The organism is Shinella sp. Sh6 (genome assembly GCF_055392685.1).
The window spans coordinates 1-446752 of sequence record NZ_AP044006.1 but is presented as its reverse complement, the minus strand read 5'-3'; the positions used below and the strand labels follow the sequence as shown (position 1 = coordinate 446752).

Here is a 446752-nt window from a genome sequence, read left to right as displayed (position 1 = left end):
GCGGAACATGCCCTGCCCGCCGGTCTGGCGCTGGCCACGGGTGATCGCGCCGAGCGTGTCGAGCCGCCGGGCGATCGTCGAGAGAAACCGCCGCTCTGCCTTCACGTCGGTCGCGACCATCCGGAAGCGCGGCGGCTGGACCTGGTTGGTGCGATGGCTGCGCCCGAGGCCCTGGATCGCGACATCGGCGCGCCAGCCGGCTTCGAGCAGGTTGTGCAGGCGCTGGCGCTGGTTCTTCGCGCCAAGATCGGCATGGTAGGAGCGCCCGGTTCCACCGGCTTCCGAGAAGACGAGGATCGGCTTCCGGTCATCCATGAAGGCGCGCGTCTCGTCGAGATTGGCGCTGCCCGGCCGGCTCTCGACGGCAAAGCGTGCAAAGGCGCCGTCACCATCCCGGCGAACGATGCGACGGGAGCGCCCGGTGATCTCGGCAACCTTTTGCGTCCCGAAGTGCTGGACGATCTGGTCGAGCGCGGTCGGGATCGCCGGCAGGCTACCGAGCTTTTCCAGCAATTCGTCACGGCGGGCGACGGCCTCGCGGCACAAGACCGGATTGCCGTCGGCATCATAGACCGGCCGGGAAAGGAGTGTGCCTTCGCTGTCCGTGTATTCCTCGAAGAGCTGGGTCGGGAAGGAGTTCATGAGGTACTCCGCGACGATCTCGCGCGGGGTGACGTCCACCTGGATGTCGTTCCATTCCTCTGTCGGGATTTCGGCGAGCCGCCGTTCAGTTATCGATTGTCCCGTCGAGATGAGCTGGACAATGGCGGCATGACCGTCCGCCACGTCCTGGTTGATCGTGCTGATCAGCGTCGGCGTCTTCATGCTCGTCAAAAGATGATTGAAGAAACGCTGCTTCGTGCTCTCGAAGGCGGAGCGCGCCGCGGCTTTGGCGTTTTTGTTGAGCGTGCCGGTCGCCGAGGTGATGCTGCACGCTTCCAACGCCTGATCGAGGCGATTGTGGATCACCTGATAGGCCTCGGCATAGGAATCGTAGATGCGGATCTGCTCCTCGGTCAGCGCATGTTCGAGGATCTCGTATTCGACGCCCTCGAACGACAACGAGCGAGAGGCATAAAGGCCCATCGCCTTGAGGTCGCGCGCCAGCACCTCCATGGTCGCGACGCCGCCATCCTCGACGGCGGCAATGAACTCGCTGCGCGTGGCGAAGGGGAAGTCGGCGCTGCCCCAAAGACCGAGCCGTTCCGCATAGGCGAGCGACTCGACCTCGGATGCACCGGTCGCCGAGACATAAACGACGCGTGCGTCGGGCAGCGCGCGCTGAAGGCGAAGGCCGGCGCGGCCCTGCTGGGAGGCAGCCTTGTCGCCACGGTCGGACTTGCCGCCGGCGGCATTGGCCATGGAATGGCCCTCGTCGAAGATGATGACGCCGTCGAATAGCCTCGCTTCATCGACCACGCCCTCCTTACCTTCGCCCTCGCTGAGCCAATCGACGATCTGCTGAACGCGGGAGGACTTCCCCTCGCGTTCGTCCGTGCGGAGCGTCGCGAAGGTCACGAACAAGATGCCCTCGTCCAGCTTGATCGGCTTGCCCTGCCGGAAGCGCGAGAGAGGCGTGACCAGCAGCTTCTCCTGACCGAGCGCGCTCCAGTCGCGTTGGGCATCCTCGATCAGCGTCTCGGACTTGGAGATCCAGACGTGCCGCCGGCGACCCTTTAGCCAGCTGTCGAGAATGATGCCCGCGGCCTGTCGGCCCTTCCCGGCTCCCGTGCCGTCACCCAGAAACCACCCACGACGGTATCGCACCGCGCCTTCGGTTTCCGGGCTGACGGCGGTGAGATTGTCGAAGGAGGCATCGACTTTCCAAGAACCGGCGAGATGGCCCGAATGGGCTTCGCCGGCATAGATCACGCTTTCGAGCTGGGCGTCCGACAGATCGCCGGCGGTGATCACGCTCTTGGGGAGGTGGGGCCGATAGCTCGGCTTGGGCGGGGCGACCGATGCCATGGCGACCGACTCGACCAGCTTGTCGGGATGCGGCTGGGCGTCCGGAATGCGGATCGCTCGCAGCTCGTAGGGCTCGTAGATGCCGTCGGCGGCATCCAGACGCGTCGACGGCGGCGCATCGCGCAGTTCGTAGGCGAGTTCGACGATCTCCTCATGGGCAGGCGCGGGGGCCAATGACGCCCGGGTCGGTGCGCGGGGAGAGACCACGGGGCTCGGCCGCAATCCCGCGACAGCGGCGGGGCGCAGTGTTTCGGCGGCCTTGCGCGCAGCCATTTTCGCGGCGCAGGCCCGCAGAATGCCGTTGGACAGCGCGCCTATGGAGTTCGATGCCGCCGACGGAGAGCGCGGCGGCAGGCCCGAGATCCAGGAGAGCAATGTGGTAAGATCGGGTGCGACACCGCGACTTTCAACCAGCTTCGTCGGATCGGCCGCCGCAATCTTGTCGATGACCGTCAGCCGCGTTTCCATCGTCGTGCCGTGGCGGGCGAAGACACTGCCGGCGATCGCTGCGCTGAACGCGACCGTGCCGCGCTCCTGCAAGTGAAGGAAGGCGTCACGCCACTTCGGGTTGTCGGGAGAAAGGCTGGAGCCGGTGATGGCGACAAGGCGGCCGCCCGAAGCGAGACGGGCGAAAGCCGAGGTGAGATGCCGCCATGCTGCATCGGCCATGCGGCCCTCAACATGTGCCCCGGCGGAGAACGGCGGGTTCATCAACACGACGGTGGGGCGAGCGGCGCGATCGAGATAGTCATCGATATGGGCCGCGTCGTGGTGCGTGACCGGTGCTCCGGGAAACAGATGTTCGAGGAGGGCGTGTCGAACCGGCGCATATTCGTTGAGCACGAGGCGCGCGTGGGCGAGCTCGCCGAAGATCGCCATGAGGCCGGTCCCGGCGGACGGCTCGAGCAGGACGTCGTCCGCCTTGATGGAGGCGGCCCGCGCCGCAACATAGGCAAGTTCGACGGGCGTCGAAAACTGCTGGAGTCTCTGGCTTTCCTCGGATCGGCGAGTGTGTGTCGGAATGAGCGCGTTGAGCCTGGTCAGGATGGAGAGAGCCGCCTCGGGCGTATTCGTCCGGGCGGATATGGCCGAGCCGAATTTGCGAAGGAAGAGCACCTGGGCGACTTCGGTCGCCTCGTATGCGTCCTTCCACGACCAGAATCCCTCGGCGTCCGAGCCGCCGGATTCAGTGGTGAGGACGGCGCGCAGGTGGGCCGATGTGATGGACTGGCCGGCTTCGAGAAGTGGCACGAGCGCACTCCCGGCTGCAAAGATGGTGCTGGCGCGGCTGCGTTGTTCGGGCAAGCGGGGCTTGCTGGCAAACGGGTTCGTGGCAAAGGAGGACTGAGCGTTCATGGGAAACCTCATCGAGAGCGGAAAGGAGCCGGCCGCCGGGCGCTCTCCAACCCCGCCAGGCCACACCTTCCCGGCCCCTCTCTCCCTCTCGGCGGCACGGGCGGCGGCGCCCGGCCTTCAGCCGGGCGCGAGCTTGAGGTTCCCGAATGCAGCGATGCCGGCAACCGAGACTTCGTGCAGCACGGCCTTGCCGCCGGCAGCGATCCACGCCGCGGCTTCGCCGGCGGACATTTGTTGGACATGGACGAGGTTGCGCTCCGCGCAGAGGCGCTGGCGGTCGAAAGCGTCACGATCCTCGAAGGCGTAGAGTGTGTCGCCCGGACCGTCCCAATAGACGACGGCAAAGCACACCGGCTGGACGATCTCGGAACGGAAGTTGAGGAAGACCGGCGCGGCGGTGGGCGAATGGGCACATGGTGAGAGGGTCATAGGACTCTCCTGAAACGTGAACAGGCTCGGCGCTCTCGCGAGCACCGGGCCTGGCGGGGAGATGGAAACGGCAGGCGGGCGTTTGATCGCGATCGATCAGGATGGACCGGGAGCCATGGCCTCGACGAAAACCTCGTCGCTGTTGGCTTCGCGCAGCTTCAGAATGCGCCCATCGACAACAACGCACTCGTTGATCCAGTTGTGATCCAGCTTCGAGTGTCGGCCACACAGATCGGCCGGGACATAGACGATCGTGAAATGCGGATACTCGTTACCGTCCTGGGCGATATGAATGGCGGGTCCTTTGACCGCGATGACGATGCCGCCGGTGCCGTAGGACGTGCACACAGCCATACCGGGACGCACGAGAGCCGGGGCATCGGGGCGCATGGTGGCGTACGGCGCGATAGCGGCCTGGATCGTGTCCGCCAAGATCGGCCGAATAGAGGGAATGGGCGAGGTATTGCCGCGGCGCACCCGGTCGCGTTCTACTGTGGGTCTCCATGACCGCCCCCTTTGTCGTCGGTCATAGCCGTAGCCGGCGAGCAGGCCATGATCGGCGGCGATCATCGCGCCGATGCGCGCTATCACCGGTTCCGGCAGCTCGAATATGTCGCGTGATCCGCCTATGAATATCATCGCCATGGCCGCTCTCCTTTTTCCACCAACAGACCTGCCCCCTCCCGGCCCACCTCTCCCTCTCAGCGACCGCATCGTCTCGAAGGAGCGGAACGGCCAAGCCGTTCCGCGGGCCGGCAGATGGTGAAGCCGGCCTTCGGCCCGCGTTTGCTGCGCGGGGAGAAAGAGGGAACCAGCCGTGCCAGCGCCCGCCCGAGACCTGCGGCGATGCCCTTCATTGCCAACGTCGTAGCTGTCATACGGATGTCAAATATTGACATTGAACTCACGGAGATCGAAATCCAGAACGACAAAGCCATCCGGGAGGGCGCGGCCATGACCGCCAACCTGCATGTAAGTTTTCCCGATGAAATGCACGCCGAGTGAATATGCGCGCGCTGATCCGCGAAGATATGGCGCACGGGGAAGACCGTCGTTATGCGGTCCGATCCTTGCTAAAGGCGGAGGACGAATTCCGGCGCGGGGAGATGCTACCTGTGTCCGCCCTGGACATCATCGACACGGAACTGGACGCGGAACTGCGATAGTGGCCGCAGGCCACCTTCTCCTGCCTGACGATCCTATCCCTATGTGTCGCTTTAATCTTGCTCCAGCACCTTCAATGCCGCCTCATACCGCAGACGAAGGTGTTCGGCCAGGGCGAAGGTTGTCACGGATGTCGGCAATTTTCACCAATCTAGCGTTCGGATTCAGCGCCACACGATCGATGAACTTTTTGTAGCTTTCCTCGCTGCGCCGGGTGAGCGCCTCAACCGCATTAACGACAGCCTGCGGGAACCGGGCGTCGATATCTGAAAGCGCCGTGTCTGTGTCCTCGACAACGTCGTGCAACACGGCGATCACCTGCAGCATCTCGTCCGAAAATGTTGAGGCCACTCGCAATGGATGGAAGATATAGGGCGCGCCAATCTTATCGGTCTGTCCGTCGTGGGCGAGCGCAGCCATGGTTATGGCATCTCGGAGCATCGTCATGTTTGGTCTTTCGATGTGCTGGAGATGCGGTTACGAGAAGCGATCGCACGTGGAGATTAGACTCCAAGGCGTACGCATCGGGTCAGTCGAGACGGCTTACACGACGTCCGGAGTTGCGTGCGCTTCCGAAAGCGGTCGCGATCTTCATCATGAATGTCTTGCTGAACCGCCCAAGGGTTTTCTTGTCGGGCTCAATGTACCAAGAACGCTCGGCGATGTCATAGTTATACTCATCGACGATCACCCAGCATTGCTTGAGATCGCCGAGACCGGCGCGCCGGCACTCAATTGCGGAAACCTCCAAGGCAATCCGATCGGCCTGCGGCGGTTGTGTCGTGATGGCGAGAAGCGCCAAATGAGTCAGGCCATCATTGGCACCACGCACGGCGACAACGACACAGGTCGGGCGGGCCTTTCGGCCTTCGGTTTCATCGCGCTCGTTCTGCCAAGTCCAGAGATATGGATATGTGATGACCTGACCAGGTAGATATTCACGGCTCATCGTCATAGCCTTCGCCGCGCACCAGCCGGTCGATTGCCAAACCGAACAACTCTTCGTGCGCATCGGGCATCTGCGATGCACGATGTACCTCGCGCAGATCGCCGCCAGTGCGCATGCGCTCGTAATGATCGTAGCTCATGAGCACGAAGCGTGGTTTCCTGTGCTTCGTGAGCACCACCGGTTCGCGGGCGGCGGCGTCTGTGACGTCACCGACCTGCTTATTGAGATCGCCTGTCGTAAAGTGCCGCATAGTCTCTCTCCTTCATCGATCTCCATAATATCCAGATTTTCCAGATTTGCAAGAAAACGGTGCTCACGCGCCGCCTCCTGTCAGCTCCCAGACGGTGATGCCGAAGCGGCGGCCTTGTCGCGAAGGTTTTCGGTGATGCCGGAGCCCGGGAAGATGATGACGCCTGCCGGCATGACGGAGAGCATCTCGTCGTTGCGGCGGAACGGGGCGGCTTTCGCGTGCTTGCTCCAGTTCGGTTTGAAGGCGACCTGCGTCACGCCGCGGGATGCCCAGCACGCCGCGATGCGCTCAGCGCCTTTCGGGGAACCGCCATGCAGCAGCACCATGTCGGTGTGCTTGGCGAGCGCCGTGTCGAGGGCCGCCCAGATCCGGTCGTGATCGATATAGTCGAGGCCGCCGCCGAAGGCGATCTTGGTGCCGACCGGGATCAGCACCTCGGTCTCGGCGCGGCGGCGGGCAGAGAGGAAATCTCTGCTATCGATCATCGCCGCGCTCATGTTGGCGTGATTGACCTTCGAGCCGGTGCGCGGCCGCCATGTCGAGCCGGTCTGCGCCTCGAAGAGGTCGGATGCATAGTCGCGCATGAATTCGAGGGTGTTGCGGCGCTCGAGGATCGTGATGGCCTCCATGATATGGCGTTCGAGCTCGACGCTCTTGACTTCCGAACCGTCCTGCTCGCGCTGTCCGTTTCGCTGGGCGTCCTCGTTGCGCTGAAGCTCGCGCTGGATGCGTTCGCCCGCGCGGTGGAAGAGATTGACCGTCGACCAGAGCATGTCTTCGAGATCGGGTTCCAGCCGGGTGTCGGCGAGCATTTCGGCGAAGGCGTCGAACATCGCGGTCAGCGCGGACTGGACGACCGGCTCCTCCGGTAGCGGGCGCGGATCCGGCTCGTCCTGGAAGGGACGATAACCGTAGACCTGCATCTCGTAGATGACCCGGTCGGTCGGGGACGATGTGTGGAGCTCAGTAGCGGCATCGATGGGAAGCTGGACGTTCATGGTGATCTCCGTCGGTTACGGCCGCGCCTCTCGCGGCCTGACGGCGATCCATTTCCATCCGGCGGGCGGGCCGGAACCGCGGCGCTTGCGCCGCGGCCCAGCGCAGCGCCGGGCCGCCGGGGACAGGTTTTTTGCTCCGCGAGGAGCGCCGGCTTCGCCGGCGCGGGGAAAAAAGCTGGCCTCCGGCGGTTGGAGGCCCGAACGCGGTAAGGGTCGCCTCAGCGGCACGCGCTCTCCAGTCTTTAACCAGGCCGCCTGGCCCGAAGCCTCCCTCTCACCCGACCCTCCAGCCTCGTCGCCTGTCGCAGCCGCCCGGCACGATGTTTTACTATGCAAATCGATGACAGTATAACATCGTCACACCACGCAGGGCTTTGTCTGGAAAGAGGAGAGCGACAGTGCGGACATTCATGATCGGCGATCAGGCATTCTCGGAAAATTCCCCGGAATTCCGGGCGCTTCTTCCGCGCGCCTATGAAGAACGGCTTCGTCCGATGTGCATGTGCAGGCAGCCGACCGTCGCGATGTACATCGCCCGACTGGATGATCAGTATCTTGTAAAGCGCATGCCGCTATCCGGACGCGAGCACGATCCGGCCTGCCCTTCCTATGAACCGCCATATGAGCTTTCCGGGCTCGGGCCGCTCATCGGCAGCGCCATCCAGATCGACGCCAGCGGCAAAGCCGATCTGAAGCTCGATTTTTCCCTGGCGAAGCGGGGTCCGCGCGCTGCGGCCGGCACACCGACGGAACAGTCGGAACCAGGCATTCGCAGCGAACCGCGCAAACTGTCGCTCAAGGCCATGCTCCACTATCTCTGGGAGGCCGGCGAACTGACGGAATGGCGTTCCGTCTGGGCCGGGCGGCGCGGCTGGAGACGTGTCCGCACCAGCCTGATCAACGCAGCGTCACAGATGACGGCGAGAGGCGGCCCGCTCAGCGACATGCTCTATGTGCCGGAGGTCTACCAGACGGACGACAAGGACGGCATCGCCGCACGGCGCGCGAGCACGCTGAAAGGCGTGCAGGCGACAGGTTCGGGACCGCGCAAGCTGATGATGATTGTCGCGGAGGTGAAAGAGGTCTGCCCGGCCCGCGAGGGGCAGAGGATCGTCGTGCGGCACATGCCCTTCCCTGTGATGATCGAGGATCGAGCCTGGCGGCGGCTGGCAGCTCGCCACGAAATCGAGCTCGAACTATGGCATTCCAGCGAGGCGTTCCATCTGATCCTCATTGCCACGTTCGGCATCTCGACTTCCGGCATCGCGTCGGCCGATGAAGTTGCATTGATGGTTGTGAACGAGCACTGGCTGCCCTTCGAGGACATCAACGAATTGCGACTGCTGGAAAAGCTCAGCCATCTGAAGAGGAAGAGCGTGAAGGGCCTGCGCTTCAACCTTCCGCGCGACGCGCCGATCGTGTCGGTTACGCTGCCCGAGCAAAAACCCGCGCCGGTGGCCATGTTCATCGTTCCGGCGAGCGCCGACGAAGAATACGAGCGCGCGCTCGCCGACATGATCGGGACAAGACCCGAGATCACACCTTGGGTCTGGCGTGTCGGCGATGGCGAAATCCCTCGCCTTCCCTGATCGTGGGCAGGCTCCCGCAAGCAAGAGCAGCTGATGGAAGACAGTCATGTGCCACATTCAGCCGGGCCATCATGAAGCCTGGGAAGAAGCCGTTCGTCGTCGCGCTCAAGAATCGGCGACGCCTTCCTTGGAAAAAAGCGTCGATCTCGGGCCGCATCGACCTTAAGGCCGCCAGCGACGCGGTCGCGATCGAACAGACGGCAACGAAGCTGCTTTGATGCCCCCGGCCCCGCGCCGTCATCGGTCATGCGGATTGCCGGCCCAACCGCGGATCGTCGACATGGTCGATCGAGACCTTCGCGGCGCCGGCGCGCCGTGCGTTCTTGAGCCGTTCAGCGAGAATATCGTCGAACGAGGCGTTGAAAAGGCGGCCGACCTTTTCGATAGCCTGCGCGGCGACCTGTGCATGAAAGGAAAAGCTGGTCATTGTGCGTTCTCCATGTTCGCGAACACCCGGCACGATGGCCGGGCGCTGATGAGATCAAGGCGGGTGTTTGCGGGAGTGAACCTGGTCAGGCCGCACTTTCGAGCAGCCTGCGCGCCTTGCCTTCCAGGTCCAGGCGGGTGTCCTGATGCGCTTTTCCGCGCGCAAGCGCGGTGATGCCCTGCACGAAATCGAAGATGCTCTCCGGCGGTCGCCCCTCCTCCGAGAGGACCGTGTCGATGATCTTGCCGGTTTCCGCCTTCGAGAACCCACGCTTGCGCAGGAAGCTGGACCGATCCTCTTCGTTGCGGGCGACGATCCTCTCGCGGGCAGCACGAATGCCGTTGATAAACGGCGCCGGCGATGAGCTCGCGAAATTCATCAGTGCCGGCGCGGCCTCATGCGCGAAGCGTTTTGCCGCGAACTTCGAGTGCCGGATGGTGATTTCCTCGAAATTTTCGCAACCCCAGAGGTTGCGATTCATGCACACGGCACGAAGGTAGAAGCTGGCGATCCCGAGTGTTTTCGAGCCGACCTCCGAGTTCCAGGCATAAAAGCCGCGGAAGTAGAGATCCGGCTCGCCGTTCGGCAGCCGTCCCGCCTCGATGGGGTGCGTATCGTCCACCAAGAAGAGGAAGACGTCCCTGTCGCTGGCGTAGAGCGTCGTCGTGTCCTTGGTGACGTCGACGAAAGGATTATGGGTCATGGTCGACCAGTCGAGGACGCCTGGCACCTTCCAGATCGTGTCGCCGGTTCCGTTCCCGGCGATGCTCATCACCGCCGCGACAAGTTCCTTATCCCAGATGCGGCCGTATTCGGGACCCGTCACCGCCCGCAACTCGACCCGCCCGTCGTCCATCTCCAGGGTCTTGACCAGTTCGGCACTGTGGTTGAGCAGCCCGTGCTGGAGATTGATTGCTGCGAGCGGCGCGGGAAGCTGGCGCATGTAGCTCGCCGGCGCGCCGACAAGGCTGCACAATTGGCCGTAGCTCCAGTGGGTCGGCGCCAGCGGCACATGGCTGCCGGGAACGACAAGGAAAAGGCGTTCGGCGTTGTCGCGTGTCGCCTCGACGCGGATGTCCGCGCTTTCGACAGTGCGAACCCGGGCGCGTTCCGTCCGCTCGCTGACTGCGCGATGGAGGTCGGAGAGCGAAAGATAACGCTCGTCGTCGGGCCGTGAGAACCATTCGGACGATACACGGCCGATGCGCTCTCCGCGCGAAATATCGACCTTGAAGCCGGACGATACAGCCGGCGAACTGGGAATCATGGAGTGCATGTTGAGTTCTCCTAAAACGAGAGAGCCCGGCCGGCGCTATCGCGCCAACCGGGCCGGTGGGATGAAAATGAACCGCAGGGTGAGCCATCTGGCGCGGCAAGAAGTCAGCTGCGGACCCCCTCCCGGAGCACCCGCAACCCGCCCCCCGAACTGCCCGCCTCTTCCTCTTGCGGCGACTGACGAGCATGTCGGAGCGCGAGCTTCTTGTCGCGCTACCAGTCGTCGAACGGCAAACCGTCAACCTGGTCCCCGTTGCGATCGCGCAGGATAGGACTGAAGCCGCTCTTAGAACTGGCGAGGTCCGAGAGGCGCTCCATACGGCGGCGCGAAAGGTCTTTCCGTTCAGCCCGGCGGCTGACCGGCAAGAGCAGGATGACCCCGTCCCTTCCTGCTTTGTTGGCGATGCGCTCAAGTTCGTCGTAGGTGTCGTTGCGCATCAGGCGGCCCGTCCTTCGATGACATCCGCGCAGATCTCCTCGACGCAAACCTCTTCGAGGCGGATATTGATGTGACCGCTCTCTTCGACCCAGCGACGGGCGTCGACCATGCTTGGGGCAAGGTAGAGCAGGATGCTGTGGGCGCCGTATTCCTGAAGGACACGAACTTCGCCGGCGACGGGGCGACGGACAACCTCGAACGAGAGATCGCTATCGAGTGGGAAGGCTTGCCGGGCGGCGATCGCAGCATCGAGATCCATTTGAAACGCGCCCGGTAGAAGCGTAATCGCGCCTGCCGCCGACCCAATGATACTGGAACGAGGCGGCGTGCATCGAACGAGCCAACCTAAGCCATTGCCTTTCTTCCAGGCAGCGAGGGCATCGGCGTCCTCTTCGGATGGCCGCGGGACAGAGTTGCGAAAGGCGATCATCGCGCCGATCGGCGCGCGTTCGTAGATGGTCATGACGGACATGTTCGTCTCCGAATTTCGAAAAACAGAAGGGCCCGGCGCGACGGCCGGGCCCTGGATTGATCGCTGGTGGTCTGAGGAATTATTCCGCGGCCTCGAGATGCCCGCCCTGGTCGTCATCAGGATCGGAGGCCGTCTGCTCGCCATCCAGGTCTTCGGTCAGGAAAGCGGGTAGCACGACCTCGCCGGCTTCGACGTCCTCGTCCACGGCCACCACATCGTTCGTCTCCGAAATCCCGACCTCCTCGCAGATTGCATCGGCAGGATAGCGCAGCACTTCCGGGAGCCATCCGCTGCCGTCGAGCAGCCGGGCGGCTTCGCGCGCCATGTCCTGCTTCTTCAGGTGATCGATAAGCTGGGCCGACTGCTCGCCCTTTGCTTCACGAACGGCCTGCAGGATGTGCGCCTTGGTCACGCGACCGAGATAGTTGTCGACCGTCGGCGTCCAGCCCGCCCCCACCATGCCGAACCCGATCGTCTGGGCCAGCTGCACGGCATGCTGGTTTTCCTTGCTCCGGCGATTCCATTGCTGGATCGTGGCGTTCAGCGACATCGACGCGCAATGCGCAAACAGCGCCATCCGGCTGTCCTGATCGAGCGCGATCAGGTAGTCCCAAACCGCGTCCGCGTCACCGGGAAGATCATGCCCCCAGCTCTCCTGGCGCTGCTCGATCTCCTTCGCCCAGACCGTGTCGGAAAGGCCCTGCGTCTTGGTCGAGACCGTATGCTGCACGGTGATTTCCAGGCAAGACGCCGTGCCGTAGTGGTAGAAGGTCTTCAGCACGAGAAGATGGAGCACGGTGACGAAGGCCACCAGCGGCTCATTGGCGAGCGCATTCCTGAGCGCAAGCGTGCGGGCGGCAGTCAGGTCCTCGACGAGCCGTTCCGACAGCGGGCGGATCTTGCCGTCGTCCTCGTCCGGCTCCTCGACACCAACGGGCTTGCCGTTGATCGTCACACCACCACCTTCCGCGGCGGTGTCGTCGCCATCGTCACCGTTCTGCTCGAAGTCATCGCCGCCCTCAGCATCGGTAACGGGTTCGTCTTCCGGCCGGGCGAAGCCGCGCTCGATTCTCAGTTCGCCGTTGGCGGCCAGCGAGATAAAGGCGCCGCCGCGAGCGACGTCCTCGCGATCGAGGACAAAGGGTCGCTCATTCAGCGCCTGCAGCTGGGAATCAAGATCATCGAGGCGCGCTTCCGTCTCCTTCGAATAGTCATCGGCAGCTTCATATTCCGTGTTGAGCTTGTCGAATTCTGCCGTCAGGGCATCATGACGCGCCAGCTCTTCTTCGGTGAGTTCCGCCTGCTTGCCGTAAAGGCGGCGAAGGCCGGACGCGTGGCCGAAGTGGAAGTCGATGGCGGAATCGACCCACTTCCAACCCTCGTCGGTCCTCAGCGCCTCGGCGCCAGCCGTCAGCTTTTCCAGCACGAGCTGTTCGAGCAGCGCCGGATCCTGGAGCCATCCGCCGTTGTCCTGCTCGAAGAGATCCCGCATGACAATGCCGCCGGCGGCTTCATAGGCTTCGATGCCGACATACACCGCGCGGCGGTCGCTCGCCCGGATCGCCGTTTCGGTCAGCAGCCGGCGGATGTAGTAGGGATCGGTGCTTTGCGTGCGCGAAATCGTCTCCCAGACCTGCTCCTGCCGGGCATGATCCTTGGTGATCGAGAACGCCATGACCTGGCCGAGCTTCATTTGGTCATCGCCGTAAAGTTCGAGCAGACGGGGCGATACTGTTGCCAGGCGGAGGCGCTGCTTCACCGTCGCAACCGAGATGTGGAAGCGGGCGGCGATTTCCTCCTCGTCGAGCCCCTGCTCGCGCAGGACCATCATCGCGCGAAACTCATCCAGCGGATGAAGATCGGCGCGATTGACGTTTTCGGCAAGCGAGTCCTCCGCTTCGAGCGTTTCGCCTTCGCTGACGATGCAGGGGACGCCGGTGGTCTTCGTCAGCTGCTTCCGGTCGACCAGCAGCTTGAGGGCGCGATAGCGGCGGCCGCCGGCAGGAATGCGATAGATGCCGGTTTCCTTACCCTCGGCATCGATTTCGGCGCGCACATTGATGCTGGTCAGCAGCCCGCGGCGAGCGATGTCGTCGGCAAGGTCTTCGATAGAGACGCCGGCCTTGGTCTTGCGCACGTTCTGCTGGCTGAGAACGAGCTTGTTGAAGGGGATATCGCGTCCGACGTTGAGCGCGATTTTCTGAATGGCCTGTGCCATGTCATGTCTCCGCGGCGGACTGGCCGGAGCCTCTCTCCAGCCATCTCAATCCGCCACGAACGCCCCTTCCCCCCTCTCCCTCTCTTACCAGCCGCCCCCCTCACCGCCTGCCGCCAGCGCCCGCGTCACCGCTGGCGTCTCGCGTGGACCTGTTCAGCCAGATCGTCATCTGGCGGCGCATCATGCCGATCGGCGCGCAGATTTCCGTGACCGGCGCGCTCCCCTCACAAAATCATCCTCCTGGAACAGCTCCAGGCAATTTCACCTTCGTGACGAACAATGCCCGCGACTTCCGAAAGCTCTATGCGAAGGAGGAGCTGCATGCGGGCCTCGTCATCATCGTCCCGCAGGTTCTGCCGGCTCGGCAACGCGAGATGTTCGATGCCGTGCTGGACGAGCTGGCGAACAGTGAGGAGCTTCTCAACGAAATCATCGAGATTTCCGTCGAGGAGGACGCGCTCGTGATTACCCGATACGTCCTCCCGGAAATCGGATAGGCCGCCTGGACGCTGGAGCGAAATGCTCTTCGCTGAGCCGGAGAGCCCCAGGCTATCAGTGAAAATTCCGGCTCTTCACCTTCAGCCGGTCGATCAGAAGATCGGGGACGAATATGTCGCGTGCGGGCGCCGCCGCCTTCGGCCGTTCGCGCGGATCCGGCGCACCATTGCCGTGCGCGAACTCGTCTCCTCTTCCATGAGGCAAGGGAAACTGCTCGTCCCGCTCACCCAGCCGGCCGAGATCGTCCGACAAATCGAATAGCCGCTGCGCGACAAGATGGACGACGTCCCCTTCCCGCTGGATTTTTCCGTTGATCGCCATCATCGATGCGGAGAGAAGAACGCGGCGCTGGCGTTCGAACAGCGTCGGCCAGACCACCGCATTGACGATCCCGGTTTCGTCCTCGAGCGTCAGGAACATAACGCCCTTGGCTGAGCCGGGGCGCTGGCGAACGAGCACCAGGCCGCCGGTCATCAGCCAGCGGCCGTCACGCTCGGCCATCGCCTCGGCGCATGTGACCATTCCCTTCTGGCGAAGGTCTTTGCGGAGAAAAGCGACCGGGTGCTGGCGAAGGGTAAGGCCGGTGTGGGCGTAATCTTCGACGACCTCGTGCCCTGCCCTCATGGAGGGCAAGGAAACCGACGGCTCCTGCATTTCCGCGATCTGGCGCGCTTCGCGCTCGGCGGCCGCGGCCCAAAGCTCAAGCGGCTCGTCACGCAGACCCTTGATCGCCCATAGCGCGTCGCGCCGCTGAAGCCGTAGTGACGGCAGGAAGGCGTCGGCTTCGGCGAGTTTCACCAGCACGGCCGTAGGAACGCCCGACCGTCGCCAAAGATCGTCGGCCGAGGTAAAGGGATCGTCGGCGCGCGCCGCAACGATCCGGGCGGCGTCCGCCGTCCAGAGCCCCTTCACCATCCGCAGGCCGAGGCGGACCGCGCAATGACGGCTTCCGTCAACTTGCTCGAGCGTGCAGTCCCAGCGCGAGGCGTTGACGCAGACCGGCCTGATCTCGACCCCGTGCTGGGCGGCGTCCCTCACAATCTGCGCCGGCGCGTAAAATCCCATCGGCTGCGAGTTGAGTAAGGCCGCGCAAAACGCATCCGGATGATGGCATTTGACCCAGCTCGACGCATAAGCAATGAGCGCAAAGCTGGCGGCATGGCTTTCGGGAAAGCCATAGGAGCCGAACCCTTCGAGCTGCGAAAACGTCTGCTCGGCAAACTCGGCCGTGTAGCCGTTGTTGACCATCCCCGCCACGAGCTTGTCCTTGAACTTGCTGACGCCGCCGGAGAACTTGAAGGTCGCCATGGATTTCCGCAATTGGTCCGCCTCGCCGCCGGTAAACCCGGCGCAGACCATGGCGACTTTCATGGCCGACTCTTGAAATAACGGGACACCGAGGGTTTTCGAGAGCACCGCCTCCAGTTCGGGTGTCGGATAGACAACCGGCTCCTTACCTTCGCGCCGGCGGAGATAGGGATGCACCATATCGCCCTGGATCGGTCCGGGTCTGACAATCGCCACCTGCACGACCAGGTCGTAAAATGTGCGGGGCTTCAGGCGCGGCAGCATCGACATCTGCGCCCGGCTTTCAATCTGGAAGGTGCCGAGCGTGTCTGCCTTGCGGATCATCGCATAGGTGCGGGAATCTTCGGAAGGAATGGACGCGAGATCCCAAACCTCACCTTTGTGCTCTGCCATCAGCGCGAAAGCCTTGGCCATGCAGGTCAGCATGCCGAGCGCCAGCACGTCGACCTTCATGAATTTCAGCGCCTCCATATCGTCCTTGTCCCATTCGATGACCTGGCGATCGTCCATGCGCGCCGGCTCGATCGGCACGAGATCGTCGAGTCGGTCATGGGTCAAGACGAAGCCACCGGGATGCTGGCCGAGATGGCGCGGCGCACCCATCAGCTGCTGCGCCAGTTCCAGCGTCAGCTTCAGCCGGTAGTCGGCGGCGTTGAGGTTGTTCTCCCGGATCTGGCGCTCTGAGACCCCTTCCGACCAGCCCCAGACGCCCGACGATAGCTGGCCGATCATGTCTTCGGGCAGACCGAGCGCCTTGCCGACGTCACGCAATGCGCCTTTCGCGCGATAGCGAGTTACGGTCGAGCAGAGCGCCGCCTTGCTGCGACCGTAGGTGTTGTAGATCCACTGGATGACCTCCTCGCGCCTCTCATGTTCAAAATCGACGTCGATATCGGGCGGTTCGTCCCGTTCCTGGGAGATGAAGCGTTCGAAGAGAAGGTCGTTGGTGTCGGGATCGATGGAGGTGACGCCGAGACAGTAGCAGACGGCCGAATTGGCGGCCGAGCCCCTGCCCTGGCAAAGAATGCCCTTCGATCGCGCGAAACGGACGATCGAGAAAACCGTCAGAAAATAGGGCGCATAGTTCATCGTCCGGATCAGTTCGAGCTCATCGCGCAGGGTTTTCCGCACCTTGTCGGGAACGCTCTCCGGATAACGAACCGCGGCACCTTCCCAGACGAACTTGACCAGCGATTGCTGCGGATCGAGACCGGGGACGATGGCCTCCTCCGGGTACTGGTACTGCAGTTCCTTCAGATCAAACTTGCATCGCTCGACAATCTCGCGTCCGCGGGCGAGCGCTTCCGGGTATTCGGCAAACAGCCGGTGCATCTCCTCCGGCGCCTTGAGAAAGCGATCGGCATGACGCTCGCGGTCGAAGCCGACATCATCGATTGTCGTGCGAGTGCGGATGCAGGTCACGACATCCTGCAGCTGCCGACGGCTCGGCTCATGAAACAGCACATCGTTGGTGACGACCGTCCTCACTTTTGCGCGGGCGGCCATGGTGGCAATGCCATGCAGGCGCATGCGGTCGTTCGGCCGGCGGCGCAGGCACAGGCTGACATAGGCCCGATCCCCGAATAGATCGGCCATCTTGCGAAGCTGGACGGCGCAGATCTCATCGGCTTCGTCTGGCACAAGGATGCCGATCATGCCGGCGGCGTGTTCGGCAACATCCACAAAATCGATCAGGCAGTTTCCCTTGCCGCCTCGGCTCTTGCCGAGCGACAGCAGCCGCGTCAGCCGCGAATAGGCCGGGCGATCCATGGGATAGACGAGGATCGACATGCCGTCGGTCAGGTCGAGCCGGCAACCGACGACAAGCCGAATGCCGGTCGCCTTGGCCGCCTCCCAGGCGCGTACGATGCCGGCGAGGCTATTGCGGTCGACCACGCCGAGCGCATCGATGCCGAGTGCGGCCGCTGTGGCAAACAGTTCATCGGCGCTGGATGCTCCGCGCAGGAACGAAAAATGCGTCGTAACCTGAAGCTCGGCATAACGTGTCATCCGAACACCCCATGCACGAACCACAGATGCGAGCCGGTCTCCGGATCGATGCCGTCGCCGGCGCGATAGACCCAGTAACGCTCGCCAAGCTCGTCCTCGACCACGAAATAATCCCTGACCGCCTGGAACTCGCGCGGCCGGCGCCACCATTCGCCAAAAATCCGTTCCGGGCCATCGGCGCGCACGACCTTCCGGCGCTTGCCGCGCCAGGTAAATATCGCTGGCGGCTGGTCCGGCAGGAGCGCGATGACCTCAATGCGTTCAGGGTTTGCGAAGAGCCGCGTCGGCCGCGGCCATTTCACCGCCCAGGCCTGGCCGATGTCGGGCGCGGTCGCCGCGATGCGCCGGACCGATCGCTCCGGCACGTCGGAAGCGACGGGCGCTACGCGGAACAGCCGGAGGCCGCGATTGCCGAGAATGTCGACCAGCGGGGTGATGTCGGCGACCTCCTCCTCGATCAGCGAGGAAGCGACCTGACGTTCCTCCAGCGGCTCGGCAAAGACGGCGACCAGCACCAGCTTCTCGATGCCGAAACCGGGATCGATCGTCTCGATGCGGTCGCAGAGCAGTTTTGACAGGCGCGCGGGATCGCGGACCGGCTTGGCAAGGCCGGCACGGAGATGCTGACGCGTATTATCGACGCGATGCACGAAGAGATCGCAGCGCCGCGCGCCAAGACCGTCTTCGGCGAGACGGGCCGAGAGCTGGCCAACCAGCCGGCGGACATATTTGGCGATGGTCTCCGGCGCACCGATGGGCTCGGCAAAATTCTTGGCGACCTCGACAAGTTCCGGCGTGCGGATCGGCTCGATCGGTTCGGCGATGCGGCCAAACATCTGATCCAGCCGGCGCGCGGGCTCCGGCCCGAACCGCAACGTCAGCGGCGCACGTGGCATGGCCGAGAGTTGGCCGACCGTATCGATGCCGAGAACACGCAGGTCCTGGACGATCTCCGCCGGCAGTCGCAGGGCGACGATCGGCAGGTCGATGACGGCTTTCGTTACGTCACCCACCGGCACGACGGTCGTTTCCGCCGCCAGCAGCCGGGCGAGCGCATGCGCCGCGCCCCAGGTGTCGGCGACGGCGGCGCGCGCCGTCAGCCCGCGGCCGCGCAGCATATTGACGAGGCCCGATACGAGCAGCGCTTCGCCGCCGTGCAGGTGATCAGCACCTTCCGTATCAATGACGAGACCGTCGGCACCATCGACCGCGACAACCGGGCTATATTGCCGGAGCGCCCAGAGCGCCAGCCGTTCGAGTGCGGCCGCATCCTCGGCCGGAGCCGCATCGACCATGAGAAGATCGGCGACCATGGCCTGCGCCTTGCTGGCGGCCATGCCGATGCGCAGGCCGAGCTTCAATGCGGCGGGATCGGCGGCGGAGATCCATCGCTTCGATCCGCGGCGGGCAATGACGACCAGTGGCTTGTCAGCCGGCAAGGCTTCGCCAGCGTGCCGTCTGATCCGCTCCGTCGCGAGTTGTGGGAAGTAGATCGATACGACCCTGGGCATCGGGGGCTCCAATTTCAAATTCGGCACATTCGCCGGCTTTCACGCGCATCAGTTCTGCGAGCCAGCGCGCCCTCCCGACGCCGGCAACAGGTAGTCTTTCCGACGGCAGGGTGCTGATGCGCCATCGCGTCGTCGAGGCCGTCGGCTGCCCATAATCCGACGCCTCGTTCTGACGTCGCCATCGCCGTAGCACGATGCCCATGGCGCCGGTCTTTTCCGCCGCCAGCTGTAGGCGCCGCGAGGCGGTCATCGGCAGACGGACAAGTTCGCCGACCACGGCTGCAAGTCCGCCGAAGGACAATCCCTCCTCCATCGCCGACAGCGCCTCCTCTTCGCGGTCGCTTTCACAGAAGACGACGCGATCCGGATGGAGCCCGGCCTGGGCGACCGCAGGAAAAAACAGGTCCGGGCGCGTCATGCACCAAAGAACCTTGCCTCGTGATCGGGCGGCGATGCCGGCAACGAACAGCGCCGCCGCGGCTCCATCGACGGTCCCTCCCCCGCCGCCGGCGACCTCGTGCAGCGCCCCGAAGGCAAGCCCTCCCCCCGGCAGTGCCCGATCGACCTCGGCGACGCCGAAAGGCAGGACCTGCCTTGCGCGCTGCGAGCCGCCTTCAAGCTGCTCGATGCGCTCGCGAAGCTCTGCCAGCACGGGATTGAAGGCAGGTTTGGCCACGGCAGAATTGTTGCTCCTTCAGGGTTTCCAGCGGTTCTTTAAGCTGATATGTTCATTATTTGTTCCGATTGCCCAACTGAGTCAATCGGGCCTCCGCTCCGGAAACCGCCCCTCGGCTAAGTCGTTGAAACGAATCCCTTAGCTGCATCAAGGAGATATCCGGCAATAGGAGGGTCAGGGAAATTTTCTTATGGTGTCTGGGGACAAATGGCGGCGGCGCATCTCGAAAAACTCAACGACCGGCAGCGCGAGGCGGTCGAGCACGGCATTGGCCTGCCGGACGGAAAAATCGGCGGACCGCTGCTGATCATCGCCGGCGCGGGCAGCGGCAAGACCAATACGCTGGCGCACCGCGTCGCACATCTGATCGTCAATGGCGCCGATCCGCGGCGGATCCTGCTGATGACGTTTTCCCGCCGTGCGGCATCCGAGATGGCGCGCCGGGTGCAGCGCATCTGCCGCCAAGTGCTGGGCGACAATGCCGCCATCATGACCGACGCGCTGGCCTGGGCCGGTACGTTCCATGGTATCGGCGCTCGGCTCTTGAGGATGTATGCCGAGCAGATCGGTCTCAGCGTCGATTTCACCATCCACGACCGCGAGGACAGCGCCGACCTGATGAACCTCGTCCGGCATGAGTTGGGCTTTTCCGCCAAGCAGAGCCGGTTCCCCACCAAAAGCACCTGCATTGCGATCTATTCCCGCGTCGTCAATTCCGAGGCTTCGCTCAAGGACATCTTGAAGTCCTCGTATCCGTGGGTGCTGGAATGGGAAGAGGAGCTGAAGCAGCTCTTCGCCGCCTACGTTGAAGCCAAGCAGGCGCAGAACGTTCTGGACTACGATGACTTGTTGCTCTACTGGGCGCAGATGGTTTCAGAGCCCGAGCTGGCCGAGGACGTCGGCAACCGTTTCGACCACATCCTTGTCGATGAATACCAGGACACCAATCGCCTGCAGGCGTCGATCCTGATGTCTCTCGCGCCCGGCGGCCGCGGCCTGACTGTTGTCGGCGACGACGCGCAATCGATCTATTCCTTCCGTGCGGCAACCATCCGAAACATCCTGGATTTCCCGCAGGAATTCTCACCCAAGCCGGCAGACGTCATCACGCTCGACCGCAACTACCGCTCGACCCAGCCGATCCTGGCTGCCGCCAATGCCGTCATCGAACTCGCACGGGAGCGCTACACGAAAAACCTCTGGACCGACCGCGCCTCGGAGCAACGGCCGATGCTGGTGACGGTCAAGGACGAGATCGACCAGGCCGCCTATATCGTCGAGCAGGTGTTGGCCAACCGCGAGATCGGCATGGCGCTGAAACAGCAAGCGGTGCTGTTTCGAACCTCGAGCCACAGCAACGCGCTGGAAATCGAGCTCACGCGACGAAACATCCCGTTCGTAAAGTTCGGCGGGCTCAAGTTTTTGGACGCCGCGCACGTCAAAGACATGCTGGCGGTCATGCGGTTCGCGCAGAATCCGCGCGACCGCGTTGCCGGCTTTCGGGTGCTGAAACTGTTGCCCGGCATCGGGCCGCAAACGGCCGGCAAGATCCTCGACACGATTGCCGCCGACCCCGAGCCGCTGCAGTCGCTCGCCGAAATCCCGCCGCCGGCCAAGACCGGCGACGACTGGGGCGCCTTCGTGACGCTGGTCACGGCGCTGCGAAAGGGCGAAGCGGGCTGGCCGGCGGAGATCGGCACGGTTCGGATGTGGTACGACCCGCATCTCGATCGCATCCACGAGGACGCGGACACCCGCAAGGACGACCTCTTGCAGCTCGAACAGATCGCCAGCGGCTATGCGAGCCGCGAGCGGTTCCTGACCGAACTGACCCTTGACCCGCCGGATGCGACCAGCGACCAGGCCGGGGTGCCGCTGCTGGATGAGGACTATCTGATCCTCTCGACTATCCATTCGGCCAAGGGACAGGAATGGCGTTCCGTCTTCATGCTCAATGTCATCGACGGCTGCATTCCCTCCGATCTTGGCGCCGGCACCACAGCCGAGATCGAAGAAGAGCGACGCCTCCTTTATGTCGGCATGACCCGGGCGCGCGACAGCCTCACGCTGATCACGCCGCAGCGCTTCTTTTCGCACGGCCAGAACGCCAAGGGTGACCGTCATGTCTATGCGTCGCGGACCCGCTTCATACCGGCCACCCTCTTGCAATTTTTCGAGATGGCAAGCTGGCCGAAGGCGTCGGCCACTGCGAGCGAGCAAAGCGACCGCCAGGTTCGCGTCGATATCGGTGCGCGGATGCGATCGATGTGGAAATGAGCCATGCAGCCCGTCACTTCGGCCGAGATCGAGGCGCAGAAACCGGATCGCGAAGATCGGGTCCGGCGCATCATCCATGTGGACATGGATGCGTTTTATGCCTCCGTCGAACAGCGCGATAGTCCCGAGCTGCGGGGCAAACCCGTTGCTGTCGGCGGCGCAGCCGCCCGCGGCGTCGTGGCGGCGGCAAGCTATGAGGCACGCGCTTTCGGTGTGCGATCCGCCCTGCCATCGATCACCGCCAAGCGGCGCTGTCCGGATTTGATCTTCGTTCCGCCGCGCTTCGACGTCTATCGTGCGGTTTCATCGCAGATCCATGCGATTTTCGCCGAGCATACCGATCTGATCGAGCCCTTGTCGCTCGATGAAGCCTATCTCGATGTCACCGACAACAAGCAGGGCATTGCGATTGCGACGGAGATTGCCACGAGGATTCGCGCCCGCATCAAGGATGTCACCGGGCTGAATGCCTCCGCCGGGATTTCCTACTGCAAGTTTCTCGCCAAGATGGCTTCCGACCTCAACAAGCCGAACGGTCAGGCGGTCATCACGCCTAAGCATGGGCCGACTTTTGTCGAGGGACTGGCGGTCAAGAAGTTCCATGGCGTGGGGCCTGCGACCGCCGCCAAGATGGAGCGGCTCGGCATCCTGACCGGCGCCGATCTCAGGGAAAAGTCGCTCGCCTTCCTGCAGGAGCATTTCGGAAAGTCTGGCGCCTGGTACTACAATATCTCCCGCGGCATCGACGATCGCCCGATCCGAACCAATCGGGAGCGAAAATCCGTCGGCGCCGAAGACACCTTCATGACGGATATCGTCGATCTGGATGCAGCGCGTGCGGAAATCACCCCGCTGGTCGACAAGGTCTGGCGGCATTGCGAGGCGAAGAACCTTTACGGCCGATCCGTCACCTTGAAGGTGAAGTATGCCGACTTTCAGATCATCACGCGGAGCAGGACCGAAGCCTCCCCGTTCGGCTCGGCCGGCGAGGTCGTGGCGACGGTCCAGGCACTTCTCGATCCCCTGTTCCCGACGGCGAAAGGGATCCGCCTCCTCGGCGTCACGCTGTCGTCGTTCACCGGCGAGGCCGCGAACGGATCCGCCGGTCAACTCCAGTTCGAGATCTAGGTGCACCGGTGGGGCAGTCCAAGGCGCTCTTTTGAGGTGTGAATTGCAGCCCGGAAAAGCTGCCTTGGGGGTTCAGACCTATCTCGCCGAATAGTCCATTGCGCTTAGGTCATCCAGCAGGGTCGGCCCCTTAGGCGTCCAGCGCAGCTTTTCCCGCGTTTGCACGCTCGAAGCCGTGATGTTTGCCGACGCGAACATAGCGAACCAGCCGAAATGGTCTTCCGCCTCGCCTTGCGGGATCGAGACGGCAGCTAGACCGAGGCCGGTCGCGACGGTTTGGGCGATGTCGCGCGCGGCAATTCCCTCTTCGGCCACGGCGTGATAGCGAGCGCCGGGCTCGGCACGATCGATCGCCAGAACATAGAGCTTGGCCACGTCATCCACATGGCCGGCGGCCCAGCGGTTGGCGCCTTGCGCGACATAGGCGGCGACGCCCTTCTGGCGGGCCAATTCGATATAGTACGAGACGAGGCCCTGCCTGGCGGTGTCATGCACCTGCGGCAGTCGGACGACGCCGAGGTTGATGCCCGCCTCGAGCTGTTCCTGTCCGGCCAGTTCAGAGGCAATGCGGGGATTGAAATGATGGGCGTCAAAGACGTCCTCGCGCGCGAGTTCGCCATTGCCCGGATCGCCGATGCCGACGCCCGAGGTGATGAGCAGCGGCCGATCCGAACCCTTGAGAACCGATCCGAGAGCGGTGATGACTTGGCGATCCTTTTCGCAATTGGCGAGGAAATTGGTAAAGTCGTGGTCGAACGCCGTGTGAATGACAGCATCGGCATTCTCGGCCCCTTTGGCCAGGGTTGCCGGATCTTCAAGCGTTCCCAGGTGAGCGGCGGCGCCGGCATTCGCCAGAGCCTTCGCGCCTGTTTCGGAACGGGTGAGGCCGATCACGTCATGATGAGCGGCGAGCAGTTCACCGAGGATACGCGATCCTATGAATCCGGTGGCACCGGTGAGAAAAATACGCATGCTGAATCTCCTGCATTGACGAAGCAAGCGATCTCATGAAAAATTATCCTGTTAAAGTAGTGAGTTTATCCTAGTATAATCATTAATGGGATCGCATGAGCGAGAGCATTCCCGAAAATGGGCTCGGCACATTCCTGCGTGACCGGCGCATGCGCCTCGATCCAGTCGCGTTCGGCTTCGAGGCAGGACGACGACGGACGCCGGGCCTGCGCCGGGAAGAGGTCGCCCAGCGCGCCAATATAAGCCCGACCTGGTACACCTGGCTGGAGCAAGGCCGGGGCGGAGCGCCATCTGCCGATGTGCTCGATCGCATCGCAAGGGGGTTGATGCTGACCGAGCCCGAGCGCGATCACCTCCACATCCTCGCCTTCGGCCATCCTCCCGAACCGCGCTACCATCAGCAGGAATCCATCACGCCACGGCTACAGCATGTGCTGGATGCCATACCCTTCAGCCCCGCCATCATTCGAACCGCGACATGGGATGTGGTGGCGTGGAACAGGGCCGCGACCGTCATTCTGACCGATTATGAAAAGCTGCCGATAGGGGGGCGCAACATCCTGCGCATGATGTTTTCCGACGAGCGCGTGCGTGCCGCGCAGGACGATTGGCACAACGTTGCCCGTTATGTCGTCGGTGCGTTCCGAGCCGACGCCGCGCGCGCCGGCGCGGGGGCAGAAATCCGCAAGCTCGTCGACGAGCTCTCAGCCAGTAGCCCAGACTTCAAGGCGATGTGGGCCGACAACGAGATCGCGGCCACGCGCGATGGCATCAAGCGCCTTCACCACGCTGAACTGGGAGCGATCGAGCTGGAGTTCTCGACTTTTGCGGTCGAGGGCCGATCCGACCTCAAGATGATGGTCTATAGTCCCGCAAATTCCGATGTGGCGGCGCAATTTCGCTCACTGATCGCCAGCGCGCGTTAAGCCTGTTATACCGGGATTGCTCGAATTGCTCTTGTTGGACTATGTCGGGGATGTCCTGGGTTTGGCAGTTGCCGCGCGCCGAACGTTTCCAGATTCCACTCACGATGCCAGAGCGGGCTAGATCATGATTCCCGCGCTACGGATGCTTCGGCTCCAAGCCGATCGAGGTTTGCAATCAGGCGATCGAGCAAAACGATGAACTGGGTGGTTTCCTCCGTCGTGAAGCCGTCGAGCGCGTCGCGGTTGCCTTGGAACAAGGCGGCGCAGGCATCGGGCAGACGGGCAAGAGCGGTGTCCGTTAAGGCAATGCGGCTGCTGCGGCCGTCGGACGGATCGGGCGATCGCCTGATCAGTCCATCCCTTTCCATCCGAACCATCATTTGCGCCATTGAGGGCTGCTCGATCCTGACAAACCGAGCCAGATCCCGCTGCGTGTGCGCCCGACCGTCCTTCAGCGCCACCAGAGCCGGCAGATATCCAACACCGAAGCCCAACGGTTTTAGCCTCGCTTCGCTCAGACGCGCGAAGCCTCGCGCGGCCAAGCCGACCAGATGTCCCGGGCTTGCCAATACGTCCAATTTCATTTCGCCTCTTGCATAGGCACCTATATTGATACATAGGTGACAATACAACGCGCGACCACGGTTGGCAACGGCAGCGAGCCGCGTTCATCGCACCAGAAAAGGATGGGCTGTAGTGGAAAGCGAAATCGCGCTTGTGAAGCGCATGTACGACAGCTTTAACGCGCGGAACATTGACGGCGTCCTGGCAGTCCTTGCCGAAGACGTGGCCTGGGCAAATGGCATGGATGGCGGCCATGTTCACGGCCGCAAGGCAGTCAGAGAGTATTAGACGCGTCAATGGACGGTCGTCAGCCCGCATGTCGAGCCGTTGACGTTCTGCAAGGCAGCGGACGGTGCAATCCTTGCAGAGGTCCGGCAGTCCGTCCTGGATCTCGAAGGCAAACCGCTCGAAGGTCAAGCACATGGGCTGAAGGACAAGACGGTCACACACGTCTTCCGCTTACAGGATGGCAAGGTCACGCGCTTCGACACTCGCGACTGAAAACCAGCCATTCGATATGAAGCGGGCACGGTGACCAGGTTGCGCAGCGGAGAAGTTGGTGCGAGCAACAATGGTGGGTTGACGCACCAATGTCCATCGCCTTGCCCGCGCGACCGCAACATAGGCCCTCGCACATGGGGTAGCGTAGCCGCACCGGTTCGCCACTATGATTTCGGCCGCGTCATCATCTCGAGCAAAGGAAAGATTGCCTGAATTCTTTGCAATGGCATATCGCGGCATTCGGCACGACCACCATCTTGCCGCGCTTTCGGGACGCGCTATCTGTTCGGGTAATCCTGCAGGCGGACCTGTCGATGACAATGGGCGATCCTTTCCAACTTAAGCGGTTTGTCGCCGCCCAGGAGCTTGTCTTCACCACCGCCCTCGCCGAGTTACGTGCCGGCCGCAAGCAGACCCATTGGATCTGGTTCATCTTCCCGCAGCTGCGCGCCCTTGGCCGGTCGCCGACGGCAGAATTTTATGGGATCGCCTCGCTGGAAGAGGCCCGGGCCTATCTCGGTCACCCGATCCTGGCAGATCGGCTGGCACGGGTGACCGATGCAGTCCTCGCTCATCACGACCTATCAGCCCATGAGGTCTTCGGCTCGCCCGACGATCTGAAGTTCCGATCCTCCATGACGTTATTCGACGCCGCTTCGAACCACGAGAACGCGCGGTTTCGGGATGCCCTGGGACGCTATTTCGGAGGCGCGCCAGATAAGCGCACATTGGAGCTTCTGCGTGGCCAGAACACTTGAAACTCCGAGGGCTTCGCGTGAAGATCGCCACCTACAACGTCAACGGCATCAACGGTCGCCTTCCCGTCCTTCTGCGATGGCTGGAGGACGATGCGCCCGACATCGTCTTCCTGCAGGAACTCAAATCGCCGGACGAGCGCTTTCCACGGTGTGAGCTTCAGCGCGCGGGTTATGAAGCGGTTTGGCATGGACAGAAAAGCTGGAACGGCGTAGCTATCCTCGCCAGGGAAGCAACGCCGTTCCTGACGCGACGCGGCCTGCCGGGCGATCCGGACGACAGCCAAAGCCGCTATATCGAGGCCGTCGTCGACGGCATCGTGGTCGGCTGCTTTTACCTGCCGAACGGCAATCCTGCGCCCGGCCCGAAATTCGACTACAAGCTGCGCTGGTTCGAGCGGTTTCAGACCTATGCGGCTGAACTGCTGTCACTCGACCTTCCAGTGGCGCTGATCGGCGATTTCAATGTCATGCCGACCGACCTCGACGTCTATGCGCCGGAGCGCTGGCGCGACGACGCGCTGTTGCGCCCCGAGGTCAGGAAAGCCTACTCCGATCTCGTCGCCCAAGGCTGGACCGACGCCATCCGCCATTTCTATCCGAAGGAACGGATCTACACCTTCTGGAAATACTGGCGGAACTCCTTCGAACGTGACGCGGGCCTGCCATCGATCATTTCCTCCTCAGCCCGGCGCTGGCGCCCTGGCTTCGGAAGGCGAGCGTCCGGCGTGGCCCACGGGGCTGGGAGCACACCAGCGACCATGCACCCGTCATGACCGAGATCGAGCCACCATCGGATTGAGATCAAACGGACGGCTGCTGCGAAACCCGGCGCTCGCGGGCCCTCGCGGTTCGCCGTGCCTCACGCAGTTCATTGAGGGTCGGCAGCCACCAGCCGCGTCGACGCTCATACTCGTCCGGTTCCCTTTTCGCCGGCCAGGTCTGGACCAGCTCTTCCAGCGAAGGTGTTCGCCAAATTCCCCAAACGTGATCGTCAAGGACATCAGGATAGAGGTCGGCGATGTCTTCGTCCTCGACCAACTCGCCGGTGATATCGCTGGCGATGACGATCCCGTACGATGCCGTCGCAATCGGTCGGTCCGCCGGAGGCAGATCGTCGGCGGGCAGCGGGATACGCCGACGCTTGCGCTCGGCCGCCCGGCGGCGGGCGTTTCTTTCCGCGTCGGTCCCCTTGCGTGCCTCCGCCCGCTTGCGCCGTTCCTCAGGCTCACACCGCTGTGCTTCCGTCTCGATGGCGTGCCAATGGTGGAGCAGATCGTCATAGGAGGCGAAAGGCACCCGCCAGACCTTGTGGTCGCCGTCCCAGCGGGCGAAAGGCACCTGGCGGATTTCTTCGACCAGCTTGCGCGAATAGGGCGTCTTGATGCGAAACCCTTCCCTGTCAACACTAAGGTAGATGCTGAGGATCGGCTCAAAGGCAAAGGCATCCCTCCCCTTCGCATCGGCATACGGGTCAACACGAGACTCTTCCTTGGCCAGCCAGCGATCGATACGCCGATGCGCGGTCTTGCCGGGCACGATCCAGGCCCTTCGCCGGTCGCTCCAGCGGGCGCGCGGAAACGCCTCGCGAAACCGCTGAACCGTCATGCGGTCGAATGGAAAAGAGACGGCCGCATACTCGCCGCCATCTTCGACATCGTCAGCCATCATTGCCTCGCCCGCCACGATGACGGAGGGCGATCGGTCTTAGTGCTTGGTGTGCCGGTCACCGCGATCACCTTCGCCCGGTTTGGACTGGTTCTTGGCCTTCTGCCGGCGATCAGCGGACAAGGATCGGCTAACGCCGACACTTTCCTTGAACTGGCCCTTCTCGTCACGACGAACATAACGCTTGTCGGTTCCGGTATCGATGAGTTCACGCTTGGTCATGGCATTCTCCTTACGGGCTGCAGTCAGGAAGAACGCATAGTCACGCGAAAAAGATGCAGCGAATCAAAGGCATATTCGTGACTCGCATCGGTAAGGATGAACAGCCCTAAGTTATTGATTTCCGATTCTTTTCGACTCGGAACAAATTTGTTCGTGATCCGTTTGATTCGCTTTGGCTGCGTCGAGTCGGGAGTTGGGCATGGCCGGTCATGCGTTTGCGCTCGTTGCAGTTGGGGACAGATATGGACAGGATGAAGACAACCGCTCTTGCCGGTGAAGACAGGTACAAGATGCTTGTCGATGCAATTGCAAGCTACGCAATCTATATGCTCGATCCAACGGGCAACATCTTGAGTTGGAGTGCCGGAGCAAACCGGCACAAAGGCTATACGGCGGATGAGGTCGTTGGCTCGCATTTTTCACGATTCTATGTGGCGGCGGACCAAGATGACGGTCTGCCAATGCGTGCCCTGAACCAGGCAGCGGAAGAAGGGCGATTCGAGGGCGAAGGCAGGAGGATGCGCAAGGACGGATCCGAGTTCTGGGCACATGTCGTCATCGATCCCATTCGTGACCAGGACGGCGAACTTATCGGCTTCGCCCACATCACCCGCGACCTAACCGGAAGCAGGAGGGCGCAAGAGCGGCTACTCAAGGCTGAGCAGCAGTTCCGCCTTCTTGTGGAGGGCGTATTGGACTATGCGCTCTATATGATGGACGCAGATGGAAATGTCTCCAGCTGGAATGCCGGCGCAGAGCACATAAAGGGCTATCGGCCGGACGAGATAATCGGCCAGCATTTCTCGCGCTTCTTTCTCGAACAGGACAGGCTCGATGGTCTTCCAAGCCACGCACTGGAGACGGCTCGGCAGGAAGGCCGCTACGAATCCGAAGGCTGGCGGCTTCGCAAGGACGGCACACGTTTTTGGGCCAATGCCATCATCGACGCAATCCGGAGCGAGAGCGGCGAATTAATCGGCTTCGCCAAGATTACCCGCGACATAACAGAAAAGCGCGAGGCGCAGGAGGCACTCGAACTGGCGAGGGAAGAACTCTTCCAGGCGCAGAAGATGGAGGCGCTTGGCCAGCTGACCGGCGGCATCGCCCATGACTTCAACAATCTTCTAATGGCGATACAAGCAAGCCTCGAACTGCTGAAGCGCCGCGTTTCCCTTCCCACCGAAGCCCAGCCACTCGTCGAAAACGCCCTTCAGGCAACACAGCGTGGTGCATCTCTTATACAGCGGCTGCTGGCCTTCTCACGGCGGCAGGAACTCAATTTCGAGCCTGTCGACCTGGGGGACCTCGTACATGGCATCCAAGATATGCTGCAAAGGTCCATCGGGCCTACGGTCGTTATCGAAACGGATTTCCCCGCCGGCTTGCCGCCGGTCCGTACCGATCCGAACCAGATGACCAATGCGATCATCAACCTTGCGATCAACGCCCGCGACGCTATGCCGGAAGGGGGACGTCTTCTTATTGGCGCACGGCTGGAGACCGGTGGAACAGAGAAGCATCCGGAATTGCAGGATAAGGCTCATCTCTGTCTTTGCGTGAAGGATGAAGGACAGGGTATGGACCTGGAGACACTCAGGAATGCACCCTCACCTTTCTTTACGACAAAGGGCATCGGGAAAGGAACCGGTCTTGGGCTTTCCATGGTGCAGGGTCTGATGGCACAGTCACGGGGCAAGCTCGTGCTTCATTCGCAACCGGGCCGTGGAACGACGGCCGAACTCTGGCTGCCGACCATCGAAATAACAGAAAAAGAGACACGGGAGGAGACGGTGGATACACCAGTCTCGCCGACAGCGAAGATCTTGTCGGTCATTGCCGTTGACGACGATCCACTCGTTCTTATGAATACCGTCATGATGCTGGAGGATATGGGTCACGCCGTCTTTGAGGCCGGATCCGGAACCAAAGCTCTCGCCCTCCTGGCCGACCATTCGATAGACCTCATCGTCACCGACCAGGCCATGCCTCAGATGACGGGCTCGCAACTCGCCGAAATTGTCCACGAGCGCTGGCCGCACATTCCCATCATCCTTGCTACCGGCTATTCGGAACTGCCCTGCCAAGCACAGGCCGACCTGCTACGCCTGTCGAAACCGTTCGGTGAGCGTCAACTCGAGGACGCCATTCGCCGGGCCATGAAAGAAAGGCGCACGCCACAGCCATGACGGCCAGGATCGCACGTCATCCGAAGCGGCTGGACACATCATCGGCCCTCGCTAAGATTTAGGGATTGTATTGGGGAGGCAGGACGGTGCTGCGAGGGCCTAACGTCCATTTCACGCTGGCGAAAGCGGCGGCGATGATCATCGCCGCGATGTTCTTCTCGCTGCTCCTGCTGCTCGGGCTCTGGCTCTACACGAGTTACCAAGACACTATGCGGCGCGCCGAGGAGCGAGCCAGCGCGGCGTCGAAGATCGTCGCAACGAATGTTGCGTTGCTCGATTCCCTCGCCCGCCAGGCCTTGCAGCGGATCGACGAGACATTGGGGGACAGCATCACACCCGGAGTCTCCACAAAGGTGCGCAACATCAACGAGGCCGTGGCGGATCTGCCCGGTCAGGTGAAGGCCTACGTGGTGGATGGCAAGGGCCTGACACTTTACTCGACCGACCCATTGATAAAGCCGATCAGCATTGTTGATCGGCCGTATTTCGCGGAATTGGCGAAAGGTGCCAGGGAATATGTTTCAAGCCTGCTGATCAGCCGCCTCAACGGCCATCAGATTTTCGCCTTCAGCCGCAGACTCGAACGCAACGGGCAGTTCGCCGGCGCAGCGGTGGTCTCCTTTGAGGTAGAGGTGCTCGCGAACGCCTGGGAAGCGGTGGATCTCGGCCCCAACTCCACTGTCAGCTTCGCCCGATCCGATGGTCAGCTTGTCGCCCGCTATCCGCCAGCCGACGGTCCGCTCGACATGAGCAAATACATCCTGTTCACCGATTACCTGCTCAAGGCGCCCGACGGGACTTACGAGGCGATCTCACCGGTCGATGGCGCTCACCGTATCGTTGCCTACCGTACCGTTGCGGGCACGGGGCTGGTCGCCATCGCCTCGACAGGGTATGATTTCGGCATCCAGCAGTTCTGGCGGGACGTAACAGTGGCCGCCGCCGTCCTTGTCTTTGCCGGCATCGGGCTCCTTGCCGCAGGTGGATGGATTGGGCATTTGCGCCGTCGCGATGCGACCCAATCGGAATTGCTGCGCAATGCCCTTTCCGACAACCAATTGCTGCTGCGGGAAATTCACCACCGCGTGAAGAACAACCTACAGGCGGTTCAGAGCGTCATCCAGCTCCAGCGCCTGCCGGCGGATATACAACAATCCCTCACCGACCGGATCGCGGCCATGGCCGCCGTCCACGAGCAAATTTATCGTCACGACGAGTTTTCCCGTCTTTGCGCGCGCGAACTATTGGTCTCGATTGGCGAAAAGCTGATGAGCGCCTATGGATCGCCAGTCGAGGTGGACTATGGTATCGACGATATCGCCGTGTCGACCGACAATGCAACGCCACTAGCCCTGCTGACCAATGAAGTGCTGACGAACAGTCTGAAGTATGCCTTTCCCGACGGGCGCCCTGGGCGGATATCGATTACTCTCAAGCATCTTGTCGGGCGTCGGGTCTGTCTCATCGTCCATGACGACGGCGTGGGCTTTGATCCGGAAAATGCACGCCAGGGTATGGGCAGCCGCCTTATCCGAGGCGTAGTCAAACAATTGAACGGGACCTTTTCCTTCGACGGTCACAGCGGATGCACTTTCACCGCCGAACTTGAGATCGCAGAAACCTGATATTAGATATCCCGTCGGCCATGCATTTCGACTTGCAGAACCAACCGGAATGTTAAAATCGGCATGCGGCTGCCATCTTGCAACGGAAATGCTGTCGACGGCTCCCTCGGCAAACCGCCGAGCGCCCTCTCCGCCAGAAGGGTCTTTGCCTTTTCCTTGGCATGCTGGAGGTCGGGAAGCTCGAGTGCACGGTCCGGCTGAGGCACGCGCCGTCATGATCCTGGATTTTGAAACAGCACCATCCCATCGGCATCTTGTGTTCAGGGCTTGAGTACAACCTCGATATAGGCGTCATTCTTGTCACGGAACGTCTTATAGAGATCGGAGGCGTCATCCAGGCTGGCGCGGGCAGGTGATGGCGGCGGTGGAACGACAAACCTGGAGAAGGATGTCCTTAAAAGCATGGTTCTATCGAGCTGGGATGAGGCGAAGACGGATAGTCCGCCCAGCGGCAGCCGGAACGATTCGCACCCTCCCCTTCGGCTCCCGAACCACGATAAAGCGAGAACGTTCCCTTTCGTCTGCGATCATGGGCTTTGTCTGGCGCGTTTCGAACGGCTATTGGCTGGTGGAAATGCCGTAGAGCGCGATCAGGATATAAAAACCGAAGGCGGCGAGCGCGACGCCAACGATCTACATCAGTGCTCCGCGGCCCACCAAAACCTTGCGTCTTTTCTACGCCGGGGAATCCGCCGAAGGGGAAAGCCCGATGAGGGCCTCCTCGTCGTTCATGACCGCCCTCCCTCGCTCGTCTCGTCGCCGGCATGCGGAAGACCGTTCGGGTCCGGCTGGCCTGGCATCAGGAAGAAAAAGTAGAGCCCCGCCATGATGAGGGCCGCGGCAAGGAGGATCAGTCCAAAGGTCATCATGCCGGATTTAGCCTTGGTGTCGGTCGATTTCATAGGCTAGGCAACCCGCGACGGTGGAGAAAGTTCCTTGAAATCAGTCAAAGAGTGTTCCCCGCGCCCCTTCCTGTTCGCGCGAAAGCCGGCGGATTGACGCCTCGGCCTCGTTCCGTTGCCAGCCTGCCTTTACGGCTTGCCTCGCAAGTTCGGCAAACTGGGAGGATATGTCTCCCGCCATGGCACCTGCCAACGCTTCGGGGAACCTGAGCACGAGGTCAGCGACAGAAGGCCTGAGTGCAGCCAGGCAATCCACCTCGCGTCCAGAATAATCGCCGCTTTGCCGCGGCGGCTCGATTGCGTGCTGGGATTTCATGTTTTGCTCTCCGGTTGGCTGCCGCTGGGCAACTGCCGGCTGAGCGCGATTGTTCCACGCCGACGAGGAAACAATCCCTTCGAGCCGGGTTGGTCGGTCTGCCGGGGCCGCCATAGCACCGCCAGACGACAGGGGAAAGATCATGACATCGTTGACCTTTCCGCAGTTCGTGCAGCGCGCGACCGGCCCGACCCGCCACTCCAGCGATGGCAGAACGCGAAGGCTGGCAGACTGTCGCAGCATGCGATTTTACCGGCTACGGCAAGGCCGAGACAGCCCAGCACCTTGTCAAACCACGAGGTACTTTGTTCGCACAAATGGCGGAGAGCCAGAGATGATCTTGCTTTCCGGCTGAAGCTCTACCTGTTGGTTCCGTCCAATCAGTCAGCGGATGAGCTTGCCCAAGCGGATGCTGCGTTTCTGGATATCAGGAAGGCAGGAATCACGAATGCGTTTCCAGATGCCTTCCGCGTCCACGGCGAGCACGAAAACGCCAATTCATATAGGCGACTTGCATTTTGGTGATCCCCGCTACAACTTTACGTAATGTTGAAACTGGTAGGAAACGCCCAACGGTTATCCTGCCGGCATGAGCAACTTCACCTACCTCGTCATTGGCGCGTCGGTCACCAGCTTCCTGGCTATGGGCGGGTATTCCCTCGTCCCGCGCGAGATCTACGATCCGAGTTGCAACATCAAGGGCAACGTATCGTACAACGGCGGTCAACGGATTTATCACGTTCCAGGGCAACACTATTACGAAAACACCCGTATCACCTACACAAGGGGTGAACGGTGGTTTTGCTCCGAAGCCGATGCACGGACCGCAGGGTGGAGACGGGCCGGATACTGATGTGTCCGGCAGAACCCAGATCTAATCGATAAGTTCAGACGGTTGACTTATCCGCGAAATCGATAGAAATTTCGCGCATCCCGATTAGAGAGAACCCATGACACGCTCCAAGTACGAAGCTGAGATGAGGTTGGCCATGGGTGTCGCGCGCTATGCCATGCGCGATGGATTGACGCCGGAAGAAGCGGTGCAGGCGATCAAGAAACACCGGAAGGTCGTACAGTCCCTGGATCGCCCGCAGGCTCATGATGAAGGCGTGGCAACCACGACTCAAAAACGCTGCGTGGCTGAATAGTCGTTACGCCGAAACAGCCAGGCTCTGGCGCCGGGCGCGGCCTTCTTTTTCGTCGACCGCCTGCGAACAGGCTGCCGCCATCTCGATAAAATAGGCAAGCTCCGTGTTTCTCAACTTGGCCTGGATCGCAAGCTCGCGCAGCATCTGCGTGACGTAGCTGTCATCCTGTGTTCTGTGGTCGATGACAGGGTGAGATTTCAGTTCCAGTTTCGTCCTCATGTCATTCCCTCGGCAGATGGAATTTACACAACCTGAACGATAGTTATAACAGCCACTTTGCGCAAGAGCGATTAATGAATGGTAATTAATTGCACGCATGATGTGCAATTTGACATACTTTTCTATCAGTAATAGGCTTGGAAATTGATATCAATCAGCGATTTCATTGAAAATCAGCAGTAGGTTAAGACGCCTATTGGTTGTCCTTTTTTGGGAGCAATCCGTCATCCCTGCTTCAGTCGGAGTGCCGGCGATGTGAGGAGAACATGATCCGCACGGGCAGATGATCGAACAGATCGAACAGATCGGGGCTGGATAAACCAGTAGCTCAGGGAGCCATCAGCTGGTTGCGCTGACATGGCATCCAGGAGTCAATGCGCAGACGCAGAACTTAAGACCGCTCAATGACGAGCCAGCGATGGCTTCACAGCCTGCAGCCCTTCTCGTCGTCGAAACATTCAAGCCGATCGCTGTTGTATCGGACCTGAACTCCGGCCTTGAGAATACTGTCGACCTTCATTTTTTGGGAAAAAGCTCGACCGACTTGCCACTATCCCTGTCCTTACGGAAGTCGTCGAGGCCCACACGGTTCGATCGCCCCCGTATCGAAGAAGACTGCGATCCCGAATGCCGACCCAGTTCGGCGCTGACATTCTACACAGTGACAGACCGACACCTTGAGTGCTTACCCTTGATTACGATCGAAAGCGAACCGCCGGAACAGGCACCTTTCTCATTGTACCCCACACTAGACTACACAGACGCCCAAACCTTTGTTGCGCATAGAGTAACTCGCGAAGCGAGGAGACTGAACGCCTGTCAAACAAGGACATGAATGGAGCTTGGAGACGGTCGCAAGAAGACGCTTTCACCCACCTGGAACAGCCCTGCCTCAGCCGGATTGGAACTGTCGACGAGCCAGGTGCCGATACCTTCGATTTCCACGATATATTCTGCAATGTTCCCGAGAAACATGGCCCTGCGGACAATGCCGCGAAACTCCCCGTTCTCCCTGGAAAGGTGAATGGCTTCAGGGCGAATTACGAGCGTAGCGGCTGCACCCCCGGCAACTTTTGGCATCCGAGGAAGGTTTAACTCCATTTCGCCGACTTTTACCCCGGCATGGCCGCTCGCCACCGCTTGCACAAAGTTTGCCTTGCCGATGAAGTCGGCCACAAACCGGTTGCCGGGATAGGCATAGATCTCTTGCGGGGTGCCTACCTGCTCAACGACGCCGGCATTCATCACTACAATCTCGTCGGAGATGCTCATCGCCTCGACCTGATCGTGGGTGACATAGATGCTGGTAATCCCGACGCGTTGCTGCAATTCCCGGATTTCCACGCGCATCTGTTCGCGCAGCTTCGCATCCAGATTGGAGAGCGGCTCGTCGAACAGCAGCACCTTTGGCTCCATGACGATGCAACGGGCGAGCGCCACGCGTTGTTGCTGTCCGCCGGAGAGTTGGCTCGGTGAGCGTTTCGCGTATCCCGCAAGCCCCGTCTGCTCCAGCACGCGGCTAACACGCCTCTCGACCTCGGCCTGGGCGATCTTGCGCAATCGCAGGCCAAATGCCACGTTCTCGAACACGTTCAAATGCGGGAAGATCGCATAGGACTGGAAGACCATTGCGGTCTCGCGCGTATTTGGCGGCTCGTCGTTCATTCGACGATCGCCGAACATGATGTCTCCCGAAGAGGGTTCCTCGAAGCCCGCGATCATGCGCAGGAGCGTTGTCTTGCCGCAGCCGGACGGACCGAGCAGCGTGACAAGCTTGCCCGCGCCAATGTCGAGGTTCACATCCCTGACGGCCGCGACCGATCCGCCTTCCGGGCTGGAAAAGACCTTGTTGAGGCCGACGATGCGAATATTGTCTATCATTGGAATCTCACCATGGATGTATGACGGCTCCAGCGACCGACGAGATAACTTATGATGGTGATGGCGATCAGTACGATGACGATCACCACCACGCTGAATGCCGCGGAAACCCCAAGCCGACCTGAACCGACCTGGTTCAGGATTTGCACGGTCATCAGATTCCAATTGGCCGAGACCAGGAAGATGGCCGCGCTGATTGCCGTCATCGCGCGCACGAAGGCGTAGACGAGCCCGGAGAAGAAGGCGGGCGCGATCAACGGCAAGGTCACTTTGCGAAAGGTCGTGATGCCATCGGCCCCGAGATTCTGAGCCGCCTCCTCGATCGAGGGATCGATCTGCCGCAGCACGGCAATACCGGACTGAATGCCGACAGGGACGTAGCGAAACACAAAACACAGAACGAGGATCGCAAAGGTCCCTGTGAGAATCAGCGGAGGGGTATTGAATGCCAGAATATAGCCGATACCGACGACAGTGCCTGGAACCGCGAACGACAGGATCGAACCGAATTCAAGCGCCGTTCGGCCGGGAAAGACCCTGCGCACGACAAGAAATGCGACGATCATTCCCAGCAGGCCGCTGATCGGTGTCGATACAATGGCAACCAGCAGCGTGTCGATCACCGAATCCAGCCCGACATTGAATACGTAGATGAAGTGGTCCAACGTCGGCGTGTAGTTGAAGCCCCACACCTTGGTCGAGGCGCCCACGAGGATGACCGCATAGAAGACGGTGACGAACGCGGCGAACAGAAGCACTAGCGCGTAAAGCGTCCATTTGACTGTCGGCGTCACGATCTTGCTCGTCGAAGCGGTCGGCTTGCCGGTCACGGTGATGTATTGGCGCTTCGCGAGATAATAGCGTTGGATTGCGAAGGCCGTCAGCGATGGGATCAGAAGGACGATGGCAAGCGTGGCGCCGCGAGACAGGTTGAAGGAACCGGTGATCTCCAGATACGCCTGCGGCGCCAGCATTGGAAAGGCTGCTCCGGCAAGCACCAGTGGATTGCCGAAGTCGGCCATGGATTCGATGAAGACCACCAGGAAGGCGCTTGCGATGCCGGGAAGCGACAGAGGAAAGCTCACCTTCCAGAAGGCCTGCCACCGCGTCGCACCGATGTTCAGAGCCGCGTCCTCAAGCGTCGGGCTAAGTGAGGCGAGAACTCCGCGCAGCGAAAGATAGGCGATCGGAGCGAAGGTGAACACCTGCGACAGCACCACGCCATGAAACCCGTAGATCGAGAAGTCGTTGAGGCCGAAAATCTGGCGGGTGACCAGCCCGTTGAAGCCAAACAGGAAGAGGATCGACACCGCGCTGACGAAAGGCGGCGAAACGATCGGCAGGATCGTCAGATAGTGCAGAAGCTTTTTCCCCGGCACGTCGAGTCGCGTCAGCACGAAGGCGACGAGATAGCCGAGGGCAACGGAGAGAACCCCGACAACGACGCCCACGGACAGACTGTTGACGAGTGCGTTGCGATAAAGACGCCGTTCGGCGATCTCACGATACCCGTCGAACGTCCAGGCGCCATCGACCTGCACGCTGGCCAACAGGACGTTGACCAGCGGGTAGATCACGAAGACGATGATCGACACTGCTATCGCCAGCAACAATACGAGAAGAATCGGATCGCGGCCAAGCTGACGCAGTTCTGAGCGGATATTGCGAGACAACGTTACTGGCCCAGCACATCCCTGGTCCACCGCTCGACCAGCTTCTTCTTGTTTTCGGCAGCGAAGGTGGGATCCGTGGAGACGAGCTTGATCTTGTCCAGTGCCGGCACGCCAGCACCGCCGCTCACATCGGTGCGGATCGGCAGGAAATAGGTCTTGGTCGCGCTCAATGCACCCTGGCCTTCAGCCGAGGTGATCCAGTCGACGAGCTTCTTGGCGTCGTCGAGATTCTCTGCCCCCTTCAGGATCGACATCGATGCAACCTCGTAGCCGACCCCTTCGCTCGGGAACACGACCTCAACAGGATATCCTTCGTCGGCGAGCTTGAGGAAACCCGGTGTGAACTGGATGGCCAGTGGCGTTTCGCCGACGCCGAGAGCACCGCTGGGAGCCGTGCCGCTCTGGGTATAGGTCTGGACATTCGGATTGATGGCCTTCAGGTAGTCGAAGGCCGCGTCTTCACCCCGCTCCTCAATCAGGGTCAGGATCAGCGAATAGGCCGTGCCGGAGGATTGCGGCGACGGCATCTGAATAAGACCCTTGTATGCGGGGTTTTTCAGATCCTCCCACGAGGCTGGAACCGGGGCGTTCCGGCTTTGCAGGATATCGGTTCGCACTCCGATCGCCAGCGGATTGGTGTAGATCGCATGCCAATACCCTTCCTTGTCCTTGAACTGGTCGGAAAGAGCCGAAGCGTTCTGAGAAACGTAGGGCTCAGTCAACCCCCGCTCCTTTGCCAGAATGTGGTTTTCGCTCGGAGCGCCAAACCACACATCCGCCTGTGGGCGGTCCTTTTCCGCCTCGATCCGTGAGAGAGCAGGCCCGGAGGACAGGAAGACCATCTGCGTCTTCACCCCTGTCGCCTTTGAAAAGGCATCAAGCAGCTTCTTGGCATTCTCCTCATCGACGCTGGAGTAGACCGTCAGCGCATGCGCCGAACTCACCGCGAGGATCGACGTCAATGCAGCTGCTGCGAGTGCCGTGATGAACGATTTCATGATTGCCTCCCTGTCTTTGTGACACGTCTCGCTGGCGCATCATCATCTTGGAATTTCAGTGCAGGGATAACCTATATGACAGTTCTGCGACAGCAAGCCTTGCAACGATGTTTCCGATCGAAAAGGATAGGCGGCTAATTAGTTTTGCCCGTTTGCAACCGATTCGTTCGATTGCTGGACGCAGGCCGGAGCGGTCCTTGTGAGGCGGCGATGCTTGTGCGGGGCGACACCGATCAGGCTCACGACCACGCCAAGCGCAGAGAACAACAACGGCAGCCGCCCGAGCAGGAAGGGTTAAGCAGCTTCATTATCAGCGGACCGGTCCCCATGACGAGCGCCGCCGTCACCGGGCTCCACGTCTTCCTTCCGAGGAACAGGGTGGCGGTGAAACCCGCGACGCCGATGGTTCCGAGCGACACGAAGGCGACGAGATGACGCTACAGCACCGCCCAGGAATATTCTAGCGGTCGCATGCGACATCGACCTTAAACAAGGGAACGCACGGCACGCGAGCGATGCGTTCAGCCTCACCCGGCAGTTCGCCATCACGAGGCTCACCAACCGGACGGCCTACACTGCCGCATATCCGGCAAAAGAGGAATGAGGACCTCGTGGAGGAGCACTAACCTGCATCGGCATGAGCCGCGCCGTGCCGGAGGGCGTCCACAAGGACCTTGAAGGCCGGCGCATTCTGCCGGCGGCTCGGATAGTAGAGATAATAGCCGGTGAAAGGCGGCGACCACTCCTCAAGGACGATCCGCAGCCGGCCGGCGGCAACATGCACGGCCACGATATCTTCCGGCACATAAGCGATGCCGTAGCCGGCTATGGCGGCTTCGACCATCGGCAGGGTCGAATTGAAGGTGAGTTGACCGTCGACGCGCATACGTATGTCTCGGCCATCCCTCTGGAACTCCCAGGCATAAAGGCCGCCCGCCGTGGTCAGGCGCAGGCAGATGCAGTTGTGATGCACCAGGTCCTGCGGCGCCTGCGGGACGCCGCACGCCGCAAAATATGCCGGCGCGCCGACGGCGACCAATCGCCAGTCCGGGCCGATGCGCACCGCCACCATGTCCTTCTCAACCGTTTCCCCGAGCCGGACGCCGGCATCGAACCCGTCCTCGACAATATTGCGGAAGCCGTTGTCGCGGCTGAACTCGACCTTGAGATCGGGATAGCCGGCAAGGACCCGCTGCAATTTCGGCCAGACGAGCCAGTCGAGCGCATGGTCGGAGAGGGTCAGGCGCACCGTCCCCGACGGCGTATCGCGATAGGCCGTCAGCGCCGCGATATCGGTCTCGATCTCGGCTATGCGCGGGGCCAGCGACTGGCGCAGCCGCTCACCGGCTTGCGTCGTCGAAACGCTGCGCGTGGTGCGGGCCAGGAGCCGCAGGCCCATGCGCGTTTCCAGCCGCTTGATCGTGTGGCTCAGGGTCGATTGGGTAATGCCGATCTTGGCGGCGGCCTTCGTGAAGCTCCGCTCCTCCGCCACGACAAGGAACCATAGAAGGTCATTGAAGTTCTCGCGCATCGCCGCTCTTTCGATCAGGAATAACCTAGCCCGATTTATGGCGTCAGTCGATAAGTTCAAGCGAATTGAAGGTGCTAATCCTGGCAATCTCATGATGCTATCTCTCCGCCAACAGGGCTGCGCGGTTCTCGCGCCGGCCCCTCCCGTGGAAAGCACGCTCTATGGAAGCAACCTATGACGATGGACTGGCGAGGCCGCAGGCGGCTTGGGGCGCAGTCTTCTCGATGGCGCTGTGCGTCGCCGTTCTCATCGCGTCGGAATTCATGCCCGTCAGCCTCCTGACGCCGATCGCCGGCGACCTCGGCATCACGGAGGGCCGCGCCGGTCAGGCAATATCGGTGTCCGGCCTCTTTGCCGTCGTCACCAGCCTGTTCATCGCCGGCCTCGTACGGAACATCGACCGCAAGCGCGTTCTGCTCGCTTTCTCGCTGCTGCTTGTCGCTTCCGGCCTGATCGTGACGGCCGCGCCGACCTACGCGGTGCTGATGCTCGGCCGTGCTTTGCTTGGTGTCGCCATCGGCGGTTTCTGGTCGATGTCGACGGCCATCGTCATGCGGCTGGTGCCGGAAGAGGCCGTGCCGAAGGCGCTGGCGATGATCAACGCCGGAAATGCCATTGCAGCGACCGTTTCCGCGCCGCTCGGCAGCCTTCTCGGCGACTATGCCGGCTGGCGCGGCGCATTCTTCCTCGTCGTGCCGCTCGCCTTGCTGGCACTGGTCGGGCAATGGACCGGCATGCCGTCGCTGCCGCCGCGGGGCCACAAGAGGCCGGGCAGCGTCTTCCGGCTGCTCGGGCGCCAACAGGTGGCGCTCGGTATGGCGTCGGTCTTCCTGCTCTTCATGGGTCAGTTCGCCCTCTTCACCTATCTGCGGCCGTTTCTCGAAGCCGTCACCGGTGTCAACGTTTCGATGCTCTCGGCACTTTTGCTTCTTATGGGCCTTGCGGGCGTCGCCGGCACCTGGGCTATCGGCTACCTGCTGGCAACGCGGCTCTACAGCCTCGTCATCGCCATCCCGCTCGTCATGGCACTGCTGGCGGCCGCGATGATCGCGCTCGGCTCTTCCACCATCGCCGTCGCGGCGCTCCTCGTCGGCTGGGGCTTCCTTGGCACGGCTGCGCCGGTCGGTTGGGGTACGTGGCTGAGCCGCGCCCTGCGCGACAACGCGGAAGCCGGCGGCGGCTTGCAGGTTGCCGTCATCCAGCTCGCCATTACCCTCGGCGCGGCGCTCGGCGGCTTGTTGTTCGATACGTTCGGCTGGTGGAGCGCCTTCGCTCTCGCTGCGTTCCTGCTGGCCGGTTCGGCACTTGCCGCTGCCGCCGCGGCTCATGACAACGAAAGGAACCCGGCATGACGCCGCACCTCGTCACCCGCCGGACAGCCATGCAGGCGGTGTTCGCGATGGCGGTATCCACCCCGCTTGGCATAACGACAGAGACGAAAGCGGAAGGGAAAGCGCCGATGAAGGTTCGCATCGCGTTCAACGATCAGGTGATGGCGGCAACGCTGGAGGACAATCCGTCCGCCCGCGACTTCGCATCCATGCTGCCGCTCCACAATTTGACCATCGACAACTACTCGGACAATGAAAAGATCAGCGACCTGCCTCGCAAGCTCACCGAAGACGGCAGCGGTCCATTCGGCAACGAGTTGCCGGGAGACCTTTGCTATTATGCTCCATGGGGCAATCTCGCCTTCTTCTACGCGGGATATCGCTGGTCCCGCGGACTGATCCGGCTCGGCCGCATCGATGGCAGCTTCAAGCCCCTGCTGACGCGGGGAGCTTTCCCGCTTCAAATCACCCTTATCGGCTAACAGACAGGAGAACGACCATGGACATTCTACGGGCAGGTACACGATCCTCGGCAAAGGGGCCGGAGGCCTGGTTCACCGGGACGGTGCGCATCGATCCGCTCTTCAATCCGTTCGACGCCGAACGGGTGCAGGGCGCGCAGGTGACCTTCGAGCCGGGCGCGCGCACCGCCTGGCATACCCATCCGCTCGGCCAGACGCTGATCGTCGTCTCCGGCCTCGGACGCGTGCAGCGCGAGGGCGGCGCCGTCGAGGAAATCCGCCCCGGCGACGTCGTGTGGTTCGCGCCGGGCGAAAAGCACTGGCATGGCGCCGCGCCCGATGTCGCCATGACCCATATCGCGCTCCAGGAGGTCAAGGACGGCAAGGTCGTCGACTGGTTGGAGCATGTCAGCGACGTCGACTACCGCGCCTGAAACAATCCACAAGGACTATCCCATGCTTGGAACAGTACTCTACAGCCCTGGCGACATCCGCTGCGAGGAAGTCGCCGAACCGGAAATCCTCCATCCGACCGACGCTATCGTGAAACTGGCGGCCACCTGCATCTGCGGCTCCGATCTCTGGCCCTATCGCGGGCTCCAGCCGCTGAACGGCCCCACGCATATGGGCCATGAATATTGCGGCGTGGTGGTCGAGGTCGGCAGCGCGGTCACGACCGTCAAGCCCGGCCAGTTCGTCGTCGGCTCCTTCTGCTGCTCGGACAATACCTGCCCGCATTGCCGCTTCGGCTTTCCCTCCTCCTGCGAGAACCGCGAGTTCATGAGCCGGGCGCAGGCGCCGCTGCTGCGCGTGCCGCTTGCCGACGGGACGCTGGTCGCCACGCCCCATATGCCCGACGACGACCTGATCCCGAGCCTGCTCGCAGTTTCAGACGTGCTCGGCACGGGCTGGTATGCCGCCGATGCCGCCCGCGTCCGGCCCGGCGGCACAGCCGTCATCGTCGGCGACGGCGCGGTCGGCCTCATGGGCGTGCTTGCCGCAAAGCAGATGGGGGCGGAGAGGATCGTCGCCATGAGCCGCCACAAGAGCCGGCAGGACCTCGCCCTCGAATTCGGCGCCACGCACATCGTCTCCGAACGGGGCGACGACGGTGTCGCCCGCGTCAAGGACCTGACGGGCGGCATCGGCGCGGATTCCGTCCTCGAATGCGTCGGCACGCAGGAATCGATGGCACAGGCGATCGCCTCCGCCCGCCCCGGCGGCTCGATCGGCTTCGTCGGCGTGCCGCACGGCGTGGAACTCGATGGCCAGCAGTTGTTCTTCGCCCAGAAGTCCTTGCTCGGCGGCCCCGCTCCCGTTCGCCGCTTCCTGCCGGACCTGATCGACCTGGTGATGAGCCGCAGGATCGACCCCGGCAAGGTCTTCGATCTCGAAGTTCCCTTGCCGGATGTCGCCGAAGGCTACCGCGCCATGGACGAACGGCGCGCGATCAAGACGCTGCTGCGCCTTTCATGAGGCAGACCGGTTTCCGGTAGATCGCGCCGTCAGGTTGACAATCATCAACCCACTGAACATGCTAGTAATCTTTAGCCGGGAGGTACTTATGAGCATTTCGATTACTCGTCGCGCCTTTACCATCGGTGCAACCGTCGCAGGATTTGCGGCAGCCGGTTTTTCATCCGCGCGTGCGCAACAGGCATTCTTTCGCATCGGAACGGGCGGCACGTCGGGGACCTATTACCCCGTCGGCGGTTTGATCGCCAATGCGATCTCGGCAACGGGACCGGCGGGCGTCGAGGGGCTCGTGTCCACCGCGGTATCCTCGAACGGCTCGGTGGCCAATATCAGCGCCATCCAGTCGGGCGCGTCCGAGTCCGGCTTCACGCAGTCCGATGTCGCCTACTGGGCTCACTCGGGAACGGGCCTCTATGAAGGTAAGGGCAAGGTCGACGAACTGCGGCTGATCGCGACGCTCTATCCCGAAACCATCCATCTCGTTGCCCGTGCCGATGCCGGCATCACGTCGGTGGCGGACTTGAAGGGCAAGCGCGTCTCCCTCGACGAACCCGGCTCCGGCACCATCGTCGATGCTCGGCTCGTGCTCGGGGCTTATGGGCTGACGGAAAAAGACGTCGAGCCGGAATATCTCAAGCCCGGCCCGGCCGGCGAGCGTCTGCGGGACGGCGCGCTGGATGCCTATTTCTTCGTCGGCGGCTATCCGACCGGTGCCATCGTCGAGCTTGCCAGCACCAACAACATCACGCTGGTGCCGATCTCCGGTCCGGAAGCCGACAAGCTTCTGTCAGAACAGAAGTTTTTCTCCACCGACACCGTTCCGGACGGCACCTACAAGAATGTCGGCGAGACCAAGACCATATCCGTCGCCGCCCAGTGGGTGACCAGCGCCAAGCAGGCCGACGACCTCGTCTACAACATCGTCAAGTCGCTTTACAGCGACGAGACCCAGAAGGCGCTTCAGGCCGGCCATGCCAAGGGCAAGCTCATCACGCTCGAGAATGCGGTCACCAGCGCCGGCATCCCGTTCCATCCCGGCGCGGAGAAGTTCTACAAGGAAGTCGGCGTCCTAAAATAGCACTCTCCAAAAGACTGGCAACGGCGGGGCGGAAGGCGAGCTTTCCGCCTCTTCTGTCTGAAAAGTCAAAAAGGGAACCGGCATGAGCGATGGCGGCAGCGACAAGATCAAGCTTTCCGGCATGGAATTCGACGAGGAGAAGGCGCGGGAGCTGGAGGAGAAATTCGACTCCGAAATCCGCTTCCGGCCCCTGACGCCGGCTGCCGGCTGGCTCGTCGGCTTCCTGCTGGTCGCCCTGTCGCTGTTCCACTACGACACCGCCGGCTTCGGCCTCCTGCAGGAGATGCTTCACCGGGGCATCCATCTGTCGATGGTGCTGGCGCTGGTTTTCCTGGTCTTCCCCATGGTGAAGACGGGCTATGACGCCCCCGCGCAATCCAGCTTGCTGCGCCCGCTCGGCATATCCGTCTTCGACTGGCTTCTGGCGATCGCCGCCGTGGTGGTCGTGATGCATGTGCCGATGATCCCGCTCGACGATCTCGCCTTCCGCGTCGGCAACCCGACGCGGCTGGACGTGGTTCTCGGCCTCATCCTCATCGTGCTGTTGCTCGAGGCGACGCGCCGCTCCGTCGGCATTCCCCTTCCCATCATCGCCGTGATCTTCATGGCCTATGCGCTGCTCGGGCCCTATATGCCGAGCATCCTCATCCACCCTGGCGCATCCGTCGCCCAGCTCGTCGATCACCTGTACCTGACGACACAGGGCATCTACGGCATCGCCCTCGGCGTCGTCGCAACCTACGTCTTCCACTTCGTCCTTTTCGGTGTCTTCGCTACCCGCATCGGCCTTGGCCAGCTCTTCCTCGACTGCGCGGCATGGGTTGCCGGCCGCTATGCGGGCGGCCCCGCCAAGGTGTCGATCTTCGGCTCGGCGCTGTTCGGTATGATCTCCGGCTCGTCGGTCGCCAACACCGTCACCGTAGGCTCGCTGACCATCCCGGCGATGATCCGCCTCGGCTACAAGAAGCATTTCGCTGCGGCAGTGGAGGCCGCCTCCTCGACGGGCGGACAGGTGACGCCGCCGATCATGGGCGCGGCCGCCTTCCTGATGATCGAGTTCCTGGAACTACCCTATACGACCATCATCCTGGCGGCCATCGTGCCGGCCTTCATGCATTTCTTCGGCGTCTTCATGCAGGTGCATTTCGAAGCCAAGCGTACCGGCCTCAGGGGCCTCAGGCCGGACGAAATGCCCGATGTGGTCGAAGCGTTGAAGCGCGACTGGCCGACGGTCATCCCGCTCGTTGTCCTCATTGGCGTCTTGCTTTCAGGTTTCACGCCCTATCTCGCCGCCTTCTGGGGCATCACCCTGTGCATCGTCGTCGGCCTTCTCAACCCGCGGCGGCGCATGTCGGTCGCCGAGATCGTGGTTTGCCTGCGCGACGGGGCCAAATATGCGCTCGCCGTCGGCGCGGCCGCCGCCACCGTCGGCATCGTGGTGGGCATCGTCACCCTGACGGGCGTCGGCTTCAAGCTGTCCTATATCGTCACGTCGACGGCGGGGCATCTTTCGCTGCTATTCAGCACTTTCATTCCCGAGATGATCTTCTCGACGCAGGGCCTAACGCTGCTGTTCACCCTGCTGATGACCGGCGTGGTGTGCATCCTCATGGGCTGCGGCATTCCGACGACAGCCAACTACATCATCATGGTGACCATCGCGGCGCCGGCACTCGTCATGCTCGGGGTCGAGCCGATCGTCGCCCACTTCTTCGTCTTTTATTATGGGCTGCTGGCGGATATCACCCCGCCGGTGGCGCTCGCGGCCTATGCGGCGGCGGGCATGGCAGGCTCGGACCCGTTCAAGACCGGCAACACGGCCTTCCGGCTTGGCCTCGGCAAGGCGCTGGTTCCCTTCGTGTTTGTCTTCTCCCCGTCCCTGCTTCTGGTAACGAAGGACTTCAACTGGCCGGACTTCTTCCTGGCCTTCCTCGGCTGCATCCTCGGCATCACCTGCCTCGGCGCTGCGCTGTCGCGTTACCTGCTGGTTCGCACGCGCCCCTGGGAGAACGCGATGCTGGTGCTGGCCGCACTGCTCCTCGTTGCGCCGGAACTCTATTCGTCGCTGCTCGGCGTCGCCCTTTTCATACCGGTCCTGCTGCGCCATTGGCAGGCGCGCCATTCCGACGAAGCGCAACCCGCCTGAGCCTCGGCGTCGTCGGCAAGGTCAACGGCGGCTGGCGAACGAACGAGTAAGAGGATTGGCACGCGCAAACCAGGCATATTCTTGCTAGGAAGATCGAGGGTTCGGCAACATTCCGCCTAAATACCCCGCCGATTGCCAACCCCTGCACGAAAATACAATGACTTACGTTTGGCCCGGCTCTTGCTGGGTATCTGAACGGCGCGGAGGGAGAGAGCCGCGCCGGTTCACACCACGGGAGGATTTTCCATGAAGCAAATCATGCAACGTATCGCCATTACCGCGATCGCCAGCCTGTCCATCGCCCTGCCGGGCACCTCGGCAAGAGCGGACGAGTTCATCAACATCCTGACGGGGGGCACGTCCGGCGTCTATTATCCGCTCGGTGTCGCGCTGTCGAAGATCTACGGCGACAAGATCGAGGGCGTGCGCACCCAGGTTCAGGCGACCAAGGCCTCGGTCGAGAACCTCAACCTTCTGCAGCAGGGCCGCGGCGAGATCGCCTTCGCATTAGGTGACTCCGTCAAGCTCGCCTGGGAAGGCAATGCGGAAGCCGGCTTCAAGGCCCCGCTCGACAAGCTGCGCGGCATCGCGGCCATCTACCCGAACTACATCCAGATCATGGCATCCAAGGAATCGGGCATCGCCACGCTTGCCGATTTCAAGGGCAAGAGCCTTTCCGTCGGCGCACCGAAGTCGGGAACGGAACTCAATGCCCGCGCTATCCTGACGGCGGCCGGCATGAGCTATGACGACCTTGGCAAGACGGAATATCTTCCCTTCGCAGAATCCGTCGAGCTGATGAAGAACCGTCAGCTCGACGCCACGCTGCAATCGGCCGGCCTCGGCGTTTCCTCCTTCAAGGACCTCGCGACGTCGCTCGACGTGCAGATGGTGTCCGTGCCGGAAGAGATCGCCACCAAGCTTGGCGCGCCCTACATTGCGGCGACCGTTCCGGCCGGTACCTACGAGGGCCAGGACAAGGACATTCCGACCGTCGCTGTCGTCAACTTCCTCGTGACCCATTCCGACGTTTCCGACGAGACCGCCTACCAGATGACCAAGCAGCTCTTCGAGAACCTGCCGTCCATGGTCGCGGCTCACAAGGCAGCCGAACAGATCGATCTCAAGCAGGCCCTGAAGGGCATGCCGATCCCGCTGCATCCGGGCGCTGAGCGCTTCTACAAGGAAAAGGGGCTGCTCTGACGGTCAGGGGCTGTCCATGCGGCGATGGAGGATCGCCGCATGGACACCCAAAACCCAACGATCATCCGGGAGGAACCTATGCACGATACTCATGGACCGGCCGGCGATGCCGCTGCCGAGCTCAGCAAGCATGACGCGCTCGCGGGCGCTTTTCCCGCGACAACGGAAGGGCGTCTGCTTTTTGCCATCGCCTTTCTGTTCTCCATATTCCAGATCGCGACCGCCGCGCATCTGCTCGATCCGCCGAGCCAGCTTGTCCGGGCAATCCACGTCGGCTTCGTCACGGTGCTGATCTTTCCGCTGCTCGCCGCCATATCCGGCAAGAGCAAGGTCATGCGTGCCCTCGCCTGGGGCCTTTCGGTTCTCGGCGCGGCCGTCGCCTTCTATCAATGCTATGAATATGCTGATCTTCTGGTGCGCGCGGGCGATCCCCTGCCACAGGACATGGTCTTCGGGGTCATCGCTATCAGCGTCGTCTTCGCTGCCGCATGGGTGCTGATGGGGCCGGCGCTACCGATCATATCCGGTGTCTTCCTCGCTTATTGCCTTTTCGGCCAGTACCTGCCCTCGCCGCTCAATCACCGCGGCTATGCCTTTTCCCAGGTCATCGACCACATGGCCTACGGTACGGAAGGCATCTACGGCATTCCGACGCTGGTCTCCTCCAGCTACATTTTCCTCTTCATCCTGTTCGGCGCCTTCCTCGAGAAAGCGGGCATGATCCAGCTCTTCAACGACGTCTCGCTCAGCCTCGTCGGGGCGCGGCGCGGCGGCGCGGCGAAGGTGGCGATCATCTCGTCCGCGCTGATGGGTACGATTTCCGGCTCGGGCGTCGCCAATGTGGTCACCACCGGCCAGTTCACCATTCCGCTGATGAAGCGCTTCGGCTACCGCTCGGCCTTTGCCGGCGGTGTTGAGGCCACGGCCTCCATGGGCGGACAGATCATGCCGCCGGTCATGGGCGCCGTCGCCTTCATCATGGCCGAGACGCTGGGCGTGGAATATCACGAGATCGTCAAGGCCGCGGTCATTCCGGCCATCCTCTACTTCGCCTCCGCCTTCTGGATGGTGCATCTGGAGGCCGGCAAGCGCGGACTGCTCGGCCTGCCGCGCAACGAGCTGCCGTCGGCGCGAGCCGCGATCATGGAGGGCTGGTATCTGGTCCTGCCACTCGGTGCGCTTATCTGGCTGCTGTTCTCCGGCTACACGCCGCTTTTCGCCGGCACCGTCGGCCTCGGCTTCACGATGCTTCTCATTCTCGGCAGTTCCATAGCCATCGGCCTTCCCTCGATGGTCGTGCGGGCCATCTTCTGGATCGGCCTCGGCCTCGTGGCCGCCAGCTTCTTCGAGTTCGGCATCAAGGTCGTGATCCTCGCCCTGGTGGCGCTGATCATCGTCAACGCGCTGTGGAAGGGCGGCCGGGAGACGCTTGCCGTCTGCCGCGACGCGCTTGCCGAGGGCGCCAAGACCGCCCTGCCCGTGGCCATCGCCTGCGCGCTTGTCGGCATCATCATCGGCACCATGACACTGACCGGCGCGGCCAACACGTTCGGCCAGTTCATCGTCTCGGTCGGCGGCAAGAGCCTCTTCCTGTCCCTGCTCCTGACGATGGTGACGTGCCTCGTGCTCGGCATGGGCATCCCGACGATCCCGAACTACATCATCACGTCATCGATTGCGGGGCCGGCGCTTCTCGAGCTCGGCGTGCCCCTCATCGTCAGCCACATGTTCGTGTTCTATTTCGGCATTCTCGCCGACCTGACGCCGCCGGTGGCGCTCGCCTGCTTCGCCGCCGCGCCGATCGCTCGCGAAAGCGGCCTGAAGATATCCATCGAGGCCATCAAGGTCGCGGCGGCCGGCTTCGTCATCCCCTTCATGGCGGTCTATTCGCCCGCGCTCATGCTCCAGGACGGCGGGGCACTCGCTGCCTCCTTCGGCTATCCGGCCGCGGTCGCTTATATCGTCGTCAAGACGGGCTTTGCCATCGCCCTGTGGGGGGCCGCGGTGGTCGGCTTCGCCGCTGTCCGGCTCACGATCGCCGAACGGGCGCTCGCCACCATCGCCTCGTTCAGCATGCTCGCGGCGCTGCCCCTGACGGATGAAGTCGGCTTTGCCCTCGGCGCGCTCTTCGCCTTCCTCATCTGGCGCAGGGCAAAGGCGGCGGAGCCGCCGGCAACCACGCCGCGTCCGGCATGAGCATGTCGGTCTGCATCGCCGGCGGCAAGGCTATCGCCGTTGCCGCCGGCCTCTTCACCCTCAGCTGGACCCATTCGGTGGAAAAGATCGCCTGGCAGGAAAGCTGGACGGCGACGAAGGAAGGGCTGGTGCTGAAGGAGGCGCGTGTCAAGGGATCGGGCGCCGGGATGGAACCGGGCGACGGCGCGCGGCGACAGGACGGCTGGTGGGTGTGGGAGCCGCATGTCCCGCCGCTGCCGGAACTCGTGCTCGCCGCATCCGGCGCGACCGTTTCCGGCTGGACGCTTTGCGATGCGGGCGGTTGCCGGGAATTCGGCCGGAAGCGCCAGGCATCCCTCGTGCTGCGCCCCTGCACGGGCGTAGAGGCCGGAAAGGAAACCGGAGAGTGAAACCCGCGCGTGAATCGGGCCGGCCTTGCCATTCTCCTGTTCTTTCCGTCCGGAACTGGCGTTAAGGTCATGGACAAGAGGACACAAGGACGGATTGGCCCGAGAATGACGCGCACCATCGGTCGCATGACGATCGGCATGCTCATCGCAACGTGCATCGCGCCGTTCGTCGCCTACGATCTTGCGAACGGCGTGGCGGTCGGCTCGCTCGAAGGCCAGCTCCAGCGCAGCCTCGTCTTGACCAACCGGGCGATCGAGACGGAGATCGAGCGCTTTCGGTATCTGCCGAAGGTGGTCGGCGAGGATGCACGCATCCGCGCGGTGGCCGGCCCCGACCGCAGCAATGCCTCGCTTGCCGCCGCCAACCGCTATCTGGAAACCATCGTCCGGGAGGCTGGCCCCGCCGATCTCTACGTCCTGGATGCGCAAGGCATCACGCTTGCGGCAAGCAACCATGCGACGCCGGAGAGCTTCGTCGGGCATGACTACAGTTTCCGTCCCTATTTCCGCAATGCGATCCTCAAGGGCGAAGGACGCTACTATGCGATCGGCGTGACCACCGGGAAACCGGGATATTTCCTCGCCTCTAGGATCGACAGTGCGGGAAAGCCGCCCATCGTGGTCGTGGTCAAGGCGGACCTGTCGCCGCTGGAACTGGCCTGGGAAGCGGCCGGCGTGCAGACCGCCATCGCCGACCAATGGGGCATCGTCTTCCTGTCGGGCAATCCGGACTGGAAGTACCGGCCGCTCGTCCCGCTCGGGCCGGAGGCCTCGGGACGGCTTGTCGCCGAGCGCACCTATGAAGGCGCGGATCTCGCGGCGCGCCCGCCGATCCTGCCGGACGACGCAAGCCTGCCTTTGCCCGCAGCGGTAGGCCCCGCCCTCATGCTCCGCGAGGGCAAGAACCGCCTGCTTGCCCGCTTCTCAACGGTCGAGCCGGACGGCTGGCGCGTGCTGGCGGCCACCAGCACCGCCGATACCGCCAAGCTTGCCGGCTTCTGGGCGCTCGCCACGCTGATCGCCGGCCTCCTGGCAACCGGCGCCCTCTACTTCCTCCACCAGCGCGCCCAGTTCATCCGCATGCGGCTGCGGCAGGGCCAGTTGCTCGAGCGCATGGTGGCCGAGCGCACGCAGGATCTGGCTCTGGAAATCGATATGCACCGGAAAACCGAAGAGGAACTGCGCCGCACGCAGGAGGGCCTCATCCATTCGGCGAAGATGGCGGCCCTCGGGCGCATGTCGACGGCGATCGTGCATGAAGTGAGCCAGCCGCTTGCCGCGCTCGACGCGACGCTTGCAACGGCCGGCGTGCTGGCCGGCAAGCAGGCGGCAGAGGCCGCGGGCGAGCGCATCGTCGATGCGCGATCCCTCGTCAAGCGCATGCAGCGCACCGTCAAGCACCTCAAGACCTTCGCGCGCAAGGATGCCTCGGAGCTGGAGGACGTCTCCATCGACACGGTCATCGGCAACGTGGTGGACCTTGCCGCCCCACGCACGAAAACCCTCGGCGTTACGCCGCTCATCGAGGCCGAGACCCCCTCGCCCGTGGTAAGGGCCGTCGCGCTGAAGCTGGAACAGGCGATGCTCAATCTCCTGCTGAATGCGCTGGACGCGGTGGAAGAGCGCCCCGATCCGTCCATCGTCATCCGGCGCACGCAGGACGAGGCTCACGTCGCGGTGGCGATCGTCGACAACGGGTCCGGTATCGCGCCGGAACATCGCGGCCGCATCGCCGAGCCTTTCTTCACGACGAAACTGACAGGGGAAGGCCTCGGCCTCGGCCTGTCGATTGCCACGACGATCGTGCGCGAATGCGGCGGCGAGATCCGCTTTGCCGAGGCGCCAGGCGGGGGAACCTCCGCAACCATCCACGTGCCGCTCGGCAAGCGCAACACCGGCCGCCTGGAGGCGGCACAATGAGCCGCGGGCGCATCCTGCTCGTCGACGACGACCGCGACCTCCTGAAGGCCGCGGCGGACTGGCTTGCCGTCAGCGGCTTTTCGGTCGACGCGTTCCACCGACCGGAAGAGGCCTTCACGGCGGCGCTGCGCGAGGAACCGGACGTCGTGGTCACCGACGTGCGCATGCCCGGCATCGACGGGATGACGCTTCTCAACTCGCTGACCCGCCGCAGGGGTGATCTCCCGGTGGTCCTCATCACCGCCCATGGCGATGTGGGCCTTGCGGTGCAGGCAATGAAGCAGGGCGCCGAGGATTTCCTGGAAAAGCCCTATGACGCCGACCGGCTTCTCTCCGTGCTGGACAAGGCTGTCGAGAAGCGGCGGATGAAGCAGGAGATCGCGCGCCTGCAAACCCTTGTCGGCGCGCGGGAAGAGCCAGACTCCATCGTCGGCGACAGCCCGGCGATCCGGACCCTGCGCGAACGTGTGGCAACGCTCGCGGACGTGGATATCGATGTCCTGATCATCGGCGAGACGGGCACAGGCAAGGAACTGGTCGCCCAGGCACTACACCGGCTCAGCCGGCGTGCGAAAGGCCCATTCGTCGCGATCAATTGCGGCGCACTGCCGGAAACCATTTTCGAGAGCGAGGTCTTCGGACATGTGAAAGGGGCCTTCACCGGCGCCATCGCCGACCGCGAGGGCAAATTCGAGCACGCCGCGGGCGGAACTGTGTTCCTCGACGAAATCGAGTCGATGCCCCTCGGCTTGCAGGCAAAGATCCTGCGTGTATTGCAGGAGCGGGTCGTGGAACGACTCGGCGAGAACCGTCCGAGACAAGTCGACGTGCGCATCGTGGCGGCAGCCAAGAGCGACCTTTCGGCCGATATCGCCGCCGGACGCTTTCGCGAAGACCTCTTCTACAGGCTGGCAACCGTGGATATCCGCATTCCGCCGCTCCGTCAGCGGCGGGGCGACATCGGTCTCCTGTTCGGGCATTTCGCATCCCTTGCGGCGTGCCGCTACGGTCGCCCCATCCGGCCGGTCCCCGCCGAACGGATCGCGCAACTGCAACAGCAGCAATGGCGGGGAAATATCCGCGAACTCAAGGCACAGGCCGAGCGCTTCGCTCTCGGCCTCGACGAGCCCGTCGCGGCGGCAGACAATGAGCCGTTCGGGGCCGATGCACTCACCTTGCCGGAACGGATGGCGTCCTATGAGGCGCATCTCATTTCCCAGGCCTACAATCTTAGCGAAGGCAATGCGGTCCGCGCGGCCGCAAGCCTCGGCATTCCGCTGCGCACATTCAACGAGAAACTGGCCCGCCGTGGCCTGACGGACCTCCGCAAAAGACGGTCACAGGTCGATGACGACCGATAGCCGGGCGAAGGTTGCCGCTACCTCTATTTTGCCACCAGCGGAATGTTCTCGCGGAAGATGATCTCCATGCTCAACGGTGGGCATGCAAGTCCCGCCGCGTTCATTGGCGCGGACATCGAGAACTGCTCAAGCGCCCGGGCGATCACCTGATCCGGATCGGAATTGATGACGGCGTCCATCGTGCCCTCGATCAGGAAGCGGCGCGTGTCGGCGGTCAGTCCGTGTCCGATGAAGACCACGCTGTCGCCCTTGCCGCGTTCGCGCAGAGCCCGCGCGATCCCATCCGACGAGCCGCCGACATTGTAGATGCCGACAAGATCGGGGTTCTGGTCGATCAGCGACAATGTGTGCCGATAGTTCTCGTTGCGGTCGTCGTGGCCCTCGCGCATTCCTACCACGCGCAAGCGGGGATAGGTCTCTTCGAGAAGGCCGAGGAAGCCGAGTTCGCGTTCCGAATGGGTGCGATATGTGCGGCTGCCGGCGACCAGCGCCACGCTGCCCTCGCGCGAACCGCAGAACCGGCCGAGCAGATAGGCCGCCGTGCGGCCGGCCGCGTGATTGTCCAGGCCGACATAGGCCTCGCGGGCCGGATGGATCATGTCGGAGACGATGGTGACCAGACGGGTTCCCGCCGCGCTCACCTCCTCGGCCGCCTCGCGCACCAGCGGATGATCGATCGCCATGAAGGCGATGCCGTCGGCCCATTTGGAATGGAGCCGTAGCGCCGCCGCTATGGCCGCGGCGTTGAAGCTCTCGATGAAGAAGCATCGCACGGGGCTTGCATCGCGGCGGCCGGTCTCCGCCACGTCCCGGACCTTCTCGCCCAGCAGCTTGAGGTAGGGATTGCCGCCCATCGGCAGCAGGAAGGCGACATGGGCGGGACGCGGGGCGGAAAGGAGGTCGCGCTCCTCCCCGCTGAGATAGCCGAGGCCCACCGCAGCAGCCAGAACCCGCTCCACCGTGCGCGCCTTCACCCCCTTGCGGCGGTTCATCACGCGGTCGACCGTTGCCAGCGAAACGCGCGCGGCGGCGGCGACATCGTTCAGGGATGGATTTCCCGACCTGACCACATTCACCTCAAATCACCTCAATTTTTGCTGTTTGACCTGAGGCTTTCCGTTTCTTACCGTATTGTCAAGAGGAGGAGATTATCCGGCATCCGTGTGGGGCGATCGCGGGATGATCACATCAATTTCACTCAGGGAGGATCTCATGAACCGCAAGTCATTCGACATTACACGCCGCGGCGTGATGGGCCTCGGCCTTGGCGCCGGCGTGGCCCTGTTCGCACCGGCCATCGTGCGCGCGGAACCCGTTTCGCTGCGCTATGGCCACAACAACGAGCCGGCAAGCGTCGCCGGCGCCCAGGCGGACTGGTTCGCCGAGGCAGTCGGCAAGCATTCGAACGGCGACGTCAAGGTCGAGGTCTTTCCCTCCTCGCAGCTCGGCAAGCTCCAGGAACTGGCCGAGGCAGTCTCGCTCGGCACCATCGCCTTCTCGCACAACACTGCCGGCGGCATCGGCTCTCTCTACGAGCCCTTCGCCGCGCTGGATACGCCCTATCTCTACCGCGACATCGATCACCTGATGAAGGTGATGGACATCAATTCGCCGGTCATGCAGGAGCTCAACGAGGGCCTGATCCAGGCGGCGAACTGCCGCGTCATCTACGCCCACTATTTCGGCCGCCGGAATCTCACCTGCAACAAGGAGGTCAAGACGCCCGCCGACCTCGCCGGCATGAAGATCCGCGCCGTTCCGTTCCCGATCTATCAGGCCGCCGTCGAGGGGATGGGCGCGGCGCCCGTTCCGGTCGACTGGTCGGAAGTGCCGACCGCCCTTGCGACCGGCGTCGTCAACGGCCAGGAGAACCCGGTCAACGTCATCCTCAACGTCAAGCTCTATGAAGTGCAGTCGCACCTCATGCTGACGGGCCACATGTCGAATGCCGAAGTCGTCGTGATGAACGAGGATGCATGGCAGGGCCTGTCGGACGCCCAGAAGGACGCCGTCGCGAAGGCCTCGCTCGACATCCGCGACCGCGCCACCAAGGCGATCGAGGACAACGAGGAAAAGGACACCCAGGCGCTGCGCGACAAGGGCATGAAGGTGATCGGCCCTGCAGAAGGCCTCGATGTCGATGCCTTCCGCGCCTCGGTCGGCAAGGTCGTCGAGGAACGTTTCGGCGAGAAGTTCGGCGCGCTCTACGAGAAGATCAAGGCGATCGCCTGATCCTCATCCGGCCCGAAAGGACAATCAGATGATGAACGAAACGGCAGGCATGCCGGGCGGCAGGTTATTGGCGACCATATCCAGAGCTTGCCTCAATCTCGGCATCCTCCTGCTCGCCATGATGAGCATACTCATCGTTGCTCAGGTCCTGGGCCGGAACCTCTTCGACCTCGGCATGCCCTGGGCGGACGAGCTTTCACGCTTCTGCGGCGTGGCGCTCGTCTTCCTCGGCGTGCCGCTGCTGGCACTGCGCGGCAGCCATGTCGCCGTCGACATGGTGCCGACCATGCTGCCGCCCGCCGGCCGGCGGGCCTGCGCCCTGATTGTCGAGATCATGGTCCTTGCCTTCGGCGCAATCTCCGTGTGGTCGATCTACGCCTTCCTGTCGCGCGCCTGGAAGTTCGCCACGCCCACCCTTGGCATTCCGAACTGGGTCTACTACACGCCGGCGGCGATCGCACTGGCGCTACTCACGATCATCACCGTCGCCCGGATAGCAGCCTTGCTGCGCGGCGCCGACCTGTCACACGACGAGCCCGGGGTTTCGCCGTCATGAGCCTGCTCCTCATCGCCCTCTTCGCCGCCGCGCTTATCGTGGGCGCGCCGATCGCGGTCGCGCTCGGCCTATCGTCTGCGATCACGATCCTCGCCTACGGACTACCGATCCATGTGCTCGCACAGCGTGGCGTCAACGCGCTCGACTCAACGCCGCTGCTGGCGGTGCCGCTGTTCATCCTGGCCGCGAGCCTGCTGAGCTCGATCGGCGTGACACAACACATCTTCGACCTGATCCGCATGCTGGTCGGGCGCATCCGCGGCTCCTTCGCCCAGGTGGCCATCCTCGTGAGCCTTATCTTCTCCGGCGTTTCCGGAGCGGCACTGGCCGACATCGGCGCTCTCGGCAGGATCCAGATCGACGAGATGGTCCGCCAAGGCTACAAGAAGAACTTCGCGGCAGGCCTGACCATCGCCGCGGCGACGATCGGCCCGATCTTCCCGCCATCCATTCCGATCATCATCTATGCCAGCGTTACCAACGTCTCGGCGGTTCAACTGCTTATCGCCGGCGTCGTTCCCGCGATCCTGATCACCCTGTTCCTCATGCTTCAGGTCGCCGTAATGGCGCGCCTTTACGACCTGCCCCGCGACACCGTGAAGCCGACGGTGCGTGAGGTCGCCGCAAAGGCCGTGATCTCCTTCCCCGCGCTGCTTGCGCCGCTTATCCTGATCGGCGGCCTGCTCAGCGGCTATTTCGGCCCGACGGAAGTCGCCGGCGTGACCGTCGCCTATGCGCTCCTCATCGGAGCCTTCATCTACCGTTCGCTCACGCTGAAGGCGATCCTGGACGGTTTGAGGGAGACGGTCGAGGCGACCGCGAGCATCCTCTTCATCGTCTCGACGGCTGCCGTGTTCGCCTGGGTGCTGACGCTCGACCAGGTGCCTGCAAAGGCCGGCGCCCTGCTGCTCGGCCTTTCCGACAGCCCCTTCGTGCTGCTGCTGCTGGTCAACCTGCTGCTGCTGATCGTCGGGATGTTCCTGGAATCGATTGCCGCCATCCTCATCATCGCGCCGATCGTCGCGCCCACCCTGCACGCGGCGGGCGTCGATCCGCTCCAGCTCGGCATTGTCTTCGTGCTCAACCTGATGATTGGCCTGCTGACGCCGCCGGTGGGCATGAGCCTCTACATGGTGTCGATCATTGCCAGGATGCCGGTTCATTCGGTCGTGCGCGGCGCCCTGCCCTTCTTCATCCCGCTGATCCTGTCGCTGCTTGTGGTCACGGTCGTACCCGCGGTGTCCACCTGGCTGCCGCATCTCATTTCTCAATAGGACACTTCCATGAGCAAGTTTCTCGGGCCAATCCGCCAGCTCGGCTACGTCGTCGACGACATCGAAGCGGCAATGAAGCACTGGTACGACGTGATGGGTGTCGGTCCCTGGTACTACAATCCACGCGTGCCGATCGAGGATTACCGCTACGACGGCAAGGCCTACGACGTGCATAATTCGGTGGCGCTGGCCAATAGCGGTTATGTCCAGGTCGAGCTGATCCAGTGCCGCAACGATGCGCCGTCGATGTATCGCGACTTCCGACAGGCGGGCCATCGCGGGCTTCAGCATGTCGCCTACTGGACGCAGCAATACGACGCAGACCTCGCGGCTATGGAAGCCGAAGGCTTCAAGGTCAGGATGAGCGGCAAGGTGGGAGAGAACGGCCGCTTCTGCTATTTCGACCGTGAGGCCCATCCGGGCACGGTGATCGAGCTCTCCGAGGTCATGGGGCCGAAGGGCCGCATGTTCGACCTCATTCGTGCGGCATCGGAAGGTTGGGACGGCAATGACCCCGTCAGGCCCTTCCCCGACCTGTCGGTGATCTGAGCATGAGCGCCGAACGCATAGAGGCGTCCTACCTGATCGAGACGCCGCTCGATCCGCGCAGGATCGCCGACATCATGGCCGGCGAACAGTCGAGCGGCACCTTCGTGCGCGTCGCCAATGAGACCGACGAACTGCGCGAGCGCGCCGCCGCCGAGGTCCTTTCCGTCGAGGAGTTGGAGCCTGCCCAAGCGCCTAGCCTTACAAGCGCCTATCTCGAGCGCAAGGCCATCGGCGGGCCCTGGCGGCGCGCGCATGTGCGCGTCGCCTTCCCCGTGGCGAATATCGGCGCCAACCTGCCGACGCTCGCGGCGACCGTTTCCGGCAACCTCTACGATCTCGGCGAAGTCACCGGCCTGAGGCTCATCGACGTCGCGCTGCCGCAGGCCTATCGCAACCGCTTCGAGCAGCCCGCCATGGGCGTTGCCGGAACGCGCCGCACAACCGGTGTCCATGACCGGCCGCTGTTCGGCACGATCATCAAGCCCAATGTCGGCATGCGCTCGCACGAGATCGCCGATGTCGTGGAGCTTCTCTGTGAGGCCGGCATCGACTTCATCAAGGACGACGAGGTCTGCGCCAATCCAGACCATGCCCCGATTGCCGAGCGCGTGCCGGCCGTGATGGCCAAGGTCCGGGAGCACCGGGACAGGACCGGCAAGCATGTGATGGTGGCCTTCAACATCACCGACGAGACCGACGCGATGCGCCGCCATGCCGATCTGGTCGAGCAGGAAGGCGGTTCCTGCGTCATGGCAAGCCTCAACTGGTGCGGCCTATCCGGGATGCAGACATTGCGCCGCGCGACAGGGCTGGCCGTCCACGGCCACCGCAACGGCTACGGCGCCCTCGCCCGCCACCCGGCGCTTGGCATCGGCTTCGACGCCTATCAGGCGCTCTACCGGCTTGCCGGCGTCGACCATATGCACGTCCACGGCATCGGCGGAAAATTCTCCGACGCGGCGAAAGAGGTGAAAGCCGCGGCGCGCCGCTGCCTTCAGCCGCTGGCGGCCGACGCTTCCGGCGACGGCGATATCGTCATGCCGGCGTTTTCGTCCGGCCAGTGGGCCGGCACCTTGCCGGTGACGCTCGATGCGGCGGGCTCCGCCGACTTCATGTTCATGGCGGGCGGCGGCATTCTCGCCCATCCCGACGGCCCGGCTGCCGGCGTCCGTAGCCTGCGCCAGGCCTGGGACGCCATCTGCCTCGGCCAAACCCTTGAAAGCGCCTCATCTTCGCAGAGCGAACTTGCGGCCGCCCTGCGATTCTTCGGTTCCTAGAATGGCGCGGATCGTGTTCATCGGCGACGACTTCACGGGCGCGTCGGACACGCTGGCGACGCTTTCGGAGCGCGGCGCGAAGGCGCGCCTGTTCCTGGACATGCCGAAGGCCGAGGAGACCGCAGGCCTCGACGCCGTTGGAATAGCGACCGATCTCAGAGCCCGGTCGCCCGAGGACATTGCCACGCGGCTGGGTGCGATGGCGCCTGCCCTGCGCGCGCTTTCACCACGGTTCGTGCACTACAAGATCTGCTCGACGTTCGATTCGGCGCCGCAGACCGGTAGCATCGGCGCTGCCGTGAAGACGCTTGAAGCGACGCTTGCCCCGTCACGCACGATCGTGGTCGGCGGTCAGCCGAGTCTCGGACGCTACTGCCTCTTCGGGACGCTCTTCGCGCGCGCGCCGGACGGTGAGGTGTATCGGATCGACCGGCACCCCATCATGAGCCGTCACCCGGTCACGCCGATGGACGAGGCGGACTTGCGGGTTCACCTGGCCAGACAAGGCGTGGAAGGTCTTTCCCTGACGGGCCGCAAGACGTTGGACACCGCCCTGAAAACGGGCCGAACCCTGATCGACGCAATCGAACAGCCGGATATCGATCGCCTCGGGAAACGGCTGGCGGAAATCGACGATCAAGAAGGACCACTACTCCTTGTCGGCGCCAGCAGCGCGGCCGAAGCGCTTTTTCCCGGGGATCCCTTGACGGAACCGAACACGGCCTCGGCTGTGTGGGAACGCGGCCCGATCCTCGCCGTAGCCGGCAGCCGCTCGTCGGCGACGGCGGTTCAGGTAGCGGCCGCCGACAGCTATGAACGTCTCGCGCTCCGGCGGGAGGACCTCAGCCGTCAGGAAGAGCTCGCAAGCCGATGCGCCGGCCGGATCGAAGCCGGTGCGAACGTGATGATCCACCTGAGGCCGAATCTCGACTATGGCCGGACTCCGGCCGCACTGTCCGATTGGCTGGCCCGGCTGACCGGGTCGATCCTGTGCCGGTGCAGCGTCGCCGGCATCGCGGTCGCCGGCGGCGACACGTCCAGCGTGCTCGTGAAACAACTCGGGTTCAGAAGTCTTTCATTCATCGAGCGCGCAGGCCCGGGCGTCGCCGTCTGCCGGGGACATGCAACCGGGAGCCCATTCGACGAAACCGTCCTCCTGCTGAAAGGCGGACAGGTCGGTGCGACCGACCTGTTCGAGCGCTTTGCGGCGCGATTTCCCCGGTAGCTCCGCGGACGGACAGACCGACAACCTTGGCTGAGGCACGGCTGCCTCGCGGCAGGATCGCCATTGCCATTCCGACCCACCCTTGCCGATCCGCAAAATCGGGCCATATCGCTTCAGGAGGTTCACCGGAGCGAAAGCAATTTTCCGTCGCGCGCTACCCATCCTGCTGATCCCGTTGAGCGGCTGTTCCGGCGTTCAGTCGGCGCTCGCCCCCGCGGGTGAAGAGGCGGTCGCGATCTACCGGCTCCTTCTCCTCATGGTCGTCGGCGGCACGCTGATCTGGCTTGCGGTCATGGGATTGCTTCTTCACGCCGCAAGGCGGCGGAGCGCCCGATGGACCGCGCAAGAGGCCGGCCGGTTGATCCTCTTCGGCGGCGTCGCCTTTCCTGTCGTCGTACTGCTCGCCCTGCTTGCCTACGCCGTCTGGCTGATGCCGGCGATCCGGCCCTGGTTCGCGCGACAGGCAACGAAACCGGAAATGATTGAGGTGACGGGCGAACAATTCTGGTGGCGCATCCGCTATCCGGCGGGCGGCGGCATGCCTGCCTTCGAGACGGCAAACGAGATGCGCCTTCCCGTGGGGGAGCGTGTCACCTTCTCGCTCGAGGCTGCCGATGTCATCCACTCCTTCTGGATCCCTGCGCTCGGCGGAAAGATGGATATGATCCCCGGGCGCACGAATACGCTGTCGCTTCTGCCGACGAAAACGGGCGTCTTCCGCGCGCCCTGCGCGGAATTCTGCGGCACCGCCCATGCGCTGATGGCCTTTTCCGTGATCGTCATGGAGCCCGCCGATTACTCGGCTTGGCGGCGCGCACAGACCGCCGGCAACAGGTCGGGCGGGAGCGAAGGGGAACGGCTCTTCGCACATCACGGCTGTGCGGGCTGTCACGGCATAAGAGGCTTGACGCCGCCCGCGAGCCTGGGACCGGACCTCACATTTTTCGGCCAACGCCAGACGGTCGGGGCCGGCACCCTTGCCAATACGCGCGAAAACGTAACCCGCTTCATCCGCAATCCCGCTGCCGTGAAGCCCGGTGCGAAGATGCCGGCCTTCGACATGCTGCCGGACGAGGACATTGCCGACATCGCCGAATATCTCGTGGGGCTCGAATGACCGACGCGGCCCGACCCGAACCTTCGACGGAAGAACGCAAGTCTCAGGAAGCCGAGCTTCGTGCGGTCTGGCGAACGCCGTCCGGCTGGCGCTACTGGACCTCCGTCAACAACACCGAGATCGGCCTGTGGTATGGCGGGGCCGCCTTCTTCTTCATGCTGTTTGCCGGCGTGCTCGCCCTTCTGGTGCGCGTGCAGCTTGCCGTGCCCGATAACGACTTTCTCTCCGCGGAAACATTCAACCAGGCCTTCACCCTGCACGGCACCGTCATGATGTTCCTCTTCGCCGTGCCGATCTTCGAGGCGGTGGCGATCTTCCTCCTGCCTTCCATGCTCGGCGCGCGGGAACTGCCCTTCCCTCGCCTTTCCGCCTTCGGCTTCTGGAGCTTCACCCTCGGAGGCGTCTTCGTCTGCGGCTCCATTTTCTTCGGCGCGGCACCCAATACCGGCTGGTTCATGTATCCGCCACTCGCCACCGACAAGGAATATTCCGGCATCGGCGCCGACATCTGGCTTCTCGGGCTTTCCTTCATCGAGGTTGCCTCCATCGCTGCGGCCGTCGAGCTGATCGTCGGCATCATGAAGTGCCGCGCACCCGGCATGCGCGTCAACATGATGCCGCTCTTCGCCTGGTATCTCCTCATCGTCGCCGGCATGATCCTCTTCGCGTTCCCGCCGCTGATTGCCGGCGACATTCTCTTCGAGATGGAGCGGATGTTCGACTGGCCGTTCTTCGACGCGGCGCGCGGCGGCGATCCGCTGCTCTGGCAGCACCTGTTCTGGATCTTCGGCCATCCTGAGGTCTATATCATCTTCCTGCCGGCCATTGCGCTCATGGCGATGATCGTGCCGACCTTCGCGCAACGTCCCATCGTCGGCTATTCCTGGATCGTGCTCGCCGCCGTCGGCACCGGCTTCCTGAGTTTCGGCCTGTGGGTGCACCACATGTTCACGACGGGCCTGCCGCAGATATCGCTCGCCTTCTTCTCCGCCGCGTCGGAGGCGGTGGCAATCCCGACCGGCGTGCAGATCTTCGTCTTCATCGCCACCATGCTCGCCGGCCGCGTGATCTTTTCCGTGCCGATGCTGTTCGGCGCGGGCGGCCTTGCGATCTTCATCATCGGCGGGCTGACGGGCGTCATGGTCGCGCTGGTCCCTTTCGACTGGCAGGCGCACGATACCTATTTCATCGTCGCCCACCTCCATTACGTGCTGATCGGCGGCATGCTCTTCCCGGTCGTCGCCGGCATCTATTATTACTATCCGCTGCTCAACGCGCGAAAGCTCTCCGACCGGCTCGGCAAGGCCGCCTTCTGGCTGATGTTCGTCGGCTTCAACGTCGCCTTCTTTCCGATGCATCTCGCCGGGCTGCGCGGCATGCCGCGGCGGGTCTTCACCTATCCCGCCGGGGTCGGCTGGGACTGGTTCAATCTGATCTCGACGATCGGCGCCTTCGTCTTCGCCAGCGGTGTCGCCGTGGTGGTGATCGACGTGCTGAGGCCGAAGCTCCGGCAACCCAAGGGCGAGCAGAACCCGTGGAATGCCGGCACTCTGGAATGGATCAGCGAGCCGGAGGAAAAGTGGGGTGTTCGCTCCATCCCCATCATCACGAGCCGCTATCCGATCTGGGACCAGCCCGGCATCAACGACGATATCAAGGCGGGCCGCTACTATCTGCCCGATGCGAAGGACGGCGCGCGCGAAACGCTCGTCACCTCGGTGCTCGATGCAGAGCCTGTCCAGTGCCTGCGCGTCGGCGGCACCTCCGTCCTCACCATCGTCGCCGCCTTTTCGCTCGGCGGCGTCTTCATCGCGCTCACCTTCCACTGGTGGATCACGACGGCGATCTGCGCGGTGGTCACCCTTGCCGCCATCGTTGCCTGGCTCTGGACGGGCACCGCCGCCATTCCCAGGGAAGAGATGCGCGATGTCGGGCTGGGAAAGACCTTGCCGCTTTACATGTCCGGCCCGCAATCGGTCGGCTGGTGGGCCATGTTCATCACCATGGCCGGCGACGGCACCGCCTATGCCAGCCTGATGTTCGGCTACTTCTTCTACTGGACCATCCACGACGATTTCACGGCCGGCCATGCCGGGCCCGGCATGCTCTGGCCGCTCGTTGCCGCCGGCCTCTTCACGCTGGCCTGGCTGGCCATGCTGCTGGCGCGCTGGGTCAACGGCAAAGACCGGCCGGGCCTCACGCGTCTTTCGCTCCTCGTTTCCCTGTTCCTGACGCTTGCGGCGGGTTGCTCTGGCCTTGCCGGCCCCTATCTCACCGGCATGGAACCGACAGCGCACGTCTATCCGGCTATCGTCTGGGTCGTTGCGCTCTGGACGGTGGTGCATGGCGGCGTCGGCATCGTCATGCAGCTCTATTGCCTGGCGGGTAGCCTTGCCGGACGGATGGACGCCCGCCATGACATCGACCTCCGCAATGTCGTACTCTACTGGCATTTCCTAGTCGTCACGGCGGTCACGTCCTTCAGCGTCCTCGGCCTCTTTCCGGTGTTGAGGTGATCCGTGCGCCTGATTCCCAAGGAGATCGAGAGCCTCTGGACCCTCTTCACGGCACCGACCATCTGGGCATTGCATTTCCTCGTCTGCTACATCACCGCCGCCATCTACTGCGCGAAGGCGGGCGCAGCCCCCTTCTCCTTCGAGGCGATGCGCCTTGCGCTGGGGACGGTCACCGTGGCCGCCCTTGCCGGCATCGCGCTCTCCGCCTTTCTCGCCTGGCGGCAGTGGGGCTTCGGGTCCGGCGATCCGCCGCACGACGAGCCGACCCGGAAAGACCGCATGCTCTTCCAGGGATTTGCAACGCTGCTCCTCTCCGGCCTCAGCTTCGTAGCGGTGCTCTTCGTCTCCGTGCCGCTCGTGTTCATCGGGACGTGCCAGCCATGAAGAGGATCGCACGCATCCTCGGTTTCATCCTTCTCGCGGTGCTCGGCGCGACGCTACTTGGCGGTTTCGGCGGTGGCTCGTTCGGCCTCCATATGATCGTCCATATGGGGATCGTCGCGGTCGTCGCTCCGCTACTCGCTTATGGCGTGCGCGGCACGCGGTTCGATCTGCCTGCGGGCGCGGCCCGGATAAGCCCGATGCTCGCCTCGCTCGTCGAGCTCGTTATCGTCTGGTTCTGGCATTTCCCCGCATTTAGAAAGATCGCCGATGCCAGCCTTGCCGTTTCCCTCCTCGAACAGGCGAGCTTCCTGGTCGCAGGCGTCATTCTCTGGCATGCCTGCTTCCGGCCGGGCGATGGGCGCCTGGCCGGCACGATCGGCCTTCTGTTCACATCCATGCACGTGACGCTTCTCGGCGTGCTGCTCGCCCTCGCCCCGCGTCCGCTCTATCGCGTAGGCGATGTTACCTGTTTTGGCATTCTCCTTCCCGCGGCCGCGGATCAGCAGATCGGCGGCGTGGTGATGCTGATGGTCGGCGCGCTAGCCTATCTTCTTGGGGGCATCGTTCTGTTGGCCGGCTTGCTTAGGGAGGACGAAGCGCGATGCTGATCGGCTGGAAGCATATTGCCGGCCTCGTAGTCGCCGTCGCGCTGGCGGCCTTCCTGATCGCCTGGTCCGGCGTCATCGGCATCGGCGCGAGCACGGGCCACTGGAAAGTGACGGACTGGTTTCTGCACTGGGTCATGCGCTCCTCGGTACGCACCGCCGCGCTTGGCAGGAAGGTGCCGGAGTTCACACAGGATATGCTGGCGATGGCCGCCGGCCATTTCGAGGCCGGCTGCGTGCCTTGCCATGGCTCGCCCGCCCTGGAACGACCGGAGAGTGTCGGCAGGATGCTGCCTCCACCACCCGATCTGAAGGACAAGGTGGCGTCCTGGGCAGATACCGAACTCTTCCAGATCGTGCAGCATGGCGTGCGCTTTACCGGCATGCCTGCCTGGCCGGTCGCAAACCGCGAGGACGAGGTCTGGGCCATGGTCGCGTTCCTGCGCCGATACCCCGACCTGGATGCCGGGAGCTATCGTGCGCTGGCGGGTTACGCGGCCACGCAATCGGCGGAAACAGACCGAGTGCTTGAGACCTGCAACGGCTGCCATAGGCCGGATCGTCTTCGCGCCGGAAGCCTCATCCCAAATCTGGCGGGACAGTCATCGACCTATCTCGAGCAGGCGCTCGCGGCCTACGCGAAAGGAACCCGACCGAGCGGCATCATGGCCGTGGCGATTGAAGGATTGAGCGAGGCGGAGCGCAATATCCTCGCACGGCATTTCGCGAGCCTGCCGCCGACCGTCCTGCAACCGGCGGCGCGGGACAGCTTGATACGGCGCGGCGAGGCGCTCGCCCTGAAGGGAGACGCCGAGCGGCGCATCCCGGCCTGCCTCTCCTGTCACGACAGGAGGGACGCAAATCCGGCTTACCCGCGCCTTTCCGGTCAAGCTGAAGCCTATCTCGCCAATCAAATGCGGCTCTTCGTCAGGAAGGCACGCGGCGGGGGCCCGTTCAGGGAACTGATGACGCGGGCGGCCGCCAATCTCGAAGAGGAGGACATCGCGGCGCTGGCCGCTTATTTCTCCGCGAGCGGGATGCGTGCGCCGGCCCTGCGATAAAGCTCAGGACCGAGCACGAATGCTCCTCAGAACTGCACGCCCAGCCGCAGCGCATCCAGCATGGCGGCGTGGACGGAGCGGCTGCTGACCGCATCGCCGATCCGGTGCAACTCGAAACCGGCCGCCGGCCGCGCGCGCAGGGGCGCGGGATCGACAAGCGTCACGATGTCCGTGACCCCGTCGTTCGACGAGAGAGGCCGCAGGCCATCGAAGAGCTCGTTCATCGGGATCGTCCCGTGCTCGACGATGACCTGCGCGTGGATCGAGCGCCGTTCCCGCCCGGTCAGCAGGTGGCGCAGCACCGCTTCGCGCCGCCCGTTGCGCATGGCGACCGAAACCAGCTCGTATTCCAGCAGAACCTTTACATCGTGTTCCGCGAACGCCTTGCGATAGGTGATGCCGGAGTGATGCTCCATTTCCGGCGCGACGGAGGGATCGCGGGCGACGAAGGTCACGGCCTTGCCGGCCGCGGCGATCTCGGCAGCTACGGAGGGCGCAGGATGACGGCCGGTCGCGTCGTAGACCAACACGTCGCCGTTGACCTGCACCGGGTTGGCGAGCGCGTCAAAGACGCTGAGACACAGCTCGCTTCCCGCGACGGGGCCGAAATCCGGAATGCCGCCAGTGGCGAGGAGGACGAGATCGGGCACCTCGGCCAGAACGTCCGCCGCCTCGGCAAAGGTGTTGAGCCGGACGTCCACGCCGAGCCGCTCCAGTTCGGCGATACGCCAGTCGACAATCCCGGCGAGATCGCGCCTGAGACGGGCCTTGGCGGCAAGGACGAGTTGGCCGCCCAGCCGGTCGGCTGCTTCCAGCAGCACGACACGATGCCCCCGTTCGGCCAGCACCCGCGCAGCCTCCAGCCCTGCCGGCCCGCCGCCCACGACGACCGCCCTGCGTTCCGCGTGCGCCGAGTGCTCGATCACCTGCGGCAGCCAGGTCTCGCGTCCCGTCGCCGGATTGTGGATACAGTGCACCGGGCGGTAGAGACAGTGCGAGGCGCCGACGCAGGGGCGGATCTCCGCTTCGCGGCCCGCGCGCAGCTTGTTGACGATCTGCGGATCGGCCATGTGCGCCCGCGTCATGCCGACCATGTCGACGATCCCCGCGCCAACGGCATAGCGCGCCGTGGCGACATCCGCGATCTTGGCCGCGTGGAACACCGGCAGGCCCGTTTCCGCCTTGAACGCGCCGACCCTGCGCAGCCAGGGTGCGGAGGCGGCCGTCATGTCGGGGATGTTGTAAACGAGGAGGTTGAGGCGGGTATCGAAGCGGCCGAAGATGCAGTTGAAGAAATCGACGAGGCCCTCACGCTCCAGCACGTTGGCAATCGCGACTGCCTCGGCGAAACCCAGGCCGTCCGCGTGGTCCTCGTCGATCGTGTAGCGGATGCCGAGCGGGTATTCCGTCCCGACGGCCGTGCGGATCTCCTCGTAGACCATGCGCAGGAACCGCATCCGGTTTTCCAGCGAGCCGCCGAAGGCGTCGGTGCGCCGGTTGACGAGCGGCGACAGGAACTGCCCGATCAGATGACCGCCCGTCATGGTCTCGATACCGTCGAGCCCACCCTCCTTCGCCCGCCGGGCCGCCGCACCGAATTCACGCACGATGCGCGCGATGTCATGGCGATCCATCTCATGGGCGAAGGCGCGGTTGTAGTCCTCGCGGGAATGGGAGGGGCCGAGCGCCGGCAACCAGGCGCCGACCGTGGCATTCGCCCGGCGGCCGACATGGGATATCTGGCACATCACCGCCGCACCATGGCGGTGGATGCGATCGGAGAAGGCCCGGAACGCCGGAACGACCGCATCGCTCGATACGTCGAGCTGCGTGCCGCCCCAGCTCGTATCGGCGGAGATGCGGGCCGAGCCGCCGAACATCGTCAGCGCGAGGCCGCCCTTCGCCTTCTCCTCGTGATAGCGCTGATAGGCCTCGAGCGGATGGCCGCCCTCGTCGAGGGCGGTCTCGTGGCTGGTGCTCATGATCCGGTTGCGGAGCGTAAGCCGGCCAACCTGCAGCGGCCGCAATAGCGGGTCACCCTTTTCCCGCACGGGCGGCACCTGTTTCCCGGATGGCGTCCTGTCGTCCATCTTCCCCTCCTATGCCGGCCCGAGGGCCTTGCGCATCGCCTCGACGCATCGCTTCAAGGGCGGGGTGGGATCGACATTGTATTTCCAGTTGGTCAGCTCGATCGTCAGCGCCCCCTCGTAGTTCTGGCTCCGCAGATAGGCGACCAGCCCGTCGAGATCGATGATGCCCTCGCCCCAGGCAAGATGGCTACCGTCGGCATCCGAGTCAGTGAAATGCACATGGGCGATGCGGCCGGCGAGATGGGTGAAATAGTCTTCCGGCTGTTCTTTCGTCATTACGGCGCCCGCTACGTCATAGACGGCGTGGAGCGCCGGGCTTGCGAGCGTGTCCATGAGGGCGCGGATCTCCTTGGCCGAGCGGACGATGTTGGCGAAGGAATCGGGCAGCGACTCCATCCAGAGATCGACGCCGAGCCTTGCCGCGCGGTCGCACAGGATGCCCATGGAATCGACGCAACGCTCCAGCGCTTCGGCGGCCGGCTCGTCGCGGTAGCCGCCGCCGGCCGTCACCAGCAGGGCCGGCGCGCCGCATTCGACGGCGAATTCCATCGATTCCAGGAAATAGCGCACCGATCGATCGCGCAATTCCCGCTCCTTCGCCGAGATGTTGACGGGGTAGATGCACTGTTCCGGCGTGAAGGCGACGATGTCGAGGCCCATGCCGCGCACCTTCCGTCCGAGCGCCCGCGCCTCGGCCAGCGTCTTGTCACCGATATAGAAATGCGGAGCGGCGGCCCAGAGCTCGATGCGGGAGACGCCGGCATCGCACACATCGGCCAGAAAGCGGTCCATCGTGTGCCGGACATAGTGGAAGTTCATCACGCTGATATTGCGCTCGTCGAGTGCCATTGCATTTCCTCCGCTCGTCGCCGCCCCGCGGCCATTTCAGGATAATTCCACTGCCTTATATGATAACGTTCTCACTTCGCATTGCACGTTGATATCCCCCTCGCCGTCCTATTCCGCTTATGAGCGAAGACCGAATTCGCGGGCGGTTTCGGCGACGAAGGCTGCGACCTCGGCCGCCCTCTCCTCCTCCGTCCAGCCGAGGTGCCGGGCGGCCAGGCGCGCGGCGGTTTCCGCGTGAGGAAGACCGAGATCCGGCTCCCATCCGACGGACAGGCGGCGGCGCAGGATGTCCGAGAGCGTACGGGCCTGCTCGTGCAGCACCGCATGGTTGACGGAGGCTTCCGTGACGCCGTCGAGACCATCGAGAGATGGCGCGGCGGGATCGAGCGGGCGCGGCGGCCCGGAGGGCTTCAGCCGGCGGGAGACCGCCCGCGTGAGCCGCCGCCCGGCGTCGCGGTGAGTCATCAGCAGGCCACCCGTAAAGGTGAAGACGTTCGGCAGTCCCTCGTCGGTGAGGTCGTGCTCCCGCACCGCCGGCGCCGAGCCCTCGCCGTCGCCTGCAAGGCTGCGCGGCCGCACGCCGGCCCAGGAATAGAGCACGTCCTCGCGACGTGGAGAGAGACCGGGAAACAGCCGTCCGAGCTGGTCGAGGATCGCGGCGATCTCCGCCTCGCTCGCCCGAAAACCTTCGGGCCTCCCGTCCGAGGCGGAATCCCACGGGCCGACATAGTGCAGTTCGCCCCAGGGGATCAGGTAGAAGGGCGCGCCCGCGGCGGTGACGGTCTCGAAGCCGATGCCGCGCAGGCTCTCCGGCAGACGCAGGACGATGTTCGTGCCCTTCTCGCCGGTGTTCTTGCGAATATGCGGCGCGCCCGCGAGCGCGGTGATCTCATCGACCCAGACGCCCGCGCAATTGACCACCGCGCGCGCCAGCACGTCGCGCGATCCCTCGGCCGCCGTCAGCGTCACGCGCCACAGGCCGCCCCCGCGCGCGAGCGCCGTCACCGCCGTGTGGTTCAGCGCCTCCATGCCGATCGCGCGCGCCTTCATCACGGTATCGACGACGATGCGCTCGGGCCAATGATACTGGTATTCCGTGAAGGTCATCGCGCCGCGGATGCCTTCGAGCCCCGCCATGCCTTTCAACGCCTGATGCGTCCGTGCCTCCGACGCGGACAGGATGCGCAGGTCGAGCGGCACGCGGCCGCCGTCGCTCGTCGCCATTAGCCAAAAGGCCAGCCGCGCCTTCCAGCGAGGAACGGCGTTCTCCTGCGTCAGGGGGATGATGAACGTGACGGGCCTCACCCGCTCGGGCGCGGTGCGGACGAACTCCGCCCGGCCCTGCATGGCGCGGCGCATGAGGCTGAAGCATTCGATCGCGCTTCTCGGCCGGGCGAGAAAGGCGGCGATTGATCCGCTGGCGGCCGAAAGATAGCCGAGCCCGCAATGCTGCAGCCGCGATGTCTTGCTGGTCGTGCCCGCACCGTAATCGTCGCGCTCGACGAGCAGCGTGCGATAGCCCGCCGCCGCCAGATGCTGCCCGGCCGCCGCGGCGATGATGCCGCCGCCGACGACCACGGTGTCGTAAGTCTGGGTCACGTTCAGATCCGCCTTCGGCAGTAGATTTCGATGCCTGATGTGAGAACGTTCGCAAAATTTCGTCGCCGGTGTCAACCCCACTTGACGCGACGACCGGGATTATAATACGTATTATGACGTCATATAGAAAGGTACGACCATGCCCCTGCCCTCCGCCTTCGACGCCGGCGTCGCCGCGGCGCTCTCCGCTCTCGACGCGAAATCGGTGAAGCACGTCTTCTTCGTCGCCTGCGGCGGCTCGCTGTCGATCATGCATCCGGCCAAGTTCCTGCTCGACCAGCATTCTGCGCTGCCGTCGGACGTCTACAACGCCGCCGAGTTCGTGGCGCGCGCCCCGCGCGCGCTCGACGGCAACTCGCTGGTCATCCTCTGCTCCATGACGGGCACCACAAGGGAAACCACCGCCGCCGCCGAATTCGCCCGCGCGAAGGGCGCGGCGACCATCGGCCTCACGGTCGAGCCCGCCTCCCCGCTCGCCAAGGCGGTCGACCATGTCGTCGGCTTCGAGGCGCCCTATACGACCGGCGTGCCGATCGACGCCAAGGACAGCAACTATTCGCGGATCTACCAGATCGTCATGGGCCTCGTTGCGCTCATCGGCGGCGAGGACCTGACGGAAACGCTGATCGAAAGCCTCCAAGCACTCCAGCCGGCCATCGACCGCACCCAGGCGGCCTTCGCGCCGATGTTCGAGGACTACGCCCCGCGCTTCGCCGGGGAAGACGTGATCTACACGGTCGCCAGCGGCGCGAGCTACGGCGCGGCCTATTCCTTCGCCATCTGCGTGCTCATGGAGATGCAGTGGATCAATAGCCAGGCGATCCACGCGAACGAGTTCTTCCACGGCCCCTTCGAGGTGTTGGACAAGGATCGCGCCTTCATCCTCATGAAGGGCCTCGACAGCACGCGGCCGCTGGAAGAGCGCGCCGACGAATTCCTCCACCGCTTCGGCTCGGCGGAGAACATCCTGGTCCTCGACGCCGAGAAGCTCGACCTCACCGGCATCGATCCGCGCTTGCGGGGCAATGTCGTGCCGCTGATCTTCTTCGACACGCTCTGGCGTTTCGCCTATAAGATCGCCGACCTGCGCAAGCACGAGATGCTTCAGGCGCGGCGCTACATGAAGAAGATCGCCTACTGACCGGGCCTGGAAGGGCGGATGGACGACCAAGCACAGCTTTTACCGCTCTATGAACAGGTCCGGCGTTCGATCCTGGCGGGCATCGAGGCCGGCCAGTTCGCCGAAGGCAGCTTCCTGCCGGCCGAACCCGAACTGATGGCGTTCTACGGCGTCAGCCGGATCACGCTGCGGCGCGCCATCGGCGATCTTTGCGCCGACGGCCGCCTGCAGCGCCAGCAGGGCCGCGGCACCGTGGTGATGCCCGACAAGGTGCGGCAGACGCTCGTTTCGCTCTCCGGCTTTTCGGAGACCATGGACGGTCTCGGGCGAAAGGCCGGCCACCGCATCCTTGCCCGAGACGACAATCCCGACGCGCCGGCCATCCGCGAGCGCCTGCGCGCCGCAGCCCTGATCCGTTTCGACCGTCTGCTGGAGGACGGCGGCAGGCCGATGACGCTGGAGACGCTCTGGTTCGACGCGGCGCGTTTCCCCGAAATCGTCGAGCCGGTCGCGGCGGGCGGTTCCTTCTTCACGGCGCTCCGCGACAAGGCCGGCATCGTACCGGCGCATGCGGAGCGGCAGATCGATGTCGGTCTCGCCTCCGCCGGCGAGCGCGGCATTCTCGCGGTGACGGCCGCTCAGCCGGTCTACCGGATAGAGAAGATCGTCACCGACCGCGAGGGGCGCCCGCTCGCCCTGTCGCAACTCGTCACCCCAAGCCATCTGGTCACGTACACGATCAAGACCTGAAAGGTTCGACATGCACGTTTTCGACGCCGCCGCCGTCCACGCGGCGCTTGACTGGCCCTTCCTCATCGAGGCGTTGCGCAAAGCCCATCTCGGGCCCATGCCGGCTTCGGACGTCCTCGTGCAATCCGATCCGGCAGGCGGCAAGGCCCAGTTCGTCACCCTGCCCGGCTGGGCGCCTGGCGGGCCGGTCGTCGTGAAGATGGTGGGCGTCTTTCCGCAGAACGCATCCCTCGAGCCGCCGCAACCCGCCGTCCAGGGACTGGTGGCGCTCTTCGACGGGGCGACCGGCGCACCGCTGCTTGCCGCGGACGGCGCGGCCATGACCGCGCGCAAGACCGCCGCCGATTCAGCGCTCGGCGCATCAATCCTGGCCAGGGAGGATGTCGAGGATTTGCTGATCGTCGGAGCCGGTGCGCTCGCGCCGCATTTCGCCGAGGCGCATCTTGCGGCCAGGCCCTCGCTCCGTCGGGTTACGATCTGGAACCGCACTGCGGCCCGGGCGGAGGCGGTCGCGGCGCAGTTGCGCGAGAAGGGCATCGACGCCTCGGCCGGCACAGATCTCGACGGCGCGGTCGCGCGCGCCGACATCGTGTCCTGCGTGACCATGTCGGACACGGCGCTGGTCAAGGGCGCGCTCCTGCGGCCGGCCACGCATCTCGACCTCGTCGGCGCCTATCTGCCGACGCTGCGGGAAGCGGACGACGCGGCGCTTTCGCGCGGCACGATCTTCGTCGACAGCCGCAACAACATGGAAGGCGGCGGCGACCTCTCGCAGGCCGTCGCATCGGGCGCGATCACCTGGGAGGCCGTGAAGGCCGATCTCTTCGAGCTTGTCCAGGGCCGGAGCGAAGGCCGCACCGGCGCCGATCAGATCACCGTGTTCAAGAACAACGGCGGCGCGCATCTCGACCTCTTCACCGCCGCTGCGCTTTCGCAGACGCTCGGCTGACGCCTCACGCGTCGGCGAGCACCCGCGCCAGGAAGGCCCGTGTGCGATCTTGCTGCGGACGCGTCAGCACATCGACCGGCCGGCCCTCTTCGACGATCACACCACCATCCATGAAGATCAGGTGGTCGGCGACGTCGCGTGCAAAGCCCATTTCATGCGTGACGACGACCATGGTCATGCCGTCGTCGGCAAGCTGGCGCATCACGGCCAGCACTTCGCCGACGAGTTCCGGATCAAGCGCCGAGGTCGGCTCGTCGAACAGCATGACATCCGGCTTCATCGCCAGCGAACGGGCGATGGCCGCCCGCTGCTGCTGGCCGCCGGAAAGCTGCGCCGGATAGTAGCCCGCGCGCTCCTCCATGCCGACGCGTTCCAGAAGCACCATCGCCTCCTCGATCGCCGTGACGCGCGGCACGCGCTTGACCTGCACCGGCGCCTCGATGACGTTCTCAAGCACGGTCTTGTGCGGGAAGAGGTGGAAACCTTGGAAAACCATGCCCATGCGCTGGCGCTGCCGGGCAAGCTCATTGAAGCTCATCTCGTAGAGCTTGTCGCCCTTCCAGCGCACGCCGACAGGCTCGCCGCGCAGGAAGATCGCACCGCCGGTCGGCTTTTCGAGATAGTTGAGGCAGCGCAGGAGCGTACTCTTGCCCGAGCCGGAGGGTCCCACAATGCAGGTCACGTCGCCGCGCATCACCGCGACATCGATACCGCTCAGCACCTCATGCGCGCCGAAACTCTTGCGTAGGCGCTCCACCTTCAGCAGCGGCTCGGCAGTCGTCTGGTCGTTCATCAAAGGGCCTCCTGCTGGCGCGCGAAGAGCCGGAAGGAGAAGAGCCCGCCCGCCTTCTTCGCGCCGGTGCGATGTTCGGATTTCAGTCGGTGCTCGACGGCGTGCTCGCTCACCGTCAGGACCGTGGTGAGCACGAGATACCAGATGGTCGCGACGATCAGCAGCGGCACGGTCTGGTAGGTGCGGGCATAGACCATCTGGGCGGAATAGAGCAGATCGGGCAGCGCCAGCACGGAAACGAGCGAGGTGAACTTCAGCATCGAGATCGTGTCGTTGCCGATGGGCGGGATGACGATGCGCAGCGCCTGCGGCAGAACGATGCGGCGCAGCGTCTGGCCGCGCGTCATGCCGAGCGTCGCGGCCGCTTCCGTCTGGCCGGCACTGACGGCCTGGATGCCGGCGCGGATCATCTCGGCGGCATAGGCGCTCTCGGTGAAGGCGAGCCCCATGATGGCGGCGCTGAACGGGGTGATGAGCTGGTTGGTGTTCCAGGAAATGAGCTTCGGCCCACCGAACGGAATGCCGATCGATATCTCGGGCAGAAGGAGCGCCAGGTTGTACCAGAAGATCATCTGGACAAGCGGCGGCACGCCGCGGAAGAACCAAATCCAGCCCCAGCTTACGGCCTGGAAGACGCGGCTCGCCGACAGGCGCATGATGGCGAGCAGGACGCCGATCGCAAGGCCGAGCACCATGGCGAGGAACGTCAGGAGCAACGTCATGCCGAGGCCCGACAGGATGGCGGGGCTCAGCATGTATTCGGCAACCACGCCCCACTGCATGTTTTTGTTGGTGACGAGCACCTGCACAAAGACGACCGCCAGGACGGTGATAACCGCTCCGCCCACCCAGTGGCCGATCTTTGGCACCGCGATGGGCTTGACGTCGTGGATCGAGGGGCGGTGGGGCGGTTCTTCAGACATCATCGTTTCCTGTGCCGGTCGCAAGCCTCCGCCCCGGCCCGGGTCATCCCGGGCCGGGGAACGGTTCTAGAGGTCCGCCGGATTTTCTTCCGTGATCAGGAGCGCCTTGCTCAGCATCCCGGAATCGTCCAGACCCCACTTGGCCATGATCTTCTCATAGGTGCCGTCGTCGATCATCGACTGAATCGCATCCGTCATGACCTTACCGAGCGGATCGCCCTTGCGCACGCCGATGCAGCTATTCACCGGCGAGAGGACCAGTTCGGACACCTTCAGGTCTCCGGTCTGCTTAGCCATGTAGGCGAGCTTGACGGAGCCGGCGACGGTCGCCTCGGCGCGCTTCGAGCGGACGGCGAGTTCGGCCTGGGCCTGCGTGCCGTGCGTCTGCACGGTCAACGGGTGGTCCTTGCATTCGTTGGCATTCAGCCTTTCGACGAGCCCGAGATCCCACGAGCCGTTCAAGACCGCGACCGTCAGGCCGCAGGTGTCCGTCGCGGCCTTGATGTCGAGCTTGCTGTCCGCGGGGTAGGCAAACGAGGTCCCGATCTTGCGCTGGGAGACGAAATCGAGCGTCTTCAGGCGCTCCGCGGTCGTGCCGAAGGACGAGAAGCCCGCGTCGAAGCGCTTGGACTGAAGACCCGGAATGATGGCGTCGAAGCTCGTCCCCTCGAAGGTGAAGGGCACGCCGAGGCGATCCTCCATCTCTTTCGCGATATCCACGCTCCAGCCCTTGAGCTGACCGTCGGAATCAAGGAATTCGTCGGGCGCCCAGTCGTTGAAGACCGCGGCCTTGATGCCGTTGTCCTTGTATTCCTGCGGCAAGGCATCGTGCAGGGCCGGGATGACATCGGCAAGCGCCGGCATCGCCAGCACCGCGCTTAGAACACAACCGGCCAGAATAGACTTGAACATGACATCCTCCTTGTCGTGCGGACCCGGCGGGACCGCGATTCGTTCTCTGGTTCCCTTGCTAATGATGGCGAGAACGTTCTCACATATGAGACACAGTCATCGCCCGCTCGTCAAGCGCCGTTTTGCGCGGAATGATTCGGAAAGGGCGTTGAAAACGGCCATCGATCTGGTAATGCCTGTAAAAAGACTGTCGATTTTTTGCGAGATCCGCATGATGAAATTCTCATTCGGCAGGCCCGGAATGTGAGAGGGAAATGCTGATGGCTCCAAAAAGCAAGGCGACGATCGCAGATGTTGCACGCGCAGCAGGCGTTTCCACGGCGACGGCGGGGCGCGTGCTCGGCGGCTACGGCTATACCAGTGAGGAGAAGAAGGAGCAGGTCCTCAAGGCCGCCCAGAATCTCGGCTATCGGCCTAACGCGCTTGCCCGCAGTCTCATCACCGGCAAAACGCGCACGCTCGGCGTCGTGGCCGGCGATATCCAGAATCCCTTCTATGCCTCGGTCCTGCGCGGCGTTTCCAATGTCGCCGAGGCCAACGGCTTCGGCCTTCTGATCACCAATAGCGACGAAGCGCAGCCGAAGGAGGTCCATTCGGTCGAGCTTCTGGCGCAAAAGCAGGTGGACGGACTGATCGTCACGCCCAGCGACACGCGCAGGGCGCGGCACTTGCACAGCCTCAGGGCGATGGGCGTGCCGCTCGTGCTGATCGACCGCGCGGTCGCCGGCCTGATGGTGGACCGTGTGGCGACCGACAACATCGCCGCCGCCGAACAGGCCGTGCGCCATCTTATCGCGGCAGGGCACCGCCGGATCGGCATCGTGGCGGAACTCGTCGACGAGGAGCGCGGCGGGTTGGATGCGTTCCTGGCGCGCGCCGTTGCCGGCGATCCGATCGAAAGCGAAACACTCTATCCGAGCTGGCAGCGCCTTCTTGGCTATATCCGGGCGCACAGGATCGAGGGCCTGCCCGTCGATCCGCGGCTCACGCTCAGGGCCGGCAGCTATTCGGCCCTCGCCGCGCAGGCGGTCGTCCCGCAGCTGATAACGGCGCCCGATGCGCCGACGGCACTCTTCACCACCGACGGCACCATGTCCGAAGGCACCATGCGGGCGCTTGTGGAACTGAAGCGTTCCATTCCGCAGGATCTCTCGATCATCTGCTTCGACGACCTCGACTGGATGAGCTTCCACCGGCCCGGCATCACCACCGTCGCCCAGCCGCGCCTTGCTATGGGCGAGGCCGCCGCGCGGATGCTGCTGGAGCGCATTCGCGGCGAAGACTATCCGCCGCGCACCGTGCTGATGCCTGCAGAACTCATCGAACGGGGTTCCGTCGCACGGCTCTGACTACTCGAAGCCGCGGCCCATTCTTTTCCGCTTTTCCCGCGCATATTCATGCGCGAACGATCACCTGCGGCACCGGAACCGCCCCTTCGATTGGCCCCGCCAGCAAATCGAATGCCCTTTTCCGCCGAAATCATTTGCCTTTCGCGACGCGGCCTTGTAGGTGAGAGAACGTTCTCAGCTTCGTCTCAGGAGAGCCTGCCAGATGCCCCGCCCCGTCAGAATCCTCGCCTTCGGTGACAACGTGGTCGATTGCTACCGCGACCAGAACCTGATGTTTCCTGGTGGGAACTGCGTGAACCATGCGGTCTTCGCCCGCCGGGCGGGCGCCGAGGCGGCCTATGCCGGCGCAGTCTGCGAAGACGAGGCGGGCCGCCTTATCCGCCGGGCGCTGATCAAGGAAGGCGTCGACGTCTCGCTATTGCGGATGGAACCGGGACAGACCGCCTATTGCGTGATCGAGACGCAGGGCGGTGATCGGGTGTTCGTCGGGGCCAATCTCGGCGTGTCAATCATCGCGCCCACAAACAAGGATTTGGCGCGGCTTCAGGAAGTCGATGCGGTCCACACTGGCAGATCGAGCCATGTCGATGCATGGCTGCCGCGCTTTGCTGAGGTGACGAAAGTCTCCTACGATCTCGCGACTGTGCACGATCCCCGACGCATCGCCCTTGTGGCGCCGCACTGTTTCCTTCTTGCCTTCTCCGCGGGCGGCGTCTCGCGCGCGGAAGCGCTCTCGCTCGCCCAGCTTGCCCGGTCGGCCGGCGCCCGTTGGAGCCTCGTCACCCGCGGCATCGAAGGCGCTCTTCTGGTCGGCGAAACCGGCGTCTTTGAAATGCCGGCCCGACCGGTCGACGCCGTCGACACGTTGGGCGCCGGTGATACCTATATCGCCAACGTCCTCGTCGGCCTGCTGAACGATCTGCAGCCCGAGACCGTCTTGAAGAGGGCCACGGAAGCTGCCGCGCAAACCTGTCTGATGCGTGGCGCCTTTGGGCATCAGGCAACCATGACCATCGATCTGTCGAACATGATGAGCCTGGAGGAGGTCTACCGCTTTACCCGCCCTGCGGAAGCGCCCGAGGCGGTTTGAAAACGGCAGCGCAAGCGGCTTGGAATCGGGCCTCGTGGGGCAACGTTCTGTTGGGGCCAACCTTGTGGATGCAATGCTGCCGCGTAGGCGTTTTCCTCGGAAACCGCGCAGACGTCCTGGCCCTGGCACCACGCTTTTGGGGAAGCTGCTCCGCCATGTGCCACTGCATTCAGTGCGGTGCACACGGCGGAGCATTTCACCATGGATTCCCGCTGTCCAGCAGGCTTGGGACCGGCATCAAGCCGCAGCACGGCACGTCAGTTCGATCATCTCAACGCATGTAGTGATAGATCAGTGGCCCGATCGCCAGTCCATAGATAACCGCGCTTAGCGCGATCCCGATCGCCGTGCCGAAACGTGTGGCAACATCAAGGTTCTTACTGACGTCCATCGCGTGATCCTTCCCCAACGAAGGTACATTGGAAAGAAATCTTAACGTTGTCCAGCGCGCAGGTGCGCTTTTCAAGCGCACCGCCGCAGTTGGGCTATAGGGCACAGATCTACTGTACGTGAAGATCAACACGTTTCGTTCGCCTGCCGAACAGACCGAGGAAAATAGCTCCCAGTGCACCAGCAGCCACGGATCCCGTCAGGATTCCGATCTTTACATGGTCCTGGACGATTGGATCACTGAAGGCGAGGAGGCCGATGAACAGGCTCATCGTGAAGCCGATCCCGCAAAGAAGGGCAACCCCGATTAACTGGCCCCAACTCGCCTGTGCCGGCAGGTCCGCGAGATCGAGCTTGACCAGAAGGGCGACCGTGCCGAGGACACCGATAAGCTTGCCGAACAGCAACCCGGCGGCAATGCCCAACGTGATCGGTTCGCCCAGCACGTCCATGGTCACGCCGGTAAAGGAGACACCGGCATTCGCGAAGCCGAAGATCGGCACGATGAGGAATGCGACCGGCTTATGAAGCGTATGTTCGAGCTTATGTAACGGCGATTGCGCAGGCGTTGCCTCGGGCATGCCCGGCGTCGCCTTCAGAGGGATCGTCAAAGCCAACATCACGCCCGCGAGCGTCGCATGAATACCCGAAGCGAATACAAGGAACCAGAGCAACACACCAAGCGCCAGATAGGGCCAGAGCGTAGTGACTCTCATGCGGTTGAGACCATAAAGCGCGGCCAGAATCGCTGCGGCTGCACAAAGCGCCATGATATTCACATCTGCGGTATAGAAAATAGCAATGACAACCACCGCCCCGAGATCATCGAGAACGGCGAGCGCCGTTAGGAAGATTTTCAGCGATGCCGGGACGCGCGAGCCGAACAGGGAGATCACGCCGAGAGCAAAGGCGATGTCCGTCGCCGTCGGAATAGCCCATCCTCGCACCGCCGCCGGATCGCTCCAGTTGAAATAGAGGAAGAACAGCGCTGGCACGGCCATACCACCCGCCGCCGCCGCGCCCGGAAGAACACGTCGGCTCCAAGTTGACAGTTGACCGTCAAGCATCTCGCGTTTGATCTCAAGACCCACTAGCAGAAAGAAGACGGCCATCAAGGCGTCGTTGATCCAGTGCCGCAGGCTAAGTGGCCCGATATAGGCGTGGAGCAGATGGAAATATTCCTCCGCGAAGGCTGAGTTCGCGGTGACAATGGCAAGAACTGCAACTGCCATCAAGACGATGCCGCCTGAGGCCTCGGCATCGAGAAACTGACGAAGAGTCGACTGGATGCGGCCTTTGAGAACCGGTGAAGACATGGGTTCGCGCTCCTCCGCTGGAAGGTTGATCGAAGTCTCCGTCGATTTCGGGGAACCCGCAGCGCACGCAGCACACGCCGCGTTCACACTTAGTGGCTATATCTGTCTGAATCCAGTCATGATCGAACCGAAGGCACCTTTAAAGTCCACCGGGCAAACAGTCAAACGAAGTCGACGTCCGGACGGATGACGGAATCCTATAAGTCATGTTTGCTGTCCAGACCGCGGCACGGTCTGCTTTTCCTTCCTATGGTTTCATGGGCTTCTCCTTGCTGCAACTTAGGCTCTTCTCATCAACTGGAAGGTCCCATCTCGAACATCGTCCAGGTCAGCATGGGCGAGTAGGTAGCAGAAAGGGCAAGAAAGGAGCCTGAAGCAGCAACTCACCAATCACGCTGAAGTAAGACCATTTTTCCTCCCGAATTTCGCCACGGAAACCTTTGCCGGTTCATCCCGAAGCGGTGACCAAGAGCGCGCGACAGAACAGGCGCCCCTAGTTCGCCTCTCCTCCACCCATTGAGATACACCTTGGAAGAAATCGCCGTTGACCGCTGCGTAACATTTTCTATAACGGGGCCATTCACCCTGGACCCGGTGAAACTCCGGGTGGCTCTTCTGGCCGCCGATCCGCCAGACAACGCAAAAGCATCAAACCAGTTTACATGTCGGACATGCCCGGCCTGGATGCACTACTCTTGCGGACTTTTCCATGTTCAATCTGACAGCCTACAAGCGCGAGTGGTTCTCGAACATTCGCGCCGACATTCTCTCCGGCATCGTCGTCGCGCTTGCCCTCATCCCCGAAGCCATCGGCTTCTCCGTCATTGCCGGCGTCGACCCGAAGGTCGGGCTCTTTGCCTCCTTCGCCATCGCCTGCGTGTCCGCCTTCGTCGGCGGCCGGCCGGGCATGATCTCCGCCGCGACTGCTGCGACGGCCGTGCTCATGATCACGCTCGTAAAGGAACAAGGCCTCGAATATCTCTTCGCCGCGACGTTACTGATGGGCCTTATCCAGTTATGCGCCGGCCTCCTGAAGCTCGGCCGTGTGATGCGCTTCGTCTCGCGCTCGGTCATCACCGGCTTTGTCAACGCGCTGGCGATCCTGATCTTCATGGCGCAACTTCCGGAACTCATCGGCGTGCCGGGGCTGACTTACGCCATGATCGCAGCCGGCCTCGCGATCATTTACCTCTTCCCCTATGTTACCAAGGCGATTCCGTCGCCGCTGGTCGCCATCCTCGTCCTGACCGCCGTTGCGTGGTGGGGCGGCCTGGACCTGCGCACCGTCGGCGATCTCGGTGAATTGCCCTCGTCGCTGCCGATCTTCGCGCTGCCACAGGTGCCGCTGACTTTCGAGACGCTCCAGATCATTTTCCCTTACTCGATCGCGCTTGCCGCAGTCGGCCTGCTGGAATCGCTGCTGACGGCACAGATCGTCGACGACATGACGGACACGCCAAGTTCGAAAAGCCAGGAATGCATCGGCCAGGGCGCGAGCAACATCGCCTCGAGCCTGATCGGCGGCATGGGCGGTTGCGCCATGATCGGACAATCGGTAATCAACGTCACCTCGGGCGGTCGCGGCCGCCTCTCCACTTTCGTGGCAGGCAGCGTCCTGCTGTTCCTCATTCTTGTTCTGGACGATCTTGTGCGCATCGTCCCGATGGCCGCGCTGGTTGCCGTTATGATCATGGTGTCGATCGGGACCTTTTCCTGGCGTTCGATCCTCGATCTGCGCCGCAACCCGCCGTCTTCTTCCATTGTCATGCTGGCGACGGTCGTGACCGTGGTCGGCACGCATGACCTTGCCAAGGGTGTTCTCGTCGGTGTTCTCCTTTCTGGCGTGTTTTTCGCCGGCAAGGTGGCAAGGCTCTTCCGCGTCTGTTCCACGCTAGATAACGCAGGCAACGAGCGCACCTATCATGTCGACGGCCAGATTTTCTTTGCCTCAGCGGAGAGTTTCATCGCGGCCTTCGATTTCACGGAGACGCTGCACAAGGTGACGATCGATGTCACGGAAGCGCACCTCTGGGACATCACCGCGATTGGCGCGCTCGACAAGATCGTCCTTAAATACCGCCGCCAAGGCGTGGATGTCGCCGTCATAGGCGTCAACGAGGCAAGTGCGCATATGCTCGACCGCTTCGCCCTGCACGACAAGGAGCATGCGGCATTTTCAGGGGTCGGCGGACATTGATAGACTTACATCCGAAAACACTGCGGGCATCCATGGTGGGAGTGTTCCGCGCAACCGGAGCCATGTAGTGGCAGAGGATTCGAACATCTTCTTTACTACCAAAGGATATTGTTTCGAGATCGCAGCCTTTTAGTTAAGGCCGCGATCTTTGGAGCGATGATGCTTAGCACTGAGATGGTCATATCTCTTGAGGCTTGTCCGACGGCAGCGTTTGTTCTCGATGCTGCCCGCGTAGTCGTATTTGCAAATACTGCCGCGCGCAGACTATTTCATCCTCGAGATAGCCTCGACGGTCTCTCGGTAGAGATGCTTCTGCCTGATTGGCCGCCGCCATCCCAGGTCTCGCCGTGTCGCATCGGGGAAGGTTCAGGCCACGAAAATTCCGCGCGGGTGAGATAGGTGGACTGGCAGGCAACCTCGGGAACGATGACTACGCTTTTCATCGAAGCCGAGCGGAAGGTGGCGGGTGCCGGCGCAATCCGTTCGTGGATTCCGTATCGCTCCGCTCAACGGTGCATAGAAGCCTCCTCTATCGTCAGGCAAGCGGCAAGTTTCCGGCAAGTCCGCTCAAAACCGCCGGTCTGTCCTCCCCCCGACAGGCTATTCAGCACATAAGCCGATCGGCACGACGGACGGGATGGGTCGTGCACTGGAAGATTTTCACGCCAAGCTGTGCTTCAATTCGTTGAACGGCCTTACCCACGTCGACTTGCTGGTCGCAAATTGCAAGGCGCCACGCGTGAAGCTGTCGCTCTCCGCCACCGCCGCGAAGATTGCGATATCTGTATCGAAGAAGGTTCCTTCGTCATCGTCTCGGGCTTGGAATTAATTCAGAACGGAGCGACCACGTTTTTTTGGTGATATTATTGTCCTTGTTGCCCTCCTGACATGTCGAGCGGGCGTTCGACTTCTTGTAAGTGGATATCGCAACGGCTATCACAATCCGGAAGGTCGCTTGATACCACCGGTACACCTGCCGGTCAGCACCCCGGCAGCGGGCAGGCTTCGCCGCCGCCGAAGAGGCGCGAGCGGGTGAGGGAGCGTTTTTCCCGTCCGTTGTCGAGCGAGAACATGCCGCTCCGGCCCGGCACGACGTCGATGATCAATTGCGTGTGCCGCCAGACATTGAACTGGCTTTCACTGATATAAACCGGCACGCCGCCGATCTCGCCAAGCTTCACATCCCGGTCGCCGACGATATAGTCGTCGGCCGGGTAGCACATGGGCGCGGAACCGTCGCAACAGCCCCCGACTGGTGAAACAGGATTTCCGGATGATCAACCTGGATTTCTCGAATAAGGTCTAGAGCCGCTTCGGTCGCTACCACGCGCGGCTCGGTCACGACTTCGGACATGATGGTCCTCCTTGAGCAAAATCCCTCCCCGCAAGCGAGGGAAGGGAGCGCGCCGCACCGCGCCCGGGAAACCTCCTCCATCAGCGAGGCGGAGAAGGCGGGAGGGCGCTCAGAAGAAACCGAGCGCCTTGGGAGAGTAGCTGACCAGCATGTTCTTGGTCTGCTGGTAGTGGTCGAGCATCATCTTATGGTTTTCGCGACCGATGCCCGACTGCTTGTAGCCGCCGAAAGCAGCATGTGCCGGATAGGCATGGTAGCAGTTGGTCCACACGCGGCCGGCCTGGATGTCCCGGCCGAAATGGTAGCAGCGGTTGGCGTCGCGGCTCCAGACGCCCGCCCCGAGGCCATAGAGCGTGTCGTTGGCGATGGCAAGCGCATCGGCATCGTCCTTGAAGGTGGTGACCGAGACGACCGGCCCGAAGATTTCCTCCTGGAAGATGCGCATCTTGTTGTGGCCTCGGAAGACGGTCGGCTTGACGTAGTAGCCCTCCGCAAGCTCGCCGCCGAGATTGTTGCGGCCGCCGCCGGTCAGCACTTCGGCGCCTTCCTGCTTTCCGATGTCGATATAGGAGAGGATCTTCTCCAGTTGCTCGGACGAGGCCTGCGCGCCGATCATCGTCGCCGTGTCGAGCGGATTGCCTTGCACGATCTTCTCGACGCGCTTGATCGCCTTTTCCATGAAGCGGTCGTAGATTTTCTCATGCACCAGCGCGCGGCTCGGGCAGGTGCAGACCTCGCCCTGGTTCAGCGCGAACATCGCAAAGCCTTCCAGCGCCTTGTCGAGGTAGTCGTCGTCCTCGTTCATGACGTCGGCGAAGAAGATGTTCGGTGACTTGCCGCCCAGTTCCAGCGTCACCGGAATGAGGTTCTGGCTGGCATATTGCATGATGAGGCGGCCGGTCGTCGTCTCGCCGGTGAAGGCGATCTTGGCGATGCGCGGGTTCGAGGCGAGCGGCTTGCCGGCTTCGAGCCCGAAGCCGTTGACGATGTTGAGCACGCCGGGCGGCAGGAGGTCGCCGACGAGTTCGGCCCAGACGAGGATCGAGGACGGCGTCTGCTCGGCGGGCTTCAGCACCACGCAATTGCCGGCGGCAAGCGCGGGCGCCAGCTTCCAGGCGGCCATCAGGATCGGGAAGTTCCAGGGGATGATCTGGCCGACCACGCCGAGCGGCTCGTGGAAATGATAGGCGATCGTCTCGTGATCGACCTCGCCGATCGTGCCCTCCTGTGCGCGCACGCAGGAGGCGAAGTAGCGGAAATGGTCGATGGCGAGCGGAATGTCGGCAGCCATGGTCTCCCGTAGCGGCTTGCCGTTGTCCCAAGTCTCGGCCCTGGCGAGCAGTTCGAGATTGTCCTCCATGCGTTGGGCGACCTTCATGAGGATGTTGGAGCGCTCGGTCGCGGCAGTGCGGCTCCACCTGTCCTTGGCGGCATGCGCCGCATCCAGGGCACGCTCGATGTCGGCGGCGTCGGAACGGGCGATTTCGCAGAGCTTACCGCCGGTGATCGGCGTGATGTTGTCGAAATAGCGGCCCGCGACCGGCTCCCGCCATTGGCCACCGATGAAATTACCGTATTTCGCCTTGTACGGGTTTTCGACGATCTTCTGGTGCAGCATGTCATTCCTCCCATCAAAGACCCGGATTGGGCCGTCGACAGGATGGTGCAGCGCTTTGCCGGCATGCGGTAGACGCAGACCGGCGATGGCCGGCACAACTGTTTCAGATTTGAGACAGGACAGAGCAACGGCCTGCGCTGCGGCGCAACATCAATTGACCGAGAGCTTCTTCATCTTCCGGTACAGCGTCGCGCGGCTGATGCCGAGCAGGTCCGCCGCCTGGCTGACATTGCCGCCGGCACGGGTGAGCACGCGGCGAAGGGCAGCACGTTCGGCGTGGTCGAGCTCACGCCCTTCCTCTACCCGATCCTCGCGCAGGAGATCGGAGGCCGCGATTCCTGTCGCGATGCGCCGGTCATCAAGGCCGAGGGCCTGCCTTGCCGCTCGGGTGGCGCCAAGGACGAGATCGTCGCGGTCAATCGCGAGCAAGGCCGGTGCCGCTTTGCCGTCAATGGGCACGAGAAGGATGCGAGCCGCCGAAAAGGCACGGCGGAAGAGACCTGCCTCGATCCGTGCGGCGGCATCGCGCACGGCCTGGGAGAGGATCGACATGATCATCTCGTTGGCGTCGTTGCGGCAGCTGGAGATGTCGATGGCCGCCGCAACGCGGCCGGCATGGTCACGGATCGGCGCCGTCGTGCAGGAAAGACCAGTGTTGCACGACAGGAAATGCTGGTCGCGCAGGATCAGCACGGCTCGCTCATCGGCAAGCGCCGTGCCGATTCCGTTGGTACCGACGCTGGCTTCGCTCCAGACCGTGCCGGACCAGAGGCCGACGCCGCGGAAGTCACGGTCGTCGCCCGCCGCGCCGCGGCGTTCAAGCGCAATGCCGTTCTCATCCGTCAAAAGCAGGCAGCAGCCGGCCTTCCCGACGGTCGCGAACAGCCGGTCGATCTCGCCACGCGCCTCTTCGATCAGCGCGTTGGAACGGTATCGGGCCTGCCGGAACTCGGCGTCGCTGAGCCGCCAGGGCGTGCGGTCTTCCTCAGGGGAGAGACCGTGAAGGGTGAGGCAGCGGCGCCAGGAGGCTGCGACTAAGGAACTTGCCGCAGCCGAGGAATGGGCCGCAACGGTATGCACATGATCTGCGTGATCGAAACGCATAGGCATCCGCTTTCCTCCCGAAGGCTTCCTACCAATGCACCAGACTATAGTGCAGAGCACACCGTAGTCTGTCTCCAGATGTCAGTCCAGTTGGCCTGCCTGCGATGAATGCATACATCGCCCATCCTCGGGCTTCAACGCGAAGGGGGGGGCGCGCGTCCCGGTGGGGGTACTGCAGGTCCCCTGGACAGGCTTCCCCACCGCGTCCGTATCCTGGAAATGAATGGTGACGGGAACTGGCTCGCCAACGAGGCAAATACAAAAGCCCCGTCGGGATGAAACCGGCCCGCGGAAATAGTTCGCCTCTCCATCGTCGGAAAATGGCAAAGGGCGAGCGAATGCCGGAGACGGCTTCGCGGGCCGGCATGCCCCGAAGGGCGCAGCGGCGAACGACATGCCTATTCCTATAACCATCCACATGTGGCCGGATGTTTACGAGGCGATGAAGGCCTTTCGTCCGCCGCTGCAGCGGTTCATTAGAACTCCACGCCTTCCAGTTTCCCGATCAGCGTGTTGCGGTCCTCGACGGATTTCAGGCGCACCGTCAGGGCCGTGCTCTTGACGGGAACCTGTGGCGGCAGAGACACGGCGACGCCCGGAATGTTCTCCGCTGCCCACTGGCGGAATCGGGGCAGCTTGTTCGGACCGCTGATGGGGAAGGTATGGCGGTATCTGAAGGTCATTTCTGTTCTTTCTGGATAGGGCAACGGCGCGGCAAGGCCGTCCGGCGTTGCTCCGCAGGTTTCAATCTCGGATCGACAGTTCCTGGCATCACTCTTGCCGTGGCAGGTAGTGACGCCAGGCAACCAGCGTCCGGCGCTGACCCTGTGGATGGGACGACCGGGGGGCCGCCGCCGACGTGCGGGCCCCATCGAACACATCGGCATCGCCTCAGCTCCTTGTCGCTTGCCGCTTCCCGGACGACGGATTCCGGCTGCTCGTACGGCGGAAGGGTTCAAGGCGCTCCGGCTTGTCATCGAGCATCCGCACGAAGGCGGCGAGCTCGGCGTCGTCGAGCCTGTCTGCGGCCTCTCCAAGCGAAAACCATTGCCGCTGTCTTTGCCCCTTCTCCCGCCAATGACTGAGCGTGCCGCGCACGTTCATGCCGAAAACCGCGACGCTGCAGGGTACCCGCGAACCATCGTCCAGAGCCTTCCGATACCGGAAGGCCACCACCGGCGCGGGCGAAATGTCGCCAATGACGCCGGCCGCCTCGAAGGCCTTGCGCGATGCCGCGACGAGGAGCGGATATCCCTTCACCGGCCACCCCTTGGGCACGATCCAACGCCCACATTCGCGCGAGGTGATGAGCAATATCCTCATCTCGCCATTGCGCTGGATGCGCCAGGGAAGGGCGCCGACCTGCTGCCGTTCGCCCGGCACGTCAGCACCGGAGACGTGTTCCGTCACCTTGACTGCCAGATTCATTGCCGGGCCCTCCACAACAGGCCCGGCGCACTACGCGGGACGATAGCGATGGGCGTCCGGCACCAGGGGCAACGGACTGCGGCCCGTGGCTGGGGCCGGTCGCAGGAAAGGCAGACACGGAAGAGCTGGGAGAGAGACATGGATACGCTCCATCGATGCGCCGGATAGAGGCGCAAATGAACCGCACTGTTTGGTCGTGGGGTTCCCGGAGCGGCGGGGTCTGCGGCGGCGTTACAGGTTTAGGGCTGCCGGCTCCGGGGAACGGAGCGTGCTTGATCGATCAGCCGCGATATCCTGACAAACGTATCCATGTGCATGCCCCCGACATGGCCTTTCATTGCGGCGATTTCAAGAGCTAAATTGGCGCTCCTAGCGCCTGCCGCAATTGGATGCGGCTAAGTCGCGTAGCACTCGCATGATCACCCCGGCGCATATATCCGATCGGCAGGTCGGCAGGGTGAACGCCCTTTCAAAGGAATTGGACATGTCCGCCTCAATTTGCGGGTGCCGAAACCGTCACCGGTCGGATTCCGAGCCGAGCACGGTGGCCTAATCGCTTGCCGGCGCGCCGATCTCCGGCGTCATCGCGCTTGGCACCGAACTAACGGAGGCCGACATCCCCCTCATCCAGGGCTTCGGCCTGCCTACGGTCTTCATCGACACGTTCCACGACGTGCTCGACGCCAATTTCGTCGACATGAACAACGAGGATGCCGTCTGCAAGGCGCTGTCCTGTTTCCGCATTCAGGGCTTCCAGCGTACCAGCTTCGTCGCCCCCCATGTGGACAAGACCAATTTCCGCTTGCGCCGCGGGTCTTCTTCAAGAACATGGGGGCTCGGCATGCCGGTGAACGAGGCCGATATCCTCTGGGTGGAATTACGACCGAACTTATCTCGATATCCGCGCCCTGCTCTCGACCGGCCTCGACCTCGCCGGATGCTATTTCTGCACCAAAGACTCCTCGTTTGCTATTGGCCCTGTAGTGATGAGGCAGGGGCCGGCCGGACGGCTTGCGGGACTGCTCGAACCCCCTTCACACGATCCGACATAGGAACCCGGCTGCGGTCTGCGATCCTGATAAAGATCATCGTCATGAGGGCTCTTCTCTCTCCAACAAGTCTGCCCTCCTCCCGGCCCTCTTCTCCTCCCACCGCAACCAAACCGCCCCCCGCCTCAGCGAAATGGTCACCGTTCAGTGCGATAGGGTCCACGCAAGATGGGAAAATCGGACCCCCAACGGGCGCTACCGTCGTGCCAGGTTCGATCAGAAAGAAGGAGAAGACCTACCGGAAGGTGGGCTGACAGCAGCTCCGCCAGGACGGATCCAGCTCTCGGAAAGTGAGGCCAGTCTGTCGCGATCCCTGTGCCGGTCAGTTCGGTTCTATCCCTGTGCCAACGCCAGAGCACGCGCTGTTAGCGTGGACGGCTACCTCGTCGAACCCCGGGCGCGGTTGCTGCGACTCCGAATAGAAGCATGATGCGAACTGCCCGGCATCCCCTCGGCTCAGAGGAGCTTGGCGCGTTGCCATGCGACGTTAACCTGCCGCCCCATTGATGGAAAACATGCGGGCCATTGCTTTGGCCAAGGGGAAAATCTAGTGGGCAATGTTCGCGAGCCAGAGGCGAATGTCGTCGATGGAACGCATCAGGATGGAAGGGTTGTCGCGAAAGGGAATGAACCCCCAGCCCTGCCAGTAGCGCTCGGCCTCCGCGTCGACCGCCCTGACGACGACGGCGCGGCCGCCGACGATGTCCGCCCCGGCGAGGCAGCGGTTCAAGGCATCCTTGACCAGCCCGCTACCGATACCGCGCGCCCGGTATGGTTCTGATCAACAGCCAGTTGTCCGATCAAAAGGCAAGGGATCGGGTCCGGTGGCCGTCCGGTGCGAATGGCCCGCGGCGCACTGTTCGGCTGAATGACACTCGGGGCAGGCCCATAATAGCCGACCAAGACTTGTTCATCGTGCATGACCAGGACGCGCGTGAAGCCGCGCGCCTGGCTTGAGCGGGCGAAACCGTCAACCACGCATCGAGCGCTGGCTTGCCACAATCGAATGCGTCGAGCCGGTGCGCGTCATCAAGCAATTCGGGGCGTGAAACCACCGCCTAGCGTTCCCAGGGAGCTATACGGCGGCGCAACCGTTCCGCCGCCTTTGGAGGCGGAACGGTTGCGGGAGCGGAGATGGCCCGCACGAACGCATCATGCGCATCGGGCGAAAGGCGGATGACGGTTTCATTGAGGATCGCGGTCTGCGCTTCATGCAGCGCGGCGCGGCGCATGAACTCGGTGCGGGACAGGCCGAGCAGTTCCGCGCCACGATCGATGATTGTCAGATCGTCGTCGCTAAACCGCATCGAGACGGTTATTTCCTTTCGCGGGACCGTGCCTGCCATGGTGCGCTCCTGTGCAGCGAATGTATAACGCAAAATGCAATACTCTTGCGTTTCAAGCCGCGATGAGGTGCGCTGACGGCATATTGCGGCGAGATGGATCTATACCGCAATGCAGAGCTCAGAACGTCAGTTTTTCCCCGATTAAAGCATGCACTATGTCTATCGGAACGGGCGCATGAACAATGAGACTGTTTTGATGCCTGTATTCACCCTTGAAACTGTGTGGCGGCGGGGTAGAATGGTAGAAAAGTAGCTGCTCAGGTAGAATGGAGTGTCGCCACATGAGTCTCAACGTGAAGGATCCAGAAGCACATCGCCTTGCTCAGGCTATTGCCCATGCGACCGGGCAGAGCATGAGCCGCGTCGTGACCGACGCTCTGCGTGAGCGGTATGCACAAATTGAAAAACAGAGAGGCAGGGCTTCGGTCGGAGAACTTCTGGCGATCGCTGACAGAGCTGCGGCCCATCTGAAACGACCTTATGCCGATCACGCCAAGCTTCTCTATGACGAGGACGGCCTGCCGAAATGATTATCGACACATCCGCCATGGTGGCGATACTTTATGGCGAGCCGGAAGCCGTTCCCTTCACGCGACTGATCCACGATTCTGCAACCAGCCGAATCAGCGTGGCGAACTATTTGGAACTGTCCATGGTGATCGAAAAGCAACTCGGGCCGGAAGGCATGAGGCAGGCCGATGCTTTCTTCCGCCGTGCAGCGATCAACATAGAGCCAGTGACCGTCGAACAAGGCCATCTGGCCCGACAGGCATTCCTCGATTTCGGGAAGGGCAGACACAAAGCTGGACTGAATTTCGGTGACTGTTTTGCCTACGCTCTTGCCCGGGATTTCGACGAGCCGTTGTTATTCAAGGGTACCGACTTCACAGAGACAGACATCCGTTCGGTTGCATGACACACGCGACTTGGAATGATGATTCGGCTGCTAGCGCCCTTTACTGGCGTTTTGGCTTCCGCAAAGCGGTTCCGCTTTCGACCCCATCTCTGCCCGTCCATTCTCCGTGAGACGAACGGCAAGTTTCAGGCAGGGAAGCCCCTTTAACGGCGACAATGAGGGTCGGAAGCTGAACGGCTGGCGCGGGGTGGTCTGCGGACAGGCAGCTTTTAGCAAGCTGTGGGCTGAACCGGAAACTGTGTGGTGCCGAACTGCGGGATTTGCACCAGACTATATTGGTCGGCGACCGTAAGAAAAATTCAAAGCTGTTTCGTTGGACACATAGCCATCAATAGCATCCGCTTCGACGCTTCGAATTAAAATCATCGCGCATGACTTGACGCTCTGAGGCGGTAGCATCCTTGATGGGTGCCCATGCTGGGTGGTCAACCCGTTGGTCCCAGAACTCTAACGCAGCCTGTACTGGCACTGTTGCGGTGCCGGCAAACTCGGTGCGAACGCTCAAGACCTCCAGTCCCGCGCCTGAGAGCAACACCTGGCACTTGCCTTGCGTGTCGGCAACCTCGCCATAGGCGAGGTGGATTCCGCGGCGTGCAGCGACTTCCACGGCGCGTTGCGATAGTCCGAACGGCTTGGCAGGCGTCTCGAAGGCAAGAACACCTCCGGCCTTGAGGAAGGTCACCCAATGCCGCAAAGCACCGGCAACGTCCGACATGAGCACCAAGGCCGAAGCGCACACGACGAAGTCAAATTGGGCCGCCGGAAGATCAAGCCGTTCGGCATCACTGTGCATGAATTGGACGTTGCTCAGTCCGGCAGCTATTGCCTTGTGCCGTGCCTGCCGAAGCATCCCTTCCGAAACGTCGATGCCGATAACGTTGCCGGCTGGCCCTACCCTCGGGGCTGCTTCGAGTGCAGCCATGCCAGTGCCTGTCGCAATATCCAGCACCGTGGAGCCTTGCAGAAGGTCGAGACCGTTCATTAGGAATGAGACGATCCGATGATGTACTGCGTCCCGGTCGTAAGATGCGCCGCGCCTGTCGAAATAGTCCTCTCTCGTCGCCATTGCACACCCGTTCTTTCCATAGCGCGCGTTATTTGCTGCATTAACGATTTCTACTTTCGGTGGTGATGATAATGAGGTCGGAAGCTGTCAGATGGCTACGTCAAAATCAATCCCAGTTCAGCCGGACGCTTCGCCGCCCAGAACGGGAACCACAGTGTTACTTGAATAGTTGTCGCTGAGAAGCCAGTATCTCTTCAAGCACTCGGAGGATTCGTGAAGATCGCGACCTATAACGTCAACGGCGTCAATGGCCGCCTGCCGGTGTTGGTACGATGGCTGAAGGAAGACGCACCCGATATCGTTTGCCTTCAGGAGCTGAAATCACCGAACGATCGGTTCCCGCGCGCGGAACTCGAGCGCGCCGGCTATGGCGCGGTCTGGCACGGTCAGAAAAGCTGGAACGGTGTCGCAATCCTCGCAAAGGGCCTCATGCCTCTGCTGACGCGGCGAGGCTTGCCAGGCGATCCCGACGACACCCATTGCCGCTACATCGAGGCGGCGATCGACGGACTGCTGATTGGCTGCCTCTATCTTCCGAACGGCAATCCCGCGCCCGGCCCGAAATTCGATTACAAGCTCCGCTGGTTCCATCGCCTGCACATCTATGCCGGCGAACTCATCGACCTCGACATTCCCGCCCTGCTCGTGGGCGACTATAACGTCATGCCGACGGATATCGACGTCTATGCGCCAGCGCGATGGTGGGAAGACGCACTGTTCCGTCCCGAGGTTCGCAAGGCCTATGCCGATCTGGTCGCACAGGGCTGGACGGATGCGATCCGCCAGCTCCATCCCGAAGAGCGAATCTATACGTTCTGGAAATACTGGCGCAATTCCTTCGAGCGCGATGCGGGTTTGAGGATCGATCATTTCCTCCTCAGCCCCGCAGTCACGCCATGGCTACGGTCTGCAAGCGTGCGCCGCAGCCCGCGAAGCTGGGAGCATACGAGTGACCATGCGCCGGTTATGATTGAGATTGATCCGCCGGTCGATACGAACTAGGCGGAGGCCTGCTCTGCGCTTCGTCGCTCACGTGACCGCGCAACTCGTCTTGCTTCGCGAAGCTCCTCTATGGTCGGAAACCACCAACCTCGTCGGCGCTCATCATCTCGGGTCGCGGCTTTCGAAGGCCACGTTTGCACGAGTTCCTCCAGAGACGGCATGCGCCACAATCCCCAGACGTGTTCGTCGGCGATGTCCAGATAGAGACCGGCGATTTCCTCATGCTCGACCAATTCCCCGGTGATGTCACTGACGACGACGATGCCGTAGGCGGCAGTGGCGATGGGCCGGTCCAACGGCGGGAAATCGTTGGCGGGAAGAGGAATGCGCCGGCGCCGGCGCTCGGTTGAGCGACGGCGGGCTTTGCGCTCGTCTTCGGTGCCCTTTCGCGCCTCAGCGCGCTTGCGCCGTTCCTCCGGTTCGCAGCGTCGCGCCTCATCCTCGATCGCCGGCCAATTGTGGAGAAGCTCACCGTAGGATGCGAAGGGCACACGCCAGATCTTGTAATCCCCGTCCCAACGGGCAAACGGTACTTGGCTGATTTCCTCGACCAACTTGTGCGAATAGGGCGTCTTGATGCGAAAGCCATCCCTGTCAACGCCGAGATAGGGACTTAGGATTGGTTCGAAGGCAAAGGCATCCCTGCCCTTCTCCTGGGCGAAGGGATCATTGCGGGACTCTTCCTTGGCTCTCCAGCGTATGAAGCGCCGGCGTGCCGTCTTCCCAGGAATGAGCCAGGCTTTGCGCGCATCGCTCCAGCGAGCGCGGGGAAATTCCTGCCGAAACCGCTGAACTGTCATTCGGTCAAACGGAAACGAGACGGCGACATGCTCGCCGCCGTCATAGGTTCCCACTGTCTCCGGTTCGGTTTCGTCACCCATTGCTTCACCCAATGGCTAGCACCGACGTCCATCAAAAGGCCCGGTCGCGTCGAGACTAAAACCCCGGGGCGTAGTTTGTTGTTCCCGCCGACCCGCTACGAATGCACGGTTGCGGGCATATCGGGCAACGAATATGCTTGCTACCTACGCAACGCCGCTCAGTTTAAGAGGATCTTCATGGCGACGGGAACTGTAAAATTTTTCAATCAGGACAAGGGCTTTGGTTTCATTACACCCGACGACGGCGGCCAGGATGTCTTTGTTCATGTCTCGGGCGTGATCTCAGGTGGGCCGCTGCGCGATGGCAGCAAGGTCAACTATGATCTTGGGAACGACCGCAAAACCGGCAAGTCAAAAGCGGAAAACGTCCGCGCGATCTGATCAAGCCATCTGGCGCGCAGCCGCTATCGATTCCTTCCGCCTTGGGATGAGACGAGGAACCGGAGAGTCCATTCCCCACGAGCACTGTCCATTGCGAAGTTACTGGTAGCTCTTGTCTCTTGAGATGACGGTCAATAGAGAAGCGGGCGATGAAGGAAGCCGTTGGTGATGTCGTCTCGTACGACGCGGTCGAAATCATGATGTCGGTCGGAAGCGAGCGCCAGTGATGCTCGGTCGTTTGCCTCTGGTGCCAGCGGGCCCGCCAGCAGATGAACGACGATGGCTGCGGTATTTGCGACGCCAGTCTCGACTTACCGGTTCGGGCAAGTGATGATCTGGATGGTCTGGAACACTCGTTTCCCTTCTTCCATCTATCGCCTATTACCCGTATTCGATGATTGCCTGCAGCGATGGAGCTTTGCCGCGCCTTCGTGGTCGTTCCGGGTTTCAAGGGCGCTCCCCGAAACGTTTGGGCGCCCTTCATCATTTTGGAGAAAGCCTGTCCATCGGTGCAACCACATGTGGCGATGCGACGGCGACATCGTCCTCGGTGAACTGCTGCATTGCCTTGTGGATGGAGGTCTGGAGGGTTTGCCCGCCCTGCATCACCAGCACCACAGTTTCCTTCGGCGGGCAGCCGGGGAGATGGCAGGCGATTTCGTTGACCGATACGACGGCCTCCTCAGCCAAAGCCAACCCGTTGCCGCGTCCATTGCTTGATGGTGTGTGTCCTGCCAACGACGCTCGCCGTCCCGCGCGGCAGCGGTTTGACGAAGGTGCGACTCATGGGGATCTCCTGGCACCACGCCACCTCGGTGACCTTCTTGCCGGGCTCCAGCATTTCCGAAATGATCTGTTCCTTCTGGCGAAAACGTCCGCCATGACGATCCCATCACGGGATGGTTGCGTCAGATGCACATGACTATCGATACCGCCGGGCATAACATAGAGGCCGCCTGCGTCGATGATTGCGTCCGCATCATGAAGGTTCTCGGCCATTGCGGAAATGCGGCCATCGCGGATAGGCTAAAGCTCGGCCTCTGCAAATATCGTCACGAGCCAGTTTAAAAACACGCGAACCCGCGGTGCCAGGTGCCGGTTCTGGGGATACAGGGCTGACAGCGGGGTTGGACTCGGGGGATTGTCCTTCAGCACCTCGACAAGCCGCCCTGCCCTCAAATCCTCCTGAAGGCGATAGCGGGGCGCCTGAACCAGGCCCAATCCCATCTTAGCCATTTCATGCGTCGTGTCGGAATGATTGGCTGTGACACGGTAGGGCAGAACGAACTCTCGCGCCTTGCCGCCCATCATGAACTCCAGGGGGATGACCTCTCCCGTCCGCGAGGAGACGAAACCGACCATCACATGGCCCTTAAGGTCGTCGGGAGACACCGGCATGCCGTGTGTCTCGATATAACCGGGGCTGGCACACGTCACCTCCGTGATCGTCGCAAGCCGCCGAGCGATCATGCCGCTATCGGCAAGGTCGCCCGCCCGGATGACGCAATCAACGCCCTCGCGAACGAGGTCCACTAGACGATCCCCCTGCCCGAAATGGATATCGATCAGCGGATGGAGCGCCAGGAATTCCGGCAGCCGCGGCAGCAGAAATGTTCGAGTCAGAAGGACGTTTGCATCAATGCGTAGCAGACCCCGTGGCCGGGCGTCGCGGAAGACGTTCTCGGCGTCGTCAACGTCCGAGAGGATCGACCGGCACCGCTCATAGAATGCCTGGCCATCCAGCGTTGGCTGTACATGCCGGGTGGTACGTTCCAGAAGGCGCGCGCCGACGTCCGCTTCCAGTTGTTTGATAGCCTCGGTTGCCGTCGAGCGCGCAAATCCCAAATCGGTGGCCGCGGCCGTAAAGCTACAGCGCTCCACGACACGTACGAAAAGCTGCATTCGGTCCAATCTATCCACGGATTTGTTCGCTCCAGCCGAACACATATGTCATGCTTCCGGTAATTGTTACTGCCTGCTGATGCAATACCTTAGCGCTATCGCAACTGGAGAAAAGACATGATGGATCGACAAACCCGCGTAGCCATCGTAACCGGCGCCTCCAGGGGCATCGGTGCCGCCATCGCAAAGCGCCTGGCACAGGACGGTATTGCCGTCGTTGTCAATTACGCGAATGGCCGTGAGGCCGCCGAGGCAATCGTTGCAGCGCTGGTTGCTTCGGGAGGCAAGGCCGTATCCGTCGCGGCCGATATCGGCGATCCCGCCGGTATGGCGACCTTGTTCGACGCCGCCGAGCGAACTTTCGGTGGAACAGACATTCTCGTCAACAATGCGGGCGTTATGGAGCTCTCACCGATTGCCGAGGTTACTGACAAATCGTTTGAGAGAATTATGTCCATCAATCTCGGTGGCGTATTCCGTGGTCTTCGCGAGGGAGCCTGCCGGCTTCGGAGGGGCGGCCGCATCATCAGCTTCTCGTCAAGCGTCGTTGGCATATACCAGCCCGGCTACGGCGTTTACGCGGCCACCAAGGCTGCAATCGAGGCCATGACCCATGTACTCGCCAAAGAACTCGGCTCTCGGGGCATCACCGTCAACGCGGTGGCGCCGGGGCCGGTAGAAACGGAATTGTTCATGACCGGCAAGAGCGAGGCGGTAGTGAAGACGATTGTCGGCATGAACCCGTTCGGCCGCCTTGGCCAGCCGGAGGATATCGCCCGCCTCGTGTCCTTCCTCGCCGGTTCCGACAGCGGCTGGGTCAGCGGCCAGGTGATCCGTGCTAATGGCGGCATCATCTGACCGGCTGATGACGCTTATTTCCACAATGGACCAATAGGAGATTGTCATGCCGTTCGCCAATTTTAAGCTACCGGAAGGCGCCCTTTCAAAGGCTCAGAAAGAAGACCTGATTCACAAAACGACGCAGATGCTCGTCGACTATCTAAGCGAAGCCGCCCGTCCCCATACGATGGTGTTGATCGAGACCATACCTGACGGCGGCTACGGCCGTGCCGACGAAGTGTTCGTCATCCCCGACGCGTATCGGGCCAAAGATATCGCCTGATTTGTACGCAGAGGCCTGCCGTCACCGGTGGGCCTCTTGGATTTCGAAGCCTCAATTCGCAGTGAGCAGATCACACTGCGGTTCGGCTGCCTTTCAGTCCTCCATTCCAGCCCTCGCATCGCAGCCCCCGCCGCAAAAATTGCAATCGGCGCGATCTGCCGCTGAGCGCAGACCCTCCTCAAATGTGCCTCTGCGCTGTCAAGCTGCAGGCATGAACGCGTGTTGCCATCGTCCCGCAATCGGCAATGCGCTCAACCCGTGCCTCTGCGACCGGAATAAACATCGACACTTCCGCCGGCGGCGCAGGCCCGGCCAAAACCGGCGCCTTCAACTTGCGATGCTTGCGGATCCACGTCCGTAGCAGATTCGCATTGATACCGTTCTCAAGCGCCAGTTTCGATATCGAAACCCCAGGCGTCAGGCAGGCTTCCAGCAACCTGGCTTTCGACGCAGGATCAAACTCGCGTTTCCCGCCGCGACCAGCATGCAATACCCGCAATAGCCGCGGCTCGATCACATCATCCATCTCATTGTGTCCATTACGTTGCTTGTGGACACAACTTGTCTATGACGAGCCCGATTCATAGGTGACCCAAAAATCGCGCTTACGCTTTATCGGCAAGGGTCTCGGCGGCTTTGGGCACACGAACCCTTTCTCAAATGCGGAGGAGCGACCTTTGCACCGCCGGATGGTTTGCCTAATGTCATCGAAGACATTTCTCGACGAAACCTTAGACCTCGTAGAATGGACACCGCGATGGCGCGCGACACACCGAAACGCGGTGGTGCGGAAACCCAATGCTATTGTCCACAGTCTCCTGCTATGAACAAAGACTCGGTCACATGACCATCAGTGAAAAGCTGGGGTTTTTTCGCGCTTACCGCAAACCAGCGCCAGCGTTATTCACACGAACGAGCAGCACACCAGTGCCAAGGGCACTCCGCGTCGTGGAGTCGAAAAGTTCGTGCCGCCCGGACCCGCGCTACAGCTCAAAATACATGTGTTGTCATCGCTCGTTGGGTTGAGATAGAGCCCTAAGTTTGCTCCAGGGTTTCGGAGAGTGTCGATTGCTGCGCTTAAACCTTCTCACCCATGTGTGTGCCGAGCCACCAAACGTTACCGAAGGCATCACGTATCCCCGCAGACCGATCGCCATAGCCGAAGGTACTTGGTTCACTGAGGGACTCGGCACCAAGCGCCAGGCATTTGCGATACGTCTCGTCGACATCCGACACATAGAGATGGGTCGAGTTCTGAAATGCCACATTCCGCGAACCGACCATGACGACCGAGTCGTCGATAGCCACAGCGGCATGCATGATCGTTCCATCCGTCCGCTCGGTCCTTGAGATTTCGCGGCCGTCGAAGGCCTGCTTGAGAAAATCAACCAGGCCTGCAGCATCCGATACGAGAAGATAGGGCGACACGGTGGCATGGCCCGCGGGGCGATAGGGTACTGTCATGCTTTTCACCTGTTCGAAAGCGTCGTTTCAACTGCGATACGGAAGCGATCCAGAAAGTGCAAAACTGCCGGGTCGACCTCGTGGCCCAAGACATCGGAAACTGTCGCCGTCCAGCGCTCCCGTTCGCTTCTGATCATCTCCAAAGCCGCCCTGCCTTGGGGTGTCAGGCAGACAAGCGGATAGCGGCGATGTCTTGGGTTTTCATTGAGCGCCGCAGACCCTTCGGCAACGAGCTCGTTGGCTATCCTTTGGACGCCTTGCCGTGAACCGTTCTTGATCCGCGCAATCTCGGCGACCGTTCTTGGCCCATCGTCCAATGCGTTCAGTACCTGCCATCGTGCTCCCGTCTGGCCTGCGGGCTCGGATATCCGATTGGCTGCCGCCTTCAGCACGTCATCGAGCCGGAAAATCGTAAGGATCAACTCTTGAATCATATCGTTGGCTTCTGTATCCATTCATGACAATATGCTGTCATGAATGCAGCTCGTCAAGTGAAGCGGTGCGAGACACAGTCGGCTCATCGTCGAGGAAATGGCGAGGCTTCTTATATCTTGGTCGGAACGGGCGGCCGGATCTGTCGACGGATGAAACGTCAACTCGCCGGCCTAAACGCTACCTGAGCGGCAGAACCACTTGCCTCATCGAACGAAGTGGCTATCAGTAATTGGGGAGTTACATGAGATGCGCAATGAACGGTATATTGCCCGCTATTTCTGCAGCGTCGACAATCCGGATGCCGTTCGGACATGGTTTGTCTTTGATCGTCAAACCGGCGCGCCATTGAGCGATGAAGATGGCATTCGGATGTTTACGGGCGAAGAAATCCGCAATTTCCTGCGCGTCCATGATCGCACCAATTGTTGATGACGATGCCGCGCCGGGCGAATTGTCCGTTTGATTTCGACTGGCCCCGTGAGCCACCCTTCATACGCTTTGCCGCCGAGTGTCTCCAACTGGAAGGCGAAGAAATTACGCCGAAGCACCGCCCAGGAATGCCCTAGCTGCTCGATTGAACGACTGCCTTCGCCGATGCGCTTGCTGTCTTTTCGCAAGCAGATCGTTTCGACACACCCGAGGTGTCACGCTGGACGTGGATGCTGGGCGCAGGGTGGGCGAGCCTCCTGATGGACCGGAACGAAGACACCGTCACCTGGCTGGAGCGCTCGGTTGCCATCACGCCGGCATCCGGCCGGGCCTACATGCTGCTTGCCGCCGCCTATCAAAATCTCGGCCGAACCGCGGATGCGAAGAACGCCTTCGCCAAAGCGATGGAAATCAGACCGCAATCCACAGTGCGCAACATCTCCATGCCCGCCCGCAATGCCAGTGATATCTACCTGCGTGCCCGCCAGAACATCAATCGCACCCTTGCCCAGCTCGGCCTGCCGAATGAAACGCCCTGAAACGATGGTCACCAGCCCGCCGGCAACACCAGCCAAGCCTAGCTGAAGCATGTGGCAAAGGGGTGCCAAGTTATTTGCGGCTCCTAAAGCGGCTATCTGGTTTGAATGAATATTCCCCCGACATGCCGCGCCTTAAAGGCTTTCGCTTTGTCCGTGACATGGTCGCATTGCGGTATGGGTTTATATCGTTTTGCGCTGAGCACAGCGGACTTGGAAGATTTACTCACTGAGCGAGGTATATATCCCGTCGGGAAACAGTTTGGCTTTGGGCCAGACCTTTCGGTCGGCATGTTGCACACGTGTCCCGCTGGATCGACCTGCTCCCCGAGATACGTGGCACGTTGATGAGGTCGTCATTACGATCCGCGACTACGCTGCCGAAATGACTGCATAGCCGCCGGCCCGCTATTGCCAAACGACCCTTTTCAACAACTCGGCAATATCCGCGCGAGGCGAAAGGCGAATCCATTCCCGCCAGACCACAACAATCGTGCAGTTAATGCCACAGAGTCCCCACGAAACCACACGGCTTGTCGAACTCTTATGCGGCGGCGATGATGAAGTCCGACAACGTGACCTGGGACCTCTACCTCGACGGAGAGATCCAGGCGGCATCCGAGGCACACAAAGCGGTCAACGAAGACCTGAAGGAATTATGCAAACGCCAAGGATCGTTTCGAACTGGCGAAGCAGGCTATGGGGCGTGGCTACACCAGAGAAGCAGCCTCTGACCTCCATCAGACCGTCGAACAGCTCTATCATGGCGCCCTGCGTGTTCTGAAGCTCCACAGCCCGAAATCCCAACGAACTGGCCCATACCCTACCCGGCAGTTCCAGGGCAATTTCATCGCGTTCTGCGCGAGCACTACACGACCGACGTCCCCTTCTGTCCCCTTGCCGCTGCTGAATGACCAATCAAAGGCGAAATCGAATGCGGGTGGCCAATTTGGTTTAGCTGTTGAAGGGAGTCGAGCGCTCCACGAAAATAGACTGGCAGCATCGTCTAGGTGCCAATTAGACTTCCGACGAGGCGAAGGCCGTTCGTATAGCAGCGTTGCCGCCAACACTCGCCAAGCCGCGTCACCCGTGGATGATCTGTTCGATCAATACCCTCACATATCATTCAGGTTTGGATTCCAGCTATTCTGTCGAAATGCGACGGCGACGTCGTCCTCGGTGACCTGCTGCACCACCTTGTGGATGGAGGCCTGGACGGTTTTCCCATCGTGCATCACCAGCACCACCGTTTCCTTCGGCGGGCAGCCGGGAAGATGGCAGGCGAGTTCGTTGACCGAGACGACGGCCTCGTCGGGCAGCACCAGCCGATGGCGAGTCCATTGCTTAATGGCGCGCGCCCCGTCGACGACGCCGGCCGTCCCCCGCGCCAGCGGGTTGACGAAGGCGCGGCTCATGCGCACCCCCGCTGCGTCTTCGCAGGGCGCGGCGCGACGGCCGCGAAGAGGTCTCGGATCGGCTTGGCGGGCATGTTCCGCCCGATCAGCACGACGCGGGTCCGGCGGTCTTCCGTCGGCCAGCGGTCGAGCCGCTGGAGCGGATAGAGCCGGTGCTGAACGACATGGGCGACGACTGGTCGCTCCGGATCGTCCGCCACAGCGAACAATCCCTTGAGCCGCAGGAGGCCGGAGCCGGTATTGCTCGTGACCAGTTGCAGGAAGGCCGTCAGGGAGCCCGGATCGAGCGGCATGTCGTGATCGAGGCCGATCGCCTCTACTGCATCTCCATGGCGGTTCGGATCGTGCGTGTGTCCGCCGTGCAGGCCGAGGGTCTCCATGGCGAGCCAGCCCGGCACGTCCTCCGCCTTGTCCTGCGTGGAATAGGGTCGGTCGCCGATCAGATCTTGGGGGCGGAAGCCGGGATTGTGCCGGTCGTGGATGACCGCCGCCGGATTGAGGCCGCGCACCGTATACGCAAGGGGCTCGGCCCCGGCAAGATCGGCCTTGGTCAGTACGATGTGGTCGGCAAAGGCGAGTTGCTTCCAGCCTTCCATGAAGGCATCGAGCGTCGCGCGGCCCGCGACCGCATCGAAGGCGGTGACGACGCCGGAAAGATAGAACTGCCGCGCCACGATATGGTCGCGCAGGCCCATGGCCGGCGCGCCGCCGGGAATGAGGCTGTTGATGATCGGCGCCGGGTCTGCGAGGCCGGTGGTCTCGATGATCACGCGGGCAACGGGCGGGATATCCCCGACGAGGCGTGCCTCGTGCAGCTCATACAGAGAAACGCGGATATCGCTCGTTGCCGTGCAGCAGATGCAGCCGGTCGTGGTGCGGAAATAGCTCTCCGTGCCGGTGCGCACCAGATCGTGGTCGATCGGGACCGAGCCGAACTCGTTGACGATGACGGCAGTGCCCGCCATGCACGGATCGGCGAGAATGTCGTTGAGCAGCGTGGTCTTGCCCGAGCCGAGAAAGCCTGTGAGCAGCGTCACCGGCACGGGATCGTAGAGAGGCGCCATGTCGTCTCCGAGCTTCGTCGTTTGGCGGGTTGCCCCGCCCGGCCTTCGGCCGGACGGGGCGATGGGATCAGCTTCCGAGAACGGCCGCCCTGATCGTCTCGACATTGTGGTGGAACATGTCGATATAGGTCGAGGCCGGGCCGTCCTCGCCGGAAAGCGCGTCGGAATAGAGCGTGCCGCCCACCTTCAGGCCCGTCTCGGCGGCGATCTGCTCAATGAGCCGCGGATTGGTGATGTTCTCCACGAAGATCGCCGAGGCCTTGTCTTTCTTCACCTGGTCGACGAGCTTCGCGACGTCTGCGGCGGAGGCCTCCGCCTCCGTCGACACGCCTTCGGGCGCGATGAACTTCAGGCCGTATTCGTGCGCGAAATAGCCGAAGGCGTCATGCGAGGTGATGATGGTGCGCTTGTCGGCCGGAAGCGCCTCGATGGCCGCCTTCACCTCCGTCTGGAGTGCGGCGAGCTTGGCGAGATAGGCCTCGGCATTGGCTGTGTAGGTCGCGCAACCGGCCTTGTCGGCCTCGCAGAAGGCATCTGCGATGTTCTTCACGTAGATTTCGGCATTGGGGATCGACTGCCAGGCATGAGGGTCGAATTCGCCGTGGTGATGGTGGCCCTCATGGTCGTGGCCGGCCTCCTCCTTCTCGTCGCCGTCATGGTCTTGGCCGGCTTCGGCCTTCTCGTCATGATGGTGCTCTTCCTCTTCCGCCTTCAGCGGCTCGATGCCCTTGGTCAGCTCGACCACCGGCGCCTTGGTGCCGCTGGTCTCGATCAGCCGCTTCATGAAGCCTTCCAGCTCCAGGCCGTTGACCAGGACGACATTCGCCTTCTCCAGCGCCGCCGCGTCGGCCGGGCGCGGCTCGTAGACATGGGCGTCGCCGTCGGGGCCGACGAGCGTCTCGACCTCCACGCGGTCGCCGCCGACATTCTTCGCGAAGTCGGCGATGATCGAGAAGCTGGCGACGACCTCGAGATCGGCGGCCGAGGCCGTCGAGACGAAGCCGCCCAGCGTGAGAAGGCTTGCAGCGGTTGCGATGCGGAACGTCCTGAACATGGAAATCTCCTTTTGATTGTCAGGCTGTCTTGTGGCGGCGGGAGACAAGGAGGCCGGGCAGCATCCCCCTCCTGCCGACCAGGGCGGAAAGCGCATAGACGACCCCGGCCGTCAGGATGATGGCGGGTCCGGAGGGCATCGATGCGCGATAGGAAAGAACGAGGCCGCCGAGCGAGGAGAGGATGGCGATCGCGGTGGCGATCAGGCACATCACCCCGACCCGGTTCGACCAGAAGCGGGATGCCGCCGCCGGCAGCATCATCAGGCCGACCGACAGCAAGGTGCCCAGCGCCTGGAAGCCCCCAACGAGGTTCAGCACGACGAGCGTCAGGAACAGGAAATGCACCGGCGCGCCGATGCGGCTCACCGACCGCAGGAAGAGCGGATCGAGGCATTCGGCGACGAGCGCGCGCCAGAAGATTACCAGCGCGAGGAAGGTGGCCACCGCGATGACGACGATGAGGCCGAGCGCCGCGTCGTTCAGCGCCAGCACCGACCCGAAGAGGACATGCATCAGGTCGATGCTCGATCCGCGCCACGAGACGAGCAGCACGCCGACCGCCAGCGAGATCAGGTAGAAGGCCGCCATGGAGGCGTCCTCCTTCTGGACGGTGAAGCGCGAGACCGCGCCCGATCCGAGCGCCACCAGAAGGCCGACCACCAGCCCGCCGATGGTCATCGGAACGATCTCCAGACCGAACAGCAGGAAGCCGACCGCCGCCCCCGGCAGGATCGCATGGGACATGGCGTCGCCCGTCAGGCTCATGCGCCGGAGCATCAGGAAGACGCCGACCGGGGCGCAGCTTGCCGACAGAAGCAGCGAGCCCAGCAGGGCGCGCTGCATGAAGCCGTAGCGGATGAACGGCTCGAGGACATAGTCAAACAAGGCTGCCCGTCCTTTCGGCATGGGGTTCGGCGGGAACGGGCTGTTGCGCCGGCGCGTCATCGGTCATGCACCAGCCCGCCTCCTCGTCCCAGGCCTCCTGGAAGCGACGCGCCCGCCGCAGGTTGTCCGCCGTCAGCACGTCCTGCGTCGGCCCGCACGCGACGAGCTCGCGCGCCAGCAACATGGTCCTCGGGAAATGCCGCCGGACGAGATCGTAATCGTGCAGCACGCATAGCACCGTGCGACCCTCCGCCACCCATCGCTTCACCAGCAGAAGGAGGTCCTCGACGGTGCGGCCATCGACGGCGTTGAAGGGTTCGTCGAGGAGGATGAGATCGGCGTCCTGCAACATCGTGCGGGCAAAGAGCGCCCGCTGCATCTGCCCGCCGGAGAGGCTGTCCAGCGGCCGCGCCTCGAAGCCCGTCAGGCCGACGGCGGCGAGGCATCTTGCGAGATCTACCCTGTCCTCACCCGTGATCCGGCCGAAAAGCCCCCTCCTCTGCCAGAAGCCGAGCGATACGAGATCGACGACCCGGGCGGGAAAGCTGCGGTCGAGTTCCGACTGCTGCGGCAGGTAGGCGAGCCGCTTGCAGTGAACGGAGCAGCGCCCGCCGATCGGCGCGAGGATGCCGGCGATTGCCTTCATCAGCGTCGACTTGCCCGAGCCGTTGGCCCCGACGATGGCCGTCAGGCTGCCGGGGGCGATCCCGGCCGTCAGGTGGTGAACGGCCGGATGGCCGTTATAGCCGAGGGTCAGATCCTCGAGATGTAGGCAATTGCCGGTCATGGCCGCTCCGGGGTTGACATCATCCGTCTTCGTAATGTTATTACGTACCAAGAATTTTGGTAATGTAATAACGTTTATCTCGCGGAGCGCAAGCCCCAACATGGATCAGCCGTTCAGCTTCGATCGATCGGAAGGAAGCCGTGGCGCGGCAGGCCCCGCCGTGCCGGCTGCGCCGCGGGAGAATGTCCACGCGATGCGGCAGGCATTCCGCCTGCGCATCCACATCCCCGGACCCATAGCAGCAACAGAAGGAAATCCATGAGCCTGACATTCACCCGCAATCGCCTGATGGCCGCCGTCGCGACCTCGCTCATGCTCGCCGCATCGGGCGCCCTCGCAGACGAGGACCACGAGACGAAGGAAGCCTGGCGGCTGTTCATCGCCGACCACACGCAGCCGGTGGTCCGCGCCATCGACCTTGAGAGCGGCAAGGAACTCGGCCGCTACGATCTCAAGGGCCATGCGGCGCTGACGGCCAGCGCATCCGGCCGCACCGTTTTCGCCGCGCAAGGCGAAGCCAACGTCATCCATGCCATCGGGACCGGCATCGCCCTTTCCGACCATGGCGAGCATCGCGATATCGAGGTCTCCGATCCCGGCCTCCTGCCGGTGGCCTTCGAGGGCGAGCGGCCCGCCCATGTGGTGCCGCACGGCGACGCGGCGGTGCTGTTCTACGACCGCGGCGGCAAGGCCGAGATCGTCAGCGAGAGCGCGCTGCTCGACGGCAGGCGCGAAGTGCGCACGATCGATACGACCGCCCCGCATCACGGCGTCGCCGTGACGATGGGCAGATATGTCCTGGTGTCGGTTCCCGATACCGGGGCAAAGGTGAAGCCGGACGAGCTGCCGCCGCGCGTCGGCCTGCGGGTCCTCGACGAGAACGGCGAGCAGGTGGGCGACGTCGCCGCCTGCACCGACCTTCATGGCGAGGCGACGTCGGCGCGGCTCGTCGCCTTCGGCTGCAAGGAGGGCGTGCTGATCGCCCGGCCGGGCGGCATGGACGGCCCGAAGCTGGAGATGCTGGCCTATCCGGACAGCCTGCCCGCGGGCCATGCGAGCACGCTATTGGGCGGCAAGGCCATGCAGTTCTTCCTCGGCAATTACGGCGAGGACAAGCTGGTGCTGATCGATCCCGACGGCGACGCGCCCTATCGCCTCATCGAGCTTCCGACGCGCCGCGTGGACTTCGCGCTCGATCCGGCCGATCCGCGCAACGCCTATATCCTCACCGAGGACGGCAACCTGCATGTGCTCGACGTCATCAGGGGCGAGATCGCGCGCAAGGGCACGGTGACCGAGCCCTACAGCAAGGACGGCCATTGGCGCGATCCGCGTCCGCGGCTGGCGGTGGCCGACGGCAAGGTCGCCATCACCGATCCGCGCCATTCGCTCGTGCGCCTCGTCGATCCTGAAACGCTGAAGGAGACGGGCACGATCGCGGTCGAAGGCCGGCCCTTCGCCATCGTCGCCGTCGGAGGCTCCGGCGCTTCGCACTGAGGCCGCCGCCGGGACCCGGAGCCGAGGCGGCGGTTCCGGGTCACTTCCCGTATCCCATCCCGGAGAAGATCGATGGTGCAGGCAGCGCAGGTCCGCGATCCGAAACTGACCAGGAACCAGAGTCTCGTGCTTTCCGTGCTGGAAGCCTCGGGCCAGCCGCTCAGCGCCTATGGCATACTGGACCGTCTGCGCGAGCACGGGCTGAAGGCGCCGCTGCAGGTCTACCGCGCGCTGGACAAGCTGCTGGAAATCGGCCGCGTCCATCGCCTGGAGAGCATGAACGCCTTCGTGGTCTGCTGCCATTCCCTCCACAGGCAGCTCCACCCCCGCATCACGGCATTCGAGATTTGCGAAAGCTGTGGCAAGGTCAGCGAATTCCACGACGAAAAGGTCGAGGGCGCCCTGGCGCGGCACGCCAGAAGCAGCGGCTTCAAGATCAGGTCCACCACGATCGAGGTGAACGGGCTATGCGCCGGCTGCCGCTGATCCGGCAGGCATCTCCCATTGCAATTACCAGAAAGAGGCTCATCCCCATGAACCGGAAACTCCCTGTCACTGTCCTGTCCGGCTTCCTCGGCGCCGGCAAGACGACGCTGCTCAACCATGTCCTCACCAACCGCGACGGCCTGCGGGTGGCGCTCATCGTCAACGACATGAGCGAGGTCAATATCGATGCCGCGCTGGTGCGCGACGGCGGCGCGAACCTTTCGCGCACGCAGGAGCAACTGGTCGAGATGACCAATGGCTGCATCTGTTGCACGCTGCGCGACGACCTCCTTAAGGAGGTGCGGACGCTCGCCGAACAGGGTCGCTTCGACTACCTCCTGATCGAATCCACCGGCATCGCCGAACCGCTTCCCGTCGCCGCCACCTTCGACTTCCGCGACGAGAACGGCATGAGCCTATCAGACGTGGCGCGACTCGACACGATGGTGACGGTGGTGGACGCCGCCAACCTTCTGAACGACTATGCCTCTTCCGATTTTCTCTCCGACCGGGGCGAGACCGCCGGCGACGGCGACGACCGCACCATCGTCGATCTCCTCGTCGAGCAGATCGAGTTCGCCGATGTGGTCGTGCTGAACAAGATCGGCATGGCGACGCCGGAGCAGCGCGATGCCGCGCGCAAGATCATCCTCTCCCTCAATCCGGACGCCCGGCTGATCGAGACGGATTTCGGCAAGGTCGACCTCAAGGAGGTTCTGGGAAGCGGTCGTTTCGATTTCGACAAGGCGAGCGAACATCCGCTCTGGTACAAGGAGCTCCACGGCTTCAAGGACCACGTTCCCGAAACGGAGGAATACGGGATACGCTCCTTCGTCTACCGCGCCAAGCGGCCGTTCGATCCCGTGCGCTTCCAGCGCTTCATCGACCGCCCCTGGCCGGGCGTGGTGCGGGCGAAGGGTTTCTTCTGGCTGGCGACCCGGCCGCATCATGTCGGCGAGATCAGCCAGGCGGGCGCGCTGGTGCGGACCGGCAGGATGGGCCTTTGGTGGTCGTCCGTGCCGAAGGAACAATGGCCGCGCGATCCGGGCTTCCTCGCGATGATGAAGCCCTATCTCGATCCAATCTGGGGCGACCGGCGGCAGGAAATCGTCTTCATCGGCGCCGACCCGATGGACGAGGCCAAAATCCGCGCCGAGCTGGATGCCTGCCTCATCGATGCCGACGCCTTCGATCCGGAACTGTGGCGCAACCTGCCGGATCCCTTCCCGAGCTGGGATCGGCGGGCCGCCTGAGGCGGCCCCCTCACCAATCTGTGAAAGGGCGATCTCCAGGCGTCGCGCAATGCGCGGCGGATCACCCCGCGCCGGCCGCGCAGCCGCTGCCGATCTGCGAGCCGTAGCGACCGTTAAGAGACGAGCAGGCCACATAGCATCGTCGCGCCGAACAGGAACACGGCGCAGGCCCCGGCGAACTCGAAGCCCACGGCGAAACGTTGTCCGCCGCCCGCACTCGAAAGAGCGAACCGCGCAAGGAATCCGCGCGCCAGCACCGACAAGGCAGCGAAGAAGCTGACCGTCAGGGCGGTCCCCGCCGCCATGGCCAGCACGGACATCGTCCCGGCCAGCGCGAGATGACGGGACAGCGCAAAGACCAGCACGATCAGGGCACCCGAACACGGGCGCAGACCGACCGAAAGGATCGCCTGGAACTTTTCCCTCCAGGATGTCCCCAGACCCACCGTCGCCAGACGGTCGACGGGGAGGCATCCGCATGCCGCATCGTGCCGGTGAGAGCCCCACCGGCCGAACCACGCCGGGCTTGCACTTCCGGCCGCCACCTCCTCGCAGGCGAACGATCCCGACGGACCCTGCACCCTTCCCCATCGATGCGCGAGCAGCCGGCCTTTCGAGACGAGAAGGTTCAGGCCCAGCAGGGTGATCAGGCCATAGCTTCCCAATTCCAGCTTGTCGGTGAGCAACGTGATCTCAGCGGCTGTCGTGTCGAACAGCGTCGTCGCGGCAAAGATGATCGCGATCGCGGACACCGCCTGAAGGGCGCTTGCGAGCAGGGACATCAGCACCGCCTGCCGCAACCGCTCGCCGGTCGCAAGCACGAAGGACGAAATGACGGCCTTTCCGTGCCCCGGCCCCACCGCATGGAATATCCCGTAGAGAAAGCTCAAGGCCATCAGCCAGAGGCCTGCGTGCCGGTCGCTGGAAAAGGCATCGAGCCCAGAGGTCAGCTTCTGGTAGAACAGGGTCTGCAACCGGATGGCGGCCAGATAGAGAGGCGCGGCCGGCCCCGAGATGCCGCCGCCGGCCGGCGAATCGGGCGTGGCGATGCCGAACGGGCTGGAGGCGGCGAGCGCAGCGCCCGATGCCGCGAGAAAGAAGGCAAGCGCCAGCACGGTGCGCTGGCCTCTCATGGGCATTTGACCGTGAAGATGTTGGCAAGCCCCACCGCCGCATCCTCCAATGCGGGCGGCAGGTCGTGCTGCTCGGCCGGAATGGCTGCCAGCGTGGCCATGATCTGGTCGTCAAGCGGCTTGGGAGGAATATAGGTTCCGTGGCAGCCCGATGCCCCACCGGCAACCTTGAGTGCCCCCTGTTCGGGAAAAGTGTAGGCGACGAAATATTCCGGGTCGAACACCTCGACCTTGAGATCATCGCCGATGGGAACCGGCGTCTTCAGCGGCATGCTGAAACGCAGGGTCAGCCGGCCGCCGGCAAAGCGATAGGTGTAGTCCCGCGGGGTGGAAAGCTCGACCTCCGCGTCGTTTCGCGTCACCCAGGTGAAGAAATGGTAGCCGGCCAGGGATTTCATCGAGGTCTCGGCGAGGGGCTTGAGCTCCGACGGCTCCAGCTTGCCGTCGTGATTCTTGTCGAGGCCGATTACAGCGAAGGACGAGAACGGCTTGTCGAACGTCCACTCGTTCCTCACCGCCGTCAGCTCTTTTGCGTCATCGATGTCGAGAATCACATGGCCATCGGCGAAAACATGCGGATGCGCCTCGGCCGCCAAAACCTGCGCCAGAAAGGAGGCCGCGGCAAAGGCGATGACCCCGGTCTTGCTGATCATGATATCGCCGCCATTTTTGCGCTATTCCGACAATGGCAGGTGGAGGTCAAAATGCGGCGAAACAATGGGCTGCGGATCCCGATGGAACTTAAATCGGTCGCAATCGGCCCCCAGTCATTTCTCATGACCGTTCAACGAGTTCGATACCGGGTCGCCGGCACCATCCTGTCGTTCTTGGCGGGCATGCCGACGGCCGCGCTCGCCCATCCCCACATCTTCGTGGATGCCAAATTCGAGGCCATCGCAGGTGCTGACGGGACACTGCGGGAACTGCGCGATACCTGGCACTTCGACGACGTGTTCTCCTCTTCAGTGGTGATGGACTTCGGCAAGAACGCAAACTCAACCCTCGACCCAGCTGAGTTGACGGCGGTCGCCAGCACGGTGCGCGACTCCCTTGCGCAATACGACTACTACACGAGCATAACCGTCAACGGAAAAGCGGTGCGTCTCGCCAAGCCGGACGTCATCCACGCGTCCTATGAGAATGGTTCGCTGATCCTGTCCTTCTCGCAGAAGCCGGCGGAGAAGACGCCGCTGAAGGAGCTGATCGTCTTCGGCGTCTACGATTCCTCGCTGTACACCGCCCTCGACTTCCTCAAAGATGACGATTTGAAGACGTCCGGCGAAGGGTTTAAGCGCTGCACCAGAAAGGTCGTCAGGCCGGATTCGGATGAAATCCTTGCCGCGAACCAGGCAATGCTCACAACTCTATTCTTCAGCGATCCGCAGGGCACCGAGTATTCGCAAATCGTTGCAACGCGGCTGGAAGTTCGCTGCTAGTCCGTGCATGTCGGAGGTTGTCCCCGCATCTATTCGCAATCGATTGGATTCCTTTTGCAGAAAGCCGTCGACGCTAGGATAGCCAGCCGATGATGAGCCCCGCCGCAAAGAATATGAGCACCATGACGAGACTTCCGCGCCAGACACCCAAAGGCTGCGCGCTTGCATAATCATTGTCTGGCCCGGGCGAGCGATCCCATCCTGTCATCGTGCAGCCTCCCAACAAAACGCAGGGCATGGTACCAAATTCGCGATAATCGGGAAATTTCCGTCTCTTCACCCTGAAATTGTCGATCGGACGCAACTGAGTTAAACCTTCATGACAAATTCGCGCCGTTTTGCCACTTTGAAATGAGGCGTTTTTGTCTACCGTTGATCGACAAAGCCGCCGCAAGATAAAGCTGGGGTTCCCACGACTTTGGATTTGTGCCAAAATGTCAAACGTGAATGGACAAACCGAGGCAAAGCTAAAGCAGCTTCTTCAGGAAGTCCCCCCAGGCTTCCTGGTCGATATGGGGTGGATGAGCCGTCATGCCATCTCGCGGCAGTCCGTCTCGGGATATCTCAAGCAGGGCTGGCTCGAATCCATTTCGAGCGGTGTGTACCGGCGCCCCTTTTCGTCGGACGCCAGCCCCGACACCATCACAGGCTGGAAAATTCCGCTGCTCTCGGCGATCTGGCTCATGCAGCACAAATTTCATGTGGGCGGCGCAAGTGCGCTCGCCCTGCGCGCCCACACCCACTATCTCGCCCTCGGCGGTGACTTAGCGCTCTTTCTCTACGGCTCGGATATCCCGACGTGGCTGTCGAAGCTGCGGACGAACGCGACCATCATGGCGCGGAGCAATGCCCTGTTCGATGGCAGCGCCATGGGGGTTGAGAACACCGACTTCAGTCTCGCGAACAACGAGAATCCGGAACTGGCCCTGAGCCCGTGGCGCTGGCCGATGCCGATGTCGTCCCCGGAGCGAGCCGTCCTCGAGATGCTCGACGAGCTTCCGAAGGGCGAGAGCTTCCATATCGTCGATGTGGCCTTCGAGAGCCTCGCCAATCTGCGCCCGCGCGTACTGACGACACTCCTCGCCCAGTGCAAAAGCGTGAAAACCAAGCGGCTCTTCTTCGCCTATGCCGACAAGCACAATCACGCCTGGCGCCGGCACATCGACATGTCGGCCATCGATCTCGGCAAGGGCGACCGGGCGCTCACACCGGGAGGCCGGCTGCATCCAGTCTATCGAATCACGCTCCCTGCCGACCTTATACCGGGGAAGACCACCAATGGCTCGTGATCGATACATGCGTCAGGTCGACCTCCTGGTGCGGCCCCTGCCCTTCATCGCCCGTCACGAGGCCTTCGCGCTGAAAGGCGGCACGGCGATCAATCTCTCGTGACATGCCTCACCTTTCGGTCGATATAGACCTCGTCTATCTCCCGATCGAGGACCGCGAGACCACGTTGAAAGGCATCGACGCGACGCTCGAGCGCATCCGCGAGGATTTACAGCGCAGCCTGCGTGGCGTCACCGTTCAGCGGATCGCCGGCGGCGGCAACAACGGACACCCGCGTCCTCGTCAGGCAAGGCGGCGCAGAAATCAAGATCGAGACGTCGCCCGTGTCGCGTGGAACCGTGCATCCGCCGGAACTGCGACGCGTGAGCCAGTCGGTGGAGGATACGTTTGGCTTTGCCGAGTTACAGGTGGTTTCGTTCGAGGACCTCTTCGGCGGGAAGCTGCATGCCGCGGTTGACCGCCAGCATCCGCGCGACCTGTTCGACGTCAAGCTGCTCTACGAGAACGAAGGGCTGACCGACGCGCTGTTCCGCACCTTCCTCATCTATGTCGCAAGCTCGGGCCGCCCGCCACACGAGTTGGTCCGGCCGTCTCTTGCGGAGATTGACGAGGCTTTCGCCAAGGAGTTCGAGGGCATGACCGTCGAGACCATCGGCCTTGACGAGCTCAAGGCAGCACGAACGAAGCTCACAGCAGACATTCTCGATCGGCTCGACGACAACGCAATGCGCTTTCTGCTGTCGCTGCATGACGGTGAGCCGGACTTCGACGCGATCAGCCTGCCACAGGCAGCGGATCTGCCGGCGGTACGCTGGAAGATCCTGAACCTGCGGAAGCTGAAGGAGCAGAACCCGGAAAAGCACGCCGAGCAGCGACGCGAGATCGAAAACATCCGATCATGATTCCACGATGACGCAGGAAAAATGCGTCGGCTTGCTCAAGACGCTTTTGCGAGCGGGCTTTTCCGTTCCGATCGCCTCGCCGCAAACCGACCTTCGTTCAGCGGATGGGGGCGTCCAGGGCTTTCCAGTTGACGCTTTCCAGCTCCCGACGCTGCGCTGCCTGGTCGACCTTGTTGGTGAACATGGGTGTAGCAACCCAGGACGACGGCACGCAGACGGTCGGTATGTCGAGCACGTCGAACGGCTTTTCGCGCTTTCTGGCCGACGTACAGAGCCGTTCGAGCCCCGTCTGAATCTGCAGCGAGTAGTCCAGGCCGACAGCGCGCACGAGCGTCTTCGTCTTGTCACCGAAGAAACGCGTTACCGGATCAAACGCTTCACCTGGAGCTATATCGCGAAAATAGATGCGCAGACGCTCCCCATAGGTGGCATCGGTGACGGGAACGGACGGGTAGTTGTTGAGCAGCTCGCTACGAGGAAACTGCGCGGTCCCGTGACAGCTCATGCACGAACTGATGAGGTTATCCAACGGGCCGTTCAATCGGCCCTTCCACCCCATTTCCGGACGCCCCTCCCAGCCGTAGGTGACGCCGTCGAGTTCGGTGTTGATGACGCCCTCCTTCAGCGCATCGTTCGCCGCGACGTTTGCGTCGTTGCCCCACATCAGCCCGACCGGCTTCACGCGGCGCCAGGGATCCGACGACGCTACATCCGAGGCGTAAACGAATGTTCCGAACACCCAACCGCTCGGCCCGGCTCTTGGATCACGAACCGCAATATCGATCTGGAGGAGATGCAGCGGCTGAACCCGCTTCGTGGGGTCGGCGGCGTTACGGTTGATATCGGCCTGCCAGATCGGCGCCCCTTTGAGATACGGCACGTTTGTCTCCGACGCACCACTGAACAGAAGTTTGAAGGAGACGGTCCCGACGGGAAACAGGACGTCGCTCAGGTCTGGCTGACAGGGGTCCTTGAAAACCTTCGCGTAGGCCGTCGCGCCGATCTCGTTGTAGAAGCCGATCGCCCAGGTGGGGTCTCCTCCTGCAACTCCATCGCCGAGCTGGTTAGGTCGTGTCGGACGCTCGGAGGTCAGACCGTGCAGGAACTCCCGCCCCGAATCTCCGCGATCCATCCAGAGGCCGTGATACCAGTTGCGCTTGGTATTCTCGTGGACGCGGAAGGCGGTCGGGATTCCCGCTTCAGTTCCATCTTCATTGCCCTCGAACGCATAATCGAGAACGGCCTCCATGTATCCGCGCCAGTCCGACCTGAAGTCACTGCTGGTCAGGAAGTCTGGCGGCTGCTCGCTCGAGGTCGCCGGATAGTCGAACCGGCCCCTGAAGCCCTGGTTCTCCGCGTAACCTGGCGGAATTCCCTTGAGCGGATTGTAACTCGTGACCACGCAGCGGGGATCGGTTGCGTTGGCCGCGCCGATACTCAAAGCGATGCAGGCAAGTACGAGCGCGTATCGTCCAAACATTCTTCCCCCCGAAGAAGATCAACGAAAAAAGCGTACTGAGAGCGCGATATATGCCGCGAGCATGCGAGAATTTTAGAAAGAATAAATCCAATCGGGTTCGTTGTGAAGTTGCAATTATTAGAGCTCCTAAAACAATTCCCGCTTGCGTAAGGGATACTTCGTGGGTTTGCAGGACTGTGAGCGCTTCGGGGTCACTCCTTCGACTGGAGGCGAACGGCGGCCCCGTAACTCCAAATTGGAAATGATAAGCGCGAGCGAGCGGCCGCAACTCCTTACGCTGGAACCGATGGATCCGGCCGGCACCCGTGATACATGCGCAACGCCCACACGCTGATCGGCTGCCTGAGGTCCGCCCTTGTGACCCGAAGGCGAGAGAACCCGGGAACGAATGTCGGATCGGCGCGGAAGGATACGGCGATCGAATACAAATCGGCGGCGTGCTCATTCTGATAATCAGCCTCAGCCTTCGTGGCAGGCGTCGGCGTGATATCGAAAACAAGCGACAGCGAGATCAGGCGCGCCGAAAGGAGATCACCACGGCGTTTCCGGCCGGGTACGGATACAATGTCGCCGACACAAGAAACACTGCAATTACCAATATCGACTCCCATCTAAGGTCGAGAACCTCACCGAGCGTGAATGGGACCTCAATCTTGACGTCAACACCAAGGGCGTCTTCCTCTGCTGCCAGGAGGCGATCCGCCGCTTCCGCGCCAGCGGCACCAAGGGCCGCCTCGTCAACACCGCCTCCGGCCAGGCCCGCCAGGGCTTCATCTACACACCACACTACGCCGCCTCGAAGTTCGGTGTCGTCGGCCTGAAGCAGAGCCTTGCCAAGGAACTTGCCCGCGAAGGCATCACCGCCAACGCCATCTGCCCCGGTATCATTCATACCGAAATGTGGGACTACAACGACCGCGTCTTGGGCCAAATGCTCGGCGAATACGGCCCGGGCGAACTAATGGCCGAATGGGTGGAGGACATCCCGATGGGCCGCGCCGGCACGCTTGCGGAAGTCGCCGCCCTCGTCAACTTCCTCCCTCCGCCGACGCGGCTTACATCACCGGCCAGACCATCGATGTTGATGGCGATTTGATCATGTCGTGATCCAGGCTTTCCAACGGGAGCATGGTATCTATCGCAAATACGCGTGTCTTGGCGCGCATTTGCGTGATCTTAGCCACGATTAGAATTCTATGATTCGCTCTTGATGGGATTCGAACTCTTGATCCGACCAAATGTCAGCTCGTTAGCGTCGACGAATCTGCCGCAGCTAAAGGACCTCCCCAATCTGCCAAGGAAAGGACGCTGCTTTCAGACCAAGGTCTTTGCAGATCAGCCTTGGAGTGGCTTGAGGATACGAGGTGCATCTGAGCTCGATTGGCGGCGGATTTACACGTCAGAACATGTGCATCACAGCCACTCTCGGTGCAAACCCCGGCCAAATCTCGGTTGGCAGTCAGGCTCGATCGTAGGTGAAAGAAGTCAGCAACGTCGTCACGAAATTGCTCGCCCTCTCCTTGACGAGCACCTCGGTCCACTCGTTGGTCCCTCGAAGTCTCAGATCGGTATAGATGCTGTCGACGGCGGCCTCTTCGATGCGTTTGATATGTGCCTTGAACTTTGTCTCGCCACCAGCGTGGTACATGTCACGAATGACCATGCGCAGGATTTCCTGGATTGCGATTTGCCATGCCGTGTTGATTGCCTGCAGCTCGTTCATATTCGGTGCCATGTAGGGGCTCCCTTCTGTGATTAGACCCCTACATGACGGCGTCATGGTTAGGTCGGTACGAACCAAGAACTAGGCTTGCCTTGCCTTGCGGTTGGCGTAACGCCTGTCGCGCTCGGCCTTTCGCAGCGCCTCATCGTCGACCACCCTCGCTATCCGAGCTTTTTCGGCGCGCTCCCACGCTTCGGCTTCAGCGACGCCCGCGGCCTCAGCGGCTGCCTGCCGCTCCACCGCCTCGGTCTCGATACGAGCCTGCTCCTCAAGCTTCATGCGCTCGCGTTCAACACGGCGTTCTTCACGCGCGTTGGCAATGGCTGCACGTTCCGCCTGCCTCGCGATCCTAGCAGGTTCTGTCGCGGTCTTTGCCGCACGGTAGGCATTGAGCAGAGCCGCTTTAGCCTCAGCGGATGAGGAGCGGCGGTCGGCGACTTCGTTATTTCTGACGTTCTTCATTCTTATCCCGATAGTGAGTGCGGTAGCGATCAGCACGACTTGACGCGTTTGGCGATGAGATTGGATGTCGCGGACATGCGGTCGGCTAATTCCTTGGCAAGACGCGCCTCTCGCAGCCTGACGGTCTTGGCATCCCGCGCCTGAGTAACCGAGTCCAGCTCTTCCACCGCGTTGTTTTTGGCAAAGAATTGCGTCTGCTCGTTGCTGAAGGCGATCTCCGCCTGCTGGCGGGCTTTGCTGTGTGCTTCTGTCATAGAACCTCAATGAATTCGGTTAGCAACCGAAACGAAAAAGGCCAGGCAAAACGCCTGGCCTTGATGAAATAGCTTCCGGCAGTGCCAGTACATCCGTGGTCAAAGGGAAGCGAATCTCAATTATGCCGCCTGCAGATTGGTCGCCGACATCTTGCCCGACTTGTTGTCGCGCTCGAGCTCGAAGCCGATCTTCTGGCCTTCGACGAGTTCGCGCATTCCGGCGCGTTCGACGGCCGAGATGTGAACGAACGCGTCAGCGCCGCCGTTATCGGGCTGGATGAAGCCGAAGCCTTTGGTGGAATTAAACCATTTTACTGTGCCAGTGGTCATGATGAACCCTTTCAAAGCATAGAGTGAGGGTCCGCGGAAGCGATGCTTCGCGGACGGTGATACGACTATTTTTGAGAGAGAAGGTTCGAATAGAGCGCGGTGCCAATCGCGCGGTAGACAAAGCTCGGCAAGCAAAAGATCGATGACGCATCTATAGGGTATTGAGGTTACCATGTCAACGATTAGTTTTCACTGGGCGCTATCTCTCCCATAGGTTGCGCCGATCAAACGCCGCATCAAAGCCCTGAAAAAGACATGGGTGCGGTAACCATATCAAAGTCGCTGGGTTCCTCATAAAGTATTGAACTTGTAAATAGGTTTTCAATTGTTGACCACGCTGAACGCGTCGTTATTTTCTTGAGGATTTCGAACCGGCAACTCTGCCGTTCCGCTCGACATATCAACGAGCATGCCCATTAAGTGCCGTGCCTGTTCGGGTTCGATATGATATGATGTCTCTGAACGTCGCATGAGGATTTGCATCCGGCGACTTTCCTGCCGACTGATGGCTCGTGCCCCGCGAGTTTTCGGCCCTCGAGGGCCATTTCTATGTCGAACGCACCAATAGTTCATTTCGAAGCGGCGAGTACGCTTGCCGTGATGGTTTCATCGAACGAGCCGCTGCTTTTCCTTTCCAGAGACCAGAAGGTCATAGCAGTGAGCACATCGTTCTGCCGGACGTTCGAAATCGATCCTGCGACAATCCCCGGCAGAACGCTCGCTTCGCTTGGAAACGGCGAATGGGCAATGCCCAAGCTCGCCTCCCTCCTGCAGGCGACCGCGTCCGGAAGCGCGCGGATCGAGGCCTACGAAATCGATCTCCAGCGGCCAAACCGCAAAACGCGACAGTTGATCGTCAATGCGCAGGTTCTCGACGACGGCGACACGGCGCGTATCCGGCTGCTGCTGGCCATCACCGACGTAACGGACGCGCGTGCCGAAGCGAAGCTGAAGGATGACCTTATCCGGGAAAAGGCCATCCTGATGCAGGAGGTCCAACACCGGGTCGCAAACAGCCTTCAGATCATTGCCAGCGTGCTCATGCAGAGCGCACGCCAGATTCAATCTGAGGAAGCGCGCGGCCGCCTTCACAACGCTCACCACCGGGTTATGTCGATCGCGGCCGTGCAACGGCAGCTTTCTATGTCCAGCGCCGGCAACGTTGAACTGCACACCTACTTCACGCAGCTTTGCGAAAGCCTCGGCGCGTCAATGATCGCGGACGACGACCGGCTTTCGATATCGGTGAACGTGGATGACAGCGTGGTAGAGGCCGACGTTTCTGTCAGCCTCGGGCTCATCGTGACAGAATTGGTGATCAACGCGCTCAAGCACGCCTTCCCGGGGCAACAGATCGGCACGATCGTCATCGACTATTGCTCGACAGGCAGCGACTGGACGCTTTCCGTCGCTGACGACGGCATCGGTATGCCGACCTCAGTTATGCGGCGGGCGTTCGCCCTGAGCGTCGCAATGTCGGGCATGACGTGGATAAACCACGAGCACTCGTTGATGAGTGCATTGGCCAGCTCGGCACCCGTAACGTAATGCTGCAGGCTGACCTTGTTGTCCATGTAGGGAATCAGGCCCGGCGCATAGGCGACGATCCGCGAGCCGATGAAATTGTGGACGAGCTCGAACCCCAAATAGCCGGCAGTCACCCGGTTCAGGCTGGCCCAGGTTTTGTCGATGTCGAGATACCGGCGCGCATTGACGACCTTCTGGGCCCTTTCGCCATGGAGGACGGCAACATGGAAGCTGCGATGCAGCAGGGTGTTCAATTCGGCGCGGTAGCTGCCCTCGGCCCATTGCATGCGCACCGACAGGCGCTGGAGGATCCCACAGAGCTTCGCCGCGACGACGGTGTTGAGCGACACGTAAATCGCGACCGCCGCGAAGGCCAGGAACGCGCTGCCATAGCTGCCCAGGAACGCGAGCCCTCTGACATGGCTCGACATCTCGATGAGCTTGCTGCCGACGAAGCCAAGGGACAGCACGACGCCGGCAATGCCCATCGCGAGCCCGATTGCGCCCCCGGTCATGCCTTTGATCGATTCCTGGACGCGTTGATCGACATTGTCAGGCGCGGGGGTAGCCGATCCGGCCGCGTCGGATCCGAATTGCTGAAGATGGAAATGCGTGTGGTTGGTATCGAGCAGGGCTTCGTTGAAGCGTCGGTCGAGCCATTCGCGCCACTTGCGGTGGAGCGTGCTCGAAAAGAAATGGCGGACTGCCGTGAAACACACGTCCTTCATGATCGCGATCGCGGCAAGCGTTGCCGCTGTTGTCAACAGGGCCGTGGGCGTGGTGGGTGTGGTCGGATGGTGGAAATTGGCGATCCGGTTGATCAGTTCGCCCGAGGTGACAGCGAACCAGACGCTGGCCTGGGCGGACAATGCCGTCAGCACAAGGATGGCGCATGTCAGTCCCCAGGCCTCGCGCCAGCTTTCGGAAAACCAGTAGGCGCGCATCAGGCCCCAGAAGCTGCGCATTGACGAAACCGGGCTTGTATGGCCGCGCGTCTCGCCGCCGATCATCCTTCTGACGGATGAGCCTATTCGCCGGGCATGACTGCGCATGGCGACTTGATCTCCCCGAACCGATGCAAGCAGAAATCTGGCGCAGGCGCCGCAGTTGTCAAATCGAGACGACGAGCCGAGCGCCGAGACCTTGAGGCTCGCTCACATGAATACCCCCGCCTGCCGTCAGGCCATCGTTGCTTGCCGCCCCGATAATGTGTCGATCTCCACGCGATAGAAGACCGGCCGCGTTTGCGCATCCGGATGCGCAACCCCTTCAGGCTTGTAGGCGCCCGGTTCCCACCAGTTGCCGCGCTCCTGCAGGAGCTGCCAGGCGCGCATATGTTCGCCATGGTCCTTTTCGTCGTCAGGCAATTCCCGATAGAGGCCCTCCAGAAGGACGCTTTTCCATTCCTCCGAGGTCGCCAGCTGTTCGACCTGCACGCAGACGCGCGGATTGAAGCGAAGGCTGTCGATCTTCTTTCCCGGCAGTGAAAAACGGTAGAAGACGCGTTTCTGATAGACGTAGCGGATCGGCACGACATAGGGCCGGTTGCCGGAGATACATCCCAGATGGCCGATGGAGTTCGTCGAGAGCGTGGCCTCGCATTCTGCCCTTGTCATATCCCGCAAAATCATTCCGACCTCCCGGCATGGTTGCCATGGAAAGCACGGCGATGGACGCCGGCCGCCTGCAATCGATTTTGCGCCTTTTCAGGCGCTGTGGCAAACAGCGGCAACACGGCGGGTTTGCTCTGGAACAAGGGCGATCGTGGAACGTTGAGGTGCAGTGAAGTGCCGTCCGCATTTGCCACCTACGGCAAGACGATCACGAGCACTCACCGGAGCCTGTCATGGACATCACCACCCTTGTCATCATCCTCCTTGTCGTCGTTCTCTTGGGCGGCGGCTTTTATGGCCGTGGGCGCTGGTATTGAGCCACATCGTTCCCTATGCCCGGCTGGCGCTAGCGAGCCGGGCAGTCCAGCGTCGAACACCAAGCTCACCGTTTGTACCGTGATAAATTCTAGGCGGACGCGACTTTCGAGCTTCATCGACAGCTTATTCAACCAGCACCAGAACATGCCTGTCACCATCCACGGGCAAGCGTATCGGGCCGCCGGCGTGGGGCAATGAAGAGCCGTCCAACGTCGCGGAGGGTGGTCGATCGGAAGCCCGTCTGACCTCGATATTGTAGCAAGTGTCTCCCAATTTGACCGTCACCTCGACCTGCGGCCATGATGCCGGCAGGCAGGGTTCCATCACGAGCACTCCGCCTTGCCGGCGCAGGCCGAGGATGCCCTCGATGCCGGCACGGTACATCCAGGCGGCGGAGCCGGTGTACCATGTCCAGCCGCCGCGCCCGATATGCGGCGCGACCGAATAGACGTCGGCGGCCACCACATAGGGCTCGACCTTGTAGCGCAGCGCCGCCTCCGGCGTGCCCGCATGGTTGATCGGGTTGAGGAGCGCGAAGAGACCGTGCGCCTTGTCGCCCTCCCCCAGCCGGGCGAAGGCGAGGATCGCCCACATGGCGGCGTGGCTGTACTGGCCGCCGTTCTCGCGCAGGCCCGGCGGATAGCCCTTGACATAGCCCGGATCACGCGGGGTTGCGTCGAAAGGCGGCGTGAAGAGAAGCGCAAGCCCGTCCTCCCTGCGGATCAGGTGGCGCTCCAGCGACGCCATGGCGGCGGCGGCACGGGCGGGATCGGCGGCGCCGGATAGAACCGCCCAGGATTGGGCGATGCTATCGATCCGGCATTCGTCATTGTCCTTCGATCCCAGCCATGAGCCGTCATCGAAGGTGGCGCGCCGGTACCACGCCCCGTCCCAGGTTTCCTGTTCAATGGAAGCCTTGAGCTTCTCCGCATGCGCCTTCCAGCGCGCGGTGCGTTCGGGGTCGCGGCTTTCCGCAAGCGGCGCGAACAGGTCGATCGTGCGGATCAGCAGCCAGCCGAGCCAGACGCTTTCCCCCTCGCCACCCTCGCCGACCCGGTTCATGCCGTCGTTCCAGTCGCCGGTGCCCATCAAGGGCAGGCCATGCCGGCCGGTGAGCGCGACAGCTTGGTCAAGGCCGCGGGCGCAATGCTCGAAGAGAGAGGCCGTCTCGCCGGAGGGCGTCGGCTGGAAGAAGGCATCGTGTTCCCCCTCCGCGAGGACCGGCCCGTCCAGGAACGGGATGGCTTCATCGAGGATCGCCGCGTCGCCGGCCGTTCCGATATAGGTCGCGGTGGCGAAGGCGAGCCACACGCGGTCGTCAGAAATCCGCGTGCGAACACCCGCGCCGGAATGGGGCAGCCACCAATGCTGTATGTCGCCTTCGGCAAACTGCCGACCGGCGGCGCGCAGGATGTGCGCCCGCGTCTCCTCCGGCCGGGCGAAGGCCAAAGCCGTGCCGTCCTGCAACTGATCGCGGAAGCCATAGGCGCCGCTGGCCTGATAGAAGGCCGAGCGCGCCCAGATGCGGCAGGCGAGCGTCTGGTAAAGCAGCCAGCCGTTTAGCATGATATCCATCGCCCGGTCCGGCGTCCTGACCTGCACGGTCTGCAGTAGCGTCTGCCAATGCGCGTTCACGTCGGCAAGAACCGCATCGAGATCGGCGGCGCGGTAGCGGGTGATCAGCGCGCTCGCCGCCTCCGCCGAAGCGGCCTCGCCGAGGAAGGAGATGATCTCGATGCTTTCGCCCGGGTCGAGCTCAATCATACATTGCAATGCGGCACATGGATCGAGACCCGCGCCGACCTTGGCGCCGAGCGGCGCTTTCCTTGCCAGCGCCGCCGGTCGCGCGGAACTGCCGCCCCGCCCGAGGAACTCCGTACGGTCGCCGGTCCATGCGGTCTGCCGGCCGCCAAGATCGGCAAAAGCGACCCGACCGGGAAATCCCATCGCGGATCGATTGCGCGCGAAGATTACGCCGGTCTCGGCATCAAGAGATGTGGCGATGAACGGCGCGTTTGCACCGCGCAGGGTGCCGAGTACCCACTCGGCATAGCTCGTGACCGACAGCCGGCGCGGCCGCGACGAATGGTTGGTCAGCGTCAAGCGCGAAATGCGAATCGGATCGGCGAGCGGCACGTAAGAGAGCAGGTCGCTTTCGATCCCGTGCGCCCGATGGCTGAAACGGCTGTAGCCGAAGCCGTGGCGCGCGATATACCGCCCGTTATCGCGGATCGGCTGGCCCGTCGGGCTCCAGAGTTCCAGCGTCTCCTCGTCGCGGATGTAAAACGCCTCGCCGGAGGGGTCACCGACCGGGTCGTTGGACCATTGGGTGATCTGGTTCTCGCGGCTGTTTTCCGCCCAGCTATAGGCGCTACCGTCCGCCGACACTTGGAAACCGAAGGCGGGATTGGCAATAACGTTGATCCAGGGCATCGGGGTCATCGCGCCTTTTTCCAGCACGGTCACATATTCCGTGCCGTTCCTGTCGAACCCGCCCAGCCCGTTGAAGAATTCCAGATCCACCGGTGGCGCGACCATCTCGGCCGAGGATTTCGAGGGAAAGGGCGGCGGCAGAGGAGCCGAGCGCTCGACGCCAGCAGAAAGACGCGCCAGCTGATCGGCGATGAGGCCGCGATGGGCGGACAGCACGACGCGCGCGGTGGCGTTCAGCAGGTTTTTCGTCTCCTGGTTCAGGAAATCGGCGCGCAGTACATGCACCGCGCCCTGCGCCGGCAGGTCGCCGAAACGAGGGCGGGACTGGCTGGAGCGCACGGCGGCCTCCACGGCGTTCTGCAAGTCCTGCACATAGGAGGCGGCACGTTCGTTGACGATCACCAGATCGACGGCGAGCCGCTTGATGCGCCAGTATTCGTGTGCGCGCAGCATCTGGCGCAGCTGGGGAAGGTCTTCGGTATCCTCGATGCGCAGGAGCACGATCGGCAGGTCGCCGGAAATGCCGTAGGGCCACAGGCCCGACTGCGGCCCGGCACCGGCGAGGATGGCATCCGAGGCGGGGCGGAAGCGCGCGTCGGCATAGACGATGGGCGCGGCAAGGCGCTGGAAGTCCGCCGCCTCCTCAAGGTCCATGTCGAGATGGTGAAGCTGCACCTGCGCCTGGGTCCAGGCGAGCGTCTTCGCCCGCTCGAAGGCGCTTCTGTCGTGGTGCTTGTCGATGCGTTCAAGAAGCTCTTCCCGCGATCGTGCGACGACCGTCCAGAAGGCAATGCGCGCCACTTTGCCGGGAAGCACCCGCACGCTGCGGCGCAGCGCGAAGATCGGATCGAGCACGGTTCCCGCGGTGTTGGAAAGCGCCTGCCCGTCATGGATGGCGGCGGCGGTGGCGATGGAACGGCCGCGCCCAAGGAAACGGGCGCGATCGGATTCGTATTGCGGATCGGCGATCGCATCGCCCTCGACCACGGCAAAGTGGGCCGCCCAGATCTCCGCCTTCGAAGGCGCCCGGCGGCGGCGCGTGGCGATGAGCGCGCCGTATTCGGCCAGATGCTCGGTCTCGACGAACATCTTGGCGAAGGCGGGATGCGCGTTGTCGGTTGCCAGCGTGGCAAGCACCAGTTCGGCATAGGAGGTCAGCTCGATCTCGCGCGCCCGCCGCCCGCTATTGGTGAGGCAGATCCGGCGCACCTCGCCGTCATCCTCGCCGGAGACGATGACATCCATCTCCGTCGTCAGCGTCTCGTCATGGCGAATATATTGCGCGTGATCCTCGCCGAAGACCACCGAGGCCTCGGCCCTGTCGCCGACTACCGGGAGCGTGGGGGAGAAGATCGTGCCGGTCTGCATGTCCCTGAGAAAGATGAAAGCACCACAATCGTCGCGGGTCGCATCCTCGCGCCAGCGCGTGACGGCGATATCGCGCCAGCGGCTGTAGCCGCCGCCCGAGGCCGTCAGCATGACCGCATAGCGCCCATTGGACAGGAGATGCGTGACCGGCGCGCCGGCGACGGGCAGCGAGAGCCGGCGCACCGACGGCGCCGGGTTCAGCGAAATGCCCGCGGATGCCTTGACCTCCTCGGCGCGCGGGCGGGCGATCGCCACGTCGCGCGGCATGCGCTCCGACAGCAGAAGTTCGCTGGCCATGATCATCGGCTCACGGTGGAACCGCGCCCGCATGCGCCCGTCCTGCAATAGAACGGCGATGGCGACGATGGTCATACCCTGGTGGTGGGCCATGTAGCTGCGGATGATCTCGACGCGGGCGTCTTCTGGCAGGCGGGCGCGGGTGAAGTCCAGCGCCTCGTAGAAGCCGTGCACGCCGCGCGCGCCGAGGGATTCGAGATGCCGGTAGTTTTCGAGCGCAGCATGGGGATCAACCATGGTGGCAAGGCCGGTGGCATAGGGGGCGATGACCATGTTGCCTGAGAGCCCGCGCTTGAGGCCGAGCCCCGGCACGCCGAAGTTGGAATATTGATAAGTGAACTCTATATCGCGCGCATTGAAGGCGGATTCCGATATGCCCCAGGGCACGTGCCGCGACCGCCCATAGGCCTCCTGCCTCGCGACGATCAGCCTGTTTGTGTCGTCGAGCAGGCTTCCCGCCGGTGCGCGCATCACGAGCGACGGCATGAGATATTCGAACATCGAGCCCGACCAGGAGATCAGCGCCGAGCCGCTGCCGAGCGGCGTCGCCGCCCGGCCGAGGCGGAACCAATGGCGCGTGCTGACATCGCCCTTTGCGATGGCGAAGAAGCTAGCAAGCCGGGCTTCCGAAGCGAGAAGGTCGTAGCAGTTCGGATCGAGCCCGTTGTCGGCGAGCGAATAGCCGATGGACAGAAGCTTCCGGTCGGGATCGAACAGAAAGGCGAAATCCATGTCGAGCGCCATGGTGCGGGCCGTGTCCGCAAGCGCCTGAAGCCGGGCTTTCACGGAGGCGGCATCGTCGCGGAAGACCTGCCGGTCGCGCGCGGCCTGTGTGACGGATCGGGCGAGCGCGCCTATCCAGAACGTAAGATCGGCGGCCGTGCCGTCATCGGCAGGTGCTGCCTGCTCGGCCAGTTTCAAGGCCTTGTCAAGAAGCCGTGTCAATGCCGGTGTTGCGGCCTCGATGGATTGGGGGCCACGCACGAGGGCTTCAGCCTCGTCGAGAATGGCTGTCAGGCCGGCACCGGGATTGCCGGGCCTGTCGGCAAGAGCGATACGGGCGAGCGCCAGCGTATCGCCGAAGCCCTGGCCGTCTTCCGCCGGCGGCATCGCGGCCCACTCCTCGCAGGCATTCGCCAGCGCGATCAGGTGGCCGGCGAGATTGCCGCTGTCGACGGAGGAGACATAGGGGGGAGCAAGGGTTCTGAGATCGCGCGTATCGTACCAGTTGAAGAAATGTCCGTTGAAACGGTCGAGCCGCTTGAGCGTAGAAAAAGTCGCTTCCAGCCGTTCGAGCGTTTCAAGGGTTCCCACCCAGCCGAAGTCGCGCGCGGCGACCGTCGAGAGCAGATAGAGGCCGATATTGGTCGGCGAGGTGCGGTGGGCGATGGTGGGCAGCGGGGTTTCCTGAAAATTGTCCGGCGGCAGCATGTTTTCCAGCGGCGTGACGAAGGTTTCGAAGAACCGCCATGTACGCCGTGCGACGAGCCGGAGTTCCGCCGCATCGCCATCCGAAAGCGCCCTGCCCGGCCGTGCCGGCGGCGACCGGCTGACCCAGAGCGCGACGGCGGGCGCGGCCGACCAGAGGAGTGCCAGCAGCACCGCCAGAGGCCAGGCGGCCGGCGAAAACGCGACCGCAGCGGCGAGAAGAACCAGCGCTGTCGCCACGCCACCCGCCATGTCGCGGTAGAAGCCGGCAAGCGTCAGCCGCGTGCGGTTTCCGGATGTCGCGGCGGTCGTCCATTCCAAGAGTTTCCTGCGCGTCATCATCAGGCGGCCAGCGGTTCTGAGCACGGCATCGCAATTGCGCCACGCCTGATCGGGCAGGAAAGAGAGGCCAAGCGCAGCCTGCATCGCGGCGAGCTTGATGTCGCCGGCAAGCCTGACGGCATGGCTGCTCAGTTGCAGGCCGCTGCGGCGCGGCAGGATGCCGAAGGCTACCGGCAGGAAAGCGGGAAGGACGATTGAGGACGCGATCAGCAGCGCGCCCGTCACGCCCGCCTGCAACGGCATCGCGCAACAGGCCACGAGCGCCGCGAATGTCGACGGCGCGATGAGGGTGCGGCGCAGATTGTCCAGCATCTTCCAGCGGCCGAGTGCGGGAAGTGCCCGCCGCCCGAATATCCACGGCAGCAGCTGCCAGTCACCGCGCGTCCAGCGGTGCTGGCGCCGGGCGGCGACGTCGTAGCGCGACGGAAAATCGTCGACCACCTCGACATCGGAGGCAAGCCCCGCCCGCGCGAACGTGCCCTCGAAAAGGTCGTGGCTGAGAAGGGTATTCTCGGGTATGCGCCCGGCCAGCGCCGCCTCGAAGGCATCGACGTCATAAATGCCCTTGCCGGTATAGGAACCCTCACCGAACAGATCCTGATAGACGTCGGAAACGGCCGCCGCATAGGGATCCATGCCGCCGGGCGCGGAAAAGACCCGCTGGTAGAGCGAGCCTTCGCGGCCGATGGGAAGCGACGGGGTGACGCGCGGCTGGATGATCGCATAACCATCGACGACCCGCTGCTGCACGGTATCGAAGCGCGGCCGGTTGAGGGGATGCGCCATCTTGCCGATCAGCCGCAGGACCGTGTCGCGCGGCAGTTTCGTATCCGCGTCGAGAGTGATGACATAGCGCACGTCCGGCGGGACGGACGGCGATTTTCCGCCGAGCGCCATGAAGCTGGTGTCGGTGGCGCCACGCAGCAGGCGATTGAGTTCGTGCAGCTTGCCACGCTTGCGCTCCCAACCCATCCAGAGGGTTTCGCCGGTATTGAACCGGCGCCTGCGATGCAGCAGCAGGAAGCGGTCGCCAGAAGGACCCGGCCCGTGCCGGCGGTTGAGGTCGGCCATGGTCTCGACAGCGAGCGCGAGAAGCGCGCCATCGCCCTCGACGGTCTCCTGCGAGGCATCCCTTCCGTCGGTCAGCAGGGCAAAGCTCAGGTCGCCGCCAGCGCCCGAGAGATGATGGACCTCCAGCCGCTCGATCTGCTCCAGCAGGTCGGCACGGTTGCTCAGGAGCGTCGGCACGACGACCAGCGTGCGTGACGACGATGGGACGCCCTGCGCGAGTTCGAGACCTGGAAGGCGGGTCGCGCCATGGCTCCAGTTCACGAAGCGGTTGACGAGCGCCGTCGCTATATCGCTCGCCGGCAGCAGCGCCAGCACGGCGAAGACGGCCATGCCGGATACGGAAAGACCGGCGATGGACAGCAGCCATAGCGCCATCGCCACAAGCATCGCCGTCATGAGGCCGATCGCCCCGACATAGCCGGCAATGCCTGTGCGCGCCGCCAGCCTCAGAGCGATCAGATGCTTGGGCGGGCGGAACCCGAACCTGCGCTCGAAGGCCGGCCGCCCTTCCGCGATCAGATGGTAGCCCGGATCCCCGACACGTTCGGCCTGCGAGGCGGTGTCGCCCGTGACCGGTGCCGCCCGTGCCGCTTCCACCGCCTGCCCTGCAATGTCGAGTTCCGACAGGTCCGAGCCGCGGGCGAGGTCTTCGATGGCGCTGCGATAGAGGTTGCGCGTGGCAAAATCCATGCGGGCGAAGCTGCCGTCGGCCGAAAGGCGCGCATCGACGAGGCTGACCTTTTCAAAAAGATCGGCCCAGTCGACATCGCTGATCAGCCGCATGCTGGTGATGATGTTCCTGATCGTGACATTCGATGCGCCCTGGCGCTGCTGGGCATGCCGCACCACGGCATCCACCGAGCTATCCTGCTTTGCCAGCCGCGCCTCCAGCCAGCCATGCGCCGGCGTCGTGCTGGGGTCCTGGTCGCGCAGCCGTTTGGCAAGCTGGGCCGCGAAGAGCTCAGGCAGGGGGTCGGCGGAGACCTTTTCAAGCGCGCTGCCGCGACCCTCGTTCGCCAATAGCCGGTCGGCCAGCGCATCCGCCTCGGCACGCATGCGGCGCCCGGCGGTGATCTGGTCGGCAAGCCTGCGCAGGTTCTCGACGAGCACGATGCGCAGGGTGATCGCCACAGCCCACAATTCGCCGATCGTCAGAGGCTGGACCTTCTGATAGGCGGCGATGAAGCGGACGAGCGTCTCTGGATCGAAATGGCTGTCGGTGTGCGCGACGAAGGCCCAGGCAATGCCGAAGACGCGTGGATATCCGGCGAAAGGCCCCTCGGCGAGTTTTGGCAGCTGCCTGTAATAGTTGGGCGGCAGGTCGTCATGGATCTCGCGGATTTGCTCCTCGACCAGATGGTAATTGTCCAGCAGCCATTCCGCCGCGGGCACGACGCCGCGCTCGTTTTCCACCTCCAGGGCGCTTGCGCGGTAGGCGGCGAGTAGGACCCCCGCGTTGCTCTTCAGGCGCTTGTGCAGCGATTGGACGGATGGCGGCCGCTTCGTTACCGGTTGGGCTAGCGCAAGGGTCGCGGCGTGCTGCTCGAGCCGTTCGATGCCGAACAGTTCTTCCCGCACGGGCATGGGATCGTTCCATGGCATGCCCGGTGCCCGGCGGAAACCGTATCCGGACGACGGACTGTTGCCCTCGCCTGTCCCGTCCGTAACTACTTGCGGCTCCGGCGCCGACTTGGAGCCCATCTCAGGATGGTGGATCCTTTCGACAACGGCGGTTTCCGAATTGCCGACGTCCTGCATGCCACGCTTTTGGCCTCTGGCCATAATCATTCCTTTGCCCGGATGCGGCCAGGCAGCCGGCCGGGCGAAACCCGGCAATCGTTCTGGGGATGTGAAGGGTCGCCGAAGCTCCGCTCCAGTGTTAGGCGCTCTCAGCCGAAATCGGCGCGCGTCAGGACGTAGGCCGGCTTGCGGGCGGCGGAATAGGCGCGGCGGGCGGCCGTGTCGATGGCGGCGCGGGCGGCGTCGAAGGCCTTGAGGTAACCCGCTTCGGAGGTCGCCGTCGGAAAGATATCCGTCGCCGCGAAGAAGGGGATTGCAAACACGCCGTCATGACCGATGAAGCGGATGCGCTTGCCCGCCTCTTCGTAGCTTCTGCTCGGGTTCGGAAAACTGAGACTCATGGAACGTTCCTCGTGGTGGACGGCTGCCTCTTCGCTACGAAAAGCCGCCGTGAGCACCGGAAACAGTCGCGCCGGCGCCCTTCAAAGAAATAATTTCATCCAAAAACGTGATGCAGACCGCATAAAATCTCGGGGATTCAAAGAAAAAATTAGACTCATGACTGTAAATACTCGTCGACAACCCATGAGTTCATACGTTTTTCGATCGAATTCATCATATCACAGAAATTAAAATCCTGATTTTTTTATTTTACGATGAGAAAACGTCACGAAGCACCAAAAAAATCTTTAATTTCATTTCCTTTATGTCCGTTAAAGCGCATACTGAAACTGTCCGGATTGCCATTGGCTCCAGGTCCGAGCGCGGGCCTTTATCGATCCCGATAATCATCGATTATAGGGAGTAAAGTCATGTCATTCAGTCTGAACATGGAAAAAGCAAAACCCTACTTAGTGGGTTTCGTTCTTGGCCTCGTGGCTGCACCGATTATCGCTTTCAATGCGGGATGGGTTTCGACCACCAGCGCGCGCACCGAGGCGATCAAGACCGCACGGGTAGAGACTTTGGCGGGCATATGCTCTGCCACGGCCGGTCGCATCGCCACCGCCAGCAGCACCGATCTGGCAACCTACAAAGGATACGAAAACCGTGCGAAGCGGGACGAACTCGTCGCCGCCGCAATGGCCGATATCCAGGTGCCGGCAGATCTTCTCAGCAAGGTCACCTTCGATTGCGGGCGCACATTGTCCTGACGAGCACTGAATTCACAAGATGCGAAGCCGAAGGCGTTTTCGCCTTCGGCTTTCGGTTGGAGTAATTTGTGAATTTCAAGCAGGCAGCCGTTCCTGTCATGAATCTTCCAACCAGACCTGCCTCCGTTGCTACTTTCGCTTCAACTTCGGCAAGGGCGCAGGATTGATCACCTCTTTCGCCAGGCGGAGCGCGCGCAATTTCTCGGTCTTCTTTTCCCGCGTTGCTGCCTCCTGGTCGATGATCCTCCAGGCGACCGAGTTGGTCTCCGACGCCTTTTTATCTGCAGTAGTCTTTGTCGGCTTGAAAAACCGTTCGCTGTTCGCTGTCATCCGTCAACTCCTTCATCCCGTAACGACTGATCGTCATCCGGGCGTCCGCTTATCTGTCACGACTGTGCTGCAACGACGAAGTCGATGGCATCCTTAACCGTCAGGAATTCTTCGGCTGGCTGGTCGGGAATGGCGATTCCAAACTCGTCCTCGATGAGCATTACGATCTGGACCATTTCCAGGGAATCAGCCCCCAAGTCATCGATAATCGAAGCATCATCGACAACCCTCGTTATCTCGACGGCCAACTGCCCAGTGATAATGTTCCTTACACGCTCGGCTATATCAGCTCTTGCGTCTTCCATGGGCGTCTGTCCTGATGAAGGATATTACTGCACCGATGCTGGTTGACGCGATTGAGAGGGGTGAAGCCGATCATATCGGCTTTGGTCCGGGCGGTAGCCCCAAACAAAGCCGATCGCCAAAACCAAGGCGACGAGCATCGCTGTCAGGCGATCGGGCATCGTGGCCACCCAGCGGTGGAACCGCCTTCGTTTTCCCAAATCTCGACGCTGGCGCGCTGCTCTTGCGCGCGCGCCTTACGGGATAGAGGATAGTCCCCAGCATCGATCGTTGCCGAATTGATCAAGCGGATTAGATTTGCCGCGTCTTCGCTGCTGGTCCCCTGCCCTTGCGCAAGGCTGCGTGTCTCGTAGTCGGCGTTTTTGAGAATCTGTCGGAGGACGGTTCGGCGATGCGCTCCCGGAGTATCGGGACCTTTGAAGATGAGGATCACCACAGCCAACCCTCCATGAGGAGGACGAGGATCATCACCAGGCTGACTGCAAAAAACAAATAGCCGCTCGCGGCGTCCGATACATATTGCTGCTGTTTGTGGCGGAAAGCGGAAGACATCGAGTCCTCCTTCATTTTCAGGGCCAGGGTAACCACCCCTCAAACAGCAGCGCCCTTGTCAATGGCTGCTGGAATACGAACCTTGCGCCCGATACCTCGCATTGGCAAGTCCTCAATTGCGGTCGTTTCGTGCCGGCAGCGCGCCAAGGTAGGCGGTCTACGGATGAGAAGGCGAAGTACTGTTCACCATCGATGACTTTCGGCAAGGGCGCCAATCACGGTGACCTTGGTCAAAGACGGAACGTTGCGCGGTTCCAGGGGTTGGTGAGCATTGGCAGGAGAATATCGTGGGCAAAGTTCTGGTTGTCGAAGACGAAGTGCTGATCCGCTTGACATTGGTTGACGCACTGCATGAGGCGGGCTTCGATGTTCTAGATACCGGCTCGGCAGAGCATGCTATCGAGATCATAAACGAGCAGACGATCCATCTGCTTTTCACAGACATCCAGTTGCCAGGCAAGCTAACGGGCCTTGATCTCGCCCATAGAGTTTTCGAGCGTTTTCCCGATGCCGGGATTATCGTGGCGTCGGGCCGGATACAGCCGATGAGCACGGATTTACCGCCTGCGGCAAAGTTCTTTTCAAAACCATTCGGCTTCGACGAGATCATCGCGTGCTTCAAAGCAATGAACCGTCCCTAGATTTCGGCCGCATTCCAAATGCACATATATGACTGCGCAAGCGATATGATCCGTGGCATAACGTGCTGGGCGGAGTTCGAGATATCTTCATGAAGATCGCAGTCGATACCGGAACGATTTCCTCCCGGGAGCGCTTCCTTGAAGCGATCGTGCAGAGCGCGATCGACTACGCCATCATATCCATGGATCTCGACGGCCTCGTGACAAGCTGGAACGAAGGCGCGGTAAAGATACTTGGCTGGAAAGCCGAGGACATGATCGGAAAACCGGCCACGGTCTTCTTCACGCAGGAAGACAGGGAAAATGGCGTTCCGCAGAAGGAGATGACCGCTGCCCTCAACCGGGGCCGGGGCAATGACGAGCGATGGCATCTGCGCGCCGATGGCACGATGTTCTGGGCCTCGGGCGAGATGATGGCGTTGCGCGCGCCCGACGACAAGATCATCGGCTTCATCAAGATCCTTCGCGACAGGACTGGGGAACGCGAACGGGAGGAACGTGAGCGCCTCCTCATGCACGAGCTCGCCCACCGCATGAAGAATACGCTGTCTGTCGTTCAGGCGATCGTGACGCAATCCTTGAGGAATGCGGTTTCACTGGACGATGCGAGCGACAAGCTTCAGCTGCGTATTGCAGCCTATGCCAAGGCCCATGAAATCCTGCTGCAGAAAAATTGGGTAAGTGCGACGCTCGCGGATGTCATGGCCGCCGCCCAGATGAATATCGGGTTGGACGGGAGCTCCCGTATCAGGGCAGATGGACCTGATATCCGGCTAGGACCCCAAGCGGCCCTATCGTTCGCAATGGTTTTCCACGAACTGCTCACCAACGCTTCGAAATACGGAGCCCTGTCAAACGAAGAGGGGCATGTCGAGATCTCTTGGGACCTAGAGCACCGCGATGGAATGGAGACACTCATCGTGTGCTGGCGGGAGTTAAATGGCCCGCGCATTGTCAATTTCGAACCGGACCGCAAGGGTTTTGGTTCGCGCCTCATCGTTTCTAGCCTGCAAGCCTTTGGGGAGGCATCCGTTTCCTACCGGCAAGAAGGGTTCGTCCTCCTTGCCGTGTTACCGCTCGCGAAACTTCAGCTCCAAAACGACTTGTCGGCAATTGAAAATGCGCCGTACTGAGACGATCACGTCGCTCTTCTAAATATTCAGAACCTGTTGGCCCTCAGGAACGATTTGAATCTCCCATCCTCCTGGCACTTGCAGAAGCAACCAACAAAAAAGGCCGGGGCGAAACCGCACCGACCTTCCTCATCATCGCTTGTCTACAAGTGCCAGTACATCCGTGGTCAAAAGCATGAAGCGATGACAGAAATTGCGAGCAACAGAGATTCTCCAGCGCTCATAAGCAATTCTGACAATCAATATATAGATACTAATTATGTCGAAAACAAGTGCAATCGGCATATCTTATTAAATATTACAAAAGGAAAATGAGCTGAATCTCTAAAATACAAAAACCATTCGTTGCTAAAGAAGGGAAACGGGTTCACTGTAATTATTCCAGCAGCCATTTTACGGGCGCTGCTGTTTGAGGGTTTGTTACCCTGGCCCTAAGCGAGGAGGACATCATGTCTTCCCTATTTCATCTACCGAAGAAACACGATTTCGCGACGTTAGCCGGTTACGCCTTATCCGCGGCTAGCTTTGCATTAATCGTCTACATCCTGATCGAGGGATGGGTTTGATGGTTTTCAGCGCAATGACGGCGGAAAGGTGGTGCTCAAGATGACCGAAAGAACCACAGAAACCGAAATCACATTCACGCATCCATTTCATCTGGAGTCCCTTTCGGAGCCTCTGGAAGCGGGCACGTATCGCCTTGTCGTTGACGAGGAGTTGATAGAAGGCCTGAGCTTCACGGCGTATCGGAGGGTGGCGACCCATCTTGAAATTCCCGCGATCTCGGTCGCTATGGCCAGGCGCCAATTCCTTCAGGTGTCGCCGGGCGAGATCGAGAAGGCATTGGCACGCGATGGAGCTGGCATGGACGTGGGTCGACCTAACATTTCCTGATCGCAAGATTGATTGCCAATCGCCAATGTTCGAAGCGGGCGCTACGTCCTTCGAGTATCAATCATCCACCCGACGTAAAAAAGCCGGCGATTGCCGGCCTTTTCCGAGATGGTTCAACGCCTATAGCGCAGGCGCTCCTGTTCGACTTCCGCCGGCCCGTAGGGGTCGAGGGTGTCATCGAACCGGGTCCAGCCCTCGTTGGCATAGACCGCGCGCCGCTGGCCGAGATCAACCCAGTTCGACTTGCGAAGGATGGCTTCGGCCTCCGCCTGGAGGCTTTCGTCAACCTTCGCCGTCACGAGCGTCCCGCCGCGGCGAACCCCTTCCGCATAGACATGTGCGTCGTCTTCGGAGACGCCGGATTCCGTGAGCGCGCCGATCAGCCCGCCTGCTGCGCCGCCGGCTACCGCGCCTGCCACTGCGCCCGCCGCCGTGGCGGCAAGCCAACCGGCAGCAACCACCGGCCCGACGCCGGGAATGGCCATGATGCCGAGCCCGGTGAGAAGGCCGCCGACGCCGCCGACGGCCGCACCGATGCCTGCACCTGTCCCGGCGCCTTCGGCGGCATTGGTTTCCTTGTTATGACGTTCGTCCGCATTGTTGGAAACGATGCTGATATCGCTGGACGGCACGCCGCGTGCCTCCAGGGCACTGACGGCAGCGCTTGCATCGGAATATTCGTCGAAAAGTCCTGTAACGGTTTTCATAGGAATCTCCTAAAGTCTCAGTTTAGTTGGCGACGATGTTGCCCTGATAGTCGAGCGCGACGCTCACGGCCTTGCCGTCCTTGGTCGCCTTGGCCTGCCAGACACCCTTGTCATCCAGCATGAGGCCGGTAACATCGGCATAGCCTGCTGCGGTAATGCGTTCCCGCGCCTGGTCCTCCGTGAAGCTGTTCGCGCCTTCGACCGGAGCAGTCGCATTCTTGGTATCGGGCGTAGCAACAGCCGGCGTGTCGCCATCGGTTGCCGGGGTGGTTGACGTCTGAGCAAACGCGCCAAAGGTCGATGCGCCCACCAAGGCGGCGGCTAGGAGAAGTTTTTTCATGATCTTGTTCCTCGTTCGAGCCTGAGATCAGGCCCTAAAGGAACACCCTGCTTGTCGCATAGTTCCGCAATTCGAAAAATAGAAATTGCCGCGCTGTTTTATGGAACATCAGGGAATTCAAGGAGTTGGGGCGCCAGGTGCGGGTATTCGCTCGCGCATTACTGGAGGTCTTCAAAATGGGTCGCGGCATTCTTCTCTGGCTTCTGGGTATTCCCCTGCCGATCGTTATCCTGCTCGTCCTCTTCCTGCGATAGGAGGCGGACATGTCCCTTTACAGCTCGGGTGTTTCCGACGTCGGTGTGGAATCCAGCACACCGGCGCTCGCGTGGGGGCCGGTCATCGGCGGCGCGGTGGCCGCGGCGGCCGCCACGATCATTCTACTCCTGCTTGGCTCCGGCGTCGGCCTGACGATGGTCTCGCCATGGTCGGGCGACAGTGCTTCCTTCACCACTGTCGGCGTCACGGCAGCGATCTGGTTCGTGGTCGTCCAGTGGTTGGCCTCCGCGCTCGGCGGCTATCTGACCGGCCGCCTGCGCACCAAGTGGGCCAACGTCCATACGGATGAGGTGTTCTTTCGCGACACCGCGCATGGTTTTCTAAGCTGGGCACTGGCAACGGTGGTTGTCGTTGGCATGGCAGGCTCTGCATTCACCTCGCTCGCCGGCGCCGGCGCCCAGGCCGTATCGACGGCGACAGCCACCGCCACGGTTGCGGGCACCGCGGCCGCGGCAAACAGCGATCCGGCCGCACCCGATGCTGCGACCGGCTACTTCACGGATATGCTGTTGCGCCCGCAGGATCTCGCGAGCCGCGCTCAAGCGGACAATGCATCGGCCACGGCCGAAATTTCCCGCATCCTGATGCAAGGTGCGGTAAATGACGGCGTGCCGGAGGCCGACCGGGCTTATATCTCATCAATCGTTGCGTCACGCGCCGGTATCCCACCCGAAGAGGCGCGCGCCCGGGTCGATCAGGTACTGACTCAGATCGAGGATGCGAAGAATGCCGCCCTCAAAGCCGCCGACGAGGCCCGAAAATCCGCCGCGACGGCGGCGATGCTTGGCGCCCTGTCCCTTCTCGTCGGCGCCTCTATCGCATCGGCTGCAGCAGCTCTCGGCGGACGCCAGCGTGACGATGAAGAAGCAGCCTTGATTGTTACACGATAAGCAATCTGGAAGCCGCCCTCTCGAGGCGGCTTCTTTCCGTTCATTCGCCAGAAGAATTATTGTGCAGCGCAGCAACTTTAATGCTGCGGAGGGGTTCCAGTGTATGCGGCCAATCCGGCGCGCTACCTGGAGCTCCTCATGAGATCGCTATCTGATACACTCGAACGGCTCGCGCGACTGCGCTCAGTCAAGCCTGCGACATCGCCCGGCTCCATTCTCAAGAAGCTCGATCATTTCGGCGGAAACCCGGGCGCCTTGGCGGCGTGGCAGCATGTGCCGAAGCAATTGCCGGCGGCACCGGCTCTGGTGGTCGTGCTGCACGGCTGCACGCAAACCGCCGCCGGCTACGATGTCGGTTCAGGCTGGTCCGCGCTCGCCGAGGACTACGGCTTTATTGTCCTTTTCCCCCAACAGAACAGGCAGAACAACGCGAACCTGTGCTTCAACTGGTTCAATGCCGCGGACACCCAGCGGGATCGGGGCGAAGTGATGTCGATCCGACAGATGATCGCCAGCGTGGTCGCCGAACATGGCGTCGATGAGCGCCGAATCTATATCACCGGTCTATCGGCCGGCGGCGCCATGGCGAATGCCATGTTGGCCTGCTATCCAGAAGTCTTTTCCGGTGGCGCTATCATCGCCGGCTTGCCCTACGCCGCCGCCTTGACTGTTCCCGAGGCGTTCGACCGAATGCGCGGGCAGGGTCTTCCCGGCACCAATAGCCTGCAGGAAAGCCTGCGCACCGCCTCACGCCATGATGGCGCTTGGCCGACGATTTCCGTCTGGCAGGGTACGAGCGACAACACTGTGGTCCCTGACAACGCAGCCGCGCTCGTCGCGCAATGGCGGGGCGTACATGCGGTTCCGGTACAGCCCACCCAAATCGAGACGATGGGTAGAAACTTGCGATCTGTATGGCACGACGATCGCGGCCTGGAGGCAATAGAACTCTACATCATTTCAGGTATGGGTCATGGCACGCCGATCGAAGCGTCCAGCGGATATGGTAGGGCAGCGCCGTTCATGCTCGACGTCGGTGTTTCCTCGACTGTGCAGATAGCGAGAGGCTGGGGCCTTGCCGCCTCCTTCGAGCGCCGCGGTCAGCCGCATGCGTCCTCCTCCCCAGACGAAACGGTCAAGCAGCCGCCCTCACCTGCCGGTGCTGACAACAGTATTCAGTCCATCATCGAGAAAGCGCTGCGTTCCGCGGGCTTGATGAAGTGAGGGTGGGTTCGGTTCGTACCGATTTATTTTCCGAGCAGCGGAACGTCGTCTCGGTTCCACGGTTGTTTGAGTCCATTCATCTCGAAAATTTGATCGGATTCTCCAATGGCTACGGAAAAGACTTTGAACGACCTCTTCCTTGATACGCTCAAGGATATTTACTTCGCCGAAAAACAGATCCTGAAGGCCTGTTGATTTGCACTGAGAACTGACCCGGGATTTGCACCGAGAAGTGACCCGCCTTAGGTATCGTCCGTCGTGGTTGGGGTGGTCAATTTCCTCCGTTTCTCCTTCATCGCTTTGGGCTCATGGGCCGAACTGTTTTTGAATCGGAAGCTGTCGTTTCCAGTTTCGAGGATGTGGCAATGATGCGTGAGGCGGTCGAGCAACGCGGTGGTCATCTTGGCATCGCCGAAGACGCTGGCCCACTCGCTGAAGCTCAGGTTGGTGGTGATGATGACGCTCGTGTGCTCGTAGAGCTTGCTCAGCAGATGGAATAGCAGCGCACCGCCTGAAGCACTGAACGGCAGGTAGCCGAGTTCGTCGAGGATCACGAGATCGGAGTGTGCCAGGCGGTTGGCGATCTGGCCTGGACGACCTTGGGACTTCTCCTGCTCCAGCGCATTGACTAGTTCCACGGTCGAGAAGAACCGAACCCGTTTGTGATGATGTTCGATGGCCTGGACACCGATGGCCGTGGCGACATGCGTCTTGCCCGTGCCGGGACCGCCGACCAGGACGATGTTGTTGGCGTCGTCGAGGAAGTCGCAGCGATGAAGCTGGCGGACCAGCGCCTCGTTGATCTCACTGCTGGTGAAGTCGAAGCCATTCAGATCACGATAGGCTGGAAAGCGTGCCGTCTTGAGCTGGTAGGCCGTCGATCGCACTTCACGTTCCGCGGTCTCGGCCTTGAGGAGCTGCGACAGGATCGGGATGGCGGCCTCGAACGCTGGCGATCCCTGCTCGGTGAGCTCGCCAATGGCCTGGGCCATGCCATGCATCTTCAACTGCCGCAGCATAATGACGATAGCGCCGCTTGCCGGATTATGACGCATGGCGAACCTCCGTCTTTCTGAGCGCATCGTAGCGTTCGACATTGGCCTTGGGCTCATTGGTGAGCGTCAGGGCCTGAGGCGCGTCGATGGTGGGCGGTGTGAAGGATTTGCCATCGACGAGACGATGCAGCAGGTTCAGCACATGCGTCTTGGTCGGAACTCCGGACTTCAGCGCCATGTCGACCGCCGATAGCACGGCCTGTTCGTCATGCTGGAGAACAAGGGCAAGGATATCGACCATCTCCCGGTCGCCACCCGGCTTCTTCAGGAGATATTGCTGCAAGGTCCGGAATGCGTCCGGTAGCTCGATGAAGGGTGCGCCATTGCGAAGAGCACCTGGCTTGCGCTGCACCACCGCCAGATAGTGCCGCCAGTCGTAGATCGTCTGTCCCCGTCGATCATGGGAGCGATCGATGACGCGACGATGCTCGCAGACGATCTGGCCCTCCGCAGCGATCACGACACGATCCGGATAGACCCGCAGGCTCACCGGTCGATTGGCAAAGGATGCGGGGACGCTGTAGCGATTGCGCTCCAGATGGACGAGGCAGGTGGGCGTGACCCGCTTCGTATATTCGACGAAGCCGTCGAAAGGGCGGGTAACAGGCATCAGCGCCAGAGCCTCCTCAGCCCAGATGTCGGCGATGGTGCCGCGCATCTGTCCGTGTGGGGTCTTTGCCCAGAACTCCTTGCATCGAAGCTCCAGCCAGTCGTTCAGGGCATCCAATGATGGAAAGCGCGGAACGGGTTGAAAGAAGCGATGACGCGCATCCTGAACGTTCTTCTCGACCTGCCCTTTCTCCCAGCCGGACGCGGGATTGCAGAACTCGGGCTCATACACATAGTGACTGGCCATCGCCAGGAAACGGACATTGACGTCGCGCTCCTTGCCGCGGCCGACCTTGTCGATCGCCGTGCGCATGTTATGGGATGGACGCCTCCCTCCGAGGCCTCAGAATGAGGGGCCCAACTAAAGGAGGAAGTCATGACATTCGAATTGCTCGCAATCGATCTTGGAAAGTCGTCATTCCATCTCCACAGCATCGCGTCGGATGGCGCTATCCTGTCGCGGAAGATCAGCCGTTCGAAGTTGGCCGAAACGGTCAAAGCGATAAACCCCAGGATGGTAGCGATGGAAGCCTGCGCCAGCGCTCATCATTGGGGGCGGCAATTCCAGCATGACGGGCGAGAGGTCTTGCTGATCAATCCACGCTTCGTGAAGCCCTTTGTCCGTGGCTCCAAGAACGATGCGGTCGATGCTGCGGCGATTTATGAAGCGGCGACACGTCCAACCATGCGGTTCGTACCGGTCAAGTCGACCGCACAGCAAGACCTTCAGTCACTACATAGAGTTAGGGAGCGTCTGATCGTTCAGCGGACATCGCTGATCAATCATGCCCGCGGCCTTCTTGCCGAGTATGGAATCGTTTTGCCGCAGGGGCCATGGCGGTTTGCTGCTCAGGCACCCTCGGCTGTCGAGAATGCACCTCTTTCCGATCTCGGGCGCGAGCTATTCCTCGAACTCCTTGACCAGCTCACCGATGTGAATGACCGGGTTGCCAGGCTCGACCGGAAGATTAGCGAGATTTGCCGCGAGCGAGAAGATTGCCACCGTCTGTGCGAACTGCCTGGCGTCGGTCCGATCATTGCAACTGCACTGGTGGCCAGCGTTGAGGACGGGCGCCACTTCAAATCGGGGCGAGAACTGGCGGCCTGGATCGGGCTGGTCCCGCGACAATACACGACTGGCGGCAAACCACGCCTCGGCGGAATTGGCCGCCGAGCGAACCACTACCTCCGTCGCCAAATGATCCATGGTGCACGCGCAGTTATCAGCCGACTTGCCAGTCACGACGATCGCCGATCGCAATGGCTGAAAGAGCTCGTCGCTCGCCGTGGATTTAATAAAGCGATCGTAGCGCTCGCCAACAAGACCGCGCGGGTAGCATGGGCCTTGCTCACACGACAGGAGCGCTATGCCGCAAAATAGTCATTTGCCAATCGTTGCCTGTGAGGCAATGATGAATGCGAGGTAAGAACTGATGGCGTAACGGCACGGACCGCAGCTTCGGATCCTGATTTACGACAAGGCCACAAAGGTCGATCATGTTATGAGGAAAGAGGCAGCGGACTCCCATCAAGGCCAGGAGCGTGATCGCTCCAGCGATAGGCCGGATAGATTCACGCATCCAATGCCGAGTGCCGCCAAATGTTCATCTCGCCCGGGAGGCGTCCATAGATTGTCGTAGATGCCGCGGCCGGGGATGCCGCCGAAGACCCGGAATGCATGATTATGGGCATCGAACAGCATCTCATGCGTCTGGAGGAGATAGGCCCGAACAATGAAGGCGCGGCTGTAGCTCAGCTTCGTATGCGCCACCTGCAGCTTGGTGCGCTCATTGCCGATGATAGCCCAGTCTTCCGACCAGTCGAACTGGAAGGCCTCACCCGGTTCGAAGGCCAGAGGCACGAACGTTCCGCGCCCTGTCGTCTGGAATTCCCTCTGCCGGTCTGTCTTCCATTCCCGGGCAAAGGCTGCAACACGGCAATAGGAACCGTCGTAGCCGAGGCTCACCAGGTCGGCATGGAGTTGCTTCAGGGTGCGCTTCTGCTTCCGGCCCTTCTTGGATTCCGTCTTCAGCCAGGCCGACAGCCGATCCGCGAACGGATCAAGCTTGCTCGGTCGTTCCGGGACCTTGAACTTCGGCTCCACGCCGTCCAGGCGCAGGTATTTGCGGACAGTGTTCCGGGACAGGCCGGTCCTGCGGCAAATCTCCCGGATCGATAGATGCTCTCGAAAATGCCAGCGTCGGATTACGCTCAGTAACGCCATGTCGATCACTCCAGAGCCCCCGCTGAAACCTCGCGAGGGATGATTGAAACATGGGTCAAATCTCAGTGATAATTTCCCGCAATCCCGGGTCAGTTCTCAGTGCAAATCAACACCGCACCGGCAAAGAAGGAGAAAAAGCCAGAGGAAATCGAGGTTGCCGTCCCCGTCGTTCCGGACTCAGTCTTGATCCAGCGCATTATCGCGGAATCTCTCGACTCCTATCCGAGCTCATGTGCGTGCCCATACAGCCGCGATCGCGCCGGACGGCGCTGCGGCAAGCGGAGCGCCTATAGCAAGCCGGGCGGCTATGCGCCGGTCTGTTTCCCCGGCGACGTCACAAAGGCGATGATCGAGGCCTTCAGGTCGCGGTAGCCCTTCGAGCGGCCGGGCTGACGGACGACGGAACCGGGTGAAGATTTGTTGAGGTATGTACGCTTGACCGGTCTGCGGTTCTGGCGATGGCTCACGCCTTGAAGCGCTCAAGGGCGGTGAGGCGCCTTATCGGCGGATCGGCGTCGGGCCAGCGGTAGATTTCGGCGCGTAGATAGCGGAGTTCCTCGTCGAGCATGTCGTCGGCGACCTCGACCCACCAGGATTTCGGCCGCCCGTCGCTTCCGTCCGACCATCGGTAGCCGCGGGCCTTGAGATGATCCTTCATATCGAACGGGCTGTGCTCGGCAAAGATGCGAACCCGCGAGCGCCGGCTTGCCGCGAAGAGTTCGGCGAACGGGGTGTTGCCCTGCTCCTGTCCGCCCCGAGCCAGGACCTCGAGCAGTGCGAAGCAGTCGTCGACGGCGCGGTGTCCATCATGGAAGTAACCCGCCTGCCCGACAAGGTAGCCAAGCTTCGTTCCCTCGAAGCCGCGGGCCGACCAGTCAATCTCGGAGACCGAGCAAGCCCATGCCTTCGGCGCGAAGACCGGGGAAAAGGTTTCACAGAAGGGACGGTCGAAGCCGGCATTGTGGGCGATGATCAGATCGGCCGGCTCGATCAGGGCCTGCACCCGCGCAATGTTGATCGTCTGGCCGGCCACCATGACGTCCGTGATGCCGGTCAGCCGCGTGATGTCGGCAGGAATGGCGACATTCGGCTGCTGCAATCCACCATAGAAGTCAGTGACATCACCGATGTTTCCAGCCTCGTCGAAGCTGAAGGCGACAATCCCGATCTCGATGATTTCGTCCTTGCGCGCATTGAGGCCTGTCGTCTCCGTATCGACAATGGCGCCACGCAATGGAAAGCCGGGCCGCGGCACATGCGCAATGGCGCGAGGATCCAGTTTCCGCAAAACGCGATAGCGGCCGGTTTCTTCGAGCCGGCGGACCATCTCGATTTCGTCCGCGATGCCTCGCACATCGTGTTTGGACGGAGATTGGGATTTCACTTCCGGCTCCCTCGCCTCCCCCGTTCCGAACAAGTCGAACTGCTGCTTCATGCCACCTATCTCGCATTGGCTAGGCTCAGGACCTATTAATTTGGCCTGAGGTGTGATTCACGGTATCCGATAGGAGGCCGTGATGAGTGATTTGTTTCTACTGAGTGAAGACCAGATGGCTCGGATCTCGCCGTATTTTCCTTTGGCACATGGCGTTCCGCGCGTCGACGATCGCCGTGTGATCAGCGGGATCGTCTATGTCATCAAGCACGGCCTGCAATGGAAAGACGCGCCAAAGGACTATGGGCCACACAAGACGCTCTATAACCGCTTCATCCGTTGGAGCCGCCTGGGTGTATTCGACCGCATCTTCGTGGCCCTGTCCGGTGACGGCCCGAAGCCCGAACGCATCATGATCGACGCCACACACCTCAAAGCGCACCGGACAGCCGCAAGCCTGCTCAAAAAGGGGATGTTCCCCGCCGTATCGGGCGAACCAAAGGCGGACTGAACTCAAAACTACACACTGTCTGCGACGGTGAGGGACGCCCGATCATCATGCTGCTCAGCGAGGGGCAGATGAGTGACCATAGGGGCGCGCGCCTTGTGCTGGATGCCTTGCCGCCAGCCAAGACGCTCATTGCCGACCGGGGCTATGACAGCACGCCGTTCCGAGACGCCCTACAGGCAAGAGGTATCGAACCTTGCATTCCCTCCAGCCGAAGCCGCAAGATACCATACTCCTACGACAAGGTGCTCTATCGCCAGCGCCACAAGGTGGAGAACCTCTTCGCCAAGCTCAAGGACTGGCGCCGTATCGCAACCCGATACGACCGATGCGCGCATACCTTCTTCTCAAGCATATGTATCGCCGCAACAGTCATCTTCTGGCTTTGATTTAAAGAGTCCTGAGCCTAGCGCGTAACGCCGCGCGCTTGAGCGCTTCTTATAGAGTCTGGGGTGAACATGTGAAACCAGAGGGCGCCGACACCCGAGCGAATTTGACGATGCTCGGCTCGACTGCTTCCGGGTATCATTGGCTGTGACGACAAGATCGCCACGGCATAGCATCATTCGTGGATTTCAGTTATTGCAGTTAATCGCCTGACCCACTATATTGCGGCCAAGGAGACCGCACCATGGCCAGCCAGCTCATTCATTTCGCCGGATTGTCGGATCGGGACCGCAGAATAGCCTCGCCCCTACCGAAGCTCGCTGCAGGCGACAGGCTAGAGCTTCACGTCCATCATGAGGGCGGCCGCGAACAAAAGCTCTCGATTCCGCCCTCGGCTGCTGCCGCGGTTGAAGCCCTCCTGGCGCACATGCTGCGCGGAGAGCGTGTTGCTGTCCTGGCCGAGGACCAGGAACTGAGCCCAACCGAGGCATCCGCGATCCTGGGCATCTCCCGTCCCCTCGTCGTCCTGCGGATGGACCGGGGCGATCTGCCGTTCCGTTACGTGGGCAAGCATCGTCGCGCCCTTTTGAAGGACGTACTCGCGCTGAAATCCAAGCTCGACGCCCGCCAGGCTGCGATGGATGCGCTCGCCGACGACACAGAGGACCTCATTCAGACCCATGGCCTCTAAACCGCCCGTCGCGGTGTATGATGCCTGCGTCCTCTATCCCTTCCATCTACGCAACGTCCTGATCCAGTGCGCCTTCGACGGTCTCGTCGAGGCCCGCTGGACGGACGACATTCATGACGAGTGGATTCGTAATCTGGCTGTCAACACGCCGGCATTGCCCATCGAACGCCTGATAGCCACGCGAAACAGGATGAAGGCCGTCCTGCCGGATGCGGACGTCTCCGACTATCACCGCTTGATCCAAGACCTCCACCTACCCGACCCTGACGACCGGCACGTTCTGGCAGCCGCCATCGCTGGGAAAGCCTCCCTTATCGTCACTTGGAATCTCAGGGACTTTCCGGCAAGAGACCTTGCTTCCTACGGTGTGGCCAGCCAGTCTCCGGATGATTTCCTTATCGGCCTCCGTGCGGCGTTTCCCGAGGCGCTGATGTCCAGCATCAAACGAGCCCGGCACAATCTCCGCAAGACAATGCCGTCCGCCGAAGCCTTCATCGACGGACTTCAACAAAGTGGCCTGAAGGCATTTCCGGCGCTGCTTCGCCAGAATATCGACGAGCTGGCCTGAACCGATGCGGCCATAAAGCGCGTAATACGAAGACTCTCCGCGCACCTAATCATAATCTATTCTTCCTCGCCCTCGACTGCCACCAAGACTTCCTCCTGCACGCCCTTGCGGCTGAGCAGCCCGGCATCCTCCAGCGCCTCGACATCCGGCAGGTCACGCAGCGTCTGCAGGCCGAAGGCCGACAGGAACTGCTTTGTCGTGACATAGGTATAAGGCGCGCCCGGCGTCGGGCTACGCGGGCCGGAGGCGAGGAAGTTGGCACCGCGGAGACTGGCGATCATGTCGCGGCTGACCTCCTTGCCGAAGATCTTTGACAGGTCGCCGCGGGTGATCGGCTGGAAATACGCGATGGCCATCAGCACCATGGCCTCGAAGTCGGACAGGGCAGGCGCCCCTCCCCGCACTGGCGCCTGCGACGCCCGGATCGAAACGGCGAAACGCGAATGCGTTCGGTGCTGCCAGCCGCCGGCGACGAAGACGATCTCATAGGGCCGGTCACGCAGTTCGGCGCGCAGGTCGTCGATCAGCAGGTCGATGCTGCAGTCCTTGCCGACGACACGGGCCAACGTTTCACGGCCGACTGGCTCGGCCGCGGCAAAAATCACCGCCTCGACGCGCAGCATCCATTCCCGCCAGCGCAGCTCCGGCCGCAGCTCCGCCAGTTCCCGATCCAGGAGGACTTCGTCCTCCGATGTCGATCTGCGGTTTTGCCGCGTGCCGCTTGCCTCCGGTTCAGCCATCGTCACAATCCATAGATCCGGAACGCGCTGCGGCCGGACAGTTCCCGCACGGCGCCAAAGCCTTCCAGCCGGTCGAACAGCCGGGTCGCCGCCCAGCGCGACAGGTGACTGCCGGGGGCCGAGGCGGCCACGGCGTCCTCGTCGAGCAGGGCCTGAATGACGGTACCGGCGCCCCTGGTGCGGACCTTTGGCGCGACGATGCGCAGCGTCTCCGCGCGGCGGGCGATCTCGCCGGCGGTGCGCAGGGCCGCGCCCGTCGCCTCGGTGAGGGCAAGGCAGACGGCACGGGCAAAGGCCGGCTCGCCCGGGCGCACGCGCCCCCTGCCCCCAAGCGTCCTGAAGGCGGGCCCGTAGCGCTCCGCCATCAGCAGCGGCACGGCACAATCCCATTTTAGCAACGCGGCGATCAGCAGGTCGGCCAGCATCCAGGCGAGCGGCTCGGCATCCGGCCGCACGGCCTGGATGGCCGTGACCAGGTCCGCCGCGGCAAACGGCGCCGGGCGACTCGATTGCAGCGCGTCGTCGGCATGGTCGACGGCCGCGGTGAGCCGATCGTCCCAGGCGAGCCCCAACAGATCGGCAAGCTCGGCCACCGCTTTCGAGGAAAAGGCGGGCTTTCGCGTGGAAAACCTTTTGGTGGCCAAAAACACCCTGCCGGCCGGGCCGGGATCGTCACCGGCAGCGGTGAGCAGAACGGCGTCGCGCAACGCCACCTCGTCCTCGCTGCGCCCCATCAGCCGGACCGCGACGGCGGCACATTTGAGAGCCTGGCGGGACCGCCAGCAGCCGGCCCAGACGGGCGCGGAGCGGACAAGATCGTCCAGCGATTTCAAGGCGATGCCGGCGGCGAAGGCAGCGGCAAGCTCGTCCGGCTCGCGGCCGCGCGGCAGGATCCAGCCGGGCAACGGGGACGTGAACGTCGAGGCAGAAGCGGGCGGGGCGGCGGGCGAATCCATAGCAGTCAGCCTACACCGACTGAGCGGTTTATGCTATAGAGTGCAATATAAACCGCACGGCTTGTCTTTCATAAATAATGATCGATAAGTTTGCATTATCGTTCATTATGCCGTCTTATGAGGAAATAACCTCTCTCGTCGAGCAGAACAGCGAAAAGCCCGCTCCGGAACACGCAACGCCGGCGGACGATACAGCGCTTGCGGTTAATGTTTCGCTTGCGCCGATGTCGACGGTCCTCCCCTCCCCTTCCCCGGAAGGCCGTTCCGGCGCGACCGCGCATCTGCGGGATCTCACCGATCGCGCCCGCGCCTATGTCGAGGCCGCCGCCTCCGCCAATACCCGGCGCGCCTATGCCTCCGACTGGAAGCACTTTGCCGCCTGGTGCCGGCGGCAGAACCTTCCGCTTCTTCCTGCCGACCCGCAGGTCGTCGGCCTCTACATCACCGCCTGCGCCGCGGGTACGTCTGCAGGCGCCGGAAGGCCGATGAGTGTTTCGACCATCGAACGGCGGCTGTCGTCGCTTTGCTGGAACTATGCCCAGCGCGGCGGAGAAAAGCTCGACCGCAGGGACCGGGCCATCGCCACCATCCTTGCCGGCATCCGCAACAGGCATGCCGCCCCGCCGCGCCAGAAGGAAGCGATCCTGCCGGAAGATTTGGTCGCCATGCTGGAGACGCTCGACCGGGCAAGCCTGCGTGGCCTGCGCGACCGGGCCATGCTGCTGATCGGCTTTGCCGGAGGCCTGCGCCGCTCGGAAATCACCGGCCTCGACCTCGGGCGTGACCAGAACGAGGATGGACGCGGCTGGGTCGAAATCTTCGATCGGGGCCTGCTCCTGACGCTGCGCGGCAAGACCGGCTGGCGCGAGGTGGAGATCGGCCGCGGCTCCTGCGACGCCACCTGCCCCGTCGTCGCGCTCGAAACCTGGATCCGCTTTGCCAGGATCGCCAGGGGACCGCTCTTCCGCCGCGTGACCGGCAAAGGCAAGGACGTCGGCCCCGACCGGCTCAACGACCAGGAGGTGGCCCGCCTCGTCAGGAAGACGGCGCTGGCCGCCGGCGTGCGCGGCGATCTTCCCGAGGCCGAGCGCGGGCAGAAATTCGCCGGCCATTCGCTGCGCGCCGGCCTCGCCTCCTCGGCCGAAATCGACGAACGCCACGTCCAGAAGCAGCTCGGCCACGCCTCCGCCGAAATGACCCGCCGCTACCAGCGCCGCCGCGACAGGTTCCGCGTCAACCTCACCAAGGCTGCCGGGCTCTGAGTTCCCTTCCCCCGTCGTCAAGCTACTTGTCGCTCATCCAGCATTGGATTATATAGTCATCATAGTCACTCTAGTCATCAGGCATCCACTATGCAACCATCACCACACGACGAAAAAATCTGGACCGTCGCCAACGCAAAAGCAAAACTTTCCGAGGTCATCGACCGCGCGCAATCCGCACCGCAGACAATTACCCGAAACGGCAAGCCAAGCGTCGTTGTCGTTTCTGTCGAAGAATGGCAACGGAAGACCGTACGCAGGGGCACGCTTGTTGAGTTTCTGATGGACTCGCCCCTACGAAGCGCCGATCTAGACCTTGAGCGTCAGCGCGACGAACCACGTGATTTGTCGCTGTGAGAATTCTACTCGATACCAATGTTCTGTCAGAGGTAACAAAGCCGCGCCCTGAAGACCACGTTCTCGAATGGTTGGGCCGACTCGATGAGGACCGCTCCTTTCTAAGTGTCATTTCGCTGGCGGAAATTCGCCGGGGCGTTGCCCTTATGGACAACGGGCGAAAACGCGATGCACTAACCGAGTGGCTTGCCTGCGATCTGCCACAACGTTTCGAGCATCGTGTCATTCCAGTGGAAGAACGTGTTGCCTTAGCTTGGGGCGATTTGATGGGGCATGCAAAGCGAAGGGGCCGAGGCATGTCATCGATGGATGGCCTGATCGCAGCCACCGCGATTGCACACGACCTCACGCTCGCAACGCGCAACATCAAGGATTTTGAGGGCTTTGGCATCGAACTGATCAACCCATGGAGCAGGTGAGACGGCTTCCAATTGCAGTTGATATATAAACAATGTCGCAAAAGGATAGACCAGCTTGCTCTCCTATAACTTGCTGAAAAATCACGCCGGCATTCCTCTGTAGGACAGAAATCAGAAAGGACTTGATTGTTGAGGGCTCTCTGCTTGCGCAATACCAGCGTGACGTGGACAACGCGCATCTCTGCCATCCCAGTCAAGGCACCGGATGAGACAGCCAGATATGAAGGGTCGTGTTCATCGCATCTCGACCATTTGTTCGCTCAAGTCGCAGTCGATGGCGTCTTGTGCGTGAACTCTTCAGAAGAGCCTCTCTGGTTGCAGAGCAGAAGTTCGAGCGCGCGCTGTTTCACCCACCGTTTCAGGAGGACGGCACCTATACGCCGTATGGCAATATCACGCCACAACCGTTTTCCTTCGCGTCGTTCGTCGCATCGGCGCACGGTTAAGGGTCCGAAAATGCTGACGCAAGCTAAGCTTGCCATTCTCCCGGCTCATGTCGCCGAGGAGAAGCGATTGAGCTCGGAGATTGGCCTATTTCATTCAAGCACGGAGCGGCCCGCCTGGTCGATTGCCGCCCGGCATCTCGCCTGCGGCCAGAAGGCCCTGTCAAAATGATTGTTGAAGCAATCAAGATGGAGCGTGACCGCTGCGTGGCTTTGCTCCAGGCTGCCGGCGGGGCGAATGCGCAAATCCCTGCCTATCTAAGCGACCCGGATATAGACTGGTAGCCGCTCCTCCTTGTGGGTGTCATACTACTGACCGTCGTCCGCAAATGCTTCTAAGCGGCGACAATTGCGTATGAACGTCAGCAAGCGCCTTGAGCCCGGTTCATCCAGGATCGGCTCAGCTCCAGCCTCCATGGCCTCAATCCACGAGCGTTCGCATTGCAGAGCCGAGGCGAGATTAATCGGCGTCCAACACATCAGGATAAGACATTCAACGAAGCGAGCGGGAGACATCCTGCACCAGGGCATCACAATGCCGGAGACTGTTGGGATGGAAATCAGCCGTGATCGTGGTTTAAGGTCAAGCGATACGACAGTCGTCTGCTGATCGCTATGGTACCAATCGCCAAAGACCGCTAGGGAACGGCAAGAGCCGATTGAGACAAGCGCATACGCAAAACTCGATGCGCTCGCCAAAATCTTATCGCACGGTATCCAAGAAACTGTAATCGAGGTCACCAGCATGGAAACTGTCACGATCAAAAATCGCAGCGATCTTGCGCAATGGGCAATTGAGCGGGCGAGAGCGATCGTTGCGGAGGAGGGCGGCAACCTTTGCCTGGCGGCGCGCGATCAAGGTGACGAGCAGATCGCTGCCGCGGCCAATGCGCTCGGCCAGGCAATCGTGGACGCCCTGCTGGAAGTCTTCGACGGCCTGACGCAGGAGTAAAGCCGTAACTGGCGCTCCTTGCTATCCCGGTCATTATCACGCTTGGCGCTCCTGTTCGGCTTGCCGAAGGATCAGCCGGCGCTGTTCATCTTGGATATTTTTCGCCGGGCCAGTCTGCTCACGGGCAACGCGTCGCGGCCGGCGGCAGTCGTGTGCTGCTGGGCCGCGATGGCAGGATCGATACCGGTGGGCGCCGGCCGATCCAGGGCCAGTTGTCATCGGAGTAAGCCGACGCCTTCGTGCCCTCTCCTTATCGGCTTGCATGGCCGATGGCGTCTGCTACATCTGAATGTCACGGCGCTGCTCCTCAAACAGCGCAGAGATTTGCTTGCGCATTTCCACGACCGTCTGGCTTTCAGCGCTGCGGTCGACCATCAGCTTGATGGCGATCCATCGACTTGTCGGCACGCACAACGCGCTCATAGAACTGCTTGAGCGATAGATGGCATTATCGCTCACAATATAAGAAATGCCCCGTATTATCGGCTAGCGAATTCGACGCCCCGGACGGCTCCGCGTCACCGCACACCACGCCGCCGGCCGACGCCGGCTCCACCGCCCTCGCGGCGGCCCGCGCCTTCCCTCCCCTGCCGGCGGGATTGTTCATCTTGGACTCGCGAGGCGCTTTCTTGCGATGAAGATGTCGATTGTGATCTGAAGCATTTCGAGTGACTTGGAAGCCCGCTTTGTTTTTCGGTTGAAGCGGGCCAGCATGTCGCGGAACGAGGCGTTCGAGGACTCGATGAGATGGGTCTGTGCCTTGGTCTGCCGATGCGGCTCGGTCGCCTTGATCCGCTCGAAGGCCAGATGATAGCAGGAGTTGGCATCGGTGAAGATGGCGCCGATCTGGCCGACGGCGGCCTTGGCCAGATCGTAGATGGCGATGGCGCTGCGCACGCCCTGGTCGCCGATATGGTATGCGACGACCCGGCGGCGGCGACGGCTATAGGCCGTCCAGATCACCGCCCGCCGCTGTTTTTTTGGACATAGGTGTAGATCTCGTCCATCTCGATGACATCGGGTATCCCGGTGTCGGTCGGCTCGGCCTGGGCCAGCTTGTGCTGCAGGACCGCATGCTCCTTGCGGATCCAGTTCAGCACCGTCGCGGGCGAAGCACGAAGCACCCGGCCGATCGCCCGAATGCCCATACTGTTCATGTACATCTCGATCGCCATGGCCTTGGTCTGGGCGCTGAATTTGGGCGGGCTGTCGGTGCTATAGCGCCCGCAGGCGCGGCATCGGTAGCGTTGATGCCCGGCCTTGCTGCCGCGCTTGATCAGATCTGTGCCGCCACAGCTTGGGCAATCCATCGTGGGCCTCCCCGCAAATCACCTCTATAACAGAATCCAAAAAGCGATCCGGGTAAACAGTCCCCCTGCCGGCCCACCTTCTGGAGATCACGGAGCGCCCGAACGCCTATGTCGAAGCGCCGCCTGGCGTTAGCGCTCCAAGCTCTGGAGGTATCTGCCGGAACATTCTGCACGACGCTGGCGGCGGCATGCCAGGCGCCGGCACGGCCGCACTTCATTCCGGATCTCAACATCCTACGCCGCCCGGACACTCGCCGATCACAAGCAATTCGGCCACTGGGAGTGCGACCTCTTTCAGTTTCGCCAAAAGTTCAGCAGGGCGAATTTGACCTCGCCGGTCGAACCGGTCAGCCGCTTCACCTTTCTCCTGCGCAACAACGATCACCAATCGCGGCGATCATGGAGCGGCTCATCGGCGTGATGCAGGTCCTGCCCTATAGCACACGCCATTGACCTTCCACATGGAACAGCGTTCAACTCCTCCTTGACGCCGGTATTGGCTCTGCAGCCTCGTTCTACGATCCGCAATCACCCTGGCAAGAGGGCACCGGCGGGAATACGAACGGACGACCAGGAAATGGCTTTCGAGAGATGTGAACCCGCTTTCCATCACTGGGTACGACCTGAACAAGATTTGCGATCGGCGCGCCCGTGCAAGTGCCTCGAATACAAAACGCCAGCCGAAGCGTTTCGCTAAAAGCAATTCGCGCAGAGGCGGTCGCGCGGATAGGCTCACAGAGCCAGCAAGTTGCGCCTCGGCATGAACTCACGACCTACACAGCCCAGGAATTGGCGACAGGCTCCTCCACCGATGCCGAAAGTGATCGTCGTGGAGGAGCCTTGCTTGTTTCAGTCGAGCAATTCAGGCGGCACCTTGCCGCCGTTGTCGGCGAGCGCTTTCATGAGCGCCTTGTGAAGCCACACGTTCATTGTGGCAGAATCGTTCTTGTCGCCCGTGAAGCCCAGTTCGTCGGCAAGCTCCTTGCGGGCAGACAAGCTCGAATCCAGATCCAGCGCCTTCATCATATCGACGATCGATCGGCGCCAATCGAGCTTCTGGCCACTCTTCTTGACCGCAGCATCCATGATAGCGGCGACATCGACGGCTTCGGCTCGCACCGATGCTGCGGGTTCGGCATTGGCACCTGCGAGCGTGGCGGTAACTTCGTTGCTAAGGCTGGGTTCGGCAGCCTCCGGCGTCTGGGCGGGACCTGCCTTACTGCCCGTCGTGGACGTCGCCGTGACACCGGCGGCTACGGATTGACCGGCATCGGCAGTCACGGTGTGGTTCGGATTCTCCTTTGAATTTCCAAAGAGTTTCTCCTTAATTCGGCTGAAAATACCCATGGACAGCTCCTGTGTTTGACACTTCTACATTAGAGCGGGCCTGTGGGGTTTCAACATCCCGTAACGGTTGGACGTTTCCCCGCCGCGGGCGACAACGTCGGAAGGGCACTCCTACGCTACTGCCTCAATCGCATTTCAAGGAGCACAAGAACCGCTCGGAGAACAGGCGGCCCGTCTCGATCCGCTGATGCGGTACGAGCCCCGCATCGGCGATCTCTCCGCGTGCAAACAGCAGCAGCAATGTTGCGGCGTAGCCGGCGGCGACGGTTGTCAGGGCGTTGAAGGGGGCGATTTTCGGGTTCGGGACGAAACGATGGGAGATCGTGCGTTCCGCCATCTGGCTGTTGCGCTCGCCGCGGGCCGTTACCACCAGCAGCAGAAGGTCGTCCTGAATGACGGGCAGACCGTTGAGAAGGAGGCTCCTGAGCATATCGCGCCGGCCGCGCAAGCCGAGGTCGTCGAGCAGGAACCGCATGTATTCCAGGTGCCCCGGATACCTTAGCGTCTTGAAGACGACGTTTCGCGGGGCGGCGGCGGTCAGGGCTTCGAGGTCCTCCAGTCCGCCGGCCGTGGTGAAGCATTCGTAGCCCACACCGTCCATGACGATGCGCTCGTAGGCCTCCAGGGGCTCGATCATCACCTGCCGGCCGTCGCGTATGGCGGCGCATGGCCGCGTGTATTCGTCGATCAGGCCGTCGACATTCCAGATCTGGCCATAACCCAGCCGGTTCGTCGGAAAGCGAGGGATCGAGCCGACCCGTATCGTCAGATCGGTAATCGGCGAGAATTCGTGCACCAGTCCGCACGCGACATTGTCGATGATGCCGGGCGAGACGCCGCAACCGCTGAACACCGCCCGCTCGCGCGAAAGTTCGCGCAGGCGCGATTGCGCATGGGCCTTGGCCGGGGAAAAATCGAGGAAATGCGTCCCGGCCGCGCCGGCAGCCGCGGCCACCTGATCGAGCGCAGCTTCGGGAACGGCCGCGACCGTCACATCCGCCTTCGCCAGCATCGCCGGCAGGTCCTCGCGGTGGCGCAGCAGATGGGCGCGGATCGGCAATTGCCTTTGGTCGAACCTGTCGAGGGCATCCTCGGACGGGTCGATCACGTCGACGGTAAACTCGTCCTGGCCCGCAAGCAGGGCGGCAAGAGCGGTCCCCAGCCTGCCGGCGCCGACGATCGAAATGCGCAGCCTCGCCATCGCCTTATCCGTGGAACCGGGCGACAAAGCCCTGCAGACGCGGATTTTGCGGATTGAGGATCACCTGGTCGGGAGATCCCTCCTCGGCGATCACCCCCTGATCGAGGAACAGCACCCGGTTTGCGACATCGGCCGCGAATGCCATTTCATGGGTCACGATGGCCATAGTCATGCCGTCTTCCGCGAGCTTGCGGATAACGGCAAGCACCTCTCCCACCAGTTCCGGATCGAGCGCACTCGTCACCTCGTCGAGCAGCAGGGCTTCCGGCTGCATCGCAAGTGCACGGGCGATGGCCACACGCTGCTTCTGGCCGCCGGAAAGGTGATTGGGATAGGCGGCATGCTTTTCCGACAACCCCACCTGCCCCAGGAGATGCATCGCGCGTTCCTCGGCTTCCTTCCTCGGCGTCTTGCAGACGGTGATCGGCCCTTCCGTCACATTCTGCAGGACCGTCTTGTGGGGGAAGAGATTGAAGTGCTGGAACACCATGCCGACATGGCGGCGCAGCGTGCCGATGCCGATCTGCTCTCCCTTGTCGCGAAATCCGGGATGCACCTCTTTCTGGCGAAAGCGCAAGGTGCCGCCGGTCGGCGTCTCGAGCATGTTCAGGCAGCGGATGAACGTCGACTTGCCGGAACCGGAAGGGCCTATCAAGGCCACGACTTCGCCGCGATCGAGGCTGAGGTCGAGCCCTTTGAGCACTTCATGGGCGCCGTAGCTCTTGCGCAGGCCGACGGTTTCGAGAATCGGTGCATTCGTGTGGATGGCCATGGTCGCGTTTCCTCTTTTCCGCCTTCAGTCGCTTACCCGGAGCCGACGCTCGATCCAGTCTGCGGCCTGGGTGAGCGGCAGGAGCATGGCGATGTAGAGACCAGCCATCACGGTGTAGGATTCGAGCGGGCGATAGGTCTGCCCGTTCACGACCGCCGCCATGTAGGCGAGGTCGGCGACCGAGATGACCGAGACCAGCGAGGTGTTCTTGAACTGGATGACGGACTGGTTGATGAACGAAGGCAGCATGCGCTTCAGGGCCTGCGGCAGGACGATCCTCGTCATCGATTGCCACGGGCTCATGCCGATTGCCGCCGCCGCCTCCCGCTGGCCGCGATCGATGGAGACGATGCCGCCGCGGAAGATTTCCGCATAGAAGGCTCCGACATAGAGCGAGAGCGTCAGCATCCCCGCCACGCGGTTGTCGATCGACCCGCCGACCAGCAAGGGAAAGGCGTAGTAGAACCAGAGCAGTTGCACCAGAAGCGGGGTGCAGCGGAATACCTCCTGATACACGCGGGCGATGATATTCAGGACCGTCCAGCCCGAAAGCCGAGCCGCGCAGGTCAGGAAGCCGATGAGAATGCCCGCGACGATCGAGCCGACCGTGTAGACGATGCTGATCCAAAGCCCCCAGAGGAACAGATCCCAGAAAGGCCAGATGGATTGGAAATCCCAGTGGTAGGTCATTCGGCCTCCCCGGAATGAAAGAACGGTCCGACGGCAATCGTGGCATTCGCGCCTATGCTGTTCATGTCGCTCATCTTGTTCCCCTGTTTTCTCCGGCCTGCCCAAGACAAAGGCATGAACCGGTTTTCTCTCAGTGTGTTATGAGGGCCGGCACCGGGCAATGCAAAGCTCGTTGCCGGCCTTAGCGCATTTCTTGGAAGGTGCTTGCCGCCGAGCCGAAACGGTTGAGGATCGCAGCGAGCCTTTCGCGATTGGCGTCGGAAACGGGCACCAGCGGAAGGCGCATTTCCGGCCCCGCGAGATTGGAAAGCGCCAGCGCCGCTTTCACCGGGCCGGGATTGGACTCGATGAACATGCCTTCGGTCAGTTCGGCGATCATCTCGTGCAGCAGCAAGGCGCGCGCGGTATCGCCTGCGCGGAACGCATTGACGAGCTGGACCATTTCGCACGGGGCGATATTGGCAACCACGCTGGTCACGCCCGCGGCGCCGACGGAAAGGAAGGGGAGCGTCAGGCCGTCATCGCCGGAATGGACGATCAGGCTGTCGCCGCAGGCCTGGCGTAGCTGCGTCACGCGCGCGGAGGAACCACCCGCCTCCTTGATGGCGACGATGTTGGAATGACGCTGCATCAGCGTTGCGCAGGTTTCCGGTGCGATCTCGACGCCGCAGCGGCCGGGCACGGAATAGAGCATGATCGGCAGGGCGGTCGCGCCGGCCGCCGCGCTGTAGTGGGCGATCAGGCCGGCCTGTGTCGGCTTGTTGTAGTAGGGCGTGACCAGCAGCAGCGCATCGGCCCCTGCCCGCTCGGCGGCCCTCACCTTTTCGAGGGTCTTGCGTGTATCGTTGGCGCCGGCACCGGCCATGACCAGGACACGCCCGGCCGAAAGCCGGACCGTCCTGGCAATCAGCGCATCCGCCTCCTCGTCGGAAAGGGTTGCGGCCTCGCCGGTCGTGCCCACCGGCACGAGCCCCGCAACGCCGGCGGCGATCTGGCGTTCGACCAGCCTGTCGAACGCGGCGTAGTCCACGGCGCCGTCCTTGAAAGGCGTGACGAGTGCGGTGAAGACACCCTGGAATCGTGCGGCAATATCTGTCATCGAGCTATCCTTTCCATGTTTCAATCGGTGAGGCAGTCGGAAAGACTGTAGAGACCTGCGCCCGGGGCCTGCGACACCAGCCATTGGGCGGCGGCAAGCGCCCCTTCGGCATAGGCTGCCAGCGTATGGACGCGGTATGTGAAGGAGACCTGCGCCGAACCCATCTCGAAGCGCACCTCATTGATGCCGACGGTGCCGCCTTCACGATGGACGGCGATGGCGGGCTCGGGCGCCGCGAACCCCATGGCGCGGGTGCGCGCTTCATAGAGCTGGCGGGCGAGAAGCCGGGACGTTCCCGAGGGCTCGGCCTTCTTGCGAAGATGATAGGTCTCCGCGACGGAGGGCTCGCCGGCGGGCATCCGCCGGGCAAATTCCAGCGCCGCCAGCCGGAAGGCTTCGAAGCCGTGCGCGAAATTCGCGCTGACGAGCATCGGCCGGTGGCGGGCGAACCCGGCTATCCGCCGTTCCTCCTCCGGCGAAAACCCCGTGGTGCCGATGATCACGGGAATCGGCTTTGTGCCGATCTCCTCCTGCAATGCCAGGCTCGCCGCGGGTGTCGAGAAATCGATCATCACATCGCAATGGCTGTTCATGGCGGCTTGCGGCGCGCGGTATTCTATGCCGCCGCCGTTCACCGGCAATCCGACCAGCCGTGACGACGGCGAAACCAGCGCTGCCGCCAGTTCCAGCCCCGGATTGGCAAGAACGAGTTCCACGAGCCGGGTTCCAACGCGCCCCGATGCGCCGACGATGCCGATACGCATGGCAGCCTCTCAATCGATCAAGACTTTGGGTTCGGACATTTCGCGAAGCGCGATGCGAACCCCCTCGCGCCCGAGGCCGGAGCGCTTGACGCCGCCGAAGGGCACATGCTCGGCACGGAAATCCGGTCCCTCGTTGATCATCACCCCGCCGACGACGAGATCGCGCGAGAACATCCTGATGAGGGCATGATCATTGGTGAAGACGCCGGCCTGCAGGCCATAGGAGCCCGCGTTGACCTCGGCGATCGCCTCCCCTGCATCGGCAAAGGTGCGGATGGCGATGACCGGGCCGAACGTCTCCTCGGCGATCACCGGCGCGTCCACGGAAACGCCGCTTATCACGGTCGGCGCGAAGACCGTGCCGTTGCGGGTGCCGCCGTGCAGCAACCGCGCCCCGCCACCAACCGTCGCCCTCACCCGCTCCTCGACGACGCAGGCGGCCGCTTCGTCGATCACCGTTCCCATATCCGTATCGTCGCTTGACGGATCGCCGAATTCGACGGCATCGACCGCGGCCAGCAGCTTTTCGGTAAAGACCCGCTCGATATCCCTGTGCAGGTAGAGCTTCTTGACGGCGGCGCAGCTTTGGCCGGCGATCTCGAAGCGATGGCCGATCGCCGTGGCGACCGCGCGGTCGAGATCGGCGTCCGGCAAGACGAACAACGGATCGTTTCCACCGAGTTCCATCAGGCAACGCACCAGACCGCTGGCATTCTTGAGCGCCAGGCCGGCAGCCGGGCCGCCGGTGAAGGACAGGAGATCGATCGGCGAGCGCACAAGCGAAAGGGCGACATCCGCACCGCCATGGACGATCTGGAACAGCGCCGGCGGCCAACCGGCCTTCAGCGCCAGTTCCCTCAGCCGGGCGGCCGCGAGCGGCGCCTTGGGCGAAGGTTTCGCCACGACCGCGTTGCCGGCGGCAATGGCAGGCCCAAGCTTGTGGCAAAGCAGGTTGAGCGGATAGTTGAACGGCGTGACGGCGCCGACGACGCCGACGGGCTCGTAGGTGATCGTCGCCAGGCGGTCGGCCCCGCCCTCGACGATGGCGCAATGCAGCGCCTCGCCATCGAGGAACGTCCCGGCATCACCGGAAAGCCGGAGGGTGTTCTGGGCACGGCGAACCTCGTTGCGCGCTTCGCGGATCGTCTTGCCCATCTCGCGAGAGATGATGCGCGCCATGGTCTCCGCATCCCCGGCGATCGCATCGGCAAGCGCGTTGAGCATCGCGCGGCGCACAGCCGGGGTCGAGCGGCGGAACTCCCATTGCGCGGCCTTGGCCCTGAGCACGGCGTCGGCGACATCGGCCGCTGTGCTTTCGGCAACCTCGCCGACCACGGCGCCGTCGAAGGGATTGTGGACGATGACGGTCTGCACGGAGGAAACGGCAGCGGTTTGAATCCTGGGCATGGAAGGCCTCATTCCTGTTTGCTTGTGTCGTTGGAGGCGCACACCAGCGCGCCGATGGGGACCGGGCGGATCGGCCAGCGGCGCCCCGTGAGATCGACGGCCGACGGGGCCGGCGCGTCCTGCCGCAGCTCCGCCATCAACCGGGCCGTGTTTTCGGCGCAGAAGCGGCCCTGGCAGGCCCCCATCGCAAAGCGCCCGTTATGCTTGACCTCTCGTCCCGAAAGCGGATCCTCTTTCCCGCACAGGGCCTTCAGATCGCCCACGGTGCGGTTCTCGCAGCGGCAGAGCACGGTGTCGTCCGTCAGGCCGGAAAGAAGCGGACGGGCGGAAACAGGCGCGAAAAGCTCTGAAAGCAGGCCTTGCGCGTTGCGCTCGCGCCGCAACGCGGCAGTAGTGCCGACCTCTTCCCTTTGCTGCAGAAGCCGGATGACCGAAAGGGCGGCCCGCCGGCCATCCGCCTCCGCTGCCACGGCCCCCAGGGCCTCGCGGCAGTCGCCGGCCGTCACGACGACAGGGGAACTCCCCGGCGGCGTCGAAAGACCGAAATCGTTGGGACGGATGCCGTCGTGCAATCCGATGCGGTCGACCGCGACGCGGCGCTCCGTGCCGGTATAATCGCGCAACGTAGCAACCAGGCCGTCCGCCCCGGCCTCGATCCCGGCCACGGTCGTCGCCCGCAGCCAGGGAATGCCGCGAAGCCAGACATCCTTCAGATAGAACAGGGCCTCGGCGAGAAGGGTCGGATAGGCCAGCAGCCCGACACCCGTTAGCGGGTGGCGGAACGGATCGCCCGCCTCCACCACCGCGACCGGAGTATTGCCGAGCCGGGCCATCTGTGCGGCGACGGCAATGAGCAAGGGGCCGCTCCCGGCCAGCAGGATTCGCCCCTCGGGCGCCCGGCCCGTTTCCTTCATCATGATCTGCAGGCCGCCCACCGTCGAAACGCCGGCCTTGTTCCAGCCCGGCCGCGGCAGCACCTTCTCTATCGCACCGACGGCAATGATGACGGCCTTTGCCGCGACCGGCTCGACATGGCCGGTTCCGCGGTTCTCCAGGATGGCGAGGCCGTCGCCGTCGATGCCGAGAAAAACCGAGCCGTGCCGGACGGTAATGCCGCAGCCGGCGAAATCATGCACCAGACGCCGCCAGCGGGCCCTGACGGCGGGCGGCTGATACGTCGCCGTCGCGCCCAAGACGGCCTGCCGATAGACCGCTCCGCCGATCGTTTCGCGCTGCTCGACAACCGTAACAGCCAATCCGGCGCGGGACGCCTCGATCGCCGCGGCAAGTCCGGCGGGTCCGGCACCGATAACCAGCACTTGCGCTTCAATCATGGTCTCGCCGCTCCACGCAAGCCACGGACAGGCCGGCCACGGCCCGGGTCAGGCAGGCTTCCCGGACGGTCCCGTTCACGCGCACCAGGCAATTCTGGCAGGCGCCGATGCCGCAAAAATAACGCGCCTCGCTGCCGACGCTGTCATCGCCAAGGTTCAATATGCCGGCCCCCGTCAGCGCGGCAGCAATGGTCTCGCCTTCACGAAACGGAATTGCCGAGCCGTTCCAGTCGAAGAAACGTCCCGTCATGCCGCCACCCCGTGATCCGCGAACCGGGAAGGGGCGAACGGCCGGAGATCGATCGCCGGCTCTGCGCCGCAGGCGAGGCTTGCAAGGGCCCGACCGACAACCGGCCCCAGGCAGATGCCGTCGCCCTCGAAACCCGTGGCGACGAAGGCATTCTCGTAACCGGGAATCCGGCCGACGAGCGGCAAGCCATCGACGACCGCCGTGCGGAGCCCGGCGAAGCTGCGCAGCAGACGCACGCTCGTAAGCTTCGGCACGAGCGCGACCGCATGGCGAAGAATGCGGCCGACCGCATCCAGATCGTTGGTCTGACGGCTCCCGTGATCTTCCCGCGTGCCGCCGATCAGAAACTGGCCCGTGCGCAGCGGATCGATTACCAGGCCGAGTCCGCGCGGAACCGTTACCCCACCCTTCTGGCTCCCCTTCGACAAAAGGTAGCGGCCCGACATGATGGAGCCCGGCATCGATGCGTTGAGCGCCGGGGCCCGCTCCGTGACGAGCAACTGCCCCTTGCGCGGCGTCAGGACGTTTTCGAGCCGAAGGAGCTCGGCCGACCCGTTGCCCGCCGCAACGATGACGATATCGGCGCGGATCTCGCCGTCCTGCGTCACGACGCCGGCGGCGCATCGGCCGCCGCCCGTCAGGATGGATCGCACGGGGCTGGCGCGGCGGACCGTGACGCCTGCTGCCGTCAAGAACCGGTGGACGATCTGGTAGCCGATCGCATGGCCCTCATCGTGCACCTCCACGACCAGCCTTGCCTGCGTGGAAAGGGCGGAAAAACGTTGGCGAACATCGGCAGCGGCCAGCAACTCTACACGAACGCCTGCGCCGGCGAGCGCCCCCGCATGGGCATGAAGCACCTCGCACTCCTCGTTCGAGGCCGCCACGATGAAGGTGGAGCGGCTTTTGAAAATGTCGGAAAAGAGGCCTGTGGCGGCCAGCTCCCGGTAGACCGCCACGCCGGAGAGAGCTGCCGTCATCATCGGCCCGGGCCGTTTGCTGGCGACCGAGACGGCACCGTCGGCAGCGCCCGTCGCTTCGGCGGCCGGGGCAACGGCGTCGAGGAGCGTGACTTTTACCCCGCGCTGCGTCAGGAAATAGGCGGTCGCCGCTCCGACGATACCGGAGCCGACGATGACGGCTGTGGCGGGTGTTGAGACTGGCATTCTGCTGACCGGCAAGGTTTAAGTTCGTACGCCGATATTGCCGGCAGGCAGCGCGCAGCGTCGATACAAGAGAACGGCCTTGCCAGCTCATGAAATTTGTATCGGCGGGAAAGACGCAAGCCCGTAGAGGGTGCAGGAAAAGGGAAACGTCATGGCCGAGATCAGCCTCACGCTCATCCAGACCTTCTATCAGGTTGCCCGCCACGGCTCGTTTTCAGGCGCAGCGCGCGAACTCAACCTGAGCTATCAATCCGCCGCCAATCACGTCCGGCGGCTGGAGCAGATCCTCAAGGGAAAGCTGATCGACAGCGAACAGGGCGCCAAGCGCATCTCGCTGACACCGCGCGGCCGGGCGCTCTACAGCCTTCTCCATCCCGAGCTCGACATCATGCTGGAACGGCTGACCAAGCTGATAGAAAGCCAGCGCTCGTCGCTGCGGGTCGGCATGCCGCAGGCAATCTTCTTCTACCTCTTCCCCCGGGTGCTCTCCCGCTTCCGGGAAATATTCCCGGAAATGGAATTCGCCGTTTCGGAGCGCGATACGGTGCTTGCCGAGCTCGTCAAGAACGGTAGCCTGGATATCTGCATCTCCGAGCGCTACTTCGGCGACCCCGTGGTGCCGCAGCGGCTTCTGGGCAGCTACAGGCTGAGCCTCGTCTACCCGCGCGGCTGGGGTGCCCCGCCCGAGCAGCGGGACATTCCCACCTGGGCCGACGGCAAGCCGTTCATCACCTACGAGCCCGGGCAGACGCTGCGCAACCTCTCGGTGGATTTCCTCAACCGCGACGACCGTATCATCCAGCCGGCGATCTCGACCTCCGGCAGTTCGAGCGTCAAGCGCTGCGTCGAGGAGGGGCTCGGCTTCTCCATCATCCCCTCCTGGTGCGTTGGCCCGGAGGACGAGACGATCACGGCGGTCAAGCTCACGAGCCTGCCGGAAGTCCGCGTCTATTTCGGCAGCGCGGGATTTCTCCAGAAGCATCCGACGGTGCAGCAACTGTTCGAGGACTGTCGCCGCGAGCTCGTCGGGCCGATCCTCGACCCGCCGCGCGCCGGCGACTACGCGAACGGCCCCCTGTGACGAGACATATAAAAAACGCGATAAGTTCTTCCCGCTCTCTAGCATTGTGCCCATCGGACGACGGAATAGGCTGAATGCGGCCGACAGAGCCGCCTCCGGCAGGAGAGCGGTCAGGCACCGAGAAGACAATTCCGGGGAACAATGGAGATCACCAGCAATGAACTTGATTGCAAAGATATGCGGCGTTGCGACAGTCGCACTGTCGATGTTCACGGCCGCCGCCTCGGCGGGCACCATCGACGACATCCGGGCGCGCGGCGTGCTGCGCATTCCGGCCATCCTCAATGAAGTGCCCTACTTCAACAAGGATCCGCGGACCGGCGAATGGGAAGGCTTCGTCATCGACATGGCGAACGACGTCGCCAAGAGCCTCGACGTGAAGCTCGAAGTCGTCGAATCGAGCTGGGCGAATGCCATTCTCGACGTGCAGAGCGGCAAGGTCGACATGGCCTTCGCCGTGACGGCAACGCCCGTGCGCGCCATGTCCGTCTCCTTTTCCGATCCGACCTACTACAACAGCTTCGTGCTGGTTTCGGCCAAGGACGAGCTGAACGACAAGAGCTGGAGCGAGCTCAACGATCCGAAATATACCTTCGCCGTCGACATGGGCTCGGCGCAGGACCTGATAACCCAGCAGTTCCTGACGCAGGCCAAGGTGCTGCGTTTCAAGACCCGCGACGAGGCCATCATCGCCGTCACCACCGGCAAGGCCGACGCATTGGTGAACACCATGCTGAACGGCCTTGTCATTTCGAAGAAGGCGCCGGCGATCGGCAACGTGAAGGTGCCGACGCCGGTCCTTTCGACGCCTTCGGTGATTGCGGTCAACTACGGTGCCGACGAGACCTTCAAGAGCTTCGTCTCGGCCTGGGCCGAATACAATCGCCGCATCGGGAACAACCAGACCTGGATTCTGAAGAGCCTGGAGCCGTCCGGCATCTCGCTCACCGACATGCCCCCCGGCTTCGGCTTCGGCGGCTGACACTGACGCGAAAATTTCCGCTGGAGCGGTTCACGGCGCGATGGTTTCCATCGCGCCGTTTTGCTATGGAGTCGGCACGCCTGCCCTGGTGCGGATAGCATTCGGTGCGGCCATTGCCCGCGGCGGGCCGAAAAGGTTTCAAGCAGTTCCATGGCGGCATCTCCCGGCTTTCTCGCGATCGTTGCAACCGCGCTGGCAGTCCAGCAGCCTGCCGATCTTCCGAACCTGATGCCGTTCGGCGTCGCACAATCTGCCCGCCCTTCGGAGCTGAGGTGCGAACCGCTTGCGGTAAATCCGCCGGATTCGACGGGGCAATATGTGTGCCCGGCGGTTCCCCGGCCTGATCCCGACTACCAGGAATATATCCTCGCCTTCGTCCAGGATGTCGGCATCTGCAATCTGGTCGCCATCACGCCCTATAACGAGGACGACGACCAGGGCACGTTCACACGCGGGATGTTTGCCGGGATCACGGCCAAAATGACCAGGGAACTTGGCGAGCCGGACGAGAAAGTCGACGTGGCGCATGCGCCCGCCGCCGGCAGCGACCGCCTGTTCAAGCGCACCATCATGGACGAGGAGCGTCAGGTCTTCAATCAATGGAGCGATCTGCGGGGGCGCTTTCAGAACCTGCAGTCCGCCAGCGTTGCCCTGGTCGGCGACGAGGAGTATGGGCTTGCCGTCTATAGCGCCTATCGCTTCGTCGGAAACGACGATTGCATGCGCCGGATGGAACAGACCACGGGTCTATCGCCCGACCGATAGAACGGGCCATTGCCTGCATCGGGAAAGTATAAGGGATCGCCATGCGCCGCCGGGAATTCATCGCCGCCTGCTGCTACGCCATCTGTGCCGGAACGGCGCGCGGCTCCAATCTGGTCGAACCGCACATGCACTTCACCCCGGCGCATGGCATATCGCAGGTGGCGGTAACGCTGGATGCCTGCATGGGCGAGACCGACATGCGGATCCTCGGTCCGCTGATCGAGAACAGGATCCCGGTCACCATCTTCGCGACCAAGCGCTGGCTCGACCGCAATCCGGCGACGATCAAGCTGCTGAAGGAGCATCCGGACCTTTTCGTCGTCGAGAACCACGGCGCGAAGCATCTGTCCGCGGTCATCGGTACCGGCCGCCCCTATGGCCTGGTGCCGGCCGGCACGGCCGCCGCGGTGGCGCAGGAGGTGCGCGGCGGCGCCGAAGCGATCACCCGCGCGTTCGGCACGACCCCGGCATGGTATCGCGACGCGACCGCGCTCTACAGCCCCGATGCCATGGCGGTGATCGGTTCGATGGGCTTCCGGATCGCAGGCTTCTCGCTCAACGGCGATTTCGGCGCCAGCGCTTCCGCCCGCATGGCGCACAAGCGCATCGCCGGGGCGAAAAGCGGCGACGTCATCATCTCCCATATAAACCAGCCGCATCGCGCCGCCGGCGCCGGCGTGATCTCGGGCATCCTCGCGCTCAAGACCCGGGGCTTCGGCTTCGTCCATCTCGACGAGGTCGCGGCGATGATGGCGACCAGCTAGGCCCGGCAGGTCGCGAACGAGAGCCGGCAGCGCCCTCCCCCTTCGCGCCTAGAGCTGGTGCAGCACGAACGGCCTTCCGCCGATCGTCTCCACGGGTGCGCGCAGGCCGAAGACGACTTCCAGCATGTCGGGGGTGAGAATGTCGCAAGGGGCGCCGTCGGCAAGGATCCGCCCGCCCTTCATGGCGATGATCCGGTCGGCATGAGCACTCGCCTGGTTGATGTCGTGCAGGACGATCACGACGGTCTTGCCGTTCTCGTCGGCGGCAGCGCGCAGCGCGCGCATCAGCTCGCGGGCATAGTACATGTCGAGATTGTTCAGCGGCTCGTCGAGCAGCAGGTAATCCGTGCCTTGCGCGAACGCCATGGCGACGAGCGCGCGCTGGCGCTGGCCGCCCGACAGCGTCTCGATGAAGCGGCCTGCAAGATCGGCAAGGTCGAAGCGGGCGAGCGCGGCGTCGACGATGGCATGGTCCGCTGCCGAAAGGCGACCTCGGCCATGCGGGAAGCGGCCGAAGCTGACGAGTTCGCGCACGGTGAGGCGGCTTGCCACCGTCGTGTCCTGCCGCAGGATCGCGACCACCCTCGCAAGCTGCCGGCCGGGCGTGGCGTCCACCGGAAGGCCATCGATTTGGATGTTGCCCATCTGAAGCGGCTGCAGGCGCGCGACGAGCGAGAGGAGCGTCGATTTTCCCGCGCCGTTCGGCCCGACCAGCGCCACGACGCCGCCCTTGTCGATCGTCAGCGTGATATCGCTGAGGATCGGCACCGTGCGGTGACGGAAGGAGACGTTTTCGATGCGGATCATGAGCGGCTCCCGAGGACCAGCAGCAGAAGGAAGACGAGGCCGCCGAAGAATTCGATGACGACGCCGAGCGCGGTCGCACTGCCGAAGCCGTGCTGGAACAGCGTCTGCCCGCCGACGAGGACGGTGATGCCGGTCAATGCGGCGGCCGGCAGGAGCCGGGCGTGACGGCGGGTCACCACCAGACGCTCGGCGAGAGCCGCCACCAGCAGGCCGAAGAAGGCGACCGGCCCGACAAGCGCAGTGGAGACGGCGACGAGCGCTGAGACGAGAAGCAAAAGGCCGGTGACGGACGCCGCCCAGTTCACGCCGAGGCCGGTTGCCGCGTCCGGCCCGAGCGAAACGACGTCGAGCACATGCCGCGCCCGCCAGGCGAAGATCGCGGCAAGGACCGTGACGACGGCGGCGAAGGCAAGGAGATCGGTGCGCACCGCGTTGAAATTGGCGAAGCTCGCCGTCTGCGCCACGGCGAAGTCGTTGGGATCGATGAGGCGGGCGAGCAGGAAATAAAGGCTACGGAAGAGGACACCGAAGACGACGCCGGCGAGCAGCATCAACCCCATGTCGAGCCGGCGCTTCAGCATGGGCAGGAGCAGCCCCGAGGCAAGCGCCATCAGGACCAGCACCTCCACGGCGAATTTCACCTGCGGGTCGAGGCCCACATAGCCGACGCCGCCGAGCAGGAAGACCATCAGCATCTGGCCGAAGAGATAGAGCGCGTCGAGGCCCATGACCGAGGGGGTGAGAATGCGGTTTCCGGTGACGGTCTGGAAGATGACCGTCGAGATGGCGATGGCGACGCCCACCTGCGCCAGCGCCGCGAGCTTGAGAAGGCGCAGCTCCAGCACGAAGGCGATGTTGCCCTTGAGCCCGATGAGCAGGAACGCCAAGGCCGAAAGCAGCGCGGCGGCGGCAAGGGCGAGAAGGCGGCGGTCAGCCATGGCCGCCCCGCCGGAAGAGCAGCCAGAGGAAGATCGACCCGCCCGCAACGCCAATCACCGTGCCGACCGGAATCTCGTAAGGGTAGCGGATGAGGCGCCCGGCGATATCGCAGGCAAGCACCAGCCCGGCCCCGCCCGCCGCGACCCAGCCGAGCGTACCGCGCACATTGTCGCCCATCAGCCGCGAGACGATGTTCGGCACGGCGAGCCCGACGAAGGGGATCATGCCGACGACCACGACCGAGAGCGCGGTGATGACGGAGACGATGACGAGGCCGACCTGCATCATGCGCGCATAGTCGATGCCGAGCCCGATGCTCGCCTCGCGGCCGAGCGCCATGATGGTCAGCCGGTCAGCGACGAGGAAGGCGGCGGCGACCATCAGCGCGGCGATCCACAGGAGCTCGTAGCGCCCGCGAAGCACGCCGGAAAAGTCGCCGTTCGTCCAGACCGAGAGGAACTGCAGAAGGTCGGCCTGCCAGGCGGCATAGGTCGCCGCCGCGCCGATGACGCCGCCGTAGACGATGCCGAAGAGCGGCACGAGATAGGGCTGGGCGGGCGGCAGGCGCTGCGCCGTCGCAAGGAACACCGACGTGCCGGCAAGCGCCGCACCGGCGGCAAGGAGCGTCTTCACGGGCAGGCTCGCAGCGGGAAAGAAGAGCGTGACGAGGAGGATGCCGAGTTCCGCACTCTGCGCCGTGCCGGCCGTCGCCGGCTCGACGAAGCGGTTGCGCGAGAGCGTCTGCATGATGAGGCCGGCAATGGCGAGCCCCGCGCCGCTGAGGACGGCGGCGAGCGTGCGCGGCAGGCGGCTGACGAGAAGGAGCTGCAGCGCGTCGGGATCGGACAGCACCCTGCCGGGCGGCAGCGGGCTGACGCCGACGGCAAGGCTCACGGCGAAAAGCGCCGCAAGGCCGAGGCCCGCGGCGGCCTTCGCCCGCAAGGATGAGGTGGAAAGGGCAGCGCTCATTTCGCGGCGGCGAAGGCCTCCGTGATCGCCGACAGCACGCGCTCCAGCGACTGCACGCCGCCCGCCGAGATGTAGAAATCCGGCGCCGGCAGGTAGACGACCTGCCCCTTCTTCCAGGCCGTGGTCTCGGCGACCAGCTCGTTGTCGAGCGTGACCTTCGCGGCCTGCTCGTTGGAGCCGACGGCGGCGGCGCGGTCGAGCACCAGCAGCCAGTCGGGATTGGCCTGGCGGATGAACTCGAAGGAGACCGCCTCGCCGTGGGTCGCCGTTTCGATATCGGCGATGGCCGGCGCAAGGCCGAGCGCCGCATGCACCCAGCCGAAGCGCGAGCCGGGGCCGTAGGTGGAAACCTTCGGCCCGTTGGTCATGACGATGAGCGCATTGCCCTTGGCGGCGACCGCCGCCTTCGCCGCGGCGAGCTTCGCGTCGAGACCGGCGGCGATGGCGTCCGCCTCGGCTTGCTTGCCGAAGAGGGCGCCGTAGGAGGCGAGCCGCTGCCTGGCCTGGGCAAAGAGATCGTCGCCGTCGATGGTCATGTCGATGGTCTGCGCGACCTGCGCGACGGTCTCTGCCCTTGCGGCCGAGCGGGCGCCGACGATGACGAGGTCGGGCGCAAGCGCGCTCAGGGCCTCGAGGTCCGGCTCGAACAGCGTGCCGATTTCCGTCGCGCCTTCCTTCATCGGCTCCAGTTCCGGCACGTAGAGCTTGTCGGGCACGCCGGCCGGGCGGATGCCGAGGCGGGAGAGCGTGTCGATCGCGGCGACGTCATAGACGGCGACGGTCTTCGGCATCGCCTCGACCGCAACGGTGCCGCGCGCCGTCACGACATCCACGGCGTTGGCGGGAAGAGCGAAGAGAAGGGCGGCGGCAAGCGCCGCGAGCGGGCGGAAATCTTTCATGGTTTTACCTTCGATGCTGAAATGCTCAGGCGGCCCTGTCCTGCCGCCGCCAGTCGAGCGCCGCCATGTCCTCGCGGAAGGCGAAGCGGACGAGATGCGATTCGACGATCGACTGCACCTGCGCCAGCCCCTCCTCGTCACCGGCGCGGGCGAGCATGCGCAGGCCCGTCTCATCCGCGTCCAGCACGGCGGAGCCGCGGCCGAACCGACATTCACCATGGCTTTCCGAGTAGCTGACCTCGATCTTGTGGGCGAAGTGCTTGCACAGCTGCACCAGATATTTGGGGCCGCTTGCGGTTGTCAGGACAGCGGTGGATTCGAGCATGGCCTTTCCTTCTTCCGGACGGGCGGCAGCTTCGCCGCGCCGTAAAATATAACTCTTCTAGTCATGTTTTCTTCGCAAGGAAAGCCGGCCCTACGGCCGGTCCTTGCCGAAGAGCGCGATCAGCCCGTCCGAGATCACGCCCTGCCAGACCAGGTAGTCGTGGCCGCCGGCATAGTCGCGATAGGTGACGGGAATGCCCTTGGCCTCCAGCACGTCGCGCAGGTGCCGGCTGGTCTCCAGAATGCCGGCCGTGCCCTGCGCGCCGGTCTCGAAAAGGCCGGCGGAAAGGAAGACGCGCAGCGGCAGCGCCGGGCCGGCGGCGACCAGCCCCGCCACATACTCGCTGCGATCCTCCGGCGTGCCCGGCGGGCTCCACCAGAAGGAACCCGACATGGAGAGCGCATTGCCGAAGACCTGCGGGTGGCGCAGGGCAATCGTCACGGCGGCAAGCCCGCCATAGCTCGATCCGGCCAGCACCGTGCGCGCGGCCGGCGCCGCAAGGCCGGTTTCCTTCACCACGAACGGATAGAGCTCCTTTGCCATGAAATCCGCGAAGGCGGGATTGGCGGGCAGTTCGCGCGCCCTCGCCTCGCGATCGGGATTGGCGACGAAGACCGCCACGACCGGCGGCACCGCACCGGCAGCGATCATGTTGCCGAGGATGCGCGGCACCGGCACGCGCTCCAGATACTGGTCCGCATCGAAGACGAAGAGCAGGATCGTCCGCTTGTCCGCGGGGTCGAAGCCGGCCGGCCGGTAGATGGTGATATCCCGCCGGTTGCCGAGGGTCGGGCTCTCGATGGAAAGCCGCTCCAGCGTGCCCGCCGGGCTGCCCCTTTCGGCGAGCCATGGCTGCGGCGGCGCGGCGGCAAGCTCCAGCACGGAATCCTGGTTGTAGGCGTCCGCCGCATCGGCCGGCCACGGATGGCGGTTCAGCGGATCCGCCTTCGCCGTCGCGAGGATGGCGACGCGCCGGTCCCGCGCGGTGCCCGGCACGTCGGGCACGTCGAAGGCGAGCTGGTAGGAAAGCCGCGTGCCGTCCGGCACCTCGAAGCTCTTGAACCAGATATCGGACGTGCCGAGCCGCTGCAGTTCCTCATGGTCGCCGCTCGGCGCGCCGAAGAGGCGGATGTTGCGCTCCGCGCCCCGGCCGAGGAAGGTGACGATCCTGTGCCCTTCCCGCCCGTCCTCGACGAGGGGCGTGCCCTTTGACGCCACCATGGCCCAGAAGGCATCCGTCGACTGGCCGGCGGCAAGAGCGGCGGCCATGTCGGCAATCGTCGGGCTGAGATAATCCGGCGGCGGCGGAAGCTGGTCGGCGGCGGACACCTTGCGCTCGATCGCCAGCGCATAGGCGCCGGGCTCCGTTGCGCTCACCACCAGCCGGCCGTCCGGCCGCTCCGCCACGAACTGGAAGTCGGCAACGCCTCCCGCCCCCTCGGCAAGACGGCGCAGGTGCCGGCCTTCCGCATCGACGAGGTCGAGATCGAACCGGCCCGCCGTCACGCGCAGCCGGCCCTTGAGGTAATCGCCGGCGGAGGCCTGCGGGTCGAAGGCCTGCCGCGCCCCGGCGGCCGTGGCCGCGCCCTGCGCCTCGCCGTTTGCGGCAAGCGGCACGGCCTGCGGCGTCTCCGCCGCAGGCACGGGTGTCATCGAAAGGCCCATGGCGAGAAGCCCAAGCCCGATGGTCCTCAACCTCACCATTGCTTCTTCAGCGTCGCGACGATGCTGCGGCCTTCGCCGTAGAAGCAGGCGTAGGCATTCGCGCAGGAGGCCACATAGCGCTCGTCGCCGATGTTCTTGACGTTGACCTGGAGCGAGAGCCCGGCAAGGTCCGGGTTCTTCACGCCGAAATCGTAGGACGCCATGGCGTCGAACAGCGTCACCGCGCCGACCTTGAACGTATTGGCGCCGTCGCCCCAGCTCGTGCCGATGTAGCGCAGGCCCCCGCCGATGGTCAGCCCTTCGAGCGCGCCGGAATCGGCCGTGTAGGTCGCCCAGAGCGAGGCCTGGTGCTGCGGGATGCGCGAGGGCATCTTGCCGACCTCGTCGGTCGTGACCGACTCCTTCACGACGGAGTCGATGTAGCTGTAGCTCGCAAGCAGGGCGACGGTGTTCGTGACTTCGGCCCGGGCGGAAAGCTCCACGCCGCGATTGTGGATCTTGCCGGTCTGGTAATAGGTAGGCCCCGGCCACGTCATGCCGATGACGTCCTTCTGCGTCAGGTCGTAGTAGGCGGCCGTCAGCAGCAGGCCGGAGCCTTCCGGCGCATATTTCACGCCGGTCTCGAACTGGTCGGCGGTCGTCGGCTTGAAGGCGGGCTTGCCGGCCAGCGCCATGTAGAGCGCCGGCTCGAAGGACGTCGCGTAGCTGACATAGGGCGCAATGCCGTTGTCGAAGGCGTAGAGCGCGCCGGCGCGCCAGGTCAGGGCGCCTTCGTCATAGGACTGGTCGTTGGTGCCGAGAAGGTCATCGATCTCGGTCTGCGCCCGGTCGTAGCGCAGCCCCGCCAGGAGGTTCAGTCCACCGATCTCCACCTGGTCCTGAAGGTAGACACCGGCCTGCCGCGCCGTCGTGTCCGAAAGCTCGCTCGGCGCCAGCACGGTGGAGCTGAAATCGTACGTGCCGTATTGCGGATCGGTCAGGTCGATGGTGGGCGCGGCGGCCGAACCCCACTCGTAGTTCCGCTTGCGATAGCGGAAGTCCACGGCGCCGAGCAGCGTGTGCTCGGCCGCCCCCGTCGAGAACTTCGCCTCGAGCTGGTTGTCGAGGGTGAACTGGCCCCAGTTGTCCGTGCCGCCGCGGGCGCTGCGGTTGAGGATCGTGTTGTTGCCGGTGACGGGATCGGGCGACAGCCAGCCGTAGACCAAGGTATGCTGCAGCCAGTCGACATGATGGTAGCGCGCATTCTGGCGGAAGGTCAGGTTGTCGTTGAACTCGTGCTTGAACTCGTAGCCGATCCACGCCTGCGTGCGCTCGGAACGCTCGAAGCCGGGATCGGAGACGAAGAAATCGCGCGGCACGAAGCCGAAGCCCGGGATCGGCGTGACGGTGCCCGCCGCATCGAGGAAGTTGCGGTAGCCGGCATCCGGCTCGTACTGGTATCCGCCAAGCACCGTCAGCGACGTGCCCTCGTCCGGCGACCAGGTGACGGACGGCGCGACGGCGAAGGACTTCTGCCTGGCGAAATTCTCCTGCAGATCGCGCGACAGGCCCGTAACGGCGAGGCGATAGGCGAAATCCTCGTCGATCACGTCGCTGATGTCGAAGCCGCCGGAGACATAGCCGTCCGTGCCGAGGGAAAGCTCCACCTCGCGCAGCGGCGCGCCGGTCGGCTTCTTGCTGACCATGTTGACGATGCCGCCGGGATTGGCCTGCCCGTAGAGCACGGAGGCAGGCCCCGAGATCAGCTCGACGCGCTCCAGGAGATAGGGATCGATCTTGGCATAGGAGAGATCGCCGCCGAGGAAGAGGCCGTCGAGATATTTCGGCACATAGGAGAAACCGCGCACGAAGATCTCGTCGCGCAGGTTGGAGGCGCCGCGATATTCCGTGAAGACGCCGGGCGTATAGCGCAGCGCCTCGGCGACGGACTGGGCGTGCTGGTCCTCGATCTGCTCCTTCGAGACGACGGAGACGGTCTGCGGCGTCCTGGCGATCGGCGTGTCGGTCTTGGTGCCGGCAAGGCTTTTCTTCGCGACGTAGCCGCCGACCGGGCCGTCGCCCCTCTCGTCGGTGCCGCCCTCGACGACCACCGCTTCCAGCGCGGTACTGTCCTCGCCGGCCTTCCTCTCCTGCGCAGCAGCCGCGTTCAGCGTCACAATGCTCGCTGCGGCCAAAAGCATGATCCGATGCCGACCGACAGACGGCGAAAGAGTGCCCCACATTTTCCCGAACCCATACACACGAAGGCCGGCGCGACGGCCGGCGATTAAACTTGATTAACGCAGTCAACTATGCCAGTAGCTTGGTTCGGCTGTCGACCGCAAAGACTTTCGCGCAGGCTTCAGAAAACTTCGCGCAGGAGGCAGCCGCAGTCATATCGGCGGGTCGGGCGATGCGAGAGGGCGGCGTCTTGAACATCAGGATCAAACCGGAAATTCCCCAGCACCTCTTCGTGGGCGCAATGGACGGTCCGGCAAGCTGCACGCCGGACGACAACCTCTACGACGTCTGGCCGAAATTCCTGCTGATGGTGCTGCTGCAGGGCCAGCAGCATTTCGTGATGGACGGGGAGCATTTCCGCATCGAGGCGGGCGACGAGGCCCATCCGGAGCCGGTCGTCTTCCTGCTGAACGTCGCGCGCGACTGCCAGCTCCGGTTCGTCAACGAGAGCACCACGCCGCTGCGCAAGGTGATGATCTCCGCACCGCAGCCGTGGATCGACCGCCTCATCCGCTCGCAGCCGACGAGCATGCCCAAGCTGAGGGCGTTCTTCTCCCGGCACCTCGCCACCTTCCGCTTTGCGCCGAACCGGCATCTCGTCCAGACCGCCGAGCATATCCTCAAGCCGCCGGTGGCGATGGCGGGCGAGCTCCTGACGCTCCATCGCAATGCCCATGCCTTCGACATCCTGTGCCAGGCCTGCTCGGTGCTGGTGGAGGCGGACAGGGCCGCGCCGAACCAGCCGTCGGCGGGAAGCCGGCGGCAGAGCGAGAAGGTGCGCGACTACATCCTCGCCCATGTCTGCGAGGACCTGACGCTGGAGCGCATCGCGCGGGCGGTGGGCATCAGCACGTCCTCCATCCAGCGTCATTTCAAGGAGCGTTTCGGCATCGCCGTATCGGATTTCATCCGCCAGCAGCGGCTGGAGACGGCGCGCATCGCGCTGGAGCGGGACGGTATCCCGATCTCGCAGGCCGCCTATCTCGCCGGCTACCGCAATCCCTCCAGCTTCACCACGGCCTTCAAGAAGGCCTACGGCGTCACCCCCAAGCACCGCCGGGCCTGAAGCCGGCCGGGTTCAAAGCTCGAATTCCTGATCGAGACGCGGCACGACGCTCGGCCATCCGAGCTCCCGCGCAATGCGGATACGCAGGGCTTCCGACGCCTCCGCCTCGCCATGCACGATGAAGACCTTGCGCGGCGGGCGCGGGCAGGCGGAGAGCCATCGCATCAGCTCGCCGGCATCGGCATGGGCCGAGAGCATGTCGAGATGGGCCACCTCCGCCTTGACCGGCACCCAGTCGCCGTGGATCTTCAGTTCGGCCGCGCCCTCCTGCAACGAGCGGCCCCGCGTTCCGGCGGCCTGGAAGCCGGCAAGCAGGATCGTGTTGCGCGCATCGGGCGCAAAGGCCTTCAGATGGTGCAGGACGCGGCCGCCGGTCGCCATGCCCGATGCGGAAATGACGATCTTGGGAAAGCGGTTCGCGCTGATCGCCTTCGAGGCCTCGACATCCTGCGCATGGCGGGCGATGGCGCTGACCGCCCTGCAGGTCTCCCCGCCGAGGCGATGGTCCTGCATGTGGCGGCCCAGAAGGCCGGTCGCCTCGATCGCCATGGGGCTGTCGAGGAACAGCGGAACCGCGGGCAGGCGGCCCGCCTTCTCCAGCTTCCAGAAATAATAGAGGAGCTCCTGCGCCCGCCCGACGGCAAAGGCCGGAATGACGAGCGTGCCGCCCCGTCCGATCGTCCGCTCGACGATCGCGCCCAGCGCCGCGGCCGGATCGGTCCTGTCGTGGAGGCGGTCGCCGTAGGTGGATTCGATCAGGATATAGTCGGCCGCCGGCGGCGGGGCCGGGTCCGGCATGAGCGGATCGCCATAGCGGCCGATATCGCCGGAAAAGAGGATGCGCCGGCCGCCCCATTCGAGGTCGACGCTCGCCGCGCCGAGGATATGCCCCGCAGGCCGGAAGCGGAACGACGCGCCGCCGGCAAGCCGCACCGTCTGGCCGAAGGCCACGGTCGAGAAGTGCCCGACCGCTCTTTGCGCCTCCCGCACGCCATAGAGCGGCAGGGCCGGCCGGTGCCGCGACAGTGCGTGCCGGTTGAGGAATTCCGCATCCTTTTCCTGCAGATGACCGCTGTCCATCAGGATCAGTTCGGCGACGTCCCGGGTCGCCGGCGTCGCGTAGACCTTGCCATGATAGCCGTCCCGCACCAGCCGCGGCAGGTATCCGCAATGATCGAGATGCGCATGGGTCAGGATCACCGCGTCGATATCGTGCGGCGGGACCGGCAGCGGCGCCCAATTGAGTTCGCGCAGGTTCTTCAGGCCCTGGAAGAGGCCGCAATCGACGAGGATACGATGCCCGTCGAGGGTGAGCAGATGCTTGGAGCCGGTAACGGTTCCCGCCCCGCCGAGCGATTTCAGTGAAAGCACGTTCCCTCCGATACTCTATTGCGGCGGCTCGTCGGCGGCCTCCGCGACCGTATCGACACCGCGCCGCAGATCCTCGAGACCGGCTGCGACGGACTTTTCGGCAAGCTCCGTCTGGCAGACCAGCACGCTCAGCGGATCGCTGCATTCGGCAAGGTTCTGCAGATGCGCGGCCTGGTCCTGAAGCAGCCGCGAGGCCGCGACCAGCCAGTAGCGATGCATCGCCAGGCCGATCTCGAACGGCGCCCGGAGGAAAGGCTCCGTGCCGATCACCGGCCAGGCAAGGGGTGCGGCGGCATGCTCGGTCGTCATCGTATCGCATTCAGGCATAGTCACCTCCTGTCGTCTTTTCGGAACATCCTATGCCGTCACCGCATCAGGAAGACCGGCACGTCGCAGTCTTCGAGGATCGACGCGGTGACGCCGCCGAAGACCCGCTCGTGCAGACGCGAATGGCCGTAGGCGCCCATGACGATCATGTCGCAGCCAAGCTCCAGCGCATGCTGGCGGATGACGTCCTGCGCCGCCCGCTCTCCGCTCGCAAGCTGCTCGATGAAGACCTTGGCGCCGTGCCGGGAGAGGAAGGCCGCCATGTCGGCGCCCGGCTCTCCGCCGTTGCCGAAATAGGAGGCGTCCGGATCGACAACGACGAGGTGGACCGCGTCGGCGCCCGCCAGCATCCCGGCGGCGGCTTTCGCGGCGCTCGCCGCCTGCGGGCGGGAATTCCAGGCGAAGAGCACGTTCTTCGGTTTCAGCGACGTCGGCCGCAGCGCCGGCATGAGGACGAGCGGCGTTCCGGAATCGAAAGCCGTGGCATTGACGGCGGCTTTGCGCAGGTCGTCATCCGAACGGATCCCCTCACCAAGAACGACCACATCGGCATACATAGCACGCATGCCGATATTGCTTTCGATGATGAAGCGGTCGTCGTAGATATGATCGATATCGAAGGAGAGGCCGCCTCTCCGGCAGCGGTCTTCCGCCTTGTGCCGGACGTCGATCAATTCGTCGATCTCCTTCTGGCGCGCATCCAGCCACGCCGCGGCGGCGGGATAGTCCACGCCGAACGTCGAGATCGCGGTCCGCAGCACCACCACCGAAAGGTGCGCCTCCAGTTCCGCCGAAAGCGCGATGGCCTTGTCGAGGTCCGCTTCGCTCGTCGCGGTGCCGATGAGCGCGAGTATGGTCTTGAATGACATGTGCAAGCTCCTTCACTGGTCCGGTTGCCCAATGAAGGAAGGCTAGCCCCTGCCGGAGGCCGCCGCGATGATCTCCGTCAAACCGTAGAAGCGCAACTTGACCTATGCCGTCACCAGCGAAGCCAGCGGCGGCCGGCAAGCGCCCCGGCCATGGTGACCACGGCAATGGCGATAGTGTACCAGGTGGCAAGGAAGAGCGGGCTGTCGTCCGGGCAATGCCAGGCATAGACAGCCGCGGCGATGGCGCCGGCGGCAAGCCCGGCCGCGGCGCCCGCAAAGGTTGGATTTTCCGGCGCACCCTTTTTCAGTGCCCAGAACTGGCCCGCCAGCGGGGCGAGCGAAAGAACCGGCACGAAGAACAGGCAGAACAGCGCGTTCCGGCCGACGAGGCTCGCCGGCCAGGCATCCGCCGGCAGCACGAAGAGTTCGGCGGCGACGGCGGCGGCGACCATCAGCGCCGGCACGGCGAGCAGCAATGCGGGGCCGCGCGTTTCCGCCCCCGGCCGGCCGATGCGCACGGCAAGCCGCGCGGCAAGGACGGCGAGCATAAAGGTGACGGCGATCTTGAAGAGCACGCGCGCGGTCTCGAAGACGCTCGCCATATTGTGGCGGATGCCGACGGTAGTAACGAGGAGAACCACCGAGACGGCGATGCCGACACCCAGCGCAAGCGCAAGCGCGCGGCCGTAGCGCAGGCCGGCAGGGGCATCTTGCGCCATCAGGGTGATCAGGTCGTCGGTCTTCATGTCATTCGCTCCGGTAGAGGGCGGCCAGCGATTTCAGCGCCCGGTGAAGGGCGACGCGCACGGCCACTTCCGTCATTTTCAGCCGCGCCGCCGTCTCGCGGATGCCCTCCCCCTCGATGGAGATCGAGCGGACGATATCGCGCTGCGGCTCCTTCAGCCGGGCGAGCATCGTTTCCGTGTCGATCCGGTCGGCCGCCTCATTCGTCTCATCCTCCGCCTCCAGGAAATCGGAGACATCGTCGATCGGCACGTTCTTCTGCCGACCCCGGCGGCGCAGGCTGTCGATCAGCTTGTTGCGCACCAGCGTCGTGAGCCACGGGCCGAGCGGGCGGGCCGGATCCCAGGTGCCGCGCTTGAGGTGAATGGCGAGCAGCACTTCCTGCACCACGTCTTCCGCCTCGCTCAGGGGCGCGCCGTAAAGGCTGCAACGCCGCCGCGCCATGGCGCGCAGATACGGCGTCACCGCGAAAAGGAAACGGCTATAGGCCTGCGCGTCGCCCTTTATGGCAAGGCGCAGCCAGTTCGCCCATTCCTCTTCACGCGCCGACTGTGTCACTGTTTCATACCCTACGCCGGGGAACACGATTTTGTTACTGCATGGAAGCAAAGATTTCCGTAATGACCGCAAGCCACTGATTTGACGATTCTTTTTCTAAAACCACCGCCCGCTGGGCAAGCCGCCGGCAGGCGAAAACGACGCAAGGCCTGTAACGAAGGCACGGCGCGCTCCGTAGCCCGCAATGCACAGCCAATGGGGCTGGCCACTAACGGAGACAAAGATGAAGACCACGATCGCCACCCTCGCCCTTGCCGGTTCGCTCGCTTCCGCGCTCGCCGCCGTCGCCACCCCGGCCGCCGCTGCCGACGACGCGAAGGAAAAGTGCTACGGCGTCGCCCTCAAGGGCCAGAACGACTGCGCCGCGGGCGCCGGCACGACCTGCGCCGGCACGTCGAAGATCGACTACCAGCAGAACGTCTTCAAGCTCGTTCCCAAGGGCACGTGCCTGTCGATGAAGACGCCGGGCGGCCACGGCATGCTGGAACAGGGCATGGCGCCGGCCTGAGGCCTGCACCCGCCCCACCGGACGGCGCCTTCGCGGCGCCGTCGCTTCTCCCGTCGAAAGGCTTCACCATGATCCCCTCCGCCCTGCCCCGGCGCGCCGGCGCCGGCTTCAAGCCCGAGCATTTCGCCGCCATCATCGCCGAACCGCAGCCCATCGGCTTCTTCGAGGTCCATGCGGAGAACTATATGGGCGCCGGCGGTCCGCCGCATGCCCAGCTTGGCCGGCTGCGGGAGGATTATGCCCTCTCGGTCCACGGCGTCGGCCTCTCCATCGGCTCCATGCAGCCGCTCGATCGCGCCCATCTTGCCCGGCTGAAGACGCTCTGCGAGCGCTACCGGCCGGAGAGCTTTTCCGAGCATCTCGCCTGGTCGACGCATGACAGCGTCTTCCTCAACGACCTCCTGCCGCTGCCCTATACGCAGGAAACGCTGGACCGCGTGGCCGACCATATCGATGAGGTGCAGGAGACCCTCGGCCGGCAGATGCTGCTCGAAAATCCCGCCACCTATGTCCTGTTTTCGGAAAGCACGATCGAGGAGACGGCTTTCCTGGCCGAGCTCACGCGGCGCACCGGCTGCGGCCTGCTGCTCGACGTCAACAACGTCTTCGTCGCCGCGACGAACCACAATCTGAACCCAAGCGACTACATCGCCCGCTTCCCGCTGGAGGCGGTGCGCGAGATCCACCTCAGCGGCCATTCGGAAACGGTGGACGAACTCGGCGCGCCGCTTCTCATCGACAGCCACGACACGCCGGTGAAGGACCCCGTCTGGGCGCTCTACGAGACGGTCATCAGCCGGACGGGGCCGGTCGCCAGCCTCATCGAATGGGACAATGACGTGCCCGCCTGGCCGGTGCTGCGGGGCGAAGCCGCCGCCGCGCAGCGCATGCTCGACGCGGCCGCGCGGCAAAGGGCGGCCTGAACCATGTCGGACGCCACCCAGAGCGCCTTCGCCGCCGGCCTCATGGAGGCGACGCCGCCGCCCGCCGGCGTCACGGCCTGGAATTCGCCCTCACCGGAGCGGCGCTACGGCGTATACCGCAACAACGTGGCGGCCAGCCTCACGGGCGCACTTGCCACGCGGTTTCCCGCGGCCGAGCGGATCGTCGGGCCCGACTTCTTCCGGGCGATGGCCGCGGTCTTCATCCGCCTCAATCCGCCGCGCTCGCCGCTGCTTCTGGCCTATGGCGACGATTTTCCGGATTTCGCGGCGAACTTCGAGCCGGCGCGGGAGATCGCCTATCTCGCGGATGTCATGCGCATCGAGGTGGCCCGCACGCGCGCTTATCATGCAGCCGACGCCGCGCCGCTCGATCCGCAGGTTCTCGCCGAGATCGCCCCCGACCGGCTGGGCGGTCTCGTCCTCGTTCCCCACCCGTCCCTCTCGGCCCTCTCCTCGCCCCATCCGGCGGTAACGATCTGGGCGATGAACGCCGGCGAGCGTCCTGTCGAACCCGTTGCGGACTGGCGGGGCCAGGACGCGCTGGTGGTCCGGCCCCACATGATCGTCGAGGTCGTGCCGCTTCCGCCCGCCGGCGCGCCCTTCTTCGGGCATCTGGCGCAAGGCCGCGCACTTGCCGAAGCCGCGAGCGCGGCCATGGCAGCCGATGCCGCCTTCGACCTTTCCGCAAATCTCGCAATCCTGCTCCGTGCCGGAGCCTTCACAGCCATCAGGAAGGACCAAGACGATGAAGACCGCGACCATGCCTGACCTCGCCGTATCGCTGCCGCATCGCCTTGTCGAACGGGCGATACAGGCGCTCGGCCATATCCCGAGCGACGTCATCGCCCTTGTCGCGCGCCTTTCCATAGCCGGCGTCTTCTGGCGATCCGGCGAAACGAAGCTGGACGGCTGGTCGGTCTCCGACAGCGCGGTCTATCTTTTCGAGAACGAGTACAGGCTGCCGCTGATCGATCCCTGGCTTGCCGCGCATCTCGCAGCCTTCGCCGAGCATGTCTTCCCGGTCCTCCTCGTCGTCGGCCTTGCCAGCCGGTTCTCCGCGCTGGCACTCCTGGCGATGACGCTGGTGATCGAGATCTTCGTCTATCCGGATGCCTGGCCGACGCACGGCACATGGGCCGCCTGCCTCCTCTTCATCGCCGCGCGGGGCCCGGGGCTTTTCTCCATCGACGCGCTGATCGCCCGGCGGACCCGGAACCGGCATCGATCCGGCGCCTGACGGCAAGGCAAACAGCGCGCACCGCCAAAAAAGGGGTGTCGCTCCACCCGGACTCGTGCAAGAACGGCACCTTCATGGCATGGCCCGGAACGGGCATGCCGCCGGTCCAGCGCAAACCGAAAACCCGGATGGCCGATCTATACCGCAAATCGAAACTGCTCCGGCGCTCCCGCGTCTTCTGGGGATCCTTCTCGCTCTGGCGCCCGCGCCTCGTCTTCTGGTGCGGGGCGCTCGCGACCGGCGTGATCAGCGTCGGCTTTGCCAAGCTCGCGGACCTTGCCCAGCGCGCTTTCGCGCATGCGACCGCGGCCACGGAATGGAGCTTCCTGCTGCCGCTCCTCCTCACGCCCGCCGGTTTTGCGCTCTCGGCCTATCTGGCGATCCGGTTTTTCCCGAATTCGCAGGGTAGCGGCATCCCGCAGGCAATCGCCGCGCGGCACCTGAAGGATGAAGAGGACCGCAGCAGGCTATTGTCCCTGCGCGTCGCCTTCGGCAAGATCATGCTGACCGTGCTCGGCCTTCTTTCCGGCGCCTCCATCGGGCGCGAGGGCCCGACGGTCCAGGTCGGCGCCTCCATCATGCTGGCCGTCGCGCGCTTCGGCGGCATGGCGCAGGCGCGCGGCCTCATCCTCGCCGGCTCGGCCGCCGGCATCGCCGCCGCCTTCAACACGCCGCTTGCCGGCATCGTCTTCGCCATCGAGGAGATGAGCCGCACCTACGAGGCACGCGCCAACGGCTTCGTGCTCGCCGCCGTCATCCTCTCCGGCCTTGCCGCGCTCGGCATTTCGGGCAGCTACCAGTATTTCGGCTCCACGTCGGTCGCCCCGACCGACCTGCGCGACTGGTGCCTCGTCCTCGTGTGCGGCATCGGCGGGGGCGCGCTCGGCGCGGCCTTCAGCGGCTTTGCCCTTTATTTCGGCCAGCGCATCCGCCGCTGGGCCCAGTCCGAGCCGATGAAGCGCATGGTGCTGTTCGCCCTTGCCTGCGGGCTCGCCATCGCCGTCATCGGCGTCGTTTCCGGCGGGCGCACCTTCGGCACGGGCTATGCCGAGGCCAGGAGCGCGGTGCAGGGCGAGGCCCTTCCCCTCCTCTTCTTCGTGGAAAAGTTCGCGGCGGGGTTCCTCTCCATGCTGTCCGGCATACCGGGCGGCATCTTCGCCCCTTCCCTCTCGGTCGGCGCCGGCCTCGGCAGCACGGTCGGCTCGCTTCTCGGCACCAGCGTCGCGCTTGCGGCGGTCCTCGGCATGGCGGGCTATTTCGCCGGCGTCGTGCAGGCGCCGATGACGGCCTTCGTCATCATCCTCGAAATGACCGGCGACCATGACGCCGTCATCCCGCTGATGGCCGTCTCCATGCTCGGCTATCTCACCTCCCGCATCCTGTCCCGCGAGCCGCTCTACCACGGGCTCTCCCGCGTCTTCATCGCCGCCGCGATCCGCGCGCGCCGCGTCGCCGAAAAGAGCGCGGACCAGGCAGCCCCGGGCACCTAGCCGGGGGCGGACGGCTATGCCCGGCGCCGCTACACGCTCCGGCGCACCCTGCAGATACGACCGGCGGCAATGGCGATGACGGCGCTGACAAGGCTGAACAAAGCCCCCATCTTCGCCGCGTCCTGAACCGGCCCGGCCGGGAAGGCGACCGAGGCCACGAACAGCGCGACGGTGAACCCGATGGCAGCGACGCAGCCGACGACGGGCAGGTCGCGTATCTCCATGCCCTGGGGCAAGCCGAGGCGCAGCGGATAGGCGGCGATCCAGCCGAACAGGGTGATGCCGAGGGGCTTGCCGATGATCAGCCCGAGAAGCACCAGCCAGGTGGGCTCGGAAATGGTCGAGAACTCGACGCCGGCATTGAGCAGCCCGAAGCCGAACAGCACGAACTGCACGGGCACCTTCAGGCCATGCTCGATCACGTTGAGCAGGTCGGTCTGGTAACGCTCCTCCTCGGCGAAGACGCCGAATTCCCGCTCCGCATGCGGAATGGTCGGCACGATGGGCAACAGGCCGAGCGCCGGATGCAGGCCGGCCATCTGGAAGGCGTACCAGCTCAGTGCACCCGCCAGCGCCCAGGGCCAGAATCCCAGCGTCTTGCGCACCCAGGTGGAACGAGGCCGGTCCTGGTTACCCCGGTCGAGCCTGCGCGGCAGCACATTGGCAAGGAAGAAGACGCCCAGCGCCGCGGCGAGCGAGAGCAGAAGCCATGCCGGCGCCACCTCGCCCGACGGATAGAAGATCGCAAGGATGGCGAGCCCGCCGGCATCGTCGGCGATGGCGAGGAGAAGCAGGAAGCCGATCGCCGGATGACGGGCGCCGAAGACCATCCGCCCGACGAGATAGGAAAACGCGATATCGGTGGCCGTCGGGATGGCCCATCCGCGCGAGACATCCGCAAGAACGCCAAGAGCCATGGCGAGGCAGAGATAGACGACGACGGGGCCTGCCATGCCGCCGACGGTCGCGATCAGCGGTGTCAGCGCCTTGCGGCCGCGAAGCGCACCGTCGCGAAGCGCCACGGCCTCCCAGACCTCCTTGGCGGCGATGGCGAAGAAGAAGGCCATCAGCCCGTCGTTGAAGAGGAAATGCAGGGTCATGACCCTGCGCGGCGCGTCCTCATGGGCTTCCAGCACACCGACCGGCCCGCCGGCCCACAACTGGAAATGCACGAGGGCGTGATAGCTGTCGGGCGCCGTATTGGCCCAAAGCAGCGCGATCACCGCGCCGCCGATCAGCATCAGCGAGTAGTCGGTGACATAGTTCCAGACACGATACATCGGCGCCCTCCTTGTGGGGCGTCGACCCCGGCATCTCATCTATGCAGGAAGATCGTCCATATATGACGATCTCGCAAGCCTTTCAGGACGTTATCGACAAAATGCGACGCCGCTCGGGCGGCCCCGCATCCTTCCCTCACAATCCGCCCTGGATGCGCAGGAAATCGACGATGCGGTCCACGCCGTCTGCGCGCTTCATGTCGGAGAAGACGAAGGGGCGCCCTGCGCGCATGCGCGTCGCATCCCGCTCCATGACGTCGAGATCGGCGCCGACATGGGGCGCGAGATCCTTCTTGTTGATGACGAGGAGGTCCGAGCGGGTGATGCCGGGCCCGCCCTTGCGCGGGATCTCCTCGCCCTGGCAGACCGAGATGACATAGATCGTCAGGTCCGCAAGATCGGGCGAGAAGGTCGCCGCGAGATTGTCGCCGCCCGATTCGATGAAGACCACGTCGAGATCGGGAAAACGCCGGTTGAGATCGGCGATGGCCTGCAGGTTGATCGAGGCGTCCTCGCGGATCGCCGTGTGCGGGCAGCCGCCGGTCTCCACGCCGACGATGCGCTCCAGCGGCAGCGCCTGCATGCGCATGAGTGCCTCGGCATCCTCCTTGGTGTAGATGTCGTTGGTGACGACGGCGAGGGAATAGTGCCCGCGCATCGCCTTGCAGAGCTTTTCTGTCAGCGCCGTCTTGCCGGAGCCGACAGGACCGCCGATGCCGACGCGCAAGGGACCGTTCTTCGATGTCATTCCCACCTCCTGAAAATCCGGGTTTGCAGCCTTCTCACGAGCGGAAGAGCCGCGTCGGCAAAGTCTCGTGGCGAAGGCTCGCGATCTCGGCCCGCAGCGTCGCGGCCCCGAGATCGTCCAGTGTGGAACCCGCAGCCCGCGCCGCCGATGCCAATATCCGCGCCTCCAGTCCCGCCAGCACCGTCACGCCGTCCTTCTGGCCGATAACGCCGCAGCGGATGGCGACCGAGACGAGGTTCGACGCGACGGCATGGAGGTAGGCGGCAAGCCCCGCCTCCGCCGCAATGCCATGAGCCGCCGCCACCGCGCCGACCGCGACCGGATAGGCCGCCGCCCCGCCGAGACGGTCGAGAACCGGATGCGGCCAGTTCGCCGCGGCCGAAAGGAAGGCCCCGCCCTGCAGCATGGTTTCGCGATGCCGCTCCGCCGAGCCCGACAGGGCCTCCGCCAGCGCCGCGGCCTCCGCCAGCCGCTCATCGTCGGCCAAGGCGTTATGCGCCTCGGCGAACAGCACGGCGTCGTTCCAGAGAGTGCCATATGCAAGGAGGCTTTCGAGCCAGTCCTTCAAGGTCCCGGCATCCCGCACGTCGCCATCCGCCACGACCTGCTCCAGCCCGCCGGAATAGGAGAAGGCGCCGACCGGGAAGGCGGGCGACAGCCAGGTCATCAGCCGGACGAGATCGGCCGTTTCAGTCATGGCCGTGGTGATGGTGGCCGTGATAGGCGCCGCGCAGCGGATGGAAAGGCTCGGATATCTCGCGGACCGATGCGCCGAGCCCTGTCAGCATGTCGCGGATGACGTGATCGCGCAGGATCAGGATGCGTGCCTCCTCGATCTGCGCCGGAAGGTGGCGGTTGCCGAGATGCCAGGCAAGCTCGACGAGATGCAGCCTGTCCTTCGGGGTCACCTCGTAAAGCAGCTCCTCCGCCGCGATCACCTCGACGGTCTCTCCCGTCTCCGTGAGGATGAGGTCGCCATGGGCCAGCAGCACCGGCGCCTTGAGGTCGAGCATGACCACGTCGTCATGCTGCATGTGCAGGAGCTTGCGGCGCACATGGCGCTGGTCGTGCGTCAGGACGACCACGTCGATGGGGGTGCGGGCGTCATCGGGCTTCAGGATTTCGGTGGAGCGGTAGGGCAAGGCCGACCCTTTCAGAACAGGAAGTAGCGCTGCGCCATGGGCAGCACGGTCGCGGGCTCGCAGGTGAGCAGCTCCCCGTCGGCGCGCACCTCGTAGGTTTCGGGATCGACCTCGATATGCGGGGTCGCGTCGTTGAGGATCATCGAGGCCTTGGAAAGGCCGCCGCGGGTGTTCTCGACGGCCACCATGTCCTTGGTGACGCCAAGGCGCGCCTTCAGGCCGCCCTCCAGCGCCGCCCTGCTCACGAAAGTGACGGAGGAGAGCGCCGGAGCGCGCCCGTAGCTGCCGAACATCGGCCGGTAGTGCATCGGCTGGGGCGTCGGGATCGAGGCGTTCGGATCGCCCATCGGCGCGGCGGCGATGGCGCCGCCGACCAGCACCATGTCCGGCTTGACGCCGAAGAAGGCGGGGTTCCACAGGACGAGATCGGCGCGCTTGCCGGTCTCGACGGAGCCGACATGCTTCGAAAGCCCCTGCGCGATGGCTGGATTGATCGTGTATTTGGCGATGTAGCGCCGTACGCGCAGATTGTCGTTGTCGCCGGTTTCGCCGGGCAGGCGCCCGCGCTGCACCTTCATCTTGTGGGCCGTCTGCCAGGTGCGGATCGGCACCTCGCCGACGCGGCCCATGGCCTGGCTGTCGGAGGAGATGATCGAGAAGGCGCCGATATCGTGGAGAATGTCTTCCGCGGCGATGGTCTCCTTGCGGATGCGGCTTTCGGCGAAGGCGATGTCCTCGGGGATCGACGGCGACAGGTGGTGGCAGACCATCAGCATGTCGAGATGCTCGGCGATGGTGTTCTGCGTATAGGGCCGCGTCGGGTTGGTCGAGGACGGGATGACGTTGGCAAGGCCGCAGACGCGGATGATGTCCGGCGCATGGCCGCCGCCCGCCCCTTCCGTGTGGAAGGCATGGATGGTGCGGCCCCTGAAGGCGGCGATGGTGTCCTCCACGAAGCCGCTTTCGTTCAGCGTGTCGGTGTGGATCATCACCTGCACGTCGTAGTCGTTGGCGACGGAAAGGCAGGTGTCGATGGCGGCCGGCGTCGTGCCCCAATCCTCGTGCAGCTTGAGGGCGCAGGCCCCGCCTTCGATCATCTCGACGAGCGCCGCCGGCTTCGAGGCGTTGCCCTTGCCGGAAAGGCCGAGATTGATCGGGAAGGCGTCGAAGGACTGGATCATCCGCGCCAGATGCCAGGGCCCCGGCGTACAGGTGGTGGCGAGGGTGCCGTGGGCAGGGCCCGTGCCGCCGCCAAGCATGGTGGTGACGCCGGACATCAGCGCCTCCTCGATCTGCTGCGGGCAGATGAAGTGGATATGCGCGTCGATGCCGCCGGCCGTCAGGATGCGCCCCTCTCCCGCAATGACCTCCGTACCGGGGCCGACGACGATATCGACGCCCGGCTGGGTGTCCGGGTTGCCGGCCTTGCCGATCTTCGCGATCAGCCCGTCCTTCAGGCCGATATCGGCTTTCACGATACCCCAATGATCGACGATCAATGCATTGGTGATGACGGTGTCGACCGCCCCTTCGGCGCGCGTCGCCTGGCTCTGGCCCATGCCGTCGCGGATCACCTTGCCGCCGCCGAACTTCACCTCCTCGCCGTAGACGGTGAAATCCTTCTCGACCTCGATGAAGAGTTCGGTATCGGCAAGGCGCACGCGGTCGCCGACGGTCGGGCCGTACATCTGCGCATAGGCGGCGCGGGAAAGGTGGGCGGCCATCAGAGTTTCCCCATAACTTGCTGGCGAAAACCGTAGATCTCACGGTTGCCGCCGATCGGCACGAGCCGCACGATACGCTCCTGCCCCGGCTCGAAGCGAACGGCGGTGCCCGCCGCGATGTCGAGGCGCATGCCGCGCGCAAGGGGCCTGTCGAAGGAAAGCGCCGGGTTGGTCTCGAAGAAGTGGTAGTGCGAGCCGACCTGGATCGGCCGGTCGCCGGTATTGGCGACGGTGAGCGTCACCGGCTCGCTTCCTGCGTTCAGCAAGATATCGCCGTCGCCGGTCAGGATTTCCCCGGGGATCATGGTCACGCCCCCGCCACGAGCCAGAGGCCGCCGAGCGCCGCAAGGCCGCCGGCAATCCGCGCCGCGATCCGCCCTGCGCGTCCGCCGAGGCCGAGGCCCAGCGCCACACCCGCGCCGTGCAGCAGCGCGGTCGCCGCCGCAAAGCCGGCCATGAAGGAAAGGCCGCTCGCGCCGCCGAGCTCCAGTCCGTGCGCATAGCCGTGGAACAGGGCGAAGAAGCCGACGACGGCCATGCCGACTGCGGCCGGCACCTGAAGGGCCACCATCGCCAGAAGCCCGATCACCACGACGGAGCCGGCAATGACCGGCTCGACGAAGGGCAGGCCGAGCCCGCCGAGCGCCGCGAGGAACCCGACGCTCATCGCCGCAACGAAGGCGGCGGGCACGGCCCAGAGTGCCCGCCCGCCGATCAGCGATGCCCAGAGGCCGACGGCGACCATGGCGAGCAGGTGGTCGGCGCCCGTCAGCGGATGCGAGAAGCCGGCCCCGAGCGAGCCGTGCGCGACCGGATCGAGGTGGGCGAAGGCCGGGCTTGCGGCCGCGCCGGTCAAAAGCAGGGTGAGAAGCAGTCTTTTCATCGGTTTGCCCTTTCGAAAGTCAGCGGATGGGCTGGTGGACGGTCACGAGCTTCGTTCCGTCGGGGAAAGTCGCTTCCACCTGCACGTCGTGGATCATCTCGGCGATGCCCTCCATCACCTGGTCGCGGGTCACGACATGGGCGCCCGCCTCCATCAGGTCGGCGACCGGGCGTCCGTCGCGCGCGCCCTCGACCACGAAATCGGTGATCAGCGCGATGGCTTCGGGATGGTTCAGCTTGACGCCGCGTTCCAGCCGTTTGCGCGCCACGATGGCGGCCATGGCGATCAGCAGCTTGTCCTTCTCGCGGGGGGTGAGGTTCATGGGGCCGTTCCTATAATTGCCAGACTTTCGGCAGCGGGCGTCCGGCGAGCAGAAGCGAAAGAAGCGGTTCGAGACGCTGGCGGAGCGCAAGGCCGGAGGCTGAGACGAGACGTATCAGCAGCTTGCCGTCCCAGGCGCTCGCCCCGCCCGCATCCCCGATGGATGCGCGCACGGCCTCAAGCAGCCGCTCCGGCTCGGGCGCTGCGTAGAGGACGGTCGCCATGGCAGAGCAGCCGGATAGCGTCGCGGGCCGGGCAAGCCGGGCGGCGATGGCGCCGGAAACGCGGAAGTCCTCGGCGAAAACCAGCCTGCCATCGCGGCGGATGCGCCAGCGATCGTGCAGCGCGCCGTGGGAAAGGGTCTCGCCCATGGCGGTGCGGCCGAACAGCACCGCCTCCACCGCCACGAGCTCGGCATCGCCTTCAAGGTCGGCCTCCAGCCGCCGCGAAAGGCGCCCGCCGTCGAAGAGGATGGTTTCCTGCGGCAGCCAGGCGAGGCGGCCGCCGGCGCCGACCGCAAGCCTGTTCGTCACCGTTGCCGCCTCGCCTGTCGAACGATAGACCCGCTCGCAGGCCTGCGTGGTGACCGTCGCCGCCGTCGCGCCCGCAGCCTCGATTTCGGTGGATATCCGGTCGCCGCCCGCAAGCCCGCCCGCCGTGTTGATCAGGATCGCCTCCGGCGGCGATCCGGGCAAGGGCGTTGGCAGGCGGATCTTGACGCATCCCTCCTGGTAGAGCGTCCGCAGCCGCGTCGCACCATGGCGCCGGTGGAAGGCAAGCCGCGCGCTGCCCTCGGCGCGCTGCATGCGCACCGGCACGGCCGAGCCGTCCGGCACATCCGGCGCGGGAAACACGATCACCGGCAACCCCGTCCGGCGCGGTGATCGGATATGTGCCCTCTGTCGAAATCGCCCATGGTCTGCGTGGCCCCGATGGTTGTCCCCACCACGATGCAAGGGCCATGCCATCCGTCTGCGTGACCGAAATCCCGGCAAAAGCGCCCGCGATAGCCATGATCGCCACCGGCCCCGGAAGGCATGCGCCTAAAAATTATGCATCCGCACAAATTTCAGCCCTTGCCGGCTGGCGGAGAAATGAAACGGACCCGCCGCGGGGATTTTGATTCGCGTCAATGCAGCAGGGCGCCGGGCGGCGTTTGCTGGATTGCCTGCCGGATCGAGCCGACCGGGCAAAGCAAGCCGCAAGCGCGAGCGCACCGGCGCTGCACAAGGAAATGTCCCATGAGCGGCACATCGATCGCCAATTTCACCCAGGCAGCGCAACAGGCGCAGCAATGGGTCAACGAACTTGCCGAGGATCTCGGCTGGACGCAGCCGCGCGCCTATCACCTGCTCCGGTGCGTGCTGCATGCCCTGCGCGACTGGCTGTCGCCGGAGGAGATGACGGACCTCTCCTCGCAATTGCCCGTCCTGGTGCGGGGCATCTACTTCGAGAACTGGAAGCCCCGCGAAACACCCGTATGGGAGCGCAGGAAGGAGGATTTCATCGCCCGCGTCGAGGATGCCTTCCCCAGCGATGCGCCGAACGATCCCGACGAGGCCGTGCGCACCGTCTTCCGCCTGCTCGACAGGCACATTTCCCACGGCGAGATCGTGCAGGTGAGGAATTCGATGCGCAAGCCGCTGCGCGACCTGTGGTCGGCAACCTGAGGTCGCCCTGCACACTTCCCTTCATGCGCGCATGGATATATTCTCGACGCCAGTCAATATGTCCTCGGATGGTGCCGAAACCGGGCGTCTTGACGGGAGAGGCATGCCGGCGCGCGATTTGCCACGATTGCAGGGACGCTTCCTGCAGACCATCTTTTCACCACGCTTCGAAGGAAGGGCGGGGTATGTCCTTGCGCTGATCGCCGTCGCCGCGGTCTTCATCGCCCGATGGCTGCTCCAGGGCGTGCTTGGAAACACGGCGCCCTTCATCCTCTTCACGCCGGTCATCCTCGTCGCGGCCATCGCGGGCGGCGTGGGGCCGGGCCTGCTGGCCTCGCTGCTCTCCCTCATCGGCGCGGCCTATATAGCCGGCCCTGACCAGGCTGTAGGGGTGCAGACGGGCCTCTTCGCCTTCGTCGGATTGACGATCACCTGGATGGGCGAGATGCTCCATCATGCGCGCCGGGCAATCGACAAGACGGAAGGCGCGCTGAGGGCGCGCGAGGCACATCTCCGCCTGATCCTCGACACCGTTCCCGATGCGACGGTCGTCATCGACGAACAGGGGCGGATCACCTCGTTCAGCGCCGCCGCGGTGCGGCAGTTCGGCTACAAGGAAGCCGAAGTGATCGGCCAGAACGTGCATGTTCTCATGCCGGATCCCTATCGCCACGAGCATGACGGTTATATCCGCCGCTATGTCGCGACGGGGGAAAAGCGGATCATCGGCATCGATCGCGTCGTCGTGGGGCGCCGCAAGGACGGCACCACCTTCCCGATGAAACTGGCGGTCGGCGAGATGCGCTCGGGGAACGGGCGGTATTTCACCGGCTTCATCCGCGACCTCACCGAACGCGAGGAGTCCGAGGCCTTGCTGCAGGAGGCCCAGAGCGAACTGGCGCGGCTCGCGCGCCTCAACGAACTGGGGGAAATGGCCTCGACGCTGGCGCACGAGCTCAACCAGCCGCTCGCGGCCATCGCCAATTACGTGCAGGGCTGCGTCCGGCTTCTGGACGGCATCGCCGAGGGGCCGGCCGCACAGATGCGCGAGGCGCTGGCGGATGCCGCCCGGCAATCGCTGCGCGCCGGAGAGATCATCCGCCATTTGCGGGAATTCGTCACACGCGGCGAGACGGAAAAGGCGCCGGAGGACCTGCGCAAGCTGATCGAGGAAGCCGCTGCGCTCGCGCTTGTCGGCTCGCGCGAACTTGGCGTGCGGACGGTGTTCGCCTTTTCGCCCGATACGAAAGAGGTGCTTGTCGATCGCGTGCAGATCCAGCAGGTTCTCATCAACCTGATGCGCAATGCGATGGAAGCCATGCGCGAGAGCAGCCGGCGCGAGCTGACGGTCCGCACCATGCGGGGCGAGACCGGCATGGCCTTCGTCGAGGTCGCCGATACGGGCCCCGGGATTCCCGGCGAGATCGCGGCCCGTCTTTTCCAGCCCTTCGTTACGAGCAAGGCAAGCGGAATGGGCATAGGGCTCTCGATATCCCGGCGCATCATCCAGGCGCATGGCGGCGACATATCGGCAGTCCGGAACGGCGATGCGGGAACGACCTTCCGCTTCTCGCTTCCGATTGCCGGAGAAGGGAGGCCCCATGACGATTGACAGCTATGTCGTCCACGTCGTCGACGACGAGGAACCCGTGCGCAAATCGCTGGCCTTCCTCCTTACGATGTCGGGTTTCACCGTGCGCGTACACGAATCGGCCACACGCTTTCTCGACGTGGCGCCGACGCTTGCGAAGGCCTGTCTCGTCACGGACCTGCGCATGCCGGACATGAGCGGGGTCGAACTCCTGGAAAAGCTCGGTGCGGCCGGCCTTCTCATTCCCGCCGTCGTCATCACCGGCCACGGCGACGTGCCGATGGCCGTGTCGGCCATGAAGGCGGGCGCGGTCGATTTCATCGAAAAACCCTTCGAGGACCGGACCCTGATCGACGCGATCACGCGTGCCGCCAGCCGCCTCGAAGACGCGAGCGAGATATCCGCCGACATCGCGACGTTGCGGGCGCGCCTGAACAGCCTTTCCGAACGGGAACAGCAGGTCCTTTCCTCGGTCGTCGCGGGGGCGGCAAACAAGACCATCGCCTACGACCTCGACATCAGCCCGCGCACGGTGGAGGTGCACCGCGCCAACATCATGTCGAAGATGCAGGCGAAAAGCCTGCCGGAACTCGTGCGCATGACCATCGCCCTCAAGGCCGCCGGCAAGGCGCGCTAGGCCGCGCCTACGTAGTTTCCCTTACGGAGATGACCGAATTTCGCCCTCGCAGGATTTGCGCGATTGATCGTCCCATCGACATCCGGGGAAAGATCATGGCGCTTCACGAAGAAATTCAGGCATCGTTCTACCGCAAGGCCGCATTCGAGCCGGGGCTTGCCGCCCGCCCCGGAAGCGGCGAGGCTCCGACCTTCTTCAGCGCAGGCGCCGAGATCTACGCGCAGGGGGAAAAGAGCAGCAGCCTCTATACCGTCGAGTTCGGCGCCGTGCGCGTCTATCGGCTCCTTGCCGACGGCCGCCGGCAGATCTCCGCCTTTCTCCTTCCCGGCGAGATGTTCGGGTTCGAGACGGATACCACGCATCACTTCTTCGCCGAAGCCATATGCGCCACCGGAATCAGGATCCAGCGCGCGACGCTGCTGCAAGGCGACCTTGCCGGCGCGCTCCTGCCCATGGCGCTGCAAAGCCTCGTGCGGGCGCAGGAACACCTGCTCGTGCTCGGCCGCCACAGCGCCGCCGAGCGGGCCGCCGCATTCCTGCTCGACATGTCGGAACGCCAGGGCGGCCTGCGGCGTCTGGACCTGCAGATGTCGCGCGCCGATATCGGCGACTATCTCGGGCTCAGCATCGAGACCGTGTCGCGCGTGTTCTCCAGGTTCCGCCAGAAGGGCATCATCCGGCTGCCGAACCTGCGCGGCGTCGAAATCGTCAAGCTCCAGGCGCTGAAGGACCTGGCCGCCTAGCCGGTGCCGGCGCATCCGAACAACGATACCGCCGCGGACCGGCGGACGAACAGACAGGGAGAAACACAATGATCTTGCCGAACGGTGCAACGGTGGCGGTCGTCGACGGGCGGACGATACTTCTGTTCCAGAACATCGCCCACGAGCCCGGCATCGAGCTCTTCGCCCTGCCGGAACCGCGGGTGGAAGAAGACCATGCCGGGTCCGGCGGACGCCACCGGAACAGCGCGGGAAATCCCGACAAGGCCCGCCTTTCGGAGGACGACTTCGCAGCGGCGGCAAGCGCTGCCCTGAACCGGGCCGCGATCGCCGGAAGCATCGGCAAGCTCCTGATCGTCGCGGATTCGCGAACGCTCGGGGAGATGCGCCGGCACTTTCACAAGAGCCTGCGGGACAGGCTGCTCGGCGAAATCGCGAAAGATATGACCGGGCACTCGAGAACGGAGATCGAGGCGGCCATCCGGACGGCTTGAATGCGCGTTCGCATCGGGCTCCTCGCAGGCATCGCTCCATGTGGCAACCGGCTTCCACTGCGCCCTACAATCAGGATCTCGAACTGGCGGTCTTCGACCGGGACGGCATGAATGCGCTCGTGTTCCCCTGCCGGCGAACGCTGGTCGGCTGGGTCAAATCCGGCACGAGGGAGCATGTCGAGATATCGCCGACCCATTGGCGCCCCTGGGGCGAAAGCGACCCGGCCGGCAACGGGCGGCACGCGCCATGAGCCTCTCTCAACCGCGGCGCCGGCGTGCGAAGAACCAATGCTTCACGGCTTCGGACGCCGCCAGATAGGCGAGCGTGATTGCGACGAGCCCGCCGAGGACCGGGAGCGGCAACGGGACGAAACCGAACCAGTCAGCACCCGGCAGGAAGGGGATCGCGACGGCGAGAAGGCCGACGACCAACGTCAGCCATGAGAGAAGCGCGCTCGGGCGGCTCCGCCAGAAGGCCTTGCGGGTGCGGACCACCAGCACGATGGCAAGCTCGGTGACGAGGGATTCGACGAACCATCCGGTCTGGAACACCCCGGCCGCCGCCCCGGCGGCAAGGAGGAGAAAGGCGAAGGTGATGAAATCGAAGACCGAGCTGACCAGCCCGAACGTCACCATGAAGCGGCGCACGAAGGCGATGTCCCACCGCCGCGGCGTGCGGACCTGATCGGCGTCGACATTGTCGGTGGCGATGGCGAGCGAGGGCACGTCCGAGAGGAAGTTGTTGAGAAGGATCTGCGGGGCGAGCAGCGGCAGGAAAGGCAAAGCGAGCGAGGCAAAGGCCATCGAGACCATGTTGCCGAAATTCGCGCTGGTGGTGATCGAGATGTACTTCATCGTATTGGCGAAGGTCCTGCGCCCGTCGTCGACCCCGCGCAGCAACACGCCGAGATCGCGCTCGAGCAGGATCATGTCGGCAGCCTCGCGCGCCACGTCCACCGCGCCCTCCACCGAGATGCCGACATCGGCCTCGTGAAGGGCCGGCGCATCGTTGATGCCGTCGCCGAGATAACCGACGACATGGCCGTGCCTGCGCAGCGCCGCGATGATGCGCTCCTTCTGGTTCGGGTCGATCTCGGCGAAAATGTCGTTCTGCGTGACGCGGCGCACCAGCGCCTCCTTCGTCAGCCGGCTCACCTGCGTTCCGGTGAGGACACGGCGCTGCGGCAGGCCGACGATTTCGGCAAGATGGGCGGCGACATAGCGGTTGTCGCCGGTAATGATCTTCACCTTGATGCCGCGGGCGGCGAGCGCCTTCAGCGTCTCCGCGATGCCTGCCTTCGGCGGATCGAGGAAGAGCAGGAAGCCGGCGAAGGCAAGGCCCGCCTCGTCCTCGCGGCGATAGGCGTCCTGCCGCGCGAAACGGCGCACGGCGAGCCCGAGGACGCGGTAACCCTGCCCGCTCCAGGCCCTGACCTTCTCGTCGATCGCCGCGGCCCTTGCCGCATCGAGCGGCACCGGCGCGCCGCTTTCGCCAAGGACGAGGGAGCAGGCGGCGACCACGGTCTGCAGCGCACCCTTGCAGATCATCAGGTCCTCCGGCTCGTCCGCCCGGCGGACGATCACCGAAAGCCGCTTGCGGATGAAGTCGTAGGGGATCTCGTCCACCTTGGCATAGGCGGCAAGGTCGTCCTCCACGCCCTTTCCGGCGGCGATGGCCTCGTCCAGCGGGTTCGCCATGCCGGCCTGCAAGGTCGCGTTGAGGAGCGCCCAGAGCCGCACCTGCGGCGCCTCGGCGCCCGATGCATCGCGGCAGCCGTCGAGACGGATGACGCCTTCCGTCAGCGTGCCGGTCTTGTCGGTGCACAGGAGGTCCATGCTGCCGAGGTTCTCGATGGCGTCGAGACGGCGCACGATGAAGCCGTTCGCGGCCATGGTGCGGGCCCCGCGCGCCAGCGTCACGCTGATAATCGCCGGCAGCAGCTCCGGCGTCAGCCCCACGGCGAGCGCCAGCGAGAACAGCAGCGAATCCACCGCCGGGCGATGCAGCAGCAGATTGGCGAAGAAGACAAGGATGACGATGACCAGCATGATCTCCGTCATCAGGTAGCCGAAGCGGCGGATGCCGCGCGCGAAATCCGTCTCGGGCGCGGCACGGGCGATGGTTGCGGCGATCGCGGCGAACTCCGTTTTCCCGCCTGTCTTCACGACCGCCATCGTCGCCGTGCCGCTGCGCACGGACGTGCCGGTGAAGGCCGTGTTCGTCCGCTGGCCGATGCGCGCCTGCGGAGGGCAGATGCCGGCCGTCTTGACCACAGGGAAGGTCTCACCGGTCAGCGCCGCCTCGCTGACGTTGAAGTCGCGCGTTTCCAGAAGGATGCCGTCGGCCGGAACGAGGTTTCCCGCCGAGAGCCGCACAATGTCGCCCGGCACGATCGCCTCGACGGGAAGCAGGGCCTCCCGCCCGTCGCGCAGCACGAGGGCCTTGCGGGCGATGCGGGCGGTGAGCGCCTGCATGGCGCGGGAGGCGCCGTATTCCTGCGTGAAGGAAAGAACGCAGCTCGCCAGCACGATGACGCCGATGATGACGGCTTCGCTGCCCTCGCCGACGATCCCCGACACAACGGCCGCGAAGATGAGGATGAGGACGAGCGGGCTGCGGAACTGCCGCGCGAAGGCGGTGAGCGCCGAGGCGCCGCGCCCTGCCCGGATCGCATTGGCCCCGACGTCATCGAGGCGCGCCCTCGCCCCCTCGCTGGAAAGCCCGGATATACGGGTGTCCAGTTGCGCAAGAAGCGCCTCGGCGGGGATCGACCAATAGGCCGGCGCAGCATCGCCAGCCCGCTGCAAGGGCGTTTCCGGCTGCATCTGCCTGCCTCCGCCTCGGCCGCCGTTCCCGGATCCCGTCAGCTCGACATGAAGCGGTGGAGGCGGATCTCGTCGAGCAGCGAACGGGTCATGCCGCCGAAGACCCATTCCCTGAGGCGGCTGTGCCCGAAGGCGCCCGACACGACGAGGTCGGCATCATGGAGGTCGGCGAGATGGAGCAGGCTGTCGCTCTCCCGGGCGCTCTCGACCGTTTCGCTGCGCGCCGTCACGCCGTGGCGGACGAGAAAGGCGCAGACGTCGGTCAGGCTCTCGCGGGCCCAGTGGTCGATCTGCGAGGCCACCGTCGCAACAACGACGTCGTCGGCAGCCTTGAGCAGCGGGATCGCGTCGCACACCGCCCGCCGAGCCTCCCGCGTGTCCTTCCAGGCGACGAGGATTTTCCTGCCGAGCCTGTGTTCGGTGTCCGTCCCTACGACGAGGACGGGGCGGCCCGTCTGCAGGACGGCGCTTCCCGGATCGGACCGGCGGGGCGTGTCCCGCGTCGCCGCGCCGTCGACCGCCTGCGTGACGACGAGGTCGGCCATCCTGGAGGCCTGCACGAGGGCGTAGGTCGGCCTTTCCAGCGCATCGCGCCATTCGGTCTCGACCGTGCCGGCGACCAGCGCCTCGAACTCCTTGCGCAGTTCCTTGAAGCGGCGCTCGTCGTCTTCGCGCATCTGCTGCCACACGTCGGCGGCCAGCGTTGCGCCTTCCGGACCCGTCACCGGCAGGTAGGCATCGGCCGCGCAGAAGCCGATCAGCCGGGCGCCCGAACGGCGCGCCAGTTCGGCGGATGCCTTGACGACCGGCTTGATCTGCCCGTCGATATCCAGATTCACCAGAATGGATTTGTAGTTCATTGGACCAATCTCCGTCCGTCTTGATGCCTAACAAGAATAATCGGCCCTCGGCCCGCCACCTTGACGCGGATCAAGCGGGGCCGGTTGCCCCGGCCGTTTCGTCGGGCCCTATCCGCGTTCCGCGCGTTCCCGCTACGATCTCCACGGCGTCCTCCAGCCTCCCGATGGCCGCCGGCCTGCCGGTGGCGCGGGCGAAATCGACCGCCGCCTCTATCTTGGGCCGCATCGAGCCGGCAGGAAAGTCGGCCGGCGAAAGATCGCGCGCCGCCACATGCCCCAGCGGCCGGGCCGAGGGCCCTCCCCAGCCGGCATAGACCGCATCGACATCGGTCAGCATCAGCAGGAGATCCGTGTCGAGCTGCCGCGCGAGAAGCGCGGAGGCGAAATCCTTGTCGACGACGGCCTCGACGCCGACGAGGCTGCCGTCTTCGCATTCCACGACGGGAATGCCGCCGCCGCCCGCGCAGATGACGACGACGCCGCGCGCAACGAGAAAGGAGAGCACCTCGGCCTCGACGATCGAAAGCGGTTTCGGCGAGGCGACCACGCGCCGCCATTTGTCGTTGTCCGGGGCGATCCGCCAGCCGCGCTCCGCCGCCAGCCTGCGGGCGGCCGTCTCATCGTAGACGGGGCCGATGGGCTTGGTCGGCGCCCCGAAGGCAGGGTCGTGCGGATCGACCCGCACCTGCGTCAGGAGCGCGGCGAAGAGCCTGTCCCTCACGGCGTTGCCGAGCTCCTGCTGCAGGACGTAGCCGATCATGCCGGCGCTCTCGGCGTCGAGCACGTCGAGCGGGAACGGCGCCTGCGGCGTCGCGGCCGCCTGGAGGGCGAGCAGGCCCACCTGCGGCCCGTTGCCGTGGGTGATCACCAGCGCATGGCCGGCCGCGATCAATTCGGCGAGCACCGTTGCCGCGCGGCGGATGTTGGCGCGCTGGTTGTCGGCCGTCATCGGCTCGCCCCGCTTCAGGAGGGCATTGCCGCCGAGCGCGACGACAATCCGCATCTCAGGCTCCGATGGTGGCGACGAGGATCGCCTTGATCGTGTGCATGCGGTTCTCCGCCTGGTCGAAGACGACCGACGCGGCGGATTCGAAGACCTCGTCCGTCACCTCCATGCAGTCGATGCCGTAGCTGCGTGCGATGTCCTGCCCGACCTCCGTCTCCGTGTCGTGGAAGGCCGGCAGGCAATGCATGAACTTGGCATAGGGGTTTCCGGTGGCCGCCATCAGCGCGCGGGTGACGCGATAGGGCGTCAGGAGCTCGATGCGTTCGCCCCAGGCGCTCTCCTTCTCGCCCATGGAAAGCCAGACGTCGGTATAGATGAAGTCCGCCCCTTCCACCGAAGCCGTCACGTCCTCGTCCAGCCGGAAGCGGCCGCCGCTCGCCTCCGCGAGCGCGCGGACGTGATCGCAGAACGACGGCTCCGGCCAGAGCGAACGCGGCGAGGCGATGCGCATGTCCATGCCGACCTTCGCCGCGCCGACGGCAAGCGACATCGCCACGTTGTCCCGCCCCTCGCCGACGAAGACGAGCGTCATGTCCGACAAGTGCTTGTGCGTGAACTCGCGCATCGTCATGAAGTCGGCGAGGACCTGGGTCGGGTGCGCCTCGTCGGTGAGCCCGTTATAGACCGGCACGCCGGCATAGGCGGCCAGCACGTCCGCCTGGTGCTGGCTGAAGCCGCGGTACTCGATGGCATCGTACATGCGCCCGAGCACGCGCGCCGTATCCTTCATCGATTCCTTGTGGCCGACATGGCTGCCGGACGGGCCGATATAGGTGACGTTCGCGCCCTGGTCGTAGGCCGCGACCTCGAAGCCGGAGCGGGTTCGCGTCGAATCCTTCTCGAAGATCAGCGCGATGTTCCTGCGCACGAGGCGCGGCACCTCCGTGCCGGCCTGCTTGGCCGTCTTGAGGTCGGCGGCAAGGCGCAGCAGGTAGCGGATCTCCGCGCCGGTAAAATCGTCCAGCGTCAGCACGTTTCGGCCATGCAGGTTGACGGGCATGTCGGCTCTCCTCGGTCAGATCGGGTCGCGGGCGATGGGGCAGGTCATGCAATGGCCGCCGCCACGCCCGCGGCTGAGCTCGGCGCCTTCCACGGTGATGACCTCCACGCCGGCGCGGCGCAGCAGCGTGTTGGTGTAGACGTTGCGGTCGTAGCCGATGACCACGCCCGGCTCGACCGCAACGACGTTGTTGCCGTCGTCCCATTGCTCGCGCTCGGACTCGTAGCTGTCGCCGCCGGTCGACACGACGCGCAGGGACGTAAGGCCCATCGCCTCCTTCACCACCTCGACGAAGGGTTTTTCCTCCTCGACGACGTCGACGGCGGCTTCGCCCTCGCCCGGGCGCAGCGAGAAGGTGCGCAGCCGGTCGACGACCGGCGGGTACATGGTCGCCAGATCCCGGTCGCAGAAGGTGAAGACGGTATCGAGATGCATGAAGGAACGGTCGCGCGGCATCAGGGCGGCGACGACGCGGGTCGCCTCCCCCGCCGAAAACAGGCTGCGCGCCAGGCCGCCGACCGCCTGCGGCGTGGTGCGCTCGCCCATGCCGACCAGCACGACGCCGGCGCCGACCGGCATGACGTCCCCGCCCTCCAGGCTCACGCCGGGGCCGGGATTGTCGGGCGAGACGAAGGGAAGGCCGGCATCGCGGAAGCGCGGGTGGAAGCGATAGACCGCCTCCACATTCGCCGCCTCCGGCTTGCGCGCGGGCCAGTACATGGCATTGACGGAAACCGAGCGATAGATCCAGCAGGAGCTGTCGCGCATGAAGAGCTGGTTCGGCAGCGGCGGCAGCACGAAATCCTGCGGCAGCAGCGTCCGGCCAGTCAGCCCAGCCGGCTGGAAGGCAAGCTCGGCGCGGGCGATGCCGCCGACCAGCAGCGTCGCGAGCTCACCGGCCGGCATTTCGTCCAGCCAGCCGCGCAGCTCGCCCACCATGTCGTAGCCGACCACCGAGGCATCGACGCGCCGGTCGAGCAGCCAGTCGCGCGCCTCCGGCAGGGCCATGGTCTCGGCCAGCAGTTCGCCGAAGAGGTGCACGGTGACGCCCCGCTCGCGCAGCGCATCGACGAAGACGTCGTGCTCCTGCCGGGCGCGCTTGACCCACAGCACGTCGTCGAAGAGCAGCGCCCTGCAATTGTCGGGGGTGAGGCGGCGGAGGCTGAGATCGGGCCGGTGCACGATCACCTCGCGCAGCCGGCCGACTTCGGAATGGGCGCCGAGAGCGGCCATGACGGTTCCTTTCGAGGAATGTTTCAAAGGGCGCTGACGGTGCCGGTCCACATGGCGTAGGCGGCATAGAGCCCCACCGCCACCAACGCGGCCGCAAGGATCGCCTCCACCGGACGGAAAATGCGCTCGCCGTTCTCGCGCCGCGCCCAGACGAAGAAGACGATGCCCGGCGCATAGAGGATGGCGCACATGAAGAGGTAGGAGAGCCCGGCCGCATAGACGAGCCAGAGGCCGTAGGCCGTCGCGATCAGGCCGAGCAGCATGGGGCCGGTGCGGTTCTCACCCGCGCCGTAGCTTTCGCCGGTCATCGCGAGCTTGGCCGCGTAGGCGCCGGAGAAGATGTAAGGCACGAGGATCGCCGCCGAGGCGATGAAGAACAGCGCCTGGTACGTGCTCTGCGCAAACAGCGTGATGACCAGGAAGGCCTGCACCAGGAGGTTGGTGATGAGGAGCGAGGTCGACGGCACGCCGCGCGCGGTCTCGTGGCCGAAGAATTTCGGCATGGTCCCGTCCTTGCCGGCGACATGCGGCACCTCGGCGGCGAGCAGCGTCCAGCTCAGGAAGGCGCCGATGACGGAGACGACGAGCGCCAGGTTGATGAGCACGGCACCCCACGGCCCGACCACCGCTTCCAGCACGCCGGCCATGGAGGGGTTTTTCAGCGCGGCCAGCGCCGGCTGGTTCAGGATGCCGAGCGAGAGCAGCGAGACCAGCGCATAGAGCGCAAGGCAGGTGAAGAAGCCGAGCACGGTGGCCGTAGCGATGTCCTTGCGCCGCTCGGCGCGCGCGGAAAAGACGCTCGCCCCCTCGATACCGATGAACACCCACAGCGTCACCAGCATGGTGCTCTTCACCTGGTTCATGATCGAGCCGAGCCCGGCATTGCCGAGGCCGGTGAAATCGGCGTTGAAGACGTCGACCTTGAAGGCGACCGCGACGAGGCCGACGAAAAGGACGATGGGCGCGATCTTGGCGATCGTGACGATCAGGTTGACGATCGCCGCCTGCCGCACGCCGGCCATGATGAGGATGTGGATCGCCCAGAGGAGCACGGAGGCGCCGAGCACCGCCTGCCACGTATTCCCGTCGCCGAAGGCGGGGAAGAAGTAGGAGAGCGCGCTGAAGACGATGACCGCATAGGAGACGTTGCCGACCCAGGCGCTGATCCAGTAGCCCCAGGCGCTGTTGAAGCCGACGAACGGCCCGAAGCCGGCCTTGGCATAGGCATAGGGGCCGGCGTCGAGGTCGGGCTTTCGCGTCGCCAGCGACTGGTAGACGAAGACCAGCGCCAGCATGCCGACGGCGGTGATGACCCAGCCGATCATGATGGCGAGCGGCCCGGCGCCCGCCGCCATGTTCTGCGGCAGGCTGAAGACGCCGGAGCCGACCATCGAGCCGATGACGAGCGCCGTCAGCGCGCCGAGGCGCAGCTTCGTCTCCCTCGTCTTGAAGGCGGGGGCTGTGGATGCGGAAGGAACATCTGCGGCAGTCATGATCGCGTCTCCCGGAGTTCGAGCGTTCCGCAGAGTGTGCGCCCGATCCGCGGGCATCGCTTTGACCCGCGTCAAAGCCCGGTCCGGGCGGGAAAGGCACAATCGCCGCCGTCCGCAACCGATCGCGAAGGAGACATCCGATGAAGGCTCTCGTCTACGAAGGACCGGGACGCAAATCCCTCATGGAACGGCCGATGCCGGTCATCGCCGCGGCGACGGACGCCATCGTCAGGGTGACGCGCACCACGATCTGCGGCACCGACCTGCACATCCTCAAGGGCGACGTGCCGACCTGCACGCCCGGCCGCATCCTCGGCCACGAGGGCGTCGGCATCGTCGAGGAGACGGGTGCGGGCGTCACGCAGTTCACCAACGGCGACCACGTGCTGATCTCCTGCATTTCTTCCTGCGGCAAGTGCGAATACTGCCGGCGCGGCATGTATTCCCACTGCACGACCGGCGGCTGGATCCTCGGCAACACGATCGACGGCACCCAGGCCGAATATGTCCGCATCCCCCATGCCGACACCAGCCTCTACCCGATCCCCGAAGGGGCCGACGAGGAAGCGCTGGTGATGCTGAGCGACATCCTGCCCACCGGCTTCGAATGCGGCGTGCTGAACGGCAAGGTGCAGCCCGGCGGGTCCGTCGCCATCGTCGGCGCCGGGCCGATCGGGCTTGCGGCGCTGCTGACGGCGCAGTTCTATTCCCCCGCCGAGATCGTCATGGTCGATCTCGACGAAAACCGGCTTTCCGTGGCGACGCGCTTCGGCGCGACGAAGACGATCGGCGCGGGCGGCAAGGACGTCGCGCGGCAGGTGCTGGCGTTGACGGGGGGCAAGGGCGCCGACACCGTGATCGAGGCGGTCGGCATTCCCGCGACCTTCGAGCTTTGCCAGGAGATCGTCGCGCCGGGCGGCATCATCGCCAATATCGGCGTGCACGGCGTCAAGGCCGACCTGCACCTGGAACGGCTGTGGTCGCAGAACGTCGCCATCACCACGCGGCTGGTGGACACCGTCACGACACCGATGCTCCTGAAGACCGTGCGGGCGGGCAAGATCGACCCGAAGAAGCTGATCACGCACCGCTTCGCCCTCGATCGGATCGCCGACGCCTACGAGACCTTCTCCAATGCCGCGAACACGCAGGCCCTGAAGGTCATCATCGAGACCGATGCCGCCGGGGTGCTTTCGGCGAAGACGGCGGAAGAAACGGGCACGCCCGCCGCCGCGGACGTCTGGAGCTGCGATCTGGCGACCCGGACCGGGCTCGTGCTCCACGTCCGCCCGGTCCGCCCCGAGGACGAGGCGCCGCTGGCGGACTTCTTCACCCGTGTGGCGCCGGAGGACCTGCGCTTCCGCTTCCTCGGCGGCGTTCGCGAGGTGAGCCACGAGCGGCTTGTCGCCATGACGAGGGTCGATCGCCGGACGACCGAGAACTTCCTCGCCTTCGCCGGTGAGGGCCGCACGATGGTCGCCACGGCCATGGTCGCCTTCGATCCGTCCATGGAAAAAGCGGAAGTGGCGATCTCCGTGCGGCGCGAGGACAAGCACAAGGGCGTCGCCTGGGAAATGCTGCGCCATGTCGCGCGCTATGCGCAGGCCCGCGGCGCGGCATACCTGGAATCGGTCGAAAGCCGCGAGAACCACGAGGCCATCGAACTGGAGCGCGAACAGGGCTTCGTCGCGGTCCCCTACGACGAGGACCCGACCCTGGTCCTCATCCGCAAGGACCTTCGCCGGCCATGAGCGCGACCATCGGCATCCGAGCCTTCACGTCAGCGAAGAGCGCGAAGGGCGTTGAGGATCACGGCCACGTCGATCATCTCCTGAAGAATCGCGCCCTCGACCGGCTGGAGATATCCGAAGGCCGCCACGACCATCGCGCCGATCGAAAGCGCAAGGCCGACGGAGACGCTCTGAAGCGCGATCCGGCGCGTCCGGTGCGCGATCGCGATCGCTCTTGCCAGCGGGCCGAGCTCGTCGACGAGAAGCACGACGCCGGCGGCTTCCGACGACGATGCCGTGCCGCGCGCGCCCATCGCGACGCCGATATCGGCCGCCGCGAGCGCCGGCGCGTCATTGATGCCGTCGCCCACCATCATCACGGGACCGTCGCGCGCCTCGCTTTCGACGGCGGCGACCTTGGCTTGCGGCGTCAGGTCGGCGAGAACGGCGTCCATGCCGAGCGCCTCGCCAACGGCCTGCGCGATCTCGGCACGGTCGCCCGATGCCAGAACGAGCCTCCGGATGCCGGCCGCCCGGAGATCGCGGAGAACCGACACCGCATCTACGCGGATTTGGTCCTTGAGAACGATCACGCCCGCCAAGGCGCCGTCGATGGCGACGGCAACGGTCATGGAGGCGCGCATTTCGGGCGATATCAGGAGATGCGGGTCGTCGCAGCCGGAGGTCCGCTGCACGAAGCGGCTTCCGCCGACGACGACCTGTCTTCCATCCACGCACCCCTCGATGCCCGTGCCCGGCGTTTCCCGCACGCTTTTCGGCGCCGAAAGAGGCAGGCCCCTTGCCGCTGCCGCCTGGACCAGCGCAGCGGCGACGACATGTCCGGACGCCTGATCGAGGCTCGCGGCGGCCGCCAGAACCGTATCCGGCGAGAAACCCGGCGCCGTCCCGATATCGACCACGGCGGTCTGGCCGTGGGTCAGCGTGCCGGTCTTGTCCAGAACCGCCGTGCGGACACGCGCCAGCATTTCGAGCATGCCGCCGTTCTTGACGAGAACGCCGATCCTTGCCGCGCGCGACATCCCGGAAATGATGGCGACCGGAACGGCAAGGATGAGAGGACAGGGCGTCGCGACGACGAGCACGGCAAGCGCCCTGACCGGATCCCCCGACCAGTACCAGGCAGCGCCGGCAATGCCGAGCGTCACGACCAGAAAGCCCATCGCAAAACGGTCGGCCATGCGGGCCATCGGCGCCTTGCCGGCCTGCGCGGCCTCGACCAGACGCACGATCCCCGCGTAGGTGCTTTCGGCAGCGGACCGGCTCGCAACGAGATCGAAGGCCGCTCCCGCACAGACGGAACCGCTCAGGGCCTCCGCGCCCGGCAGGACAGGCCGCGGCATCGACTCTCCCGTCAGGGCAGCCATGTCGAGCGCCGCCGCGGTGCCGGACACGATCCCGTCCACCGGCAGCACTTCGCCCTGCCGGATGAGCAGCCGGTCGCCGGGCCGTATCTGCGAGATCGCGATCTCCTCGAGCCCGGCTGCGGCATAGCGCATGGCGGACCGCGGAGCGCGGCCCATCAGCGCCGTCATCTCACGGCGCGCACGGCCTTCGGCAAAGGCCTCGAGCAGCTGGCCGCCGGCATACATCAAGCCGACGACGTTCCCGGCAAGCGGCTCGCCGAATGCGATCGCCGCGGACATCGACAGCGCGGCGACGATATCGAGCCCGACATCGCCCCTGCGCAGGGCGCCGAAGATCTGGACGAGCAGGCTGGCAAGGATCACCAGCGTCGCGCCCGCCCACACGAGATCGGCATGCCGGACGGCCTGCCACGACAGGGCGAGCCCGATCGAAAGCCCTCCGGCGGCGACCGCGACCAGGATCGTGCTGGAATGACGTTGCCGGAAGTCCCGGTTCGCTTGGGGCAAGATGCATTCTCCCATCGGCAAGATGTGAGACGAATAAACCGCAGGCAGTTATGTCCACCTTGCGCAAGATCAATTCGGGGAACGGTCTTTCCCTTCCGGCCCCGCGGTCTACGGCCGCTTGCCGCGCCCCGGCGGGCAGAAGGCGTCGTGCAGGGCCTGCACGACGGCGCGAACCTCCGGCCGGACGATAGAGTAGTAGACGGTCGTGCCTTCGCGGCGCGCCTCGACAAGGCCGTCCGCCCGCAGCCGCATGAGCTGCTGCGACATCGGCACCTGCTCGATGGCGAGCGCGTGGCGCAGGTCGGCGACCGAGCGCTCGCCGTCGACGAGCGCGCACAGGACCAGCAGCCTCTGCGGGTGCGAGAGGCTGCGCATCAGGTCTGCGGCCATTTCCGCCGCCGGGATCATTTCTTCTACATTCATGTTCTTGAATTTATAATCCTTGAATGTTACATGCAAGCCATGCAGTCTCGAAACCCTTGAACAGCGTGGCCTCCCCTCCTCCGCAAACGGGCGGAGACGCCACCATCACAACGGAGCGAAAGCCATGACCCATATCGTCGTTCTCGGTGCAGGCCTCGGCGGAATCATCATGGCCTACGAGATGAAACGCAAGCTCCGTCGTGACGATCGCCTCACCGTCGTCAACCTCGGCTCGACCTATTCCTTCGTTCCCTCCAATCCCTGGGTCGCGGTCGGCTGGCGCCGGCCCGAGGACATCTCGGTCGACCTCATCCCGGTGCTGAAGGCACACGGCATCACGCTGAGGCCCGAGGGCGCGCGCCGCGTGCATCCCGGCGAAAACCGCCTGGAGCTCAACGACGGTTCCAGCCTCGACTACGATTACCTCATCCTCGCCACCGGCCCCGATCTCGCCTTCGACGAAGTGCCGGGCCTCGGCCCCGAGGCCCACACGCAGTCCATCTGCCATGTCGACCATGCCCTCAGGGCGAAGGCCGCCTTCGATGCGCTCGTCAAGGCGCCGGGGCCGATCGTCGTCGGCGCGGTGCAGGGCGCCTCCTGCTACGGCCCGGCCTACGAGTTCGCCTTCATCCTCGACACCGCCCTTCGCAACGCCCGCATCCGCGACCGTGTGCCGATGACCTTCGTCACGCCCGAGCCCTATATCGGCCATCTCGGGCTCGACGGCGTCGGCGACACCAAGGGACTGCTCGAAAGCGCGCTGCGCGAGCGCCACATCAAATGGATCACCAATGCCCGCACGACGAAGGTCGAGCCCGGCATGCTGACCGCCGAGGAGGTGGACGAGGCCGGCGCGCTCAAGGCGACGCACGAACTGCCCTTCGCCTTCTCCATGATGCTGCCGGCCTTTCGCGGCGTGCCGGCCGTCGCCGGCATCGAGGGCCTTGCCAATCCGCGCGGCTTCATCCTCATCGACAAATACCAGCGCAACCCGGCCTTCCCCAATGTCTTCGCCATCGGCGTCGGCGTCGCCATCCCGCCCGTCGGCAAGACGCCGCTCGCCGTCGGCGTGCCGAAGACCGGCTTCATGATCGAGTCCATGGTGACGGCCACCGCCGAGAACATCGCCGCGCTCCTGAAGGGCGAGGCGCCGCGGGCCGTTGCGAGCTGGAACGCGGTCTGCCTTGCCGATTTCGGCGACGAGGGCATCGCTTTCGTCGCCCAGCCGCAGATCCCGCCGCGCAACCTCAACTGGTCCGCGCAGGGCAAATGGGTGCACGCCGCCAAGGTCGGCTTCGAGAAGTACTTCCTGCGCAAGGTCCGGCAGGGCAAGGCCGAGACCTTCTACGAGAACCTCGTGCTCGACATGCTCGGCATCCGCAAGCTCAAGGACATCCACATCGAGACCGCGGAATGATCCACGGTCCGCAACGCAAGGAGTATTCAAGATGACGATCGATCGCGCCGTGCTGCTCTTCGCCGGCTTCATGGTCCTGCTTTCCCTGGCGCTCGGCTTCTATGTCTCGCCCTGGTGGTACCTGCTGACCGTCTTCGTCGGCCTCAATCTGGTCCAGGCCTCGTTCACCGGCTTCTGCCCGGCTGCAATCGTCTTCCGCAAGCTCGGCTGTCCGGCAGGCGTCGCATTCAAATAGCAGGAGAGCAGTCCTTCATGCACCGTCCGACCCCGCGTCCCTCCATGGCGATCCTCGCGCTGGGCCTGGCCTTGCCGGGCCATGCCGGCGCCGCCGAATTCCTCGTCAGGGCGACGACCGTCCCGGACATGAAGGCCGTGTTCGGCCAGGTCGAAAGCCGCATCGTGGTGCCCGCCCGCGTGCGGATCGGCGGCACGGTGCGCGAACTTAGCGTCAGCCAGGGCGACGAGGTGAAGGAAGGCGACACCATCGCCGTCATCGTCGACGACAAGCTGGCCCTCCAGCTCGACGCCGCAAGGGCGCGGATCGACGCGCTCGGCTCCCAGCTCGACAATGCCCGCCTCCAGCTCGACCGGGCGCAACAGCTCCGGGCAAGCGGCTCGGGCACGCAGGCGAACCTCGACCAGGCGAAGATGCAGTTCGAGGTCGCCGCCAACCAGGTCGCGGCGGCGAAGGCCGAGCGCACCGTCATCGAGCAGAGTGCGCGCGAGGGCACGGTCGTCGCGCCCGCCACCGGCCGCGTGCTTACCGTGCCGGTCACGCCCGGCTCGGTTGTGCTGCCGGGCGAGGAGATCGCCCGCATCGCGCCCGGCCCCTACTATCTGCGCCTGTCGCTGCCCGAGCGCCACGCCGCCGAGATCGTGGAAGGCGCTGACGTCGTGGTCGGCGCGCGCGGCCTGACGCAGGCGGCGGACCGCGCCGCCCCGGCCCATCGCGGCCGCATCGTCAAGGTCTATCCCGAGATCGTCGACGGGCGCGTGATCGCCGACGTGGAGGTCGCCGGCATCGGCGACTATTTCGTCAACGAGCGCACCCTCGTGTCGATCCCGGTCGGCAAGCGCTCGGTGCTCGCCGTTCCGCCGGAGGCGGTGCGCACGCTGCACGGCATCGACTACGTGCGGCTGGCCGACGGATCGGGCGAGGCCGATGTCGCCGTCATCCCCGGCGAGCGCTTCGAGGACGGCGGTGCGCCGCGCATCGAGATCCTCACCGGCCTTCGCGACGGCGACCGGATCGTGCTGCCATGAAGCCTTCGATCCCCGGTCCCGGCATTGCCGGGCGCCTCACGCGCGCCTTCATCGCCTCCGCGCTGACGCCGCTCTTCCTGCTTGCCGCATTCGCGCTCGGCCTCATCGCGCTCGTCTCCCTGCCGCGCGAGGAGGAGCCGCAGATTTCCGTGCCGATGGTCGACATCCGCATCGCCGCCAACGGCCTCAGAGCCGAGGACGCCGTCAAGCTCGTCACGGAACCGCTGGAGACCATCGTCAAGGGGATCGACGGCGTCGAGCACGTCTATTCCCAGACCGAGGACGACGGCGCGCTGGTGACGGCGCGCTTCAAGGTCGGCACGAACGCCGACGCCGCGATCCTCAGGGTGCACGAGAAGATCCGCGCCAACATGGACCGCATCCCGGTCGGCATCCCCGAACCGCTGATCGTCGGGCGCGGCATCGACGACGTGGCGATCGTCGTCGTGACGCTGAGGCCATCCCCCGGGAGCGCCGAGCGATGGACGGCGAACGGCCTGACGCGGCTTGCCCGCGAGCTGCAGGTCGAGGTCGCCAAGCTTCCCGACATCGGCCTTACCTATCTCGTCGGCGAGCAGCCCGAGCAGTTTTCGGTCGAGCCCGATCCGGAACGGCTCTCGCTCTACGGCATCACGCTCCAGCAACTCGCGGCCAAGATCGAGGGCGCGAACCGCTCCTTCCGCGTCGGCACGGTGCGCGAAGCCGGCGAGCAGCGCGCGGTCGTCGCCGGCCGGACGCTGCAGGAGCTCTCGGAGATCGGCAACATCCTCCTCACCGCGCGCGACGGCCGGCCCGTCTATGTGCGCGACGTGGCGAGGACCGTGCTTGCGACATCGCCGGCCGAAAGCCGGGTCACCGACATCCGCCGCACGCCGGAGGGATTGCAGCGCGCGCCGGCCGTATCGCTGGCGGTCGCAAAGCGCCCGGGCACCAACGCCGTCGTCATCGCCGACGACATCGTCAGGCGGCTGGAGCAGGTCCGCGGGCAGATCTTCCCTGAAGACGTCGAGATGACGGTCACGCGCGACTACGGCGAGACCGCCAACGAGAAGGCCAACGAGCTTCTCTTCCACCTCGCACTCGCCACGGTCTCCATCGTTGCGCTTGTGGCCTTCGCCATCGGCTGGCGCGAGGCGATGGTGGTGACCGTCGTCATCCCCATCACCATCCTGCTCACGCTCTTTGCCTCCTGGATCATGGGCTATACGCTGAACCGTGTCAGCCTGTTCGCCCTGATCTTCTCCATCGGCATCCTGGTCGACGACGCCATCGTGGTCATCGAGAACATCGCCCGGCACTGGGCGATGCGCGACGGCCGTTCACGGGCCGAGGCCACGATCGACGCGGTCGCCGAGGTCGGCAATCCCACCATCGTGGCGACGCTGACGGTGGTGGCCGCGCTGCTGCCCATGCTGTTCGTCTCCGGCATGATGGGCCCCTACATGAGCCCGATCCCGGCCAACGCCTCGGCCGCCATGCTGTTCTCCTTCTTCGTCGCCGTCATGCTGACGCCCTGGCTGATGATGAAGCTCGGGCGCAAGGACGGCGCGGGCGGCCATGCCGCCGAGGCATCCGACGGCGGGCGTCTCGGCCGGCTCTACAGCGCCGTCGCCCGCCCGGTCCTGAAAAGCCGGGCCCGCGCCTGGGCCTTCCTGCTGGTCGTCGGCGTCGCGACGCTTGCCTCGCTCACGCTGCTCTACACCCGGAACGTCACGGTGAAGCTCCTGCCCTTCGACAACAAGGCGAACCTTCAGGTCGTGCTCGACCTGCCAAGGGGCGCTTCGGTCGAGGACACGGACCGGGTCTTGCAGCAGATGGTGGAACGGCTTGGCGACGTGCCGGAGATCGTGTCCTTCCAGACCTATGCCGGCACCGCCGCCCCCTTCGATTTCAACGGGCTGGTGCGGCACTACTACTTGCGCGCCGAGCCGCAGCAGGGCGACATCGTCCTCAATCTCCTCGCCAAGGGCGAGCGCGCACGCGCAAGCCACGCCATCGCGCTCGATATCCGCAAGCGCCTCGCAGGCCTCGCCCTGCCGCAGGGCACGGTGACGAAGGTCGTCGAGCCGCCGCCGGGACCGCCGGTGCTCGGCACGCTCCTCGCCGAGATCTACGGGCCGGATGCCGGAACGCGCCGGGCCGTGGCCGGAAAGGTGCGCGAAGCCTTCAGGAGCGTGCCGTTCATCGTCGATGTCGACGACAGCTATCACAACCAGCCGCAGCGCCTGCGCATCGCCATCGACCAGGACAATCTCGAATATTACCGGGTCGAGCAATCCGACGTCTACGACACGCTGCGCGCGCTCTACGGCGGCACGACCGTCGGCTATTCGCATCGCGGCGGCGGGCGCCAGCCGATCCCGATCCGTGTCGCTTTGCCGAAGGGCGCAAGCGTGCTCGACGAGCGCACGCTTACGACCCCCGTCCCGGCGAACGCGCTGCCGGGCGGGCGCAGCGTCGTGGAGCTCGGCGACGTGGTCTCCGTCTCCCGCCAGCCGGCGTCCTATCCGATCTTCCGCCACAACGGCCGGGCGGCCGAGATGGTCATGGCCGAGCTTGCCGGTGCCTACGAGGCGCCGATCTACGGCATGCTCGCCGTGAACGAGGCCATCGAGAAGGCAGACTGGGGCAACCTTCCGAAGCCGGAAATCGCGCTGCACGGCCAGCCGGACGACGAGACACGCCCGACGCTGCTGTGGGACGGCGAGTGGGAGGTGACCTGGGTGACGTTCCGCGACATGGGCGGGGCCTTCCTAGTGGCGATCCTCGGCATCTACATCCTCGTGGTCGCCCAGTTCGGCTCCTTCCGCCTGCCGCTGGTCATCCTGACGCCGATTCCGCTCACCTTCATCGGCATCATGCTCGGGCACTTTCTCTTCGCCGCGCCCTTCACGGCGACGTCGATGATCGGCTTCATCGCGCTTGCCGGCATCATCGTGCGCAACTCGATCCTGCTGGTCGACTTCATCCGCCATTCCGGCGGGCCGGAACGGCCGCTGGTCGATGTGCTGCTCGAAGCCGGCGCGATCCGCTTCAAGCCGATCCTGCTGACCGCGCTCGCCGCGATGATCGGCGCGGCGGTCATCCTCGCCGACCCGATCTTCCAGGGCCTTGCCATCTCGCTGCTCTTCGGCCTCGCCTCCTCCACGCTGCTCACGGTGCTCGTCATCCCGGCGATCTACGTGGCGCTGCGCGGCGGGCGGTAAAGCCGCTGCGGTGGAACAGGCGATCGCCTAGAGGCCGCCCCAGTCCCACCCCGCCGGCCGGCCCGGTGCAAGGCCCGCCGTGCGAAGCGTCTCCTCGACGGCACCGCCCAGCGACAGGACCGCCTCGTCGGCGTAGCGCCGGCCGACGATCTGCAGCCCGACGGGCAGGCCGTCCTCGCCCAGACCCGCCGGCAACGACAAAGCCGGGCATTGCGGCAGAAGGTTGAACGGACAGGTCATGTCCAGCCCGCCGAAGCGGCCGTCGGGCAGGTCCGCGACATAGTCGTTGTCGTCCGCTTCGGCCGGGGGCGCGGTGACGGCGCAGGTCGGGCAAAGCAGCGCGTCATAGCGGGAGAAGATGGCGGCAAGGTCGCGCCACATCGCCGTGCGGAGCAGTTCCACCTTCTTGTAACTGGCGGCATCGAGCGTCCGGCCGCGCTCGATCAGCTCGACGACGATCGGATCCATGCGCGCGCGATGGTCCTCCAGCGTCTCGCCGAAGAACGCGGCCATGAAGACGCACCACAGATCGTACCACCGGTCGTTGACGGCCCGCGTCCAGCCGATCTCCACCGGCTCGACGACCGCCCCGGCGGTACGCAACGCCTCGACCGCCGCAAGGATGCGTCCGCGCACCGCAGGCTCCACGCTGTAGTAGCCGAGATCGAGGGAGAACGCGAAGCGCCGCCCCGCAAGCGGGCTTGCCGCCGCCTTCCCTGCCTCGAAGGAGAGCGGCAGCGAGGAAATATCCGCATCGTCCGGGCCGGCCGTCGCCGTCATGAACGCCACGGCATCGCCGACCGAGCGGGCCAGCGGGCCGAAATGGGAGATGTTGTCGAAGACGCTGGGCAGGATCGTCATGGGAATACGACCGAGGCTCGGCTTCAGGCCGACGATGCCGGTGAATGCGGCGGGGATGCGCACGGAGCCGCCCATGTCCGTGCCCTCGGCGAAGGGCACGACGCCTGTGGCGACGGCGACCGCCGAACCGCCCGACGAGCCGCCGCTGGTGCGCGCGGCGTTCCAGGGATTGCGGGTGATGCCCCAGCGCGGGCTTGCCGTGAAGCTGGAATGGGCGAATTCCGGCGTCGTCGTCTTGCCGATGAGGATCGCGCCCGCAGCCTCCAGCCGTGAGATACAGAGGGCGCTTTCGTCCGGGACCCGGTTACCGCTCGTCCAGGAGCCGAGCGTCGTCAGGTCGCCCTTCGTCGGCGTCAGGTCCTTGGCGGCGAAGGGCACGCCGAGGAGCGCGGGCAGGTCGCCGCCGCGCGCCACGCGCCGGTCCGCCTCCCGCGCCGCCGCAAGCGCCGCCTCCTCGCGAAGCAGCGTGAAGGCGTTCAGCGTTCCGTTCACCGCCTTCGCGCGCCGGAGCGATTCGGCGACGACAGCCTCGGCCGGAAACGCGCCGGAGCGGATGCCGTCGGCGATCTGCGTGGCAGGCAGGTCGAGCGGACGGGCGGGCGCTGGCGTGTGAGAAACAGTCTGCATGGTCGCGGACTCCGTGCTAGGTCTTTTCGAAAGGAAGAGGGGAAGGAACGTGGCGGCAGGTTCGGACGGGGCGGGCGGCTATATCGACCAGTGGAATGCGGGGCTTGCCGCGGCCGTATCGCTGCTCGGCGAAAGCGGCTTTCCCGCGGCGCTGGAGCGCGCGCTGAGGCAGCTCGTGTCCTTCGAGATGATGAACGGCTTTGCCTATGCGCCCGGCGGCAAGGCCTTCGACCTCGACAACGAGCGCATCGTCGGCGACCGCACCACCATCGTCGACCACTATCTCGCCGGCGCCTATATCCTCGATCCCTTCTACGATGCCGTCCGCAATCCGCCGCCCGGCGGCATGCTCATCATGCGCAAACTCGCACCCGACCGCTTCGCCGAGACGGAATATTACCGCCGCCACTACCAGGCGACGGGCATTGTCGACGAGATCGGCTTCGTGCTGAAGTTGAGGGATGCCGATGCGGTGCTGTCGCTTTCGCGCATGGGCGAGGTGCCGGCCTTCTCGCGCCGCGACATCGTCTGCCTCGAAAGTGCAGCGCCCGTCGTGCGCGCGCTTGCCGAACGGCACTGGCATGCCCGGCTCGATCCGGCCGGAGGCGAGGATGCCGCCGCGACGATCAGCCACCCGCTGCTTTCCAAGCGGGAGCTGGAGATCGTGACCCTCATCCTCAAGGGTCACTCGACCTATTCCATCGCCGCGACGCTCGGCCTTTCGCCCAACACCGTGAAGGTCCACCGCCGCCAGGCCTATGCCAAGCTCACCATTTCCAGCCAGGCGGAGCTGTTCCATCTGTTCCTCAGCCGGCGCTGATCATTCGGCGAACTCCATTTCCGGCGGCGCAAGCCGGAAGAAGCGGGTGAGATAGGCAAGATAGACCACGCCGACCGCCAGCCACACGATGCCGAGAAGCTTGGCGTTCCCGTCGAGGTTCCACAGAAGGAAGAGGTCGCAGACCGCGCCGGCCGCCGGAACGGCGAGCGCAAGGACCGGCCCGAGCGGGCGTACGATCGCATTGCCCTTGAAATAGAGTGCGATCACCGAGACATTGACTGCGGTGAAGGCGAGGAACGCGCCGAAGTTGATGAAGGACGTCGAGGTCGTCACATCGAGCGTCAGCGCCAGCAGGCCGACGATGCCGACGAGCACGAGGTTGAGAACGGGCGTGCGCCATTTCTCATGCAGCTTGCCGAAGATACCGGCCGGCAGCACGCCGTCGCGGCCCATGGCGAAGAGCAGCCGGCCGACGCTGGCCTGCGCGGCAAGGCCGGAGGTGAACTGCGCCACCACGAGCGTTGCCAGGAAGATCGTCACGAAGAGATCGCCGCCGATCATCAGCGCGATTTCCGACGCGGCCGCATCGACCGAGGCGAATTCGCCGCCCGGATGGGCAAGCTGCGTGATATAGGCCGCGCCCGTGAAGATGAGGCCGCCGATCACCGCGATGATCATGATCGCCCGCGGCATGGTGCGGGTCGGCTCGCGCGTCTCCTCCGTCAGCGTCGAGACGGCGTCGAAGCCGAGGAACGAATAGGCCGCGATGGCGGCGCCTGCGACGGACGCGCCGAACGGCACCGAGGCGTCGAAGAACGGCCGCACGGAGGCAAGGCCACCGGTCCCGTTGATGGCGACGACATAGCGGGCGGCAAGCGCGACGAAGACGACCAGCACCGTGAGCTGCACCAGCATCAGCACGATGTTGACCCGGTTGGCAAAGGCGATGCCGATGACGTTCACCGCCGTCGTCAAAACGATGAAGCCGACGATCCACAGCCAGGCCGGCACGGACGGGAAGGCCGAGGTCAGGTAGGCCGCGCCGATCAGCCAGATGACCATCGGCAGGAAGAAGTAGTCGAGCAGCACCGCCCAGCCGACGAGGAAGCCCGCGCCGGGGTTGAGCGATTTGCGGGCATAGGTATAGGCAGACCCGGCGACCGGGTAGACCTTGGCCATGATGCCGTAGCTTACCGCCGTCAGGAAGATCGCGAGCGCCGCGATGAAATAGGCCATTGCCGTCGTGCCGTCGCTCGCCGACGCAAGGGCGCCGAACGTGCCGAACACGATCATCGGCGTCATGTAGGCCAGCCCGAACAGCACCACGGACCACAGGCCAAGAGTCCGGTCGAGTTTGATTGTTTGTGTCATGATCCCCTCCTCCGAATGACGGCGTGAAGGGTCGGGGAAGATGGCCCGCAAGCCAATAACCCCAGGGTATTAGGCCCTCACCCGCTCGCCGCCTGGACGACCGTGACGGCGATCATATGGAAGACATCGTCGGCGTTGCAGCCGCGCGAGAGGTCGTTGGCGGGTTTTGCAAGGCCCTGCAATATGGGGCCGATGGCCGTCGCGCCGCCGATGCGCTGGGCGATCTTGTAGCCGATGTTCGCCGCATCGAGATTGGGAAAGACGAAGACGTTCGCTTCGCCGTGCAGGGCCGATTGCGGCGCCTTGGCGGCACTGACGGCCTCGACGAAGGCGGTGTCGAACTGCAATTCCCCGTCGATGACGAGGTCGGGAGCCGCCGCATGGGCAAGGCGCGTCGCCTCCACCACCTTGGAGACGCGCTCGTGGGCGGCGCTGCCGGCCGTCGAGAAGGAGAGCATCGCCACCTTCGCCGGCTTGCCGGCGAGCGCCTCGTAGGAGCGCGCCGACATGATGGCGATATCGGCAAGGCCGGCCGCATCGGGATCGACCACCAGCCCGCAATCGGCGAAGACGAAGGCGCCCTTCTTCACATGGTGCGAGGCGCAGAGCATCATCAGGAAGAAGCTCGACACGAGGCCGGCGTCCGGCGCACGGCCGATCACCTGGAGCGCGGCGCGCACCGTATCGGCGGTGGTGGCGACCGCCCCGCCGACCGTTCCATCCGCCTCGCCTTCCCGCACCATCATGGCGGAAAAGACGAGCGGCGAGCGGACGGCTACGCCCGCAGCGGCGTCGTCGACACCCTTGCTCCGGCGCAGCGCGTGGTAGGCAGCGGCAAAGCCCGGCGTCAGCGGCGAGGACGCCGGATCCTCGACGCGGATCTCGCCCGGTTCCGCGCCCGCGGCGGCAAGCCGCGCCTCCACCGCCTTGCGGTCGCCGACGAGGGTGATGCGGGCGATGCCGGCGCGCGACGCACGCACGGCACCCTCGACGATGCGCGGGTCCTCGCCTTCGGCAAGAACGATATGGCGGGGAGCAGCCTTCGCGGTTTCGAGAATGCGATCCAGCGGCTTCATCACGCATGCCCCAGATAGTGGATGCCGACAAGAATGAAGAGGCCGATGAAGACGGTCTCGGCCACGACGAGCGCGACGGCGTCGCCCCCGACATCCAGCACGCGGCGGAGCGAGGTGCGCATGCCGACCGCGACGATGCCGGCAAGCAGCGCCCAGCGCGAAGCTTCCGTGCCGGCCTTGGCCGCCATTTCCGGGATGAGGCCGAAGGAGTTGAGCGCGGCGAAGATGAGGAAGGCGACGACGAAGCCCGGCAGCAGTGGCGGGCGCTTGCCCGTCTCGCCTTCCGGCTGCGGCACGTTGCGCAGGACAAGCGAGAAGATGAGCACCACCGGCGCCAGCGTGGTGACGCGGATGAGCTTGACAAGCGTCGCCGTCTCGCCCGCCTCGGGCGACACGGAAAAGCCGGCGCCGACGACCTGCGCCACGTCGTGGATCGTGCCGCCGAAGAAGATACCGGTCGCCCGTGCGTCAAGCCCCAGCGTCTGGGCGAGAATCGGGTAGGCGATCATGGCGAGGGTGGAGAGCACCGTGACCGAGAGCACGGTGAAAATGAGGTTGCGCTCGGAGAACTCGTTCTTCGGCAGCACGGCGGCAATCGCCATGGCGGCAGAGGCGCCGCAGATGGCGACGGAGCCGCTGGTCAGCAGCGCCAGCCGCCAGCCGCGGCCGAGCAGCCGCGCCGCGATCAGGCCGAAGCCGATGGTGGCGGCGATGGCCGAGACGAGCAGCAGGATGGTGCTGGCGCCGAGCCCGATCAGAAGATCGACGCTGATGCGCATGCCGAGCAGCGCCACGCCGATCCGCAGCACCTTCTTGGCGCAGAAATCGATGCCGGCGACGCAGCGCCCCTCCTCCGAGAGGAAATGGAAGGCGATGCCGAGCAGCAGCGCCATCAGCATGGCCGGCGCGCCGTAGTGATCGGAGAGGAACTGCGCGGCGACCGCCACGGCGGCGGCCACCGCGAAACCCGGCCAATAGGTGAAGAATCCCGAGGGCACGCCCCGGAAACGGTCTTGGACAGAAGCGGCGAAGGTCATCATGTCGTTCCGGTCGCGTGGGGAAGCCTTGCCCGCCCGGTCGTCCGGGCGGGCGTCGCGTCTTGGGAAATCAGGCGCGCTGCTGCGGGCGCATGTCGGCGGGATCGATGCCGGCGACCGGCACCGGCTTCTTCATCGCATCGCGCCGGAAGGGCTCGCCGAGCTCCTGGTTGAGGATGACCTCCACGAAGGTCGTCACGCCGCGTTTCTGGTCCTCGATCGCGGTGGAGAGCGCCTCGGTGAGGCCGGCGGGCGTGTCGACGGCGACGCCCTTCAGGCCGCAGCCCTCGGCGACCTTCGCGTAGCTGAGGTTCGGGTTCAGCTCCGTGCCGACGAAGTTGTTGGAATACCAGAGCGTCGTGTTGCGCTTTTCCGCACCCCACTGGTAGTTGCGGAAGATCACCATGGTGATCGCCGGCCAGCCCTTGCGGCCGATGGAACCCATTTCGTTCATCGAGATGCCGAAGGCGCCGTCGCCGGCAAAGCCGACCACCGGCACGTCCGGGCAGCCGATCTTCGCACCGACGATGGAGGGGAAGCCGTAGCCGCAGGGACCGAACATGCCCGGCGCGAGGTATTTGCGCCCCTCCTCGAAGGTCGGGTAGGCGTTGCCGATGGCGCAGTTGTTGCCGATGTCGGTGGAGACGATCGCCTCCTTCGGCAGCGCCGCCTGGATCGCCCGCCAGGCCTGGCGCGGCGACATGCGGTTCGGCTCGCGGTTGCGCGCGCCCTCGTTCCATTCGGTGCCCGGGTCGTCGTCCTCGTGGTCCATCGACGAGAGCTGCTGCTGCCAGGCCGAGCGAGTCTGGTGGACCGCCGCCTTGCGCTCCTCGCGGCCGGCATCGCCCGCCGAGGGCGAAAGCTGCTCGAGGATCTGGCTGGCGACCTGCCTGGCGTCGCCGCAGATACCGACGGTCACCTTCTTGGTGAGACCGATGCGGTCCGGGTTGATGTCGACCTGGATGATCGCGGCGTTCTTGGGCCAGTAGTCGATGCCGTAGCCGGGCAGCGTCGAGAACGGATTGAGCCGGGTGCCGAGCGCCAGCACCACGTCGGCGCGGGAGATGAGCTCCATCGCCGCCTTCGAGCCGTTGTAGCCGAGCGGGCCGACCGACAGGCGATGGCTGCCGGGGAAGGCGTCGTTGTGCTGGTAGCCGCAGCAGACCGGGGCATCGAGCCGTTCGGCGAGCGCCATGGATTCACCGATGGCACCGCCGATGACGACGCCGGCGCCGTTGAGGATGACCGGGAACTTCGCTTCCGAGAGGAGCTTTGCCGCCTCGGCGATCGCCTGCGGGCCGCCGGACGGGCGCTCGAAGCGCACGATGGCCGGCAGGTCGACGTCGATCACCTGGGTCCAGTAGTCGCGCGGGATATTGATCTGCGCCGGGGCGCAGCCGCGCCAGGCCTTCTCGATGACGCGGTTCAGCACTTCGGGAATGCGCGAGGGATCGCGCACCTCTTCCTGGTAGCAGACCATCTCCTTGAACATCGCCATCTGGTCGACTTCCTGGAAGCCGCCCTGCCCGATGGTCTTGTTGGCCGCCTGGGGCGTGACCATGAGGAGCGGCGTGTGGTTCCAGTAGGCGGTCTTGATGGCGGTGATGAAGCCGGTGACGCCCGGGCCGTTCTGGCCGATGGCGATGGACATGGTGCCGGTCGCGCGGCTGAAGCCGTCCGCCATCATGCCGGCATTGGTCTCGTGGGCGCAGTCCCAGAACGTGATGCCGGCCTTTGGGAAGAGGTCCGACACCGGCATCATGGCCGAGCCGATGATGCCGAAGGCATGTTCGAGCCCATGCATCTGGAGAACTTTGACGAAGGCTTCCTCGGTGGTCATTTTCATGGCTGCTTCCTTTCCTTGCGGAATTGATCGGTGTTTCGGGCGGTCAGAGGATTTCGTCGCGGAGGTAGTACCAGCGGTACATCCCCCATTGGCCGAGCCGGCGGAACGGCGTTAGGAGGCCGTGGCTCGGCAGCGGCGAGGTGAAGATGGGAAGGTCGAGCCCGGCGCCCTTGCCGGCGACCATCTGCGCCATGCGCCGTCCGGCCTGGGCCGAGTACATGACGCCGTTGCCGCCATAGCCCATGGCGTAGAACAGCTTCTGGGACGGGTCCGGCTGGAAGATGCGGGGCATCATGTCGTGGCTGACATCCACCCAGCCCCACCAGGAATAGTCGATCTCGATGCCGCGCAGGACCGGGAACTTCCGGTAGAGGCCCTCCAGCAGCAGCGCCAGGTGCTTCGGGTTGGGCGCGTCGCGCCCGGTGATGGCGCTGCGGCTGCCGATCTGCACGCGTCCGTCGGGCAGCATGCGGTAGTAGTGGCGCAGCGTGCGTGTGTCGGTGAGCGGAATGCGCGCCTTGAAGTTCAGCGCGTCGCGCTCGCCGTCCGTCAGCACCCGCGTGACGACCGAGTTCGACAGGATCGGCATCAGCCGCCGGCTGGTCAGCGCGCTCATCCCGGCGGAGGTGTAGCCGGCCGTCGCGATGCAGACGATGCGGGCGCGCACCGTTCCGCCCGGCGTCGTCAGGTAGTGCATGCCGCCCTTCGCCTTGCAATCGAGCACGGGGCTCGACGTATGCACCTTCGCGCCGAGGCGGCGGGCGAGCTTCAGGTAGCCGAAGGCAAGCTTGGCGGCGTGGATGCCCATGCCGTCCGGCTCGTACATCGCACCGCGCGCCTCCTCGTCGCGAACGAAGTCGCTGTGGACCTCGCCGCGCGAGACCATGCGGGCGCGGTAGCCGAAGGTATCGTTGAGGACGCGCACCTCGCTTTCGAGCGCCGGCAGGACCTTGTCGCGGTGGGCGATGTAGAGGTGCCCGCCGTCCTGCGGGTCGCAGTCGATCTCCGGCTCGCGGATAAGCGAGCGGAAGAGGTCGAAGCCCTCGGATATCTCGGCATGCAGCTTGCGGGCGACGTCGACGCCCCAGCGGGCGATCCATTGCGAGCGCTTCAGGCGGCCGGCGGAAATCTGCGCCTGCCCGCCGTTGCGGGTGCTGCATCCCCAGGCGACGCCGTTCGCCTCCAGCACCGTCGCCTTGATGCCGTGCTCGCGGGCAAGGTGGATGGCGCAGGAAAGGCCGGTATAGCCCGAGCCGATGATGGCGACGTCGACATCCATGTCGCCCGTCACCGGCCCGTCGTCCTCCGGCTCGGGACCGGCGGTGCCGATCCAGTAGGTGGGCGCATAGTCCTTGCCGGTGCCGGGGCTTGCGGCATGTTCGGGATCGTAGGCGGGATCGAACGGTTCCCGGCCGGCCTTGAGGGAGGTGGTGTGCTGCTGCATGGCCTTGCTCCCAACCTAGTAGCGCGGCGGCAGGACCGGCCGGTTCTTCCGGAAGGCCTGCTTGCGGACGATCTTTCCGTCGCGGAAGGTGAAGAGGTCGCAGCCCTCCGCCACGACGCGGCTGCCGTCGGCGGCCGTGCCGGAGAAGGTCCATTCCGAGACCCCCCGGTCGCCGTCGACGAAGTGGCTGTGGTCGCCCCATTCGGCATCCGGCATCGCCGTCCACACGCTGCTGAACGCCTCCGCGATCGCCGCTCGCCCGGTGATCCGCGTGCCGTAGACCTCCGGCCCGCCGACGGCGTTGAAGATGCAATCCTCCGCGAAGAAGCGCATGACCCCGTCGATGTCATGCCGGTTGAAGGCATCGAACAGACTTTTGAGATCGGTTGCAGAGAGTGTCATGGTCCTGTCCTTTGGTGTCGAAAGGCATGGCTTCGCCGTCGACGGGAAACGCCGTCTTCAAAGGCCGCCAGGCCGGATGCGAATGGAGTGTCGGGTCGGTTGCCGGGCTAGATGCGCCCCTTCCAGGGGATCAGCACCTTTTCGAGGTAGCGGATCAGAAGGTCGAAGGCGAAGGCGAAGATGCCGATGATGAAGATGCCCATGATCACCGTGTCGCTTTCGAGGTTCTCGGCCGCGTTGAGGACCATGAAGCCGAGGCCTCGGTTCGCCGCGACCATTTCGGCCGCCACCAGCGTCGTCCAGCCGACGCCGATGCCGATGCGCATGCCGGTGAAGATTTCCGGCAGGGCCGCCTTCATGATCACCTGGCCGATGACCTGGCCGCGGGTGGCGCCCATCGCATAGGCCGCATGGATCTGCTCCGTGGAGACCGAACGCACCCCTGCCCTTGCGGCGATCGCCATCGGCGCGAAGATCGCCAGATAGATGAGGAACACCTTCGGGAATTCGCCGATGCCGAGCCAGATGATGACGAGCGGCAGGTAGGCGAGCGGCGGCAGCGGGCGGTAGAATTCGATGATCGGATCGAAGAGACCGCGCACGATGCGGTTGACCCCCATCAGGATGCCGATCGGCACCGCCGTCACCAGCGCCAGCAGGAAGGCCCCGAAGACGCGGGTGAGGCTGGCGAGGGTATGCTGCGTCAGCGTGGAGTTCGAGACCCCCTCCGTCAGTGCCAGCATGAACTTGTCCCAGACCGCGAGCGGAGAAGGCAGGAACAGCGGTTTGACCCAGCCGGATTCCGTCACGAGGAACCAGAGCGCGACGAGCACGAGGGCTGTAAGGAGGCTGATGAAGCCGCTGTTCCCGTCGCCGGGGGCGCCGAAGATCTTGCCGGGCCTGACCGAACGGGTCCTGTTCACTCTCTCAAGCATGGGCCACCTCCGGGTTGCCGGATTCACGTTCGTCGCCATAGATGATGCCGAGCACTTCCTCGCGCATGCGGATGAATTCCGGGCTCGACTTGATCGCCCGGGCATTGCCCTCGGCAAGGAAGCGGCGGTTGAAGTCGAGCTCGTAGGTATGGGTGATGCGGCCGGGGCGCGGCGACATGACGATGAGCCGCGAGCCGAGGAACAGCGCTTCCTCCACGCTGTGGGTGATGAAGAAGAACATCTTGTTGGTGAGCTGCCACACCTTCAGGAGCAGTTCCTGGATGGTCTCGCGCGTCAGGGCGTCGAGCGCGGCCATCGGCTCGTCCATCAGCAGCATGGCGGGATCGCAGGTCAGCGCCCGCGCGATGCCCACGCGTTGCTGCATGCCGCCCGAAAGATGGTAGATCATGTGGCGGTGGAAATCCTGAAGCCCCACGAGGGCGAGGTTCTTGGTGGCCAGCTCCCGCCGCGTCGCCTTGTCGACGCCGCGCAGCTTCAGGCCGAATTCGGTGTTCTCGATGACGTTGAGCCAGGGCAGCAGGGCGTGCTTCTGGAAAACCACGCCGCGCTCGGCGCCGGGGCCGATGACCTGATGATTGCCGAGCGTGATGTCGCCTTCCGAGGGGGCCATGAAGCCTGCCATCAGGTTGAGCAGCGTCGTCTTCCCGCAGCCCGAAGCGCCGAGCGCGACGACGAAATCGCCGCTCCTGATGGTCAGATTGACCCCCTTCAGGGCGATCACCGCCTGGTCCGAGTAAAGGCCCGGATAGGTCAGACTGATATTCCTGACGCTAAGTGTTTCCATGAGAAATGCCTCCCTGCACCCCGGTCACGGTCTGTAAGCGATGACGCACGCACCGGCCGCTCCCACGGCCGGCGCATCCGGCGGGCGCCTTTTACTTTGCGGCCGCCTTGGCGAAGTCTGCATTCACGAAGGGCGCGTAGTCGTCGAGCGCCTTGCTGATCTGCTTCTGCTCGACGAGGAACCGTGCGCTTTCGTTGAGCGCCCGGGTCGCGCCGCCGCCGAGCCAGGTATCGGAGGCCTGTTCGTCCGCATTCGGGAAGGACAGGAGCTCCAGCGCCTCGACCGTGCTCGGGCCGTCGCCGCCGATCAGCTTGACGATGCCCTGGACCTGGGAAGAGTCCGCCGTCCAGGCCGCCTTGTCGGCATTGTAGTCCGCATAGGACTGGGCGAGAACCTTGGTGAAGGCCTCCATGAGCTTGGGGTTTTCCGCCGCCCAGCTCTTGTCGACGACAAGGCCGTCGAAGGTGGGAACGCTCGCCGCGCCGATGACCTCGGAATCGGAGATCGTCTTGCCCGTCTTCTGGATTTCCGAGAGCGCCGGCGGCCAGACATAGGCGGCATCGATATCGCCGCGCTGCCAGGCCGCGACGATCTGCGGCGGCTTCAGGTTGAGGATTTCCACCTCGCGCGGATCGATCTTCCAGACGGAATTGAGACCCACGAGCAGATGGAAGTGCGAGGTGGACACGAAGGGCACGGCGACCTTCTTGCCCTTGAGGTCTTCCGGCTTCTCGATGCCGGAGCCGTCGCGAGCAACCAGCGCCTCCGACTTGCCGATATTGTCGAGGATCCAGAAGAGCTGCAGGTCGACGCCGCGGGTTGCGGCCGCGGCCGTGCCGGTCGAGCCGATCACGCCGATCGGCACGTCGCCGGAGGCAAGTGCCGTCGTGATGTCGCCTGCCGACGAGAACTGGCGCCAGTCGATCTTGTAGCCGGCCTCCTTGGCGGCCGCATCGAAGCGGCCGTCGGCGATGGCGGCCACGAACGGGCCGACGATCTGCTGGTAACCGACCACGAGGCTGGTTTCTGCGTAAGCCATGCCTGACACGGCAAGGCCGGCCACGAAGCTGGTGGCGGCGGCCAGGCGTTTGAATTGTCTTGAAAGCATCATCGTTCCTCCTCATCGATTGGTGCTTGAGCCGGTTGCCCCGGTCTTCTTGACAAAAGTGATAAATGCGGTGCCCCGCTTGCGTTATACCCAGTTTGGAAGTTGAATAAATCCAGATCATTTGGCCTGGAGCGGATTTCGTGCGCACCAACGTATCCGAGACGATCTTCTTCATCGACCGGGAAAGTGGGCTCGGCCTGCAGGCCCAATTGCGCGAGACGGTAGTCTCGGCGGTGCTCGCCGGGCGCATCCAGCCGGGCGCGCACCTGCCCTCCACCCGCAAGCTCGCCGACTATCTCAACATCTCGCGCATCACGGTCACGCTTGCCTATCAGGAGCTCGTCTCCCAGGGCTATGTGGAGGTCGCCAACCGCAGCTCCTACCGCATATCCGGCAACGCACCCGGCAAGGCGCTCGACAACGACCGCCCGTCGGCCGGCTCCGATCCGGTCGACTGGAGCAGCAAGATCAAGATGAGCTTCGGCGTCGTGCGGCAGATCCCCAAGCCGCTCGACTGGCGGCGTTATCCCTATCCCTTCCTCTATGGCCAGATGGATCCCTCGCTCTTCGACCTCAATGCCTGGCGCGACTGCGCGCGCCGGGCATTGGCGCGCGAGGACTTCATCCTGATGGCAAGCGACTTCGCCGCGGCCGACGACGTGCGGCTCGTCAACTACATCTGCTCGCGCACGCTGCCGCGGCGCGGCATCCACGCCAATCCGGACGAGATCCTCGTCACCGTGGGCGCGCAGAACGCGCTCTGGATCGCGACGCGGCTGATCCTCGAAAAGGGCTCGAGCGCCGTCTGCGAGAACCCCTGCCATCCCGATATCAGCGCATCGCTTTTCCTCAGCGGCGCGAAGGTGACGGCCATCGACGTGGATGGCGAGGGCTTGCCGCCGGATGCGTTGCCGGAAAACGTCGATGCCGTCTTCGTCACGCCGAGCCATCATTCGCCGACGGGCGCAACCATGCCCATCGACCGGCGCGCGCGGCTGCTGGAGGCGGCGGAGGAGAAGGACTTCGTGATCGTCGAGGACGACTACGAGTTCGAGATCAGCTATCTCGCCCCGCCCTCGCCGGCCCTGAAGGCCTTCGACGCCACGGGGCGCGTGCTCTATATCGGCAGCTTCTCGAAATCGCTATTTCCCGGCCTGCGGCTCGGCTATCTCGTCGCGCCCGCCCCGTTCATCCGCGAGGCGCGGGCCCTGCGCTCGCTGATGCTGCGCCATCCGCCCGGGCACCTCCAGCGCACCGCCGCCTATTTCCTGGCGCTGGGCCACTACGATGCCGTGCTGCACCGCATGCGCACCGAATACCACAAGCGCCACGTGCTGATGGGCGATGCGTTGCGGCGGGAAGGCCTGACGATCGCCGGCTCCTGCGACTTCGGCGGCACGTCGTTCTGGATGGAGGGGCCGGAAGGCCTCGACGCCGACCGCCTCGTGCGGGAGTTGCGGCAGGACGGCGTGCTCGTCGAATCCGGCTCACCGTTCTTTCCGCAGAACAACCGGAGCTGCCGCTATTTCCGGATGGGCTATTCGTCGATCCCGGGCGCCAACATTCCGGAAGGCATCGCAAGGGTTCGGGCCCGGATCGACCGGCTCATGGAAACGGAAGCGGGTTGAAACCGGGAAGACGGACCGCCAGACGCCCGCGGGAGATTTCCCCGCGGGCGTCTTCCTGCCGGTCCTATTCTGCGCCCTGGTCGGCGGGGCCGGCGTGCATCGTGGCGTCGTTCTCGGGACCGTCGACGATGAGATACCCCGCAAGCCCGCGCTCGGCACGCGACAATGCGTGGTCGACCAGCACATAGTGCCCGCCGCGATCGATCTTGAAGTCGACGATCGTGGCACCGCCCGGCGGCACGGTGACGGTCTGCACGTTCGTCGTCGGCGGCGTGGTCACGCTGCCGAAGGCATAGACGTGGTCGAATATCTCGCCGATGACGTGGAAGGACGAAGTGTAGTTCGGCCCGCCGACGCCGAAGAAGATGCGCACAGTGTCGCCGGCATTGGCATAGAGCGGATGCGATTTCGTCAGCGCTCCGACGGCCCCGTTGAAGAGGAAATATTCCGGCCGTTCGGAGGACAGCTTGTCGTAGTCCATCTCCATGTCGCCCTTCGTACCGAAGGGCTCGACCGTGTAGAGCTCGCCCTGCATGACGTAGAACTCGCGGTCGACCTGCGGCAGGCCGCCCTCGGGCTCGACCAGGATCATGCCGTACATGCCGCTGGTGATGTGATGCGCGACGCTGGGCGTGGCGCAATGATAGACGTAGATGCCCGGTTTCAGCGCCTGGAAGGTGACGACGCTTTCTTCGCCCGGCGCGGTCTGGGTGAAGTCCGCTCCGCCGCCCGGGCCGGTCGCCGCATGGAAATCGACCGAATGCATCATTACGCTGTCGGACGCGTTCTTCAGGTGGACCTCGACGGTGTCGCCGACGCGAACGCGCACGAAGGGCCCCGGCACCTTGCCGTTGAACGTCCAGTAGACATAGGTCGTGCCGTCGTCGAGCCGGCCCTTCAGCTCGACCGTCTCGAAATCGACGCGCACCACCTGGGCCGGCCGCGAGCCGATCGGCCCCGGCAGGTCGGCAGGATCATGCACGATGTCCGCCGCATCCATGTCCATCGTCTCGCGGGCGCCCGGCATGACGCGCAGGAGGCCTTCCATGCCGGCAAGCCTGTGGCCGGCGATGGAGCAGAAATAGGCGAATTCGCCGACCTTATTCGCCGTGAAGGAGAAGGTGGACGAGGCGTTCTTGCCGACGACGACGGAGGAACGCGCCGCATACTGGTCGATGACCACGTCGTGCTCGGCGCCTTCACCGTTGATGAGGTTGATCTGCACGATCTCGCCTTCGTGCACCATCAGATCGGGATTGACCTGCCCGTCGATATCGCCGCCGACGCCGATATAGACCATGCGGCCGGCCGCGATGCCGGTCCTGAGGGTGAAGGTGGTGGCGCTGTGGTAGCTCGTGCCGAGCGCCGGATCGGCCCGCTGCTGGCCGGCATCCCCGCCGGACGCCTGTCCGCTTGCCGGCTGGGCGGCGTGATCGTGGGTCTGCGCCTCCGCGGGCACCGCGAGGAAGGCCATCGCCGAAAGGCCGATTGCCGCCGCGACGGTGCGCCCCATCCGCCGGGCAATGATCGTGTGGACCGAAAGTGCCGCTGCAACGGCCGTGAGGACGAGTAGAACCGGATCCGTCATGATGTCTCCCTCTCCTTGCGAATTCTGCGTTCCCTGACCGATCGTCTAGCACGGTTGCGAAAGGCCGGATTTGCGGAACGTCAAGAAAGGGGCCGATCCGGCGGCAGGCGCTAGCCGGCGAACTCCCACGGGCGGACATGGACGAGTTCGGGATCGTCGGCGTGCTCCAGCAGCATGCGTGCCACCCGCTCCTGCCAGAGCGCCGCGAACATGGCCTCTTCGTCCACGTCCGCCGTTCCTGCCGCGACCTTCGGAAAGAGTGCCCGAATCCCCGTTGCCGGCGGCACCGGGGCGGTGTCGAGGTCGAGAACGACGCCGCTGCCGGTATCGCGCCGGCGCAACGCCATGAGGCCGCGTATGGGCGCATCGAACCGCAGGAGATCGCGGCGCGCGAAGCGGCGGTTCATTCCGATGCCGCCGAAGCCGGTCTCGGGCGCGGCGCCGGTCAGCAGCGTCGCGATCGCCGCGACGACGCCGGTCGTGCCGTCATCGCGCGCATCACGCATATGGACTTCGATATTGCCGCGCTCGGGCATGTCGTCGCCATAGAGCCGGGCGAGACCCTTGCGGATCATCAGGTAGGCGCCGGCAACGGTCGGGCAGGAATGCCCGGCGAGCTTTACCGCATCGGCATAGCGATAGGTGATGGTGCCGCCCGCCGATGCGCCGAAAAACGCCGCCAAAGGCTCGCGCAGCGTAATGGCGGGGACGCGGTCGAAGAAATCGGGAAAATCCATGTGTGCCTCCGTCATTCGTCAGGGTTCATTCCGCGGCAACCGGAATTTCGGCTTCCGCGAGATCGGCCGCCCGGGCCGCCGCGACCGCGAGCCAGTCCCGGTAGAGGCAACGATCCTCCTTGGAGAAGGAAGCGCGCCGACGCATGTCGTCGAACGTCTCGCCCGGATGGCAGCGGTCGTAGTCGTCGCGCACGAGCGCTTCGAGAGAGGCGAGGCCCTTGAAATCGCGTGACATGATGCTCACGCCTTCCTGCCCGCGGCACGCCGGCCATGGTCCGAAGGCCCGCCGCCAGATCGCTCACAATCCTCGACGGCGGTGACGAACCAGCCCGGGCAATTGCCAAGTCCCTGGCTGACGACGGCGAACATGATTTCGAGGCGCTCCGCGCGCTCGAAAGACCCTGCCCTTTCCCGCCTGAAGACGGTTTCGATTTCCTGCATGATGTCGCCCTCCGAAAAGATATATTCAGAATGTATCTTTTAAGACGGGACGACAAGGACTATTTTGTCGCGCCTGCGGCCCCCCGTATTTTCTTTCACCGCAAGGCCGCCCGGTTCGCATGGAGGAACAGATGGCAACCATCCCGGCGCAGATGCCAGAGGGCTTCGAGGCATACGGCCGCTCCCCGGACTTCACCCCTGAGACGCTGCCCGCCCGACTGCAATCGGCCCACACGACGAAGGCCGGCACATGGGCGATGCTTCATGTCATCGAGGGCGAAGTCCTCTACCGGCTCGAACCGCCCCATCACGGCGAGCAGCGCGCAAAGGCCGGCGAAGCGATCGTGATCGAGGCCGAGGTCCCTCATCGCGTCGCCTTCACCGCGCCGGGACGGATCTTTGTCGAGTTCTACAGGAAGAAAGATAGCGGCACGCCCTGACGGGCCGGCGCCGGTCACCGCCAGTAAAACATGATAAAATAACTCCAGTAATTTGATGTGGATCAAATTACTCAAGTTTTCCTTCCCGTAAGGTCCGCCCGAAATTTGGTGACGGGCGAGGCTGGCGGGTTGATGATGGGTGGCGAATTCTCACGGTATTTCGCCAATGCAGACGGCACGAACCCGCTGCGCAACGCATTTTCCCGCCGCAGCGCGGTCATGCCGTTCCGGGGAAGGCAGCGCCTCGCCTCCGCCGACATCCAGTCCACATGGCAAGGACTGCTGGCGGCGCCGACCCTGCCGGGCAAGCGCCTCGCCTATATCCATGTTCCCTTCTGCGCGAACCATTGCCTGTTCTGCGGCTTCTACCGCAATGCCTACGTTCCGGATGCAGGGGCGGCCTATGCCGACCTTCTCGTCGAGGAAATCCGGCGCGATGCCGCCGCACCCGCCCTGCAGGAAAGCCCGATCCACGCCGTCTATCTTGGCGGCGGCACGCCGACGGCCCTCAGCGCGGCCGAGCTTTCCCACATCATCGAAACCGTGAGGGCCGCGCTTCCGCTTGCCGCCGATTGCGAGATCACCGTCGAGGGGCGCATCATCCATTTCGACGCGGAGAAGATCGACGCCTGCCTGGAGGCGGGCGCCAATCGCTTTTCCATCGGCGTCCAGAGTTTCGACACGGCGGTGCGCCGCCGGCAGGGGCGGCGCGCGAGCCGCCAGGAGGCGATCGCCTTCCTTGAAGCCCTGCGCGACCGCGACCGCGCGGCGCTGGTGATCGACCTTCTCTATGGATTGCCCGGCCAGACGCCGGAGGTCTGGCGACAGGATCTCGAGACGGCGACCGCTCTCGGTCCGGACGGGATCGACCTCTACGGCCTCAACCTCATTCCCGGCACGCCGCTCGCAACGGCGATAGCCGCCGGAAAATTCCCCGCCGCCCCCGGCCTTGCCGAGATCGGCGAGTTCTACGCCACAGGCGCGGATTTCTTCCGGCGCCGCAACTGGCGGCAGATCAGCAACAACCATTGGGCCCGCACAACGCGCGAGCGGAACCTCTACAATCTCCTCATCAAGGAGGGGGCCGATTGCCTCTCCTTCGGCGCGGGTGCCGGCGGCTCCATCGGCCGCGCCAGCTACGGGCTCGCGAGCGACCTTGCGCACTATACCGAGAGCGTTCGCGCCGGCCGCAAGCCCATCGGCCTCCTTGCCATGGCCGATGATCTCCAGCCGCTGCGCAACCTCGTCACGGCAAGCTTCGAGGCCGGCCGCCTCGACATGGCCGCGCTGGATAGCCTTGCCGGAGAGGGAACCGCGGCCTTCCTGGCGCCCCTCGTCACCCAATGGGAGGCGGCCGGCCTTCTTACCCTTTCCGACGGCATTGCCGACCTCACCGTGGCGGGGCGCTTCTGGTACGCCAACCTGATCTCCGCCCTCCACGACATCCTTGAAAACAGGCTCCTGTCCGCCGTGGACGCCGCCTGAACGACAGCGCATCTGAAAGGAGCACCCATGCAGCATCCGAGCCACGCGGAAAAGATCGAGCGAATCCGGCAGGCCATCGCCGAAAAGCCCGACGGCATCCTGGAATCCCTCGCCGCCGAATTCGCGGTACCCGTCCAGACCGTCGTCGAATGCGTTCCCGGCGACGGCGTGACACGCATCGACGGCAGCCGCTTCGTCGACGTTTTGACCGACATCGCCGAATGGGGCGACATCACCTTCATCGTCCACACCAAGGACGCCGTCGTCGAGGTCTGCGGGCCCATGCCGACGGGCAGGATCGGCCACGGCATGTACAATCTCCAGGGCGGCGCAAGCGGCCTTTCCGGCCATCTGCGCCCGGACAGGTGCGCGTCCATCTTCCTCGTCCGCCGCCCCTTCATGGGCATGGAGACGATGTCGGTACAGTTCTTCAACGCCGAGGGCGAGACGATCTTCAAGATCTATGTCGGGCGCGACGAGGCGCGCAGGCTGAAGGCCGACCAGATCGAGCGCTTCAACCGGCTGGCAACGCTGTTTGCGCAGACGGCCGGCAATGCCTGACATGCGCCCGCTGGTGATCTTTGGCGCGAGCCGGGGCGTCGGGCTGGAACTGGCGCGGCTGGAATGCGCCGCGGGCCGGCGCGTCATCGCACCGGTGCGCCCGCAATCGGACGTCGCCGCGCTGGACGGGGCCGGCGCGGCCTTCCTGCGCGCCGATGCCCTGTCGCGGCAGGACGTGACCGGCACCCTCGCCCGGATCGGCGGCGACTTCGACATCGTCTCGACGCTCGGCGGACAGGCGGACGACGGCCGCCGGGCCGACGACGAGGGCAATATCAACGTCATCGACGCGGCCGCGGCGACGGGGCGGGCAAGGCGGTTCGTCCTCGTCACCTCCATCGGCTGCGGGGAGATGGCGCCCTTCCGCTCGGCGCGGGCCATCGCGGCCTTCGGCGCGGCGGTCGACGCCAAGACGCTCGCGGAGGAGCGGTTGAGGGCGAGCGGCCTCGACTGGACGATCGTCCGGCCCGGCGGCCTCGTCTCCGAGCCCGCGACCGGGCGGGGCCTTCTTTGCGAGGACCCGCAGATGCACGGCTTCATCCACCGGGCGGACGTCGCGCGGCTGGTGTTCCGAGCCCTGCGCGATATGGCGACCGCCGGCCATGCCTTCGCCGCCGTCGATGCCGGACGGATGAACAGCGTGAACGCCCTTCCTCCCTTCCCTCTCGCAGAACAGGATTTCCAGCAGTGAACACCGGCACCCTCATGATCATCCTCATGCTGCTTCCGGGCGGCGGCTATTCCTCCAGCTTCGTTGGCACCGACACGCCGCAGGAATGCGAGCAGCGCCTCGCGCGCATCCGCCCCATCCTGGAAGGCGGCACAGCCGAGCTGAAGGAGGCCGGCTGCTATGCGACCACCGCCACGTTCGACGACTTCGACCACGATCCGCCCGCCGATGCCCCGCGCCACACCTTCCTCCTCACCCTTACCGGCGACAGGGCGACCGTGCGCAAGCTCGCAAGCGAGGCGGACTGTCGCGCTGCACTGGAGCAGGCGGAGGGATCGGCCGGGCAGTCCCGCTACTGCACCACGTCGACCCAGGACATGACGGGCGGCGGGGACTGACCGCCGCAAGAGGCAACCGGGCGCCGGAAGGCGCCCGATATCTGGAGAGGCATTCATGAGAGGGTTTTCAATGGGCGGGCGCCGGCATTGCGCGCTGGCGGCGCTGCTGCTGTCCGTTTCGCCGCTGGCGCTGCAGCCTGCGCTGGCCGAGGAGCCGGCAGGCACCTGGCTGGATACGGTGACCGTCGTCGGCACGCGCACGGAAATGGCCGTCAGGGACAATCCGCGCTCCGTCGCGGTGATCACGAAGGAGGATATCGAGAAGCGCTCCGCCGACAGTGTCGCCGAGCTCCTGCGCGACGTGCCGGGCGTCGAGATCGCCGATGAATCGGTCGCCGGCATGAAGCGACTGCGCATCCGCGGGGAAAGCTCGCGCCGCGTGACCATTCTCGTCGACGGTCAGGAGATCACCGACCACAGCACCTACGGCACGCCGCTTCTGGTCGATCCCGCCACCATCGAGCGGATCGAGGTGGTCAAGGGCCCGTCCTCCGTGCTCTACGGCGCGAAGGCCATCGGCGGCGTCGTCAACATCATCACCAAAAAGGGCGCGAACAAGCCGGTCGAGGTCGAAGGCGGCGGCACCTACTATTCGGGTTCCGGCGGCTGGCAGAGCTGGGCCGCCGTCTCGGGCAGCAAGGACGGCTTCGACTACCGCCTTTCCGCCACGGCCGACCGGCACGGCGACCGGCGTGTGCCGAAGGGCCGGTATTCGGCGACCGGAAAGCTCGACGACACCGCCTTCAACGACAAGAACCTCTATGCCCACCTCGGCTACCGCTTCGGCGAGGCGGATAATCACTACCTCGCCCTGAAATACGAGCAGCACTTCCTCGAAAGCGAGGGATGGCCGGGGCCGCCCGGCTCGCTCGCCGGGGTCGAGCGCTTCAGGATCGACCTGCCGCAGCGCGACCGCCGCAAGGTCGGCCTCTACTATGACGGCGAGGAGATCGGCGACATCGTGCGCAAGGTCCATGTCGACCTCTACTACCAGACGATCGACCGGCTCTTCGAGAACCAGGTGGGCGTCAGGATGAGCCCGACCCGCACCGTCGACGTCATCTCCACCTCCGACGACCGCATCACCGACTACGGCCTCAACGCCCAGGTCGACCTCGCCCTCCTGGAGGGGCACCAGACCATCGTCGGCGCGCAATATCTCTCGGACAATCTGGTGACGGGCAAGACCTCGACCACGACGATGACCGGCTTCGGCCCCTTCCCGATAACCACGGAGTCGTCCTCAAGGGACAAGGCGCATATCGACACGGTCTCCCTCTATGCACAGGACGAATGGAGCCTCGCCGACGCCGTGAAGCTGACCACGGGCCTGCGGCTGAACCACACGCAGACGGGGCTCGACGAGACGACGGTCGCCGCGCGCGCCGGCTTTGCGGGAACGGACGACACGCGCCTTCTCTCCTCGCTCGGCCTCACCTTCGAGCCGACCGACAGCCTCGTGCTGCGCGCGGGCTATTCGGAGGGCTACATCTCCCCGACGCTGCTCCAGCTCTTCAGCTCGACCACGGCCGGCGGACAGGGCACGATCTACGGCAATCCCGACCTGACGGCCGAGCTTGCGCGCAATTTCGAGATCGGCGCCCGCTATGAGGACGCCGGCCTCGCGCTCGACGTGGCGGGCTTCTACACCAGGGCGAAGGACTACATCACCACCACGCGCTGCGTGGCCGTCACCGCCTATTGCCAGACGACGGGCTCGCCCTCCTCGCCGTCCTCGCTCTATGTCAACGCGGACAGCGCGACGACATACGGCCTCGAATTCCTCGCAGAATACGAGCTTACCTCCGGCTTCTCGCCCTATGTCGGCGGAAGCTGGATCCGGCGGGAACTGGATTTCGCGGGCTACTCGACCTTCGACAGCGACACGCCGGCGCTCTCGGGCCGAATCGGCGTGAAATACGAGGGGGAACTGTGGGAGAAGCCCTTCTGGGCCGATCTCTTCCTGCGCGGCTCCACCGGCAGCCGGCAGACCTATCTCGACGGAACGAGCCTCGTGACGGAAACGCTGCCGGGCTGGGGCACGCTCAATCTCGCCTTGGGCGGCAACTACGGCGAAGACGAGCGCCTCAGCCTTTCGGTAAGCTTCAACAACATCCTCGACAAGGAATACCGCCCGACCTTCGGGGAACTACCCGGCGTCAGACGTAGCGTCGAAGTCAGCGCCCGCGTGAAGTTCTGATCGCGCGGGGACACAAACCGCATCGGCGTCCCGCCCATATCCGGCGCGGGACACCGTAATCGAATGCCGCAAACGGCTAGGCGGGAAGATGAGCCTGGCCAACAAGCTCCGCCTTGAGGCGCGCCGTCTCCAGGCCAAGCTCGATGAAGCGGTGCGCGTGGCGGGCGAGCGCGATATTGTCGTCCCAGAGGTTGCGCCAGATCGCGGTCTTCAGGGAGAGATCCTTGTCGACGATCGTGGTGGAGAAGGATTCGAAGGTGACGTAGTCGTCCCAGCCGATAGCGACCAGCGCGTCAAAGATCGCCGAAAAGTCGATCGTGCCCGTGCCGAGATAGCCGCGATGGCTCTCGCCGATATGGACATAGCCGATCTTATCGGCGGCGTGGCGGATCGCCAGTCCAACATCCGCCTCCTCGATGTTCATGTGGAACGTGTCGAGGTGCAGGAAGACGTTCGAGGCGCCCGTGTCGCGGATATAAGCCATGCCCTGCGCGGCCGTGTTGAGCATGTTGCTCTCGAAGCGGTTGACGATCTCCAGGTTGAGCGTGACGCCCGCTGCCTTGGCCCTCTCGGCCACCTTGGAGAGCGCCGAAACGCTGGTGTCCCAGCTCTTTCGGGTCAGGGTTCGTTCCTGCTTGCCGTGCGCCGAACTGAGGATGCCGGCGAGCTTCGTGCCGCCGAGATCGCGCACCAGCGCCACGGCCCGGTCGAGGATATCGACGCCATTTGCGACAATCGACGCGTCATCGCTGGAAATGTCCCCCTCCGGCGGCAGGCCCATGCTGATCGCCACGTCGAGGCCGAGCTCCCTCAGCCGGCCGGAGAGCCAATTCACATCGACCTGTCGGGGGTCGAGATAGGAGAATTCGATGAGCTTGTAGCCGAGCCTGTGCGTGTTCTCGAGCGCCTTTTCAAGTTCGCCGCGCGAGGAGCCCGCGCTCCAGACAAAGGAATGGACACCGATCTTCGACATATCCCGGCCGCTTTCTGCATTGGATTGAAATGGGGTCGGCCGGGCGCCTACGCGAAAGCGCCCGGCCGTCTGGGAGGAACTCAGCGGGCTGCGGTCCAGCCCTTGTAATCCTTGACGTTGTCGGCCGTGATGAGCTGCGGGTCGAGCAGCACGACCGGCTCGGCAGGCTTGTTGCCATTCAGCACGTCGACGCCGAGCTTCAGCGCCTGGCCGGCCATGACATAGGGATCCTGAGAGGCGGAGGCCTTGATCATGGACGTGCCGCTTGCAAGCGACTTCTCGATATCCGGCGCGCCGTCGACGGCCGTGATGAAGAACTCGCTGCGGTTCAACTGCTTGGCGGCAAGCTCCGCGCCAATCGCGGTCGGGTCGTTGATGGCGAAGACGGCGTCGATCTTGTCGAAGCGGGTGAGAAGGCCCTGCATAACGGCAAGGCCGCCGTCGCGCGAGCCCTGGCCGTTCTGGTCGTCGGACAGGATCTTGATGTCGGCATGCTTGCCGAGCGCATCCTTGCAGCCCTGGACGCGGTCGAGGATCGAGGAGGAGGCCGGGCCGTTGATGATGACGACATCGCCCTTGCCGCCGAGCTTGTCGGCGATGTAGTCGCACGCTTCCTCGCCGGCCTTGACGTTGTTGGTCATGACGGTGACGTCGGCACCCGGCGCGGACACGTCGAAGGCAGCGACGACGACGCCGGCAGCCTGGGCCTTCTTGACGGCGGGCGCGATGGCCTTGGCATCGACGGCGTTCAGCATGATGATGTCGACGCCGGCGGCGATGAAGCTGTCGATCTGCGAGACCTGCTTGTTGAGGTCGTAGTCGGCGGAAACGGAGATGACCTCGACATTCGGGTTGATCTCCTTGGCGCGGTCCTCGATGCCCTTGATGGTGGCGACGAAGAACGGATTGCCGAGCAGGCCGACCGAGATGCCGATCTTGTTGAGATCCTTGGCGGCTGCGGGCATGCAGAGAGCGGCGGCCATGGCGGTGCCGACGAGCAACTTGGGCATAAGACGCATGTTTTCCTCCATTGTGGCGCGTTGACGCCGTTGTTTCCGGTCGCCGACCGGTTCGTTCAGCCGGACGTCACGTCCGGCCAAGTCCTTTGAGCCTGTACCGATCGAGACCGACGGCAACGATGATGACGAGACCCTTGATGATGTATTGCCAGATGTCCGAGACCCCCACGAGGATGAGGCCGTTGGAGAGCACGGCGATGATGAGCGCGCCGATGAGCGTGCCCCAGATGGAGCCAACGCCGCCGACGAAGCTGGTGCCGCCGAGGATGACGGCCGCGATGGCGTCGAGTTCGTAGGCCTGGCCGAGCTGCAGGCCGTTGGCCGCATAGAGGCGGGCGGCCGACATGGCCCCGCCGAGGCCGGAGAGCAGGCCCGACATCGAATAGACGAAGAGCAGGACCAGCGGCACCTTGATGCCGGTCAGCCGCGCCGCCTCGGAGTTGCCGCCGACGGCATAGATCCAGGTGCCGAGCACGGTGCGCTTGAGGATGAACCAGGACGCAATGATCGTCGCCATGGCGATGACGGCAAGCCAGGGAAGCCCGAACAGCGTTCCGTTGCCGATGAAGTCGAACGGCAGGTCCGGGTTGAAGACGGTCGTATCGTTGCCGAGCAGGCGCGCGACACCGCGAATCGCCGTCAGGGAGCCGAGCGTGACGATGAAGGGCGGCAACTTCAACCAGGCGATGATCGCGCCGTTGAGGAAGCCGCAGACGAGGCCGGCGGCGATCGCCGCGGGAATGCCGAGCATGCCGAGGTCCGGCACCAGCGAGACGATGACGGCGATCATGGCCGAGGCGGCGAGGATCGAGCCGACGGAAAGGTCGATGCCGCCCGTCAGGATGACGAAGGTCATGCCGGCGGCGAGCACCGTGTTGATCGACGCCTGCTGCATGACGATGGACAGGTTGTTGACGGAAAGGAAGCGCCCGCTGAGAAGATGGAAGCCCACCGCCAGCAGGACGAGGACCGGCAGCATGCCGAGCGCCGTCAGCGTCGAGCGCAGCTTCAACTTGTCCATCCGGGCCTGTTCGGTTTCACTTGCGCTCATGGTTCCGTTCCGTCTTCTTCCGTTGGCGTTTGTCAGGCCGCGTGGCCGGCAGTGCCGGTCGCCAGCGCCATGATCGCTTCCTGCCCGATCGGTTCCTCGGCCGAGCCCGTGACCTCGCCGGCGATGCGCCCCTCGCGCATGACCAGCACGCGGTCGGCGATGCCGAGAATTTCCGGCAGGTCGCTGGAGATGACGACGATGGCGATGCCGTTCTGGGCAAGCTCGTCGATGATGCGGTAGATTTCCGACTTGGCGCCGACATCGACGCCGCGCGTCGGCTCATCGAGGATGATGGCCTTCGGCCTGGTTTCCAGCAGGCGCGCGAGCAGCGCCTTCTGCTGGTTACCGCCCGAAAGCGCGCCGACATTGATCTGCGTGCCGGCCGTACGGATCGACAGCGACTTCACCGCCCTTACCGCCCGCTCCTTCGCCCTGGCAAAGTCGAGCACGCCGCCCGCCTTCGCATCGGCGGCGATGACGCCGATATTGATGTTGTCGCTGATCGACATGTCGAGGAAAAGGCCGAGCGCCTTGCGGTCCTCCGTAAGGTAGGCGATGCCCGCCGCAAGCGCGTCGCTCGGGGTGGCGATGGCCAGCGGCGTGCCGTTCACCGTGACCTCGCCCGAGGTCTTCCGGTCGGCGCCGTAGACGAGGCGGGCAAGCTCCGTGCGGCCCGAGCCGACGAGGCCGGCAATCCCTAGTACCTCACCCGCCCGCACGTCGAAGGAACAATCGTGCACCCTGACGCCGTCGCCGACGTTCCTCACCGAGAGCACTGCGGCACGCTCGCCCGTCACCTGCCGGTGCTCCTTCTTGTAGAAGGACGAGAGGTCGCGGCCGACCATCATCGAGACGAGCCTGCTCGCCGACAGCTCGGCGCGTTCGAGCGTGCCTACATAGGCCCCGTCGCGCAGGACGCTCACCCGGTCGGAGAGCAGGTAGATCTCCTCCATGCGGTGGCTGATATAGATGATCGCGATGCCTTCCGCCTTGAGGCGGGCGATGACGTCGAAGAGCCTGTCGGTCTCGCGGGTCGTCAGCGAGGTCGTCGGCTCGTCCATGACGATGATCCGCGCATTCGTCGTCAGCGCCCGGGCGATCTCCACCATCTGCCGCTCGCCGAGCGACAGCTCCGCCACGCGCCGGGCGGAATCGAAGCCGATGCCGAGCTGCTTGAGGATCGGATCAGCGCGCCGGCGCATCTCCGCCCGGTCAGCAAGGCCGAAACGGGAGGGCTCGTTGCCGAGGAACATGTTCTGCGCGACCGTCAGGTTCGGTGCGAGCGAGAGCTCCTGGTAAATGACCGCGATGCCGTAGGCCTTGGCCCGCAGCGGATCGCCGAGCACGACCGGCGTGCCGTCGATGAGCACCAAGCCGCCCGGATCGGCAGTATAGGCGCCGGACAGGATCTTCATCAGCGTCGACTTGCCGGCGCCGTTCTCGCCCATCAGCGAATGCACCTCGCCGGGATGGACCGTCAGGCTCACGTTCGACAGCGCTTTCGAGGCGCCGAATGTCTTGCTGATGTCGCGCATTTCGAGGAGCGCGCGCTGCTGGCTTGCCGCTTCGGTCATGCGCATTTCTCCTTCACGCCTTTCGTCATCGCATCGACATGCAGGCGCCATTGCCGGCGGTAATCCTCGAGGCCGGCAATCTCCGCCGGGCTCGCCGTGGCGCAGTCATTGACGAAGGGATTGCGGCCGGCCGCATCGAAGACGAGGGCAGCGGCGCCGAACGCGCTGCCCTCGGGATTGGCGCTGGTGTAGACGGCCTGGCCGGACCGAAGGGCCGCCAGCACGGAGGCGTAGAGCCCCGTCTTCACCAGCCCGCCGTCGATGACGATCGTGTTCTTCGAGCCGATGAGGTCGAGCGACAGGTCGGTCATCAGCGCGACATAGAGCATGGCGGCGGCGGCCCGCTCCTCGCCTTCGACCGCCGGACCGATGAAGCGGCCTTGATGGCCGGGCACCGGGCCGCCGGGCGCGAAGGACGGCAGGGCGAAGGCCCGCTTTGCGATGACCGAGGCGACCGCCTGCGGTGAGACCGGCTGCGCCCAGCCGCCGCTCGCGACATCGTATTCCCGCCCACCCATGAAGCGGATGGTGGCGACCGGCTGGTGATCGACCGTCACGTTGGCCAGCATGTCGCGCGCCGCATCGAGCGTTTCGAGCGGGCTTGCCGGGTTGAAGATGATGACCCAGGTCCCCGTCGAGACCAGCGTGAAATCGGCAAAGCCCAGCGAGCGGTAAAAATAGAGCGCGGCGTTGCTGTCGTGCACGCCGTTGTGCACGGCGACATCGACGGTGCGCCCATCGTCGAGCCGGACGGCATGGGTTCCGATGGGTTCGCCAGCCCCGGCGAAGCCCGGCATCTTGCCGCGCCAGCCCATGCGGTCGACGAGGCTGCTGAAATCGTCCGTCAGCGGCGCCCAGAGATTGGAATGGCAGCCGAGATAGGAGACCTCGCAAACCGCACGGCCGGAGAATTTCCAGCTCCAGAACTGCGGATAGGAAAGGATGGCATCCGCCCTGCCGATCAGGTCTGGATCGCGTGCGTCGAGCCAGAGGAGATGCCGCCCGTAATTGAAGCCGAGCGGCAGCGGCGGCGAGAAGGTCTCGCCGAAATCCGGCGCCATCGCATCAATGCGCGCGGCGATATCGGCAGGCGGCTCCTGCTCGTAGTCGAGGATGGCGTGGACGAGCCGGTCGCCCGCCGTCAGCGCGAAGGTGCAGCCATGGCCGGAGAACACGATGCGGTCGACGCCATACGCGCCGACGACGCGGGCAAGCTCGCCCGTCATCCAGCCGAAGAGCGCGGCGTCGTCCAGCACGCGCAGGTCCGCCGCCTGGCGCCAGACGGGCCGGGTGCGCGCCTCGTCGATCACCTGCCCCTCCGCCGAGATGACGAAGAGCTTGGAGTTGGTCTTGCCGAGATCGAAGACGGCGATCGGGTTCTCGCTCAACCTGCCCCTCCCATCGTCGCGATCATGATGGTGACGCCTGCGTCCTCCAGCATCTTGGCGGCGGCGTCCGTGAGGCCGTCATCGGTGATGATGGTGCCGATACGCGAAAGCGGCAGGACGGCATTGCGCGGCTGGATCGAGAATTTGCGGCTGTCGGCGAGAAGCACGATCTCGTCGGCGCAGGCCGCAAGCTCGCCGATCACCTTGACGAGCAGGGGATGGGATTCGAGCAGGCCCTTTCCGCTGATGCCCTGCGTGCCCACGAACAGGCGCGAGGCGAAGAAGCCCGGCGATCCGGCCGCCGCGTCGTGGATGATGCCGGGCTCGCGGTAAAGCTCGCCACCGGCAAGCGAAAGCTGGCAGGTGCCGTGCTCGCCGAGATAGGCGGCAAGCGGCATGGAGTTGGTCCAGATGCGCAGGTTGCGCTGCGCCAGCAGGATGCCGAGCTGATAGCAGGTCGAGCCGGCATGGACGATGATGGAATCCCCGTCACGCACGAGGCCCGCGGCCATTGCCGCGATCGCCCGCTTCGCCTCGACGGCGATATCCCGGTTCTCATCATAGGGGCGCGCCGAAAGGCGCGCGCTGTCGCCCGCTTCTATTGCCGAAATGCCGCCGTAGACCTTCCGGGCGCGACCGAGATCATGGAGCTTGTCGATGTCGCGGCGGATCGTGGCGGGAGAGACGTCCAGACGCTCCTGAAGGTCCCGCACCGAAGCGAAGGGGATCTCGCGCAAGAGTTCGATGATGGCCTTCTGGCGTTCGGTGTCGTTCACGACGTCTCCTCCCGGCGTCTCCCTCGCCGATGAATGAAGATAATCATACATAGCCGATATGATCAACACTCATGACGGAAATTATTCACTATTGACGATAGATCGTCATAAAAATACCATCCGCTGGAAAGTTCGCTCATTCACGTTGCCTGACGAACATGGCGCGGCAAGACGGTTCAAAAGAAGGAGGCCAGCATGGCTTCGGGCATTCGGGCAAGGGATATTCCGGCCTTCGAGGCGTTTCTCGATCTTTCGCGGCAGATCGGCAGCGATGTGCTGAAAACTCAAGGCGCCGGCGGAAATACGTCCTTCAAGCGCGACGGCGTGATGTGGGTGAAGGCGTCGGGAACATGGCTCGCCCATGCCGGCGCGCGCGACATCATGGTGCCGCTGACGGTGGCGCCGCTGGCCGAGGCGCTGCGGCAGCGGGATCCGCGCGCCGAGAAGGCCACCGATTTCATCGTTTCCGAGCTGAACGCCTCGGCCCTGCGGCCGTCGATCGAGGCGAGCTTCCATGCTGTCCTGCCGCAGGCCGTCGTCGCCCATTATCATTGCGTCAATGCCATCGCCCTGTCAGTCCTGGCGGATCGCGAGAGGCTCATCGCCGAACGCATGGCGAGCCTGCCGGACCTCACCTGGGCGACCATCCCCTATCGCCGCCCCGGCACGCCGCTCGCCCGCGAGATTGAGAGCGTCGGCGCCAACCGGCCGGATATCCTGATCCTCTATAACCACGGCATCATCGTCGCCGGCGAAACGGTGGAGGAGGTGTGCGGGCGCATTGCCCGCATCACCGCCGCTCTTTCCCTCAAGGAGCGCGCAGCCGCACCGGCCGATCCGGCGGCACTGAAAGCCCTGGCGGAGGGCTCGGATTTCCACGCCGCCGAGGATGCCGGCAGCCACAAGACCGCGCTCGGCAAGGCGAGCGTCGCGGTGGCGACCGGCGGCTCGCTCTACCCCGACCACGTCATCTTCCTCGGCACCGAGATCGGCGTGCTCGCGGAGGGCGAGACGGCAAGGGCCTATTGCGAGACACGCCTTGCACAAAACCGCGCCCTTCCGAAAATGCTTCTCGCTCCGGGGCTCGGCGTGCTGCTGGCCAACGAACTCACCGATGGCGGGCGCATGATGGCGCGCTGCCTTGCCGAAGTCGTCGCCCGCATCCCCGAAGGCGCGCCGGTCGTCTATCTGGGACCCGAGCAGGAGCATGAACTGACCCATTGGGAGGCCGAGCAATACCGGCAGTCGCTCGACCGCAAGGCGAGCCAGCGGGCATGAGCCAACCGGAAAAGCCCACGACCGCGCTCGGCATCGACCTCGGCACGTCAGGCGTGCGCGCAGCGGCTCTAGCGGCGGACGGCACCCTTCTCGACATGGCCGCCTTTGCCTTCCCGGACGCCGCCGCGGGGTGCTTGCCCACCATGTGGTGGACCGGCGTGGAGGCTTGTCTCGCCGCGCTTTCCGCTCGCCTGTCTTTCGCCGCCATCGAGGGCGTGGCGGTCGACGGCACGTCCGGCACGGTCGTGGCGCTCGATGCCGATGGCCGGCCGGTCGGCGACGCACTGATGTACAACGCCCCCTGCCCCGATCCGGTGATCGTCGAGCGGATCGCTGCGCAGGCGCCAGCCGACAGTCCCGCGCGCGGGGCGACGTCCGCGCTCGCCCGTGCCATTCACCTCTCGCATCGCCGCGGCGTGAAGAGGATCGTGCACCAGGCCGACTGGATCCTGCTGAAACTCGGCCTTGCCGCGGCGACGAGCGACGAGAACAACGCGCTGAAGACCGGCTACGACCTTGCCGCCGGGCGCTGGCCGGACTGGCTGGACGCCTGCGGCATGGACATCGCCCTCCTGCCGGCGGTCGAGCGCGCCGGGGCGCCTCTTCAGGAGGTCGGGGCGGCGGGCCGCTCGCTCGGCCTGCCGGCCGGCTGCCGCTATCATGCGGGCACGACGGACGGCTGCGCCTCTTTCCTGGCGACGGGCGCCTCGGCCATCGGCGACGGCGTCACCGCGCTCGGCTCGACGCTGGTCGTCAAACTGGCCTCCGCCCGGCCGATCGATGCCGCCGGCTACGGCATCTACTCGCACAGGATCCTGGATTTCTGGCTGGCCGGTGGCGCGTCCAATTCGGGCGGCGCGGTCATCCGCAGCTTCTTCGACGACGCGCAATTGAAGGCCATGACGCCGCTCCTGCGGCCGGACGCGCCGACGGGCCTTGCCTACTACCCGCTCGCAAAGCCCGGCGAGCGCTTCCCCGTCAACGATCCCGCCCATCCCCCGCGGCTAGAGCCGCGCCCGGCTGACGACATCGTGTTCTTCCAGGCGATCCTCGAAGGCATCACCTGCATCGAGAAATCGGGCTACGATCGGCTGGCCGGGCTCGGCGGCCCGAGGCTCCGCTCCGTGCGGACGGTCGGCGGAGGAGCGGCCAATCCCGCATGGACGCGGATGCGGGAAAACGCGCTCGGCGTGCCCTTCCTTACCGCCCGTTCGGCCGAAGCAGCCGTCGGCACGGCGTCGCTGGTTCTGGCCGGAAAGGCCCGGTGGCCATGAAGCTCGCCCCCTGGACGACCCTTGCCGCTCTCGCCGAACGCTACGATGCGTTTCTTGTCGACCAGTTCGGCGTGCTGCGCGATGAAGAACGCGCCTATCCCGGCGCCAACGAGGCCTTGCTGGAACTGAAGGCAATGGGCAAGGCCGTCATCCTCCTTTCCAATTCCGGCCGAAGCGGCGATTTCAACGCCGGGCGCCTGGTGAAGCTCGGCTTCGACCGCGCGGGTTTCGACCGTTTCCTGACCTCTGGCGATGCCGCCCGCGATATCCTTGCGTGCGAGACGGCGGAAAGACCGGGGACGCGCTGCCTCACCATATCGAGCGGCGGCGACCGCGACCTTTCCGACTCGCTTGGCTTCGAAAGCGTCGACGACGCGGCGCGCGCCGATATCGTGATCATTTCCGGCAGCGAGGCTGAGAGGATTCCGCTTGCCATCTACCGCGCACGGTTGGAGCCGGCGGCGCGGCGCGGCATTCCCTGCTACTGCACCAATCCGGACCGCCACAAGCTCGCCAGCGGCGGCGTTACCGCGCCGGGCGCCGGCAGCATCGCGCTCGCCTATCAGGACCTCGGCGGCCCGGTGCGCTGGTTCGGCAAACCTTATCCGGCGATTTATCAGACGGCCCGGTCCCTGCTGAGCGGTGTTGCCGCCGACAGCATCGTCTGCATCGGCGACAGCTTAGAGCACGATATCGCCGGCGCCGCCAAGGCAGGCCTGGCCTCCTGCCTTGTCCGCACGGGCATATTGGCGCACAGCGACGAAAACGAACTGGCCGCCATCGCAGAAACCCACGGCGCGCGACCGGACTATTTGATGGAACGCTTTGCGGTCTAAGGATCGGTGCCAGCCTTGCCGCGGCGCGACGGGCGACGAAGGCTAGACCGTCCGCTGCGCGAACAGTTCCACCAGGTCGACCGCTTCGCGCGGCTTCGCGTTGAGCTGGAGATGGCTTTCGATATGCTTCAGGTGAAGCGTCATCATCCAGGCAGCTTTCTCGGCGTCCCGCGTGTGGAAGGCACCCACGATCCCGGCGTGGTCGTCGTCGCGACAGTCGCTGAGGCCCGGGGCGCCGAAAAGGCCGATGATGAGCGAGGTGCGCGTCACGAGCTCCTTCATCGTCCGGATCAGGATGCCGTTGCCGGCGACCTGCGCGAGGGCCGTGTGGAACTGCCCCGACAGGCGGATCGCATCGTGCCGGCGGCGCTCCTTGTGTGCGACATATTCCATTTCGAGAAGGCGGTTCAATTCGGCAATGTCGTCCTCGCTGGCACGCTGGACGGCAAGACGCGTGATGTTCGGCTCCAGCGCAAGACGCGCCTCGAAGACCTCGCGGGCCTGCTCGGGCGTCGGCGAGGCGACGAAAGCCCCGCGATTGGCATGAAGCTCGACGACCTCGCGGCTGGCCAGAAGCAGCAGGGCCCGGCGGATGCGCATGCGGCCGACGCCGAAGGCTTCGCACAGGGCGGATTCCGAAAGCTTCGTTCCCGGCGGCAATCTCTGTTCGATGACGGCGTCGAAAATGCGCTCGACGATATCGCCTTCGTCGATTCCCTCCGCCTCGACCAGGCTTTGCCGACCCAAATCCACCACCGCATCACCTCGAACACTGCATTCGAGTTCTAAATAGGGCCGTTTCCGTTCACCAACAAGCGGCAATTTCATCGACGATGCCGCCGGCACTTTGTATACGACCGCTTGACAAAATTGTTAACAATGCGCTCAATGCTCTGGCCAAGGCCGGATGTGGCCGCCCTCGCGGCCCGCTCGCCACAGAAAATAAATCAATGGCCCAGAGGAAGAACAACATGCACAAGCGCACATTCCTGAAACTCTCCGCCCTCGCTGCAGCGACCGTCCTGTCCCTGCCGCTGATGGCGTATGCCGAGAACGCCACGCTCAAGATCGGTTTCGTCGGCGTCACCTCCGGCCCGGCGGCGGCCTGGGGCATTTCCAACCAGCGCTCGATGGAGGCGCGCGCGGCCTGGCTCAACGAGCTCGGCGGTGTGAAGATCGGCGACAAAACCTACAATATCGAGATCGTCGCCTTCGACGACCAGAAGGACCCCAAGCGCGCGATCGCCGGCATGGAGAAGATGGCGCAGGACGGCATCCACTACGTCGTCGGCCCGAACGTCGACGACGGCGCGGCGGCGGTCCGTCCCGCGGCCGAGCAGAACGGCATCATGTATTTCCCCTATTCCTTCCCCAAGGCGCTCTTCTCGCCGCCGGCATCGAACGCCATCCTCGGCATGGTGGCGAACTACCAGTCGGGCCCGGCCATCTACAAGTATCTCATGGAGAACAAGGGCGTGAAGAAGGTGGCCTTCGTCGCTGCCAACGAATCCGACCCGCTGAGCCAGCGTGAATCCGGCATCGCGGCGGCCCAGGCGCTCGGCCTCGACGTGGTCTCGGGCAACGTGACCTATCAGGTGGATACCACCGATTTCACGCCGGTGCTGCTGCCGGTCATCCAGGCCGCGCCCGACCTTCTCGTGCTCTCGGGCGTCTCGCCGGCCAACGCGCCGCAGCTCATCCGCTCGGCGCGCGAGCTCGGCTATGAAGGCCTCATCTCGACCGAAACGGCGCAGGACGCGGCCGTTCTCCAGGAAGGCGCAGGCGACCTTGCCGAAGGCTTCATCTCGGTCGGCGGCGCTTCCACGCCGGAACTCGCCAGCGACACGATGAAGGAATTCGTCGAGCGCTACACAAAGATGTTCGGCGAGTACAACGACGAGTCCAACACCAAGGTCTACGCTCTCGAATATATCATCGAGACGCTGAAGGCGAACCCGGCGGCCATCGACAATGTCGAGGAATACAAGAAGACCATCGACACGTTCGAAGCGCCGAACCCCTTCATGAAGGGCGACGCCAAGCTGAAATATGTCGGCATGACCTCCTTCGGCCAGAAGCGCCAGGTCTCGGTCCCGCTCGTGGTCAACGAGTACAAGGGCGGCAAGTTCGAGACGCTGTTCGTCGGCCAGGTCGACTGATCCGAGCCTGAAACATCTCTACGATAAGGAGATCCGGGCGGCGCGCACCGTCCGGCCGGATCCTCTTAGCCTGAACTTCTTTCCATTGGAGGCTCACGATGGAACAGATAATCGCCAACGGTCTCTACCTTGGTGCGCAATATGCGTTGATCGCCCTCGGGCTCACGCTGATCTTCTCGCTGATGAACGTGCTGAACTTCGCCCACGGGCAGATGTACGTCTTCGGCGGCTTCGTCACCTATACGGTCGTCGTCCAGTTCGGCCTTCCCTTCATCGTCGGCCTCCTCGCCTCCGCGGTGATCCTCGCCATCATGGGCGCGGTCATCGAGAAATTCCTCTTCGCGCCGGTCGTGCGCCGGTCCAAGCGCGATGAATCGACCATGCTGCTGGCCGCCGGCATCGCCTTCTTCCTCGATGCCGTCATCCTGCTCCTCTTCGGCGAGAAGCAGCGCGGCGTGCCGAAGATCGTGAACGGCGTCTTCAACTGGGACATGCGCATCATCATGCCCTACGACCGCATCCTGATCGGCGTCCTGGCGATCCTGCTCATCGTGGTCTTCATCGCCTTCATGAACTATTTCCGTGCCGGCCGCGCCATGCGGGCGCTCGCACAGGACCGGATGGCCGCCCAGCTCATGGGGGTCGACGTCGCGCGCTACTCCATGCTCGGCTTCGCGCTCGGCGCCATGCTCGCCGGCCTCGTCGGCGGCCTTCTCGTCACCATCACCGGCGTCAATCTCGGCATGGGCGGCCCGACCTCGATCAAGGCGTTCCTGATGATCATGATCGGCGGCGCGGGCGTCATCTCGGGGGCGATCGCCGGCGGCTTCATCCTCGGCATGATGGAGAGCGTCGGCCTTACCGTGCTCTCGGCCTACGGCGATATCACCTATCTCGTCATCTTCGCCACGCTGATGGTGTTCCTGGCCGTCCGCCCGCAGGGGCTGATGGGCAAGCCGTGGGGTTAAGTTCATGAAAGCGTCAAGACTTCTCGGCTTTTCAGCCTTCCTTCTCGCCGTCTTCGTGCTCGTTCCGCTCTTCATCGGCGCGACCGGCCGCTGGGACTTCTTCTACACCCTCACCTCGGTCGCCCTGCTTTCGGTCGGCGCGGCCGGCGTCTGGCTCACCTTCTACATCGGCCGCATCAATATCGGCCAGGGCGCCTATGCGCTGGTCGGCGGCTATGTCTCGGCCATCCTCGTCACGCAAGGCGGCGTCTCCTTCTGGCTGACGCTGCCGGTGGCCGGCCTCTTCTGCGCCGTCATCTCCGTCCTGATCGGCCTGCCGATCCTGCGCTTGCGCGGCGTCTATTTCGCGATGGTCACGCTGGTGCTGACGGAGGTGACGCGCCTGTCCGCCCTCGCCCTGCCCATCACCAACGGCGCGAAGGGCATCACCTCGATCCCGCTGCCCGGCGAACTCTCCGTCTTTGGCCTGACGATCATCCCGGCCTTCGGCTCGCTCTCCAATCCGCGCATCGGCTTCTACATGATGGCCGCGGTGCTGATGATCGTGACCTACCTCGTGCTCTGGCGCATCGTGAACTCGCGGCTCGGGCACCTGTGCCGCAGCCTCCAGCAGAACGAGGAGCTTTCGGCCTCGATCGGCGTCAACACCGCCTATCTGAGGGTGCTCGCCTATGCGATCTCCTCGTTCTTCGGCGGCATTGCGGGCGCCATGTTCGCCTCCATCGCGCAGTCGATCTATCCGTCCTCCTTCGTGGTCGCCGACAGCGTGAACTTCATGCTCTACTGCTTCCTCGGCGGGCTCGGCTATGTCTTCGGGCCGATGCTCGGCACGTTCCTGCTCTATTTCGGCTGGGACCTGCTCTCGATTGCCCGGGAATACCAGCTCCTCATCTATTCCGGCGTCATGATCCTGCTCATGCTGGTCCTGCCGAACGGTGTCCTCAGCCTTCTCGACAAGAAGGAGGGCGGCAAATGACCCCCATCCTGCAGATCAAGAACATCACCAAGCGCTACGGCGGCCTGACGGCGGTGAACGATGTCTCCTTCGACGTGAGGGCCGGCGAGATCCTCTCGGTGATCGGGCCGAACGGCGCGGGCAAGTCGACGCTCTTCAAGCTGATCTCCTCCTTCGTGCCGGCGACGAGCGGGGAAGTGCTCTTCAACGGGGAGCGCATCTCCAGCCTCGCCCCGCACAAGGTCGCCCGCATGGGTGTCGTGCGCACCTTCCAGGAAACGACGATCTTCCGCTCCATGACGGTGCGCGAGAACATCATCGTCTCCCATCACCTGCGCTCGAAGGCGAGCCTCCTCGGCTTCTTCCTTGGCACGAAGCAGGCGAAGGAGGACGAGGCGGCCTTCGCGGCCTCGGCCGACGATATCGTCGACTTCCTCGGCCTGCAGGGCATCCGCAACGAGCTCGCCTCCAACCTGCCGCAGGGCCATCTTCGCGCGCTCGGCATGGCCATCGGCCTTGCCACCGACCCGAAGGTCATCCTCCTGGACGAGCCCTTCGCCGGCATGAACCACGACGAGACCATGAAGATGGTCGGCCTCGTGCGGCGGCTCCGCGACGAGCGCGGCGTCACCGTCCTCCTCGTCGAGCACGACATGCCGGCGGTGATGAAGATCAGCGACCGGATCGTGTGCATCAATTTCGGCCAGAAGATCGCCGAGGGCACGCCGAAGGAAATCCGCGAGAACGAGAAGGTGATCGAAGCCTATCTCGGCTCCGAAGACGCGGCGATCGGGATGTAAGCCATGACCAAGATATTGAGCGTTGAGAATATTGAACTCTACTACGACCACATCTACGCGCTGAAGGGCGTGTCGATCGATGTGGACGAAGGCGAGACCGTTGCGCTGATCGGCGCGAACGGTGCGGGCAAATCCTCGATCCTGCGCGCGATCACCGGCCTTCGGCCGATCCGGTCCGGGCAGATCGTCTACCAGGGCCACAGGCTCGACGGCACGTCGGCCTCCGATATCGTGCGCCGGGGCATCTCCATGGTACCGGAGGGGCGCCGCGCCTTCCCGCTGATGTCGGTGAAGGACAATCTGCTGATGGGCGCCTTTACCCGCTCCGACAAGGCGGAAATCGAGCAGACGCTGGAAAACGTGCTGACGCGCTTTCCGCGCCTTCGCGAACGCTATCACCAGCAGGCCAGCACCATGTCCGGCGGCGAGCAGCAGATGATGGTGATCGGCCGGGCCCTGATGGCAAGGCCGAGGCTCCTGCTTCTGGACGAACCGTCCCTCGGCATCGCGCCGAAGCTGGTGCAGGACATCGCCCGCGCCATCGTCGCCATCAGCCGCGACGAGAAGGTCTCCATCCTCCTCGTCGAGCAGAACAGCCGCATGGCGCTCTCGATCTCCAACCGCGCCTACGCGCTTTCCACCGGCTCGATCGCCCTGTCAGGCAATTCGAAGGACCTGATGAACGACGACCGCATCAAGGCGGCCTATCTCGGAGGCGAGATCTGACATGAACATCCTCGTCATCAACCCCAACACGACCGCATCGATGACGGACCATATCGGGAGGGCGGCGGAAGCTGCCGCCGCTTCCGGCACGAAGATCACGGCCGTCAACCCGGCCCACGGCCCCGTCTCCATCGAGGGCTATTTCGACGAGGCGATGAGCCTTGCCGGCCTGCTCGACACGATCCGCCGCAATCCGGATTGCGACGCCGTCGTCATCGCCTGCTTCGACGATACCGGCCTTGATGCCGCCCGCTGCCTCACCGACAAGCCGGTCATCGGCATCGGGGAGGCCGCCTATCATTTCGCCTCGATGCTCTCCAACAAGTTCTCCGTCGTGACCACGCTCGCCCGTTCCGTACCGGCGCTGGAACACAACCTTTCCCGCTATGGCCTCGATACCCGTTGCGCGCGCGTGCGCTCGTCGGAAGTCGCGGTGCTGGAACTGGAACAGCCGGGCTCGAATGCGCGCCAGAAGATCAGCGCCGAGATCGGCCTTGCCGTCACGGAGGATCGCGCGGAGGCCGTCGTGCTCGGCTGCGCCGGCATGGCGGGCCTTGCCGCCGACCTTGCGGCCGAGCACGGCCTTCCGGTCCTCGACGGGGTTTCCTGCGCGGTGAAGATGGCGGAAGCCATGGCCGGCCTCAACATGCGCACGTCGCGCCTCGGGGGTTATGCTCCTCCTCCCGCCGGCAAGCTGAAGCACGCATTCGGCGCCTAGCGCGTCTCCGCCGCGGCTGAAGTAGGCCTCGTCATCGCTTTGCTGTCGAGGCCCGCTCTATCAGCGTGCACCCGACCTTGTGGATGCGATGCCGCCCCGCGGGCGTTTTCCTTGCAAGCTGCGCGATCGCCCAGGCGCCCATCGGGCGATGGGGAAGTTCGAGCGTGGTGAGTTGCGGGCGAAGATGGCGGGACAACTCGTCGTCGTCGTAGCCGACGACGGAAAGGTCGGCCGGGATGCGCAGCCCCGCCTCGTTGATCGCATTGAAGCAGCCCATCGCCATCTTGTCGTTCTGGCAGAAGATGGCCGTCGGCGGCTCCTCGAGCGAGAGGAGCTTCCGAGTCGCCTCGAAGCCGGAGGTCGGCGTCCAGTTGCCCTCGGCCACCAGCCGGTCGTCATAGTCGAGCTTTGCTTCCGCCAGCGCCGCGCGGTAACCCGCAAGCCGGTCCTGCGCAGCCTCCATGAAGCTCTCGCCGACGATGGTGCCGATGCGCGTGTGGCCCTTCCTGATGAGGGACGCCGTCGCCATGCGGCCGCCCGTGACCTCGTCGGGAACGACGGCCGGGAAGCGGTTGTCGGCGGTATAGCAATTGAGCAGGACCAGCGGCACCGGAAGGTCCTCGAAGACCGGATCAAGCGACACGCGACGGGTGAAGATCGACATGTAGACGATCCCTTGCGCACCGGCCTGCAGAAGGCGCGCCACGGCCTTGCGCTCATGCTCGGCTCGCCCCTGCGTCTGCGCCACGAGAATGGTCACGTCGTTTTCCCAGGAGGCGTGCCGGGCGCCTTCGATGGCGTTGACCGCCTCCGGCGTCGTCGCGAGCTGGTCGACGATGAAGCCGACGCAGCTTCCCTGCAGCCCTTCGAGCCCCGCGCGGCGGACGGGACCGGCAAGCCCGTAGCCGAGCGACCGCGCGACCTCCAGCACTCGCGCTCGCAAATCCGGCGATATCTTGATGTCGGTCACGTTGTTGAGGACCACCGAGACCGTCGCCTGCGAGCAGCCGGCGGCCTTCGCCACATCCATCATCGTCACGCGCTTGCTGGTCTTCCGGCCGCTCATGCATCCCCCGTTTCCATCTTCCTTATAGCAACTAATAAACTTCGGTCATTGACTAATAATTATTAGTAGCGGTAACCTCACGGGCATCTGGAGGAGAACGACCATGCAACCGACGTTCAAATACGATCTCGCCGCGCAGATGGCACAGCTCGCCGAAGACGGCATCATCGGGCTCAAGGGCGCCTTCACGCCGGAATGGGCCGATGCGATGCGCGAGGACATGATGACGGCCTTCTGGTCGGCGATCCAAAGGCCGGGCGGCGCTGTCAGCCGGGGGCCGCGCCGCTGGTATGTCGAAATCCATCCGCAGGCCTTCGGCGGGTTCGTCGATCTCATCACCCATCCCTGGGTCGTCGACATCTGCACCAATGTGCTCGGGCCGGACTACCAGATCGTGGAAATCGGCCTCGACGTGCCGTTCCAGGGCGCGAAGTATCAGCCGTGGCACCGCGACTTCCCCTCGCCTGTCGACACCTATCGCGACCGGAAGATCACCTCGCTCGCCTTCAACCTGACCGGCGTCGACGTCACCGAGGACATGGGGCCGTTCGAGGTGGCGCCGGGAACGCAATATGACGACGGCCGCGAATGGAAACACGAGATGTTTCCCGACAAGGCGCTCTGGGGCCGCTTCGACGAGCGCGCCACGCGCAAATATCCGCAACGGGGCGATATCTCCTGCCGTTCGGCGCTGACGGTCCATCGCGGCACGCAGCACGATTCGCCCATTGCGCGCCCTGTCATGGTGCTGGGCGTCGACAGGCCCGGCGCCGGGCACGCCGAGCTGCACGACATGATGGTGACGCGCGAATGGCATGACGCCCTGCCCGACATCGCCAGGCAGCACCTCGTCTGCCGGGTCGTCGACGAGCTGGTTCCGATCATCCAGAAGCACGACATCGAAGGCCTGGTCATGGGCGCCGACCCGAGCTGACGCGAAGCCGCCCTCCGCACCTAGCGGAGGGCTGTCCTTGGCGCCGTCGTATCGCGGACGACCAGGGGGCCGTCGACCTTGATGGTCATCGGGCGCACCTGCTTTCCGTGGACCGCCATGTCGATCAGAATCTCGGCGGCCTTCTGGCCCATCTCGTAGTTGGGCAAAACGAGCGTCGAGAGCGGGGGATGGGTGTAGCGCGCCAGTTCCTGGTCGTCATAGCCCATGACGGACAGGTCGCCGGGCACGCGCAGCCCCTTTTCCTGCGCCGCCTCCATGACGCCGATCGCCATGAGGTCGTTGCCGCAGAAGATGGCGGTCGGCGGGTTGGCCATGGAGAGCAGTTCCAGCCCCGCCTCGTAGCCGCGCAGCGGCAGCCAGTCGCCATCGCGCACGAGGCTCTCGTCGAACGCGATGTCGGCGGTGGCGAGTGCCTGCTTGTACCCCTTGAGGCGATCGATCGCCGCATCCATCCACGGTTCGCCGTTGATGAAGCCGATGCGCGTGTGGCCGAGCGCGGTGAGATGCGCCGTCGCGGCAAAGCCGCCCGCCACCTCGCCGGGCACCACCGCCACATGCTGGCGCGGCTCGGCATAGCAGTTGAGCAGGACCGTCGGCACGGATCTCAGCGCCGGCGGCACGCGCACCTTGCGGGTGAAGATCGTCGCATAGACGACGCCGACGATTGCCGGATCGCGCAATACGGAGCGCAGCACCGCCTCCTCCAGTTCCGGATTGGAACGCGTCGCATGGGCCGAAACGAGGAAGCCCTGCTCGAAGGCATAGTCGCGGATACCGTCGAGGCTGACGACGGGATGGGGACTGGTCGAGATTTCGTCGACGATGAAAGCTATGGTATCCTTCTCGACGGAGACGGGCACGGCGGCCACAGGGTCGCGCGTCGCAGGTAATTTATAACCTATTTTATGAGCAGCCTCCCGCACCTTCTGCTGTGTTTCCGGCGAGATGCGGGAGCCGGACATCTCATTGAGCACGAGCGAGACGCTGGATTGGGAAACGCCGGCGATACGGGCCACATCCGTCATGGTCGGGCGCCCGCCGCCCTCTTTTTCCGAATTGCGCCCGTTGTTCCTGGCCATGCGTCGTTCCTCGCCCCTCAGCCGTGCTTTGCACCGCATGCAGATTTTTTGCAAGTGCTCATAATTTGGCTCTTGACTGCTAATATTATTAGCGCAAGATTTGCCCATGTGAAGCAGAAATTGCTCACGTCCGGTGAAGGAGCACCGGCCAGACCTGGGAGGAGAACCACTCATGACCATGATTTCCCGTCGTACCTTCATGCTCGCGGCAACGGCCGTCGGCGCGCTTGCCGTTGCCGGCGTCGCAATCGCCGAGGTGCCGAAGCTCGAACAGAAGGACACCTACAAGGTCGGCTTCGCGCAGACCGAATCCAACAACCCCTGGCGCATTGCCCAGACGAACAGCATGAAGTCGGAAGCCGAAAAGCTCGGCTACCAGCTCGTCTATACCGATGCCGCCAGCTCGGCCGCCAAGCAGGTCGCCGACGTCAACTCGATGATTGCCCAGGGCGTCGACGTCATCTTCCTCGCGCCCCGTGAGGAAAAGCCGCTGATCCCCGCCGTCATGGCCGCCAAGAAGGCGGGCATCCCGGTCATCCTGCTCGACCGCTCGGTCGATCCGTCGCTCGCCAAGGCCGGCGAGGACTATCTCACCTTCATCGGCTCCGATTTCGTGCAGGAAGGAAAGCGCATTGCCGAATGGCTGGTGAAGAACGCCAACGGCAAGTCGAAGATCATCGAACTGGAAGGCACGACCGGTTCCTCGCCGGCCAATGACCGCAAGAAGGGCTTCGACGAGGCCATCCAGGCGGCCGGCGGCTTCGAGATCGTCGCCTCGCAGACCGGCGACTTCGCCCGCGACAAGGGCCGCCAGGTGGCCGAGGCCCTGCTTCAGGCGCACCCGGATGCCGACATCATCTACGCCCACAACGACGAAATGGCGATGGGCGCCATCGCCGCGCTCGAAGCGGCCGGCAAGGTGCCGGGCAAGGATGTGCTGGTGCTATCCATCGACGGCGGCAAGGAAGCCGTGCAGGCGGTGGTCGACGGCAAGATCGCCGCGGTCGTGGAGTGCAACCCGCGCTTCGGGCCCAAGGCCTTCGAGACGATGCAGCGCTATGCCAAGGGCGAGAAGATCGACCCGATGATCATCAACGACGACAAGTTCTACGACGCCTCCAACGCGGCGGCCGAACTCGACGGCGCCTACTGATCCCATCTCCCAAGCACTTTGCGGCCGGGGCGGCACCACCGTCTCGGCCGTTTTTTGAACGGACCTGACCTCAGGCCCGTTCCGGTGTATTTTCATGAGGCCCGTCCTTGAGGCGGATGGAGGAGGACCCCATGCTTCTGTCCATGCAGGGCATTTCCAAGGCGTTCGGCGGCGTCTCGGCGCTGAAGGCCGTCTCGCTGGAGGTCGAGCCCGGCGAGGTCATGGCGCTCGTCGGCCAGAACGGTGCCGGCAAGTCGACGCTCATCAAGATTCTCACCGGCGTCTACCGCCGCGACGAAGGCAGCATCGCCTTTGACGGCAGGCAGGTCGACTTCCCGATGCCCGCCGAGGCGCAGGCCGCCGGCATCGCCACGATCTACCAGGAGATCAACCTCGCCCCGCAGCGCTCGGTGGCCGAGAACATCTATCTTTCGCGCGAGCCGCGGCGCTTCGGCCTTCTCGACCATGCCGCCATGCGGCGCGGCGCCGAGGCGGTGCTGGCGACCTTCAACCTTTCCATCGACGTCGACCGTCCCGTCGCGCATTTCGATGCGGCGGCCCGGCAGATGGTGGCGATCGCCCGCGCGGTCACGCAGAACGCCCGCCTCGTCATCATGGACGAGCCCACCTCCTCGCTCGACGAGCGCGAGGTCGGCGTGCTCTTCGAGACGATCCGCACGCTCAAGCGTTCCGGCGTCGCCGTCATCTTCATCGGCCACCGGCTGGACGAGCTCTATGCGATCTGCGACCGCGTGACGATCATGCGCGACGGCCAGACCGTGGCGAAGAGCCCCATGGCCGACATGCCCAAGATGGCGCTGGTGCGCCACATGCTTGGCAAGGAACTTGCCACCTTCCAGGCGATGGCGCCCGACGAGGACGCACCCGAGCGCCCCGTGCGTCTTTCCGTCGAGAATGCGGGGGCCGGCGTTCGCGTGCGCGATGTCAGCCTCACCGTGCGCGAAGGCGAGATCTCCGGCCTTGCCGGCCTTCTCGGCTCCGGCCGCACGGAAACCGCGCGCCTCATCTTCGGCGCCGACCGCATGGACCGCGGCACGATCCGCATGGAGGGCCGCGAACGCCGCTACCGCGAGCCGGCGGACGCCATCGCCGACGGCATCGGCCTCGTTTCCGAGGACCGGAAGATCGACGGCATCGTGCCGGACATGAGCATCCGCGAGAACATGACGCTCGCCCTCCTGCCGAAGCTGAGGAAGGCCGGCATCGTCGACCGCGTGCGGCAGGACGAGATCGTCGAGCGCTACATCCGCGCGCTCGGCGTCAAATGCGCCTCGCCCGACCAGCCGATCAAGGAGCTTTCCGGCGGCAACCAGCAGAAGGTGCTGCTCGCCCGCTGGCTTGCGACGGACCCGCGCGTCCTCATCATCGACGAGCCGACCCGCGGCATCGACATCGGCGCCAAGTCGGAGATTCTGAAGCTCCTGCGCAGCCTCGCCGACGAGGGCCTGAGCGTGCTGATGATCTCCTCGGAACTGGAAGAACTGCTCAGCGCCGCCGACCGGGTGACCGTGCTCAGCGACGGCACCTCGGTCGCGACCCTGCCGCGCAAGGACCTGAGCGAGGCGGCGCTCCTTGCCGCCATGGCCCATCAGGCAGCCCCATCAGGTGAACAGGCATGACGACGATCGAGACCCCCGCCCCGCAGCCCTCCGGCGCGCTTTCCTCCGGCAGCCGCCTTTTCGCGCTCGCCGGCCGCTACGGCACCTTCGCCGCCTTCCTGGCGCTCATCGTCTTCAACATGGCCGTCACACCGAATTTCCTGTCCTGGCAGACGCTCAACGTGAACCTCACGCAGGTCGCCACCATCGTCATCGTGGCGACCGGCATGACGCTCGTCATCGCCACCGGCGGCATCGACCTTTCCGTCGGCTCGCTGATGGCGATCGCCGGGGCGCTCGCGCCGATGATCTTCATGGGCCGGTTCTGGCCGGTGGAGAACATGGGCCTTGCCGTCGCGCTCGCCTTCCTCGTCCCCGTCGTCGTCGCCGGCCTCTTCGGGCTTTTCAACGGGCTGCTCGTCACGCGCTTTTCCATCCAGCCGATCATCGCCACGCTCGTCCTCTTCATCGCCGGGCGCGGCATCGCGCAGGTCATGACCAACGGCAACCTGCAGGTCTTCAAGAACGAAGGCTTCCAGTTCATCGCCATGGGCCGCATCGCGGGCATCCCCGCGCAGGTCGTACTGATGATCGTGATTGCCGCACTTGCCTTCGCGCTCGTCCGCTACACCGTCATCGGCCGGCAGATCATCGCCGTCGGCGGCAACGAGAAGGCGGCCCGGCTTACCGGCATTCCGGTCCGGCGCGTCAAGCTCTTCGTCTACATGGTGAGCGGCGCGCTGTCGGGCCTTGCCGGCCTCGTCGTGGTGGCGCGCAATTCGGCCAGCGACGCCAACCTCGTCGGCCTCGGCATGGAACTCGACGCCATCGCGGCCGTCGCCGTCGGCGGCACGCTGCTGACGGGCGGGCGGGCCAACATCATCGGCACCGTGCTCGGCGCCTTCGTCATCCAGCTCGTGCGCTACACGCTGCTTGCCAACGGCGTGCCGGATGCGGCCGCCCTCATCGTCAAGGCGGGGCTGATCGTCCTGGCCGTCTTCATCCAGCAGCGCGCCGACAAGCATTGAGGGCATCCGCCATGCACACGCTTCTTCGCCCCTTCGCCATCAAGTCCTCCGGCGATCTCGCCCGGCTCGGCGTCATCCTCGCCCTTTTCGGCCTCATCCTCTTCGGGGCGCTGCGCTACGACCATTTCCTGTCGCCCTACAACATCCTCTCGTTCCTGCGCTACAATTCCATGTTCGCGCTGATCGCGCTCGGCATGGCCTTCGTCATCATCACCGGCGGCATCGACCTTTCGGTCGGCGGCACGGCGGCGATGGCGAGCGTGGTGGCGGCGCTCTTCTCGCCCGTCCACTGGGCGGCCGGGCTTCTTGCCGGCATGGCGGCGGGCTTTGCCGTCGGCGCGCTCAACGCCTTCATCATCACCAAGATGCGCATCCAGCCCTTCATCGCAACGCTTGCGACCATGCTCGCCGCCTACGGCACCGGCCTGCTGCTCGCCGACAACCATTCCGTCTCCGTCTCCTACGACAGCGGCTTCACCATTATCGGCCAGGACGATTTCCTCGGCTTTCCAATTCCCGCCTGGATCGCGCTTGCCGCCTATGTGCTCGGCTGGCTCGTTCTCGAAAAGCTCCCCGCCGGCCGCCATGTGCTGGCCATCGGCGACGGCGAGGCGACGGCCGGGCTGATGGGCCTCAAGGTCGAGCGCACGCTTGCCGCCGTCTACCTTGCCTCCGGCACGCTCGCCGGCCTTGCCGGCGTCATCCTCGCCGCGCAGTTCGGCGCCGGCCAGCCGACGGAGGGCGTCGGCTGGGAACTCTTCGCCATCGCCTCCGTGGTGGTGGGCGGCACGCTCTTGACGGGCGGCTCGGGCTCGGTGGGCGCCACACTCGCCGGTGCGCTGCTGCTCGCCATGGTCTTCAACATCCTCAACTTCGAGAACGGCCTCGGCTGGATCTCGCTTTCGGCCTACTGGCAATCCGTCATCCGCGGCGCCTTCCTGCTGGTCGTCGTCATCCTGCAGGCCAAGCTGATGACGCGGCGCAAGACAGCGTAGAATGACGGGAAGCAGGCGGGGCATCGGCCGATCTCGCCTGCTTCCCGCCCGCAAGTCACTCCGACGACGATCTTTTTTAAAATTCCTTGCGCAAACCCAAGGTAACCGTCCCGCCGCCCCGTAAACATGCGGAACGACTAAAGCAGCCCTTGCTTGTCTGGATGCGCCGCCGGCGCACCCGCCGGGGCGAAGGTCGATGCTGGAGGTGGCAGGTGGCGAGCATCCCGAACGACGGCGTAACGATCTCACCCGGCGGCGAGAGGCGGCCCATCCTGCGAGGGGAGGCCGAGGTGCCTTTCGCCCTGGAGGAACTCTTCTTCTCCCGCACCGAAACGCGGGGGCGGATCCTCGCCGGCAATTCCGTCTTCCAGCGGGTCAGCCAGTATTCCTGGGACGAGATGATGGGCCAGCCGCACAACATCATCCGCCATCCGCACATGCCGAGGGCAGTCTTCTTCATCCTCTGGGAGAAGCTGCGCGCGGGCCTGCCCGTCGGCGCCTATGTCAAGAACCGCTCCAAGGACGGCGGCTATTACTGGGTGTTCGCCGTCGTCACGCCGGTGGAGGACGGCTATCTGTCGGTGCGGCTGAAACCCGGCAGCGCCTTCTTTGGAGAAGCGGCGAAGCTTTACGCGTCGATCTGCGAATACGAAGGCAGGAGTGCCGTGAAGCCGGCCGAAAGCGCAGCCGAACTCACGGATCGCCTGCACGGCATCGGCTTTCGCGACTATGCGGCCTTCATGACCGCCGCTCTCGGCGAGGAGATACGCGCGCGTGACGCGGGGCTGAAGCGGCGCCCGTGGCCGGTCCTTCGCCCCTTCGAGGATCTGGTGCGCTCGGCCGACCTCCTGCTGACGACGACCGGCCGCATGCTCGGCATGATCTCCACCTTCAGCTACACGCCCGCCAACCTGCGGATCCAGGCATCGAGGATGGGCGAGGAAGGGCGGGCGATCTCCGAGATCTCCGCGAACTACGCCCGCATTTCCCAATCCATCGTGAAGAACCTGGAAGAGCTCGGCACCTCGGCCAACGAAGTCTTCGCGGTGGTCAACGAGGGTCTGTTCCTGACATGCATCGCAAGGCTGCAGGCGGAAATGGCGAGCCTCTTCGATGAAGAGGCCAGTGGCGGGGACACCGCGCTGAGAGACGAAGCCGGGCGCCTTATCCGCCAGGCCGAGGACTACAAGGCGCATGCCGCCGAAAAATTCGATCTCATCAAGCAGCGCATCCGGCATTTCATCGAGCTTGCCAGCGAGATGAAGCGGCTGCTGTCCGGCCTCGTCGCCGTGCGCGTGATGGGCAAGGTCGAGAGCGTCAACATGCGCAGCGGCATCTTCTTCGACCTCATCGGCGACCTGGAACGCGGCCATGCCGGTCTCGCCTCCGGCCTCGACGAGATCGGCAGGCTGAACGACAGGATCAGCGACAACGTGAGGGAACTCGATACGGTCGCATAGCCCGCGCGCAGGAGAAAATCCCGTCCTGCGCGCGTTGCGGTGCGATACCCTGTCCCGCCTCAGAAATCCTCCCAGTCCTCCTGCCGGATCGCGGCATTGCCGGAGAACGCACCAGCAAGCCGGCGCTTGAGATCGTGCACCGGCATTTGTGCGGGAACGACCGGCCGCGCCGCGACCGTTTCGGAGAGCTTGAAGTGGGAGAGGAGCTCGTTGAGGGACGCGGCCTCGCGGGAAAGATTGTGGGTCGCGGCGGTGGTCTCCTCCACCATCGCGGCGTTCTTCTGCGTATCCTGGTCCATCTGGTTGACGGCCGTGTTGATCTGCTGGAGGCCGGACGACTGCTCCTGCGCCGCCTCGACGATGGCGCCGACATGGCGGTTGATCTCCTGCACCTGCAGGACGATGGTCTCCAGCGCGCGGCCGGTATCGTCGACGAACCGGACACCCTCCTGCACCTGCGCCGTCGAGGCGGCGATCAGCGCCTTGATCTCCTTGGCCGCCTGGGCCGACCGCTGGGCAAGTTCGCGCACCTCCTGCGCGACGACGGCGAAGCCCTTGCCGGCCTCCCCCGCCCGGGCCGCTTCCACGCCGGCATTGAGGGCGAGGAGGTTCGTCTGGAAGGCGATCTCGTCGATAACGCCGATGATGTTGCCGATCTCGCCGGACGACTGTTCGATCTGCTCCATCGCGCTCACGGCCCGACGCACGACGGCACCGGACTGCTCGGCATGGCTGCGGGCCCCTGCCACCAGCACGCCGGCCTCCTGGGCGCGCCTTGCGGAATCCCGGACCACGGTCGTGATCTCCTCGAGCGCGGCAGCGGTTTCCTCGACGGCGGCGGCCTGCTGTTCGCTGCGCTTGGCGAGGTCGTCCGTCGCGGCCTTGATCTCGTTGGCGCCGGCGTCGATGCCGCGGGCGTTTTCGGCAACCCGGACCAGCGCCGATTGCAGCTTTTCGGCCGAGCTGTTGAAGTCGCCGCGCACGCCGTCGAGCGTTGCCGTGAACGGCGTCTCGATCCGGTAGGCGGTGTCGCCGTTCGACAGCCTGGAAAGACCCTCGGCGAGATTGTCGACGGCGAATTGCACCTCGGCCGCCTCCTTCGCCTTCAGGGCGTCGCGCTCGCGGCGCTCCTCCTCGCCGAGGACGCGGCCGGCCTCGGCATCGCGCTCCAGGCGCGCGCGTTCGATGGCATTCTCGCGGAAGACCTCCACGGCCCCCGCCATCGCGCCGATTTCATCGTGACGACCGGTGAACGGAACCGCGCTCTGCGCATCGCCGGCGGCAAGCGTGCGCATGGCGTCGGTGATGCGCTGGATCGGGTTGGCGATACGCGCGACGACCATGTAGATGCCCGAAAGGCTGATCAGGATCGCGGCGGACGCTGCGGCAAGCGACAGCAGGAAGGCATCGCCTGCGGCCTTCTCGGCCGCCGCCACCTCGCCCTCGGTCTGCGTCATGATGAAGGCGACGAGCTCGGCGATCTTGTCATTCGTCTTGCGGGCGATCGGGTTCATCTCGGAGACGAAGACAGCGCGCGCCTCGTCCGGCTTGCGGTCCCTGATGAAGGCGACATACGAGGCGCTGCGGTCGAGATAGGCCTTTGCCTGGGACCGGATGTCCTTGATGAGCGTCCGCCCGATCGGCGAGAAGAGGCCGGCTTCGTATTTGACGATGGACGTTTCGAGCTTGGCCTTCGCCGCATCGAGCAGGGCCGTTTCGGCCTGGAATTCGGCGTCGTTCGAGACCATGGAGAAGCGCGCGAGCGCAAGGCGCACATCGGCAAAGTCGCTCTTCACCTCGCGCGAGGAAAGCAGCCGCTCGATCCAGAAATTGCCGACCTTCTCGCCGGAGGCGGTGATCGACCGGATGCTTTGCAGCGAAACGAACGACGAGAAGGCGACGATGACGATGATCGCGCCCATCAGCGCGATGAGGGAGGTCTTGATGGAGAGCTTTTTCATGATGACTACAGCCGGGACTCGGATACAAGCAGACTTCCCCACGTGCCCCCGCAGGCTTGCCCGCCCTGGCCGGAGCATCGATGTGGGAAGTACGGCCGCGGCGAAACATGCGGCCAGGCCGTCAGCATGATGCTGAGCGGCGTCCCCCATTCCCGGCGCCAACGCAACGCGGCAGGGAAAGACGCAGAAAAACCATACCCGATTGCTGCATCGGCGCTTTGCGCAAGATCAACGAACAGGAAAATTCGTCACGATGACGCAGCGGGAGAGCCCCGCAGGATCTTCTCCATCGCCTTGCCTTTGGCAAGCTCGTCGATCATCTTGTCCAGATACCGGATCTCGCGCATGAGCGGCTCCTCGACCTCCTCCACGCGGATGCCGCAGACCACACCCTTTATCAGGGATCGGGACGGGTTCATTCCGGGCGCCTCGGCGAAGAAATCCTCGAAGGTGGTTTTCCTCGCCAGTCGATCGCTCAGAGCTTCCAGGCTGTAACCGGTGAGCCAGCAGATGATCTCATCGACCTCCGCCTTCGAGCGCCCCTTCTTCTGCGCCTTCGCGACATAGTGGGGATAAACGCTCGCGACGCTGACGGAATAGATGCGATGCCCGGCCATGCGCCCTCCTGATCGTTTCGACGGTATCCTTTCAAGATAGCGTAGGCGCGGGCCGGAACAATCGGTCGCGGCGTGACCAGATGCGGACGCATGATCGGCCGGCCGCTCACTCCTCGCGGAAGGCGCGGCTGACCTGGTCGGAGAGCGGCTTGACGAGATAGGAGAGCGCGGTGCGCTCGCCTGTCTTGATCATGGCTTCGGCGGGCATCCCCGGCACCAGGGCCAGATGCCGGAGCCTTGCCAGTTCGTCCTGCGGGATCGACAGGCGGACGAGGTAATAGGCGGCGCCGGTCCGCTCGTCCGTCGTCAGGTCGGCGGCGATGCGGCTGACACGGCCATTCAGTTCGGGCGTGGTGCGCATGTTGAAGGCCGACAGGCGCACCACGGCATTCTGGCCGGGCGCGATCTGGTCGATATCCTTCGGCGCGATGTGCACTTCGAGCGCAAGTTCATCGCCTTCCGGCACGATCAGCATGATCGGTTCGGCGGGATTGACCACGCCGCCGACCGTGTGGACAGCGAGCTGATGGACGATCCCCGCCTGCGGCGCGACGATGTCGATGCGCTTCAATTCATCCTCGGCGGTCACCTTGCGCTCGACATATTCGCCGACCTGGGCCTGGACCTCGCGAAGCTCGCGGCCGACCTCGGTCTTCAGGTCCTGGTCGATGGACAGGATCTGAAGTCTCGTCTCGGAAATGCGGCCGGCCGCCTGTGCCTGATAGGCAATCTTCTCGCCGCGTTCGCCGGCATAGGTGGCGGCCTGTGTCTTCAGGCTGTTCAGCCTCTGGACCGAGACGATGCCCTCTCCGTGCAGCGTCTCCTGCGAGGCGATCTCCGATTCCAGCACCTTCAGGCCGCCCGCATAGGCGATCTCCTGCGCCTTCAGGCCCTCGATCTCGTGTTCATACTGCGTGATGCGCTCGGCAAGCTGGGCCTTCTTGCCCTGGCGCGATTGCCTGCGGAAGTCGAAGAGGCGCGTCTCGCTACGGATCGCGGAGGCGACGTCGAGAAGGTCGGCGCGCGCCATGAGGTCCGCGGGAAAGGCGATCGCGTCGAGGTCGTCGCGTTCGGCTTCCAGCCGCGCGAGGCGGGCGGAGAGCTCGTCCAGCCGCTTGGTGACGATGGCGAGGCCGGCGCGGGCTTGCGTCGCGTCGAGCCGCATGACGACCGCGCCGGCCTTCACGGCGTCGCCCTCCTGCACGAGGATTTCCCCGACCACGCCGCCCTTCGGGTGCTGGACCTTCTTGATGTAGGAATCGACGACGAAATGGCCGGAGGCCACCACCGCACCGGCAAGGCTGGTGGTGGCCGCCCAACCGCCCGCGCCGAAGACGAGGCCGACACAGACAAGGAGCCCGCAGACGAGATGGCGGCGGATCGAACGGGAAAGCACGGCGTCCTCAGGATTTGGCATCGGGATCTTCCGTCTCGTTACCGGGATTTGCGACGACGCGAAGAGGCGTCGTGACGTGACCCGTCATGGAAAAGCCGCGCAGGTGGGCTGCGGGGGCGGGCTGCCTCAAGACCTGCGACAGGACCTCGTCGCGCGGACCGAAGGCCTTTTGCCGCCCGTTTTCCATGACCAGCACGCGGTCGATGACGCCGATGGCGCTCGGGCGATGGACGGTGACGACGGCGATGCCGCCACGCTCACGCACACCCGCGATGGCTCGCACCACGGCGGCCTCGCCCTCGGCGTCGAGATTGGCATTGGGCTCGTCGAGCACGACGAGGAACGGACTGCCATAGAGAGCGCGGGCAAGGCCGATCCGCTGCCGTTGGCCGGCCGAAAGCGCCGAGCCGCCCTCCCCGATGCGTGTCTGGTAGCCTTCCTCGAAGCGGAGGATGAGTTCGTGCGCGCCCGCGGCCCGCGCGGCCGCGACGATGGCATCCGGTTCGCCGTCCTCTTCAAAGCGCGCGATATTCTCGGCGATCGTACCGTCGAACAGTTCCACGCCTTGCGGCAGGTAGCCGATATGGCGGCCGAGCGCCCTGCGGTCCCATTGATCGAGGCTCGCGCCATCGAGGCGTACCTTGCCGCCGGCCGGCATCCAGGCCCCGACGAGCGCACGCGCCAGCGTCGACTTGCCGGAACCGGACGGACCGATGATACCGAGCGCGCTCCCCGCCTCGACGGCAAGGGAAATGCCGGCAACGGTCGGCTTCTTCTCGCCGGGCGGAAGGATCGTCACCCCTTCGACGCGCAGTTCCGCCTTCGGCGTGGGCAGGGCCATCACGTCCGGCGTGGGCGGGATCTTCGCAAGCAACTCCTGCAGGCGCGTCCAGCTCTGCCGTGCCATCAGAAACGGCTTCCAGCTCGCAATCGCCAGGTCGATCGGGGCGAGCGCCCGCCCCATCATGATGGAGCTCGCGATCATGATGCCGCCGGTGGCCTGCTGCTCGATGACCAGCCAGGCGCCGACGCCGAGGATTGCCGATTGCAGCATCAGGCGCAACGTCCTCGACAGGCTGCCGAGGCCGCCGGCAATGTCGCCGGCCTTGCGATTGGCGGCGAGGTAGTCGGCATTCGCCTGCCTCCAGCGAGCCTCCAGCCGCCCGCCGAGCCCCATGGCCTGCACGACTTCGGCATTGCGCCGCGACGCCTCCAGGAGACCGTTGCGCGTCATGTTGCTGGCGATCGTCTCGCGGATCGGCCCTTGCGAAAGGATGTTGGTGAGAAGCGTCAGGAAGACGAGGACGATCGCGCCGGCAAGCGCCGTCACGCCGATCCAGAAATGGAAGAGGAAGCAGATGCCGAGATAGAGCGGCATCCATGGCAGGTCGAAAAGCGCGGTCGGCCCCTGCCCGGAAAGGAAGCCGCGCACATTGTCGAGGTCGCGCAACGGCTGGAGCCCGTCGCCCGGCATGCGCGCCAGGAGCGGCAGGCGCAGCACGGCATCGTGCACGCGGCCGGAGAACCGGCTGTCGAAATGCTCGCCGATCCGCAGCAGCACGCGGGCGCGGACGATGTCGAGCACGGCCTGGAACAGGTAGAGCCCGCCGGCAAGAACCGCGAGCCCAATCAAAGTCGGCACACTGCCGCTCGCAAGCACGCGATCGTAGACCTGCAGCATGAAGACGGGCGACGTCAGCGCCAGAACGTTGACCACGCCGCTGATGAGAGCAATGCCGGCGATACTCTGTCGAAGGGGAAAGACGGCTGCCGCAGCATCGCGCTGCGGCAGTGTCCGAACCGTTGCGTGGTCCGTCATCGTGATTTCTTACGCCAGCAGTTGGCCATTGGACTGCAGCGTGAGGATATCGGCACCGACATAGCCGGTCAGCGTCACCACATTGGTGCCATCGCTGATGGTCAGTACGGAAGAGGAGTCATACCAGTTGCTGTAGTTGTAGACGAGGTCGTTTACGTCGACGATCGCGGCGACGCCCGTAAAGTCGAGCGTGTCCGTGTCGCCGGTGCTGGAGCCGAAATCGGTGATGACATCCGTCGCCCAATTGCTTTCGAAGACAAAGGTATCGTTGCCGAGATCGCCGATGAAGGTGTCGTTGCCGGCGAAGCTGTACTGAGTGTCATCGCCGGTCGTGCCGTGCTGTTCGGTGCCGACGGAACCGAAATAGTTATAGAGACCGGCCGCAGAGGCCGTTCCGCCCGTGCCCATCAACTGATAGACGGCATAGTTGAACGTCGAGTTGGCAGACGCACCGCCCAGGTCGACGTGCAGCTTGAGATCCGATCCCGTGATGTCGAACGGCCCCGAAGGATAGCCGGTCATATTCGTGCCGAAGTCGAGGGAGTCGAGCGTACCCGTGAACCCGCCATTCGCAGGATAGTCGAAGTTGCCTTCGAGCAGAACGGAATTGTCCGAGCGGCCCGACTCATTGCCGCCCGCCCATTGCTCGAACTGGCTGTCGATACCGTCGTCGTAGAACACGCCGTGCGCACCGAGCGGGTCGGTCGATGCCCAGCCGTCGAGATAGGCCTTCAGGTCTTCCGCACCAGCATACTGATAAATCTTGGCAACCATTGCGTTTCTCCTCTGTAGCGACTTGCCACCTCGGCAAGCCATTCTCTCTTCGACTGGCCGAAGAGAATTCCTTCAGAACTTGAAGTTCAGCGAGACTGTCGCCGTGCGGCCGGGTGCCGGCAGGATTCCGGCTCCAAGCGCCGGTAGATACGCCACATCCGCGACATTGTTCACGGCGAAGCGAAGCGTGGCGTTGTCGTTGAGCTTGTACGATCCATAGAGATCGAGAAGCGTATAGTCGTCAGCGGCATAGGCCGTGAGCAGCGACGGCATGGTGCCGACTGTCTGCTTCTCCACCTCGACGTGAGTGAGGCGTGCACCGAGCGTTAGATTCTCGTCGAACAGGCGAAGACCGCCATCGAGCGTCATCTTTGTGCGCGGCGCGGTGAAGATGATGTATTGGCCCGTGGTGTGGGACACACCGTTATAGGTGTATTGATCGGCGTAATCGGCGTCGAGGAACGTGAAGGATCCACCGAGATAGTAGCGCCCTGCATCGTAGTTGCCTTCCAGCTCGATACCCCGCATGCGCGTTTTACCGTCGAGATTGACATAGGATGCGTATTCCACGGTCGATCCGTTGTCGGTTCGATCGATACTGCCGAGGGCGATGTAGTTCCTGATCTCACGATAGAAGGCGACGGACTTCAGGCGGACGCTGTCACCGCCCGCGAAGACATCGTCCTGCATGTAGTTCACGCCGAATTCGTAGGTCTTGCCTTCTTCGGCCTCAAGGTAGGGATTGGGGGCATTGGCAGGCCCGAAGGCAAGGACATGCGAACCGCCAGTAACCGCTTCCATGATGGTCGGCGGACGGAAGGTCTCGGAATACTTGCCGAAAATCTGAACACCATCGAATGGCTTGACCGCGATTATCGCATTGGGGAGAAGCGCGGCATCGGAGAGATCGACATTCACATCTTCGGTCGGATAGCGGATCACGTCCTCGGTCGTGACGACATCTCTAGAGGGCCGGCAAAGTGTGTCCCCGACAATGGTGTTCCCGAGACCGGCCTGTGCATTTACATAGTTCGTCCAGGCTGGCGCACCGCTATCTCTGAACGCGAGGATCGGCGCAGGAATGGCGCTGCAGGTGCCCGGAATGGTGGTGGTGACGGATACCGTCTCCGTATAAGGCTTGAGGAAGATCGTCGACCCGCCTGTAAGGTGGTAATAATCGTACCGCAGGCCGCCGGAGAGCATCAGCCAGTCGTCGTGCTCCAGCGTCGCATTGCTGAACACGCTGGCAACGGTGCGGGAGCCGGACGGATTGGACCCGCTGTACCAGTGCTCCGTCAAAGGATCCAACGCGATCGCGTCGCCCGAGACGGCGGTGTCTCCCTTGTCGCGGAAAATCTCCGCACCGTAATTCAGCGACAGCTCACCCATCGGAAGCGAGAAGCGGCTGGTGTTTTCGATACTGGCACCGAGCGTCCGCATGGCATAGTCCACATCGACCGCTTCCTGCCCCGCGGTTCTCTTGATGCGATGCTCCCCGTTCTCGACGTTGTTGAACGCGAACCTCGCCTTCAGGTCGATCAGCTCGCTATCGGGGTCCCACCCGAAGGCACCGACGACTGTATCGTTAGTGATGTCCTGCGTATCCTCACGTAGCGCTCCGGTATCCGTAAGCTGATTGGTTCCCTGACTGAACTGCGACTGCAAGTGCAGCCAGCTCAGATCGAAGGTCGAGTTCTCAGTGGGTCGCATTTCCGCCTTGAGCAGGCCGGATGTGCTTTCCGACCCCGTGAAGATCGGCTTGTCGAGATTCTGGGTGTCCCAGCCCGAACCAATCGTGCCATTTTCACCAATCGCGTATTCACCGAGCCCCTTCCGGCTGATAGCCGCAAGAAGTGAGAAGTCGTCGCTCACGCGTACGGCGGCGGCAGCCGAGCCGGCGAAAGAGTATTCATTGCTGCCGGTCGTCGCGTCGAGCTCACCGCCGACAGTTTCGCCTTCACGGATCAGGTCGTCGGCAACGAGCGTGCGGAAATTGACCGAGCCGGCAAGCCCGCCCGCGCCCCCGACACCGGAGTTTCCACTCTTGTCTACCTCGACGGAGCGGATGAGCGCCGTATCGACATAGGCATAGCCGGTCGACCCGTGACCCGCACGCTGGAAATTCTGCCGCGCGCCGTCGATCATCGTCGTCACGCGGTTCTGGTCCTGGAGGCCGCGCATATTGACGTTGATGCCCTGGTTCTGGGTATTGTCGCTGGAGACGTTGACCCCGGCGGTGTTGGCCAGCAGTTCGCGGGCATTGCGTACCGATGCATTCCGGATCGCTTCACGCCCGACGACGCTGACGCTCGCGGGCTCCTCGTAGACCCAGTCCGGCGTCCCTTGGAATCCCGATCCCGAGCTTGCATTGCGCGCGGATTTGGCAACGACGATCGTCTCCAGCATCGTCGATCCATTGTCGATACCGTTGTCCGCGGCAGCATCCTGTTCGCCGATCAGGGCCCTGCTCCCGTTTCCGGAGAGACGATAGGAGATACCGGTTCTGTTGAGCATTCTCGCCAGCGCCTCTGCCGGGGTGAAGCTGCCGACCACCGCATTCGTGCGGATGCCGCCTGCCTCGGTCGACGAAAGCGTGACCTGGAGACCGGACTGGCGGCCGAAGGTGCTGACGGCGCTCGCCAGCGGCTGGACGGGAATATCGAAATGCCGTGTCGTGCCCTGCTGCGCCTGCGTGGCTGAAGACGCCTGCGCCAAAGCCGGCACCGTCCCGCAAAGTGCGGCAAGCGCCGTCGCGGCAAGCAACGTTGCACGCGCCGCCCGCTTTCCCGGCCGGTATCCTCGATAGTCCCCAAACGCCCTGAACTGCATGCTACTCTCGTCTTTCTGTTCATGCGGCCAGCCTTTTCTTGACTATGCCGCTCAACAAATAGACGATTGCCTCGCAGATTTTTTTCAGGCTTTTTGCGCGACATCCCTAAATCATTGGAATACCGCTGATTTTTCAAAGATCAGAGCCGCGTGATGACCCGTGCGAAACGCGAGACGGTTCGGACCTTCCCCCCAAAGGGCTCCACGAGCGCCTCGAGCGCCTGGTCAGGATCACGCAGGTCGTAGAACCCTGTCACGGTCATTCCCGCAAGGCCCGGATCGGGAACCGATATCCATGCGGGGTGGTAGCGCCGGATCTGCTCGATGACCGACCCGATCGTCCTGTCGACGACGTAGACCCGCCCTGTCCGCCATCCGGCAATATCCTCGATCGCGACGCTCTCCTTCTTCATGGTTCCGGCACCGGTGTCGACGACCAGCATCTCGCCCGGTGAGAGCGTTTCGGACGGGTGTCCGACGTCGCCGTTCAGGGATGCCGTCACGGCGCCCCGCGCAAGTGCGACGCTCGTCAGGCGGTCGCTGATCTCCACGTCGAAGGCTGTTCCGAGAACCTCCACCTTCACGCCATTCGCGTCGACGACGAAAGGCCGCCCCTCATCCTTCACGACATCGAAGAATGCTTCGCCCTTCAGAAGAGCGACCGTACGGCGGCCTCCGGAAAAATCGGTCGCAATCGCGCTCGATGCCGCGAGCAACACGGTGCTGCCGTCCTCAAGGGTAATCGTGCGGCTTTCGGCGGTGGTCGTCTGGTAGTCCGCGCGCAGATAGATGGTGATCATCGGCGTGAAGACAATCGCCAGACAGATGACGACTCCGGCCATGGCCGCTAGCACGCCGCGGGAACGCCAACGGGCGCGCCGCACCAGGGGACGCGGCGATGGCGCGGCCCGACGGGGCGCATTCTCCCAATGCTCGCGGTACTGCGGTTCGCATGCGCCGAAGGCCATCCAGGCCCTTTGCGTGCGCTGCCAGGCAAGGCGGTTGATCTCGGCACTGCCGAGCCACGCCTCAAGGTCCGCCTGCAGCCCTCCATCCTGCGGCGCCTCCTGCAGATGCAGAAGCCAGTCGGCAGCCTCCTCCAGAAGCTCGGCCGGAAGCTCGATCTCGTCACTCGGACTGACAGTCATGGGATTTGAACCTGTTTTCATGTGCCATGCCGACTTGCCCTGCATTCGCCTCTGCTAAAGAGACGATCAGCGCGGGGATTTTTTTCACGCGCGACGGATGTTTCCGCCTTTTCACTTTATTTTCCTGGAGAATTCCACGATCGCCCCCTTGATCAACCGATGCACGCTGGCAACGGAAACATCGAGATGGGCCGCGATCTCCTCCATCCTGTAGCCGCCGAAGCGATGCATTTCCATGGCGATGCGGGCCTTGGCCGGCATCTGCGACAGGACAGTTTCCACCTGGCGGACCTGATCGCAGAAGAGCGCATGTTCCTCGGGATTGCCATGATCCTGCGGCAATCCCCAGAACGGCGTGTCGTCGGGCCTCTCCCGCAGATCGTATCGCCGTCGCCTGCGGACATCGAGCGCCAGATTGCGGACGATGCGCAGGAGATAGGGCTTCAGCTTGGCAAGGTTCTCGGCCTCTTCAGGGACGAACCTGACAAACGCCTCCTGAACGACGTCCTCGGCATCCTCGCGCGAGCCGAGGATCGGCGTCGCATAACTGATCAGGTCGGCACGATGCGCGAGATAGGCGGCATAACGCTTATCGTCTTGCTTGATTCCCATGCTTAGACCGGGCGCCGGAATTTTCTCGAAATTGAACTGGACGTCTGCGGCGGACCCCAGGTGGGAACGGGCTCGCCCGCCATCAGATATCATCTGGAATCGCAACAGACCAGATATACTGGAGAAATATAGTCATGTTTTTTGGGCTGGATTAGGCGGCGCGCTAGTAGATCGTCAGCGCCGGGATGTAGCTCACCGCCAGCATCAGGAGCATGGCCATGACGAAGAACGGCCAGAGTTCCCGTGTCGTCGCACCCAGCGGCGCCTTCGCGATCGACGAGGAGATGAAGAGCGTCGTGCCGATCGGCGGCGTGTAGAGGCCGATGCCGAGATTGATGACCATCATCAGGCCGAGCTGCACACGATCCAGCCCGATGACATCGGCAAGCGGCACGAAGACCGGACCGAGCAGCAGAATGGCCGGCGGCAGGTCGAGCGGCATGCCGACCACCAGCATCAGGACGTTCATCATGAGGATGATGACGATTGGGTTCGCCATGTTTTCCGCCACCCAATGGGCAACGAACTGCGGCGTCTGGTCGAAGGTCAGCACCCAGCCGACCGCCGCGCTGCCCATGATGACCAGCATCACGACGCCTGTCGCGACCCCTGCCTCCACGACATTGTCGCAGAAGCGCTTGAAGCTGAGATCCCGGTAGAAGGCGACGCTGAGGATGAGCGAATAGACGACCGACAACACGGCCACCTCGGTGGGTGTCGCAAAGCCGAAGCGCAGGCCGAGGATGATCAGCACCGGCAGGGCGAGCGCCGGAAAGCTCTTGCCCGCCATGAGGGCGAGGTCGCGCTTGCGCACGCGCTCCTTGGAAACCGGATAGCCGCGCCGGACCGAAATCCACCAGCAGACGAGGATGAAGCTGCCGGCCATCAGCAGGCCCGGCAGGATGCCGGCGATGAAGAGATTGGCGACGCTGACGCCGCTGACCAGCGAATAGAGGATCATCGGGATCGACGGCGGAATGAGCACGTCGATGACGGCGGACGTGGCATTGTTGGCGGCACAAAGGGGTGCCGGATAGCCGTGGCGCTTTTGCCAGGGAATGAGGACGGAGCCGAGCGCGCTGGCATTCGCGACGGCCGAGCCCGAGACCCCGCCGAAAACGACGGAGGAGATGACCGTCGTCGAAAGCGCCCCGCCGCGCCAGCGCTGCAAGGCCTTGGAGGCAAGTTCCAGGAGCTGCTGGCCGAGCGTGCCGCCGAGCATCAGGGTGCCGGCCAGCATGAAGAAGGGCAGCGCCAGCATCGGGAAGGACTGGGTCTGGTCGTAGACCTGCTGCGCGACGATCGACAGAGGCACATAGTCGACCGACAGGACGGCGATGCCGGCCGCGATGATCAGCGCATAGCCGACGGGGACGGCGAGCATCATCAGCACGCAGAAGGCGACGATCATGATCAGGGTCATCATAGCGGCATTTCCTCGGTTTCTGCCTGCGGGCGGGCGGCCCAGCCGTTGACGAAGACGCGCAGGCACGCCGTCGCGGTCACCACCGCCACGAGCACGGCGCCGACCGCGATGGAATAGTAGCCGATGCTGTTCGGCAGTTGCAGGACGGGGCTGCGCTCGATGCTGGCGATCTCCGCCACCACGAGGGCCTGATCGGCAAGCACCGCGAAGGCGGCAACGGAGATCAGGTTGGCAACCATGAAGATGACGGTCTTGCCGCGCTCATCGAATTTCCCGTAGATCCATTCGACCGCCATGTGGATGCCCATCTGCGCGGCAAGTACGATGCCGGCGACGATGAACCACGGGAAGATGAGCGTCGGCAGTTCCTGCGCGAAGTTGAAGCCGCCGCTGGCAAGCGTATAGCGCGCGGCCACGTTGGCGGTCATGACGACCGTCAGGACGATACCGGCCAGAATGATCACGAAGCGGCACAGGAGCGTTATCGCCCTGTCGATCCGGTCGGCGGCAACCAGCAAACCATCGGTCATGCGTGCTCCTCCCCCAATATGCACGGATGATGGATGAACCGCACACCGCAGGAGCGGTGCGCGGCATGGCGAGGATCAGCCCTTCGCGGCGCCGGCGATCTGCGCGACGAAGTCGCCGAACGGCTTCTGCTTCCAGGTGTCGAGCACGGATGCGGTCGCCGCGACGAAGGCGGCGCGGTCCACCTCGGAGATCTCGATGGCCGGATTGGCCTTGAAGGTCTCCAATGTCTGCGTCGCCGTCTCGGCGGAGAGGCTGCGCTGCAGCTTGCCGGCCTCCAGCGCGGCGGCCTTCACCGCTTCCAGATCGTCGCCGAGCCGCGCCTGGGACATCTTCGACATCAGGAAGGGCGTTGATTCCCACTTGTGCGCCGTCAGGCTGATGAACTTGTTGACCTCGTAGAGCTTCGAGCTCTCGATATTGGCAAGCGGGTTCTCCTGGCCGTCGACGACGCCCTGCTGGAGCGCGATGTAGAGTTCGCCGAAGGCGATCTGTTCGGTGCCTGCGCCGAGCGCCTGGAAGATGTCGATGGTCATCGGATCGGCGGGCGTGCGGATCTTCAGGCCCTTCACGTCTTCGGGCGTCTTGACCGCCAGCTTCGAGTTGGAGAGGTGGCGGATGCCGTTGTCCCACCAGTCGAGCGCCACGACGCCGACGGCATCGAAGCGATCGGCAAGCGTCTTGCCGACGTCGCCCTGCAGGACCTCGATCGCCCTGTCGGCGGTCTCGAACAGGAAGGGCAGGCCGAGCGCGGCGATTTCCGGGATGAGCGCGGAGACCGGGCCCTGGCTGTTGGCGGTGATATCGAGCGCGCCGGTGCGCAGGCTCGTCAGCATCGCGGAATCGCTGCCGAGCGTTTCGGATCCGGCGACATTGACCGTCACGCGGCCGTCCGTCTTTTCCTTCACCAGTTCGGCGAACTTGTCCGCCGCCACCGTGCGCGGATTGCCGGGCGCGGCACCGTGGCCGAGCGTCAGCGTCACGGCCGCGCGCGCCGGACGCGCGAAGGACAGAATGGCGGGCGCTGCCAGAACAGCGCCGCCTGCAGCCAGGAATGCCCGCCGCTTCATGGAATAGGTCATCATCAATCCTCCCGGTTAGCGCCCCTCCGGCGCGATGTTTTGAACTCCCGCGGACAGCCGGCTCCCGACCGTTGTCCACGTATCCGATTCAGCCTGCGTCCAGCCACCCTTTCGTCTGTTCGACGATGCGGCCTGTGGATATGCCGTAGCGATCGTGCAGCGTCGGCAGGGCGCCGGCGGCAAGATAGGAATCCGGCAATGCGATATGCCGCAGGCGCGGCGCGCGGCCATTGGCAAGCAGCGCCATGGCGACCGCCTCGCCGAGCCCGCCGACGCACGAATGGTTCTCGGCCACCACGAGCAGCCTGTCGGCCCGGTCCACTTCGGCAAGGATGGTGGCGACGTCGAGCGGCTTGATCGTCGGCGAATGCAGGACGGCGGCACGGATGCCGTCCTTCTCCAGCGCACGGGCAGCCTCCAGCACCCGCATCGTGAGGATGCCGGAGGAAAGGAAGAGCACGTCCGCCCCGTCGCAAAGCAGCTTCGCCTTGCCGAGCTCGAAGCGATAGTCGTAGTCGTCGAGCACGACCGGGACCTGGCCGCGCAGCAGGCGCAGATAGACGGGCCCGTCATGGGCGGCAATCGCCGGAACCGCCTGCTCGATATCGAGCGCGTCGCAGGGGTCGACGATCGTGATGTCGGGCATGGCGCGGAAGATGGCGATGTCGTCCGTCGCCTGGTGGCTCGGGCCGTATCCGGTGGTCAGTCCCGGCAGGGCGCAGGCAATCTTGACCGGCAGCTTTTCCTCCGCGATCGCCATGGCGATGAAATCGTAGGCGCGGCGTGCGGCGAAGACCGCATAGGTCGTAGCGAACGGAATGAAGCCCTCGCGGGCAAGGCCCGCCGCCGTGCTCATCAGAAGCTGTTCGGCCATGCCCATCTGGTAGAAGCGGTCCGGAAAGGCCTTCGCGAAGATGTGCAGATCGGTATATTTGCCGAGATCGGCGGTAAGGCCGACGATCCGCTCGTCATGCCGCGCAAGCTCGACGAGCGCATGACCGAAGGGGGCCGGTCGCGTCGCCTGCCCTTCGGCGGCGATCGAGGCGATCATGGCGGAAGTCGTGAGCCGCTTCGTGGCCGTGGTGCTCATGCCGGGCGTCCCCTCTCCAGAGCTTCAAGGGCGAGCGCCCATTCGTCCGCCTCGACGCGGATGAAGTGCGTCACCTCGCGGCTTTCGAGGAAGGGCACGCCCGTGCCCATCTTCGTATCGAAAACGATGGCGCGCGGCCGGTCGTCGGAAAGCGCCATGGCCGTGTCGAAGGCCGCGCGCACCGCCTCGATGTCGTTGCCGTCGATCCGCTGCACATGCCAGCCGAAGGCGGCGAACTTGTCCGTCACGGGTTCGGCGGAGAGCATTTCGCGCGAGGGGCCGTCGGCCTGCTGGTTGTTGAAATCGACGAGGTTGACAAGGTTGCCGAGCCGGTGATGCGCTGCGCCCATCGCCGCTTCCCAGGTTGAGCCCTCGCCAAGCTCGCCGTCCGACATCAGATTGAAGATGAAGCGGTCAGAGCGCTTGCGCTTGAGGCCGAGCGCCATGCCGACGGCGATGCCGAGGCCGTGGCCGAGCGAACCGCCGGTAATCTCCATGCCCGGCGTGTAGGAGGCCATGCCGGACATGGGCAGCCGCGACTCGTCGCAGCCATAGGTTTCGAGTTCGTCCTCGGGCACGATGCCGGCTTCGATGAGGGCGGCGTAGAGCGCGATGGCATAGTGACCGATCGACAGCAGGAAACGGTCGCGTCCTTCCCAGTGCGGGTCCTCGGGCCGGTAGCGCAGCGCGTGGAAATAGGCGACGGCGAGCACGTCGGCGATGCCGAGGGCCTGGCCGACATAGCCCTGCCCCTGCACCTCGCCCATCAACACCGCGTTGCGGCGGATGCGATAGGCCCGCTCGGCCAGCGAGACATTTGCGCGGAGCGCGGTATTTCCGGCTGCGGTTTCCATCGTCATGAGGTTCCTCCGCCCACTGGCCGTCAATGGATCAGCATGCCGCCATTGACGTCGATGACCGCACCGGTGACGTAGGACGAGAGGTCCGAGGCGAGGAACAGGTAGATGTTCGCGACGTCCCGCGCATCGCCGAGCCGGTTGAGCGGGATACCCTTGAGGATATCGGCGCGCATGGCGTCGGTGAGCTTGCCGCCGGTAATGTCGGTCTGGATGAGGCCGGGCGTCACGGAGTTGACGCGAATGCCGTCGACGCCGAATTCGCGGGCCATCGCCTTTGCCAGGCCGAGCACGCCCGCCTTGGCCGCAGAATAGTGCGGGCCACCGAAGATGCCGCCGCCGCGCTGGGCCGAGACCGATGACATGCAGGCGATCGAGCCGCCGCCGTTTCCACGCATGTGCGGAATCGTCGACTGGCTGAGATTGAGCACGCCCGTCATGTTGACAGCGACGATGCGCTCCCAGTCCTCGCCGGTAATGTCGAGGGTCTTCACCGGCTGGGTGATGCCGGCATTGTTGATCAGGATGTCGACCTTGCCGAAAGCCTCGACCACGCGGGCAATCGCCGCATCGCAGGAGGCCCGTTTCGTCACGTCGCAGGCAATGCCGAGATGGGCGCCGCCATCGACGGAGGGAAGGGCCGCGGCGGCTTCGGCGCTCGCAGCCTCGTCGAGGTCCAGAATGGCGACGCGCGCTCCGTGCTCGGCGAACAACTCGGCGGTCGCCCGGCCGATGCCGCGCTTGCTCGCAGCGCCCGAGATCACGGCGGTCTTGCCCTTCAGCAGCATATCTTTTCTCCTCCCTGGACGCCGGCCACGCCGGCCCCATCGATCCTGGCGCCAGACATCCGGCCGCCGCTCCGCCCTGCCAGCGGATGGGGTGAGGTATCGCAAAGGCATCCGGGGCCTTCAAACGCGAAGTTTACACCGGTAGGTGAATCTGCTTCACTAATCGAATGTTGAACGGAATTTCACTGTCCTCCATTCGCGCCTTCGAATCCGCCGCCCGCCTCGGCTCGTTTCGCGCCGCAGCCGACGAGTTGCATCTATCGGCAAGCGCGGTAAGCCATGCCATCGTCAAGCTCGAACGGGCGTTGGGGACCGCGCTGTTCGAACGCACGACCCGCGCAGTGCGGCTGACCATCGACGGACAGGCCCTCTTGACGCATGCCTCCAACGCTTTCGAGGAACTGCGCTGCGGCATCGAACTCGTATCGTCGAACAGGTCACGCCTGCATTGCGCGCCGAGCTTCGCTGCACAGGTCCTCTCCCCGCGCCTGCCGCAATTCCTGGCGGCCAATCCGGGCATAGAGGTGCGCCTTGCCGCAAGCACCAGCTATGTGCGCTTTGTCGACGGGGAATTCGACGCCGATATCATCTATGGCCAGCCGACGGGCGACGATCTCGTCGTCATTCCGCTCGGCAGCGAAAGGGTGACGCCGCTCTGTACGCCCGAAATGGCCCAAGGCATCCGCAAGCCGCGCGACCTATTGTCGAAGATCCTGATCCGCAGCGACAACAAGCGCCTGCGCTGGCCGGACTGGTTCGACGCCAACGCCCTCGGCACACCGCCGGTCCAGAGCGTCAGCTTCGACCGTTCGTTCCTCGCCATCGACGCGGCAGCAAACGGCCTCGGCGTCGCGCTGGAATCGACCCGGCTCGCCCATCGCGAATTGAAAAGCGGCAAGCTCGTCGCGCCGCTGACAGGCGTCGCCAGGGACGTGCACTATATCGGCCACTATCTCGCCTTCCCGAAATCGGGATCGCAGCGGCGCCTGGCGCGCAGGTTCGCCGAATGGCTCGTTGCCGCGCTGGACGAGGCGCCGGGCGGCGAAACCGGCGCCGGGATTGTTGAAGCAGATTCATCGGTCCGTTAAATCTTTCCGTTTGTCGTTTCCCGTGCCCCGAACCATCAATCGGGAGCGCGAGGAGCCTCGTCTTCCGCGCGGCTAACCGGCCGCCGCCGGGATCGGGAGGACGAAATGACAGAGCGGATCGTGTCCGCATCCGGCGCGCCCTATGACGGGCACAGCCGCGAGACGATGCTGGAAAGCCTGGCGCGCCTCGGGTTCAGCCATGTCGAGCCCGCCTTCATCGTCGGCTATACCGAACCCTTCGACGAGGACGCCTTCCGCCCGGGTGAAGCCGGGGAATGGCGGAGCGCGATGCGGAATGCGGGGCTATCGTGCCATGCGATGTCATCGCATATCGATCTCGGCCTCGACGACGCCGTCGCGATCTTCACCGGGCGCATGGAATTTGCCGCCGCCCTCGGGGCGTGCGTCATCGCCACGAATGCCAGCGCCCGTGCACGCGAAGCGGCCTTTCACAGCAATATCGAGGTGCTGCTCCGCCGCGCCGAGGATCTCGGCGTGGTCATCGCCCTCGAGAATCCCGGGGACGGCAGCGATAACCTGATCAACACCGCGGCCGACGGCATCGCCCTCGTTGCGCGCTACGCGACGCCCTTTCTGAAGCTCAACTACGATGCCGCGAACACCGCCTCGCACAGGCCCAGTCTCAGCGATTTTGCCGGCGACGCGGTACGTGCCCTGCCGGCTTCCGCCCATGCGCATATCAAGGACGTGAGCCGCAACGACGACGGCTGGTTCTTCAAGCCGATCGGCGATGGCGACATCGGTTGCGCACGCATCCTTTCGGCTATATCGGCGCTGCCGGATTTTCCCATCAGCATCGAACTGCCGCTGCGGCTCCATCGCGATCCGGCGGCACGGCCCGTCCGCCGTAGCGAGCCGCTTGCGCTCGACACCATCGAAAGCGCCCTCGCCCGCTCCCTCAAGGTCGTTCGAGGGGCGCTGGCCGGTCAGGGCTGACGTTTACCGGAGGAGAAAGACATGCAGCGTTTCATCAACGACCCGGACCAGGTGGTCGAGGACACCGTGAAGGGCTTCGTCAAGGCACATTCCGACATCGTGCGCCTTGCCGAGAACCCGCGCGTCGTCGTGGCAAGGCAGGCTCCCGTCGCCGGCAAGGTCGGCGTGGTGACGGGCGGCGGCTCCGGCCATGAGCCGGCCTTCATCGGCTATACGGGCAGGAACATGCTCGATGCGGTCGCCGTCGGCGAGCTCTTCTCCTCGCCGACGGCGAAGAGCTTCCACGACGCCATCCGCGCGGCCGATGGCGGCAAGGGCGTCGTCGTGCTCTACGGCAACTATGCCGGCGACAACATGAACGTAAAGATGGCGACGAAACTTGCCGCCAAGGACGGGATCGAGGTCGCCACGGTCGTCGCAAACGACGACGTCTGCTCCGCGCCCGCCAGCGAGCGCGAGAAGCGCCGCGGCGTCGCCGGCGAGATTTTCATGTGGAAGGTCGGCGGCGCCAAGGCCGCGACCGGCGCAAGCCTCGAGGAGGTCCGCGCGGCCGCCCAGAAGGCGATCGACCGTTGCCGTTCGATCGGCGTCGGCCTCGGCCCCTGCACGCTGCCTGCCGTCGGCCATCCGAACTTCCGGATCGAGCCGGGCACGATGGAAGTCGGCATCGGCCATCACGGCGAGCCGGGCGTGCGCGTCGAGCCACTGAAGACGGCGGAAGAGGTTGCGAGGGACATGGTGAAGATCGTGCTCGACGACCACGGCCTGCCCGAGGGCACCGAAGTCGCCGTGCTCGTTTCCGGCCTCGGCGCCACGCCGCTCAACGAACTCTACATCCTCAACGATACGATCGAGAGCGAGATTTCGGCCCGCGGCCTGAAGATCCGCAAGACCTGGATCGGCAATTATTTCACCTCGCTGGAAATGGTCGGCGCGACGCTGACCGTCATGGCGCTCGACGATGAACTGAAGACGCTGCTCGACGTCGAGACGCGTTGCACGATCCTGCTCTGAGGAAGGAAACCATGCAGACTTTCGACAATGCCTCCTCCGGCGCCATCGTCCTGTCGATGGCCGAACGGATCATCGAGAACCGCGCCTATCTCAGCGAGATCGACGGCAAGATCGGTGACGGCGACCACGGCGTGAACATGGCCAAGGGCTTCGGCATGGCCGCCGAGCGGCTGAAGGGCAGGCACGCCTCGCTTTCCCAGTCCCTCGATACGCTCGGCACCGTGCTGATGACGGAGATCGGCGGCTCGATGGGCCCGCTCTACGGCGTCATGTTCACGGAATTTGCGGAAACCATCGAGGGCGTGGAAAAGATCGACGCCGCGACCTTCGGCAGGATGCTGCATGCCGGCCTTTCCGGCATCCAGTCGATCGGCGCGGCCAAGGTCGGCGACAAGACGCTGCTCGACACCCTCGTCCCCGGCGTCGAGGCCTTCGACAAGGCGACGGCAGACGGGAAGTCTTTCAGCGATGCGCTCGACGCCCTGGTCGCCGCCGCCGAGGCGGGGCGCGATTCGACGCTTAACCTCGTCGCGAAGATCGGCCGCGCAAGCCGTCTCGGCGAACGCTCGCTCGGCGTCCTGGATGCTGGCGCGACGTCCTGTGCAATCATCCTCAAGGAACTTGCGCAAGGCGCCAAAGCAGCCCTTGCGAGCCCATCGTGACCTTTACGCCGGCGGACCGCGGCAACTGTCCCCGGCCCCGACGTGCAGCTTATACCGCCTTCCGCTGCCGGACGAAGCCGAAGACCGAGATCGCCAGGAACGCGGCGACAAGCGCCTGCGCAAGCAGCGCCTCGCTAACCGGGTAGAGGCCGAGATAGATCTGCAGCCATGGGCGATCCGGGAACCAGGCCACCGGCGTCGCGGAGACCAGGGCGGCCGTCTGGAGGCCGCGGATGCCGCTGCCGACCAGCACGACGCACAGAACGGCGAGCAGCGCGCCCGTCAGCCGGAAGAAGGCTGCGACGGGCAGCCGCGCCTCGAGGCCGAGCATGACATAGCCGACCCCGGCCGCCAGCACACCGCCCGCAGCAAGGCCTGCAAGCACCGGCAGGGCCGGCGCGTCGATCAGCAGCGCCTCGTAGAAGAGGACCGTCTCGAAACCCTCGCGGAAGACGACGAGGAACGATAGCGAGAACAGGGTGAACCATCCGAGGTAGCCCTTGCCGCCGCCCTCCGTCGCCTTCGCCGCGGCCGCCGCCTTGCGCCGGATCTCCGCGATCCAGTCGCCGACATAGGATTTGCGGAAGATCCAGTGCGTCACGTAGACGAGCACCGCGGCCGCGGCCAGCGCCGAGAGCCCTTCCAGCAGTTCCCGCTGGAGCGTGCTCAGAGCGAACAGGCGCCCGACGGCGAACCAGAGGGCGAAGGATCCGCCGAGCGCGGCGAGCACGCCGCCCGCCACCGGCCGGCGCCAGCCGCCGGCGCCGCGGGCGGGAAGGCCGCTCGCCTTCAGCGCGCCGATCATGCAGGCAAGGACAAGGACCGCCTCCAGCCCTTCTCGAAGGAGGATGGCCAGGGACTGCAGGAACGCTCCGAGACCCGAAAGCCTTGTGTCGAGGATGCGGGCTGCCTCCTGCGTCGCCGCTTTCATGCGCGCCACGGCAAGCGTCAGGGCATGCCCCGGCCCACGGGCGGCCACGATGCGGCCGAAGCCCGGTTCCGCCGCGCTGCCTTCCCAGAAATCCGCCTCCATCTTCAGCGCGAGGGCCGGGGCGCGCGGCATCAGGCGCTGCTCGATATCGGGGTCGAAGAGTGCATAGGCTTCCAGCCGCTTCAGCTCGGCGTCTTCCCAATTCTCCGCCGCCGAAGCCGCCAGCATCTCGTCGAGGACATCCGGCAGGAGCGAAAGCGCTGCCCCGTAGCCGCCCTTCGACAGGTCAGTTCCATAGGCCGCGGCAACCAGCCCCCGCGCCTCCTCCGCAAGGCCTGCAACCTTTGTCCCGTCGCCCTTTTGCGCGATCAGTGCCTGCATTTCCTTGAGGATGGCCGAAAGCCTGTCGAAGGCCTGCGGCGAACGGGCGGCAAGGTCGTAGCCGAGGTCCCCGAACAGCATCTCCGCCCGGTCACGGAACAGCCCGGCCTCGAAATATTCGAAGGGAATGGCGATTTCCCCGTCCCGTACGCCTTTCTCATATTCGACCGGCACGAGCGCCAGGAAACGCGCAAGCAGTTGGACCCGCCGGTCGCGCTCGTCGGGCGCAAGGCTCGCCGGTGCATAGGTGGCCAGCAGCGCTTCGATGCGCACGAGCGTCGCGTCAAGTTTCGGGGCCTGCGGATCGTCCAAGCGGGTGAAGGCTTCGGCGATCTCGCCCGCCTTCTGCGCGCCGAGCCGGGCCGCTAGGCTCTCCGACAGGAGCGCATGCAGTCCCGCTGCCCGCGCAAGCGAACCGGCAAGCTGGACCGCGTAACCGGCAGCGCGGTGGTCTCGCGCCTCCGCGACGGCCTTGCGCAGCTCGCCGGCATAGACGCTGAGCAGTTCCGTCTGGATCACGTCACGCGCCTCGTTAGGCGCCATCCGGCCGGTGCGGACCTCGCGCATGGCGATGCTGGCGGCCGTGTCGCGCGAGGTCCGGGCATATTCGCGGATGTTGAGCCAGCCAGCGGCTTCTTCCACCCGCCCCGCTTCGAGGCTCGAAAGCGCCGCTCGGAAGGCCCCGTCGAGCAATCCGGTCCAGACGCGGGCGCGCGCCGAGGCCGACGCTTCCGGATCCCAGCGCCCCACCGCTTCCGCGAAGGCTGTAACGGCCTTATCGACGGCCTCGACCCGGGAGGGCGCCGCCTCTTCATAGGCGGCCCGCAGCCGGGTGGACCAAAGGCCGCGAACGGCCTCCAGCCGCGCCGCGACATCCTCGTGCAGGCGGGTATCCGGTGTCCGGAAGAGACGGCGCTGGATCTGGGCGCTTTCCGCCCGCAGGGCTTCGGCATCCTGCCAGGGCACGTCCGCCGCTGCCACGGTCCCGAAGGCAGCGAAGAGGAAGGTCAGCACCGGAAGGAACAAGCGGGCGGCTTGGGCGATCATGGATGGGCCTCTTTCCCGGCGGGCAGGGTGAATTTTCCGGCCGCAAGCTCGAAGGGGGGAATGATCAGGTCCGTCTTCAACGTGTTGTAGGCGAATTCCTGGGTGGCGACGCGATACCAGAGCCGGGCTTCAAGGATGAACGGTCCCTTCGCCTCCGGCGGAAGCGGCGCCTCGTAGGCGACGACGTCCTCTCCCTTCGGCGGCACACCGGGGCGGACATGGGTGACGGTCGCCGTGATGAAGGTCAGGTGATCGGGAATGCGCCTGCCGTCCGTATCGCGGAAATCCTCGCGCCAGATCACGGCGTCCGGGTCGGTCTCGCCGCGCTCGGCGTCGAACGCGCCCGAATGGTAGATTTCCGCGCCGGAGGCATCGCGGACGGCGACCTCCAGCCACATGTATTTCTGGTCGACCACGCCGGTCGGCAGATTGTGCCCGGCGCCGAGGTTCTGCACGGCTACAGTGAAGCGAAGCCTGCCGCCGGCAACGACCGCCTCGCGAAGGGCAAGGCCCGCGGCCGAGCGCAGCAGCGCCCTCGTTGCCTCCCCCTGCCGGGCGATCAGCGCGGTGTTCCGCGCATCGGTGAGGGCCGGCAGGATGCCCCCGCGCAGGAAGGTCAGGTTGGAGCCGAGGCTGGTGTCGAACATCAGGTAGTTCGAGCCGACGAAATTGTGCGCATACCGCTCGGGCTTTTCAAGATTGCCGGCCCGGACCTGCCGGACATAGGCGGCAGGATCGGGCGCCATATGACAATCCTGGCAATTGACGCCGTTCTCGGCATACCAGCTCCCCTGCCACTCGGCGAAGGTCGTCTGCACATGCTGGCGGCTCGTGGCTTTGGACATCGAGCTGTCGTAGGCCTCAGTGTGGCAGCCGCCGCAGAAATCCGAGCTTGCTATCAGCGCGTTGGTCCCTGCCGCCCCGAAGGCGCGGGCATGGTCGCGCGGCGCGGCAAGGATCATCGCGTCCGGCAACCGGTCGACGCCCGTGTTGACCGCCAGCGTCAGCGCGCCGTTGCCTTCCTTCGGGTCGGCATGGGTGGCGGTGTGGCACATCACGCAGGTGATGCCCTCCGTTTCCGCGTCCGATGGCATGACGGACTTGAAGCGGTTGGTCCGTCCCGCCAGCACCTCGCCGGGCGCATGGCATCCCTCGCAGAAGCGGGATTTCTCGATGCCGTCCCTGTGCAGCCCCTCGTTGATCCGCACCGCGCGCTCGTAGACCGTATCGCGGCCGGCGATGGCGTGGAGCGACGGCGCCCATTCATCGAACTCCCGCCGGTGGCAGGTCGCGCATTTCGCCGCCGACTGGATCGACGCAGGGTCGGCGAACCGGCCGTTCTCCGTCTGCAGCCGCGACGGCCAGAACGGACGCGCCTTGCCGGCCGCATCCGGGCCGAACGGCAGGCGGTAGAACGGGATATCGGCAAGCTCCACGCCCGGCTCGGGCGGCGCCGGCGCCAGGATGCCCGTTCCGAGGATGAAGACGAGTGCCAGGAAAGCGCCGAGCGCGGCCGGGGGGAGATGCGTCTTGAACTGGTACTTCATGGCAACCGCCGCCCCTGCCCGCCCGCCGGAAGCGCCCAATGCCGCATGGCGAGATGGGCGAGAAAACCGATGGCGGCTACGAACGATCCCCAGAGGTGGAGGAAGGTCAGAACGTGCGTTGCCTCGAAGCTCCAGAACCAGAGCCGCCCCGCAAGATAGAGGGCGGTCGGTAGCGCCATCATCAATCCAGTGACGAGGACAAGGACGAATTTCACCAGGAGAAGCCAGGAAAGGCCGGTGAAGGCCGGCCGCTGGCTTCGCGGCAGTCCCCGCGCCACGTGCCCGCTGATCCAGGAGACGAAGAGCGCGACGAACACAAGCCCGGCGGCAAGATGCCCAAGAAGGACCACCTCTCCCGCGTTCCAGTTTCGCGCGGCGAGGAATTCCAGATGAAGGCCCGTGCCGAAAAGGAGGGCGAACAGCAGAGATAAAACCAGCGCACGCCGGATGCCCGGGCGCTTCGGGCCGTATTCCAGCACGAAGCGCCGGCAGGCGGGCTCGGGAAGGGTATCGAGACTTTCCATGCGTCCGGTCCTCCGGCCGGCAGGTCGCCGGCCGCATGTTCCGCGGCCTTTGTCAGCCGCGGATCTGCACGTCGGCCTTGGCGGCGGCCTGCAGCACCATGGCGACGATGCGGTCGGCGATGTCCTGCGCCTCGTTGCCCAGCGCGTCGGCCTCCTCGGCACCGAATTTCGTGCCGGCCGCCTCGCGGGCGCGCGTGTCCTCGACTAGCCCTAGCAACTCCTCGAAACCGGCCGTGATGCGGCTGTCGAGATCCGCATCGATTGCGACCACCACCGGCGAGAGCGCCTGCGAATACATCCGCCGGCACCCGCTCATGATGCCTTCGACATCCGTCAGGCGGCTCTGGGCGACGAAGGCGCCGATCTCGCCGGAGATGAACTGGGATTCCTTCCATTCGCCGAAATAATCGCCGACCGTCGGGGTCATCACGACGACGGAGGTGAAGGCGTCCTCGCGGTTCGGCTTCCAGGCCGTCATGTCGGCTTCGAGCGCTTTGGCCCATCGGGCCAGCCCCTGCGCCGCGCCAAGGCCCAGATTGGCGTCGAAGAGCATTTCCCCGCGCGTCACCTTGCCATCGCCGTTAAGGTCCGCCGGCAGCTTGACGCCTTTCTCGTCCATTCCCCAGAACAGGGGCTCGGTGATGGTGTGGAACAGGTTGCCGGGCCGCTTCAGCACGGTGCCGTCCGGCAGCGGCAGGTCGTATTCGGCAACGTCCTCGCTCTCCGTGCCCGGATTGCCGGCATCGAGGATCAGGTCGTACTTGGCCGTCTCGGGAATGCCGGCGACGATCCCCTCGATCGTCTCGTAGTGGTTGGATGCCTCCAGCCACAGGGCGCGGATGGTGTGGATCCGCTCTGCAAGCCGGGCGCCCTCGGCCGCCCACGCCGCCGCATAGTCCCCGCCATGCGCGGCGATCAGCGCATGATAATCGGCAAGGCCCGCCTCCAGAAGTTCGGCCTGCGCGACCAGCCCGTGGCTGTGCTCGAGCGTGAATTCCTTGACATTGGCAAGGCCGAGGCCTTCCGCATCGTCCGCCGCGACGCCGGCCACGGGTGCCAGAAGCAATGCCGTAGCCAGAACCAAACCTCTTCCATTCATGACCAGATCCCCCAAACGAAACAGAGTTGCGAATGGTTATCGGTCGCAGGACGGCCGTTCTTTGCGCCAGCGCAATGTGGAGGAATTCAGGAAGGTTTTCTTCGCGATAGCCGGCCCGTCACGCCGATGCGAGGAAGAGGGACGAAAATCCGCTCGCGGGATAGATTGCGCGGGCCGGCTCCGCGCCGGAAAGCAGCGTGAAAGATGCAAGCCCGTCGAGAAGCTCGTCCAGCATGACGTAGAGTTGCATCCGCGCCAGCCCCGCGCCCGGGCAGACATGGATGCCGGCGCCATAGAGCAGGTTCTGCGCCTGATCCCGCTCAAGCTGGAATTGCTCCGCATCGTCGAAGACCGCGCCGTCCCGGTTTGCCGATGCCCACATCACCGTTATCCGGTCTCCCGCCTGAAGCGTCCGTCCGCCGAGGGTCACCGCACGGGTGGCGACGCGGCGGTTGGAGATGAGCGGCCCGTGAAGCCGCAGGATCTCGTCGATCGCCTGCGGCAGCAGGGCCCGGTCCCGGCGAAGCGCGTCCTGGATATCGGGCCGTCCGGCGAGGAAGTGAAGGATGATGCCGACGCAGGCGGCGATGGTTCCAAGCTCGCCGACCGTCCAGTTGCGCAGGATGCTGACGATGCGGGAATGGTCCAGCCTCCGCCCGTCGACGCTCTGGCGCAGCAGGCAGGTGGTGAGGTCGTCGCCGGCAGCGGCTCCCGCCCGTTCGCGCAGTTCGAGCTGTGCGCGGATATGGCCGTCGAATTCGAGGGCGACGGACGCCATCTCTTCCGCATCCCGGGCAAGCGTCGCGGCACGGTTCCGATAGATCCATTGCAGCAGCGGCGCATGCAGGCTTTGAGGCCAGCCGAGGAAGCCGCACTGGATGCGCACCGCATAGGGCTCCGCGACATCCCGGATGATGTCGCGGGAAAGGTCTTTTGCCAGTTCCGCCACGAGATCGCGCGCGATCCCGCGGAAGACGGGCTCGAATGCCGCAATGCGCTCCGGTGCGAAATAGGGCTCGATCATGTCGCGGTAGAGCGTGTGCTCGGGCGGGTCCATCCCGTTGGGAACGGACGGATGGCGCGAAACCTGGTTGCTGAAGGTCTCATGATCGCCGAGGACCCGCAGGACATCCACATGGCGGAAGAGAGACCATCCGAGATAGTCGCTATGGGCGATGGGACATTCCTTCCGCATCCGGTCATACGCGCTGATCTGGTCCCGCTGGACCTCGGGACTGCGCGGATCCCAATCGACCGGACATTCCCGCGCGTTTCGACCTTCTTTCCGGACCTGCTGTTCCATTGCCCACCTATCCTGCCGTTTGCGACAGGTAGCGCAGCAGATGGCCGTCAGGTCTTTGTTCCCTCACAAAGAACTCTGCGCGATTTCACCGTTGCTCACCTTTGCGAAATGATAATGCGGTATTCAGCGGAAACCCTCGCATCAATCCATTGGACAGCGTTACCGGACATGTCTGACAAAGCACCAAGCCATGCGCCGCAAAGAGCGGGGCGAAGCGACCGCCGGACAGGAACGAGCCGGCTTGATCTTTTTCCGCGAAAAGGCCGATTGCAGCAGCCTTGCCGTCATCTGACGCAATGGGCGGCCGGCATGGGCCTTTGCCTGCTAGTGGCGACGTCCCCGGCATCCGGTGCGGATGCACCGACACTCCGGTGGCAGATGGGCGCGGGCAATATCGTGACCTTCCGCACGGGCGCGCCGACCGCCCCCCTCTACCAGGCGCTGCAATGGGTCGGCGCCCGTCTCGGCAGGATGGACTCCTACGGTTGGCGCGACCTGCAGAGGGTGCCGACCCCTCACGATTTCGACGCCGCGATGATGGAGGCGCACGACAACGGCATCACGCCCATCTTCCTTCTCGAATACGAGGGAAGCTACCAGACGCTCGACCCGCCGCAGCCGATCGGCTCCTATGACGACTGGTTCAGGGCCGGTGCGGAATATGCCCGCCGTTTCCGGCCGAACGGCGAATGGGGCCATGAGCACGGGATCAAGGATTTCGGCGCCACGATCTACTCCATGACCAACGAGCCGGACGTCCAGAACACCATCCCCAAGAAGGACTATCACGATGCGCTGGAGGGATTTGCCGACGGCATCCACTCCGTCGATCCGGCACTGAAGGTGGTGCCGGCCGGCTTTGCCGCCTGCAACATCGATGGCGACGCGACGCTGCGAGGCTACGGACCGGCCATTGCCGATCTCCTCGAATCCGGCAAGCTCGACGGCATCGATCTGCACACCTACTACAACGACCGCTGGTTTCCGCTGACCGAGGGCCGCCAGTTCTCGGCCCAAAGCTGCTTCGACCGCATCAAGGCCGCGCTTGGCCTCAAGCGGGACATCAATTTCTACGCCACCGAATTCAACATCGCGCGGAGCGAGGGCTGGTCCGATGAGAAACTGGCGGCAAGCCTCTTCCTGACAGCCATTTGGGACAACCTCGGCGTCGTCGGCGCGGACGGTCGGCCGGCGATGGTGTTCGCCTTCCCCTGGGCCCTTCCCGATACGCCGGAGGTCGACGGTCCGGCCTATGCCATGGCGGTCAGCGACGATCCGTGGCGACCGGAAGAACGTGCAAAGGTTTTGAAAAGGGTGCTGGACCTTGCCGGCGACATGACCATCATCTCCTCCGATCCTTACGGCACCGGCACGATGCACCTGAAGGGAGCGGACGGGGACCTCTTCGTCTGGCACAACAGGCAGGGCTGGACGAACCTCACCGATGGCCGTTGGCCGATCAGCCTGCCGGAGGGCGCGCGCAAGGTGGAGCTATGGGGATGGGACGGCTTGCGGTCGATCCACGACGTCAGTGGCGACAGCTTCGTCTTCGAGGCGCTGCCCGCAGGCGAGACCTATATGGCCCTCGTCACCCACTGAGGGCCATCAAACGGCTGCGGCCCGCTTGCCCGCTGCTGCGGCCTTCCAGGCATCATTAAGCTGGCCCGCAATCGCGTCATACGTAAAGCGCAGACGGACGTTTTCGAGCGCCGCCGCCGCCTTTTCCTGCCGATCCCGCGGATCGGCATGGATCGCCTCGATCAGCGAAGCAAGGGCGGCCGAATCCCGTTCCGGCGTCACCCACCCACCTTCTCCGATCACGTCGGGAATGGCGCCGGACCGCGCGCCGACGACCGGAACGCCGCAGCCCTGCGCTTCGATGATCACGCGGCCGAACTGCTCCTTCACCGACGGCGTCGTGCGGGTCATGAGCACAAGCGCATCGAGCGAACGCAGGAAGGCGGCGACCTTTGCGGGCTCGTCCCAACCCGTGATCTGCATGCGGTCGGAAAGGCCGAGGGCCGCCGCCTTCTCGCGCAGCGCCGCCTCGTAAGGCCCCTCGCCCATCAGCTTCAGGACGACCGGCACCGGAGTGCGGGCCATCGCCTCGAGCACATCCTGGATGCCCTTTTCCTCGATCAGCCTGCCGACATAGCCAAGCACGAACTGCGCCGGGTCCTTCTTCTCGCCGGAGGAGCGATGCGGCGTGAACACCGTGTCGTCGACGCCGTAGCCGATCATGCTGACCGGCCCGCTATAGCCTCGCGCCTCGACCACCATGGTTGCGTCGCTGCTGCGCGAGAGAATGTGATCGGTCGCACCCAGCACGGATTTGCGGATCGTCTCGAAAGGTGGCGGCAGGCGCTTGAGGATGTTCTGGTCCACCTCCAGCACAAGCCCCGCATCGCCCTTCAGCCACCGCGCCTGCAAGGCGACAAGGCTCCAGGGCTCTTCCCACAGATGGATGACGTGCGGGCGAACCTTTCGGATGAGGCGGTGAAGGCCGGGATAGACGTGGAGATACCAGCTGAACGGCCCGGTATGGGAGAAGAGAATGGGCATCACATGAGTCGTGATGCCGGCATCGGCCGGAGGGTCGGCGATGATCTCGCGGCCGAACTGCTTCCAGCGCTGCGGCACCACGAGATGAACATCGAGATCGTCGCGCCCTGCAAGGGGAGCATAGCGCAGACGGCCGGCCGCACGCGAGACGGCCGTGTGAGCGATGGAAATGACCCGCAGTTTCTCCTCAGACACGTCCAAGCGCCCTGGCCGCCGCGGCCGAAGCGCCGGCCATATGCAGTTCCGGCACGAGAAGCGTGCGATAGGCCCCGTTCAGCGTGACGCGAGGATAGGCGTAGGGAACAGGCCCCGGGCGGATCAGGCCCTTCGTCGTTGTCGCGACGCCTTCGTAGCCGACCTCCTGCGCGATCGCAAAATCCCGCGGCCCGCAATCCTTCATGCGGCCGTATGGAAACGCGAAATGCTTGACCGGAACGCCGAGTTTCTCACGCAGGCGCTCGCGGCTGCCGCCCAACTCGTACCGGGCCTCCTCCCGCGTCAGCTCGGAAATCCGCGGATGGGACACCGTGTGCGAGCCGATCTCGACCAGCGGGTCCTGCGCCAGCTCCGACAGCATCTGCCAGGTAATCGCGTGCTTTTCGCGCATTTCGAGCGGATCGACACCGTTCCCGGCGCAGAACTTCGCATAGTGCTCGTCCATCGCCGGGCCGTCCCACTGGGTCTGTAGCGCGGCATAGGTCGCAAGCTTGCGCTCGATCGTGTCCGTCTTGATCTCTTCGCCGTCCACGAGGATGCTGTCGCGAGAGCGTATCGTGTCCTCGAGGCCCGCCCAGCACAACGACATCGTGCCGTCGGGAATGCCGGTCGTGACGAACAGGGTCAGCGGAACGCCGTGACGGCGGAAGAGCGGAACCACCTCCTCGTAGGTGTCGCGATAGCAGTCGTCGATCGAGAAGTTCACGAAGGTGTCACGGGTCGTCCCATCCGCCGCCAGGCGAAGCCCCTCCTCGATCGTCACGATCCTGCGTCCGCTCGTCGCCAGATGGTTGAGCAGGGCATCGAGGAAATCGAGGTCGAGGTAGAAATTGCGATTGGGCAGGGACGGCCACACCGCACGCGGCGCGGCGCGGTGAAAGGTGAAGAAGCATCCCCGCGCGCCACGAAAGGCGTCGGTCCACCGAGCCGCCGCCGTAACGATCGCGCCGGACAGAAATGTATCGAAGCCGTCAAGCATCTGGCTTGGAGCCCAGTCTTGAAATAGCGTAGAGATATAGTCTTCCATAAGTTTCCTGTGCGAGCAAACCGACCGAAAGCAATACAGATATTATATAAGCGCCAACACCAAGTGCCAGACGGGCAAGCGTACCATCGAAAACGTGAAGAATTTGGTAGGCGGCAATCACCATAACTGCCGCCGGCAGTAACCCCTTGGCAATAATTCGAAGCAACGACAGGCGCACCGTCAGCGACATCAGAACGGCCGTGCAGAGGACGAGGCTGCGCACGGTCTCGCCGAAGCCGAGGAGCAGCGTGCCGTGGGCATGGACATCGGCGAAGGTCGACGTCACCGCATTGGCTGCGAGGTTGGCGATATAGGACGACACGAGGATTGCCGCCGCAAGCGTGCTGCGGCCCGCCCGGTTGAGGAGACGCAGCAGGATCCATCCCAGCGTCGACGCCCACAGGCCGACGGAAATGCCGCGAAGCGCAGCGCCGGTCAGCGCCACGCCCTGGGCGTCGAAGGCACCGCGCTCGAAGATGAGGCGAATGATGTCCGGGGCGAACATGAAGATGAAGGCGGAGGCCGGCATCATCACGATCACGACGAAGCGGGTCAGCGCCTCGGCCTGCTCGTCCAGCCTCTCCGTCGCCCCGCGGGAAAGGACGGAAAGACCGATCGGCTGGCTCAGCAGCAGGAAGGCGCTATCCGTCAGCGTGCGGGCATAGTCCATGGAGGCGATGGCGCCGGTCGTAAGGCGTGACGCCAGAAGGCGCTCCAGCCAGATGTTCGCCTGCTCGGCGAGCGGCAGCGGCAGGAACGGGACGAGGCGGCCGATAAAAAGGCGCAGCTCCGACCAGACGTCGGCCGGCGACAGCTGCTCGAAGGAGAGGTCCCCTTCGCGCCAGAGCGTCCACAAGGCCCAAACCGCCAACGCGTTGAACGACAGCGTAAAGGCGATGGCGAGCATTGCACCCTTGTCGGTCAGCACCAGCATGCACAGGCCGAGAATCACGCCGACATTCAGGATGCTGGCACGCGCATTGGTCACGCGGGTCTTGCCGAGCGCGATCTCGCCGGCCGCAAGGCAGTTGAGCACCACAGAGGCAGGCATCGAGAAGGCCATGATGTGGACGAAATGGATCGTCATCTGCTGCTCGGCTTCGGAAACGCCGGTCAGCATGGCATCGACCAGAATGGTGGTCGAAATCATCGTCAGCAGCATCAGGAGAGCACCGATGGAGGTGAGCGCGACCGTCATCGCTGCGAGGCGATGAGCCGCCATGCCGGCTCGCCTCGCCTCCTGCATGCGCGGAATGAGGATCGCGGGGACGCTCTCGTTCTGCAGGAAGGCAAGCGGCACCAGGATGATGGTGAGCGAACTGCGGAAGCTGTCCGCAAGCGCGGCCACGCCCACGACATGCGCCATGAATATCTCGCGCCCGAAACCGAGAGCCTTGCTGAACAGGGCTCCGCTCGACAGTTTCGTCGCCACCTTCCTGATCGAAGGCGCAGCCGCGGCGTCAGGCCGGGTTTCCGGTGCCTCGTCCATCATGCCGCACGCCCGCGATCGATGACCGGAATCAGCACGACGAAACTCCAGAACAGAAAGCCGGCCTCGGCCGCGCTGATATTGGCGAGAGGCATCTGCAGGAGCCCCCCCATGGCCATGGCCCCGACAAGGACCGCCTGGCGGGATCGCTCCAGAAGCGCGCGGATGACGGCACCGGAAATGGCCCAGAAGAAACCGCAAAGGCACAGGATGCCGGCCACGATCCCCATCATCATCCAGCAGGCGATGATCATGCCGTCGATCGGCATCTGGCCGGCGGAGCCGACATCGGTAACCGTGAAGCCATTCCCGATCAGCGAGCTGTCAGGCAGGGACCAGAGGGTGGAATATTGCTGCAGGCGCTCCTGGAAGGAGCCATCCTGGCTGCCTTGCCCAAGCGTCGCCAGGCGGTCGCCGATGACATCGGAGAAGGGCGGGATGGTGACGGCAACGGCGCCGGCAAGGACCAGCGCGAGCATGATGATCTGCGCTTTGCCGCGCGTCTGTGCAAACAGCAGGCAGAACATCAGGGAAATGGCCATGGCCAGCCAGGCGGTCCGGTACAAGGAGAGAAGAAGGGCGAGGATCGACGGCAGGGCCACGAGAAGGGACAGCCAGCCGGACCGGAGGAAAGCGACGAGCAGCAGGCCCACCACCGTGAAGCTGGCAAAGCTTGCGGGGCTGTTCATCGTCGAGAAGACGCGCACGCCGTACGGCACGGGCTGGCCGATCGAAAGGATCGGTGCGAACTCCATCCAGTATCGGTCCCAGGCCTGGGGATCGACATACTGCAGAATGCCGTAGAGCCCGGTGATGGGCAGGATGACGCAGAATGCAGAAACGGAGGCTTCCAGTATCTCGTCGCGATTGGCGCGCATGGCCAGCACGCCGGCATAGAGGATCGGCGAGAACCACTTGACGAGGCCGCTTGCCGCATCGTTCATCTTGCCCTGCAGCAGGGAAAGCACGCCGGCATAAAGAATGCATGCCCCGACCAGCATGAGCGGACCGAACCGATCGTCGAGGGGCGCCTTGGGATCGAGCAATCGGCGCAGTTCGACGGCAGGCACCAGCAGCGCGATCAGCGGACCGACCAGCATGAGGCCAAGTTCGTCGTATCCCGCTCCGGCGTCGACGATGCGGCGAACGAAGGGCGCGAAGGAGAAGAGGACGAGGCAGGCCTGGAAGTGCGAGGCGATGCCGCTTCGCCAGGCGAAGGCCGCCACCGCGACGCAACCGAGCACGAAGAGCGGGCGCCCCAGTCCACCGGTAAAGCCGCCGACGACGGTAAAGGCGGCGATGAACAGCAAGGCCGGCACCCAGCCGCGCGCAATGCTCGACACAGCCTCGCTTTCGGCCGGAACGGGCAAAGCCTCGATCGGCTTGCGCCTTTGCGCTTGCGGACGCCGCGCTACTCCAATCCTGCGCTGGTCCCGGCCTCGGCGAGCGATCTTTTCTATATCCAACGAACCGTCGCGCCCCGCCATCATCCGGCCGCCGCCTTGACGATGCGAGCTATCGTTTCCCGCATGGCATCGACGCCATAGACCGCGTTCACGCGCTCACGCCCGACCGTCGCCCTTTCACGGAACGGCCGAGGATCGGAAAAGAGGTCGCGCACCGCCTTCGCAAGAGCATCGGCGTCGCCGGGCGGCACGAGCTTGCCTGCCTTGCCGCCGTCGAGAATTTCCGATGAAGCGCCGCAATCCGTCGCGATGACCGGGGTTCCCGCCAGCATGGCCTCGACGATCGTCAGGCCGAAGGGCTCCGGATCGATGGAGGAATGAATGACCCCATCCACAGCCTGCATGAGCACCGGCACGTCACTGCGCTGGCCGAGGAAGCGGACGCGCTCGCCGAGACCTTCCCGCTCCACCATGGCTTCGAGTTCCTGCCGGTAGGCGTCTTCGCCGAACAACGCGCTGCCCACCAGGATGCATTGCACATCCGGCAGGGCCTTCAGGGCATCGAGCACGACATGCTGGCCCTTCCAGGGGGCAAGCCGGCTGAAAACGCCGACAAACGGTCCCTGCGGCAGGCCAAGAGACGCGCGGTCGACAGCCTGCGGCGGCGTGAGGACGATGCCGTTCGGAACGATCCGCACCCGTTCGGCCCGTCCGCCGGCCTCGATGAAGGCATCGGCGGCGGCCCGGGACGGCACGATCACCAAGGCCGCCCTGCGGTTTGCCAGCAGAATCTGGAGCCGGCGCTGCATACCGCCGAAATGGCGCTCATTCATGATGTCGTGAAGGTGCCAGACAAGGGGGCGGCGGAAGAAGAAGGATGCCAGCGCGCAGAGAAGAAAGGCCTTTTGCGAATTCGCATAGACGACGTCGTGTCCGCGGGCAGCGGCGGCGATGGCGAAGACCAGCTTTTGCAGCCGCCGCAGCAGCGGCAGGGCGGCAAGGAGCGATCGATCCCGGCGGATGGCGCCGAGTTGGGCGCCGGAGGGTGCGACAACGACATCCAGTCCCCGTCGCCGCAATACGTCTGCCAGCGGGCCGCCTTCCAGCAGGAAGGCGGATGCACCGGGCCAATGCGCGGCAAGGTTGGCGAGCACATATTCGGCACCCGACATCACGCCGGTCTGGTTGACGAACAGAACCCGCGGCGCGCCCATCACGTCGCCTTCCTGCCCCGGGCGAACGCGCGCATCGCGCGGTCGTCCTTGCCGAGCGCCGGCACGAGAACGGCGCCCGCGCTCCTCAGGCCAAGCCTGGCAAGCGTCGTCTCGGCATTCGCGCGCCTGGTCTCCTGCGCGTCGCCGCGGTCGATGCAGACCACCGTGCCGAGTTCCATCTCCGCCAGGCTCCGCAGCGCCTCATGGGATCGCGGATCGAGGAGAGCCGGGCCGGTGAAAAGCACGAGATCGTAGACCTTTGCCCATCCGATCAGGGTCTCAAGCCCTGCGATGTCGCCGCTTTCCAGAAGGCCGAGGGTTTCATTGTCGCCGGCCATGACGTGGAAGCCGGGAGTGGAGGTGCGCGATATGCCGGCCGGCAGCCGGGCCGCTCCCGTCATCACATCGCAAAGCGTGGGTTCCCGGTTCGGCAATTTGAATGCGTCCGCGAATTCGCGCGCGGCCGATCCGCATTCGACGGCAAGGACGTTGTGCCCCTTCTTGGCGAGAACCTGCCCGGCGGCGAGCGTCAGGAAGGCAGCGTCGCGGGAGCCGCCTTCCGTCGGCAGGACCAGCAGCGGCCGGCCGGCACTGGCATCGAACAAATCGGTCGCGAATTCCTTGACGCCCTGCTGAAACCCGACGGCGCACATGCTTCGCCGCAGGATCGCAAGCAGATCGTCACCGGCACCGCCTGCCAATCCGATTGCCGGCAGGTCGGGGAGCGAACCGATGATCTCGAGCGGTTCTGGCTTCAGGACATCGTCGTCCCTGCGCGGCTCGGAAGCATCGTCCTCGTGGTCAAGCTGGCCGAACCCGTTGCGGATCCTGTCCCACAGGACGCAGCTTGCTGCCGCCAGGAACAGGCCGAGGGCGAGCCCCGCCGCGACCATGGGGGTCTTCTTCGGGAAATAGGGACGCGTCGGCTTTTCGGCCAGGCTGACAAGCCGGGTGCCGCCGGTCAGGGAGCGGCGTTCCGATTCCAGCTCGCTCGCACGCTGATAAAGCTGCGCATAGAGCTGGCGCTTGGCTTCGACGTCGCGGACCATACCCTCGATGGAGGATTCGTCAGTGCGTGCGTTGGCCGCATTGTCCTTGGCCTTGTCCACCTCCTTGCGGAGCGTCGTGACGAGATTGCTCGCCGTCTCGAAGTCTTTCTGGGCGCTGACGGAGATGCGCTCGATCTCGTTCGCCAATTGCTGTTTCAAGAGGGAAAGCGAGGCTTCCAGCATGCGGCGCTGGGGATGAAGCGTGCCGAGAACGGCGCTGCTGGCTGCAAGCTGGTTTCCGACCGTGGCGATCTGCTGCTTGAGGTCTGCGACGGTGCGGCTGTCGAGCGCCATCTGCGAGGCCGAGGCGTCGCGCCCGTTCTTCATGTCGCGAATCGCATCGAGGCGCGCCTGCGCCTGGGCCTTCGCCTGTTCGGCAGCGGCCAGTTGCTGGCTGGCGCTCGTCAGGCTTTCGGAACTGATCGAGGCCGTCGCGCCTTGCACAAGGCCGTTCTGACGGCGGAAGCTCTCGATCTTGGCGACCTGCTCGCGGATTTCCTTGTCGAGATCGGTGACTTCCTGCCAGAGCCATTTCGCTGCGACTTCACGGCTATTGGATTCGGTGCCGCGCTGGTCGTTCAGATAGGCCGTCACCAGCGCGTTCGCCATGGTCATGGCATTGTCCGGCGAGGCCGACGTGTAGGAGATCGAAAGCACACGCGAACGACCGACGGCACCGACCGAATACCTGTCAGCGACCTTGTCGGCAAGCTGTGCGGTATCGTTCCGCAGGCTTTCGCACCCGGCCGAGGAACTGCTGCACACTTCCATCGCGGCATCGAGAGCGCCGGGCTGGGAAAGCGCGAGCTTCATCAGGCGCGAGGAGCGCAGGATCATGATCTGGCTTTCGAGGTCGGCGGGGTCGCCCTGCTTCTGCGCCCAGACATCCGAGGTGCGGGTGGCCGGATCTCCTTCCGCGACGATGACCATGCCGGTCGCGAGATAGCGCGCCGGCAGGACGATCGCGGTGACGAGCGACAGCAGCACGATAGCCAGGAAAATGACGACAAACATCAGGCGGTGGCGCCAAAGGCTGCCCACCACCCCTGTCCGCATCAGAAAGGGAGCTGCATTGAACAGATGGCGTTCCATCGTGTTCCGCGTCTCGGCCATAACGTCATCCGCCTTCTGTCGAGAATTTGCTGGCGGGCACATAGCCGACCGCCGAAGATCTGTAGTCTGCAATGCTTTGGTTAACATAGGCGCGCAGCCCCTCGCGGAACCGCTCGGCCGAAAAGCCGGCCGCCTGCGCGCGGCAGTTTTCCGGCAGGAAGTCCCCTTCCCGCTCGATGAAGCGGCGCACGCATGCGGCAATCGCGGCAGGCTCCGGAGCATCGAAGAACAGGCCCGTCTTGCCGTCGAGGACGGATTCGCAGGAACCACCGCGGCCAAGCGCGAGCACCGGCGTTCCCTCGGACTGCGCTTCGACAGAGATGATGCCGAAATCCTCTTCCGCCGCAAAGACGAAGGCGCGCGCGCTTGCCATGAGCTCGCGCATCGCCGCGTCGCTGACGAATCCGGCAAACGTGACGTTGGGGCCGGCGATCTTGCGCAGGTGGCCGGCCTCGGGGCCGTCACCCGCCACGATGAGCTGCTGGTCCGGCAGTTCGGAGAACGCCCGGACGATCGCCTCGATGTTCTTGTAGGGCACCAGGCGGCTGGCGGCCAGGAAGTGGCGTCGTTCCGCCGGTGCATCGGTGCGGGAGGAAAGCTGGACCGGCGGATAGAGAACCCGCGCCTTGCGGCCATAGACCTTGCGGATGCGCCGGGCGACGAAATGCGAATTCGCGATCATCATGTCGGGGCCGTGCGCGGTACGCGCATCCCAGATTCTCAGCCAATGCAGGAGCGGGCGGGCGAGGAAGGTCGTGATCGAGCTCTTGTTGCGCGCAAGATAGGTGTGCTGCAGATCCCACGCATAGCGGATCGGCGAGTGAACATAGGATACGTGCAACTGGTCGGGCCCCGTCAGCACGCCCTTGGCCGCCGCATAGCTGCTCGAAATGATGAGGTCGTAGGGCGAAAGGTCCAGTTGCTCGATGGCAATCGGAAAGAGCGGCAGGAACGCCCGGTGGGCCCGCCGCACGAAAGGCAACTTCTGGATAAACGTCGTCCGGGTGGATTTCAGCCCGATCTTCGCGCGGTCTTCCGGCTTCAGGAAGTCGAAAAGGCAAAAGACATCGGCGTCGGGATAGCAGCGAAGCATCTCCTGAAGCACGCGTTCGGCGCCGCCGACCGTGTAAAGCCAGTCATGTACAATTGCCACACGCATTAGGAAACCCCGCTATACCTCTAGTCTGGTACAGCGGCACGGCATAAAATTTGGTTAATTTATTGCTTCCGAGTGTTCCGGTTTCCCGCTTTCGGCGCCCATCCTCCTCACGCAGCCGACAATCGGACGGATTGCCGTTCGATTGCGGCGACGGCGTCGACGACGCCGTTCAAAATAGCCTTGCGGGCGTGGCGGGCCGTCATATTGTGCTCTGCGTCCGGCACGATCCGGACGACGGCATTCTCATAGTCCGCGGCGGGGCGGTCGCCGAAATGGCGCACCAGTTCGTCGCGCCCCGCATCGTTCTCCGCAAGGATCAGGAACGAGACCACCCCGCGGGCGTGAAGCGCATCGGCCTGCTCGCGCACGGTCCGGGTGAGCCGGCATGGGCCGGCGAAACGGCGCAGGCGTTGGGCAAGGAGCGCTTTGACGATCTTGTTCGCCTCCCTGAGGAGAGTGCTCAGCGGAATGCCGGCCAGAACCTCTTTCACCGTTTTCATGGAGAGCGCGCGGCGGCGGTAGTCGGCCAGGGACGATGTGCCTCCGCTGATAACCTGTTCGAATGTCTCGTCCGGGCCGAGCGCGAGGCGGGGTGGATTGACAGCCACCACGCCCCTGATACGGGGATCGCGCACCGTGGCCTGAACGGCGGCATAGCCGCCGCTGCAGCGGCCGGAAACCAGGACCGGCCCGAGGCCCATCTTCTCTACCGCCGTGACCGCCTCCAGCACGTCGCCGATCTGGCCCTCGTCGTAGAAGAGGGGTCGGTCGACGCCATGGCTGTCGCCGATCCCTCCGGTATCGACGCGGAGGCTGGCAATGCCCTGCTGCGCGAGAGAACGGGCGAACTCCACATGCATGCGGGCCCAGCCGATATGATAGTTGTCGCCGGAATTGACGAAAACGACCACCGCCCTGCTCGCGCGGGTCGTGGGTCGGCACAGGATGCCGAACAGACTGCCGCCCTTGCCGAACAGCAGGGGTGTTTCGGCAAATCCGGTGCCCTTCAAGGCGGCAGCGGCCACCGGCTCCCTTGCGCCGGCTTTCGCGCCCGGCGGGACGGTGTCGGCAAGCCAGCCCAGCACCTCGCCGAAGTCGCCGGCAGGCGGAGTGGAAGCACGGCTATAGGTGACGAAGTCCTCGTGGGCCGCGTAGTCGACGGCAGTCACGACAAAGCCGGCCGTTGCGAGCCGTGCAGGCCATTCGTTGGCGGCACGCGTGCCCGGCGGCAGCATTGCCAGAACCGGGAGCGGCCGAGGCGCGTGGCCGAGGCGCAACGCGGAGATTTCCGCGGCAAGGCTTTTCGAAAGGAAATGTCCGGCAACGTTGATGCTGTTTTCCGAGGTTTCGAGCGGCAGGCGCAGGAAGGAGCCGATCATCTTGCTCCAGACGTCTAGCTCGCGCAGGCCCGCCCTTCCCTCGTTTTGCGGCGCCATCAGGACCAGCGCATCCGCAAGCAGGTTTTCCGTCGAATGCGCCGCCATGAGAGCGCCAAGCCCGTGGCCGACGAGAACGAGCTTCTCGATACCGTGATTGACCCTCAGGAAGGTTGCAGCCGCGCGGAGCGCGTCCCTCCACGTCTCCAGGGATTCGATCGAGCCCGCATCCCCGAGGCTGTCGCCGGCGCCCGGCCAATCGAAGCGCAGGCAACAATAGCCGGCGTCGGCCAGACGATCGGCGAAAGCTGCCCAGCCCCGGCGAATAGTGAATTCCTCCAGCCCCCAGGCCGGCACCATCAGGACACCGACCTTACCGCCGCCGTCGTGGACAAAGCCGGCGCATGCGCCGAAGGTGACCGGCACGCCGAAGGCGCGCCTCACGACCGTGTCTCGTAGATTCGTTTTGCAACACACATGGTCAACTGGTTCCCGCCGGCGTGTGAAATGAACCGAAGCCGGGCGCGGCCGACCGTAAGGCGCGATCGGCATTCGCCTGGCCAGCCGCGTGGAGCGTTCCTATCCCGAAAAGGCAAGTCCGGATCGCGCGAGACTTCGTCAAACGACGCCCTGGCAGGAATATTCGAAATTTCCGGACCGCTGTCATTCCCGAAGTGGAACGACGGTAACCAAACCATTAACTTTAAGGTGCTCCCCGGGCGCTGTCGGACGGCGGATACCTTCAGTGTGCCGGCAGACGCGCGGGAGCCAGCGAGTGTTCGGCTTTCCGCTCCTCCAGTATTTCGGCAAGCAGGTCCACATATTGCCGTGCGATATTGTCCCAACTGTAGTTTTCCGCCGTGAGCCGGGCGGCGGCCCGCATCTGGTCTGCGAGCGCCGCATCCTGGAATACCGCCTCGATCTTTCGGGCGATATCGGCACCGTCCTGCACGATCATCATGCCGTTCTGGCCGTCCTTCAGATATTCCTCGATACCGCCGACAGAGGTGGCGAATACGGTCAGGCCGCTCGCCATGGCCTCCATGCACACCAGCGAGAACGTCTCGTACGAGGTCGGGAAGACGAAGGCATCCGCGGCCGCGAAGAACCGTTCGACGTTCTTTTGCTCTCCCGCATAGACGATCCGGCCGGCCGAAGCCTTTGCCATCGCGCGGTAGGGCGCCTGATTGTCCGAGCCGACCACGAGAAGATGGAATTCGGGCCCAAGCCGCTCCATCGCGTCGATGAGATGGGCAAGACCCTTGCGGTTGAACTCGTGCCCGACGAAGAGCAGCAGCGGCGCGTCCTGCGGAATGCCGAAATCCTCCCGGATCCGGCGCCTTGCCGACGCGTCCGGCTTGAAGCGGTCGACATCGACGCCGTTCGAGATGACCCGTATGCGGCTCTCCGGAACGCGGTAGTGTTTCACCAGTTCTTGCGAGACGCGGTGCGAAACCGCGATGTAGCGCTTGTAACGCAGGTGTCCGATCATCCAGTAGTCGCGCAGGGCAACCCAGGCATGAATCGGATTGAGGAGCCAGCGCCATTGCCCCGCGGCCTTCTTGATCTTCAGGTTTTCCGCATTCACGGCATGCACGACCACCACGTCACCGGCAAGGCAGTCCCCGTGGCTGATGACAAGGGCTTTCCGCCTGCGCCTGACGACCCGCGTCGCGGCGAGCGTGAAGGCCGGGAACACGAGGAGCCGCGCCAGATGCCGCATGCCTCCGCGCGTGGAAAACCATTTCACCCAGGGACTGACGAGGATCACATCCGTTGCGGTGCCGCTGGCGTCGAACGCGGCGGACGTGACGACGCCGTTTATCAGGCCCACCCGATTGAATGCCTGGGCCAGCTCCCAGGCGACCCTGTCCGCACCTCCGATAGCACCGAACTCCTGGATAACCTGGAGAATCTCCGGAAACATCGGATTACCTTCCTGGGCCGAATGCCGCGCCCTTGATCTTATGCCGGCCGCATCATGCGGCTCGTGCGGGTATATACCTACTGTCTTAAAAAGCGGCCAAGCCCTATCCCTTATTACGGTTAATTCGTATCATTTTGAACATTAAGCATTTTTCGAGAGGAGAGCGACGGCGGCCAGCGTGTTCCGATAGGGGAAAGACCGGGACACCGGAAGGCGCCCGGCCGCTGCAAATTCGCGGAAGTTGCCGGGAAAGCACAGATTCTTGGGAAGGAAGATGTTACGCAACCATAGACTGCAATTTCCGATGGGGTGATGATTCGACCATGAGCATGAGCTTTTTGCGCGCTCTCACTCTCTCCGGAGCGGTTCTGGCCTCTTTCGCCACTCCCGCATTCGCTGACGACCAGCAGCATCAGACGACGATCATCGGTGCCGACGATTTCGTTTTCGTCGGGGGAATCGGATACACTTGGCTCAAGGGGAACGAGCTTGTCTATAACGGCGGAAACCGCATCAGTCGCTTGATCTGGGAGAGTGATGCACCCGTCATCAATCTCGGCGCCAAGGGTGTTTTCGATGGCGATTGGACCGTATCGGGCGACGTACGGTTCGGCTTCGGCGGCAACAGCCACATGGAAGACTACGACTGGCTCGGCGGCAGCTACGACTTCGACGATTGGACGGATCGATCCGTCCATCCGGATACGGATCTCGACCGCTACATCGATCTCGACATCGCGCTCGGAAAAAACTTCGCCCTGTCCGAGGCCTCGACATTCAACCTGCATGGAGGCTTCAAGTACACGAATGTGAAGTGGACCGGCCATGGCGGATCGTATGTCTACAGCAGCGGGGGCTTTCGCAATACCACTGGCACCTTTGCGGACGGAGAGAAGGTTATTACCTTCGAGCAGAGATATCCGGGCCTGTTCATAGGCGGAGAGGTGAAGACGACCAGCGGAGCCTGGACCATCACCGGGCTTGCCCGGGCAGGCGCGACCATCGGGGCGAGCGACACGGACCACCATTGGCTGAATGACCAGCGCTTCGAGGAAAAATACGGCGCCATTCCGTTCGTCGACCTGGGACTGGAAGCCGCCTATCAGGTGAACGACAACTCTCAATTCACGCTCGGCGTCGATTTCGAACGCTTCTTCCGCAAGAAAGGGAGCACGAAGGAATACGACATCTCCAGCGGCGCGCAGATAGGCGGACCGTTCGAGGATGGAGCGGGGATGGACCTTCAGTCGATCACGGTTTCCGCCAACCTGAAGGTCGCTTTCTAGGCCGCGGCGTTCGAAGGCATCGCAACCGCCCGACACGCACCTGGCTACCGCATCCTCGTCCGTATGGACGAGGCTCCCCGGCGTGAAGCTATGTGACTTTTAATACCGAAAGAGGGCCGGGCGCAGCCCGGCAGGGCGATTTCGGTACACATCGATATCGACGTTAACTCACTGGAAAGCAATAGCTTGTTCGCAATCGCAGGTAGCTGGGATCGGCCCGATGAGGCGATATCTTCGGCGCCGCTCCATGATGGAGCCTGATTCGAGGAATGAGCATGCCCCACCAGCGCCTCCGTCGCCTCTTGCGGGATCACGCGCCCGCCGATCGCCTCGCCCGCGCAATCCGCGATATCGACAGGCAGATCGAGCAAACCCGGCTTGCCCGCGAGCCGGCCCCGCTCAGCGCCTATCGCGCGCGCCGGATTCTCAAGGAAGCACATGCCCGCTGCCGCGAGCGCGTGGAGAAGCGGATACCGGAAATGCCTTCCCAACAAGCTGTGCGGCCCGATGCGTTGCCCAAGCCGCATCGGTCGCGCAGGGACCCGGTCGAGCGATACGAGGCGCTCCCGGGTCCTCACCATCCTCTTCCGGCATGGCAGGATGTCGAAGACCGCACCGGGCCCACAGCCCCGGCGCGGGCCTATGACTGGACCGGCGAGAGGGTGCGCAAAGAAAATCGCCTGAAATTGGCGGTCGCCCTCCTTCTCGGCCTTGCCGTCGCCCTTTCGGTCTGGATTGCCATAAAGGTTTAAATCCGGCTTCCGCGGCATTCGGCGCATCGGCTGCCATCCCCGTTAAATCGCGACAGACTTGTCACTCCCGGCCATCGCTCCTCCCGGCCTAGTCTCGCTTTGCAACAGCCGGCGACGGCCGGGAATTCAGCGGGAAGCCGAAAATGACGACACGGATAGCATTCGCAGCGCCGGATTGGCTCTGCCTTGCCGCAGCGCCGACCTTCGCGGTCATGGCCTGGATCAGCTCCGGCGATCCGATGGCCGTCTGCACGTCCGGGCCAAGCCTGCTGCCGTCAGGCGGCATGGTCTCGATGTACCTGCTGATGAGCCTTTTCCACCTGCCGCCATGGCTGGCGCTCGTTTCGCGCCGGAACACGGCGGCTCCCCTCACCAAACGGACCGAAGGAGATTGACCATGCAGCACACGATCGTTTCGCAAGAAGACTGGCTTGCCGCCCGCAAGGCGCTTTTCGAGAAGGAGCGCGCCATGACGCACCAACTCGACGCCCTGCGTGCCGAGCGCCGGCAACTCCCCTGGGTCAGGGTCGAGAAATCCTATGTCTTCGACGGCCCCGACGGGGACGTGACGCTTCGGGACCTGTTCGGGGACCGCAGCCAGCTTGCCATCTATCACTTCATGCTGACGCCCGGCTCGGATCACCTCTGCCCCGGATGCTCCTTCACGATGGACCACGCCGATGCGGCACGCCGGCACTTCGAACATGCGGACCTCGCCTTCGCCGCAGTCTCGCGCGCGCCGGTCCGGCGGATCGAGGACGTCAAGCGACGGATGCACTGGACCTTCCCCTGGGTTTCCTCGGGCGACCGCGACTTCAACTACGATTTCGGCGTATCGTTCACCGCGGAAGACCGCGAAGCCGGACATGCACGCTACAACTACGGCCTGACGCAGATCCGCAACGCCTCCGACATGTTCGGCCTCAGCGTCTTCGCAAAGGACGAGCAGGGCGTCCTCTACCACACCTACTCGACCTATCATCGCGGCACGGAACTGCTGATGGGCGCGCTCAACTGGCTCGACCTCGTCCCGAAGGGGCGCAACGAGAGCGGCACCATGAGCTGGGTGAGGCTGCACGACGAATATTGAAACGGAGCGGCCGGCGATCGCTAGGCGTTTTCCGCCTGCGCCAGCCGGCTGAGCCCGGCTTCCCTTACGATGTCGGCGATGCGGGCGAACTGCGTCGAGAGCGGGTTAGTCTTCCGCCAGACCATGCCGATGGTCCTTGTGGGGCGCGGCTCGGCAAGGTGCGCGATGCAGACGGAGGACGAGCGCATCTCGGTCTTGACGGCCATTTGCGGGATGAGCGTCACGCCGATGCCGGCGCCGACCATCTGGACGAGCGTCGACAGCGAGCTGCCTTCCATCAGGGCCCGCGTCGCGGCCGGCGCGATATTGCAGACGGAAAGCGCCTGGTCGCGGAAGCAATGGCCTTCCTCGAGGAGAAGCAGGCGCATCTCATGCAGCCTTTCGGATGCCGGAACCGGCTTTCCGGCATCCTCCAGCGGCCGTACCAGCACGAATTCCTCGTCGAAGAGCGGCATTTCCTCCAGCGCGGGCTCGGAGACGGGAAGGGCCACGATGGCGACATCGAGCTTCGCCTCCGCCAGATCCTCGATCAGCCTTTGCGTGATCGCCTCGCGCGGGCGCGGATCGAGCCCGGGGTAGAGCCGCGCCAGCGCCTTGATGATGTCCGGCAGCAGATAGGGCGCCACCGTGGGAATGACGCCGAGGCGAAGGCGCCCCGCGAAGGGCCCGTGCGCCGCCCGGCCGAGGTCCTCCAGCTCGTCGACGGCGCGCAGGATCGACCGCACGCGCCCTGCGAATTCCTCGCCGAGCCCGGTCAGGCGGATGCGGCGCCCTCCCCTTTCCACGAGCGGCGCGCCGACAAGGTCCTCCAGCTCCCGTATCTGTACGGAAAGCGCAGGCTGCGAAATGGCGCAGCTTTCCGCCGCCCGGCCGAAATGGCCGAGGCGGGCGAGGGCATCGAAATATCGCAAGTGCTTCATGGATAGATTACTCATAAGAATAACCTATCGCAGCTTTTAGTTTTTACAATTGGAATTTATGATAAGGGTTTGCTACCTCTGGATCACTTGGAAGACGGCCTGCAAGGCGGCGACCCCGTTCGCATGCCGGCAAAAGCGCTTCCGGTGTCCTTTAAAGTCAAGAAATCCGTTGGAGGGACCAAATGGATACGAAGATCCCCACGACCGGCAAGTGTCCGGTCATGCATGGTGGCAACACGGCGCTCGGCAAGTCCGTCATGGAATGGTGGCCCAACGCGCTGAACCTCGACATCCTGCACCAGCACGATACCAAGACCAATCCGCTCGGAAAGGACTTCAACTACCGCGAGGAAGTCCGCAAGCTCGACGTGGAAGCCCTGAAGGCGGACCTGCGCGCGCTCATGACGGACAGCCAGGAGTGGTGGCCGGCCGACTGGGGCAGCTATGTCGGCATGATGGCGCGCGTGAGCTGGCATGCCGCCGGCTCCTACCGCGTCACGGACGGCCGCGGCGGCACCGGCACGGGCAACCAGCGCTTCGCGCCGCTCAACTCCTGGCCGGACAACGTCAACACCGACAAGGGCCGCCGCCTGCTGTGGCCGATCAAGAAGAAATACGGCAACAAGCTCTCCTGGGCCGACCTGATCGCGCTTGCCGGCACCGTCGCCTATGAGGTCGCGGGCCTCAAGACCTTCGGCTTCGCCTTCGGCCGCGAGGACATCTGGCATCCGGAAAAAGACACCTACTGGGGTGCGGAAAAGGAATGGCTCGCGCCGAGCGACGGCCGCTACGGCGATGTCGCCAAGCCCGACACGCTGGAAAACCCGCTCGCCGCCGTGCAGATGGGCCTCATCTACGTGAACCCGGAAGGCGTCAACGGCAAGTCCGACCCGATGGCGACGGCCGCGCAGATGCGTGAGACCTTCGCCCGCATGGGCATGGACGACGAGGAAACCGTCGCCCTGACGGCCGGCGGCCACACCGTCGGCAAGTGCCACGGCAACGGCAATCCGCGCGACCTCAGCCCCGAGCCGGAAGCGGCGGGCCCGGAACTCCAGGGCCTCGGCTGGATGAACACCAAGGGCCGCGGCATCGGCCGCGACACGGTCGTCTCGGGCCTGGAAGGCGCCTGGACCTCCGAGCCGACCAAGTGGGACAACGGCTTCTTCGAGATGCTGTTCAAGCATGAATGGACTTTGGCCCACAGCCCGGCCGGCGCCTCGCAATGGGTGCCGATCACCATCGCCGAGGAAGACAAGCCCGTCGATGTCGAGGACCCCTCGATCCGCGTCCTGCCGATGATGACCGATGCCGACATGGCGCTGAAGGTGGACCCGATCTACCGCGAGATCTCGCTGCGCTTCAGGAACGACTTCAACGCCTTCTCCGAGGCCTTCGCACGCGGCTGGTTCAAGCTTACGCACCGCGACATGGGCCCGAAGAGCCGGTACATCGGCCCGGACGTGCCGGCAGAAGACCTCATCTGGCAGGATCCGATCCCGGCGGGCCGCAAGGACTATGACGTCGCCGCCGTCGAGGCGATGGTCGCCGCTTCCGGCCTTTCCGTTTCGGACCTCGTCACCACCGCCTGGGACAGCGCCCGCACCTATCGCGGCTCCGACCACCGGGGCGGCGCCAACGGTGCCCGCATCCGCCTTGCACCGCAGAAGGACTGGGAAGGCAACGAGCCGGAGCGGCTCGCCCGCGTGCTTGCCGTTCTCGAGCCGATCGCCGCCGCCACGGGCGCAAGCCTTGCCGACGTGATCGTCCTTGCCGGCAACTACGGCGTCAAGCAGGCTGCGAAGGCCGCCGGCTTTGACGTCAACATGCCCTTCGCACCGGGCCGGGGCGATGCCGCCGCCGAGCAGACCGACGCGGACAGCTTCGCGCCGCTCGAGCCGCTGGCGGACGGTTTCCGCAACTGGCTGAAGAAGGACTATGTGGTGAGCCCGGAAGAGCTGCTGCTCGACCGCGCCCAGCTCATGGGCCTGACGGCGCCGGAGATGACGGCGCTGATCGGCGGCTTGCGCGTCATCGGCACGAACCATGCCGGCACGGCGCACGGCGTCTTCACCGACCGCGTGGGCGCGCTGACGACGGACTTCTTCGTCACGTTGACCGACATGGCCTATTCGTGGGTTCCGACCGGCAGCAACCTCTACGAGATCCGCGACCGCAAGACCGGCGCGGCCCGTTACACGGCCACCCGCGTCGACCTCGTCTTCGGCTCCAACTCGATCCTGCGCGCCTATGCGGAAGTCTATGCCCAGGACGACAACCGGGAGAAGTTCGTCAACGACTTCGTCTCGGCCTGGACGAAGGTGATGAACGCCGACCGCTTCGATCTGGCCTGATTGCCGCGATCACGACCGATCCTTCCCCCGGCCCGGCCGGGGGAAGTTTTTCCTGTATCCCTGAAATGCCTAGTCCGCTTTTCCGTCGGTCGACGACTTCGCCTGCGCATCCGCGGGCTTGACGCCCCGCCCCGGCGGCGTTTTTCCGGCGCCCTCGCGCGCATGCGCATCCGGCCCGGCGACGATCGTCCCAGGCTTGGAACTCTCCGGACGATTGCCGTTCTTCGACGTACGGGCTCCCGCCTCTTTTTCCATGACTGCCGTTCTCCATTGCAAGACGCAACCTTAACGGCGCCGCCCGCACCTGGTTCCATGGCGGCGTGGTTCTGGAAACCTGCAGGTCAGCGGGCAGCGGAGAGCAGCGTCTCCATCTTGCCGAGGAGCCGCGGGAGATCGACGGGCTTGGTATCGAAGTCGTTGCAGCCGGCGTGCCGGGCGCGGGCCTCATCGACGCTCATGGCATGGGCGGTGAGCGCGATGATGGGCAGGGTGGCGCCGGAAGGCGTCTGCCGGATGCGGCGGGTCGCCTCGCAGCCGTCGATGCCCGGCAGGCCGATATCCATAAGCACGAGGTCGGGCGCCTCCGAGATCGCGCGGGCGACGGCTTCCTCGCCGTCGACGGCAAGAAGCACCTCGTAGCCCTTGCGCTCCAGCCGGCGCGAAAGCATGTCGCGGTTCATCTCATTGTCCTCGACGAGCAGAATTCGTGTCATGGCATCACGTCCCGGCCGCTTTCGGCGAGCGCGCGAAAAGGACGTCGCGCAACGCCTGCGTCAGTTCGACATGCGCACCGCCCTTGCCGATGATCTGCGTCGCGCGGGCGCCCAGCAGTTCGCGCTCTGCATTGGAAAGGTGCTTTGCCGTCACCACGAGAACCGGCACCCTGTTCCATTTCTCCTGCTCGCGAAGCGCCGAGAGGAATTCGAAGCCGTTCATCTCGGGCATCTGCAGGTCGAGGAGGATGGCGATCGGCGGAGGATTGGCGGCAAGCCAGTCCATGCCCTGCCGGCCGTTCTCCGTCAGCGCCACGCTGCGGCCGAGCCGTTCCACGGTACGCTGCATCAGGAGCCGCGTCGCCGCATCGTCCTCGACGACCAGCACCGTGCCCTCCTCCCGGCCGCCGGTGAGCCTCGCGATAAAATCGCTGAGCTCGCCCCGGTCGACCGGCTTGGTGAGCATCGCCGCCGCGCCGAGCGTGAAGCCGAGCGCCCTCTCATTGCTGATGCTGACGATGACGACCGGCGTTTCGGCAAGGTCCGGGTCGGATTTCAGCGCGACGAGCACGGACCATCCGTCCATCTGCGGCATCAGGATATCGAGCGTGATGGCGGCAGGACGGTGCTTGCGCGCCATCTCCAGCGCCTGTTCGCCGCCGCTCGCATAGAGCACGCGATAACCGTCGCGCTTCAGATGCGAGCCGATGATGTTCATCGAGGCCTCGTCATCGTCGACGACGAGCACGGCGGGACGGTCGGACGGATCCGGCTTTGCGGATGCGCCCCCCCCTTCCGCAGCGTCAGTGGATGCCGCAGGCTCTTCCGGATCGGGCAGGGCAAGGGTGAAGCGCGATCCCGCCCCCGGGCGACTTTCCACCGTGAGGTCGCCGCCGAGCATCTGCGCGAAGCTGCGGCTGATGGCAAGGCCGAGGCCGGTGCCGCCGAACTTGCGCGAGGTGGAGCTGTCGGCTTGCGAGAAGGCCTGGAAGAGCCGGCCGAGCTGCTCCTCGTTCATGCCGATGCCGGTATCGGTGACCGTCAGCGCCAGTTGCCGCCCGGCATGCGTTCCCTGCCGTGTGACCGCGAGCGTCACCGTCCCCTTCTCGGTGAACTTGCAGGCATTGCTCAGAAGATTGAGGAGCGCCTGCTTGACCTTCGTGACGTCGGTCTCGATCGAGCCGATGTCGTCGGGGCATTCCACCACGAAGGCATTACCGTTCTTGGCGGCGAGCGGCCGGATCAGCGCGGCGACATCGCCGACGAGGGCGGGCACGTCGAAGCGTTCCTTGTAGACCTCCATGCGGCCGGCCTCGATCTTCGACAGGTCGAGAATGCCGTTGATGAGGCCGAGCAGATGGTTGCCGGCGCTCTCGATCTTCCTGAGGTCGGGCAGGAAATCGTTCTGGCCGGTGTCTTCGGCATCTTCCTGGAGGATCTGGGCGTAGCCGATGATGGCGTTGAGCGGCGTGCGGAGCTCGTGGCTCATGTTGGCGAGGAATTCGGACTTCACCTGCGTCGCGCGCTGCGCCTCGTCGCGGGCAAGCTCCAGTTCCTCCTGCCGGCGGCGCAGCTCCGTGATGTCGACATAGACGACGGTGAAGCCGCCCTCATGGGTGCGCCGTTCGCTGATCTGCATCCAGCGGCCGTCCCTGAAGGGCGTGACGCGGGTGGCGCTATGATCGTGCGAGGTCAGCCGGGCGGCGATCCACGCCTCGAACGGCTCGTCGAAGGCGACGACATGGCGCCCGCCCGCCTCGATGACGTCGCGGAAGGTCGACTTTCCCGCCACGAGCCCGCCATGGGCCGGATGCATGTCGCGGAAGCGCTGGTTGGTGATGATGAGCCGCTCGTCGGGGCCGTAGAGCGTGAAGCCCTCCGCGATGCTTTCGATGGCATCGACGAGGGTCTTTCGCTGATGCTCGGCCTCGCGCGTCAGGCGCTCGCGCTCCTGCTGCCCCTCCTTCAGGAGCTGCAGGGCCTCGCTCACGCGGCCGAGCTCGTCGGCGCCCGCCGGCGGCACGACCACGTCCGCATCGCCCGCCGTCAATCCCCGCACGGCCATGACGATCTCGCCGAGAGGCTTGAGGATCGAGCCGAGGATGACGATCGTCAGTGCCGTGCCGACGATGACGGCGACGATCGACAGCAGCGAGGCGAAATTGGCCGCCCGCTCGAATTGCAGCAGGATGTTCGCCCGCGCCGCCGCGGCCTGCGTGCCGAGATCGGCCTGCAGCGCGGCGAGCTTTTCTTCCACGCTGATGCCGTGCCGGCGCGCCTCGGCGAAATGGGTATTGCCGATGACGCGCTGGTCGTCGGTATAGGCTTCGACCGCCTGGCTGGCGAGTGTATCGAACTGCTCGATCTCCTGGCGTATCGCCGCTGCCTCCGCCGGACGGTGCAGGGCGAGCTTGTCGAGCCGTTCGCCAAGGCGCGTGCGCGCCTGTCCGGCACGCGTCTCGGCAAGCGTCAGCAGGCTGACGGACAGATCGGCCTGCCAGTAGCGCAGGCTGTTGAAATCGGCGCGCACCTCATGCGCGATGTTGATGATCTCGGCGATACGGTTCGCCTCATCCTCGGAACGCAGCGCCTCGGAGAGCTCGCTGCGCGTGAAGAGGCTGCTGCCGATGATCGCCAGCAGCAGCACGGCCGCAAGCAGGATGAGACGAACGCGGATGGGCAGACGGCGCAGCGAGAGAAAGGACATGGATGCCTCCCTCATTGCGGGATGAGCCCGATGCTGATCACGCCGCCGAGATCGCCCTCATGCGCTCCCTCCTTGGGATAGCCCGTGACGTCGAGCTCGCCGGCGGGCCCGCCATGACAGGTCAGGCATGACGGCACGTAATATTCCGGAACCATGACGCGCGCCCGCGGCTTGCCGTCCTCGGTGACGATGGCCGAATAGATCTGCCCCTTTGGCCAGTCGGCGGCCTGAAGGTAATCGCGGATCGCGGCCGCCTCGAAGGCGTCGGCCCGGGCCTTGCGGTTGCGCACCAGCTCCGGCGGGGCCGTCACCTTCATGCTCGCCTCCGTGCCGACGCGCGCGGCGAAGGCCTCGTTGACGAGACGTCCGAAGGTGGCGGGGATCAGCCCCTTGAAGCCCGTGCCCTTAGCGTTGATCGTCGCCTGCTGCGCCTCGACGACTTCGACGACGGCATCCATCTGGGCCTTGAGAAGCCGCCCCTCATAGGAAGACGGATCGACCGCGCGCGGATCGCGTCCGGTCGCCTTCTCATAGTTGGCGATGGCCGCCTCCAGCACGACGGCACCCGTGAGGCCCTTGTCGCCGATGTCCGGATCATTGATCCGATCCTGGTTGACGGAGATGACCGCACGCGCCGATTGCAGCATGGTCGCAAGGCTGCGGGCAATGGCAAGGTCGGCGGGACCTGCCTCCTCGGCCGAAACGCTGCCCGCAAGCAGCGGGAAGACCACGAGCGCGGCAATGCCGCTTTTCACGAACGGGATGATGGCCGCCTCCCCTCAACAGACCGCGAACCGGCGTTAGAGTGGAAAACCATAGCGCGATTCCGTCGCCCGGCAATCGACAAATCGAAAGGAGCGGTCCGCGTGTCGGCAAGCCCGCGGATGGATAAACACAATCGCGTGAACGGCAGCATCCGGGCCGCGTCAGAACCGGATTTCCAGCAACGAGAAGTCGTCCGGCAACGGGCCTTCCGCGTTGAAGGATCGCACCCACTCGTGGATGTGCTGCGGGCGGCTTCCGCGCTCCGCCGCGTGGTCGGCAAGCGCCTCGACGCTCAGCATCGCATCGCCGGGACCATTGACCTCGAAGGTGCCGTCGCTGATGACGAGCAGGCGGTCTCCGGGCATGACGCGGGTAAGGCTGCTTTCGTAGTCCATCTCCGGCAGGGCGCCGATTGCAACGCCGCCGACGGTAATGAGCATTTCCCGCGCCGCGCCGTCGCCGCGCAGCAGGATGGAGGGCGGATGGCCGCCAGTGGCAAAGCGCAGCTCTCCCGTGCTCGCCTTGTAGACGCCGTACCAGATGGTGAAGAACATGTTGTTCTGCTTTTCCATCGGAAACGTGTCGTTGAGCGCCTTCAGGACCGTCGAGGGATCGCGGAAATCGGCATTCGCAAGCGCCGAGGCCCTCAGCACGTTGATCACCGTGACGGACAGCAGCGCCGCGCCGACCCCGTGCCCGCAGACATCGAGCAGGTAGATGGCGAAATGGTCGTCGTCGATCCAGTGATAGCCGAAGGAATCCCCGCCAAGCTCCGTGGAGGGAACGAGCAGCCAGTCGGTCGCCGGACTTGCCGCGCGCTTGTCCGGAAGGATGGAGAAGACATAGCGGCCGGCGTCGTTCAGCTCCGCGTCCAGCCGGGCCTGCGTGCTCTCGAGCAGAAGATTCTGCTCGGCAAGCTGGTCCTCCACCGCCTCGCCATGCTCGATCATCGCCTCGTAGAGCAGCTTCAGATCGTCGTATTCGGCCTGCAGTTGCGCAAGCTCGAGACGCACCCGCGCAAGCTCGGCGGCGTCGCCGCTTTCGCTGGAAGCCGGAGAATCCGGGAGTGGGTTTGACGAATCTTTCATGATTGTATGGAAAGCTTCCGCTGGAGTTCGAAGGGGACGGCGCAACCAGCGATATCATATCGCCGATGCCACTTCCTGCTGGTCATGTCTGCGCTTGTACCCGCACTTCGGACATTACATAGTCTATTCCCGAAAGATAGAGCACGCGGCCGCACGCCCGCTCGCGGTGTCACAAGGCAGGGGTCAATGAATCTGGGGGCAGCACCGAAGGACGCCGGCGAGCACGCCGAGCTTCTGGAATTCGACATGGACATGGACGGCTTTGCCTCCAACTGGGCCTATTGCGACCGGCTGTCCACCTATTTCGCACGCATGATCAGCCACAATCGCAGCGATTCGCTGCTTTATTCCAACCTGTTCTCCTCCGCGCTCAACGAACTTCTGGAAACCGTCTATCGGCTGCATGCCCCGTCGGGCCGGTTCGTGTGCTCCGTTGCGCGCAGGGGTGCGAGCGAGCGCATCACCCTCACCGTCCCGGTCGATGCGCAAACGGCGGACTTTTACCGGAGCGCCGTCTCCGTGCTCAATGACGGCGACCTCGCCTCGCGCTATCATACCGCGCTCTTCACCGACGGCCCGCTGCAGCCCAATATCGGCCTTCTGGAACTTGCCGTCGATTATGCGGCGCGCTTTTCCATCGAGCCCGCCGACGGAAATGCCATCCGCCTCATCGCAGACCTCAAGCTGGAGGAAACCGAAGCATGATCGCCGACACGCTTGTCCAGACCTACAAGGTTTCCTTCGATGAGAACAACCAGGAGTTCGCGCTTTCCGGCTCGATGCGCCCGGAACACGGCGCCGAGATGGAGGCCTGCATCCAGCTCCTCGAACGGTCGATCGCCTCGATCCGCGGCACCTTCTACATCAATGTGAAGCGTCTGGTGCGGCTCAACAACGTGGCCTTCCACGCCCTTGCCGGCGCACTTTTGAAGGCGGCCGACGAGCGCCCGGACGTCCGGATCTCGATCGTCACGTCGAGCGTCATCGGCTGGTCGACGAAGAAGTTCGGCACGCTTTCGGCCAAGAACCCGCGCATCGCCGTCGAGGAATACGACAGCGAATTCTATCCCGGTCAATCCTTCCTCGAGGAAGGCGGCTTCGTGCCCGTGCTGCGCACGCAGACCAAGCTCACCTGGAAGCACGAGCGCTCCATCCTGCCGCGCCATGGCCTTACACCGGGCGCGACCATGGCCGACATCTGCTGCGGCATCGGCGATTTCGCCGTGCTGGTCGCCAAGGAATTCGCGCCCTCGCGCATCGTCGCGCTCGACCATTCGAAGTCGAGTCTTGCCTATGCCCGCCAGGTCGCCAGCGAGTTCGACATCGGCGGCATCGAATACATCTACGGCGACGCGGCCGAAATGCTGCTGGAGGACGGCCAGTTCGACTTCGTCTCCTGCCGCCATGCCCTGCAGATCTTCAACAAGCCGGAGATGATCGTCGACGAGCTCGTGCGCATCTGCAAGCCGGGCGGCCGGGTCTACGTCACCAACGAGAAGATCTCCCAGTGCCTCGGCGAGCCGCGCGGTCCGTCCATCCAGTGGACCTATGAGCAGCTCTCCAAGCTCTTTGCGGACTTCGACATGGACCTCGAGTTCGGCCCGAAGAGCTACCAGGCGCTGCAAAAGGCCGGGCTCGAGGATATCCGCATCGAGAGCTTCATGGTCACCAATCGCGATGGCGACGCGCAGGCCTTTGCCGACATGGTCATGGCCTGGGAGGAAATGTTCGCCGGCGGCATGTGCGAAAAGCGCGGCGACGATGCCGCCTTCGTGGAGAAGTTCCGCCGCGGCTTCGAGGATCATATCGCCGCCGCGCTGCATCCGGGCGGTTATGCCGGATGGCCGGTCTGGGTGGCGTCGGGACGCAAGCCTCAATGAGCACTGTTGCAGAAGGCAACCCTCCGCGCTTCGGATTCTCGCTGACCTCGTTCCGCGCGAAGTTCGTGCTGGTCGTCGGCGGCGCCGTGCTGGTCGACCTCCTGGTCGCCGGCGGGATCGCGCTGTGGAACGTCAACCGGCTTTCCACCAATGCGATGGAGGAAGTCGGGCGCGGCCTCGAAAAGGCGAATATCGAGTATCTGCAGAACTATATCGAGACGACGGTCGAGCGCACCGATCTCCTGCTCGACCGCTACCATTCGGAAGTGAGCGGCCTTGCCGGATCCATGCAGACCGTCATGGACAACCCCACGCTCTACGACAAGCTCGGCGAGCAATTGCAGGACGACGGCAAGCTGACCACACCGCTTGCCTACAACCAAGCCGGAAACTGGTGGCAGAACCAGCCGGGCGAGGCATCCGCCGTGACAGTCTGGGGCTACCTCCTCGACGAGAACCGGCAGCCGACACCCGAGGCGCTGAAGACCGTGCGCGAGAGCGCCGTGTTCGACCTGTTCGGCCCGAGCTTCCTTGCGGCCGGCCCGCCGAAGCTGCAGATGTACTATATCGGCCCGCGCCAGGCGCCGATCCTGCGCTCGACGCCCTATAACGACCAGGGTTCCGTCTTCGACAAGGTCTATCCCGGTCACAACCAGACGAACTGGTGGGACTTCTATTTCCCCGGTCTCTACGAGACGTGGCAATCCTGGCTCGCCAGACCCGAGGAGCGGCCGGTCGACAGCCCCATTACCATGCTCTCACCCTATCTCGACGGCATCACGGGCAAGATCATCGTCAGCTTTTTCCAGCCATTGACGACGCCGGACCGCAAGGACCTCAACGGCATCGTCGGCGTTGACCTGACGCTCGATCAGCTCGCCGACATCGTCAAGAGCGTGAAGATCGCCGGCACGGGTTTCGCCTTCCTCACCATGTCCGACGGCAACGTGCTGGCCGTGACGGAAGACGGCGAGAAGACGCTGGGCGTCAAGATCGACAATGCCAGCGGCTTCGACCGGAAGCTGGCGCACAGCACCCAGCCGGCGCTCGCCTCTCTCGCCATGCCTTCAGACAAGGAAACCGTCCTCACCACGCTGACGCTGAAGGAGAACGGCGAGGACGTGCCCTACGTGGTGCTGCTCAAGCAATTGAACGCCGAAAACCTTTATACCGGCAAGGTGCCGGTGACGCGCGAGGTCATGTCGCTCGGCTTCATGGTGCCCGAGCGGGAGATCTATGCCTCGTTGATCGCCGCCAAGGAGGGGATTTCCGACGAGACGCGGCAGGTCGTGACCTGGCAGGTCGGCACCGTCATGCTCTCGTTGCTGGTCGTCCTTTCCGCCGTCTTCGCCATTTCCGGCCGCATCACGGCGGGACTGAGGGCGCTGGCGGATGCCGCGCACCGCTTGCAGAACAAGGACTATTCGGTGCGCGTCGCCATTCCCGCGCGCGACGAGGTGGCTGCCGTGGGCGTCGCCTTCAACCGCATGGCGGAGGAAATCAGCTACCACACAGAGAACCTCGAGAATCTCGTGGCCGAGCGCACGCGCGCGCTTGAGACCGCCAACGAGGAGATCAGCGCGCTGAACAGCAAGCTGAAGAGCGAGAACCTGCGCCTCGGCGCCGAGCTCGACGTCGCGCGGCACATCCAGATGATGGTGCTGCCGAGGCGCGACGAGCTGGACGAGATCAAGGGCATCGACGTTTCCGGCTACATGGAGCCGGCCGACGAGGTGGGCGGCGACTACTTCGACGTGCTGCACGACGAGCGGCGCATGAAGGTCGGCATCGGCGACGTGACCGGCCATGGCCTGGAGAGCGGCGTGCTCATGCTGATGGTGCAATCGGTGGCCCGGGCGCTGCAGGAGCAGGGCGACGAGGACCCGCGCGAATTCCTCGAAGTGCTCAACCGCGCCGTCTTCAAGAACATCCAGCGCACCAAGACGGACAAGCATCTCTCCCTGGCCTTCCTCGATTACGAGGATCGCAAGATCACGCTGTCCGGCCAGCACGAGGAAGTGCTTGTCCTGCGCGACAACGACGAGGTCGAGCGCATCGACACGATCGACCTCGGCTTTCCCATCGGCCTCGAAAGCGACATCAGCCCGTTCGTCGGCACCCATGAATTCTCGTTCGATACCGGCGACGTCATCGTGCTGCACACGGACGGCGTCACCGAGGCGGAAAGCCCGAACGGCGAGCTCTTCGGCTTCGACCGGCTGTGCGAGAGCGCCCAGCGCCACCGCCAGAAGGATGCCGACGCGATCAAGGACGGCATCATCGCCGATCTCATGGCCCATATCGGCACCCAGAAGATCCACGACGACATTACGCTCGTCGTCATGAAGCACAGGTAACGCGATGGAAGCCACATTCGGACAGGTGGACCTCACCAACGGCGCCGGCGCGCTGAAGAACCGCATCCGTCTTGCCGAGGGTCCGCTCGACCTTGCCTGGCAGCATTGCGGCGTGACGTCGGAATTCCTCGGCGACTTCTTCGCCCTGCGCCGCGCCGCCGAGGGCGGCGACTACAACGAGGCGCGCCACAGCATCGGCTATCTCACCAACGAGCTGCTGGAGAACGCGGTGAAATTCCGCCGCGGCGCGGACATCACGCTGGAAGCCTCGCTGGAGGGCACCACCTTCGAGATCCGCATCAGCAATGTCATCACCGGCGAGACGGCAGGCCGCTTCCAGGCGTTGCTGGCCGAGCTGACGACGCGCGATCCGGGCGAGCTTCTGATCGAACGGATCGAACAGAACGCAGAGAACATGGAATCGAGCGGTTCGGGACTTGGCCTGCTCACCTTAATGAGCGACTATGGCGCCCGTCTCGGCTGGCGTTTCCAGCCGGCGGCGGGTACGGACGTCCTGCGCCTCGACACCTACGCCGCGCTCGACATCGTCTGAGCGGACATCACCGGGAGCTTATTGCAGAAAAATGGAAATCAAGACGAACGAATACCGGGTCTGGAGCGAGGGAGCGACGATCCACTACGAAGGCACGATGCGCCTTTCCGGCACGGAAGCCTATGCGCCGATCCTCGACCTCATGCAGCAGGTGCTGAACGACAAGCCGGAGAGCATCACGCTCGACCTTTCGGGGCTGGAGTTCCTGAACAGCTCGGGCATCAACCTTCTCGCCAAGTTCACAATCGACGTGCGCAAGCAGCCGGGCATCGGCCTCACGGTCAAGGGCAGCACGCAGATCCCGTGGCAGTCGAAGTCGCTGCCGAACCTGAAGAAGCTGCACCCGGCCGTCAATCTGGTGATCGCCTGATCGGTCCTTTATCCGGCCTGTCGGCCACCTTCTCCCCGCACGCGGGGAGAAGCCAGGCTCAAGGGGCGGACCAGCCGCGCCCCAATACGCGCACGAAATCCGAAGCGGCCGGGCGATCCGCCGCAGGGCCCAATCCGGCCTTGAGCAGGCCGGCGAGAGCCGGATCGCCCTGTTCGATCATCGCGGGCATCCTGAAGGCTGGCGCCGCCCCTGCCTTTCGCAGCCGAAGCACCGTCTCCGCGTCGCCCGCATAGGGCTTTTCCCCCGTCAGCAGGAACAGGCCGAGCGCCGAAAAGGACCAGATATCGGCCGAAGGCAAAGCCGGGCCGCCGGAAAGCTGCTCCGGCGCCATCCAGGCAGGCGTGCCGGACAGTTCCGCCTGCTGGAGATCGTCCTCTGGCGTGCCGGCAATGCCGAAATCAACGAGAACGGGCCTTTCGCCGCGAAACAGCACATGCGCCGGCTTGATGTCGCGATGAACGATGCCGCGGGCGTGGATGAAGGCGAGCGCGTCGGCCAATCCCGCCAGCAGCGGCCGCGCCCCTACCGGACCTGCACGGCGGATCTTGGAAATCCGGTCGTCCAGCGCCTCGAAGGCAATCCAGTCCTCCCCTTCGCCGAGAAGGCGCGGCAGCAAGGGATGCGGCAAGAGATGCGCAAAACGGCGCTCCCGCTCGAAGCGCCGACGGGCGATGGCGTCTTCCGTCCCGGTGAGGCGCTTGACGACGGCAGGCTCACCGGCGATCACCGCGCGGTAGACCAGCACGGGTCCAGTACCCCGCAGGACTTCGCCAGCCAGAGGCGCGCCGGCCACGGTCAGATCGCGCCGACCCGCCGCCACATCGGCAGGGCGAGCGAGAGGATGAGATCGACGTTCTCGCGGATGATGGCGAGTACCTCCGCCTCGTCCTCGACGGGAACGCCCTCGTTGCGCAGCTTGTCGCCGCGCACCTCCAGAAGTGCGCGGATGGCGCTCGTGACCGCTTCCGCCTCCGGCTCAACGCCCTCGGTCAGGACCTCATAAGCCAGCATCTCGAAGAGCCGGACCGTAATGCCGGAACCGAGCCCGGCCGCCGCGAGCGCACAGACCGCGCGTCCCTCCTCGGCGCAGATGGCAAGATGTGCGCGGTTGTAGCGACGCACTGCCGTGACGGCCTCGTCGTCCGCGGCGTTCGGCAGCGCCATCGCCTGGCGGGAGCCGATCAGCATGCCGAGCACCTCGCGCTCCGTGGCCGTCGAGCCGTCCGCCTCGGGCAGGCTGCGCAGCTCGCCGATCGTCATCGGCCTTTCGGCGAGTGCGGCAAGCGCCGGGCCGTAAAAGCCTTCGTTGAGCGTTGCTTCGCCGACCGGCACCTTCACCGAAAGTTTCACCGCGGACGGCGGAACGACGAGGGAAAGCTTTCGCGCCGCAAGCCGCTCGTCCAGTCGCCGCGCCGGTATGGGCCGCGGCCCGCGCATGTAGATGTCCCGGCGGAAACTGCGGGCAAGGAAATAGTCCCGCGCCGTTTCCGCATAGGCGGCCGGGAAGGTCTCGACCAGACGGCGCTGCTCGTCGGTCATCGAGAGGTCCGGATAGTTCTCGAAGAGATTGGCCGTCGCCACGAAGGAGAGCTTGGCATCGGCAAGATCCTCTGCCACGTCCACCTGATAGCAGGGCGCCCAGTGGGCGTTGAGATATTCGTGGCTGAGATAGGCGGTGCCCTGGCCGCGCTCCTGGTCGAGCCTGTCGAGCATCTCCGCCGGGATCATGTCGGCGCCGGCCTCGCTGAAGGCGCGCGCGATATCGAGCGCCTTCATGACGCGCCTGTCGCTGCGGTCGTTGTCGAGCGAGGCGGCAAGACGCACGAGCCGCTGCATTGGCATGGAGGAGGTCCAGCGCGGCAGGGCATTGTAGGTGACGTAGAAGAGGCCGCCGGGTTTCAGGTATTTCGCGGCGAAATCGACCATATACCGGCGGTTCTCCGGGCTTACCCAGCTCCAGACGCCGTGGGCGGTGATGTAGTCGAAGACAGGCAGATCGCCGATTGCGCCGCCCGCGAGCATCTCGAAGGAGGCTTCCTCCAGCCGGATATTGTCGACCCCGCCGGCCTTCGCCAGCGCCCGGCCGCGGGCGATATGCGCCGGATTGAAATCGAAACCCCATATCTCGGCCTGCGGATTGGCCGCAGCGATGGTCAGCGCCGTTTCGCCGACGCCGCAGCCGAGCTCGCAATAAGCGAACGGCTCGCCCGGATCGACCGGCGGCTCCATGCCCCGCAGCAGGCAGGCGGCATCGAGATGGGCCGGCGTCTGCTCGACATAGAAGCCGGGCAGGTATTCGATATCGGAGACGTAGCCTTGGGTCCAGTCGGTCATGGGCGATCCTCAGTAAAGATGCGGCGGCGGGCGGAAGGCGACGGCGGCGGGCTGCGCACGCGGACGGGCCGGCTGGAGCCAGGTGTTCCAGCCGAGCCGGCTCGCCCTCGGCTCCTCGCGATTGCCGCCGAGCCTGAGGCCCGGCACCTGCTCCGGCTTCAGCTCAAGGCGGATATTGAACATCTTGTCGGCACCGAGCGCACTTGCCGCGAGGTCCGTGAGGAGCCGCGAGCGGCTGCCGTCCGGCAGCAGCGAGCGGAAGGCGGGATAATCGAGCGCCTCGACGCGCAGCGTGACGGCGGACTGGATGTCGAAGGTCTTCACGCCGATCACCGCATCGTCGCCGAGCCGGGCGAAGCTGCCGCGCGGCTGCGCGCGATCGGGCAGCCGCGTGCGGTCGGACGGGGCGATCGGATACCACTCGCCGGTAAACTGTTCCACGCGCAGCCGGTGGCCGAGCGCGCCGGAAAGCGCCCGCTCGATGGCGACCGCCGAACGCCCCTGCCGACCGAGAAGCCCGCCGAAGAAGACGAAGGTATGGTCGCCCACTTCCGCGCGGTTCGCCATCGCCGGCGTGCCGAGGCCGACGATGGACTTCAGCGCATGGTCGATGGTCGCCGGCGTTCCGAGCTGTGCGGCACGCTCGCGCTCGATGACCGGACGGTACTTGGCCCAGGCGTTGAATAGGAGACCGGAGAGCCGGTTGTTGAAGACGTCGAAGAATTCACGCAGTGCAAAATTGCGTTCGCGCACGCTCATCTGCACGAGCTCGCTCAGTGCGTGGGGCAGCACGCCCGAAGGGCCGGTGAGCCCGACCAGCGTCTGCGTCATCTCCACCGGCCCGCCGCCGCGCGGCCGGCGTACGGAAAGCACCTCCGCCGAAGCGAAGCCGAGCGGCACGGACGAACGGATCTTCAGCGCCGCGCGCCGTGGATCGACGCCCTGCCCGACCGGATCGACCGGCGGATGCGCGAGGTCGCGGCCCTCCCCGGCCCCCAGCGCCTCCAGAAGGCGGACCATCTGGAACAGCTCGAAATCCTGCGGGGCATCGAAGGCCCGCGCGATCAGAGAAGAATGCGATCGCCTGCCCGTGCCGGCCATGTCTTCAGCTTTCCGCTTCGCCCCCTGACGAGGGCGGTGAGCCGCGAGAATGAATTGACGCTCGCATAAAGGCCGAGGAAACGCTCGATTATGCTCGCCATGAGAAACACGCCGTTGCCAGAGAAATTGCCTTCCTCGAAGGTCATGGTGACGTCGACGCCGCGGCAGAAGGCACTCTGGCCGAAGCTGCGCACCCGCGCCGTACCGCTCTCGGAGGAGAGCGACGTGATGCCGTCGATCAGCGCGCGCGTTTCGGCCGAATTGCGGAAATCGTAGAGCAGCAGGATTTCCTTCAGCGCCTCGACGCCGCCGTCAGACACGAGGGAAAGGTGGTTGAGCGCGAGATGCGAGATCAACCGCCAGCGTCCGCCCTGGCCGTAATGCGGGCGGATCGTTGCCGTCGGAACGGTGAGGAGCCGCATCGCCTTCATCATCGGCACCGGCTCGACCATGCGCAACTGCGGCTGGCCGCCGCCGAAAGGCAGGCGCTCCGGGCGGTTGCGGTTGAGGCAGAGCGTTTCGACGGAGAGCACGTCGTCGGCAAGCCCCTTCGGGTTGAACCCGGGGTCCGAGAGCGAGAGGAACACCTCGCTGCCGGGATTCTCGTCCTCGGCCGGCCGGCGATGGGAAAGCCACCAGACGGCCGATTTCTCCTCGCCCCGCGCCTCGTCCGCATCGACGCCATGGCCGATGCCGTAGAAAGGCGACAGCGCCCGTTCGTCGCCGTCCGCCGTCACGGTGGAGACGGATTCGATGCCGTAGACCTCCAGCGCATGCAGCCGCCGGCTGTCCGGGACCACGCGGTATTCCGTGACGGTCTGGTCGAGCTTGATCGGCTCGGCCGCCTGGGGAAAGAGGTTGACGATCGGCGTGCAGCCGAGCGCGAAGGCCGCCGCCGTCAGCGAGCGCTCCAGCGTTGGCGCGGCGCGATTGAGATAGAGGAAGACATCGAGCGTGCGTCCCTTGCCGGCAAGTTTCGCAGCCTCGGGGAAGGCGAGATCGACGAAGAGGAATTTTTCCGGAAAGGCGAAATATTCCGTCAGCAGCCGGTAGGCGGGATGCGAGGCCTGCGGATAGGGCAGCAGGTTCTCCTCCGGCCCGAAGCCGCCGGGCGACAGCACGGAGGCATCGCACACCGCCGGGCTGCGATCGTTCGCGCCCTCGGCAAAGGCGACGGCCACCACGTCGTTGAGCAGGAGCTCGTAGAGCGGATAGACGAGCTGCGGCTGGCCGCGCAGGAAGAAGCGCAGGCGCCCGGGATTGTAGCTCGAGAACGTCAGGTCCTCGCCGGTCATTTCCAGCGTCAGGCGCAGGCACCCGGCCGCATTGTGCGCCTGCGGCGTCTCGGGCGCCGTGATGGGCCGGCCGGTCAGCGTCGCCGCGCGCACGGCGACGGGGTGCAGCGTGACATCGAAGGCGGTGGAGAAGCGGCAGCGCTCGCCATCGACCGGCTCGGTGTCGACGAGCGTGCCCGACGGCACCGGATAGGGTTCGGCAAGCTCGGTCTTCGCATCCATCTGGAGGATCGACATGGACGGGATCGGCCGGTCGAAATGCGGATAGAGGATACCGAGCATGGCATTGGTCAGCTCGGGGAAATCGTCGTCCATCTTCTGCCGCACGCGGGCGGTGAGATAGGCGAAGGCCTCGATCAGGCGGCCGACATGCGGATCCTCGATCGCGTCCTCCGACAGCCGCAGCCGGCCCGCGATGCGCGGGTTCTCGGCAGCGAATGCCGCCGCGGCCTGGCGGATGCTCAGGAGTTCGCGGTTGTAATGGACGAGCAGATCATCCGACATGAGCTGGCCGGTCCCCCCTCAAAAGCCGCCTTGCCGATTCGATACGGTCACGCCGCGACGGTTCCACGGACATCCGCGTCCTGTCAAGGAAACGAGACCCCGTCATAAGGCCGGGCACACGAAGGAAGAGAGCACGTCGTGGGCGAAGGGATTGCGCGTGGCCGGCGCGGTCAGCCGCATCAGGACCGCGCGCTTGCCGAGGCGGAACTGGTAGGTAACGATGTCCGTCGGATCCTTCTCGATCTTCCTGCCCTGGTCGAAAAGCCGGAAGAGCGCCCAGGCGCCCTGCTCCGTCAGGATATTGCGCTGGCCCTCGATCTCCGGCGTCATCGACATGGCGGCGCCCGCGACGAGGTTTTCCGGCGGCCAGAGGTATTGCGTGCCGGCGGGCGGTCCGTGCGTATAGCTCGCGACCTTGCCGCCGATGTCGAGGAGGAACGCGCGCGCCGTCGGGTCGAGCTTGCCCACCTCGACGGTGAAATCGACATTCGGCTTTTCCTGGCCCGCGAAGAAGACCGTCGTTATGTCGTCCGCCTTCTCGAAAGCCGCCAGCACCGTATCGGGAAAATCGAGGCCGAACTGCTGGCCGCTCTTCCAGCGCCACGGCTTGGTGGTGCGATCGATATAAGGCTTCAGGTAGGTGTCGCGGAAGGCGGCGATGGCGCCCTGCGGACCGAGCAGGCGCGAGAAGTCGTCGAGCGAGGTGTCGTTGATGCTGCCGGGGTCGAAGGGATAGCGGCCGACCGTCGTGGCGGTGCACAGCGGCAGGACCGTCGAATTCCAGATCTCCACGAGCCGCGCACGCGAGCTTCCCCCGGTGATCGCGCCGGCCTGGGCGAGGATACGGGCGAAGAAGGGCTGGAGGCTTGCCGGCAGCTTGCCGTTGCGGTCGGTCAACTGGCCGAGCAGCGTCTGCGGCTCTGCGCCGAGTTCCAGGACGTCGCCGCCGGCCGCCACATGGTTGAGCTGGCGATAGAGCGGTTCGAGCGCCGCCAGCATGTCGTCGAGCGGAGCCTGCTGGCCTTCGGCCGCCGGCACGACGGCATCGTGGAAAGCCTTGAAATGACTGGTGACGGACTGCGGCACGTTGACGACGCGGCGCGGTGCGCGAACGGTCTTCGTGACCTGCGACAGCCGCTCGGCGGCAAGCGTCTCGATAGCGTCCGCCGCACTCGTCGAGAGGTCCTGGAGGTCCACTTCCGCCGCGACGGCAACGAGCAGTTCCCTGGCGGGCGACGGGTTGCCGGCGACGATCGCCACGGCATCGGCAAGGCGCCGGGCGTCCGTCTCGCCGGCAATGCCAAGATCGGCGAGAAGGCTGTCCCAGCGGCCCATATAGGCGACGCGGTAGAGATCGGCGAGGCCATCGCGCAGACGCCCCACCTCGCGTTCGCGGTCGAGCGCCGTATCCGGCCGGCCCATCACCCAGAGATCGTCGGCGAGCGTATCGGCGGCCTTTCCGGAGGCACGCATCATCACGCCGACGCCGGCCTTGGTATAGATACCCTCGATGCCGTCGAAGAAGCTCGCGCCGCTGACCCGCGCCAGCGCCTCGGGACCGGAAAGCCCCATATGGTCGACCGGGCGCCACGGCGCCATCGCCTTCACCTCGGGCAGGGTCAGGGCGAGGTCGTAGGCGAGCCGCGCGAGGCTGTAGTTCGTGATGTCCGCGCGCGCCTTTTCCACCAGTGCGGGATCGGCCGCCGGCGTCTGGAACGAGATCGATGCGAGCTCGGAGAAATGCGCGGCAAGACGGCGGTCGACGGCTGCGCTGCGATCGTAAAGCATCCAGTTCGCCGCGAAATCCGGGCCGAGCAGCGCGGCGGTCTCGCGCTTCGGCGGGCGCTCGCCGGTCAGCATGAGGTAGAACTTCAACTGGTTGAAGCGTAGCGCGGCGGGCGTCGCCGGATTGGCGAGGCCCTGCCGCAGATATTGCCAGACGAAGGGGAAGAACAGGTTGGCGAGCGCCTTGTCGTAGGCTTTCCGCGCCTCTCCTTGCGCCGGCGCGGGGCTGTAGAGGCCGTAGGTGGCGCCGCGCGGTTCAGCCTTGGCGATGGCCGCCAGCCGGTCGAGCACGGCCAGCACCGGCTCGAAACGCATGGAGAGCGTGCCGCCGGGCACGGCCTCGGCAATCTCGCCGCGCGCCGTTGCCGTCTGCTCCTTGAGGCCGGCGACATAGGCCCTCCCGTCGCTGAAGCCGAACCACCAGAAGACGAGGAGGGCGAAGGCGGCGACACCGAGCGCCACGTTGATCGCAAGGTCCTTCATCCGCGCGGCGACCAGCGCCGGCCGCGTCAGGCCGCCGAGATCCGCTTCGGGCAGGATGACCTTGCGGAAGAGACCATAGAGGAAAAAGGGGCGCACCCGCCGCATGCCGGGATCGGGCGTCAGCGAGAGCGTGGCGGGGCTGCGGCCGAAGAGCGGCGCGAGCGAGCCGGCCAGTGCATCGACATTGTCGCCCGTCTGCCGGCAGGAAACGAAGAAGACACCGCGCAGGTTGGTCGCGGTGCCGAAACGATGCAGCGTGGCGAGCTGCTGCACGAAGGGCTGGATACGCTCGCGCAGGAGCGCGAACTGCGCGGGGAACTCGAAGGCACGGCGGCGGCGCAGTTCGTCCGGCTCCTCCTGCAGGCAGACGAACTGGCGCTGCGTGATGCGTTCGGTGAGTCCCGCAAAGCCCCGCTCGAGCGCTTCCGACGGCCCGCGGGCATCGCCGCCGATATCGGGCGCGATCGGCAGGCCGAAGGCGGCGGCGCGCTCCTCGCTCGTCAGGTCCTCGAACAGTTCCTCGAAGCCGACGACCCGGTCGAGCTTGGTGACGACGATATAGACCGGCGCATTGGCACGCAGGCGCTGCACGGCCTCGTCGAGCCGCTGTCGAAGGGCGGTGGCGTAGGCCGCCGCCTGCTCCGGCAGCATGGCGAGGAGTTCATCGACGCTGACCGCGACGACGATGCCGTTGACCGGCTGACGGGAGCGAAGCCCGCGGATATGCTGAAGCGCCTCGAGCCAGAGCTGGCGGGCCTGCGGCTCCTCGCTCGCGGTCAGCCGGCCGGCGAATTCGATCAGGAGGGCCTGGTCGCTGATATGGAAGCGGGCGGAAGGCGCCTCCACCGTACCGTCGCCCTCGAAAGGCAGCGTGAGGCCGCTTGCGCGCACCAGCGCGGTTTTTCCCGCCCCGTCCGTGCCGAGCAGCATGTACCAGGGCAGCGCATAGCGCGCGCTGACGAAGAGGTCGCCACGTCCGCGGCGCAGGAGCGCCATCGCCCGGCCGGCGGCCTCGCGAAAGGCGGAAATCTCCGCCTCCGTCGCCGCCTTCTCCTTATCGGTACGGGCGGCCGCCTCTTCTTCCTGCTTGCGCAGGGCGGCGAGCAGCGCGGCCTCCTCGCTGCTGCGCCGGGTGCGCATGAAGAAGCCGAGGCCGCCCCAGACAAGGGCAAGCACCAGCAGAAGGGCAAGACGCGAAGCGGCCGAACCGAGCGGACGCACGTCGCCGAAAGCGATCAGCGGGCCGACGAACCAGATGAGAAGCGCCAGCATCAGGACGGCGAGCGTCAGGATGACGCCCGGCCGCCGCAGCACCCGAAACCCTTTCCTTATCCGTGCCCGCACGCTCACGTCAGGCTTTCCCGATAGGCGATGCGCCGGCGCGCCGCCTCGACATAGGCCGGATCGACGGCAATGCCGCCCGCCTCGGTAACCGCGGCAAGCGCCTCTTCGACGAAGCGCGCATGTCCTTCGCCGGCGATGGCCGGAGCGCGCTTTTCAAGCCAGGCCTTCAACTGCGGCGAGGCGGGATCGCCGGCCTTCTCGGCAAGGGTGATCAGGTCGTTGAGAGCTGCCGTATCGTTGCCGTCGTCGACGAGGTCCGCCTCAAGCCAGGCAATGACTTCGGGAACGAGGGCATTGACCCGGACCGCCTGTTTGGCGCCGGCAATGCCGTTTCGCAGCATGTCGCGCTTGTCGAGCCAGAAGGCATAGGCCGGCACCGGCTTCTCGGCGGCCAGCATCGCGTCGACGGCGTCGAGCCGTTCGAGGGCGGCGAGCATGTCCGGCACGTCGCCGCGCCGGGCGAGGCTGGTGAGCGGCGCGGCATTGCCGACTGCCTCCTGCACCTGCCGGCGCAGGCCGATTTCGTGGTCGAAGGTGGTAAACAGGACATAGCCCCCCGCCGCGCAGACGAGAAGCGCAGCCGCAAGCGGCAGCCAGCGCAGCACGGGGTGCGAGGCCCCCTGCCGCTCCTTTAGCACGAGGCCGGCTTCCGGCAGGATCGCCTTCTTGATCGCGCCGCTGATGAAATAGCCGTGATTCAATTCGTCGTCGACGCCAAGATCGGGCGGCAGCATGCCGCTGCGCGGCATGGCGAAGCGGCGCGAGAGTTCCGGCAGGAGCGCATCGATCGAGAGCATTTCCTGCCGGGCGCTCGTCATGAAGATGCCGCGCAGCAGGACACCCCGCCACGCGCCGTTGCCCGCCGGCAGCATCGCGTCGATGACCGGCATGACGATGCGCTGGATGGCGGCGATCTGTGCGGTGAAACCGTGGATATGCCCGCAGCGGATCGCGTCGGCTTCGCGGGAAAGTAGCTCGATATGCCGGCGCCGCATCGTTTCGACGATATCGCCGAAGCCCGCGTCGATTTCCGCATGCAGCGCCTCGACGGTCTTTGCCTGCCGGGCGTCGTGCGACAGGGCGAAGCCCCAGGGCTGTGCCCGGTCGGCCGGCTCGATGCGCTCGAAGATCTCCTGGAAACCGGGCACGAGGTCGGTGCGCGAGAGCAACACATAGGCGGGAAGCGCCTGGTCGAGCATCTCGTCGGCCTGGCGGAACCAGGCGGCGATGGTCTCGGCGGTCATGCGCTGCTCGAGCTGGTCGGCCAGCACGAGATCGGCAGGGCTGACGACGACGAGGACGCCGTTGACCGGCAGCTTCGGCCGGACGGCGCGCAGCAGGCGGAAGAGCTCGCCCGCCCCTTCGGAGACCTGCGCCTCGACGAAGACGGCGTCCGGCCCGACCCACCAGCTCGCCGGCCCGATGGTCTTCGGCATGCCGAGCCGCATTTCCGATCCTTCGAGCAGCGAGGTCTTGCCGCCGCCCGCCGGACCGACGACGAGGAAGAAGGGCACGGAATAGCGCCCGCGCGCGCCCTTGAGGCCGCGGTCGGCAAGGAAGGCATCGACCTGACGGCGCAGTTCGCGCAGCGCCGGCGTTTCGGAAGGTCCGGCACGCTTGAGGAAGAAGCGTGAGAAGAGCACCGGCACGAGCGCCCAGAGCACGACGGGCACAAGCGGCAGGAACGTACGCAGGGTCGGATCGTCGACGGGAGGCTGCTGCGCCAGAAACCAGCTCGCGGCCAGGGCGGCCGCAAGTCCGAGAAGCCAGAAAAGCAGCAGCCATGGCCTCATTGCGTCTTTTCCGCCGGTATCTGGAACTCGACGCGCCTGTTGCGCGCCCGGTTCTCCGCGCTCGTGTTCGGCAGGATCGGATCGTTGGCGCCGCGCCCCTCGAAGGTAACGCGGGCGGGATCGTCGATATGGCGTTGCAACATCTGCGCAGCCGATCGCGCGCGGGCAAGCGAGATCGCCATGTTGTCGCCAAGCGGGCTTCCCGCGCCGACGGGGATGTTGTCCGTATGGCCGACGACGACGATGGCGCCGCTCTCGGCGTCGAGCGCATCGCCGATGCGGGTGATCAGCGGCTCCTCGGCAAGCGCAAGGTCCGTTCCGCCGGAGGGGAACGACGCCTTCAGCATGCGGATGGCGACCTTGTCGCTGATGCCCGCGACTTCCACGCGCCCGTCCGTAATCTCGGCGGCGAGCGCTTCCGACAGCCGCTCGATCTGCGTCTTGCGCACCGGCGGCACGGGATCGGGAATGGCCGGAATGCCGGCACGTTCGACGAGCAGCGGGATGCCCGGCACGAGCGCGGCGATCTCGGTGGCGGTCTCCTCCATGCTGGAGCGCAGGCTGATCGAGGAAAAGGCCCAGACGACGGCGAGCAGCGCCAGCAGCGCGAGCGCCGCCGCCCAGGGGGCGGCCATGCTGCGCGGGGCGCGGTGCGGCGCGGCCGCGCTTTGCCAGACCTGCGAGAGATTGCGCTCGTAGGGTCCGCGGACGCGGCGGATGACGCGGTAGAGATCCTGCCGCAGGCGCGACAACTGCCCCTGCCCGCCGTCCATGACGCGGTACTTGCCGCTGAAGCCGATGGCGAGGCAGATCGCCATCAGTTCCAGGACGTCAATATTCTGCTCGGGCTGCTGGAGAAGCTGCTGGAGAAGGTCGTAGAAGCGCTCGCCGCCCCAGGTCTCGTTGTAGAGGATGGAAACAAGGCTCTGGCTCGCCCAGCCGGTCGTGGCGCCCCAGCGCGTATTGAGGATGATGTCGTCGATGACGGCGCAGAGCGCATAGCGCGATACGCGCACCAGCCGGTCCGGCGTGTCGCGTGCCATGGCAGCCGTCTCGAAATTGCGGATCTCCTCCAGCACGCGGCGGCGGAACTCGGCGATGTCGTCGGGGGCCGCACTTTCGTTGAGCCGCCCGGCAAGCCACAGGAGCGGCGAAGCGGCACCGACCAGCGGGTTGACGGCGGCAAGGTCGAAGGCTTTCTCGATGGCCGGGTCGCTGCGATGGCGCGCACGCTCGACGGGCAGCGCGTCGAGGCCGAAATCGAGGTCCTGCCGCTGCGCGGCCGCCGGGTGGGTGGCGAAGAAGCCGCCGTCGTCGGCAAGCGCGCCGCCCGCAAGGCCGGCAGCAAAGGCGTTGCCCCCGGTGCCTTCCTGCCCGAAGCCCGTCGTCTGGCGCGGCTGCGTGCCGCCGAGCGGCCTGCGGATCGTATCGTCGGCGCCGGGGAAGTCGGCGAAGGGATCGTTCACATCCGCCTCCTCAATCCTTCACGGCCCAAAGGTCGAGTTCGAGCGCCGGGAAATCGCCGGCGACGTGGATGGCAAGCCCGTTGCCGGCGGCGACCTGCTTCCAGATCGGGCTGGAGCGGTCGAGTTCGAAATACGCCTTGCCGGTATGATAGGGGATCTGGCGCGGAGCGACCGGCAGTGCACGCAGCATGATGCCCGGCAGCGCCGCATTGACCAGTTCCGTGATCTGCTCGGCGGCGCCGATCTTGATCTGGCCGACGAGCCGGCGCACCAGCGCATCGGCCGGCATGTCGGCCTTGGCCGCGAGGATGAAGGAATATTTCGAGTAGATCGAGCGATCCGGCACGTCGGCGACGCGGATGCCGTAACGGTGCTCGACAAGCGGGATCGTGATGGCGCTGCGTTCCAGCACCGCGCTGAGCGCCTGGCGCACGGCAGCTGCGACCGGCGCGAAGGAAAGCTGCAGGCGCTCGTGATCGTAGACAGGGAACGGCCGCGGGCGGTGACCGGCCGCCGTGAAGGTGGCAAGCTCGCCGGCAAGGCCGATCATCGCCACGAACAATCGCTCGGGATGCACGAAGGCGGCGGAGGCCATTTGTGTAAAGACGGGCTGCCAGCGGTTGATGGTCTGGAGCATCATCAGGTCGGTGATTTCCGCCGCCGTGCCGACATTGGTGCCGGCCAGCCGCCCGGCGATCGCCTCGCCGCGATGGTTGAGCAGACCGACGATCTCGGTGAGCAGGCCGGAGAGGATCGGCGAGACGGCGCAATCCATGGCCGGAGGCACGTAGCTCTCGTCGAGCACCACGGAATTGTCGCTGCGCACCTCCACGATGCGCGCGAGCCCGATGCCGACGAGGCCGCTGCGGTCGCTCGTCTCCAAGCCATAGCGCAGGCGCAGCTTGCCGACATTGATGGGCGCGGCGGAAAGATCGGAACTGTTCGCGTCGGCGACGTCGATCTCGGCGAGCGTATAGCGCGTCGTCAGCTCGGCCTCGGCTTCGGCCACCTCGCGTCCGCCCGGTTCCGTCAGCGGCAGCGTGAGATAGATGACGGCATTGCGGACGTTCTCGTTCAGCATCAGCGGGGGCAGCCGCAGGCTGTCGTCGGGAAGGGAGAAGGGCGTGCCGTCGGCAAAGATGCCGCAGGCGCGCTCGACGGCGAACTGGCCGATGGAGAGGAGTTCGCGGTTGAGGCGCAGTTCCGTCAGGCCCCAGCCATAGGGCACGAGCCCCTTCGTGCGGGCGCGAAGCTGGCGCTCGAAATGGCGCGCCTCCTGCTGGAAGTGCTGGGCACGGATAAACATCCCCTCCGACCAGATCACCTTGTCATCGAACGACATCCGTACCCTTCCTCACGTCGGCGGCGCGGGCCTTGCCCAGCGCGCCGCCTTGCCCCTCGCCTCGGCGTGCCTCAGTCCTGCGGCCCCAGTTCGATGGACAGCGTCTTCAGCTCGGCCTTGAGCTTGAAGCGCTTGTCCCCCTGAAGCCCGACCATCGCGCGCCACTTGGCCTCCTCGAAATTGCGGAACCCGACCACGACGGCAACGATCGTCGTGCCCTCGATCAGGTTCGCCTTCACCCTCTGCACCTCGCCCGGTGCGAAATAGAGCTCCGTCTTGCCCAGCATCGTCGGCCCGAGCGTCTCGGCATCGGCCTCCCAGAGCTGGCGAAAGCTGGCATTGGCGAATGCCGTCTCGCCGTTAAGCTGGTAGAGCCGCATGACCACGGGCTGCGGCAGGCCGTCAGGCCCCGGATTGACGAGCGGCGAGGCGACGGCGATGACGTCGAGGCTCGCCGCGGCCGGCGCCGGCTTGATCTCTATCTCCTTCGGCGGCGGCTTCTTGGGTATCAGGCCGCAACCGGAAAGAGGCAAGGCAAGCAGGCACGCGCACAGGAGAAGCGCCAAAGGGCGCGAAACGGTCGCGCACGCCCTTGTCGGCCACCACACCACTGGAGACATTCCAGTCGTCAACCCGCCTTCTCCTTGCGAAGGAGGTCACGCAACCGCCCCTCAAACCTACGCTTTTCGTCTACCGACAAGACCGACATCGCCGCTTCAACAGCCCTGGCGAACACCGCCACGTCCAGCCCTTCCGCCTGCGCGACGAGATTCGATTCCCCATTGAGCGGCGAGGCTACCGCCTCCCCCAGCGCAATGGTATGTGCATTCGAGGCATTCCCCATGCCCCCGGGGATATCCACAGATTTCGGCTCGCCATGCCGGTCCGTCGCATCGGGAATCCACCAGTCCTGTAAGACCGCAACCTTGCCCCTGGCATTCTCCGCCGCCGTTTCCGGCAGAACGGCCGCCGTTGCAGCCTCCGCGGCCACGGTATCGAAACCGAACGGCCCCTCGGGGAAGGGATCGTCCGCAACGACGGGCTGCGGGACCTTGACATCCTCCGCCGGCGCATCCGTTTCGAGGAAGACGGCGATGATCGCGTCGCCGAGCGTCAGCACGTCCCGGTCGACCAGCAGGCGGGAGGCCTCCCGGCCGAGCGGGATGCCGTTGACCAGGACGCCGTTGGTGGACATGTCGGTGAGCAGGAAACCGCCTGCCTGGCGTTCGATGCGGCAATGGCGCTTGGAGACGATGCGCTCGGGGTCTGCGAGAACCCAGTTGGCCTCTTGCGATCGGCCAATGACGATGGACCCCGTCTCGACGGTCTTCTCCCGCAAGCCGGACGTCAGGCGCTCGGGCCCCTTGAGTACGAGTCGCAATCGCATATCCACCCCCTCTGACGATCCGCCTTCCCGCCGGAACGGACACGCAGAATCGCTGGTCAGCGGATGTTACCCCACCGCCTTGCGGGCGACTACCAGATAGGCGGAATAATACATGCAGGAGCGGTCGTGCAGCCGGACGTGCCAGGGCACTTCCCCGACCGCTCCGATGCGGCGAAGGCTTCCGGCGGCAAGCGGTCCCTCGGAAAGCAGAAGATCGAGGATCGCCTCCGGACTGCCGGCATGGCCGGAGCGCTGCGAGTGGCCCCCGAGCCAGGCTTCCACCGGCGTCACCTGCCCTGCCCAGTCGAAGGGAATGGAGAACACCGCCCGTCCCCCGTCCGCCAGGACGCGGCTGACCTCGACGAGCCCGGCGCGCGGATCGCGCATGCAGTCGACGACGTTCATGCCGATGGCGAGCGCGAAGGTGCCGGCGGAAAAGGGCAGCGCCAGCGCATCGCAGAGCCAGACGTCGCCGCGCGCGCCCGCCCCGTGGCGGAGCGCATAGGACCGCCGGTCGTAGACGAGGCCGACGCGCCGAAGGCCATAGTCGATGCGGCCGCCGACCACGGCCTGCCGGCCGATGCGCGCCAGCGGCACGGAAAGATCGATGCCGACGACATCCCGGCCGAGCCGCTCGGCAGCTTCCGTCACGGTACGGCCCGCCGCGCAGCCGATGTCGAGCACCGGCCCCTCCGGCAGGTCGCCGAGCCTGTCGAGGGCTTCACCGAGATTGCGCGCCACCGCGCCGGGGGCGCCGCCGCCCGGCACCGGCGCAAAGGGCGACGGATCCTGGTCGCCCCAATGGTCCCAGGCATAGGAGGAGACATGCTGGCGGATCGATTCAAGACCGCTGCCCGGACCCGCCGCATCGCCGAGCAGGCTTTCCACGGCAGGCGTCAGGTCGTTGCGCGCCAGGAGGTAGAACAGGTTCTCCTGTACGAAGCGGCGCACCTCCGGCACGATGATCGGCATGCCGTCGACAATGGGGAATTCCAAGCCACAGCCTCGGCAGGCGAGAATGCCCATCCGGACGTCGCCGGCCGCCTCGGCTTCGACAGTGGTGAGCGCCAGTCCATTGTCCTGCCCGCTCAGCCGGCAGACCGGGCAGACCGGCCGCAGTTTCTCGAAATGGGAAAGGCGCACGTCAGCCGCCGATCATCACGGTCGGGCAGCCGGGCGGCAGGATCTTGCCCACGGGACTGGGGATCGGCGCAACGCAGGCCGCATGCAGCGTCAGGTCGTTGACCCTTGCGGCCGGCAGATTGCCGATGAGGACCGTGGAGGAGCCCTTCGAGATCATGCCCGGCCCGCCGGGAACGCAGCTCGGCAGCGAGCAGAGAATGGTCATGTCCGTGACGCGGGCAGCCGGCATGTTGCCGATCATCACCGTCGGCAGGCCGCCGATGATGGCGAGCGGCAAAGCGGGATGGGGAACGGGCGTCGGCACGAGCGCGGCCGGATGGATCGGCGCATGGCAATGCGGCGCGTCCTGCTTGACCAGGTCTCCCATGCGTGCGGCGTTCATGATGCCCTCTCAGCCAGGCCGGCGAGCTGCTTTTCCAGTTTCAACACGTTCCAGCCATTACGGCGCTCATAGGAAACCCTGTCAAGCAGCGTGCGGACGAAATGCATGCCGAGCCCGCCGATCTGCCGGCTTTCGAGGTCCGCATCGAGATCGGGCGCGGGAATGCCGAGCGGGTCGAACGGCCGGCCGTCGTCCTGCACCTCGATGGTCAGGGATCCTTTCGCGATCGAGAGCGCCAGCAGGATCTCGTGCGCATTGCCGTCCTCGAAGCCATAGTTGACGGCATTGGTCAGCACTTCGTCGAGCGCGACGTCGATGCCGGTCAGATCCGCCTCGCAGGCGCCGTGCATCTCCAGGAAGCGGCGTGCCTTCTCACCCGCGGCCTGGATATCGCCATGCGTATTGCCGATCGAAAAGACGGTTTCCTCGGCGAGCCGCCCGCGCGCCTTGAAGAGCACGGCGCAGACGGCGCCGGACGCGCCATGGCCGATGCGGGCGCGGACAAGGGCGGCCATGCCCTCCACCGGCGCGGCCGTCGCCTCCTGCGGAATGTCCATGCCGCCGGCCGTCAGCCACAGCATGTCGCCGGCCGAAAGGCGCCCCTCGCCCGTCAGCGTCACCGCCGCCTTTCCGCGGAAAGCGCCGGAGGCCGTGCCGGCGACCACGTCGAGCACGACCAGCGCGATGTCGAGGCCGGTCGCGTCGATTCGTGCGGCAAGGACGTCCAGGGCTTCATCCGCCGTGCGCGCCGTGGCGAGCACGGCCCGAATCAACTGCTTGACGCCGGCCGCGCGCAAGGCCGCGGCGACGTCGCCGCCTGCCACCCGCACGGCGCTGACGGCCAGAACCGAGCGCGCCGGCCAGAAGTGATCGTGAAAGGAGATCGCGCCGCCTGCGTCGTGCGCACCGCCCTCGAGCTCGACCTCGCGCCGTACGGGAAAGCGCTGCGGTGCAAGCAGCGCGCGAAGCTGCGCGACCAGGCCGTCCTCCGACAGAGGGTCGTCCGCCGTCACGCCGGCACACCGCTAGGTTTCAAAAAACGTTGTGGCAAGTGATACGACTTTCTGGAATCATCGCCTGCATTCGACGCCGTCCGGCGAAATGCCAGAGTGATCAACGAAAAGCGTAAGGTCAATATCATCATGAACATCACCGAGGCCCGGCAAGGCAGCAAGCTCGTCGTCACCCCCACGGGGCGGATCGACAGCCAGACCTCGCCCGTTTTCGACCGGCACCTGACGGCGGTCGTCGAACGGGGGGACGTTCACCTCGTCATCGATCTGACAGGCCTCGACTATATCAGCAGCACCGGGCTTTCCGCCTTCCTGTCGGCCGCCAAGAAGGTCCGCGCGGCCGGCGGCAGCATGGTCCTGGCAGGCCTCAACAGCCGTATCCGGCTGGTGTTCGAGATGAGCGGTTTCTTAAGGTTGTTTCCGATTTATGCCAATGTCGAGGCCGCACTCGCCGGTTGAAGCGGCTCGGGCGTGGACTTTTGCGGGAACTCGGAATTAAGTGGGTAACAATTCCGCTCACATGTGATTTGATGTGATTCGTCAATTGCGCTGATCTGTGGTCGTCTGGTCGGTGCGGCAAAAGCTGGGGGGCTTTCTTGCTGAACGTGGATCTGCAATCGCTGGTGGGGCGACTGAACGCCCATTGCCGTTCATCGCTCGAAGGCGCCGTGGGCCTGACGCTCTCGCGCACCCATTACAATGTCGAAGTCGAGCACTGGCTCAGCAAGCTGATCGAGGCGAGCGACAACGACGTCGCGGCGATCCTGCGCCATTTCGAGATCGACACCGGCCGGCTGGCGGCAGACCTCACGAAGGTGCTCGACCGGATGAAGACCGGCAACAGCCGTTCGCCGGCCCTCACCCCCAATGTGGTGAAATGGGCGCGGGAAGCCTGGATCTTCGGCTCGCTGCAGTACGGCGACACCTCCATCCGCAGCGGCTATCTCCTCGTGAGCCTGCTCGGCGACGATTCCCTTTCGGCGCTTGCGCGCGATGCCTCCCCGCAGTTCGCCCGGATCAATGCCGAGACGCTGAAGAGCGGCCTCCTCAAGATCGTCTCGGGCAGCAGCGAAGCCGGCCAGTCGGCGGCAGGCAGCGGCAAGAGCGCCGCCTCTGCCGGTGGCGCACCCGCGGCCTCCCCCGCCGGCGCGGTCGGCGGCTCGGCGCTCGACCAGTACACGATCAACCTCACGGCGCGCGCACGCGACGGCAAGATCGACCCCGTCCTCGGCCGCGATTCCGAAACGCGCCAGATCGTCGACATCCTCACCCGCCGCCGGCAGAACAATCCGATCCTCACCGGCGAGGCCGGCGTCGGCAAGACGGCCGTGGTGGAGGGCTTCGCGCTGAAAATCGCCGCCGGCGAGGTGCCGGATGCCCTCAAGGACGTGGAGCTGCTCTCGCTCGACCTCGGCCTCCTGCAGGCGGGCGCCGGCATGAAGGGCGAATTCGAGAACCGCCTGAAGAACGTGATCGAGGAGGTCAAGGCCTCTGCAAAGCCCATCATCATGTTCATCGACGAGGCGCATACCTTGATCGGCGCCGGCGGTGCTGCCGGCCAGAACGATGCCGCCAACCTCCTGAAGCCGGCCCTTGCCCGCGGCGAGATGCGCACCATCGCGGCGACGACCTGGGCGGAGTACAAGAAATACTTCGAGCGCGACCCGGCACTGACCCGCCGTTTCCAGGTGGTCAAGGTCGAGGAGCCCGGCGACGAGGCGGCCATCGCCATGATGCGCGGCCTCATCCCGACGCTGGAGCGCCATCACGGCGTGCGCGTTCTCGCCGAGGCCGTGGAGGACGCCGTGCGTCTTTCCCGCCGCTACATTCCGAGCCGTCAGCTTCCCGACAAGGCGGTGAGCCTGCTGGATACGGCCTGCGGGCGCGTCGCCATTGCCGCCAACGCCATTCCCGCCGCGGTGGAGGACCGCCGCCGCCGGCTCGACATGATCGACGTCGACCTCGGCGTGCTCGCCCGCGAAACGAAGATCGGCGCCGACCATGCGGCCCGCATCGCGGACCTCAACGAGGAACGCGTACGCGTTGCCGAGGAGCTCGAAAAGCTCGAGGATCAGTGGAAGCGCGAGCAGGACCTCGTTTCCCGCATCCGCGGGCTGCACGACGCGCTGACCGCGCCGGACGACGCGCCGGCGGAAAAGAGCCCGGACGAGATGAAGACGGAGCTTTCCGCCCTCACCGCCGAGCTCGAGGCGCTGCAGGGCGAGACGCCGCTGATGCGCGTGACGGTCGACAGCCAGGCCATCGCCGAAGTCGTCGGCAACTGGACCGGCATTCCCGTCGGCCGCATGGTCTCCAACGAGATCAAGACGATCCTCGGTCTTAACGACAAGCTGCGCGAGCGTGTCATCGGCCAATCGCATGCGCTGGAGGCGATCGCCGAAACCATCCGCACGTCCCGCGCCAAGCTGCTCGATCCGCGCAAGCCCATCGGCGTCTTCCTGATGGTCGGCACCTCCGGCGTCGGCAAGACCGAGACCGCTCTGGCGCTCGCCGACCTCCTCTATGGCGGCGAGCAGAACCTCACCGTCATCAACATGTCGGAGTTCAAGGAAGAGCATAAGGTCTCCATGCTTGTCGGCTCGCCCCCCGGCTATGTCGGCTATGGCGAAGGCGGCGTGCTGACGGAAGCCGTGCGCCGCCGTCCCTATTCGGTGATCCTCTTCGACGAGATGGAAAAGGCCCATCCCGGCGTGCAGGACGTGTTCTACCAGGTGTTCGACAAGGGGATGCTGCGCGACGGCGAAGGCCGCGACATCGACTTCAAGAACACGGTCATCATCATGACCTCGAATGCCGGCACCGATCTCATCCACAAGCTCTATGCCGATCCCGACCGGCGCCCGGACCTTGCCGAACTGACGGAGGCGATCCGGCCGGAGCTCCTGAAGAGCTTCAAGCCGGCCTTCCTCGGCCGCTGCTCGGTCGTGCCCTATTTCCCGCTCGCCGACGACGTCATCCGCCAGATCGTCTCGCTCCAGCTCGGCCGCATCCGCAAGCGCTTTGCGGAGAACTACAATGCGACGCTTTCCTGGGACGATACGCTCGTTGAGGCGATCGCGAGCCGCTGCACGGAAGTGGAGAGCGGCGCGCGCAACATCGAATACATTCTTTCGCGTGGGCTCCTGCCGCGCCTTTCGTCCCATGTGCTCGCCGTCATGGCGGAGGGCGGACAGGTCGGCGGGCTGAAGGCCGTGCTCGATGAGAACGGCCAGTTCGAGTTCCACGCGCAACCCTCGGATGGTTCGGTGGCGCAACCGGAACAGCCGGCGGAACTGGCGGCAGCGAAGTAAGGCATACCGGGCGGCCCTTGCGCCGCCGCGGCACATCGATCGAACTCAATCCGAATACGAAGGGAGCGCACCATGGCAATCTACCTGAAATACGAAGGCATAGACGGGGAAGCGACGCACGATACCCACAAGAAATGGATCGACATCACGTCGCTGACGTTCGGCACCGGCCGCGGCATTTCCACCCCGGCCGGCTCGACCGCCAACCGCGAAGCGAGCGAGCCGAACATCAGTGAAGTCGTCGTCACCAAGCAGCTCGACGGCGCCTCGCCGAAGCTGTTCACCGAATCGGTGACGGGCACCGCCGGCAAGAAGGTGGAAATCCACCTCGTCAGCACCGGCAACCCGGGCAACACCTATGTCGAATACGTGCTGACCAACGGCCTCATCTCGGGCTACAGCATTTCGTCGGGCGGCGACCGTCCGTCGGAATCGATCTCGATCAACTTCACCAAGATCGAGTTCAAGTTCATTCCCTACGACGACAAGAACAAGGGCGGCACGCCGGTCACGGTCAACTACGACCTCACCTCGACGAAGAGCGGCTGATATCCCTTCAAGACCCTTCGGGGCACGGCTGCCGCCCGGCGCCGCGGCCGTGCCCCGATCTCGACGGCATTTCGTGCGGCGATGCGCGCCCGACGCGCATCCATCGGGCAGTAATACCCCATGGCGACGACCCTAGTTCAAGAGGACCGCTGGATCACCCTCGAGACACCTCTCGGGGAGAACGCCTTCGTCGCGACGGAAGCGCGCGGCACCGAAGGCATTTCCACCCTGTTCTCCTTCACGGTCAGCGCCCTTTCCCCCCGCAAGTCGATCGATCCGAAGGACCTGCTCGGCAAGAGCGTGACGCTCTCGCTTGCCCGGCCTGGCGGCAAGCGCCGCTTCGTCAACGGGATCGTCACCTCCTTTTCGGCCGGCGCCTTCACGCGCAACGACTACCGGCTCTATACGCTCGTGATCTCGCCGAGCCTGTGGGTGCTGCAGCGCACCTCCGACTACAAGGTCTTCCAGGAAAAGACGGTCGTGGCCATCGCCGAACAGGTGCTCGGCGATAACGACGTTTCCTTCGAAAAGAAACTCAACGGCACCTACGAGACATCGGAATACCGCGTGCAGTTCGGCGAGACGGATTTCGCCTTCCTCCAGCGCATCCTCGCCGAAGAGGGCATCTTCTATTTCTTCAAGCACAAGAACGGCGAGCACAAGCTGGTGCTGGCCGACAATGCCTCGGCCTATGCCGATTGCGCGCAGGCGACGGTGGAGTACCGCCAGGCGCAGGAAGACGCCGTCGACAGCGTGCACGTCTTCGATACCGGCGCGAGCCTCACCGATGCCGTCTGGCACATCGAGGACTACGATTTCGAAAAGCCCGCCAACAATATCGAGGGCGAGCGCAAGACGAACCAGCAGCCGGCCTCGGGCAAGAAATGGGAGCACTACCGCTTCCCCGGCGCCTCCGTGAAGGCGGACAGCCTCAAGCAGTTCGCCGCCGTCGCCATCGATGCCGCCGAAGCGGGTTTCGAGACGGCGACGGGCGCCGGCACCTGCGCGAGCTTCACCAGCGGCCACGCCTTCACGCTGAAAGGCCATCCGGTCGCCGCGGAAAATCGCCGCCTCGTCCTCACCGAGGTGCATCACGAGGCGGTCGACCGCGCCCATTTCACCACGCGCCCCGGCGCCGAGGTGAAGCCCTATTACCGCAGCAGCTTCACCTGCATGCCCGCCTCGCGCATCGCCCGCAATCCGCTGCCGATGCTGAAGCCCGTCGTGCAGGGGCCGCAGACCGCCGTCGTCGTCGGCCCGTCGGGCGAGGAAATCCACACGGACAAGTACGGCCGCATCCGCGTCCAGTTCCACTGGGACCGCTACGGCAAGAAGAACGAGAAGAGCTCCTGCTTCGTGCGTGTGGCGCAATCGCTCGCCGGAAGCAACTGGGGCTCGGTCTTCGTGCCGCGCATCGGCATGGAGGTGGTGGTGCAGTTCCTCGACGGCGACCCGGACCGGCCGCTGGTGACGGGCGCCGTCTACAATGCCGACAACATGCCGCCCTGGGCCCTGCCCGGCAACATGACGAAGAGCGGGCTGCTGACCCGCAGCACCAAATCCGGCCAGACGGCGAACGCCAACGAGCTTTCCTTCGAGGACAAGAAGGGCGAGGAGAAGATCACCTTCCACGCCGAGAAGGATTTCCTGCGCGAGGTGGAGAACGACGACACGCTGGATGTCGGCCACGACCAGAAGCGCACGATCAAGAACGACCGCACCACGACGATCACCGAGGGCAATGACAGCCTGACGATCAAGAAGGGCAACCGGACGCAGAAGATCGAGACGGGCAACGACACGCTCGACATCGACAAGGGCAACCGCACCGAGACGCTTTCGGCCGGCAACGACACGCTGACGCTGAAACAGGGCGACCGATCGGTGACGCTGACGATGGGCAATGACAGCCTGACGCTCAACCAGGGCAACCAGACGACGAAGGCGAGCACCGGCAAGATCACGCTGGAGGCGATGCAGGGCATCACCCTCAAATGCGGCGGCAGCACGGTGGAGCTCACCCCGGGCGGGATCACCATGAAGGGCGTCACCCTTTCGATCGAGGGCTCCGCCAAGACCGACGTGAAGGGCCCGATCGTCAATGTCGCCGGCGACGGCATGGCCATCCTCAAGGGCGGCATGGTGAAGATCAATTGAGACAATTCCCGCGCGAGGGCGCAACCGGAATTGGTGGAACGAAGGGCAGATGGTGAAGATCCAGACGGAAGCCTTCCGCAAGGTGACGGCCGAAACGGCGCAGGAGATCTGCGGCCGGGCGGACCTGTCTGCCGAGGCGCGGCCCTTCCTCCTGCCCGACCTGTCGCCGCAGGGCTTCCTGTCGCTGCTCGTCGATGCGGAGAACATCGGGGATGCCATCCGCTTCCTCGCCTTCGCCCTGCCGATCCGCGAGGCGGTCTGGTGGGCTTATGTGGTGGCGAAGACCAGTCTCCACGCTCCGACGGAACTGGAACTCCTGTGCCTCGAACGGGCGGCCGCCTGGGTCTACGCGCCGGACGAAGCCCGTCGCCGCTCTTGCATGGAATGCGCCGAATCGGCCAATTTCACCGGAGCGGCGGCTTATGCCGCGCTCGCCGTCTTCTGGTCGGGCGGAAGCCTGGCGCCGGAGGGCATGCCGGACGCGGAAGCCGATCCGCGCCTCGGGCCGATCGGCGTCGGGGCGTCGGTGCTGCTGTCGATCACGGCGGGCGATGCGACGACGCTGGCCGACCGTTTCGAGACGGCGGTCGTGCGGGCCGTGAACGTCGCAAACGGCGGCAACGGCTGGCTGCCCGGCGAGCGCCCGACGGGCGCGAACGGATCCTGAAGGAATCGCAAGGTTCGCTTCAAGGTCGATTAAGTATTTGGGGCTAAGCATCATTCGCCAGCCCGCATGAGTAGCGGTATCCGAGTTAGAATTCTGTTTTTACGTGCGGTGGAAGCGGCTTGCGGCCGATGCCTCCGTGACCGTCCCGCGAGGGAAGAAGGGATCTCTACCCATGGCTCTGCCGCAGGTTATCGATATCGATGCTCTGCTCCAGCCGATTTCGGAAGATGCGCCTTCCGGAACGGATCCGCGTTCGGATAGCTCTCCCATCTCGCTCTACTACCGCACCAAGGATGCCCGCAACGCCGCCCGCTCGGCCGAGCGCGCCACCGTGGAAATCGGCGGCGCGCCGCCGGAGGAATGGGATACGGTGGCCGAGACGGCGACGGAGATTCTCGGCGCGCACGGCAAGGACCTCGAAATCGCCGCCTGGCTGATCGAGGCGCTGCTGCGCCAGGAGGGCTTTGCGGGCCTGCGCGACGGCCTGAAGGTCATGACGGGCATCGTCACCGGCTTCTGGGAAACCTGCTTCCCCGAGCTCGACGAGGACGGTGTCGAAGGCAAGGTTTCCGCAGTCGCCGGCCTCAACGGCTCGGGCGCCGTCGGCACCCTCATCCAGCCGATCCGCCTCGTGCCGATCACAAACGGCTCGCAGGGCAGCTTCTCGCTGTGGAATTACGAGCAGGCGACCGACCTCTCCAAGGTCACCGACAGCACCCGCCGGCAGGAGCGCATCGACAACGGCGCCGTGACGATGGAGCAGTTCATGGAGAGCGTGGCCGATACGCCGGCCAGCTTCTTCGCCGAAACCCAGTCGGCAATCGTCGAGGCGCTCGCCGCGCTTGCCGACATGTCCACGGCCTTCGATGCGGTCGCCGGCATGGATGCCCCGCCCGTCTCGGCGCTGCGCGAGCTTCTGGAGGAAATCTCCCGCTCCATCACCCATTTCGCCGCTGACAAGCTCGCGGTCGCGAACTATTCTGCCGATAGCGAGGAGACCGGCCCGGCGGAAGAGGGCGAAGCCGGAACGACGGCGGCGGGGGAAACCACCGTCGTCGTGCGCAGGATCGAGGGCTACCAGTCGCGTGAGGAGGCGTTGGCGGAACTGTCCCGCATCGCCGCATACTTCCGCAAGACGGAGCCCCATTCGCCCATGTCCTATACGCTCGACGACGCCGTCCGGCGAGCGCGCATGAGCCTGCCCGAACTGCTGCTGGAACTGGTCGAGGATCCGTCCCACCTGCAGCGGATCCTGCTGGCGGCCGGCATCAAGCCGCCGGAGCCGGCCGAACAGAGTTACTGATGACGAGTTGCAGAAAATCCACCGCTTGAAGAGGGGGCCGCCATGGCAGAAAGCGTTCAACAGAAACTGAAGAGAGTGCGCGCACCGCGCGTCCACATCACCTACGACGTGGAGACGGAAGGCGCACAGGTCCGCAAGGAGCTGCCCTTCGTCGTCGGCGTGATCGGTGACTTTTCCGGCAAGCCCTACGAGCCGCAGAAGCCGCTGCGCGACCGCAAGTTCATCCAGGTCGACCGCGACAATTTCGACGACGTCATGCAGCGCATGACGCCCGGCGCGGAGTTCAAGGTCGAGAACACGCTGGCGGGCGACGAATCGCTGCTGCCGGTCTCGCTGAAGTTCAAGTCGATCGACGACTTCGAGCCCGGCGCGATCGTCGACCAGGTCGAGCCGCTGCGCAAGCTGCTGGCCGTGCGCAACAAGCTGCGCGACCTGATGTCCAAGGTCGACCGTTCCGAAGAGCTGGAAAGCCTGCTCGAGGAAGTGCTGCAGAACACCGACAAGCTGACGGCTCTGGCCGGCGAGCTTGGCGCAGAAAAGGAGTAAGGGAATGAGCGCCGAGACCCAAGCAGCCGGCAGCGCCGCTGTCGCCGAAGAAACCGGCTCCCTGAGCCTTCTCGACCAGGCCATCCAGGTCACCAAGACGGCCGAGCCGGACGAGATCCAGGACCTCCTGCGCACACTGACGTCGGAAGCCCTTTCGGGCACCGTGACCTTCAGCAAGAACCTGACGCAGACCTTCAACAAGGCCATCGCCGCGATCGACGAGAAGCTTTCCAAGCAGCTCACCGCGATCATGCACAACGAGGAATTCCAGAAGCTGGAAGGCTCCTGGCGCGGCCTCAATTATCTCGTCAAGAACTCGGAGACCAGCTCCACGCTGAAGATCCGCGTTCTCAACATGACGAAGAAGGAACTGCACAAGGACCTGACCAAGGCCGTCGAATTCGACCAGAGCCAGATCTTCAAGAAGCTCTACGAGAACGAATTCGGCACGCCCGGCGGCGAGCCCTACGGCGCGCTGATCGGCGATTTCGAGTTCGGCAACGGCACGGAAGACCTCGAAGTGCTGCAGGGCATGTCGAACGTCGCCGCCGCCTCCTTCGCGCCCTTCATCTCGGCCGCGAGCCCGAAGATGTTCGGTCTGGAAAATTTCACGGAACTGTCCAAGCCGCGCGATCTCGAAAAGATCTTCGACAGCTCGGAATACATCAAGTGGCGCGGTTTCCGTGACAGCGAGGACAGCCGCTTCGTCACGCTCACCATGCCACGCGTTCTCGCCCGCGTTCCCTACGGCTCGCAGGGCAAGCAGATCGAGGAGTTCAAGTTCGAGGAAGCGCCGATCGACGCCAACGGCGTCGTATCGAAGATGAAGTCGGACGAGTTCTCCTGGATGAACGCGTCCTATGCGCTTGGCGAACGCCTGACCTCGGCCTTCGCCAAGTACGGCTGGTGCGTCGCCATCCGCGGCGCCGAAGGCGGCGGCAAGGTGGAAAACCTGCCGACCTTCACCTTCACCAGCGACGACGGCGATGCCGACCAGCAGTGCCCGACGGAAATCGGCATTACCGACCGCCGCGAAGCCGAACTCTCCAAGCTCGGCTTCCTGCCGCTCTGCCACTACAAGAGCACGGACTATGCGGTGTTCTTCGGCGCCCAGACGACGCAGCGTCCCAAGAAGTACGACAAGCCGGATGCGACGGCCAACGCGGCGATCTCCGCCCGCCTGCCCTACATCATGGCGACCTCGCGCTTCTCGCACTACCTCAAGGTCATGGGCCGCGACAAGATCGGCTCCTTCCTCGAGGTCAGCGATTGCGAGACCTGGCTCAACAACTGGATCCGCAACTTCGTCAACGGCAATCCGGATGCGAGCGCCGAGATGAAGGCGCAGTATCCGCTGGCCGAAGCCCAGGTCACGGTGAAGGAGATCCCGGGTTCGCCGGGCGCCTACAATGCCGTCGCCTACCTGCGCCCGTGGCTGCAGATGGAAGAGCTGACCGCTTCCATGCGCCTCGTCGCACGCATTCCGCAGATGGGCTGACGCCCGGATGAACGAAGACGCCGCCATCGCCGTGGACGCCGCTTCCGACGGCGATGGTGCAAGACAAAGCGAAGCCGGGCTCCGGCTTCGCATCGCCGCCGCCGCGCTCGGCCGCGGCACGGACGAGGAGGCCGCCGCGCTGGACCGCTTCCTTACAAGCGACGACCCGGAAGAGTGCCTTCGCCTCTGGTTCGGCCCGCGTGCCACGCGCCGTGCGGTGCTGACGCGCGACATCGCAGCCATCGACGTCCTTCTCGGCGACCAGATCGACGCCATCATCCACCGGCCGGAATTCAAGCGCCTCGAAGCCTCCTGGCGCGGCGTCGACCTCCTGCTCTCCGAGACCGGCAATGACGACAAGGTCCGCGTCAAGCTCTTCAACGCCACCTGGACGGAATTGTCGCGCGACTTCGACCGCGCCATCGAATTCGACCAGAGCACGCTTTTCGCCAAGGTCTACAACGAGGAATACGGCATGCCCGGCGGCGTGCCCTACGGTCTTCTCCTCTGCGACCATGCCGTGCGGCACCGCCCGGCGCCCGGCAGCGGCGCGCAGGACGACGTCGGCACGCTGACGGGCCTGGCGCAGGTCGCCGCCGCCGCGTTCTCGCCCTGCATCCTCGGTGCAGCGCCGGAGCTCTTCGGCGTCACCACCTTCGCGGACCTTTCCTATGCGCAGCGGCTGGATTCCGGTTTCCAGCTCGGCGAATACCATCGCTGGCGGCAGTTGCGCGATCTCGAGGACAGCCGCTTCCTCGGCATCGCCATGCCGCGCGTCCTCCTGCGCGACCGCTACCGCGACAGCGCCGCGCGGCTCGACGGTTTCCGCTACAGCGAGGGCGGCACGGGCGTCGATTCCTGGCTCTGGGGCAATGCCGCCTTCGCCTTCGGCGTCATCGCCATCCGCGCCTTCCGCGAGCGCGGCTGGTTCGCCGACATGTGCGGCACGCGCGGCGTCCAGCGCGATTCAGGCGGCGTGGTCTCCCAGCTTCCCGTGGCGAATTTCTCCACCGGCGAGGCCGTCGCCTATCGCCGTCCGCTCGAAGTGGAGCTGACCGATAAGAAGCAGAAGATCCTCGAAGCGCTCGGCTTCATCGCATTGACCCCGTGCAATTTCGACCGCTCCGTCGTCTTCCTCGGCGCCCAGTCGCTCTATGCGGCACCCGCCGACAACGACCTGCCCGCGCAGGTCAACGGACGGCTCTCGGCCATGCTGCACTATGTCATGTGCATGAGCCGCTTCGCTCACTACGTGAAGATCATGGCCCGCGACCGGGTCGGCGCCTATACGACGCCGCACGAGCTGGAACGCTATCTCGAAGACTGGCTGCGCGGCTACACGATCGGCAATACCGATGCCGGCGACGAGTTGAAGGCCCGCTATCCGCTTGCCGGCGCGCGCATCGAGATGAACGAGGTCAGCGGCCGCCACGGCGTCATGAACTGCGTGCTCCATCTCCAGCCGCATTTCCAGTTCGACCAGGTCGTCTCGGGCTTTCGCATGCGCACGGAAGTGCAGACGTTGCGGACGCGGTAGGGAAGAGCCATGGCCCGCACCCCCAACAAGGTCCCGCCCCGCCTGCCGCTTTTCGACCGGCTGCTGCAGGGCGACAGCATCGAAACGGATCGCAGCGTCGACCGCGCCATGCAGGAACTGCATGAATCCGTGCGCCGCGACCTCGAAATCCTCTTCAACACCCGCCCCGGCCGCCTGCCCGGCGATACCCGGCTGGCGGAGCTTCAGCAGTCGATCCTCTCCTACGGCCTGCAGGAGGTGCAAAGCCAGCACCTCGCCTCCCCAACGCAGCAGGAGCAGTTCCGCAAGCACCTCGAAGAAGTCATCCGCCGCTTCGAGCCGCGCTTCCGCGAGCTCTCCGTCGCGCTGATCGTTCCGGAGAACCAGGTCGAGCGCGTACTGCGCTTCCAGATCAACGCGCTGCTCGAAACCGAGTCCTCCAGCGAGGCGGTGGTCTTCAACACCGCGATCGATCCCGTCACCGGCATGCTGTCGATCAACGGACGCTAGACGCTCCGGCGTCTTGCAACAAAGCGCGTTTGGCGTAACGTGCGGGGCGGAGCACCGCTTCCGCATAGCAATCACGAGGCCCTCCTTGGATTTCTCACAGGCGAAAATCCTCATCGTCGACGATGTCGAGGACAACCGCGATGTGCTTGCGCGCCGCCTGCGGCGGCAGGGGCTCGTCCACGTCCAGGAGGCAAGCGACGGCCTCGAAGCACTCGACAAGGTCCGCGCCGAGCCCTTCGACCTCATCCTGCTCGACGTAATGATGCCGCGCATGAACGGCATCGATGCGTTGCAGGCCCTGAAGGAGGAAGGCTGGCTGCGGACCTCCTCGGTCGTGATGATCTCCGCCGCATCGGAAATCGAGACCGTGGTGCGCTGCATCGAGCTCGGCGCCGAAGACTACCTGCCCAAGCCGTTCAACCCGGCGCTGCTGGCCGCCCGTGTCGGTGCGGTGCTGGAGCGAAAGCTCCTGCGCGACATGAACCGGCGCCAACTCGAACGGCTCGAGCAGGAGCTCGCCGAAGCCTGGCTCTGCCAGCAATCCATGCTGCCGAGCGATTTTCCGGTCGATCCCGGACAGCTCGACATCTTCGCCAGCGTCGATCCGGCGCTCGAGGTGGGCGGCGATCTCTATGACGTCTTCGAGGTGGCACCCGGCCTCATCGCACTGGCGATCGGCGACGTCGCCGGCAAGGGTGCCTCGGCCGCGCTGTTCATGGCCCGCACGCGCAGCCTCCTGCGCGCCGGCACGCTGCAGTTCCACGCCGTTTCCGGCCGCGTGCCGCGCCCCTCCGAGATCGTCGCCCTCGTCAATGACGAGCTCAATAAGAACAACCCGCAATCCCGCTTCGTCACGCTCTTCCTCGCCTTCTACGAGCTTTCGACCGGCCGCCTGTCCTATTGCAATGCCGGCCACGTCTATCCGATCCTCAGCAACGCGGCCTCCGTCGCGGAACTGGCGACACAGCCCGATCCGGCGCTCGGCGTCATCGAGGGACTGGATTTCCGCGACCACGAGCTTGTCCTTGCCGTCGGGGACTGCCTTTTCCTGACGTCCGACGGCCTTTCCGACATGCAGGACGCCGATCAGGCCCAGTTCGGCACGGAGAACATCCTTGCGGAAATCGCCGTGAACCGCGGCCTTCCGGCCGGTGAGCTCGCCCGCGCCGTGCTTGCCAAGGCGCAGGACTTTGCCAACGGCGCGGCGCAATTCGACGACATCACGGTGCTGGTGGTCCGGCGGTTGCTCTAGCTGCGAAAAATGCAGCCGTAACGCGACTTGCCTCTGTCAATTCCACGGACTTTGAAGTAGCCTCCATGCGGGCCTTGGGCCGTTGCAGGGGAATCACGCGACGCTGCGCAAATCCAGCGAAAACAACGAGGTAAAGCGGCCGCCGGTCGGCATGACCGGAGCGTTGCCGCTTGGGGCTTCTCGCAAACAGGGGGGAGAAGATCGTGCCGAGCAGTTTCAATTTTGGCGCTCTGGACAAGGATGACGCCGAGGACGTGTGCTGGTGTGTCGTCGAATCCATCGCGGACATGGACGATACCGCCGCCAGCATCGTTGCCGTCGTGCATTTTCTGCGCGAGGCCTATGGCGCGACGGACGCCGATGAGAAGATCATTCCGAATCCCGCCTTCCTGGCCAACGGCCATGACGGCATGTCGCCGAGAACGCGCAAATACTTCACCGGCCGCACCTTCAAGGGCCTCGGCGGCAGCGCCGTCAGCCTCGCGGGCGGCCTTGCTTCGGGCGTGACGGCGGTCGACGTCGGCAGCATCCTCAAGGAAGGCAGCGCCGTCGGCACCACCGCGGCTCACCTCGTCGGCATCAAGGCGGCCGGCAAGGGCTTCAAGAAGAGCGAGACGGTCACGCGCTGGGTCGACGCGATGCTCAAGGCGAAGGTCGCCAAGATCGGCGTGCGCGGCGTGGGCCTTGCAGGCGCCGCCATCCCGATCCCCGCTGTCGGCCTTGCCACCAGCGTCGCCACGACGGTGGCCAAGCTCGGCATCAAGGTGACGCTGAGCAAGCTCGTCGCCCGCACGGCGATGGAAGTCCACTGGCGCGCCTACCAGGAAACGGTGATCTCCAGCGTGCTGAGCAGCCGCGCCGGCCCGGTCGGCCCCGCCTCGGCGATGTTCTACGAGATATTCACCAAGCGCAGCTTCACCCGCATCTTCGGCAAGCACGACACTGCTGCCCTGATCCGGGAACCGGGCGGCTGGATGGCGCTGAACGACAAGTTGATGCTGATGTAACCTGCGGCCTGCCCGTCATAGGATGGCCTCGTAAGGCCTACATGGTGGGCAGGCGTTCAGGCTGGCCGGCGAAACGCCCCCGCTCCGGGAGCTTCGTGGCCGAAAAGCCTGCGAAGCACGCGATTTCCTTGCTGTCTACGGTTTGATGTGTCAGCCGATGAAGCCGAGGACGACGGCGCTGACGAAGAGGAAGGCGCCGACGACGGCGATGTTGTTGACGAGAACCTGCCGTTCGGCGCGGCGGGTCCTGCGGTTGCCGGCAGGACCGAGGCAACCGTGGCTGGAGTGGCCGCCGAGTTTCGCATTGCTCATGCCATCATCCCTTGCTGGCAGGCCGGTCTCCGGCTCTGCGGGCGGAGTGTCATTCCGCCGTTCTTTCGATCATTTATACATTTTCCCTATAAGATTGGTAGGATATTTTTTCTCATTTTCGCCACAATGATGAACTGGCCTTTCACACTTCCCGCCATGAAGGCCCCCGACGCACGCGGATGCCGCCGCGCAGGGTGCGGCGGGTTGCGGGGCCGATCGTTCTGGGCCATAAATCCCCTCCCCGCCCGTCCGAGGCCAGCCGTCATTGCGAGCGTTGCGGGCCGTGCGCATCCCCGCGCCACGGCATCGTTTCCCACGCTCCGGCCGGTCCCCATCGGGCAGGCAATGCGGACCGCTTACAAAAGGAGACCCCCAACATGGGCGCAACGGGACATCTCGGCACGGCCTGGCGCAAGCGCGACTATCACCGCCAATGGCTCTGGCGGGAGGCAAACCGCCTCTTCGATTTCTTCCAGAACCGGACCTTCAATCCGCTCGGCGGCTTCCATGAACTGGATGCCGAAGGCCGGCCGATCAATCCGGGCAATCCGGTGCGCGGCATCCATTCCACGGCGCGCATGGTGCATTGCTTTTCCATCGGCAGCCTGCTCGGCCGCCCGGGCTCCGACGATATCGTCGACCACGGCATGAAATATCTCTGGGAGAAGCACCGCGACCATGAGCGCGGCGGCTACCACTGGTCGCTCGACAATGCCGGCCTGCTCGACGCCAGCAAGCAGGGCTACGGCCACGCCTTCGTGCTGCTCGCCGCCTCCAGCGCCAAGGTCGCGGGCCATCCGGACGCCGACCGCATGATCGCCGACGTCACCGACGTCCTGGAAACCCGTTTCTGGGACGACAGGCACGGTGCCATCGCCGAGGAATTCGAAGCCGACTGGACGCCCGTTCCGGGCTACTGCGGGCAGAACTCCAACATGCATCTCACCGAGGCGCTGATGGCCGCCTACGAGGCGACCGGCGAGAAGGGCTATCTCGACAAGGCCGTCAGCATCGCCGATCTCATCATCCGCCGTCGCGCCGGCGAAAACGGCTTCCGCGTGCCGGAGCATTTCGATGAGAACTGGGTGCTCGACAAGGACTACCAGGGCAACGAAATGTTCCGCCCATCCGGCACCACGCCCGGCCACTGGCTGGAATGGGCCCGCCTCATCCTTCAGCTCCACGCGCTCAGCGGCGGCAGGCACGCATGGATGCCGGAGGCGGCGAAGGCGCTCTTCGCCCAGTCGATCGCACTTGGCTGGGACAAGGAGAAGGGCGGCTTCTTCTATACGCTCGACTGGAACGACGAACCGGCCAAGCGCAACAAGCTCTGGTGGCCCATGGCCGAAGGCGCGGGCGCTGCCGCATTCCTGTGCGAACACCTGCCGGACGATTTCCACGAGACGTGGTATCGCAGGATCTGGGACGGCATCGCCCGCCATTTCCTCGATCAGGATCGCGGCGGCTGGCATGAGGAACTGACGGAAGACCTTGTCCCGAGCTACACCCTGTTCGCCGGCAAGGGCGACCTTTACCATGCGCTTCAGGCCTGCCTGATCCCGCTCTATCCGGCGACGGGAAGCCTGACCAGGGGCATCGTCGAGTCCGGCGTCCGCTGACGCCCGGCCGGGCGATACGGCGCGGATGATCGACATACCGGACCAGATCCCGACCTTCCGGATCGCCGCCGCCTCGGCGGCGTTCCTCCTCAAGCATTTCCCGGCGGACTTCCTGTTCCAGACGGACCGGCTGGCGGCGGGCAAGGATCGGCCGCCGGCTAGGCGGCAAGCGCCTCGCGCAGCAGGAGGTCCATGAAGGCGAACTGATCGGCAAACCAGCGGTCCGCCGCCTGCCACATCGCCGGCGCCAGCCTTATGTCATGGCCGCCGCGCGTTTCCATCGTCAGCAGGCCCGCGCTCCTCGCGGCCTCCAGAAGGCGGCGTACATGAGTGCGCGACACGCCCGTCTGCATGGCGAGCCACTGGTATCCCGTCGCGATCCCACCATCACCGTTCTGCCGGGCGCCGCGCAGGAGGAGCAGCAGGATCATGTAGCCGCAGTCATGGGCAAAGAAGGGCGCAAGCGGCAGATGGCGGCGGATCAGCCGGCTGAGGGCGGGAAGACGCGGCAGCGTCGCGCGCCGCAGCGCCCTGTGCAGCGTCGCATCCGGCGCGCCCGGCTGCCCGGCGGGCGGCGACAGGCCGAAAAGCGCAAGCCCGTTCAAAAGCACGCCCAGGACACCGGCATCGCGTGCAAGCAGCGCCTCGTTGGGCACGAGGAGACGGACGCGGCGATCCGAGGCGTGGGGTTGCTGCGTGAGGAAACCGTACCTGCGAAGACAGGAGACCTGCGCCTCCACCCGGTTGCGGCTTGCAACCCCCAGCTCCGTCACCTCGCGCTGCAGGCGGCCCAGCGTCAGCCAGGTCGCGGGCTTTGCCATGTCCTGCGCGGCATGGAGCGACAGGGCTGCGAGATGGCACAGCAGGCGGCCCTCTTCCAGGATCAGCCGGTTGAACAGATGGCTGCCTTCATAGAGCGACAACTTTCCTTCGATCACTTCGTCCCGCGCGGCCGCAAATTGCGGCGCGCGAAGAAATTCGTCCGGCGACACCCGGAACCCCACCGAACCGCCGTCGAATGCAACCTGATCCATGCCTGCCATGCCCCTATCCGACGCCTTTCCGCCGCGCCGCGGATCCGAATGGACCCATTATTTTCCATGGGGTTACAGCCGGCTTCGCCTGTCAATCGCAAGGCGCGCCCGATGCCTCAATATGAGACGAGGCGTCAAAAGAATGATACAGAGTGCAAAGACATACCTGCCCGGCAGCCGGGCAGATGCCCGGGAACTTCTGGCCTTTTCACCCCTTGAATCGGTCATGTGTCTCTTTCGAACATCGCGAGCGCCATGAGCACCGAAGACAAGTTGCCCTCGAACGCCATCGTCGTGGAAGCCGGCCCCGAATGCAGGCGCCGGAGCCAGCTTTTTGCCGAGACGCTCGACCCGATCTTCCGCGCGACGGTGCAGACGCCGGAGCGGCTCGCCGACTTCCGCACCCGCCTTTCCTCCTATTTCATGGGTCCCGCGCTGTTCTTCGCCGCCGACATGGTGGGCACGACCTATACGTTCTCACGGGATCCCGGCCGCATCGCGCGCAGCGGGCTCGACCTCATCTTCGTGCAGGTGACGCTTGAAGGCAGCGACCTGCGCACCATCGGCAACGAGACGGTGCTGGTGGAGGCGGGCGACGTCTCCTTCTTCGACCTTTCGCGCCCGCTCCATGCGGAAACGCCGCATTGCCGCAACCTCACGCTCGTCCTGCCCCGCCACCTGCTTTTCAGCAGGGAGGCGCAGAACGATGCCCTGCATGGCCTCCTGCTCAAGCGCTCCACCAGTCCGGCCCGGCTGATCGGCAACCATCTGCGCACCCTTTTCGAGGACCTGGCGGATATCAGCCAGGCCGAAGCCCCGGCGATCGTCACCGCCACGGCCAATCTCGTCGCCACGCTCATCGCGCCGCAGGTCGCCGCGCGCAGCCAGCCCTCGCCGACCGTGCGCGGCGCGGCCATCATGGAAATCCGGCGCTATATCGAGCAGAACATCGCCCGGCCCGATCTCGACCCCGATCATCTCTGCAAGGTCTTCGGCCTCTCCCGCGCCTCGCTCTACCGGCTTTTCGAGCCGTTCGGCGGCGTCACCGACCACATCCGCACGCGCCGTCTGCGCGCGGCCTTCGACATGCTCGTCGACGACGGCAAGCGGACGGTGGGCGAGGTCGCCTATGCCTGCGGCTTTGCCGATATCTCCGCCTTCTCGCGCGCCTTCCGCCAGCAATTCGCCATGAGCCCGAGCGAGGTGCGCGGCCTGGACGCCAGGAAACCCCTCGCCCGCGGTTCGGCGGAACGGAGGGCCGCCGCCACGGTGCACGACTGGCTGCGCATCGTCGGCTCGCTGTAGGCCATCTTGCCGTTTGACACTTGAAATCACATCAACCAATATGTGATCACATTTTGGGGAGCGGCTGGAGAACGGGATGGAGAGGGAGAAGCTGGAGGCGCGCGCCCGCGCGCTGATCGAGGCGGAGGCGGAGGTTTTCCGCGCAAAACGGCCGCGCTCGGCAGCCGCACATGACGAGGCGACCTCCGGCTTCTTCGACGGCGTGCCGCAGCACTGGATGCTCGACTGGCCAACGCCCTTTCCCCTCGTCGTCGATCAGGCAAGCGGGGCCGAGCTCGTCGATCTCGACGGCAACCGCATCGTCGACGTCTGCCTCGGCGATACGGGTGCGATGTTCGGCCATGGCCCCGCGCCGGTCCTTGAAGCGCTGAGGAATGCCGGCACGCGCGGCCTCACCACCATGCTGCCCTCTTCGGACGCCGCCGTCGTCGGCCGCCTGCTGGTTGAACGCTTCGGCCTGCCGCGCTGGCAGCTCGGCGCGACGGCGAGCGATGCCAACCGTTTCGCCATCCGCGTCGCGCGCGCCGTCACCGGCCGGGCGAAGCTGCTGGTCTTCGACGGTTGCTACCACGGCGCGGTGGACGACACGCTGGTCGATCTTGTCGACGGCAGGACCGTCTCGCGCCGCAACCTGCTCGGCCAGGTCCGCGACCTCGGCGAACTCACCGTTTCCATTCCCTTCAACGACGAAACGGCGCTGGAAAAGGCGCTCGCCGGCCACGACATCGCCTGCGTGCTCGCCGAGCCGGTGATGACCAATTGCGGCATGATCCCGCCCGCGCCCGGCTTCCACGACGCGCTGCGCCGGCTGACGCGGGCCGCCGGCACGCTGCTCCTCATCGACGAGACGCATACGATCTCCACGGGCCTCGGCGGTTATACGGCGGTGCATGGGCTCGAACCCGACTTCATGGTCATGGGCAAGCCGATCGGCGGCGGCGTTCCGGTCAGCGTCTGGGGCATGACGCAGGCGATCTCCGACCGGCTGCACGTCATCCGCCGCGAGCAGAGCGGCCACGGCCATTCCGGCATCGGCACGACGCTTTCCGGCAGCGCGCTGCAACTTGCCTGCCTGCGCGCCTGCCTCGAACAGGTGATGACCGAGGAGGCCTACGGCAGGATGCAGGCCAATGCCGACCGCATCGAGGCCGGCTTCACCGCCGCCATCGCCGCCGCCGGGCTCGACTGGACCGTCTCGCGCGTCGGCGCGCGGCTGGAGGTCGTCTTCTCGCCCGTGCCGGTCAGGAACGCCGCCGAGGCCCGCGCGGCCGCCTCCGACACGATCGAGGCGGCGCTGCATCTTTCCATGCTCAATCTCGGCTACCTGCTGACGCCGTTCCACAACATGGTGCTCGTCAGCCCCGCCCTTTCTGAGAGCCAGGCCGACGGGCTCGTCGCGGCCTTCGCGACCGTCCTCGGCCGCCTTTCCGAGCGGAGGGCCGCCGCGTGAGCCGCGACCTTGCCGCCCGTCCGCCCGAAGCCGCCGGCATCGCCGAGGCGGAGGCCTTTCTTGCCGCCCATCCGGAGATCAGCGCCTTCGACCTCGTGCTGATCGACCTCAACGGCATCGCCCGCGGCAAGATCGTCCGGCGGCACGAATTGCTGGCGATCTTCCGCTCCGGGCGGCATCTTCCAGGCTCCATCCTCGGCCTCGACGTCACCGGCGAGGACGTGGAGGAGACCGGCCTCGTCTGGTCGGACGGCGATGCGGACCGGCGGGCATGGCCCATACCCGGTTCGCTCGTGCCCTTGCCGTGGACGTCGCCGCCGCGCGGCGAGGTGCGGCTTGCCCTTTTCGAGCTCGACGGCACGCCGATGGCGGCCGATCCGCGCCATGCGCTCGCCCGGCAGGTGAACCGCCTTGAGAGCGACGGCTTCCACCCGATCCTCGCCTACGAGCTGGAATTCTACCTTCTCGACCGCGAGCGCACCGCGGACGGCAATTTCCAGCCGCTGCGCCTGCCGCTCTCCGGCGAACGGCCGGAGGGCATCCAGGTCTACGGCGTCAGCGAACTCGACCGGCTGGAGCCCTTCATCGACGCCGTCTATCGCGGCGCGGAGGCGCAGGGCCTGCCCGTCGAGACAATGATATCGGAATATGCACAAGGCCAGTTCGAGCTGACGCTGCGCCACGGCGATGCGCTGCGGGCCGCCGACGACCTCGCCATGCTGAAGCGCCTCCTGCGCGCCCTTGCCCTGCGCCACGGCATGATGGCCTCGTTCATGGCGAAGCCCTTCGCCGGCCGCGCGGGCTCCGGCATGCACGTTCATGCCAGCCTTGCCGACGCGGACGGCAACAACCTCTTCGCCGACCGGGATGAAACGCTTGCCCCGCTGCTGAAAAACGCCGTCGCCGGGCTTCTCGAGACGATGCACGAATCCATGCTCGTCTTCGCCCCGCATCTCAATTCCTGGCGGCGCTTCTCGGCCCAGAGCTATGCCCCGACCACGCCGACCTGGGGCACCAACAACCGCAGCGTCGCCGTGCGCATTCCGACAGGCGCGCCCGCCGGCCGCCATCTCGAACAGCGCGCCGCCGGCATCGATTCCAATCCCTACCTCGTCGGCGCGACGGTGCTCGCCGGCATGCGCAAAGGCATCCTCGCAAAGGCCGATCCCGGCCCCGAGACGACCGCCTATGCCGAAACCGCGAGCGACGACCTGCCGCCCGACTGGCGCAGCGCCATCGAGACGGCGACCTGCTCTTCCTTCCTGAAGGACGCCCTCGGCGAGCGCCTGCACCACGTCTTCCTCGCCCTCAAGCGCGCCGAATACCGCCGCTTCGCCAGCGAAGTGACCGCCCTTGAACGCACGCTTTACGGCGAGATCGTGTAAACGGCCTCACACGTCCTTGTGCAGGTTGTTGCGCGAGAGGTTCTTCACGTCGCGCTCGCCGCAGAGCGCCATGGTCGTGTCGAGCTCCTTGCGGATGATCTCGATGGCACGTCGCACGCCGGCCTTGCCGCCGGCGCCGAGGCCGTAGAGGAAGGGGCGGCCGATATGGGTGCCCTTGGCGCCGTAGCAGAGCGCCTTCAGCACGTCCTGGCCGGAGCGGATACCGCCATCGAGATGGACTTCCATCCGATCGCCGACCGCATCGACGATGCGCGGCAGCATGCTGATCGAGGACGGCGCGCCGTCAAGCTGGCGGCCGCCGTGGTTTGAGACGATGACGGCGTCCGCGCCGCTCTCCAGCGACATGCGGGCGTCCTCCTCGTCGAGGATGCCCTTGAGGATCAGCTTGCCGCCCCACAGGTCCCGGATCCATTCGATGTCTTTCCACGAAAGCTGCGGATCGAACTGCTCGGCCGTCCAGGACGAAAGCGAGGAGAGGTCCGTCACGCCCTTGGCGTGGCCGACGATGTTGCCGAAGCTGCGGCGCTTCGTGCCGAGCATGTCGAGGCACCAGAAGGGCCGCGTCGCCATCTGCCAGATGTGCTTCGGCGTGAATTTTGGCGGGGCGGAAAGGCCGTTGCGCAGGTCCTTGTGGCGCTGGCCGAGGATCTGGAGGTCGAGCGTCAGGATCAGCGCCGAGCAGCCGGCCGCCTTGGCGCGGCCGATGAGGTTGCGCACGAAATCCTTGTCGCGCATCACGTAAAGCTGGAACCAGAAGGGCCTCGTGGTGACGGAGCGCACGTCCTCGATGGAGCAGATGCTCATCGTCGACAGCGTGAAGGGCACGCCCGCCTCCTCGGCCGCCTGCGCGGCGAGCATCTCGCCGTCGGCGTGCTGCATGCCCGTGAGACCCGTCGGCGACAGCGCGATGGGCATGGAAACCGTCTCACCGATCATCTCGCTTGCCAGCGACCTGTTCGTCATGTCGACGAGCACGCGCTGGCGCAGCTTGATCTTGTGGAAGTCGTCTTCGTTGGAGCGGTATGTGCCTTCGGTCCAGGCACCGGAATCGGCATAGTCGAAGAACATTTTCGGCACGCGGCGGCGCGCCTGTTCCTTGAGGTCTGCGATTGTCAGGGCCTGTTCCACGCTCATGTCGTCCTCGCTCGATCGCCTTCTACCGGAGCGCCGACGCGTCCGGGTCGCCATCTTTTACGAGGAGGGACGGTTGCCCGCAACGGATTCCTGCCGCCGGGCCATGAGAAAAAGGCAGGGGCCTCCCGGCGGGGCCGGGAGGAAACGGAGGCTGCCGACGGCGCTTATTGCGCGGCGTAGAACTTCGCCATGTCGGGCAGGCGCTTGACGCGGATGCTGGATGCCTTGCCGGCGGTGCGGAAGGCCTCGAAGCGCTCCTTGCAGACTTCCATCATGCGCGCGGTGGCCGGCTTCAGGTAATTGCGCGGGTCGAAATTGTCCGGCTTTTCCTTGAAGTTCTTGCGGATCGAGCCGGTCATGGCAAGGCGCAGGTCCGTGTCGATATTGACCTTGCGCACGCCGAGCGGGATGCCCTTCTGGATTTCGGCGACCGGCACGCCCCAGGTCTGCTTCATCTCGCCGCCATAGGCGGTGAAGAGGTCCTGGAGGTCCTGCGGCACCGAGGAGGAGCCGTGCATGACGAGGTGCGTGTTCGGCAGCTTGGCGTGGATCTTGGCGATCGTCTCGATCGACAGGATCTCGCCGTCCGGCGCGCGGGTGAACTTGTAGGCGCCGTGGCTGGTGCCGATGGCGACGGCGAGTGCATCCACGCCCGTCCTGGTGACGAAGTCGAGCGCCTGGTCCGGATCGGTCAGGAGTTCCTCGCGCGAGAGCTTGCCCTCGAAGCCGTGGCCGTCCTCCTTGTCGCCGGCGCCCGTTTCCAGGTTGCCGAGACAGCCAAGCTCGCCTTCGACCGAGACGCCGGCAGCATGGGCGATCTTCACCACTTCCGCCGTCACGCCGACATTGTAATCGTAGCTCGCAACCGTCTTGCCGTCGGCGAGCAGCGAGCCGTCCATCATGACGGAGGTGAAGCCGTTGGTGATGGCGGAAATGCAGGTGGAGGGCTGGTCGCCGTGGTCGAGGTGCAGGCAGACCGGGATATGCGGATATTCCTCGGCGGCGCCGAGGATGAGGTGACGCAGGAACGCATCGCCCGCATAGGAGCGCGCACCGCGGCTTGCCTGGAGGATCACCGGCGAATCCGTCGCATCCGCCGCACGCATCACCGCCTGGACATATTCCAGATTGTTGACGTTGAATGCGGGCAGCGCATAGTCGTTCTCCGCTGCGTGATCGAGCAGTTGCCGCATGGTGATCAATGCCATTCCTGTCCTCCTTGGCCGCAGATTTCGCGGCATTGGCGGCACTATTCACACATCGTCCGCCATATGCAACAGGGCTCACGGAGCCCGCCGCAAGCCAAATCGATTAAATGGAGCAGCAAGCGGAAATTTCTCGTGGACAGGGTAAAAATCCGGCCCGCTTTCGCGCGCCGGACCGGAAAAAACCATCCAATTCAAATAAGTAGGACAATTGCCCGTTGATCGGGCAATCGCCGCGGACGACCGTCTCAGTCGTCGTCGCCGGCATCCGGCTGCTGGAAGCTGCCGCGCTCGCCGCTGACGATCTCACGCTTGCCGACATGGTTGGCGGGGCCGACAAGACCCTCCTTCTCCATGCGCTCGACGAGGGATGCCGCGCGGTTGTAGCCGACGGCGAGGCGCCGCTGGATGTAGGAGGTCGAGCACTTGCGGTCGCGCATGACGACCTTGACGGCCTTCTCGTAGAGATCGTCGCCGTCCTCGGCCGCCACGTCGCCCTTGTCGAACACGGCCGCCTGCTTCTCGTCTTCCTCTTCCTCCTCGTCCGCCGTCACCGTCTCCAGATATTCCGGCCGGCCCTGGGCCTTCAGGTGCAGCACGACCTTCTCGACCTCCTCGTCGGAGACGAAGGGACCGTGGACGCGTGCGATGCGCCCGCCGCCGGCCATGTGCAGCATGTCGCCCTGGCCGAGAAGCTGTTCGGCACCCTGCTCGCCGAGAATGGTGCGGCTGTCGATCTTCGACGTCACCTGGAAGGAGATGCGCGTGGGGAAATTCGCCTTGATCGTGCCGGTGATGACGTCGACCGAGGGACGCTGCGTTGCCATGATCAGGTGGATGCCGGCGGCACGGGCCATCTGGGCAAGCCGCTGGATCGCCCCTTCGATCTCCTTGCCGGCGACCATCATCAGGTCGGCCATCTCGTCGACGATGACGACGATATAGGGCATCGGCTCGAGGGAAAGTTCCTGTTCCTCGTTGATCGCCTCGCCGGTTCCCTTGTCGAAGCCGGTCTGGACGCTGATCGAGATCGTCTCGCCCTTGTCGCGCGCGGCGGCGACGCGGTTGTTGTAGCCGTCGATGTTGCGCACGCCGAGGCGCGACATCTTCCTGTAGCGGTCTTCCATCTCGCGCACCGCCCATTTCAGCGCCATGACGGCCTTCTTCGGATCGGTGACGACGGGGGTGAGGAGGTGCGGGATGCCGTCGTAGATCGACAGTTCCAGCATCTTCGGATCGACCATGATCAGGCGGCACTCTTCCGGGCGGAAGCGGTAGAGCAGCGACAGGATCATGGTGTTGATGGCGACGGACTTGCCCGAGCCGGTCGTGCCGGCGACGAGCAGGTGCGGCATCTTCGCAAGCTCGGCGATGACGGGCTCGCCACCGATGGTCTTGCCGAGGCAGATCGGCAGCTTGAATCCGGTCCGGGCGAAATCCTGGCTCTCGATCATCTCGCGGAAATAGACCGTCTCGCGCGTGGCGTTCGGCAGCTCGATGCCGATGACGTTGCGGCCCGGCACGACCGCGACGCGAGCCGAGAGCGCCGACATGGAGCGGGCGATGTCGTCCGCAAGGCCGATGACGCGCGAGGACTTCACGCCCGGCGCCGGCTCGAATTCGTAGAGCGTGACGACGGGGCCGGGGCGGACATGGATGATCTCGCCGCGCACGCCGAAATCCTCCAGCACGCTTTCGAGAAGGCCGGCATTCTGCTCGAGCTGCTCCTGCGTCAGCACAAAGCCGACCGTGCGCGGCGGTTCCTGCAGCAGTTCGCGCGGCGGATATTCGTAGGTATCGCCGGAGGGCGTCGCCATCGTCACCTGGAAGGGACGGGCGCGCGACAGCACCGAGGACGGCGTTTCGCGAACGGGCTCGGCAACGGCGACCGCGGGAGCCGGCTTGCTCTCGACGACGGCCGGCACCGGCTCGGCGACGGGCGTTTCGGCGGCGGGCTCGACCGCCACCTCGGGAACGGCGACGACCGGCTCCGCGACGGCCGCACGCGCGACCGGCGGACGGCAATCGACGACGCGGAAGAGCGAGGCGATGGAGGACGGTTCCTCACGCTTCTCGGCCTTCGGCGCTGCCGCGACCGGAAGGACGGGCGCGGCGATTGCGGCCGGCGCGGGAGTGGGCAGCGGCATGCGCATGACGGTGACCGCTGGCCTTGCCGGCAGGTCACTTGCAACCGCGTCCGGAACCATCGTCTCGAAGAAGGCATGGTCGGACAGATTGGCGAAGCGGCTGACCGTGGTGCGCGCGTCTGCCTTTGCGACGGGCTGGAGCACCGGCAGGGGCTTCGGCGCCGCGGCCGGCATCTGCGGCGGCACGGCCGGCTTGTAGGCGACGGGCGCGTCGGCGGGCACGGTGTTGCGCGCCGCGGAAACGACCGCCTGAACGAACTGCGGCACAGGATCGACCGGCGCGGCAACGGCGGCCTGCTGCTGCGCCTCGAAGCGGCGGCGGCGGTCGTCCAGAGCCTCGCGCAGGCGCTGGAGCAGTTCCGCCTGCGAAAGCTGCGGGGGCTGCGAGGGTTGGGCCTCCGGCTCCTGCCACGCGGCCGGCTGCTCGGCGACGGGCTGCTCGGCCGTCATGCCTTCTTCGGCCGCGGCCTCTTCGATCCTTGCGGCGATCTTGTCGGGCGTGCGGGTGAAGCGCACGTTCGGGGCCATGTAGAAATGGCTCTCCCAGCTTCCGTCGGCATATTGGCCGGGATCGTAGCTGCGCAGCGCCGGCGAGCGGAAGCGCGGCCGGTAGGCTTCGTCGTTGGCGACGGCCTCGCCTTCGGCATGCCAGACCGGGGCCTCTATGGCCTCTTCGGGCAAATCATTGTTTTCATAGGAGTAATACGACGCGCTTTCGTCGTTTTCCCCTTCGGTCTCAAGGATGGGATAGAAGTTTGTTCTGGAAATACGCATGAACCTGCAAACTCGACGATCATTGCCGATAGGGATGCGTAGATGGTTAGGAAATGAAGGTTAACAATGTCTTTGGAGGACAGCAGAATCCTCGTGACGATCCCGCTTCGAGCCACCGTTTCGCCCGGCCGCGAGGGGTCGCGGCCGGCGCAAAAAAATTCGCGGGAAAGCGTCACTCGCCGGGAACGGGATCCTCAGCAGGCGCTTCGGCCGGCACGTTCGGATTGCCCTCCGAGCGATCCCGGTGGAGGGCGGCGCGGGCGAGCAGCATCAGCGTCACCGGCGTGGTGACGGTCACGAAGATGCCGATGAGGATCTCGTGCACGACGGGCCGGGTCGAAAGCACCGTGAAGAAGATCATCGACGCCATGACGATGCCGCCCGTTCCCCAGCTCGTGCCGAGCGTCGGGGCGTGGATGCGCTCGTAGAAGGTCGGCAGGCGGGCAAAGCCGATCGTGCCGACGAGCGTCAGCCCCGCGCCGATCACGAGGAAGGCGGAGACGAGAAGGGCCACCCAGCCCGGCAGGTCGCCGGCATGTTCCATCGTGCTCATTCGATCACCTCCCCGCGCATGAGGAATTTGGCGAGCGCCACGGTCGCCACGAAGCCGAGCATGCCGATGACCAGCGAGGCCTCGAAATAGATCGTCTTGCCGGTGCGGATGCCGAACACCATCAGCAGCAGCATGGAATTGACGTAGAGCGTGTCGAGCGCGAGCACCCGGTCCTGGGCACGCGGGCCCCGGAACATCCGCAGCGCCGCAAGCGCCATGGCAATGGCGAGGCACACCTGCGCGAAGGCGACGGACCAGAGGAGGATCGTGTGGCTCATCGGAAGATCTCCATCAGCAGCGCCTCGTAGCGCGTCTTGATCAGGTGCTGCCACTCCGCCTCGTCGACGAGGTCGAGGACGTGGATCAGCACCGTCCGGCGCACCGAATTGTATTCGAGCCAGGCCGTGCCCGGCGTGCTCGTCACCACGACGGCGAGCACCGCCAGCCCGATGGGGTTCTCAAGGTCGAGCGGCACGGTGACGAAGCCGGATCTTCGCTCACGCCGCCCGCCGGTGACGATCAGCCAGACCACGGCGATGTTGGAGAGCACGATATCGTAGAGCACGACGGCGAAGAGCTTCGGCAGGAGATACCATTTGCCGAAGTGCGGCTCGGCGGGGCGCAGCGCCGCCATGCCCCAGGAGGCAAAGACCGAGACGATGCAGCCGAGGAGGAGATGGCCGAGCGTGAAGCCGTTGAGCGCAAGCCACATCAGGACGAGCGAGGCGGAAAGCAGCGGATAGGGCAGCATGTCAGATCCCTCCCCCGCCGTCCGGCCCGCTCGGCTCGGCAACGCCGGCGCGCCGTGCGTTCATGACCGCATCGATATAGGCGGCGGGCTCATGCAGGTTGCGGACCGTTTCCTCCATATAGGTCATTGCCGGGCCGGCCTTGACGGTGAGCGCCAGCGTCAGGGCGATCAGCAGCATGACCGGCGCCATTTCCATGACGAGCACGCGCGGCACCGTGCCCTCCATCGAGGCCCAGAAGGTGCGGATGCCGGCGCGGGTCATCGAGATGAGCGCGGCGAGCCCCGACAGGATGAGGAGGGCGACGATCCACCAGACGGAGGCCGGGATCGGCCCCTCGCCCGTAACGCCCGTGCCGATCATGCCCGTGAGCATGGCGAACTTCGCCACGAAGCCGGAAAGCGGCGGCAGGCCTGACAGGAGGATGCCGCAGGCGGCAAAGCAGGTGCCGAGCACAGCGATGGTGCCGGGCATGGTGACGCCCACCTCGACCTCTTCCTCCTCCTCGTCGGCATCGCCATAGGCTTCCATCGTCACGGCGAGGACCGAGGCGCCGGCATCCTGCCCGCGCTCGACCAGCTCGATGAGCAGGAAGAACGCGCCGATCGTCAGCGTGGAGCTGACCATGTAGAAGAGCGCGCCCGCCGTCACCACGCCGTTGTTGAGGCCGAGGACGGCCAGCAGCGTGCCGGAGGAGACGAGCACCGAATAGCTCGCAAGCCGTCCGAGCGCCTGCGAGGCCAGAACGCCGATCGTGCCGAAGGCGATGGTCGCCATGCCGCCGTAGAGCAGCACGTTGAGGCCGAGGCCGGCGGAGGCCCCCTGTCCGAAGACGAGCAGCGACAGGCGCAGGATGACGTAGATGCCGACCTTGCTCATGATGGCGAAGATGCCGGCGACGGGCGCTGTCGCCGCGCTATAGGCGCCCGGCAGCCAGAAGTTCAGGGGCCACATGCCCGCCTTGATGAGGAAGACGATGCCGAGGATGCCGGCGCCCGCCTCCAAGAGCATGCGCCGCTCGCCCTCGATCTCGCCGATGCGCACCGCAAGGTCGGCCATGTTGAGCGTGCCGGCCGAGCCGTAGATGGCGCTGACGCCGATGAGGAAGCAGAGCGCGGCGGCAAGGTTGACGGCAATGTAATGCATGCCCGCCTTGACGCGCATGGAGCCGGAGCCGTGCATCAAGAGGCCGTAGGAGGCCGCCAGCATCACCTCGAAGAAGACGAAGAGGTTGAAGAGGTCGCCCGTCAGGAACGCGCCGTTGAGGCCCATCAGCAGGAACTGGAACAGCGAGTGGAAATGCGCGCCCGCGGCGTGCCAGCGGGCAAGCGCATAAACCAATGTCGGGATGGCGAGGATCGAGGCGAGGACGAGCATCAGCGCCGAGAGCCGGTCCACCACCAGCACGATGCCGAAGGGCGCCGGCCAGTTGCCGAGGAGGTAGACGCCCTCGAAGCCCTCCGCGCCGCCGGCAAGCCGGAACAGGCTGATGGCGACGGCGGCGAGCGCAAGGCACGACACGAGGCTGATCATCGCCTTGAGCACGCGTTCGCGCTCGTCGAAGAACAGGAGAAGCGCGCCCGCGACGAGCGGGATGACGATAGGCGCGATGATGAGATGCTGCTGCCACCCGCTCATTTCGGCTGCTCCCTGCCGTCGACATGGTCCGTGCCGGTAAGGCCGCGGGCCGCGAGCAGCACCACGAGGAAGAGCGCGGTCGTGGCAAAGCCGATGACGATGGCCGTCAGCACCAGTGCGTGCGGCACGGGGTCGGTCATGGTGGAAACGGCGACGCCCTCCTCCAGGAGCGGCGCGGCATCCGACTTCACGCCGCCGACGGCGAAGATGAAGAGGTTGACCGCATAGGAGAGCAGCGAGAGCCCGACGATGACCTGATAGGTGCGCGGGCGCAGGATGAGCCAGACGCCGGAGCCCGTCATGATGCCGATGCCGATCGATAGGACGAGTTCCATCAGGCCTCCTCCGCCTTGGGCGCTTCGAGGCCGCGCACGCGATGCACGCGGATGGACTGGTGGGCGAGCGCGATGAGGATCAGCACCGTCGCGCCGACCACCAGCGAGAACACGCCGAGATCGAAGAGGAGCGCGCTGGCCGCCGGCACCTTGCCGATGAAGGGCAGTTCCATATATTGCGAATGGGTCGTCAGGAACGGATAGCCGAAGGCCCAGGCCCCCATGCCGGTGGCCGCGGCCACGACGAGGCCGAAGCCCATCCAGCGCAGCGGCAGGATGCGCAGCCTGTCCTCCGCCCAGCGCACGCCGCCGGCGAGATATTGCAGCAGGAAGGCGATCGCCATGGTGACGCCGCCGGCAAAGCCGCCGCCCGGCAGGTCATGCCCGCGCAGGAAGAGGTAGATCGCAAAGGTGACGACGACCGGGAACATCCACTGCATGATAACGGAGGGCACCAGAAGGTAGTCGCGCACCGTATCGCCCGCCGAGCGCTCCGGGGCCGCCGCGTCATAGGCGTTCTGGATGCGCTGCTGCTCGGGCTTCTCGATGCTGTCCGCCGCCGGCCGGAAGCGGCGCAGCAGCGCGAAGACCGTGAGCGCGACGATGGCGAGGACCGCGATCTCGCCGAACGTGTCGAAGCCGCGGAAATCGACGAGGATGACGTTGACCACGTTGCGCCCGCCGCCCTCCGTATAGGCCTTTTCGAGGAAATAGCTGGCGATGGCGTCGGGCACCGGCTGCTTCATGATCGCGTAGGAGAAGAGGAACATGCCGAAGCCGCAGGAAATGGCGAGCAGGAAGTCGCGGAAGCGGCGGCCGCGCGCGGCGAGCGCCACGGAATCGTCCACCTTCACGGAGCGCTTGGGCAGCCAGCGCAGGCCGAGCAGCAGCAGCACGGTCGTGACGATCTCCACGACGAGCTGCGTGATGGCAAGATCCGGCGCCGACAGCCAGACGAAGGTGATGCAGGTGGTGATGCCCGCCCCGCCGAGCAGGACGAGCGCGGCAAGCCGGTGGTACTTCGCCTGATAGGCCGCCCCGAGCGCGCAGAACGCGCCGATGCACCAGACGACCGCGAAGATCGGGTCGACCTCGCCGAGGACTGGCGGCTTGGGCGAGAAACCGGCGATATAGAGCGGAATCACGCCCGCAAGCAGGCCCGCCGCCGTGACGAGGCGAAGCTGCGGCTGCAGATTGCGGGTACCGAGACGGCTTTCCAGCCAGCGCGCCCATTTCCACGAGACGGTGACCAGCACGCGCTCGAAGATGCGCTGGCCGACGAGATGGCGGAAGAGCGGCGGCCCGTCGTCGCACCGCGCGAGATAATCCTTGAGGAAGGCATAGAGCGCGGCCCCGCCGATCAGCGCGATCACGCTCATGACCAGCGGCGTGTTGACCCCGTGCCAGATGGCGAGGCTGTATTCGGGCGTGCGCGGGCCGAGCACCGACAGGACGGCCGAATGCAGGAACGGGCCGATCGACAGGCTCGGCACGATGCCGACGACGAGGCAGGCGAAGACCAGGAATTCGATGGGAAAGCGCATCCAGTGCGGCGGCTCGTGCGGCTTGGGCTTGGGCAGGTCCGTCGGCGGCGGGCCGAAGAAGACGACGTGGATGAAGCGGATCGAATAGGCGACGGAGAAGGCGCCGGCGAGCGTCGCCACATAGGGCAGCATGCGGTCGAGCACGGAATCGGCATGGGTCTCCACCGCCTCGGCGAAGAACATCTCCTTGGAGATGAACCCGTTGAGCAGCGGCACGCCCGCCATCGCCGCGCTCGCCACCATGGCGAGCGTGCCGGTGATCGGCAGGTATTTGAAGAGGCCGCTCAATCGCCGCATGTCGCGCGTGCCGGTCTCGTGGTCGATGATGCCGGCGGCCATGAAGAGCGAGGCCTTGAAGGTCGCGTGGTTCATCATGTGGAAGATCGCCGCGACCGCCGCCAGCGGGCTGCCGAGGCTGAGCAGCGTCGTGATAAGGCCGAGATGGCTGATCGTCGAATAGGCGAGCAGGCCCTTCAGGTCCTGCTGGAACATGGCGAAATAGGCGCCGAGCAGCAAGGTGCAGGTGCCGGCGATGCCCACCAGCATGAACCATTCGTAGGTGCCCGACAGCGCCGGCCAGAGCCGCACGAGCAGGAAGACGCCGGCCTTCACCATGGTCGCCGAATGGAGATAGGCCGAAACCGGCGTCGGCGCGGCCATGGCGTTGGGTAGCCAGAAATGGAAGGGCACCTGCGCGCTCTTCGTTAGCGCGCCGACGAGGATGAGGACGAGCGTCGTCAGGTAGAGCGGATGGGCCTTGATCGTATCGCCGGACGAAAGGATGACGTCGAGATCGTAGCTGCCGACGATATGGCCGAGCACCAGAAAGCCGGCCAGCAGGCAGAAGCCGCCGATGCCGGTGATCGTCAGCGCCATGCGCGCGCCGTCGCGCGCGGCGGCATTGTTGTGCCAGTAGCTGATGAGGAGGAACGAGAAGATGCTCGTCAGCTCCCAGAACACCGAGAGCAGGATGACGTTGCCGGAAAGCACGATGCCGAGCATCGAACCCATGAAGGCGAGCAGGAAGGAGAAGAAGCGCGGGACCGGGTCCTCCTCCGACATGTAGTAGCGGGCATAGAGCACGACGAGGCAGCCGATGCCGGTGACGAGCATGGCGAAGAGCCAGGCGAATCCGTCCATGCGCAGGGTGACGTTCAGCCCGAGCTGCGGCAGCCATTCGAGATCGAGCCGCACCTTGGCGCCGCCCCGGACGGCGGGGTAGAGCATGGCCGTCATCACGAGGCTGGCAAGCGTCACCGCGCCGGCTATGCGGGCCGCGAGAACGCGGGAATCCGTGCGCAAAAGGATGGTCGCGGCAAGGCTTCCCGCAAAGGGGAGGCACACCAGCAGCACCAGAATCGCTTCACCTGTCATCGTTGGGTCGATCGCTTTCGAACGTCAGAACTTCTCTCATCCGGCAGGCCGGCATCGGGGAAGGCTGCGCGCGACCGACAAGGCGGCGCAGCCGTCAGGCAGGTATCCGCCACACCGGAGGCGCCCGCGCGCCCGCCGTTGCCGGGCGCCGCGTGTCGATCCTGTGGACGGAAGCCGAAGCGGGCACGGCGCCGGCTTTCGCCGGAAGGGCGGAAACCGCTTCGAACGGCTCCAGGAGACCGGCGGAACCGGGCGGCGGCGCCTCGCCGGCGATCCGCGTGCGGCATTGCAGGCCTTCGAGTCCTGCCGACTGGCCCGCCGCCTTCTGCGCGCCGCAGCGAAACGCCTTTGCCGGGATGCCGGCCGCAATGGAGATCGAGGGCGAGGCCACCAGCAGGAGCAGACAGGCCAATCCGGTGCAGAAAAGGCAAAGCGCCCGACGGATCGGTCGATGCTGTCGCCTTGATGCTGCCAAACGCCTTGCCTCTCGCTTTGCCGTTCGCGGTGAATATTCTCTCATGCGGACAATACGTTGGCGAGATCGGCGCTGTCCACCCGGAGCGGTGAAACTTTTGCGAAATTCGGCCGTTTCGTCGCAGCCGGAGGGTGTTTTTCCGTCATGGCGGGGCGAGCCATCCTGTCGCACCCCGCCAGCTTGAAGGCCCCGCGCTTTGGGCGCATCCTGACGGTGCGAATCGCATGAAGCAGACCTGCTCCGCCCGAGGGTATCGCCCGGAGCGTATGGTGCGTTGAATATCCGGACCCGCCGCGGAAGGTTCCCGGCCGTCCGGCGAGTTCCGTGTTCCGGTTCCTGCCCAAGAAACCCGCAGCGTACCGGCACGGCGTCACTTCACCTTGAACGAGGACAGACCATGACGGATGCGCGAAGGGAATGGATCAGCAAGCGGGCCTATGCGCTGTGGGAAGCAGCCGGCCGGCCGCACGGGCACGACGGCGAGCACTGGGAACAGGCCGTGCGCGAGCGCGAGGAGTTCGAGCGCGTGGCGCTCGGCACCGAGACGGCGCCGGCAAAGACGAAGAAGCCGCTGATCGAAATCGCCGGCACGACGCAGGCCAAGGCCGCTTCGGCGGCGAAGACCGCCAAAGCGGCGGCGAAGGCGAAACCGGCCAAGGGGACCGTCGAGAGCAAGCTGGCCTGAGGGATCGGTCCTGCGGCATTCGGGCCCCTTGGAGGCACCGGCAAAACACTCTATCTGGGCGGCACGGCGTTTTCGACGGGGGTTTGGGTGCGCGCGATCTATATGGCCGCCGGCCTTGTGATGACGGCGCTCGGCATTGTCGGCGCCTTCCTGCCGCTACTGCCGACGACGCCTTTCCTGCTCGTTGCCATCTGGTGCTTCTCGCGCTCGTCTCCCCGCCTGGAGCACTGGCTGCTCAATCATCGCACGCTCGGCCCGCCTCTGGTGAACTGGCAGCGCGAAGGCGCGATTTCCGCACGCACGAAGGTCGTCGCGGTCTGCCTGATCGCCGCAAGCTACGGCCTCTTCTGGTATCGCACTCAGCCTTCGCCGCTTGCGGCCGTCGCCGTCGGCCTCGTGCTTTCGGCAAGCGCGCTCTTCATTCTCACCCGCCCCCTGCCCCGGGGCAGAGGGCGGTAGTCTCAACCTCTGCCGGCAAGGGTGGAGGCCAGCAATTCGACGAAGGCCTCTCCCGCCGCTTCGAGCGGGCCGCTGTTGTCGATGACGACCGTATCGGCGGTAATGACGATCTCCGGCACCGCGCGCTCAAGGCGCCGCGCGATCGCCTCGCCGCTCTCCCGGCCGCGGGCGGCAAGGCGCGCGGCCAGCACATCCGGACGGGCGGTGATCAGAACGACCTTCAGCCGCGGAAAGGTCTCGGCGAAATCCGGCAAGGCCGAGCGGCTGCCGTTGGCGATCAGCGTCATGCCGCTCGTAAGCCGGTCCAGCGTCTCGCGCGGAATGCCGTAGGAAAGGCCGTGCGCCTCCCAGGAGACGGCGAAGGCGCCCTCGGCCGCACGCCTGCGGAACCCGTCCGCATCGATCGCCTCATGCGCCTCGCCGCCGGCATCGGCCGGGCGGGTGATGACGCGGCGCACGAAAGCCACACGGCTTTCCCCGGAAAAATGCCGGGCGGCATAGGCCATGACGCTGTCCTTGCCCGCCCCGCTCGGGCCGACGACGACGACCATCGCCCCTTCGTCCGCCATGTTCATGCCACCCGCCTGCCCTGCCGCCAGACGGAGCGCACGACCGGCACGCCGGAGGGCCGGCGCACGCGCACGATGTCGGCGCGAAGGCCCGGCGCGATTGTGCCGCGGTCGTCGAGCCCGACCGTGCGGGCGGGCGTCGCGGAGACCATCGAGATCGCCTTCGGCAGGTCGATATCCTCCACCTCGTCGGCGAGGATGAAGGGGGCGTGCATCAGGCTGAAGGGCACGTAGTCGGAGGAGAGCACATCCAGCACGCCCATGCCGGCAAGGTCGCGGGCGGCGATGTTGCCGGAATGCGACTTGCCGCGCACGATGTTCGGCGCGCCCATCAGGACGCTCATGCCCGCCCCGTGCGAGGCCTTCGCCGCCTCGACGCTCGTCGGGAACTCGGCAAGGCGGATGCCATAGCCGATCGCCTCCTCGACATGCTCCAGCGTCGCGTCGTCGTGGCTTGCGACCGAGATGTTGCGGGCGGCGCAGGAGGCGGCGATGGCATCGCGGTGGGGCTTGGCATAGCGGGCGGAAAGCGCCTGCTGGCGCTTGCAGAAGTCGGCGAACTCGTCGTCCGTCAGGCCGCGCTTCTTCTTGTAGTAGAGGATGTACTGATCCATCGTCTGGAACTGGCGCTGGCCGGGCGCATGATCCATCAGCGAGACGAGGCGCACGAGCGGGTCGTTCTCGAATTCCTCGTAGTGGTCGAGCACATTTTCGGTCGAGACCTCGCAGCGCAGGTGGATGAGGTGCTGGGCGCGCAGCCGGTCCTCGTCCTGCGCCGCGGCGATGGCGTCGGCCATGGCGCGCATCTCGCCCTTCTCGAAGCCGCCGTCCGCATCCGAGCCCATGCGCAGACAATCGAAGACGGTGGTGATGCCGGAGGTGACGACCTGCGCGTCATGCGACTGGATCGCCGCCGTCTTGCCCCAGCGCACGCCGGGACGCGGCGAATAATGCGCTTCGAGGTGGTCGGTATGCAATTCGACGAGGCCGGGGATGAGGAAATCCCCCTCCATGTCCTCGCCATTGGCGGAAGCGCCTTCGCAGATGTCGGCGACAAGGCCGTCGCGCAGCACGAGCGTGCCGTCGAGGATCTTGTCCTCCAGCACGATGCGGGCATTGGAAAGAACGGTTTCGCGGGTCATGTCAGGCGGTCTTTCTGTTGGCTTCTCCCCCGAGCGGGAAGAGGGAATGGACGGTGAAATCGGCGCCGCGCGCAGGCTCGCGGAAGAGCGCGAGCCCGCCGATGGGCAACGGCCGGCCGTAGAAGGCGGAGAAACGGTCGAGAAGCACGGCTTCCACGGCATCGCGCCGCTCGGCCGGAACGCGCCCGGTCAGCGTCATGTGGAAGCGGAACGTGTCGAAGACGTAAGGGTAGCCCCATTGCACGAGGTTCTGGCGCTCTTCGGCGGTCAGCTCGTCCGGCCTGCGGCGGGCGATGTCGGCGGAGGTGAGCGGGGCGCGGAACCGCTCGAAGCGGCGCACCACCTCGCCGGCGAAGGCTTGCAGATCCTCGCAATGATCGCCCGGCACCAGCGCGAAGAAGGAGCCGAGCCGGCCGACGATGACCTCCGGGATTTCAAAGGTCGCGGCTTCGGCGGAAAAACGGCCGATCTCGGTTACGAGTTCGGCCTCGCTGCGGCCCTCGGCAAGCGTGAACGGCGCCTTCAGCGTGGCGTGGAAGCCGTAGCGCCGCGGATCGGCCGTCAGCCCGGCAAGCGTCGCCGCGTCGAAGCCGGCGACGGCCGGCTGCTCCAGCGGCGCGCCGGTAAAGGCATTGCGCCCCAGCCAGGCCGCGGCGGTCAGGGTCAAGGGATCGCTTGCGGGCGGGGTGAAATAGAGGGCGTAACGCACGGGGGACTGTTCCTGTGGGAAGACTTCGGCGCCGCCGGAAGGCGGCGCCGCATAGTGACGGGATTCGTGTGGCAGCACCATGCCGCCACGCCGATTAATGCGCCGGCCTGCCCATCAGGCGCGAGCGCAGCGCGTTGGATATGCCGTCGAAGACGAAGACGACGGCGAGAATGAGGAGAACCATGTAGGCGACGTTCTCCCAGTCCGAATTCGTGCGCATCGCCTCCCAGAGTTTCAGGCCGATGCCGCCCGCGCCCACCGCGCCGATGATGGTGGCCGAGCGGGTGTTCGATTCCCAGAAGTAAAGCGCCTGCGAGGCGAAGAGCGGCAGGACCTGCGGCAGCACGCCAAAGCGCTGCACCGCGACGGGCGCGGCGCCGACCGACTTTACGCCCTCGCGCTGCCTGTCGTCGATATTCTCCAGCGCCTCGGAATAGAGTTTGCCGAGCGTGCCCGTATCCGTGAAGAAGATCGCCGACATGCCGGCAAGCGGCCCGGGGCCGAAGGCGCGGGTGAAGAACAGCGCCCAGATGAGCATGTCGACCGAGCGCAGGAAATCGAAGAGCCGCTTCGTCACCTGGTTGGAAAGCCGGCTGCGCGTGATGTTGCGCGCGGCAAGGAAGGACAGCGGGAAGGCGAGGAGCATCGCGAAGAGCGTGCCGACGAAGGCCATCACGATCGTCTGGAGCAGCTTCGTCCAGACATCGAGATGCTGCCATTCGCCATTGTAGAGGATGTTGTCCCAGGCAAGCGCGAGGTTCGACCGGGTCGGATCGATCCGCTCGCCCGACGTCACCAGCGAGAAGACCTCCGGCAGGGGCCTGCCGTGGAAGGGCGAGTTCGTGTCGAACAGGAAGTTCGCCCAGCCGGGAAAGCGGCGGCGGATCGTGACGTCGTCCGCCTCGATCTCACCCCAGCCGGAAAGGCCGAAGGAGACCGTGATCTTGCCGCCCGGCTCCTTCTGCACCGCCCAGCCGGGCAAGGCGCCCTCGGCTCTTGCCTTGCCGCCGCCGATATCGACGGCCAGCCGCTCGCCGCCATGCTCCACGGTCACGCGCGACGGCATGACCTCGACGCTGGTGGAGGAATTGAGGATGATCTTCGCGCGCCTGACCACCTCTTCCTCGCGCGTCGCAGTCGTGTCTGCCCCGGCCGCGGCGGCCGTGCCGCCGACGCTGCCGCCCGCACCCATGAAGCCCATAGAGGCGGGCTTTTCGTCTGTCTTTGCAGCGGCGCGAGCCGCGGGGACCGTGCGGGTCATCGTGCCCCGCTCGATGTCCACCCAGTCCGGCTCGGCATTGAGGCCGAGGGGCGAGAAGCGCGGATAGCCGAGCTCCATCGAGCCGTCCGCGTGGATCGTCACCTCCGGGCGCACCTCGTAGGAGACCCAGTCGGCGAGATAGGTTCCGGCAATGCCCCAGTTGGCGGTGCCGAGCACATGGCCGATGGCGAAGAACCACCAGCAATAGACCACGTAGAGCGCCAAGCCCCCGGCAATGAGGGGAATGCGGAAGCGCTGCCAGAACGAGCGGTCGAGGACGGCGGGATGGCGCGCCGCGATCTCGTCCATCCGTGCGGGATTGAGGGTCGTCATGACGCACTCCTATGCGGCCAACCGGAAGGCCTGGTCGCCGACGAGACGGCGGCGCAGCCAGGCGGAGACCTGATCGACGGCAACGATGGTGAGAAGCAGGAGCAGCATGATGGCGAGCGTCTTGGCAGCATGCCCCTGCCCGATCGACAGGCGCAGGAGTTCGCCGATACCGCCGCCGCCGACGGCGCCGATGATGGTCGAGGCGCGCACGTTGATCTCGAGGCGCAGGAGGAAGTAGCTCATGAAGTTCGGCGCCACCTGCGGCACGATGGCGAACCAGACGCGTTCCACCCAGCTTGCGCCGACGGCGCGAAGCCCCTCCTCCGCCTTCATGTCGACATTCTCGACCGCCTCGAAGAAGAGCTTGCCGAGCGCGCCGACCGTATGGATCGACACGGCGATGACGGCGGGCAGCGGCCCGATCGACAGGATGGCGAGGAAGAAGCCGGCGAGCACCACCTCGGGAAAGGCGCGCAGCACCTCCATGACGCGGCGCACCGAACCGCAAACGATCCGGTTTGCGACGAGGTTCTTTGCCGCGAGGAAGGAAAGCAGGAAGCCGAAGACCATGCCTATGACGGTGGAAAAGAACGCGATATTCAGCGTTTCCAGCATCTTGTGGAAATATTCCGGCACATAGAGGCTGCCAAACACATAGAGCCGACCTTCCGGATAATCGTACTTGAAGCTGCCGTCGTCATAGGGCGACGGCAGGTCGAACAGCGCGCGGAAGACCTCCCAGCCGTCGCGCGGCACCATGTCGCCGACGAAGTCGAAGAAATGCGGCAGGCGGTCGAGGAATTTTCCCGCATTCGTCTCGTTGGCGAACCACAGCGAGCCGCCGAGCGCGACGACGAGAACGGCAAGACCGAGCCAGGTATAGAGCCGGCGGCGGGCGCTCAGCTCCTGGAAGTGCCGCTCGATGAGCGCGCCCTTCTCGCTAAAGCCGTCGTGAAGCGTGGTCATGGCCATGGTTTATTGCGCCTCGGCAGAGTTCTGTATGCTCGTCTGATCGTCGATAAGGCCCGCAACCTCTCTTCCGTCATGGTCGGGCTTGACCCGACCATCCATGCTCCGGATGTGGCGTGGATCCTCGGCTCAAGGCCGAGGATGACGTTGTGGGTGGGGCAACGTTATTGACAGAGAAGGCGCCAGCCGGCTTGCGGCCAGCGCCGGTGCTCCTGTCAGCCGCCGATCGTCGCCTTGCGGGCGTCGATGATCGGCTTGTAGAAATCGACATTGACTTCCGTGAAGGCGGTGAAATCGCCGCCCATGACGGCAGAGAAGCAGGCGGCATCCTTCTTCGGCAGGTCGAGCATGAACTGCTTGAACTTCGTCTTCATGTCGTTGTCCATGGAGGTCCGCACGACGATCGGGCCGTTCGGGATGAGCGGCGATTTCCAGACCTCGACGAGGTCGTTCATGTCGAGAATGCCCTTCTCGACCATCTTGTGCAGGTTGCCGGACGTGTAGCCGTCCTTCCACGCGCCGACGCCCGAGCCAAAGGTCGTGCCGGCATCGAAGGTGCCCTTCATGACTTCGAGGACGAGGTTCTCGTGGCCGCCGCCGAAGCCGGTCTCGGCGAAATATTCCTTGACCGGCGCGCCGATCGCCTCCGGCAGGGTGACGAGCGGGATGAGATAGCCGGAGGTGGAATCCGGGTCGGCGAAGCCGAGCTTCCTGCCCTTGAGGTCTTCCAGCTTGGTGATGCCTGAATCCTTGCGGGCGACCATGATGGAATGATAGCCGGTCGAGCCGTCCGTCTGCACCGTCGTCAGGATCGGCTCGACGGCCTTCGGATCGGCAAGGTAGATCTTGGCGAAGCCCGAGGCGCCGAGCTCGGCATAGTCGAGCGTGCCGCCGAGCAGGCCCTGGATGACGCCGTCATAGTCGGCGGCCGGGAAGAAGGAGACCTTCTCGAAGCCGAGCTCTGCCTTCAGGTGATCGCCAAGGCACTGGTAGTTGCGCAAGCGGTCCGCCTCGTTCTCGCCGCCGATGATGCCGACGCGGAATTCCTTGAGGTCCTCGGCCTGGACGTGGCCGGCAAGCGCGATGAGCGCGACGGCGCCGAGAAGGGCTTTCTTCAGCATGATCTTTCTCCTGTTTGGCCGGCGTCGCCGGACCTCGAAAGGTTATGGCCCTTGACGCGGACCGTTCGATCCCGGCGGGCTCAGAGGCCGGCCAGTACCAGCGGCGTGGGGCTGGCGGATTCCCTGATGTTGTCCTGGCGGGCCGGATTACGGATCGCCGTGGAAGTGACGCTCTCGTCGATCTCCGACCCGTTCGCGCCGGTGCCGTAGATCGTGCGCACGGCCTCCGCGGTGAGCTCGCGCGGCGGGCCGTCGAAGACGACGCGGCCGGCCGACATGCCGACGATGCGCTCGCAATAGGCGCGGGCCGTATCCAGCGTGTGCAGGTTGGTGACGACGGTGATGCCCTCGCGCTCGTTGATGTCGCGCAACGCGTCCATGACGATCTTGGCGTTCAGCGGGTCGAGCGAGGCAATCGGCTCGTCGGCGAGCAGCATCTTCGGGTTCTGCATGAGTGCGCGGGCGATGGCCACGCGCTGCTGCTGGCCGCCGGAGAGCGTGCCGGCCGGCTGGAGCGCCGTCTGCTCGATGCCGAGGCGTTCGAGCGCCGCAATCGCCATGATGCGCTCCTCGCGGGTGAAGAGATTGAGGATGCTCGACACCGTCGAGCGATGATTGAGCCGGCCGAGCAGCACGTTGGTCAGCACGTCGAGGCGCGGCACGAGGTTGAACTGCTGGAAGATCATCGCGCAGTCGCGCTGCCAGTTGCGCAGGCCCGCGCCCCGCAGCGAAGAGACTTCCACATCGCCGAAATGGATCGTCCCCTCGCTCGGGTCGGCAAGCCGGTTGATCATGCGCAGGAGCGTCGACTTGCCCGCGCCGGAGCGGCCGATGACCCCGACCATCTGGCCCTCGGGGATGTCGAAGGTCACGTCGTCGACCGCGAGGCGCGCGCCGAAGCGGCGGGTGACATTCTTCAGTCGGAACATGGCAGGTCCTTCCTTCCGGGCGTCCGGTCCCCGAGGGGCCCCGTGTCGTTTTCCGGATTGGCTCTAAACGCTGTCGATGAAGGGGCGATGTCAGTTCGATGTCGGAAAGATTACAGTCCACAGGGCCTGAGATTCCGCCATCCGGCGGGCGGTCATGCCGCCTTGCGCGGCGAGAAGGCCGAGACGTCGACGATGCGGTCGGCGACCTTCCTGCGCACGTCCTCGTCGTGGAAGATGCCGAGGAGGGCGACGCCGGCCGTCTTCTTCTCCGCGATCATGGCAACGACGACGGCGCGGTTCGTCGCGTCGAGCGAGGCGGTCGGCTCGTCGAGCAGCAGGATGCGGTGATCGGTGATGAAGCCCCGGGCGATATTGACGCGCTGCTGCTCGCCGCCGGAGAAGGTGGCGGGCGGAAGCTGCCAGAGCTCGCGCGGCAGGTTGAGCCGGTCAAGCATCGCTTCGGCCGCATCCCGCGCCTCCGCCGGTGCGACGCCGCGCGCAAGCAGCGGCTCGGCGACGACGTCGACGGCGGCGACACGCGGCACGGTGCGCAGGAACTGGCTGACATAGCCGAGCGTAGCGCGGCGCACGGCAAGGATCGTGCGCGGGTCGGCACCCGCAAGATCGACCACCCGGCCCTCGTGCTCGATAAGGATCTGGCCGCTATCGACGGCATAGTTGCCGTAGACCATCTTCAAAAGCGAGCTCTTGCCGATGCCGGACGGACCGCCCAGCACGACGCATTCGCCGGCCTTGACCGAGAAGGCGACGTTCGAGACCACCGGCAGGCGGAGGCCGTCGCGAAGATGCATGGTGAAGCTCTTCGCCACTTCGGAAACGACGAGGGGGGTTGGCATGGTCACACCTGAAGGATCGAGGAAACGAGGAGCTGGGTATAGGCTTCGCGCGGATCGTCGAGCACGCGGTCGGTCAGTCCCTGCTCGATGACGAGGCCGTCCTTCATCACCATCATGCGGTGCGACAGGAGGCGCGCGACGGCAAGATCGTGCGTGACGACGATGGCCGAGAGGCCGAGGTCCTGCACGAGGCCGCGCAGGAGGTCGAGCAGGCGCGCCTGCACCGAAACGTCGAGGCCGCCGGTCGGCTCGTCCATGAAGACGAGGCGCGGCGAGGTGACGAGGTTGCGGGCGATCTGCAGGCGCTGGCGCATGCCGCCCGAAAAGGCGCGCGGCTGGTCGTCGATACGGTCGGCGCTGATCTCGACCCGGCCGAGCCAATCGCCGGCCGTCTCGCGGATATTGCCGTAGTGGCGCTCGCCGACGGCCATCAGCCGCTCGCCGACATTGGCCCCGGCCGAGACCGCCATGCGCAGCCCGTCCGCCGGGTTCTGGTGGACAAAGCCCCAGTCCGTGCGCATCAGGAAGCGGCGCTCCGCCTCGCTCATGCGGGCAAGGTCGCGCATGGTGCCGTCGCGCATGCGGTACTCGACCGAGCCGGAGGTCGGCATCAACCGGGTGGCGAGGCAATTGAGCAGCGTCGTCTTGCCGGAGCCGGATTCGCCGACGACCGCCAGCACCTCGCCCGGCCAGAGGTCGAAGGAGACGTTCCGGCAGCCGATGCGCGCGCCGTAGAATTTCGAGATGTCGCGGACCTTGAGAAGCGGGGCGTCGGTCATCGGACGGCCTCCGGGGTGCGAGAGGCTGTGGCACCCCCCTCTGCCCTGCCGGGCATCTCCCCCTCAAGGGGGGAGATTGGATGGGGCAAGGTCCCGCCCATCTCCAACGTTGCAATTCGAGCTAGGATCGCACTACTTGCCGATCTCCCCCCTTGAGGGGGAGATGTCCGGCAGGACAGAGGGGGGTGGCGCCGGGCCATGTCGTAACGAGGAGTCATTCCGCAGCCTCCTTGTCATGGGCGAGGTGGCCGCGGTGACCGCTCGCGCAGCGTTGTTCGCAATGGTCGGTGTCCGAGCAGACGAACATCCGCCCGCCCCTGTCGTCGAGCACCACTTCGTCGAGATAGACGTCCTGCGCACCGCAGAGCGCGCAGGGCTTGTCGAAGGACTGCACCGTGAAGGGATGATCCTCGAAATCCAGGCTGACGACCTCCGTATAGGGCGGCACGGCGTAGATGCGCTTCTCGCGGCCCGCGCCGAAGAGCTGGAGCGCTTCAGACATGTGCATCTTCGGATTGTCGAATTTCGGCGTCGGCGACGGATCCATGACATAGCGGCCCTCCACCTTCACCGGATAGGCGTAGGTCGTGGCGATATGGCCGTTGCGGGCGATGTCCTCGTAGAGCTTCACATGCATCAGGCCGTATTCCTCCAGTGCATGCATCTTGCGCGTCTCGGTCTCGCGCGGTTCGAGGAAGCGCAAGGGCTCGGGGATCGGCACCTGGTAGACGAGCGTCTGGCCGGACGTCAGCTTTTCCTCGGGGATACGGTGGCGCGTCTGGATGATCGTCGCCGCGCGCGTCTTCGTCGTCACCGCCACACTGGCGACCTTCTGGAAGAAGGCGCGGATGGAGACGGCGTTGGTCGTGTCGTCCGCCCCCTGGTCGATGACCTTCAGCACGTCCTTCGGACCGAGGATCGCCGCTGTCACCTGCACGCCGCCGGTGCCCCAGCCGTAGGGCATGGGCATTTCGCGCGAGGCGAAGGGCACCTGGTAGCCGGGAATGGCGATCGCCTTCAGGATCGCGCGGCGGATCATGCGCTTCGTCTGCTCGTCGAGATAGGCGAAATTGTAGGTCGCAAGGTCTGCGGTCGTCATTCTGCGGCCTCCGGAAGGTCCTTGTCCTGCGCGGTCTCGTAGTCGCGCCGCATGCGCCGCACGAGGTCGAGCTCGGCCTGGAAATCCACGTAATGCGGGAGCTTCAGGTGCTCGACGAAGCCGGTCGCCTGCACGTTGTCGGAATGGGAGATGACGAATTCCTCGTCCTGCGCCGGGGCGACGATATCCTCGCCGAACTCCTCGGCGCGCAGCGCCCGGTCGACCAGCGACATGGCCATGGCCTTGCGCTCGCTCTGGCCGAAGACGAGGCCGTAGCCGCGAGTGAACTGCGGCGGGTTCTTCGCCGAGCCCTTGAACTGGGCGATCATCTGGCACTCGGTAACCTGAATGCGGCCGAGCGAGACGGCAAAGCCGAGCTCCGGCATGTCCAGCTCCACCTCGACCTCGCCGATGCGCACCTCGCCGACGAAAGGATGGGTGCGGGCATAGCCGCGCTGGGTGGAGTAGCCGAGCGCCAGCAAAAAACCCTCGTCGCCGCGGGAAAGCGCCTGGAGGCGCAGGTCCCGCGCCATCGGAAATTCCAGCGGCTCGCGGGTGAGGTCCCCCGGCACATGGCCCTCCGGTAGGCTGCCGTCGTCCTCGACGAGGCCTTCGCCGGCAAGGATGTCTGAAACGCGCATGACGGGCTCGCCGGCTTCCTCGCGCTCCAGCGGCGCCTCCACCTCTTGGTCCGTCAGGAGCGACGGGTCGAGCAGGCGGTGGGTATAGTCGAAGGTGGGGCCGAGGAGCTGGCCGCCCGGCAGGTCCTTGTAGGTCGCCGAGACGCGGCGCTCGACGAGCATGGCGCCCGTCTCGACGGGCCTGGAATAGCCGAAGCGCGGCAGCGTCGTGCGATAGGCGCGCAGGATGAAGATCGCCTCGATCATGTCGCCGCGCGCCTGCCGGACGGCGAGCGCAGCGAGCGCCCGGTCGTAGAGCGAGGCCTCCGCCATCACCCGGTCGACGGCAAGGCCGAGCTGGGCGACGATCTGCTCGATGCGTATCGCCGGCAGCGAACGGTCGCCGCGGCGGCGGTCGGCGAGAAGACGGTGGGCGTTGGAAATGGCGGCTTCGCCACCCTTGACGGCAACGTACATGGCTCAGGCCTCCTTCACGCGGACGACGGTGGTGCGGGGCAGGCAGAGGACGGCATCGCCGGCAACGAGGATTAGGTCGACGCCGCGCGGGAAATTCTGCCGGTTCTCCGCCCGGCAATGCGCAAACATGTCCGGCAGGCCGACCGGCGCGAACTCTTCCTCGGTGCGGATGCCCGGTCCCGTCAGCGTCAGCGGCCGACCGCCCGTGAAGGCTTCGATCTCGACCACCAGCGTCGTCGAGCGATCCGGGTATTCCTGCGTGCCCTGCGCGAAAAGGCCCGGATCGGGCAGCATCGCGCCTTTCTCGACAAAGGCGAAACGGGCGGCCTGCCGGTCGTCGGTCACACTCGCGCCGGCGTGGAAGGCGAGCCAGCCGGGCAGAGCGGACGCGGCGAGCGCCGGCGTCAGCCAGACGGGGGTGTCGTTGTCGCAGAGCGTCAGCGCGACGGCACCGGCGGCCGCGCAAAGCGGCGCGGGCGGAGCGACGGCAACAATCACGGAGCCGACCGTGCCCGGGCGAGCCATGCAATCCATCAGCGTGCGGAAGACGGACTGGGCCTCGAAGACCGGCTCCCTGAAACCGCCAGTGAAAGCGAGCGTGTCGTGAGGCATCAATCCTCTCCCCGGACCATGGTGAAGAAATCGACGCGGGTGGCGGCCGTCTGGCGAGCCTTCCCGGCATCTTCTCCAGCAATACGCGCCTCGACGGCCGCAAGCAGCGCCTCGACCTCACCGGCACGCGCCGGCTGCTGGAACAGCGCGTCGAAGATCGCCGCAAGCCGTGCCTTGGCGCCGTCCGTGCCGAGCGCCTGGCCGTGGCCGACCGTGCCGTCGTCGAGACGGACGCTCGCGCGGCTCACCGTCGCCTCGCCGAGATTGAACGGCGCACCGCCGCCACCGATGCGCCCGCGCACCATGACGAGGCCCGTTTCGGGCCCGCGTACCGGCTCGACTGCCGGCTTGCCGTCGAGTGCGTCGAAGGCGGCCTGCAGTTCGGCCCGGCTCGCCTTCGCCAGGAGGCCCATCGCCTTCTGCCGTCCTTCGAAATGTCCATCCGATGCCATTGCCACGCTCCCAAATGTCTATTAATCTAGACAACTATACATCTAAGTCTCCTCTTAAACGGCCGGAATGACAAGGGTGTGACAGGGGCAATTGCAAGGGGGCGAAAATGGTGGAACGGCAATCGGGCGTGGCGCTCTGGCGGCAGATCGCCGACCGCATGCGCCTTGCGATCAACAACGGCGACTTCGACGAGACCGGCATGATGCCGCCGGAGACGGCGCTCGCCGCACGCTTCGGCGTCAACCGGCATACGGTGCGTAGCGCCATGGCATCGCTTGCGGAGGAAGGCATCGTCCGGCCGATCCAGGGCATCGGCACGCGCATCGAGCGGCGCGACCGGCTGCGCTTTCCGATCTCGCGCCGCACCCGCTTCTCGCAGGGCCTCGGCAACCAGGCGAAGGAACTGGAAGGGCGGCTGCTCGGCTCGGCGACGGAGCCTGCTTCCATCGTGGTCGCCGACGCGCTGGGTCTTGCGGCGGGAACGCCCTGCGTGCGGCTCGAAACCGTAAACAGCGCCGACAAGCGGCCGATCTCGCGCGCCACGCACTATTTCCCGGCCGACCGCTTCGCCGATATCGTGGCGGCCTATGAGCGGACGCGCTCCATCACCGCCGCCTTCCGCGAACTCGGCGTGCCGGACTACGTGCGCCGCTCGACGGAGATTTCCGCCATCCATGCCGAGGGCGAGGACATCCGCCACCTGAAGCTCTCGCCGGGCGCGATCATCCTCGTGGCGACGGCGATCAATACCGATCTTGCCGGCCGGCCGATCCAGTTCTCCCGCACGCGCCTTGCCGCCGACCGCGTCAAGCTGACGGTCGAGCCCGAGAGCGAGGAGAAATAGGCCCTCAGGCCTCGAAATCGCCGAAGATGTCCTGGAGGCGCGTCAGGGTCTCCACGCGCTCGTTCACTTCCTCGCCGAGGACGACGATGATGTTGGAAAGCATGAGGTCCATGACGGCCGTCATGGTGGCGGCGCCGTCCCAGAGGGGACCGTGCGAGCCCGGCACGATGAGGCAGATATCCGAGACCTCCGGCCCCCAGGGGCAGAATTCGTCGGTCAGGAGCACGACCTTCACGCCGGCGCGCCGGGCCTCCTGTGCCAGCGGCCTCGCCTTGGCGGCAAAACGGCGAACGTCGTGCAGGAAAAGCAGCCGGCCCTCTACCGAGCCGTCGAGCAGTTCGGAATAGGTTCCGTTGAGGCCGTCGACGAATTGCACGCGCGGGCGCGTATAGGAAAGCTGGCTGGCGAAATACTGCGCGACGCCGCGCACGTTCTGGTAGGCGGCGACATAGACCTCCGTGGCGCCTATCAGCGCATCGATGGTCTTCTGCCATTCCGGCGACTGGACCACGCCGTAGATCTGCGTGAGATTGTCGATCTGCTGCTGGATGAGGCCGGCGAGCAGCTTGCCTTCCTGGCGGTCCTGCTCCAGCCCCTCGAAACGCCCCTTAACCTGCCAGGCCGGATTGGCGCTGCCGTGCCGGAGTTCGTTCTTCAACTCGTCGAGGCCGTCGAAGCCCATGCGGCGCAGATAGCGCCCGACGGTCATCGGCGAGAGCTGCAGGCGCTGGGCGATGGAGCGCGCCGTCTCGAAGGGAAGGTCGGCGATGTTGCGCTCGATGTAATGCGCCAGCAGCTTGTCGGATTTCGACCGCCTGAGGTCGTCGGACTGAACGAGCTTCAGAATGCGTTTCGACACGTCGCCCCTCTCCTCGAAATCCCGCCCGTCCGGTGACGGGCGGGGATCGTTCGTCCTCACTGCGCGGTCTTGACCCGCGTCCAGACGCGGTCCACCTGGCGCAGCGCCGGGCCCAGGTCCTCGAAGATCTGCAGACGTGCCATCGTCTCGGCCGGCGGGTTGATTTCCTTGCTATTCTTGATCTTTTCCGTGGTCAATTGCCGCGCCGGCACGTTGGCCGTGCCGTTGGTCTGCTGCGAGACGTTGAGCGCGACGATTTCCGGCTGCGTGTAGAACTGCAGGAACTTCAGCGCGTTCTCCTTGTTCGGCGCGCTCTTCAGGACGCAGATGTCCTCCTGATACATGGTCGCCCCCTCCTCGGGGATCACGTAGCCGAGATCCTTCTCGTTGCCGAAGACGTCCACCATGGCGCCGACGAAGGCGTGGCCGGCTGCAACGTCGCCTGCCTGCACCATCGGCCGCTCGTCATAGGTGAAGGCCGCGACATAGGGTTTCATGGCGATGATCGTGTCGGCTGCCTCCTGGAGCTCGGCCGGATCGGTGGAATTGATCTTGTGGCCGTTGAGGATGAGGCCGACGGCGAGCACCTCGCGCATGTCGTCGAGCAGGGTGAACTTCAGGCCCTTGGCCTTGACCGTCTCGATCAGGTCCTTCCAGCCGGTCACGTCCTTGCCGAGGACCTTGCGGTTGTAGAAGATGCCGACCGAACCCCAGGCGTAGGGCAGGCAATATTCGCCGTTCGGGTCGCTCTTCGCCCTCAGGAACGCGGGATCGATGTTCTTGAAGCCCTCGTATTTGTTGATGTCGGTCTTCTCCAGAAGATCGAGCTTGGCCATGATGTCCTGCATGTGCACGGACGGGAAGACGATGTCATAGCCCGTCGCGCCGCCCTGGATCTTCGCCAGCATCTCCTCGTTGGAGGAATAGGTCGAGAGATTGACCTTGATCTTGGTCTCCTCCTCGAATTTCTTCAGCACTTCCGGATTGATGTATTCGCCCCAGTTGTAGACGTTGAGTTCGGCGGCGCTCGCCATTCCGGCCGTCGCCGCGAGGGCGGCAAGCGAAAGGGCGGTGCGGCGCGTCCAGGCGCGGAAGCCGGATGCGCCGGCGCGATCGGTTTTCGTCATCGAATATTCTCCTCTGGTGGTTCGGCCGTCCTGGCCCGGCGCTTTCCTTTGCGCCGCCTGTTCCCGTCCCGGCTTCTGCGGCCGTTGACTTGGATGGGCAAATGGTATCCATATATCTAAATCGCACAAGCGTTATTTTTATAACATTTTGGGGAACGACGATGCGAGAATCCATAGTCCGCCTGGAAAAGGCGGCGAAGACCTTCGCCACGCCCGAAGGTCAGACGATCACCGCGCTGGGCGGGATCGACCTCGATGTCCGGCGCAACGAATTCCTGACGCTGCTGGGTCCGTCGGGCTGCGGCAAGACCACCCTCCTCCAGGCGATCAGCGGCTTCGTCGAGCTCGATTCGGGACGCATCCTGATCGACGGCGAGGACATGACGGACCGCCCGCCCTATCGCCGCCCGGTCAACACCGTGTTCCAGAACTACGCCCTTTTCCCGCACATGAGTGTGGGCGAGAACACCGGCTATGCGCTGGAGGTCGCCGGCATCGGGCGGCAGGACCGGGCAAGGCGCGTTGCCGAGGCCCTGCGCATGGTCGGCCTCGAAGGCCTGGAGGGCCGCAAGCCGCGCCAGCTTTCCGGCGGCCAGCAGCAGCGCGTGGCGCTCGCCCGCGCCATCATCGCCCGGCCCAAGCTGCTGCTCCTCGACGAGCCGCTGTCCGCGCTCGACAAGAACCTGCGCCAGGCCATGCAGATCGAGCTGAAGACGCTCCAGCACGAGCTCGGAATCTCCTTCATCTTCGTCACGCACGACCAGCAGGAGGCGCTGACCATGTCGGACCGCGTCGCCGTGCTCTCGGGCGGGCGCATCCAGCAGCTCGACACGCCCCGCGCCATCTACGACAAGCCGAGGAACAGCTTCGTCGCGACCTTCGTCGGGGCGAGCAACCTCTTCGAGGGCGAGGCCGCCGCCGGCCGGCTCGTCACGACGGACGGCATCGCCATTTCCCACGGAGAGCAGGGTTCGACGGGCGCGGCGACCGCGCTCATCCGCCCGGAGCAGTTCTTCCTCGCGGACCCCGGACAGGCCGGCCCGGTCCTCGACGTCGATCTCGAGCAGATCGTCTTCGTCGGCTCTACCTTCGAGCTTTTCGGCCGCACGGCGACGGGCCGGCGCGTCATCGCGGAAATCCCGGCGATGCGGCGCGGCCTCGTCGGCGAGATCGAGCAATCGCGCCGCGCGCGCCTTTCCTACGATCCGTCCGCCGTCCACCTCATCCCGGCGGAGGCGGCCTGACATGCTGACGATCACCGCCCGCCGCCGTGTCCAGCTTGCCATCCTGCTCGGTCCGGCCTCGCTGTTCCTCGCCGTCTTCTTCCTCGGCCCGCTCGCCATCATGATCGTGACGAGCTTCCTTGCCCCCGGTCTCTACGGCGGCGTGGAATGGACCTGGTATCCGCACAATTACGGCCGCATCCTCGGCTTTGCCGATCCGATGTTCGAGGAGTTCGACCCGGTCTATATCGCGATCTTCCTGCGCTCGCTGAAGATCGCGGCGCTGACCGTCGTTGCGACGCTTCTCGTCTGCTACCCGGCCGCCTTCTGCATCAGCCGGCTTTCCGACCGCTGGAAGAGTTTTTGCCTCTTCCTCATCACGCTGCCTTTCTTCGCCAGCCTCATCGTGCGGCTCTTCGTCTGGGTCCTGCTCCTGCGCCAGACCGGGCTCGTCAACAACGTGCTGCTGCAGACCGGCATCATCGACCGCCCCGTCGACCTCATCTATACGGAAGGCGCGATCATCCTCGGCATGGTCTACGTCTTCATTCCGTTCATGTTCATGCCGGTCTATGCGAGCGTCGAAAAGCTCGACTGGACGCTGGTGCGCGCCTCGCTCGATCTCGGTGCAGGGCCTATCCGCACGTTCCTGCGCATCATCCTGCCGCTGACGGCGCCCGGCATTGCGGGCGGCGCGGTCATCGTCTTCATTCCCGCGCTCGGCAATTTCGTCGTGCCGGCCATTCTCGGCGGCGCGAAGGTGATGATGCTCGGCAACCTCATCGAGCAGCAGTTCCTCGCCGCGCGCAACTGGCCCTTCGGCTCGGCGCTCGCCATGATGGTGATGAGCGTGATGCTCGTCCTGCTCTTTTCCTATGTCGTCGTCTCCAGCCGCCGCGGCCTCGACGCCGCGCCGGGACGCTGAGGAGGCCCGCAATGAAGATCTTCGCCTCCCTCGCCCGCGGCAGCCTCGTCGCCTATACCGCGCTCTTCTTCGCCTTCATCTACATCCCGCTGGTGCTGATCGCGGTCTATTCGTTCAACGCCAACCCGATCAACATGATGACCTGGTCGGGCTTCACCACCGACTGGTATGCCCAGGTCCTCGGCTACAAGACGGCCATCACGGGCGACGCCTTCTATGTCGAATCGACCGACCAGCTCGTACAGGCCGTCTTCAACAGCCTGAAGATCGCCGCCTCGACGACGCTCATCGCCACCGTCTTCGGCACGTCGATCGCCATCGCGCTCTATCACTTCGATTTCTTCGGCCGGCGCTTCTACCGCGTCGTCCTGTTCATGCCGATGCTGATGCCGGACATCGTGCTCGGCATCGCGCTCCTCATCTTCTTCGTCAATTCGGGCATCAATCTCGGCCTCAAGACCATCATCATCGGCCAGTGCACGTTCCTGACCTCCTATGTCTTCATCGTCGTCTCCGCCCGGCTCTCCGGCATGGACCGCACGCTGGAACACGCCTCGGCCGATCTCGGCGCAAACGAATGGACGACCTTCCGCAAAGTGGTCTTCCCGCAGCTCCTGCCCGGCATCCTCGGCGGCGCGCTGCTCGCCTTCATCATCTCGATGGACGATCTCGTCATCACCTATTTCATCGCCGGCGTCGACGTGACGACGCTGCCGATGTTCATCTTCGCCATGCTCCGGCGCGGCATCAAGCCGGAGATCAACGCCATCGCCGTGATGATGCTGTCCTTCTCCTTCGTCATCGCCTCCCTCGGCCTCTACCTTCGCTCCCGGCAGAAATGATCATGAACGAAAAGACCAAACCCCGTGCCCGCGAACTCGGCCTGCCCTTTTCCGGCCGCACCGGCCCCTTCAATGCGATCACGGATGTCGAAGGCGTCGCCGTCGGCTTCCGCACCATCCGCGAGGAGGTGCCGCGGCCCGGCCGCAAGCTGCCGGTACGCACCGGCGTCACCGCCATCCTGCCGCACAGCGGCAGCCAAACGCCCGTGCCCGTCTATGCCGGCGTGCACCGCTTCAACGGCAACGGCGAGATGACCGGCACGCACTGGATCGAGGACGGCGGCACCTTCCTCGGCCCGGTGATGATCACCAACACCCATGGCGTCGGCATCACCCACCATGCAACCATCCGCTGGATGCTGGAGCGCTACGCCTCGACCTACGAGGTCGGCGATTTCCTCTGGCTGATACCCGTCGTCGCCGAGACCTATGACGGGGTGCTGAGCGACATCAACGGCCTGCCGGTGACGGAGGCCGACGTGCGCGCCGCCCTCGACGACCTCTCGCCCGGCCCCGTCCGGGAGGGCAATTGCGGCGGCGGCACCGGCATGATCACCTACGGCTTCAAGGGCGGCACGGGCACCGCCTCGCGCGTCGTTTCCTTCGGCGGCCGGGACTATACGGTCGGCACGCTCGTGCAGGCCAACCACGGCCAGCGCGACTGGCTGACGGTCTGCGGCGTGCCGGTCGGCAGGCATCTCCAGGACAATACCCCACAAAGCCAGCTCAAGGAGCGCGGCTCGATCATCGTCGTCATTGCGACAGACCTGCCGATGGCGCCGCATCAGTTGAAGCGCCTCGCGCGCCGCGCCGCCATCGGCATCGGCCGGGGCGGCACGCCGGGCGGCAACAATTCCGGCGATATCTTCCTCGCCTTTTCGACCGCCAACCCACAGCCCATGGCGCACCATGCCCCGGCGATGCTGGACCTTGCCATCGTCAACGACGAACAGCTCGACCCCGTCTACATGGCGGCGGTGGATAGCGTGGAGGAGGCGGTGGTCAACGCCATGCTGGCAGCCGAGGACGCCGGCGGCACGCCGTATGACCGACTGCGCGTCGACGCCATCCGCCATGATGACCTGATGGCCGTCATGCGGCAATACGGGCGGTAGGAAGCCTCAATGACCGGTGCCGTCGGGCGTCACGCTCTGGCTGTCGCCGCCCGTCCCGGAAGACTGGGTCGGGTCGCGGTCCGTCGGCGCGGTGTTACCGCCGCCGGGCGCGTCTTCCTTGATCGTATCCTGGGTCGGCGTGCCGCTGGTGGTCGAGGAGGTCTGCGAAGTGTCGAGCGGCGCGGAGGGATCGGTCTTCTCGCCCCAGATCTCGACGGCCCCCCAGACGAGGAAAACGAGAACGAGGCTGATGCCCAGCACTCTCAGAACGGGCCGGCCGAGGCCACCCTGACGGGCTTCCCGCCCGGCATATTCCTTGCGGTCCGGATCGTGGGTGCGGGTCAGCGGATCGCCGCGTTCGTCCTGTTGATGGGTCATGACTGGCACTCCCTGTCTGTCGTTCAGAAGGAAGAACCGGCCGGAACCGCAAAAGTTCCTCAGGCTTCGCCCGGGCCGTCCAGCCCCAGCGCCTCGACGAGCCGGCGCTGGCGCAGGAGCAGATGGGTGAGCGCGGCGACATCGCCCTTTGCCGGCTGGTGCGTCATGCCCTCCTCCACCGCCTCCACGACAGCCTCCAGCGTATCGGCAATCTCGCGGGAGACATCGTGCAGCTCGGCAAAGCGCGGATCGACGGCGGCCGCCGCCAGCGCCGCGATGGTGACGGCGCCGATGCCGGCCGGCACCTTCGCGCCGCCGTCGACATGGCCCTCGGGCAGGTCGCCCTTCAGGTTGACGACGCGGCGGTAGCGGATGACATCGATGATCTGGTCGACGGCCTGGCAGGCGCCCGCGACGCGCGAAGGATGGTCCGTATCCGCGGCCGCATGGGGCAGCAGCTCCAGCTTGCCGGGATGGCGCTCGGCGAGCTTCAGATAGGGCAGCATCGGGCCGCTCAGGGTGCCGCTCGTCGCATTCCTGAAGAGATCGGCATCGATGGCGGCATGGCGCACCTGGCCGCTTGCCAGCGCCTTGTCGAGCGCGGCGGTATCCACCACCTCGCCGCGGTCGTAATTGACGAGGACCGCACCGTGGTTCATCGCCGAAAGCACCGCCTCGCCGATGAGGCCGGCATTGGCATAGCGGCGCGTCTCCTCCTCCAGCCGGCCGAGGCCGACATGGGCGGAGAGCACGTCCGCGCCGGTCGCCGCCGCCACGGGCGTCTCGGCGAAGGTAAAGCCTTCCGCCTCGATCCATTGCCGGTGGCGCGGGCGAGCATAGACCGCAACCTCCATGCCGAAGGCGCGGCCGAGCTTTGCGACCTCCCGGCCGATATTGCCGTAGCCGAGCACCGCGAGGCGCCGGCCCTCCAGCTTGGCGGTGGGATAGAGCTTCAGGTCACGGCCGGTATCGAAATCGCCGGCGGCGACACGGTCATGCAGGAGGCCGACCGGCAGGTCCGGCAGCACCTTGAGGATCGCCTTCATCGCCATCTGCGCCGTCGCGCGGCTGTTGATGCCGGGCGTGTTCATCAGCGGCGCGGCGCCGCCCTCGCCGTTTCCACCGCCCCAGGAGGCCGAGCCCATGTTGCCGGTGCCCGCGCCGATGCGCACGCCGCCGAGCAGAAAGATCGCCTGCTTGGGAATGAAGGTCGCCGCCGCGATCAGCGCGTCGTAGCGCCCGTCCGCAGTCTCGGCGATGATCTCCGTCTCGGAGCTGATATCCGGCTGGTAGAAGAAATGGATGCCCGGCGGCAGCGCCGCGCGCTTGTAGCCGCCCTCGTGGAAGGTGCCGCCGCGCGCCTCGATATGTGCGCACACCTCGCCGTGATCCGGCCGGCCATCGGCATCGAAACGCAGGCCGACGAGATCGGCGATCAGCACCTTGTAGGCGCGCTCGGGATCGTCGAGCCGCGCACCGTCCCGCAAAGCCGCCTGCCGTTCCGCCATGTGCCCCTCCTCTGCCTGCCATTTTCGTAGGCGAGTTTTCGAGAGCGGGCAAGCCGCACGCAAAAGCGACACGGAAGGTCAAATCCCGCCTATTGCCCGCCTCCGGCGGCGCCGTCATAAAAGCGGGGAAAGAGGAGTTGCCATGTCCCGCGCCTTCACCGTCATCGAAAACGAATGGATCATGCTTGCCGACGGCACGCGGCTTGCCGCCCGCATCTGGATGCCCGAAGGCGCGGAGGCCGACCCCGTGCCGGCCGTCCTCGAGTTCCTGCCCTATCGCAAGCGGGACGGGACGAGCCCGCGGGACGAATCGACCTACCCCGTCTTCGCCGCCGCCGGCATTGCCGGCGTGCGCGTGGATATCCGCGGCTCGGGCGAATCGGACGGCGTCATTGACGGCGAATATACGCCGCTGGAGCTGGCGAATGCCTGCGAGCTCATCGGCTGGATCGCCGCCCAGTCCTGGTCGAACGGATCGGTCGGCATGATGGGCATCTCCTGGGGCGGCTTCAACTGCCTGCAGGTCGCGGCCCTCAAGCCGCCGGCGCTGAAGGCCGTCATCTCCATCGCCTCCACCGTCGACCGCTACAACGACGACATCCACTACAAGAACGGCACGCATCTTTCCGCCCAGCTCTCCTGGGCCGCGACCATGCTCGCCTACCAGTCCCGCTCGCCCGATCCCGGGATCGTCGGCAAGCGCTGGAAGGCGATGTGGCTGGAGCGGCTGGAAAAGGAACCCTTCTTCCTGGAAGAATGGCTGCAGCACCAGCGCCGCGACACCTTCTGGAAGCACGGCTCGATCTCAGAAGATTTTGACGGCTTCCCCGTGCCCGCCCTCGTCATCGCCGGCTGGGCGGACGGCTATCGCAGCACGCCGCTCAAGGCAGTGGAGGGGCTCGGCGACAAGGCGAAGGCCCTCATTGGCCCGTGGATTCACAAATACCCGCATTTCGCCTGGCCGAAGCCGCGCATGGATTTCCATGCCGAGGCCATCGCCTGGTGGAACCGCTGGCTGCGCGGCGAGGAGAACGGCGCGGAAAAGACCCCGCAGGTGCGCGCCTATATCCAGGATGCCGCGCGCCCGGCGCTGCGCCGCGAGACCGATCCCGGCTTCTGGATTGCCAAGGACCGCTGGGAGGCGCCGGAGATGGCGACCTTCTACGTCGAGCAATACGGCGCGCTGGCGCCCGGCCTGCCGATTGCCGGCGCATCGGGCCATGACCGCTACATCAGATCGCCGCTCGATACCGGCACCATGGCCGGCGAATGGTTCACGCTGAAGCCGGACGCCGAAATGGCGCTCGACCAACGGCGCGACGATGCCGGCTCGCTGGTGGTCGAGACCGCGCCGCTTACGGAGGCGCACGATTTCCTCGGCCAGCCGGTGCTGGAGCTCGACGTCGCGACGGAGGCGGACATCGCCAATCTCTGCGCGCGCCTCGTCGATATCCATCCGGACGGCACGGCGACGCGCGTCACCTTCGGCGTCCTCAACCTCGCCCATCGCGACGGCAATGCCGCGCCGAAGGCCATGCCGCGCGGGAAGAAGGTGCGCGTCCGCCTCGTGCTCGATGCCATGGGCTACCGCTTCCGCGCCGGCCATCGCATCCGCCTGTCGCTCTCCACGTCCTATTGGCCGATGGTGCTGCCGCCGCCGGTGGATGCCGGCGTGACGGTCGACCTCGCCTCGCTCGGCCTTGCCCTGCCGAAGCTCGGCGCCCACCGCGTCATTGCGATCCCCGAGCCGGCAAATCCCGACCCGCTGCCGAAATACACCGAGCTTGCCCCCGCCGAGACGGCGCGCGGCGTCGAGCGCGACCTGACGAACGGCCTCACCGAATATACGATTTACGAGGATACCGGCCTCTACGAGCATCCCGGCACCGGGCTCGCCACGCGGCAGGTGCGCGACGAACTCTGGTCGATCGCCGAAAACGATCCGCTCTCGATGACCGGCACGGCCGTCTGGACCTGCGATATGCAGCGCCCCGGCTGGTTCGTGCGCACGGTCTCGACGGCGACCATCGCCTGCACCGCGACGGACTGGCTGATCTCCGCCCATGTCCGCGCCTATGAGGGCGAGACGCCGATCTTCGAGAAGCGGTTCGAGAAGGCGATCCCGCGCGATTTCATGTAAGGTGTTGTCAGTGGAAATCGCGAGACCTGACGCGGATCGCCTCCGTGTGGCCCGCGCCTTCCAGCCCCTCCTCGCCGCGCCGGCCGATGGTGGCAAAATCGGCGGAAAGGTCGACGATCTGCCGCGCGACGATGTGCACGACCTCGCCCTCCCGCTGGATATGGCCCTTCACGCCGATCATCGGCGCGCCCATCACGATGGGGCGGTAGGCGAGGAAGACCTTGCGCCAGACGACGAGGTTGGCGATGCCCGTCTCGTCCTCGATGGTCACGAAGATGACGCCCTTGGCCGAGCCCGGCCGCTGGCGCACCAGCACGATGCCGGCCGTCTCGACCGCCTGCCCGTCCTTCAGGCGCACCGCCTCGGCGCAGGAGAGAAAGCGGCGGCGCGCAAGGCTCTCGCGCAGGAAACTCGCCGGATGGGCGCGTAGCGTCAGGCCGACATGGCCGTAATCCTCCACCACCTCGCCGCCCGCCGCCATGGGGCGCAACGCGACGGCGGGCTCGATCAGTTCCGGAACGGTCGCCGCCTCCCGCTCGGCGGCGGCGGTAAAGAGCGGCAGCGGCTCGTCGCGAAGGCCGCGGATCGCCCAGAGCGCGGCGCGGCGCGAAAGGCCCATCGACGGCAGGAAGGCATCCGCCTCGGCAAGGCGCACCAGCGTCTCGGCCGGAAGGCGCGAGCGGCGCCAGAAATCGTCGATGGAGACGAAAGGCTCGTCCGCTCGCCTGGAAATGAAGGCCGCCGCTTCCGTGTTGCCAAGTCCTTTCACCAGCCTCAGCCCAAGGCGTACGGCGAACCGCCCCGCCTCCGCCATCGGCTCCAGCGTGCAGTCCCACCGGCTTTCGTTGACGCAGACCGGCCGCACCTCCACTCCATGCTCGCGCGCATCGCGCACGATCTGCGCGGGAGCGTAGAACCCCATGGGCTGTGAATTGAGAAGGGCCGCGCAAAAAACCTCCGGGTGATGGCACTTCACATAAGCCGAGGCATAGGCGACGATGGCGAAACTGTAGGCGTGGCTTTCCGGAAAGCCGTAGGAGCCGAAGCCTTCGAGCTGGCGGCACATGCGCTCGGCAAATTCGCGCGGATAGTTGTTCTTGACCATGCCTGCGATCAGTTCGTCACGGAACTTGTCCACGCCACCCGTCTGCTTGAAGGTCGCCATGGCGCGACGGAGCTGGTCGGCCCGTCCGGGCGTGAAGCCGGCCCCGATAATGGCCACCTGCATGGCCTGTTCCTGGAACAGCGGCACGCCGAGAGTCTTTTCGAGGACCGCCTTCAACTTCTCGTCATCCGGATAATCCGGTTTTTCCAACTCTTGCCGCCGCCTCAGATAGGGATGCACCATGTCGCCCTGGATCGGTCCCGGCCGCACGATCGCCACCTGGATGACGATGTCGTAGAGTTTCCTCGGCTTGAGGCGCGGCAGCATGGACATCTGCGCCCGGCTCTCGATCTGGAAGGTGCCGATCGTGTCGGCCTTCGAGATCATATCGTATGTCGCCTCGTCCCCCTCCGGAATGGAGGAAAGCGCATAGGTTTTCCCCTTATATTCCTTCAGGAAGTCGAAGGCCCGGCGCATGCAGGTGAGCATGCCGAGAGCCAGCACGTCGACCTTCATGAAGTTCAGGGCTTCGATATCGTCCTTGTCCCATTCGATCACCTGCCGGTCGTCCATCGCGGCGGGCTCGATGGGCACGAGGTCGTCCAGCCGGTCGCGCGTCAGCACGAAGCCGCCCGGATGCTGCGAGAGGTGGCGCGGCGTGTCGACCAGTTGGCGGGCCAATTCGAAGAGCAGCTTGATACGCCGGTCGTCCACATTCAGCCCGGCCGAGCCGGCATGGCTCTGCGGGATGTCGTTGGACCAGCCCCAGACCTGCGAGGAGAGCGATTTCAGCACGTCCTCCGGCATCCCGAGCGCCCGCCCCACATCGCGCATGGCCGCGCGCGAGCGATAGCGGATGACGGTGGCGCACAGCGCCGAGCGGTCCGTGCCGTAGGTCTTGTAGATCCACTGGATCACCTCCTCGCGGCGTTCGTGCTCGAAATCCACGTCGATATCGGGCGGCTCGTCACGCTCCTCCGAAACGAAGCGCTCGAAGAGAAGGTCGCTCCGCTCGGGGTCGATCGCCGTGATGCCGAGGATATAACAGACCACGCTGTTGGCCGCCGAGCCGCGGCCCTGACATACGATGCCGATGGCGCGGGCATGATGAACGATCGCGTTGACCGTGAGGAAATAGGGAGCGTAATTCTTCTTATCGATTAGTTCCAATTCATGCGCCAGCCTTTCGCGCACCTTCTCCGGCAACCCGGCCGGATAGCGTTTGGCAACGGCCTTCCTTACGAAGGCTTCAAGCGCCTGCTGTGGAGTCAAGCCTGGAGCTACCTGCTCTTCCGGATACTGGTACTTCAACTCGTCCAGCGAGAACCGGCAGCGCTCCACGATCTCCAGCGTGCGGGCGAGCGCCTCGGGGTAGCGCTCGAAGAGGCGGTGCATTTCCTGCGGCGGCTTGAGGTAGCGGTCGGCGTGGCGCTCGCGCAGGAAGCCGGCCTCGTCGATGGTGACGTTGTGGCGGATGCAGGTGACGACGTCCTGCAGCATGCGCCGGGCGGGCTCGTGGTAGAGCACGTCGTTGGTGACGACCGTGGGCACGCGGTATCGCGCGGCAAGGCCGGAAAGGTCGTGGAGGCGGAGCTGGTCGTTCGGCCGGCGGTGGAGCGTGAGGGCGAGATAGCAGCGGCCGGGAAATGTTTCCGAGAGACGGCGCAGGTGGAAGGCCGCGGTGTCGTCCGCCTCATCGGGCACCAGCACGGCCAGCAGGCCCTCGTTCCATTCCACCACATCCTGCCAGTCGAGATGGCACTTGCCCTTGCCGGCCTTCTTCTTGCCGATGGTCAGCAGGCGGCAGAGGCGGGCATAGGCCTCTCGGTCGGTCGGGTAGACGAGCAACGACATGCCGCCGAGAAGGTCCAGCCGGCAGCCGACGACGAGGCGCACCCCCGTTTCCCTTGCCGCCCGGAAAGCCTGCACGACGCCGGCAAGGCTGTTGCGGTCGGCGACGGCGAGGGCATCGATGCCGAGTTCCCTGGCGGTCGCGAAAAACTCCGCGCAACTGCTCGCCCCGCGCAGGAACGAGAAATGGGAGGTGACCTGGAGCTCGGCATAACGCGGCGGCTTCATGCGAAAATCCCGTGCAGGAACCAGCGGCCGGTGCCGCTCAGGGCCTCCGCCTCGCTGCCCGAGCGGAAGAGCCAGAAGCGCTCGCCCGCCTCGTCCTCGACCTGGAAGTAGTCGCGCACGGCGGCAAGCTCGGCGTCGCGCTTCCACCATTCGCCGAAGATGCGCTCCGGCCCGTCGGCGCGCGTCACCCGCCGCCGCACGCCGCGCCAGGTAAAGAAGGCCGGCGGATGGTCGGGCACGAGCGCCATGACCTCGATCTCCTCCGGCCGGGCGAGCAGGCGGGCGGGGCGCGGCCAGCCTTCCGGCCATGTCGCCCCGTTATCCGGCGCCAGCGGGGCAATGCGGCGGACGGAGCGTTCCGGCACGTCGCTTTCGACGGGCGCGATACGGTAGAGCCGGCGGGCGCCGATGCGGTTGGCGATGACGTCGACGAGGCCGGCAAGGTCCGCCTCTTCCGTCTCGATCAGCGAGGTCGCGGCCTGCGCAAGGACGAGCGGTTCGGCCAGCGTCGCCGACAATTCCATGATCTCGATGCCGAAGCCCGGCTCGATGGTCTCGATCCGGTCGCACAGGAGTCGCGCCAGCCGCTTTTCGTCGCGCACCGGGCGCGCCGTGCCGATGCGGATGGCCTGCAGGGAATTGTCGACCCGGTGGAAGAGAAGGTCGAGGCGGCGGGCGCCGAGGCCGCGCTTCTCCAGCTCCCGGCAGAGATCGCCGATAAGGGCGACCGTATAGCGCGCGATGGTTTCGGGCGCGCCGATCGGCTCGCCGAAGACCCTTCGCGCAGAAACCCGTTCGGCATCGCGCAGCGGATCGACAGGCTCGCAGACCACACCCTGCAACTGGTCGAGCCGGCGGCCGAGGAGCGGGCCGAAGCGCTGGACGAGCGGCGCGCGTGGCACGGCGAGGACGTCGCCGATGGTGGAAAAGCCGAGCACATGCAGGCCCGCTGCGGTTTCCGGCGGAAGGCGAAGGCCCGGGATCGGCAGGGATGAGACGGCCTTCGCCCCCGCGCCGGTCGGAAGGATCGAGGTCGGATCGGCGAGGAACCGGGCGGCGGCATGGGCCGCGCCCCAGGTGTCGGCGATGGCGGCGCGCGCGAAAATGCCGGAGGTGCCGAGGCGGTTGACGAGGCCGGACAGCATGCGCGCCTCGCCGCCGTGCAGGTGGTCGGCGCCCGTCGTGTCGATGACGAGACCGTCCGGCGGATCGGGCGAGACGATGGGCGCATAGTGCTGCAGGGCCCAGAGCGCGAGGCGCTCCAACGCCGCCGCATCGGCAGCGGGATCGGCCGGCAGGGTCAGGATGTCGGGCACCAGCGCATGGGCCTTGGTGAGCGCCATGCCGATGCGAAGGCCCGCCTGCTCGGCCGGCCGGCTCACCGCCGTCAGGATGCGGCGCGACCCGTCGCGGCCGACGAGCACGAGCCGTTTGTCAGCCGGCGGCGCGGCGGCGCCCATGGCCCGCCGCAGGCGATCGATCGGCCAGCCGGGGAGAAAAAGCGATACGACCCTCGCCATCGGATGCCTCCACTTCGAATTCCGCCGTTTCGCCCGCCCGGCAGCGCATGAGTTCCAGAAGCCAGCGCGCCCGGCCGATGCCCGGCACGGGGAGCGGCGCGGACGGACGCTGGGAAACCCGCCAGCGCGTCACGGCGGCGGACGGCAGCGCAAAGGCATCCGCCTCCCGCCGGTGGCGAAAGCGGCGGAGCGCGATGGCAAGCGTGCCGCCGGCTTCCGCGGCAAGCTGCAGGCGCCGCGAGGCCGTCATCGACAGGCGCGCGACCTCCGCCACCACCGCGCCGAGCCCGCCATGGCGCAGCCCCTCCTCGAAACAAAGGAGCAGGCTCTTCTCGTCGCCCGCCTCCACATAGAGGACCCGGCCGGGGGCAAGGCCGGCCTGCGCCAGCGCCGGGGCGAAGAGATCGGGCCGCGTCAGGCACCAGAGCACCTGCCCTTTCGTGCGCGCGGCGATGCCGGCGGCAAAGAGCATGGCCGCCGCACCCTCGACGGCATCCGCGCCGCCGCCGCAGACCTCGTGCAGGCTGGCGAGCGCCAGGCCGCCGCCGGGAAGCCGCCCGTCGATCTCCGGCACGCCGAAGGGCAGCACCGCCCGGTCGCCCGCCGCACGGCCGTCGAACTGCCGGATGCGGTCGCGCAGATCGGCGACAACGGCATTTGCGGCGGCGGACATCGGCGTGGCGGCTCCCGGGTTTGACGGCACATGTTCTCTATTTGTTCACATCATGCGAAAGAGTCAACCGGACTCCCGCACGGGAAAGATCACAGTTTGAATCATCCCCTGGAACCAAGTCGCGCGATAAAAGTTCTCCTTCCGACATTCTCTCAATCCAGGCCCTCAATTCAGGAGACATGCCCATGGCTGACGAAAAGAGCACCGGCAAGCGCACGCTCGGCGTCGTCGAAGGTCGCGACACGGTTTCGCAGGAAGCGCGCAGCGCCGAGGCGGAGGCGACGATCAACGAGCAGATCGAGGCGTTGAAATCGGAAATCGGCCGGCTGAAGGAATCCGCCGGGCTGATCGCCGAAGGCACCGGCCAGCTGGCGGCCGCCAAGGCGGAATCCCTGCGCGACGACCTGCGCCAGACCATCCAGGCCAACCCCCTCGCCGCCCTCGCCGGCGCCGCCCTCATCGGCTACCTCTGCGGCCTGCGCCATCGGTGATCCTGCCGGCAACTCCGCTCACCGTCGTCATCCTCGGCCTTGAGCCGAGGATCCATGCCACGAACGCAGGGCGTGCCGAGGCATGTGGATGGTCGGGTCAAGCCCGACCATGACGGAGGAGACAAGGCAGGAGAAGAGAAGAAAAAGCCCGGCATTGCCGGGCTTTCCTGCATTCAGGGCCAATCGGCGCTCATCAGAACCAGCGCTGGCGGCGGGGCGGTTCGCTTTCGAGGGAACCGATGAGATAGCCGAGAACGATGCCGGCAAGGCCGGCCGTCAGGACGAGTGTCGAAACGGCGGCGGGGTGCTCGCGGGCCGCCTGGGCCACCGCCGCGCCCTCGTTGCGGACATAGCGGCTGGCGGAGCGGACCGCCGGGCGTGCCGCCTCCATCGCATTGCCGGCACGCTCGCGCATGGTGTCGTAGGCTTCGGCGCCCTTGTCGCCGAGGTCCTTCTGGAGCTGGGCGATTTCCGCGCGCAGGGCTGAAATCTGGGATTGAACGTCGTTGCTTGCCATTGCGGTCTCCTTGTCAGCAATGAGGGACCGAACGGATGAAGAGGCCTTCTGGTTCCGTCAGCTCGCCTGGCGTCGGCCGTCGCGGCGGATCTGCGAGGGCGTATCGCCGAAGGCCGCACGGAAGCGGCGGGTGAAGTGCGACAGGCTCTCGAAGCCGGTTTCCAGCGCGATCTCGATCAGCGGCTTGTTGGTGCGGATCACCATGGTGAACGCCGCGGCCATGCGGATGCGCATGTAGATCGTGCTCGGCGAGGCGCCCATGTCACCCTCGAACAGCCGTTCGAGCTGCCGGCGGGAAACGCCGGTCATGGTGGCGATGCTGTCGATGGAAAGAAGGTCTTCCGTGTGCTGCTCCATCATCATGATGGCGAGATGCACCCGGCGGTCGCGCGCCTCCAGCCCCAGCGGGTTGCGCGGCTGGAGGTCCGTCGCGTCGCGCCGGTGGCGGATCTGCAGGATTTCCAGCGCATTGCGCTCGGCCGCCTCGCCGACATGGTGGCGCACGAGCGTGGCGGCAAGGTCTGCGACGCTGCTGCCGCCGGCACAGGTGGCGACCTTGCCGTCGAAGCGGAAGATCTGCTCCGAGGTCGCCTCGATGTCGGGATAGCGGGCGCGGAAATCGCGGTGGTGCAGCCAGCTCACGCAGGCCGTATGCCCCTTGAGCAGGCCCGCCTCGGCCAGGATGAAGCTGCCCGTGCACAGGCCGATGAGCCCGACGCCGGCATTGGCCGCCTTGCGCAGGTAGGTCTTGGCATAGCTGTCGATCGGCTCCTCCACGCTGAGGAGCCCGCCGACGATGGCGATGTAGTCGAAACAGGAGGGATCGGCGAAGGGCGCGGTCGGCGCGACCTGAATGCCGCTGGAAGAGGAGATGAAGTTGCGCGTGCTGGAAAGCACGTCCCAGTCGCAATTGACGCGCCGGGAGCGATCCTCGCTGTCACTGGCAAGCCGTAGCGTATCGACGAACAGGGCAAAGGCGGAAAGGGTGAAACCCTTCGACAGGATGAAGCCGACGCGCAGCGCCTTCGGCGCCGACGCCCCGCCAATCTCCTTCGATGCGCGCACATCCACCGCCATCCGGGCCTCCCAAACCGCCACTGTCTGCTGTCATAACAGATTTCGCCGGTCCGCTCCATTCCTGCCGCGTACGAAAAAGCCGCCTTGCGGCGGCTTCTCGATGTCGGTTCGGCCCGACGTCAGTTCAGCGACGTCCATTGGCGCTGGACGTCGTCGGCATTCTTGTTGAGATGGACATGCGCATCGACATGATCGACCCATTCCAGCGGAATGAGGTGGTGCTTGCCGTCGGTGGAATCGCTCTTCGTAAGCTTGATGCGGCTTTCGCCGTCGAGATGGTCCACGGTGCCGACATGGCGGCCGTCTGCGGCACGCACTTCCATGTGTTCGCGAATGTCTGTTGCAGCAACCATTGGGGTTCTCCTTCATTTGGGATGACCCCAGGGGAACGCCGGACCCGGCGCGTGGTTCCGGCCCAGTTCCTCAATCCGACTTGGACTTGTGCTCGGGCTTGCCCTTGCGCTTGGTGGAGGCGAGCTCCTCCAGCTCCTTCTCGGACATGGATTTCTCCATGCCCTTCGAGGCGCCCTTGAGTTCGCTCTTCTTCATGTCGCCGCGCTTGGCGGCAAGGGCGGCGCCGGCGGCCTTCTGCTGTGCTTTCGATTTTGCGGGCATGGCATCCTCCTTGGCGATGATCCGATCAACCCGCAATCGCCTCGCGTTGTTCCTTGGCGTGCCTCAGCCGCGTTCCTTCACCGTCTCCATCGCCACGTTGGTCGAGGTGCTGGCGACATAGGGCAGGTTCGAGATTCGCTCGCCGAGGACGAGCCGGTATTTCTTGATGTCGCGCGTGCGGATCTTCAGGAGATAGTCGAAGCGGCCGGCGATCATGTGGCACTCCTCCACCTCCTTGATCTTCTTCACCGCCGCGTTGAAGCCGGTCAGCGCCGCCTCGTGCGTGTGGGTCAGCTTCACCTCGGCAAAGGCGATGTGGTCTAGGTTCATCTTCGACGGATCGAGGATCGCCTTGAAGCCCTGGATGAAGCCGTCGGCGATCAGCCGCTTGAAGCGGTTCTGGCACGGCGTCTTGGAAAGGCCGACCTTCTCCGCCAGCTCGGCCACCGGGATCCGGCCGTTTTCCGCCAGCTCCTCGAGTATCTTCCGGTCGAAGGCGTCCAATGAACTTTCAATCTGGGAAATATCAGGCAAATCGACCTCCGCATGGCTAAAAATAGACCCATATAGCCTAAATCATAATGATACGAAGTCCATATGCTTTTCGGCCGCGTGATATTGTCCGCACCGGCTTTCCCGGAACGAAGTCCTGCCGCGTTCCGACGAGACCGGGGGAGACGGATGCAAGACGACCGCTTCGATGCTAGCATGGCGCCGGACCTGTTCCGCCGCGGCATCCCAAGGCGGAACGCGCCTGCCGTCGCCTTCATCCGCTGACCTTCACGACACCAAACCGCTTCTCATAGGTCCTCCGATGCACAAGCCCGCCGACACCGCCGCCCCCTTCTCGCATTTCGCCCCGCCGATCCGCCCGCAGACGGACCTGCGACAGGCGATCACCGCCGCCTACCGCCGCCCCGAGACGGAATGCCTGCCGCCGCTCGTCGCCGCCGCGCGCGTTTCCGAGCGCGAGCGCTACGACATCCGCAGCACCGCCCGCACGCTGATCGAGGCGCTGCGCGCCAAGCACAAGGGCACGGGCGTCGAGGGCCTGGTGCAGGAATATTCTCTGTCGAGCCAGGAAGGCGTGGCGCTGATGTGCCTTGCCGAAGCCCTGCTGCGCATTCCCGACACCGATACGCGCGATGCGCTGATCCGCGACAAGATCGCCGAGGGCGACTGGACCTCCCATATCGGCGGCGGCAAGTCGATGTTCGTCAACGCGGCCACCTGGGGCCTCGTCGTCACCGGCAAGCTCACCTCGACGGTCAACGACCGCGGCCTTTCCGCCGCATTGACGCGCCTCATCGCGCGGGCCGGCGAGCCGGTCATCCGCCGCGGCGTCGACATGGCGATGCGCATGATGGGAGAACAGTTCGTCACCGGCGAGACGATCGACGAGGCGTTGAAGCGCTCCAAACCCCTTGAGGCCCGCGGTTTCCGCTATTCCTACGACATGCTGGGCGAGGCCGCGACGACGGCCGCCGACGCCGAGCGCTACTACCGCGACTACGAGGCCGCCATCCACGCCATCGGCAAGGCCTCGGCCAGGCGCGGCATCTATGAAGGCCCCGGCATTTCCATCAAGCTCTCAGCATTGCATCCGCGCTATGTCCGCGCGCAGGCCGAACGCGTCATGACCGAGCTTCTCCCGAAGGTGAAGGCGCTCGCCGCCATCGCCAAGGGGTACGACATCGGTCTCAACATCGACGCCGAGGAAGCCGACCGGCTGGAGCTTTCGCTGGACCTCCTCGAAAGCCTCGCCCTCGACGAGGACCTCAAGGGCTGGAACGGCCTCGGCTTCGTCGTGCAGGCCTATGGCAAGCGCTGCCCCTTCGTGCTCGACTACATCATCGACCTTGCCCGCCGCGCCGGCCGGCGCATGATGGTGCGCCTCGTCAAGGGCGCCTATTGGGACGCCGAGATCAAGCGCGCCCAGCTCGACGGTCTCGACGGCTTTCCGGTCTACACCCGGAAAATCTACACGGACGTCGCCTATGTCGCCTGCGCGCGCAAGCTGCTCGCCGCGACGGATGCCGTCTTCCCGCAGTTCGCCACGCACAACGCGCAGAGCCTTGCCACGATCTACCAGCTCGCAGGTCCCGACTTCACCGTCGGCAAGTACGAGTTCCAGTGCCTGCACGGCATGGGCGAGCCGCTCTACGACGAGGTGGTCGGCAAGGACAAGCTCGACCGGCCCTGCCGCATCTACGCCCCCGTCGGCACGCATGAGACGCTGCTGGCCTACCTCGTCCGCCGCCTTCTGGAAAACGGCGCCAACTCCTCCTTCGTCAACCGTATTTCCGACCCGAAGGTCTCGGTGGAATCGCTGATCGCCGATCCGGTCGACATCGTCGCCGCCATGCCCGTCGTCGGCGCGCAGCACGACCAGATCGCCCTGCCGGACGACCTCTTCGGCAAGGCCCGCAAGAATTCCAGGGGCCTCGACCTCTCCAACGAGGTGACGCTTGCCGGCCTTTCGACCGAGCTTGCCGGCACCGCCGCCCGTGAATGGCATGCCGCGCCGCTTCTGGCCGACGGCACGGCCGAGGGCGAGACGAGCGACGTGCTGAACCCGGCCGACCATCGCGACGTCGTCGGCCGCGTCACCGAGATCCGCGCCGAGGATGGCGAGCGCATCGTCGCCATGGCCGCCGAACACGGCGCTGCCTGGGCCGCGACCGCACCCGCCGAGCGCGCCGCCAGCCTCGACCGGGCAGCGGACATCATGGAAGGCCGCATCGAAGCGCTGATGGGCATCATCATGCGCGAGGCCGGCAAGTCGGCGGCCAACGCCATCGGCGAGGTGCGCGAGGCGGTCGACTTCCTGCGTTATTACGCCGAACAGGCCCGCCGCACGCTCGGCCCGGCGCACCTGCCGCTCGGGCCCATCGTCTGCATCAGCCCGTGGAACTTCCCGCTCGCCATCTTCACCGGACAGGTCGCCGCCGCCCTCGTCGCCGGCAACAGCGTGCTGGCCAAGCCCGCCGAGGAGACGCCGATCATCGCCCATGAGAGCGTGAAAATCCTGCACGAGGCCGGCGTTCCGGTCGGCGCGCTGCAGTTCGTGCCCGGCGCGGGCCGCGTCGGCGCCGCCCTCGTCGGCGCGTCGAAGACGGCCGGCGTCATGTTCACCGGCTCGACGGAAGTCGCCCGCCTCATCCAGGCGCAGCTTGCCGAACGGCTTTCGGCCGGCGGCAAGCCGATCCCGCTGATCGCCGAGACGGGCGGGCAGAACGCCATGATCGTCGATTCCTCGGCGCTCGCCGAGCAGGTCGTCGGCGACGTCATCGCTTCGGCCTTCGACAGCGCCGGCCAGCGCTGCTCGGCGCTGCGCGTGCTGTGCCTGCAGGACGACGTCGCCGACCGCACGCTCGCCATGCTGAAGGGTGCGCTGAAGGAACTGTCGCTCGGCTGCACGGACAGCCTCAACGTCGATATCGGCCCCGTCATCACGGCGGAGGCGCGCGACGGCATCGACAAGCATATCGAACGCATGCGCGGCCTCGGCAACACGGTCGAGCAACTGCCGCTGCCGGCCGGCACGGAGCACGGCACCTTCGTTGCGCCGACCATCATCGAGCTGAAGACGCTTTCCGACCTGAAGCGCGAGGTCTTCGGCCCCGTGCTGCACGTCATCCGCTTCCGCCGCGCCGATCTCGACAAGCTGATCGACGACATCAACGCCTCGGGCTACGGCCTCACCTTCGGCCTGCACACGCGCCTCGACGAGACGATCGCGCATGTCGTCAGCCGCATCAAGGTCGGCAACGTCTACGTCAACCGCAACATCATCGGCGCGGTCGTCGGCGTGCAGCCCTTCGGCGGACGCGGCCTTTCCGGCACCGGCCCCAAGGCGGGCGGCCCGCTCTATATCGGCCGCCTCGTGCAGAAGGCCCCCGTGCCGCCGCAGCAGGATTCGGTGCATACCGATCCGGCGCTGCGCGACTTCATCACCTGGCTCGACCGCAAGGGCAAGGCGGCGGAAGGCGAGACGGCGCGCAGCTTCGCCAACCGCTCGGCGCTCGGCCTCGAACGCGAGCTGCCGGGCCCGGTCGGCGAACGCAACCTCTATGCGCTGCATCCGCGCGGCCGCGTGCTGCTCGTTCCGAAGACGGAAGAGGGCCTGCTGCGGCAGGTCGCCGCCGCGCTCGCGACGGGCAATGCGGTCGCCATCGACGACGTCGCGTCCCTGAAGCCGGCGCTTTCGGACCTGCCGGCCTCTGTCGCGGCCCGCCTGTCCTGGTCGGCGGACTGGGAGAAGAGCGGCCCCTTCGCCGGCGCGCTGGTCGAGGGCAATGCACAGGACGTGCGCAACGCCACCCGCAAGATCGCGGCGCTTTCCGGCCCACTCGTGCTGGTTCAGGCTGCATCGAGCGAGGAGCTGGCGAGCGATCCGGAAGCCTATTGCCTCAACTGGCTGCTGGAAGAGGTCTCGACCTCGATCAACACGGCCGCCGCCGGCGGCAACGCCAGCCTGATGGCGATCGGCTGACGCCGGTCCGGCAAGGCGCCACCCCGGCGCCTTGCCTAGCGGGCGAACTTTCGTACGCCGGCGACACAGGCGACGACGGCGAGTGTCGTCGCCACCATCAGCGGACTGACCTTCTCGTGCAGCAGGCCGGCGGCCAGAAGCAGGCCGAAGAAGGGCTGGAGCAGTTGCAGCTGGCCGACCGCCGCGATGCCGCCGAGCGCAAGGCCGCGATACCAGAAGACGAACCCCACCAGCATGCTGAAGACCGAGACATAGGCGAGCCCAGCCCATGCGCTGCCGGCAATGCCCTGCCAGGTTCCCGGCAGCGAAGCGAGCGCGATCACCGCCATCAGCGGCAGGGAGAGGACGAGCGCCCAAGAGATGACCTGCCAGCCGCCGAGACGGCGCGAGAGCTTCGCGCCTTCCGCATAGCCGAGCCCGCAGGCAAGGACGGCCGCGATCATCAGGAGGTCGCCGGCAACGGAAATCTCGCCGCCGGCACTCAGCGCGAAACCGGCGACCGTCGCACTGCCGAGGCAGGAGAACAGCCAGAACATCGGCTTCGGCCGCTCCCCGCCGCGAAGGACGCCGAAAACGGCGGTGGCGAGCGGCAAGAGGCCGATGAAGACGATGGAATGCGCCGCCGTGACATATTGCAGGGCGAAGGCCGTCAGGAGCGGAAAGCCGACGACGACGCCGAGCGCAACGATGACGAGCGAGAGGAGATCGCCGCGCGACGGCTTCTCCTGCCGCAGCGCAAGAAGCAGCGCCGCACCCAGCAGCGCGGCGATCACCGCCCGGGCGGAGGTGAGAAACAGCGGCGAGAAATCCGTGACCGCCACGCGCGTCGCCGGCAGAGAGCCGCTGAAGATGACGACACCGGCAAGCCCGCTGCCCCAACCGTCCATGGATGTTTTCATGTTTCCTCGCTTTCCTTACTCCCGCTACGCGCGAAGGGCTGGCCAAGACAGGAACAAATCCATACAATTTTGCAAAACTGTACTGGTTCAAATTCCCATACACGAGGCGCGCCATGCTGGAGACTGCTGTGAGGGGCCGGACGACCGAGGTCATGGCTGCCATCCGCGAACGCATCGCCGGCCGGGCGCTGGCGGCCGGCGACCGGCTGCCGTCGATCCGCCGTTTCGCGGCGGCGATGAAGGTGTCGCCCTCAACCGTCGTCGAAGCCTATGACCGGCTCGCCGCCGAAGGGTTGATCCGCGCGCAGCGGGGTTCCGGCTTCTACGTCGCCAGCGCGGCGCCCGCGCCCTTGCGTCTGGCGGAGGCCGAAACGCCGAAGGCGCGCGCGGTCGATCCGTTCTGGGTCTCGCGCCAGTCGCTCGATGCCGATGCGGCAGTGCTGAAGCCCGGCTGCGGCTGGCTGCCGGCGGACTGGATGCCGAACGATGCGCTGCGCCGGGCGATCCGCGGCCTCGCGCGCAGCGACGGCGACCTTCTTGCCTATTACGGCAGCACGCGCGGCTCGCCGGCTCTGCGCCGGCTGCTGCTCGGCCGGCTGGCGGAAGAAGGCATCGCCGCGGGGCCGGACCACCTGATGCTCTCCAGCACGGGCACGCAGGCGCTCGACCTCGTCTGTCGCCTCCTGCTGCGGCCGGGCGACACGGTGCTGGTGGACGACCCCTGCTATTTCAACTTCCAGGCACTCCTGAAAGCACATCAGGCACGGGTGGTCGGCGTGCCCCATACGCCTTCAGGGCCGGATGTCGCGGCCTTCGAGGCGGTGCTTGCCGCCGAGCGCCCCCGCCTCTACATCACCAATTCGGCGATCCACAACCCGACGGGCGCGACGCTCGTCCCGCAGGTGGCGCATCGCATCCTCAACGCGGCAGCGACCGGTGAAACCATCATCGTCGAGGACGACATCTTCACCGATTTCGAGCCCGAACCCTCGACGCGTCTTGCCGCTCTCGATGGGCTGGAGCGCGTCATCCGCATCGGCAGCTTCTCCAAGACGCTTTCCGCCTCCGCGCGCTGCGGCTACATCGCCGCACGGCCGGACTGGATCGAGGCGCTGGTGGATTTGCAGATCGCCACGAATTTCGGCGGGCCGAGCCCGATCTCCAGCGAGATCGTCGCGCACATGCTGGCGGGCGGCGGCTATCGCAAGCACATGGAGGAACTGCGCCGCAAGCTGGTGCGCCTGCGTCGGGAGACCGCGGACCGGCTTTTGCGGCTCGGCATCGAGCCCTGGCTGATGCCGCGGGGCGGCTTCAACCTCTGGTGCCGGCTGCCGAAGGGGCGGGATTCCGGCGAAGTCGCGCAGGCGGCCCTCGCCGGCGGCGTCGTCTTCGCACCTGGCAATGTCTTCAGCGTCTCGCAAGGAGCGGCCGGCTTCATGCGCTTCAACGTCGCGCACATGCAGGATCCGCGCATCTACCGCGTGCTGGCCGATGCCCTGAAAGGCTAGCGGCGCCTGGCCAGCATCGAACGCGACAGGACGACGGCAAGGCCGATGAGCAGCGTTGCGGCGATGAAGAGGAAGGCGGCAGCGGCAATCGCCGGGCTGATGTTCTCGCGGATCGAGGAGAACATCTGCCGCGCCAGCGTGCGCTGGTTGGGACCGGCGACGAAGAGCGTCAGCACCACCTCGTCGAGCGAGGTGGCAAAGGCGAGCACGGCGCCGGAGAGCACGCCCGGCATGGCGAGCGGCAGGGTCACGCGGCGGAAGACGGTCGCGGGCGCTGCACCGAGGCTCTCGGCGGCAAGCTCCACGCGCTCGTCGATGCCGGCAAGCGCCCCGGTGACGCTGACCACCACGAAGGGCACGGCGACGACCGTATGGGCGATGATGACGCCCATATAGCTGTTGGTGAGGCCGAAGCGCGCCAGAAGCACCTGCATGCCGACGCCGAGCACCACGGCCGGCACCACCATCGGCAGAAGGAAGAGCGTGCGCACCGCGCCGCGGAAAAGGACGACCCGGTTGCGAAGGCCGAGCGAGGCGGCCGTGCCGAGCGCGGTGGCGAGCACCGTCGTGCCCGTGCCGACGATCAGGCTGTTGACGATCGCCCGCCGCCAGGCATCGGCGAAGAAGAGCTCGTGGAACCAGCGCATCGACCAGGAGGGCACCGGATAGGTGAGGATGACGCTCGAGGTGAAGGCGAGCGGCAGGATGGCGATGAGCGGGGCGACGAGGAAGAGGATCGTCAGCGTTGCGAAGGCGGTCTTGGCGAGCTTCATCGGCATGGTCAGCGCCTCCCCGGCTCGTCGGCCGAAAGCCGCGCATAGACGCTATAGAGGAGGAGCGTCGCGACCAGCAGCACGACGCCGAGCGCACCGGCCATGCCCCAGTTCGCCGAGCCCGTGGCGTAGAAGGCGATGATCGAGGAGATCATCTGGTCGCCCGGCCCGCCGATCAGCGCGGGCGTGATGTAGTAGCCGATGGCCGAGATGAAGACGAGCAGGCCACCCGAGGCGACGCCGCGCAGGCTGAGCGGCAGCAGCACGCGCAGGAAGGCCCGCAGCGGCGGCGCGCCGAGCGAGGCGGCCGCCGGCATCAGGTTCTTCGGAATGGTGATCAGCACGGAATAGATCGGCAGCACCATGAAGGGCAGCAGCACATGGGTCATGGCGATGATGACGCCGGTGCGGTTGAAGATCAGCGGCAGCGGCGCGTCGATGAGGTGGAGCCAGCGCAGGAGGTCGTTGATGAGCCCCTGTTCCTGCAGGAGGATGAACCAGGCGGCCGTGCGCACCAGAAGCGAGGTCCACAGCGGCAGCAGCACGGCGGCGAGCATCAGGTCGCGCTTCCAGCCGGACAGCGAGGCGGCGATGATGGCATAGGGATAGCCGATCGCCGCGCAGAAGAACGTCACGAGCGCGGCGATCCAGAAGGTGCGCACGAGGATGACGCTGTTGACGGACTGGTCGGCCGGCAGGTGCTCGATCTCGCCGGCGGCATTGCGGCCGAGGTCGAGGGCGGCGAGCAGGTTGCGGTCTGTGAGCGGCGAGAGCGCATCGGCGATGGCGAGCCAGAATTCGGGCTTGCCCCAGCGCTTGTCGATGGAAACGAGGTCGGCGGGCGGATTGTCGGTATCGCCGAGCGCGCTCGTCGTCTTGCCCATCAGCGTGCGGAAGCCAGAGCGGGCGGAGTTGAGGCGGCGTACCATGTCGCCGAGCGCCTGGTCGTCGTCGACGGCCCGAAGATCCTCCATCAGCGCCTGCTGCATGGGCAGGGTCGGCGGCGAAGTGCGGTCCCAGCCGGCCAGCACCTCGGCGCTGCGCGGCAGGAGGCGCAGCACGGCCGTGTCGGACACCGACTGCGACATCATGCTGAACAGCGGCCAGACGAAGAAGGCGAGCAGGAAGACGAGGAGCGGCGCAAGCAGGAGCAGCGACCGGACGGTCCTGGGCGCGGCCGCCGTCATGGCGCGATGACCCGGCAATCGCCGGCCGAGAAGGCGGCATAGACCTTGGTGCCCGGCGGGAACTCCCGCGAGCGGCGGCCGAGCTTGGCGATCAGCGGATGGGCGTCGTTCTGGAGCTGCACGCGCAGGTGATCGCCCTGGTAGACGAAATCGGCGACCTCCGTTTCGAGCACGTTGCGCGCCTCGCCGCGCGTCTCGCTGAGATCGACCCGCTCCGGCCGGATCGAGAGATAGACCGGCTGGCCCGAGGCGACGGGCGCGGAAACGGCCGAGACGATGCGCGCGCCGGAGGAAAGGCGCACCGTCGCCTCCGCCCCCTCGACCGCCTCGACGACACCTTCGACGAGGTTGGTCTCGCCGATGAACTCGGCCACGAAGCGGGTCGCCGGCTCGTCGTAGACCTGGCGCGGCGTGCCGATCTGCTCGATCCTGCCCCTGTTGAAGACGGCGACCCGGTCAGACATGGTCAACGCCTCGGACTGGTCGTGCGTGACGAAGACGATGGTAAGGCCGAGGCGGCGGTGGAGATCGCGGATATCGAGCTGCATCTGCTCGCGAAGCTGCTTGTCGAGCGCGCCGAGCGGCTCGTCCATCAGCACCACGCGCGGCTCGAAGACGAGCGCGCGGGCAAGCGCCACGCGCTGCTGCTGGCCGCCGGAAAGCTGCGAGGGCCGGCGCTCGGAAAGCGCGGAAAGCTGCACCATGTCGAGCGCCCGCTTGACGCGCCCGGCAATCTCCGCCCGGCCGAGCCCGCGCATCTGCAGCGGAAAGGCGACGTTCTCGCCCACTGTCATATGCGGGAAGAGCGCATAGCTCTGGAAGACGACGCCCATGTCGCGCTTGTGGGTCGGCACGGCATTGATCGCCGCCCCGTCGAGAAGGATGGCGCCGGAGGTCGGTTGCTCGAAACCCGCGAGCATCATGAGGAGCGTCGTCTTGCCCGAGCCGGACGGGCCGAGCAGGCTGACGAACTCGCCCTTGCCGATGCCAAGGTCGAGATTCTCCACCACGCAGAGCGAGCCGTAGAACTTTGTGATGCGGTCAAACCGGATGAATTCGGCCAAAGGATGCTCCATGACTTCTGCTGGCTGCCGGAAGCTCGCGCGCCGGCGAACGCAAACCTCACTTTCGTCATCCTCGGGTCAAGCCCGAGGATGACGACGGAGGGGGCAGGCTTACCCGCTACCGGGGGCGAGGCATGCCCCCGGATCGGGATGCCCTTTACTGCGCCAGCCAGGCGTTGAAGCGCTGCGTCAGCGTTTCTGCGTTGTCGATCCAGAAATCGACGTCGAGGGAGATCGCGTCCGTCATGTTGGCGGGATCGGTCGGCAGGTCCTTGGCGAACTTTTCCGGCACCTTGGCGGCGGCTTCCTTGACCGGCAGGCCGTAGGCGACGAATTCCGGCAGCTTGGCCTGGTTGTCCGGCTCGCTCGCAAAGGCGATGAAATCCTGCGCGGCGTCCTTGTTCTCGGCGTCCTTCAGCACGACCCAGCTATCCACGGCATAGATGCTGCCCGGCCAGACGACCTTGAAGTTCTTGCCTTCCGTGCGGTTGATGCCGGTGATGCGGCCGTTATAGGCCGAGGTCATGGCGACTTCGCCGGAGGCGAGGAACTGCAGCGGCTGGGCGCCCGATTCCCACCAGACGATGTTCGGCTTCAGTTCGTCGAGCTTCTTGAAGGCGCGGGCGACGCCCTCCTCCGTGCCGAGCACGTCGTAGATCTCGTCCTTCGGCACGCCGTCGGCAAGCAGCGCGAATTCGAGCGTATACTTCGGGCCCTTGCGTAGCGAGCGCTTGCCGGGGAACTTCTCCACGTTCCAGAAGTCCGCCCAGGAGGTCGGGCCTTCCTTCAGCTTGTCGCCGTCATAGGCGATGGCCGTCGACCAGACGATGGCGCCGACGCCGCAGTCGTTGACCGCGCTGTCGAGGAAGCGGTCCTTGCCGCCCATCTTGTCCCAGTCGATCTTCTCGTAGAGGCCGTCGGCACAGCCGAGCGCCAGTTCCTCGGATTCGACCTGAACGGCATCCCAGTTCGGCGCGCCGGCCTTCACCTTGGACTGGATGACGCCGATGCCGCCGTCCCAGGCCTCGTCCAGCACGGGCTTGCCGGTCTTTTCCGCGAACGGCTTGAAATAGATCTCGCGCTGCGCGTCCTGATAGTTGCCGCCCCAGGAGACGACGGTGAGGTCCCGCGCGAAGGACGGCGCCGCAAGGCTTGCCGAAAGCGCGAGCGCGGCGGCAGCGAGGATCCCGGATTTCAAGATTGTCTTCATTGCACTCCCCTTTTTCGTTTGGATGGAACCGGCCATCCGGCTCCGATGACGATATGCTGCCGCCGTCCCCGCCTTTGGCGTGTCGACGCTGCGGCTGCCGCCTGCCCTTTCCCCTGGGCCGTCGGCCGATTGATGCACTCCGGTCATTTGCGGTCAACGGAATTTTCCGTGCCGGCCGTATCAGACGTGCTGTCCTCCGTTGATGTGGATTTCCGCGCCGTTGATGTAGGACGACTGTTCGGTGCAGAGGAAATGGATGGTCTCGGCCACCTCGCGCGGCTCGCCGAGCCGGCCCATCGGCACTTCCGCCGCCACCAGCGCGTCGGTGCCCGGCGAAAGGATCGAGGTCTCGATCTCGCCCGGCGCGATGGCATTGGCGCGCACGCCGCGGCGGCCGAATTCATGCGCCATCTCGCGCGTCAAGGCCGCCAGCGCCGCCTTGGACGCGGCATAGGCGACGCCCGCAAAGGGATGCACGCGCGAGCCGGCAATCGAGGTGACGTTGACGATCGAGCCCTTCGCGGCCTCCAGTTCCGGCATCAGGGCCCGGGCGATCAGCGCCGTGGAGACGAGGTTGACGTTGAGCACCTGCGTCCAGGCGGCGGCGTCCGTATCCAGCACGCCGAGCCGGCCGCGGTCCGGCCCCTTCGGCGAGATGCCGGCATTGTTGACGAGCGCGTGCAGCCGGCCGTTCGGCAGGCGCTCGCGCACCGTCGCGGCAAGGCGGTCGATCTGCGAAAGGTCGGCGAGGTCGGCCTGGATGTGGCTTTCGCGCGCCGAGGGCCAAGCGCATTCCTCGGAGAACGCCTGGCGCGAGACGGTGAAGATGCGCCAGCCCTTCGACTGGAAGAGCTTGACCGTGGCATGGCCGATGCCGCGGCTCGCCCCCGTCAGCAACATGTAGCGACGTTCTTCGGTCATGCGGGGCGATCTCCTTGATGCTTGATACATCGTAATGAGCGGCCGGCGAATTGCAAGCCTCCCGCCGCAAAAGCCTAGGCCCGACGCGCGATGCGCTCCTCGCCACGCTCGATGCGTTCGAGGATCGGCTTTCCACCGAGCAGGATGTCGTCGACGATCGCCATGGAGGCGGCGGCCGGATCGTGCCGCTTCAGCGCCTCGACGACCGGATAGTGGTGGTCGATCATTGCCCGCCCGCCCGGAATATAGGCGTCGGAAATATGCGGCCCCATCTGCAGCCAGAGCCGGCGCAGGATGCCGTTGAGCACCGCAAGCCCGGCGATCTGCGGCAGCATGAAGTGGAAGGCCTGGTTGAGCTGCGTGCCCTTCAGCCGGTCGCCGGCGGCGATTGCCGCCTCGTTTTCCCGCAGAATGCGCTCCAGCGCCTCGATATCCGCGCTCGTCGCCACCTGCGCCGCCTTTTCCGCGGCAAGGCCTTCCAGCCGGATGCGGATCGCGCGGATTTCCATGTAGCGGCTCTCGCTGAGGCCGGGGATGCGGATGTCGCGCGGCGAGCGGAAGGTGATCGCCTCGTCGTTGGCAAGGCGCAGGATCGCGTCGCGGATCGGCGTGACGGAGGTGCCGAACTGCTCGGCAAGGTCGCGGATCTTCAGCCGGTCGCCCGGCTGGAAGCGTCCCTCGATCAGCGCATCGCACAGCGCGCCGTAGACGGCACCGTTGAGGCTCGCATGGTCCAGTGTCGTGAATTCGGGCATGGAACTGGTCCGCAAAATCGAGTAACACGATACTTGATGCATCTTTTTTGACGGGTTTCAAGTCTGCGGGCCGTTTTCGACCCCTCGCGGGCAGCAGTTCAAAGGCGATGCGGCCTGCGCATGGGAGCCAGCATGACACACTCACCGCCCGCCGCCCGCGCGGCCGATTCCATGTCCGCGACGTGGAACCCGACGACGCTCGACGACGCGCGCGCCGCCGTGGCCGCGGTCTATGGGCACGACGGCACCGTCAAGCGCCTGTCCAGCGAACGGGACGAGACCTTCCTCTTCACACGGGAAGACGGCATGCCCTTCGTGCTCAAGATCGCCAATCCCGCCGAGGACCCGGCGGCGCTGCAATTCCAGGATGGCGCGCTGCTGCACCTCGAAGCGGCCGCGCCCGCCGTGCCCGTGCCGCGCCTCGTGCCGACACGTGCCGGCGCGCCGAGCCACACGCTCGCCACCGCCGACGGCCCGCGCATCATGCGGCTCCTCACCTTCCTGCCCGGCGAATTGCAATACCGCACGCAGCCGGGCGAAAAGCAGAGCCGCAATGTCGGCCGGGCGCTCGCCGAGCTCGGGCTTGGCCTCGAAGGCTATGACGGCCGCCCGCCGGCCGGAAAGCTGATGTGGGACATCTCCCACACGCTCGACCTCGTCGCCGTCGCCGGCCACGTCGCGCCGGAGCGGCGGGCGGCGACCGGCGCCGTGCTCGCCGAATTCGAGCGCGCCCTGCCCGCCCTTGCCGCCCTGCCGCGCCGGCAGATCATCCACAACGACTTCAATCCGCACAACATCCTGCTCGATCCGGCCGAGCCGAGCAAAGTGGTCGGCATCATCGACTTCGGCGACATGGTGCACGCGCCGCTCGTCAACGACCTTGCCGTCGGCCTGTCCTATCATCTGGCGACGGACGACTGGGCGGCCCGCGCCAGCGCCTTCCTCGAAGGCTTCCTGTCGGCCCGCCCGCTGGCGCCGGAGGAGATCGCGGTCCTGCCGCTTCTCCTGCGCGCCCGGCTCACCATGTCGGTCGTCATCGCCGAATGGCGCTCCGCGCTGTTTCCGGAAAACCGCGACTACATCATGCGCAACCACGCCACCTCCTGGCGCGGCTTGCAGAACATATCCGATCTCACTCCCGCCGGGCTGAAACGGCTCGTGCCCAACCTTTCCGAGGCCTGATCATGTCGATGGTGAATGCATTTTCGCGCGAGGATTTCGAGCGGCTGAGCGAGGCCGACCGGGCACTCATCGCCCGCCGGGAAAAGGTGCTCGGCCCCGCCTACCGCCTGTTCTACGAAAAACCGCTGCACCTCGTGCGCGGCGAAGGCGTCTTCCTCTACGACGCTGCGGGCGAAAAATATCTCGACGCCTACAACAACGTCGCCTCGCTCGGTCATTGCCATCCGCGCGTGGTGGAGGCCATCAACGCGCAGACCGCCGTGCTCAACACCCACACGCGCTACCTGCACGAGGGCATCGTCGACTATGCCGAGGCGCTGACGGCGACCTTCCCCGAAACCCTCAGCCAGGCGATGTTCACCTGCACGGGGAGCGAGGCGAACGACCTTGCTGTGCGCATCGCCCGCTTCGTGACGGGCGGCACCGGCATCATCGCCACGGACCTTGCCTATCACGGCCTGACGAGCGCCGTCGCCGAGTTCTCCCCCTCGCTCGGCGAGGCCGTGACGCTCGGCCCGCATGTGCGCACCGTGCCGGCGCCCGACAGCTACCGCCACGCGCCGGACGTGATGATGGAGAAATTCGGCCGCGACGTTCAGGCGGCTATCGACGACCTCAAGCGCCACGGCATCAAGCCGGCCATGCTGATCACCGACACGATCTTTTCGAGCGACGGCATCTTCGCCGGCCCGAAAGGCTTCCTCAAGCCCGCGGTAGACGCCATCCATGCGGCCGGCGGTCTCTTCGTCGCCGACGAGGTGCAGCCCGGCTTCGGGCGCACGGGCGAAGCGATGTGGGGTTTCGAGCGCCACGGCGTCCAGCCTGACATGGTGACGATCGGCAAGCCGATGGGCAACGGCTATCCCATGGCCGGCATCGTGCTGCGGCCGGAAGTCGTCGCCGAGTTCGGCCCACGCGCCCGCTATTTCAACACCTTCGGCGGCAACCCCGTCGCCGCCGCCGCCGGCAAGGCGGTGCTGGACACGATCCGCGAGGAAGGCCTGCAGGAAAATGCGCTTGAGGTCGGCCGCTACCTCAGGGAGGGGCTCGAAAGCCTTACCGACCGCTATCACGCCATCGGCGACGTGCGCGGCTCCGGCCTCTTCGTCGGCGTCGAGATCGTCGCCGACCCGGCGGCCAAATCGCCGGACGCGACGCTGACGACGCGCATCGTCAACGGCCTGCGCGAACGGCACATTCTCATCAGCGCCTCCGGCCCGCGGGCGAACGTCCTGAAAATCCGCCCGCCGCTCGTCTTCTCGCGCGAGAACGCCGACATGCTGGTCGACAACCTCGCCGATGTGCTGAAGACGCTCTGACGAAAAAGCCGGGCCACACTCCTTTCCGTCGTCATGGTCGGGCTTGACCCGACCATCCATCCAACGGCACGCCGCGGATCGTGGATCCTCGGGTCAAGCCTGAGGATGACGCAGGAGAGGAAGGTAGTGCTCCCGGCGTTTCCCGTGCGTGGACCCGCTCAGACGAGCGCGGTCACCTGGATCTCCACGAGGAGCTCGGGCGTTGCGAGGCGGGCTTCGACGGTGGCGCGTACCGGCAGGTTGTCCGGGTCGACCCATTTGTCCCACACGTCGTTCATCTGGGCGAAATGGGCGATGTCGCGCAGCCAGATGTTGGCGCTGAGGAGCTTGGCCTTGGACGTGCCGGCTTTGGCAAGCAGGCCATCGATCTGGTTGAGGATGTCGCGGGTCTGCGCCGTGGCGTCGGCGCCTTCGCCCGTGACGCCCGCGGTGGTGACGATGCCGTTGACGACGACGGCCTTGCAAAAGCGCTTGCCGGGTTCGATACGCTTGATCATGGAATCCTCCTTCTGGGAACGGTTTTGCCGGATGGCGGCAGCGCGGCATCAATGCCCGAAAGGCCGGCGGAGTGCAACGCGCGCAGGCGCAAATCCGTGAAGATCACGTCCAGGCATAGCGCACGATGTGGAAGAAGACCGGCGCGGCGAAGACGAGGCTATCGGCCCTGTCGAGCATGCCGCCATGGCCCTCGATCATGTGCCCCCAGTCCTTGACGCCGCGATCGCGCTTGATCGCCGAGGCGACGAGGCCGCCGAAGAAGCCCATGACGGAGGCGAGCGCGGCGAGCGTGCCGGCCTCCACCGGCGAAAACGGCGTCAGCCACCAGAGGCCCGCGCCGAGCAGCGAGGCGCTCCCGATACCGCCGATCAGCCCTTCCCAGGTCTTCGACGGCGAGACGGTCGGCGCGACCTTGTGGCGGCCGAAGAGCTTGCCGAAGATATATTGCAGCACGTCGCTGCCCTGCACCGTCGCGATGAGGAAGGCGATGAGCAGCAGGCCCCGGCCCTCGTTGCCGGGAATCGGCAGCGTCACCAGCGCCGGCACATGGCTGATGCAATAGACCGAGAGCATGATGCCCCATTGCTGCTCGCTCACCCTTTCGAGGAAATGGGACGTATCGCCCCGGATCGCCGTGAGCACCGGCATGGCCAGGAAGCAGTAGACGGGCACGAAGATGGAATAGAGCCCGTACCAGTCGATCCAGATGAGATAATACTGCACCGGGATGACGACGAGGAACATGCCGAGCAGCGTCCAGCGGTCAGCGCGGCGCGTGTTGGTGAGCGTCACATATTCACGCAGCGCCGCGAAGGAGACGAAGGCGAAGAGCAGGACCACGCCGCCCTTGCCGAAGAGGAAGGCGACGCTGATGCCCGCCACCATGATCCACCAGGCCTTGATGCGCGCATTGAGGTTTTCCAGCGTCGACGGCAGGGGCCTCGCGGCGCGCCAGGACAGCACGCCCGCAACGAAGCTTGCCGTCGCAAGCACGGCGACGAGGCCGAGGAAGAGGCGTGTCGTGTCGTCGTTCATCCGTTTCCATCCCTTTTCGGCGCGAGCGCCAGAAGCGCCTGCCGCGCCCGCTCGAGAAAGGCCTTGCGGTCTTCCCCCGCCTCCAGCGCCATCGGCGCGCCGAAGACGACGCGGCAGAGCAGCGGCACGGGCAGCAGCGCGCCCTTCGGCAGGACGCGCGACATGTTCTCGATCCAGCAGGGCACGAGCTCGACGTCCGGCCGCGCGGCGGCAAGGTTGTAGAGGCCCGAGCGGAAGCGCAGCAGCGGCGCCTCGCCCATGTTGCGCGTGCCCTCCGGAAAGAAGATCAGCGACTGGCCGGCGTCGAGCGCACTCAGCATGACCTGCATGGGGTCAGCCGTACGCTCCACCCAGTTGCGCTCGACCAGAACCGTGCGCAGCAGCCGGCCCGCGATGAAACGGCGCACGGGGCCGGCATTCCAGTAGTCCGCGCCGGCGACGGCGGCGGTGCGGGCGCGCTCGGCCGGCGGCAGGCAGGTCGAGACGAGGATGAAGTCGCCGTGGCTCGCATGGTTGGCGAAATAGATGCGCTGGCGGCCGCGCGGCGCCGCGCCGGCCCAGATCGGCCGCACCCCGGTGACGGCGCGCGACAGGACCGCCAGAACCGCGCCGGAAGCCCGTTGCAGCAGCGTCGTCATGCCCCGCCTCCCCCGGCCGCGTCGAGCAGCAGGACGGCATAGAGGCAAAGGGCGACGGCGAGCGCGGCCCATTGCAGCCGCACGAGCCGCCGGCAGCCGGCAAGGCGTGCGGCAAGCGGAGCCGGTGCGGGGCTCTTTTCGCGAAGGCCCATGCGCGCCAGCACGTCGTCCACCGCGGCAAGGCCCGCTTCTTCTGTGCCATAAGAGGCGGCGAGACGGAAGAGCGCGGCGTCGAAGACGAGATGGACGGAAAGGGCGAGCGGCAGGAGGCAGAAGGCGAGCAGCAATCCCCAGGCAAGCGGCCCGGCAAAGCCGTGTGCGCCCGCCGTCGGCGGCGCGGCGGCGAGGATCAGCACCGCGAGAAGCCCGCCTGCAAGGCCGTGGCGGCGAAGGCGGGCGACGATTGCCGACAAATCCGTCATCGCGCGGCCTCCTCGATGAGGGCATGGGCGGCGAGGGAAAGGCGCACCGGCCGGCCGGCGGCCCTCACCTGCTCGACGGCTGCCGCGGCATTCCCGGCCAGCCCCGACCGCACCAGCCAGCAGGCGGCGACGAGGGCGCTGCGCTGGAAGCCGAGCGCGCAGCAGACAAGAACGGGACCGCGGCGGCGAGCGATATCGAGCGCATCGGCCGCCGCGCGGAGACGCGCCACGGGAACCGGCAGCAGGTCGAGCGAGGCAAAGGCGTGCCAGTCAAGGCCGGGCAGCGCCACGCCCGGCAGTTCCGCCATCATGTCGATCACCGCGGCATAGGGGGAAAGCGCGCCCTTCCTCGGCAGGCGGCCGAGGAAGACGCCGTCCGCGATCTCCGCCGCCGCCGGTAGCCGCCGCGTCCACCAGAGGACGTTGAGCCGCACGCCGAGCCGGTAAGGCAGCAGCAACCAGCGGCTTGCAAGGCTGATGCGCCCGTCCGGCCGTTTCTGGAACGCGTCCGCGCCGCCGCCGGCATAGGCGAAGGCGACGATGGCCAGCGCAAGCGCCGGCCAGAGGAGGAGAAGGCCGGCGCCGGTGATGCGCGTGGCGGCTATCGACAGGGCAAGGAAGATAGCCGCACCCGCCGCGTAGCAGGCGGCAAGCCGCCGGGCCTTCGGCTCCCCGGCCGGGCGAAAGCCGGACGGCAGCGCGGGGCCTTCGGTCGGAAACAACCAGAGGGCGAAGAGGCCGAGCAGCGCGCCGGTCGGGATATCGATGGCATGGTGCTGCCATGTGGTCAGCACGGAAAGGCCAATCAGAAAGCACCAGACATGCCAGACGGTCCGCCACGCGCCGCGCAGCCGCCCGCGCCAGTGATCCCAGATGATCACCAGCAGCGCGATATGCAGCGAGGGCGCCTGGTTGAACGGTTTGTCGAAACCGCCGAGCACGTCGAACAGGAAGCCCGGCACGCCGTGCGTCTCCGGCCGCACGAAGATCGCCCGCAGGGGAAAGGCGATGAAGCAGAGAACGGCGACCACCTGCGCGACAAGATAACGCCGCGCCAGCCGCCCCACCTCCTCCGGCGTGTCGCAAACGAAGAGCGAAAGCGCGTAGAAGACGTTGATCGACCAGTAGGGCACGATCGTCCAGGCAACGAAGGGAATGTGCCGCTCCCAGCCGAAGGCGAGGTTCGGCACGTCCGTGCGCAGCGAGGCCAGCCAGTTCGACGTGCCGTAGGTAAGATAGAAGAACGGCCCGAGGACGGCGAGCCATAGCGCCGCCGCGCGTACGGCGGCGCGACGTGACAGGACCGGAACGGGTGCGACGCCCTCCCCCATGCCGGCCTCAGACGCGCTCGGCCAGCGACACGGTGAAGATGCCCCATCTGTCGATGCGCTGCTCGATCTTGCGGAAGCCGGCGGCGGTAACGAGCTGGTCCATCTCCTGCTGGCTGCGTCGCCGCATGATCCATGCCGCCCCGCCGCGATGGGACGTCAGCGCCCGGGCGATCATCTCGAGCTGCGGATGCCAGGGCTGGCCGGTATAGACGAGCAGCGCGCCAGGCTCCATCGCCCGCGCAAGACCCGTAAGCGAGGCCTCGATCAGCGCATTGTCCGGGAAGAGCTCGTAAAGGCCGGAGACGATGGCGAGCGTCGGCTTGGGATCGATCCGCGCCAGCCCTTCCGTGTCGAAGGCGTCAGCGCGGCGGAAGGACGCGACGGATTGCAGGCCGCGCGCGGCGATCAGCGCCGTGCCCTTCTCGACATTGATCGGCGAATAATCCTGCAGGCGGATGCTTTCCGGCTTCGCCGCGGAGGCCGCGACGGCGTCGAGCACGTAGCGTCCGTGGCCGGCGGCGATGTCGAGGACGCGCAGCGGCCTGCCCTCGCCGGCAAGCCGCGCCAGCGCCCTGCCGATCAGTTCTTCCAGATGGACCTTGCGCTGGCGGATGCCGCGCCAGCCGATGGCGCTCAGGAACTGCCGGTCGACCAGCCGCCCGCCGGGGCCGAGGCCGCGCGCCTCATCTTCATAGACATAATCCAGCGTCGAGCCGGAATCGAAGCCGGTGCGAAGGCCCGTGGCGATGCCCTTGGAGATGAGGCCGCCGAGGCGGATCGAGGCCCGCGTGAGCGCCCAATAGAGCCCTCGGGGAGAAAGAAGCGGCAGCGGGCTTGCCAGCCGGTCGGCCTCGTCGCGCGTCGCGCCGGAAAGATGCGCCTGCCGCAGGTCGGCGACGACCGGCGGTTCGACGAAACGCGCCGTGACGAAGGCCCGCACCTTCTCCAGCGCCGTGGCCCGGTCCCGCTCGCCGAGCGTGTCGTGGTAGAAGCCGGGCAGGATGTGGCGCTCCTTGATCGTGCTGCCGAGATTTTCGAAGAAGCGGTGCTGCGGCGCATGGCGCACGACGAAATCGCTGCCGGAGATGAGGACCTGCGTCGGCACCGTGATGGCACGGGCATCCGCCACCACGCGGCCCGCCGCCTCGTAGAGTTCCAGCAGGATGTTGGAGGCGATGGGACGGGTGATCAGCGGATCGGCCTCGAACGAGGCGATGCGCGCCGGATCGTGCGTCAGGAAGCGGGCCTTGACGTAGGAATTGACGAAGAACGGGCCTTTCAGCTTCTGCCAGAGTGCAATGCCCTCTTTCGCGAAAGGCACGTAGAGCTTCACGTCGAAGGCGGGCGAGGCGAGCACCAGTGCACGAATGGAAGGCGCGTAGTCGTGCACCCAGGTCGCGGCCAGCACGGCGCCGACGCTCTGGGCGACGACGGCGATCCGCTCCATCGGGAAGCCCCCGGTTTCGACGATATGCTTCACGAAACAGTCGAGGTCGCGCACCGAATGGGCGAAGGACGGCGAATGGCCCCTTTTGCCCGGCGAACGGCCGTGGCCGCGCGCATCCCAGGCATAGAAATCGAAATCGTCGAGCCCCAGTTCCTCCACGATATGGGCCACCCGGCCGCCATGCTCGTGGCCGCGATGCAGGAGCACGACAGCGCCCTTCGCCGTGCCGGAGCGGGCGGGCCAATGGCGGTAGAAGAGTTCCACGCCGTCATGGCTCGCGAACGCCGTTTCGATCATGCCGTCTTCCCTCTGCGTCGATGTCATCCCCACCTATACGGATGAGCGGGCATGTTTGCAGTTGATTTTCGTGCGATTGGGCTTTCTTTTCAGGGGAATACTCGTGCGGACCGCGCCTTCATGTCGATCTACAAGCTGAAATCCTCCTTCCAGTCCCTGCTGCGCCCGCTCGTCGGGCGGCTCGCCGCGCTCGGCGTCACCGCCAACCAGGTGACCATCGTCGCGGCGGTCGTCTCGCTGGGGATCGGCGCGCTTCTCGCGCTCGATCCGCGGCCTGCGCTCTTCGCGCTCGTCCCGGTCTGGATGTTCCTGCGCATGGCCTTCAACGCCGTGGACGGCATGCTCGCCCGCGAGCACGGCCAGCAAAGCCCGCTCGGCGGCTATCTCAACGAGCTTGCCGACGTGGTGTCCGATGCCGCGCTCTATGCGCCCTTCGCGCTCGTCGCGCCCTTCTCGCTGCCGTGGCTTTCCGCCGTCGTCTTCCTCTCGGCGTTGACGGAATTTGCCGGCGTGCTTGGCGTCGCGCACGGCAAGGGGCGCAGCTACGAAGGGCCGATGGGCAAGAGCGACCGGGCGCTGCTCTTCGGCGCGCTCGGCGCGCTCGTCGCCGCCTTCGGCACGCTGCCGGCCTGGACCTGGCACATCCAGCCCATCGCCTGCGTGCTGCTTGCCTGGACCGTCGCCAACCGCGTGCGGGCGGGCCTCGCCTAGCGCTTGCGGAAACGGCGCGGCGTCGAACGTCCCGTCACCTCGTCCCAGTGCTCGTCGGCGCGCCGCTCGAAGGTCGCCGCATCCCGGGCATCGCTCTGGTAGAAGGCGCCGCGCGGCACGTCGGGCGCATAGGCCTGCTCGCTCCAGCCGCGCGTGTCGTCATGCGGGAAGGCATAGCCGACATGGCCGAGGGCGGCCGCGCCCTTGTAGTGGGCGTCACGCAAGTGCATCGGCACGGCGGAAGGCGGTTCGGCCGCCACATGGGCGAGCGCCAGCGAGATGCCGCGGCAGGCGGAATTGGATTTCGGCGCGCGGGCGACGTGGAGCGCGGCATGGGCGAGCACGATCTGCGCTTCGGGATAGCCGATCTTCTCCACCGCATGCAGCGCCGCCACGGCCGTCTGGAGCGCGGTGTTGTCGGCAAGGCCGACGTCTTCGGACGCGTGGATCATGATGCGCCGGGCGATGTAGCGCGGGTCCTCGCCGCCATGGACGAGCCGGGCGAGCCAGTAGAGCGTGGCGTCGGGGTCCGAGCCGCGCATGGATTTCACGAAGGCCGAGACGACGTCGTAATGCGCATCGCCCATGCGGTCGTGGTTGACGGGCGCGGCCGCGTAGGCCTCCTCGACCATTGCTTCCGTCACGACGACCGGCTCTCCCGGCGCATGACCGACGGCAAGGCTCTCCAGCACGGTCAGCGCGCGGCGGGCGTCGCCCCCGGAGCGGCCGGCGATGCGGCGAAGCTGCTCCGACTCCAATTGAACCTCGATGCCCTGGTTCGTAAGATGGGCAAGGCCGCGCCGCACCACCTCCTCCATCTCCTCGATGCTCAACGGCTCCAGCTTCAGGATCGTCGAGCGGGAGATCAGCGCGGGCGTGAGCGTGTGGTAGGGATTGCCCGTCGTCGCGCCGATGAAGTCGGCGACACCCTCCTCGCAGAGGGCGAGGAGATGGTCCTGCTGGGTGGCGCTGAAGCGGTGCACCTCGTCGGCGAAGAGCAGCGTCGGGCGCATGCGCGCCTCGTCGGCGATCTTGCGGATGTCGGCGACATTGTTGTGGGCGGCGTGCAGCGGACGGAAATTCTTGCCGAGCATGGTGCCGATGGCCCGGGCGATGGAGGTCTTGCCGAGGCCCGGCGGCCCATAGAGGATGATGCTGCCGAGCCGGCCGGCGGCGATGCGCCGGCGCAGCATCGTGCCGGGGCCGATGATCTTCTCCTGGCCGATGACGTCGTCCAGCGTCGCCGGGCGCAGTTCGGCGGCAAGCGGCATGGAGCCGGTGCGCGGCGCGGCGTCGAAAAGATCGCTCATCGGAACCTCCATCGGAAATCGGCTGGCCCCGTCTAGCGGCCCGCGCGATGGGGGTCAAAGGAAACCGTCAGGCGGGTCGGCGCCGCACGGCCATCGCCGTCACCTCGACGCGCATGCCGGGATCGGCGAGCGCGCTGACGCCGACCGCGCAGCGCACCGGATAGGGCTTCTTGAAATAGGCGCAGTAGACCTCGTTGAAGACCGGGCGCTCGGCCATGTCGGTGAGGTAGATCGTCAGGTGGATCACGTCGGCAAGGCTGCTGCCGGCCTTTTCCAGCGAGGTCTTCAGGCTCTCCAGCGTGCATGTGCTTTGCGTGCGGATATCGCCTGTCTCGATGGAGCCGTCGGCCCTGAGCGGGATATGCGTCGTCATCAGGAGGTTGCCGAGGCCGGCGACGTCGGAGGAAATCTCGCTCTCGTCCGTGTCCTCGATGAAGAAGGGGGCGTCGTGACCGGCCATGGCGATTCTCCTCTGATCGTGTTTTAGCAAGCCACACAGGCTTTGCCGCCGTCCGTCAACCGGAAATCGGCGGATCGAGCCCGAGCGGATCGGCGACACGCGGCCAGATGTCGAGGCGCGCCTTGCGGTAGGCGGTCGTCGCAGGATCGGTCGGATAGGAGGTCGGCGCGGCGATATAGACGATCTTAGAGGAGACCGGCTCGAAACCGGCATGGAAATGGTTGGTCGACTTGACCAGCAGGAAGGCCTTCTTCGTGAAATCCACGCCCTGGTTGGACAAGATGTCCGGCTCGTAGGTCTGGGTGCGGCTGGTGATCAGCACGATGTCGATGCTCGTGCCGACCGGGCGCACGACCGCCGTGCTGCCGAGCGTCACGCGGCTGTTGCGAAAACTCTGCCAGCCGGCATCGAACACGGCCCGAACGGTGACGCGCAGGTCGAGCGGCTCGCCGCCCTCCGGCCCCGACTTGCCGCCGAAGCGCAGCGCCAGCTCCGCCCCCTCGCCCGCCGCATGGCAGAAGGCGACGGCGATGGGGTCCCAGATCGTCGCGACCGCGACGTCCTGGAAGCCGCGCTCGATCATCCGGCGCAGGATATGCGTCGCATCGCCCGCCACGCCGCCGCCGGGATTGTCCCAGACATCGGCGATCGTCACCGGCTTTTCCGACCGCCCGGCGCGGATGGCGATCGCCCGGTCGAGGCCGGCCTCGGTATCGAGCATCGGCATGGCGGTCGTCTTGCGCAGGCCGTAGAGCTCGTGGCCGAGCCGCTGCGCCAGCGCATCGCCCTTCTCCTTGTCATCGTCCGTGACGACGACGATGCGCGTTCCCATCTCCGGCACGTCGCCGGCCATGAAGCCGTGGATGACGGAAATGGAGAGAATGCCGTCATGCCCCTCCATCGCCTTCAGCCGGTCGACGAAGGAGCGCATCGGCTCGCGGCTCGTCGGGTAGATGGTGATCATCCGGCAGTCGAAGGTCGAGATGACCGGGCGGACCTCGCCCTTCAGGGTGCGTAGCGCAAGATCGACGACATGCTCGCCACGCTCCTCGAAATCCGTATGTGGGAATTCGAGGAAAGCCGCCATCAGGTCGAGATTTTCGACGCGTTTGGCCGTCAGGTGGCTGTGCGGATCGAATTCGGCGGCGACCAGCACGCCGGGGCCGACGAGATCGCGGATGCGAGCCAGCAAATCGCCCTCCGGGTCGTCGTAGCCCTGCGCCACCATCGCGCCGTGCAGGCCCAGCACGACGGCATCGACGGGCAGAGCGGCGGCAAGCTCGCCGAGGATCAGGTCGCGCAGGCCCTCATAAGTCTGCCGCTGGATGAGGCCGGCCGGCTCCGCCCAGCAGGACGTGCCCTCGATCACCGTAAAGCCCTCCGCCTTCCCGCGACGGCGCAGGATCGGCACGACGGAGGAGCAGAGCGTCGGCGTTTCCGGATGCTCCCCCGGCCCCGCATAGAACGCCGCCTTGAAGGCGTTGAGGTCCGTCGGCACGGGGGAAAAGGTATTGGTCTCGGTGGCGAGCGACGCGGTGAAGATGCGCATGCCGATCATTCCTGACGTTTGATGTGTAATCTGTTTTCAGAAATGCGCTATTTTCTCCGTTTCCGTCAACACGGAATGCCATTTTATGAAAATAATTTACATATGAAGCGACGCGCCGGGTATGATACGAACGGCCGAACGGCACATCATCTGTTAGGAGCATGCATGGACCTTCTTCACGCCCTTTCGGACGAAGAGGGCACGTTTTCCGCACGGGAAAAGGCGCTCGCCCGCCTGGTGCTGGAGGATATCGATTTTGCCGTCAACGCGTCGATCAACGATCTGGCGGAGCGGGCGGGCGTCTCGCCGCCGACGGTGACGCGCTTCTGCCGCCGGCTCGGCTGCCAGGGTTTTCCCGATTTCAAGGTGCAGCTCGCCAAGATGCCCTATGTGGGCCTTCGCTATTTCGCACCGGAAACGCCGACCGAGACGCCGGAGGAGGTCGCCGAGGATATCGTCGCCAAGGCGCAGAACGCGCTTTTCCAGATGCACCGCCAGCTCGACCTCGCAGCGATGAGCAAGGCCGCGCATCTGCTGCGCGGGGCCGATTTCATCCATGCCTTCGGCGCCAGCGGCAATTCCGCGATGATCGCCCATGAACTGCACAACCGGCTTTTCCGCCTCGGCTGCCCGGTCAGCGCCTCCAGCGACCACGGCATGAACGCCATGCTCGCCGCCGCCGCCGCGCCGGGCACGGTGGTCTTCGGCTCGTCCTTCAGCGGGCGCGACCCGATGCTGGTGCGTTGCCTCGACCTTGCGCGCGGGCGAGGCGTTCCCACCATCGTCGTCACGCAGAGCGGCTCGCCGGTGGCGAAGGCGGCCGACGTCGTCATTGCCGTCGACCTGCCGGAGGGCAGGAACATCTTCCGCCCCACCTCGACGCGCTACGCCTATCTCGCCGTCATCGACATCCTCGCCAACCTCGTCGCCTATGCGGATCGCGAGAAGGCGACGAGGATCCTGCGCAGCATCAAGGAAGAGCTTGTCCGCCGCCGCGACGGCGACGACCGGCAGGCGCTCGGCGACTGATTGGGAAACGGGACGGAAGGCGGCCCTCGCCGCCTTCCACGCGTCGCCTACTTCTTGATCGAGGCGTAGCTGCCATTGCTCCAGCGGTTGATGTCGTAGCTGGCGTCCTTCAGGTCGCCCTTCTCGTCGAAGAGGACGGAACCGACGACGGTGTCGATCGGCTGGCCGTTCTTGAGGGCTTCGGCGACCTTCGTCGGATCGTCGGAGCCGGCGCGCTCGATGCCCTGCGCGAAGGCCTGGATCACGGCATAGGAGAAGAGCGTGAAGCCTTCCGGCTTGAAGCCGCCGGCCGAAATCTTCTCGACGGCCTCCTTCGCCTCGGGCTTGGCCTGCGGATCGGAGGGGAAGACGAAGAGCGTGCCTTCGCCGGCCGGGCCCGCCACCTGCCAGAATTCCGGCGAGGCGATGGAATCGGGCATGATGAGCTGGAACTTGTAGTTCTGCTCGGCGGCCTGGCGCAGGATGAGGCCGGCTTCCGGATGGTAGCCGCCGAAATAGACGACCTCGACCTTGGCGTCCTTCAGCTTGGTGACGAGGGCGTTGTAGTCCTTCTCGCCGGCATTGATGCCTTCGTAGATCGCCTCCTTCAGACCGTTCTCGTTCATCGTGGCACGCACGGCGTCGGCAACGCCCTGGCCATAGGCCGTCTTGTCATGCAGCACGGCGACATTCTTGCCGGCATATTGCATGGCGATCCATGGGCCGATGAAGGCGCCCTGCGCGTCGTCGCGCGTGTAGAGGCGCATGATGTTGGTCCAGCCCTTGGCGGCAGCGTCGTCCGTCATCACCGGGTTGGAGGAAGCCGGGCTCATCATCAGCGTGCCGTTTTCCGCATAGACGGCGGAGGCCGGAATGCTCGAACCCGAGCAGGCATGGCCGTCGACGAACTTGATGCCGCTCGCCGCGATGCGGTTGGCGACGGAGACCGCCTGCTTCGGGTCGCACTGGTCGTCCTCGAACTGCAGCTTGACCTGCCGGCCCATGACGCCGCCCTTGGCGTTGATGGCGTCGGCGGCGGCCTGCGCGCCCTGCTTGAACTGGTCGCCGATGGTGGCGAGCGGCCCGGTCATGGGTCCGGCCACCGCGAAGGTGATGTCGTCCGCCCGCGCGGCCGTGCCCATGAGCAGGCCGAAGGCCGCGCCGAGGATCAGGATGCGTCTCATGTCTCTCAACTCCCTTTTTCGCCCGCGTCCGCGCGGGTCGGTACCTGCAAGATCGTTCCCCGCCCGCAGCCTGCTCTTCTTCATCGGCCGGCTTGCGGGCTTTTCCCGCGATACGCACACTGGCATGGCGGGCGCCGGGGCCGCAAGGCACCCGCATGCCCGGCGGAAGGGGAAATTTGCAATTGCTGCGCGCCGGTTTTTCTGGCCCTATGCCGGCGCGACAGGAACGGAACCTCAGAATGACCAAGCCCCTTGCCCGCAGGATCGGGTTCATCGGAACCGGCGCGATCACCGACGCCATGGTGCGCGGGCTTCTTGCGTCCCCGCCCGCAGTGGAGGCGGTCATGGTCTCGGCCCGCAATGCGCAGATCGCCGCAAGGCTCGCCGCCGATTTCCCGGCCGTTGCCGTCTCAAAGGACAACCAGACGATCGTCGACGGCTGCGAGACCGTCGTGCTCGCCATCCGCCCGCAGATCGCCGAGGAGGTCGTCCGCCCCTTGCGCTTTCGCGACGGCCAGACGGTGATCAGCGTCGTCGCCGCAACCGCCCGGACTACCCTCCTCGACTGGATCGGCGCGGACGTGCGCCTGACACAGACGATCCCCCTGCCCTTCGTGGCGCAGCGCAAGGGCGTCACCGCGATCTTTCCGCCGGACGGGGAGACGGCGGCGCTGTTTGCCGCGCTCGGCACGGCCGTCGAATGCGAGACGAAGGCGGAGTACGACCTTCTCGCCGCAGCAAGCGCCCTGATGGCCACCTATTTCGGCATCATGCAGCAGGCGACGGACTGGCTTTCGGACAAGGGTCTGCCGGAGGAGAAGGGCCGCGCCTATCTCGCGCCGCTCTTTGCCGGCCTTTCCGAGACGGCGCTTGCCGCCGATCCGAAGCTCCCCTTCGCGCATCTTGCCGGGGAATTTGCCACGAAGGGCGGCCTCAACGAGCAGGTGTTGCGCGACTTCGGGGAGAAGGGCGGGCTCTCGGCCCTCTCCCGCGCACTCGACCGCGTCCACCAGCGCATCACGGGTTAGGAAGACAATGGCCGTCACCGACATCGCGACCCGCGCCTACGACCACACGTTCCGGCTCGATCCCATCGTGCGCAGCCTGCTCGACACGGACTTCTACAAGCTGCTGATGCTGCAGATGATCCGGCAGCTTCACCCGGACGTGCAGGCGACCTTCTCGCTCATTAACCGCACGACGCGCGTGCGCCTTGCCGACATCATCGACGAGGGGGAACTGCGCGCCCAGCTCGACCATGCCCGAAACATCCGCTTCACCAAGAAGGAGCTGATCTGGCTGGCCGGCAACAGCTTCTACGGCAAGGCGCGCATGTTCGGCCCGGATTTCATCGCCTGGCTTGCCGATTTCCGCCTGCCGGAATACGCGCTGCACAAGGCGGACGGGCAGTACGAGCTGCACTTCTCCGGCCCCTGGACCCACACGACCATGTGGGAGATTCCGGCGCTCGCCATCATCAACGAGCTGAAATCGCGCGCGGCGATGCGCAACCGCGGCCAGTTCACGCTCGACGTGCTCTATGCCCGCGCCAAGGCCCGGCTCTGGGAGAAGGTCGAACGGCTGCGGCACCTGCCCGACCTCGTCATCTCCGATTTCGGCACGCGCCGCCGGCACGGCTTCCTCTGGCAGCGCTGGTGCGTGGAGGCGCTGAAGGAGGGGCTCGGCGAGCGTTTCATCGGCACCTCCAACGTGCTCCTCGCCATGGACGCCGACCTCGAGGCCATCGGGACCAATGCCCATGAGTTGCCGATGGTCGCGGCGGCACTTGCCGAAGGCGACGAAGCGCTCGCCCGCGCACCCTACGAGGTGCTGGAGGAGTGGCGCCAGCACTACAACGGCAACCTGCTGATCGCGCTTCCCGATGCCTTCGGCACCGCGTCCTTCCTTGCCAACGCGCCGGACTGGGTGGCCGACTGGACGGGCTTCCGCCCCGACAGCATGCCGCCCATCGAGGGCGGCGAGCAGATCATCCGCTGGTGGCGGGAGAAGGGACGCGACCCGCGCAGCAAGCTGCTGATTTTTTCCGACGGCATGGACATCGACAGCATCGAGGAGACCTACCGGCACTTCCACGGCCGCGTGCGCATGAGCTTCGGCTGGGGCACCAACCTCACCAACGATTTCCGCGGCTGCGACCCGGACGGCGGCACGGGCCTCGATCCCATCTCGCTCGTGTGCAAGGTGACGAGCGCCAACGGCCGCCCGGCCGTCAAGCTCTCCGACAATCCGCTGAAGGCAACGGGCGATCCCGCCGAGATCGAGCGCTACCGCCGCGTCTTCGGCGTGAGCGGACAGGACGCGCGGCCCGTCGACGTCTGACGGCGGGCAAAAAAAATGGGCCGGCGGAAACCGCGGCCCATGAGATGTGAAGGTTAAAAACCTCCAGAGGGGAACAGCTGCTGCGACGGCACTGGGAGGAAAAAGCCGTCCTGTGCATCAGCTGGAGGCACTATGCTCGTTTTTTGACCAAATGGGAAACATTTATTGTGCAACGCAGCTATGCACATGCTGCGTTGCTCCCAAACCTCAGGCGCGGCCGATCTCGTCGAGATACCAGTCGATATAGCGCAACTCGTTCTGCTCCATCGGCGCAATGGGGCCGGGCACGAAATAGTGCGAGCGCACGCCGCGGGCCGTATGCTCGATGATCGTCTTGTCCTCTTCGGTCGTCATCTTCCACAGCCAGGTGAGCTTGGAAAGGTCGTAATCGCGCCCCTCCTCCGCCTTGCCGTCGACGAGCCAGATCAGCTCCATCTCGCAGCTTTCCGCCGTCTTGGGGATGAAGCGGTAGATCATGCCGTGGTCGGGATAGCAGACGAGGAAGGTCGTGCCGCCGAGATGGATGGACGTCACGCCGCCGTCGAAGGCGGAAAAGCGCCCCATCAGCGGCGCCACCGCCTTGCCGTCCTGGCTGCCGCTCTCCACGCCGTCATAGAGCGCATAACGGAAGGCGTGGATTGCTTCGTGGCCTTCCCGCGAGGTCTGCCAATGGTTGCCCGAGCCCACCTCGATACCGAGCGCGCAGGTGCGCGCCTCCATGGCCTCGTTCAGCGCCTCGATCATGTGCAGCGGCTGCTCCAGCGCATGGGTCTGCGAATATTCCGGATGAGCCGGGCCGCAATGGTAGCATTCGACGTAGTTCTCGACGGCGAGCTTCCAGTTGGCGTCGACCGGATAGCTTTCCCGGTGCGCCACCTTCGCGCTCGCCCAGCCGTACTGGCCGCAGGTCGCGTGCAGGAGGTTCTCCACCTCCAGGAAGTCGAGCGGATCTTCGGCGAAGGAAATGAAGATGAGGCCTTCGACCACCCGCACATGGAGTTTCTTCAGCCCGTGGTCCTCGCGCTTGAAATCCTTCGGCATCAGCCGGGCGGCCTTGAGGTTGCCGTCGTTGCCGTAGGTCCAGGCGTGATAGGGACAGACGAAGGCGCGGGCATTGCCCTTCGGCTTGGTGCAGACCTCCGCGCCGCGATGACGACAGACGTTCAGCATGGCATGGACCGTGCCATCCGCCGCGCGGGTGACGATCACCTGCTCGGTGTCGATGCGGAAGACCTCGAAGTCGTTGACGTTCGCGATCACGCTCTCATGAGCGATACAGTGCCAGTGGCGGCGGAAGACCCGCTCCATGTCGCGCTGGTAGATTTCCGGGTCGTGGTAGAACGGTCGGGCAAGGCCGTAGCCCGGCTGATGCTCCGAAACGAGGCGGTCGATGCGGTCGGGTGTCTCGGTTATGACGGCTTCGGCAATGTGTCCCATGGGATCGATCTCGCGCGGCTGATATCCGTCAAGTATCGATAGGCCCCCGGTTTCCGGCAAGATGGCCGAATGGCCGCGATTAATCGACGGTGTCGATTAGACATCCGCCCGGTAGTGCGCTGCGACCGCTGCCGCCGCGGCGGCGACATCCGCCATCTGCCCGACCTTGCCAAGCGCGATACCGTAGCCGACGACGCCCGAAAGCACCGTCTCGAAGCGCGCGCGCCGGCCGGTATGGTTGAGCCGCACCAGCCTCTCGGCACCCGGGCCGACGCCGGCGGAGAAATCCGTGTCGAGCGGCGTGGCGGCGGTAAGGAGGGCTTCCATGTCCACACCCTCTGGCAGGCGGACCGTCGTGACGAGATGGGAGGCCCGGCCGGCCTCGGCGGAGGGTTCGCCGCCAAGCGCGAGGAGGCCGGCCCGCGTCGCCCGCGCCGCCTTGGCGTGGCGGGCAAGAATGGCGTCGAGCCCTTCGGCCTCCACGCGGTCGAGCGCCGCTTCCAGCGCGAAGAATTCGAGTTGCGCCGAGGTGCCGGGCAGTGCCCCGCGGCCGGCATCGAGCCAGGCCTTGCGGTCGAGGAGCGAAAGGCTGGAGTCCCGCGGCCCTCCCTCCTTGGCTATGAGCGCCCACGCGGCCGGGCTTACCGAAACCGCCGAGACGCCGGCGGGGCCGGCCAGCGACTTCTGCGGCCCGATCACCGCGATATCGACGCCGAGGGCATCGACCGCAAGGGGATGGCCGCCCACCGAGGCGACGGCATCCACCACCGTGACGATGCCGCGCGCCCGGCCGGCCGCGATGATCTCCTCCAGCGGATTGAGCACGCCGTTCGCCGATTCGGCATGGCACAAGAAGACGGCCTTGACATCGGGATGGGCGTCTAAGGCTGCCGTCATGGCCTCAATATCGATGGGCCGGGCAGGCTCGGCAGTCAGCGTCACGACCTCCGCCCCGCCGCGCCGCAGCCAGCCGCCGGTCCAGGCGCCGAAGGGACTGGTGACGATGTTGATCGCTTTCAGGCCCGGACGGGCAAGACTTGCCGCCACCGCCTCCAGCGCCACCACGGCCTCTGTCTGGAAGAGCAGGATATCGTTGCGGGTCGCCAGGATTTTCCCAAGCCGGTCGGCGACCGCGCCGAAGCGTTCGGCGGGAAAGACGGGGACGTCGTTGAGGGCATTCCAGCGGTCGAACGGCATGGCGGCTCCTATTCGATGACAAGGCGCGGCACGGCGCGCACCAGCGCGCGGGCGGCGGGCGATTGCGGATCGGCGATCACGCGGGAAGTGGGTCCGGTCTCGACGATCCGGCCCGCCTCCATGACGGCGATGCGATGGGCGACGGCGGCGAGCACCGAAAGGTCGTGCGAGACGAAGAGATAGGCGATGCCCCGCTCCTCCTGAAGCGTCACCAGCAGCTCGAGAATCTTTTCGCGCACGGAGACGTCGAGGGCCGAGACGGCTTCGTCCAGCACGATCAGCGCCGGATGCGTGGCGATGGCCCGCGCGATGGCGATGCGCTGACGCTCGCCGCCGGAAACCTCGCGGATCGACCGGCCGGCATAGGCGGCGGGCAGGCCGACGCGGTCGAGCAGCGCGGCGACCTCGCGCGCCCGCTCGCCCTTCGGCACGACGGCGTGGATGCGCAAGGGATCCTCCAGCGCGGAGGCGACCGTGGCGCGCGGGTTGAACGCGCCGAGCACATCCTGGAAGACCATCTGCATCCTGGCCCGCCTGCGGCGCAGCGGCGCGCCGGAAAGCGCCAGCCAGTCCTCGCCGGCAAAGCGGATGCTGCCGGTATCCGGCTCGGCGAGGCGCGTGAGGACGCGCGCCAGCGTCGACTTTCCGCTGCCGGAGGCGCCCGCCAGGCCGAGCGTCTCGCCGGGCGACAGGTGAAGCGAGACGCCGTCGAGTGCCGTCACGCCGCGGCCGGCGGCATAGCGTTTGCTGAGGCCTTCGGCGACAAGCAGGGTCATGGCGCCGCCTCGCGAATGAGGGGCGGCGTCGCAAGGTCGCGATGACTGGCAATCAGCGTTTTCGTATAGGCCGCCGCCGGCGCGGCGAGCACCGTCCGGGTCGGGCCGGTCTCGACCAGCGCGCCCTTGCGGAAGATCGCGACGCGGTCGGCAAAGCCGGAGGCGAGCGCGATATCGTGGGTGATGAAGAGCAGCATCATGCCGGCCGCGCGCACGAGATCGTCGAGCAGCCAGACGATTTCCGCCTGCACCACCATGTCGAGCGCGCTCGTCGCCTCGTCGGCGATCAGCATGCCGGGTTTCGCGGCAAGCGCGGCGGCGATCGCCACGCGCTGGCGCTGGCCGCCGGAAAGCTGGTGCGGAAAGGCCTTCGCCACCTTTCCGGGATCGGGGAGCCGTACCTTCTCCAGCATCTCCACCGCGAGCGAAAGCGCCTGTCGCCGCGACAGGCCGAGGTGCCGGCGGGCGCCCTCCCCCACCTGCTCGCCGATAGTCAGCACCGGATTGAGGCTTGCCGCCGGATCCTGGAAGACGAAGCCGAGGTCGCGGCCCGGCCGCGGCGGCGACCCCGCGGCCCAGCGCATCCCGCCTTCGACCCGCGCGCCGTCCGGTAAAAGGCCGGCAAGCGCGCGGGCGAGCGTGCTCTTGCCCGAACCGCTTTCGCCGATCACCGCCAGCCGCTCGCCGGGGCGGATATCGAGGTCGATTCCGTCAAGGGCGGGCACGGACGCGCCGGGATAGGCGACGGAAAGACCGCGGATTTCGCAGAGCGCCGTCATGCCGCTGCCCTCCGGCCGGAAAGCGCCCGGGTCAGCCCCTCGCCGAGCAGATAGACGCCGACAACCGTGAGGACGAGCGCGATGCCCGGGAAGATCGACAGCCAGGGCGAGGAGCGCAGCACGTTGCGCCCTTCGGCGATCATCGAGCCCCAGGTGACCACGTTCGGATCGCCAAGGCCGAGGAAGGAGAGCGCGGCCTCGGTGAGGATGGCGGCGGCGACGATGATCGCCGAGAGCGCCAGCACCGGCGGCAGCACGTTCGGCAGGATTTCCCGGACGGCGATCCCCACCGGATGCATGCCGGCGACCCGCGCGGCGGCGACATAGTCGCGCTCGCGGACGGAGAGGACCTGCGCCCGGGTGAGCCGCGCCGGATCGGCCCAGGCGCCCAGCGCGATGGCCAGCACCACCACCGGCACGGAGGGGCCGACGACGCTGACGAAGGCAAGCGCCAGCAGGAAGCCCGGCACGATCTGGAAAGCATCGACCACGCGCATCAGCGCCTCGTCGAGGAGCCCCCCGGCAAAGCCCGCCGCAAGCCCCACGCACAGGCCCATGGCGAGCGCAGCCGCCGCCGCGGCAAGGCCGACGGCGAGTGAGGTGCGCGCGCCGTGGATGAGGCCCGCCAGCACGTCGCGCCCCAGCCGGTCCGTGCCGAGCGGAAAGGCGGGATCGCTGAACGGCACCGTCAACGCCCGGCCGGCAATGCGCAGCGGATCGCCCGGCGAAAGCACCGGCGCGAAGAGGGCGACGAGCGCGAGGCACGCCAGAAGGGCAAGACCGATCGCGCCTTCCGGGGTCGCCAGCAATCGCCACATCGTCCTCATGCGCCGCGCTCCGTGGCGCCGACGCGCGGATCGAGCAGGGCGTAGACGATGTCGACGAGGAGGTTGACCGCGATGACCAGCACCGCGCTCGTGACGATGATACCGATAAGGAGTGCCGTGTCGCGCCCGCTGACGGCCTCCTGCGCAAGGCGGCCGAAGCCGGGAATGGCGAAGATGCTCTCGATGACGACGCTGCCGCCGAGCATCGCCGCCGCCTGCAGGCCGAGCATGGTGACGAGCGGCAGCAGCGCATTGCGCGCGACGTGCCTGAGCACGATCCGCATGCGCGAAAGCCCCTTGGAGCGGGCGAAGAGCACGAAATCCATGCCCCAGATCTCCGCCATGCCGGCGCGCATCACGCGCAGGAACAGCGCCATGTAGATGAGCGCCAGCGTGCCGACGGGAAGCGCGAGATGGGCGGCGATATCGACCGCGCGAGCAAGGCCGGTGCGGCCGGAGGCGATGGTCTCGATCCCCGAGGTCGGCAGCCAGTGCAGCTGCACGGCGAAGACGATGCTGAGGACGAGGCCGAGCCAGAAGCTCGGGATCGCATAGAGCACGAGCGAAACCGTCGACAGTGCCCGGTCGCGAAAGCTGCCCGGCCGCGCGCCGGCGAGGATGCCGAGCGCCGAGCCGAGCCCGAAGGACAGCGCGGTGGCGCTGCCCATCAGCAGCAGCGTATTCGGCAGGCGCTCGACGATGAGGTCGCGCACCGGCCGGTCGAAGGCGACGGACCAGCCGAGGTCGAGCCGGGCGAGCGAGGAAAGATAGAGCCACAGCCGCGCCGGCATGGACTGGTCGAGCCCGTAGGCCGCGCGCAGCGACTGCGCAACAGCGGCGTCCCCGCCGCCGATGGAAAGAAGATAGGCATCCACCGCATCCCCCGCCGCCGTCTCCAGAAGCAGGAACGTCAGGACGACGACGATCAGCAGCACCGGGATGCTGGCGAGCGCGCGGCGGGCAATGAGGCGGAGCGCACGGTTCATGCCGCCTGCCGCAGACTTGTGCGCCGTGGGCAACGCGTCTGTGGCACCCCCCTCTGGCCTGCCGGCCATCTCCCCCTCAAGGGGGGAGATTGGCAAGATGCACCCACCCCGTTCAAACGGCATCGCTGGAAACGGGCAAAACGCAGCTCCATCCGATCTCCCCCCTTGAGGGGGAGATGGCCGGCAGGCCAGAGGGGGGTGTTCGCGGCAGGTGCCTTCATTGCCTCGCCATCACCCCTGAAGCGCGGTATCGGCCCAGTTGGAGACGGCCCAGCGGGGGTTGCTGGCGACGTTGAGCACGCTGTCGCGGGCGACCGTGATGAAGCCCCATTCGGCGACGTTGATCAGCGGCAGGTCGGCCGCGACGAGCTTCTGGAACTGGCGGTAGAGCTCGGTGCGCCGGGCGGTATCGATGGTCTCGGCCGCCTTGGCGATCACGGCGTCGAGCTCGGCATTCGCATAGCCGCCCTGGTTGGAGAAGCCGACGCCGGCCGGAATGCCGGACTGGACGAGGATGGTGGTGGAGATCGCCGGATCGCCGCGGAAGACCGGCGGGGCGACGGCAAGGTCGAAATCGTGGTCGGTATAGACCGCCTTCTGGTGCGCGGCCGAATCGGCGTTGACGATTTCCGCATCGATGCCGACGGCGGCGAGCGCCTGGCGCAGGTAATCGCCGAACTGGCGCGTCTCGTTGAAATAGGGCGCCGGACGCAGTTTCAGCGAGAAGCGCTTGCCGTCCGCATCCTTGGCATAGCCCGCCTCGTCGAGCAGCGCATTGGCCTTTGCGACGTCGAAATCGTAGGTCGGCACGTCGGCGTCGTAGAATTCCGGCGCGTTCTTCGGCACGGGGCCGGTGGAGGCGGCCGCATAGCCGAGGAAGATCGTGTCGACGACGAATTTCCTGTCGATGGCATGGGCGATGGCCTGGCGGACCTTGAGGTCGGCGAGTTCCTTGCGGCGGTGGTTGATCTCCACGACGAGCTGGTAGGTCAGCGCCTCGTAGCCCTTGGTGATGACCTTGATACCCGGCACCCTGGAGATGCGGTCGAGGTCGGTGAGCGGCACGGCGGAGAAGGCGGCGAGCTGGATCTCCTCCGCCTCCAGCGCGGCGCCCGCCCCGGCGCGGTCCGGCAGGACGCGGAAGACGATCTCGTCGAGGTTCGGCTGCGGCTTGCCCCAATAGGCGTCGTTGCGGGTCAGGCGGTAATATTCGCCGGGCTTGTATTCGGCGAAACGGAACGGGCCGGTCCCGACGAGCTGGACGTTCGCCGGATTGGCGGCGATGTCCGTGCCCTCGTAGAGGTGTTTCGGAATGACGCTGCTGACGACCGGCAGGGCGTTGCGGATGAGCTGGAGCGGCGTGGGCTTGGAAAAGCGGAAGACGGCGGTGGCCGCATCGGGCGTTTCCACGGTCTCCAGATTGGCGAAGACGATGCGGCCGAGATTCTGCAGGGGCTTCCAGACGCTGAGAGCCGAGAAGGCGACGTCGGCGGAGGTGAAGGGCTTGCCGTCGTGCCAGGTCACGCCCGTGCGCAACTTGAACGTCACGGAAAGCCCGTCCTCGGATCCTTCCCAGGCGGTGGCAAGGCGCGGCGAAAGACCATCCTTGCCCTCGAAGGAGGCCTCGGCCAGCGGCTCGATCACCTTGCTCGCCACGAAGAACACACCGTTGGAGGCGACGATGGCCGGATTGAGGTTCTTCGGCTCCGAATCGGCCGCCACGATCAGCCGCCCGCCGGCAGGTGCGGCCTGCGCGCGGGCAAGGGTCGGCAGGGCGGTGGAGGCGAGAAGGGCGGCGCCTGCCTGAAGGAAGGTTCGCCGGGTCGGAATCGCGGTCAGCATCGGTTGCTCCTCAATGACGGGACTGCCGGATATTGGCGCCAATCGCGCCGCCAACACAGGCAGGAAATTCTCAGACTATGCCTTGCGAGGACAAATTCCATGCGCCGCAAAGCATGTCCGGCACATTGCGCTCAGGTAACGCGCCGCAAGCGCAGGAAGACGAGCCCGGCCACCGCAAGAAGGGGAGAAGCGGCGGCGAAAAGCGTGGGCTTGTGCTCGATCGCGTTTTCCCAGTGGGGCGTGATGAAGGCGCTGGTGTAGAAGGGCTCTTCGGAATATTCGCACAGGATCAGCGCGCTGCCGCGCCGGATCATCTCGGCGTCGATCGTCGAGACGAGATCGCCTGCCGCCGCCGCCACGCTCGGCATGGCGCGCATGTGCAGGAGCAGCATCCGCGCGGCGGAAAGATAGGCATGGGAACATTCGTTGAAGGGGCTCGCCTCGTCGGCGATCGCCCGCGGCCCCAGGCCCCACAGGCAATAGTAGTTCTGGATGCGCGCGTAGTTTTCCAGCTTGCGGAAGACCGGGTCGGTTTCCCTGGCCTTGGCGGCGATACCGAGGATGGCGCCGTAGTGTTCGTCCAGCACCGCAAGGGCGCCGTGCGAAAGGCTCGGAATGGCAAGGCCGGTTGCGTTGAAGGAGGATACGCGGCTGCTGTGGGCAAGGGCCGGGCCGCAAGCGGCGACCATGAACGTCAGGAGAAGAAGCAGACGCAAGGCGATGGTCCTCTTCAGGCCGGCGGAATGCCGCGGCGGACCGCGGCATTCGCTGGATCGAAAGTCAGAACTTCGCGGCGAGTGCGCGATAGTTGCCGGACTGCTGGAGGCTGCGTTCCGCCAGATAGCCGAAGACGAGCGCAAGGGCCGTCCAGAGAACGGCTTGCAGCCCTACCGTCGCAAGGCGGAATTCGTAGAGCGTCAGCGCCGGGAAATTCTCCGGCACTTCGTTGATTGCCGGCAGGAGGCGGAAGACGATCGTCAGGAACGCCACATAGGCGATGCCGGCGACGATCGCGCCGTTCCAGCGGCCCCACTGCTCGCCAAGACGGCGGGCGAAGGCCACGGCAAGGGAGAGCGCGAAGATGGAAGCGGCGAGCGTCACGAAGAACAGCCCGGTGCGAACGCCGATCGTCTCGGGATCGCCGACGGCCGGCGGGTTCGGCGGATATTTGAGGTCCGGAACCACGACGAGGGCGACGAAGGCGGCAGCGCCCAGAACGAGCGCAAGCGCCCGCGGGCTGAGGCGACCGACGCGGCCGTAAAGGCCGGCGAAGACCAGCGAGAAGATGCCGCCCATGGCGACGGCATAGGTGACGACCCCGGTGAAGAGGCCGATGCCGGCCTGCGTCTGGCGGCTGACCGCCTCGGGTTCCTCGGGCGCACCGGCGGCGGGTGCTTCCGCCGCGGCCATCAGCTCTTCGAACGCGATGGCGCGGTCGACCTGCGGTTCGCCGTATAGACGTGCAAAACCGAAGGCAATGAGGCCGGCGACGAGGCCGGCGATCATGCCCCTCAGCAAAAGGTGTCCGGTCATGTCGTCACCTCAATGGCAGGGGAAGCCGAGGAGGTGGCGCCCGTCGTGTACGAATTCGTGAACTTCCAGACCCGACAGGAGACGTGCGGCACCTTCTTCGGTGCTGACGAAATAAAGCGCGAGCAGCATCAGGATGCCGCCGAAAAGAGCCCAGGGGAAGAGCTGCGCTGCGGGAATGGGCGTTACGGCCGTGCCGTGGCTCAAGGTAATATCAGACATTTGGTCCCTCTCAGAATACGCGTTCGCTAGTGGGGCGAATTTGAAACTCTCGAGGTCTGGCTTTCGCGAATTTGCGATTACAGTGGCGCGACCGCGCCAGAATTCCACTGGCTTCCCGAGACAAGTGGAATATCTATCAACGGTGTTTCCCGCCTGTCAATGAAATCCGGGGACTTGCCGGCCGATTCGGCGGCAAAAGACGAATTGGAAGGGGCAAAGAGTGACGACGCCATTCACGGCCGCCCGCGCGAGCCGCCTGACCGTGCTCTGCCGCGGCGCGACGCCCGCCAGCCGGCAGGCCCGATTCTCCTCCGACGAGCCCTTGCCGGCGGGCGAAGCGGAGCGGGCAAGCCGCCTTGCCGCCACGCTTGGCCGCTTCGAGGCGGTGCTGCACGGGCCGGAGGCGAGTGCGGCGCAAACGGCGGCGGCCTTCGCGCCGGATGCCGTTCCCTGCCCTGCCCTCGCCGACGTCGATTTCGGCCGCTGGACGGGCCGCACCCTTGCCGACATCGCCGCCGAGGCGCCGCAGGACCTTCGGCGCTGGATGGCGGATCCGGCGGCCGCGCCGCATGGCGGCGAATCGTTCGAAACGGCGCAGGCGCGGGCCGCCGTCTGGCTGGAAAGCCTGCACGGCACCGGCGGGCACCGGCTCGCCGTGACGCATCCCGTCATCCTCAAGCTCCTGTTCGCCCATGTTCTCGGCGCGCCGCTCTCCTCGGTCTGGCGCATCGATGCCGAGCCTTTCTGCCTGCTTTCGCTTTCGAGCGAGGGCACGCGCTGGGCGCTGCGCGGCTTCGGCCCGGCAATCCGTTAACCATTTGTTAACCATTCCACCGCTACATCGAAGCAACTGAAAATTAACCAAGATGACTGACGTGTTAACTCAACCCCGGCCGATCCGCCTCAAGGGGCGGTCCTTCCTTGCGCTTGCATTGACCCCGGAGCTGCCCTTCGAGGACTGGCTGGTGCGCCTCGACGACCTCGCCGCCCGCTCGGCCGGCTTCTTCCTGCGCCGCCCGGTCGTGCTCGACGTCGACGGCCTCGACATCGACCGCTCCGAGCTTCACATGCTGGTCGAGGCGCTGAGGGCGCGCAACGTGCGCGTCATGGGCATCGAGGGCGCGCGTTCCTCGCTGCTCGGCCCCGACCTGCCGCCGGCCATGACCGACGGCCGCCCGGCCGGCGACATCGAGGCGCCGGAGAGCGAACCGGCGGAAGCGGCCGGCCCGGTCACGCCTGTACCGGCGGTTCCCGCCATGCCGGCGCCGGTGGGCGTAACGCCCTCGCTGGTCGTGACGCGGCCGGTCCGCTCGGGCCAGTCGATCTTCTTTCCGGAAGGCGACGTCACCATCGTCGGCTCGGTCGCCTCGGGCGCCGAAGTGGTCGCCGGCGGCTCGATCCACGTCTACGGCCCCTTGCGCGGCCGGGCGATGGCCGGCTCGACGGGCAATGCCTCGGCGCGCATCTTCTGCCGCAAGCTCGAGGCCGAGCTGATCGCCGTCGACGGCTTCTACAAGACGGCGGACGACATGGAACCGGAACTGCGCGGCAAGCCCGTGCAGATCTGGCTCGAAGGCGAAACGATCAAGGCCGCGACACTCGGCTGAACAACAAGGCGAACAGCCATTTACTGGAGACGTATATGGGCAAGGTAATCGTTGTCACATCGGGCAAGGGCGGCGTCGGCAAGACGACGTCGTCGGCAGCTCTGGGCGCCGCGCTGGCGCAGAACGGCGAGAAGGTCGTGGTCGTGGATTTCGACGTCGGCCTGCGCAACCTCGATCTCGTCATGGGCGCGGAACGGCGCGTGGTCTACGACCTCGTCAACGTCATCCAGGGTGAGGCAAAGCTCACCCAGGCGCTGATCCGCGACAAGCGCGTCGAGACGCTCTACCTGCTGCCTGCCTCGCAGACCCGCGACAAGGACAACCTGACGCCGGAAGGCGTCGAGAAGGTCATCGCCGCCCTCAAGAACGCGTTCGACTGGGTGATCTGCGACAGCCCCGCCGGCATCGAGCGCGGCGCGACGCTCGCCATGCGCCACGCCGACGTCGCCATCGTCGTCACCAATCCGGAAGTCTCCTCGGTGCGCGATAGCGACCGCATCATCGGCCTTCTCGATTCCAAGACGCTGAAGGCGGAGAACGGCGAGCGCATCGAAAAGCACCTCCTGCTCACCCGCTACGACGCGGCCCGCGCCGAGCGCGGCGACATGCTGAAGGTCGAGGACGTGCTGGAGATCCTGTCGATCCCGCTGCTCGGCATCATTCCCGAAAGCATGGACGTGCTGCGCGCCTCGAACGTCGGCGCGCCCGTTACCCTCGCCGACGGCCGCAGCGCCCCGGCGCTCGCCTATTTCGAGGCGACGCGGCGCCTGAAAGGCGAGAACCTGCCGGTCACGGTGCCGGGCGAGAAGCGCAGCTTCCTCGGCAAGATCTTCGGAAGGAAGGCGGCATGAATCCTTTCCGCTTCTTCTCCCGCGCCCAGTCGGCCCCGGCCGCCCGCGAGCGGCTGCAGGTGCTGCTCGCCCACGAGCGCGCCGCCACCGGCGACTCCGACCTCGTCAACAAGCTGCGCGACGAAATCCTCAAAGCGATTTCCAAGCACATGCAGGTCGACGACGAAAAGGTCTCCATCAAGATGGAACGCGGCGCGCAGGTCTCCACGCTTGCCGTCGACATCGAGATCCCGTTCGACGCCGGCAAGAAGGCCGCCTGAGCCTTCGAGCTTCAACCTCAACCGCTCAAAAGGAGGATGCCATGAGCCGTCTTACCCTTCTGGAAAGGCTGAAAGCCGCCCAGCAGACCCCCAAGTACCAGGGCCGCGACATCACCACCATCAGCGCGGTGCTGTCCAACACGGCACTGGCGCGGCATGTGGAGATTTGCGAGCAGGCCGCCGGCATCGCCCCCAAGGCGAGCGAACCGTCCGGCACCACCACCCACTAGGGATTTAAGGATCGCTCGCCGCGACGTAGAGCGCGGCGAGCGCCTCGAAACCGGCCTGGTCTTCCGGCGTGAAGCGGCCCGGCGACGGACTGTCGAGATCGAGGACGCCGAGGACGGCACCGTCCCTGATGAGCGGCACGACGAGTTCCGAGCGCGAAGCGGCGTCGCAGGCGATATGGCCGGGAAAGGCGTCGACGTCCTCGACGCGCTGGCTGCGCCGCTCGGCGACCGCGCTGCCGCACACACCCTTGCCGACCGGAATGCGCACGCACGCCACCTTGCCCTGGAACGGGCCGAGCACCAGTTCCCTCTCCGATTTCAGGAAATAGAAGCCGGCCCAGTTGAGGTCCTCGACGGCATCGAAGATCAGCGCGGCAAGATTGGCCGCGTTGGCGATGGCGTCGCGCTCGCCGTGCAGGAGCCCTTCTGCCTGCGCCAAAAGCTCACGGTAGAAGCCCGGCTTGTCGGCCGCCTCGATTTTTCCGATGTGGTGCATGGCAGTTCCTCGACGTGCGTTTCGCCGTCGATAGACCCCGGCAAGGCCGCTGGCAAGGCGCAAGTCCCGGGCCTGCACCCCTCGTTTCCGGGGCGAACGGTTCCTTTCAGAAATATATCGTATCGCGATATACATCTTCTTTTCTGACTATACGCAAGTTTCACCCTGCCGGCAGGGCCTTACGCGCGCCTTTATTTTATTATATATGAATATATAAGTATTGATGCGAATATACAAATATTTATTCCTGAAATACTTCATACGATAAAATTAGTGATAGAATCTCCACCACAACATAAAATTGAAAACCTGACATCCCTAGAAATAGGGAGGAGAAATTGCGTGTTCTTAGACCAAAGTTGCATGGTTTTATCGATTTGCTAACCATTCGCT

At 65.0% G+C, this 446752-nt stretch carries 415 protein-coding genes, 16 pseudogenes and 1 other annotated feature (1 of these 432 cut by a window edge); of the genes and pseudogenes, 173 read left to right on the top strand and 258 right to left on the bottom strand.

The features are described 5' to 3' along the window. From ACZ5TO_RS20495 to ACZ5TO_RS20485, 3 genes are all read right to left on the bottom strand, one after another. On the bottom strand, window positions 1-3324 hold the 5' portion of the coding sequence (locus tag ACZ5TO_RS20495) for a strawberry notch-like NTP hydrolase domain-containing protein (protein WP_464800481.1). Its footprint begins 1149 nt before the window's first position; 3324 of the gene's 4473 nt are visible here — the first part of the coding sequence; it begins with the start codon at window positions 3322-3324; the stop codon falls past the left edge of the window. 117 nt (window positions 3325-3441) lie between these two features. Then, window positions 3442-3753 carry a hypothetical protein gene (locus tag ACZ5TO_RS20490; protein WP_184146920.1) on the bottom strand — a complete coding sequence of 104 codons (312 nt, stop codon included), beginning with the start codon at window positions 3751-3753 and terminating at the stop codon, window positions 3442-3444. Window positions 3754-3849: 96 nt separating this feature from the next. Further along, the gene (locus ACZ5TO_RS20485; RefSeq protein ID WP_464800480.1) at window positions 3850-4398 is read right to left on the bottom strand and encodes a hypothetical protein; all 549 of its coding nucleotides are present in this window, start codon (window positions 4396-4398) and stop codon (window positions 3850-3852) included. A gap of 114 nt (window positions 4399-4512) precedes the next feature. Here ACZ5TO_RS20485 and ACZ5TO_RS20480 point away from each other — a divergent pair, with 114 nt between their 5' ends. Next, window positions 4513-4758: a hypothetical protein gene (locus ACZ5TO_RS20480; RefSeq protein WP_464800479.1), complete on the top strand. Its 246-nt coding sequence runs from the start codon at window positions 4513-4515 to the stop codon at window positions 4756-4758. A gap of 2 nt (window positions 4759-4760) precedes the next feature. After that, the gene (locus tag ACZ5TO_RS20475) at window positions 4761-4919 is read left to right on the top strand and encodes a hypothetical protein (protein WP_246434379.1); all 159 of its coding nucleotides are present in this window, start codon (window positions 4761-4763) and stop codon (window positions 4917-4919) included. An 82-nt stretch (window positions 4920-5001) separates the two neighbouring features. On the opposite strand, the gene ACZ5TO_RS20470 is transcribed toward ACZ5TO_RS20475, so the two are convergent. From ACZ5TO_RS20470 to ACZ5TO_RS20455, 4 genes and pseudogenes are all read right to left on the bottom strand, one after another. Then, window positions 5002-5364: an HD domain-containing protein gene (locus tag ACZ5TO_RS20470; RefSeq protein ID WP_184146917.1), complete on the bottom strand. Its 363-nt coding sequence runs from the start codon at window positions 5362-5364 to the stop codon at window positions 5002-5004. A gap of 82 nt (window positions 5365-5446) precedes the next feature. Next, entirely contained in the window at window positions 5447-5866 is a 420-nt protein-coding gene (locus ACZ5TO_RS20465) for a hypothetical protein (RefSeq protein WP_464800478.1), read from the bottom strand. Beyond that, the gene (locus ACZ5TO_RS20460; RefSeq protein WP_184146915.1) at window positions 5856-6116 is read right to left on the bottom strand and encodes a type II toxin-antitoxin system prevent-host-death family antitoxin; all 261 of its coding nucleotides are present in this window, start codon (window positions 6114-6116) and stop codon (window positions 5856-5858) included. The genes ACZ5TO_RS20465 and ACZ5TO_RS20460 overlap by 11 nt, the downstream gene beginning before the upstream one ends. Before the next feature lie 63 nt (window positions 6117-6179). Continuing rightward, a pseudogene (locus ACZ5TO_RS20455) lies at window positions 6180-7114 on the bottom strand (DUF2493 domain-containing protein). Between the two features lie 398 nt (window positions 7115-7512). Between ACZ5TO_RS20455 and ACZ5TO_RS20450 the strand changes: the two are divergent. Together ACZ5TO_RS20450 and ACZ5TO_RS20445 are read left to right on the top strand one after the other, a co-directional pair. Next, entirely contained in the window at window positions 7513-8703 is a 1191-nt protein-coding gene (locus tag ACZ5TO_RS20450) for a DUF1173 domain-containing protein (RefSeq protein WP_464800477.1), read from the top strand. 71 nt (window positions 8704-8774) lie between these two features. Further along, the gene (locus ACZ5TO_RS20445) at window positions 8775-8921 is read left to right on the top strand and encodes a hypothetical protein (protein ID WP_464800476.1); all 147 of its coding nucleotides are present in this window, start codon (window positions 8775-8777) and stop codon (window positions 8919-8921) included. Between the two features lie 26 nt (window positions 8922-8947). On the opposite strand, the gene ACZ5TO_RS20440 is transcribed toward ACZ5TO_RS20445, so the two are convergent. From ACZ5TO_RS20440 to ACZ5TO_RS20420, 5 genes are all read right to left on the bottom strand, one after another. Continuing rightward, the gene (locus ACZ5TO_RS20440) at window positions 8948-9130 is read right to left on the bottom strand and encodes a hypothetical protein (protein WP_184146907.1); all 183 of its coding nucleotides are present in this window, start codon (window positions 9128-9130) and stop codon (window positions 8948-8950) included. An 85-nt stretch (window positions 9131-9215) separates the two neighbouring features. After that, a complete protein-coding gene (locus ACZ5TO_RS20435; RefSeq protein WP_464800475.1) occupies window positions 9216-10406 on the bottom strand; it encodes a DUF932 domain-containing protein in 1191 nt (396 codons plus the stop codon). Window positions 10407-10618: 212 nt separating this feature from the next. Continuing rightward, window positions 10619-10843 carry a hypothetical protein gene (locus ACZ5TO_RS20430; protein ID WP_464800474.1) on the bottom strand — a complete coding sequence of 75 codons (225 nt, stop codon included), beginning with the start codon at window positions 10841-10843 and terminating at the stop codon, window positions 10619-10621. Next, window positions 10843-11316 carry a hypothetical protein gene (locus ACZ5TO_RS20425; protein WP_464800473.1) on the bottom strand — a complete coding sequence of 158 codons (474 nt, stop codon included), beginning with the start codon at window positions 11314-11316 and terminating at the stop codon, window positions 10843-10845. The genes ACZ5TO_RS20430 and ACZ5TO_RS20425 overlap by 1 nt, the downstream gene beginning before the upstream one ends. Before the next feature lie 79 nt (window positions 11317-11395). After that, the gene (locus tag ACZ5TO_RS20420) at window positions 11396-13534 is read right to left on the bottom strand and encodes a ParB/RepB/Spo0J family partition protein (RefSeq protein ID WP_464800472.1); all 2139 of its coding nucleotides are present in this window, start codon (window positions 13532-13534) and stop codon (window positions 11396-11398) included. Between the two features lie 143 nt (window positions 13535-13677). Here ACZ5TO_RS20420 and ACZ5TO_RS20415 point away from each other — a divergent pair, with 143 nt between their 5' ends. Continuing rightward, the gene (locus ACZ5TO_RS20415) at window positions 13678-14031 is read left to right on the top strand and encodes a hypothetical protein (protein ID WP_343059604.1); all 354 of its coding nucleotides are present in this window, start codon (window positions 13678-13680) and stop codon (window positions 14029-14031) included. Between the two features lie 55 nt (window positions 14032-14086). On the opposite strand, the gene ACZ5TO_RS20410 is transcribed toward ACZ5TO_RS20415, so the two are convergent. Genes ACZ5TO_RS20410 through ACZ5TO_RS20400 form a run of 3 tightly spaced genes read right to left on the bottom strand, consistent with a single transcriptional unit; the run spans window position 14087 to window position 19537 of the window. After that, on the bottom strand, window positions 14087-17350 hold the full coding sequence (locus ACZ5TO_RS20410) for an error-prone DNA polymerase (RefSeq protein WP_464800471.1): 3264 nt from the start codon (window positions 17348-17350) through the stop codon (window positions 14087-14089). Next, complete coding sequence (locus ACZ5TO_RS20405) at window positions 17347-18861, bottom strand: Y-family DNA polymerase (protein ID WP_464800470.1); 1515 nt, start codon at window positions 18859-18861, stop codon at window positions 17347-17349. Before ACZ5TO_RS20405 ends, ACZ5TO_RS20410 begins: the two co-directional genes overlap by 4 nt. Further along, window positions 18779-19537, bottom strand: a complete 759-nt coding sequence (locus tag ACZ5TO_RS20400; RefSeq protein WP_464800469.1) for an ImuA family protein — start codon at window positions 19535-19537, stop codon at window positions 18779-18781. Before ACZ5TO_RS20400 ends, ACZ5TO_RS20405 begins: the two co-directional genes overlap by 83 nt. A gap of 207 nt (window positions 19538-19744) precedes the next feature. Between ACZ5TO_RS20400 and ACZ5TO_RS20395 the strand changes: the two genes are divergently transcribed. Both ACZ5TO_RS20395 and dinB read left to right on the top strand, forming a co-directional pair. Then, on the top strand, window positions 19745-21814 hold the full coding sequence (locus ACZ5TO_RS20395; protein WP_464800468.1) for an ATP-dependent helicase: 2070 nt from the start codon (window positions 19745-19747) through the stop codon (window positions 21812-21814). A gap of 3 nt (window positions 21815-21817) precedes the next feature. Then, window positions 21818-22942, top strand: a complete 1125-nt coding sequence (gene dinB, locus ACZ5TO_RS20390; RefSeq protein ID WP_464800467.1) for a DNA polymerase IV — start codon at window positions 21818-21820, stop codon at window positions 22940-22942. Window positions 22943-23020: 78 nt separating this feature from the next. On the opposite strand, the gene ACZ5TO_RS20385 is transcribed toward dinB, so the two are convergent. Beyond that, on the bottom strand, window positions 23021-23914 hold the full coding sequence (locus ACZ5TO_RS20385) for an SDR family oxidoreductase (RefSeq protein WP_464800466.1): 894 nt from the start codon (window positions 23912-23914) through the stop codon (window positions 23021-23023). A gap of 95 nt (window positions 23915-24009) precedes the next feature. Here ACZ5TO_RS20385 and ACZ5TO_RS20380 point away from each other — a divergent pair, with 95 nt between their 5' ends. Beyond that, window positions 24010-24840, top strand: coding sequence for a helix-turn-helix transcriptional regulator (locus tag ACZ5TO_RS20380; RefSeq protein WP_464800465.1), 831 nt, complete (start codon window positions 24010-24012; stop codon window positions 24838-24840). 122 nt (window positions 24841-24962) lie between these two features. On the opposite strand, the gene ACZ5TO_RS20375 is transcribed toward ACZ5TO_RS20380, so the two are convergent. Further along, a complete protein-coding gene (locus ACZ5TO_RS20375; protein ID WP_464800464.1) occupies window positions 24963-25424 on the bottom strand; it encodes a MarR family winged helix-turn-helix transcriptional regulator in 462 nt (153 codons plus the stop codon). Between the two features lie 142 nt (window positions 25425-25566). Here ACZ5TO_RS20375 and ACZ5TO_RS20370 point away from each other — a divergent pair. The 3 genes and pseudogenes from ACZ5TO_RS20370 to xth (ACZ5TO_RS20360) all read left to right on the top strand — a co-directional run bounded on the left by ACZ5TO_RS20370 (window position 25567) and on the right by xth (ACZ5TO_RS20360) (window position 27462). After that, window positions 25567-25905, top strand: a pseudogene (locus tag ACZ5TO_RS20370) (nuclear transport factor 2 family protein). A 320-nt stretch (window positions 25906-26225) separates the two neighbouring features. Further along, on the top strand, window positions 26226-26663 hold the full coding sequence (locus ACZ5TO_RS20365; RefSeq protein WP_464801005.1) for a DUF1810 domain-containing protein: 438 nt from the start codon (window positions 26226-26228) through the stop codon (window positions 26661-26663). 17 nt (window positions 26664-26680) lie between these two features. After that, window positions 26681-27462 (top strand): annotated as a pseudogene (gene xth, locus ACZ5TO_RS20360) (exodeoxyribonuclease III). A gap of 2 nt (window positions 27463-27464) precedes the next feature. Here the strand turns inward: xth (ACZ5TO_RS20360) and ACZ5TO_RS20355 are convergent. Then, on the bottom strand, window positions 27465-28331 hold the full coding sequence (locus tag ACZ5TO_RS20355; protein WP_464800463.1) for a hypothetical protein: 867 nt from the start codon (window positions 28329-28331) through the stop codon (window positions 27465-27467). Window positions 28332-28367: 36 nt separating this feature from the next. Further along, the gene (locus ACZ5TO_RS20350; protein WP_464800462.1) at window positions 28368-28550 is read right to left on the bottom strand and encodes a hypothetical protein; all 183 of its coding nucleotides are present in this window, start codon (window positions 28548-28550) and stop codon (window positions 28368-28370) included. 242 nt (window positions 28551-28792) lie between these two features. On the opposite strand from ACZ5TO_RS20350, the gene ACZ5TO_RS20345 reads away from it, so the two are divergent. Next, a complete protein-coding gene (locus tag ACZ5TO_RS20345; RefSeq protein ID WP_464800461.1) occupies window positions 28793-30736 on the top strand; it encodes a hybrid sensor histidine kinase/response regulator in 1944 nt (647 codons plus the stop codon). Between the two features lie 134 nt (window positions 30737-30870). Further along, window positions 30871-32361, top strand: coding sequence for a sensor histidine kinase (locus ACZ5TO_RS20340; RefSeq protein WP_464800460.1), 1491 nt, complete (start codon window positions 30871-30873; stop codon window positions 32359-32361). A gap of 728 nt (window positions 32362-33089) precedes the next feature. On the opposite strand, the gene ACZ5TO_RS20335 is transcribed toward ACZ5TO_RS20340, so the two are convergent. Together ACZ5TO_RS20335 and ACZ5TO_RS20330 are read right to left on the bottom strand one after the other, a co-directional pair. Next, complete coding sequence (locus ACZ5TO_RS20335) at window positions 33090-33263, bottom strand: hypothetical protein (RefSeq protein WP_464800459.1); 174 nt, start codon at window positions 33261-33263, stop codon at window positions 33090-33092. Window positions 33264-33303: 40 nt separating this feature from the next. Further along, window positions 33304-33579, bottom strand: coding sequence for a hypothetical protein (locus ACZ5TO_RS20330; RefSeq protein ID WP_464800458.1), 276 nt, complete (start codon window positions 33577-33579; stop codon window positions 33304-33306). 589 nt (window positions 33580-34168) lie between these two features. Here ACZ5TO_RS20330 and ACZ5TO_RS20325 point away from each other — a divergent pair. Together ACZ5TO_RS20325 and ACZ5TO_RS20320 are read left to right on the top strand one after the other, a co-directional pair. After that, complete coding sequence (locus ACZ5TO_RS20325; RefSeq protein ID WP_464800457.1) at window positions 34169-34432, top strand: sunset domain-containing protein; 264 nt, start codon at window positions 34169-34171, stop codon at window positions 34430-34432. 97 nt (window positions 34433-34529) lie between these two features. Then, window positions 34530-34727, top strand: a complete 198-nt coding sequence (locus ACZ5TO_RS20320) for a hypothetical protein (protein ID WP_464800456.1) — start codon at window positions 34530-34532, stop codon at window positions 34725-34727. Between the two features lie 3 nt (window positions 34728-34730). Here ACZ5TO_RS20320 and ACZ5TO_RS20315 read toward each other — a convergent pair whose 3' ends face one another. The 6 genes from ACZ5TO_RS20315 to ACZ5TO_RS20290 form a co-directional block, all read right to left on the bottom strand. Beyond that, window positions 34731-34946, bottom strand: a complete 216-nt coding sequence (locus ACZ5TO_RS20315; protein ID WP_464800455.1) for a hypothetical protein — start codon at window positions 34944-34946, stop codon at window positions 34731-34733. Between the two features lie 562 nt (window positions 34947-35508). Beyond that, complete coding sequence (locus tag ACZ5TO_RS20310) at window positions 35509-35622, bottom strand: GFA family protein (RefSeq protein ID WP_464800454.1); 114 nt, start codon at window positions 35620-35622, stop codon at window positions 35509-35511. A 143-nt stretch (window positions 35623-35765) separates the two neighbouring features. Next, on the bottom strand, window positions 35766-36827 hold the full coding sequence (locus ACZ5TO_RS20305; RefSeq protein ID WP_464800453.1) for an ABC transporter ATP-binding protein: 1062 nt from the start codon (window positions 36825-36827) through the stop codon (window positions 35766-35768). Beyond that, complete coding sequence (locus tag ACZ5TO_RS20300) at window positions 36824-38500, bottom strand: ABC transporter permease (protein ID WP_464800452.1); 1677 nt, start codon at window positions 38498-38500, stop codon at window positions 36824-36826. Before ACZ5TO_RS20300 ends, ACZ5TO_RS20305 begins: the two co-directional genes overlap by 4 nt. A gap of 2 nt (window positions 38501-38502) precedes the next feature. After that, on the bottom strand, window positions 38503-39498 hold the full coding sequence (locus ACZ5TO_RS20295; RefSeq protein WP_464800451.1) for an ABC transporter substrate-binding protein: 996 nt from the start codon (window positions 39496-39498) through the stop codon (window positions 38503-38505). A 622-nt stretch (window positions 39499-40120) separates the two neighbouring features. Beyond that, on the bottom strand, window positions 40121-41029 hold the full coding sequence (locus tag ACZ5TO_RS20290; protein ID WP_464800450.1) for a LysR family transcriptional regulator: 909 nt from the start codon (window positions 41027-41029) through the stop codon (window positions 40121-40123). 161 nt (window positions 41030-41190) lie between these two features. Between ACZ5TO_RS20290 and ACZ5TO_RS20285 the strand changes: the two genes are divergently transcribed. The 11 genes from ACZ5TO_RS20285 (at window position 41191) to ACZ5TO_RS20235 (ending at window position 54590) form a co-directional block, all read left to right on the top strand. Beyond that, window positions 41191-42381: an MFS transporter gene (locus tag ACZ5TO_RS20285; RefSeq protein ID WP_464800449.1), complete on the top strand. Its 1191-nt coding sequence runs from the start codon at window positions 41191-41193 to the stop codon at window positions 42379-42381. After that, window positions 42378-42842, top strand: a complete 465-nt coding sequence (locus ACZ5TO_RS20280; protein WP_464800448.1) for a cyclophilin-like fold protein — start codon at window positions 42378-42380, stop codon at window positions 42840-42842. The genes ACZ5TO_RS20285 and ACZ5TO_RS20280 overlap by 4 nt, the downstream gene beginning before the upstream one ends. A gap of 17 nt (window positions 42843-42859) precedes the next feature. Then, entirely contained in the window at window positions 42860-43255 is a 396-nt protein-coding gene (locus ACZ5TO_RS20275) for a (R)-mandelonitrile lyase (protein WP_464800447.1), read from the top strand. 22 nt (window positions 43256-43277) lie between these two features. Further along, window positions 43278-44297, top strand: coding sequence for a zinc-dependent alcohol dehydrogenase family protein (locus tag ACZ5TO_RS20270; RefSeq protein ID WP_464800446.1), 1020 nt, complete (start codon window positions 43278-43280; stop codon window positions 44295-44297). A gap of 88 nt (window positions 44298-44385) precedes the next feature. Beyond that, on the top strand, window positions 44386-45375 hold the full coding sequence (locus ACZ5TO_RS20265; protein WP_184146619.1) for a TAXI family TRAP transporter solute-binding subunit: 990 nt from the start codon (window positions 44386-44388) through the stop codon (window positions 45373-45375). An 82-nt stretch (window positions 45376-45457) separates the two neighbouring features. Beyond that, entirely contained in the window at window positions 45458-47521 is a 2064-nt protein-coding gene (locus tag ACZ5TO_RS20260; RefSeq protein ID WP_464800445.1) for a TRAP transporter permease, read from the top strand. Window positions 47522-47779: 258 nt separating this feature from the next. Further along, window positions 47780-48724: a TAXI family TRAP transporter solute-binding subunit gene (locus tag ACZ5TO_RS20255; protein ID WP_464800444.1), complete on the top strand. Its 945-nt coding sequence runs from the start codon at window positions 47780-47782 to the stop codon at window positions 48722-48724. 78 nt (window positions 48725-48802) lie between these two features. Further along, a complete protein-coding gene (locus ACZ5TO_RS20250; RefSeq protein WP_464800443.1) occupies window positions 48803-50920 on the top strand; it encodes a TRAP transporter permease in 2118 nt (705 codons plus the stop codon). Next, window positions 50917-51309 carry a DUF1850 domain-containing protein gene (locus tag ACZ5TO_RS20245; RefSeq protein ID WP_464800442.1) on the top strand — a complete coding sequence of 131 codons (393 nt, stop codon included), beginning with the start codon at window positions 50917-50919 and terminating at the stop codon, window positions 51307-51309. The genes ACZ5TO_RS20250 and ACZ5TO_RS20245 overlap by 4 nt, the downstream gene beginning before the upstream one ends. Before the next feature lie 105 nt (window positions 51310-51414). Next, the gene (locus tag ACZ5TO_RS20240; RefSeq protein WP_464800441.1) at window positions 51415-53229 is read left to right on the top strand and encodes an ATP-binding protein; all 1815 of its coding nucleotides are present in this window, start codon (window positions 51415-51417) and stop codon (window positions 53227-53229) included. Continuing rightward, a complete protein-coding gene (locus tag ACZ5TO_RS20235; RefSeq protein WP_464800440.1) occupies window positions 53226-54590 on the top strand; it encodes a sigma-54-dependent transcriptional regulator in 1365 nt (454 codons plus the stop codon). The genes ACZ5TO_RS20240 and ACZ5TO_RS20235 overlap by 4 nt, the downstream gene beginning before the upstream one ends. 23 nt (window positions 54591-54613) lie before the next feature. Here ACZ5TO_RS20235 and ACZ5TO_RS20230 read toward each other — a convergent pair whose 3' ends face one another. Then, window positions 54614-55660: a LacI family DNA-binding transcriptional regulator gene (locus ACZ5TO_RS20230; RefSeq protein ID WP_464800439.1), complete on the bottom strand. Its 1047-nt coding sequence runs from the start codon at window positions 55658-55660 to the stop codon at window positions 54614-54616. A gap of 142 nt (window positions 55661-55802) precedes the next feature. Between ACZ5TO_RS20230 and ACZ5TO_RS20225 the strand changes: the two genes are divergently transcribed. The 11 genes from ACZ5TO_RS20225 (at window position 55803) to ACZ5TO_RS20175 (ending at window position 67386) form a co-directional block, all read left to right on the top strand. Further along, the gene (locus ACZ5TO_RS20225; RefSeq protein ID WP_464800989.1) at window positions 55803-56822 is read left to right on the top strand and encodes a TRAP transporter substrate-binding protein; all 1020 of its coding nucleotides are present in this window, start codon (window positions 55803-55805) and stop codon (window positions 56820-56822) included. Window positions 56823-56850: 28 nt separating this feature from the next. After that, entirely contained in the window at window positions 56851-57378 is a 528-nt protein-coding gene (locus tag ACZ5TO_RS20220; RefSeq protein WP_464800988.1) for a TRAP transporter small permease, read from the top strand. Continuing rightward, window positions 57375-58652, top strand: a complete 1278-nt coding sequence (locus ACZ5TO_RS20215) for a TRAP transporter large permease (protein ID WP_464800987.1) — start codon at window positions 57375-57377, stop codon at window positions 58650-58652. Before ACZ5TO_RS20220 ends, ACZ5TO_RS20215 begins: the two co-directional genes overlap by 4 nt. 9 nt (window positions 58653-58661) lie before the next feature. Further along, entirely contained in the window at window positions 58662-59201 is a 540-nt protein-coding gene (locus ACZ5TO_RS20210) for a VOC family protein (RefSeq protein ID WP_464800986.1), read from the top strand. Window positions 59202-59203: 2 nt separating this feature from the next. Continuing rightward, window positions 59204-60478 carry a ribulose-bisphosphate carboxylase large subunit family protein gene (locus ACZ5TO_RS20205; RefSeq protein WP_464800985.1) on the top strand — a complete coding sequence of 425 codons (1275 nt, stop codon included), beginning with the start codon at window positions 59204-59206 and terminating at the stop codon, window positions 60476-60478. 1 nt (window position 60479) lies between these two features. Next, window positions 60480-61703 (top strand): four-carbon acid sugar kinase family protein, encoded by a 1224-nt coding sequence (locus ACZ5TO_RS20200; protein ID WP_464800984.1) that lies wholly within the window; start codon window positions 60480-60482, stop codon window positions 61701-61703. An 82-nt stretch (window positions 61704-61785) separates the two neighbouring features. Further along, window positions 61786-62820 (top strand): cytochrome c oxidase subunit II, encoded by a 1035-nt coding sequence (gene coxB / locus ACZ5TO_RS20195; protein WP_464800983.1) that lies wholly within the window; start codon window positions 61786-61788, stop codon window positions 62818-62820. Then, window positions 62817-65336, top strand: coding sequence for a cytochrome c oxidase subunit I (ctaD, locus tag ACZ5TO_RS20190; RefSeq protein WP_464800982.1), 2520 nt, complete (start codon window positions 62817-62819; stop codon window positions 65334-65336). The genes coxB and ctaD overlap by 4 nt, the downstream gene beginning before the upstream one ends. 3 nt (window positions 65337-65339) lie before the next feature. After that, the gene (locus ACZ5TO_RS20185; protein ID WP_184146643.1) at window positions 65340-65720 is read left to right on the top strand and encodes a hypothetical protein; all 381 of its coding nucleotides are present in this window, start codon (window positions 65340-65342) and stop codon (window positions 65718-65720) included. Beyond that, complete coding sequence (locus ACZ5TO_RS20180) at window positions 65717-66328, top strand: cytochrome c oxidase assembly protein (protein ID WP_464800981.1); 612 nt, start codon at window positions 65717-65719, stop codon at window positions 66326-66328. The genes ACZ5TO_RS20185 and ACZ5TO_RS20180 overlap by 4 nt, the downstream gene beginning before the upstream one ends. After that, a complete protein-coding gene (locus tag ACZ5TO_RS20175) occupies window positions 66322-67386 on the top strand; it encodes a c-type cytochrome (protein WP_464800980.1) in 1065 nt (354 codons plus the stop codon). Before ACZ5TO_RS20180 ends, ACZ5TO_RS20175 begins: the two co-directional genes overlap by 7 nt. A gap of 26 nt (window positions 67387-67412) precedes the next feature. On the opposite strand, the gene ACZ5TO_RS20170 is transcribed toward ACZ5TO_RS20175, so the two are convergent. From ACZ5TO_RS20170 to ACZ5TO_RS20160, 3 genes are all read right to left on the bottom strand, one after another. Beyond that, window positions 67413-69476 carry an oxidoreductase gene (locus tag ACZ5TO_RS20170; protein WP_464800979.1) on the bottom strand — a complete coding sequence of 688 codons (2064 nt, stop codon included), beginning with the start codon at window positions 69474-69476 and terminating at the stop codon, window positions 67413-67415. A gap of 9 nt (window positions 69477-69485) precedes the next feature. Beyond that, window positions 69486-70325 (bottom strand): sugar phosphate isomerase/epimerase family protein, encoded by an 840-nt coding sequence (locus tag ACZ5TO_RS20165; RefSeq protein ID WP_184146651.1) that lies wholly within the window; start codon window positions 70323-70325, stop codon window positions 69486-69488. 117 nt (window positions 70326-70442) lie between these two features. Continuing rightward, window positions 70443-71924 carry an FAD-dependent oxidoreductase gene (locus tag ACZ5TO_RS20160; protein ID WP_464800978.1) on the bottom strand — a complete coding sequence of 494 codons (1482 nt, stop codon included), beginning with the start codon at window positions 71922-71924 and terminating at the stop codon, window positions 70443-70445. Between the two features lie 139 nt (window positions 71925-72063). On the opposite strand from ACZ5TO_RS20160, the gene ACZ5TO_RS20155 reads away from it, so the two are divergent. The 3 genes from ACZ5TO_RS20155 to ACZ5TO_RS20145 are packed head-to-tail and all read left to right on the top strand — an operon-like array spanning window position 72064 to window position 74743. Then, a complete protein-coding gene (locus ACZ5TO_RS20155) occupies window positions 72064-73065 on the top strand; it encodes an SIS domain-containing protein (RefSeq protein ID WP_464800977.1) in 1002 nt (333 codons plus the stop codon). A gap of 18 nt (window positions 73066-73083) precedes the next feature. Further along, on the top strand, window positions 73084-73794 hold the full coding sequence (locus ACZ5TO_RS20150) for a GntR family transcriptional regulator (RefSeq protein WP_184146657.1): 711 nt from the start codon (window positions 73084-73086) through the stop codon (window positions 73792-73794). A gap of 10 nt (window positions 73795-73804) precedes the next feature. Beyond that, a complete protein-coding gene (locus ACZ5TO_RS20145; protein WP_184146659.1) occupies window positions 73805-74743 on the top strand; it encodes an ornithine cyclodeaminase in 939 nt (312 codons plus the stop codon). Window positions 74744-74747: 4 nt separating this feature from the next. On the opposite strand, the gene ACZ5TO_RS20140 is transcribed toward ACZ5TO_RS20145, so the two are convergent. The 3 genes from ACZ5TO_RS20140 to ACZ5TO_RS20130 all read right to left on the bottom strand — a co-directional run bounded on the left by ACZ5TO_RS20140 (window position 74748) and on the right by ACZ5TO_RS20130 (window position 77371). Beyond that, complete coding sequence (locus tag ACZ5TO_RS20140) at window positions 74748-75536, bottom strand: amino acid ABC transporter ATP-binding protein (RefSeq protein WP_464800976.1); 789 nt, start codon at window positions 75534-75536, stop codon at window positions 74748-74750. Continuing rightward, window positions 75536-76459 (bottom strand): amino acid ABC transporter permease, encoded by a 924-nt coding sequence (locus ACZ5TO_RS20135; RefSeq protein WP_184146661.1) that lies wholly within the window; start codon window positions 76457-76459, stop codon window positions 75536-75538. Before ACZ5TO_RS20135 ends, ACZ5TO_RS20140 begins: the two co-directional genes overlap by 1 nt. A 66-nt stretch (window positions 76460-76525) precedes the next feature. Further along, complete coding sequence (locus ACZ5TO_RS20130; protein WP_184146663.1) at window positions 76526-77371, bottom strand: ABC transporter substrate-binding protein; 846 nt, start codon at window positions 77369-77371, stop codon at window positions 76526-76528. A gap of 260 nt (window positions 77372-77631) precedes the next feature. Between ACZ5TO_RS20130 and ACZ5TO_RS20125 the strand changes: the two genes are divergently transcribed. Both ACZ5TO_RS20125 and ACZ5TO_RS20120 read left to right on the top strand, forming a co-directional pair. Beyond that, window positions 77632-78720, top strand: coding sequence for a LacI family DNA-binding transcriptional regulator (locus ACZ5TO_RS20125; RefSeq protein ID WP_184146665.1), 1089 nt, complete (start codon window positions 77632-77634; stop codon window positions 78718-78720). Window positions 78721-78922: 202 nt separating this feature from the next. Then, a complete protein-coding gene (locus ACZ5TO_RS20120) occupies window positions 78923-79810 on the top strand; it encodes a PfkB family carbohydrate kinase (protein ID WP_184146667.1) in 888 nt (295 codons plus the stop codon). Window positions 79811-80310: 500 nt separating this feature from the next. Here the strand turns inward: ACZ5TO_RS20120 and nhaA are convergent, their stop codons facing one another. Beyond that, on the bottom strand, window positions 80311-81516 hold the full coding sequence (gene nhaA, locus ACZ5TO_RS20115; RefSeq protein WP_464800975.1) for a Na+/H+ antiporter NhaA: 1206 nt from the start codon (window positions 81514-81516) through the stop codon (window positions 80311-80313). A 584-nt stretch (window positions 81517-82100) separates the two neighbouring features. After that, window positions 82101-82156 (top strand) — a sequence feature (sul1 is cis-regulatory element that is thought to sense ions involved in sulfur or methionine metabolism; They are found in Alphaproteobacteria). A gap of 69 nt (window positions 82157-82225) precedes the next feature. Between nhaA and ACZ5TO_RS20110 the strand changes: the two genes are divergently transcribed. Next, on the top strand, window positions 82226-83713 hold the full coding sequence (locus ACZ5TO_RS20110) for a SulP family inorganic anion transporter (RefSeq protein ID WP_464800974.1): 1488 nt from the start codon (window positions 82226-82228) through the stop codon (window positions 83711-83713). A 980-nt stretch (window positions 83714-84693) separates the two neighbouring features. Here ACZ5TO_RS20110 and ACZ5TO_RS20105 read toward each other — a convergent pair. The 8 genes and pseudogenes from ACZ5TO_RS20105 to ACZ5TO_RS20070 form a co-directional block, all read right to left on the bottom strand. Continuing rightward, window positions 84694-85067, bottom strand: a pseudogene (locus ACZ5TO_RS20105) (DUF779 domain-containing protein). A 109-nt stretch (window positions 85068-85176) separates the two neighbouring features. Next, window positions 85177-86685 carry an aldehyde dehydrogenase gene (adh, locus tag ACZ5TO_RS20100; RefSeq protein WP_464800973.1) on the bottom strand — a complete coding sequence of 503 codons (1509 nt, stop codon included), beginning with the start codon at window positions 86683-86685 and terminating at the stop codon, window positions 85177-85179. Window positions 86686-86835: 150 nt separating this feature from the next. Further along, entirely contained in the window at window positions 86836-87795 is a 960-nt protein-coding gene (locus ACZ5TO_RS20095; RefSeq protein WP_464800972.1) for a helix-turn-helix domain-containing protein, read from the bottom strand. A 470-nt stretch (window positions 87796-88265) separates the two neighbouring features. After that, complete coding sequence (locus ACZ5TO_RS20090; RefSeq protein ID WP_464800971.1) at window positions 88266-88472, bottom strand: hypothetical protein; 207 nt, start codon at window positions 88470-88472, stop codon at window positions 88266-88268. A gap of 208 nt (window positions 88473-88680) precedes the next feature. Further along, complete coding sequence (locus ACZ5TO_RS20085; RefSeq protein ID WP_464800970.1) at window positions 88681-89217, bottom strand: NUDIX hydrolase; 537 nt, start codon at window positions 89215-89217, stop codon at window positions 88681-88683. Between the two features lie 601 nt (window positions 89218-89818). Further along, window positions 89819-89998 (bottom strand): hypothetical protein, encoded by a 180-nt coding sequence (locus ACZ5TO_RS20080; RefSeq protein WP_184146679.1) that lies wholly within the window; start codon window positions 89996-89998, stop codon window positions 89819-89821. 815 nt (window positions 89999-90813) lie between these two features. After that, window positions 90814-90996, bottom strand: a complete 183-nt coding sequence (locus ACZ5TO_RS20075; RefSeq protein WP_464800969.1) for a hypothetical protein — start codon at window positions 90994-90996, stop codon at window positions 90814-90816. Between the two features lie 328 nt (window positions 90997-91324). Then, window positions 91325-91612 carry a type II toxin-antitoxin system TacA family antitoxin gene (locus ACZ5TO_RS20070; RefSeq protein WP_464800968.1) on the bottom strand — a complete coding sequence of 96 codons (288 nt, stop codon included), beginning with the start codon at window positions 91610-91612 and terminating at the stop codon, window positions 91325-91327. A 281-nt stretch (window positions 91613-91893) separates the two neighbouring features. Here ACZ5TO_RS20070 and ACZ5TO_RS20065 point away from each other — a divergent pair, with 281 nt between their 5' ends. Continuing rightward, window positions 91894-92142, top strand: coding sequence for a type II toxin-antitoxin system VapB family antitoxin (locus ACZ5TO_RS20065; RefSeq protein WP_184146683.1), 249 nt, complete (start codon window positions 91894-91896; stop codon window positions 92140-92142). Then, the gene (locus ACZ5TO_RS20060) at window positions 92139-92528 is read left to right on the top strand and encodes a type II toxin-antitoxin system VapC family toxin (protein WP_184146685.1); all 390 of its coding nucleotides are present in this window, start codon (window positions 92139-92141) and stop codon (window positions 92526-92528) included. The genes ACZ5TO_RS20065 and ACZ5TO_RS20060 overlap by 4 nt, the downstream gene beginning before the upstream one ends. A 328-nt stretch (window positions 92529-92856) precedes the next feature. Here ACZ5TO_RS20060 and ACZ5TO_RS20055 read toward each other — a convergent pair whose 3' ends face one another. Further along, complete coding sequence (locus tag ACZ5TO_RS20055; RefSeq protein ID WP_464800967.1) at window positions 92857-93594, bottom strand: class I SAM-dependent methyltransferase; 738 nt, start codon at window positions 93592-93594, stop codon at window positions 92857-92859. A gap of 213 nt (window positions 93595-93807) precedes the next feature. On the opposite strand from ACZ5TO_RS20055, the gene xth (ACZ5TO_RS20050) reads away from it, so the two are divergent. Continuing rightward, complete coding sequence (gene xth, locus ACZ5TO_RS20050; RefSeq protein WP_464800966.1) at window positions 93808-94596, top strand: exodeoxyribonuclease III; 789 nt, start codon at window positions 93808-93810, stop codon at window positions 94594-94596. On the opposite strand, the gene ACZ5TO_RS20045 is transcribed toward xth (ACZ5TO_RS20050), so the two are convergent. After that, on the bottom strand, window positions 94593-95477 hold the full coding sequence (locus tag ACZ5TO_RS20045; RefSeq protein ID WP_464800965.1) for a hypothetical protein: 885 nt from the start codon (window positions 95475-95477) through the stop codon (window positions 94593-94595). The two genes, xth (ACZ5TO_RS20050) and ACZ5TO_RS20045, sit on opposite strands and share 4 nt — an antisense overlap. Window positions 95478-95654: 177 nt before the next feature. Here ACZ5TO_RS20045 and ACZ5TO_RS20040 point away from each other — a divergent pair, with 177 nt between their 5' ends. Further along, window positions 95655-95858 carry a cold-shock protein gene (locus ACZ5TO_RS20040; protein WP_464800964.1) on the top strand — a complete coding sequence of 68 codons (204 nt, stop codon included), beginning with the start codon at window positions 95655-95657 and terminating at the stop codon, window positions 95856-95858. Between the two features lie 483 nt (window positions 95859-96341). On the opposite strand, the gene ACZ5TO_RS20035 is transcribed toward ACZ5TO_RS20040, so the two are convergent. The 3 genes and pseudogenes from ACZ5TO_RS20035 to ACZ5TO_RS20025 form a co-directional block, all read right to left on the bottom strand. Then, entirely contained in the window at window positions 96342-96596 is a 255-nt protein-coding gene (locus tag ACZ5TO_RS20035) for a hypothetical protein (RefSeq protein ID WP_464800963.1), read from the bottom strand. 111 nt (window positions 96597-96707) lie between these two features. Further along, window positions 96708-96881 (bottom strand): annotated as a pseudogene (locus ACZ5TO_RS20030) (dihydropyrimidinase); the annotation flags it as partial. Window positions 96882-96884: 3 nt separating this feature from the next. Then, on the bottom strand, window positions 96885-97778 hold the full coding sequence (locus ACZ5TO_RS20025; protein WP_464800962.1) for a LysR family transcriptional regulator: 894 nt from the start codon (window positions 97776-97778) through the stop codon (window positions 96885-96887). A 99-nt stretch (window positions 97779-97877) separates the two neighbouring features. On the opposite strand from ACZ5TO_RS20025, the gene ACZ5TO_RS20020 reads away from it, so the two are divergent. Both ACZ5TO_RS20020 and ACZ5TO_RS20015 read left to right on the top strand, forming a co-directional pair. After that, window positions 97878-98618 (top strand): SDR family oxidoreductase, encoded by a 741-nt coding sequence (locus ACZ5TO_RS20020; RefSeq protein ID WP_464800961.1) that lies wholly within the window; start codon window positions 97878-97880, stop codon window positions 98616-98618. A 46-nt stretch (window positions 98619-98664) separates the two neighbouring features. Beyond that, the gene (locus ACZ5TO_RS20015) at window positions 98665-98883 is read left to right on the top strand and encodes a tautomerase family protein (RefSeq protein ID WP_464800960.1); all 219 of its coding nucleotides are present in this window, start codon (window positions 98665-98667) and stop codon (window positions 98881-98883) included. A gap of 178 nt (window positions 98884-99061) precedes the next feature. On the opposite strand, the gene ACZ5TO_RS20010 is transcribed toward ACZ5TO_RS20015, so the two are convergent. From ACZ5TO_RS20010 to ACZ5TO_RS19995, 4 genes are all read right to left on the bottom strand, one after another. After that, window positions 99062-99409 carry a transposase gene (locus ACZ5TO_RS20010; protein WP_464800959.1) on the bottom strand — a complete coding sequence of 116 codons (348 nt, stop codon included), beginning with the start codon at window positions 99407-99409 and terminating at the stop codon, window positions 99062-99064. Window positions 99410-99960: 551 nt separating this feature from the next. Continuing rightward, window positions 99961-100347, bottom strand: a complete 387-nt coding sequence (locus tag ACZ5TO_RS20005; RefSeq protein WP_464800958.1) for a VOC family protein — start codon at window positions 100345-100347, stop codon at window positions 99961-99963. 5 nt (window positions 100348-100352) lie between these two features. Beyond that, window positions 100353-100802, bottom strand: a complete 450-nt coding sequence (locus ACZ5TO_RS20000) for a MarR family winged helix-turn-helix transcriptional regulator (RefSeq protein WP_464800957.1) — start codon at window positions 100800-100802, stop codon at window positions 100353-100355. A 217-nt stretch (window positions 100803-101019) separates the two neighbouring features. After that, window positions 101020-101193 carry a hypothetical protein gene (locus ACZ5TO_RS19995; protein WP_464800956.1) on the bottom strand — a complete coding sequence of 58 codons (174 nt, stop codon included), beginning with the start codon at window positions 101191-101193 and terminating at the stop codon, window positions 101020-101022. A gap of 278 nt (window positions 101194-101471) precedes the next feature. Here ACZ5TO_RS19995 and ACZ5TO_RS19990 point away from each other — a divergent pair, with 278 nt between their 5' ends. Both ACZ5TO_RS19990 and ACZ5TO_RS19985 read left to right on the top strand, forming a co-directional pair. Next, the gene (locus ACZ5TO_RS19990; protein WP_464800955.1) at window positions 101472-101750 is read left to right on the top strand and encodes a tetratricopeptide repeat protein; all 279 of its coding nucleotides are present in this window, start codon (window positions 101472-101474) and stop codon (window positions 101748-101750) included. Window positions 101751-102295: 545 nt separating this feature from the next. Then, window positions 102296-102415 (top strand): annotated as a pseudogene (locus ACZ5TO_RS19985) (ABC transporter substrate-binding protein); the annotation flags it as partial. 447 nt (window positions 102416-102862) lie between these two features. Here ACZ5TO_RS19985 and ACZ5TO_RS19980 read toward each other — a convergent pair. The 5 genes from ACZ5TO_RS19980 to aztA form a co-directional block, all read right to left on the bottom strand. Beyond that, the gene (locus ACZ5TO_RS19980; protein WP_464800954.1) at window positions 102863-103162 is read right to left on the bottom strand and encodes a hypothetical protein; all 300 of its coding nucleotides are present in this window, start codon (window positions 103160-103162) and stop codon (window positions 102863-102865) included. After that, entirely contained in the window at window positions 103159-104226 is a 1068-nt protein-coding gene (locus ACZ5TO_RS19975) for a CobW family GTP-binding protein (RefSeq protein WP_464800953.1), read from the bottom strand. The genes ACZ5TO_RS19980 and ACZ5TO_RS19975 overlap by 4 nt, the downstream gene beginning before the upstream one ends. Before the next feature lie 67 nt (window positions 104227-104293). Beyond that, window positions 104294-105280, bottom strand: a complete 987-nt coding sequence (aztC, locus tag ACZ5TO_RS19970) for a zinc ABC transporter substrate-binding protein AztC (protein ID WP_464800952.1) — start codon at window positions 105278-105280, stop codon at window positions 104294-104296. Window positions 105281-105299: 19 nt separating this feature from the next. Then, entirely contained in the window at window positions 105300-106187 is an 888-nt protein-coding gene (gene aztB, locus ACZ5TO_RS19965) for a zinc ABC transporter permease AztB (protein WP_464801004.1), read from the bottom strand. Continuing rightward, window positions 106159-106953: a zinc ABC transporter ATP-binding protein AztA gene (aztA, locus tag ACZ5TO_RS19960; RefSeq protein ID WP_464800951.1), complete on the bottom strand. Its 795-nt coding sequence runs from the start codon at window positions 106951-106953 to the stop codon at window positions 106159-106161. Before aztA ends, aztB begins: the two co-directional genes overlap by 29 nt. A gap of 258 nt (window positions 106954-107211) precedes the next feature. Here aztA and aztD point away from each other — a divergent pair, with 258 nt between their 5' ends. The 3 genes from aztD (at window position 107212) to zigA (ending at window position 110189) form a co-directional block, all read left to right on the top strand. Next, entirely contained in the window at window positions 107212-108450 is a 1239-nt protein-coding gene (gene aztD, locus ACZ5TO_RS19955; protein ID WP_464800950.1) for a zinc metallochaperone AztD, read from the top strand. Between the two features lie 72 nt (window positions 108451-108522). Then, window positions 108523-108936, top strand: a complete 414-nt coding sequence (locus ACZ5TO_RS19950) for a Fur family transcriptional regulator (RefSeq protein WP_464800949.1) — start codon at window positions 108523-108525, stop codon at window positions 108934-108936. Between the two features lie 47 nt (window positions 108937-108983). Then, window positions 108984-110189 (top strand): zinc metallochaperone GTPase ZigA, encoded by a 1206-nt coding sequence (gene zigA / locus ACZ5TO_RS19945; protein ID WP_464800948.1) that lies wholly within the window; start codon window positions 108984-108986, stop codon window positions 110187-110189. Window positions 110190-110302: 113 nt separating this feature from the next. On the opposite strand, the gene ACZ5TO_RS19940 is transcribed toward zigA, so the two are convergent. Both ACZ5TO_RS19940 and ACZ5TO_RS19935 read right to left on the bottom strand, forming a co-directional pair. Continuing rightward, window positions 110303-111322: a nickel/cobalt transporter gene (locus ACZ5TO_RS19940; protein ID WP_464800947.1), complete on the bottom strand. Its 1020-nt coding sequence runs from the start codon at window positions 111320-111322 to the stop codon at window positions 110303-110305. After that, entirely contained in the window at window positions 111319-111975 is a 657-nt protein-coding gene (locus ACZ5TO_RS19935; protein WP_464800946.1) for a DUF1007 family protein, read from the bottom strand. The genes ACZ5TO_RS19940 and ACZ5TO_RS19935 overlap by 4 nt, the downstream gene beginning before the upstream one ends. Window positions 111976-112098: 123 nt before the next feature. On the opposite strand from ACZ5TO_RS19935, the gene ACZ5TO_RS19930 reads away from it, so the two are divergent. The 3 genes and pseudogenes from ACZ5TO_RS19930 (at window position 112099) to ACZ5TO_RS19920 (ending at window position 114950) form a co-directional block, all read left to right on the top strand. Continuing rightward, complete coding sequence (locus tag ACZ5TO_RS19930; RefSeq protein WP_464801003.1) at window positions 112099-112758, top strand: DUF1007 family protein; 660 nt, start codon at window positions 112099-112101, stop codon at window positions 112756-112758. A gap of 434 nt (window positions 112759-113192) precedes the next feature. After that, window positions 113193-114047, top strand: a complete 855-nt coding sequence (locus ACZ5TO_RS19925) for a type IV toxin-antitoxin system AbiEi family antitoxin domain-containing protein (protein WP_464800945.1) — start codon at window positions 113193-113195, stop codon at window positions 114045-114047. Beyond that, window positions 114037-114950 (top strand): annotated as a pseudogene (locus ACZ5TO_RS19920) (nucleotidyl transferase AbiEii/AbiGii toxin family protein). The gene ACZ5TO_RS19925 and the pseudogene ACZ5TO_RS19920 overlap by 11 nt, the downstream one beginning before the upstream one ends. A gap of 97 nt (window positions 114951-115047) precedes the next feature. Here the strand turns inward: ACZ5TO_RS19920 and ACZ5TO_RS19915 are convergent. Next, window positions 115048-116430: a hypothetical protein gene (locus tag ACZ5TO_RS19915; RefSeq protein WP_464800944.1), complete on the bottom strand. Its 1383-nt coding sequence runs from the start codon at window positions 116428-116430 to the stop codon at window positions 115048-115050. 610 nt (window positions 116431-117040) lie between these two features. On the opposite strand from ACZ5TO_RS19915, the pseudogene ACZ5TO_RS19910 reads away from it, so the two are divergent. Beyond that, window positions 117041-117537 (top strand): annotated as a pseudogene (locus tag ACZ5TO_RS19910) (SDR family oxidoreductase); the annotation flags it as partial. A gap of 352 nt (window positions 117538-117889) precedes the next feature. Here ACZ5TO_RS19910 and ACZ5TO_RS19905 read toward each other — a convergent pair. From ACZ5TO_RS19905 to ACZ5TO_RS19890, 4 genes are all read right to left on the bottom strand, one after another. Further along, on the bottom strand, window positions 117890-118165 hold the full coding sequence (locus ACZ5TO_RS19905; protein WP_160862176.1) for a hypothetical protein: 276 nt from the start codon (window positions 118163-118165) through the stop codon (window positions 117890-117892). A 69-nt stretch (window positions 118166-118234) separates the two neighbouring features. Further along, complete coding sequence (locus ACZ5TO_RS19900; protein WP_464800943.1) at window positions 118235-118615, bottom strand: DUF6481 family protein; 381 nt, start codon at window positions 118613-118615, stop codon at window positions 118235-118237. A 29-nt stretch (window positions 118616-118644) separates the two neighbouring features. Next, complete coding sequence (locus ACZ5TO_RS19895) at window positions 118645-118869, bottom strand: hypothetical protein (RefSeq protein WP_464800942.1); 225 nt, start codon at window positions 118867-118869, stop codon at window positions 118645-118647. A gap of 120 nt (window positions 118870-118989) precedes the next feature. After that, complete coding sequence (locus ACZ5TO_RS19890; protein ID WP_003519318.1) at window positions 118990-119199, bottom strand: cold-shock protein; 210 nt, start codon at window positions 119197-119199, stop codon at window positions 118990-118992. Window positions 119200-119748: 549 nt separating this feature from the next. Between ACZ5TO_RS19890 and ACZ5TO_RS19885 the strand changes: the two genes are divergently transcribed. Further along, window positions 119749-120747 (top strand): sensor histidine kinase, encoded by a 999-nt coding sequence (locus ACZ5TO_RS19885; RefSeq protein ID WP_464800941.1) that lies wholly within the window; start codon window positions 119749-119751, stop codon window positions 120745-120747. A 77-nt stretch (window positions 120748-120824) separates the two neighbouring features. Here ACZ5TO_RS19885 and ACZ5TO_RS19880 read toward each other — a convergent pair. From ACZ5TO_RS19880 to ACZ5TO_RS19865, 4 genes and pseudogenes are all read right to left on the bottom strand, one after another. After that, window positions 120825-121670: pseudogene (locus ACZ5TO_RS19880) on the bottom strand (ABC transporter family protein); the annotation flags it as partial. A gap of 234 nt (window positions 121671-121904) precedes the next feature. Next, window positions 121905-122342 (bottom strand): pyridoxamine 5'-phosphate oxidase family protein, encoded by a 438-nt coding sequence (locus ACZ5TO_RS19875; protein ID WP_464800940.1) that lies wholly within the window; start codon window positions 122340-122342, stop codon window positions 121905-121907. A gap of 438 nt (window positions 122343-122780) precedes the next feature. Continuing rightward, window positions 122781-131180 (bottom strand): glycoside hydrolase family 94 protein, encoded by an 8400-nt coding sequence (locus ACZ5TO_RS19870; protein ID WP_464800939.1) that lies wholly within the window; start codon window positions 131178-131180, stop codon window positions 122781-122783. A 305-nt stretch (window positions 131181-131485) separates the two neighbouring features. Next, window positions 131486-131737, bottom strand: coding sequence for a DUF1488 family protein (locus tag ACZ5TO_RS19865; protein ID WP_117370440.1), 252 nt, complete (start codon window positions 131735-131737; stop codon window positions 131486-131488). A 411-nt stretch (window positions 131738-132148) separates the two neighbouring features. Between ACZ5TO_RS19865 and ACZ5TO_RS19860 the strand changes: the two genes are divergently transcribed. After that, on the top strand, window positions 132149-132490 hold the full coding sequence (locus ACZ5TO_RS19860) for a hypothetical protein (RefSeq protein ID WP_257318186.1): 342 nt from the start codon (window positions 132149-132151) through the stop codon (window positions 132488-132490). Window positions 132491-132619: 129 nt separating this feature from the next. Here ACZ5TO_RS19860 and ACZ5TO_RS19855 read toward each other — a convergent pair whose 3' ends face one another. The 4 genes from ACZ5TO_RS19855 to ACZ5TO_RS19840 form a co-directional block, all read right to left on the bottom strand. Then, on the bottom strand, window positions 132620-132820 hold the full coding sequence (locus tag ACZ5TO_RS19855) for a hypothetical protein (protein WP_119258565.1): 201 nt from the start codon (window positions 132818-132820) through the stop codon (window positions 132620-132622). A gap of 56 nt (window positions 132821-132876) precedes the next feature. Next, the gene (gene acpP / locus ACZ5TO_RS19850; RefSeq protein ID WP_119258566.1) at window positions 132877-133125 is read right to left on the bottom strand and encodes an acyl carrier protein; all 249 of its coding nucleotides are present in this window, start codon (window positions 133123-133125) and stop codon (window positions 132877-132879) included. A 143-nt stretch (window positions 133126-133268) separates the two neighbouring features. Beyond that, window positions 133269-133559, bottom strand: coding sequence for a hypothetical protein (locus ACZ5TO_RS19845; protein ID WP_160872149.1), 291 nt, complete (start codon window positions 133557-133559; stop codon window positions 133269-133271). Beyond that, the gene (locus ACZ5TO_RS19840; RefSeq protein WP_256365821.1) at window positions 133553-133675 is read right to left on the bottom strand and encodes a hypothetical protein; all 123 of its coding nucleotides are present in this window, start codon (window positions 133673-133675) and stop codon (window positions 133553-133555) included. Before ACZ5TO_RS19840 ends, ACZ5TO_RS19845 begins: the two co-directional genes overlap by 7 nt. A 287-nt stretch (window positions 133676-133962) precedes the next feature. Between ACZ5TO_RS19840 and ACZ5TO_RS19835 the strand changes: the two genes are divergently transcribed. From ACZ5TO_RS19835 to ACZ5TO_RS19825, 3 genes are all read left to right on the top strand, one after another. Continuing rightward, window positions 133963-134316: a response regulator gene (locus ACZ5TO_RS19835; protein WP_464800938.1), complete on the top strand. Its 354-nt coding sequence runs from the start codon at window positions 133963-133965 to the stop codon at window positions 134314-134316. A gap of 89 nt (window positions 134317-134405) precedes the next feature. Then, entirely contained in the window at window positions 134406-135449 is a 1044-nt protein-coding gene (locus tag ACZ5TO_RS19830) for a sensor histidine kinase (protein ID WP_464800937.1), read from the top strand. A 606-nt stretch (window positions 135450-136055) separates the two neighbouring features. Beyond that, complete coding sequence (locus ACZ5TO_RS19825) at window positions 136056-136343, top strand: hypothetical protein (protein ID WP_119258626.1); 288 nt, start codon at window positions 136056-136058, stop codon at window positions 136341-136343. Between the two features lie 113 nt (window positions 136344-136456). Here ACZ5TO_RS19825 and ACZ5TO_RS19820 read toward each other — a convergent pair whose 3' ends face one another. Then, a complete protein-coding gene (locus tag ACZ5TO_RS19820; protein WP_234190477.1) occupies window positions 136457-137050 on the bottom strand; it encodes a general stress protein in 594 nt (197 codons plus the stop codon). A 22-nt stretch (window positions 137051-137072) separates the two neighbouring features. Continuing rightward, a complete protein-coding gene (locus ACZ5TO_RS19815; protein WP_234190475.1) occupies window positions 137073-137390 on the bottom strand; it encodes a PepSY domain-containing protein in 318 nt (105 codons plus the stop codon). A 263-nt stretch (window positions 137391-137653) separates the two neighbouring features. On the opposite strand from ACZ5TO_RS19815, the gene ACZ5TO_RS19810 reads away from it, so the two are divergent. From ACZ5TO_RS19810 to ACZ5TO_RS19800, 3 genes and pseudogenes are all read left to right on the top strand, one after another. Beyond that, on the top strand, window positions 137654-138556 hold the full coding sequence (locus ACZ5TO_RS19810) for a hypothetical protein (RefSeq protein ID WP_464800936.1): 903 nt from the start codon (window positions 137654-137656) through the stop codon (window positions 138554-138556). Window positions 138557-138694: 138 nt separating this feature from the next. Then, window positions 138695-139780 carry an extracellular catalytic domain type 1 short-chain-length polyhydroxyalkanoate depolymerase gene (locus ACZ5TO_RS19805; protein ID WP_464801002.1) on the top strand — a complete coding sequence of 362 codons (1086 nt, stop codon included), beginning with the start codon at window positions 138695-138697 and terminating at the stop codon, window positions 139778-139780. Between the two features lie 105 nt (window positions 139781-139885). After that, window positions 139886-139969 (top strand): annotated as a pseudogene (locus tag ACZ5TO_RS19800) (DUF892 family protein); the annotation flags it as partial. Between the two features lie 53 nt (window positions 139970-140022). Here the strand turns inward: ACZ5TO_RS19800 and istB are convergent. Then, window positions 140023-140835 carry an IS21-like element helper ATPase IstB gene (gene istB / locus ACZ5TO_RS19795; protein WP_464800935.1) on the bottom strand — a complete coding sequence of 271 codons (813 nt, stop codon included), beginning with the start codon at window positions 140833-140835 and terminating at the stop codon, window positions 140023-140025. Continuing rightward, window positions 140825-141760: pseudogene (locus tag ACZ5TO_RS19790) on the bottom strand (Mu transposase domain-containing protein); the annotation flags it as partial. The pseudogene ACZ5TO_RS19790 and the gene istB, both read right to left, overlap by 11 nt. Window positions 141761-141820: 60 nt before the next feature. Here ACZ5TO_RS19790 and ACZ5TO_RS19785 point away from each other — a divergent pair. Next, window positions 141821-142825: an IS110 family RNA-guided transposase gene (locus ACZ5TO_RS19785; RefSeq protein WP_113426808.1), complete on the top strand. Its 1005-nt coding sequence runs from the start codon at window positions 141821-141823 to the stop codon at window positions 142823-142825. A gap of 228 nt (window positions 142826-143053) precedes the next feature. On the opposite strand, the pseudogene istA reads toward ACZ5TO_RS19785, so the two are convergent. Together istA and ACZ5TO_RS19775 are read right to left on the bottom strand one after the other, a co-directional pair. Further along, window positions 143054-143668, bottom strand: a pseudogene (gene istA / locus ACZ5TO_RS19780) (IS21 family transposase); the annotation flags it as partial. Between the two features lie 463 nt (window positions 143669-144131). Next, window positions 144132-145103, bottom strand: a complete 972-nt coding sequence (locus ACZ5TO_RS19775; protein ID WP_464800934.1) for a 3'-5' exonuclease — start codon at window positions 145101-145103, stop codon at window positions 144132-144134. Between the two features lie 82 nt (window positions 145104-145185). Here ACZ5TO_RS19775 and ACZ5TO_RS19770 point away from each other — a divergent pair. The 3 genes from ACZ5TO_RS19770 (at window position 145186) to ACZ5TO_RS19760 (ending at window position 147197) form a co-directional block, all read left to right on the top strand. After that, window positions 145186-145940 (top strand): IS5 family transposase gene (locus ACZ5TO_RS19770; RefSeq protein WP_464800933.1). Its coding sequence is split into 2 segments (ribosomal slippage): window positions 145186-145519 and window positions 145519-145940, totalling 756 coding nucleotides; the frame shifts between segments, so codons are not numbered across the junction. 242 nt (window positions 145941-146182) lie between these two features. Continuing rightward, window positions 146183-146629, top strand: coding sequence for a MerR family transcriptional regulator (locus ACZ5TO_RS19765; protein WP_464800932.1), 447 nt, complete (start codon window positions 146183-146185; stop codon window positions 146627-146629). Beyond that, on the top strand, window positions 146619-147197 hold the full coding sequence (locus tag ACZ5TO_RS19760; RefSeq protein ID WP_464800931.1) for a PIN domain-containing protein: 579 nt from the start codon (window positions 146619-146621) through the stop codon (window positions 147195-147197). The genes ACZ5TO_RS19765 and ACZ5TO_RS19760 overlap by 11 nt, the downstream gene beginning before the upstream one ends. Before the next feature lie 56 nt (window positions 147198-147253). Here ACZ5TO_RS19760 and scpB read toward each other — a convergent pair whose 3' ends face one another. Both scpB and ACZ5TO_RS19750 read right to left on the bottom strand, forming a co-directional pair. Then, window positions 147254-147937, bottom strand: coding sequence for an SMC-Scp complex subunit ScpB (scpB, locus tag ACZ5TO_RS19755; RefSeq protein ID WP_464800930.1), 684 nt, complete (start codon window positions 147935-147937; stop codon window positions 147254-147256). A 2-nt stretch (window positions 147938-147939) separates the two neighbouring features. Beyond that, window positions 147940-148893 carry a DUF1403 family protein gene (locus tag ACZ5TO_RS19750; protein WP_464800929.1) on the bottom strand — a complete coding sequence of 318 codons (954 nt, stop codon included), beginning with the start codon at window positions 148891-148893 and terminating at the stop codon, window positions 147940-147942. Between the two features lie 224 nt (window positions 148894-149117). Between ACZ5TO_RS19750 and ACZ5TO_RS19745 the strand changes: the two genes are divergently transcribed. The 3 genes from ACZ5TO_RS19745 to ACZ5TO_RS19735 all read left to right on the top strand — a co-directional run bounded on the left by ACZ5TO_RS19745 (window position 149118) and on the right by ACZ5TO_RS19735 (window position 150931). Beyond that, entirely contained in the window at window positions 149118-150155 is a 1038-nt protein-coding gene (locus ACZ5TO_RS19745) for a tyrosine-type recombinase/integrase (RefSeq protein ID WP_464800928.1), read from the top strand. 90 nt (window positions 150156-150245) lie between these two features. Next, a complete protein-coding gene (locus tag ACZ5TO_RS19740; RefSeq protein ID WP_184141272.1) occupies window positions 150246-150512 on the top strand; it encodes a type II toxin-antitoxin system prevent-host-death family antitoxin in 267 nt (88 codons plus the stop codon). Further along, window positions 150509-150931 (top strand): PIN domain-containing protein, encoded by a 423-nt coding sequence (locus ACZ5TO_RS19735; RefSeq protein ID WP_464800927.1) that lies wholly within the window; start codon window positions 150509-150511, stop codon window positions 150929-150931. The genes ACZ5TO_RS19740 and ACZ5TO_RS19735 overlap by 4 nt, the downstream gene beginning before the upstream one ends. Window positions 150932-151678: 747 nt before the next feature. Here the strand turns inward: ACZ5TO_RS19735 and ACZ5TO_RS19730 are convergent. Next, a pseudogene (locus tag ACZ5TO_RS19730) lies at window positions 151679-151890 on the bottom strand (hypothetical protein). Window positions 151891-152119: 229 nt separating this feature from the next. On the opposite strand from ACZ5TO_RS19730, the gene ACZ5TO_RS19725 reads away from it, so the two are divergent. Beyond that, a complete protein-coding gene (locus ACZ5TO_RS19725) occupies window positions 152120-152326 on the top strand; it encodes a hypothetical protein (protein WP_184141268.1) in 207 nt (68 codons plus the stop codon). Window positions 152327-152605: 279 nt separating this feature from the next. On the opposite strand, the gene ACZ5TO_RS19720 is transcribed toward ACZ5TO_RS19725, so the two are convergent. From ACZ5TO_RS19720 to ACZ5TO_RS19710, 3 genes are all read right to left on the bottom strand, one after another. After that, window positions 152606-152785 carry a hypothetical protein gene (locus ACZ5TO_RS19720; protein ID WP_464800926.1) on the bottom strand — a complete coding sequence of 60 codons (180 nt, stop codon included), beginning with the start codon at window positions 152783-152785 and terminating at the stop codon, window positions 152606-152608. A 144-nt stretch (window positions 152786-152929) separates the two neighbouring features. After that, window positions 152930-153289, bottom strand: coding sequence for an IS1 family transposase (locus ACZ5TO_RS19715; RefSeq protein WP_464800925.1), 360 nt, complete (start codon window positions 153287-153289; stop codon window positions 152930-152932). After that, window positions 153286-153636, bottom strand: a complete 351-nt coding sequence (locus ACZ5TO_RS19710; protein WP_184140593.1) for an IS1 family transposase — start codon at window positions 153634-153636, stop codon at window positions 153286-153288. Before ACZ5TO_RS19710 ends, ACZ5TO_RS19715 begins: the two co-directional genes overlap by 4 nt. A gap of 139 nt (window positions 153637-153775) precedes the next feature. Here ACZ5TO_RS19710 and ACZ5TO_RS19705 point away from each other — a divergent pair. Further along, window positions 153776-154333: pseudogene (locus tag ACZ5TO_RS19705) on the top strand (transposase); the annotation flags it as partial. A 152-nt stretch (window positions 154334-154485) separates the two neighbouring features. On the opposite strand, the gene ACZ5TO_RS19700 reads toward ACZ5TO_RS19705, so the two are convergent. The 10 genes from ACZ5TO_RS19700 to ACZ5TO_RS19655 form a co-directional block, all read right to left on the bottom strand. Next, window positions 154486-154983: a DUF3597 domain-containing protein gene (locus ACZ5TO_RS19700; RefSeq protein ID WP_464800924.1), complete on the bottom strand. Its 498-nt coding sequence runs from the start codon at window positions 154981-154983 to the stop codon at window positions 154486-154488. A gap of 124 nt (window positions 154984-155107) precedes the next feature. Then, entirely contained in the window at window positions 155108-156184 is a 1077-nt protein-coding gene (locus ACZ5TO_RS19695) for a saccharopine dehydrogenase family protein (protein ID WP_184141262.1), read from the bottom strand. 4 nt (window positions 156185-156188) lie between these two features. Continuing rightward, entirely contained in the window at window positions 156189-156956 is a 768-nt protein-coding gene (locus ACZ5TO_RS19690) for an amino acid ABC transporter ATP-binding protein (RefSeq protein ID WP_464800923.1), read from the bottom strand. Between the two features lie 24 nt (window positions 156957-156980). Next, a complete protein-coding gene (locus tag ACZ5TO_RS19685; RefSeq protein WP_184141260.1) occupies window positions 156981-157646 on the bottom strand; it encodes an amino acid ABC transporter permease in 666 nt (221 codons plus the stop codon). Window positions 157647-157827: 181 nt separating this feature from the next. After that, window positions 157828-158745: a 4-hydroxy-tetrahydrodipicolinate synthase gene (gene dapA, locus ACZ5TO_RS19680; protein WP_464800922.1), complete on the bottom strand. Its 918-nt coding sequence runs from the start codon at window positions 158743-158745 to the stop codon at window positions 157828-157830. 20 nt (window positions 158746-158765) lie between these two features. Continuing rightward, window positions 158766-159509: a 4-hydroxy-tetrahydrodipicolinate reductase gene (locus ACZ5TO_RS19675; protein WP_464800921.1), complete on the bottom strand. Its 744-nt coding sequence runs from the start codon at window positions 159507-159509 to the stop codon at window positions 158766-158768. Between the two features lie 9 nt (window positions 159510-159518). Beyond that, entirely contained in the window at window positions 159519-160916 is a 1398-nt protein-coding gene (locus ACZ5TO_RS19670) for an aldehyde dehydrogenase family protein (RefSeq protein WP_464800920.1), read from the bottom strand. Between the two features lie 8 nt (window positions 160917-160924). Further along, window positions 160925-162250 carry an FAD-dependent oxidoreductase gene (locus ACZ5TO_RS19665; protein WP_464800919.1) on the bottom strand — a complete coding sequence of 442 codons (1326 nt, stop codon included), beginning with the start codon at window positions 162248-162250 and terminating at the stop codon, window positions 160925-160927. Next, window positions 162243-162500 (bottom strand): 2Fe-2S iron-sulfur cluster-binding protein, encoded by a 258-nt coding sequence (locus ACZ5TO_RS19660; protein WP_464800918.1) that lies wholly within the window; start codon window positions 162498-162500, stop codon window positions 162243-162245. Before ACZ5TO_RS19660 ends, ACZ5TO_RS19665 begins: the two co-directional genes overlap by 8 nt. Further along, window positions 162497-163666 carry an NAD(P)/FAD-dependent oxidoreductase gene (locus ACZ5TO_RS19655; protein WP_464800917.1) on the bottom strand — a complete coding sequence of 390 codons (1170 nt, stop codon included), beginning with the start codon at window positions 163664-163666 and terminating at the stop codon, window positions 162497-162499. Before ACZ5TO_RS19655 ends, ACZ5TO_RS19660 begins: the two co-directional genes overlap by 4 nt. A 151-nt stretch (window positions 163667-163817) precedes the next feature. Here ACZ5TO_RS19655 and ACZ5TO_RS19650 point away from each other — a divergent pair, with 151 nt between their 5' ends. The 4 genes from ACZ5TO_RS19650 to ACZ5TO_RS19635 all read left to right on the top strand — a co-directional run bounded on the left by ACZ5TO_RS19650 (window position 163818) and on the right by ACZ5TO_RS19635 (window position 167258). After that, complete coding sequence (locus ACZ5TO_RS19650; RefSeq protein ID WP_464800916.1) at window positions 163818-164747, top strand: LysR family transcriptional regulator; 930 nt, start codon at window positions 163818-163820, stop codon at window positions 164745-164747. Window positions 164748-164904: 157 nt separating this feature from the next. Continuing rightward, window positions 164905-165729: a transporter substrate-binding domain-containing protein gene (locus ACZ5TO_RS19645; RefSeq protein WP_184141245.1), complete on the top strand. Its 825-nt coding sequence runs from the start codon at window positions 164905-164907 to the stop codon at window positions 165727-165729. Between the two features lie 150 nt (window positions 165730-165879). Continuing rightward, window positions 165880-166494, top strand: a complete 615-nt coding sequence (locus ACZ5TO_RS19640; protein WP_464800915.1) for a hypothetical protein — start codon at window positions 165880-165882, stop codon at window positions 166492-166494. Window positions 166495-166535: 41 nt separating this feature from the next. Next, entirely contained in the window at window positions 166536-167258 is a 723-nt protein-coding gene (locus ACZ5TO_RS19635) for a polysaccharide deacetylase family protein (RefSeq protein ID WP_464800914.1), read from the top strand. A gap of 48 nt (window positions 167259-167306) precedes the next feature. Here the strand turns inward: ACZ5TO_RS19635 and ACZ5TO_RS19630 are convergent, their stop codons facing one another. The 7 genes from ACZ5TO_RS19630 to ACZ5TO_RS19600 form a co-directional block, all read right to left on the bottom strand. After that, complete coding sequence (locus ACZ5TO_RS19630; RefSeq protein WP_464800913.1) at window positions 167307-168065, bottom strand: iron ABC transporter ATP-binding protein; 759 nt, start codon at window positions 168063-168065, stop codon at window positions 167307-167309. Next, window positions 168062-169003, bottom strand: a complete 942-nt coding sequence (locus ACZ5TO_RS19625; RefSeq protein WP_464800912.1) for an iron chelate uptake ABC transporter family permease subunit — start codon at window positions 169001-169003, stop codon at window positions 168062-168064. Before ACZ5TO_RS19625 ends, ACZ5TO_RS19630 begins: the two co-directional genes overlap by 4 nt. Then, entirely contained in the window at window positions 168996-169973 is a 978-nt protein-coding gene (locus ACZ5TO_RS19620) for an ABC transporter permease (RefSeq protein WP_464800911.1), read from the bottom strand. Before ACZ5TO_RS19620 ends, ACZ5TO_RS19625 begins: the two co-directional genes overlap by 8 nt. Next, window positions 169970-170872 carry a siderophore ABC transporter substrate-binding protein gene (locus ACZ5TO_RS19615; RefSeq protein ID WP_464800910.1) on the bottom strand — a complete coding sequence of 301 codons (903 nt, stop codon included), beginning with the start codon at window positions 170870-170872 and terminating at the stop codon, window positions 169970-169972. Before ACZ5TO_RS19615 ends, ACZ5TO_RS19620 begins: the two co-directional genes overlap by 4 nt. Window positions 170873-170897: 25 nt before the next feature. Further along, window positions 170898-171197 (bottom strand): DUF2218 domain-containing protein, encoded by a 300-nt coding sequence (locus ACZ5TO_RS19610; protein WP_464800909.1) that lies wholly within the window; start codon window positions 171195-171197, stop codon window positions 170898-170900. Window positions 171198-171287: 90 nt separating this feature from the next. Then, complete coding sequence (locus ACZ5TO_RS19605) at window positions 171288-172901, bottom strand: alpha/beta hydrolase-fold protein (protein ID WP_464800908.1); 1614 nt, start codon at window positions 172899-172901, stop codon at window positions 171288-171290. Next, window positions 172895-175042: a TonB-dependent siderophore receptor gene (locus tag ACZ5TO_RS19600; RefSeq protein WP_464800907.1), complete on the bottom strand. Its 2148-nt coding sequence runs from the start codon at window positions 175040-175042 to the stop codon at window positions 172895-172897. Before ACZ5TO_RS19600 ends, ACZ5TO_RS19605 begins: the two co-directional genes overlap by 7 nt. A gap of 230 nt (window positions 175043-175272) precedes the next feature. Between ACZ5TO_RS19600 and ACZ5TO_RS19595 the strand changes: the two genes are divergently transcribed. Then, window positions 175273-176148, top strand: a complete 876-nt coding sequence (locus tag ACZ5TO_RS19595) for a helix-turn-helix transcriptional regulator (RefSeq protein ID WP_464800906.1) — start codon at window positions 175273-175275, stop codon at window positions 176146-176148. A 12-nt stretch (window positions 176149-176160) separates the two neighbouring features. Here ACZ5TO_RS19595 and ACZ5TO_RS19590 read toward each other — a convergent pair whose 3' ends face one another. The 5 genes from ACZ5TO_RS19590 to ACZ5TO_RS19570 form a co-directional block, all read right to left on the bottom strand. Then, complete coding sequence (locus ACZ5TO_RS19590; protein WP_464800905.1) at window positions 176161-177519, bottom strand: MBL fold metallo-hydrolase RNA specificity domain-containing protein; 1359 nt, start codon at window positions 177517-177519, stop codon at window positions 176161-176163. Window positions 177520-177534: 15 nt separating this feature from the next. Then, the gene (locus ACZ5TO_RS19585) at window positions 177535-177846 is read right to left on the bottom strand and encodes a phasin family protein (RefSeq protein ID WP_464800904.1); all 312 of its coding nucleotides are present in this window, start codon (window positions 177844-177846) and stop codon (window positions 177535-177537) included. A 38-nt stretch (window positions 177847-177884) separates the two neighbouring features. Continuing rightward, window positions 177885-178715 carry a universal stress protein gene (locus ACZ5TO_RS19580; RefSeq protein ID WP_464800903.1) on the bottom strand — a complete coding sequence of 277 codons (831 nt, stop codon included), beginning with the start codon at window positions 178713-178715 and terminating at the stop codon, window positions 177885-177887. Between the two features lie 110 nt (window positions 178716-178825). Then, the gene (locus ACZ5TO_RS19575) at window positions 178826-179461 is read right to left on the bottom strand and encodes an NrsF family protein (RefSeq protein WP_464800902.1); all 636 of its coding nucleotides are present in this window, start codon (window positions 179459-179461) and stop codon (window positions 178826-178828) included. Between the two features lies 1 nt (window position 179462). Next, complete coding sequence (locus tag ACZ5TO_RS19570; RefSeq protein ID WP_464800901.1) at window positions 179463-180017, bottom strand: sigma-70 family RNA polymerase sigma factor; 555 nt, start codon at window positions 180015-180017, stop codon at window positions 179463-179465. A gap of 223 nt (window positions 180018-180240) precedes the next feature. On the opposite strand from ACZ5TO_RS19570, the gene ACZ5TO_RS19565 reads away from it, so the two are divergent. The 5 genes from ACZ5TO_RS19565 to ACZ5TO_RS19545 all read left to right on the top strand — a co-directional run bounded on the left by ACZ5TO_RS19565 (window position 180241) and on the right by ACZ5TO_RS19545 (window position 184196). Further along, window positions 180241-180525, top strand: a complete 285-nt coding sequence (locus ACZ5TO_RS19565) for a BufA1 family periplasmic bufferin-type metallophore (RefSeq protein WP_464800900.1) — start codon at window positions 180241-180243, stop codon at window positions 180523-180525. A gap of 68 nt (window positions 180526-180593) precedes the next feature. Next, window positions 180594-181448, top strand: a complete 855-nt coding sequence (bufB, locus tag ACZ5TO_RS19560) for an MNIO family bufferin maturase (protein WP_464800899.1) — start codon at window positions 180594-180596, stop codon at window positions 181446-181448. Between the two features lie 3 nt (window positions 181449-181451). Then, window positions 181452-182237 carry an HvfC/BufC family peptide modification chaperone gene (locus tag ACZ5TO_RS19555; protein ID WP_464800898.1) on the top strand — a complete coding sequence of 262 codons (786 nt, stop codon included), beginning with the start codon at window positions 181452-181454 and terminating at the stop codon, window positions 182235-182237. Beyond that, window positions 182215-182706 (top strand): DoxX family protein, encoded by a 492-nt coding sequence (locus ACZ5TO_RS19550; RefSeq protein ID WP_464800897.1) that lies wholly within the window; start codon window positions 182215-182217, stop codon window positions 182704-182706. Before ACZ5TO_RS19555 ends, ACZ5TO_RS19550 begins: the two co-directional genes overlap by 23 nt. Before the next feature lie 128 nt (window positions 182707-182834). Continuing rightward, entirely contained in the window at window positions 182835-184196 is a 1362-nt protein-coding gene (locus ACZ5TO_RS19545) for a chloride channel protein (protein ID WP_464800896.1), read from the top strand. Between the two features lie 29 nt (window positions 184197-184225). Here the strand turns inward: ACZ5TO_RS19545 and ACZ5TO_RS19540 are convergent, their stop codons facing one another. From ACZ5TO_RS19540 to ACZ5TO_RS19500, 9 genes are all read right to left on the bottom strand, one after another. Continuing rightward, window positions 184226-185476 (bottom strand): Na+/H+ antiporter NhaA, encoded by a 1251-nt coding sequence (locus ACZ5TO_RS19540; protein ID WP_184141208.1) that lies wholly within the window; start codon window positions 185474-185476, stop codon window positions 184226-184228. A gap of 136 nt (window positions 185477-185612) precedes the next feature. Next, complete coding sequence (gene ureG, locus ACZ5TO_RS19535) at window positions 185613-186224, bottom strand: urease accessory protein UreG (RefSeq protein WP_184141206.1); 612 nt, start codon at window positions 186222-186224, stop codon at window positions 185613-185615. 34 nt (window positions 186225-186258) lie between these two features. Continuing rightward, window positions 186259-186921: an urease accessory protein UreF gene (locus ACZ5TO_RS19530; protein ID WP_464800895.1), complete on the bottom strand. Its 663-nt coding sequence runs from the start codon at window positions 186919-186921 to the stop codon at window positions 186259-186261. Beyond that, window positions 186914-187366 (bottom strand): urease accessory protein UreE, encoded by a 453-nt coding sequence (gene ureE, locus ACZ5TO_RS19525; RefSeq protein WP_464800894.1) that lies wholly within the window; start codon window positions 187364-187366, stop codon window positions 186914-186916. The genes ACZ5TO_RS19530 and ureE overlap by 8 nt, the downstream gene beginning before the upstream one ends. Before the next feature lie 11 nt (window positions 187367-187377). Beyond that, window positions 187378-189090, bottom strand: coding sequence for an urease subunit alpha (gene ureC / locus ACZ5TO_RS19520; protein WP_464800893.1), 1713 nt, complete (start codon window positions 189088-189090; stop codon window positions 187378-187380). Continuing rightward, complete coding sequence (locus ACZ5TO_RS19515; RefSeq protein ID WP_464801001.1) at window positions 189090-189395, bottom strand: urease subunit beta; 306 nt, start codon at window positions 189393-189395, stop codon at window positions 189090-189092. The genes ureC and ACZ5TO_RS19515 overlap by 1 nt, the downstream gene beginning before the upstream one ends. Before the next feature lie 2 nt (window positions 189396-189397). After that, window positions 189398-189973, bottom strand: a complete 576-nt coding sequence (locus ACZ5TO_RS19510) for a HupE/UreJ family protein (protein ID WP_464800892.1) — start codon at window positions 189971-189973, stop codon at window positions 189398-189400. A 19-nt stretch (window positions 189974-189992) separates the two neighbouring features. After that, window positions 189993-190295, bottom strand: a complete 303-nt coding sequence (locus ACZ5TO_RS19505) for an urease subunit gamma (protein ID WP_184141196.1) — start codon at window positions 190293-190295, stop codon at window positions 189993-189995. A 10-nt stretch (window positions 190296-190305) separates the two neighbouring features. Further along, window positions 190306-191100, bottom strand: coding sequence for an urease accessory protein UreD (locus ACZ5TO_RS19500; RefSeq protein WP_464801000.1), 795 nt, complete (start codon window positions 191098-191100; stop codon window positions 190306-190308). Between the two features lie 435 nt (window positions 191101-191535). Here ACZ5TO_RS19500 and ACZ5TO_RS19495 point away from each other — a divergent pair, with 435 nt between their 5' ends. The 6 genes from ACZ5TO_RS19495 to ACZ5TO_RS19470 all read left to right on the top strand — a co-directional run bounded on the left by ACZ5TO_RS19495 (window position 191536) and on the right by ACZ5TO_RS19470 (window position 195659). After that, window positions 191536-191964: a DUF2267 domain-containing protein gene (locus ACZ5TO_RS19495; RefSeq protein ID WP_464800891.1), complete on the top strand. Its 429-nt coding sequence runs from the start codon at window positions 191536-191538 to the stop codon at window positions 191962-191964. A gap of 103 nt (window positions 191965-192067) precedes the next feature. Further along, window positions 192068-193576 carry a PAS domain S-box protein gene (locus ACZ5TO_RS19490; RefSeq protein ID WP_464800890.1) on the top strand — a complete coding sequence of 503 codons (1509 nt, stop codon included), beginning with the start codon at window positions 192068-192070 and terminating at the stop codon, window positions 193574-193576. After that, complete coding sequence (gene fixJ / locus ACZ5TO_RS19485) at window positions 193572-194192, top strand: response regulator FixJ (protein ID WP_464800999.1); 621 nt, start codon at window positions 193572-193574, stop codon at window positions 194190-194192. The genes ACZ5TO_RS19490 and fixJ overlap by 5 nt, the downstream gene beginning before the upstream one ends. Before the next feature lie 95 nt (window positions 194193-194287). After that, window positions 194288-194935 (top strand): helix-turn-helix domain-containing protein, encoded by a 648-nt coding sequence (locus tag ACZ5TO_RS19480; RefSeq protein ID WP_464800889.1) that lies wholly within the window; start codon window positions 194288-194290, stop codon window positions 194933-194935. A 92-nt stretch (window positions 194936-195027) separates the two neighbouring features. Continuing rightward, the gene (locus ACZ5TO_RS19475; protein WP_464800888.1) at window positions 195028-195408 is read left to right on the top strand and encodes a baeRF12 domain-containing protein; all 381 of its coding nucleotides are present in this window, start codon (window positions 195028-195030) and stop codon (window positions 195406-195408) included. Window positions 195409-195446: 38 nt separating this feature from the next. Next, a complete protein-coding gene (locus tag ACZ5TO_RS19470; RefSeq protein WP_464800887.1) occupies window positions 195447-195659 on the top strand; it encodes a hypothetical protein in 213 nt (70 codons plus the stop codon). Between the two features lie 7 nt (window positions 195660-195666). Here the strand turns inward: ACZ5TO_RS19470 and mgtA are convergent, their stop codons facing one another. The 6 genes from mgtA to arcD all read right to left on the bottom strand — a co-directional run bounded on the left by mgtA (window position 195667) and on the right by arcD (window position 203826). Then, window positions 195667-198234 (bottom strand): magnesium-translocating P-type ATPase, encoded by a 2568-nt coding sequence (gene mgtA, locus ACZ5TO_RS19465; RefSeq protein ID WP_464800886.1) that lies wholly within the window; start codon window positions 198232-198234, stop codon window positions 195667-195669. Window positions 198235-198272: 38 nt separating this feature from the next. Further along, complete coding sequence (locus ACZ5TO_RS19460; RefSeq protein ID WP_464800885.1) at window positions 198273-199094, bottom strand: universal stress protein; 822 nt, start codon at window positions 199092-199094, stop codon at window positions 198273-198275. Between the two features lie 70 nt (window positions 199095-199164). After that, window positions 199165-200097, bottom strand: a complete 933-nt coding sequence (gene arcC, locus ACZ5TO_RS19455) for a carbamate kinase (RefSeq protein ID WP_464800884.1) — start codon at window positions 200095-200097, stop codon at window positions 199165-199167. Between the two features lies 1 nt (window position 200098). Further along, window positions 200099-201100 carry an ornithine carbamoyltransferase gene (gene argF / locus ACZ5TO_RS19450; RefSeq protein ID WP_184141173.1) on the bottom strand — a complete coding sequence of 334 codons (1002 nt, stop codon included), beginning with the start codon at window positions 201098-201100 and terminating at the stop codon, window positions 200099-200101. A 15-nt stretch (window positions 201101-201115) separates the two neighbouring features. Then, a complete protein-coding gene (locus tag ACZ5TO_RS19445; RefSeq protein WP_464800883.1) occupies window positions 201116-202333 on the bottom strand; it encodes an arginine deiminase in 1218 nt (405 codons plus the stop codon). A 23-nt stretch (window positions 202334-202356) separates the two neighbouring features. Beyond that, complete coding sequence (gene arcD / locus ACZ5TO_RS19440) at window positions 202357-203826, bottom strand: arginine-ornithine antiporter (protein WP_464800882.1); 1470 nt, start codon at window positions 203824-203826, stop codon at window positions 202357-202359. 140 nt (window positions 203827-203966) lie between these two features. Here arcD and ACZ5TO_RS19435 point away from each other — a divergent pair. Both ACZ5TO_RS19435 and ACZ5TO_RS19430 read left to right on the top strand, forming a co-directional pair. Then, window positions 203967-204998, top strand: a pseudogene (locus tag ACZ5TO_RS19435) (zinc-dependent alcohol dehydrogenase family protein); the annotation flags it as partial. Window positions 204999-205235: 237 nt separating this feature from the next. Continuing rightward, window positions 205236-205577: a GNAT family N-acetyltransferase gene (locus ACZ5TO_RS19430; RefSeq protein ID WP_464800998.1), complete on the top strand. Its 342-nt coding sequence runs from the start codon at window positions 205236-205238 to the stop codon at window positions 205575-205577. A gap of 29 nt (window positions 205578-205606) precedes the next feature. Here ACZ5TO_RS19430 and ACZ5TO_RS19425 read toward each other — a convergent pair whose 3' ends face one another. Together ACZ5TO_RS19425 and ACZ5TO_RS19420 are read right to left on the bottom strand one after the other, a co-directional pair. Then, window positions 205607-207448, bottom strand: a complete 1842-nt coding sequence (locus ACZ5TO_RS19425; protein WP_464800881.1) for a heavy metal translocating P-type ATPase — start codon at window positions 207446-207448, stop codon at window positions 205607-205609. A 108-nt stretch (window positions 207449-207556) separates the two neighbouring features. Continuing rightward, entirely contained in the window at window positions 207557-207871 is a 315-nt protein-coding gene (locus tag ACZ5TO_RS19420) for an ArsR/SmtB family transcription factor (protein WP_464800880.1), read from the bottom strand. 124 nt (window positions 207872-207995) lie between these two features. Here ACZ5TO_RS19420 and ACZ5TO_RS19415 point away from each other — a divergent pair, with 124 nt between their 5' ends. Genes ACZ5TO_RS19415 through ACZ5TO_RS19400 form a run of 4 tightly spaced genes read left to right on the top strand, consistent with a single transcriptional unit; the run spans window position 207996 to window position 213757 of the window. Beyond that, window positions 207996-209288 carry an NAD(P)/FAD-dependent oxidoreductase gene (locus ACZ5TO_RS19415; RefSeq protein ID WP_464800879.1) on the top strand — a complete coding sequence of 431 codons (1293 nt, stop codon included), beginning with the start codon at window positions 207996-207998 and terminating at the stop codon, window positions 209286-209288. A 31-nt stretch (window positions 209289-209319) separates the two neighbouring features. Continuing rightward, window positions 209320-209523 (top strand): YgaP family membrane protein, encoded by a 204-nt coding sequence (locus ACZ5TO_RS19410; protein ID WP_464800878.1) that lies wholly within the window; start codon window positions 209320-209322, stop codon window positions 209521-209523. A 17-nt stretch (window positions 209524-209540) separates the two neighbouring features. Continuing rightward, window positions 209541-210551, top strand: a complete 1011-nt coding sequence (locus tag ACZ5TO_RS19405; RefSeq protein WP_464800877.1) for an efflux RND transporter periplasmic adaptor subunit — start codon at window positions 209541-209543, stop codon at window positions 210549-210551. Next, window positions 210548-213757, top strand: a complete 3210-nt coding sequence (locus tag ACZ5TO_RS19400) for an efflux RND transporter permease subunit (protein WP_464800876.1) — start codon at window positions 210548-210550, stop codon at window positions 213755-213757. Before ACZ5TO_RS19405 ends, ACZ5TO_RS19400 begins: the two co-directional genes overlap by 4 nt. 27 nt (window positions 213758-213784) lie before the next feature. Here the strand turns inward: ACZ5TO_RS19400 and ACZ5TO_RS19395 are convergent, their stop codons facing one another. Continuing rightward, the gene (locus ACZ5TO_RS19395; protein ID WP_464800875.1) at window positions 213785-215245 is read right to left on the bottom strand and encodes an amidase; all 1461 of its coding nucleotides are present in this window, start codon (window positions 215243-215245) and stop codon (window positions 213785-213787) included. Window positions 215246-215294: 49 nt separating this feature from the next. On the opposite strand from ACZ5TO_RS19395, the gene ACZ5TO_RS19390 reads away from it, so the two are divergent. After that, the gene (locus ACZ5TO_RS19390) at window positions 215295-216065 is read left to right on the top strand and encodes a helix-turn-helix transcriptional regulator (RefSeq protein WP_464800874.1); all 771 of its coding nucleotides are present in this window, start codon (window positions 215295-215297) and stop codon (window positions 216063-216065) included. Here the strand turns inward: ACZ5TO_RS19390 and ACZ5TO_RS19385 are convergent, their stop codons facing one another. From ACZ5TO_RS19385 to tauA, 9 genes are all read right to left on the bottom strand, one after another. Beyond that, entirely contained in the window at window positions 216066-217397 is a 1332-nt protein-coding gene (locus tag ACZ5TO_RS19385) for an APC family permease (protein WP_464800873.1), read from the bottom strand. 77 nt (window positions 217398-217474) lie between these two features. Beyond that, the gene (gene pta / locus ACZ5TO_RS19380; protein WP_464800872.1) at window positions 217475-218473 is read right to left on the bottom strand and encodes a phosphate acetyltransferase; all 999 of its coding nucleotides are present in this window, start codon (window positions 218471-218473) and stop codon (window positions 217475-217477) included. Beyond that, the gene (locus ACZ5TO_RS19375; RefSeq protein ID WP_464800997.1) at window positions 218473-219510 is read right to left on the bottom strand and encodes a YeiH family protein; all 1038 of its coding nucleotides are present in this window, start codon (window positions 219508-219510) and stop codon (window positions 218473-218475) included. Before ACZ5TO_RS19375 ends, pta begins: the two co-directional genes overlap by 1 nt. Before the next feature lie 70 nt (window positions 219511-219580). Beyond that, complete coding sequence (gene xsc, locus ACZ5TO_RS19370; protein ID WP_464800871.1) at window positions 219581-221356, bottom strand: sulfoacetaldehyde acetyltransferase; 1776 nt, start codon at window positions 221354-221356, stop codon at window positions 219581-219583. Window positions 221357-221399: 43 nt separating this feature from the next. After that, window positions 221400-222800 (bottom strand): NAD(P)/FAD-dependent oxidoreductase, encoded by a 1401-nt coding sequence (locus tag ACZ5TO_RS19365; RefSeq protein WP_464800870.1) that lies wholly within the window; start codon window positions 222798-222800, stop codon window positions 221400-221402. Between the two features lie 15 nt (window positions 222801-222815). Then, window positions 222816-223202 carry a nuclear transport factor 2 family protein gene (locus ACZ5TO_RS19360; RefSeq protein ID WP_464800869.1) on the bottom strand — a complete coding sequence of 129 codons (387 nt, stop codon included), beginning with the start codon at window positions 223200-223202 and terminating at the stop codon, window positions 222816-222818. Window positions 223203-223309: 107 nt separating this feature from the next. Beyond that, window positions 223310-224137: an ABC transporter permease subunit gene (locus ACZ5TO_RS19355; protein ID WP_184141141.1), complete on the bottom strand. Its 828-nt coding sequence runs from the start codon at window positions 224135-224137 to the stop codon at window positions 223310-223312. Beyond that, window positions 224130-224942 (bottom strand): taurine ABC transporter ATP-binding protein, encoded by an 813-nt coding sequence (locus ACZ5TO_RS19350; protein ID WP_464800868.1) that lies wholly within the window; start codon window positions 224940-224942, stop codon window positions 224130-224132. The genes ACZ5TO_RS19355 and ACZ5TO_RS19350 overlap by 8 nt, the downstream gene beginning before the upstream one ends. A 91-nt stretch (window positions 224943-225033) precedes the next feature. Then, complete coding sequence (gene tauA / locus ACZ5TO_RS19345; protein WP_464800867.1) at window positions 225034-226053, bottom strand: taurine ABC transporter substrate-binding protein; 1020 nt, start codon at window positions 226051-226053, stop codon at window positions 225034-225036. A gap of 137 nt (window positions 226054-226190) precedes the next feature. Between tauA and pdxR the strand changes: the two genes are divergently transcribed. Continuing rightward, on the top strand, window positions 226191-227678 hold the full coding sequence (gene pdxR, locus ACZ5TO_RS19340) for a MocR-like pyridoxine biosynthesis transcription factor PdxR (RefSeq protein WP_464800866.1): 1488 nt from the start codon (window positions 226191-226193) through the stop codon (window positions 227676-227678). A 64-nt stretch (window positions 227679-227742) separates the two neighbouring features. On the opposite strand, the gene nirK is transcribed toward pdxR, so the two are convergent. The 4 genes from nirK to ACZ5TO_RS19320 form a co-directional block, all read right to left on the bottom strand. Beyond that, window positions 227743-229266 carry a copper-containing nitrite reductase gene (gene nirK, locus ACZ5TO_RS19335; RefSeq protein WP_464800865.1) on the bottom strand — a complete coding sequence of 508 codons (1524 nt, stop codon included), beginning with the start codon at window positions 229264-229266 and terminating at the stop codon, window positions 227743-227745. Between the two features lie 110 nt (window positions 229267-229376). Continuing rightward, window positions 229377-230018: a hypothetical protein gene (locus ACZ5TO_RS19330; RefSeq protein ID WP_464800864.1), complete on the bottom strand. Its 642-nt coding sequence runs from the start codon at window positions 230016-230018 to the stop codon at window positions 229377-229379. Between the two features lie 10 nt (window positions 230019-230028). Further along, a complete protein-coding gene (locus ACZ5TO_RS19325) occupies window positions 230029-230238 on the bottom strand; it encodes a hypothetical protein (RefSeq protein WP_464800863.1) in 210 nt (69 codons plus the stop codon). A 5-nt stretch (window positions 230239-230243) separates the two neighbouring features. After that, on the bottom strand, window positions 230244-230444 hold the full coding sequence (locus ACZ5TO_RS19320) for a hypothetical protein (protein WP_464800862.1): 201 nt from the start codon (window positions 230442-230444) through the stop codon (window positions 230244-230246). A gap of 131 nt (window positions 230445-230575) precedes the next feature. Between ACZ5TO_RS19320 and ACZ5TO_RS19315 the strand changes: the two genes are divergently transcribed. The 6 genes from ACZ5TO_RS19315 to ACZ5TO_RS19290 all read left to right on the top strand — a co-directional run bounded on the left by ACZ5TO_RS19315 (window position 230576) and on the right by ACZ5TO_RS19290 (window position 236198). Then, on the top strand, window positions 230576-230884 hold the full coding sequence (locus ACZ5TO_RS19315) for a TehB family protein (RefSeq protein WP_464800861.1): 309 nt from the start codon (window positions 230576-230578) through the stop codon (window positions 230882-230884). Between the two features lie 108 nt (window positions 230885-230992). Beyond that, entirely contained in the window at window positions 230993-232369 is a 1377-nt protein-coding gene (hutW, locus tag ACZ5TO_RS19310) for a heme anaerobic degradation radical SAM methyltransferase ChuW/HutW (protein ID WP_464800860.1), read from the top strand. A 27-nt stretch (window positions 232370-232396) separates the two neighbouring features. Continuing rightward, window positions 232397-232930, top strand: coding sequence for a heme utilization cystosolic carrier protein HutX (gene hutX / locus ACZ5TO_RS19305; protein ID WP_464800859.1), 534 nt, complete (start codon window positions 232397-232399; stop codon window positions 232928-232930). Beyond that, window positions 232923-233621: an NAD(P)H-binding protein gene (locus ACZ5TO_RS19300; protein ID WP_464800858.1), complete on the top strand. Its 699-nt coding sequence runs from the start codon at window positions 232923-232925 to the stop codon at window positions 233619-233621. Before hutX ends, ACZ5TO_RS19300 begins: the two co-directional genes overlap by 8 nt. After that, window positions 233618-233998, top strand: a complete 381-nt coding sequence (locus tag ACZ5TO_RS19295; RefSeq protein WP_464800857.1) for a hypothetical protein — start codon at window positions 233618-233620, stop codon at window positions 233996-233998. Before ACZ5TO_RS19300 ends, ACZ5TO_RS19295 begins: the two co-directional genes overlap by 4 nt. Before the next feature lie 55 nt (window positions 233999-234053). Further along, window positions 234054-236198 carry a TonB-dependent receptor plug domain-containing protein gene (locus ACZ5TO_RS19290; protein ID WP_464800856.1) on the top strand — a complete coding sequence of 715 codons (2145 nt, stop codon included), beginning with the start codon at window positions 234054-234056 and terminating at the stop codon, window positions 236196-236198. Window positions 236199-236274: 76 nt separating this feature from the next. Here ACZ5TO_RS19290 and ACZ5TO_RS19285 read toward each other — a convergent pair whose 3' ends face one another. From ACZ5TO_RS19285 to ACZ5TO_RS19260, 6 genes are all read right to left on the bottom strand, one after another. Beyond that, the gene (locus ACZ5TO_RS19285) at window positions 236275-237171 is read right to left on the bottom strand and encodes a sugar phosphate isomerase/epimerase family protein (RefSeq protein WP_464800855.1); all 897 of its coding nucleotides are present in this window, start codon (window positions 237169-237171) and stop codon (window positions 236275-236277) included. Between the two features lie 80 nt (window positions 237172-237251). Further along, window positions 237252-238190, bottom strand: a complete 939-nt coding sequence (locus tag ACZ5TO_RS19280; RefSeq protein WP_464800854.1) for an ABC transporter substrate-binding protein — start codon at window positions 238188-238190, stop codon at window positions 237252-237254. A gap of 67 nt (window positions 238191-238257) precedes the next feature. Beyond that, window positions 238258-239241, bottom strand: a complete 984-nt coding sequence (locus tag ACZ5TO_RS19275) for an ABC transporter permease subunit (protein WP_464800853.1) — start codon at window positions 239239-239241, stop codon at window positions 238258-238260. A gap of 32 nt (window positions 239242-239273) precedes the next feature. After that, entirely contained in the window at window positions 239274-240815 is a 1542-nt protein-coding gene (locus ACZ5TO_RS19270; protein ID WP_464800852.1) for a sugar ABC transporter ATP-binding protein, read from the bottom strand. Further along, the gene (locus ACZ5TO_RS19265; RefSeq protein ID WP_464800851.1) at window positions 240812-242203 is read right to left on the bottom strand and encodes an FGGY-family carbohydrate kinase; all 1392 of its coding nucleotides are present in this window, start codon (window positions 242201-242203) and stop codon (window positions 240812-240814) included. Before ACZ5TO_RS19265 ends, ACZ5TO_RS19270 begins: the two co-directional genes overlap by 4 nt. Continuing rightward, window positions 242200-242979 (bottom strand): DeoR/GlpR family DNA-binding transcription regulator, encoded by a 780-nt coding sequence (locus ACZ5TO_RS19260; RefSeq protein ID WP_464800850.1) that lies wholly within the window; start codon window positions 242977-242979, stop codon window positions 242200-242202. Before ACZ5TO_RS19260 ends, ACZ5TO_RS19265 begins: the two co-directional genes overlap by 4 nt. 195 nt (window positions 242980-243174) lie before the next feature. Here ACZ5TO_RS19260 and ACZ5TO_RS19255 point away from each other — a divergent pair, with 195 nt between their 5' ends. The 3 genes from ACZ5TO_RS19255 to ACZ5TO_RS19245 are packed head-to-tail and all read left to right on the top strand — an operon-like array spanning window position 243175 to window position 246367. After that, on the top strand, window positions 243175-244257 hold the full coding sequence (locus ACZ5TO_RS19255; RefSeq protein ID WP_464800849.1) for a class II aldolase/adducin family protein: 1083 nt from the start codon (window positions 243175-243177) through the stop codon (window positions 244255-244257). Next, the gene (locus ACZ5TO_RS19250) at window positions 244254-245531 is read left to right on the top strand and encodes an FGGY-family carbohydrate kinase (RefSeq protein ID WP_464800848.1); all 1278 of its coding nucleotides are present in this window, start codon (window positions 244254-244256) and stop codon (window positions 245529-245531) included. Before ACZ5TO_RS19255 ends, ACZ5TO_RS19250 begins: the two co-directional genes overlap by 4 nt. Next, window positions 245417-246367 carry a TIGR01459 family HAD-type hydrolase gene (locus tag ACZ5TO_RS19245; RefSeq protein WP_464800847.1) on the top strand — a complete coding sequence of 317 codons (951 nt, stop codon included), beginning with the start codon at window positions 245417-245419 and terminating at the stop codon, window positions 246365-246367. The genes ACZ5TO_RS19250 and ACZ5TO_RS19245 overlap by 115 nt, the downstream gene beginning before the upstream one ends. Before the next feature lie 42 nt (window positions 246368-246409). Here ACZ5TO_RS19245 and ACZ5TO_RS19240 read toward each other — a convergent pair whose 3' ends face one another. After that, window positions 246410-247195 (bottom strand): GntR family transcriptional regulator, encoded by a 786-nt coding sequence (locus ACZ5TO_RS19240; RefSeq protein ID WP_184141120.1) that lies wholly within the window; start codon window positions 247193-247195, stop codon window positions 246410-246412. A 143-nt stretch (window positions 247196-247338) separates the two neighbouring features. Between ACZ5TO_RS19240 and ACZ5TO_RS19235 the strand changes: the two genes are divergently transcribed. The 6 genes from ACZ5TO_RS19235 to ACZ5TO_RS19210 all read left to right on the top strand — a co-directional run bounded on the left by ACZ5TO_RS19235 (window position 247339) and on the right by ACZ5TO_RS19210 (window position 252693). After that, window positions 247339-248526: an ABC transporter substrate-binding protein gene (locus tag ACZ5TO_RS19235; protein ID WP_184141118.1), complete on the top strand. Its 1188-nt coding sequence runs from the start codon at window positions 247339-247341 to the stop codon at window positions 248524-248526. A gap of 98 nt (window positions 248527-248624) precedes the next feature. Further along, window positions 248625-249494 carry a branched-chain amino acid ABC transporter permease gene (locus tag ACZ5TO_RS19230; protein ID WP_464800846.1) on the top strand — a complete coding sequence of 290 codons (870 nt, stop codon included), beginning with the start codon at window positions 248625-248627 and terminating at the stop codon, window positions 249492-249494. Between the two features lie 4 nt (window positions 249495-249498). Continuing rightward, window positions 249499-250470, top strand: a complete 972-nt coding sequence (locus ACZ5TO_RS19225) for a branched-chain amino acid ABC transporter permease (protein WP_464800845.1) — start codon at window positions 249499-249501, stop codon at window positions 250468-250470. Beyond that, a complete protein-coding gene (locus ACZ5TO_RS19220; protein WP_184141112.1) occupies window positions 250467-251249 on the top strand; it encodes an ABC transporter ATP-binding protein in 783 nt (260 codons plus the stop codon). Before ACZ5TO_RS19225 ends, ACZ5TO_RS19220 begins: the two co-directional genes overlap by 4 nt. A gap of 3 nt (window positions 251250-251252) precedes the next feature. Then, window positions 251253-251975: an ABC transporter ATP-binding protein gene (locus ACZ5TO_RS19215; protein ID WP_464800844.1), complete on the top strand. Its 723-nt coding sequence runs from the start codon at window positions 251253-251255 to the stop codon at window positions 251973-251975. Between the two features lies 1 nt (window position 251976). Beyond that, window positions 251977-252693, top strand: a complete 717-nt coding sequence (locus ACZ5TO_RS19210; RefSeq protein ID WP_464800843.1) for an aspartate/glutamate racemase family protein — start codon at window positions 251977-251979, stop codon at window positions 252691-252693. A 31-nt stretch (window positions 252694-252724) separates the two neighbouring features. Here the strand turns inward: ACZ5TO_RS19210 and ACZ5TO_RS19205 are convergent, their stop codons facing one another. Beyond that, window positions 252725-253759, bottom strand: a complete 1035-nt coding sequence (locus tag ACZ5TO_RS19205; protein ID WP_464800842.1) for a LacI family DNA-binding transcriptional regulator — start codon at window positions 253757-253759, stop codon at window positions 252725-252727. A 103-nt stretch (window positions 253760-253862) separates the two neighbouring features. On the opposite strand from ACZ5TO_RS19205, the gene ACZ5TO_RS19200 reads away from it, so the two are divergent. Then, complete coding sequence (locus ACZ5TO_RS19200; RefSeq protein WP_464800841.1) at window positions 253863-254693, top strand: phytanoyl-CoA dioxygenase family protein; 831 nt, start codon at window positions 253863-253865, stop codon at window positions 254691-254693. A 20-nt stretch (window positions 254694-254713) separates the two neighbouring features. Here ACZ5TO_RS19200 and ACZ5TO_RS19195 read toward each other — a convergent pair whose 3' ends face one another. After that, window positions 254714-255793: a LacI family DNA-binding transcriptional regulator gene (locus ACZ5TO_RS19195; RefSeq protein WP_464800840.1), complete on the bottom strand. Its 1080-nt coding sequence runs from the start codon at window positions 255791-255793 to the stop codon at window positions 254714-254716. Window positions 255794-255965: 172 nt separating this feature from the next. Here ACZ5TO_RS19195 and ACZ5TO_RS19190 point away from each other — a divergent pair, with 172 nt between their 5' ends. From ACZ5TO_RS19190 to ACZ5TO_RS19170, 5 genes are all read left to right on the top strand, one after another. Next, window positions 255966-256946 (top strand): ABC transporter substrate-binding protein, encoded by a 981-nt coding sequence (locus ACZ5TO_RS19190; protein ID WP_184141104.1) that lies wholly within the window; start codon window positions 255966-255968, stop codon window positions 256944-256946. A gap of 131 nt (window positions 256947-257077) precedes the next feature. After that, window positions 257078-258586, top strand: a complete 1509-nt coding sequence (locus ACZ5TO_RS19185; protein WP_464800839.1) for a sugar ABC transporter ATP-binding protein — start codon at window positions 257078-257080, stop codon at window positions 258584-258586. Further along, on the top strand, window positions 258583-259593 hold the full coding sequence (locus tag ACZ5TO_RS19180; RefSeq protein WP_464800838.1) for an ABC transporter permease: 1011 nt from the start codon (window positions 258583-258585) through the stop codon (window positions 259591-259593). The genes ACZ5TO_RS19185 and ACZ5TO_RS19180 overlap by 4 nt, the downstream gene beginning before the upstream one ends. Before the next feature lie 11 nt (window positions 259594-259604). Then, the gene (locus tag ACZ5TO_RS19175) at window positions 259605-260588 is read left to right on the top strand and encodes an ABC transporter permease (RefSeq protein WP_464800837.1); all 984 of its coding nucleotides are present in this window, start codon (window positions 259605-259607) and stop codon (window positions 260586-260588) included. A gap of 290 nt (window positions 260589-260878) precedes the next feature. Then, complete coding sequence (locus tag ACZ5TO_RS19170; RefSeq protein ID WP_464800836.1) at window positions 260879-262048, top strand: PAS domain-containing protein; 1170 nt, start codon at window positions 260879-260881, stop codon at window positions 262046-262048. Between the two features lie 59 nt (window positions 262049-262107). Here ACZ5TO_RS19170 and ACZ5TO_RS19165 read toward each other — a convergent pair whose 3' ends face one another. From ACZ5TO_RS19165 to ACZ5TO_RS19100, 14 genes are all read right to left on the bottom strand, one after another. Next, a complete protein-coding gene (locus tag ACZ5TO_RS19165) occupies window positions 262108-264009 on the bottom strand; it encodes a HAMP domain-containing methyl-accepting chemotaxis protein (protein ID WP_464800835.1) in 1902 nt (633 codons plus the stop codon). Between the two features lie 248 nt (window positions 264010-264257). Continuing rightward, complete coding sequence (locus tag ACZ5TO_RS19160; protein WP_464800834.1) at window positions 264258-264626, bottom strand: DUF2200 domain-containing protein; 369 nt, start codon at window positions 264624-264626, stop codon at window positions 264258-264260. Between the two features lie 106 nt (window positions 264627-264732). Next, a complete protein-coding gene (locus ACZ5TO_RS19155; protein WP_464800833.1) occupies window positions 264733-266043 on the bottom strand; it encodes an HlyD family type I secretion periplasmic adaptor subunit in 1311 nt (436 codons plus the stop codon). Beyond that, window positions 266030-267841, bottom strand: coding sequence for a type I secretion system permease/ATPase (locus tag ACZ5TO_RS19150; protein ID WP_464800832.1), 1812 nt, complete (start codon window positions 267839-267841; stop codon window positions 266030-266032). Before ACZ5TO_RS19150 ends, ACZ5TO_RS19155 begins: the two co-directional genes overlap by 14 nt. 9 nt (window positions 267842-267850) lie before the next feature. Then, on the bottom strand, window positions 267851-268615 hold the full coding sequence (locus ACZ5TO_RS19145; RefSeq protein ID WP_464800831.1) for a hypothetical protein: 765 nt from the start codon (window positions 268613-268615) through the stop codon (window positions 267851-267853). Window positions 268616-268687: 72 nt separating this feature from the next. Beyond that, window positions 268688-271444, bottom strand: coding sequence for a TonB-dependent receptor (locus tag ACZ5TO_RS19140; protein WP_464800830.1), 2757 nt, complete (start codon window positions 271442-271444; stop codon window positions 268688-268690). 140 nt (window positions 271445-271584) lie between these two features. After that, the gene (locus ACZ5TO_RS19135) at window positions 271585-272637 is read right to left on the bottom strand and encodes a FecR family protein (protein ID WP_464800829.1); all 1053 of its coding nucleotides are present in this window, start codon (window positions 272635-272637) and stop codon (window positions 271585-271587) included. A gap of 66 nt (window positions 272638-272703) precedes the next feature. Next, on the bottom strand, window positions 272704-273204 hold the full coding sequence (locus ACZ5TO_RS19130) for an RNA polymerase sigma factor (RefSeq protein WP_464800996.1): 501 nt from the start codon (window positions 273202-273204) through the stop codon (window positions 272704-272706). 163 nt (window positions 273205-273367) lie between these two features. Further along, window positions 273368-274627, bottom strand: coding sequence for a TRAP transporter large permease subunit (locus tag ACZ5TO_RS19125; protein WP_464800995.1), 1260 nt, complete (start codon window positions 274625-274627; stop codon window positions 273368-273370). After that, the gene (locus ACZ5TO_RS19120) at window positions 274627-275160 is read right to left on the bottom strand and encodes a TRAP transporter small permease (protein ID WP_464800828.1); all 534 of its coding nucleotides are present in this window, start codon (window positions 275158-275160) and stop codon (window positions 274627-274629) included. The genes ACZ5TO_RS19125 and ACZ5TO_RS19120 overlap by 1 nt, the downstream gene beginning before the upstream one ends. 75 nt (window positions 275161-275235) lie before the next feature. Further along, window positions 275236-276243 (bottom strand): TRAP transporter substrate-binding protein, encoded by a 1008-nt coding sequence (locus ACZ5TO_RS19115; RefSeq protein WP_464800827.1) that lies wholly within the window; start codon window positions 276241-276243, stop codon window positions 275236-275238. An 85-nt stretch (window positions 276244-276328) separates the two neighbouring features. Further along, window positions 276329-277330: a transketolase family protein gene (locus ACZ5TO_RS19110; RefSeq protein WP_464800826.1), complete on the bottom strand. Its 1002-nt coding sequence runs from the start codon at window positions 277328-277330 to the stop codon at window positions 276329-276331. Next, window positions 277327-278184 carry a transketolase gene (locus ACZ5TO_RS19105; RefSeq protein WP_464800994.1) on the bottom strand — a complete coding sequence of 286 codons (858 nt, stop codon included), beginning with the start codon at window positions 278182-278184 and terminating at the stop codon, window positions 277327-277329. The genes ACZ5TO_RS19110 and ACZ5TO_RS19105 overlap by 4 nt, the downstream gene beginning before the upstream one ends. A gap of 29 nt (window positions 278185-278213) precedes the next feature. After that, complete coding sequence (locus tag ACZ5TO_RS19100) at window positions 278214-278975, bottom strand: SDR family NAD(P)-dependent oxidoreductase (protein WP_464800825.1); 762 nt, start codon at window positions 278973-278975, stop codon at window positions 278214-278216. Between the two features lie 167 nt (window positions 278976-279142). On the opposite strand from ACZ5TO_RS19100, the gene ACZ5TO_RS19095 reads away from it, so the two are divergent. The 4 genes from ACZ5TO_RS19095 (at window position 279143) to dhaL (ending at window position 282696) form a co-directional block, all read left to right on the top strand. Continuing rightward, window positions 279143-280063 carry a LysR substrate-binding domain-containing protein gene (locus ACZ5TO_RS19095; RefSeq protein ID WP_464800824.1) on the top strand — a complete coding sequence of 307 codons (921 nt, stop codon included), beginning with the start codon at window positions 279143-279145 and terminating at the stop codon, window positions 280061-280063. A gap of 105 nt (window positions 280064-280168) precedes the next feature. Beyond that, window positions 280169-281020, top strand: coding sequence for a sugar phosphate isomerase/epimerase family protein (locus ACZ5TO_RS19090; RefSeq protein WP_464800823.1), 852 nt, complete (start codon window positions 280169-280171; stop codon window positions 281018-281020). A gap of 21 nt (window positions 281021-281041) precedes the next feature. After that, window positions 281042-282034 (top strand): dihydroxyacetone kinase subunit DhaK, encoded by a 993-nt coding sequence (locus ACZ5TO_RS19085; RefSeq protein WP_464800822.1) that lies wholly within the window; start codon window positions 281042-281044, stop codon window positions 282032-282034. 11 nt (window positions 282035-282045) lie between these two features. Continuing rightward, on the top strand, window positions 282046-282696 hold the full coding sequence (gene dhaL / locus ACZ5TO_RS19080; RefSeq protein WP_464800821.1) for a dihydroxyacetone kinase subunit DhaL: 651 nt from the start codon (window positions 282046-282048) through the stop codon (window positions 282694-282696). Window positions 282697-282745: 49 nt separating this feature from the next. Here dhaL and ACZ5TO_RS19075 read toward each other — a convergent pair whose 3' ends face one another. From ACZ5TO_RS19075 to ACZ5TO_RS19055, 5 genes are all read right to left on the bottom strand, one after another. Continuing rightward, entirely contained in the window at window positions 282746-285055 is a 2310-nt protein-coding gene (locus ACZ5TO_RS19075; RefSeq protein ID WP_464800820.1) for an FTR1 family protein, read from the bottom strand. Beyond that, window positions 285052-286602 carry a multiheme c-type cytochrome gene (locus ACZ5TO_RS19070; RefSeq protein WP_464800819.1) on the bottom strand — a complete coding sequence of 517 codons (1551 nt, stop codon included), beginning with the start codon at window positions 286600-286602 and terminating at the stop codon, window positions 285052-285054. Before ACZ5TO_RS19070 ends, ACZ5TO_RS19075 begins: the two co-directional genes overlap by 4 nt. Next, window positions 286599-287126, bottom strand: a complete 528-nt coding sequence (locus ACZ5TO_RS19065) for a hypothetical protein (RefSeq protein WP_464800818.1) — start codon at window positions 287124-287126, stop codon at window positions 286599-286601. Before ACZ5TO_RS19065 ends, ACZ5TO_RS19070 begins: the two co-directional genes overlap by 4 nt. A 52-nt stretch (window positions 287127-287178) precedes the next feature. Continuing rightward, the gene (locus ACZ5TO_RS19060; protein ID WP_464800817.1) at window positions 287179-288192 is read right to left on the bottom strand and encodes an imelysin family protein; all 1014 of its coding nucleotides are present in this window, start codon (window positions 288190-288192) and stop codon (window positions 287179-287181) included. Between the two features lie 151 nt (window positions 288193-288343). Beyond that, window positions 288344-289528 (bottom strand): cytochrome P450, encoded by a 1185-nt coding sequence (locus ACZ5TO_RS19055; protein ID WP_464800816.1) that lies wholly within the window; start codon window positions 289526-289528, stop codon window positions 288344-288346. Between the two features lie 396 nt (window positions 289529-289924). Between ACZ5TO_RS19055 and ACZ5TO_RS19050 the strand changes: the two genes are divergently transcribed. Beyond that, window positions 289925-291127 (top strand): hypothetical protein, encoded by a 1203-nt coding sequence (locus ACZ5TO_RS19050; RefSeq protein WP_464800815.1) that lies wholly within the window; start codon window positions 289925-289927, stop codon window positions 291125-291127. 6 nt (window positions 291128-291133) lie between these two features. Here ACZ5TO_RS19050 and ACZ5TO_RS19045 read toward each other — a convergent pair whose 3' ends face one another. The 9 genes from ACZ5TO_RS19045 to ACZ5TO_RS19005 all read right to left on the bottom strand — a co-directional run bounded on the left by ACZ5TO_RS19045 (window position 291134) and on the right by ACZ5TO_RS19005 (window position 304066). Further along, window positions 291134-292285 carry a glycosyltransferase gene (locus tag ACZ5TO_RS19045; protein ID WP_464800814.1) on the bottom strand — a complete coding sequence of 384 codons (1152 nt, stop codon included), beginning with the start codon at window positions 292283-292285 and terminating at the stop codon, window positions 291134-291136. After that, window positions 292278-293285: a polysaccharide deacetylase family protein gene (locus ACZ5TO_RS19040; RefSeq protein ID WP_464800813.1), complete on the bottom strand. Its 1008-nt coding sequence runs from the start codon at window positions 293283-293285 to the stop codon at window positions 292278-292280. Before ACZ5TO_RS19040 ends, ACZ5TO_RS19045 begins: the two co-directional genes overlap by 8 nt. Beyond that, window positions 293278-294699 carry a lipid II flippase MurJ gene (locus ACZ5TO_RS19035; protein ID WP_464800812.1) on the bottom strand — a complete coding sequence of 474 codons (1422 nt, stop codon included), beginning with the start codon at window positions 294697-294699 and terminating at the stop codon, window positions 293278-293280. Before ACZ5TO_RS19035 ends, ACZ5TO_RS19040 begins: the two co-directional genes overlap by 8 nt. 122 nt (window positions 294700-294821) lie before the next feature. Beyond that, the gene (locus ACZ5TO_RS19030) at window positions 294822-296309 is read right to left on the bottom strand and encodes an O-antigen ligase family protein (protein WP_464800811.1); all 1488 of its coding nucleotides are present in this window, start codon (window positions 296307-296309) and stop codon (window positions 294822-294824) included. After that, complete coding sequence (locus tag ACZ5TO_RS19025) at window positions 296309-297442, bottom strand: glycosyltransferase family 4 protein (RefSeq protein WP_464800993.1); 1134 nt, start codon at window positions 297440-297442, stop codon at window positions 296309-296311. Before ACZ5TO_RS19025 ends, ACZ5TO_RS19030 begins: the two co-directional genes overlap by 1 nt. Then, entirely contained in the window at window positions 297442-299505 is a 2064-nt protein-coding gene (locus ACZ5TO_RS19020; protein ID WP_464800810.1) for a GumC family protein, read from the bottom strand. Before ACZ5TO_RS19020 ends, ACZ5TO_RS19025 begins: the two co-directional genes overlap by 1 nt. Before the next feature lie 103 nt (window positions 299506-299608). Further along, window positions 299609-300763, bottom strand: a complete 1155-nt coding sequence (locus ACZ5TO_RS19015) for a glycosyltransferase (RefSeq protein ID WP_184141063.1) — start codon at window positions 300761-300763, stop codon at window positions 299609-299611. 107 nt (window positions 300764-300870) lie between these two features. Next, window positions 300871-302583 (bottom strand): alpha/beta fold hydrolase, encoded by a 1713-nt coding sequence (locus ACZ5TO_RS19010; protein ID WP_464800809.1) that lies wholly within the window; start codon window positions 302581-302583, stop codon window positions 300871-300873. A 298-nt stretch (window positions 302584-302881) separates the two neighbouring features. Next, window positions 302882-304066: a glycosyltransferase family 4 protein gene (locus ACZ5TO_RS19005; RefSeq protein WP_464800808.1), complete on the bottom strand. Its 1185-nt coding sequence runs from the start codon at window positions 304064-304066 to the stop codon at window positions 302882-302884. Between the two features lie 323 nt (window positions 304067-304389). Here ACZ5TO_RS19005 and ACZ5TO_RS19000 point away from each other — a divergent pair, with 323 nt between their 5' ends. The 4 genes from ACZ5TO_RS19000 (at window position 304390) to ACZ5TO_RS18985 (ending at window position 307194) form a co-directional block, all read left to right on the top strand. Beyond that, window positions 304390-305352, top strand: coding sequence for an omptin family outer membrane protease (locus ACZ5TO_RS19000; RefSeq protein WP_464800807.1), 963 nt, complete (start codon window positions 304390-304392; stop codon window positions 305350-305352). A gap of 275 nt (window positions 305353-305627) precedes the next feature. After that, complete coding sequence (locus ACZ5TO_RS18995; RefSeq protein WP_464800806.1) at window positions 305628-306104, top strand: hypothetical protein; 477 nt, start codon at window positions 305628-305630, stop codon at window positions 306102-306104. Between the two features lie 143 nt (window positions 306105-306247). Further along, window positions 306248-306499 (top strand): hypothetical protein, encoded by a 252-nt coding sequence (locus tag ACZ5TO_RS18990; protein ID WP_464800805.1) that lies wholly within the window; start codon window positions 306248-306250, stop codon window positions 306497-306499. A gap of 2 nt (window positions 306500-306501) precedes the next feature. Further along, on the top strand, window positions 306502-307194 hold the full coding sequence (locus tag ACZ5TO_RS18985; protein WP_464800804.1) for a DUF899 domain-containing protein: 693 nt from the start codon (window positions 306502-306504) through the stop codon (window positions 307192-307194). A 20-nt stretch (window positions 307195-307214) separates the two neighbouring features. Here ACZ5TO_RS18985 and ACZ5TO_RS18980 read toward each other — a convergent pair whose 3' ends face one another. Beyond that, window positions 307215-308129 (bottom strand): hydrogen peroxide-inducible genes activator, encoded by a 915-nt coding sequence (locus ACZ5TO_RS18980; protein ID WP_464800803.1) that lies wholly within the window; start codon window positions 308127-308129, stop codon window positions 307215-307217. A gap of 167 nt (window positions 308130-308296) precedes the next feature. Here ACZ5TO_RS18980 and katG point away from each other — a divergent pair, with 167 nt between their 5' ends. Further along, complete coding sequence (gene katG / locus ACZ5TO_RS18975) at window positions 308297-310468, top strand: catalase/peroxidase HPI (protein ID WP_184141047.1); 2172 nt, start codon at window positions 308297-308299, stop codon at window positions 310466-310468. Between the two features lie 69 nt (window positions 310469-310537). Here the strand turns inward: katG and ACZ5TO_RS18970 are convergent, their stop codons facing one another. The 5 genes from ACZ5TO_RS18970 to ACZ5TO_RS18950 all read right to left on the bottom strand — a co-directional run bounded on the left by ACZ5TO_RS18970 (window position 310538) and on the right by ACZ5TO_RS18950 (window position 315741). Beyond that, a complete protein-coding gene (locus tag ACZ5TO_RS18970) occupies window positions 310538-310723 on the bottom strand; it encodes a hypothetical protein (protein ID WP_464800802.1) in 186 nt (61 codons plus the stop codon). Between the two features lie 86 nt (window positions 310724-310809). Next, window positions 310810-311181, bottom strand: a complete 372-nt coding sequence (locus tag ACZ5TO_RS18965) for a response regulator (RefSeq protein WP_464800801.1) — start codon at window positions 311179-311181, stop codon at window positions 310810-310812. A gap of 4 nt (window positions 311182-311185) precedes the next feature. Continuing rightward, window positions 311186-313888: an ATP-binding response regulator gene (locus tag ACZ5TO_RS18960; protein ID WP_464800800.1), complete on the bottom strand. Its 2703-nt coding sequence runs from the start codon at window positions 313886-313888 to the stop codon at window positions 311186-311188. A gap of 11 nt (window positions 313889-313899) precedes the next feature. Continuing rightward, window positions 313900-314643: a c-type heme family protein gene (locus ACZ5TO_RS18955; RefSeq protein WP_464800799.1), complete on the bottom strand. Its 744-nt coding sequence runs from the start codon at window positions 314641-314643 to the stop codon at window positions 313900-313902. A 171-nt stretch (window positions 314644-314814) separates the two neighbouring features. After that, window positions 314815-315741: a PP2C family protein-serine/threonine phosphatase gene (locus tag ACZ5TO_RS18950; RefSeq protein WP_464800798.1), complete on the bottom strand. Its 927-nt coding sequence runs from the start codon at window positions 315739-315741 to the stop codon at window positions 314815-314817. A gap of 186 nt (window positions 315742-315927) precedes the next feature. Between ACZ5TO_RS18950 and ACZ5TO_RS18945 the strand changes: the two genes are divergently transcribed. The 5 genes from ACZ5TO_RS18945 to ACZ5TO_RS18925 are packed head-to-tail and all read left to right on the top strand — an operon-like array spanning window position 315928 to window position 320901. Continuing rightward, window positions 315928-316446 (top strand): ubiquinone biosynthesis methyltransferase UbiE, encoded by a 519-nt coding sequence (locus ACZ5TO_RS18945; RefSeq protein WP_184141037.1) that lies wholly within the window; start codon window positions 315928-315930, stop codon window positions 316444-316446. Then, the gene (locus ACZ5TO_RS18940; protein ID WP_464800797.1) at window positions 316443-317621 is read left to right on the top strand and encodes a methyltransferase domain-containing protein; all 1179 of its coding nucleotides are present in this window, start codon (window positions 316443-316445) and stop codon (window positions 317619-317621) included. The genes ACZ5TO_RS18945 and ACZ5TO_RS18940 overlap by 4 nt, the downstream gene beginning before the upstream one ends. Beyond that, the gene (locus ACZ5TO_RS18935; RefSeq protein WP_464800796.1) at window positions 317618-319978 is read left to right on the top strand and encodes a SpoIIE family protein phosphatase; all 2361 of its coding nucleotides are present in this window, start codon (window positions 317618-317620) and stop codon (window positions 319976-319978) included. Before ACZ5TO_RS18940 ends, ACZ5TO_RS18935 begins: the two co-directional genes overlap by 4 nt. 4 nt (window positions 319979-319982) lie before the next feature. Continuing rightward, a complete protein-coding gene (locus tag ACZ5TO_RS18930) occupies window positions 319983-320531 on the top strand; it encodes a slr1658 superfamily regulator (protein WP_184141031.1) in 549 nt (182 codons plus the stop codon). Window positions 320532-320562: 31 nt separating this feature from the next. Next, on the top strand, window positions 320563-320901 hold the full coding sequence (locus tag ACZ5TO_RS18925; RefSeq protein ID WP_184141030.1) for a slr1659 superfamily regulator: 339 nt from the start codon (window positions 320563-320565) through the stop codon (window positions 320899-320901). A gap of 58 nt (window positions 320902-320959) precedes the next feature. Here the strand turns inward: ACZ5TO_RS18925 and ACZ5TO_RS18920 are convergent, their stop codons facing one another. The 13 genes from ACZ5TO_RS18920 to ACZ5TO_RS18860 all read right to left on the bottom strand — a co-directional run bounded on the left by ACZ5TO_RS18920 (window position 320960) and on the right by ACZ5TO_RS18860 (window position 338294). Further along, window positions 320960-321667: a protein kinase domain-containing protein gene (locus ACZ5TO_RS18920; protein WP_464800795.1), complete on the bottom strand. Its 708-nt coding sequence runs from the start codon at window positions 321665-321667 to the stop codon at window positions 320960-320962. Between the two features lie 50 nt (window positions 321668-321717). Beyond that, window positions 321718-323256 (bottom strand): class I SAM-dependent methyltransferase, encoded by a 1539-nt coding sequence (locus tag ACZ5TO_RS18915; protein WP_464800794.1) that lies wholly within the window; start codon window positions 323254-323256, stop codon window positions 321718-321720. 9 nt (window positions 323257-323265) lie between these two features. Further along, window positions 323266-324357 (bottom strand): type VI secretion system baseplate subunit TssG, encoded by a 1092-nt coding sequence (gene tssG, locus ACZ5TO_RS18910; RefSeq protein WP_464800793.1) that lies wholly within the window; start codon window positions 324355-324357, stop codon window positions 323266-323268. Further along, a complete protein-coding gene (tssF, locus tag ACZ5TO_RS18905) occupies window positions 324321-326156 on the bottom strand; it encodes a type VI secretion system baseplate subunit TssF (RefSeq protein WP_464800792.1) in 1836 nt (611 codons plus the stop codon). Before tssF ends, tssG begins: the two co-directional genes overlap by 37 nt. A gap of 102 nt (window positions 326157-326258) precedes the next feature. Further along, window positions 326259-329738 (bottom strand): type VI secretion system membrane subunit TssM, encoded by a 3480-nt coding sequence (gene tssM, locus ACZ5TO_RS18900; protein WP_464800791.1) that lies wholly within the window; start codon window positions 329736-329738, stop codon window positions 326259-326261. Window positions 329739-329770: 32 nt separating this feature from the next. After that, window positions 329771-331561 carry a type VI secretion protein IcmF/TssM N-terminal domain-containing protein gene (locus ACZ5TO_RS18895; protein WP_464800790.1) on the bottom strand — a complete coding sequence of 597 codons (1791 nt, stop codon included), beginning with the start codon at window positions 331559-331561 and terminating at the stop codon, window positions 329771-329773. Then, complete coding sequence (icmH, locus tag ACZ5TO_RS18890; RefSeq protein WP_464800789.1) at window positions 331558-333027, bottom strand: type IVB secretion system protein IcmH/DotU; 1470 nt, start codon at window positions 333025-333027, stop codon at window positions 331558-331560. Before icmH ends, ACZ5TO_RS18895 begins: the two co-directional genes overlap by 4 nt. 10 nt (window positions 333028-333037) lie before the next feature. Next, window positions 333038-334369 (bottom strand): type VI secretion system baseplate subunit TssK, encoded by a 1332-nt coding sequence (tssK, locus tag ACZ5TO_RS18885; protein ID WP_464800788.1) that lies wholly within the window; start codon window positions 334367-334369, stop codon window positions 333038-333040. Between the two features lie 71 nt (window positions 334370-334440). Next, the gene (gene tssJ, locus ACZ5TO_RS18880; protein ID WP_464800992.1) at window positions 334441-334989 is read right to left on the bottom strand and encodes a type VI secretion system lipoprotein TssJ; all 549 of its coding nucleotides are present in this window, start codon (window positions 334987-334989) and stop codon (window positions 334441-334443) included. 8 nt (window positions 334990-334997) lie between these two features. Next, on the bottom strand, window positions 334998-335750 hold the full coding sequence (locus ACZ5TO_RS18875) for an FHA domain-containing protein (RefSeq protein WP_464800787.1): 753 nt from the start codon (window positions 335748-335750) through the stop codon (window positions 334998-335000). Window positions 335751-335822: 72 nt separating this feature from the next. After that, window positions 335823-336899, bottom strand: coding sequence for a methyltransferase domain-containing protein (locus ACZ5TO_RS18870; RefSeq protein WP_464800786.1), 1077 nt, complete (start codon window positions 336897-336899; stop codon window positions 335823-335825). Window position 336900: 1 nt separating this feature from the next. Further along, entirely contained in the window at window positions 336901-337284 is a 384-nt protein-coding gene (locus ACZ5TO_RS18865; protein WP_464800991.1) for a PAAR domain-containing protein, read from the bottom strand. Then, window positions 337278-338294, bottom strand: coding sequence for an ATP-binding protein (locus ACZ5TO_RS18860; protein WP_464800785.1), 1017 nt, complete (start codon window positions 338292-338294; stop codon window positions 337278-337280). The genes ACZ5TO_RS18865 and ACZ5TO_RS18860 overlap by 7 nt, the downstream gene beginning before the upstream one ends. A gap of 96 nt (window positions 338295-338390) precedes the next feature. Here ACZ5TO_RS18860 and ACZ5TO_RS18855 point away from each other — a divergent pair, with 96 nt between their 5' ends. From ACZ5TO_RS18855 to ACZ5TO_RS18800, 12 genes are all read left to right on the top strand, one after another. Then, window positions 338391-338753 (top strand): anti-sigma factor antagonist, encoded by a 363-nt coding sequence (locus ACZ5TO_RS18855; RefSeq protein WP_184140994.1) that lies wholly within the window; start codon window positions 338391-338393, stop codon window positions 338751-338753. Window positions 338754-338890: 137 nt separating this feature from the next. Next, entirely contained in the window at window positions 338891-341605 is a 2715-nt protein-coding gene (tssH, locus tag ACZ5TO_RS18850; RefSeq protein WP_184140992.1) for a type VI secretion system ATPase TssH, read from the top strand. A gap of 72 nt (window positions 341606-341677) precedes the next feature. Further along, window positions 341678-342154: an Hcp family type VI secretion system effector gene (locus ACZ5TO_RS18845; RefSeq protein ID WP_184140990.1), complete on the top strand. Its 477-nt coding sequence runs from the start codon at window positions 341678-341680 to the stop codon at window positions 342152-342154. A gap of 120 nt (window positions 342155-342274) precedes the next feature. After that, window positions 342275-344311, top strand: coding sequence for a type VI secretion system Vgr family protein (locus tag ACZ5TO_RS18840; RefSeq protein ID WP_464800784.1), 2037 nt, complete (start codon window positions 342275-342277; stop codon window positions 344309-344311). Between the two features lie 49 nt (window positions 344312-344360). Next, the gene (locus ACZ5TO_RS18835) at window positions 344361-344978 is read left to right on the top strand and encodes a DUF6931 family protein (protein ID WP_464800783.1); all 618 of its coding nucleotides are present in this window, start codon (window positions 344361-344363) and stop codon (window positions 344976-344978) included. Between the two features lie 172 nt (window positions 344979-345150). Next, on the top strand, window positions 345151-346281 hold the full coding sequence (gene tssA / locus ACZ5TO_RS18830; RefSeq protein ID WP_464800782.1) for a type VI secretion system protein TssA: 1131 nt from the start codon (window positions 345151-345153) through the stop codon (window positions 346279-346281). Window positions 346282-346323: 42 nt separating this feature from the next. Beyond that, window positions 346324-346827: a type VI secretion system contractile sheath small subunit gene (gene tssB, locus ACZ5TO_RS18825; RefSeq protein ID WP_184140975.1), complete on the top strand. Its 504-nt coding sequence runs from the start codon at window positions 346324-346326 to the stop codon at window positions 346825-346827. Window positions 346828-346831: 4 nt separating this feature from the next. Further along, window positions 346832-348325, top strand: a complete 1494-nt coding sequence (gene tssC / locus ACZ5TO_RS18820; RefSeq protein WP_184140964.1) for a type VI secretion system contractile sheath large subunit — start codon at window positions 346832-346834, stop codon at window positions 348323-348325. A 7-nt stretch (window positions 348326-348332) separates the two neighbouring features. Further along, window positions 348333-349862 (top strand): type VI secretion system contractile sheath large subunit, encoded by a 1530-nt coding sequence (gene tssC / locus ACZ5TO_RS18815; protein ID WP_464800781.1) that lies wholly within the window; start codon window positions 348333-348335, stop codon window positions 349860-349862. A gap of 9 nt (window positions 349863-349871) precedes the next feature. Further along, on the top strand, window positions 349872-350351 hold the full coding sequence (gene tssE / locus ACZ5TO_RS18810) for a type VI secretion system baseplate subunit TssE (RefSeq protein ID WP_184140946.1): 480 nt from the start codon (window positions 349872-349874) through the stop codon (window positions 350349-350351). Window positions 350352-350436: 85 nt separating this feature from the next. Beyond that, the gene (locus ACZ5TO_RS18805) at window positions 350437-351603 is read left to right on the top strand and encodes a PP2C family protein-serine/threonine phosphatase (protein ID WP_464800780.1); all 1167 of its coding nucleotides are present in this window, start codon (window positions 350437-350439) and stop codon (window positions 351601-351603) included. Between the two features lie 203 nt (window positions 351604-351806). Beyond that, window positions 351807-352610 (top strand): hypothetical protein, encoded by an 804-nt coding sequence (locus ACZ5TO_RS18800; protein WP_184140942.1) that lies wholly within the window; start codon window positions 351807-351809, stop codon window positions 352608-352610. Between the two features lie 150 nt (window positions 352611-352760). Here ACZ5TO_RS18800 and ACZ5TO_RS18795 read toward each other — a convergent pair whose 3' ends face one another. Continuing rightward, window positions 352761-352922, bottom strand: coding sequence for a hypothetical protein (locus tag ACZ5TO_RS18795; RefSeq protein WP_464800779.1), 162 nt, complete (start codon window positions 352920-352922; stop codon window positions 352761-352763). Window positions 352923-353299: 377 nt separating this feature from the next. Here ACZ5TO_RS18795 and ACZ5TO_RS18790 point away from each other — a divergent pair, with 377 nt between their 5' ends. Next, window positions 353300-354541 (top strand): AGE family epimerase/isomerase, encoded by a 1242-nt coding sequence (locus ACZ5TO_RS18790; RefSeq protein ID WP_464800778.1) that lies wholly within the window; start codon window positions 353300-353302, stop codon window positions 354539-354541. Between the two features lie 158 nt (window positions 354542-354699). Here ACZ5TO_RS18790 and ACZ5TO_RS18785 read toward each other — a convergent pair whose 3' ends face one another. Next, entirely contained in the window at window positions 354700-355575 is an 876-nt protein-coding gene (locus tag ACZ5TO_RS18785) for a hypothetical protein (protein WP_464800777.1), read from the bottom strand. Between the two features lie 255 nt (window positions 355576-355830). Here ACZ5TO_RS18785 and ACZ5TO_RS18780 point away from each other — a divergent pair, with 255 nt between their 5' ends. The 3 genes from ACZ5TO_RS18780 to ACZ5TO_RS18770 all read left to right on the top strand — a co-directional run bounded on the left by ACZ5TO_RS18780 (window position 355831) and on the right by ACZ5TO_RS18770 (window position 359715). Next, entirely contained in the window at window positions 355831-356880 is a 1050-nt protein-coding gene (locus ACZ5TO_RS18780) for a helix-turn-helix domain-containing protein (protein ID WP_464800776.1), read from the top strand. A gap of 76 nt (window positions 356881-356956) precedes the next feature. Next, window positions 356957-358330, top strand: a complete 1374-nt coding sequence (locus tag ACZ5TO_RS18775) for an aspartate aminotransferase family protein (RefSeq protein WP_464800775.1) — start codon at window positions 356957-356959, stop codon at window positions 358328-358330. Continuing rightward, the gene (locus ACZ5TO_RS18770; protein WP_464800774.1) at window positions 358327-359715 is read left to right on the top strand and encodes a glutamine synthetase family protein; all 1389 of its coding nucleotides are present in this window, start codon (window positions 358327-358329) and stop codon (window positions 359713-359715) included. The genes ACZ5TO_RS18775 and ACZ5TO_RS18770 overlap by 4 nt, the downstream gene beginning before the upstream one ends. A gap of 6 nt (window positions 359716-359721) precedes the next feature. Here ACZ5TO_RS18770 and ACZ5TO_RS18765 read toward each other — a convergent pair whose 3' ends face one another. The 10 genes from ACZ5TO_RS18765 to ACZ5TO_RS18720 all read right to left on the bottom strand — a co-directional run bounded on the left by ACZ5TO_RS18765 (window position 359722) and on the right by ACZ5TO_RS18720 (window position 371601). Then, window positions 359722-360870, bottom strand: a complete 1149-nt coding sequence (locus tag ACZ5TO_RS18765) for an alpha-hydroxy acid oxidase (RefSeq protein ID WP_464800773.1) — start codon at window positions 360868-360870, stop codon at window positions 359722-359724. Window positions 360871-361034: 164 nt separating this feature from the next. Next, entirely contained in the window at window positions 361035-362078 is a 1044-nt protein-coding gene (gene fba / locus ACZ5TO_RS18760; RefSeq protein ID WP_464800772.1) for a class II fructose-bisphosphate aldolase, read from the bottom strand. Between the two features lie 245 nt (window positions 362079-362323). Further along, window positions 362324-364996 carry a DNA translocase FtsK gene (locus ACZ5TO_RS18755; RefSeq protein ID WP_464800771.1) on the bottom strand — a complete coding sequence of 891 codons (2673 nt, stop codon included), beginning with the start codon at window positions 364994-364996 and terminating at the stop codon, window positions 362324-362326. Between the two features lie 172 nt (window positions 364997-365168). Next, window positions 365169-365540, bottom strand: a complete 372-nt coding sequence (gene mnhG / locus ACZ5TO_RS18750) for a monovalent cation/H(+) antiporter subunit G (RefSeq protein ID WP_184141323.1) — start codon at window positions 365538-365540, stop codon at window positions 365169-365171. Window positions 365541-365545: 5 nt separating this feature from the next. After that, complete coding sequence (locus tag ACZ5TO_RS18745) at window positions 365546-365827, bottom strand: K+/H+ antiporter subunit F (RefSeq protein WP_184140923.1); 282 nt, start codon at window positions 365825-365827, stop codon at window positions 365546-365548. Continuing rightward, a complete protein-coding gene (locus tag ACZ5TO_RS18740; protein WP_184140921.1) occupies window positions 365824-366300 on the bottom strand; it encodes a Na+/H+ antiporter subunit E in 477 nt (158 codons plus the stop codon). Before ACZ5TO_RS18740 ends, ACZ5TO_RS18745 begins: the two co-directional genes overlap by 4 nt. A 1-nt stretch (window position 366301) precedes the next feature. After that, window positions 366302-367936 (bottom strand): monovalent cation/H+ antiporter subunit D, encoded by a 1635-nt coding sequence (locus ACZ5TO_RS18735; protein WP_184140919.1) that lies wholly within the window; start codon window positions 367934-367936, stop codon window positions 366302-366304. After that, window positions 367933-368271 (bottom strand): Na+/H+ antiporter subunit C, encoded by a 339-nt coding sequence (locus tag ACZ5TO_RS18730; RefSeq protein WP_184140917.1) that lies wholly within the window; start codon window positions 368269-368271, stop codon window positions 367933-367935. The genes ACZ5TO_RS18735 and ACZ5TO_RS18730 overlap by 4 nt, the downstream gene beginning before the upstream one ends. Further along, window positions 368271-371189, bottom strand: coding sequence for a monovalent cation/H+ antiporter subunit A (locus tag ACZ5TO_RS18725; protein WP_464800770.1), 2919 nt, complete (start codon window positions 371187-371189; stop codon window positions 368271-368273). Before ACZ5TO_RS18725 ends, ACZ5TO_RS18730 begins: the two co-directional genes overlap by 1 nt. A gap of 94 nt (window positions 371190-371283) precedes the next feature. Continuing rightward, a complete protein-coding gene (locus ACZ5TO_RS18720) occupies window positions 371284-371601 on the bottom strand; it encodes a hypothetical protein (RefSeq protein WP_184140913.1) in 318 nt (105 codons plus the stop codon). Between the two features lie 460 nt (window positions 371602-372061). Here ACZ5TO_RS18720 and ACZ5TO_RS18715 point away from each other — a divergent pair, with 460 nt between their 5' ends. Both ACZ5TO_RS18715 and ACZ5TO_RS18710 read left to right on the top strand, forming a co-directional pair. Beyond that, the gene (locus tag ACZ5TO_RS18715) at window positions 372062-372349 is read left to right on the top strand and encodes a DUF2934 domain-containing protein (RefSeq protein WP_184140911.1); all 288 of its coding nucleotides are present in this window, start codon (window positions 372062-372064) and stop codon (window positions 372347-372349) included. A gap of 87 nt (window positions 372350-372436) precedes the next feature. Next, window positions 372437-372808, top strand: coding sequence for a YbaN family protein (locus tag ACZ5TO_RS18710; RefSeq protein ID WP_464800769.1), 372 nt, complete (start codon window positions 372437-372439; stop codon window positions 372806-372808). A gap of 2 nt (window positions 372809-372810) precedes the next feature. Here the strand turns inward: ACZ5TO_RS18710 and phnN are convergent, their stop codons facing one another. The 13 genes from phnN to phnG all read right to left on the bottom strand — a co-directional run bounded on the left by phnN (window position 372811) and on the right by phnG (window position 384737). Continuing rightward, complete coding sequence (gene phnN, locus ACZ5TO_RS18705; RefSeq protein ID WP_464800768.1) at window positions 372811-373383, bottom strand: phosphonate metabolism protein/1,5-bisphosphokinase (PRPP-forming) PhnN; 573 nt, start codon at window positions 373381-373383, stop codon at window positions 372811-372813. Next, window positions 373380-374519, bottom strand: a complete 1140-nt coding sequence (locus tag ACZ5TO_RS18700) for an alpha-D-ribose 1-methylphosphonate 5-triphosphate diphosphatase (protein ID WP_464800767.1) — start codon at window positions 374517-374519, stop codon at window positions 373380-373382. Before ACZ5TO_RS18700 ends, phnN begins: the two co-directional genes overlap by 4 nt. A gap of 1 nt (window position 374520) precedes the next feature. Then, window positions 374521-375228, bottom strand: coding sequence for a DUF1045 domain-containing protein (locus ACZ5TO_RS18695; RefSeq protein ID WP_464800990.1), 708 nt, complete (start codon window positions 375226-375228; stop codon window positions 374521-374523). Between the two features lie 94 nt (window positions 375229-375322). Further along, window positions 375323-376822 (bottom strand): phosphonate ABC transporter, permease protein PhnE, encoded by a 1500-nt coding sequence (gene phnE / locus ACZ5TO_RS18690; protein WP_464800766.1) that lies wholly within the window; start codon window positions 376820-376822, stop codon window positions 375323-375325. Window positions 376823-376831: 9 nt separating this feature from the next. Further along, window positions 376832-377794, bottom strand: coding sequence for a phosphonate ABC transporter, permease protein PhnE (gene phnE / locus ACZ5TO_RS18685; protein ID WP_464800765.1), 963 nt, complete (start codon window positions 377792-377794; stop codon window positions 376832-376834). Between the two features lie 212 nt (window positions 377795-378006). Then, on the bottom strand, window positions 378007-378912 hold the full coding sequence (phnD, locus tag ACZ5TO_RS18680) for a phosphonate ABC transporter substrate-binding protein (RefSeq protein ID WP_464800764.1): 906 nt from the start codon (window positions 378910-378912) through the stop codon (window positions 378007-378009). 80 nt (window positions 378913-378992) lie between these two features. After that, window positions 378993-379841 carry a phosphonate ABC transporter ATP-binding protein gene (phnC, locus tag ACZ5TO_RS18675; protein ID WP_464800763.1) on the bottom strand — a complete coding sequence of 283 codons (849 nt, stop codon included), beginning with the start codon at window positions 379839-379841 and terminating at the stop codon, window positions 378993-378995. A 152-nt stretch (window positions 379842-379993) separates the two neighbouring features. After that, a complete protein-coding gene (gene phnL, locus ACZ5TO_RS18670) occupies window positions 379994-380698 on the bottom strand; it encodes a phosphonate C-P lyase system protein PhnL (RefSeq protein ID WP_464800762.1) in 705 nt (234 codons plus the stop codon). 2 nt (window positions 380699-380700) lie between these two features. Next, window positions 380701-381477 (bottom strand): phosphonate C-P lyase system protein PhnK, encoded by a 777-nt coding sequence (gene phnK / locus ACZ5TO_RS18665; RefSeq protein WP_184140891.1) that lies wholly within the window; start codon window positions 381475-381477, stop codon window positions 380701-380703. Window positions 381478-381691: 214 nt separating this feature from the next. Next, window positions 381692-382576, bottom strand: a complete 885-nt coding sequence (locus ACZ5TO_RS18660) for an alpha-D-ribose 1-methylphosphonate 5-phosphate C-P-lyase PhnJ (protein WP_464800761.1) — start codon at window positions 382574-382576, stop codon at window positions 381692-381694. Continuing rightward, window positions 382573-383673: a carbon-phosphorus lyase complex subunit gene (locus ACZ5TO_RS18655; RefSeq protein ID WP_464800760.1), complete on the bottom strand. Its 1101-nt coding sequence runs from the start codon at window positions 383671-383673 to the stop codon at window positions 382573-382575. The genes ACZ5TO_RS18660 and ACZ5TO_RS18655 overlap by 4 nt, the downstream gene beginning before the upstream one ends. A 3-nt stretch (window positions 383674-383676) precedes the next feature. Next, window positions 383677-384285 (bottom strand): phosphonate C-P lyase system protein PhnH, encoded by a 609-nt coding sequence (gene phnH, locus ACZ5TO_RS18650; RefSeq protein ID WP_464800759.1) that lies wholly within the window; start codon window positions 384283-384285, stop codon window positions 383677-383679. Then, window positions 384285-384737, bottom strand: a complete 453-nt coding sequence (phnG, locus tag ACZ5TO_RS18645) for a phosphonate C-P lyase system protein PhnG (RefSeq protein WP_464800758.1) — start codon at window positions 384735-384737, stop codon at window positions 384285-384287. The genes phnH and phnG overlap by 1 nt, the downstream gene beginning before the upstream one ends. A 107-nt stretch (window positions 384738-384844) precedes the next feature. Here phnG and phnF point away from each other — a divergent pair, with 107 nt between their 5' ends. Continuing rightward, window positions 384845-385582: a phosphonate metabolism transcriptional regulator PhnF gene (gene phnF, locus ACZ5TO_RS18640; protein WP_464800757.1), complete on the top strand. Its 738-nt coding sequence runs from the start codon at window positions 384845-384847 to the stop codon at window positions 385580-385582. Window positions 385583-385586: 4 nt separating this feature from the next. Here the strand turns inward: phnF and ACZ5TO_RS18635 are convergent, their stop codons facing one another. After that, a complete protein-coding gene (locus ACZ5TO_RS18635) occupies window positions 385587-386441 on the bottom strand; it encodes a MurR/RpiR family transcriptional regulator (protein WP_184140878.1) in 855 nt (284 codons plus the stop codon). Between the two features lie 56 nt (window positions 386442-386497). Further along, complete coding sequence (locus tag ACZ5TO_RS18630; RefSeq protein ID WP_184140876.1) at window positions 386498-387568, bottom strand: polyamine ABC transporter substrate-binding protein; 1071 nt, start codon at window positions 387566-387568, stop codon at window positions 386498-386500. A gap of 161 nt (window positions 387569-387729) precedes the next feature. Between ACZ5TO_RS18630 and ACZ5TO_RS18625 the strand changes: the two genes are divergently transcribed. Genes ACZ5TO_RS18625 through ACZ5TO_RS18610 form a run of 4 tightly spaced genes read left to right on the top strand, consistent with a single transcriptional unit; the run spans window position 387730 to window position 391673 of the window. After that, a complete protein-coding gene (locus ACZ5TO_RS18625; RefSeq protein WP_464800756.1) occupies window positions 387730-388812 on the top strand; it encodes an ABC transporter ATP-binding protein in 1083 nt (360 codons plus the stop codon). A 1-nt stretch (window position 388813) separates the two neighbouring features. Then, window positions 388814-389716 (top strand): ABC transporter permease, encoded by a 903-nt coding sequence (locus tag ACZ5TO_RS18620; RefSeq protein WP_464800755.1) that lies wholly within the window; start codon window positions 388814-388816, stop codon window positions 389714-389716. Window positions 389717-389727: 11 nt separating this feature from the next. After that, entirely contained in the window at window positions 389728-390558 is an 831-nt protein-coding gene (locus ACZ5TO_RS18615) for an ABC transporter permease (protein ID WP_184140870.1), read from the top strand. Then, window positions 390555-391673: a DmpA family aminopeptidase gene (locus ACZ5TO_RS18610; RefSeq protein WP_464800754.1), complete on the top strand. Its 1119-nt coding sequence runs from the start codon at window positions 390555-390557 to the stop codon at window positions 391671-391673. Before ACZ5TO_RS18615 ends, ACZ5TO_RS18610 begins: the two co-directional genes overlap by 4 nt. A 6-nt stretch (window positions 391674-391679) precedes the next feature. On the opposite strand, the gene ACZ5TO_RS18605 is transcribed toward ACZ5TO_RS18610, so the two are convergent. Both ACZ5TO_RS18605 and ACZ5TO_RS18600 read right to left on the bottom strand, forming a co-directional pair. Then, window positions 391680-392051, bottom strand: coding sequence for a hypothetical protein (locus ACZ5TO_RS18605; RefSeq protein WP_184140866.1), 372 nt, complete (start codon window positions 392049-392051; stop codon window positions 391680-391682). Between the two features lie 59 nt (window positions 392052-392110). Continuing rightward, window positions 392111-393523: pseudogene (locus ACZ5TO_RS18600) on the bottom strand (NAD(P)-dependent oxidoreductase); the annotation flags it as partial. Window positions 393524-393701: 178 nt separating this feature from the next. Here ACZ5TO_RS18600 and ACZ5TO_RS18595 point away from each other — a divergent pair. Further along, a complete protein-coding gene (locus ACZ5TO_RS18595) occupies window positions 393702-395699 on the top strand; it encodes a CocE/NonD family hydrolase (RefSeq protein WP_464800753.1) in 1998 nt (665 codons plus the stop codon). 7 nt (window positions 395700-395706) lie between these two features. Here ACZ5TO_RS18595 and ACZ5TO_RS18590 read toward each other — a convergent pair whose 3' ends face one another. From ACZ5TO_RS18590 to ACZ5TO_RS18580, 3 genes are read right to left on the bottom strand one after another with little or no spacing between them, the layout of a single operon-like run. Then, window positions 395707-398883, bottom strand: a complete 3177-nt coding sequence (locus tag ACZ5TO_RS18590) for an error-prone DNA polymerase (RefSeq protein ID WP_464800752.1) — start codon at window positions 398881-398883, stop codon at window positions 395707-395709. Continuing rightward, window positions 398880-400403 carry a DUF6504 family protein gene (locus ACZ5TO_RS18585; protein WP_464800751.1) on the bottom strand — a complete coding sequence of 508 codons (1524 nt, stop codon included), beginning with the start codon at window positions 400401-400403 and terminating at the stop codon, window positions 398880-398882. Before ACZ5TO_RS18585 ends, ACZ5TO_RS18590 begins: the two co-directional genes overlap by 4 nt. Continuing rightward, a complete protein-coding gene (locus ACZ5TO_RS18580) occupies window positions 400318-401076 on the bottom strand; it encodes an ImuA family protein (RefSeq protein WP_184140856.1) in 759 nt (252 codons plus the stop codon). Before ACZ5TO_RS18580 ends, ACZ5TO_RS18585 begins: the two co-directional genes overlap by 86 nt. A gap of 185 nt (window positions 401077-401261) precedes the next feature. Here ACZ5TO_RS18580 and ACZ5TO_RS18575 point away from each other — a divergent pair, with 185 nt between their 5' ends. Beyond that, complete coding sequence (locus ACZ5TO_RS18575; RefSeq protein WP_184140854.1) at window positions 401262-401567, top strand: hypothetical protein; 306 nt, start codon at window positions 401262-401264, stop codon at window positions 401565-401567. 193 nt (window positions 401568-401760) lie between these two features. Here ACZ5TO_RS18575 and ACZ5TO_RS18570 read toward each other — a convergent pair whose 3' ends face one another. The 5 genes from ACZ5TO_RS18570 to ACZ5TO_RS18550 form a co-directional block, all read right to left on the bottom strand. Next, window positions 401761-402084 (bottom strand): hypothetical protein, encoded by a 324-nt coding sequence (locus ACZ5TO_RS18570; protein WP_184140852.1) that lies wholly within the window; start codon window positions 402082-402084, stop codon window positions 401761-401763. A gap of 57 nt (window positions 402085-402141) precedes the next feature. Continuing rightward, window positions 402142-403161, bottom strand: coding sequence for a GlxA family transcriptional regulator (locus tag ACZ5TO_RS18565; RefSeq protein ID WP_464800750.1), 1020 nt, complete (start codon window positions 403159-403161; stop codon window positions 402142-402144). 119 nt (window positions 403162-403280) lie between these two features. Then, window positions 403281-403514: a DUF2171 domain-containing protein gene (locus tag ACZ5TO_RS18560; RefSeq protein WP_184140847.1), complete on the bottom strand. Its 234-nt coding sequence runs from the start codon at window positions 403512-403514 to the stop codon at window positions 403281-403283. Window positions 403515-403584: 70 nt separating this feature from the next. Further along, complete coding sequence (locus ACZ5TO_RS18555; RefSeq protein ID WP_464800749.1) at window positions 403585-403776, bottom strand: DUF3008 family protein; 192 nt, start codon at window positions 403774-403776, stop codon at window positions 403585-403587. Between the two features lie 63 nt (window positions 403777-403839). After that, window positions 403840-404310 carry an Lrp/AsnC family transcriptional regulator gene (locus tag ACZ5TO_RS18550; RefSeq protein ID WP_184140843.1) on the bottom strand — a complete coding sequence of 157 codons (471 nt, stop codon included), beginning with the start codon at window positions 404308-404310 and terminating at the stop codon, window positions 403840-403842. A gap of 280 nt (window positions 404311-404590) precedes the next feature. On the opposite strand from ACZ5TO_RS18550, the gene putA reads away from it, so the two are divergent. Next, a complete protein-coding gene (putA, locus tag ACZ5TO_RS18545; RefSeq protein WP_464800748.1) occupies window positions 404591-408271 on the top strand; it encodes a trifunctional transcriptional regulator/proline dehydrogenase/L-glutamate gamma-semialdehyde dehydrogenase in 3681 nt (1226 codons plus the stop codon). Between the two features lie 35 nt (window positions 408272-408306). On the opposite strand, the gene ACZ5TO_RS18540 is transcribed toward putA, so the two are convergent. Continuing rightward, on the bottom strand, window positions 408307-409170 hold the full coding sequence (locus ACZ5TO_RS18540; protein ID WP_464800747.1) for a DMT family transporter: 864 nt from the start codon (window positions 409168-409170) through the stop codon (window positions 408307-408309). A 113-nt stretch (window positions 409171-409283) separates the two neighbouring features. Between ACZ5TO_RS18540 and ACZ5TO_RS18535 the strand changes: the two genes are divergently transcribed. Beyond that, window positions 409284-410678 carry an aminotransferase-like domain-containing protein gene (locus ACZ5TO_RS18535; RefSeq protein WP_464800746.1) on the top strand — a complete coding sequence of 465 codons (1395 nt, stop codon included), beginning with the start codon at window positions 409284-409286 and terminating at the stop codon, window positions 410676-410678. Here ACZ5TO_RS18535 and ACZ5TO_RS18530 read toward each other — a convergent pair. The 6 genes from ACZ5TO_RS18530 to ACZ5TO_RS18505 form a co-directional block, all read right to left on the bottom strand. Further along, window positions 410675-411457, bottom strand: a complete 783-nt coding sequence (locus ACZ5TO_RS18530) for an ABC transporter permease (protein ID WP_464800745.1) — start codon at window positions 411455-411457, stop codon at window positions 410675-410677. The two genes, ACZ5TO_RS18535 and ACZ5TO_RS18530, sit on opposite strands and share 4 nt — an antisense overlap. Before the next feature lie 2 nt (window positions 411458-411459). Beyond that, the gene (locus ACZ5TO_RS18525) at window positions 411460-412638 is read right to left on the bottom strand and encodes an ABC transporter permease (protein WP_464800744.1); all 1179 of its coding nucleotides are present in this window, start codon (window positions 412636-412638) and stop codon (window positions 411460-411462) included. Further along, window positions 412635-413714, bottom strand: a complete 1080-nt coding sequence (locus ACZ5TO_RS18520; protein WP_464800743.1) for an ABC transporter ATP-binding protein — start codon at window positions 413712-413714, stop codon at window positions 412635-412637. The genes ACZ5TO_RS18525 and ACZ5TO_RS18520 overlap by 4 nt, the downstream gene beginning before the upstream one ends. A gap of 145 nt (window positions 413715-413859) precedes the next feature. Further along, window positions 413860-414912, bottom strand: coding sequence for an ABC transporter substrate-binding protein (locus ACZ5TO_RS18515; RefSeq protein ID WP_184140831.1), 1053 nt, complete (start codon window positions 414910-414912; stop codon window positions 413860-413862). Between the two features lie 180 nt (window positions 414913-415092). After that, a complete protein-coding gene (locus ACZ5TO_RS18510) occupies window positions 415093-415833 on the bottom strand; it encodes an SDR family NAD(P)-dependent oxidoreductase (RefSeq protein ID WP_464800742.1) in 741 nt (246 codons plus the stop codon). 74 nt (window positions 415834-415907) lie between these two features. Then, the gene (locus tag ACZ5TO_RS18505; RefSeq protein WP_464800741.1) at window positions 415908-416588 is read right to left on the bottom strand and encodes a GntR family transcriptional regulator; all 681 of its coding nucleotides are present in this window, start codon (window positions 416586-416588) and stop codon (window positions 415908-415910) included. Between the two features lie 132 nt (window positions 416589-416720). Between ACZ5TO_RS18505 and ACZ5TO_RS18500 the strand changes: the two genes are divergently transcribed. Together ACZ5TO_RS18500 and ACZ5TO_RS18495 are read left to right on the top strand one after the other, a co-directional pair. Beyond that, window positions 416721-417770 carry a phosphotransferase gene (locus tag ACZ5TO_RS18500; protein ID WP_464800740.1) on the top strand — a complete coding sequence of 350 codons (1050 nt, stop codon included), beginning with the start codon at window positions 416721-416723 and terminating at the stop codon, window positions 417768-417770. Window positions 417771-417772: 2 nt separating this feature from the next. After that, window positions 417773-419089 (top strand): aspartate aminotransferase family protein, encoded by a 1317-nt coding sequence (locus ACZ5TO_RS18495; protein ID WP_464800739.1) that lies wholly within the window; start codon window positions 417773-417775, stop codon window positions 419087-419089. A gap of 158 nt (window positions 419090-419247) precedes the next feature. On the opposite strand, the gene ACZ5TO_RS18490 is transcribed toward ACZ5TO_RS18495, so the two are convergent. The 6 genes from ACZ5TO_RS18490 to ACZ5TO_RS18465 form a co-directional block, all read right to left on the bottom strand. Further along, complete coding sequence (locus ACZ5TO_RS18490) at window positions 419248-419586, bottom strand: RidA family protein (RefSeq protein WP_184140821.1); 339 nt, start codon at window positions 419584-419586, stop codon at window positions 419248-419250. Between the two features lie 103 nt (window positions 419587-419689). After that, complete coding sequence (locus tag ACZ5TO_RS18485) at window positions 419690-420622, bottom strand: phosphatidate cytidylyltransferase (protein ID WP_464800738.1); 933 nt, start codon at window positions 420620-420622, stop codon at window positions 419690-419692. Next, the gene (locus ACZ5TO_RS18480; protein ID WP_464800737.1) at window positions 420619-421260 is read right to left on the bottom strand and encodes a lysophospholipid acyltransferase family protein; all 642 of its coding nucleotides are present in this window, start codon (window positions 421258-421260) and stop codon (window positions 420619-420621) included. Before ACZ5TO_RS18480 ends, ACZ5TO_RS18485 begins: the two co-directional genes overlap by 4 nt. Beyond that, window positions 421257-421682 (bottom strand): hypothetical protein, encoded by a 426-nt coding sequence (locus ACZ5TO_RS18475; protein ID WP_184140814.1) that lies wholly within the window; start codon window positions 421680-421682, stop codon window positions 421257-421259. Before ACZ5TO_RS18475 ends, ACZ5TO_RS18480 begins: the two co-directional genes overlap by 4 nt. Beyond that, window positions 421679-423013, bottom strand: a complete 1335-nt coding sequence (locus ACZ5TO_RS18470) for a phosphatase PAP2/dual specificity phosphatase family protein (protein WP_184140812.1) — start codon at window positions 423011-423013, stop codon at window positions 421679-421681. The genes ACZ5TO_RS18475 and ACZ5TO_RS18470 overlap by 4 nt, the downstream gene beginning before the upstream one ends. 7 nt (window positions 423014-423020) lie before the next feature. Continuing rightward, complete coding sequence (locus ACZ5TO_RS18465; protein ID WP_184140810.1) at window positions 423021-424757, bottom strand: bifunctional alpha/beta hydrolase/class I SAM-dependent methyltransferase; 1737 nt, start codon at window positions 424755-424757, stop codon at window positions 423021-423023. 120 nt (window positions 424758-424877) lie between these two features. Here ACZ5TO_RS18465 and ACZ5TO_RS18460 point away from each other — a divergent pair, with 120 nt between their 5' ends. Then, window positions 424878-425468, top strand: coding sequence for a CDP-alcohol phosphatidyltransferase family protein (locus ACZ5TO_RS18460; protein WP_184140808.1), 591 nt, complete (start codon window positions 424878-424880; stop codon window positions 425466-425468). Here the strand turns inward: ACZ5TO_RS18460 and ACZ5TO_RS18455 are convergent. The 3 genes from ACZ5TO_RS18455 to ACZ5TO_RS18445 form a co-directional block, all read right to left on the bottom strand. Then, complete coding sequence (locus tag ACZ5TO_RS18455) at window positions 425465-426778, bottom strand: replication-associated recombination protein A (RefSeq protein ID WP_464800736.1); 1314 nt, start codon at window positions 426776-426778, stop codon at window positions 425465-425467. The genes ACZ5TO_RS18460 and ACZ5TO_RS18455 overlap by 4 nt on opposite strands. A gap of 67 nt (window positions 426779-426845) precedes the next feature. Then, window positions 426846-427238, bottom strand: a complete 393-nt coding sequence (locus ACZ5TO_RS18450) for a RidA family protein (protein ID WP_184140804.1) — start codon at window positions 427236-427238, stop codon at window positions 426846-426848. 55 nt (window positions 427239-427293) lie between these two features. Beyond that, the gene (locus ACZ5TO_RS18445; RefSeq protein WP_464800735.1) at window positions 427294-428787 is read right to left on the bottom strand and encodes a M81 family metallopeptidase; all 1494 of its coding nucleotides are present in this window, start codon (window positions 428785-428787) and stop codon (window positions 427294-427296) included. A 165-nt stretch (window positions 428788-428952) separates the two neighbouring features. On the opposite strand from ACZ5TO_RS18445, the gene ACZ5TO_RS18440 reads away from it, so the two are divergent. Next, window positions 428953-429816: a MurR/RpiR family transcriptional regulator gene (locus ACZ5TO_RS18440; protein ID WP_464800734.1), complete on the top strand. Its 864-nt coding sequence runs from the start codon at window positions 428953-428955 to the stop codon at window positions 429814-429816. A 47-nt stretch (window positions 429817-429863) separates the two neighbouring features. Here ACZ5TO_RS18440 and ACZ5TO_RS18435 read toward each other — a convergent pair whose 3' ends face one another. Beyond that, on the bottom strand, window positions 429864-430979 hold the full coding sequence (locus ACZ5TO_RS18435; RefSeq protein ID WP_184140798.1) for an ABC transporter substrate-binding protein: 1116 nt from the start codon (window positions 430977-430979) through the stop codon (window positions 429864-429866). 239 nt (window positions 430980-431218) lie between these two features. Between ACZ5TO_RS18435 and ACZ5TO_RS18430 the strand changes: the two genes are divergently transcribed. Continuing rightward, window positions 431219-432007 (top strand): pyrroline-5-carboxylate reductase, encoded by a 789-nt coding sequence (locus tag ACZ5TO_RS18430; protein WP_464800733.1) that lies wholly within the window; start codon window positions 431219-431221, stop codon window positions 432005-432007. Between the two features lie 7 nt (window positions 432008-432014). After that, window positions 432015-433319, top strand: a complete 1305-nt coding sequence (gene pncB / locus ACZ5TO_RS18425) for a nicotinate phosphoribosyltransferase (protein ID WP_464800732.1) — start codon at window positions 432015-432017, stop codon at window positions 433317-433319. A 207-nt stretch (window positions 433320-433526) separates the two neighbouring features. On the opposite strand, the gene ACZ5TO_RS18420 is transcribed toward pncB, so the two are convergent. The 10 genes from ACZ5TO_RS18420 to ACZ5TO_RS18375 all read right to left on the bottom strand — a co-directional run bounded on the left by ACZ5TO_RS18420 (window position 433527) and on the right by ACZ5TO_RS18375 (window position 442915). Continuing rightward, window positions 433527-434756, bottom strand: a complete 1230-nt coding sequence (locus ACZ5TO_RS18420) for an aromatic ring-hydroxylating oxygenase subunit alpha (protein ID WP_464800731.1) — start codon at window positions 434754-434756, stop codon at window positions 433527-433529. Window positions 434757-434852: 96 nt separating this feature from the next. Beyond that, the gene (locus ACZ5TO_RS18415) at window positions 434853-435953 is read right to left on the bottom strand and encodes a pyridoxal-phosphate-dependent aminotransferase family protein (protein WP_464800730.1); all 1101 of its coding nucleotides are present in this window, start codon (window positions 435951-435953) and stop codon (window positions 434853-434855) included. 8 nt (window positions 435954-435961) lie between these two features. Continuing rightward, a complete protein-coding gene (locus ACZ5TO_RS18410; protein WP_464800729.1) occupies window positions 435962-436729 on the bottom strand; it encodes an ATP-binding cassette domain-containing protein in 768 nt (255 codons plus the stop codon). After that, window positions 436726-437508 carry an ABC transporter ATP-binding protein gene (locus ACZ5TO_RS18405; RefSeq protein WP_464800728.1) on the bottom strand — a complete coding sequence of 261 codons (783 nt, stop codon included), beginning with the start codon at window positions 437506-437508 and terminating at the stop codon, window positions 436726-436728. The genes ACZ5TO_RS18410 and ACZ5TO_RS18405 overlap by 4 nt, the downstream gene beginning before the upstream one ends. Next, the gene (locus tag ACZ5TO_RS18400; RefSeq protein WP_464800727.1) at window positions 437505-438335 is read right to left on the bottom strand and encodes an ABC transporter permease; all 831 of its coding nucleotides are present in this window, start codon (window positions 438333-438335) and stop codon (window positions 437505-437507) included. Before ACZ5TO_RS18400 ends, ACZ5TO_RS18405 begins: the two co-directional genes overlap by 4 nt. Then, window positions 438332-439321, bottom strand: a complete 990-nt coding sequence (locus ACZ5TO_RS18395; RefSeq protein ID WP_464800726.1) for an ABC transporter permease — start codon at window positions 439319-439321, stop codon at window positions 438332-438334. The genes ACZ5TO_RS18400 and ACZ5TO_RS18395 overlap by 4 nt, the downstream gene beginning before the upstream one ends. Before the next feature lie 231 nt (window positions 439322-439552). Beyond that, the gene (locus ACZ5TO_RS18390) at window positions 439553-441163 is read right to left on the bottom strand and encodes an ABC transporter substrate-binding protein (RefSeq protein WP_464800725.1); all 1611 of its coding nucleotides are present in this window, start codon (window positions 441161-441163) and stop codon (window positions 439553-439555) included. 131 nt (window positions 441164-441294) lie between these two features. After that, window positions 441295-441879 (bottom strand): hypothetical protein, encoded by a 585-nt coding sequence (locus ACZ5TO_RS18385; protein ID WP_464800724.1) that lies wholly within the window; start codon window positions 441877-441879, stop codon window positions 441295-441297. Between the two features lie 64 nt (window positions 441880-441943). Continuing rightward, the gene (locus tag ACZ5TO_RS18380; RefSeq protein ID WP_464800723.1) at window positions 441944-442696 is read right to left on the bottom strand and encodes a CbtA family protein; all 753 of its coding nucleotides are present in this window, start codon (window positions 442694-442696) and stop codon (window positions 441944-441946) included. 9 nt (window positions 442697-442705) lie between these two features. After that, window positions 442706-442915, bottom strand: coding sequence for a CbtB domain-containing protein (locus ACZ5TO_RS18375; protein ID WP_184140775.1), 210 nt, complete (start codon window positions 442913-442915; stop codon window positions 442706-442708). A 220-nt stretch (window positions 442916-443135) separates the two neighbouring features. On the opposite strand from ACZ5TO_RS18375, the gene ACZ5TO_RS18370 reads away from it, so the two are divergent. Genes ACZ5TO_RS18370 through ACZ5TO_RS18350 form a run of 5 tightly spaced genes read left to right on the top strand, consistent with a single transcriptional unit; the run spans window position 443136 to window position 445863 of the window. After that, on the top strand, window positions 443136-443729 hold the full coding sequence (locus ACZ5TO_RS18370; RefSeq protein WP_464800722.1) for a histidine phosphatase family protein: 594 nt from the start codon (window positions 443136-443138) through the stop codon (window positions 443727-443729). 52 nt (window positions 443730-443781) lie between these two features. After that, window positions 443782-444522 (top strand): septum site-determining protein MinC, encoded by a 741-nt coding sequence (minC, locus tag ACZ5TO_RS18365; protein ID WP_184140771.1) that lies wholly within the window; start codon window positions 443782-443784, stop codon window positions 444520-444522. Between the two features lie 35 nt (window positions 444523-444557). Next, window positions 444558-445373: a septum site-determining protein MinD gene (gene minD / locus ACZ5TO_RS18360; protein WP_464800721.1), complete on the top strand. Its 816-nt coding sequence runs from the start codon at window positions 444558-444560 to the stop codon at window positions 445371-445373. Next, window positions 445370-445633 (top strand): cell division topological specificity factor MinE, encoded by a 264-nt coding sequence (gene minE / locus ACZ5TO_RS18355; RefSeq protein WP_464800720.1) that lies wholly within the window; start codon window positions 445370-445372, stop codon window positions 445631-445633. The genes minD and minE overlap by 4 nt, the downstream gene beginning before the upstream one ends. 41 nt (window positions 445634-445674) lie before the next feature. Then, the gene (locus tag ACZ5TO_RS18350; protein ID WP_464800719.1) at window positions 445675-445863 is read left to right on the top strand and encodes a hypothetical protein; all 189 of its coding nucleotides are present in this window, start codon (window positions 445675-445677) and stop codon (window positions 445861-445863) included. A gap of 4 nt (window positions 445864-445867) precedes the next feature. Here ACZ5TO_RS18350 and ACZ5TO_RS18345 read toward each other — a convergent pair whose 3' ends face one another. Beyond that, window positions 445868-446359: a GAF domain-containing protein gene (locus ACZ5TO_RS18345; RefSeq protein ID WP_464800718.1), complete on the bottom strand. Its 492-nt coding sequence runs from the start codon at window positions 446357-446359 to the stop codon at window positions 445868-445870. Window positions 446360-446752 lie beyond the last annotated feature (393 nt).

What these genes read in the sequence shown, in the direction of transcription:
- ACZ5TO_RS20490 (WP_184146920.1), bottom strand. Translation starts at nt 3,753, where the DNA reads ATGACCCTCTCACCATGTGCCCATTCGCCCACCGCCGCGCCGGTCTTC.
- ACZ5TO_RS20485 (WP_464800480.1), bottom strand. Translation starts at nt 4,398, where the DNA reads ATGGCGATGATATTCATAGGCGGATCACGCGACATATTCGAGCTGCCG.
- ACZ5TO_RS20480 (WP_464800479.1), top strand. Translation starts at nt 4,513, where the DNA reads ATGGTGAAGCCGGCCTTCGGCCCGCGTTTGCTGCGCGGGGAGAAAGAG.
- ACZ5TO_RS20475 (WP_246434379.1), top strand. Translation starts at nt 4,761, where the DNA reads ATGCGCGCGCTGATCCGCGAAGATATGGCGCACGGGGAAGACCGTCGT.
- ACZ5TO_RS20470 (WP_184146917.1), bottom strand. Translation starts at nt 5,364, where the DNA reads ATGACGATGCTCCGAGATGCCATAACCATGGCTGCGCTCGCCCACGAC.
- ACZ5TO_RS20465 (WP_464800478.1), bottom strand. Translation starts at nt 5,866, where the DNA reads ATGAGCCGTGAATATCTACCTGGTCAGGTCATCACATATCCATATCTC.
- ACZ5TO_RS20460 (WP_184146915.1), bottom strand. Translation starts at nt 6,116, where the DNA reads ATGCGGCACTTTACGACAGGCGATCTCAATAAGCAGGTCGGTGACGTC.
- ACZ5TO_RS20445 (WP_464800476.1), top strand. Translation starts at nt 8,775, where the DNA reads ATGAAGCCTGGGAAGAAGCCGTTCGTCGTCGCGCTCAAGAATCGGCGA.
- ACZ5TO_RS20440 (WP_184146907.1), bottom strand. Translation starts at nt 9,130, where the DNA reads ATGACCAGCTTTTCCTTTCATGCACAGGTCGCCGCGCAGGCTATCGAA.
- ACZ5TO_RS20435 (WP_464800475.1), bottom strand. Translation starts at nt 10,406, where the DNA reads ATGCACTCCATGATTCCCAGTTCGCCGGCTGTATCGTCCGGCTTCAAG.
- ACZ5TO_RS20430 (WP_464800474.1), bottom strand. Translation starts at nt 10,843, where the DNA reads ATGCGCAACGACACCTACGACGAACTTGAGCGCATCGCCAACAAAGCA.
- ACZ5TO_RS20425 (WP_464800473.1), bottom strand. Translation starts at nt 11,316, where the DNA reads ATGTCCGTCATGACCATCTACGAACGCGCGCCGATCGGCGCGATGATC.
- ACZ5TO_RS20420 (WP_464800472.1), bottom strand. Translation starts at nt 13,534, where the DNA reads ATGGCACAGGCCATTCAGAAAATCGCGCTCAACGTCGGACGCGATATC.
- ACZ5TO_RS20410 (WP_464800471.1), bottom strand. Translation starts at nt 17,350, where the DNA reads ATGACACGTTATGCCGAGCTTCAGGTTACGACGCATTTTTCGTTCCTG.
- ACZ5TO_RS20405 (WP_464800470.1), bottom strand. Translation starts at nt 18,861, where the DNA reads ATGCCCAGGGTCGTATCGATCTACTTCCCACAACTCGCGACGGAGCGG.
- ACZ5TO_RS20395 (WP_464800468.1), top strand. Translation starts at nt 19,745, where the DNA reads ATGGCGGCGGCGCATCTCGAAAAACTCAACGACCGGCAGCGCGAGGCG.
- dinB (WP_464800467.1), top strand. Translation starts at nt 21,818, where the DNA reads ATGCAGCCCGTCACTTCGGCCGAGATCGAGGCGCAGAAACCGGATCGC.
- ACZ5TO_RS20385 (WP_464800466.1), bottom strand. Translation starts at nt 23,914, where the DNA reads ATGCGTATTTTTCTCACCGGTGCCACCGGATTCATAGGATCGCGTATC.
- ACZ5TO_RS20380 (WP_464800465.1), top strand. Translation starts at nt 24,010, where the DNA reads ATGAGCGAGAGCATTCCCGAAAATGGGCTCGGCACATTCCTGCGTGAC.
- ACZ5TO_RS20375 (WP_464800464.1), bottom strand. Translation starts at nt 25,424, where the DNA reads ATGAAATTGGACGTATTGGCAAGCCCGGGACATCTGGTCGGCTTGGCC.
- ACZ5TO_RS20365 (WP_464801005.1), top strand. Translation starts at nt 26,226, where the DNA reads ATGGGCGATCCTTTCCAACTTAAGCGGTTTGTCGCCGCCCAGGAGCTT.
- ACZ5TO_RS20355 (WP_464800463.1), bottom strand. Translation starts at nt 28,331, where the DNA reads ATGATGGCTGACGATGTCGAAGATGGCGGCGAGTATGCGGCCGTCTCT.
- ACZ5TO_RS20350 (WP_464800462.1), bottom strand. Translation starts at nt 28,550, where the DNA reads ATGACCAAGCGTGAACTCATCGATACCGGAACCGACAAGCGTTATGTT.
- ACZ5TO_RS20345 (WP_464800461.1), top strand. Translation starts at nt 28,793, where the DNA reads ATGGACAGGATGAAGACAACCGCTCTTGCCGGTGAAGACAGGTACAAG.
- ACZ5TO_RS20340 (WP_464800460.1), top strand. Translation starts at nt 30,871, where the DNA reads ATGATCATCGCCGCGATGTTCTTCTCGCTGCTCCTGCTGCTCGGGCTC.
- ACZ5TO_RS20335 (WP_464800459.1), bottom strand. Translation starts at nt 33,263, where the DNA reads ATGAAATCGACCGACACCAAGGCTAAATCCGGCATGATGACCTTTGGA.
- ACZ5TO_RS20330 (WP_464800458.1), bottom strand. Translation starts at nt 33,579, where the DNA reads ATGAAATCCCAGCACGCAATCGAGCCGCCGCGGCAAAGCGGCGATTAT.
- ACZ5TO_RS20325 (WP_464800457.1), top strand. Translation starts at nt 34,169, where the DNA reads ATGAGCAACTTCACCTACCTCGTCATTGGCGCGTCGGTCACCAGCTTC.
- ACZ5TO_RS20320 (WP_464800456.1), top strand. Translation starts at nt 34,530, where the DNA reads ATGACACGCTCCAAGTACGAAGCTGAGATGAGGTTGGCCATGGGTGTC.
- ACZ5TO_RS20315 (WP_464800455.1), bottom strand. Translation starts at nt 34,946, where the DNA reads ATGAGGACGAAACTGGAACTGAAATCTCACCCTGTCATCGACCACAGA.
- ACZ5TO_RS20305 (WP_464800453.1), bottom strand. Translation starts at nt 36,827, where the DNA reads ATGATAGACAATATTCGCATCGTCGGCCTCAACAAGGTCTTTTCCAGC.
- ACZ5TO_RS20295 (WP_464800451.1), bottom strand. Translation starts at nt 39,498, where the DNA reads ATGAAATCGTTCATCACGGCACTCGCAGCAGCTGCATTGACGTCGATC.
- ACZ5TO_RS20290 (WP_464800450.1), bottom strand. Translation starts at nt 41,029, where the DNA reads ATGCGCGAGAACTTCAATGACCTTCTATGGTTCCTTGTCGTGGCGGAG.
- ACZ5TO_RS20285 (WP_464800449.1), top strand. Translation starts at nt 41,191, where the DNA reads ATGGAAGCAACCTATGACGATGGACTGGCGAGGCCGCAGGCGGCTTGG.
- ACZ5TO_RS20280 (WP_464800448.1), top strand. Translation starts at nt 42,378, where the DNA reads ATGACGCCGCACCTCGTCACCCGCCGGACAGCCATGCAGGCGGTGTTC.
- ACZ5TO_RS20275 (WP_464800447.1), top strand. Translation starts at nt 42,860, where the DNA reads ATGGACATTCTACGGGCAGGTACACGATCCTCGGCAAAGGGGCCGGAG.
- ACZ5TO_RS20270 (WP_464800446.1), top strand. Translation starts at nt 43,278, where the DNA reads ATGCTTGGAACAGTACTCTACAGCCCTGGCGACATCCGCTGCGAGGAA.
- ACZ5TO_RS20265 (WP_184146619.1), top strand. Translation starts at nt 44,386, where the DNA reads ATGAGCATTTCGATTACTCGTCGCGCCTTTACCATCGGTGCAACCGTC.
- ACZ5TO_RS20260 (WP_464800445.1), top strand. Translation starts at nt 45,458, where the DNA reads ATGAGCGATGGCGGCAGCGACAAGATCAAGCTTTCCGGCATGGAATTC.
- ACZ5TO_RS20255 (WP_464800444.1), top strand. Translation starts at nt 47,780, where the DNA reads ATGCAACGTATCGCCATTACCGCGATCGCCAGCCTGTCCATCGCCCTG.
- ACZ5TO_RS20250 (WP_464800443.1), top strand. Translation starts at nt 48,803, where the DNA reads ATGCACGATACTCATGGACCGGCCGGCGATGCCGCTGCCGAGCTCAGC.
- ACZ5TO_RS20245 (WP_464800442.1), top strand. Translation starts at nt 50,917, where the DNA reads ATGAGCATGTCGGTCTGCATCGCCGGCGGCAAGGCTATCGCCGTTGCC.
- ACZ5TO_RS20240 (WP_464800441.1), top strand. Translation starts at nt 51,415, where the DNA reads ATGACGCGCACCATCGGTCGCATGACGATCGGCATGCTCATCGCAACG.
- ACZ5TO_RS20235 (WP_464800440.1), top strand. Translation starts at nt 53,226, where the DNA reads ATGAGCCGCGGGCGCATCCTGCTCGTCGACGACGACCGCGACCTCCTG.
- ACZ5TO_RS20225 (WP_464800989.1), top strand. Translation starts at nt 55,803, where the DNA reads ATGAACCGCAAGTCATTCGACATTACACGCCGCGGCGTGATGGGCCTC.
- ACZ5TO_RS20220 (WP_464800988.1), top strand. Translation starts at nt 56,851, where the DNA reads ATGATGAACGAAACGGCAGGCATGCCGGGCGGCAGGTTATTGGCGACC.
- ACZ5TO_RS20215 (WP_464800987.1), top strand. Translation starts at nt 57,375, where the DNA reads ATGAGCCTGCTCCTCATCGCCCTCTTCGCCGCCGCGCTTATCGTGGGC.
- ACZ5TO_RS20210 (WP_464800986.1), top strand. Translation starts at nt 58,662, where the DNA reads ATGAGCAAGTTTCTCGGGCCAATCCGCCAGCTCGGCTACGTCGTCGAC.
- ACZ5TO_RS20205 (WP_464800985.1), top strand. Translation starts at nt 59,204, where the DNA reads ATGAGCGCCGAACGCATAGAGGCGTCCTACCTGATCGAGACGCCGCTC.
- ACZ5TO_RS20200 (WP_464800984.1), top strand. Translation starts at nt 60,480, where the DNA reads ATGGCGCGGATCGTGTTCATCGGCGACGACTTCACGGGCGCGTCGGAC.
- ctaD (WP_464800982.1), top strand. Translation starts at nt 62,817, where the DNA reads ATGACCGACGCGGCCCGACCCGAACCTTCGACGGAAGAACGCAAGTCT.
- ACZ5TO_RS20180 (WP_464800981.1), top strand. Translation starts at nt 65,717, where the DNA reads ATGAAGAGGATCGCACGCATCCTCGGTTTCATCCTTCTCGCGGTGCTC.
- ACZ5TO_RS20175 (WP_464800980.1), top strand. Translation starts at nt 66,322, where the DNA reads ATGCTGATCGGCTGGAAGCATATTGCCGGCCTCGTAGTCGCCGTCGCG.
- ACZ5TO_RS20170 (WP_464800979.1), bottom strand. Translation starts at nt 69,476, where the DNA reads ATGGACGACAGGACGCCATCCGGGAAACAGGTGCCGCCCGTGCGGGAA.
- ACZ5TO_RS20165 (WP_184146651.1), bottom strand. Translation starts at nt 70,325, where the DNA reads ATGGCACTCGACGAGCGCAATATCAGCGTGATGAACTTCCACTATGTC.
- ACZ5TO_RS20155 (WP_464800977.1), top strand. Translation starts at nt 72,064, where the DNA reads ATGCCCCTGCCCTCCGCCTTCGACGCCGGCGTCGCCGCGGCGCTCTCC.
- ACZ5TO_RS20150 (WP_184146657.1), top strand. Translation starts at nt 73,084, where the DNA reads ATGGACGACCAAGCACAGCTTTTACCGCTCTATGAACAGGTCCGGCGT.
- ACZ5TO_RS20145 (WP_184146659.1), top strand. Translation starts at nt 73,805, where the DNA reads ATGCACGTTTTCGACGCCGCCGCCGTCCACGCGGCGCTTGACTGGCCC.
- ACZ5TO_RS20140 (WP_464800976.1), bottom strand. Translation starts at nt 75,536, where the DNA reads ATGAACGACCAGACGACTGCCGAGCCGCTGCTGAAGGTGGAGCGCCTA.
- ACZ5TO_RS20135 (WP_184146661.1), bottom strand. Translation starts at nt 76,459, where the DNA reads ATGTCTGAAGAACCGCCCCACCGCCCCTCGATCCACGACGTCAAGCCC.
- ACZ5TO_RS20130 (WP_184146663.1), bottom strand. Translation starts at nt 77,371, where the DNA reads ATGTTCAAGTCTATTCTGGCCGGTTGTGTTCTAAGCGCGGTGCTGGCG.
- ACZ5TO_RS20125 (WP_184146665.1), top strand. Translation starts at nt 77,632, where the DNA reads ATGGCTCCAAAAAGCAAGGCGACGATCGCAGATGTTGCACGCGCAGCA.
- ACZ5TO_RS20120 (WP_184146667.1), top strand. Translation starts at nt 78,923, where the DNA reads ATGCCCCGCCCCGTCAGAATCCTCGCCTTCGGTGACAACGTGGTCGAT.
- nhaA (WP_464800975.1), bottom strand. Translation starts at nt 81,516, where the DNA reads ATGTCTTCACCGGTTCTCAAAGGCCGCATCCAGTCGACTCTTCGTCAG.
- ACZ5TO_RS20110 (WP_464800974.1), top strand. Translation starts at nt 82,226, where the DNA reads ATGTTCAATCTGACAGCCTACAAGCGCGAGTGGTTCTCGAACATTCGC.
- adh (WP_464800973.1), bottom strand. Translation starts at nt 86,685, where the DNA reads ATGCTGCACCAGAAGATCGTCGAAAACCCGTACAAGGCGAAATACGGT.
- ACZ5TO_RS20095 (WP_464800972.1), bottom strand. Translation starts at nt 87,795, where the DNA reads ATGCCTATGCGTTTCGATCACGCAGATCATGTGCATACCGTTGCGGCC.
- ACZ5TO_RS20090 (WP_464800971.1), bottom strand. Translation starts at nt 88,472, where the DNA reads ATGACCTTCAGATACCGCCATACCTTCCCCATCAGCGGTCCGAACAAG.
- ACZ5TO_RS20085 (WP_464800970.1), bottom strand. Translation starts at nt 89,217, where the DNA reads ATGAATCTGGCAGTCAAGGTGACGGAACACGTCTCCGGTGCTGACGTG.
- ACZ5TO_RS20080 (WP_184146679.1), bottom strand. Translation starts at nt 89,998, where the DNA reads ATGGGGGGCGACGAAGCTGGTACGCTGGAAGCCCTGAATGCGGAAACA.
- ACZ5TO_RS20070 (WP_464800968.1), bottom strand. Translation starts at nt 91,612, where the DNA reads ATGGCAGGCACGGTCCCGCGAAAGGAAATAACCGTCTCGATGCGGTTT.
- ACZ5TO_RS20065 (WP_184146683.1), top strand. Translation starts at nt 91,894, where the DNA reads ATGAGTCTCAACGTGAAGGATCCAGAAGCACATCGCCTTGCTCAGGCT.
- ACZ5TO_RS20060 (WP_184146685.1), top strand. Translation starts at nt 92,139, where the DNA reads ATGATTATCGACACATCCGCCATGGTGGCGATACTTTATGGCGAGCCG.
- ACZ5TO_RS20055 (WP_464800967.1), bottom strand. Translation starts at nt 93,594, where the DNA reads ATGGCGACGAGAGAGGACTATTTCGACAGGCGCGGCGCATCTTACGAC.
- ACZ5TO_RS20045 (WP_464800965.1), bottom strand. Translation starts at nt 95,477, where the DNA reads ATGGGTGACGAAACCGAACCGGAGACAGTGGGAACCTATGACGGCGGC.
- ACZ5TO_RS20040 (WP_464800964.1), top strand. Translation starts at nt 95,655, where the DNA reads ATGGCGACGGGAACTGTAAAATTTTTCAATCAGGACAAGGGCTTTGGT.
- ACZ5TO_RS20020 (WP_464800961.1), top strand. Translation starts at nt 97,878, where the DNA reads ATGATGGATCGACAAACCCGCGTAGCCATCGTAACCGGCGCCTCCAGG.
- ACZ5TO_RS20015 (WP_464800960.1), top strand. Translation starts at nt 98,665, where the DNA reads ATGCCGTTCGCCAATTTTAAGCTACCGGAAGGCGCCCTTTCAAAGGCT.
- ACZ5TO_RS20010 (WP_464800959.1), bottom strand. Translation starts at nt 99,409, where the DNA reads ATGGATGATGTGATCGAGCCGCGGCTATTGCGGGTATTGCATGCTGGT.
- ACZ5TO_RS20005 (WP_464800958.1), bottom strand. Translation starts at nt 100,347, where the DNA reads ATGACAGTACCCTATCGCCCCGCGGGCCATGCCACCGTGTCGCCCTAT.
- ACZ5TO_RS20000 (WP_464800957.1), bottom strand. Translation starts at nt 100,802, where the DNA reads ATGGATACAGAAGCCAACGATATGATTCAAGAGTTGATCCTTACGATT.
- ACZ5TO_RS19995 (WP_464800956.1), bottom strand. Translation starts at nt 101,193, where the DNA reads ATGGACGCGCAGGAAATTGCGGATTTCTTCGCCCGTAAACATCCGAAT.
- ACZ5TO_RS19990 (WP_464800955.1), top strand. Translation starts at nt 101,472, where the DNA reads ATGGACCGGAACGAAGACACCGTCACCTGGCTGGAGCGCTCGGTTGCC.
- ACZ5TO_RS19980 (WP_464800954.1), bottom strand. Translation starts at nt 103,162, where the DNA reads ATGAGCCGCGCCTTCGTCAACCCGCTGGCGCGGGGGACGGCCGGCGTC.
- ACZ5TO_RS19975 (WP_464800953.1), bottom strand. Translation starts at nt 104,226, where the DNA reads ATGGCGCCTCTCTACGATCCCGTGCCGGTGACGCTGCTCACAGGCTTT.
- aztC (WP_464800952.1), bottom strand. Translation starts at nt 105,280, where the DNA reads ATGTTCAGGACGTTCCGCATCGCAACCGCTGCAAGCCTTCTCACGCTG.
- aztB (WP_464801004.1), bottom strand. Translation starts at nt 106,187, where the DNA reads ATGCCGAAAGGACGGGCAGCCTTGTTTGACTATGTCCTCGAGCCGTTC.
- aztA (WP_464800951.1), bottom strand. Translation starts at nt 106,953, where the DNA reads ATGACCGGCAATTGCCTACATCTCGAGGATCTGACCCTCGGCTATAAC.
- aztD (WP_464800950.1), top strand. Translation starts at nt 107,212, where the DNA reads ATGAGCCTGACATTCACCCGCAATCGCCTGATGGCCGCCGTCGCGACC.
- ACZ5TO_RS19950 (WP_464800949.1), top strand. Translation starts at nt 108,523, where the DNA reads ATGGTGCAGGCAGCGCAGGTCCGCGATCCGAAACTGACCAGGAACCAG.
- zigA (WP_464800948.1), top strand. Translation starts at nt 108,984, where the DNA reads ATGAACCGGAAACTCCCTGTCACTGTCCTGTCCGGCTTCCTCGGCGCC.
- ACZ5TO_RS19940 (WP_464800947.1), bottom strand. Translation starts at nt 111,322, where the DNA reads ATGAGAGGCCAGCGCACCGTGCTGGCGCTTGCCTTCTTTCTCGCGGCA.
- ACZ5TO_RS19935 (WP_464800946.1), bottom strand. Translation starts at nt 111,975, where the DNA reads ATGATCAGCAAGACCGGGGTCATCGCCTTTGCCGCGGCCTCCTTTCTG.
- ACZ5TO_RS19930 (WP_464801003.1), top strand. Translation starts at nt 112,099, where the DNA reads ATGACCGTTCAACGAGTTCGATACCGGGTCGCCGGCACCATCCTGTCG.
- ACZ5TO_RS19925 (WP_464800945.1), top strand. Translation starts at nt 113,193, where the DNA reads ATGTCAAACGTGAATGGACAAACCGAGGCAAAGCTAAAGCAGCTTCTT.
- ACZ5TO_RS19915 (WP_464800944.1), bottom strand. Translation starts at nt 116,430, where the DNA reads ATGTTTGGACGATACGCGCTCGTACTTGCCTGCATCGCTTTGAGTATC.
- ACZ5TO_RS19905 (WP_160862176.1), bottom strand. Translation starts at nt 118,165, where the DNA reads ATGGCACCGAATATGAACGAGCTGCAGGCAATCAACACGGCATGGCAA.
- ACZ5TO_RS19900 (WP_464800943.1), bottom strand. Translation starts at nt 118,615, where the DNA reads ATGAAGAACGTCAGAAATAACGAAGTCGCCGACCGCCGCTCCTCATCC.
- ACZ5TO_RS19895 (WP_464800942.1), bottom strand. Translation starts at nt 118,869, where the DNA reads ATGACAGAAGCACACAGCAAAGCCCGCCAGCAGGCGGAGATCGCCTTC.
- ACZ5TO_RS19890 (WP_003519318.1), bottom strand. Translation starts at nt 119,199, where the DNA reads ATGACCACTGGCACAGTAAAATGGTTTAATTCCACCAAAGGCTTCGGC.
- ACZ5TO_RS19885 (WP_464800941.1), top strand. Translation starts at nt 119,749, where the DNA reads ATGTCGAACGCACCAATAGTTCATTTCGAAGCGGCGAGTACGCTTGCC.
- ACZ5TO_RS19875 (WP_464800940.1), bottom strand. Translation starts at nt 122,342, where the DNA reads ATGACAAGGGCAGAATGCGAGGCCACGCTCTCGACGAACTCCATCGGC.
- ACZ5TO_RS19870 (WP_464800939.1), bottom strand. Translation starts at nt 131,180, where the DNA reads ATGCCCGTGCGGGAAGAACTGTTCGGCATCGAACGGCTCGAGCAGCAC.
- ACZ5TO_RS19865 (WP_117370440.1), bottom strand. Translation starts at nt 131,737, where the DNA reads ATGAGTCTCAGTTTTCCGAACCCGAGCAGAAGCTACGAAGAGGCGGGC.
- ACZ5TO_RS19860 (WP_257318186.1), top strand. Translation starts at nt 132,149, where the DNA reads ATGTCATTCAGTCTGAACATGGAAAAAGCAAAACCCTACTTAGTGGGT.
- ACZ5TO_RS19855 (WP_119258565.1), bottom strand. Translation starts at nt 132,820, where the DNA reads ATGACAGCGAACAGCGAACGGTTTTTCAAGCCGACAAAGACTACTGCA.
- acpP (WP_119258566.1), bottom strand. Translation starts at nt 133,125, where the DNA reads ATGGAAGACGCAAGAGCTGATATAGCCGAGCGTGTAAGGAACATTATC.
- ACZ5TO_RS19840 (WP_256365821.1), bottom strand. Translation starts at nt 133,675, where the DNA reads ATGTCTTCCGCTTTCCGCCACAAACAGCAGCAATATGTATCGGACGCC.
- ACZ5TO_RS19830 (WP_464800937.1), top strand. Translation starts at nt 134,406, where the DNA reads ATGAAGATCGCAGTCGATACCGGAACGATTTCCTCCCGGGAGCGCTTC.
- ACZ5TO_RS19825 (WP_119258626.1), top strand. Translation starts at nt 136,056, where the DNA reads ATGACCGAAAGAACCACAGAAACCGAAATCACATTCACGCATCCATTT.
- ACZ5TO_RS19820 (WP_234190477.1), bottom strand. Translation starts at nt 137,050, where the DNA reads ATGAAAACCGTTACAGGACTTTTCGACGAATATTCCGATGCAAGCGCT.
- ACZ5TO_RS19815 (WP_234190475.1), bottom strand. Translation starts at nt 137,390, where the DNA reads ATGAAAAAACTTCTCCTAGCCGCCGCCTTGGTGGGCGCATCGACCTTT.
- ACZ5TO_RS19810 (WP_464800936.1), top strand. Translation starts at nt 137,654, where the DNA reads ATGTCCCTTTACAGCTCGGGTGTTTCCGACGTCGGTGTGGAATCCAGC.
- ACZ5TO_RS19805 (WP_464801002.1), top strand. Translation starts at nt 138,695, where the DNA reads ATGAGATCGCTATCTGATACACTCGAACGGCTCGCGCGACTGCGCTCA.
- istB (WP_464800935.1), bottom strand. Translation starts at nt 140,835, where the DNA reads ATGCGTCATAATCCGGCAAGCGGCGCTATCGTCATTATGCTGCGGCAG.
- ACZ5TO_RS19785 (WP_113426808.1), top strand. Translation starts at nt 141,821, where the DNA reads ATGACATTCGAATTGCTCGCAATCGATCTTGGAAAGTCGTCATTCCAT.
- ACZ5TO_RS19775 (WP_464800934.1), bottom strand. Translation starts at nt 145,103, where the DNA reads ATGAAGCAGCAGTTCGACTTGTTCGGAACGGGGGAGGCGAGGGAGCCG.
- ACZ5TO_RS19765 (WP_464800932.1), top strand. Translation starts at nt 146,183, where the DNA reads ATGGCCAGCCAGCTCATTCATTTCGCCGGATTGTCGGATCGGGACCGC.
- ACZ5TO_RS19760 (WP_464800931.1), top strand. Translation starts at nt 146,619, where the DNA reads ATGGCCTCTAAACCGCCCGTCGCGGTGTATGATGCCTGCGTCCTCTAT.
- scpB (WP_464800930.1), bottom strand. Translation starts at nt 147,937, where the DNA reads ATGGCTGAACCGGAGGCAAGCGGCACGCGGCAAAACCGCAGATCGACA.
- ACZ5TO_RS19750 (WP_464800929.1), bottom strand. Translation starts at nt 148,893, where the DNA reads ATGGATTCGCCCGCCGCCCCGCCCGCTTCTGCCTCGACGTTCACGTCC.
- ACZ5TO_RS19745 (WP_464800928.1), top strand. Translation starts at nt 149,118, where the DNA reads ATGTCGACGGTCCTCCCCTCCCCTTCCCCGGAAGGCCGTTCCGGCGCG.
- ACZ5TO_RS19740 (WP_184141272.1), top strand. Translation starts at nt 150,246, where the DNA reads ATGCAACCATCACCACACGACGAAAAAATCTGGACCGTCGCCAACGCA.
- ACZ5TO_RS19725 (WP_184141268.1), top strand. Translation starts at nt 152,120, where the DNA reads ATGGAAACTGTCACGATCAAAAATCGCAGCGATCTTGCGCAATGGGCA.
- ACZ5TO_RS19710 (WP_184140593.1), bottom strand. Translation starts at nt 153,636, where the DNA reads ATGGATTGCCCAAGCTGTGGCGGCACAGATCTGATCAAGCGCGGCAGC.
- ACZ5TO_RS19700 (WP_464800924.1), bottom strand. Translation starts at nt 154,983, where the DNA reads ATGGGTATTTTCAGCCGAATTAAGGAGAAACTCTTTGGAAATTCAAAG.
- ACZ5TO_RS19695 (WP_184141262.1), bottom strand. Translation starts at nt 156,184, where the DNA reads ATGGCGAGGCTGCGCATTTCGATCGTCGGCGCCGGCAGGCTGGGGACC.
- ACZ5TO_RS19690 (WP_464800923.1), bottom strand. Translation starts at nt 156,956, where the DNA reads ATGGCCATCCACACGAATGCACCGATTCTCGAAACCGTCGGCCTGCGC.
- ACZ5TO_RS19685 (WP_184141260.1), bottom strand. Translation starts at nt 157,646, where the DNA reads ATGACCTACCACTGGGATTTCCAATCCATCTGGCCTTTCTGGGATCTG.
- dapA (WP_464800922.1), bottom strand. Translation starts at nt 158,745, where the DNA reads ATGACAGATATTGCCGCACGATTCCAGGGTGTCTTCACCGCACTCGTC.
- ACZ5TO_RS19675 (WP_464800921.1), bottom strand. Translation starts at nt 159,509, where the DNA reads ATGCGTATCGGCATCGTCGGCGCATCGGGGCGCGTTGGAACCCGGCTC.
- ACZ5TO_RS19670 (WP_464800920.1), bottom strand. Translation starts at nt 160,916, where the DNA reads ATGCCCAGGATTCAAACCGCTGCCGTTTCCTCCGTGCAGACCGTCATC.
- ACZ5TO_RS19665 (WP_464800919.1), bottom strand. Translation starts at nt 162,250, where the DNA reads ATGATTGAAGCGCAAGTGCTGGTTATCGGTGCCGGACCCGCCGGACTT.
- ACZ5TO_RS19660 (WP_464800918.1), bottom strand. Translation starts at nt 162,500, where the DNA reads ATGACGGGACGTTTCTTCGACTGGAACGGCTCGGCAATTCCGTTTCGT.
- ACZ5TO_RS19655 (WP_464800917.1), bottom strand. Translation starts at nt 163,666, where the DNA reads ATGCCAGTCTCAACACCCGCCACAGCCGTCATCGTCGGCTCCGGTATC.
- ACZ5TO_RS19650 (WP_464800916.1), top strand. Translation starts at nt 163,818, where the DNA reads ATGGCCGAGATCAGCCTCACGCTCATCCAGACCTTCTATCAGGTTGCC.
- ACZ5TO_RS19645 (WP_184141245.1), top strand. Translation starts at nt 164,905, where the DNA reads ATGAACTTGATTGCAAAGATATGCGGCGTTGCGACAGTCGCACTGTCG.
- ACZ5TO_RS19640 (WP_464800915.1), top strand. Translation starts at nt 165,880, where the DNA reads ATGGCGGCATCTCCCGGCTTTCTCGCGATCGTTGCAACCGCGCTGGCA.
- ACZ5TO_RS19635 (WP_464800914.1), top strand. Translation starts at nt 166,536, where the DNA reads ATGCGCCGCCGGGAATTCATCGCCGCCTGCTGCTACGCCATCTGTGCC.
- ACZ5TO_RS19630 (WP_464800913.1), bottom strand. Translation starts at nt 168,065, where the DNA reads ATGATCCGCATCGAAAACGTCTCCTTCCGTCACCGCACGGTGCCGATC.
- ACZ5TO_RS19625 (WP_464800912.1), bottom strand. Translation starts at nt 169,003, where the DNA reads ATGGCTGACCGCCGCCTTCTCGCCCTTGCCGCCGCCGCGCTGCTTTCG.
- ACZ5TO_RS19620 (WP_464800911.1), bottom strand. Translation starts at nt 169,973, where the DNA reads ATGAGCGCTGCCCTTTCCACCTCATCCTTGCGGGCGAAGGCCGCCGCG.
- ACZ5TO_RS19615 (WP_464800910.1), bottom strand. Translation starts at nt 170,872, where the DNA reads ATGAAAGATTTCCGCCCGCTCGCGGCGCTTGCCGCCGCCCTTCTCTTC.
- ACZ5TO_RS19610 (WP_464800909.1), bottom strand. Translation starts at nt 171,197, where the DNA reads ATGCTCGAATCCACCGCTGTCCTGACAACCGCAAGCGGCCCCAAATAT.
- ACZ5TO_RS19605 (WP_464800908.1), bottom strand. Translation starts at nt 172,901, where the DNA reads ATGGTGAGGTTGAGGACCATCGGGCTTGGGCTTCTCGCCATGGGCCTT.
- ACZ5TO_RS19600 (WP_464800907.1), bottom strand. Translation starts at nt 175,042, where the DNA reads ATGCTTTTGGCCGCAGCGAGCATTGTGACGCTGAACGCGGCTGCTGCG.
- ACZ5TO_RS19585 (WP_464800904.1), bottom strand. Translation starts at nt 177,846, where the DNA reads ATGCCTGAATGCGATACGATGACGACCGAGCATGCCGCCGCACCCCTT.
- ACZ5TO_RS19580 (WP_464800903.1), bottom strand. Translation starts at nt 178,715, where the DNA reads ATGTCATTCAAGACCATACTCGCGCTCATCGGCACCGCGACGAGCGAA.
- ACZ5TO_RS19575 (WP_464800902.1), bottom strand. Translation starts at nt 179,461, where the DNA reads ATGAAGACCGACGACCTGATCACCCTGATGGCGCAAGATGCCCCTGCC.
- ACZ5TO_RS19565 (WP_464800900.1), top strand. Translation starts at nt 180,241, where the DNA reads ATGAAGACCACGATCGCCACCCTCGCCCTTGCCGGTTCGCTCGCTTCC.
- bufB (WP_464800899.1), top strand. Translation starts at nt 180,594, where the DNA reads ATGATCCCCTCCGCCCTGCCCCGGCGCGCCGGCGCCGGCTTCAAGCCC.
- ACZ5TO_RS19555 (WP_464800898.1), top strand. Translation starts at nt 181,452, where the DNA reads ATGTCGGACGCCACCCAGAGCGCCTTCGCCGCCGGCCTCATGGAGGCG.
- ACZ5TO_RS19550 (WP_464800897.1), top strand. Translation starts at nt 182,215, where the DNA reads ATGAAGACCGCGACCATGCCTGACCTCGCCGTATCGCTGCCGCATCGC.
- ACZ5TO_RS19545 (WP_464800896.1), top strand. Translation starts at nt 182,835, where the DNA reads ATGGCCGATCTATACCGCAAATCGAAACTGCTCCGGCGCTCCCGCGTC.
- ACZ5TO_RS19540 (WP_184141208.1), bottom strand. Translation starts at nt 185,476, where the DNA reads ATGTATCGTGTCTGGAACTATGTCACCGACTACTCGCTGATGCTGATC.
- ureG (WP_184141206.1), bottom strand. Translation starts at nt 186,224, where the DNA reads ATGACATCGAAGAACGGTCCCTTGCGCGTCGGCATCGGCGGTCCTGTC.
- ACZ5TO_RS19530 (WP_464800895.1), bottom strand. Translation starts at nt 186,921, where the DNA reads ATGACTGAAACGGCCGATCTCGTCCGGCTGATGACCTGGCTGTCGCCC.
- ureC (WP_464800893.1), bottom strand. Translation starts at nt 189,090, where the DNA reads ATGGCCGCCCACCTTTCCCGCGCCGCCTATGCGCAGATGTACGGCCCG.
- ACZ5TO_RS19515 (WP_464801001.1), bottom strand. Translation starts at nt 189,395, where the DNA reads ATGATCCCCGGGGAAATCCTGACCGGCGACGGCGATATCTTGCTGAAC.
- ACZ5TO_RS19510 (WP_464800892.1), bottom strand. Translation starts at nt 189,973, where the DNA reads ATGAAAAGACTGCTTCTCACCCTGCTTTTGACCGGCGCGGCCGCAAGC.
- ACZ5TO_RS19505 (WP_184141196.1), bottom strand. Translation starts at nt 190,295, where the DNA reads ATGAACCTCACCCCCCGCGAGAAGGACAAGCTGCTGATCGCCATGGCC.
- ACZ5TO_RS19500 (WP_464801000.1), bottom strand. Translation starts at nt 191,100, where the DNA reads ATGCAGCGCGCCGAGGGCAGCGCGCGGCTTGCCTTCCACCGGCGCCAT.
- ACZ5TO_RS19495 (WP_464800891.1), top strand. Translation starts at nt 191,536, where the DNA reads ATGAGCGGCACATCGATCGCCAATTTCACCCAGGCAGCGCAACAGGCG.
- ACZ5TO_RS19490 (WP_464800890.1), top strand. Translation starts at nt 192,068, where the DNA reads ATGCCGGCGCGCGATTTGCCACGATTGCAGGGACGCTTCCTGCAGACC.
- ACZ5TO_RS19480 (WP_464800889.1), top strand. Translation starts at nt 194,288, where the DNA reads ATGGCGCTTCACGAAGAAATTCAGGCATCGTTCTACCGCAAGGCCGCA.
- ACZ5TO_RS19470 (WP_464800887.1), top strand. Translation starts at nt 195,447, where the DNA reads ATGTGGCAACCGGCTTCCACTGCGCCCTACAATCAGGATCTCGAACTG.
- mgtA (WP_464800886.1), bottom strand. Translation starts at nt 198,234, where the DNA reads ATGCAGCCGGAAACGCCCTTGCAGCGGGCTGGCGATGCTGCGCCGGCC.
- ACZ5TO_RS19460 (WP_464800885.1), bottom strand. Translation starts at nt 199,094, where the DNA reads ATGAACTACAAATCCATTCTGGTGAATCTGGATATCGACGGGCAGATC.
- arcC (WP_464800884.1), bottom strand. Translation starts at nt 200,097, where the DNA reads ATGCGGATTGTCGTCGCGCTCGGCGGCAATGCCCTCCTGAAGCGGGGC.
- argF (WP_184141173.1), bottom strand. Translation starts at nt 201,100, where the DNA reads ATGCCCGTCAACCTGCATGGCCGAAACGTGCTGACGCTGGACGATTTT.
- ACZ5TO_RS19445 (WP_464800883.1), bottom strand. Translation starts at nt 202,333, where the DNA reads ATGGCCGCTCTCGGCGCCCATTCCGAAGTCGGCCGGCTGCGCGAGGTG.
- arcD (WP_464800882.1), bottom strand. Translation starts at nt 203,826, where the DNA reads ATGACTGCCGCAGATGTTCCTTCCGCATCCACAGCCCCCGCCTTCAAG.
- ACZ5TO_RS19430 (WP_464800998.1), top strand. Translation starts at nt 205,236, where the DNA reads ATGACGAGGGTCGATCGCCGGACGACCGAGAACTTCCTCGCCTTCGCC.
- ACZ5TO_RS19420 (WP_464800880.1), bottom strand. Translation starts at nt 207,871, where the DNA reads ATGAATGTAGAAGAAATGATCCCGGCGGCGGAAATGGCCGCAGACCTG.
- ACZ5TO_RS19415 (WP_464800879.1), top strand. Translation starts at nt 207,996, where the DNA reads ATGACCCATATCGTCGTTCTCGGTGCAGGCCTCGGCGGAATCATCATG.
- ACZ5TO_RS19410 (WP_464800878.1), top strand. Translation starts at nt 209,320, where the DNA reads ATGACGATCGATCGCGCCGTGCTGCTCTTCGCCGGCTTCATGGTCCTG.
- ACZ5TO_RS19405 (WP_464800877.1), top strand. Translation starts at nt 209,541, where the DNA reads ATGCACCGTCCGACCCCGCGTCCCTCCATGGCGATCCTCGCGCTGGGC.
- ACZ5TO_RS19400 (WP_464800876.1), top strand. Translation starts at nt 210,548, where the DNA reads ATGAAGCCTTCGATCCCCGGTCCCGGCATTGCCGGGCGCCTCACGCGC.
- ACZ5TO_RS19395 (WP_464800875.1), bottom strand. Translation starts at nt 215,245, where the DNA reads ATGCAGACTGTTTCTCACACGCCAGCGCCCGCCCGTCCGCTCGACCTG.
- ACZ5TO_RS19385 (WP_464800873.1), bottom strand. Translation starts at nt 217,397, where the DNA reads ATGACACAAACAATCAAACTCGACCGGACTCTTGGCCTGTGGTCCGTG.
- pta (WP_464800872.1), bottom strand. Translation starts at nt 218,473, where the DNA reads ATGAAGCCGCTGGATCGCATTCTCGAAACCGCGAAGGCTGCTCCCCGC.
- ACZ5TO_RS19375 (WP_464800997.1), bottom strand. Translation starts at nt 219,510, where the DNA reads ATGACCTTCGCCGCTTCTGTCCAAGACCGTTTCCGGGGCGTGCCCTCG.
- xsc (WP_464800871.1), bottom strand. Translation starts at nt 221,356, where the DNA reads ATGAAAATGACCACCGAGGAAGCCTTCGTCAAAGTTCTCCAGATGCAT.
- ACZ5TO_RS19365 (WP_464800870.1), bottom strand. Translation starts at nt 222,800, where the DNA reads ATGCAGCAGCACACCACCTCCCTCAAGGCCGGCCGGGAACCGTTCGAT.
- ACZ5TO_RS19360 (WP_464800869.1), bottom strand. Translation starts at nt 223,202, where the DNA reads ATGACACTCTCTGCAACCGATCTCAAAAGTCTGTTCGATGCCTTCAAC.
- ACZ5TO_RS19355 (WP_184141141.1), bottom strand. Translation starts at nt 224,137, where the DNA reads ATGCTTGAGAGAGTGAACAGGACCCGTTCGGTCAGGCCCGGCAAGATC.
- ACZ5TO_RS19350 (WP_464800868.1), bottom strand. Translation starts at nt 224,942, where the DNA reads ATGGAAACACTTAGCGTCAGGAATATCAGTCTGACCTATCCGGGCCTT.
- tauA (WP_464800867.1), bottom strand. Translation starts at nt 226,053, where the DNA reads ATGATGCTTTCAAGACAATTCAAACGCCTGGCCGCCGCCACCAGCTTC.
- nirK (WP_464800865.1), bottom strand. Translation starts at nt 229,266, where the DNA reads ATGACGGATCCGGTTCTACTCGTCCTCACGGCCGTTGCAGCGGCACTT.
- ACZ5TO_RS19330 (WP_464800864.1), bottom strand. Translation starts at nt 230,018, where the DNA reads ATGACGGAGGCACACATGGATTTTCCCGATTTCTTCGACCGCGTCCCC.
- ACZ5TO_RS19325 (WP_464800863.1), bottom strand. Translation starts at nt 230,238, where the DNA reads ATGTCACGCGATTTCAAGGGCCTCGCCTCTCTCGAAGCGCTCGTGCGC.
- ACZ5TO_RS19320 (WP_464800862.1), bottom strand. Translation starts at nt 230,444, where the DNA reads ATGCAGGAAATCGAAACCGTCTTCAGGCGGGAAAGGGCAGGGTCTTTC.
- ACZ5TO_RS19315 (WP_464800861.1), top strand. Translation starts at nt 230,576, where the DNA reads ATGGCAACCATCCCGGCGCAGATGCCAGAGGGCTTCGAGGCATACGGC.
- hutX (WP_464800859.1), top strand. Translation starts at nt 232,397, where the DNA reads ATGCAGCATCCGAGCCACGCGGAAAAGATCGAGCGAATCCGGCAGGCC.
- ACZ5TO_RS19300 (WP_464800858.1), top strand. Translation starts at nt 232,923, where the DNA reads ATGCCTGACATGCGCCCGCTGGTGATCTTTGGCGCGAGCCGGGGCGTC.
- ACZ5TO_RS19290 (WP_464800856.1), top strand. Translation starts at nt 234,054, where the DNA reads ATGAGAGGGTTTTCAATGGGCGGGCGCCGGCATTGCGCGCTGGCGGCG.
- ACZ5TO_RS19285 (WP_464800855.1), bottom strand. Translation starts at nt 237,171, where the DNA reads ATGTCGAAGATCGGTGTCCATTCCTTTGTCTGGAGCGCGGGCTCCTCG.
- ACZ5TO_RS19280 (WP_464800854.1), bottom strand. Translation starts at nt 238,190, where the DNA reads ATGCGTCTTATGCCCAAGTTGCTCGTCGGCACCGCCATGGCCGCCGCT.
- ACZ5TO_RS19275 (WP_464800853.1), bottom strand. Translation starts at nt 239,241, where the DNA reads ATGAGCGCAAGTGAAACCGAACAGGCCCGGATGGACAAGTTGAAGCTG.
- ACZ5TO_RS19270 (WP_464800852.1), bottom strand. Translation starts at nt 240,815, where the DNA reads ATGACCGAAGCGGCAAGCCAGCAGCGCGCGCTCCTCGAAATGCGCGAC.
- ACZ5TO_RS19255 (WP_464800849.1), top strand. Translation starts at nt 243,175, where the DNA reads ATGGCTTCGGGCATTCGGGCAAGGGATATTCCGGCCTTCGAGGCGTTT.
- ACZ5TO_RS19250 (WP_464800848.1), top strand. Translation starts at nt 244,254, where the DNA reads ATGAGCCAACCGGAAAAGCCCACGACCGCGCTCGGCATCGACCTCGGC.
- ACZ5TO_RS19245 (WP_464800847.1), top strand. Translation starts at nt 245,417, where the DNA reads ATGGACGCGGATGCGGGAAAACGCGCTCGGCGTGCCCTTCCTTACCGC.
- ACZ5TO_RS19240 (WP_184141120.1), bottom strand. Translation starts at nt 247,195, where the DNA reads ATGAAATTGCCGCTTGTTGGTGAACGGAAACGGCCCTATTTAGAACTC.
- ACZ5TO_RS19235 (WP_184141118.1), top strand. Translation starts at nt 247,339, where the DNA reads ATGCACAAGCGCACATTCCTGAAACTCTCCGCCCTCGCTGCAGCGACC.
- ACZ5TO_RS19230 (WP_464800846.1), top strand. Translation starts at nt 248,625, where the DNA reads ATGGAACAGATAATCGCCAACGGTCTCTACCTTGGTGCGCAATATGCG.
- ACZ5TO_RS19225 (WP_464800845.1), top strand. Translation starts at nt 249,499, where the DNA reads ATGAAAGCGTCAAGACTTCTCGGCTTTTCAGCCTTCCTTCTCGCCGTC.
- ACZ5TO_RS19220 (WP_184141112.1), top strand. Translation starts at nt 250,467, where the DNA reads ATGACCCCCATCCTGCAGATCAAGAACATCACCAAGCGCTACGGCGGC.
- ACZ5TO_RS19215 (WP_464800844.1), top strand. Translation starts at nt 251,253, where the DNA reads ATGACCAAGATATTGAGCGTTGAGAATATTGAACTCTACTACGACCAC.
- ACZ5TO_RS19210 (WP_464800843.1), top strand. Translation starts at nt 251,977, where the DNA reads ATGAACATCCTCGTCATCAACCCCAACACGACCGCATCGATGACGGAC.
- ACZ5TO_RS19205 (WP_464800842.1), bottom strand. Translation starts at nt 253,759, where the DNA reads ATGAGCGGCCGGAAGACCAGCAAGCGCGTGACGATGATGGATGTGGCG.
- ACZ5TO_RS19200 (WP_464800841.1), top strand. Translation starts at nt 253,863, where the DNA reads ATGCAACCGACGTTCAAATACGATCTCGCCGCGCAGATGGCACAGCTC.
- ACZ5TO_RS19195 (WP_464800840.1), bottom strand. Translation starts at nt 255,793, where the DNA reads ATGGCCAGGAACAACGGGCGCAATTCGGAAAAAGAGGGCGGCGGGCGC.
- ACZ5TO_RS19190 (WP_184141104.1), top strand. Translation starts at nt 255,966, where the DNA reads ATGACCATGATTTCCCGTCGTACCTTCATGCTCGCGGCAACGGCCGTC.
- ACZ5TO_RS19185 (WP_464800839.1), top strand. Translation starts at nt 257,078, where the DNA reads ATGCTTCTGTCCATGCAGGGCATTTCCAAGGCGTTCGGCGGCGTCTCG.
- ACZ5TO_RS19180 (WP_464800838.1), top strand. Translation starts at nt 258,583, where the DNA reads ATGACGACGATCGAGACCCCCGCCCCGCAGCCCTCCGGCGCGCTTTCC.
- ACZ5TO_RS19175 (WP_464800837.1), top strand. Translation starts at nt 259,605, where the DNA reads ATGCACACGCTTCTTCGCCCCTTCGCCATCAAGTCCTCCGGCGATCTC.
- ACZ5TO_RS19165 (WP_464800835.1), bottom strand. Translation starts at nt 264,009, where the DNA reads ATGAAAAAGCTCTCCATCAAGACCTCCCTCATCGCGCTGATGGGCGCG.
- ACZ5TO_RS19160 (WP_464800834.1), bottom strand. Translation starts at nt 264,626, where the DNA reads ATGGCCGGGCATCGCATCTATTCCGTCAGCGTCGCGAGCGTTTATCCC.
- ACZ5TO_RS19155 (WP_464800833.1), bottom strand. Translation starts at nt 266,043, where the DNA reads ATGCCAAATCCTGAGGACGCCGTGCTTTCCCGTTCGATCCGCCGCCAT.
- ACZ5TO_RS19150 (WP_464800832.1), bottom strand. Translation starts at nt 267,841, where the DNA reads ATGACGGACCACGCAACGGTTCGGACACTGCCGCAGCGCGATGCTGCG.
- ACZ5TO_RS19145 (WP_464800831.1), bottom strand. Translation starts at nt 268,615, where the DNA reads ATGGTTGCCAAGATTTATCAGTATGCTGGTGCGGAAGACCTGAAGGCC.
- ACZ5TO_RS19140 (WP_464800830.1), bottom strand. Translation starts at nt 271,444, where the DNA reads ATGCAGTTCAGGGCGTTTGGGGACTATCGAGGATACCGGCCGGGAAAG.
- ACZ5TO_RS19135 (WP_464800829.1), bottom strand. Translation starts at nt 272,637, where the DNA reads ATGCAGGGCAAGTCGGCATGGCACATGAAAACAGGTTCAAATCCCATG.
- ACZ5TO_RS19130 (WP_464800996.1), bottom strand. Translation starts at nt 273,204, where the DNA reads ATGGGAATCAAGCAAGACGATAAGCGTTATGCCGCCTATCTCGCGCAT.
- ACZ5TO_RS19125 (WP_464800995.1), bottom strand. Translation starts at nt 274,627, where the DNA reads ATGACCCTGATCATGATCGTCGCCTTCTGCGTGCTGATGATGCTCGCC.
- ACZ5TO_RS19120 (WP_464800828.1), bottom strand. Translation starts at nt 275,160, where the DNA reads ATGACCGATGGTTTGCTGGTTGCCGCCGACCGGATCGACAGGGCGATA.
- ACZ5TO_RS19115 (WP_464800827.1), bottom strand. Translation starts at nt 276,243, where the DNA reads ATGATGACCTATTCCATGAAGCGGCGGGCATTCCTGGCTGCAGGCGGC.
- ACZ5TO_RS19110 (WP_464800826.1), bottom strand. Translation starts at nt 277,330, where the DNA reads ATGAGCACCACGGCCACGAAGCGGCTCACGACTTCCGCCATGATCGCC.
- ACZ5TO_RS19105 (WP_464800994.1), bottom strand. Translation starts at nt 278,184, where the DNA reads ATGGAAACCGCAGCCGGAAATACCGCGCTCCGCGCAAATGTCTCGCTG.
- ACZ5TO_RS19100 (WP_464800825.1), bottom strand. Translation starts at nt 278,975, where the DNA reads ATGCTGCTGAAGGGCAAGACCGCCGTGATCTCGGGCGCTGCGAGCAAG.
- ACZ5TO_RS19095 (WP_464800824.1), top strand. Translation starts at nt 279,143, where the DNA reads ATGTTGAACGGAATTTCACTGTCCTCCATTCGCGCCTTCGAATCCGCC.
- ACZ5TO_RS19090 (WP_464800823.1), top strand. Translation starts at nt 280,169, where the DNA reads ATGACAGAGCGGATCGTGTCCGCATCCGGCGCGCCCTATGACGGGCAC.
- ACZ5TO_RS19085 (WP_464800822.1), top strand. Translation starts at nt 281,042, where the DNA reads ATGCAGCGTTTCATCAACGACCCGGACCAGGTGGTCGAGGACACCGTG.
- dhaL (WP_464800821.1), top strand. Translation starts at nt 282,046, where the DNA reads ATGCAGACTTTCGACAATGCCTCCTCCGGCGCCATCGTCCTGTCGATG.
- ACZ5TO_RS19075 (WP_464800820.1), bottom strand. Translation starts at nt 285,055, where the DNA reads ATGATCGCCCAAGCCGCCCGCTTGTTCCTTCCGGTGCTGACCTTCCTC.
- ACZ5TO_RS19070 (WP_464800819.1), bottom strand. Translation starts at nt 286,602, where the DNA reads ATGAAGTACCAGTTCAAGACGCATCTCCCCCCGGCCGCGCTCGGCGCT.
- ACZ5TO_RS19065 (WP_464800818.1), bottom strand. Translation starts at nt 287,126, where the DNA reads ATGGAAAGTCTCGATACCCTTCCCGAGCCCGCCTGCCGGCGCTTCGTG.
- ACZ5TO_RS19055 (WP_464800816.1), bottom strand. Translation starts at nt 289,528, where the DNA reads ATGGAACAGCAGGTCCGGAAAGAAGGTCGAAACGCGCGGGAATGTCCG.
- ACZ5TO_RS19040 (WP_464800813.1), bottom strand. Translation starts at nt 293,285, where the DNA reads ATGCTTGACGGCTTCGATACATTTCTGTCCGGCGCGATCGTTACGGCG.
- ACZ5TO_RS19035 (WP_464800812.1), bottom strand. Translation starts at nt 294,699, where the DNA reads ATGGCGCATGTCGTGGGCGTGGCCGCGCTTGCGGACAGCTTCCGCAGT.
- ACZ5TO_RS19030 (WP_464800811.1), bottom strand. Translation starts at nt 296,309, where the DNA reads ATGGCGGGGCGCGACGGTTCGTTGGATATAGAAAAGATCGCTCGCCGA.
- ACZ5TO_RS19025 (WP_464800993.1), bottom strand. Translation starts at nt 297,442, where the DNA reads ATGGGCGCGCCGCGGGTTCTGTTCGTCAACCAGACCGGCGTGATGTCG.
- ACZ5TO_RS19020 (WP_464800810.1), bottom strand. Translation starts at nt 299,505, where the DNA reads ATGTTTGTCGTCATTTTCCTGGCTATCGTGCTGCTGTCGCTCGTCACC.
- ACZ5TO_RS19015 (WP_184141063.1), bottom strand. Translation starts at nt 300,763, where the DNA reads ATGCGTGTGGCAATTGTACATGACTGGCTTTACACGGTCGGCGGCGCC.
- ACZ5TO_RS19005 (WP_464800808.1), bottom strand. Translation starts at nt 304,066, where the DNA reads ATGTTTCCGGAGATTCTCCAGGTTATCCAGGAGTTCGGTGCTATCGGA.
- ACZ5TO_RS19000 (WP_464800807.1), top strand. Translation starts at nt 304,390, where the DNA reads ATGAGCATGAGCTTTTTGCGCGCTCTCACTCTCTCCGGAGCGGTTCTG.
- ACZ5TO_RS18995 (WP_464800806.1), top strand. Translation starts at nt 305,628, where the DNA reads ATGCCCCACCAGCGCCTCCGTCGCCTCTTGCGGGATCACGCGCCCGCC.
- ACZ5TO_RS18990 (WP_464800805.1), top strand. Translation starts at nt 306,248, where the DNA reads ATGACGACACGGATAGCATTCGCAGCGCCGGATTGGCTCTGCCTTGCC.
- ACZ5TO_RS18985 (WP_464800804.1), top strand. Translation starts at nt 306,502, where the DNA reads ATGCAGCACACGATCGTTTCGCAAGAAGACTGGCTTGCCGCCCGCAAG.
- ACZ5TO_RS18980 (WP_464800803.1), bottom strand. Translation starts at nt 308,129, where the DNA reads ATGAGTAATCTATCCATGAAGCACTTGCGATATTTCGATGCCCTCGCC.
- katG (WP_184141047.1), top strand. Translation starts at nt 308,297, where the DNA reads ATGGATACGAAGATCCCCACGACCGGCAAGTGTCCGGTCATGCATGGT.
- ACZ5TO_RS18970 (WP_464800802.1), bottom strand. Translation starts at nt 310,723, where the DNA reads ATGGAAAAAGAGGCGGGAGCCCGTACGTCGAAGAACGGCAATCGTCCG.
- ACZ5TO_RS18965 (WP_464800801.1), bottom strand. Translation starts at nt 311,181, where the DNA reads ATGACACGAATTCTGCTCGTCGAGGACAATGAGATGAACCGCGACATG.
- ACZ5TO_RS18960 (WP_464800800.1), bottom strand. Translation starts at nt 313,888, where the DNA reads ATGTCCTTTCTCTCGCTGCGCCGTCTGCCCATCCGCGTTCGTCTCATC.
- ACZ5TO_RS18950 (WP_464800798.1), bottom strand. Translation starts at nt 315,741, where the DNA reads ATGAAAGATTCGTCAAACCCACTCCCGGATTCTCCGGCTTCCAGCGAA.
- ACZ5TO_RS18945 (WP_184141037.1), top strand. Translation starts at nt 315,928, where the DNA reads ATGAATCTGGGGGCAGCACCGAAGGACGCCGGCGAGCACGCCGAGCTT.
- ACZ5TO_RS18940 (WP_464800797.1), top strand. Translation starts at nt 316,443, where the DNA reads ATGATCGCCGACACGCTTGTCCAGACCTACAAGGTTTCCTTCGATGAG.
- ACZ5TO_RS18935 (WP_464800796.1), top strand. Translation starts at nt 317,618, where the DNA reads ATGAGCACTGTTGCAGAAGGCAACCCTCCGCGCTTCGGATTCTCGCTG.
- ACZ5TO_RS18930 (WP_184141031.1), top strand. Translation starts at nt 319,983, where the DNA reads ATGGAAGCCACATTCGGACAGGTGGACCTCACCAACGGCGCCGGCGCG.
- ACZ5TO_RS18925 (WP_184141030.1), top strand. Translation starts at nt 320,563, where the DNA reads ATGGAAATCAAGACGAACGAATACCGGGTCTGGAGCGAGGGAGCGACG.
- ACZ5TO_RS18915 (WP_464800794.1), bottom strand. Translation starts at nt 323,256, where the DNA reads ATGACCGACTGGACCCAAGGCTACGTCTCCGATATCGAATACCTGCCC.
- tssG (WP_464800793.1), bottom strand. Translation starts at nt 324,357, where the DNA reads ATGGCCGGCACGGGCAGGCGATCGCATTCTTCTCTGATCGCGCGGGCC.
- tssF (WP_464800792.1), bottom strand. Translation starts at nt 326,156, where the DNA reads ATGTCGGATGATCTGCTCGTCCATTACAACCGCGAACTCCTGAGCATC.
- ACZ5TO_RS18895 (WP_464800790.1), bottom strand. Translation starts at nt 331,561, where the DNA reads ATGAGGCCATGGCTGCTGCTTTTCTGGCTTCTCGGACTTGCGGCCGCC.
- tssK (WP_464800788.1), bottom strand. Translation starts at nt 334,369, where the DNA reads ATGTCGTTCGATGACAAGGTGATCTGGTCGGAGGGGATGTTTATCCGT.
- tssJ (WP_464800992.1), bottom strand. Translation starts at nt 334,989, where the DNA reads ATGTCTCCAGTGGTGTGGTGGCCGACAAGGGCGTGCGCGACCGTTTCG.
- ACZ5TO_RS18845 (WP_184140990.1), top strand. Translation starts at nt 341,678, where the DNA reads ATGGCAATCTACCTGAAATACGAAGGCATAGACGGGGAAGCGACGCAC.
- ACZ5TO_RS18840 (WP_464800784.1), top strand. Translation starts at nt 342,275, where the DNA reads ATGGCGACGACCCTAGTTCAAGAGGACCGCTGGATCACCCTCGAGACA.
- ACZ5TO_RS18835 (WP_464800783.1), top strand. Translation starts at nt 344,361, where the DNA reads ATGGTGAAGATCCAGACGGAAGCCTTCCGCAAGGTGACGGCCGAAACG.
- tssA (WP_464800782.1), top strand. Translation starts at nt 345,151, where the DNA reads ATGGCTCTGCCGCAGGTTATCGATATCGATGCTCTGCTCCAGCCGATT.
- tssB (WP_184140975.1), top strand. Translation starts at nt 346,324, where the DNA reads ATGGCAGAAAGCGTTCAACAGAAACTGAAGAGAGTGCGCGCACCGCGC.
- tssC (WP_184140964.1), top strand. Translation starts at nt 346,832, where the DNA reads ATGAGCGCCGAGACCCAAGCAGCCGGCAGCGCCGCTGTCGCCGAAGAA.
- tssC (WP_464800781.1), top strand. Translation starts at nt 348,333, where the DNA reads ATGAACGAAGACGCCGCCATCGCCGTGGACGCCGCTTCCGACGGCGAT.
- tssE (WP_184140946.1), top strand. Translation starts at nt 349,872, where the DNA reads ATGGCCCGCACCCCCAACAAGGTCCCGCCCCGCCTGCCGCTTTTCGAC.
- ACZ5TO_RS18795 (WP_464800779.1), bottom strand. Translation starts at nt 352,922, where the DNA reads ATGAGCAATGCGAAACTCGGCGGCCACTCCAGCCACGGTTGCCTCGGT.
- ACZ5TO_RS18790 (WP_464800778.1), top strand. Translation starts at nt 353,300, where the DNA reads ATGGGCGCAACGGGACATCTCGGCACGGCCTGGCGCAAGCGCGACTAT.
- ACZ5TO_RS18785 (WP_464800777.1), bottom strand. Translation starts at nt 355,575, where the DNA reads ATGGATCAGGTTGCATTCGACGGCGGTTCGGTGGGGTTCCGGGTGTCG.
- ACZ5TO_RS18780 (WP_464800776.1), top strand. Translation starts at nt 355,831, where the DNA reads ATGAGCACCGAAGACAAGTTGCCCTCGAACGCCATCGTCGTGGAAGCC.
- ACZ5TO_RS18775 (WP_464800775.1), top strand. Translation starts at nt 356,957, where the DNA reads ATGGAGAGGGAGAAGCTGGAGGCGCGCGCCCGCGCGCTGATCGAGGCG.
- ACZ5TO_RS18765 (WP_464800773.1), bottom strand. Translation starts at nt 360,870, where the DNA reads ATGAGCGTGGAACAGGCCCTGACAATCGCAGACCTCAAGGAACAGGCG.
- fba (WP_464800772.1), bottom strand. Translation starts at nt 362,078, where the DNA reads ATGGCATTGATCACCATGCGGCAACTGCTCGATCACGCAGCGGAGAAC.
- ACZ5TO_RS18755 (WP_464800771.1), bottom strand. Translation starts at nt 364,996, where the DNA reads ATGCGTATTTCCAGAACAAACTTCTATCCCATCCTTGAGACCGAAGGG.
- mnhG (WP_184141323.1), bottom strand. Translation starts at nt 365,540, where the DNA reads ATGGAACATGCCGGCGACCTGCCGGGCTGGGTGGCCCTTCTCGTCTCC.
- ACZ5TO_RS18745 (WP_184140923.1), bottom strand. Translation starts at nt 365,827, where the DNA reads ATGAGCCACACGATCCTCCTCTGGTCCGTCGCCTTCGCGCAGGTGTGC.
- ACZ5TO_RS18740 (WP_184140921.1), bottom strand. Translation starts at nt 366,300, where the DNA reads ATGCTGCCCTATCCGCTGCTTTCCGCCTCGCTCGTCCTGATGTGGCTT.
- ACZ5TO_RS18735 (WP_184140919.1), bottom strand. Translation starts at nt 367,936, where the DNA reads ATGAGCGGGTGGCAGCAGCATCTCATCATCGCGCCTATCGTCATCCCG.
- ACZ5TO_RS18730 (WP_184140917.1), bottom strand. Translation starts at nt 368,271, where the DNA reads ATGGAACTCGTCCTATCGATCGGCATCGGCATCATGACGGGCTCCGGC.
- ACZ5TO_RS18725 (WP_464800770.1), bottom strand. Translation starts at nt 371,189, where the DNA reads ATGACAGGTGAAGCGATTCTGGTGCTGCTGGTGTGCCTCCCCTTTGCG.
- ACZ5TO_RS18715 (WP_184140911.1), top strand. Translation starts at nt 372,062, where the DNA reads ATGACGGATGCGCGAAGGGAATGGATCAGCAAGCGGGCCTATGCGCTG.
- phnN (WP_464800768.1), bottom strand. Translation starts at nt 373,383, where the DNA reads ATGAACATGGCGGACGAAGGGGCGATGGTCGTCGTCGTCGGCCCGAGC.
- ACZ5TO_RS18700 (WP_464800767.1), bottom strand. Translation starts at nt 374,519, where the DNA reads ATGACCCGCGAAACCGTTCTTTCCAATGCCCGCATCGTGCTGGAGGAC.
- phnE (WP_464800766.1), bottom strand. Translation starts at nt 376,822, where the DNA reads ATGACGACCCTCAATCCCGCACGGATGGACGAGATCGCGGCGCGCCAT.
- phnE (WP_464800765.1), bottom strand. Translation starts at nt 377,794, where the DNA reads ATGGCCATGACCACGCTTCACGACGGCTTTAGCGAGAAGGGCGCGCTC.
- phnD (WP_464800764.1), bottom strand. Translation starts at nt 378,912, where the DNA reads ATGCTGAAGAAAGCCCTTCTCGGCGCCGTCGCGCTCATCGCGCTTGCC.
- phnC (WP_464800763.1), bottom strand. Translation starts at nt 379,841, where the DNA reads ATGTTCCGACTGAAGAATGTCACCCGCCGCTTCGGCGCGCGCCTCGCG.
- phnL (WP_464800762.1), bottom strand. Translation starts at nt 380,698, where the DNA reads ATGCCAACCCCCCTCGTCGTTTCCGAAGTGGCGAAGAGCTTCACCATG.
- phnK (WP_184140891.1), bottom strand. Translation starts at nt 381,477, where the DNA reads ATGACCGACGCCCCGCTTCTCAAGGTCCGCGACATCTCGAAATTCTAC.
- ACZ5TO_RS18660 (WP_464800761.1), bottom strand. Translation starts at nt 382,576, where the DNA reads ATGACGACCGCAGACCTTGCGACCTACAATTTCGCCTATCTCGACGAG.
- ACZ5TO_RS18655 (WP_464800760.1), bottom strand. Translation starts at nt 383,673, where the DNA reads ATGTACGTTGCCGTCAAGGGTGGCGAAGCCGCCATTTCCAACGCCCAC.
- phnH (WP_464800759.1), bottom strand. Translation starts at nt 384,285, where the DNA reads ATGCCTCACGACACGCTCGCTTTCACTGGCGGTTTCAGGGAGCCGGTC.
- phnG (WP_464800758.1), bottom strand. Translation starts at nt 384,737, where the DNA reads ATGGCATCGGATGGACATTTCGAAGGACGGCAGAAGGCGATGGGCCTC.
- phnF (WP_464800757.1), top strand. Translation starts at nt 384,845, where the DNA reads ATGGTGGAACGGCAATCGGGCGTGGCGCTCTGGCGGCAGATCGCCGAC.
- ACZ5TO_RS18630 (WP_184140876.1), bottom strand. Translation starts at nt 387,568, where the DNA reads ATGACGAAAACCGATCGCGCCGGCGCATCCGGCTTCCGCGCCTGGACG.
- ACZ5TO_RS18625 (WP_464800756.1), top strand. Translation starts at nt 387,730, where the DNA reads ATGCGAGAATCCATAGTCCGCCTGGAAAAGGCGGCGAAGACCTTCGCC.
- ACZ5TO_RS18620 (WP_464800755.1), top strand. Translation starts at nt 388,814, where the DNA reads ATGCTGACGATCACCGCCCGCCGCCGTGTCCAGCTTGCCATCCTGCTC.
- ACZ5TO_RS18615 (WP_184140870.1), top strand. Translation starts at nt 389,728, where the DNA reads ATGAAGATCTTCGCCTCCCTCGCCCGCGGCAGCCTCGTCGCCTATACC.
- ACZ5TO_RS18610 (WP_464800754.1), top strand. Translation starts at nt 390,555, where the DNA reads ATGATCATGAACGAAAAGACCAAACCCCGTGCCCGCGAACTCGGCCTG.
- ACZ5TO_RS18605 (WP_184140866.1), bottom strand. Translation starts at nt 392,051, where the DNA reads ATGACCCATCAACAGGACGAACGCGGCGATCCGCTGACCCGCACCCAC.
- ACZ5TO_RS18595 (WP_464800753.1), top strand. Translation starts at nt 393,702, where the DNA reads ATGTCCCGCGCCTTCACCGTCATCGAAAACGAATGGATCATGCTTGCC.
- ACZ5TO_RS18590 (WP_464800752.1), bottom strand. Translation starts at nt 398,883, where the DNA reads ATGAAGCCGCCGCGTTATGCCGAGCTCCAGGTCACCTCCCATTTCTCG.
- ACZ5TO_RS18585 (WP_464800751.1), bottom strand. Translation starts at nt 400,403, where the DNA reads ATGGCGAGGGTCGTATCGCTTTTTCTCCCCGGCTGGCCGATCGATCGC.
- ACZ5TO_RS18580 (WP_184140856.1), bottom strand. Translation starts at nt 401,076, where the DNA reads ATGTCCGCCGCCGCAAATGCCGTTGTCGCCGATCTGCGCGACCGCATC.
- ACZ5TO_RS18575 (WP_184140854.1), top strand. Translation starts at nt 401,262, where the DNA reads ATGGCTGACGAAAAGAGCACCGGCAAGCGCACGCTCGGCGTCGTCGAA.
- ACZ5TO_RS18570 (WP_184140852.1), bottom strand. Translation starts at nt 402,084, where the DNA reads ATGGCAAGCAACGACGTTCAATCCCAGATTTCAGCCCTGCGCGCGGAA.
- ACZ5TO_RS18565 (WP_464800750.1), bottom strand. Translation starts at nt 403,161, where the DNA reads ATGGCGGTGGATGTGCGCGCATCGAAGGAGATTGGCGGGGCGTCGGCG.
- ACZ5TO_RS18560 (WP_184140847.1), bottom strand. Translation starts at nt 403,514, where the DNA reads ATGGTTGCTGCAACAGACATTCGCGAACACATGGAAGTGCGTGCCGCA.
- ACZ5TO_RS18555 (WP_464800749.1), bottom strand. Translation starts at nt 403,776, where the DNA reads ATGCCCGCAAAATCGAAAGCACAGCAGAAGGCCGCCGGCGCCGCCCTT.
- putA (WP_464800748.1), top strand. Translation starts at nt 404,591, where the DNA reads ATGCACAAGCCCGCCGACACCGCCGCCCCCTTCTCGCATTTCGCCCCG.
- ACZ5TO_RS18540 (WP_464800747.1), bottom strand. Translation starts at nt 409,170, where the DNA reads ATGAAAACATCCATGGACGGTTGGGGCAGCGGGCTTGCCGGTGTCGTC.
- ACZ5TO_RS18535 (WP_464800746.1), top strand. Translation starts at nt 409,284, where the DNA reads ATGCTGGAGACTGCTGTGAGGGGCCGGACGACCGAGGTCATGGCTGCC.
- ACZ5TO_RS18530 (WP_464800745.1), bottom strand. Translation starts at nt 411,457, where the DNA reads ATGCCGATGAAGCTCGCCAAGACCGCCTTCGCAACGCTGACGATCCTC.
- ACZ5TO_RS18525 (WP_464800744.1), bottom strand. Translation starts at nt 412,638, where the DNA reads ATGACGGCGGCCGCGCCCAGGACCGTCCGGTCGCTGCTCCTGCTTGCG.
- ACZ5TO_RS18520 (WP_464800743.1), bottom strand. Translation starts at nt 413,714, where the DNA reads ATGGAGCATCCTTTGGCCGAATTCATCCGGTTTGACCGCATCACAAAG.
- ACZ5TO_RS18515 (WP_184140831.1), bottom strand. Translation starts at nt 414,912, where the DNA reads ATGAAGACAATCTTGAAATCCGGGATCCTCGCTGCCGCCGCGCTCGCG.
- ACZ5TO_RS18510 (WP_464800742.1), bottom strand. Translation starts at nt 415,833, where the DNA reads ATGACCGAAGAACGTCGCTACATGTTGCTGACGGGGGCGAGCCGCGGC.
- ACZ5TO_RS18505 (WP_464800741.1), bottom strand. Translation starts at nt 416,588, where the DNA reads ATGCCCGAATTCACGACACTGGACCATGCGAGCCTCAACGGTGCCGTC.
- ACZ5TO_RS18500 (WP_464800740.1), top strand. Translation starts at nt 416,721, where the DNA reads ATGACACACTCACCGCCCGCCGCCCGCGCGGCCGATTCCATGTCCGCG.
- ACZ5TO_RS18495 (WP_464800739.1), top strand. Translation starts at nt 417,773, where the DNA reads ATGTCGATGGTGAATGCATTTTCGCGCGAGGATTTCGAGCGGCTGAGC.
- ACZ5TO_RS18490 (WP_184140821.1), bottom strand. Translation starts at nt 419,586, where the DNA reads ATGATCAAGCGTATCGAACCCGGCAAGCGCTTTTGCAAGGCCGTCGTC.
- ACZ5TO_RS18485 (WP_464800738.1), bottom strand. Translation starts at nt 420,622, where the DNA reads ATGAACGACGACACGACACGCCTCTTCCTCGGCCTCGTCGCCGTGCTT.
- ACZ5TO_RS18480 (WP_464800737.1), bottom strand. Translation starts at nt 421,260, where the DNA reads ATGACGACGCTGCTGCAACGGGCTTCCGGCGCGGTTCTGGCGGTCCTG.
- ACZ5TO_RS18475 (WP_184140814.1), bottom strand. Translation starts at nt 421,682, where the DNA reads ATGACGGATTTGTCGGCAATCGTCGCCCGCCTTCGCCGCCACGGCCTT.
- ACZ5TO_RS18470 (WP_184140812.1), bottom strand. Translation starts at nt 423,013, where the DNA reads ATGGGGGAGGGCGTCGCACCCGTTCCGGTCCTGTCACGTCGCGCCGCC.
- ACZ5TO_RS18465 (WP_184140810.1), bottom strand. Translation starts at nt 424,757, where the DNA reads ATGATCGAAACGGCGTTCGCGAGCCATGACGGCGTGGAACTCTTCTAC.
- ACZ5TO_RS18460 (WP_184140808.1), top strand. Translation starts at nt 424,878, where the DNA reads ATGTCGATCTACAAGCTGAAATCCTCCTTCCAGTCCCTGCTGCGCCCG.
- ACZ5TO_RS18455 (WP_464800736.1), bottom strand. Translation starts at nt 426,778, where the DNA reads ATGAGCGATCTTTTCGACGCCGCGCCGCGCACCGGCTCCATGCCGCTT.
- ACZ5TO_RS18450 (WP_184140804.1), bottom strand. Translation starts at nt 427,238, where the DNA reads ATGGCCGGTCACGACGCCCCCTTCTTCATCGAGGACACGGACGAGAGC.
- ACZ5TO_RS18445 (WP_464800735.1), bottom strand. Translation starts at nt 428,787, where the DNA reads ATGCGCATCTTCACCGCGTCGCTCGCCACCGAGACCAATACCTTTTCC.
- ACZ5TO_RS18440 (WP_464800734.1), top strand. Translation starts at nt 428,953, where the DNA reads ATGGACCTTCTTCACGCCCTTTCGGACGAAGAGGGCACGTTTTCCGCA.
- ACZ5TO_RS18435 (WP_184140798.1), bottom strand. Translation starts at nt 430,979, where the DNA reads ATGAGACGCATCCTGATCCTCGGCGCGGCCTTCGGCCTGCTCATGGGC.
- ACZ5TO_RS18430 (WP_464800733.1), top strand. Translation starts at nt 431,219, where the DNA reads ATGACCAAGCCCCTTGCCCGCAGGATCGGGTTCATCGGAACCGGCGCG.
- pncB (WP_464800732.1), top strand. Translation starts at nt 432,015, where the DNA reads ATGGCCGTCACCGACATCGCGACCCGCGCCTACGACCACACGTTCCGG.
- ACZ5TO_RS18420 (WP_464800731.1), bottom strand. Translation starts at nt 434,756, where the DNA reads ATGGGACACATTGCCGAAGCCGTCATAACCGAGACACCCGACCGCATC.
- ACZ5TO_RS18415 (WP_464800730.1), bottom strand. Translation starts at nt 435,953, where the DNA reads ATGCCGTTCGACCGCTGGAATGCCCTCAACGACGTCCCCGTCTTTCCC.
- ACZ5TO_RS18410 (WP_464800729.1), bottom strand. Translation starts at nt 436,729, where the DNA reads ATGACCCTGCTTGTCGCCGAAGGCCTCAGCAAACGCTATGCCGCCGGC.
- ACZ5TO_RS18405 (WP_464800728.1), bottom strand. Translation starts at nt 437,508, where the DNA reads ATGACGGCGCTCTGCGAAATCCGCGGTCTTTCCGTCGCCTATCCCGGC.
- ACZ5TO_RS18400 (WP_464800727.1), bottom strand. Translation starts at nt 438,335, where the DNA reads ATGAGGACGATGTGGCGATTGCTGGCGACCCCGGAAGGCGCGATCGGT.
- ACZ5TO_RS18395 (WP_464800726.1), bottom strand. Translation starts at nt 439,321, where the DNA reads ATGAACCGTGCGCTCCGCCTCATTGCCCGCCGCGCGCTCGCCAGCATC.
- ACZ5TO_RS18390 (WP_464800725.1), bottom strand. Translation starts at nt 441,163, where the DNA reads ATGCTGACCGCGATTCCGACCCGGCGAACCTTCCTTCAGGCAGGCGCC.
- ACZ5TO_RS18380 (WP_464800723.1), bottom strand. Translation starts at nt 442,696, where the DNA reads ATGACCGGACACCTTTTGCTGAGGGGCATGATCGCCGGCCTCGTCGCC.
- ACZ5TO_RS18375 (WP_184140775.1), bottom strand. Translation starts at nt 442,915, where the DNA reads ATGTCTGATATTACCTTGAGCCACGGCACGGCCGTAACGCCCATTCCC.
- minC (WP_184140771.1), top strand. Translation starts at nt 443,782, where the DNA reads ATGACTGACGTGTTAACTCAACCCCGGCCGATCCGCCTCAAGGGGCGG.
- minD (WP_464800721.1), top strand. Translation starts at nt 444,558, where the DNA reads ATGGGCAAGGTAATCGTTGTCACATCGGGCAAGGGCGGCGTCGGCAAG.
- minE (WP_464800720.1), top strand. Translation starts at nt 445,370, where the DNA reads ATGAATCCTTTCCGCTTCTTCTCCCGCGCCCAGTCGGCCCCGGCCGCC.
- ACZ5TO_RS18350 (WP_464800719.1), top strand. Translation starts at nt 445,675, where the DNA reads ATGAGCCGTCTTACCCTTCTGGAAAGGCTGAAAGCCGCCCAGCAGACC.
- ACZ5TO_RS18345 (WP_464800718.1), bottom strand. Translation starts at nt 446,359, where the DNA reads ATGCACCACATCGGAAAAATCGAGGCGGCCGACAAGCCGGGCTTCTAC.